Source organism: Paenibacillus sp. PDC88 (assembly GCF_900106725.1).
Lineage (GTDB): Bacteria > Bacillota > Bacilli > Paenibacillales > Paenibacillaceae > Paenibacillus > Paenibacillus shunpengii.
On the sequence record NZ_FNNT01000001.1, the window covers coordinates 576717 to 1038089 of the forward strand.

General features: G+C 46.0%; 475 protein-coding genes, 5 tRNA genes, 1 other RNA gene and 2 riboswitches (2 of these 483 running past the window's edge). Of the genes, 93 read left to right on the forward strand and 388 right to left on the reverse strand.

The window, feature by feature from the left end; all coding sequences use genetic code 11:
- From fabD to BLW49_RS02580, 6 genes are all read right to left on the reverse strand, one after another.
- On the reverse strand, positions 1–729 hold the 5' portion of the coding sequence (gene fabD, locus BLW49_RS02555; RefSeq protein WP_076311187.1) for an ACP S-malonyltransferase. It extends 213 nt beyond the left edge of the window; 729 of the gene's 942 nt are visible here — the first part of the coding sequence; it begins with the start codon at positions 727–729; its stop codon lies beyond the left edge, outside the window.
- Between the two features lie 76 nt (positions 730–805).
- A complete protein-coding gene (locus BLW49_RS02560; RefSeq protein ID WP_371264510.1) occupies positions 806–1801 on the reverse strand; it encodes a beta-ketoacyl-ACP synthase III in 996 nt (331 codons plus the stop codon).
- Position 1802: 1 nt separating this feature from the next.
- Positions 1803–2798 (reverse strand): phosphate acyltransferase PlsX, encoded by a 996-nt coding sequence (gene plsX, locus BLW49_RS02565; RefSeq protein ID WP_076311188.1) that lies wholly within the window; start codon positions 2796–2798, stop codon positions 1803–1805.
- A complete protein-coding gene (gene fapR, locus BLW49_RS02570; RefSeq protein ID WP_170862471.1) occupies positions 2782–3378 on the reverse strand; it encodes a transcription factor FapR in 597 nt (198 codons plus the stop codon). The genes plsX and fapR overlap by 17 nt, the downstream gene beginning before the upstream one ends.
- Before the next feature lie 329 nt (positions 3379–3707).
- The gene (gene rpmF / locus BLW49_RS02575) at positions 3708–3881 is read right to left on the reverse strand and encodes a 50S ribosomal protein L32 (RefSeq protein WP_076311189.1); all 174 of its coding nucleotides are present in this window, start codon (positions 3879–3881) and stop codon (positions 3708–3710) included.
- A gap of 54 nt (positions 3882–3935) precedes the next feature.
- Positions 3936–4448, reverse strand: coding sequence for a YceD family protein (locus BLW49_RS02580; protein WP_305954026.1), 513 nt, complete (start codon positions 4446–4448; stop codon positions 3936–3938).
- A gap of 289 nt (positions 4449–4737) precedes the next feature.
- Between BLW49_RS02580 and BLW49_RS02585 the strand changes: the two genes are divergently transcribed.
- Positions 4738–5970, forward strand: coding sequence for a nucleotidyltransferase (locus BLW49_RS02585; RefSeq protein WP_090723017.1), 1233 nt, complete (start codon positions 4738–4740; stop codon positions 5968–5970).
- Positions 5971–6069: 99 nt separating this feature from the next.
- On the opposite strand, the gene BLW49_RS02590 is transcribed toward BLW49_RS02585, so the two are convergent.
- Positions 6070–7116, reverse strand: coding sequence for a SepM family pheromone-processing serine protease (locus BLW49_RS02590; protein ID WP_076311192.1), 1047 nt, complete (start codon positions 7114–7116; stop codon positions 6070–6072).
- 126 nt (positions 7117–7242) lie between these two features.
- Between BLW49_RS02590 and BLW49_RS02595 the strand changes: the two genes are divergently transcribed.
- Positions 7243–8457, forward strand: a complete 1215-nt coding sequence (locus BLW49_RS02595) for a nucleoside recognition domain-containing protein (RefSeq protein ID WP_076311193.1) — start codon at positions 7243–7245, stop codon at positions 8455–8457.
- Here the strand turns inward: BLW49_RS02595 and coaD are convergent.
- From coaD to BLW49_RS02630, 7 genes are all read right to left on the reverse strand, one after another.
- A complete protein-coding gene (gene coaD, locus BLW49_RS02600) occupies positions 8432–8950 on the reverse strand; it encodes a pantetheine-phosphate adenylyltransferase (protein ID WP_076311194.1) in 519 nt (172 codons plus the stop codon). The genes BLW49_RS02595 and coaD overlap by 26 nt on opposite strands.
- A complete protein-coding gene (gene rsmD / locus BLW49_RS02605) occupies positions 8947–9573 on the reverse strand; it encodes a 16S rRNA (guanine(966)-N(2))-methyltransferase RsmD (protein ID WP_076311195.1) in 627 nt (208 codons plus the stop codon). Before rsmD ends, coaD begins: the two co-directional genes overlap by 4 nt.
- Positions 9574–9943: 370 nt before the next feature.
- Complete coding sequence (locus BLW49_RS02610) at positions 9944–10138, reverse strand: hypothetical protein (protein ID WP_076311261.1); 195 nt, start codon at positions 10136–10138, stop codon at positions 9944–9946.
- Between the two features lie 66 nt (positions 10139–10204).
- On the reverse strand, positions 10205–11086 hold the full coding sequence (locus BLW49_RS02615; RefSeq protein ID WP_076311262.1) for an SMP-30/gluconolactonase/LRE family protein: 882 nt from the start codon (positions 11084–11086) through the stop codon (positions 10205–10207).
- Positions 11087–11097: 11 nt separating this feature from the next.
- Positions 11098–11748 (reverse strand): SGNH/GDSL hydrolase family protein, encoded by a 651-nt coding sequence (locus tag BLW49_RS02620; protein WP_076311263.1) that lies wholly within the window; start codon positions 11746–11748, stop codon positions 11098–11100.
- 108 nt (positions 11749–11856) lie between these two features.
- The gene (locus BLW49_RS02625; RefSeq protein WP_083655694.1) at positions 11857–12651 is read right to left on the reverse strand and encodes an alpha/beta hydrolase; all 795 of its coding nucleotides are present in this window, start codon (positions 12649–12651) and stop codon (positions 11857–11859) included.
- 77 nt (positions 12652–12728) lie between these two features.
- Complete coding sequence (locus tag BLW49_RS02630) at positions 12729–13562, reverse strand: AraC family transcriptional regulator (RefSeq protein WP_076311264.1); 834 nt, start codon at positions 13560–13562, stop codon at positions 12729–12731.
- A gap of 113 nt (positions 13563–13675) precedes the next feature.
- Between BLW49_RS02630 and BLW49_RS02635 the strand changes: the two genes are divergently transcribed.
- Positions 13676–15703, forward strand: a complete 2028-nt coding sequence (locus BLW49_RS02635) for a beta-galactosidase (RefSeq protein ID WP_090723020.1) — start codon at positions 13676–13678, stop codon at positions 15701–15703.
- Between the two features lie 187 nt (positions 15704–15890).
- A complete protein-coding gene (locus BLW49_RS02640; protein WP_256209548.1) occupies positions 15891–16799 on the forward strand; it encodes a hypothetical protein in 909 nt (302 codons plus the stop codon).
- A 66-nt stretch (positions 16800–16865) separates the two neighbouring features.
- Here BLW49_RS02640 and BLW49_RS02645 read toward each other — a convergent pair whose 3' ends face one another.
- Positions 16866–18380 (reverse strand): UxaA family hydrolase, encoded by a 1515-nt coding sequence (locus BLW49_RS02645; protein ID WP_076311266.1) that lies wholly within the window; start codon positions 18378–18380, stop codon positions 16866–16868.
- A complete protein-coding gene (locus tag BLW49_RS02650) occupies positions 18377–19882 on the reverse strand; it encodes a tagaturonate reductase (protein WP_090723021.1) in 1506 nt (501 codons plus the stop codon). The genes BLW49_RS02645 and BLW49_RS02650 overlap by 4 nt, the downstream gene beginning before the upstream one ends.
- A gap of 137 nt (positions 19883–20019) precedes the next feature.
- Between BLW49_RS02650 and BLW49_RS02655 the strand changes: the two genes are divergently transcribed.
- Positions 20020–20892: a helix-turn-helix transcriptional regulator gene (locus tag BLW49_RS02655; RefSeq protein WP_076311268.1), complete on the forward strand. Its 873-nt coding sequence runs from the start codon at positions 20020–20022 to the stop codon at positions 20890–20892.
- A 142-nt stretch (positions 20893–21034) separates the two neighbouring features.
- Here BLW49_RS02655 and BLW49_RS02660 read toward each other — a convergent pair whose 3' ends face one another.
- On the reverse strand, positions 21035–21631 hold the full coding sequence (locus BLW49_RS02660; protein WP_090723023.1) for an HD domain-containing protein: 597 nt from the start codon (positions 21629–21631) through the stop codon (positions 21035–21037).
- A 209-nt stretch (positions 21632–21840) separates the two neighbouring features.
- Between BLW49_RS02660 and BLW49_RS02665 the strand changes: the two genes are divergently transcribed.
- Together BLW49_RS02665 and BLW49_RS02670 are read left to right on the forward strand one after the other, a co-directional pair.
- The gene (locus BLW49_RS02665) at positions 21841–23817 is read left to right on the forward strand and encodes an elongation factor G (RefSeq protein ID WP_256209549.1); all 1977 of its coding nucleotides are present in this window, start codon (positions 21841–21843) and stop codon (positions 23815–23817) included.
- Positions 23818–23852: 35 nt separating this feature from the next.
- Positions 23853–24527, forward strand: coding sequence for a tetratricopeptide repeat protein (locus BLW49_RS02670; protein ID WP_076311270.1), 675 nt, complete (start codon positions 23853–23855; stop codon positions 24525–24527).
- A gap of 83 nt (positions 24528–24610) precedes the next feature.
- On the opposite strand, the gene BLW49_RS02675 is transcribed toward BLW49_RS02670, so the two are convergent.
- The 22 genes from BLW49_RS02675 to BLW49_RS02780 all read right to left on the reverse strand — a co-directional run bounded on the left by BLW49_RS02675 (position 24611) and on the right by BLW49_RS02780 (position 43109).
- Complete coding sequence (locus BLW49_RS02675; protein WP_090723026.1) at positions 24611–25657, reverse strand: phosphotransferase; 1047 nt, start codon at positions 25655–25657, stop codon at positions 24611–24613.
- Between the two features lie 80 nt (positions 25658–25737).
- Positions 25738–26397, reverse strand: coding sequence for a GDSL-type esterase/lipase family protein (locus BLW49_RS02680; protein WP_090723028.1), 660 nt, complete (start codon positions 26395–26397; stop codon positions 25738–25740).
- 192 nt (positions 26398–26589) lie between these two features.
- Positions 26590–26790 carry a hypothetical protein gene (locus BLW49_RS02685; RefSeq protein ID WP_076311273.1) on the reverse strand — a complete coding sequence of 67 codons (201 nt, stop codon included), beginning with the start codon at positions 26788–26790 and terminating at the stop codon, positions 26590–26592.
- Between the two features lie 68 nt (positions 26791–26858).
- Positions 26859–27284 carry a GNAT family N-acetyltransferase gene (locus BLW49_RS02690; protein WP_076311274.1) on the reverse strand — a complete coding sequence of 142 codons (426 nt, stop codon included), beginning with the start codon at positions 27282–27284 and terminating at the stop codon, positions 26859–26861.
- 57 nt (positions 27285–27341) lie between these two features.
- Positions 27342–28352 carry a BadF/BadG/BcrA/BcrD ATPase family protein gene (locus BLW49_RS02695; protein WP_090723030.1) on the reverse strand — a complete coding sequence of 337 codons (1011 nt, stop codon included), beginning with the start codon at positions 28350–28352 and terminating at the stop codon, positions 27342–27344.
- On the reverse strand, positions 28342–29040 hold the full coding sequence (locus BLW49_RS02700; RefSeq protein WP_076311276.1) for a zinc dependent phospholipase C family protein: 699 nt from the start codon (positions 29038–29040) through the stop codon (positions 28342–28344). The genes BLW49_RS02695 and BLW49_RS02700 overlap by 11 nt, the downstream gene beginning before the upstream one ends.
- A gap of 83 nt (positions 29041–29123) precedes the next feature.
- The gene (locus tag BLW49_RS02705; protein ID WP_090723808.1) at positions 29124–29642 is read right to left on the reverse strand and encodes a nucleotidyltransferase family protein; all 519 of its coding nucleotides are present in this window, start codon (positions 29640–29642) and stop codon (positions 29124–29126) included.
- A gap of 230 nt (positions 29643–29872) precedes the next feature.
- Positions 29873–30589, reverse strand: coding sequence for a class I SAM-dependent methyltransferase (locus tag BLW49_RS02710; RefSeq protein WP_090723032.1), 717 nt, complete (start codon positions 30587–30589; stop codon positions 29873–29875).
- Between the two features lie 110 nt (positions 30590–30699).
- On the reverse strand, positions 30700–31026 hold the full coding sequence (locus BLW49_RS02715; RefSeq protein WP_076311278.1) for a hypothetical protein: 327 nt from the start codon (positions 31024–31026) through the stop codon (positions 30700–30702).
- A 15-nt stretch (positions 31027–31041) separates the two neighbouring features.
- Positions 31042–31989, reverse strand: coding sequence for an alpha/beta hydrolase (locus tag BLW49_RS02720; protein WP_076311279.1), 948 nt, complete (start codon positions 31987–31989; stop codon positions 31042–31044).
- Positions 31990–32145: 156 nt separating this feature from the next.
- Complete coding sequence (locus BLW49_RS02725; RefSeq protein ID WP_076311280.1) at positions 32146–33339, reverse strand: ABC transporter substrate-binding protein; 1194 nt, start codon at positions 33337–33339, stop codon at positions 32146–32148.
- Positions 33340–33425: 86 nt separating this feature from the next.
- Positions 33426–34136: an ABC transporter ATP-binding protein gene (locus BLW49_RS02730; RefSeq protein WP_076311281.1), complete on the reverse strand. Its 711-nt coding sequence runs from the start codon at positions 34134–34136 to the stop codon at positions 33426–33428.
- A complete protein-coding gene (locus BLW49_RS02735; RefSeq protein ID WP_076311282.1) occupies positions 34129–34926 on the reverse strand; it encodes an ABC transporter ATP-binding protein in 798 nt (265 codons plus the stop codon). Before BLW49_RS02735 ends, BLW49_RS02730 begins: the two co-directional genes overlap by 8 nt.
- Positions 34898–35869, reverse strand: coding sequence for a branched-chain amino acid ABC transporter permease (locus BLW49_RS02740; protein WP_076311283.1), 972 nt, complete (start codon positions 35867–35869; stop codon positions 34898–34900). Before BLW49_RS02740 ends, BLW49_RS02735 begins: the two co-directional genes overlap by 29 nt.
- Positions 35870–35878: 9 nt before the next feature.
- A complete protein-coding gene (locus BLW49_RS02745) occupies positions 35879–36781 on the reverse strand; it encodes a branched-chain amino acid ABC transporter permease (protein WP_076311284.1) in 903 nt (300 codons plus the stop codon).
- Between the two features lie 227 nt (positions 36782–37008).
- Positions 37009–38718 carry a hybrid sensor histidine kinase/response regulator gene (locus tag BLW49_RS02750; RefSeq protein WP_090723034.1) on the reverse strand — a complete coding sequence of 570 codons (1710 nt, stop codon included), beginning with the start codon at positions 38716–38718 and terminating at the stop codon, positions 37009–37011.
- 46 nt (positions 38719–38764) lie between these two features.
- A complete protein-coding gene (locus tag BLW49_RS02755) occupies positions 38765–39817 on the reverse strand; it encodes a cobalamin B12-binding domain-containing protein (protein ID WP_076312517.1) in 1053 nt (350 codons plus the stop codon).
- A 99-nt stretch (positions 39818–39916) separates the two neighbouring features.
- Positions 39917–40222, reverse strand: a complete 306-nt coding sequence (locus BLW49_RS02760) for an antibiotic biosynthesis monooxygenase family protein (protein WP_090723035.1) — start codon at positions 40220–40222, stop codon at positions 39917–39919.
- A gap of 131 nt (positions 40223–40353) precedes the next feature.
- Positions 40354–40824 (reverse strand): MarR family winged helix-turn-helix transcriptional regulator, encoded by a 471-nt coding sequence (locus BLW49_RS02765; protein ID WP_076311287.1) that lies wholly within the window; start codon positions 40822–40824, stop codon positions 40354–40356.
- 124 nt (positions 40825–40948) lie between these two features.
- The gene (gene rpiA / locus BLW49_RS02770) at positions 40949–41620 is read right to left on the reverse strand and encodes a ribose-5-phosphate isomerase RpiA (protein ID WP_076311288.1); all 672 of its coding nucleotides are present in this window, start codon (positions 41618–41620) and stop codon (positions 40949–40951) included.
- Between the two features lie 173 nt (positions 41621–41793).
- Entirely contained in the window at positions 41794–42411 is a 618-nt protein-coding gene (locus tag BLW49_RS02775) for a TraX family protein (protein ID WP_076311289.1), read from the reverse strand.
- Positions 42412–42470: 59 nt separating this feature from the next.
- Positions 42471–43109 (reverse strand): helix-turn-helix transcriptional regulator, encoded by a 639-nt coding sequence (locus BLW49_RS02780; protein WP_256209550.1) that lies wholly within the window; start codon positions 43107–43109, stop codon positions 42471–42473.
- Between the two features lie 190 nt (positions 43110–43299).
- On the opposite strand from BLW49_RS02780, the gene BLW49_RS02785 reads away from it, so the two are divergent.
- Both BLW49_RS02785 and BLW49_RS02790 read left to right on the forward strand, forming a co-directional pair.
- On the forward strand, positions 43300–43758 hold the full coding sequence (locus BLW49_RS02785; protein ID WP_177178622.1) for a MarR family winged helix-turn-helix transcriptional regulator: 459 nt from the start codon (positions 43300–43302) through the stop codon (positions 43756–43758).
- A 50-nt stretch (positions 43759–43808) separates the two neighbouring features.
- Positions 43809–44999 carry an MFS transporter gene (locus tag BLW49_RS02790; RefSeq protein ID WP_090723038.1) on the forward strand — a complete coding sequence of 397 codons (1191 nt, stop codon included), beginning with the start codon at positions 43809–43811 and terminating at the stop codon, positions 44997–44999.
- 49 nt (positions 45000–45048) lie between these two features.
- On the opposite strand, the gene BLW49_RS02795 is transcribed toward BLW49_RS02790, so the two are convergent.
- Together BLW49_RS02795 and yicI are read right to left on the reverse strand one after the other, a co-directional pair.
- Complete coding sequence (locus BLW49_RS02795; RefSeq protein WP_090723040.1) at positions 45049–46335, reverse strand: bacillibactin exporter BcbE; 1287 nt, start codon at positions 46333–46335, stop codon at positions 45049–45051.
- A 225-nt stretch (positions 46336–46560) separates the two neighbouring features.
- Positions 46561–48879 carry an alpha-xylosidase gene (yicI, locus tag BLW49_RS02800; RefSeq protein ID WP_090723042.1) on the reverse strand — a complete coding sequence of 773 codons (2319 nt, stop codon included), beginning with the start codon at positions 48877–48879 and terminating at the stop codon, positions 46561–46563.
- Positions 48880–49092: 213 nt separating this feature from the next.
- On the opposite strand from yicI, the gene BLW49_RS02805 reads away from it, so the two are divergent.
- On the forward strand, positions 49093–50013 hold the full coding sequence (locus BLW49_RS02805; RefSeq protein ID WP_090723044.1) for a helix-turn-helix transcriptional regulator: 921 nt from the start codon (positions 49093–49095) through the stop codon (positions 50011–50013).
- A gap of 65 nt (positions 50014–50078) precedes the next feature.
- Here the strand turns inward: BLW49_RS02805 and BLW49_RS02810 are convergent, their stop codons facing one another.
- From BLW49_RS02810 to BLW49_RS02835, 6 genes are all read right to left on the reverse strand, one after another.
- Positions 50079–50972: a hypothetical protein gene (locus tag BLW49_RS02810; RefSeq protein WP_076311295.1), complete on the reverse strand. Its 894-nt coding sequence runs from the start codon at positions 50970–50972 to the stop codon at positions 50079–50081.
- Between the two features lie 65 nt (positions 50973–51037).
- Positions 51038–51129: riboswitch (cyclic di-GMP riboswitch) on the reverse strand.
- A 236-nt stretch (positions 51130–51365) separates the two neighbouring features.
- Positions 51366–53186 carry an adenine deaminase gene (gene ade / locus BLW49_RS02815; protein WP_090723046.1) on the reverse strand — a complete coding sequence of 607 codons (1821 nt, stop codon included), beginning with the start codon at positions 53184–53186 and terminating at the stop codon, positions 51366–51368.
- A 278-nt stretch (positions 53187–53464) separates the two neighbouring features.
- A complete protein-coding gene (helD, locus tag BLW49_RS02820) occupies positions 53465–55828 on the reverse strand; it encodes an RNA polymerase recycling motor HelD (RefSeq protein ID WP_090723047.1) in 2364 nt (787 codons plus the stop codon).
- Positions 55829–55879: 51 nt separating this feature from the next.
- Entirely contained in the window at positions 55880–56347 is a 468-nt protein-coding gene (locus BLW49_RS02825; protein ID WP_076311298.1) for a hypothetical protein, read from the reverse strand.
- Positions 56348–56521: 174 nt separating this feature from the next.
- Complete coding sequence (solA, locus tag BLW49_RS02830) at positions 56522–57676, reverse strand: N-methyl-L-tryptophan oxidase (protein ID WP_083655697.1); 1155 nt, start codon at positions 57674–57676, stop codon at positions 56522–56524.
- A 134-nt stretch (positions 57677–57810) separates the two neighbouring features.
- A complete protein-coding gene (locus BLW49_RS02835; RefSeq protein WP_076311299.1) occupies positions 57811–58875 on the reverse strand; it encodes an FUSC family protein in 1065 nt (354 codons plus the stop codon).
- Between the two features lie 348 nt (positions 58876–59223).
- On the opposite strand from BLW49_RS02835, the gene BLW49_RS02840 reads away from it, so the two are divergent.
- Positions 59224–60456 (forward strand): copper amine oxidase N-terminal domain-containing protein, encoded by a 1233-nt coding sequence (locus BLW49_RS02840; RefSeq protein WP_090723049.1) that lies wholly within the window; start codon positions 59224–59226, stop codon positions 60454–60456.
- Between the two features lie 105 nt (positions 60457–60561).
- Here BLW49_RS02840 and BLW49_RS02845 read toward each other — a convergent pair whose 3' ends face one another.
- From BLW49_RS02845 to BLW49_RS02875, 7 genes are all read right to left on the reverse strand, one after another.
- The gene (locus BLW49_RS02845; RefSeq protein WP_076311301.1) at positions 60562–61995 is read right to left on the reverse strand and encodes an NAD-dependent malic enzyme; all 1434 of its coding nucleotides are present in this window, start codon (positions 61993–61995) and stop codon (positions 60562–60564) included.
- Between the two features lie 176 nt (positions 61996–62171).
- Positions 62172–64268 (reverse strand): beta-galactosidase, encoded by a 2097-nt coding sequence (locus BLW49_RS02850; RefSeq protein WP_090723051.1) that lies wholly within the window; start codon positions 64266–64268, stop codon positions 62172–62174.
- A 133-nt stretch (positions 64269–64401) separates the two neighbouring features.
- The gene (locus tag BLW49_RS02855; RefSeq protein ID WP_076311303.1) at positions 64402–65280 is read right to left on the reverse strand and encodes a carbohydrate ABC transporter permease; all 879 of its coding nucleotides are present in this window, start codon (positions 65278–65280) and stop codon (positions 64402–64404) included.
- Positions 65281–65311: 31 nt separating this feature from the next.
- Positions 65312–66202, reverse strand: coding sequence for an ABC transporter permease (locus BLW49_RS02860; protein ID WP_090723060.1), 891 nt, complete (start codon positions 66200–66202; stop codon positions 65312–65314).
- A 100-nt stretch (positions 66203–66302) separates the two neighbouring features.
- Positions 66303–67991, reverse strand: coding sequence for a type 2 periplasmic-binding domain-containing protein (locus BLW49_RS02865; RefSeq protein ID WP_090723061.1), 1689 nt, complete (start codon positions 67989–67991; stop codon positions 66303–66305).
- A gap of 103 nt (positions 67992–68094) precedes the next feature.
- A complete protein-coding gene (locus BLW49_RS02870) occupies positions 68095–69744 on the reverse strand; it encodes a response regulator (RefSeq protein WP_256209552.1) in 1650 nt (549 codons plus the stop codon).
- Positions 69704–71473: a sensor histidine kinase gene (locus tag BLW49_RS02875; protein ID WP_090723065.1), complete on the reverse strand. Its 1770-nt coding sequence runs from the start codon at positions 71471–71473 to the stop codon at positions 69704–69706. Before BLW49_RS02875 ends, BLW49_RS02870 begins: the two co-directional genes overlap by 41 nt.
- Positions 71474–71658: 185 nt before the next feature.
- On the opposite strand from BLW49_RS02875, the gene BLW49_RS02880 reads away from it, so the two are divergent.
- The gene (locus BLW49_RS02880) at positions 71659–72855 is read left to right on the forward strand and encodes a glycosyltransferase family 4 protein (RefSeq protein ID WP_090723067.1); all 1197 of its coding nucleotides are present in this window, start codon (positions 71659–71661) and stop codon (positions 72853–72855) included.
- 145 nt (positions 72856–73000) lie between these two features.
- Here BLW49_RS02880 and BLW49_RS02885 read toward each other — a convergent pair whose 3' ends face one another.
- Positions 73001–74194 (reverse strand): ornithine--oxo-acid transaminase, encoded by a 1194-nt coding sequence (locus BLW49_RS02885; RefSeq protein WP_090723069.1) that lies wholly within the window; start codon positions 74192–74194, stop codon positions 73001–73003.
- Between the two features lie 147 nt (positions 74195–74341).
- Here BLW49_RS02885 and BLW49_RS02890 point away from each other — a divergent pair, with 147 nt between their 5' ends.
- Entirely contained in the window at positions 74342–75742 is a 1401-nt protein-coding gene (locus tag BLW49_RS02890; RefSeq protein WP_090723070.1) for a hypothetical protein, read from the forward strand.
- A gap of 121 nt (positions 75743–75863) precedes the next feature.
- On the opposite strand, the gene BLW49_RS02895 is transcribed toward BLW49_RS02890, so the two are convergent.
- From BLW49_RS02895 to BLW49_RS02910, 4 genes are all read right to left on the reverse strand, one after another.
- Positions 75864–76517, reverse strand: coding sequence for a DUF1796 family putative cysteine peptidase (locus BLW49_RS02895; protein ID WP_177178623.1), 654 nt, complete (start codon positions 76515–76517; stop codon positions 75864–75866).
- 131 nt (positions 76518–76648) lie between these two features.
- Entirely contained in the window at positions 76649–76846 is a 198-nt protein-coding gene (locus tag BLW49_RS02900; RefSeq protein ID WP_076311311.1) for a YwbE family protein, read from the reverse strand.
- A 44-nt stretch (positions 76847–76890) separates the two neighbouring features.
- Entirely contained in the window at positions 76891–77649 is a 759-nt protein-coding gene (locus BLW49_RS02905; protein WP_090723073.1) for a polysaccharide deacetylase family protein, read from the reverse strand.
- Between the two features lie 82 nt (positions 77650–77731).
- Complete coding sequence (locus BLW49_RS02910) at positions 77732–79735, reverse strand: Na+/H+ antiporter (protein WP_090723075.1); 2004 nt, start codon at positions 79733–79735, stop codon at positions 77732–77734.
- 127 nt (positions 79736–79862) lie between these two features.
- Between BLW49_RS02910 and BLW49_RS02915 the strand changes: the two genes are divergently transcribed.
- Positions 79863–80162 carry a hypothetical protein gene (locus BLW49_RS02915; protein WP_076311313.1) on the forward strand — a complete coding sequence of 100 codons (300 nt, stop codon included), beginning with the start codon at positions 79863–79865 and terminating at the stop codon, positions 80160–80162.
- A gap of 60 nt (positions 80163–80222) precedes the next feature.
- Here the strand turns inward: BLW49_RS02915 and BLW49_RS02920 are convergent, their stop codons facing one another.
- Positions 80223–80681, reverse strand: a complete 459-nt coding sequence (locus BLW49_RS02920) for a MarR family winged helix-turn-helix transcriptional regulator (RefSeq protein ID WP_076311314.1) — start codon at positions 80679–80681, stop codon at positions 80223–80225.
- A 211-nt stretch (positions 80682–80892) separates the two neighbouring features.
- Here BLW49_RS02920 and BLW49_RS02925 point away from each other — a divergent pair, with 211 nt between their 5' ends.
- Positions 80893–81987 (forward strand): FAD-dependent monooxygenase, encoded by a 1095-nt coding sequence (locus tag BLW49_RS02925; protein WP_090723076.1) that lies wholly within the window; start codon positions 80893–80895, stop codon positions 81985–81987.
- A gap of 94 nt (positions 81988–82081) precedes the next feature.
- Here the strand turns inward: BLW49_RS02925 and murB are convergent, their stop codons facing one another.
- Positions 82082–83113 carry a UDP-N-acetylmuramate dehydrogenase gene (murB, locus tag BLW49_RS02930; protein ID WP_256209554.1) on the reverse strand — a complete coding sequence of 344 codons (1032 nt, stop codon included), beginning with the start codon at positions 83111–83113 and terminating at the stop codon, positions 82082–82084.
- Between the two features lie 109 nt (positions 83114–83222).
- On the reverse strand, positions 83223–83672 hold the full coding sequence (locus tag BLW49_RS02935) for a hypothetical protein (protein WP_090723810.1): 450 nt from the start codon (positions 83670–83672) through the stop codon (positions 83223–83225).
- Positions 83673–83932: 260 nt separating this feature from the next.
- Here BLW49_RS02935 and BLW49_RS02940 point away from each other — a divergent pair, with 260 nt between their 5' ends.
- From BLW49_RS02940 to BLW49_RS02950, 3 genes are all read left to right on the forward strand, one after another.
- Entirely contained in the window at positions 83933–85705 is a 1773-nt protein-coding gene (locus tag BLW49_RS02940) for a DEAD/DEAH box helicase (protein WP_076311317.1), read from the forward strand.
- Entirely contained in the window at positions 85702–86664 is a 963-nt protein-coding gene (locus BLW49_RS02945) for a YqhG family protein (RefSeq protein ID WP_076311318.1), read from the forward strand. Before BLW49_RS02940 ends, BLW49_RS02945 begins: the two co-directional genes overlap by 4 nt.
- 262 nt (positions 86665–86926) lie before the next feature.
- Positions 86927–87841, forward strand: coding sequence for a hypothetical protein (locus BLW49_RS02950; RefSeq protein WP_143042059.1), 915 nt, complete (start codon positions 86927–86929; stop codon positions 87839–87841).
- Positions 87842–87926: 85 nt separating this feature from the next.
- Here BLW49_RS02950 and BLW49_RS02955 read toward each other — a convergent pair whose 3' ends face one another.
- The gene (locus tag BLW49_RS02955) at positions 87927–88139 is read right to left on the reverse strand and encodes a YqzE family protein (protein WP_076311320.1); all 213 of its coding nucleotides are present in this window, start codon (positions 88137–88139) and stop codon (positions 87927–87929) included.
- A gap of 159 nt (positions 88140–88298) precedes the next feature.
- On the opposite strand from BLW49_RS02955, the gene BLW49_RS02960 reads away from it, so the two are divergent.
- Positions 88299–89006: an N-acetylmuramoyl-L-alanine amidase family protein gene (locus BLW49_RS02960; protein WP_076311321.1), complete on the forward strand. Its 708-nt coding sequence runs from the start codon at positions 88299–88301 to the stop codon at positions 89004–89006.
- Here BLW49_RS02960 and BLW49_RS02965 read toward each other — a convergent pair.
- A complete protein-coding gene (locus tag BLW49_RS02965; protein WP_256209555.1) occupies positions 88981–89769 on the reverse strand; it encodes a divergent polysaccharide deacetylase family protein in 789 nt (262 codons plus the stop codon). The genes BLW49_RS02960 and BLW49_RS02965 overlap by 26 nt on opposite strands.
- 247 nt (positions 89770–90016) lie before the next feature.
- Between BLW49_RS02965 and BLW49_RS02970 the strand changes: the two genes are divergently transcribed.
- The gene (locus BLW49_RS02970; RefSeq protein ID WP_076311323.1) at positions 90017–90388 is read left to right on the forward strand and encodes a YhjD family protein; all 372 of its coding nucleotides are present in this window, start codon (positions 90017–90019) and stop codon (positions 90386–90388) included.
- 70 nt (positions 90389–90458) lie between these two features.
- On the opposite strand, the gene BLW49_RS02975 is transcribed toward BLW49_RS02970, so the two are convergent.
- The 4 genes from BLW49_RS02975 to BLW49_RS02990 form a co-directional block, all read right to left on the reverse strand.
- Positions 90459–90833, reverse strand: coding sequence for a carboxymuconolactone decarboxylase family protein (locus BLW49_RS02975; protein WP_371264511.1), 375 nt, complete (start codon positions 90831–90833; stop codon positions 90459–90461).
- Between the two features lie 70 nt (positions 90834–90903).
- On the reverse strand, positions 90904–91122 hold the full coding sequence (locus BLW49_RS02980; protein WP_076311324.1) for a hypothetical protein: 219 nt from the start codon (positions 91120–91122) through the stop codon (positions 90904–90906).
- 102 nt (positions 91123–91224) lie between these two features.
- Entirely contained in the window at positions 91225–91551 is a 327-nt protein-coding gene (locus tag BLW49_RS02985; protein WP_090723083.1) for a hypothetical protein, read from the reverse strand.
- Positions 91552–91663: 112 nt separating this feature from the next.
- Positions 91664–92233 carry a xanthine phosphoribosyltransferase gene (locus BLW49_RS02990; protein WP_076311325.1) on the reverse strand — a complete coding sequence of 190 codons (570 nt, stop codon included), beginning with the start codon at positions 92231–92233 and terminating at the stop codon, positions 91664–91666.
- Between the two features lie 185 nt (positions 92234–92418).
- Here BLW49_RS02990 and BLW49_RS02995 point away from each other — a divergent pair, with 185 nt between their 5' ends.
- Entirely contained in the window at positions 92419–93474 is a 1056-nt protein-coding gene (locus BLW49_RS02995) for a YkvI family membrane protein (RefSeq protein ID WP_076311326.1), read from the forward strand.
- A gap of 11 nt (positions 93475–93485) precedes the next feature.
- On the opposite strand, the gene BLW49_RS03000 is transcribed toward BLW49_RS02995, so the two are convergent.
- Positions 93486–94616: a glycosyltransferase family 4 protein gene (locus tag BLW49_RS03000; protein WP_076311327.1), complete on the reverse strand. Its 1131-nt coding sequence runs from the start codon at positions 94614–94616 to the stop codon at positions 93486–93488.
- 104 nt (positions 94617–94720) lie between these two features.
- Between BLW49_RS03000 and BLW49_RS03005 the strand changes: the two genes are divergently transcribed.
- Positions 94721–96097: an RsmB/NOP family class I SAM-dependent RNA methyltransferase gene (locus BLW49_RS03005; RefSeq protein ID WP_076311328.1), complete on the forward strand. Its 1377-nt coding sequence runs from the start codon at positions 94721–94723 to the stop codon at positions 96095–96097.
- A 163-nt stretch (positions 96098–96260) separates the two neighbouring features.
- On the opposite strand, the gene BLW49_RS03010 is transcribed toward BLW49_RS03005, so the two are convergent.
- From BLW49_RS03010 to BLW49_RS03025, 4 genes are all read right to left on the reverse strand, one after another.
- Positions 96261–97331 (reverse strand): hypothetical protein, encoded by a 1071-nt coding sequence (locus BLW49_RS03010; protein ID WP_090723085.1) that lies wholly within the window; start codon positions 97329–97331, stop codon positions 96261–96263.
- Positions 97332–97427: 96 nt separating this feature from the next.
- Positions 97428–98231, reverse strand: coding sequence for a Cof-type HAD-IIB family hydrolase (locus BLW49_RS03015; RefSeq protein WP_076311330.1), 804 nt, complete (start codon positions 98229–98231; stop codon positions 97428–97430).
- A 44-nt stretch (positions 98232–98275) separates the two neighbouring features.
- Positions 98276–99034 carry a pseudouridine synthase gene (locus tag BLW49_RS03020; protein WP_371264512.1) on the reverse strand — a complete coding sequence of 253 codons (759 nt, stop codon included), beginning with the start codon at positions 99032–99034 and terminating at the stop codon, positions 98276–98278.
- Entirely contained in the window at positions 99031–100611 is a 1581-nt protein-coding gene (locus BLW49_RS03025; protein ID WP_090723086.1) for an RsmB/NOP family class I SAM-dependent RNA methyltransferase, read from the reverse strand. Before BLW49_RS03025 ends, BLW49_RS03020 begins: the two co-directional genes overlap by 4 nt.
- A gap of 160 nt (positions 100612–100771) precedes the next feature.
- On the opposite strand from BLW49_RS03025, the gene BLW49_RS03030 reads away from it, so the two are divergent.
- Entirely contained in the window at positions 100772–101347 is a 576-nt protein-coding gene (locus BLW49_RS03030) for a thioredoxin family protein (protein ID WP_090723088.1), read from the forward strand.
- Complete coding sequence (locus tag BLW49_RS03035) at positions 101344–101835, forward strand: PCYCGC motif-containing (lipo)protein (RefSeq protein ID WP_076311332.1); 492 nt, start codon at positions 101344–101346, stop codon at positions 101833–101835. Before BLW49_RS03030 ends, BLW49_RS03035 begins: the two co-directional genes overlap by 4 nt.
- 90 nt (positions 101836–101925) lie before the next feature.
- Here BLW49_RS03035 and BLW49_RS03040 read toward each other — a convergent pair whose 3' ends face one another.
- From BLW49_RS03040 to BLW49_RS03050, 3 genes are read right to left on the reverse strand one after another with little or no spacing between them, the layout of a single operon-like run.
- A complete protein-coding gene (locus BLW49_RS03040; protein ID WP_076311333.1) occupies positions 101926–102405 on the reverse strand; it encodes a DUF309 domain-containing protein in 480 nt (159 codons plus the stop codon).
- Positions 102398–103210, reverse strand: coding sequence for a GTP diphosphokinase (locus tag BLW49_RS03045; RefSeq protein ID WP_076311334.1), 813 nt, complete (start codon positions 103208–103210; stop codon positions 102398–102400). The genes BLW49_RS03040 and BLW49_RS03045 overlap by 8 nt, the downstream gene beginning before the upstream one ends.
- 49 nt (positions 103211–103259) lie before the next feature.
- Positions 103260–104354, reverse strand: coding sequence for a quinone-dependent dihydroorotate dehydrogenase (locus BLW49_RS03050; protein ID WP_090723089.1), 1095 nt, complete (start codon positions 104352–104354; stop codon positions 103260–103262).
- A 309-nt stretch (positions 104355–104663) separates the two neighbouring features.
- On the opposite strand from BLW49_RS03050, the gene BLW49_RS28665 reads away from it, so the two are divergent.
- Positions 104664–104810 (forward strand): hypothetical protein, encoded by a 147-nt coding sequence (locus BLW49_RS28665; protein ID WP_177178625.1) that lies wholly within the window; start codon positions 104664–104666, stop codon positions 104808–104810.
- Here the strand turns inward: BLW49_RS28665 and BLW49_RS03055 are convergent.
- The 3 genes from BLW49_RS03055 to BLW49_RS03065 all read right to left on the reverse strand — a co-directional run bounded on the left by BLW49_RS03055 (position 104807) and on the right by BLW49_RS03065 (position 108024).
- Positions 104807–106279 (reverse strand): L,D-transpeptidase family protein, encoded by a 1473-nt coding sequence (locus BLW49_RS03055; protein ID WP_083655701.1) that lies wholly within the window; start codon positions 106277–106279, stop codon positions 104807–104809. The genes BLW49_RS28665 and BLW49_RS03055 overlap by 4 nt on opposite strands.
- 99 nt (positions 106280–106378) lie before the next feature.
- The gene (locus tag BLW49_RS03060; protein WP_076311336.1) at positions 106379–106621 is read right to left on the reverse strand and encodes a ferredoxin; all 243 of its coding nucleotides are present in this window, start codon (positions 106619–106621) and stop codon (positions 106379–106381) included.
- Between the two features lie 122 nt (positions 106622–106743).
- Positions 106744–108024: a DNA polymerase IV gene (locus BLW49_RS03065; protein ID WP_090723091.1), complete on the reverse strand. Its 1281-nt coding sequence runs from the start codon at positions 108022–108024 to the stop codon at positions 106744–106746.
- Between the two features lie 292 nt (positions 108025–108316).
- On the opposite strand from BLW49_RS03065, the gene cimA reads away from it, so the two are divergent.
- Positions 108317–109933, forward strand: a complete 1617-nt coding sequence (cimA, locus tag BLW49_RS03070; RefSeq protein ID WP_090723092.1) for a citramalate synthase — start codon at positions 108317–108319, stop codon at positions 109931–109933.
- 62 nt (positions 109934–109995) lie between these two features.
- On the opposite strand, the gene BLW49_RS03075 is transcribed toward cimA, so the two are convergent.
- The gene (locus tag BLW49_RS03075) at positions 109996–110556 is read right to left on the reverse strand and encodes a TlpA family protein disulfide reductase (protein ID WP_090723094.1); all 561 of its coding nucleotides are present in this window, start codon (positions 110554–110556) and stop codon (positions 109996–109998) included.
- A 244-nt stretch (positions 110557–110800) separates the two neighbouring features.
- Here BLW49_RS03075 and BLW49_RS03080 point away from each other — a divergent pair, with 244 nt between their 5' ends.
- Positions 110801–111226, forward strand: a complete 426-nt coding sequence (locus BLW49_RS03080) for a M67 family metallopeptidase (protein ID WP_090723095.1) — start codon at positions 110801–110803, stop codon at positions 111224–111226.
- Here BLW49_RS03080 and BLW49_RS03085 read toward each other — a convergent pair.
- Complete coding sequence (locus BLW49_RS03085) at positions 111212–111949, reverse strand: exonuclease domain-containing protein (protein WP_076311341.1); 738 nt, start codon at positions 111947–111949, stop codon at positions 111212–111214. The genes BLW49_RS03080 and BLW49_RS03085 overlap by 15 nt on opposite strands.
- Positions 111946–113028 (reverse strand): DUF294 nucleotidyltransferase-like domain-containing protein, encoded by a 1083-nt coding sequence (locus BLW49_RS03090; RefSeq protein ID WP_090723097.1) that lies wholly within the window; start codon positions 113026–113028, stop codon positions 111946–111948. Before BLW49_RS03090 ends, BLW49_RS03085 begins: the two co-directional genes overlap by 4 nt.
- 437 nt (positions 113029–113465) lie before the next feature.
- Between BLW49_RS03090 and BLW49_RS03095 the strand changes: the two genes are divergently transcribed.
- Together BLW49_RS03095 and BLW49_RS03100 are read left to right on the forward strand one after the other, a co-directional pair.
- Entirely contained in the window at positions 113466–113894 is a 429-nt protein-coding gene (locus tag BLW49_RS03095) for a MerR family transcriptional regulator (protein WP_076311343.1), read from the forward strand.
- Between the two features lie 35 nt (positions 113895–113929).
- A complete protein-coding gene (locus BLW49_RS03100) occupies positions 113930–114598 on the forward strand; it encodes a zinc metallopeptidase (RefSeq protein ID WP_076311344.1) in 669 nt (222 codons plus the stop codon).
- 24 nt (positions 114599–114622) lie between these two features.
- Here BLW49_RS03100 and BLW49_RS03105 read toward each other — a convergent pair whose 3' ends face one another.
- Together BLW49_RS03105 and BLW49_RS03110 are read right to left on the reverse strand one after the other, a co-directional pair.
- Complete coding sequence (locus tag BLW49_RS03105; RefSeq protein ID WP_076311345.1) at positions 114623–115534, reverse strand: glutamate biosynthesis transcriptional regulator GltC; 912 nt, start codon at positions 115532–115534, stop codon at positions 114623–114625.
- 92 nt (positions 115535–115626) lie between these two features.
- Entirely contained in the window at positions 115627–116241 is a 615-nt protein-coding gene (locus tag BLW49_RS03110) for a rhomboid family intramembrane serine protease (RefSeq protein WP_090723812.1), read from the reverse strand.
- Between the two features lie 99 nt (positions 116242–116340).
- Between BLW49_RS03110 and tpx the strand changes: the two genes are divergently transcribed.
- A complete protein-coding gene (gene tpx, locus BLW49_RS03115) occupies positions 116341–116859 on the forward strand; it encodes a thiol peroxidase (protein ID WP_076311346.1) in 519 nt (172 codons plus the stop codon).
- A gap of 84 nt (positions 116860–116943) precedes the next feature.
- Here the strand turns inward: tpx and BLW49_RS03120 are convergent, their stop codons facing one another.
- The 3 genes from BLW49_RS03120 to BLW49_RS03130 form a co-directional block, all read right to left on the reverse strand.
- Positions 116944–117339 (reverse strand): DUF1499 domain-containing protein, encoded by a 396-nt coding sequence (locus tag BLW49_RS03120; RefSeq protein WP_076311347.1) that lies wholly within the window; start codon positions 117337–117339, stop codon positions 116944–116946.
- A 189-nt stretch (positions 117340–117528) separates the two neighbouring features.
- Positions 117529–117718: non-coding RNA, 6S RNA (gene ssrS, locus BLW49_RS03125), on the reverse strand.
- Between the two features lie 121 nt (positions 117719–117839).
- Complete coding sequence (locus BLW49_RS03130; protein WP_076311348.1) at positions 117840–118628, reverse strand: YesL family protein; 789 nt, start codon at positions 118626–118628, stop codon at positions 117840–117842.
- Positions 118629–118929: 301 nt separating this feature from the next.
- On the opposite strand from BLW49_RS03130, the gene BLW49_RS28670 reads away from it, so the two are divergent.
- Positions 118930–119067, forward strand: coding sequence for a hypothetical protein (locus BLW49_RS28670; RefSeq protein WP_177178626.1), 138 nt, complete (start codon positions 118930–118932; stop codon positions 119065–119067).
- 63 nt (positions 119068–119130) lie between these two features.
- Here the strand turns inward: BLW49_RS28670 and BLW49_RS03135 are convergent, their stop codons facing one another.
- Entirely contained in the window at positions 119131–120714 is a 1584-nt protein-coding gene (locus BLW49_RS03135; RefSeq protein WP_076311349.1) for a degradosome RNA helicase CshA, read from the reverse strand.
- Between the two features lie 321 nt (positions 120715–121035).
- On the opposite strand from BLW49_RS03135, the gene BLW49_RS03140 reads away from it, so the two are divergent.
- The 3 genes from BLW49_RS03140 to BLW49_RS03150 all read left to right on the forward strand — a co-directional run bounded on the left by BLW49_RS03140 (position 121036) and on the right by BLW49_RS03150 (position 123774).
- Positions 121036–121857 carry a YitT family protein gene (locus tag BLW49_RS03140; protein WP_177178627.1) on the forward strand — a complete coding sequence of 274 codons (822 nt, stop codon included), beginning with the start codon at positions 121036–121038 and terminating at the stop codon, positions 121855–121857.
- Positions 121858–122042: 185 nt separating this feature from the next.
- The gene (locus BLW49_RS03145; RefSeq protein ID WP_170862358.1) at positions 122043–122231 is read left to right on the forward strand and encodes a hypothetical protein; all 189 of its coding nucleotides are present in this window, start codon (positions 122043–122045) and stop codon (positions 122229–122231) included.
- Positions 122232–122415: 184 nt separating this feature from the next.
- The gene (locus BLW49_RS03150; protein ID WP_090723099.1) at positions 122416–123774 is read left to right on the forward strand and encodes an MATE family efflux transporter; all 1359 of its coding nucleotides are present in this window, start codon (positions 122416–122418) and stop codon (positions 123772–123774) included.
- Between the two features lie 78 nt (positions 123775–123852).
- On the opposite strand, the gene pfkA is transcribed toward BLW49_RS03150, so the two are convergent.
- Positions 123853–124824 (reverse strand): 6-phosphofructokinase, encoded by a 972-nt coding sequence (gene pfkA, locus BLW49_RS03155; protein WP_076311352.1) that lies wholly within the window; start codon positions 124822–124824, stop codon positions 123853–123855.
- Between the two features lie 23 nt (positions 124825–124847).
- Positions 124848–125876 carry a tetraprenyl-beta-curcumene synthase family protein gene (locus tag BLW49_RS03160; protein WP_076312528.1) on the reverse strand — a complete coding sequence of 343 codons (1029 nt, stop codon included), beginning with the start codon at positions 125874–125876 and terminating at the stop codon, positions 124848–124850.
- A gap of 351 nt (positions 125877–126227) precedes the next feature.
- On the opposite strand from BLW49_RS03160, the gene BLW49_RS03165 reads away from it, so the two are divergent.
- Positions 126228–127565, forward strand: coding sequence for a multi antimicrobial extrusion protein MatE (locus BLW49_RS03165; protein WP_090723101.1), 1338 nt, complete (start codon positions 126228–126230; stop codon positions 127563–127565).
- Between the two features lie 136 nt (positions 127566–127701).
- Here BLW49_RS03165 and BLW49_RS03170 read toward each other — a convergent pair whose 3' ends face one another.
- Entirely contained in the window at positions 127702–127899 is a 198-nt protein-coding gene (locus tag BLW49_RS03170) for a cold shock domain-containing protein (protein ID WP_047909861.1), read from the reverse strand.
- A 163-nt stretch (positions 127900–128062) separates the two neighbouring features.
- Here BLW49_RS03170 and BLW49_RS03175 point away from each other — a divergent pair, with 163 nt between their 5' ends.
- The 4 genes from BLW49_RS03175 (at position 128063) to BLW49_RS03190 (ending at position 131627) form a co-directional block, all read left to right on the forward strand.
- Positions 128063–128296, forward strand: coding sequence for a hypothetical protein (locus BLW49_RS03175; RefSeq protein ID WP_076311354.1), 234 nt, complete (start codon positions 128063–128065; stop codon positions 128294–128296).
- A gap of 6 nt (positions 128297–128302) precedes the next feature.
- The gene (locus tag BLW49_RS03180; protein ID WP_076311355.1) at positions 128303–128485 is read left to right on the forward strand and encodes a hypothetical protein; all 183 of its coding nucleotides are present in this window, start codon (positions 128303–128305) and stop codon (positions 128483–128485) included.
- A 237-nt stretch (positions 128486–128722) separates the two neighbouring features.
- Positions 128723–130513 carry an oligoendopeptidase F gene (pepF, locus tag BLW49_RS03185; protein WP_090723102.1) on the forward strand — a complete coding sequence of 597 codons (1791 nt, stop codon included), beginning with the start codon at positions 128723–128725 and terminating at the stop codon, positions 130511–130513.
- A 76-nt stretch (positions 130514–130589) separates the two neighbouring features.
- Complete coding sequence (locus tag BLW49_RS03190; protein ID WP_076311357.1) at positions 130590–131627, forward strand: M42 family metallopeptidase; 1038 nt, start codon at positions 130590–130592, stop codon at positions 131625–131627.
- A gap of 128 nt (positions 131628–131755) precedes the next feature.
- Here BLW49_RS03190 and BLW49_RS03195 read toward each other — a convergent pair whose 3' ends face one another.
- From BLW49_RS03195 to hemE, 8 genes are all read right to left on the reverse strand, one after another.
- On the reverse strand, positions 131756–132694 hold the full coding sequence (locus BLW49_RS03195; protein WP_090723104.1) for a hypothetical protein: 939 nt from the start codon (positions 132692–132694) through the stop codon (positions 131756–131758).
- Between the two features lie 27 nt (positions 132695–132721).
- Positions 132722–134650: an ABC-F family ATP-binding cassette domain-containing protein gene (locus BLW49_RS03200; protein WP_090723105.1), complete on the reverse strand. Its 1929-nt coding sequence runs from the start codon at positions 134648–134650 to the stop codon at positions 132722–132724.
- 91 nt (positions 134651–134741) lie between these two features.
- Positions 134742–135557, reverse strand: coding sequence for a DUF92 domain-containing protein (locus BLW49_RS03205; RefSeq protein ID WP_090723107.1), 816 nt, complete (start codon positions 135555–135557; stop codon positions 134742–134744).
- 169 nt (positions 135558–135726) lie between these two features.
- The gene (locus BLW49_RS03210; RefSeq protein ID WP_090723813.1) at positions 135727–136353 is read right to left on the reverse strand and encodes a fumarylacetoacetate hydrolase family protein; all 627 of its coding nucleotides are present in this window, start codon (positions 136351–136353) and stop codon (positions 135727–135729) included.
- Positions 136354–136386: 33 nt separating this feature from the next.
- Complete coding sequence (locus BLW49_RS03215) at positions 136387–137139, reverse strand: glycerophosphodiester phosphodiesterase (RefSeq protein WP_090723109.1); 753 nt, start codon at positions 137137–137139, stop codon at positions 136387–136389.
- A gap of 23 nt (positions 137140–137162) precedes the next feature.
- On the reverse strand, positions 137163–138536 hold the full coding sequence (locus BLW49_RS03220; RefSeq protein WP_076311362.1) for a CapA family protein: 1374 nt from the start codon (positions 138534–138536) through the stop codon (positions 137163–137165).
- Positions 138537–138752: 216 nt separating this feature from the next.
- The gene (hemH, locus tag BLW49_RS03225) at positions 138753–139697 is read right to left on the reverse strand and encodes a ferrochelatase (protein ID WP_076311363.1); all 945 of its coding nucleotides are present in this window, start codon (positions 139695–139697) and stop codon (positions 138753–138755) included.
- Positions 139698–139724: 27 nt separating this feature from the next.
- Entirely contained in the window at positions 139725–140783 is a 1059-nt protein-coding gene (hemE, locus tag BLW49_RS03230) for a uroporphyrinogen decarboxylase (RefSeq protein ID WP_076311364.1), read from the reverse strand.
- 258 nt (positions 140784–141041) lie between these two features.
- Here hemE and BLW49_RS03235 point away from each other — a divergent pair, with 258 nt between their 5' ends.
- Positions 141042–142247 (forward strand): MFS transporter, encoded by a 1206-nt coding sequence (locus BLW49_RS03235; RefSeq protein WP_076311365.1) that lies wholly within the window; start codon positions 141042–141044, stop codon positions 142245–142247.
- A 333-nt stretch (positions 142248–142580) separates the two neighbouring features.
- Positions 142581–143783, forward strand: coding sequence for an asparaginase (locus tag BLW49_RS03240; protein WP_076311366.1), 1203 nt, complete (start codon positions 142581–142583; stop codon positions 143781–143783).
- A gap of 84 nt (positions 143784–143867) precedes the next feature.
- On the opposite strand, the gene BLW49_RS03245 is transcribed toward BLW49_RS03240, so the two are convergent.
- Complete coding sequence (locus BLW49_RS03245) at positions 143868–144500, reverse strand: O-methyltransferase (protein ID WP_076311367.1); 633 nt, start codon at positions 144498–144500, stop codon at positions 143868–143870.
- A 205-nt stretch (positions 144501–144705) separates the two neighbouring features.
- Between BLW49_RS03245 and BLW49_RS03250 the strand changes: the two genes are divergently transcribed.
- Both BLW49_RS03250 and BLW49_RS03255 read left to right on the forward strand, forming a co-directional pair.
- Positions 144706–145851, forward strand: coding sequence for a THUMP domain-containing class I SAM-dependent RNA methyltransferase (locus BLW49_RS03250; protein WP_076311368.1), 1146 nt, complete (start codon positions 144706–144708; stop codon positions 145849–145851).
- A gap of 146 nt (positions 145852–145997) precedes the next feature.
- Complete coding sequence (locus BLW49_RS03255; RefSeq protein ID WP_076311369.1) at positions 145998–147965, forward strand: LTA synthase family protein; 1968 nt, start codon at positions 145998–146000, stop codon at positions 147963–147965.
- Between the two features lie 74 nt (positions 147966–148039).
- Here BLW49_RS03255 and BLW49_RS03260 read toward each other — a convergent pair whose 3' ends face one another.
- The 12 genes from BLW49_RS03260 to BLW49_RS03315 form a co-directional block, all read right to left on the reverse strand.
- Complete coding sequence (locus BLW49_RS03260; RefSeq protein WP_076311370.1) at positions 148040–148327, reverse strand: hypothetical protein; 288 nt, start codon at positions 148325–148327, stop codon at positions 148040–148042.
- A gap of 78 nt (positions 148328–148405) precedes the next feature.
- Positions 148406–148630 (reverse strand): YuzB family protein, encoded by a 225-nt coding sequence (locus BLW49_RS03265; protein ID WP_076311371.1) that lies wholly within the window; start codon positions 148628–148630, stop codon positions 148406–148408.
- Between the two features lie 45 nt (positions 148631–148675).
- Entirely contained in the window at positions 148676–148978 is a 303-nt protein-coding gene (locus tag BLW49_RS03270; RefSeq protein WP_076311372.1) for a heme biosynthesis protein HemY, read from the reverse strand.
- 141 nt (positions 148979–149119) lie between these two features.
- Positions 149120–149371 (reverse strand): hypothetical protein, encoded by a 252-nt coding sequence (locus tag BLW49_RS03275; protein ID WP_076311373.1) that lies wholly within the window; start codon positions 149369–149371, stop codon positions 149120–149122.
- Positions 149372–149471: 100 nt separating this feature from the next.
- A complete protein-coding gene (locus BLW49_RS03280) occupies positions 149472–150356 on the reverse strand; it encodes a M14 family metallopeptidase (RefSeq protein ID WP_090723111.1) in 885 nt (294 codons plus the stop codon).
- Between the two features lie 189 nt (positions 150357–150545).
- Positions 150546–151352 carry a glutamate racemase gene (gene racE / locus BLW49_RS03285; protein WP_076312530.1) on the reverse strand — a complete coding sequence of 269 codons (807 nt, stop codon included), beginning with the start codon at positions 151350–151352 and terminating at the stop codon, positions 150546–150548.
- Positions 151353–151547: 195 nt separating this feature from the next.
- Positions 151548–151886 carry a YtxH domain-containing protein gene (locus BLW49_RS03290; RefSeq protein ID WP_090723112.1) on the reverse strand — a complete coding sequence of 113 codons (339 nt, stop codon included), beginning with the start codon at positions 151884–151886 and terminating at the stop codon, positions 151548–151550.
- Between the two features lie 6 nt (positions 151887–151892).
- A complete protein-coding gene (locus BLW49_RS03295; protein ID WP_076311376.1) occupies positions 151893–152354 on the reverse strand; it encodes a DUF948 domain-containing protein in 462 nt (153 codons plus the stop codon).
- A 111-nt stretch (positions 152355–152465) separates the two neighbouring features.
- A complete protein-coding gene (locus BLW49_RS03300) occupies positions 152466–153365 on the reverse strand; it encodes a DUF4261 domain-containing protein (RefSeq protein ID WP_076311377.1) in 900 nt (299 codons plus the stop codon).
- A gap of 95 nt (positions 153366–153460) precedes the next feature.
- Complete coding sequence (locus BLW49_RS03305) at positions 153461–153904, reverse strand: DUF86 domain-containing protein (protein WP_076311378.1); 444 nt, start codon at positions 153902–153904, stop codon at positions 153461–153463.
- Between the two features lie 154 nt (positions 153905–154058).
- Positions 154059–154346 (reverse strand): Dabb family protein, encoded by a 288-nt coding sequence (locus tag BLW49_RS03310; RefSeq protein ID WP_076311379.1) that lies wholly within the window; start codon positions 154344–154346, stop codon positions 154059–154061.
- A gap of 152 nt (positions 154347–154498) precedes the next feature.
- Positions 154499–155083, reverse strand: coding sequence for a phage holin family protein (locus BLW49_RS03315; protein ID WP_371264515.1), 585 nt, complete (start codon positions 155081–155083; stop codon positions 154499–154501).
- 316 nt (positions 155084–155399) lie between these two features.
- On the opposite strand from BLW49_RS03315, the gene BLW49_RS03320 reads away from it, so the two are divergent.
- Positions 155400–155990 (forward strand): helix-turn-helix domain-containing protein, encoded by a 591-nt coding sequence (locus BLW49_RS03320; protein WP_076311381.1) that lies wholly within the window; start codon positions 155400–155402, stop codon positions 155988–155990.
- 85 nt (positions 155991–156075) lie between these two features.
- On the opposite strand, the gene BLW49_RS03325 is transcribed toward BLW49_RS03320, so the two are convergent.
- The 8 genes from BLW49_RS03325 to BLW49_RS03360 all read right to left on the reverse strand — a co-directional run bounded on the left by BLW49_RS03325 (position 156076) and on the right by BLW49_RS03360 (position 164706).
- Positions 156076–157764 (reverse strand): ribulokinase, encoded by a 1689-nt coding sequence (locus tag BLW49_RS03325; protein ID WP_076312531.1) that lies wholly within the window; start codon positions 157762–157764, stop codon positions 156076–156078.
- A 191-nt stretch (positions 157765–157955) separates the two neighbouring features.
- Positions 157956–159110, reverse strand: coding sequence for a sn-glycerol-1-phosphate dehydrogenase (locus BLW49_RS03330; protein ID WP_076312532.1), 1155 nt, complete (start codon positions 159108–159110; stop codon positions 157956–157958).
- Positions 159111–159279: 169 nt separating this feature from the next.
- Positions 159280–160428 (reverse strand): ABC transporter permease, encoded by a 1149-nt coding sequence (locus tag BLW49_RS03335; protein ID WP_090723114.1) that lies wholly within the window; start codon positions 160426–160428, stop codon positions 159280–159282.
- A 1-nt stretch (position 160429) separates the two neighbouring features.
- A complete protein-coding gene (locus tag BLW49_RS03340) occupies positions 160430–161554 on the reverse strand; it encodes an ABC transporter permease (RefSeq protein ID WP_090723115.1) in 1125 nt (374 codons plus the stop codon).
- A 9-nt stretch (positions 161555–161563) separates the two neighbouring features.
- Complete coding sequence (locus tag BLW49_RS03345; protein WP_143042060.1) at positions 161564–162499, reverse strand: ABC transporter ATP-binding protein; 936 nt, start codon at positions 162497–162499, stop codon at positions 161564–161566.
- Between the two features lie 109 nt (positions 162500–162608).
- Positions 162609–163760: a sensor histidine kinase gene (locus tag BLW49_RS03350; RefSeq protein ID WP_090723117.1), complete on the reverse strand. Its 1152-nt coding sequence runs from the start codon at positions 163758–163760 to the stop codon at positions 162609–162611.
- The gene (locus tag BLW49_RS03355; RefSeq protein WP_090723118.1) at positions 163747–164454 is read right to left on the reverse strand and encodes a response regulator transcription factor; all 708 of its coding nucleotides are present in this window, start codon (positions 164452–164454) and stop codon (positions 163747–163749) included. Before BLW49_RS03355 ends, BLW49_RS03350 begins: the two co-directional genes overlap by 14 nt.
- A gap of 168 nt (positions 164455–164622) precedes the next feature.
- Positions 164623–164706: transfer RNA gene (locus BLW49_RS03360), tRNA-Leu, on the reverse strand.
- A gap of 296 nt (positions 164707–165002) precedes the next feature.
- Between BLW49_RS03360 and BLW49_RS03365 the strand changes: the two genes are divergently transcribed.
- The gene (locus tag BLW49_RS03365) at positions 165003–165413 is read left to right on the forward strand and encodes a YhjD family protein (RefSeq protein WP_090723120.1); all 411 of its coding nucleotides are present in this window, start codon (positions 165003–165005) and stop codon (positions 165411–165413) included.
- Here BLW49_RS03365 and BLW49_RS03370 read toward each other — a convergent pair.
- The 5 genes from BLW49_RS03370 to BLW49_RS03390 all read right to left on the reverse strand — a co-directional run bounded on the left by BLW49_RS03370 (position 165410) and on the right by BLW49_RS03390 (position 169121).
- Positions 165410–167821, reverse strand: a complete 2412-nt coding sequence (locus BLW49_RS03370; RefSeq protein ID WP_090723121.1) for a hypothetical protein — start codon at positions 167819–167821, stop codon at positions 165410–165412. The two genes, BLW49_RS03365 and BLW49_RS03370, sit on opposite strands and share 4 nt — an antisense overlap.
- Positions 167822–167837: 16 nt before the next feature.
- Positions 167838–168158: a hypothetical protein gene (locus tag BLW49_RS03375; protein ID WP_090723124.1), complete on the reverse strand. Its 321-nt coding sequence runs from the start codon at positions 168156–168158 to the stop codon at positions 167838–167840.
- Between the two features lie 12 nt (positions 168159–168170).
- Entirely contained in the window at positions 168171–168518 is a 348-nt protein-coding gene (locus tag BLW49_RS03380; protein ID WP_256209557.1) for a hypothetical protein, read from the reverse strand.
- Between the two features lie 80 nt (positions 168519–168598).
- On the reverse strand, positions 168599–168811 hold the full coding sequence (locus BLW49_RS03385) for a hypothetical protein (RefSeq protein WP_090723125.1): 213 nt from the start codon (positions 168809–168811) through the stop codon (positions 168599–168601).
- Positions 168804–169121 carry a hypothetical protein gene (locus BLW49_RS03390; protein WP_090723127.1) on the reverse strand — a complete coding sequence of 106 codons (318 nt, stop codon included), beginning with the start codon at positions 169119–169121 and terminating at the stop codon, positions 168804–168806. The genes BLW49_RS03385 and BLW49_RS03390 overlap by 8 nt, the downstream gene beginning before the upstream one ends.
- A gap of 126 nt (positions 169122–169247) precedes the next feature.
- Here BLW49_RS03390 and BLW49_RS03395 point away from each other — a divergent pair, with 126 nt between their 5' ends.
- A complete protein-coding gene (locus tag BLW49_RS03395) occupies positions 169248–169475 on the forward strand; it encodes a helix-turn-helix domain-containing protein (RefSeq protein ID WP_090723128.1) in 228 nt (75 codons plus the stop codon).
- A gap of 124 nt (positions 169476–169599) precedes the next feature.
- Here the strand turns inward: BLW49_RS03395 and BLW49_RS03400 are convergent, their stop codons facing one another.
- From BLW49_RS03400 to BLW49_RS03545, 30 genes are all read right to left on the reverse strand, one after another.
- Positions 169600–169872, reverse strand: a complete 273-nt coding sequence (locus tag BLW49_RS03400) for a hypothetical protein (protein ID WP_090723130.1) — start codon at positions 169870–169872, stop codon at positions 169600–169602.
- Positions 169873–169992: 120 nt separating this feature from the next.
- Positions 169993–170232 (reverse strand): hypothetical protein, encoded by a 240-nt coding sequence (locus tag BLW49_RS03405; protein WP_090723131.1) that lies wholly within the window; start codon positions 170230–170232, stop codon positions 169993–169995.
- A 1-nt stretch (position 170233) separates the two neighbouring features.
- On the reverse strand, positions 170234–170974 hold the full coding sequence (locus tag BLW49_RS03410) for an N-acetylmuramoyl-L-alanine amidase family protein (protein WP_090723819.1): 741 nt from the start codon (positions 170972–170974) through the stop codon (positions 170234–170236).
- Positions 170971–171288: a BhlA/UviB family holin-like peptide gene (locus tag BLW49_RS03415; RefSeq protein ID WP_090723132.1), complete on the reverse strand. Its 318-nt coding sequence runs from the start codon at positions 171286–171288 to the stop codon at positions 170971–170973. Before BLW49_RS03415 ends, BLW49_RS03410 begins: the two co-directional genes overlap by 4 nt.
- Positions 171289–171291: 3 nt before the next feature.
- A complete protein-coding gene (locus BLW49_RS03420) occupies positions 171292–171588 on the reverse strand; it encodes a hypothetical protein (RefSeq protein ID WP_090723135.1) in 297 nt (98 codons plus the stop codon).
- Positions 171589–171607: 19 nt separating this feature from the next.
- Positions 171608–173635, reverse strand: a complete 2028-nt coding sequence (locus tag BLW49_RS03425) for a hypothetical protein (RefSeq protein ID WP_090723136.1) — start codon at positions 173633–173635, stop codon at positions 171608–171610.
- Positions 173613–174518, reverse strand: coding sequence for a putative phage tail protein (locus tag BLW49_RS03430; RefSeq protein ID WP_090723138.1), 906 nt, complete (start codon positions 174516–174518; stop codon positions 173613–173615). The genes BLW49_RS03425 and BLW49_RS03430 overlap by 23 nt, the downstream gene beginning before the upstream one ends.
- Positions 174519–174531: 13 nt before the next feature.
- Positions 174532–174918: a phage tail fiber protein gene (locus BLW49_RS03435; protein WP_256209558.1), complete on the reverse strand. Its 387-nt coding sequence runs from the start codon at positions 174916–174918 to the stop codon at positions 174532–174534.
- A gap of 11 nt (positions 174919–174929) precedes the next feature.
- On the reverse strand, positions 174930–175991 hold the full coding sequence (locus BLW49_RS03440) for a baseplate J/gp47 family protein (protein WP_090723139.1): 1062 nt from the start codon (positions 175989–175991) through the stop codon (positions 174930–174932).
- On the reverse strand, positions 175992–176417 hold the full coding sequence (locus BLW49_RS03445; protein WP_090723141.1) for a DUF2634 domain-containing protein: 426 nt from the start codon (positions 176415–176417) through the stop codon (positions 175992–175994).
- The gene (locus BLW49_RS03450) at positions 176407–176817 is read right to left on the reverse strand and encodes a DUF2577 domain-containing protein (protein ID WP_090723143.1); all 411 of its coding nucleotides are present in this window, start codon (positions 176815–176817) and stop codon (positions 176407–176409) included. The genes BLW49_RS03445 and BLW49_RS03450 overlap by 11 nt, the downstream gene beginning before the upstream one ends.
- Positions 176814–177812 carry an XkdQ/YqbQ family protein gene (locus BLW49_RS03455; protein ID WP_090723144.1) on the reverse strand — a complete coding sequence of 333 codons (999 nt, stop codon included), beginning with the start codon at positions 177810–177812 and terminating at the stop codon, positions 176814–176816. The genes BLW49_RS03450 and BLW49_RS03455 overlap by 4 nt, the downstream gene beginning before the upstream one ends.
- A complete protein-coding gene (locus tag BLW49_RS03460) occupies positions 177812–178486 on the reverse strand; it encodes a LysM peptidoglycan-binding domain-containing protein (protein ID WP_090723147.1) in 675 nt (224 codons plus the stop codon). Before BLW49_RS03460 ends, BLW49_RS03455 begins: the two co-directional genes overlap by 1 nt.
- Before the next feature lie 13 nt (positions 178487–178499).
- Positions 178500–180524 carry a phage tail tape measure protein gene (locus tag BLW49_RS03465; protein WP_090723149.1) on the reverse strand — a complete coding sequence of 675 codons (2025 nt, stop codon included), beginning with the start codon at positions 180522–180524 and terminating at the stop codon, positions 178500–178502.
- A gap of 223 nt (positions 180525–180747) precedes the next feature.
- Positions 180748–181116 (reverse strand): phage tail assembly chaperone, encoded by a 369-nt coding sequence (locus BLW49_RS03470; RefSeq protein WP_090723151.1) that lies wholly within the window; start codon positions 181114–181116, stop codon positions 180748–180750.
- Between the two features lie 62 nt (positions 181117–181178).
- Complete coding sequence (locus BLW49_RS03475; RefSeq protein ID WP_090723153.1) at positions 181179–181613, reverse strand: phage tail tube protein; 435 nt, start codon at positions 181611–181613, stop codon at positions 181179–181181.
- A gap of 11 nt (positions 181614–181624) precedes the next feature.
- Positions 181625–182665, reverse strand: a complete 1041-nt coding sequence (locus BLW49_RS03480) for a phage tail sheath subtilisin-like domain-containing protein (RefSeq protein ID WP_090723154.1) — start codon at positions 182663–182665, stop codon at positions 181625–181627.
- Between the two features lie 55 nt (positions 182666–182720).
- The gene (locus tag BLW49_RS03485; RefSeq protein WP_090723156.1) at positions 182721–183143 is read right to left on the reverse strand and encodes a hypothetical protein; all 423 of its coding nucleotides are present in this window, start codon (positions 183141–183143) and stop codon (positions 182721–182723) included.
- Between the two features lie 2 nt (positions 183144–183145).
- Positions 183146–183571 (reverse strand): HK97 gp10 family phage protein, encoded by a 426-nt coding sequence (locus BLW49_RS03490; protein ID WP_090723158.1) that lies wholly within the window; start codon positions 183569–183571, stop codon positions 183146–183148.
- On the reverse strand, positions 183571–183888 hold the full coding sequence (locus BLW49_RS03495; RefSeq protein ID WP_090723160.1) for a hypothetical protein: 318 nt from the start codon (positions 183886–183888) through the stop codon (positions 183571–183573). The genes BLW49_RS03490 and BLW49_RS03495 overlap by 1 nt, the downstream gene beginning before the upstream one ends.
- Positions 183888–184283 carry a hypothetical protein gene (locus tag BLW49_RS03500; protein WP_090723162.1) on the reverse strand — a complete coding sequence of 132 codons (396 nt, stop codon included), beginning with the start codon at positions 184281–184283 and terminating at the stop codon, positions 183888–183890. The genes BLW49_RS03495 and BLW49_RS03500 overlap by 1 nt, the downstream gene beginning before the upstream one ends.
- Before the next feature lie 24 nt (positions 184284–184307).
- Positions 184308–184535: a hypothetical protein gene (locus tag BLW49_RS03505; protein ID WP_090723164.1), complete on the reverse strand. Its 228-nt coding sequence runs from the start codon at positions 184533–184535 to the stop codon at positions 184308–184310.
- A gap of 70 nt (positions 184536–184605) precedes the next feature.
- Entirely contained in the window at positions 184606–185697 is a 1092-nt protein-coding gene (locus BLW49_RS03510) for an SU10 major capsid protein (RefSeq protein WP_090723165.1), read from the reverse strand.
- 103 nt (positions 185698–185800) lie between these two features.
- A complete protein-coding gene (locus tag BLW49_RS03515) occupies positions 185801–186487 on the reverse strand; it encodes a phage scaffolding protein (RefSeq protein ID WP_090723167.1) in 687 nt (228 codons plus the stop codon).
- 61 nt (positions 186488–186548) lie between these two features.
- Positions 186549–188774 (reverse strand): hypothetical protein, encoded by a 2226-nt coding sequence (locus BLW49_RS03520; RefSeq protein ID WP_090723168.1) that lies wholly within the window; start codon positions 188772–188774, stop codon positions 186549–186551.
- Between the two features lie 21 nt (positions 188775–188795).
- The gene (locus BLW49_RS03525) at positions 188796–189614 is read right to left on the reverse strand and encodes a phage minor capsid protein (protein WP_090723170.1); all 819 of its coding nucleotides are present in this window, start codon (positions 189612–189614) and stop codon (positions 188796–188798) included.
- Entirely contained in the window at positions 189614–190579 is a 966-nt protein-coding gene (locus BLW49_RS03530; RefSeq protein WP_090723172.1) for a hypothetical protein, read from the reverse strand. The genes BLW49_RS03525 and BLW49_RS03530 overlap by 1 nt, the downstream gene beginning before the upstream one ends.
- 3 nt (positions 190580–190582) lie before the next feature.
- Positions 190583–192163 (reverse strand): portal protein, encoded by a 1581-nt coding sequence (locus tag BLW49_RS03535; protein ID WP_256209559.1) that lies wholly within the window; start codon positions 192161–192163, stop codon positions 190583–190585.
- A 17-nt stretch (positions 192164–192180) separates the two neighbouring features.
- A complete protein-coding gene (terL, locus tag BLW49_RS03540) occupies positions 192181–193938 on the reverse strand; it encodes a phage terminase large subunit (protein ID WP_090723173.1) in 1758 nt (585 codons plus the stop codon).
- A gap of 18 nt (positions 193939–193956) precedes the next feature.
- Complete coding sequence (locus tag BLW49_RS03545; RefSeq protein WP_090723175.1) at positions 193957–194391, reverse strand: phBC6A51 family helix-turn-helix protein; 435 nt, start codon at positions 194389–194391, stop codon at positions 193957–193959.
- Between the two features lie 326 nt (positions 194392–194717).
- Between BLW49_RS03545 and BLW49_RS03550 the strand changes: the two genes are divergently transcribed.
- Complete coding sequence (locus BLW49_RS03550; protein WP_090723176.1) at positions 194718–195284, forward strand: recombinase family protein; 567 nt, start codon at positions 194718–194720, stop codon at positions 195282–195284.
- A 169-nt stretch (positions 195285–195453) separates the two neighbouring features.
- Here the strand turns inward: BLW49_RS03550 and BLW49_RS03555 are convergent, their stop codons facing one another.
- The 4 genes from BLW49_RS03555 to BLW49_RS28675 all read right to left on the reverse strand — a co-directional run bounded on the left by BLW49_RS03555 (position 195454) and on the right by BLW49_RS28675 (position 197440).
- Positions 195454–195660: a hypothetical protein gene (locus tag BLW49_RS03555; RefSeq protein WP_090723178.1), complete on the reverse strand. Its 207-nt coding sequence runs from the start codon at positions 195658–195660 to the stop codon at positions 195454–195456.
- Between the two features lie 472 nt (positions 195661–196132).
- Positions 196133–197014, reverse strand: coding sequence for a hypothetical protein (locus tag BLW49_RS03560; protein WP_090723180.1), 882 nt, complete (start codon positions 197012–197014; stop codon positions 196133–196135).
- Positions 196998–197297 (reverse strand): hypothetical protein, encoded by a 300-nt coding sequence (locus BLW49_RS03565; RefSeq protein ID WP_090723181.1) that lies wholly within the window; start codon positions 197295–197297, stop codon positions 196998–197000. The genes BLW49_RS03560 and BLW49_RS03565 overlap by 17 nt, the downstream gene beginning before the upstream one ends.
- On the reverse strand, positions 197297–197440 hold the full coding sequence (locus BLW49_RS28675; protein ID WP_177178628.1) for a hypothetical protein: 144 nt from the start codon (positions 197438–197440) through the stop codon (positions 197297–197299). The genes BLW49_RS03565 and BLW49_RS28675 overlap by 1 nt, the downstream gene beginning before the upstream one ends.
- 186 nt (positions 197441–197626) lie before the next feature.
- Here BLW49_RS28675 and BLW49_RS03570 point away from each other — a divergent pair, with 186 nt between their 5' ends.
- A complete protein-coding gene (locus BLW49_RS03570) occupies positions 197627–197818 on the forward strand; it encodes a hypothetical protein (protein WP_256209560.1) in 192 nt (63 codons plus the stop codon).
- 143 nt (positions 197819–197961) lie between these two features.
- On the opposite strand, the gene BLW49_RS28680 is transcribed toward BLW49_RS03570, so the two are convergent.
- From BLW49_RS28680 to BLW49_RS03575, 4 genes are read right to left on the reverse strand one after another with little or no spacing between them, the layout of a single operon-like run.
- A complete protein-coding gene (locus tag BLW49_RS28680) occupies positions 197962–198108 on the reverse strand; it encodes a hypothetical protein (RefSeq protein ID WP_177178629.1) in 147 nt (48 codons plus the stop codon).
- Entirely contained in the window at positions 198089–198244 is a 156-nt protein-coding gene (locus BLW49_RS28685) for a hypothetical protein (RefSeq protein ID WP_177178630.1), read from the reverse strand. Before BLW49_RS28685 ends, BLW49_RS28680 begins: the two co-directional genes overlap by 20 nt.
- A 25-nt stretch (positions 198245–198269) precedes the next feature.
- Positions 198270–198560: a hypothetical protein gene (locus tag BLW49_RS28465; RefSeq protein ID WP_143042061.1), complete on the reverse strand. Its 291-nt coding sequence runs from the start codon at positions 198558–198560 to the stop codon at positions 198270–198272.
- On the reverse strand, positions 198541–198813 hold the full coding sequence (locus BLW49_RS03575; protein WP_090723183.1) for a hypothetical protein: 273 nt from the start codon (positions 198811–198813) through the stop codon (positions 198541–198543). Before BLW49_RS03575 ends, BLW49_RS28465 begins: the two co-directional genes overlap by 20 nt.
- Before the next feature lie 147 nt (positions 198814–198960).
- Between BLW49_RS03575 and BLW49_RS03580 the strand changes: the two genes are divergently transcribed.
- Positions 198961–199185: a helix-turn-helix domain-containing protein gene (locus tag BLW49_RS03580; protein ID WP_090723184.1), complete on the forward strand. Its 225-nt coding sequence runs from the start codon at positions 198961–198963 to the stop codon at positions 199183–199185.
- Here the strand turns inward: BLW49_RS03580 and BLW49_RS03585 are convergent.
- The 8 genes from BLW49_RS03585 to BLW49_RS29440 all read right to left on the reverse strand — a co-directional run bounded on the left by BLW49_RS03585 (position 199182) and on the right by BLW49_RS29440 (position 204429).
- Positions 199182–199898 (reverse strand): hypothetical protein, encoded by a 717-nt coding sequence (locus tag BLW49_RS03585; RefSeq protein ID WP_090723186.1) that lies wholly within the window; start codon positions 199896–199898, stop codon positions 199182–199184. The genes BLW49_RS03580 and BLW49_RS03585 overlap by 4 nt on opposite strands.
- Positions 199891–200634, reverse strand: a complete 744-nt coding sequence (locus BLW49_RS03590) for an HNH endonuclease (RefSeq protein WP_090723187.1) — start codon at positions 200632–200634, stop codon at positions 199891–199893. The genes BLW49_RS03585 and BLW49_RS03590 overlap by 8 nt, the downstream gene beginning before the upstream one ends.
- A complete protein-coding gene (locus tag BLW49_RS03595) occupies positions 200631–200945 on the reverse strand; it encodes a sigma factor-like helix-turn-helix DNA-binding protein (protein WP_256209561.1) in 315 nt (104 codons plus the stop codon). Before BLW49_RS03595 ends, BLW49_RS03590 begins: the two co-directional genes overlap by 4 nt.
- A 118-nt stretch (positions 200946–201063) precedes the next feature.
- Positions 201064–201285, reverse strand: a complete 222-nt coding sequence (locus tag BLW49_RS03600) for a hypothetical protein (protein ID WP_090723189.1) — start codon at positions 201283–201285, stop codon at positions 201064–201066.
- Positions 201286–202482 carry an HsdM family class I SAM-dependent methyltransferase gene (locus BLW49_RS03605; protein ID WP_090723190.1) on the reverse strand — a complete coding sequence of 399 codons (1197 nt, stop codon included), beginning with the start codon at positions 202480–202482 and terminating at the stop codon, positions 201286–201288.
- 181 nt (positions 202483–202663) lie between these two features.
- Positions 202664–203263, reverse strand: coding sequence for a nucleoside/nucleotide kinase family protein (locus BLW49_RS03615; protein WP_090723193.1), 600 nt, complete (start codon positions 203261–203263; stop codon positions 202664–202666).
- Between the two features lie 211 nt (positions 203264–203474).
- The gene (locus tag BLW49_RS03625; protein ID WP_090723196.1) at positions 203475–204155 is read right to left on the reverse strand and encodes a hypothetical protein; all 681 of its coding nucleotides are present in this window, start codon (positions 204153–204155) and stop codon (positions 203475–203477) included.
- Positions 204148–204429, reverse strand: coding sequence for an HNH endonuclease (locus tag BLW49_RS29440; protein WP_371264533.1), 282 nt, complete (start codon positions 204427–204429; stop codon positions 204148–204150). The genes BLW49_RS03625 and BLW49_RS29440 overlap by 8 nt, the downstream gene beginning before the upstream one ends.
- A 165-nt stretch (positions 204430–204594) precedes the next feature.
- On the opposite strand from BLW49_RS29440, the gene BLW49_RS28690 reads away from it, so the two are divergent.
- The gene (locus BLW49_RS28690) at positions 204595–204825 is read left to right on the forward strand and encodes a hypothetical protein (protein WP_177178605.1); all 231 of its coding nucleotides are present in this window, start codon (positions 204595–204597) and stop codon (positions 204823–204825) included.
- A gap of 366 nt (positions 204826–205191) precedes the next feature.
- On the opposite strand, the gene BLW49_RS03640 is transcribed toward BLW49_RS28690, so the two are convergent.
- The 24 genes from BLW49_RS03640 to BLW49_RS03745 all read right to left on the reverse strand — a co-directional run bounded on the left by BLW49_RS03640 (position 205192) and on the right by BLW49_RS03745 (position 223036).
- Complete coding sequence (locus BLW49_RS03640) at positions 205192–205470, reverse strand: hypothetical protein (RefSeq protein WP_090723200.1); 279 nt, start codon at positions 205468–205470, stop codon at positions 205192–205194.
- A 1-nt stretch (position 205471) separates the two neighbouring features.
- A complete protein-coding gene (thyX, locus tag BLW49_RS03645) occupies positions 205472–206185 on the reverse strand; it encodes an FAD-dependent thymidylate synthase (protein WP_090723827.1) in 714 nt (237 codons plus the stop codon).
- Positions 206178–206594, reverse strand: a complete 417-nt coding sequence (locus tag BLW49_RS29445) for an HNH endonuclease signature motif containing protein (RefSeq protein WP_371264516.1) — start codon at positions 206592–206594, stop codon at positions 206178–206180. The genes thyX and BLW49_RS29445 overlap by 8 nt, the downstream gene beginning before the upstream one ends.
- 104 nt (positions 206595–206698) lie before the next feature.
- Complete coding sequence (dut, locus tag BLW49_RS03655; protein WP_090723202.1) at positions 206699–207217, reverse strand: dUTP diphosphatase; 519 nt, start codon at positions 207215–207217, stop codon at positions 206699–206701.
- Entirely contained in the window at positions 207218–207703 is a 486-nt protein-coding gene (locus BLW49_RS03660; RefSeq protein ID WP_090723203.1) for an AP2 domain-containing protein, read from the reverse strand.
- The gene (locus BLW49_RS03665; RefSeq protein ID WP_090723205.1) at positions 207704–208585 is read right to left on the reverse strand and encodes a hypothetical protein; all 882 of its coding nucleotides are present in this window, start codon (positions 208583–208585) and stop codon (positions 207704–207706) included.
- Between the two features lie 23 nt (positions 208586–208608).
- Positions 208609–209262, reverse strand: a complete 654-nt coding sequence (locus tag BLW49_RS03670) for a PhoH family protein (RefSeq protein ID WP_090723206.1) — start codon at positions 209260–209262, stop codon at positions 208609–208611.
- 269 nt (positions 209263–209531) lie between these two features.
- Positions 209532–210563 (reverse strand): ribonucleotide-diphosphate reductase subunit beta, encoded by a 1032-nt coding sequence (locus BLW49_RS03675; protein WP_090723208.1) that lies wholly within the window; start codon positions 210561–210563, stop codon positions 209532–209534.
- 48 nt (positions 210564–210611) lie between these two features.
- Complete coding sequence (locus tag BLW49_RS03680) at positions 210612–212921, reverse strand: ribonucleoside-diphosphate reductase subunit alpha (RefSeq protein WP_090723210.1); 2310 nt, start codon at positions 212919–212921, stop codon at positions 210612–210614.
- An 8-nt stretch (positions 212922–212929) separates the two neighbouring features.
- A complete protein-coding gene (locus BLW49_RS28695) occupies positions 212930–213100 on the reverse strand; it encodes a hypothetical protein (protein ID WP_177178631.1) in 171 nt (56 codons plus the stop codon).
- Positions 213097–213264 carry a hypothetical protein gene (locus BLW49_RS28700; protein ID WP_177178632.1) on the reverse strand — a complete coding sequence of 56 codons (168 nt, stop codon included), beginning with the start codon at positions 213262–213264 and terminating at the stop codon, positions 213097–213099. The genes BLW49_RS28695 and BLW49_RS28700 overlap by 4 nt, the downstream gene beginning before the upstream one ends.
- The gene (locus tag BLW49_RS03685; protein ID WP_090723211.1) at positions 213261–213806 is read right to left on the reverse strand and encodes a crossover junction endodeoxyribonuclease RuvC; all 546 of its coding nucleotides are present in this window, start codon (positions 213804–213806) and stop codon (positions 213261–213263) included. Before BLW49_RS03685 ends, BLW49_RS28700 begins: the two co-directional genes overlap by 4 nt.
- Positions 213784–214002: a zinc ribbon domain-containing protein gene (locus BLW49_RS03690; protein ID WP_090723213.1), complete on the reverse strand. Its 219-nt coding sequence runs from the start codon at positions 214000–214002 to the stop codon at positions 213784–213786. Before BLW49_RS03690 ends, BLW49_RS03685 begins: the two co-directional genes overlap by 23 nt.
- A gap of 2 nt (positions 214003–214004) precedes the next feature.
- Positions 214005–214757 (reverse strand): hypothetical protein, encoded by a 753-nt coding sequence (locus BLW49_RS03695; protein ID WP_256209562.1) that lies wholly within the window; start codon positions 214755–214757, stop codon positions 214005–214007.
- Between the two features lie 291 nt (positions 214758–215048).
- Positions 215049–215669 (reverse strand): 3'-5' exonuclease, encoded by a 621-nt coding sequence (locus tag BLW49_RS03700; RefSeq protein ID WP_090723216.1) that lies wholly within the window; start codon positions 215667–215669, stop codon positions 215049–215051.
- Positions 215670–217799 carry a DNA polymerase gene (locus BLW49_RS03705; protein ID WP_090723830.1) on the reverse strand — a complete coding sequence of 710 codons (2130 nt, stop codon included), beginning with the start codon at positions 217797–217799 and terminating at the stop codon, positions 215670–215672.
- A gap of 147 nt (positions 217800–217946) precedes the next feature.
- On the reverse strand, positions 217947–218966 hold the full coding sequence (locus BLW49_RS03710; protein WP_143042062.1) for a hypothetical protein: 1020 nt from the start codon (positions 218964–218966) through the stop codon (positions 217947–217949).
- 478 nt (positions 218967–219444) lie between these two features.
- On the reverse strand, positions 219445–219870 hold the full coding sequence (locus BLW49_RS03715; RefSeq protein ID WP_090723219.1) for a hypothetical protein: 426 nt from the start codon (positions 219868–219870) through the stop codon (positions 219445–219447).
- Positions 219871–220143: a hypothetical protein gene (locus tag BLW49_RS03720; RefSeq protein ID WP_090723221.1), complete on the reverse strand. Its 273-nt coding sequence runs from the start codon at positions 220141–220143 to the stop codon at positions 219871–219873.
- Positions 220144–220159: 16 nt separating this feature from the next.
- Complete coding sequence (locus tag BLW49_RS03725; protein WP_090723223.1) at positions 220160–220348, reverse strand: hypothetical protein; 189 nt, start codon at positions 220346–220348, stop codon at positions 220160–220162.
- A 21-nt stretch (positions 220349–220369) separates the two neighbouring features.
- Positions 220370–221167 carry a hypothetical protein gene (locus tag BLW49_RS03730; RefSeq protein WP_177178633.1) on the reverse strand — a complete coding sequence of 266 codons (798 nt, stop codon included), beginning with the start codon at positions 221165–221167 and terminating at the stop codon, positions 220370–220372.
- A gap of 185 nt (positions 221168–221352) precedes the next feature.
- Entirely contained in the window at positions 221353–221724 is a 372-nt protein-coding gene (locus tag BLW49_RS03735) for a hypothetical protein (RefSeq protein WP_143042063.1), read from the reverse strand.
- Positions 221725–221915: 191 nt separating this feature from the next.
- The gene (locus BLW49_RS03740; RefSeq protein ID WP_090723226.1) at positions 221916–222101 is read right to left on the reverse strand and encodes a hypothetical protein; all 186 of its coding nucleotides are present in this window, start codon (positions 222099–222101) and stop codon (positions 221916–221918) included.
- A 248-nt stretch (positions 222102–222349) separates the two neighbouring features.
- Complete coding sequence (locus BLW49_RS03745) at positions 222350–223036, reverse strand: hypothetical protein (RefSeq protein WP_090723228.1); 687 nt, start codon at positions 223034–223036, stop codon at positions 222350–222352.
- Between the two features lie 101 nt (positions 223037–223137).
- On the opposite strand from BLW49_RS03745, the gene BLW49_RS03750 reads away from it, so the two are divergent.
- Entirely contained in the window at positions 223138–223356 is a 219-nt protein-coding gene (locus tag BLW49_RS03750) for a helix-turn-helix domain-containing protein (RefSeq protein ID WP_090723229.1), read from the forward strand.
- A gap of 38 nt (positions 223357–223394) precedes the next feature.
- Here BLW49_RS03750 and BLW49_RS03755 read toward each other — a convergent pair whose 3' ends face one another.
- A complete protein-coding gene (locus tag BLW49_RS03755; RefSeq protein ID WP_177178634.1) occupies positions 223395–224126 on the reverse strand; it encodes a toprim domain-containing protein in 732 nt (243 codons plus the stop codon).
- Positions 224127–224512: 386 nt separating this feature from the next.
- Here BLW49_RS03755 and BLW49_RS03760 point away from each other — a divergent pair, with 386 nt between their 5' ends.
- Positions 224513–224740, forward strand: coding sequence for a helix-turn-helix domain-containing protein (locus BLW49_RS03760; protein ID WP_177178635.1), 228 nt, complete (start codon positions 224513–224515; stop codon positions 224738–224740).
- Here BLW49_RS03760 and BLW49_RS03765 read toward each other — a convergent pair.
- The 14 genes from BLW49_RS03765 to BLW49_RS03825 form a co-directional block, all read right to left on the reverse strand.
- The gene (locus tag BLW49_RS03765) at positions 224737–226089 is read right to left on the reverse strand and encodes a DNA helicase (protein WP_090723234.1); all 1353 of its coding nucleotides are present in this window, start codon (positions 226087–226089) and stop codon (positions 224737–224739) included. The genes BLW49_RS03760 and BLW49_RS03765 overlap by 4 nt on opposite strands.
- Before the next feature lie 177 nt (positions 226090–226266).
- Positions 226267–227037: a P-loop NTPase family protein gene (locus tag BLW49_RS03770; RefSeq protein ID WP_090723236.1), complete on the reverse strand. Its 771-nt coding sequence runs from the start codon at positions 227035–227037 to the stop codon at positions 226267–226269.
- A gap of 78 nt (positions 227038–227115) precedes the next feature.
- Positions 227116–227433, reverse strand: a complete 318-nt coding sequence (locus BLW49_RS03775; RefSeq protein WP_256209563.1) for a hypothetical protein — start codon at positions 227431–227433, stop codon at positions 227116–227118.
- Between the two features lie 58 nt (positions 227434–227491).
- Positions 227492–227992 (reverse strand): hypothetical protein, encoded by a 501-nt coding sequence (locus BLW49_RS03780; protein ID WP_090723240.1) that lies wholly within the window; start codon positions 227990–227992, stop codon positions 227492–227494.
- A 125-nt stretch (positions 227993–228117) separates the two neighbouring features.
- Positions 228118–228456 carry a hypothetical protein gene (locus BLW49_RS03785; RefSeq protein ID WP_090723242.1) on the reverse strand — a complete coding sequence of 113 codons (339 nt, stop codon included), beginning with the start codon at positions 228454–228456 and terminating at the stop codon, positions 228118–228120.
- Positions 228457–228556: 100 nt separating this feature from the next.
- Positions 228557–228832, reverse strand: a complete 276-nt coding sequence (locus BLW49_RS03790) for a BC1872 family protein (RefSeq protein WP_090723244.1) — start codon at positions 228830–228832, stop codon at positions 228557–228559.
- A 10-nt stretch (positions 228833–228842) separates the two neighbouring features.
- A complete protein-coding gene (locus tag BLW49_RS29075) occupies positions 228843–228965 on the reverse strand; it encodes a hypothetical protein (RefSeq protein WP_256209564.1) in 123 nt (40 codons plus the stop codon).
- 248 nt (positions 228966–229213) lie between these two features.
- Positions 229214–229549: a hypothetical protein gene (locus tag BLW49_RS28470; protein WP_143042064.1), complete on the reverse strand. Its 336-nt coding sequence runs from the start codon at positions 229547–229549 to the stop codon at positions 229214–229216.
- Positions 229550–229617: 68 nt separating this feature from the next.
- Positions 229618–229965, reverse strand: coding sequence for a hypothetical protein (locus BLW49_RS03800; protein ID WP_090723247.1), 348 nt, complete (start codon positions 229963–229965; stop codon positions 229618–229620).
- The gene (locus BLW49_RS03805) at positions 229962–230378 is read right to left on the reverse strand and encodes a hypothetical protein (RefSeq protein WP_090723249.1); all 417 of its coding nucleotides are present in this window, start codon (positions 230376–230378) and stop codon (positions 229962–229964) included. The genes BLW49_RS03800 and BLW49_RS03805 overlap by 4 nt, the downstream gene beginning before the upstream one ends.
- 263 nt (positions 230379–230641) lie before the next feature.
- Complete coding sequence (locus BLW49_RS03810; protein ID WP_090723251.1) at positions 230642–231061, reverse strand: helix-turn-helix domain-containing protein; 420 nt, start codon at positions 231059–231061, stop codon at positions 230642–230644.
- Positions 231058–231948: a hypothetical protein gene (locus BLW49_RS03815; protein ID WP_090723253.1), complete on the reverse strand. Its 891-nt coding sequence runs from the start codon at positions 231946–231948 to the stop codon at positions 231058–231060. The genes BLW49_RS03810 and BLW49_RS03815 overlap by 4 nt, the downstream gene beginning before the upstream one ends.
- Positions 231949–232102: 154 nt before the next feature.
- Complete coding sequence (locus BLW49_RS03820; RefSeq protein ID WP_177178636.1) at positions 232103–233086, reverse strand: tyrosine-type recombinase/integrase; 984 nt, start codon at positions 233084–233086, stop codon at positions 232103–232105.
- A 424-nt stretch (positions 233087–233510) separates the two neighbouring features.
- Positions 233511–234413, reverse strand: coding sequence for a LysR family transcriptional regulator (locus tag BLW49_RS03825; protein ID WP_047909894.1), 903 nt, complete (start codon positions 234411–234413; stop codon positions 233511–233513).
- A gap of 126 nt (positions 234414–234539) precedes the next feature.
- Between BLW49_RS03825 and BLW49_RS03830 the strand changes: the two genes are divergently transcribed.
- The gene (locus BLW49_RS03830) at positions 234540–235469 is read left to right on the forward strand and encodes a S66 peptidase family protein (protein ID WP_090723255.1); all 930 of its coding nucleotides are present in this window, start codon (positions 234540–234542) and stop codon (positions 235467–235469) included.
- 108 nt (positions 235470–235577) lie between these two features.
- Here BLW49_RS03830 and BLW49_RS03835 read toward each other — a convergent pair whose 3' ends face one another.
- Together BLW49_RS03835 and BLW49_RS03840 are read right to left on the reverse strand one after the other, a co-directional pair.
- Entirely contained in the window at positions 235578–239312 is a 3735-nt protein-coding gene (locus BLW49_RS03835; protein ID WP_090723257.1) for an alpha-L-arabinofuranosidase C-terminal domain-containing protein, read from the reverse strand.
- A 203-nt stretch (positions 239313–239515) separates the two neighbouring features.
- Positions 239516–240037 (reverse strand): VanZ family protein, encoded by a 522-nt coding sequence (locus BLW49_RS03840; RefSeq protein ID WP_076311389.1) that lies wholly within the window; start codon positions 240035–240037, stop codon positions 239516–239518.
- A gap of 190 nt (positions 240038–240227) precedes the next feature.
- Here BLW49_RS03840 and BLW49_RS03845 point away from each other — a divergent pair, with 190 nt between their 5' ends.
- A complete protein-coding gene (locus tag BLW49_RS03845; protein WP_076311390.1) occupies positions 240228–241244 on the forward strand; it encodes a permease in 1017 nt (338 codons plus the stop codon).
- A gap of 18 nt (positions 241245–241262) precedes the next feature.
- Positions 241263–242360: a TIGR03943 family putative permease subunit gene (locus BLW49_RS03850; protein WP_090723258.1), complete on the forward strand. Its 1098-nt coding sequence runs from the start codon at positions 241263–241265 to the stop codon at positions 242358–242360.
- Between the two features lie 24 nt (positions 242361–242384).
- Here the strand turns inward: BLW49_RS03850 and BLW49_RS03855 are convergent, their stop codons facing one another.
- From BLW49_RS03855 to BLW49_RS03870, 4 genes are all read right to left on the reverse strand, one after another.
- Complete coding sequence (locus BLW49_RS03855; RefSeq protein WP_090723260.1) at positions 242385–243896, reverse strand: FAD-dependent monooxygenase; 1512 nt, start codon at positions 243894–243896, stop codon at positions 242385–242387.
- A 298-nt stretch (positions 243897–244194) separates the two neighbouring features.
- Positions 244195–244267: transfer RNA gene (locus tag BLW49_RS03860), tRNA-Lys, on the reverse strand.
- A gap of 95 nt (positions 244268–244362) precedes the next feature.
- Positions 244363–245343, reverse strand: a complete 981-nt coding sequence (locus tag BLW49_RS03865; RefSeq protein WP_090723262.1) for a glycerophosphodiester phosphodiesterase family protein — start codon at positions 245341–245343, stop codon at positions 244363–244365.
- Positions 245340–245708, reverse strand: coding sequence for a winged helix-turn-helix transcriptional regulator (locus BLW49_RS03870; protein WP_076311393.1), 369 nt, complete (start codon positions 245706–245708; stop codon positions 245340–245342). Before BLW49_RS03870 ends, BLW49_RS03865 begins: the two co-directional genes overlap by 4 nt.
- Before the next feature lie 168 nt (positions 245709–245876).
- Between BLW49_RS03870 and BLW49_RS03875 the strand changes: the two genes are divergently transcribed.
- Positions 245877–246467 (forward strand): NAD(P)H oxidoreductase, encoded by a 591-nt coding sequence (locus BLW49_RS03875; protein ID WP_090723264.1) that lies wholly within the window; start codon positions 245877–245879, stop codon positions 246465–246467.
- A 110-nt stretch (positions 246468–246577) separates the two neighbouring features.
- On the opposite strand, the gene BLW49_RS03880 is transcribed toward BLW49_RS03875, so the two are convergent.
- Positions 246578–246650 (reverse strand) — tRNA-Ala (locus BLW49_RS03880).
- Between the two features lie 118 nt (positions 246651–246768).
- Positions 246769–247194 (reverse strand): VOC family protein, encoded by a 426-nt coding sequence (locus BLW49_RS03885; protein WP_090723267.1) that lies wholly within the window; start codon positions 247192–247194, stop codon positions 246769–246771.
- A gap of 196 nt (positions 247195–247390) precedes the next feature.
- Between BLW49_RS03885 and BLW49_RS03890 the strand changes: the two genes are divergently transcribed.
- The gene (locus tag BLW49_RS03890) at positions 247391–248116 is read left to right on the forward strand and encodes a cupin domain-containing protein (protein WP_090723268.1); all 726 of its coding nucleotides are present in this window, start codon (positions 247391–247393) and stop codon (positions 248114–248116) included.
- Between the two features lie 153 nt (positions 248117–248269).
- On the opposite strand, the gene nrdR is transcribed toward BLW49_RS03890, so the two are convergent.
- On the reverse strand, positions 248270–248737 hold the full coding sequence (gene nrdR, locus BLW49_RS03895; RefSeq protein WP_047909901.1) for a transcriptional regulator NrdR: 468 nt from the start codon (positions 248735–248737) through the stop codon (positions 248270–248272).
- 115 nt (positions 248738–248852) lie between these two features.
- Here nrdR and BLW49_RS03900 point away from each other — a divergent pair, with 115 nt between their 5' ends.
- Positions 248853–249071 carry an alpha/beta-type small acid-soluble spore protein gene (locus BLW49_RS03900; protein WP_047909902.1) on the forward strand — a complete coding sequence of 73 codons (219 nt, stop codon included), beginning with the start codon at positions 248853–248855 and terminating at the stop codon, positions 249069–249071.
- 80 nt (positions 249072–249151) lie between these two features.
- Here BLW49_RS03900 and BLW49_RS03905 read toward each other — a convergent pair whose 3' ends face one another.
- The 31 genes from BLW49_RS03905 to BLW49_RS04055 all read right to left on the reverse strand — a co-directional run bounded on the left by BLW49_RS03905 (position 249152) and on the right by BLW49_RS04055 (position 285049).
- Positions 249152–249715: a lytic transglycosylase domain-containing protein gene (locus BLW49_RS03905; protein ID WP_076311397.1), complete on the reverse strand. Its 564-nt coding sequence runs from the start codon at positions 249713–249715 to the stop codon at positions 249152–249154.
- Positions 249712–250308, reverse strand: coding sequence for a dephospho-CoA kinase (gene coaE / locus BLW49_RS03910; protein ID WP_090723270.1), 597 nt, complete (start codon positions 250306–250308; stop codon positions 249712–249714). Before coaE ends, BLW49_RS03905 begins: the two co-directional genes overlap by 4 nt.
- A 10-nt stretch (positions 250309–250318) precedes the next feature.
- Positions 250319–251002, reverse strand: a complete 684-nt coding sequence (gene ytaF / locus BLW49_RS03915) for a sporulation membrane protein YtaF (RefSeq protein WP_076312534.1) — start codon at positions 251000–251002, stop codon at positions 250319–250321.
- Positions 251003–251174: 172 nt separating this feature from the next.
- On the reverse strand, positions 251175–252005 hold the full coding sequence (mutM, locus tag BLW49_RS03920; protein WP_090723272.1) for a DNA-formamidopyrimidine glycosylase: 831 nt from the start codon (positions 252003–252005) through the stop codon (positions 251175–251177).
- Positions 252006–252068: 63 nt separating this feature from the next.
- Complete coding sequence (gene polA, locus BLW49_RS03925; protein WP_090723274.1) at positions 252069–254729, reverse strand: DNA polymerase I; 2661 nt, start codon at positions 254727–254729, stop codon at positions 252069–252071.
- Positions 254730–254854: 125 nt separating this feature from the next.
- Positions 254855–255856: a Gfo/Idh/MocA family protein gene (locus BLW49_RS03930; RefSeq protein WP_090723275.1), complete on the reverse strand. Its 1002-nt coding sequence runs from the start codon at positions 255854–255856 to the stop codon at positions 254855–254857.
- 14 nt (positions 255857–255870) lie between these two features.
- The gene (locus tag BLW49_RS03935; RefSeq protein WP_076311401.1) at positions 255871–256707 is read right to left on the reverse strand and encodes a carbohydrate ABC transporter permease; all 837 of its coding nucleotides are present in this window, start codon (positions 256705–256707) and stop codon (positions 255871–255873) included.
- A 10-nt stretch (positions 256708–256717) separates the two neighbouring features.
- Positions 256718–257653 (reverse strand): carbohydrate ABC transporter permease, encoded by a 936-nt coding sequence (locus BLW49_RS03940; RefSeq protein ID WP_256209566.1) that lies wholly within the window; start codon positions 257651–257653, stop codon positions 256718–256720.
- 69 nt (positions 257654–257722) lie between these two features.
- A complete protein-coding gene (locus tag BLW49_RS03945; RefSeq protein ID WP_090723277.1) occupies positions 257723–259009 on the reverse strand; it encodes an ABC transporter substrate-binding protein in 1287 nt (428 codons plus the stop codon).
- Positions 259010–259227: 218 nt separating this feature from the next.
- Positions 259228–260352, reverse strand: a complete 1125-nt coding sequence (locus BLW49_RS03950; protein WP_177178637.1) for a GntR family transcriptional regulator — start codon at positions 260350–260352, stop codon at positions 259228–259230.
- Positions 260353–260485: 133 nt separating this feature from the next.
- Complete coding sequence (locus BLW49_RS29450) at positions 260486–262081, reverse strand: glycine betaine ABC transporter substrate-binding protein (RefSeq protein WP_090723281.1); 1596 nt, start codon at positions 262079–262081, stop codon at positions 260486–260488.
- Between the two features lie 63 nt (positions 262082–262144).
- Positions 262145–262819: an ABC transporter permease gene (locus tag BLW49_RS03960; RefSeq protein WP_076311405.1), complete on the reverse strand. Its 675-nt coding sequence runs from the start codon at positions 262817–262819 to the stop codon at positions 262145–262147.
- Positions 262806–263963, reverse strand: a complete 1158-nt coding sequence (locus tag BLW49_RS03965) for a betaine/proline/choline family ABC transporter ATP-binding protein (RefSeq protein ID WP_090723283.1) — start codon at positions 263961–263963, stop codon at positions 262806–262808. Before BLW49_RS03965 ends, BLW49_RS03960 begins: the two co-directional genes overlap by 14 nt.
- A 224-nt stretch (positions 263964–264187) precedes the next feature.
- On the reverse strand, positions 264188–264847 hold the full coding sequence (phoU, locus tag BLW49_RS03970) for a phosphate signaling complex protein PhoU (protein ID WP_076311407.1): 660 nt from the start codon (positions 264845–264847) through the stop codon (positions 264188–264190).
- A gap of 50 nt (positions 264848–264897) precedes the next feature.
- Positions 264898–265656: a phosphate ABC transporter ATP-binding protein PstB gene (gene pstB, locus BLW49_RS03975; protein WP_076311408.1), complete on the reverse strand. Its 759-nt coding sequence runs from the start codon at positions 265654–265656 to the stop codon at positions 264898–264900.
- A gap of 171 nt (positions 265657–265827) precedes the next feature.
- Positions 265828–266898 carry a methyl-accepting chemotaxis protein gene (locus BLW49_RS03980; protein ID WP_076311409.1) on the reverse strand — a complete coding sequence of 357 codons (1071 nt, stop codon included), beginning with the start codon at positions 266896–266898 and terminating at the stop codon, positions 265828–265830.
- Between the two features lie 109 nt (positions 266899–267007).
- Positions 267008–267730 (reverse strand): response regulator transcription factor, encoded by a 723-nt coding sequence (locus BLW49_RS03985; RefSeq protein WP_076311410.1) that lies wholly within the window; start codon positions 267728–267730, stop codon positions 267008–267010.
- 85 nt (positions 267731–267815) lie between these two features.
- Positions 267816–269633, reverse strand: coding sequence for a two-component system histidine kinase PnpS (pnpS, locus tag BLW49_RS03990; RefSeq protein WP_090723284.1), 1818 nt, complete (start codon positions 269631–269633; stop codon positions 267816–267818).
- A gap of 443 nt (positions 269634–270076) precedes the next feature.
- Complete coding sequence (locus BLW49_RS03995; protein WP_090723286.1) at positions 270077–270943, reverse strand: SDR family oxidoreductase; 867 nt, start codon at positions 270941–270943, stop codon at positions 270077–270079.
- Between the two features lie 283 nt (positions 270944–271226).
- Entirely contained in the window at positions 271227–271646 is a 420-nt protein-coding gene (locus BLW49_RS04000; RefSeq protein WP_076311413.1) for a hypothetical protein, read from the reverse strand.
- Positions 271647–271859: 213 nt separating this feature from the next.
- On the reverse strand, positions 271860–272801 hold the full coding sequence (gene mdh, locus BLW49_RS04005; protein WP_076311414.1) for a malate dehydrogenase: 942 nt from the start codon (positions 272799–272801) through the stop codon (positions 271860–271862).
- 15 nt (positions 272802–272816) lie between these two features.
- Positions 272817–274112, reverse strand: a complete 1296-nt coding sequence (gene icd, locus BLW49_RS04010) for an NADP-dependent isocitrate dehydrogenase (RefSeq protein ID WP_076311415.1) — start codon at positions 274110–274112, stop codon at positions 272817–272819.
- Between the two features lie 157 nt (positions 274113–274269).
- Positions 274270–275382 carry a citrate synthase gene (gene citZ, locus BLW49_RS04015; RefSeq protein WP_076311416.1) on the reverse strand — a complete coding sequence of 371 codons (1113 nt, stop codon included), beginning with the start codon at positions 275380–275382 and terminating at the stop codon, positions 274270–274272.
- 340 nt (positions 275383–275722) lie between these two features.
- Positions 275723–276118, reverse strand: coding sequence for an FxsA family protein (locus tag BLW49_RS04020; RefSeq protein ID WP_076311417.1), 396 nt, complete (start codon positions 276116–276118; stop codon positions 275723–275725).
- A 6-nt stretch (positions 276119–276124) separates the two neighbouring features.
- Entirely contained in the window at positions 276125–276640 is a 516-nt protein-coding gene (locus BLW49_RS04025) for an acyl-CoA thioesterase (RefSeq protein WP_076311418.1), read from the reverse strand.
- Positions 276641–276743: 103 nt separating this feature from the next.
- Positions 276744–278162: a pyruvate kinase gene (gene pyk, locus BLW49_RS04030; RefSeq protein WP_076311419.1), complete on the reverse strand. Its 1419-nt coding sequence runs from the start codon at positions 278160–278162 to the stop codon at positions 276744–276746.
- 100 nt (positions 278163–278262) lie between these two features.
- Positions 278263–279264, reverse strand: a complete 1002-nt coding sequence (locus tag BLW49_RS04035; protein ID WP_076311420.1) for an acetyl-CoA carboxylase carboxyltransferase subunit alpha — start codon at positions 279262–279264, stop codon at positions 278263–278265.
- A 1-nt stretch (position 279265) separates the two neighbouring features.
- Positions 279266–280156: an acetyl-CoA carboxylase, carboxyltransferase subunit beta gene (gene accD, locus BLW49_RS04040; RefSeq protein WP_047909927.1), complete on the reverse strand. Its 891-nt coding sequence runs from the start codon at positions 280154–280156 to the stop codon at positions 279266–279268.
- A gap of 222 nt (positions 280157–280378) precedes the next feature.
- On the reverse strand, positions 280379–280567 hold the full coding sequence (locus BLW49_RS04045) for a hypothetical protein (RefSeq protein ID WP_047909928.1): 189 nt from the start codon (positions 280565–280567) through the stop codon (positions 280379–280381).
- A gap of 183 nt (positions 280568–280750) precedes the next feature.
- A complete protein-coding gene (locus tag BLW49_RS04050; protein ID WP_090723288.1) occupies positions 280751–281236 on the reverse strand; it encodes a phosphatidylglycerophosphatase A family protein in 486 nt (161 codons plus the stop codon).
- 210 nt (positions 281237–281446) lie between these two features.
- Complete coding sequence (locus tag BLW49_RS04055) at positions 281447–285049, reverse strand: DNA polymerase III subunit alpha (protein WP_076311421.1); 3603 nt, start codon at positions 285047–285049, stop codon at positions 281447–281449.
- A 172-nt stretch (positions 285050–285221) separates the two neighbouring features.
- Between BLW49_RS04055 and BLW49_RS04060 the strand changes: the two genes are divergently transcribed.
- The 3 genes from BLW49_RS04060 to BLW49_RS04070 all read left to right on the forward strand — a co-directional run bounded on the left by BLW49_RS04060 (position 285222) and on the right by BLW49_RS04070 (position 286429).
- A complete protein-coding gene (locus BLW49_RS04060) occupies positions 285222–285545 on the forward strand; it encodes a YtrH family sporulation protein (protein ID WP_076311422.1) in 324 nt (107 codons plus the stop codon).
- 19 nt (positions 285546–285564) lie between these two features.
- Positions 285565–286047, forward strand: a complete 483-nt coding sequence (locus tag BLW49_RS04065) for a sporulation membrane protein YtrI (protein ID WP_076311423.1) — start codon at positions 285565–285567, stop codon at positions 286045–286047.
- Between the two features lie 70 nt (positions 286048–286117).
- The gene (locus tag BLW49_RS04070; protein ID WP_076311424.1) at positions 286118–286429 is read left to right on the forward strand and encodes a YtpI family protein; all 312 of its coding nucleotides are present in this window, start codon (positions 286118–286120) and stop codon (positions 286427–286429) included.
- A gap of 31 nt (positions 286430–286460) precedes the next feature.
- Here BLW49_RS04070 and BLW49_RS04075 read toward each other — a convergent pair whose 3' ends face one another.
- The 3 genes from BLW49_RS04075 to BLW49_RS04085 form a co-directional block, all read right to left on the reverse strand.
- Positions 286461–287798 (reverse strand): DRTGG domain-containing protein, encoded by a 1338-nt coding sequence (locus BLW49_RS04075; protein ID WP_076311425.1) that lies wholly within the window; start codon positions 287796–287798, stop codon positions 286461–286463.
- 258 nt (positions 287799–288056) lie between these two features.
- On the reverse strand, positions 288057–288380 hold the full coding sequence (locus tag BLW49_RS04080; RefSeq protein WP_076311426.1) for a hypothetical protein: 324 nt from the start codon (positions 288378–288380) through the stop codon (positions 288057–288059).
- A 100-nt stretch (positions 288381–288480) separates the two neighbouring features.
- The gene (locus tag BLW49_RS04085; RefSeq protein ID WP_076311427.1) at positions 288481–288828 is read right to left on the reverse strand and encodes a YlbF/YmcA family competence regulator; all 348 of its coding nucleotides are present in this window, start codon (positions 288826–288828) and stop codon (positions 288481–288483) included.
- Between the two features lie 232 nt (positions 288829–289060).
- Between BLW49_RS04085 and BLW49_RS04090 the strand changes: the two genes are divergently transcribed.
- The 5 genes from BLW49_RS04090 to BLW49_RS04110 all read left to right on the forward strand — a co-directional run bounded on the left by BLW49_RS04090 (position 289061) and on the right by BLW49_RS04110 (position 295289).
- Positions 289061–290428 carry a YheC/YheD family endospore coat-associated protein gene (locus BLW49_RS04090; RefSeq protein WP_076311428.1) on the forward strand — a complete coding sequence of 456 codons (1368 nt, stop codon included), beginning with the start codon at positions 289061–289063 and terminating at the stop codon, positions 290426–290428.
- A gap of 25 nt (positions 290429–290453) precedes the next feature.
- Positions 290454–291554 carry a YheC/YheD family endospore coat-associated protein gene (locus tag BLW49_RS04095; RefSeq protein WP_076311429.1) on the forward strand — a complete coding sequence of 367 codons (1101 nt, stop codon included), beginning with the start codon at positions 290454–290456 and terminating at the stop codon, positions 291552–291554.
- Between the two features lie 116 nt (positions 291555–291670).
- Positions 291671–293044, forward strand: a complete 1374-nt coding sequence (locus BLW49_RS04100; protein ID WP_076311430.1) for a YheC/YheD family endospore coat-associated protein — start codon at positions 291671–291673, stop codon at positions 293042–293044.
- 35 nt (positions 293045–293079) lie between these two features.
- The gene (locus BLW49_RS04105; RefSeq protein WP_371264534.1) at positions 293080–294150 is read left to right on the forward strand and encodes a YheC/YheD family endospore coat-associated protein; all 1071 of its coding nucleotides are present in this window, start codon (positions 293080–293082) and stop codon (positions 294148–294150) included.
- 38 nt (positions 294151–294188) lie between these two features.
- Positions 294189–295289, forward strand: a complete 1101-nt coding sequence (locus BLW49_RS04110; protein ID WP_090723289.1) for a YheC/YheD family endospore coat-associated protein — start codon at positions 294189–294191, stop codon at positions 295287–295289.
- Positions 295290–295430: 141 nt separating this feature from the next.
- Here the strand turns inward: BLW49_RS04110 and BLW49_RS04115 are convergent, their stop codons facing one another.
- Entirely contained in the window at positions 295431–296081 is a 651-nt protein-coding gene (locus BLW49_RS04115; RefSeq protein WP_177178663.1) for an HAD family hydrolase, read from the reverse strand.
- 399 nt (positions 296082–296480) lie between these two features.
- On the opposite strand from BLW49_RS04115, the gene BLW49_RS04120 reads away from it, so the two are divergent.
- Positions 296481–299114 carry a cation-translocating P-type ATPase gene (locus BLW49_RS04120; RefSeq protein WP_371264535.1) on the forward strand — a complete coding sequence of 878 codons (2634 nt, stop codon included), beginning with the start codon at positions 296481–296483 and terminating at the stop codon, positions 299112–299114.
- Positions 299115–299169: 55 nt separating this feature from the next.
- Here BLW49_RS04120 and yfkAB read toward each other — a convergent pair whose 3' ends face one another.
- Genes yfkAB through BLW49_RS04135 form a run of 3 tightly spaced genes read right to left on the reverse strand, consistent with a single transcriptional unit; the run spans position 299170 to position 302988 of the window.
- Positions 299170–300315 carry a radical SAM/CxCxxxxC motif protein YfkAB gene (gene yfkAB / locus BLW49_RS04125; protein WP_090723292.1) on the reverse strand — a complete coding sequence of 382 codons (1146 nt, stop codon included), beginning with the start codon at positions 300313–300315 and terminating at the stop codon, positions 299170–299172.
- 55 nt (positions 300316–300370) lie between these two features.
- Positions 300371–301495: an HD-GYP domain-containing protein gene (locus BLW49_RS04130; protein ID WP_090723293.1), complete on the reverse strand. Its 1125-nt coding sequence runs from the start codon at positions 301493–301495 to the stop codon at positions 300371–300373.
- Positions 301496–301545: 50 nt separating this feature from the next.
- Positions 301546–302988 carry a bifunctional metallophosphatase/5'-nucleotidase gene (locus BLW49_RS04135; protein WP_090723294.1) on the reverse strand — a complete coding sequence of 481 codons (1443 nt, stop codon included), beginning with the start codon at positions 302986–302988 and terminating at the stop codon, positions 301546–301548.
- A gap of 169 nt (positions 302989–303157) precedes the next feature.
- On the opposite strand from BLW49_RS04135, the gene moaD reads away from it, so the two are divergent.
- Both moaD and BLW49_RS04145 read left to right on the forward strand, forming a co-directional pair.
- Positions 303158–303889 (forward strand): molybdopterin converting factor subunit 1, encoded by a 732-nt coding sequence (gene moaD / locus BLW49_RS04140; protein ID WP_090723296.1) that lies wholly within the window; start codon positions 303158–303160, stop codon positions 303887–303889.
- A gap of 87 nt (positions 303890–303976) precedes the next feature.
- Positions 303977–305023, forward strand: coding sequence for an HD-GYP domain-containing protein (locus BLW49_RS04145; RefSeq protein WP_076311438.1), 1047 nt, complete (start codon positions 303977–303979; stop codon positions 305021–305023).
- Between the two features lie 298 nt (positions 305024–305321).
- Here the strand turns inward: BLW49_RS04145 and sufB are convergent, their stop codons facing one another.
- The 7 genes from sufB to BLW49_RS04180 all read right to left on the reverse strand — a co-directional run bounded on the left by sufB (position 305322) and on the right by BLW49_RS04180 (position 312033).
- A complete protein-coding gene (sufB, locus tag BLW49_RS04150) occupies positions 305322–306719 on the reverse strand; it encodes a Fe-S cluster assembly protein SufB (protein ID WP_076311627.1) in 1398 nt (465 codons plus the stop codon).
- Between the two features lie 20 nt (positions 306720–306739).
- Entirely contained in the window at positions 306740–307171 is a 432-nt protein-coding gene (gene sufU / locus BLW49_RS04155; protein ID WP_076311628.1) for a Fe-S cluster assembly sulfur transfer protein SufU, read from the reverse strand.
- A complete protein-coding gene (locus BLW49_RS04160; protein ID WP_090723298.1) occupies positions 307161–308384 on the reverse strand; it encodes a cysteine desulfurase in 1224 nt (407 codons plus the stop codon). Before BLW49_RS04160 ends, sufU begins: the two co-directional genes overlap by 11 nt.
- Entirely contained in the window at positions 308381–309682 is a 1302-nt protein-coding gene (sufD, locus tag BLW49_RS04165; RefSeq protein WP_090723300.1) for a Fe-S cluster assembly protein SufD, read from the reverse strand. Before sufD ends, BLW49_RS04160 begins: the two co-directional genes overlap by 4 nt.
- Before the next feature lie 26 nt (positions 309683–309708).
- Positions 309709–310491, reverse strand: coding sequence for a Fe-S cluster assembly ATPase SufC (gene sufC, locus BLW49_RS04170; protein ID WP_076311631.1), 783 nt, complete (start codon positions 310489–310491; stop codon positions 309709–309711).
- A 388-nt stretch (positions 310492–310879) separates the two neighbouring features.
- Positions 310880–311344 carry a Dps family protein gene (locus tag BLW49_RS04175; RefSeq protein ID WP_047909953.1) on the reverse strand — a complete coding sequence of 155 codons (465 nt, stop codon included), beginning with the start codon at positions 311342–311344 and terminating at the stop codon, positions 310880–310882.
- Between the two features lie 386 nt (positions 311345–311730).
- On the reverse strand, positions 311731–312033 hold the full coding sequence (locus BLW49_RS04180) for a YunC family protein (protein ID WP_076311632.1): 303 nt from the start codon (positions 312031–312033) through the stop codon (positions 311731–311733).
- Between the two features lie 263 nt (positions 312034–312296).
- Between BLW49_RS04180 and BLW49_RS04185 the strand changes: the two genes are divergently transcribed.
- A complete protein-coding gene (locus tag BLW49_RS04185; protein ID WP_076311633.1) occupies positions 312297–312788 on the forward strand; it encodes a hypothetical protein in 492 nt (163 codons plus the stop codon).
- A gap of 53 nt (positions 312789–312841) precedes the next feature.
- On the opposite strand, the gene BLW49_RS04190 is transcribed toward BLW49_RS04185, so the two are convergent.
- Complete coding sequence (locus BLW49_RS04190) at positions 312842–313174, reverse strand: DUF423 domain-containing protein (RefSeq protein ID WP_371264536.1); 333 nt, start codon at positions 313172–313174, stop codon at positions 312842–312844.
- A gap of 212 nt (positions 313175–313386) precedes the next feature.
- Here BLW49_RS04190 and BLW49_RS04195 point away from each other — a divergent pair, with 212 nt between their 5' ends.
- Positions 313387–313800, forward strand: a complete 414-nt coding sequence (locus tag BLW49_RS04195; protein ID WP_083655730.1) for a hypothetical protein — start codon at positions 313387–313389, stop codon at positions 313798–313800.
- Between the two features lie 120 nt (positions 313801–313920).
- Entirely contained in the window at positions 313921–314772 is an 852-nt protein-coding gene (locus BLW49_RS04200) for a DegV family protein (RefSeq protein WP_090723301.1), read from the forward strand.
- 50 nt (positions 314773–314822) lie between these two features.
- Here BLW49_RS04200 and BLW49_RS04205 read toward each other — a convergent pair whose 3' ends face one another.
- Together BLW49_RS04205 and pdaA are read right to left on the reverse strand one after the other, a co-directional pair.
- Complete coding sequence (locus BLW49_RS04205; protein ID WP_090723303.1) at positions 314823–315950, reverse strand: glycoside hydrolase family 88/105 protein; 1128 nt, start codon at positions 315948–315950, stop codon at positions 314823–314825.
- 244 nt (positions 315951–316194) lie between these two features.
- Positions 316195–316971 carry a delta-lactam-biosynthetic de-N-acetylase gene (gene pdaA / locus BLW49_RS04210; RefSeq protein ID WP_076311637.1) on the reverse strand — a complete coding sequence of 259 codons (777 nt, stop codon included), beginning with the start codon at positions 316969–316971 and terminating at the stop codon, positions 316195–316197.
- A 199-nt stretch (positions 316972–317170) separates the two neighbouring features.
- Here pdaA and cysC point away from each other — a divergent pair, with 199 nt between their 5' ends.
- The gene (gene cysC / locus BLW49_RS04215) at positions 317171–317734 is read left to right on the forward strand and encodes an adenylyl-sulfate kinase (protein WP_256209628.1); all 564 of its coding nucleotides are present in this window, start codon (positions 317171–317173) and stop codon (positions 317732–317734) included.
- A 38-nt stretch (positions 317735–317772) separates the two neighbouring features.
- Here the strand turns inward: cysC and BLW49_RS04220 are convergent, their stop codons facing one another.
- The 9 genes from BLW49_RS04220 to thrC form a co-directional block, all read right to left on the reverse strand.
- Positions 317773–319578 carry an ABC transporter ATP-binding protein gene (locus tag BLW49_RS04220; protein WP_090723304.1) on the reverse strand — a complete coding sequence of 602 codons (1806 nt, stop codon included), beginning with the start codon at positions 319576–319578 and terminating at the stop codon, positions 317773–317775.
- The gene (locus tag BLW49_RS04225; RefSeq protein WP_090723306.1) at positions 319571–320755 is read right to left on the reverse strand and encodes a nucleotidyltransferase domain-containing protein; all 1185 of its coding nucleotides are present in this window, start codon (positions 320753–320755) and stop codon (positions 319571–319573) included. The genes BLW49_RS04220 and BLW49_RS04225 overlap by 8 nt, the downstream gene beginning before the upstream one ends.
- 24 nt (positions 320756–320779) lie before the next feature.
- Positions 320780–321241, reverse strand: coding sequence for a lasso peptide biosynthesis B2 protein (locus BLW49_RS04230; RefSeq protein ID WP_076311640.1), 462 nt, complete (start codon positions 321239–321241; stop codon positions 320780–320782).
- A gap of 4 nt (positions 321242–321245) precedes the next feature.
- Positions 321246–321539 (reverse strand): lasso peptide biosynthesis PqqD family chaperone, encoded by a 294-nt coding sequence (locus BLW49_RS04235; RefSeq protein ID WP_090723308.1) that lies wholly within the window; start codon positions 321537–321539, stop codon positions 321246–321248.
- Positions 321536–322477 (reverse strand): phosphoenolpyruvate carboxykinase (ATP), encoded by a 942-nt coding sequence (locus tag BLW49_RS04240; RefSeq protein WP_090723310.1) that lies wholly within the window; start codon positions 322475–322477, stop codon positions 321536–321538. The genes BLW49_RS04235 and BLW49_RS04240 overlap by 4 nt, the downstream gene beginning before the upstream one ends.
- A 145-nt stretch (positions 322478–322622) precedes the next feature.
- Positions 322623–322757 (reverse strand): paeninodin family lasso peptide, encoded by a 135-nt coding sequence (locus BLW49_RS28475; protein ID WP_177178639.1) that lies wholly within the window; start codon positions 322755–322757, stop codon positions 322623–322625.
- A 47-nt stretch (positions 322758–322804) separates the two neighbouring features.
- The gene (locus BLW49_RS04245) at positions 322805–324733 is read right to left on the reverse strand and encodes an asparagine synthase-related protein (RefSeq protein ID WP_090723312.1); all 1929 of its coding nucleotides are present in this window, start codon (positions 324731–324733) and stop codon (positions 322805–322807) included.
- On the reverse strand, positions 324730–326007 hold the full coding sequence (locus BLW49_RS04250; RefSeq protein ID WP_177178640.1) for a sulfotransferase family protein: 1278 nt from the start codon (positions 326005–326007) through the stop codon (positions 324730–324732). The genes BLW49_RS04245 and BLW49_RS04250 overlap by 4 nt, the downstream gene beginning before the upstream one ends.
- Positions 326008–326279: 272 nt before the next feature.
- Entirely contained in the window at positions 326280–327683 is a 1404-nt protein-coding gene (gene thrC, locus BLW49_RS04255) for a threonine synthase (protein ID WP_090723315.1), read from the reverse strand.
- 257 nt (positions 327684–327940) lie between these two features.
- On the opposite strand from thrC, the gene yhbH reads away from it, so the two are divergent.
- The 3 genes from yhbH to BLW49_RS04270 all read left to right on the forward strand — a co-directional run bounded on the left by yhbH (position 327941) and on the right by BLW49_RS04270 (position 331296).
- Complete coding sequence (yhbH, locus tag BLW49_RS04260; RefSeq protein WP_076311646.1) at positions 327941–329107, forward strand: sporulation protein YhbH; 1167 nt, start codon at positions 327941–327943, stop codon at positions 329105–329107.
- On the forward strand, positions 329104–330543 hold the full coding sequence (locus BLW49_RS04265; protein ID WP_090723317.1) for a SpoVR family protein: 1440 nt from the start codon (positions 329104–329106) through the stop codon (positions 330541–330543). Before yhbH ends, BLW49_RS04265 begins: the two co-directional genes overlap by 4 nt.
- A gap of 198 nt (positions 330544–330741) precedes the next feature.
- Complete coding sequence (locus BLW49_RS04270) at positions 330742–331296, forward strand: YecA family protein (protein ID WP_090723318.1); 555 nt, start codon at positions 330742–330744, stop codon at positions 331294–331296.
- Between the two features lie 53 nt (positions 331297–331349).
- On the opposite strand, the gene BLW49_RS04275 is transcribed toward BLW49_RS04270, so the two are convergent.
- From BLW49_RS04275 to BLW49_RS04295, 4 genes are all read right to left on the reverse strand, one after another.
- Complete coding sequence (locus BLW49_RS04275; protein WP_076311649.1) at positions 331350–332006, reverse strand: hypothetical protein; 657 nt, start codon at positions 332004–332006, stop codon at positions 331350–331352.
- Between the two features lie 217 nt (positions 332007–332223).
- On the reverse strand, positions 332224–333231 hold the full coding sequence (locus BLW49_RS04285) for a LacI family DNA-binding transcriptional regulator (protein WP_076311651.1): 1008 nt from the start codon (positions 333229–333231) through the stop codon (positions 332224–332226).
- 209 nt (positions 333232–333440) lie between these two features.
- The gene (locus BLW49_RS04290) at positions 333441–334451 is read right to left on the reverse strand and encodes a globin-coupled sensor protein (protein ID WP_090723320.1); all 1011 of its coding nucleotides are present in this window, start codon (positions 334449–334451) and stop codon (positions 333441–333443) included.
- A gap of 252 nt (positions 334452–334703) precedes the next feature.
- Entirely contained in the window at positions 334704–336599 is a 1896-nt protein-coding gene (locus tag BLW49_RS04295) for a PrkA family serine protein kinase (protein ID WP_090723322.1), read from the reverse strand.
- A 433-nt stretch (positions 336600–337032) separates the two neighbouring features.
- Here BLW49_RS04295 and BLW49_RS04300 point away from each other — a divergent pair, with 433 nt between their 5' ends.
- Positions 337033–337746 carry a DUF2161 family putative PD-(D/E)XK-type phosphodiesterase gene (locus BLW49_RS04300; RefSeq protein WP_090723324.1) on the forward strand — a complete coding sequence of 238 codons (714 nt, stop codon included), beginning with the start codon at positions 337033–337035 and terminating at the stop codon, positions 337744–337746.
- A 53-nt stretch (positions 337747–337799) separates the two neighbouring features.
- Here the strand turns inward: BLW49_RS04300 and BLW49_RS04305 are convergent, their stop codons facing one another.
- The 3 genes from BLW49_RS04305 to BLW49_RS04315 form a co-directional block, all read right to left on the reverse strand.
- Entirely contained in the window at positions 337800–338474 is a 675-nt protein-coding gene (locus BLW49_RS04305; RefSeq protein ID WP_371264517.1) for an FMN-dependent NADH-azoreductase, read from the reverse strand.
- A gap of 180 nt (positions 338475–338654) precedes the next feature.
- Positions 338655–339881: an aminotransferase-like domain-containing protein gene (locus BLW49_RS04310; RefSeq protein WP_090723325.1), complete on the reverse strand. Its 1227-nt coding sequence runs from the start codon at positions 339879–339881 to the stop codon at positions 338655–338657.
- A 97-nt stretch (positions 339882–339978) separates the two neighbouring features.
- Entirely contained in the window at positions 339979–340638 is a 660-nt protein-coding gene (locus BLW49_RS04315) for a response regulator transcription factor (RefSeq protein WP_090723327.1), read from the reverse strand.
- 307 nt (positions 340639–340945) lie between these two features.
- On the opposite strand from BLW49_RS04315, the gene BLW49_RS04320 reads away from it, so the two are divergent.
- Positions 340946–341356, forward strand: coding sequence for a hypothetical protein (locus tag BLW49_RS04320; RefSeq protein ID WP_090723328.1), 411 nt, complete (start codon positions 340946–340948; stop codon positions 341354–341356).
- Complete coding sequence (locus BLW49_RS04325) at positions 341353–342423, forward strand: phosphodiester glycosidase family protein (RefSeq protein WP_090723330.1); 1071 nt, start codon at positions 341353–341355, stop codon at positions 342421–342423. The genes BLW49_RS04320 and BLW49_RS04325 overlap by 4 nt, the downstream gene beginning before the upstream one ends.
- A gap of 268 nt (positions 342424–342691) precedes the next feature.
- On the opposite strand, the gene BLW49_RS04330 is transcribed toward BLW49_RS04325, so the two are convergent.
- The 16 genes from BLW49_RS04330 to BLW49_RS04405 form a co-directional block, all read right to left on the reverse strand.
- Positions 342692–342946, reverse strand: coding sequence for an AbrB/MazE/SpoVT family DNA-binding domain-containing protein (locus BLW49_RS04330; protein WP_076311659.1), 255 nt, complete (start codon positions 342944–342946; stop codon positions 342692–342694).
- A 160-nt stretch (positions 342947–343106) separates the two neighbouring features.
- Entirely contained in the window at positions 343107–343571 is a 465-nt protein-coding gene (trmL, locus tag BLW49_RS04335) for a tRNA (uridine(34)/cytosine(34)/5-carboxymethylaminomethyluridine(34)-2'-O)-methyltransferase TrmL (protein WP_076311660.1), read from the reverse strand.
- 201 nt (positions 343572–343772) lie between these two features.
- Positions 343773–344861, reverse strand: a complete 1089-nt coding sequence (gene serC / locus BLW49_RS04340; protein WP_090723332.1) for a 3-phosphoserine/phosphohydroxythreonine transaminase — start codon at positions 344859–344861, stop codon at positions 343773–343775.
- A 208-nt stretch (positions 344862–345069) separates the two neighbouring features.
- Entirely contained in the window at positions 345070–346494 is a 1425-nt protein-coding gene (gene glnA / locus BLW49_RS04345) for a type I glutamate--ammonia ligase (protein ID WP_047909981.1), read from the reverse strand.
- Between the two features lie 309 nt (positions 346495–346803).
- A complete protein-coding gene (aroF, locus tag BLW49_RS04350) occupies positions 346804–347853 on the reverse strand; it encodes a 3-deoxy-7-phosphoheptulonate synthase (protein ID WP_076311662.1) in 1050 nt (349 codons plus the stop codon).
- 261 nt (positions 347854–348114) lie between these two features.
- A complete protein-coding gene (locus BLW49_RS04355; protein ID WP_076311663.1) occupies positions 348115–349065 on the reverse strand; it encodes a 4-hydroxy-3-methylbut-2-enyl diphosphate reductase in 951 nt (316 codons plus the stop codon).
- Positions 349066–349145: 80 nt separating this feature from the next.
- On the reverse strand, positions 349146–350618 hold the full coding sequence (locus tag BLW49_RS04360; RefSeq protein WP_090723334.1) for a sensor histidine kinase: 1473 nt from the start codon (positions 350616–350618) through the stop codon (positions 349146–349148).
- 1 nt (position 350619) lies between these two features.
- Positions 350620–351309, reverse strand: a complete 690-nt coding sequence (locus BLW49_RS04365; protein WP_076312557.1) for a response regulator transcription factor — start codon at positions 351307–351309, stop codon at positions 350620–350622.
- A 170-nt stretch (positions 351310–351479) separates the two neighbouring features.
- Complete coding sequence (locus tag BLW49_RS04370; RefSeq protein WP_076311665.1) at positions 351480–353135, reverse strand: S1C family serine protease; 1656 nt, start codon at positions 353133–353135, stop codon at positions 351480–351482.
- Positions 353136–353303: 168 nt separating this feature from the next.
- Positions 353304–353963, reverse strand: a complete 660-nt coding sequence (locus BLW49_RS04375) for a response regulator (protein ID WP_177178641.1) — start codon at positions 353961–353963, stop codon at positions 353304–353306.
- Positions 353964–353999: 36 nt separating this feature from the next.
- On the reverse strand, positions 354000–355028 hold the full coding sequence (locus BLW49_RS04380; RefSeq protein ID WP_090723835.1) for a sensor histidine kinase: 1029 nt from the start codon (positions 355026–355028) through the stop codon (positions 354000–354002).
- A 4-nt stretch (positions 355029–355032) separates the two neighbouring features.
- Positions 355033–356052: a cell wall-active antibiotics response protein LiaF gene (gene liaF / locus BLW49_RS04385; RefSeq protein ID WP_076311668.1), complete on the reverse strand. Its 1020-nt coding sequence runs from the start codon at positions 356050–356052 to the stop codon at positions 355033–355035.
- 193 nt (positions 356053–356245) lie between these two features.
- Positions 356246–356479 (reverse strand): hypothetical protein, encoded by a 234-nt coding sequence (locus BLW49_RS04390; protein ID WP_052511688.1) that lies wholly within the window; start codon positions 356477–356479, stop codon positions 356246–356248.
- Between the two features lie 201 nt (positions 356480–356680).
- Complete coding sequence (locus BLW49_RS04395) at positions 356681–357244, reverse strand: 3D domain-containing protein (protein WP_090723335.1); 564 nt, start codon at positions 357242–357244, stop codon at positions 356681–356683.
- A 103-nt stretch (positions 357245–357347) separates the two neighbouring features.
- Positions 357348–359285: a threonine--tRNA ligase gene (gene thrS / locus BLW49_RS04400; RefSeq protein WP_090723337.1), complete on the reverse strand. Its 1938-nt coding sequence runs from the start codon at positions 359283–359285 to the stop codon at positions 357348–357350.
- Positions 359286–359638: 353 nt separating this feature from the next.
- Positions 359639–360574 (reverse strand): putative sporulation protein YtxC, encoded by a 936-nt coding sequence (locus BLW49_RS04405; protein WP_076311670.1) that lies wholly within the window; start codon positions 360572–360574, stop codon positions 359639–359641.
- Positions 360575–360756: 182 nt separating this feature from the next.
- Here BLW49_RS04405 and BLW49_RS04410 point away from each other — a divergent pair, with 182 nt between their 5' ends.
- The 4 genes from BLW49_RS04410 (at position 360757) to BLW49_RS04425 (ending at position 363911) form a co-directional block, all read left to right on the forward strand.
- Positions 360757–361134: a hypothetical protein gene (locus BLW49_RS04410; RefSeq protein ID WP_090723338.1), complete on the forward strand. Its 378-nt coding sequence runs from the start codon at positions 360757–360759 to the stop codon at positions 361132–361134.
- A 96-nt stretch (positions 361135–361230) separates the two neighbouring features.
- Positions 361231–361725: a cation:proton antiporter regulatory subunit gene (locus BLW49_RS04415; protein ID WP_047909993.1), complete on the forward strand. Its 495-nt coding sequence runs from the start codon at positions 361231–361233 to the stop codon at positions 361723–361725.
- Positions 361726–361729: 4 nt separating this feature from the next.
- A complete protein-coding gene (locus BLW49_RS04420) occupies positions 361730–362971 on the forward strand; it encodes a cation:proton antiporter (protein WP_090723837.1) in 1242 nt (413 codons plus the stop codon).
- 49 nt (positions 362972–363020) lie between these two features.
- The gene (locus BLW49_RS04425; protein ID WP_090723340.1) at positions 363021–363911 is read left to right on the forward strand and encodes a YitT family protein; all 891 of its coding nucleotides are present in this window, start codon (positions 363021–363023) and stop codon (positions 363909–363911) included.
- 53 nt (positions 363912–363964) lie between these two features.
- Here the strand turns inward: BLW49_RS04425 and mqnC are convergent, their stop codons facing one another.
- The 4 genes from mqnC to metA all read right to left on the reverse strand — a co-directional run bounded on the left by mqnC (position 363965) and on the right by metA (position 368561).
- On the reverse strand, positions 363965–365104 hold the full coding sequence (mqnC, locus tag BLW49_RS04430) for a cyclic dehypoxanthinyl futalosine synthase (protein ID WP_090723342.1): 1140 nt from the start codon (positions 365102–365104) through the stop codon (positions 363965–363967).
- A gap of 153 nt (positions 365105–365257) precedes the next feature.
- Complete coding sequence (locus BLW49_RS04435; protein WP_090723344.1) at positions 365258–366427, reverse strand: aminotransferase class I/II-fold pyridoxal phosphate-dependent enzyme; 1170 nt, start codon at positions 366425–366427, stop codon at positions 365258–365260.
- Positions 366420–367607 carry an aminotransferase class I/II-fold pyridoxal phosphate-dependent enzyme gene (locus tag BLW49_RS04440; RefSeq protein ID WP_076311678.1) on the reverse strand — a complete coding sequence of 396 codons (1188 nt, stop codon included), beginning with the start codon at positions 367605–367607 and terminating at the stop codon, positions 366420–366422. Before BLW49_RS04440 ends, BLW49_RS04435 begins: the two co-directional genes overlap by 8 nt.
- Before the next feature lie 36 nt (positions 367608–367643).
- Positions 367644–368561: a homoserine O-acetyltransferase MetA gene (gene metA / locus BLW49_RS04445; protein ID WP_076311679.1), complete on the reverse strand. Its 918-nt coding sequence runs from the start codon at positions 368559–368561 to the stop codon at positions 367644–367646.
- A gap of 137 nt (positions 368562–368698) precedes the next feature.
- Positions 368699–368825: riboswitch (SAM riboswitch) on the reverse strand.
- A gap of 463 nt (positions 368826–369288) precedes the next feature.
- Between metA and corA the strand changes: the two genes are divergently transcribed.
- Positions 369289–370224 (forward strand): magnesium/cobalt transporter CorA, encoded by a 936-nt coding sequence (gene corA, locus BLW49_RS04450; RefSeq protein ID WP_076311680.1) that lies wholly within the window; start codon positions 369289–369291, stop codon positions 370222–370224.
- Positions 370225–370308: 84 nt separating this feature from the next.
- Here the strand turns inward: corA and BLW49_RS04455 are convergent, their stop codons facing one another.
- The 17 genes from BLW49_RS04455 to BLW49_RS04535 form a co-directional block, all read right to left on the reverse strand.
- Positions 370309–371313 carry an HRDC domain-containing protein gene (locus BLW49_RS04455; protein ID WP_090723346.1) on the reverse strand — a complete coding sequence of 335 codons (1005 nt, stop codon included), beginning with the start codon at positions 371311–371313 and terminating at the stop codon, positions 370309–370311.
- 188 nt (positions 371314–371501) lie between these two features.
- A complete protein-coding gene (locus BLW49_RS04460) occupies positions 371502–372404 on the reverse strand; it encodes an ROK family protein (RefSeq protein ID WP_090723347.1) in 903 nt (300 codons plus the stop codon).
- 21 nt (positions 372405–372425) lie between these two features.
- Positions 372426–373034: an MOSC domain-containing protein gene (locus BLW49_RS04465; protein ID WP_090723839.1), complete on the reverse strand. Its 609-nt coding sequence runs from the start codon at positions 373032–373034 to the stop codon at positions 372426–372428.
- Positions 373035–373313: 279 nt separating this feature from the next.
- Positions 373314–374204 carry a 5'-3' exonuclease gene (locus tag BLW49_RS04470; RefSeq protein WP_076312561.1) on the reverse strand — a complete coding sequence of 297 codons (891 nt, stop codon included), beginning with the start codon at positions 374202–374204 and terminating at the stop codon, positions 373314–373316.
- A 129-nt stretch (positions 374205–374333) separates the two neighbouring features.
- Positions 374334–374693 (reverse strand): arsenate reductase family protein, encoded by a 360-nt coding sequence (locus tag BLW49_RS04475; RefSeq protein ID WP_076311683.1) that lies wholly within the window; start codon positions 374691–374693, stop codon positions 374334–374336.
- Positions 374694–374697: 4 nt separating this feature from the next.
- Positions 374698–375675, reverse strand: coding sequence for an RluA family pseudouridine synthase (locus BLW49_RS04480; protein ID WP_076311684.1), 978 nt, complete (start codon positions 375673–375675; stop codon positions 374698–374700).
- Positions 375672–376241, reverse strand: a complete 570-nt coding sequence (locus BLW49_RS04485) for a cob(I)yrinic acid a,c-diamide adenosyltransferase (RefSeq protein WP_076311685.1) — start codon at positions 376239–376241, stop codon at positions 375672–375674. Before BLW49_RS04485 ends, BLW49_RS04480 begins: the two co-directional genes overlap by 4 nt.
- Before the next feature lie 13 nt (positions 376242–376254).
- Positions 376255–376797: a bifunctional adenosylcobinamide kinase/adenosylcobinamide-phosphate guanylyltransferase gene (locus tag BLW49_RS04490; protein WP_076311686.1), complete on the reverse strand. Its 543-nt coding sequence runs from the start codon at positions 376795–376797 to the stop codon at positions 376255–376257.
- Between the two features lie 60 nt (positions 376798–376857).
- Positions 376858–377412 carry a hypothetical protein gene (locus tag BLW49_RS04495; RefSeq protein WP_076311687.1) on the reverse strand — a complete coding sequence of 185 codons (555 nt, stop codon included), beginning with the start codon at positions 377410–377412 and terminating at the stop codon, positions 376858–376860.
- A gap of 102 nt (positions 377413–377514) precedes the next feature.
- Positions 377515–377778 carry an aspartyl-phosphate phosphatase Spo0E family protein gene (locus BLW49_RS04500; protein WP_047910005.1) on the reverse strand — a complete coding sequence of 88 codons (264 nt, stop codon included), beginning with the start codon at positions 377776–377778 and terminating at the stop codon, positions 377515–377517.
- A 111-nt stretch (positions 377779–377889) separates the two neighbouring features.
- Positions 377890–379104 (reverse strand): aminotransferase class I/II-fold pyridoxal phosphate-dependent enzyme, encoded by a 1215-nt coding sequence (locus BLW49_RS04505; protein WP_090723349.1) that lies wholly within the window; start codon positions 379102–379104, stop codon positions 377890–377892.
- Positions 379105–379119: 15 nt separating this feature from the next.
- Positions 379120–379620, reverse strand: coding sequence for an Lrp/AsnC family transcriptional regulator (locus BLW49_RS04510; RefSeq protein ID WP_076311689.1), 501 nt, complete (start codon positions 379618–379620; stop codon positions 379120–379122).
- A gap of 171 nt (positions 379621–379791) precedes the next feature.
- Entirely contained in the window at positions 379792–380172 is a 381-nt protein-coding gene (locus BLW49_RS04515) for a spore coat protein (RefSeq protein WP_076311690.1), read from the reverse strand.
- Between the two features lie 16 nt (positions 380173–380188).
- Complete coding sequence (locus BLW49_RS04520) at positions 380189–380425, reverse strand: hypothetical protein (RefSeq protein ID WP_076311691.1); 237 nt, start codon at positions 380423–380425, stop codon at positions 380189–380191.
- A 143-nt stretch (positions 380426–380568) separates the two neighbouring features.
- Complete coding sequence (locus BLW49_RS04525) at positions 380569–381789, reverse strand: MFS transporter (RefSeq protein ID WP_090723351.1); 1221 nt, start codon at positions 381787–381789, stop codon at positions 380569–380571.
- A 212-nt stretch (positions 381790–382001) separates the two neighbouring features.
- Entirely contained in the window at positions 382002–382619 is a 618-nt protein-coding gene (locus BLW49_RS04530; protein ID WP_090723353.1) for a hypothetical protein, read from the reverse strand.
- Between the two features lie 149 nt (positions 382620–382768).
- Complete coding sequence (locus BLW49_RS04535; protein WP_090723354.1) at positions 382769–385132, reverse strand: endonuclease MutS2; 2364 nt, start codon at positions 385130–385132, stop codon at positions 382769–382771.
- A 149-nt stretch (positions 385133–385281) separates the two neighbouring features.
- On the opposite strand from BLW49_RS04535, the gene BLW49_RS04540 reads away from it, so the two are divergent.
- Together BLW49_RS04540 and BLW49_RS04545 are read left to right on the forward strand one after the other, a co-directional pair.
- The gene (locus BLW49_RS04540; RefSeq protein WP_076311695.1) at positions 385282–385635 is read left to right on the forward strand and encodes a phage holin family protein; all 354 of its coding nucleotides are present in this window, start codon (positions 385282–385284) and stop codon (positions 385633–385635) included.
- A 229-nt stretch (positions 385636–385864) separates the two neighbouring features.
- Entirely contained in the window at positions 385865–386248 is a 384-nt protein-coding gene (locus BLW49_RS04545; RefSeq protein ID WP_090723356.1) for a cupredoxin domain-containing protein, read from the forward strand.
- A gap of 64 nt (positions 386249–386312) precedes the next feature.
- On the opposite strand, the gene BLW49_RS04550 is transcribed toward BLW49_RS04545, so the two are convergent.
- The 5 genes from BLW49_RS04550 to BLW49_RS04570 form a co-directional block, all read right to left on the reverse strand.
- Positions 386313–389261: a hypothetical protein gene (locus tag BLW49_RS04550; RefSeq protein WP_090723357.1), complete on the reverse strand. Its 2949-nt coding sequence runs from the start codon at positions 389259–389261 to the stop codon at positions 386313–386315.
- A gap of 144 nt (positions 389262–389405) precedes the next feature.
- Positions 389406–391856, reverse strand: a complete 2451-nt coding sequence (gene pheT / locus BLW49_RS04555; protein WP_076311698.1) for a phenylalanine--tRNA ligase subunit beta — start codon at positions 391854–391856, stop codon at positions 389406–389408.
- Between the two features lie 57 nt (positions 391857–391913).
- Positions 391914–392948, reverse strand: coding sequence for a phenylalanine--tRNA ligase subunit alpha (gene pheS, locus BLW49_RS04560; protein WP_076311699.1), 1035 nt, complete (start codon positions 392946–392948; stop codon positions 391914–391916).
- A 451-nt stretch (positions 392949–393399) separates the two neighbouring features.
- The gene (gene abc-f, locus BLW49_RS04565) at positions 393400–395319 is read right to left on the reverse strand and encodes a ribosomal protection-like ABC-F family protein (protein ID WP_090723359.1); all 1920 of its coding nucleotides are present in this window, start codon (positions 395317–395319) and stop codon (positions 393400–393402) included.
- Between the two features lie 402 nt (positions 395320–395721).
- Complete coding sequence (locus tag BLW49_RS04570; RefSeq protein ID WP_090723360.1) at positions 395722–396873, reverse strand: SGNH/GDSL hydrolase family protein; 1152 nt, start codon at positions 396871–396873, stop codon at positions 395722–395724.
- 421 nt (positions 396874–397294) lie between these two features.
- Here BLW49_RS04570 and BLW49_RS04575 point away from each other — a divergent pair, with 421 nt between their 5' ends.
- The gene (locus BLW49_RS04575; RefSeq protein WP_090723362.1) at positions 397295–397504 is read left to right on the forward strand and encodes a hypothetical protein; all 210 of its coding nucleotides are present in this window, start codon (positions 397295–397297) and stop codon (positions 397502–397504) included.
- Positions 397505–398347: 843 nt separating this feature from the next.
- Here BLW49_RS04575 and BLW49_RS04580 read toward each other — a convergent pair.
- The 5 genes from BLW49_RS04580 to BLW49_RS28480 form a co-directional block, all read right to left on the reverse strand.
- On the reverse strand, positions 398348–398542 hold the full coding sequence (locus tag BLW49_RS04580) for a hypothetical protein (protein ID WP_256209570.1): 195 nt from the start codon (positions 398540–398542) through the stop codon (positions 398348–398350).
- A 169-nt stretch (positions 398543–398711) separates the two neighbouring features.
- Positions 398712–399023: a hypothetical protein gene (locus tag BLW49_RS04585; RefSeq protein ID WP_090723364.1), complete on the reverse strand. Its 312-nt coding sequence runs from the start codon at positions 399021–399023 to the stop codon at positions 398712–398714.
- Positions 399014–399703: a hypothetical protein gene (locus BLW49_RS04590; protein WP_090723365.1), complete on the reverse strand. Its 690-nt coding sequence runs from the start codon at positions 399701–399703 to the stop codon at positions 399014–399016. Before BLW49_RS04590 ends, BLW49_RS04585 begins: the two co-directional genes overlap by 10 nt.
- On the reverse strand, positions 399700–400125 hold the full coding sequence (locus tag BLW49_RS04595) for a DUF6941 family protein (RefSeq protein WP_090723367.1): 426 nt from the start codon (positions 400123–400125) through the stop codon (positions 399700–399702). The genes BLW49_RS04590 and BLW49_RS04595 overlap by 4 nt, the downstream gene beginning before the upstream one ends.
- A 111-nt stretch (positions 400126–400236) precedes the next feature.
- Positions 400237–400422, reverse strand: coding sequence for a hypothetical protein (locus BLW49_RS28480; protein ID WP_143042065.1), 186 nt, complete (start codon positions 400420–400422; stop codon positions 400237–400239).
- 628 nt (positions 400423–401050) lie between these two features.
- Here BLW49_RS28480 and BLW49_RS04605 point away from each other — a divergent pair.
- Complete coding sequence (locus BLW49_RS04605) at positions 401051–401650, forward strand: hypothetical protein (protein ID WP_090723368.1); 600 nt, start codon at positions 401051–401053, stop codon at positions 401648–401650.
- 72 nt (positions 401651–401722) lie between these two features.
- Here BLW49_RS04605 and BLW49_RS04610 read toward each other — a convergent pair whose 3' ends face one another.
- The 41 genes from BLW49_RS04610 to BLW49_RS04795 all read right to left on the reverse strand — a co-directional run bounded on the left by BLW49_RS04610 (position 401723) and on the right by BLW49_RS04795 (position 438908).
- Positions 401723–402520, reverse strand: coding sequence for an N-acetylmuramoyl-L-alanine amidase family protein (locus BLW49_RS04610; RefSeq protein WP_090723370.1), 798 nt, complete (start codon positions 402518–402520; stop codon positions 401723–401725).
- Positions 402520–402786, reverse strand: a complete 267-nt coding sequence (locus tag BLW49_RS04615) for a phage holin family protein (protein WP_090723372.1) — start codon at positions 402784–402786, stop codon at positions 402520–402522. Before BLW49_RS04615 ends, BLW49_RS04610 begins: the two co-directional genes overlap by 1 nt.
- Before the next feature lie 2 nt (positions 402787–402788).
- A complete protein-coding gene (locus tag BLW49_RS04620) occupies positions 402789–403223 on the reverse strand; it encodes a phage holin family protein (RefSeq protein ID WP_090723373.1) in 435 nt (144 codons plus the stop codon).
- 55 nt (positions 403224–403278) lie between these two features.
- Positions 403279–407652: an LPD38 domain-containing protein gene (locus BLW49_RS04625; protein ID WP_090723375.1), complete on the reverse strand. Its 4374-nt coding sequence runs from the start codon at positions 407650–407652 to the stop codon at positions 403279–403281.
- Between the two features lie 12 nt (positions 407653–407664).
- Positions 407665–409773: an aggregation-promoting factor C-terminal-like domain-containing protein gene (locus tag BLW49_RS04630; RefSeq protein ID WP_090723376.1), complete on the reverse strand. Its 2109-nt coding sequence runs from the start codon at positions 409771–409773 to the stop codon at positions 407665–407667.
- A 407-nt stretch (positions 409774–410180) separates the two neighbouring features.
- On the reverse strand, positions 410181–410783 hold the full coding sequence (locus BLW49_RS04635; RefSeq protein WP_090723378.1) for a hypothetical protein: 603 nt from the start codon (positions 410781–410783) through the stop codon (positions 410181–410183).
- A 59-nt stretch (positions 410784–410842) separates the two neighbouring features.
- Positions 410843–411649 (reverse strand): hypothetical protein, encoded by an 807-nt coding sequence (locus BLW49_RS04640; RefSeq protein WP_090723380.1) that lies wholly within the window; start codon positions 411647–411649, stop codon positions 410843–410845.
- Positions 411650–411659: 10 nt separating this feature from the next.
- Entirely contained in the window at positions 411660–413057 is a 1398-nt protein-coding gene (locus tag BLW49_RS04645; RefSeq protein ID WP_090723381.1) for a hypothetical protein, read from the reverse strand.
- Entirely contained in the window at positions 413057–413611 is a 555-nt protein-coding gene (locus tag BLW49_RS04650) for a phage adaptor protein (protein WP_090723383.1), read from the reverse strand. The genes BLW49_RS04645 and BLW49_RS04650 overlap by 1 nt, the downstream gene beginning before the upstream one ends.
- Positions 413612–413668: 57 nt before the next feature.
- Complete coding sequence (locus BLW49_RS04655; protein ID WP_090723384.1) at positions 413669–413809, reverse strand: XkdX family protein; 141 nt, start codon at positions 413807–413809, stop codon at positions 413669–413671.
- Positions 413809–414198: a hypothetical protein gene (locus BLW49_RS04660; protein WP_090723386.1), complete on the reverse strand. Its 390-nt coding sequence runs from the start codon at positions 414196–414198 to the stop codon at positions 413809–413811. Before BLW49_RS04660 ends, BLW49_RS04655 begins: the two co-directional genes overlap by 1 nt.
- 14 nt (positions 414199–414212) lie before the next feature.
- A complete protein-coding gene (locus BLW49_RS29080) occupies positions 414213–416414 on the reverse strand; it encodes a tail fiber protein (RefSeq protein ID WP_090723387.1) in 2202 nt (733 codons plus the stop codon).
- Positions 416415–416417: 3 nt separating this feature from the next.
- Positions 416418–416783 carry a hypothetical protein gene (locus BLW49_RS29085; RefSeq protein ID WP_256209571.1) on the reverse strand — a complete coding sequence of 122 codons (366 nt, stop codon included), beginning with the start codon at positions 416781–416783 and terminating at the stop codon, positions 416418–416420.
- Positions 416784–416985: 202 nt separating this feature from the next.
- Entirely contained in the window at positions 416986–417138 is a 153-nt protein-coding gene (locus BLW49_RS28705; protein ID WP_177178642.1) for a hypothetical protein, read from the reverse strand.
- Positions 417139–417183: 45 nt separating this feature from the next.
- Positions 417184–418146, reverse strand: coding sequence for a phage head protein (locus tag BLW49_RS04675; protein ID WP_090723391.1), 963 nt, complete (start codon positions 418144–418146; stop codon positions 417184–417186).
- A 23-nt stretch (positions 418147–418169) separates the two neighbouring features.
- The gene (locus BLW49_RS04680) at positions 418170–418589 is read right to left on the reverse strand and encodes a hypothetical protein (protein WP_090723393.1); all 420 of its coding nucleotides are present in this window, start codon (positions 418587–418589) and stop codon (positions 418170–418172) included.
- Between the two features lie 14 nt (positions 418590–418603).
- Entirely contained in the window at positions 418604–419569 is a 966-nt protein-coding gene (locus BLW49_RS04685; RefSeq protein WP_090723394.1) for a hypothetical protein, read from the reverse strand.
- A gap of 58 nt (positions 419570–419627) precedes the next feature.
- Positions 419628–421703, reverse strand: coding sequence for a portal protein (locus tag BLW49_RS04690; protein WP_090723396.1), 2076 nt, complete (start codon positions 421701–421703; stop codon positions 419628–419630).
- On the reverse strand, positions 421700–421921 hold the full coding sequence (locus BLW49_RS04695; protein ID WP_090723397.1) for a hypothetical protein: 222 nt from the start codon (positions 421919–421921) through the stop codon (positions 421700–421702). Before BLW49_RS04695 ends, BLW49_RS04690 begins: the two co-directional genes overlap by 4 nt.
- A gap of 222 nt (positions 421922–422143) precedes the next feature.
- The gene (locus tag BLW49_RS04700; RefSeq protein ID WP_090723400.1) at positions 422144–423589 is read right to left on the reverse strand and encodes a terminase large subunit domain-containing protein; all 1446 of its coding nucleotides are present in this window, start codon (positions 423587–423589) and stop codon (positions 422144–422146) included.
- On the reverse strand, positions 423582–424061 hold the full coding sequence (locus tag BLW49_RS04705; RefSeq protein WP_090723402.1) for a transposase: 480 nt from the start codon (positions 424059–424061) through the stop codon (positions 423582–423584). The genes BLW49_RS04700 and BLW49_RS04705 overlap by 8 nt, the downstream gene beginning before the upstream one ends.
- A gap of 5 nt (positions 424062–424066) precedes the next feature.
- Entirely contained in the window at positions 424067–424561 is a 495-nt protein-coding gene (locus tag BLW49_RS04710) for an HNH endonuclease (protein ID WP_090723404.1), read from the reverse strand.
- 62 nt (positions 424562–424623) lie between these two features.
- Positions 424624–424791, reverse strand: a complete 168-nt coding sequence (locus BLW49_RS28710) for a hypothetical protein (protein ID WP_177178643.1) — start codon at positions 424789–424791, stop codon at positions 424624–424626.
- Between the two features lie 246 nt (positions 424792–425037).
- Complete coding sequence (locus BLW49_RS04715) at positions 425038–425394, reverse strand: Acb2/Tad1 domain-containing protein (RefSeq protein ID WP_090723407.1); 357 nt, start codon at positions 425392–425394, stop codon at positions 425038–425040.
- Positions 425395–425521: 127 nt separating this feature from the next.
- The gene (locus BLW49_RS04720; protein WP_090723409.1) at positions 425522–425983 is read right to left on the reverse strand and encodes a sigma-70 family RNA polymerase sigma factor; all 462 of its coding nucleotides are present in this window, start codon (positions 425981–425983) and stop codon (positions 425522–425524) included.
- Between the two features lies 1 nt (position 425984).
- A complete protein-coding gene (locus BLW49_RS04725; RefSeq protein WP_090723410.1) occupies positions 425985–427367 on the reverse strand; it encodes a DEAD/DEAH box helicase in 1383 nt (460 codons plus the stop codon).
- Positions 427349–427621 carry a PDDEXK family nuclease gene (locus BLW49_RS04730; protein WP_090723412.1) on the reverse strand — a complete coding sequence of 91 codons (273 nt, stop codon included), beginning with the start codon at positions 427619–427621 and terminating at the stop codon, positions 427349–427351. Before BLW49_RS04730 ends, BLW49_RS04725 begins: the two co-directional genes overlap by 19 nt.
- A 2-nt stretch (positions 427622–427623) precedes the next feature.
- Entirely contained in the window at positions 427624–427917 is a 294-nt protein-coding gene (locus BLW49_RS04735) for a hypothetical protein (RefSeq protein ID WP_090723414.1), read from the reverse strand.
- Positions 427918–428159: 242 nt separating this feature from the next.
- Positions 428160–430562, reverse strand: a complete 2403-nt coding sequence (locus BLW49_RS04740) for a virulence-associated E family protein (RefSeq protein WP_090723415.1) — start codon at positions 430560–430562, stop codon at positions 428160–428162.
- A gap of 18 nt (positions 430563–430580) precedes the next feature.
- Positions 430581–430757: a DUF6877 family protein gene (locus BLW49_RS29455; RefSeq protein ID WP_371264519.1), complete on the reverse strand. Its 177-nt coding sequence runs from the start codon at positions 430755–430757 to the stop codon at positions 430581–430583.
- Entirely contained in the window at positions 430726–431280 is a 555-nt protein-coding gene (locus BLW49_RS04745; RefSeq protein ID WP_090723417.1) for a hypothetical protein, read from the reverse strand. Before BLW49_RS04745 ends, BLW49_RS29455 begins: the two co-directional genes overlap by 32 nt.
- 127 nt (positions 431281–431407) lie before the next feature.
- Positions 431408–432793, reverse strand: coding sequence for an AAA family ATPase (locus BLW49_RS04750; protein WP_090723418.1), 1386 nt, complete (start codon positions 432791–432793; stop codon positions 431408–431410).
- Between the two features lie 13 nt (positions 432794–432806).
- Positions 432807–434771, reverse strand: coding sequence for a DNA polymerase (locus BLW49_RS04755; RefSeq protein WP_090723419.1), 1965 nt, complete (start codon positions 434769–434771; stop codon positions 432807–432809).
- Between the two features lie 69 nt (positions 434772–434840).
- Positions 434841–435668 carry a DUF2815 family protein gene (locus tag BLW49_RS04760; RefSeq protein ID WP_090723421.1) on the reverse strand — a complete coding sequence of 276 codons (828 nt, stop codon included), beginning with the start codon at positions 435666–435668 and terminating at the stop codon, positions 434841–434843.
- Between the two features lie 31 nt (positions 435669–435699).
- Positions 435700–436890 (reverse strand): DUF2800 domain-containing protein, encoded by a 1191-nt coding sequence (locus tag BLW49_RS04765; RefSeq protein WP_090723422.1) that lies wholly within the window; start codon positions 436888–436890, stop codon positions 435700–435702.
- Complete coding sequence (locus BLW49_RS04770) at positions 436890–437411, reverse strand: hypothetical protein (protein WP_090723424.1); 522 nt, start codon at positions 437409–437411, stop codon at positions 436890–436892. The genes BLW49_RS04765 and BLW49_RS04770 overlap by 1 nt, the downstream gene beginning before the upstream one ends.
- Positions 437412–437431: 20 nt before the next feature.
- The gene (locus BLW49_RS04775) at positions 437432–437683 is read right to left on the reverse strand and encodes an AbrB/MazE/SpoVT family DNA-binding domain-containing protein (RefSeq protein WP_090723426.1); all 252 of its coding nucleotides are present in this window, start codon (positions 437681–437683) and stop codon (positions 437432–437434) included.
- A gap of 47 nt (positions 437684–437730) precedes the next feature.
- On the reverse strand, positions 437731–437919 hold the full coding sequence (locus BLW49_RS04780; protein ID WP_090723427.1) for a hypothetical protein: 189 nt from the start codon (positions 437917–437919) through the stop codon (positions 437731–437733).
- Between the two features lie 5 nt (positions 437920–437924).
- The gene (locus BLW49_RS04785) at positions 437925–438413 is read right to left on the reverse strand and encodes a hypothetical protein (protein WP_090723429.1); all 489 of its coding nucleotides are present in this window, start codon (positions 438411–438413) and stop codon (positions 437925–437927) included.
- Positions 438410–438700: a helix-turn-helix domain-containing protein gene (locus BLW49_RS04790; RefSeq protein ID WP_090723431.1), complete on the reverse strand. Its 291-nt coding sequence runs from the start codon at positions 438698–438700 to the stop codon at positions 438410–438412. Before BLW49_RS04790 ends, BLW49_RS04785 begins: the two co-directional genes overlap by 4 nt.
- On the reverse strand, positions 438684–438908 hold the full coding sequence (locus BLW49_RS04795) for a helix-turn-helix domain-containing protein (RefSeq protein WP_090723432.1): 225 nt from the start codon (positions 438906–438908) through the stop codon (positions 438684–438686). The genes BLW49_RS04790 and BLW49_RS04795 overlap by 17 nt, the downstream gene beginning before the upstream one ends.
- 190 nt (positions 438909–439098) lie before the next feature.
- On the opposite strand from BLW49_RS04795, the gene BLW49_RS04800 reads away from it, so the two are divergent.
- The 3 genes from BLW49_RS04800 (at position 439099) to BLW49_RS04810 (ending at position 441264) form a co-directional block, all read left to right on the forward strand.
- Complete coding sequence (locus BLW49_RS04800; protein WP_256209573.1) at positions 439099–439509, forward strand: helix-turn-helix domain-containing protein; 411 nt, start codon at positions 439099–439101, stop codon at positions 439507–439509.
- Between the two features lie 3 nt (positions 439510–439512).
- Positions 439513–439920 carry an ImmA/IrrE family metallo-endopeptidase gene (locus BLW49_RS04805; protein ID WP_090723434.1) on the forward strand — a complete coding sequence of 136 codons (408 nt, stop codon included), beginning with the start codon at positions 439513–439515 and terminating at the stop codon, positions 439918–439920.
- A gap of 135 nt (positions 439921–440055) precedes the next feature.
- Positions 440056–441264, forward strand: a complete 1209-nt coding sequence (locus BLW49_RS04810) for a tyrosine-type recombinase/integrase (protein ID WP_090723842.1) — start codon at positions 440056–440058, stop codon at positions 441262–441264.
- A gap of 79 nt (positions 441265–441343) precedes the next feature.
- Here BLW49_RS04810 and BLW49_RS04815 read toward each other — a convergent pair.
- The 12 genes from BLW49_RS04815 to leuB all read right to left on the reverse strand — a co-directional run bounded on the left by BLW49_RS04815 (position 441344) and on the right by leuB (position 454678).
- Positions 441344–441414: transfer RNA gene (locus BLW49_RS04815), tRNA-Gly, on the reverse strand.
- A gap of 10 nt (positions 441415–441424) precedes the next feature.
- A tRNA-Pro gene (locus BLW49_RS04820) sits at positions 441425–441498 on the reverse strand.
- Between the two features lie 262 nt (positions 441499–441760).
- Positions 441761–443893 carry a putative bifunctional diguanylate cyclase/phosphodiesterase gene (locus BLW49_RS04825; RefSeq protein ID WP_076311702.1) on the reverse strand — a complete coding sequence of 711 codons (2133 nt, stop codon included), beginning with the start codon at positions 443891–443893 and terminating at the stop codon, positions 441761–441763.
- A 325-nt stretch (positions 443894–444218) separates the two neighbouring features.
- Positions 444219–445181 carry an aldolase catalytic domain-containing protein gene (locus BLW49_RS04830; protein ID WP_256209574.1) on the reverse strand — a complete coding sequence of 321 codons (963 nt, stop codon included), beginning with the start codon at positions 445179–445181 and terminating at the stop codon, positions 444219–444221.
- Positions 445182–445276: 95 nt separating this feature from the next.
- Positions 445277–446584 (reverse strand): hypothetical protein, encoded by a 1308-nt coding sequence (locus tag BLW49_RS04835; RefSeq protein ID WP_090723435.1) that lies wholly within the window; start codon positions 446582–446584, stop codon positions 445277–445279.
- Positions 446581–447690 carry a DUF58 domain-containing protein gene (locus BLW49_RS04840; protein ID WP_076311704.1) on the reverse strand — a complete coding sequence of 370 codons (1110 nt, stop codon included), beginning with the start codon at positions 447688–447690 and terminating at the stop codon, positions 446581–446583. The genes BLW49_RS04835 and BLW49_RS04840 overlap by 4 nt, the downstream gene beginning before the upstream one ends.
- Before the next feature lie 3 nt (positions 447691–447693).
- Positions 447694–448665, reverse strand: coding sequence for an AAA family ATPase (locus BLW49_RS04845; RefSeq protein WP_090723437.1), 972 nt, complete (start codon positions 448663–448665; stop codon positions 447694–447696).
- 127 nt (positions 448666–448792) lie between these two features.
- Positions 448793–450313, reverse strand: a complete 1521-nt coding sequence (locus BLW49_RS04850; protein ID WP_256209575.1) for a leucyl aminopeptidase — start codon at positions 450311–450313, stop codon at positions 448793–448795.
- A 160-nt stretch (positions 450314–450473) separates the two neighbouring features.
- A complete protein-coding gene (locus tag BLW49_RS04855) occupies positions 450474–451577 on the reverse strand; it encodes an ATP-binding protein (protein WP_076311706.1) in 1104 nt (367 codons plus the stop codon).
- 475 nt (positions 451578–452052) lie between these two features.
- Positions 452053–452469 (reverse strand): hypothetical protein, encoded by a 417-nt coding sequence (locus tag BLW49_RS04860; protein WP_047910026.1) that lies wholly within the window; start codon positions 452467–452469, stop codon positions 452053–452055.
- 298 nt (positions 452470–452767) lie between these two features.
- Positions 452768–453307 (reverse strand): peroxiredoxin, encoded by a 540-nt coding sequence (locus BLW49_RS04865; protein WP_076311707.1) that lies wholly within the window; start codon positions 453305–453307, stop codon positions 452768–452770.
- A gap of 291 nt (positions 453308–453598) precedes the next feature.
- On the reverse strand, positions 453599–454678 hold the full coding sequence (gene leuB, locus BLW49_RS04870) for a 3-isopropylmalate dehydrogenase (protein WP_090723846.1): 1080 nt from the start codon (positions 454676–454678) through the stop codon (positions 453599–453601).
- A 197-nt stretch (positions 454679–454875) separates the two neighbouring features.
- On the opposite strand from leuB, the gene BLW49_RS04875 reads away from it, so the two are divergent.
- Positions 454876–455856 carry an aldo/keto reductase gene (locus BLW49_RS04875; protein ID WP_076311709.1) on the forward strand — a complete coding sequence of 327 codons (981 nt, stop codon included), beginning with the start codon at positions 454876–454878 and terminating at the stop codon, positions 455854–455856.
- A gap of 91 nt (positions 455857–455947) precedes the next feature.
- On the opposite strand, the gene ilvC is transcribed toward BLW49_RS04875, so the two are convergent.
- From ilvC to ilvB, 3 genes are all read right to left on the reverse strand, one after another.
- A complete protein-coding gene (gene ilvC / locus BLW49_RS04880; RefSeq protein ID WP_076311710.1) occupies positions 455948–456940 on the reverse strand; it encodes a ketol-acid reductoisomerase in 993 nt (330 codons plus the stop codon).
- Between the two features lie 200 nt (positions 456941–457140).
- Positions 457141–457623, reverse strand: a complete 483-nt coding sequence (gene ilvN / locus BLW49_RS04885; RefSeq protein WP_047910030.1) for an acetolactate synthase small subunit — start codon at positions 457621–457623, stop codon at positions 457141–457143.
- Between the two features lie 3 nt (positions 457624–457626).
- Positions 457627–459372, reverse strand: a complete 1746-nt coding sequence (gene ilvB, locus BLW49_RS04890; RefSeq protein ID WP_076311711.1) for a biosynthetic-type acetolactate synthase large subunit — start codon at positions 459370–459372, stop codon at positions 457627–457629.
- 643 nt (positions 459373–460015) lie between these two features.
- Here ilvB and BLW49_RS04895 point away from each other — a divergent pair.
- Entirely contained in the window at positions 460016–460468 is a 453-nt protein-coding gene (locus BLW49_RS04895; protein ID WP_076311712.1) for a GNAT family N-acetyltransferase, read from the forward strand.
- Positions 460469–460515: 47 nt separating this feature from the next.
- On the opposite strand, the gene BLW49_RS04900 is transcribed toward BLW49_RS04895, so the two are convergent.
- Together BLW49_RS04900 and BLW49_RS04905 are read right to left on the reverse strand one after the other, a co-directional pair.
- Positions 460516–460929, reverse strand: a complete 414-nt coding sequence (locus BLW49_RS04900) for a hypothetical protein (RefSeq protein ID WP_076311713.1) — start codon at positions 460927–460929, stop codon at positions 460516–460518.
- 147 nt (positions 460930–461076) lie between these two features.
- Positions 461077–461373 carry the end of an ABC transporter permease gene (locus BLW49_RS04905; RefSeq protein WP_076311714.1) on the reverse strand. Its footprint extends 678 nt past the window's final position, so 297 of the gene's 975 nt are visible here — the last part of the coding sequence; its start codon lies off the right edge, out of view — the gene reads right to left on this strand; its stop codon occupies positions 461077–461079.

The window sequence follows — 461373 nt, forward strand, 5'->3', positions numbered from 1 at the left end:
TTCAGCCTCCGTTACGGGCTCAGCGGTCACATTTGCTACCACAGGTATGCTCGCATCACGAAGCTCTACAGAGGAGAGCTGATCGCCAAGTCTAGCGGCTGCCTCTTTCATCAGTGAAGTATGAAAAGGACCGCTGACTTCAAGAGGAATAGCTCGTTTCGCTCCAGCTTCCTTCACACGATCGATCAGCTGTGCCACACCGTCTTTAAGACCGGATACCACAATCTGTCCCGGTGAATTAAGGTTCGCCAACTCTACGAGAGAGTCCTTCCCTTGAGCGGAAATTTTCTCACATAGCTGCGCAAGCTGATCACGATCAGCCCCGAGCACGGCAGCCATAGCTCCACGTCCGCCCGGAACGGCTTCTTCCATGAAAGTCCCTCTTGCCCTAACCACAGCAACTGCATCCTCAAAGGATATCACGCCCGCTGCGACCAGCGCACTGTATTCACCCAAGCTGTGTCCAGCTGCATAATCAGCGGTAATTCCTTTCTCACGCAGAGCTTCATATAAAGCAATACTTGCTGTCAAAAGTGCTGGCTGTGTGTTTTTCGTTTGTTTAAGTTCGGTATCCGGACCATCAAAGATCAGCGAGCTCAGCGAAAAACCAAGCTTCTCGTCCGCTGTCTCAAAGACATGGCGTGAGGACGTTACGTTATCATATACATCTTTCGCCATCCCAACGGCCTGTGAGCCTTGACCCGGAAATACAAAAGCGATTTTCCCCATCTATTCATTGCTCCTTTATCGATCTAGAGTAAAAAAACTCGCAGTGAGCACCTTGTAATGCCTTGATGGTAAGTTATTACCACACAAGCACGGAGGCTCCCCAAGTCAGACCGCCGCCGAATCCAACCATTAGAATGGTGTCTCCTGCCTTCATCCGGCCCTCTTCAGCCGCCTCTACCAGTGCTAATGGAATGGAGGCGGCGGAAGTATTCGCATATTTATCAACGTTAATGACGACTTTATCTTCAGGAAGCTCAAGACGCTGCATTGCAGACTGAATAATACGGATATTGGCTTGATGCGGAATGAACAAGTCGACATCTTCTTTGGTTAGTCCTGCCTTGTCCAGTACATCAATCGTTGCTGTTCCCATTACTCGTACTGCAAATTTGAATACTTCTCTACCGTTCATATAAATGTAGTGCTGCTTGTTAGCCAGCGTAGTCTCAGATGCTGGCAGTCTGGAACCGCCCGCTTGGATATTGAGCAGCGGCCCGCCGGCACCTTCTGCACCCAGATCGAAGGATTTGAATCCACGGCCTTCAGGAACCTCTCCCAAGATAACAGCACCCGCTCCATCTCCAAACAGAACAGCCGTATTACGATCTGTATAATCCGTAATGCGAGACAAGCAGTCAACACCGATAACAAGCGCGTTGTTATACATTCCCGATTGAATAAAGCTTGTTGCCGTAGCCAGGCCATATACAAAGCCGGAGCAGGCTGCAGACAAGTCGAACGCAGCAGCTCCCTTGGCTCCCAGCTTATCCTGCAAAATGCAAGCCGTCGAAGGAAACGCACTGTCCGGAGTTATGGTCGCAACAATGATCAGCTCAATATCGCTTGGTGAAATGCCTGCAGATGCAGCTGCTGTTTTGGCCGCTTCATATGCAAGATCCGAAGTCGCTTCTTCAGGGGCCGCTATATGACGCTCGCGAATTCCCGTACGGGAGACAATCCACTCGTCATTGGTATCCATCATTTTTTCCATATCATGATTCGTCAGAATCTTTTCCGGTACGTATTTACCTGTACCAATGACACCGACTGGACGCAATTGTGTATTCATCATGTCACTCAACTCTCCCGCTTATTTCCTTAGATATACTTTCGACCAACTGGTTGGAAATGGCCAGTCTTGCCTGACGCACCGCATTCTTAATTGCATTCGCATCAGCCGAGCCGTGGCTCTTCACGACTAGACGACTAAGACCGAGCAGCGGCGCACCTCCATGCTCCTTGTAATCAAGCTTGCCCTTTAGCGCCCGGAGCTCCGGCATCAGCATTGCAGCTGCCAGCTTGCTCTTAAGCGACGAGGAGAACTGCTCCTTTAGTAAAGAAAAAATGCCCGCTGCCGTGCCTTCAAGCGTCTTCAGCATGATATTGCCGGCAAAGCCGTCACATACCAGTACATCACATCCACCCATCAGCACTTCTCTTGATTCCACATTACCAACAAAATGAATAGGCAGCTCCTTCAAAAGTGGAAACGCATGCTTGGTGAGCTCATTTCCTTTCCCTTCTTCGGTACCTACATTGAGGAGCCCTACCCTAGGCTGATCAATTCCATGCACCTTCTGCCGATATAAGCTTCCCATAAGTGCATACTGAGCCAAATGCTCGGGCTTGGCATCCATGTTCGCGCCAAGATCCAGAGCAAGCATTCCGCGATCGTCGATCGTAGGAATCATTGGGGCGAGTGCCGGGCGCTCGATGCCCTCCATTCTGCCCACCACAAGGAGCCCTGTCGTCATCAGCGCGCCCGTATTGCCGGCAGAGATCATTGCATCTGCTTGCCCTTCTCGAAGCATACGCCCGGCAACAACCATAGATGCGTCCTTCTTCCGCCGAACCGCCCTTACAGGCTCATCATCTGAACCGATGACCTCTGAAGCATGTATTATCGTTATACCCGATGGGCGATCTGCTCCCAGCAAAGGGCTGATCTTCGCTTCATCGCCGACCAGTACAATCTCCGTATCGTTCCATTCCTTTGCAGCAAGCACTGCACCTTGGACGGTTGCCTCCGGTGCATGGTCGCCTCCCATTGCATCAATGACGATCTTCATGATGTACTCCCCCTTCGTCACTATCTTGCCCGGCGGATCGGTAAATGACGAAGTTTCCTTGAAACACCATTTCCTCTCCGACATAAGCAAACACTTCTACCTTTGCTTTGCCCTTCTGCTCAGGAGTAGAACGCACATATGCCTTAGCAATACATTTCTCCCCCAGATGCACCGGTCTTACAAACCGGATGTCCGCAGAAGCGGTCAGCGCAATCTCATCGTTAATAACAGCAACAGCAAGTGAATTGGCTTGTGCAAAAACATAATGACCACGAGCTATTCCTGTTCTTGAAAACACATGTTCTTCTCTAATCTCAAAAATGGAAATCCCGCTCTTATCCAGCTGAAGGTCTACAATATCCCCGATGATTTCATGCAAAGGCAATGAGCGCACTTGATCATACGATCTCTCAGCCATCAGCTTCATCCGCTCACGAAGTTCAGGTATGCCCAGTTCCATCCGATCCAGTCGAATCGTCTGAATGCTCACCTTAAGTAATCTTGTCAGCTCTTGATCTGTAATAAAAGGGTTATCCTCAATCATTTGAGTGAGCTGCTGCTGTCTTTGTCGCTTCGGTATTCGTTCTATGATCAAGCACCCCCTGCTTATGTGACATTAAAAAGACCCGTTAACTCTATATAAGTCATCTATACGACACCAGCGTACAGCTCTCTATGCTCTGGCAGTGAACCATTCTTCAATGAAATGACCGAATGGTCCAGCACCCGTTCGTATGTACGCAAACTGTATTAAAAATAAGGATGAAATAAAAAAGATACACTGGTTAGAACCAGGTACTAATGCTTAGTATAAAACATGTAGCACCAAAAAGAAAGGGGCGGTCACTTTTTCGCAAAAAAATAGCACTTCATCCGCAATAGATGAAGCGCTACTTTTGAACAAAAATATTATTGAGAGATGATCTCTCTAGATTTGTACGTTCCGCACACTTTGCATACGTGATGAGCAAGCTTAAATTCTCCGCATTGTTCACATTTCACCATGCCTGGCACAGCCAATTTAAAGTGAGTACGACGTTTGTCACGACGAGTTTTGGATGTTCTCCGTTGAGGTACTGCCACAATTCCCACCTCCTTATCAAAGTCAAACCTTAAGAAAAAGAAATATTCTTGTTCTTATTTAAAGAAATCCTTAAGCCCTGCAAGCCGTGGATCGATTGGCGTATTGTCGCAATCGCAGCTGCTCGCGTTCAAGTCGGTTCCACAGCTCGGGCACAGCCCTTTGCAATCCGACTTGCACAGCGGGGCAAACGGAAGATGAAGCAGGAAATATTCTTCCAGGAAAGGAACCAAATTCACTGTATCCTCTTCCACATATAAGGTATCATCCTCTTCTTCAACTTCCTCCGGCTCTGTTCCATGCTTGAACTGCTCGGCGAATTTCATATTTAAATGCTCATGGACATTTCCTAGACAACGAGAGCAGAGCATATCTGCTTCGGCTGATAACGTTCCTTGAACATCTACCACGCCTTCCGGCAATGCAGTAAATGTGAGTTCCACCTGCATCGGGGATACGGCTGTGATTTCCTTGTTGTTTCGAATTAGATGGCTGATATCCAGCGACTCTGTAAGCTTCATCGGTCCAGCAGCCGAGGCCATCTTGCGAAATGACATTTCCACGTTCATCACTCCAGACGATAAACCATTTTAACAACATTTGTAGTATGCTTCAAATACAGCGCTAGTTATGTTGAAAAACAGTCTAACAAACAAAAATCATTATACCGATTTTGAAAGAGGTTTGTCAACACTTTAAACTTTACACCCTGCATATCCATTTATCCAGGCAAAATGCACCGCACCCGTCACGAATTGAGCAATTCATTCATCAGACCCGCCGCAACTTGGATATAATAGACTCTATAAACCTATCAGATAAGCCTTACCGAATGCAACAGGGAGTGTGAAATATATTATGAGTAGAACCGTGGGCCTGATCGTGGAATATAATCCGATGCATAACGGACATGTATACCATTTGGAAGCCTCCAAAAAAATAACCGGTGCTGATACAAGCGTCGCCGTAATGAGCGGTCACTTTCTGCAGCGAGGCGAGCCTGCGATGCTGAGCAAATGGGCCCGGGCTGAGATGGCGCTCGCCATGGGCGTCGATCTCGTGCTTGAGCTGCCGGTTTCCTATGCGGTAGGACCGGCAGAATGGTTCGCTCATGGTGCTGTGTCTACACTGCACCATACAGGGGTTGTCGATTCGCTGTGCTTCGGCAGCGAATCCGGAGAGCTTGCGCCGCTTGCTGCCATGGCAGACCTCCTCGCCAGCGAGCCGAAGGCGCTGTCGGAGGCTATCCAGCGGCAGCTGCAGCAAGGCGCAAGCTACCCCGCAGCCTACGCAGCGGCTGCGGCAGAGCTGGTCCCCGGCGGTGACGCCGCGGGGGCCCTGGCACTGCTCAAGCAGCCCAACAATACACTTGGGCTGCATTATATGATCGCGCTGAGGCGCCTCGGAAGCGCGATTCGGCCCTTCACGGCGCAGCGCACCGGCGCCGGTTATCACGATGCGATGCCGGGACCCGGCAGCATCGCCAGTGCCACGGCCGTGCGCCGGCTGCTCCTCGGCGCAGGACCCGAAGCAGCGGCGCCTTACGTGCCGGCTGCAACGCTTGCCATTCTGCGGCGCGAATGGCAGGAAGGACGCGCTCCGGTTCACCTGGAGCGCTTCAAGGATGCCCTGCTTGCCCAGCTGGTCACCTCAAGCGCAGCAGAGCTGGCCCAATATGCGGAGGTGACCGAAGGGCTTGAGCATCGCATAATGAGCCAGCTCCCCAAGCTCACGGAGCTGTCCGTCGACTCACTCCTTGAAGCATTAAAAACAAAACGCTATACACGCACCAAGCTCCAGCGCATGCTGATTCATATTCTGCTGCATCATAAAAAAGAGGAATTAATGCCTTCTGTGCTGGCCGAGGGGCCGCATTATATCCGGGTTCTTGGCTTTAACAACAGAGGACAGGAGCTGCTCAAGGATATGAAGAAAAAAGCATCCCTGCCGGTCGTAATCAAGCCTTCAGCCTTCAGCCACCCTCAGCTGACCCGAGACATTCAGGCGACTGCTCTATATGGTCTAGGCATGGAATCGGCTGACAGCCAATTTATGTACAGAGACTACTATCAATCGCCTATTCGAGTCTAGTGTTCATGGGCACAGATAAAGGAGCCTGTACTTGATCATTCTCAAGCGCAGGCTCCTATTGCTTTACATCATTTCCGTTTGTTCATGCCAATAAAGCGACTACACCTCTGTTTTGACATTCAGCTTCTCGATATAATCGAGTGCATCGTCCGCAGTTTCCACAGGGACAAGCAGCATGTCCGTCTTGATGGATTCTGCCTTCTTCTTCGCTTCCTCATAATTCGCCTCTGGTACGAAGAAGACCTCGGCATCCTCACGATCCGCGGCAACGATCTTGTGAACGACACCTCCGATGGGACCGACGGTTCCTTCTTTATTAATAGTACCAGTACCTGCGATAACATGGCCTTTGGTCAAATCTCCAGGGGTCAGCTGATTGTATATTTCCAGCGTAAACATCAAGCCTGCTGACGGTCCGCCAATTTCCGTATTGGTAAAAGTAATTTGATGTGCAGGATCCTTAGGCTTTACGGTTTGAAGGGTACCGATCATTACACCCAGTCCAGGCCTGGTGTCTCCTGTTTCACTGTCCTTGATCGGGACGAGCTTCAGTTCTCTTGTAATGGTCTCTCCCTTGCGATCCAGCTGAAGCTCAACCGTATCCCCGACCTGCTTCTTCTCAAGCTGCTGCGCCAGTACCGTATTGTCGGGAGTAGGCACTCCGTTAATCGACAATATTTTATCCTGAGGCTTGATATCTCCTTCTGGCAGTGAATCCTTCGATAGACCGAGGACAAAGATATATTCTGGAACAATATCATAAGCAATGCCAGCCTGTTCATATGCCGCTTCCATCGCAGCTGACTGCGAATCACTCATAAACCACACTTGCTCTGCTGAATATTCCTCCTGAGTTCTGCCCGCAAGACGCTCTTCCTTCTTGCCGATCTGTGCATGTTCATTAAATGCGGAAATAAACAAAAGCGAGAGGTTCGCATAGCTGGCGGATACGGTTGTCATCAGAAACTTGCCGTCTTCCTCCTCATCACCATTTTTCACAGATACCATGGGTTTAACCGATTCTGCCGTTCCCGGCTGAGTGACAATATAAGGAGTCGGCATATACACGAGCACATACACAACGACAGCCAAACTTAAGATATATACGGCGGTGCGAAATCCGCTTCTTTTGGTGATATTACTCAATCTCTGGCCTCCTCCCTGCTTGCCTGCTTGTTCTTCTTTCCCTTCTCATCACATATAAATGCATAAGTACAGGCTGTTCCTGATATCATTCCAGCCATCTAAGCTATTGATCGGGGTGAAGATCCATTGAATTCGGAAATAACGAGAAAAAATAACGTTCCCTCTTATGTAAAAACGATGCTTCTCGGTATCAGCGCCCTGCTGGTCGTCGCTGCTGTTGTCACTTCTCCAAGTGAAGCGTTTGACGCCTCGATGCAAGGTCTTCAAATATGGTGGAAGCTGGTCTTTCCAGCTCTCCTGCCCTTTATTATGCTGTCGCAAATGCTGACTGCCTTCGGGTTCACCCATGGTCTCGGCGTGCTCTTAGAGCCATTAATGCGCATAGGCTTTCGTCTGCCCGGTGTAACGGGACTTGGTCTGGCTGTCGGGATCACCGGAGGTTTCCCATCTGGTGCAGATACCGCTGCCAGACTGTACCAGCAGAAGCTTGTCACGGGGAAGGAAGCGGCCATTCTTGCCTCCATCACCCATTTTGCGAGTCCTATGACGTTATTCGTGGTTATTGGGGCTGCATTCTATGAAGCGCCTGCCGTTGGGTATATTTTAGCATGCATTCACGGAATAAGCGGGATCATTGCAGGTATTGTACTCGGACGCGTTACTCTCTCCTCGAAAAAGACCACAAAAACAACCGAGCTGCATGAACAGCCCGAACCTGTTTCTGCACTCGAAGCGATGATGAAAGCCAAGGAAAAGGATGGAAGAAGCTTTGGCAGACTGCTGGGAGATACGGTAAGTCATGCAGTTCAAGTCTTAATGATGACCGGCGGCTATATGATCATTTTCTCCGTGTTCATCCGGCTGCTGGGCAAATATGTAACACCTTTTCTTCCTGAATGGATCTGGGCCTCTTTTTTCGAGCTTCACCTCGGAGCTTATTCGATGCGTTCCCTTGATATTACCGCACATGCAGTCGGATTTGCACTTCTTGCAGCCGCCATTGGCTGGGGTGGACTCAGCTCCCATTTACAGTCAACTGCGCTTCTTGCTCCATACGGAATAAACACGCGTATTTTTACAATAGGGCGTATACTGCATGCTGGTATTTCCTACGGACTTGTCCTGCTGTTGTGGCCCCCAATTCAGAGCTGGCTCCATCATTCCAAAGCCGTCTTTCTTCATAACGAACAAAATCCTTTAATTCAAGCCCAATACTCACCAGGAGGTCTTCAAGCAGCCGTTATCTTGGGGCTCTTCCATGTATTACTGTTAACATCTCTAATCGTCATCTCCGTGTGTATCGCCAAATGGCAGTCTACCCGCCATTCTTCTTCTCGATAACTTTACGTCTGAGTGCATCCTCTACCTCGGCAGGCACCAGCTCGGAGACATCCCCTTCGAAGCTTGCAATCTCCTTCACTACACTGGAGCTGAGATACGAATATTTAGGATTCGTCATCATAAAGATGGTTTCTGCATCCTTGTTAAGCTTCTTGTTAAGGGATGCCAGCTGAAGTTCATATTCAAAGTCAGTTACCGAACGAATTCCACGCATAATGACCTGTGCACCTTTGACTCTCACATAATTAGCCGTTAGATCACGGAAGCTGTCCACTTCAACATTTGGCAGGTCCGCTGTAACCATCTGCAGCAGCTCGACACGTTCCTCCACCGTGAACAGTGGATTCTTGCTCTTATTATTAAGCACAGCTACAACTAGCCGATCAAATTGTTTGGAGGCTCTCGTAATAATATCCAGGTGGCCCAATGTAACAGGGTCGAAGCTCCCGGGATAAACAGCTACTCTCTCCGTCTTATTTCCTGCTTCACTCATCTGCCTAAATCCTCCCGAATGTTGTCATCAATGTTTGCGTCCGTGTTCGTGATATCCTGCTCATCTATGGTTGAAGAATACTCGTATATCGTAATTGCCGTATCCCCGTATGTAGATTTGCGTATTTGCTCAAAGGAGCCTATTCTCTCTCCATATTCATGATCGGCATCATGTTCTACAACAACGATGGCGTCATCATTCACCATATTGTGTTCTTCAAGCCAGGATAGATACTCTTCCACATTCTTCATCCGATACGGGGGATCTAGAAAGACGAGATCGAATGTATATTTTCGTTTGGAGAGCAGCTTCAGGGCTCTGCCTGCTTCATTCCGGAACACTTCTGCCTTGCTATCCAGACCCGTTGCCTTCAGATTGGCGCGGATAATTTCAATGCTTTTCGGTTCCAGATCAATAAATACAGCCTTGTCCGAACCTCTGCTGAGCGATTCTATGCCGAGACCGCCGCTTCCCGCAAACAGATCCAGCACGACGCCTCCATCGAAATAAGGACCAATCATACTAAAGACCGCTTCCTTAACCTTGTCGGTTGTTGGACGGGTTCCGGTTCCGGGAACAGCCTTAAGCGGTCTACCTTTTGCAGTGCCTGATATTACTCTCACGTTTGATTTCACCCTGTTTCATTCTTTGTAAGTGTGCTATATATCGATATCGTACCACAATCTATGTAAGATGTGAAAATAACGAAAGCGTAAAAAGTCTGGAGTAAAAAATATTAACCAAGCAATGTATAAACTGATGGGCAGGCGGTCATGATGTAATTATCGGCATCAAAAGTGCCGTAGACAACCGCGGAGAAGACTTACGTTTCCCCATAAGCTCTTCGTCCGGTTTCTCCTCTCCCATGATAGGACGTCTCGAAAGAGGCGTCCGAATAAAAGCCTGCCAGGACGCCTGGCAGGCTTTTATTTTTTATTTGGCTGATACTAACTTAAAAATAACGGGTCTTGGCTCAATCTTATCAACAGTAAATCAAAGAATACGGCTTAAGAAGAGGATAACACCAATGACTGCCAAGAGAATCAACAGATTAGATACTTCTCTCCATAGTGACGGATAACCTTTTTCATGCAGTTCCTGTTGTTTAATCTCAAAATTGGCCTTTGCACTATAGGGATCAGCCGGCTCCGTATAGGGCCTGTTCTGTTCCTGAAGCGGATCATTCATAGGTCTCCACCTCCATTAGGTTTTGAACCACATATCAATCCATACGCACCTATATGGAAACCGTTTCTATTTTATACCCTTATAACGGTAAGTCGGCTGTCCTTTCACGCCGGGTTTCACTCGAAATACACCGCCAGCATGCGGAGTCTTGAGCAGCTGCTCCTCACTAAGTCCATTACGAGCCGTCGTGATATACAGCTCATCCAGTTCTTCTCCTCCAAAACAGCAGGAGGTCACATTGGAAGCCGGCACTTCGATATGCTGAATCAGGCTGCCTGTGTTCGGATCCCAGCGAGATACCTGGGAACCGCCATAGTGTGCCACCCATATCATCCCTTTTGCATCTACCGTCAACCCATCAGGGAAGCCGGTTCCTTCCGGCAGAGAGAACAAGGTTACACGATTCGAAATTTCACCGGTATCAAGATCAAAATCAAACTGATCAATACGGCCTGTCGGTGTATCAATATAGTACATCTTCTTATGATCTGGGCTGAACCCGAGACCATTAGAGAGAGATACCTCCGTTAGCACGGTTTTGACTTGACCATCATTCATTAGACAATACAATGCGCCCTGATTCTTCTTGTCAGTTAGACTCATCGTCCCTGCCCAAAACCGACCGTTCGGATCACATTTTCCATCATTAAACCGGTTATCGTCCCGATGACTTTCCGGATTGTGAAGCAGGGTAAGCTTCCCCGAAGTCAGATCATACCTATGAAACCCACTTTTTAAGGCAACCATAACATGATCTCGATCATAGGGAACAACGGCACCAATATGCTGACCCATCTCATGCACCGTGTCCTTTCCGGAATCCGGTTCATAAATATGAAGCTTATACCCTTCAATATCAACCCAATACAAGCGTTTCTCTTCTGCATCCCAGCTTGGTCCCTCTGCAAGCCTTGCCTTTGCGTCAATGACCAGTTCTACTTCTGTCATCCAATCCCTCCTTATTTATTCCAATCAAAACCGATGCTGTTCAAGAAGGCACGTGCCAGAACCATATGTCCCGTGTGGTTAGGATGTACGCGGTCCCAGGCAATAGCTCCTGGGTACAGCTGCTTCCAAATGGGTTCATATGCAGCCTGTGTATCTACAAATACGGCATCATATTCCTCAGCAACACGTTTGACAGCAGCGCCGTACAGATCCATCGTCGAGCGCATGGGATCTTCTACACTTGGCTCCAGGTAATAAGGTGTCATTAGGACAAGACCCTTCACCTGAGGACGCACTGAAGCAACCAGCTCACGTAGAGTAGCCTCATACTCATCCAGAAACACATGAAGCTCTCTTCGCTGCGGACTGTCAAACTGACGCCATACGTCATTGATCCCAATCATTACAGACAGCCAGTCCGGCTGAAGATCAAGTACATCCTCCTGCCAGCGATTTTTCAAATCCCTAACATTGTTTCCGCCTATCCCTACATTGATTACACGAGTATTTAATTCCGGATATACGCTTTGGAGCAAAGCATCCACATTGTATACATACCCATTTCCAAGCCCCATGCTTCCTTCGCCTACGGGACGAGTTCTACCGCAATCCGTAACCGAATCCCCTATAAAGACCAATTTATCGTTCTGAGCCAACTTCATACCTTCCATCTCCCTATCCAATATTAAATCACAGCTTATGTAAATCACTTGCAGTAAAGCAAATAGACTAAGGCAGCGTTTACAGTATTGTGTTTCTCAAGAAGAAAATTACCAGCCCTGCTGCTTAAGCCAGGATATACACAAGCCTTTCCATCGGCCTGTAGTCTCTTCCATCTCCTCTGCGAGCCCGAGGCCATGACGTCCTGCTTCAAATACATGCAGCTCATGAGGCACTCCTGCTTTGGTCAAAGACAGTGACATCTCCAGACTGTTCTGCAGCGGAACGGCCGCATCCTCGTGGGTATGCCATATGAAGGCAGGCGGCGTCTTACTTGTTACCTGGCGTTCAGTACTGTATTGTCTGACCAATTCCTCATCCGGCTTGTCACCAAGAAGTGCATCTTTTGATCCCTGATGACCGTATTCCTCCATGGTTATGACAGGATAACACAGCACAATGCGATCCGGCCTTGAACTAACCCGCTCGAGCGGATCAACGTTCTCTGGATCTCCCTCCACCCACATCGTTCCTGCACTTGCCGTCAAATGACCTCCAGCGGAAAAACCGAGCATCGCGATCTTGTTCGGGAGAATCCCATACTTATCACTGTTCGCTCTTACATATTGAACGGCTCTCCTTGCATCTGACAGTGCTGCTGGCTGACGATGAGGGTTAATTCGGTATTTAAGGACAAAAGCCGAAATGCCTGCTTGATTGAGCCACTCCGCAACAGGCCCGCCTTCATGATCAGCTAAATGACAATATCCGCCGCCAGGACACACGATAACACAGCTGTCAGCTCCCTCCACCAGATAAGGTGTTAATGTGGGAGAATCATCTTCCAATCCAGCGGCAGCATACGGCGGCACTCCAGACCATAGATTTATAGATTGCACAGCCATCCCTCCAAATCTAATAAAAGAATAATTTTCATTCATCATCCTACATTAAATCGTTTTCATCAATCATTATTTTAGCTCTAGTAGAGCGTTCGGAAATGCTCGGGGGTAATTCCTTCAATTCTCCGAAAAGTAGCAACAAAATGACTCGCATCACGGAAGCCTACTCTGCCAGCCGTCTCCTTTACGGTTAGATGAGGCTCAGAGGTCATGATCTCCTTGGATTTACGTATTCTTTTCAGAATAAAATAGCTGTACGCTGTAATGCCAAATGACTGCTTGAACATCATATTCAAATATCTGGGGGAAACTGAGAGCACCTCCGCCATTTCCATAAGCCCAACACCAGGATCACTTATCTTCTCTTCCATAAATGACAGCAAGGGAGCCAATCGATCCATAGCATGTGAGAGGGAGAGCGTATTGCCCGTCGTCCCATGCTTCTTCAGCAGCAGTAAGAATCGATAGATGTCTCCTGACGCGTCCAGCCCCGTTAGATCAAAATCGCTGCCGATGGAGTCAAGAACCCTTTTGCCATGAGTCTGGAGCTCCGAGCTCACTTTCCACTGATAATAAGCAGATTCCTGCAAGTCCAATGAGGATAGGATCGCTGCTGCCTGCGGACCGCTGAAGGTAATATATATCGTTGACCAGCCTTCACCTCTCCCGCTGTAATGGTGCGGCACATTAGGAGCCAGCAGGATTCCCGTCCCTTTAGGAAGTGGATAGGTTCTGCCCTCAAATGAGAATGCCCCCTCGCCGTCTACCGTTTGCAGCCAGTGATAACAGGGATAGCCAGCAGGCCTTTCAATCGGCTCCTGATTGTTGTTCTCTCCTATGCTTTCTATAAACAAAGGCAGCGGTTGCTCCTTCCCTGTCATGAAAAAACGCTGATGGTCTTTGCTCAGCCACATATCTTTGGTACCTCTACTTCCATATTATTATATCATCCATAACAATTCTTATATTTTAAAAATATAATTCATATTATATGATTGAATTATTCTTATACAAGAGGTGAGTTCACTTGATTAGTACGAAGCTTCCTAAAATGTTCTACGGCGGAGACTACAATCCTGAGCAATGGGATCAGGCTACACATCAAGAAGATCTGCGCATGTTCAAGCTCGCAGGTATCGATATTGCGACAATTAACGTTTTTTCCTGGGCCAAGAATCAGCCTGACGAGATCACATATAATTTTGGATGGCTCGATGAGCTGATCGACAGTCTTTATGAAAGCGGTGTCTATGTATGTCTTGCCACGAGCACAGGCGCTCATCCCGCATGGATGGCAACGAAATACCCAGACATACTTCGGGTAGATAAGGATGGACGTAAACGCAAATTTGGGGGTCGCCATAACTCCTGCCCGAACAGTCCGACTTACCGGCTCTACTCCGAGCGTATTGCGGACAAGCTGGCAGAACGTTACAAGGATCATCCTGCGGTTCTCGTATGGCATGTGTCGAACGAATATGGGGGCGACTGCTACTGTGACAACTGTGAACGTGCATTCCGTGTCTGGCTGAAGGAGAAATATCAGACACTTGATCAGCTGAACACAGCCTGGAATACGGCATTCTGGGGACATACGTTCTATGACTGGGATGAAATCGTGCTGCCAAGCAACCTGAGCGAGGAATGGGGAGATCGTTCCACGAACTTCCAAGGCATCTCTCTGGATTACTCCAGATTCAATTCTGACAGCATGCTGAACTGCTACAAGCTGGAGTACAACGCAATTAAGAAGCATGTGCCTGAATCTGTTGTGACTACCAATCTAATGGGCTTCTTCAAGCAGCTGGATTACTTCAAGTGGGCCAAATACATGGACATTATTTCATGGGACAGCTATCCGAGCCTAACGACTCCGCCGAGCGAAACTGCCATGGCGAATGATCTGATGCGCGGACTCAAGGACGGAATGCCGTTCATGCTGATGGAGCAAACGCCAAGCCAGCAGAACTGGCAGCCGTACAACTCGCTGAAGCGTCCGGGTGTCATGCGCCTGCAGAGCTATCAGACTGTAGCGCATGGCGCAGATACCGTCATGTTCTTCCAGCTCCGCAGATCCATCGGTGCCTGTGAGAAGTACCACGGGGCTGTTATTGAGCACGTCGGGCATGAGAATACACGCGTATTCCGTGAAGTAGCTCAGCTTGGTGAGGAGCTGCAGCGCATCGGAGACCGCCTCTTAGATTCGCGCGCTGATGCCAAAGCCGCCATTGTGTTCGATTGGGACAACTGGTGGGCGATTGAGAAATCGAGCGGTCCAACGATCGCATTGAATTATGTACAACAGATTCACAAATATTACGCGTCCTTCTACAACCGCAATGTTCAGGTCGACATGGTAAGTGTGGATACCGATCTGAGTGCATATGACCTTGTTGTTGCTCCAGTTCTATACATGGTTAAGCCGGGATTCGCTGAGAAGCTGGAAGCCTTCGTGGAGAATGGAGGAACGTTCCTGACGACATTCTTCAGCGGTATTGTAAACGAAAATGATCTGGTCACGGTCGGCGGATATCCGGGAGAGCTGCGGAAAATGCTGGGCATCTGGGTCGAGGAGATTGATGCCCTGTTCCCGGATCAGAAGAATAAGATTGTGCTGAAAGACAAGTTCGGCAAGCTTCAAGGCAGCTACGAATGCGGAATGCTATGTGATCTCCTGCATACAGAAGGTGCTGAGGTGATCGCGGAATACGGCGAAGATTTCTACAAGGGAATGCCTGCAGTTACTAGGCATACGTTTGGCAAAGGCGAAGCGTATTACGTAGCAACCGATCCAGAACAAGGCTTCCTCGATGAACTGATTGAGAAGATTACAACGGATAAAGGAATTCAGCCTAACCTCTCAGCTCCATCAGGTGTTGAGGTCAGCCGCCGTGTTAAGGACGGCATCTCCTATCTGTTTGTGCTTAATCATAATACGGAGGCCGTATCCTATGATCTAGGCCAATTAAAGGCTGAGGACCTAATCAGTGGCAATCAGCTGAGCGGCACAGTATCTATTGAAGGACGAGACGTTCACATTCTGGAAGTCAAATAATCAGTAAGAAGCAATCGTTATCCCGTGTCCATTATGGATACGGGATATTTCTTCTTCCTATAAAATCGGGAAGGAAAATCAGAATGCAGTAAGGAATACATCTGGGAGCTGCAATATTTTCTATTTCTATAGCCTGCTATATGCAACCCATTCCTTAATTCAGATTTCCTAAGGAGTTGATTCTGTGATGAGAAAGTATCCTATGCTGGATATGTCTCACCCTATCGTACAGCAAGCAAGTGACTTTATTTTTAAGAACGCCCGTCTCTTGGATCGTCTCCGATTTGCACATCTTAGTGGACAGGGATCACCTGAAGCAGTTATGCAAGCATTAGCCGCATATCAGAACAAGGACGGGGGATTGGGGAATGCTCTTGAACCTGATATCCGCAGTCCGTACAGCCAGCCCCAGGGAGCAGAATTTGCGCTGCATTTGATGGACGAAACAGGAGTTTTTCCGGAGAATTTAATGACAGGGCTAGGACAATTCCTTGAACGACATTCTAATCCTCATACAGGGGGATGGCCCTACGCCTTCCGCAGCATAAACGAGCATCCTCATACTCCTTGGTGGACTACGGAATCGGATGATACGGCTTCCATTAATCCTACCGGCTCGATTGCAGCCCTCCTGCTGAAATCAAGAGACTGGCATCCTTTTCTCAAAGAGAAATGGTTGAACCGAGCTATTCAATATACATGGGATACTGTAGAGAGTACCGATCTAACAGGATTCCACAACTGGATCCACGCTGTTCACTTTCTCGAACAGCAGACAGGTGATCTCCGTGCTGCAGCACTGAAGACCAGAGTAGATCAGCACTTATCCGAGCCGGGTGTCATTGAACTTGATCCTAGGGCTGGAGGGTATGTGCAAAAAGTGCTCGACTGGGCACCGGAATCAACCAGTTATGCCGTCCAGTTCGTCCCTGAGCAGATCCTCTCACTCCATCTAGATCATCTCATCTCTGAACAACAGGATGATGGCGGGTGGCCGATCTCATGGGAACCACTGAGCTCAGCAGCCGAGAACGAATGGCGGGGCCATCTCACGATCGAGCGGCTGAAGACACTCTCGAGCTACGGCCGAATATAACAAAGAAATAAGCTTCCGGCAGCTCAGAACCAGCCGGAAGCTTATTTTGGCGAATCTAACGATGTGCTACAAGATTACGCCGTCCTTAAATATGGCAATTTCACGGAAACCATGCTGTTCACTGTTCGTCTCTGCACGACCTGATGCAATATCCACGAGCTGGCTTAACAGCTGAACGGCTGCATCCTCCATGCTGATCCCTTCGAGCAGCTGCCCTGCATTATAATCAATCCAGTGCTTCTTCCTGCGAGCCAGGTCGGAATTGGTTGCGATCTTCACCGTAGGTACAGGTCCGCCAAACGGCGTCCCTCTGCCTGTCGTGAATAAAACGATGTGCGCACCCGCTGCGGATAGTGCCGTAACGGAGACCAGGTCGTTACCAGGAGCTTCGACAATATTCAGCCCTGGCTTGGTCGTCCTGTTCCCGTAAGACAGAATATCCACCACTTCTGAGCGCCCGCCTTTTTGAGTACAACCAAGTGATTTCTCCTCCAGAGTAGTAATACCTCCTGCTTTATTACCTGGAGATGGATTCTCATAAATGTTCTGACCGTGGTTTACAAAATACTGCTTGAACCCATTGATCAGCTTAACAAGTTCATCATATACCCCTTGGTTAGCAGCACGGTTCATCAGGATGGTTTCAGCTCCGAACATTTCAGGAACCTCTGTTAGAATAGCCGTGCCTCCTGCTGCTACAAGCAGATCAGATACGACACCAACGAGTGGATTGGCCGTAATACCGGAGAAGCCATCCGAGCCACCGCATTTGAGACCGATCTTCAGCTTGTATAACGGCAGCGGCTCACGACGTACATGCTCAGCCTGCTCCACCAGCTCTTCAATCAATCTCATCCCTTCGCTCAGCTCATCATCCGTTTCTTGTGCTTTGAGAAAACGCACTTTATGATGATACTCCGCAGGGATAAACGTCTTGAAATCATCGACCTGATTGTTCTCACAGCCTAGACCAATAACGAGCACCCCTCCTGCATTCGGGTGTACAACGAGTGAAGCAAGGAGCTGCTGTGTATACTTCAAGTCATCGCCAAGCTGTGAGCAGCCAAAAGGATGAGGAAAATGATATACCCCGTCAACACGTCCCTTGAATTCGCCTTCTCCCATCCGGGCCAATGCTTCACATACCTTGTTGATGCAGCCGACCGTATTAATAATCCAGATCTCATTCCGAATTCCGGCTTCGCCGTTCGGACGCAAATAACCGTCGAACGTCAGGAGATGAGCGGGCGGTGCGGGAAGCGCTTCTGGCTCGGTTTTGTCGTATTCATATTCGAGGAGTCCAGATAGACCGGTTGCGAGATTATGTGTATGAATCCAGCAGCCCGGCAAGATTTGTTCTTTGGCAACGCCGATAGAGTAGCCGTATTTGAGCACATTCTCCCCTGCCAGGATCTGCCGGGCAGCGATTTTGTGCCCCTTCGGAATATCTTCCGTCAAAGTAATGGTTGAGGAAGAATTCCGTTCAATCACTTCTCCCTTTTTATAATCACGAAGAGCAATAATTACATCATCGTTCTCCCGAATGATGGTGAAGTCCTGTGTTCGATGAATGGTGCTCATACCTCTTCCCCTTCCCATTCTCTAATCGATTCACATACAGTCTCAGTAAGTCCAGGCAGTAAGGATAAATCCTGTCCCCAGATCGTCTCCTCTGCCAGGATCTGAGTAATCACACGATCAAGAGATTTGCCCTGACCCAGCTCTGCCCAATGTCTCTCCAATCGTTCAAGATGTGCTTCATTGTCTTTAAGCAGAACGGACTCACCGCTATAGGTTACCGTCATGAATCCTTCCTCAGTCTTCACCGTCCGATACAATCGAAGCAGAGCAGCAAAGCCTGTCACAATCCGTTTGGGAAGCTCTCCGTTCTTACGGTAGTAATCCAGCATTGTTGGCATCAATCGAACTTTAAATTTACTCAAGCTGCCCAGCATAATGTCCTGCAGTCGATGATCAATGTATGGATTCATAAACCGCTCAAACACTTCACCCGCATAAACATGCAGCTCCTCCTGCGGAAGATCCAGCGCTTGTGTGACCTCCTCATAAACAGCTGTGCGCACCCAATCCCCAAGGTGGCTGTCCTCCATCGTTTCCCGAACGAAGCGCTTACCCTGCAATATACCGAGCGGTGTCATGAGCGTATGAGCACCATTTAGAATACGGACTTTTCTAAGCTGATATGGCTTCAAATCATCAGTGAAATGCACATTAAGTCCTGCCTGTGCGAGCGGAAGCTTGTCGGCAAGCGAACTGTCTCCTTGGATTGCCCACAAATGATAAGGCTCTGCACTGTTAATCAGTGAATCCTTATACCCTAACCGCTCTTCAATATCCCTGATTTCGGACTTAGAGGGTGCACCTGTTACGATACGGTCAACCAGATTGTTCAGAAATTGATTGCTGCTCTTGACCCATTCGCGAAACTCCTCCGAATATCCAAAATCTTCACTATGCATTAAAACGTAGGATTTCAATAAATCACCGTTGCCTTCAACCAGCTCGCACGGAAGATGAATTAATCCTTTTCCGGTGTCTCCTTGAAAATGTTGAAAGCGATGATGCAGGAACACGGTTAGTTTCCCGGGAAATGAATTCACTGGCGTACCCTCATGGTACTCCGACTTCTCATACACGAGTCCCGCTTCCGTCGTGTTGGATACAACAATATCCAGCTCGGGTCCTTCAGCCACAGCCAGGAATTCATTCCATTCCTCATAAGGATCAATCATATGTGACAGCACAGGAATAATGGCTTCCCGCTCTACCACTGCTCCGTTCTCAATGCCTCGGGTCAGCAGCGTATATAAACCATCCTGCTCTCTGATGTTCAGCAGCTTGTGACGACCCGATCTTCTTGGCTGTGTTACGGCGACACTACCTGTAAACAACCCTTGTATAGCGCTTTCATAAATCATCCAGTCAAAAAATCCCCTCAAGAAATTTCCTTCGCCGATCTGAAGCACCTTCACCGGCATTTCTTGAAATTTAGCCAGCTTCGCGCTGTCGGTTACACCTTCCAGCTTCCGTCCCAGTCTAGGGAGATCATTGCTTACCGCCATGGTTCACTTCTCCTCTAATCAATGACATATTGTTTCCTGATACTGATCATTGTATCATCAATATAAAGAAGTAAAATTGCTGATTTTGATAAATATATACTCAAATTTGATATTAACGGAAAATGAGGCGATTCCCTATGCGTAACTCACTGAACGCACCTGTTGATACTCGTATACCTGCGGATATCGAGCTGCCCTTCCGAATGCTCTACCATGAGACCAAGCCTTACGAGCACGAGCTTCCCGACCACCTCCATGATTGGCATGAAATGATCTGTGTTCATCAAGGACGGGGTAAAATATTTATCGATCATATGAGCCTCGATATGGGGCCAGGTGATCTGATTATTATTCCAGGTAACACCATTCATCGAATTTTTCCTGATCCGGATAATCTTCTAACCTCCACCGCCTTCTATATCAGCCCTGCCTTGTTTCACGGTATGGGAAATGAAGCAGCCTCAACTCTGCTGCTATTTGAGAGGCACCGCCAATCCAAAATCTATAAGCGGCAATTCAGCAGGCTGGAGCTAGACGATGTAAGTCAAATCATCGATCACATCTATAACGAAATGAACAGCCGCAAGTCCATGCGATCGTACTCCACGCTCCTTCACTTACAGCTTCTGCTCATCTACTTAACCCGGCTCAGCTCCGTCACAGATCAAGCACCAGCGATAATGTCCGGCCCTGAATGGCTTACTCAATCTTTATCCATTATAGAGCATAAGCTGCGTGACAAGGTCTCGCTTGCCCATTTGGCTAAGGAGGCTTCGGTGTCGCCCGCTCATTTCAGCCGCGTATTTAAGCAATTTACGGGAATGACGCCGACAGACTACATCTGTGCAAGACGGATTATCCTGTCCAAGGAACAGCTGATGCATAGCGATCAGACGATGGCCGTTATTGCCGAGAGCTGCGGGTTTGACAGTCTTCCTCACTTTTACCGCATGTTTAAGAAACATACGGGGATGACGCCGGCGAACTATCGAAAAAGTATACGGAAGTAGCTACGACGCCGATCCAACCAACTCGTACCTTTGCGAGAGGAAGCCGTTTATGGAAAGAAAAAGCCCGGAGGAAGTGAAATTCCACTTCTCCGGACTTTTTATCAGAACTGCCCACGCAATCAACTATTTGTATATACGCAGCCTATTCAGGCAGTAAGTATCCTTTTTCTACTGCCTGCTCAAGCAGGCTTGCTGCATAGTCAGCAAGTACAGGAGAGGCTTCTGCTATGACTGCGACACGTGCTTTTACTGCGCTGACGGATACCTGATGTGCTCTCCACGCTTTTCCTTCCGTATAGAAGTTATGCAGCACCGGATGAAGACGATCCATTGCCGCAGCATATTTGGCTTCATTCGTCAGCCCTTCTTCAAATTCAAGCCACAGATTCATCCACTCGCTTGCTTGTTCGTCCGGAAGTAATCCAAAGATCCGCTTGGCCGCCGCTACCTCTCTATCCCATTTATCCTCATAGCCTTTGACATCATACGCAAAGGTATCTCCTGCATCGATCTCAACCAGATCATGAATCAGCAGCATATGAACTACTTTCTTCAGATCCAGTTGATCATCAATCGCATGTTCTTTCAAGAGTAGAGCCATGACAGCGATATGCCAGGTATGCTCCGCATCATTCTCCCGCCGTGAGCCGTTCATCAGATACGACTGGCGAAGCACATGCTTAAGCTCATCAATCTCGCGAATAAATTCAATTTGTTTGGCAACTCGTTCTATACTCACTGTTACATTCTCCTTATCCTGCTCATCAATTCATATTTCATCTATGTCCTGCTCTTAAGCATACCACTCCGGGTTTATTGAAGCCAAGTTCTGAGCACATGGATAAGGTTGTCTGCTGGATTATAGCCTCTCATCATCAAACTGCTGTGGTATAATTATGTTATAAAAATGGCTGTTGCATTAGAGCTGAAATACTGAGGGGTTTGATCGTGGCTAAACATCATCGTAATGTTGGTATTTTCGCGCATGTCGACGCAGGTAAAACGACGACAACTGAGCAAATACTGTATCAAAGCGGAGTTATCCGTGCGCTGGGCAGTGTAAATGAAGGAACAGCATTCACCGATTCGCTGGACATTGAGAAACAAAGAGGAATATCTGTCAAGGCTGCGGCTACCTCTTTTGTATGGAAGGATTGTACGGTAAATTTAGTAGATACGCCTGGGCATATTGACTTTATATCTGAGGTGGAACGCAGTCTTCGGGTTATGGATGGAGCCATCCTGATCATATCCGCTGCCGACGGGGTACAAGCGCAGACGGAAACCATTTGGAAAGCACTTCGCAAACTACATATTCCTACTATCATTTATGTGAACAAAATGGATCGGCCAGCTATTTCTCTCACGGATATCATGGACAATATAACTTCACTCTTATCACCAGCGGCCTTGCCTGTTCAGCAGGTTCAGTTCGATCATGAGGTGCTGCGTGAGGCGGTATCCATTTTCACTGAAGATGGAATTGACGCTCGTGAGGAACATAACATCATTGCTGAATGGCTGGCTGATCAGGATGAGGAATTTCTGGAACGATTCATTGAGGGTGAGGAAATTCCACCAGATGAGCTCCAGGAGCGAATCGCGGCCGAAGTAAGGCATGGGAATGCTTTTCCTGTCTGTTTTGGCTCGTCTCAAAAAGGAATTGGAATTCGAGAATTAATGGAAGCCATCATCGATTATCTGCCTGGACCAGCTGGCAATGCGGATGGCCCTCTCTCGGGTGTCGTCTTCAAAGTAGAACGGGACAAATCAATGGGAAGAGCCGTCTATATTCGACTCTATAATGGGAAATTACATACTCGGGATACCGTCACCATTATGAACCGGGGCTTGGAGGAGAAAGTAACTCAAATCCGCAAACTCGAAGGAAGAAAAGCGATTGACCTCGGCCAATTTGAGGCAGGGGACATTGCTGCGGTTTACGGCCTTCATGAAGCTCAGATCGGAGACATCATCGGGAGTGAGTCATACGTTCCTCCATTGCCAGGAATGGCCGTCCCGCTGCTCACCGTTCAAGTGCACTGCAAGGACAATGCACAGTATCCTTCCCTCATCGCAGCCCTTCAGGAATTATCAGATGAGGACCCGCTGCTTGGCCTGACATGGCTCAAGGATGAACGGGAGCTTCATCTGAAAGTAATGGGATCCATTCAACTCGAGATCCTGGAGAGCATTTTGCTGAGCAGATTCGGGCTTGCTGTCACTTTTGATCCACCATCTGTTATCTATAAAGAAACGCCAGCAGCTGAAGGAGAAGGGTTCATCGCCTATACCATGCCTAAGCCTTGCTGGGCTGTACTTCGGTTTGCCATTCGGCCTCTTCCTCGTGGCAGTGGTCTTGTCTATCGCTCAGAGGTTCGTTATGACCATCTATTGGAGCGCTATCAGAATGAAGTGGCACGCCGTGTGCCAGAAGCGCTGGAGCAAGGATTGTCTGGCTGGGAAGTAACAGATCTTGAGGTCGTACTGACATATGGAGAGCATCATGTGTGGCACACGCATCCGCTCGATTTTGTAGTCGCAACTCCCATGGGCATTATGGATGGATTAGATCAAGTGAGAACGACGCTGCTTGAGCCGATGCAGCATTTTCGAATTACCGTGCCGGAAGAGAACGGCGGTAAGGTCCTTAGTGAACTGGTTCATATGCGGGCCGTGTTTGAAGCACCTTATATCGCACACGGACGATGCACCGTAGAAGGGATTATTCCGGTAGCCACATCCCTGAATTATCCGATTCAGCTTCGTTCAGAGACGAAAGGCAGCGGAATCATGACGACGAGCTACGCGGGATATCAGGCATGCCCCGAAGGCATCATTGCCACTCGTAAAAGACGGGGGGTTGATCCACGGGATCAGTCACGTTACATCCTTGCGGTTCGCAATGCCATCAGTTCGTCATAACAGTAGATTAGATAGAAATTATACGGAGGAGATTTATGAGCAAAATCTTAGGCTTTGGACTTCTGCTTTACCTTTTCGGCAATCCTTTCGTTGCTATTATCGTATTGCTGCTCATCATTTACTTTCTAGACCGCAGATTTGTCGGTGTGTTCCCAAGCCTGACCAAGCCGTATAAACGAATGCGGAATATATCCAAAAACCGCCAGCAAATCGCGATGAACCCAAATGATGTGACGGCAAAGCTTGATCTTGCGAGACTACTCATTGAACGCAAAAAGTTTAAAGAGGGGAATGAACTGCTGCGATCCATTGAAGGAGCCTATGAGCATTCGGCTGAATATTGGGATGCACTAGGGACGACGGAACTTCACCTTGGACAGCTTGAATCTGGAGAACAAAATATTCTCAGAGCGCTTGAGATCAACCCAAGAGTAAAATACGGGCAGCCTTATCTGCGGCTTGCCTCTGCTTACAGAGACAAAGAACACAGCAAGGCCCTTCGCTATGTAGAACAATTCCAGGAAATCTCTTCTTCTTCCAGCGAATCGTATTACTACCTTGGCCTGGTCTATCGTGCACTGGGACAGCCGGCTGAAGCCAAGGAGGCCTTCAATCAGTCAATTCAGGTCTATCGATCTCTGCCGAAGTACAAGAAGCGCCAAGAACGGCGCTGGGCGGTGCGCAGCCTATTCCGCAAAATGATGAACTAATTTATTGCACTTCACTAGTAAATGTTCTATACCAATTACAATCAGCTGTACTCCAGAATTGTGGAATACAGCTTTTTTCTTGTCTATTTCGATGGATTCAAAATGCTTGCCAGTTGATCTCTATTCTTGTCCATCCATTTCATTCGTGCATACAGTTCCTCCAATTGCCGCTCCACTACAGCATATGAGTCTATGCCCTTTCTCCACCTGGATATGAAGTGCATTACAACATCAAGCCGGCGAAGCAGAATCAGCAGCGGTATTACCGCTCTCTCGTCCTCTCCTAACTCAATCACCGAAGTGAAGCCAGATATGAGTGCAATACAATTCTCCCACATCTCCTCTTCCTCATGACCCAGCATATCCGATAATGGAACAGCCAGCTCCATGACTCTCGCATCAAGCGTCGCAAACTCAAAATCCAGAATGGCATAAATTTGACCTTGATCATTCTCCAGCACATTAGAAGCATTAAGATCACCGTGAACGATTTGATGCGGCAGCTGATCGATGAAACGAAGGGCTTCAAATAGCTGAGCAACTGACTCTGCCATCTCCTTCATCTGATGAGCTTGATGCTGAAAGACCGGATCAGGCTGATTGAGAAAAGAGAGCAGATATGCAGGCGGGCATTCCGGATACGAAATATCAAGCCTATAATAAGGCGGATATACGGGAGTATGGGTCAATTCTACACGCGATAAGGCAGCAGAGAGCTGACCCGCCTGTAGACCGAGCTGTTCATACTGCTGAGGTGCTGTAAGCTCTGGATTCCGGCCTTCTTTATATCGAAATAGAGCCGCTATTTTACCATTACAATAAGTAATTGTGTTCCCTTGCGGTGTATGTACTAATTCAGGAATTTCAAATCTTCTCTCTATTCGTGATAGAGAATCAAGCACCGCATGCTCATACAGAACCTTGTCTTGATCCTGATGTGATTCATACAGCCTGAGCACATACTCTTGGTTCCTGATTCCTAATCGATAGGATGAATTATTCATTCCACCACGAAGTCGGGTAATGCTTGGCTCTGCTGCTGCTTCATGATCGGGTCCAGCGAAATAGCTGCTCCATATGTCCTGAAGGATATGAAGTTCATCATCCTGTTTAGGCTTGTCCATACTCATACATCACTCTCTCCTTATGTTCAGGCACTTCCTGTTGGGAGGAACACAAGCTGCAATACCTGTGCTCCCCTTTACTCCTATTACTTCCTTCGAACACTTATATTTCCTATCGATGCTAAAGGATCATAACCCAGTCTAGCAAGCTGGTCATCAATGACACGGTAGCCCTTGCTGCTTGGATGCACTTGATCAATAAACAGCAGCTCGCGCTCTCTCCCCTGAAAAGCTTGTAATAACGGAGCTGTGGCAATATTCTTGCTCGTAAAGCCTATCAAAAATTCATTATACTGCCTCACAAATTGATATGCTGCTTCACTTCGCGGCAAAGGATTATATAGTCCGATTAGACGAATAAAGTAGGGATGTGATTTCTTCTTGAGCTGTCGAATCTGAGAAATAATATCTGACACATGCTTCTCACAAGACTCAAGCGTTTCAATCAGCACTGGGGATAGCAAATTCCCTCTAGCTGAACGCGCTGCCCGAATCAGATCGTTACCGCCTATCGAAATCGTAATCACATCGGCCTCTTTAATTAAATAGCGCAAGTGCTCATCATATTTTACCATGGACAACAGTCCTCGTGAGGTTAATCCATTCACTCCTCTATTGCTGACAAGCACCATGCTGCCTAAATGATATTCTAGTTTTTTTCGGTAGAGAGGTACAAATCCGCTGCCAAACAATGCACCGATTCCAACGGTGAGTGAATCTCCAAGGGCTAAATATCGGTACACCATATGATTTCCCTCCTTTTATTTTGCTGCTGATCTATTCTAGCTTATGGTGGAATTCAGGCTTTTGGCACGGCAAGTTGTCCTTGAGAAGGCTTCCTTCTCACAAAAAAACACATACGAACGAATCGAATAAAGGCTCCGAAACGTTCAGCATGTGTTCTCTTAATAAGAAATGAATTCTTATGAATATAAAGCTTAAATGAAATAAGCAGCAATACTTCCGACCAGCATGCCCCCGATAAAATAGACGCCGCTCTGAGGAAATTTTACCTTGCGTAATTCAGCATACACAACGGCAAGAAAGAGCACGAACATAATGAGCTTCAGCCACAAAACTAAAAAAGGAACCGCTAGACCAAGCAATAAACCTATGATTCTGTACACTGCTGTTGACAATATACTCTGCTCCTCGCTTGTGAGTTATCCTTCAAACACTGCTAATGCTTCCTTGTCTGCAACTAGGCTTATTCCTCTTCCTCTGTTTCAAAGACACAGCGGAAGCGTTCAACCCCAGGATACTTCTCTCCCAGGCTGTAAACGACAAAGCCCACATTGCGATAAAAATCAACCGCTTCTTCGTCGGTTTCCGCCATAACCGTCTCAGGCTGAAGACTGCTGATCATTTCTGAGATAATTCCGCGGCCATATCCTTTTTCCCGATTCTCGGGAAGTACAGCCAAATGCTTAATCATCACTTTACTCCCATCCTGCTCAAGTCCGATGAGTGCAACGAGCTGTCCTTCATCTTCTAGTCCGAGCAGCTGCGCGGAATCATTATCTTTATACATCGCAAGTGCTGCTTGAATATGAGATTCTTCTGGGAGTGTCGAATATCCGATCAGCTCCTCTACGATGGCATCATGTATACGATCTTTAATAGAAACTAACAAAATGAAATCCTCCCTGTCCTAATATCCTTAACTATACGTACTTTAGGACTTTTGGCGTTAGATTTCAAGTTTATTGATATTATACGGCTGCCCAAGCTTATTCATCATAGAGTCAGTTGTTCTTCTGCCCACTGCTTCATAGGCCATCATGACAGCACCAATATCACTTGGGAGCCTCTGTTCAACGTATACGAACTCAGGATCCGTCTCATTTTTTATTCCGCTGCCGCTCTTCAATTGTGCAAGTACGGCCTTCTTCATATAGGGTGAAGTAATGCAGCTTCCGCTGAATGATACAAGAATTTCAGATGCGCGGAACGTAGCACCGATCAGCCGGATGCCGACGGCTGTTTGTCTAGCTGCCTCGTTGCATATGTTGACAGCCAGCGGGATACCGGTGTCAGCGGCTTCTGTAATGAGATGTGCCATATCCCCGAGCATCCGGTTCTGGCTGCGTTTGTCCACTCCATATCCGCGGAGAGCCAGCTCAGCCAGCTCCTGTGTTGATGAGCATCCTAAGTGCTGAAGCATTAGGCCGACTAAAGGCAGGTCAGCTTCTTCATAATAGCCGGAGATAATCGCATACACCGTTTCATAGGTTATGAATCGGGCTGCGACACGGGCGTAATGGGCAAAGTCATCATTTCGCACCATTCTGCCTTCTTCATTTATACCGAAAATAAGGGATCCTGTTCCTCCAATCGCTACAATTCCCGGACGTCCTAAAAAAATGGATCGATGGGCAGCCAGCGTATCATTAACCACCTGACCATGAGTGGAGATTCCTAGCTCATGAAGAACCTCCATTGCCCACTTCTCGTCTCCAGGCTGATCTATCCCAGCGAGTGCGGCCGTAATCGAAGCGACATGTTCCAGCTGTCTTCCTGCTGCACTTAAGGCATCAAGAATACCGGTGCGAAGATGCTCTTCCGCCTGTATATTGTGCAGGCGATTCGTACCGCCTTTGCGCACCTGAGCCAGAATCTGTCCTGTAAAGTCAGCAACCGTGACTCTTGTATAGCTTCCTCCTCCGTCAATTCCGATCACGATGTTATCTCTATTGTTCATGAATTATCTCCTTATAAGTAAGCTGATCATTCTCACTTTGCGCTTGCCAGGAGGGGAGCAGCCAGCTCAGTTCCTCAGCCGTATCCTGAATGAACTGCTCCACACGTTCCACATCCATGAATCGAAGGGTACGGGGCTTGACGGGTTCTTCCAGCTTCCTTAATATCTCAAACCTATAATCATCGACTTCCTCCATGGTAACGAGGGCTCCCATTGATAACGCAGGAGCGACCTCCAGCGCCTCCAGTAAATCCTTGGTTTCCGGATGTATATCCATAAGTATGTATTCCAGCTGCAGTACATCGCGCTGGTATAAGCTCTGAAACGATCTAATCTGACTGTACCAGCGGTAAACAATGAATCGCTGTACGTAATTCTCTATCCCTTTGTATACCGTTTCTGCCCACCTCACATCTGCATACAAGTGCGCCGCATATCCCAATAAATATTCATTGTATTCTTCTCCCAAGCTTCGGTCTGCATGAGCCGCATGGAACAGCTGAATATCTCTTACTCTGGGTAGCACACCTTCAGATGGACAGGAATGACTCGCCCACTTCATCTGTTCATTCGCGCCCTGTCGAACTCGAAAAGCGTTGGGTGCGATACTGCCAAGTACAAAAGACGGTGAGGGCCGCCCTTGCTTTACCAGATGGGCAATCGTTAAATGAACCATTGGCCAAGGCATAATAATTCCCCACTTTTCCCCTTTTTTATTATTGCTGTCTCTCTCTTGTTTTCTTATAGGTGGGTTCGCTATAATGCATCAAATCAGCCGTGCAAAATTAACAAAGGCCAGTGATCCAGCCACTCCTTCTCAAACACTCGCTGCTTAAACAGCCCGGTATGAAGGAAATAGGGACTTTGCCTGACATTCATTTCAAACAGATCTTGAAGACCAAATGGGCTGACAATCTCCATTTCATCCTGATCATTCAGTCTGATGGCCACGGCGGTTGCGGTTTCGGGCCAGTACCTCATTGCATCCTCTACCGATTGGTATGGAGTCGTCCGATTGTTGTATTCATGCATACGTGCCTGATTCTTCACCTGCCAGTTGCGCCTGATCTGGCCGGATTCAAGCTGCTTCTCATACTGCTTGTCTACCCAATCATCCGTCTGGTCAGGGTCGTAATAGATGACGTCAATATCATGAAGGGGTGTATATTGTTTGTATTCATGGAGTACATCCCAAACACGGTTGCGGACATATCCTGCAGCGATGCAGCCCTGAGGAAGCCCTAATTCACGAACACGCTTTAGATCATCCATCACCTGAACATCCTTCATGATCTGATACAGCTGCTCTTCATAGCTTAAATTCAAAATTCAATTCCCTCCTTGCTATATAAATTATAGTCCATATGTTCATAGGCATTCAATGAATAGTTTGTGCTTTTTTTACATATTAGAATAGGTTCAACTCAAGTGATCTTTTGATGAGGCTGGCTGTATAAATAGATTAATTAGCGTAACTAAAAAGCAGCAGATCGTCTGCTGATAACAACCTGCTGCATACTTTATTCTGACCGCTTCTGGGCTGCAAAACGGATCAGCTGACAGCGGAATTCAGTGGACTCATCATATTTTTGTTCAGGAATAGCTTGTGTAACTCGCTCTGTGAATAATATTTCCCAGTCTTTGTATTGATCTGCAAGTATTTCTTCAGCATGCAAGGTAGGCAGATTAAGCTCAATCAAGGGTTCTCTAGGCCTATGATCCTGAATTGTCACTTCCTCTACATTCGTGCTCATCGTGATCAGATTGATTCCTCCGAGCTTCGTGCCCTCCTTCATTCTCCGAATTACTTTGCTTAGTGCCTCCTCAGAAGACAAGTGTTCAAGACAGGAACACGCGGCGATGTAATCATACCGATTCTTTCTCATCTCATAATGTTCAATATCTGCTTGTTCAGCTGATATCATATGATCTACCTTATAATCTTTAGCATGTTCAACCAGGCTTTGAACAGCCTCCTCCAGCAGATCAACAGCAATCAGCTCACTGCTTGTTCCTTTTAGTTTTTCCGCCATGGCGATCGTATTTCTCCCCGCACCAGCTCCGAGATCCAGTATGGTCAAGTCCTGCTTCAAACGCATTAACCGCGCAAGACTATCCATGACAACCGGCATTGGACCGGCCATCCAAGTTCCCTCTTCATAAATATCATGCTCTTGATAAAATTGTTTATGGTAATTCTCTTCCATTTTACGAGCTTCTTCAAATTGTCTATCCATCGAGTAGACACCTCCGTTATCGTTCGTTGTAGGATGTATTTACTCTTTAACCCATTTACAAACTTCTAATTCAGCATGGAAAAATATCTACCATACGAAAGAATGTCCCTTTATAGCCAGCCAAAATAAACGATAGCCCAAACCACAGTAACGATCAGACCTCCGGTTACCATCATCTGACCTACGTCCCGGCGATATTCATCGTCGTGGAACAAGAGAAATGTCCCCACTAAGATAGCAATGGGCGATAATACAATGGTCAGTATGACCAGCAGAACAGCCGAATATCTATCCACATAGAATAACTCGTCACCTGGCAGCTCGTTGATGTCCAGCGACTTTTGTTTCTTTACGGCCAGCTCACCGCAGTTCTTACATTTAAAGGCATGTTCGTCAAGTGGTTCCCCGCATCCCGCACAACTACGCTTTTGATTCATAATAACCCCCTCCCTTTAGACAGCCTCTTCTTTTTTCTCCAAATACTTGGCCAGGAAATCCCGTACGGCCTGCTTGTAACCATCCGGGTCAATAACAAATGCGGTTCCATGTGCAGCATGGGGAACGGTGAACAAATATTTGTCTCCACCACTGTGTTCATAGAGCTCATATACCATGGTGGTAGGCACGAAATCATCCTCTTCCCCATGAATATATAGAACAGGCAGCTGCGTTTTTTTTACTTGCTCCAGAGCAGATGCCTCTTTAAAGCCATAGCCTGATTTCAGCTTGGTGTATAGGCTTGTCAGCGGGATAAATGGAAAAGGAGGCAGCTTAAACATTTGCTTCAATTGATAAGTTAACTCTGCATGGACGGAGGTATATCCACAATCCGCAATGATCGCCTTTATTTGTGGAGGCAGCTTCTCTCCGCTCGCCATCAGAACGGTTGCCGCACCCATGGATATGCCGTGCAATATAACTTCACTGTCCGCACCTGTCCGCATTATAACGGTCTGCATCCAGTCGATATAGTCCAGTCGGTCATGCCATCCAAAGCTGATATAGTTACCCTCACTCGCCCCATGTCCACGATCATCCGGCATCAGCACATTATAGCCGAGTTCTTCTACATAGAATTTGGCAAAGGCAGACATGTCATAGCCTCTTCCCGTATAGCCGTGAGCCAATATAACCGTTGTGTTTGTGTTGGTTTCTGCTTCAATCCATGTGGCCCTAAGCTTCAGCCCGTCGAAGGAGGTCAGCTCAAGCTCCTCTCTTTTCTGCGAACGGATCCAGGCATAATCAGGCCCGGAAGAAACAACTTGATCACCGGCTGCCTGATCTGCATTTCCCGCCAGGAAAGCTTTTGGCGCACGTTTAACAGCCATTTTATAAAAGTGTGATACGATAACTGCCATGATAGCAATGACAACTAGAGCAACAATAACAATCCACCACATTCCAAACTCTCTCCTTATCCAAACGATCTATCTTTCTGTCATATTCACTCTATAACGACTTTCCATTTTATACAATGCCAACACCTAAATATGAAGTATAACAAAATAAACAGCCGGACTGCCTTATTGGCGTCCGGCTGTTCAACGTGTTCCTGCTTACGGATTCACTTTGGTTACAAAGGTTTGTTTACCATCCACATATTCAAGCACCGCTGCTGATTTAACGGGATCATGAAATTCATTAAGCGTTACAGTTCCGGTAGCCAGCTGCAGATCTGTCGTTGATGCAAGTGCGTCCCTCACCTTCTCCGGCTCCGTGGAGCCGGCACGGGTAAGGGCATCGGCAAGCAGCTTCACTGTATCATAGCCGAGCGCAGCAAAGCCATCGGGCGCTTCGTCACCATTTGCTTTTTTGTAAGCATCCACAAAGGATTTAACTTCCGGCGCGGTATCTTCTGATGAATAGTGATTGGAGATATACGTATTGTTCAGCGGGTCTTCACCTGCAATTTTCACAAGCTCAGGTGAATCCCAGCCGTCTCCGCCTAGGAAAGGAACCGTAATGCCAATTTCCCGCGCTTGCTTCACAATCTTACCAACCTCTTCGTAGTAGCCAGGCAGGTAAATTACATCCGGGTTCTTATCCTTGATCCGAGTGAGCACAGCTTTAAAGTCTGAATCTTTCTGAGCATACGATTCTTCAGCTACAATTTCTCCGCCAGCTGCCGTAAAGGTTTCTTTAAAGGAGGCCTGTAGACCCTTGGAGTAATCACTCGTCGTATCGGTATAAATAACTGCGGTGGCTGCATTTAATTCATCCTTAGCAAATGAAGCCATCACCTGACCTTGGAATGGATCAATAAAACAAGTACGGAAGATCCAATCGTTGACTTTCCCAGTTCGTTCATCGACTGTAATCTTGGAGTTCGTTGCGGAGCTTGTTATCATCGGAATTTGCTTTTCCATAGCGATCGGCACAGCACCGAGAGTGTTAGTGGAGGTTGATGGGCCTAGTAACGCAACAACCTTATCACTGGTAATCAGCTTCTGGGCAGCTCGTGTTGATTCCTCAGGCTTAGATGCATTATCAGCCTCCACTAGCTCAAGCTGCTTGCCGAGCACTCCGCCAGCTGCATTGATCTCTTCGACAGCTAAGCGAATTCCTTTGACAGATGAATTTCCAAAGGTGGATTGTCCTCCGGTCATCTCGTAGTTGGTACCAATCTTGATTGTGCCCTCATTCTCATTCTCACTCTCAGCACGGCTACCTGATTCTCCGCCGCTGCATCCGCTTAAGAATACTGCTGAAATCAATACTGTACTGAGTAGATTAAACCACGGTTTCCGCATCGACAATACACTCCCCCGTATCGTTTATTTTCCTATCTATTTGCCAACTGGTAGAAGAGGCATCCTAGCTTATAGGTTCCCTTCTCTCAGATATGACCTCCCAGATAAGCAAGCTTGATCTCATCGGAATCAGCGAGCTCCGACGCTTCTCCTTCTATGACGACCTTCCCGGTCTCCAATACGTAAGCACGGTCCGCAATCTTGAGGGCTTGGTGAGCATTTTGCTCTACCAGCATTACGGTCGTTCCCGCTGCGTTAATCGTCTGGATCACCTTGAATATTTCTTTTACAAGAAGTGGAGCAAGTCCCATTGATGGCTCATCCAGCAGCAACAGCTTCGGTCTTGCCATAAGTGACCGTCCAATAGCCAGCATTTGCTGTTCGCCTCCGGACAAAGTGCCCGCCATCTGCTTCTTGCGTTCAGCAAGTATGGGGAAGGTAGAGTATACATTCTCGATATCAGATCGCAGCTCTTTCTGATCCCGCTGCAGAAATCCGCCTAGCTCAAGGTTCTCCTCAACCGACATATTCGCAAAAATTCTTCTTCCCTCTGGGCAATGAATCAGGCCTTTCATTGTAATGTTTCGGGGAGATTGTCCTTGAACAGCCATCCCCTGAAAATGAATGATTCCCGTTCTTGGCTTGATCAGTCCAGACAAGGTCCTGAGCAAGGTCGACTTCCCGGCACCATTCGCGCCAATCAGGGTCACAATCTCTCCTTCGCTGACATGAAGATGTATATCTTTTAGAGCATGAATGGCTCCATAATATACATTCAAACCCTCAATGTTAAGCATGGCCTTCCTCCTCAGCGTCCTGACCCAGATAAGCTTCAATGACTTGTGCAGAGGTACGTATGACTTCCGGTGTACCTTCTGCTATTCGCTCTCCCCGGTCGAGTACGTAGATTCGATCACATACATTCATGACAAGTGACATGTCATGCTCAATCAGAAGAATACTCAGTTTATAGTTGTCCTTAATCCACTTAATCAGTGTCATGAGCTCCGCTGTTTCCTGAGGATTCATCCCCGCCGCGGGTTCATCCAGCAGCAGCACCTTTGGACCTGTCGCGAGCGCTCTTGCAATTTCCAAACGCCGCTGTTTCCCATAGCTCAAATTTCCAGCAAGTTCATGTTCACGATCCTTGAGATTGAAGATTTCAAGGATTTCGTTTGCTTTTTTATTGATCTCCTTCTCGCCCTTGAAGTGCATGGGCAGTCTGAACATCGAGGACACAGCAGAATGCCTGGCATGTTGATGGAATGCCATCTTAATGTTATCCACAACACTCATTTGACCGAACAAGCGGATATTTTGAAAAGTCCGAGCCGCTCCCTTCTGATTGATCTGATAAGGCTTTAGCCCATTCAATTTCTCACCTGCCAGATGAATCTTCCCGGCAGAAGGCTCATAGACACCGGTCAGCAGATTAAACAACGTAGTTTTTCCTGCTCCATTAGGGCCAATAAGTCCAACCAACTCTCCTTCAGCCATGTACATAGATACATTGTTCAAAGCCTGCAGACCGCCAAAGGTTCTACTTACATGATTCACTTCAAGAAGAATGGGTGCCGGTGTGCTCATTCTCTGCCTTCCCTCCTCTTTTGTTTAAAAAATCAAATGAAAACTCCCTTGTTCCAAGCAGGCCCTTCGGCCGAAAAATCATCATCAGAATAAGCAAGGAAGAATATATGACCATCCGAATCTCCGGATAATCCTGAAGTAGAGTAAATAATAAAGTCAGCACAATCGCACCAATAATCGCTCCCGATGTACTGCCAAGCCCTCCCAGCACGACCATGACGAGAATTTCAAATGATTTAAGAAAGTTAAAGCTGCTCGGGTTAATTACGTAAAACATATGAGCTGACAACGACCCGGCAATTCCTGCAAAGAAGGCACCGATCACAAAAGCCATGATTTTATAGAGTGTTGTGTTGATACCCATCGCTTCTGCGGCAATTTCGTTCTCACGGATCGCTATACAGGCTCTACCATGACTCGATCTTATAAAATTGTTGATAAGAATGGTGGCAGCAAGCATGGCCGCAAATACCCATGTCCAAGTCGTTTCACTTGGAATTCCACTGAGACCTGAAGCGCCTCCTACATATTCCGTGTTAAGCAAAATAATCCGAATGATCTCTCCGAACCCAAGTGTAGCAATCGCTAAGTAATCCCCCTTCAAGCGAAGAGTCGGTATCCCAATCAATAAGCCAAATATAGCGGCCAAACAACCTCCCAGCAGCATGGCAATAAGAAACGGCATGTCAAAATCAAGCGTCATAATCGCCGACATATAAGCGCCAACCGCCATAAATCCGGCATGCCCAATTGAGAATTGGCCTGTAATTCCATTGATTAGATTTAATGACACACCTAGGATGATGTTGATACCAATCAATATGAGTGTGGATTCTGCTACGTCATTCAACACCCGAGACGATAATAAGACTTGAATTACACCGTAAATGACGAGTGAGAGAACAATTCCTAACCAGAACGAGCGTCTTTTTATGGTAAGCATGAATCCCACCTACACTTTCTCGCGGGTGTTCTTGCCGAACAGTCCGGATGGTTTGAAAATAAGAATAAGGATCAGCACAGCAAAAGCAACCCCGTCTCTCCAAGAAGAAAAACCGATAGATGAAACGTTGGTCTCAATTGTTCCAAGCAGTAAGCCTCCAACGAGGGCACCAGGAATGCTCCCAATACCTCCAAGAACTGCTGCTACAAAGGCTTTCAAGCCCGGAATAACTCCCATTAACGGATCAACGGCATTGTAGGTCATACCGAAGACGACACCACCTGCTGCCGCAAGCGCGGAACCTATTGCAAATGTTGCTGATATGGTCCGATCCACATGAATGCCCATAAGCCTAGCAGCTTCCAGATCATAGGATACTGCTCGCATGGCTTTGCCAATCTTGGTTTGATGCACAATATACTGAAGAAGTATCATTAGAATAATGGTGATAACAAAGATCATGATTTGATTCGTATCCACTTGGACGTCACCGAATAGTGTGAATTGATGTTTAGGAAGAATTTCGGGGAAACCTTGAGCTTGAGGGCCAAGGACGAGAATGCCGCTATTTTCTAGAAGGAACGATACACCGATCGCAGTGATCAGAACGGCTATACGAGAAGCATTTCGAAGAGGCTTGTATGCGAGTCTCTCAATCAGCATGCCGAGCAGAGCACTGATCCCCATGGAGAATACAAGAGAAAGAAGCAGAATAATGACAGGAGGAAGGCCTGCTGCCGCAAATAATCGGGCACTGTACAAACCGATAAATGAGCCGACCATAAAAATATCACCGTGTGCAAAGTTGATGAGCTTAATGATGCCGTATACCATTGTGTAGCCGAGTGCAATGAGAGCATAGATACTTCCAACAGATATTCCATTAATGAATTGCTGAATAAAATACTCCATCGCATGAGCACCTCTTCCTCAAGTTAGACAATATCCCATTCGCTTACAGCAAGAGCACGATGTTCAACTTTATTTTGTTAGATATAGTAACACATAGTGTTTATATATGTCACCATTAATATCTTTTTATTACATAATGAATGTTTTTATGTTAATTATCGTCACACAAAAATGAGGTATTCCACTAAAGAATACCTCACCATTTGATAACAGTCATGAAGAGTCGATCACAAGTGCTTCTCCATTGCTGTGCACGCTTCCAGATAAGCAGGCATCAGCCCCTCAAGCAAGCCATCTATTGAATCCAAGCAGCCTGACTTAGCTGCCTCCTCTATTGCTGCAAACAAGGTAGACAAATAATGGATACCCAGACTTAAACTGCTGGATTTCAAATCATGTGAAACTTCAATTGTACGGCTGTAATTTCTGTCCTTTACATATTGAATCAGCCGATTAATTTTGTCAGGTGTATCATTTTGATACATTTCGAGGAGTGTCGATAACAGTTCACTATCCTGATCATCCCCGAGGTCCATTAGCTCAGCCATCGTTTCTTGATTTAAAATTTGATCATCCCTGCCTGTAATCCATCGCTGTATAATCTCCTTCAGCGCATCCAGAGAGATCGGTTTAGCGATGTAATCGTCCATACCTGCCTGCAAGCACTTGTCTCTCTCGCCAGGAAACACATTGCCTGTAAGAGCGATAATCGGCGTATGACGCTTCATCTCATCACGCTCGATTTGGCGTATTTTCTCCGCTGCCTCAATCCCGCCGAGCTTCGGCATGAGGTTATCCATCAAAATAAGCGAGTACGGCTTACTTAAATATGCTGATACGGCTGCTTCTCCGTTCTCTACCGTCTCCACATTGGTAATGCCCAGCTTTTTTAGCTGCACGAGCACGACTTTGCGGTTGATTCCATTATCCTCTGCCAGAAGAATCGGATGTTGTATTTTAGATTGTTCTGCTCTATGCAGCGAATTCGTACGCCGCATACTATATGTCGCAGCCTCGCTTGCCTCTCCTGTTACCTTCTCTGATGGAAAGCTGACTTCAATCCAAAATGTTGAGCCTGCATCCTGTTCACTGATTACACCAATCTTACCTCCCATAAGCTCAACAAAGGATTTGCAAATGGACAGCCCAAGTCCTGTTCCGCCATGCTCTGACTTCTGCCCTTCTCTTGTTTGTGAGTAAGGCTTAAACAGCTTGTCCTGCTCCGCTTGGGATATGCCTATACCATTATCCGTTACCTCGATACGTAATCTCTGCTCTTGTTCCGTTTGAGACAAGACGATGATGCGGATTCGAATCAAACCATTTTTGGTGAATTTGTTCGCATTGCCCATTAGGTTCGTAAGCACTTGAGTCATCCGTGCTGTATCACCTGCAAACCGTTCGAATATAGAGCTGTCAATATCGGCAACAATCCGATTACCTTTGTCTAATGCTTTTTGGGATAATAGAAGAGTTACATGCTTAACGATGGCTCTTAGATCCATTGAAGAAGGGTTAAGCTTCATTTCGCCAGCCTCTAATTTGGATAGATCCAGCAAGTCATTGATAAGATGGAGTAGTATATGAGAAGATTCCTGAATGACCGACACAGACTGTCTCTGCTCCTCCGATAGCTCGGATAAGGAAAGCACTTCAGCCATGCCTAAAATTCCATTTAGCGGGGTTCTAAACTCGTGACTCAGAAGTGCAAGAAATTCCGTCTTTGCTTCATTTGCATGCACGGCATCCTCTCTTGCCTCTGCTAATCTCAAATTGTTCTTTGTCAGCTCACGCTGAAGTGTTACCAGCTCGTTATTCATGCTTGAAAATTCTTGGAGCAACCGCTGTTCCTGCTCCTTGCTGCGGATGATTTCTTTATTCAGATCCTCAATGAGGTGCCGCAGTCTAGTCATCTCTAAATCGTGATCAGAATTCATAATATCCCTCCTTTATACGTTCATCTTGACACGAAGGGTTCTTGTATTACTTGGCAGATATAAGCCTGTTAGCTAGAGCGATGGCTCCTTTCGCATCTTCTGCATATCCGTCTGCTCCTACTTCCTTCCACAGCATTGAAACTGTATTAAAGGGCATGCCTCCGACCAATATTTTTACTCTTGCGGTACTCGGATGATTTCGAACCTGTACAATCAGCTCTCGGACAAGATGCACATGATAGGTCATGGTTGCAGATAATGCCAAAACATCCGCTTTATATTTGACGAGTGAATCGATGAGACTGGGATTGGGTACATTTGCTCCCAAATAATAAGTATCCCATCCCTCCATTTCAAATTGATCGGTTAGCATTCGAAGACCAATCTCATGCTGCTCATTGCCAACACAAGCCGATACGATACGATGTCCTTTTGCAGAGTTTGTGAGCCAATACGGATATAGCCTTGAAATATTTGCCTGTGTAGCGGCTGTACAAAAATGTTCTTGTGCAACTGTAATCTCACCTATTTGCCATAGCCTTCCGATCTCATACTGTGTCATTTGGAATATATAAGTGTATATATCTTTAATAGGTGTATGATCCTCAGCCATATCTTCAACAATCGCGGCAGCAGCGAGTCGATTACCGGACAACAGCTGATCCAGGTAGAGCTTGGCTTCGGTGTAATAAGGAAGCTCCTCCCTTACAAACTTCGGAGAAGGCTCTGCTAATTCCACCTCTATCAACCCAAGCTCCAAGTATTCTAGAACAAGCTCCTTGTCTGGATATTCAAAATATTCTTCAATCATTTCCTTAATTAACAAGAGATTAATTCTGATGTCTTCATCCGTAACTCGATAACCTTTAAGCAATGTTTTGAGCCAGGACACGTAATTCGTAAACAGAACAGGGCTTCTCATCATCACACTCTCAGCCAAGAAATTCAAGCTGTATAATGAATCCTGCTTCGTTCTGATCCGTCCAGATTGTCCAAACTTTTGGTCTAGCTCAGGCTGAAGCTCATACTGTCTATCGGTTATTCGCTCAGCCAGCTTATCAGCATCCTTTAATAACGCCTCACCAGCTGCATATTGCATTGAATTCACAACCCATGCAGCTCCTTCCGTGCTTCTAAACAAAATAGATTATTCTATCTGCATTATTCTATCTGCATTATTCTATGATTCAAATGATTACTATTCTGCCCGTACCGAATATCTTCTTACAGTTGGCTTGATGTTAGCCAGCTCTTGGTCCGGATATTTCCGCTCCAAGTCATGAATGCGTTTGAAGTCGGAGCTCGTCACCCAAGCAAGATAATCCTTCTTATCCTCCCAAGTCATGTGAACGGTAAGCTCTCCCGGCTTGTTTTCGTTCTGCAGCAGCTGAAATGAGATAAATCCAGATGCCTTGTCCACGGAGCGGCTTCGGTTTTGATAGAGACCGATGACCTCCTCTACTTTATCAACTGGAACCTCGACAATCGATTGAACAATGTACAAATGAATGCACTCCTTTTACTCCTAAAATTCATGCACCTCATGATTACTCGATTGTCCCATAAGATGATTACACATGCAAGCATCGCAATAAATAGCAAAAAGGACAGACCCTATGAACAGGGTCCATCCTATTATATACTTTCGTTCACTTCTGACAGCTTACCGCTTGCTGATAAACCGAGCTTCTTGAGAAGACGAATGGCTTCTCTTTTTTCATCCTCCGAGAGTCCTTGCTCCGCACTGATAATGACTTCGTGATGTTGAGGGAATATCTGCTCGAAGAACGCAGTTCCCTCCTCGGTTAACTCCGCATAAATCACTCTTCGATCCTCCATAGAGGCTCTGCGTACAAGCAGCTTCTTATTCTGAAGCTTGTCCACCACATAAGTAATGTTGCCGCTGGACATTAAGACCTTCTCCCCAATTTTTTGAAGCGGCTGGGGGCCTTTATGATATAAGAGATCAAGAACACCAAATTCTGTCGTATTCAAGCCATGACTTTGAATATCACGGTTGGATCTTGCAGTGACTGAGTTGTATGCTCTTGCAAGCACCACAAACAGCTGAAGCGACAAATCTTTGTCATCGCTAATATTAGACATAACTTTGCCTCCAGTAACTATAATCCACATGAAGTTTGATTAACCCCATTGCTGAAATGAAGTTATCACCCCCCTGCCTATGGACTTCCTTCCTCTATATAAATCTATTTCATAGGAGATGGATTCACTTGCGTTTAATTTCTATCGTTCCATCTGCATGTGCAACAACGATTGTATCTGCCATATCTACAAATAAACCGTTGTCAACGACACCAGGAATCATGTTAAGCTTCTGATTCAACGCCTCTGCATCAGAGATGCGGCCCAGCTTGCAATCGGCAATGTAATTTCCGTTGTCTGTCTTGTATTTCTCCGAACCGTTCATTCGCCATGCAGGATGGCAGCCCATTTGATCCAGTGCATGGTAAGTCCATTCACAAGCAAATGGAACGATCTCTACAGGCAGTGGGAATTTCCCGAGTGTATGTACTACTTTGCTCTCGTCAACGACAATCACGAGACGCCGGCTGTTCATTGCAACAATCTTCTCACGTAATAGCGCACCTCCGCCGCCTTTGATCAGGTTAAGACGACCATCAACTTCATCTGCTCCATCAATAGTAATATCCAGCCTTCCGATTTCGGAGAACGGGACGAGCGGAATTCCAAGCTCTCTTGCCTGATCCTCTGATGCTTGGGAAGTAGCTACCGTTTCAATTTGCAGTCCTTCATTCTTTACCCGCTCACCAAGGCGTTGAATTGCCCAATAAGCCGTTGAGCCTGTGCCTAGTCCAACCTTCATTCCGTCTTTAACATACTCTACTGCTCTCTCTGCAGCTAAACGTTTTAAATCCACCTTGAGTTCAACTCCCAATCTTGTTCGCATTTATATACTATTGTAACCGATTCATGTCATGTATGGAATATATGTTCTTACGTTTCCGTTTCTATAAGTTTTGAGATTTGACATTTTGAATTATTATACAGGAATAACTCGGTTTGTTCCATCTGCTTACCCGATTATCGTCTTTATCTTATATAAATTCGGACAATTCCTATAATGGCGAGATGCAGAGGATAGAAGCTTGTCCATAACCATCTTGGAACGGAAGATCTGAATGAAGCCCCCCTGTAAATGGCGAAGGCGATAAATAAGGTAGATATCGTGCTCCATATCTGAATTTGGGACTGCACCATATCTATAATATTCAAGAACAGATGTGCGAACACCATCACGAAGCCTTCCGTGTACCTATAGATCAGCACGAGTAACAAACCATAGATTCCGTAATCCATCGTCGATATTTCCATAAGGAATCCAGCAGCAATAACAATGAAGACGGCTGCAATTTCATTCTTCACTTTATCCAGCGCTAGTAATACAAGAAGCGAAGCCAGTAAGGTCCACACGACATTTAATGTGGATTGGTTGAATGCAGCCATAAACGGAATCTGTGATACAACTGCAATGATAAACAACCGGATGGTATATCGCTTCACATTACGTGTATGTTTGTAACCAAGAAATATGGAAAATGCATATACGGGAAAAGCAATCCTTCCTATAATACGCAGAATGCTGTGTTCTGGAAAAAACACAGCTCCTATATGATCGATCAGCATCGTGATCATAGCTATCCAGTGCACTTATCTGCCCCCTTTATGTACATTCCACCTGAAGATTAAATATGTGTTACCTCTATAGGCTAGACTCCTGTCAGCTCAATGAATAACTGAAGCAAAGTCGTCTTAGAAACTCTCCCTATGACTTCATGTTCCCCTGCTTCTCTCGACTCTCCTTCACCTCGTATGACGGGGAGACAATTGACCTGATAGCGGATCAGCATCTGGGCAGCGAGAAAAGCCGGATCACTCGGTGTTAGTGCAACGGTTTGCGCTCGTCTCGTCATCGTAAGGCTGACCGGAATGGATTTTAAATCTGCGTGCCCGAGTGTAACTTTGAGCAGATCCTTTCGAGATACAATGCCTACAAAATCAAGGTTTTCATTCTCTACAAACAAAGTTCCTGTATTCTCCTGAAATAACAGGGCAACTGCGTCATATGCAGATCGATGCTCCTGAATCAGGATCGGCGGTGTCAGTACATCGTTAATGGTCAGTCTGGATACCTGTTCATTCATCTGACTGAGCTCACTCACTGCCGTTCCAATAGTATATCCAACCTTAGGCTTCGCATCGAGCAACCCCAGCATCACGAGTATAGACAAGTCGGACCTGATGGTAGGACGGCTTAAACCGAGCTGCTCTGCAATATGGTCACCTGTAATCGGAGCGTAACGTGCGACCAGATCAATAATTTCCTGTTGTCTGCTCGATAATTCCATCAGCGCACCTCCTCTGATTCCTTCATAATCACCTTCTTAAATATATCATTTCTTTGTCATGCTGACATATAAAGGATTCGTTATAGTTAGAAGATCAAATTACCCATTGACAGATATTATCACATTTAATAATATTAGCATGACAAGTAAAATGACTAAAAAGGTTTACATTGAAAGGAGTTCTGTTCCATTGAACACATCCCTGTCTGATCGCTCCATCGGCTTCATGCTCGGTGTTATTCATAGACGTGCAGTTAGTGTAATGACCCATCGACTCAAATCCTATGACATCACAACAGAGCAATGGTCTGTGCTGCTGCAAATTTATATGAACGAAGGCCTCAATCAACGCGAAATTGCCGTAAAAGCATATAAAGATCAGCCCACTACCACAAGAATACTGGATATGCTGGAGAAGAAGAATCTGATTATCCGCAAGCCAAGCCAAAAGGACCGCCGTGCCTTCGAGCTGTTTCTCACAGATCTAGGCAGAGATCTCTCCGGCACATTAGTGCCATTAGAGAACAAATTTAATGAAGAAATTGCTCAGATTATCCCTAAAGAAGAAATGGATGTTTTCTGGAAGGTACTATCCGAGATGGGATCTTATCTTGATACGCTTCTAGAGAAGGAACCTCAAACGAAGTAATACTAGCTATACCGCAGCATCTCACACACAGAAGGAGTTTAACAAAACAAATGCAGCATGAACAAACGAAATTGTGGACGAAGGAATTCGTTATTTTAACCCTGTGTAATTTTCTGCTGTTTCTACAGCTACATATGATCGTTTCTACCCTGCCGGCTTATGTGCAGGGCGAATTCAACGCCAATTCCTTTCAAGTCAGCCTGTTTACCACCCTGTTTGCCCTCAGCGCCATTATCGCGAGAATCTTCGCTGCCAAGCAGTTAGAAAAAGGAAAGCGCAACTCGATGATCTACTTTGGGATTCTCGTTGCTTTGCTCGCTACTCTTGGCTATCATTTTGCTGCGATCATGGGTACTCTGCTCGTCTTGCGAATGGTATTCGGCGTTGGCTTCGGCATGAGCAGTACCGCCTTCCCTACGATGGCCTCAGATATTATTCCTTTAAAACGGATGGGAGAGGGAATGGGTTACTTTGGTCTGTCTACGAGTCTCGCGATGTCCATCGGGCCCATTGTCGGCTTGTCACTGCTTAACTCTTACGGATTTGGACTGCTTACCTGGTCCACTGCAATCATTATTGTTGTCATTGTCCCGCTTAGTTATATGCTCACCTCCAAAAAAGTTCAGAAGCCGCAGCCGGTGAGCAATCCATTCGCAGTACCTGAGAAAAAAGGCTTCAACTCTGCACTTGTCATTCCATCTATACTTAACGGACTCATGGCCGTATCCTATGGAGGCTTGGTCGGCTTCATTGCGATCTTCGGTGCAGAGCAAGGGATAGCTAATCCGGCGCTCTTCTTTTTATTCAACGCCATAGCAATCTTGTTGATTCGACCGATTGCAGGCCGTATTTATGATTCAAAAGGACATGGTGCTCTCATTATTCCTGGCTCTATACTCATTATTGTTGGACTCGTTATATTATCATTTACTAGCTCTACACTCAGTCTATTCTTCGCCGCTTTTTTGTTTGGGTTAGGTTATGGCTCGCTGCAGCCGACCTTCCAGACGTGGATGATTCAAGTGGTACACCCTTCTCAGCGCGGCTTGGCCAATGGCATGTTTTTGAATACGCTGGATTTCGGAATTGCCATCGGAGCGCTCTTGCTTGGCATCATCGCCTCTGTTACCAGCTATGCGGATATGTATCGGTACTCCTCACTATTTATAGTGCTGATGCTGGTCATCTACGTCATTTACTCGCGTCTGGCCAAACAGCGTGCAGCTGTACAAGAAGGATAATACGACGAAACCGCCTGCATTTATAAACTAATGCAGGCGGTTTTTTTAGTTAGACTTTTCTTTTCACTCTGACCATACTTTTTCCGCCTAAACGGTAATGTACATTTTTGGACTTTTTGCTATTGCCATTCGTATCGCTATTATCCTCTGAGGGCCTGATGGCAAACAAGGTAAGCAGAATACCTGCGGCGCCCACAGCGGCAAGGGTCATAAAAAGAATAAAATGCGATGTATTCAGCAGAATCGAGATGACGGGCGGACCTAAGGACACCCCGATAAACCGCATACTGCTGAACAATGCCGTGATCGTTCCCCTCTGCTCCTCCTCGATCCCTTCGGTAATCAGCGCATCCAAGCAGGGAAGCGCGGCCCCTATGCCGATTCCACCGGCAGTAAATACACCAATGACATAATATATCTGACTTGAGAAGCCCATGACAACAAGCGATGCAGTCATTAGGATAAGTCCAAAGCAGCCGATCCATTTCATGCGCTTTTTATGCTTACCGATCATCTTCCCGCTCCAATAAGAAGACAGGCACAGGGCCGCAAGCGGAATCGCCAGGATGAAACCTTTGGTCACTCCATGGATATCGTATCGAGATTCAAGAACCTCGGACAGATAAAACAGCACCCCAAATATAACAAACATACAAATGCAGCCTACAGCAAAGATGGCGTACAGCCAGCGCCCTTTTTCAGCGAGAATGTCTTTTAATGATCCGATAAATTCCCGAAAAGAAGGCGCTTCCTTTTTGGTGCCTGGACTTTTTACTAAGAAGATGACAAGGAGCACTGAGATTAGACATAGAACAGGAATCATCATAAATGGTGCATACCACAGCCATACCCCAAGAGCTGCACCAATGATAGGACTTAGCACTTTCCCTAATGTATTAGACGTTTCAATAATACCCAGGCTCTTGCTTACCTGCTCTTCATCCTCGAACATGTCTCCGACCAGCGGTATCACAATGGGAAAAGCTCCGGCAGCTCCGACGCCCTGTAATAGCCTGCCGCCAAGGATGACCCAATACGCTGCACCATTCGTCAGCCACCAGGCAGCACCAGCCGATACAGCCCCTCCGGCAGCAGCGATGATGAGGCTCGGAATAATGACCGCCTTACGGCCAAACCGATCCGACAAATACCCTGCAATGGGAATAAGTATAATGGCAACAACTGCATAGACGGTGATAAGCATGCTAACCATAAAGGTCGACACTTTAAGTTCTCTCGAAATTTGCGGCAGGATCGGGATTAATGCTGAATTACCCAAAGTCATAATTAGAGGAATGGATGAAAGTGCTGCCAGATCGAGCTTCTTGTTTTCCATTGGATATTTACCCACCTTTATTAAGTTGGAAAATGCAATAAGTGCTTACCAAGAAGCACAGCATTATGTGAGGTTTATCTAATTGCGACTATGTTAATGTGGCTGTTTCATGATTAAATTATACGTGCTTTTAACCAGGAGCTACTGAAAAGGAAGTGTATTGGCGGGGCTTTTAAAGTGTAAAAAAGACGGTGCCAGTGGCACCGCCGTATTTTTGTCAACTGATTAAAGTGTAATTGTAAGCTTGCCAGTAAATGCGTCAGGAGTCACGACAACACCATGCTCTCCGTTTGCAGCCGATCCGCCTTGTACAGCAGATACTTCCTGGATACCGCGAAGAACGAGTGTCCAGGCCTTGCCTGTTCCTTCTGTCGTTACTTCAATACGGTCTCCAGAACGAACGGCCTTCACATTCAGCTCTTGTTCAGAACGCGTGCTTACCACATTCGCTTCCGCCTTGTTTCCTTCACCAAGCTCAAACAAATGCAAGGACACATTCTCAGCATAGTCGTACTCAATTACATCATTTACGGCGCCTACTGCAATCAGGCTGTTCGGCTTGATCATCATCGGCAATGTGCGGAAGCTGTGATTCTCGCGTACGAAACGTCCACCTTGAATCTTCTCTCCTGTAAGGAAGTTGGTCCAGGTTCCTTCAGGCAGATAGTAAGTGACATCGCCCTCTTTATTAAAGATCGGCGCAACCAGAACCGAGTCACCAAACATATATTGAGTGTCCAGGCTGTAGGTTGTAGGATCCTCTGGGAACTCAAGCATCATGGCACGCATCATCGGAATGCCTCGTGCAGACGATTCTTGTGCAGAATTGTACAGATAAGGCATCAGGCTGATCTTAAGCTTCGTGAAGTCGCGTACGACATCCACGGACTCTTCGTCAAAGAGCCAAGGCACACGATAGGATGTGCTGCCGTGCAGACGGCTATGGGAGGACAGAAGTCCAAATTGGACCCAGCGCTTGTACACATCTGGTGTCGCCGTGTTCTCGAAGCCGCTGATGTCATGGCTCCAGAAGCCGAAGCCGGACAATCCAAGTGACAAGCCGCCACGAAGTGATTCGGCCATGGATTCATAAGTTGATGAGCAATCACCGCCCCAGTGTACAGGGAACTGTTGACCGCCTGCTGTCGCAGAACGAGCGAATAATGCAGCTTCATTCTTGCCGAGCTTCTCTTCCAGCAGCTCGAATACAGCTTTGTTATACAGCTGAGTATAGTAGTTGTGCATCTTGACCGGATCAGAACCATCAAAGTAAACGACATCTGTCGGAATTCTCTCACCGAAGTCTGTCTTGAAGGAGTCTACACCTTGATCAAGCAGCACTTCCAGCTTGCTCTTATACCATTTAACGGCATCGGGATTCGTGAAGTCAACAAGAGCCATGCCAGCCTGCCACATATCCCATTGCCACACGCTTCCGTCCGCTGTTTTGACCAAATATCCGTTCTCCATACCTTCATCAAACAAATAGGATTTTTCCGCGATATATGGATTAATCCAAGCACAGATTTTAAGTCCTTTGTCCTTGAGACGCTTAATCATGCCTTCTGGATCCGGGAACATCTCTTCATCCCATACGAAATCAGACCATTGATATTCCTTCATCCAGAAGCAGTCAAAGTGGAATACGGAGAGAGGAAGATCACGCTCAGCCATACCATCCACAAAGTGATTTACCGTTCCTTCATCATAATCTGTCGTGAAGGAAGTCGTCAGCCACAGACCGAAAGTCCATGCAGGAGGAAGTGCAGGTTTACCTGTCAATTTCGTATAATTGTCAAGCACATCCTTCGGATTGTCACCACCGATGATGAAATATTCCAAAGTCTCCCCTTCAACACTGAATTGCACCTTGGACACGTTCTCGGACGCTATTTCATAGGATACACGTTCAGGATGGTTTACGAATACACCATAGCCTTTGTTGGATAGATAGAATGGAATGTTCTTGTAGGACTGCTCACTGCTTGTACCACCATCTTCATTCCATGTCTCAACGATCTGACCATTCTTAACGAATGGAGTAAAGCGCTCACCAAGACCGTAAATATATTCACCTACGCCCAGATCCAGCTGTTCACGGAAGTAAGCTTCCTTGTTCGGCCCAGTAATATACCCTGCTTGTCTATGACCACTTCCTGTGATTCGCTTGCCGCCGTAGAGGAAGCTGATGTCCCAGCCGTTTGTTTTATCAATCTGAACTTCCAGATTACCGCTCTTCAATACAGCGCCTTGCTCGTTTTTCGAGATTTCAACATTAGTATCCTGATTTAACAGCTCGAACTCAGGACCTTTTTTCACTCTGCCCTTATGGTGGTTCAGTGTTACACGGATTACGTTAGGCATTGGGGAACTGTAAGTTGCTTTCAGCAAGGTACCGTTCAGAGTGTCACCCTTGGTGCGAATATATTTAGTAGCCGCATGAACGGTTAGAGAATTATCTTTTTGAACAATATCACGAATATCAGTTGGGTTTTGAATATGATACCCTTCACGAGTCATCCAGAATCCATCAGTAAATTTCATGTTTTCTTTCCCCCTTCGGTTATACTATAATAATATTGATATTTTATTTGATTTTCTTACGTTATTTTGATGAATAGTATCAATATTTTGATATAATTTCATCTAACTTGTCACTTTATATTAACATAACGCGCCTATTATGGAAGCGATTTCAATTAGTAAAGTTTTTTTCTCCTATTATATAGAAGAAGAATGCACAAGGAGCTTGGTGAAATGAATAAAGAATTATTGAGAGAGAATCGCGTACATGGCAACCCTATGTTCCCTGTTAGTGTCTATCCGTCAGTAGACCAGCTCAATGGAGACAGCATTCTTGATTGTCATTGGCATGATGAAATGGAGCTGATTCTTATTGAAAGCGGTTCTGCTATCTTCCATATCGATATGAATATTTACGAAGCACAAGCAGGAGATGCGATCTTCGTAGGCAGCGGCGAAATTCATGCGGGATATTTGCAGGGGGAGGAGCGCTGTGTCTTCTCAGCCATCGTATTTGACCCAGCCTGGCTGTCGAGCGCCTCGTTTGATTCCCTGCAGGAGAAAATGATGGACCCTATATTGAAGCGGAAATTGCTCCCTCCCCGCCATATTTCACGTCATACGGATTGGGGCAAATCGGTCCTTACACATATCGATCAGATTCTGCTTGAGCATGAGCTAATGAAGCCGACGATAGAAATTTCGACCAAGGCACACTTGTATCTGATTCTTGCAGAAATGTTCGCTTATATGCAGCAGGCAGCAGATTTAGGAAGCAACATTGCCGCAGGCAGTCCAGATAAGATTGAACGTCTGAAGACGGCACTCGGCTATATCCACGATCATTATAGTGAGCCCATTAAACTGAAGGACTTGTCTGCACACATTAATATGAGTGAGGGACACTTCTGCCGCTTCTTTAAACAAATGGTCCAGAAGAGCCCGATCGATTACATTAATCATTACCGGATCCAAAGAGCATGCAAGCTGCTGGAAAATACAAACTATAAAGTAGTAGATATTGCGATGGAAGTTGGTTATGACAATCTAAGCTACTTTATTACTCTGTTCAAAAAACAAAAGAAGATGACGCCTTCCCAATATCGCAAGCAATTCTTTGAACAAATTTTTTTGGAGCCGGTCTCCGTATCCTAGAAATAACAGTACAAGGGTGACTTGGTGAGAACACTTTGCTCTTACCAGATCACCCTTGTTTATGATTAACGACTCGCTAGTTTAGACCAGTTTCCATAATCGTGCACCGAAATTCCGATGTAAGAATCATGCTCGCTTGCCATCTGCTCAAACTCTTGCATTTCTTGACGCATGTACTCGCAGCCTTCTTCATAGAACGTAATAAAATTCCCCTCACTGCTTCGATTCGTCTCAACAGCGATAGATACTTTCTTACCGAGCTCGGACGCTTCCTTCAGTTCGCTGGCTGCTGCATTGTATATGGCACTTGCTGTATCCCGATATGCCATAACTGCAACTGCATCGAACTGGCGAATCATCCAGCTGCTAATCTTCATGTCCCCGCCAGGCACGGTATAATTATCAAGCCAAAAAGGAATATCGGCTGTGATCTTCATTTCCATTCGCTTCGCTTCATTCGTTAGATAGGTTACATTCGACTGCCACTGAGCAACAACACTGTCACGATCTGATTTCCATTCTGCTAGCACATGGGGCTCAATATCCACATGTATTCCCGAGAACCGCTCGTTCTCTTCAGCTCCATTCTGATATGCTTCTATCCACTCTACAAAGCTCATTAATCCTTCACGCCCTGATAACAGGCCCCAGGAAGCTCTTCCGTCCAAGATTTGAACCTCAATACCTTCCGCAGTAGCCTTGCTGATAAAATCTTTATAATACGGTACAGCCACATCTCTGTTTATTTGCAAATAGATAGCGTTGATTCCCTGTGCTTCTGCAAAATCCAGTATCTTGTCGGGCTCACTTTTAATCTGGGTTGTATCCCATAGCCATGTTCCTGTTTGTTTACTGGAGTAGGCTGTAGCTTCTACATCTACTGCTCCCCCTGTCATTGATCCTGCCATAATGACTGCAGCCAGCAGTACCGCTGCCACTCTCCCTGTCTTCTTCCACATCTCTTATGTACACTCCTTCGATTTTAGGAACGATGTCTTATGTCCTGCTCGTTCTCTATTAATAAATCGGCAACCGGCTGTCATCATAAGTCATTAGACTTACCTTAGACCCATGGCTTTGCGTCTTTGCTTTTCAGCAAATTTGCCTCCAATTCGCATACAATAACGTCCATTTGTCTCATTACCCAATTACCTTAGCCTTACATTTCGACAAATTTAGAAGGACGAAAGTATTACTTTATTATTTTCGGAGAAATACGAAAGCATTTTATAGGACTTTATACTCATTTAATGATTTCGAACTATTTTTCCTTCACTCAAACGAAAAAATAGGTAAGCAGACAGATGCCTGCTTACCTATTTCAGATCATAACTATATTTAAGACTTATCCATTATTGTTCAAACAATGGAACGAGCTCAATTCCATTTGCAGAGATACGAACAAGTCCCTTGTCGGATAGCCGCAGCTCAGGTATAACCACCAGGGCCAATAAGGACAAAGTCATGAACGCATTGTTCAAGCAGCATCCAGAGGCCTTTAGTGCCTGGCTGATGGCTTCAGATTGTGAAGCTACGATCTCAAAAGGCTCCGGGGACATTAAACCTGCAATCGGCAGCGGAAATTCTGTCATCCCCTCATTTGTTACCACCGCGACCCCGCCTTGCATATTCACTACCTGGTTAGCCGCTTCGGCCATCAGATGGTCATCTGTTCCGATCACCATCAGATTATGGCTGTCATGAGCGACCGTCATGGCAATCGCGGCAGGCCGGTTAAAGCCAACTCCACTAACAAGAGCTACTGCCTTGTTGCCTGTTCTATGATGTCGTTCAATAACAGCAATTTTGCATACATCCTGATCTTGACTAAGAATTACTTGGCCTGATTCTGCTCGGACGGTCTTGAACACTTCCTTCGTCTCAACATGATTTTCTGTCACCTGTATAATGCGGGCTTTAAGCTCACCCTCATGAACAGGTGTTTTAATTACGAAATGATCCGCTTGGATATCAGCCTCCAACTGAACCGTCCCCAGTGCATCTTGAGGATACTGATACTTATCCCAAGAAGCCGCCATTTTCCCTTCCCTCGCAACCACTTGGCCTGCGGCAATGGTCGTGTGCACATTCACATCAGCGAGTCTTCCATCCAGTAGAATGATATCGGCGATCGAGCCCGGTGTAATTGAACCCACATCTCTCTGAACGCCGAACCGCTCAGCCGTATTGATCGTCGCCATTTGAAAAGCCGTTACGGGCTTAACTCCCTGGGAGATAGCCAGACGCACAACGTAATTCATATGCCCTTCATTCAGCAGGGATTCTGAGCTCCGATCATCCGTCACGAGCATCATCCGTCTTGTATCAAGCCCGAGCTCGGTTGACGCCTTAATCGTTTCTGCTACATCATGCCAGGCAGAACCTTGCCGCATTTTGGCGTACATGCCCAGACGTATTCTTTCCTGTACATCCTCTTTGGTTACACATTCATGATCTCCGGTCACACCTGCCGCTGCATATACAGGAAGTCTCCAATCATCTGCCGCCCAGGTAAAATGACCATCCACCGCTTTACCCGCGCGCAGTGTGGCTTCTATTTCTCCGATCATCTTCTCCTCGCCATATACAACACCCGGAAAGTTCATCACTTCCCCTAAGCCAATCATGTCATTACCCCAGCTCAATGCTTCGGCAACCTCTTCAGCACCAATATAGGCTCCCGTCGTTTCGAGCTCAGGGCTTGTAGATGGCACACAGGAAGGTGCCTGCATGTATGCTGCGAGAGGCGTCGTTCTTGCCTCTTCGAGCATATATTTAAGTCCGTTCAGACCAAGCACGTTGGAAATTTCATGCGCATCGAAGAATCCGCCCGTTGTTCCTAACGGAAGCACGGCTCTTGCAAATTCGGCTACAGTTAATTGTGTGCTCTCAATATGACAATGACCATCCAGCAGTCCTGGTGCAATATACTGCCCGCTGGCGTCAATAACTTCTGTGTCCGGTCCAATGGTATGGGAAGCATCCTTGCCTACGTATGCAATGCGAGAGCCCTGTACAGCAACAGACATGCCCTTCAATATTTCGCCTGACACAACGTTGACCAAACACCCATTTTGAATCACAAGAGAAGCCTTTAAATCCCCTCGAGCCGTAGCCACCAGTTCTTTCACGCAATCAGCCAAAGCCGGTCTTGCAAATTGTTTTATCCTCATTTGAACTTCCCCCATTCACCGTAAAAAAAGTAGATTGTTTATGATTATAGTAGTCTACAGGTTACATGTAAACATAATTGACTTAAGAGTTTATAATTCTTCAGGAAATGATTTGAAAAAACCTAATTTCCTTACATCACCTTCCCTATAATCTCTCATTATATGTAATCATATTCAATTTGATCCTTGTTCCAAAAAAACAGCAGCACCATCCTCGTATGAGAATGTGCTGCTGGACAAGTACACTAATCATGCTGTATTGCTGACTTGTTGTGCGGTTACTTTGAGTGCTCCAATTCATGCTGATACAGCTGAGGATTAACCTTTGATATAAACGGACTAACTGCACCTATAGAGTAAATGTACAGTAAGTGCATCGCACGCGTGCACGCCGTATAGAATAGCTTGCGTTCACTTTCTCTTGAATACGCTTTGGCCGAACCGTCATAAATGATGACTGCATCAAATTCAACGCCCTTTGCCAGGTATGCCGGAATGACCTGTACTCCTTTTTCGAAACCAAGCGTCGTTTTCTTAATCAGTTTTGGCACTGTGCTGAGCTTGCCGTGAAGACGCTCATGTACCTTAAGGCTCTGACCTGCAGACTTACAAATAACGGCGATGGACTCGTATCCTTGCGACTGAAGCTCCTCAAGCTTCAATACCATAGCTTCCTCCATCTCATCTCGCTTCCCGAATTTATATACGTAAGGCTTCTCTCCCTCACGATTGAATGGAACGATGGCCTCTCCGTCAGGAAGCAAGGATTTAGTAAATTCTACGATTTCCTTCGTTGAACGATAGCTGCGCGTGAGCCTTATCACTTCCGCCTTGTCCGTGCTGTAGATATCTCTCAGCTCACTTGTCCCACTAAGTACGGATGAATGAGCATAGATCGCCTGATTAAAATCTCCTAACGCGGTCATCTTCGCACGGGGGAACATTTGTCTGAAGAAGGCAAGCTGGAATGGTGAATAATCCTGAGCTTCATCCACAATAACATGGCGTATATTCGTAAACACACGAAATCCTAATAATGAATCCTTTAGAAATAAGAACGGAGTCGTATCCTCATATGCAAGCTCCTGGGCATTTATTTTATCAATAGTAAATTTACATATATCATCCCAAGCAGATGGAAGCCGTGAACGATCAACTCCACAAGCCACCTCTGCTTCCTTGAATATAGCTTGGTACAGTCCCTTCATATCGACAAATCGCGTTGCTTTCACCCATTTGCGAAGGGGCTTAAGTCGATCGGAGACCACCATTTTGGCCAATATGTCTCTCTCCACGTCAAAATCATTAAATGTATCCTGCTTGCCTCGCTGCTTCCGCCGTAATCTCTGATAGGCCCGGTGATAATCCTCTGTGCCAAGCAGCTGGATTTGTTCATCTACCCATGCGGCAGTAAGTTCCCCTTTGCCAAAGGCAGCAAGCTCCTTCAGCATCCATTCTTTGAGAAGCTCAAGCCGGCTCGCGATTCGAATCCCCTTGTCAAATTCATAAAATTTCTGCGTAATCTGCTGTGTTGATATGACCTCTCTACCAAGAAAACAAAGCGGCTTGAACATCATTCCCGACTGTGCCAGCCGGTCTTTGTAACTCAGAATCAAATCGAGAAATTCAGGCGAAGACTTGAACTGAATGCCTTGAATTCGAGCTTCATAACCAGGATCGTCAGGTTGGGATAAGACATACTCCAGCTGCACGAAGGGATCCTCAAGCTGATATTCTTTGCCGATTCTTCGTTCCAAATATTCCTGAAATGTCGTCTGCAGCATATTCTCTTCGCCAAGCTCAGGCAATACGGTGGATACATAGCTGTTAAACATCGGATTCGGAGAGAACAGAATCATTTGATCCGCCTTCAGAAATTCCCGATCTTTATAGAGCAGATAGGCAACACGCTGCAGCGCTGCCGATGTTTTTCCGCTGCCCGCTGCACCTTGAACGATTAACAAACGGCTTGTATCATTTCGAATAATCTGGTTCTGCTCTCTCTGAATGGTGGCCACAATACTTTTCATCGAAGCATCAGAGCTTTGACTGAGCACAGCCTGCAATAACTCATCGCCTATGGTAACCCCAGTATCAAACATGAACTTGATATCCCCATCACGAATGGTAAACTGCCGTTTTAACGTGATCTCTCCTTCGATAATCCCCGATGGTGTTCGATAGGAAGATGGCCCCGGTGCCCCGTCGTAATACAGATTCGATATCGGAGCACGCCAGTCATAGACAAGAAATTCGTTCTCCTGCTCTGATAAAAAGGAGGCAATCCCTAAATATATCGGTTCTGCTGTACCGGATCCCTTCTCCACAAAATCTATTCGTCCAAAGTAGGGGCTTCCTTCCAGCTTATTCAGTTTTTTAAGTGCATTAAATGCGTTCTTGTGGCTTCGTTCCCGCTCAGACAATACTTCGGATTGCTGTCTTAAGTTCGTAGAAGTCTCCCCGACATCATCTGCTTCACTAAAGTTAATCGTGACTTCATCCCAAAATTCTTTTCGCATCTCAACCACTTCTCCGCGAACTGAACCTACTTCACTCTCAAGCTTGGTAATTGATTGCCGAATTTGTTCCGTAACTTCATCTACTCTAGTCTGTTCGAGTAGCCATTCCTTGTCCGTACTCAAGTGATCCGCTCCTTCTTGATCATTTTGGAATTAAAAATATGAAACAATATATTAGTCCATCCTCAGCTCTTCCACCGTTTTCGTCCATCGTGTAATGACGGAATCTGGATCGATCAACTGCACACGTATACCTGCTTCAATATGAGCATATTTGGCCTGATCTATCTTTAACGCATGAATATGCGCGCTGAACCTGTCTCTTTCATGTGTGGCAGATATGAATGGAGCAAGAGGCTTAACAGCCATTTTGAGATAATAGACTTTCCCTCCATACACAATAACGAGTTCAGCTTTGCCGCTGCGAATCATATTGTTAGAAGTCGTCGTACCACACCATAATGCCAGCCTTAGTGTATATTCATCCGTTGCTACAATCTCACCGACACTGATCATTGCTGTATGCGGCCAGCCATCCTCCGATACTGTCTGCAGCATAAAGGCTTCATTCTGTTTAGATGGAAGGCGTTCTCCATCCAGCAGCTTTAGTAAGGGTTCAGGGATCGCTATATTTTTATTCATATTTTTCCCCCATATTGCATTCTCAATCTTCCGGTGTTAAGTAAAATATCCATATGCTCATTATTAAAAAGACCAAACAACAAGAACAAACCCGGGCGACTTTCTCAGTAGCCCGGGCTGTTCTATTATTGTAGCCAATCATTGGTTATCATGCAAATGAACAGGAATCAGTTATTAGGTTGTTGCTTCATGATCTTGCAGGTGTTGGAATCGGTCCAATCGAAAAGCGGATAAATTATAACGGATAGAATCACCGTTCACAAGATTGGAGATGAGCTCCCCTACGGCACTGGCAAACTTGAATCCATGTCCAGAGAACCCGCAGGCCAGAACCACTCCCTTATGGTCAGGGTGATAATCGATAATAAAATCCTCATCCGGCGTGTTCTCATACTTGCATGCTGCCCCCCGAATGAGCCTCCCATTCGCTTCCGGAATATATTTGTGAAGAGCCTGACGAAGAATCTCTTCATCTTCCCCACCCGACTGAAATGGAAGCAGGGGAGCACTCGGATCTATATCCGTTCCCCAATCATGACGGCCGATCTTTAATCCAGATCCGTCCTTGCTGGGGAACCCGTAATATAGCCCATTCTCTGTATCTAGTGTAAATCCAGGGAATTGAGATACATCAAACAGCTCAGGTGCCTCAAACCATCCAATAACCTGTCTTACCGCTGCAACAGGCGGCTTGACCGATTCCGCGGTTTCTGAAGCCCAGGCTCCCGTCGTAATTACAAGCTGGTCTGCTTCATATTTCTCTGCAGCCGTATGTACAATGTATCCTGAGCCTGAGGATTCCCAGTGAAGGACCTTGGCACCCGTAACAAGTCTTGCGCCATGCCGCTCGGCAAGTCCTTTATAGGCATGGAGTACAGGCTCCGTCAGCAGATATCCTGCCCTGCGCTCGAGAATACCTGAATACCCTTTTGGCAAATGAAAACCCGGCCATCTGTGCTTGATCCCCATCGTGCTGAGGCGTTCTACCGATAGATTAAAGGCAAGTGCATTATTCCACTTCTCTTCCGCTAATGGATCATGATCAGGCGATATATTCAGCACCCCTGAAGGAATTAACAACGTACTGCTGCTTTCTCGTTCCAACTGACTCCACAGTTCGTGGGCTCTTACTGCCATTGCGTTGTATACAAGGTCACCAGTGTATGCATAACGGAACAATCGAGTATCCCCATGATGGCTTCCTTGGGTATGCGGCGGTTCATAAGCATCGAGCATCAATACGGATTTCCCTGACTTCGCAAGATAGTAGCCGCTGCTCAGACCCATGGTTCCTGCACCAATAATAATGACATCCACTTTATTCTTCACGGAACACACCTTCTTTATAAGTATTCAGGATGATGATCCAGTACAAAGTCTACTAAATTACCCCGAATTAGATATTGTAATGATCATAAACGAATTTACTTCGTCCGCGCAAGTGTACATTTTACACCACATCTTTATTTTTTCAGCCATGCTGACAGCCCCTCTGAGCTATCCTTCGTTTCTTCAGAGTCTAGAATATGGTCAGCCAAGCGGTTTAAACGTTCGAGCTGATAACCGTAATCATACATTGCTGCAGCAACGATCGACAGCCGAAGCATTCCTTCCCGCTCAAAATCAATGCCCTCAATCGCAGATTCCATGAACTCCACATTGGTACGCACCAGCTCTTCGCCTTCCTGCTCATTGGGCTTAAGCTTATCTTCAAATTTGAGCAGGACATGCTCATGGAATTTGATCAATTTCTCCAAATGCTCATCGAAATATTGATCCGTTCGGTCTGATCGTTCCGCCTGAAAATAGTGTCGATCCACCGCATCCAGCACTGCAAAACCTTTTTGAAGACTTGATAGCATCAGCTTGTAGACAACCATCTGCCTTGTTGAACTGAACTTCGCCCGCCTCAGCTTCTGCTGTTCTTCTTCAAACAGATGATATTTGTCGACAAGGGATTTGATCTGGCCTTCAAGATCATTTTTCTCATCACGAAACACCGATTCTTTAATCTCATCCGATATAGAGGTTCTGAGCAGCAAGGACATACGGTCAAAGACACTTCTGATCTGCATTACAAATTGCAGTTTCGGCTTCGGCGGAGATACAGTGACGTTAATTACCGAAGCAGACACGATACCGATCAATGTCAGAATGAATCTGTCCACTGCATAGTGCCAGTCCCCGGAGGCTTCCATAATAGATACAACCGTGACGAGCGTAAGACCGATCGTATCGCCCATTTTTAACTTAAGACAGATACTGATGACCAGTATACAAGCCAATCCGACAGCAATGGGTTCATTGGAGAACACCATCCCTCCAATCAGCGCAACGATGGCGCCAAGCGTCGTAGATTGCACTTGATCAAGAAAGTATCGCCAGGATCGGTATATAGAGGGCTGCATTGCAAAAATAGCTGCAATTGCCGCACCCACAGGCGACTGGGGAATGTTCAGCAGCATGCTTATATATAAAGCTAGAGTAACTGCAATCCCGGTCTTCAACACCCGAGCGCCGAAAGACATCCCTATAAGCCTCCTTCTAGGAATCATGATTAGATATTTTTGTATTATTACCCCAAAACCACAAATTACGTAAACCTGTTCTTCTCAAATGAACGATTTATTGTACCATGACTTTCCTGAACTTTCGAGCACATTTGTAACAAATCAATGACAGCTTCGTTCACTTCGCTTAATAGAGCTATTCGCATATTGTAATTAATTACCTTGGTAAATCCCTTCCACCTCGATTGCTTAACTTTTCCAAGCCAAGTAATATGGTTTCACATGGGAACATTTCCAATATTTCTTTGGGCAGGAGGACTGCTGTTCCTATAGTAAAATACTGTACAGCTTAGAGGGGTTGACAACATGTTCAAAAAGAAGCTTGGCCTGCTGACACTCGCTTTCCTAATGGTATTCTCCATTATGGGTGGAGTCGTATCCGCAGCCGCAGCGACACCAAAAATCAAGGTATACCTGGACGACGAGTTAATGACGTTCCCTGTGACACCTGCCATTCAGAAAGGGGTAACGTTTGTTCCCTTCCGAGCATTATTCGAAGCGTTTGATTACTCGGTGAAATGGAACAATGCAGAGAAACGCATTAACGCGGACAACGGCGAAGTGAAACTCCAGCTCTACGCCGGTAAGACTACAGCCCATATTGATGGTCAAAGAACCAGCCTTCCTGCCGCACCTTACATAGAGAAAGGCAGCACGCTGATTCCGCTCCGATTCGTTGCTGAAGCTACAGGCTACACTGTGTCCTGGGATCAAAGCAGCAAAACAATTCATATTTCTACCTCAGCTGGAGAAGAAGAGAACCAGCAAAAGGTAGATGCCTTCCTTAAACAGTTTGGTACTGCCGAAAGTGAGCGCAATCTTAATAAAGTTAAATCCATGCTCGATACGGACTCATACTACTATGATTACTTCGTTGAATATTACGAGGAACTATTTAAGTCACAAGGAAATACAACCTATTCGAATGTCGAGATCGTGAGTGCAGAGGATGGCGAAATTATTGCCTCAGTCACCCGTACCGAAATTTGGACCGGAGGTCCATTCTTCTTCGACCTCACTCAAGATGAATTGTGGCTGTTCCTGACCGAATCGTCAGATGGAAGCTTGAAGCTGAATGATGAAATTCCAGGTTACGCTTATTATCATGCACTGGACTTGATCGGTCAGACACCGGCCGTTCCTCAAGAGGATCAAACAAGCATCGAAGAAACACTGCAAGCTCAGTATGATGGATACAATAACAAGGATGCAGACCTTGTATTGTCTACCCATGATCAATCCACATGGATTTATCGCAGTCTTCAACAATTGTTTGATACCGGCTATCTGAACGAAGTAGACTATGATCTCTCCGCTTCTTCTATTAACGTTGTTCAGTATAATGGAAATACTGCTATCGTTCATGCTGAAGAGTCAGATATTGAAGGTGAGCTGACAGGCATGTACTATATGGTGAAAACAGAGGATGGAAGCTGGCTCATCGCGGACGCGTTCTCTCTTTACCCAGAAGAAGATTACAGTGTAATGTCTCTGATGGACAGCCCGCAGGCTCACAAATCAGATAAAAATCACCGTTAATCTATAGCCTGCCTAAGAATACGAAAAGAGCCCGGGCTCCTCTGCAAGCACTTGCAGGGGAGCCTGGGCTCTTCTTATATATTAGGATTAATAACTTCAGATCGATTATCCAGAAATATCACTGCTCTTCCTTGGCACTCTTCTCGCCACTCCCGTTTGAAGAGCCGCCTCAATGACCCGCTCACGAATGGATTTAACGACTCGATCATTAAAAACACTAGGAATGATATAATACTTCGTCCGTTCCTCATCCGATATTGAGGAAGCAATGGCCGTTGCAGCTGCCAGCTTCATCGCCTCATTAATTTCACTGGCTCTGCAGTCCAGTGCGGCACGGAACATTCCAGGGAAGCATAACACATTATTAATCTGGTTTGGATAATCAGATCTCCCTGTCGCCATAACTGCTACAATATCCTCTACTTCACTCGGCATAATTTCGGGTACCGGATTGGCCATAGCAAATACAATCGGGTCCTTCGCCATCGTCATGATGTGCTCTCTTGTAAGCAGATTCCCTCTGGAGAGGCCAATGAAGATATCCGCATCCTTAATAACCTCATAAAGCGAGCCTGTCTGAAGATTAGGGTTCGTCCGCTCCGCATAATCCTGCCAGATCGGATTATCATAGGTTTCTGTTCGCACAAGAGCTCCCTCACGATCAACCCCAATTAAATTCTTGGCTCCAGCAGACAACAAAATGTTGCTGCAGGCAACCCCAGCGGCTCCAATACCGCATACAACAATCTTCGTGTTCTCGAGCGACTTGCCGACCAGCTTCAGTGCATTAATCAGTCCTGCATACAATACGACCGCTGTACCGTGCTGATCATCGTGAAAGACAGGAATATCCAGCTCCTCATTCAGTCTCCGTTCAATCTCAAAGCAGCGTGGAGAAGAAATATCTTCGAGATTAATACCGCCAAAAGCCGGCGATATCGCTTTGATCGTCCGAATGATCTCTTCGGTGTCCTGTGTTTCCAGGCAGATCGGAAAAGCATCTACACCCGCAAGCTGCTTGAACAGCATTGCTTTACCTTCCATGACAGGCATGGCAGCACGCGGGCCAATATTACCGAGACCGAGTACTGCACTTCCATCGGATACAACAGCTACCGTATTTCTTTTGATCGTTAATGAATACGCCTTCTGCGGCTCCTCGGCAATCGCATTACATACTCTCGCCACGTCCGGTGTGTATACTCTCGACAGATCCTCCCGGTTGTTAATCGGGGATTTGGGAGCGATTTCAATTTTGCCCCCCAAATGGAGCAGAAAGGTGCGGTCGGATACGTTGATAATGGATACTCCATTAAGATTTCGGACTGTCTCTACAATCTTCTTGTTATCATCAGCATGAGAAACCGCAACGGTTAAATCTCGAACGGTGATATCCTGATTAGTTGAAATTACGTCAATGGCAACGATATCTCCTCCAGCCTGCGAGATTGCAGATGCCACTTCACCAAAATTAATGGTCTTGGTCTTCATTTCGAGCCGAATAATAATGCTGTTTCCGTCAAGATTGCGCTGTATCATGCGAGTCCCTCCCGTGAGATGTAGTCAAGGCATTCATCAACTGTGACTTCGAGACACAGCCTTGATATTCCTGCTATCCTTACATAAAAAAGGCTCTCCTTCGACAGCAGCTTACATGATAAAGTAAGTGCTGTTCGCTAGAGAGCCGTAATGCCCTTTTCTTTTTATAAATCAACTTAATCCATTTGCCTTGAAGGACGTTTCAGAATTCGAATCCCGTAAGGGGCTAATTTTACTCCCTCTGTGAACGTGTCCTCTCCTTCTGTTCCGTTCAATGAAGTCCCGATCTCCGTATAGGAGCGCTCATCCAAAGGCATAAACTGGATCTCATCTGTGTAGTTCTGAAGGAAGACGTAGTCCGTCTGACCATCTGTTCGGACATGGGCTGTTACACCTTGAGGGTATTCCCCGCTAATCGCCTGCGTGATGCCAAGCTCTGTGATCACTAGATTATAAAAGTCTTGATGGAAAGGAGCAGAATTGCGTGAAGCAATGTAATACGCCTTGCCAGATCCCAGTGCATTTACGGTAAGTGCCGGGCGCCCTTGATAAAAGTCACTGTCATATGCCGCGATTGCGGTTGCTGTCTCCAGATGAATGAGATCACACAGCTCTATCGCCTCATACGCTCCGGTGAGTCCAAGGGCATTGTCTTCTAGCGCTATGACTTTATTAACCTGCCCATCATGCAGCCCGTCAATTTCCTCTGACCAGATGCCGAGTGTCTTGCGAAGCGGTCCGGGAAAGCCTCCAAGGAAACAGAGATCATTCTCGTTGACTATACCCGACCAATAGGTGGCAACGAAGGTTCCTCCATTCTGTACAAACGCCTCAATTCGTTCACCGACACCAGGCTTTACCATATAGAGCATGGGTGCAATGAGCAGCTTGTATTTGGCAAAGTCAGCATCCATGTTGATGATATCTACCGATACTCCCTTTTCCCAAAATGTCTTGTAGTGGGACTGTACCGTCTCATCGTATTTGATCCCTACATTACGAGGTCCTTGTGAATCTTGGATCGCCCATCGATTCTCCCAGTCGAAGATAATTGCCACTTCCGCAGGCACACTCGTACCTGTAACCTCTTCAAGCCCGGTTAATACTTCCCCAACCTCGGTCACTTCCTGGAATACACGGGTGTGCTCATTGCCTACATGATCGACGACAGCTCCATGCAGCTTCTCACTGGAGCCCCGGCTCTTGCGCCACTGAAAATACTGAACCGTATCTGAACCGTGCGCCACAGCCTGAAGAGAAGACAACAGATGCATTCCCGGCTTCTTCAGCTTGCTGACCTCCTGCCAGTTCGTCATGCTCGGCGTGCTCTCCATCAGCATAAATGGTTTGCCGCCTTTAATAGACCGAACGATATCATGCATGAGTGCAACGGTCATTGCCTGATGACTGTCATCCTGAGCATCATGCCACGTTGGATAACTGTCCCATGATAATACATCCAGTACGTCTGCGAATTTCCAGTAGTCAAGACCATCAAAGTAGCTCATGAAATTGGTTGTTGCCGGCAGCTCGCGATTCGCTTCTTTGAGCGGAGCCAGCTCATGCTGGAGGAAATCAAGTGTCCGATCGGTCACATAACGTTTCCAATCAAGATTCATCGCATGTACCTGAGTCTCTCCATGAGGAGCAGGGGACTCAATCTGATCCCAGCTCGTATACGTATGGCTCCAAAAGGTTGTCCACCAGGCATGATTCAGTTCGTCCAGTGTTCCATACTTCTCCTTGACCCACTCCCGAAATCCCGCCTGACAATATTCACAATGGCAGTCCCCGCCAAGCTCGTTGGAAATATGCCAGCCGATGACTGCAGGATGATGAGCATAACGCTCAGCAAGCCTGCTGTTCATCATATGTACTTTCTCTCTGTAAACCGGAGAAGAGTAACAATGATTATGGCGGAAGCCGTGGAGATTACGCACTCTATTCCTGCCTACCCTCAGCACTTCCGGATATTGCTGAGACATCCAGGCTGGTCTTGCACCACTTGGTGTTGCCAGCAGTGCATATATGCCATTCTCGGCAAAGGTGTCCAAAATCTGGTCAAGCCATTCAAAGGTGAATACACCCTCTTCGGGCTCCAGAGATACCCAGGAGAAGATACCAACAGACATCACATTACAATTGGCAAGCTTCATTAGCCGGATATCCTCTTGCAGCACTTCCGGATACCGCAGCCACTGCTCCGGGTTGTAGTCTGCCCCATGCAGCATTACAGGTGCTTTCGCAAATAACGGTGAATATTTCTTATTCATACTTGCCACTCCTCACGATCGTATAAATTTACCCTCACTCCAATGAAAACGATTACATCCTTGTTCTATATCTTACACTTTGAAGCAGATCCGAACAACTTTCGTCCGAAAGCATGACCCACTCTTCATAAAATTAACCTTTTACAGAACCGACGGTCATCCCTTTAACAAAGTATTTTTGCAGGAAAGGATATACAAGCAGAATGGGAGCAGCACCTATAAAGATCTGTGCAGATTTTACCGTCGTTTGGCTGATCAATTCCATCTCCTGCGGATTCATGGCCATTGTGCTCATATCCCGCTGAATAATGACTGTCTGGAGAAAGGTTGCCAGCGGAAAGTCCCCGGAATCATTCAAATACAGCAAGCCGTCAAACCATGAATTCCAATGAAATACCATACTGAACAAGCTGATCGTCGCAATGGATGGCAGCGATATCGGCAGATAAATCGAGAGTAATGTCCTGAAATGACCCGCTCCGTCAATCAGTGAAGCTTCTTCAAGCTCCTTCGGGATCCCTCTGAAGAAATTCAGCATCAAGATGACTAGAAAAGTGTTCACTGCCGACGGAAGCACGAGTACCCAGAACGTATCGATGAGACGAAGCGTTTGAATGACTTCATAGAAAGGAACAAGTCCTCCGTTAAAGATCATGCTGAATACAAAGATCCAGGAGTACAGCGTTCTTCCTTTAAAAGCGGAGTTTTCTTTGGACAGCGGATAGGCCGCAAGAAAAGTCACGATTAAGGTGATGGCTGTACCTATGACGGTTCTCAGCACAGAGACCCAGATGGAATGCAGAAAGGCTGGATTGTTAATCGTCTTTTTGTAAGCCTCTAGTGAGAAATCGATTGGAATCAGCGAGACCAGATTGGCATCTGCCGCCGCTTTGCTGCTAAATGATACGGCAAGCACATGAATCAGCGGTATGATGCAAAGAATGGCAAGCAATATCAGAAACAGGTTATTGAACGCACTGAATATGCGGTATGATCTTGTTTTATGATACATGGTTTCTCCCTCCCTCTCAGGTTCATATAATCTAGAAGATACGATAACCGGCCCACTTGTAGGCTAGCCTGTAGGATATGAGAATCAGCACCATACTGATGACCGATTTGAACAGCCCAATCGCAGTACCAAAGCCCATTTCTCCATTAAGTATCGCGGTTCTATACACAAAGGTGTCGATAATATCGCCCGTTTCATATACGAGAGGATTGTATAGATTGAAGATTTGGTCAAAGCCTGCATTCAGGACATTCCCAAGTGCAAGCGTACCGACAACAACGGTGATTGGTATTAGTGAAGGTACAGTAATGTGCATCGTCTGCTTCCAACGGCTTGCGCCGTCCATCTCAGCCGCTTCATAGAGTGCAGGGTTAATTCCCGCCAGCGCTGCCAGGAAAATAATCGTGTTGTATCCGAACTCCTTCCATACATCAGAGATGATAACCGTCAATCGAAACCAGTTGTTGTCTCCGAGAAATAGGATCGGATCAATGCCGAAGCTGCCTAGAACTCGATTGAAGAGTCCTGCGGGAGCGAGCAGATCCACCAGGATGCCGCCAAGAATGACCCATGACAGGAAGTGTGGCAAGTAGACTAATGTCTGGATTGAGCGCTGAAGTCCTACTTTCCGGACTTCGTTAAGCAGGATGGCAAATACGAACGGTACAAGCAGATTGAAGATCATCTTGGCTACAGCAATAATTACCGTGTTCCAAATGACCTGCATACTGTCTTCCCGTTCAAACAGGTAGCGGAAATTATCCAGCCCAACCCATTCGGAGCCAGCAATTCCGAGCCACGGTTTATAATCCTGGAATGCCATGACAATTCCGGACATGGGCAGATAACTGAACAGGAATAGAAATACCATGGCGGGCAGCAGCATGATATGAAATGGCCATGTTTTTTTGAATGTTCTCATCCTAATCCCTCCTATTTACAATTAAAAATGACTCTTTCTCTAGAAATAAGGTATAGAAAAGCAGCATACATGATTGCATGCTGCTTTCATCTCACACGCTTTATTTTACGCTGTCGTACCATTCATTCACTTCTTGGGTAATTTGATCTCCTCCGCCAGTTTTCCAGGTTTCGACGAAAGTATCAAATGCATCGACAGGCTTGTTGCCATATATAATTTCGTTAAACGTTTGATTTTCAATTTTGTTGAGATAGTCGAGCTTGGATTTCATCGTTTCTGTCGGAGGACCTGTGAACATATCCTTATAGGAGATATCCTCTTGAGACATCAGCACCTTGGCTGCCTGAGGTGTCTCTAGCCCGTAGTTGGCTTTCACTTCACGCTCAAGCCTTGTTTCGGCTTCTTTGCCGTCTGCCAAATTAAGGAGCGCCTTCATCTGTGCATCCGGTATTCTGGCTCCGTCTCTCACGAGAAGATAGCGCAGCACATTGACATATCCGCCTTCAATCTCATCGTATCTCACCTGTTTGCCGTCTGCGTCCAGCTGATAGTCATAGCCTTCAAACAAGCCAAAGTCATGCTCACTGCCGGCAGCTGGATCTGCAAAATGGTCAAACAAATAATTCTGATATGTGAAGAAAGCCTCAGGATGCTCCATATCTTTCTTAATCAGCGTTACTCCATTTGAGAAATGCGTTCCATGACGCATGGCAGTTCCATTTTCACCCGTAGGAATCGGATAAGGCTTCCATACGGCTTCTGGGTCGTTCTTGACCGTGTCCACCAGCGGCCATCCGCTCATCCAGTATGGACCTGGAATGATTCCTGCTGTCCCGGCTACGGCAGGCTCCGCCGTCTTGTTCTCATCCCATAGTGCAACCTCTTGAGGGATATAGCCCTTATCAAACCACTCGCTCAGCTTCTGGAGACCCTGCTTCATTCCTGGATGCACAGATCCGTATTCCAGCTTGCCATCTTCACCAATATTCCATTGCTGCGGAAGAGTGCCGTAGGCTCCAAAGATCCAGGATGGATCAGCCATCCATGTATTCATCGAATTTTTGATTCCGATACTAAGCGGTGTGACCTTATCCGGAGACAGTCCGCTTGGATTATTGTTCTTGAAGGCTTCCATCACCGCTTCAAGCTCATCAATCGTTGTCGGCGCCTTCAAATTCAGCTTGTCGAGCCAATCCTGTCTGATCCACAGGAGGTAGTCATTGTTATAAGCGTAATCGAGAACCGGAATTCCCATCTTCTTGCCGTCACGCGTATATGCATTCCAAACGGTTGGATCGATATTCATTGCTTCCTTCCATGTATCTGAAGCATACTTGTCGAACAGCTCGCCAACCTCGCCATAGATTCCAGATTCAATCAAGTCTTGAACGAGCTGTGTCTGATCTGCACCAATCGTTAATATATCCGGCATGTCCTGTCTTGAAGACATGGACAGTCTCACTTTTGTAGCGAAGGCACCATTCGTATCCGTTACAGACCAAAGTGAATCAATATTAATTCCGAATTGCTCTTTTGCCCATTTCGTTGCTACGCTGTTCTCAATGGTTTCACCGTTCTTGAACGTCACCGCCGGATCAATTCCCCACACGGTGGATATGGTTACTTCTGGATCATATTTTTCTTTGTATACGTTTTCAGCAGTGACCGGCGCTGTTGCGCTGTCGTTTGTGTTCTCTGCTCCCCGCCCCGAACAGCCCATGAGACCGACACTAGCTGCCATGGTCACTGCAAGAACGGATAGCGTTGATCTTTTCCATCTAAACCCCATTTGAGTTCCCCCTTAAAGAACTTGATCCTTACCCTTTTTATTATGAGAGGTGTCGGTCTTTCTTCCTATGATACTAAATTAAGGTTTCTGCACCTTTTTCAACTTATTGTTCTCGAAATTCGTTTGGCGACATGCCAAAATGCTTTTTAAACAATTTGCTGAAGTACTGCGGATTCTGGTATCCAAGTTCAGAAGTGATTTCGTATATTTTCTTGTTCGTATGTTTCAGCAGGTACAGCGCCTTCTCCAATCGGATTCGAATCAAGTATTCACTAAGGCCTTCCCCCGTCTCTGCCTTGAATACTTTGGACAAATACACCGGATGCAGAAAGACCCGGTCTGCTATGATCTTCACGGTCAGCTCATAACCATATTCAGATGCAACCAGATCCTTAACCTGCTTGACAATATATCCTTTGGACAAGGGCTTATTCTGCTGATCCTCTTCCAGCTTGTCTAGTATCCGAAAAGTATAATTTCGAAGCTCAGCCGGGTACTGAATCAGTCTCTCCACATGATGGGGCTCCATGCCATGAACGTCCAGCTCGCTGATCCGAATATCCGTCCGATGCGTGATATATAAGCAGGCGTTTATGATCGCCAGATAAATTTCATACATATGCTCTCTGGAAACTGGATGTCGATCAATGACATCAAATACTTCGCCCAATTTGTCCCGTACAGATCTCCATTGTCCAAGCTCAAGCAGCTGCTGAAGGACAGGCGGCTTGTACAGCAGGTTAAACACTTCTTTCGAAGCGCCTGAAAGGGCCCTATACGAATCCTGGGGAGAATATAGCACCGCTGCTTCTTCATCTGTGCTTGCCAGGTACATTGAATTTAACATTTGGTGATAGACCGTGCTGGTATCATTCGGAAACTGAAAGCTGGAGCTTATAATAACGGACACATCTCCATGTAAGTACTGTCTGACATTCTCTTGAAAAGTCCTTAGAAGCGAATAAAGCTGTCTTCGGTCTTTATCTTCCATTTCCATCTCTAAGCCGGCGGTATTGTCTGTCTGAATGAGGACAGCCAAGCAGTGATGGGGTGTTCTTCCCTGCCATACTTTATAGTTCGTGCCGAGGATCTCTTCTGAAATGTTTCCGATCGCATATTCAATAAGCACCCGGGATTTGGGATCCAGATCCATAAATCCTTGATTCAGCTGAACCAGGATCATGAGGGACTCAACATCCGTCTGCAGAGGTATTTCATAATCCTGCAGCTGCTGCTTGACCCGCGACAAGGTATGTGGTGTCCCAAGCAGCAGGCCCTGCAGCATATTTTCCCGAAGCAGGACATAATCTGATTTGCGCTGATACATGAGCTGATGGTATTTATCCGTTTCCTTTTCTCTTTCCTTGATGGCCTCAACTGTTTGATTCACACTTTTTATAAATTCCTCATCGTCTACTGGCTTAAGTATGTAGTCCTGAGCCTGTAATTGAATCGCTTTTTTGGCATATTGAAAGTCACTATATCCTGTCAGCAGAATGGATCGTATTTCCGGCCATTTTTCACTAGCCTTCTCGATCAGTTCAAGACCATCCATTCCAGGCATTCGAATGTCCGTCACCAATATATCTACGGGATGGCTTTGCAGCAGCTGAAGTGCTCCTGCCGCCGAATCTGTTCTGTACACATGCCTGATGCCCATCTCCTCCCATGGAATGGTCGCCTCCAGACTCTCCGTAACATAGCTTTCATCATCAACTAACAAGATGTCCATGATTATGATCGTTCCTTTCATATCTAGTCGTATTCTCCCATTGAATGCTGGCACTGAACCCGCCCATCGCGGATGTATCAACGGACAAATAACTGCTGTCTCCGTACCTTAACTGCATTCGTTGATTTACATTCCATAAGCCGCAGCCTGAGTTCTCATCCATGGGCTTCGTTAGGCGCCCCCTCAATTCCTGAAGTCTGCTCTCAGAAATGCCGAGACCATCATCCTCAACTACAATTCGCATCATTCCGTTCGGATCCTGACAAGCCCCGATGCGTATAAACCCGGCATCCGTAGACCGTTCGATACCGTGAATGACAGCATTCTCTACAAGCGGCTGAATCACTAATGGTGGAATGGGCTGATCCAGCAGCTCGTCTGGAATCTCGATCACATAGTCAATTCGATTCATGCGCATCTTCTGTATCTTGAGATATGCGACTACAAAATCCATCTCTTCCTTTAGAGTGACCAGCTCCTTCTCCTGCCGGGTGGTATACCGATAGTAACGGGACAGATTATGGGACATGGCCACAACCGCGTCCATCTTACCGAGCTTTGCCATACTTGTAATGAAGGAGAAGCAATTATAGAAGAAATGGGGATTAATTTGAGACTGCAGCTGCTTCAGCCTCGCCTCTTTTACTTGAATCTGCTCCAGGTATACATGCTCAAACAGCTCCTGGATCTGCTCTACCATGGAATTGAAGCGTTCTGACAGGAAACTGAATTCATTCCTGCCCTTAGATACCACTCGCACGGAATAGTCCCCCATCTTCAGCCGCTGAAAACCGCGAATCAAACTTTTAACGGGAATTTGGACCTGTACGTACAGTAAGTAGGCAGCTAAGAAGCTCATGAGCAGTAGAGTTCCTACGGCCCCATAGAATAGCTGATTGGATTTCTCAATCGGTGCAAGCACATCCGTTAGAGGGATATAATCCACCAAATACCATCCTGTAGCTTGGGATAAGACCGTATGAACACTATAGATATTTCCATCCATCTCTACCGTCCGGTAATCGACATCATTCATCTCGGGAAATTTCAGCTGAGTGAGAAGTTTGGCACTTTGTGCAATATCCTGCGTTCGGTTATAAATAACACCGGTGCCCGGTTTGTAATAGAAAGGGTCCCTTCTTCCATTACTCTTAAACTTGTCCAGCATATCCTGTAAGTTCGTGCTGTCAAATTCGATCTTAACGATGCTGTTTGCCTTCGCGAGATCCTGAACCGAATATGGCGAAACCGTATACCAAGAAAAAAGATACTGCTCACTGTTGAGTCGCTGCACCTTCTCCACCTGCCACCCCGGTTTAATCTCTTCTTTCAGTTCTTTAGGATCGTACCGCTTAGCATTGCCTTCCGTAATCATCCTCTCCATGGAGGGGGAATAGAAGGTAAGGCTGCTGCGCCAATTGGATGAGCTCTCCTGAATGCCCAGCTTGTTCTGCACCCGCTTGACCTGATTAATGAGATCCAGATTCAAATAATCGCTGTCCATATAAATATCTTTGAAGCTCTCAATATCGGGATCATGGATCAGCAGATTCGTCCAGGAGGATAGTTCCTCGATGCTTGTGTTCACCTGACTTTGAAAAAAGGCAAGCTGATTACTGCTGGATTTGTTCAGCTCACTGACTATAGTATCGGTTGCCATTTTGTTGGAATAGCTGTACAAGAACACAACAGGAATAAGCATGATAATAATCAGCAATACAATCTTCGTAAACAAGGAATATCTGATCATAGTAGAATATACACCTCGTAGAATGATGTCGATGTGACTATTGTAAGCGTTTTATGTGGAAAATTAAATCAAAATTAACTTGACTCTGCTTTATCGCGATTTGTGTTAAAACGGCCGAGAACAGACATATCCCGCTGGATCCCACTGTACGATATAGAGGAATAATGATTGGGAGGCGGATCGAGATGCGGATTGCTATATTTACGGACACATTTTTACCCGAGGTTAATGGAGTGGCAAATACACTTGGCAAATGGGTCGAATATTTACGTGCACGCTCGATTCCTGTCCTTGTGTTCGCTCCCCAGTATGGAAGCCTAGTGAATACAGAAGGCGGACATGTTGAGCGATTCTTCAGTCTTCCTCTGATCTTCTATCCAGAATGTAAGCTGGCTCTGCCCGGTCGTATGCGAACAGAGCGAATCCTCCACAATTTTCAGCCCACACTGATTCATGTCGCTACTCCAGCCGCTATAGGTCTGCTCGGAGCAGGATATGCTGCCAAGCACGGAGTACCTCTTGTGGCATCCTACCATACCCACTTTGATCAATATTTGAAGCATTACAAGCTAGCTTGGATGGAGCAGGCACTGTGGAAATACATGCAGTGGTTTCATCGGAACTGTAAACGGATCTATGCACCTTCGGAGTCAACGAAGCTCAAGCTTGAGGAAAAAGGAATGAAGCATGTAGGTATTTGGAGCCGTGGAATTGATGCACAACAGTTTCGGCCAGCGGTGTCTGCCGAGGAACGCGCAAGTCTTCTTCGTAACCGTGGATTGGATCCGGAGCTGACCTATATGCTGTATGTCGGACGACTGGCTCCAGAAAAAAATATCGAACACCTAATCAACAGCTTTGCTTCTCTCCCCTCCCGTATCCTAGATAAGTCCCGGCTCCTCATTGCAGGGGATGGTCCCCTGTATGGTCATTCTCCCTCCGTACCCCACAACCTTTCAGAGGAACACATCCAGTGGCTGGGATATTTGCGAGGAAATGAGCTTCGAGATATCTACTCCATGTCTGATTTATTCGTATTCCCTTCATCTACGGAGACATTTGGCAATGTTATTCTTGAAGCGATGGCCAGCGGTCTCCCCGTTATTGCAGCCGGCGCAGGCGGCGTGCTTGATATCATTACACATGAAAAGACGGGCATATTGTGCCCGCCGGAAGAACCTTCTTCGATGGTGAACTCAATCATCCGTCTATATGATCATCCTCATCTGAGCAAGAGCTTGGGGGAAGCAGGGAGAGAGTACTGCCTGAATCGCTCCTGGGTTCCTATATTTGATCAACTGCTCAGCAGTTACAATGAAGTCATAGCTGAATCCAATTCAATGGTGAATATGAGCAGATCTCCACAGAAAAAGGTTAAATGAGTCGAAAAAAATATAATTCCCCCGGAATACCCGAATGTAGTTGTCGAACCCTAATGCTGGATAGAAGCAGAGAATCGTCACTATTCTGTACGATTCTCCATGCTGTCGTCATGGGTCAAACCATGTCAGTTAACCATCATAAATATTACGTAAACACTTGCTCTATACGCTGGATTGCCCATTCCAGTTCCTGATCCGTAATGATCAGCGGGGGAGCAAACCGAATGACGGTATCATGCGTTTCCTTGCATAGCAATCCTTGCTGCATCATCCGCTCACAATAGGGCCGGGCAGGTGTTCTTAATTCAATTCCAATGAACAGGCCCCTTCCCCTCACCTCTTTAATATCTTTGGAGGTGATCTGCTTCAGTCTGTGAAGCATTCGATTTCCAAGCACAAAAGAACGGTCCGCGAGCTTCTCTTCTTCTGTTACCTTAAGTGCTTCAATAGCAACCCGGCTCGCAAGCGGATTTCCTCCGAAGGTTGAACCATGTGAACCTGGTTCGAATAAGCCAAGAATCGATTCATCCGCCGCTACAGCCGACACAGGCAGCACACCTCCGCCAAGCGCCTTCCCCATAATATAGATATCCGGGACGACCTTTTCCCAGTCGCATGCGAATCTTCGCCCTGTTCTTCCGAATCCGGTCTGTATTTCATCTGCCATGAGAAGAATATTCTTCTCACTGCACAGCTTGCGAACCTCTGTCAAATACCCTTCTGGAGGAATCTGGATTCCAGCTTCCCCTTGAATAGGTTCAACCAAGAACGCAGCCGTATTCTGATGGATGGCAGACGCTAATGCAGTAATGTCACCATAAGGTATGATCCGGAAACCCGGTGTAAATGGTCCAAAGCCTTTTTGATAATAAGGATCGGAGGAAAAGGAAGTGATCGTCGTCGTTCTTCCATGGAAATTCCCTTCACAGACAATAATCTCTGCCTGATTATAAGGAATTCCCTTTGCTTCGTATCCCCAGCGTCTTGCTGCTTTTACAGCCGTTTCGACCGCCTCTGCTCCCGTATTCATCGGTAAGATCATTTGCTTCCCCGTAAGTCCGCTTAATAGCTCCATAAGCTCTGCCAAAGGCGCGTTATAGAACGCCCGGGATGTAAGGGTGACTTCATCGGCTTGCTGTTTTAGAGCAGCAATAATACGGGGGTGACGATGCCCCTGGTTCAATGCGGAATAACCGCTCAGCATATCCATATAGCGATGCCCATCTGGATCTGTTATCCATACACCCTCAGCTTGTTGGATAACGATAGGCAACGGATGATAGTTGTGGGCTCCAAAACGTTCCGTCTTATTCATGATTTCTTGTGAAGAATGCTTCATTAGACTAACCCCTCGTTTCCCTGTGTGCACTCGTTATTTGTGACCTTACATTCTATGCTGTTAGAAAAAGTAGGAGAACACCCGCCTTGGCAGCAGCATACGATACAACACAAGCATACTTGGTATCGTACGAGAGGGTGAAGCATTATGGACATTCATCTATTACCGCTCCATTACGTATATTTATCATTCATTATCTTTATTATGATCTTATTGATACGCAGACGGGATACGAGTGTCATCTGTATTTTGGGTATTATTGCCTTAGGTTTTCTCGCCTCGGACAGCATCGTAACCTCCGTTTCCGGGATCTTCGGGAGCTTCATCTACGCTGCGAAGGAACTGATCAGCACCATATTCATCATTTCGATCGTTGTAGCCATGAGCCGAGTACTCATCCGCACCGGGATCAATGAAATTATGGTAGCACCTTTAACCAAGCTGCTGAGGACACCGGCTCTCGCCTTCTGGGGAATCGGCATTATTATGATGATCGTTTCCTTCTTCTTCTGGCCGTCTCCCGGCGTCGCTCTTATCGGAGCTGTCATGCTTCCCGTAGCGGGAAGAGTCGGCCTTCCGGCGATTGGCACAGCTATGGCCATGAATTTGTTCGGACACGGTATTGCTTTGTCAGGTGATTATGTAATCCAGGGTGCACCTAAATTAACGGCAGACGCTGCCGGAATCCCCGTCTCTGATGTTGTGACCGCCAGTATCCCCCTAGTTATCACGACAGGCCTCGTTGCTACCCTCACAGCCTACATCATGCTCCGCAGAGATATGCGCCGCGGTACCATTACCAAGGAATCAGCCACTTCTCAACCAGCATCACCCTCTGATCTGTCCCCAGCAAATGACATCCAAATTCCTCTTCGGACCAAACGGATTATCGCTTATACCATCCCATTGCTCTTTGTACTTGACCTGGCGGCCATGTACCTTATGAACCTGCAAGGTGGAGATGCAACAGCCCTTATCGGTGGTACAGCTATTGTAATCCTAATCCTGGTTACGATGATTGCCCACCGAAATAAAGGGCTCGAGGAAACGACAGATTATTTGATTAAAGGATTTCAGTTTGGCTTTAAGGTGTTTGGTCCTGTAATCCCCATCGCTGCCTTTTTTTATCTGGGGGACGCGGCTCTCACCGCATTATTTTCTAACCCCCTGCCTGAAGGTTCGCATGGGATCGTGAACGACCTGGGCCTCGCACTCGCACATGTGGTCCCGATAAATGAAGCTGTCAGTGCGATCAGCATGACCATCGTCGGGGCGATAACAGGGATGGATGGATCTGGATTCTCCGGTATATCCCTTGTTGGCTCGATTGCTCAGATGTTCTCTGCATCCATTGGCTCGACTCCTATGCTCACGGCACTTGGTCAGATTGCTGCCATATGGATTGGCGGAGGTACACTGATTCCATGGGCACTGATTCCTGCTGCTGCGATCTGCAACGTCAGCCCATTTGAGCTTGCAAGACGTAATTTAATTCCTGTTATTAGCGGACTGACCGCTGCAACCATTGTTGCGATTCTGCTCATGTAGAAGCTTATAGCTGAATTAACCTCATGTGACGACAAAAAGAGCCGCTTTTGTGCAATGAAGTACTTCTGTCTAATTGACAGCGAGTACTTCATCCTCGTGCACATCACGGCTCTTATTTAATTTAATCGCTAAGTCGATGTCTTAGCCTAATGGACTCGAGAAGCTTATTCCATGCCCCATCAGATCCACGCCAGTCCTTACCCTTTGGAATGGAATACCTGATGCATCCAGAAGGTTCGGCCCAACTGGACACAGGTGCATTCTCATCGGCAAGCGTATCTATAATGATCAGATCAAAGAAATGCTTGACTTGTTTTTTTAGACTATAATACAGTCGATCACCATCATCTTGTCCACCATTGACACGAACAAACAAGAGCCTCTCCCCTGTCTCCCATGCCTGCAGCATTCGCTCCGTCCTCCGACATAGCTTAGACTTGAATTCAGGATATGCCAGTGCCCAATCCGCTTCCTTCTCGGTAATAGGGAAATCATGATAGGACAAAATTCCATATCTTGTGTCGCGCACACAGTAGCAAGTCCTAAATGCACTTATCTTCTCCAGATTGCCTAAGTCCATAAAACCTGCAAACCTGGCGTCTATCAATCTGATGAGCTGATCAATGTTTTTGGATACAAACCAGTCGAGTGGACCTGCTTCCCGGCGAAGCGATAATCTTCTCAGCTGATACGCAGTCTGGCAATTGGATCCAAGACTAAACACGGCATCATATTCCTGTACGTCCATGTCATTAAATTGTTCATCTGTGCCCAAGAGCCGCATTCCCCCTTATATGTCTTTTGGTCATCATTAAATTAGACATATAGCAGTTTATGCTTAAAGACTCCGTCAGGATTGGACGATCCGGTGATCCATTCACTTCTACATCCTGCAGAAATGAGGTATTACGGCTGAATGATATGTTTAACTCTGCCTACTTCTCCACTTTGCAGGCGAACTTTAATACCATGCGGATGATTTGGTGAATTCGTCAAAATATCCTTTACCGTTCCCCTGGTGAGCTTGCCTGTTCTCTGATCCTGCTTTAACACAATATCGACTTCAAGACCTGGCTTGATGTCTGCACGATGATTACCATTCATTTGAGATTCCCCTTCCCTCTCCCTAATGTCACTCATTAAGCGCTTTAAGGAAGCTCCATCACTTCTCTTTGCTTGGCCTCCAGCAGCTCGGATACCGTAACAAATCTGTAACCCTGCTTCATAAGCTCAGGCAAAATATGCTCTAATGCTTCAATCGTCTGACTCTTGCCGTGAACATTATCATGGAATAGCACGATGTCTCCATTTCGAGCATTTCGCAGCACCTTGTTAATAATACGCTGTTTTCCCGGACGGTTCCAATCCCCCGTATCCTGATGCCAAGACCATAGAACGATCGAGTACCCTCTCGCTTGAGCGCTTTTTACCACAACATCATTGTACACTCCTCCAGGAGGCCGAAAAAGCGTGGGTCTGACACCGCCCGCATCCTCAATGGCTTGATCCGCATCTGCAAGCTCCTTAAAATACGAATCCTCATCCTGGATCTGGTCTCCAAAGGTATGATAAAAGGTGTGATTGCCTACCTCATGTCCTTCGGCAATTTCTCTGGCAATCAGCTCTGGTCTTTCTTTCGCCCATTTGCCCAACACAAAAAAAGTCGCTTTTGCTTTATGCTTTTTCAGAATATCCAGAATTTGAGCCGTTTCGTTTCGATCCGGACCATCATCGAAGGTTAACGCAATCAGCTTCTCCTTGATCGGGGCTTCCCAGACGATCTCTCCTCTTGCTTCATAATAGGCACGGTCTTTAACAACAGGAGCTGTGCTGTGGTTCATCATGGGATAAACGAGATGCATGAAGGCTGCTGCTGCCACTGCTATTTTAAATCCGATAAGATTCATCCCATACCTCTTCTAGTACTGTAATCAATTTTTGTCTTATTATCTCTTATGCTCAAGAAATATATAACCCGGTATCCAGCAGCTACTCCTCACGAAGCAGGTGTGATTCCAGCTGATTCACATATTGTCTCAAGATCGCTGCCATGCTTCGGTTAATCATTCCATTTTCAAACATTTCCTGAACTGTATTTCGCTGCTCTTGAACCGCCTTCATGTGAAGCTCCATTTTCTTCTCGTTAAAAGCGTTATCATCCAGCTCACTGCTTCCTTGCTCTAACCTGCTCAGTAGCCGTTCATATTGAGAGATCACCCTGATCGAAGCTGCTCGGTTTGTCTCATTCATATGTGCACGCAGTGCTTCGATTGCTCTCACGCTGGTATGAATCCGCAGATTTCGGGCAGCCTCGGCCCAGTCCTTCATGGGAGCAGCCGCTTCAGATCTTTCTATAGCGAAGAAGCGGGCCACAACTCTGCCGATGCTGCGCAGGGACGACCACAGCTGTGCTTTAAACCGATTGGACATGCGGATCTCCCGTCGATCGAGCACTTTCAAGAAAAACATGCCTGCTTCATCAGACACCATCCCTTTATTCATCAAGTGAATGATTTCTTTCCTCTCTGCCTGGAGTGCTCTCAATCGAACCTCAAGCTCCTGTTTCTGAAGCTCGGTAGCGGTCATTCCGTAACTTCCTGCAGAGTACCGGGACAAACAATGATTCAGCTCCGCTATAACAGATAGTGCAGCCGGCTTGGTATCCTCATCCGCTTCCAATTTGACCGCTTGAATGGATGTATGGAACATTTTGGCTAGAGCCCGTACTTTTAGAACTTCTTTGTCTTCACCTTCTTCTTTTTTGGCGATGATCGGCAATAAGAGGCTCGCCAGAATTAAGGTGAGAAGTATAACACCAGCCGATAAAAAGATAATCAGATCACGCTGAGGAAAAGGGGCTCCATCTGCCAGCACATAAGGGATTGAAAATGCCCCTGCAAGGGTTACGGCGCCTCTAACTCCTGAGACCGTAATCAGCGCCATGTTCCTGAATACCGGTTTGTCTTGCCTGTCCTTTTTCCACTCGAACAGTTCTAAGGCATACACCCACAAGAAACGCAGGACCAAGAGAAGCAGCGTTATGACAAAGACATAGAATAATACATCCATATGATCAAATACCGGATTGTCCCATATTGCACCCAGCACGAGAGGCAGCTGCAGCCCCAAAATAACAAATACTAATCCGTTTAATATGTAGACCATCACAGACCACGTACTCTCGGCCACCACCTGCATCTTGGGCTGAAGTGTTTCAGCTCGATCACGGTCAATCGCATGAATGATCCCTCCAGCCACAACCGCCAGAATTCCGGAAAATTCCAGATGCTCCGCCGTCAAATAAATGATAAATGGAGTTATGATCTGAATCAGCATATGGACCGTTACATCTTCCATTCCCCATCTTCGCAGCAGCATACCGAGCTTGCGGAACAAAAAGGACATCACAGCCCCAATAAAGAGTCCCCCTATTGCAATAACAAAAAAGCTGAACGTCGCTTCCGTCAGGGAGAATATGCCCGTTACTGTAGCTGCAATCGCAAATTTAAAAGCAACGAGACCTGATGCATCATTCATCAGTGCTTCGCCTTCGAGTGTTCGAAGTATATTTTTGGGCAGATGCACGCGCTCCGCCATCGCCCCCACGGCCACTGCATCGGTCGGTGACAGAATAGCCGCAAGAGCAAAGGCTGCCGGTAACGGGATACTTGGGATCAGCATATGTATGCCGTATCCGGCAACAAGTACAGTTAAAAAAACCAGCCCAAGGGCCAATAAGAGAATTGGCTTTCGAAGCTTCCATAATTCTGCTCTTGGTGTTTTGCGGCCGTCATTATATAAGAGAGGTGCAATAAAGAGGACAAAAAATACTTCCGGATTTAAATCCAAATGGACTCCAACGGGAACGAACTCAAATACGCCCCCAAGTGCAATCTGGATCAGCGGAACCGGAATAAATGGAATAAATCGATTCAAGATATTAGATAAGCCAATAATAATCAATAAGATCAAAATCGTAATAAAGACTTCCAAAATGCCATCATTCCCTTCTCGTCACTTAAAGCCTATTGTTCGTATTATGGGGATTGGACATTCACGTCTTTTCTTTTTTAGAGTAAAATACAATTCGTAATCACTCACAGATAAGGATGAAGCTAAAATGGCGTTTGGCATATCACGGCAGGAGCTTGAGAAATGGAAGCATGAGGTGAAATCCGGGAAGCTGGCTTATCTAACCCACTATTGGATTGATCCGCGCTTTCCGGGCATTACAAGTGTCACCAAGGTGGGCTGTTCAGATCTCAAACGATTACGGAGCTGGTGTATCGAACATGGTCTGAATCCAAAATACATTCATCAGCGCAATCCTTTTCCGCATTTCGATCTTTTAGGTCCGAAGCAGAAAGAAATTCTGCAAAAAGAACAGCTCGATGAGCATATTGAAAGATTCCGGCTATAGATACCAGTAATGACAAAGAACCCTTGAGGCTTATGACGCCTCAAGAGTTCAGCCGCTTTGTTATTTCAAGACATCCATCATTCGGAGATCAATCTTCTTCACAATATCCAGGAATTGACTGCGTTCCTCCTGTGTTAACAAGCCAAGCAGCTCCTCATTGAAATGTCTGCGATTGGCACGCAGCGTATCCGCTGTTGATGCTCCCTCTTCCGTTAAAGATAACCAAACGATTCTTCTGTCCTCAGCACTCCGTTCCCGCATGATATAACCATCCGTCTCCAACTGATTAAGCACGATGGTTGTCGCTCCTGACGACAGCTGAAGTCTCTTGGCAATGTCAACTGCCATTAACCGCTCACGAGACAGCATATAAATGATTTGTATTTTCGTTGCATTAAGCTTGTGATTCAGGTCTTTTTGATGCTGGGCATACACTTTATTCTTATAACGCACAAATGTCGTCAGAAAATGATCAAAGGCTTCCAATTCTTGTGCTTGAAGTTCTTCTTCAAGTGACATGATGACTACTCACTTCCTTTTCCCCAATAGTTCTATGCCTATCATATCCTATCTGAGTAGAAATAGAAATTAATCCCCAGTAGAACAATATCCTTTTTTGAGTATATCCTTAAAAGGATTGCCGACTAGACCATTTTAATTTATAGTAGTATAACATAAGTTACTATTAATAAGTCAGTAACTATAATATATTGATATCAGGTGAAAGTTTATGAATATGTACACAGAGGTCTGCATCGTCGGTGCTGGACCGGCTGGAAGCTTTCTTGCTTATTTGCTGGTGAAACAAGGAATATCCGTCATCCTGTTAGAAAGGCAATCCACCATCCATAAGCGGTTTCGCGGCGAACTGATTAATACAGACGGTGAGTCCCTACTTAAAAAGGCGAATGTTTATCAAGAAATTGAGTCCTTGGGACTTCTTCCCCTTCAAACCGTTGAATATTGGCACAGTGGTAATATCATTCATCAAATCGCAGCAACCGATGACGAAGTACACAAAGGAATCCATGTGCCGCAAGACCATTTGTTACAAGCCATTCTTCATAAGGCAGGAGCCTTTCCACATTTGAAGATGTACACTGGTGCGGCCTTCAAGGATTATATTGTAGATTCTGACGATCAAATTATCGGGATTACTGCACAAATTCAAGGGCAAATGACTTCAATCCATTGCCGAATTATCGTAGGCGCAGACGGCAGAGCTTCCCATGTCCGGAACAAGGCAGGGATTGAGCCGGGAATCAAGCTAAGACCATTTGATGTATTATGGGCACGAATCCCTGAGCCCTCAGACTGGATTCCAGCTACACGAATGGCACTCATCGATGAACAGCAGCTCGCTTTGTTCTCGCAAACAGACGGTTACGTACAGATCGGCTGGAATATCGCTCAAGGGAGCTATCCTGAGATACGTAAAGGAAGCTTTGCCCCTTACATCGGTCGACTTACTGCTGCTTTCCCTGCGCTTGCACAGAGTGTATCGGCGAATATACATTCCTGGAGCGACTTCGTGTTACTCCCGGTGTTCAGCAGTTTAAGTGAAACCTGGACCAAGCATAACATTGTGCTGATTGGTGATGCTGCACACACAATGACTCCAACGGGCGCTTTCGGAGTGAATGCAGCGCTTGAAGATGCCTATCAATTATCTGTGCTGCTGCAAGAGCTGGCCTCATCGCAATACTCCTCTTTAGAGATATTAAAGGACTTGGAGGCCAAGCGCTTGAGTAAAGTTATCAGACAGCTTGAATTACAGGTTCAGATGGAAGTCGAATTCCCTGCAAAGATCAAGTCGTTTATGTGAGGCCCTATGAGAATACTTGAAATCGATGTAGGCATAATAAAAAAGCTTGCATGGTCTCAAACAAATTGAGTATCCATGCAAGCTGCACATTCACTTATGATTTGCTGTCCACAATTATAAGCTCTTCCTCTGGCACAAACCCAAAGGCTTCGTTAACGGAATGTTTAATCTGCTCAACCAAGTAGATGATGTCCTTTGCCTTCGCCTTACCTTGGTTTACAATCATATTTCCATGCCAAGCGGATATGGATGCTCCGCCGTAAACTGTCCCTCTCATGTTCAAGCGATCTACAACCTTGCCCATTGGCTCCCCAAAGTCGTAGTTATTCTTGAATACCGAGCCGCAAGAAGGATAGTCAAAGTGAAATTTGCTTCCCCGGTCCTTTACGACATTATCAAACGATTCTGGCACTACTCCGTTATTCTCCTCCGCCCATGTCTTCGCAAGCGTTGTATAATACTTGAAGAAATTGGGCAGCTGTGACGGATTTTTATATTCAACGATCTTCTCAAGTCTGGATATTTCCTTCATTCCTTTGGCAAGTGCCTCATAATCAGGATGTTTTAAGTAGCCGCCGACGATGATCCAGTTATTTTTCATAAAGATCGAATTCTTATAGCTGTAATCACAGGTATCCACATGTATGGATTGTACCTTGAACTCCGGATCGTTCATATCAATGTATAAAGCGGTATCCAGAATATCACAAATTTGCCGGTTGTAATATTTGGCATTCATATAAATTCCCGCGCCCAGTGTACCCGGAAGCAAGAAACAGAAATCATAATCTGAAGTGCCTGAAGATAATCCAATCAAGGCAAGATGCGACATCGGTATGCCTGCAGATACAAACCAGCCTTTATCGTCAATCTTCATTTCTCTCAGCTCTTTCAGGCTGATAAATAACATTTGATCCTTCGGTTCGTCCGGAAATAAAATGTTGGAGCCCATTCCGAATAAGAATGGAGTCAGCTTCTCTTGTCTTGCATATTCCAGAACCGTCTTTAACTCTTCAATGGTTTCAGGGGCGGCCAAGTACTTTGCCTTGCCACCAATCTCATAAGTTGAATAAGATGATAAATTCACATGATGTTGAATTAATGATTCCTGTTTGTGTGTGTTCACGTGTTTCCCTCCTACTTGCTGCACGAACAAATCCTTCATGATGGCTAATCATTATATACAATTATATAGTATGAAGCCATTATGTATACGCGCCTGCCCGAAGTCAAGTTTAAGCACTTTCATATTGAACATCTTGACGATACGCGGCCAGTGATTGCTCTAATATGATGTTGATAAATCCAGGTTCAATATCCTCAATCCATTTCAGTCCGTTCTCCCAAGCATTCTCTTCAATTCGAAGCGCAATTTGCCTGCCTTGTACATCGTCAGCAAGATCTAATTCTCTGCTCAGCGAAGCCAAATAAACATCTGCGGCATGACCTAGTTCATGAGCCAGCACGACCTTGAAATAATCATATACTCGTTCACTCGAGCCAAACAATTGCTGGCACTGCTGTTTAATCACTTCGGTGTACATTGTGATGCAATGAGCATTCAAGCTATATTTTCCACCGATCAGGCGTCCACCGGGGAAGTATGTCTCTATAGTAACGGCAGCACTGCTGCCCGAGCGTAACAATAGTTCTGAAACGATCTGATTTATAGCTGCTTTTTCCAAGTTAAGCATAGCCCCTTTTACCATTTTCGTAGGATGGGAAAACCATTTCATAACATTATAAGATGACATAATGAAAATATGCAATGAAAATTCCACTTTGTTTCAAACAAGCTATCACAAAAAAGGCCCGTCACAGTACGAAGCCACAGCATGATTTCTAGCGTTACCTTGATCTCAGTTATGAATATCCTCTCTTTCGTACATACTATGAAAAGTGCAAATCAGCTAAACATATAACGGGGGAGGCTAGCTTCGTTAAAATGAATAGAAAACAAACTGCAAGTCCATCTCAACAAGCAGCACATTCGCTGCCGATTCCTGTTCACTTTAATCAGAATTGGCTTTCAGAACTCAATACACGCCTTAACAAAGGAGGACCTTGGGGAGATTACCGTCTATTTGAGCTTGCTGTAAAAGCCGAAGAGGTATCGCTGGTCCCCAGCTTCGATGATATCCAATGCCTGAAGCATTTGCACGATCTGACCCCTCTTCCCCATCAAATTGATACTGCGCGCAAAGTACTCTTTGAAATGTCAGGGAGAGCGATTTTGGCAGATGAAGTAGGACTCGGAAAAACGATCGAAGCAGGTCTGATCTTAAAAGAATATATGATTCGGGGACTCGTCTCCAAAGTTCTAATCTTGGTTCCAGCGTCACTCGTACTGCAGTGGGTCAGAGAATTAAATTCCAAATTCGGAATACCTGCCGTTGCCCAAAAGAAAGCGTATTCGTGGCAAAACGATGTTGTCGTTGCGTCGATTGATACGGCCAAGCGAGATCCACATCAAGAGATTCTGTTAAGCAATGATTATGACATGATCATTATTGATGAAGCGCATAAGCTAAAAAACAAAAAAACGTCCAACTATCAGTTCATGCTCAAGTTGCGTAAAAAATACTGTCTGCTCCTAACCGCAACACCGGTACAAAATGACCTTAGTGAGCTGTTCAATTTGATTACACTGCTGAAGCCGGGTCAGCTCGGAAGACAAGGTGACTTCGCAGCCAACTTTGTAGTGGATAAGCGGCTGGCCAAGAACGAGGATCAATTGAAGGACGAGCTCGCCAAAGTCATGATTCGAAACCGCCGTGGTGAAGGTCCTGTTCAGTTTACGAAGCGTAAGGTAACGAATATTAATCTGACACTATCACCTGAGGAGCAAGCACTATATGAAGGTGTAACGTCTTTCGTGAAGGACCAGTTCCATTCCGCGGGTGGGAATTTGAGCAGTATGTTCTCTATGGTCACCCTTCAAAGAGAGGTTTGCAGCAGTCGTGATGCTGTATTCGTCACCCTTGTCAATTTATCTAAAAAATTGCCGCCGGACTCTCCCTGGAGAGATCGAATATGGGATTTGGTAGCCAATATCAAAGCGATCAAGTCTAACACAAAAGCGGAAAAAACAATGGAGCTCATCAAAGAAATGAATGAGAAAGTCATTGTTTTTACCGAGTACCGGGCTACGCAGGAATATCTGCTCAATTACTTCCGTGAACGCGGACTGACGGCTGTACCTTACCGGGGCGGAATGAATCGCGGCAAAAAAGACTGGATGATGGATCTGTTCCGCGGACGGGTGCAGGTTATGATTGCGACAGAGGCTGGCGGCGAAGGCATCAATCTCCAGTTCTGTCACAACATGATCAACTTCGATTTGCCATGGAACCCTATGCGTGTAGAGCAGAGAATCGGCCGGGTACACCGCTTAGGACAGCAGAATGATGTCAAAATTTATAATCTAGCAACGTTAGGAACCATTGAGGAGCATATTCTGAATCTCCTTCACGAAAAAATCAACATGTTCGAAATGGTCATTGGCGGTCTGGATGTCATCCTCGAACGATTTGAGAAGCAGGAATCCTTTGAGAAGAGCCTGACCAAGATCATGCTGGAATCCAGCAGTGATGAAGAGATTCATCATAAAATGCAGTCGCTCTCACAAAACTTAAATTCGATTAAACAGGAAGTTGAACATATGGAGGATACTGCTCCCGTCAAAAAAGCAGTAGGCAAAGGGGGGTTACTGAAGTGACCATGTCCAAAGAAGAGGTTCACTCCTATGTTGTAACTTATCTGGAGGCGATGGAGTGCCAAATCTTAGAAAAGTCCCCTGCTCATGTTACCGTGAAACTGTCCGTTGAAGCAGACAAAGCACTGACGAACCGTCCCTATTATTGGGGATTTGTTGACCGAACCGGTGCCCCTGCAGAAACCATGTCGTTTACATTTATATTTGATGCGGAAGCTCACCTTCAGGCAGAGGAATCAGCCAAAAAGAAGGCTGAGGCTGAGACTGCCAAAGCATCTGGAAAAGTATCAAATGAAGGGAAAGACAGCATCTTGGGTCGTTATTTTGGCCACGTCCCTGCCCTCCCTCAGATTGGTCCAGGAAGAGTGCTGCGCGAGAACATCGCCTATGGAAGCTCGAGACTAAAGCAGATTTTTACGGCATCCCGTGAAGGCGGTGCTTACGTTAACCTGTTTGAGCAATCCTCCAAGCGCCAAATTAGTGCCTCCACCCCCAAATCCTATGAGCCTTGGCTTGGGGTTTGCTTTAAGATTGAGTTTTCCTGTGATATGCGTAAGGAAGAGCTTCATTTTCTTGGTGTATCCCTGATGACGGGAAGAATTGTCGAGAATTTTGGTCAAGTGCTTAGTAAGAAGGAGCTCAGTCCTCGTCTTCCCGAGAATATGCACGCACAAGCATCCAGAATTCCGCTGGCAGCAGCAGGAGAAATGCTGGAGCAGCACATCTATGCGAGATTAAAACTTGTCGATTACAGCTGGGCAGATGCCGCGAAGCAAAGACTTGAGGAAGAGCTGGCTGTTGTTGATATGTATTATGAGGATCTGCTGAAAGAGGAGCAGGAAGAAGAGAAGAAACAGGCTGTACAGGATCAGTACAATACCAGACGCAGTGAGATGATATGGCAATATGAACCCAAGATTCATGTGAATACGATCAGCTGCGGTATTTTTCATCTAAAGTGAATCAATTTCATAATACCTTTGGCTGCTTCAATCAAAATTCACCTCTTTTATGATTTATGAAATTGATTCAAGTGCTGGATTAATTGAATAAATAGGTTATTTCGTCAAAAAAAGTGCTTGTCCGCGTAATTTTATAACACCATACAGCATCCTTTTTATTTCCTTATTATTACAATTAGGTTATGAAAAACGGGTGCTGTTATTTATTCTTCTAACCCGCTTCTATAACAGTATCCGAAGAAATGAGGGTATTATAACGTTGATGAAACGTATATTACAACGTATGACTCTGGTAGTATCCAGCTTTATCATCTCATGCTCTATGACGAATGTTCCACCTCTCTATGCTTCAGCCCAGCTCACAGCTCAGCAGTATATGAACATTCCAGCTGCAGTCGAACAACTGGCACAGGACACATTGTCCAAGCTCTCGTTGGAACTAGAGTTCAGCTCGTTTGCCAATGCGGAACTGCTCATCATGCCCTTGGGTCCAGGAACACACGGTTATATCGTACATATTCTTCAATCGGCTGAGCCGGTAGGTTATCTTATTATAACAGCCACCGGATCCAGTGGTTATGCTGTTACCGAATATGGTACAGGCAGCACTCCATTGTTCAGCTCTCTGCTCTATCCCAAAGATATGACATCTTCAACAGACATGCATGATTCACGGTTCATGAAATACAATGGTACACTCGCCTATTGGCAAGTAACAGACCATGATGGGCATTCCATTCATATCGATGCATCGAATGGAGATCAGCTTCCAGACTTTGTCTCCTATGCATCCTCCCCAATTACGATCAGCAAGAGCCTCGAAGGCATTCAGCCTGAAGATCAGCCTGGCAAATTGGAGCTTGCCTCAATTCCCTTCAACCCATCTTCTAATTTGCTGTGGCTGGTCTCTGATCCATTAATGATACACAATGCTGCAGGGCTAATGAAACAGCTCGATCGCCATGAGCGGCTTGTATTTTCTGCGCACAAGCAAAATATGTGGTATAGTGGACCACTGGCAATTACAGGGTATCACTCCTGGAATATCAAGCAATCAGATGAAGCTCTAACCTTCGCTCGAACGGGAACTTCCTCAGCACAAATACGTTATATTCCAATAGATAAGCTGCTCGGATGTGGCTCGTTTTATGTACCTGCACAACATAATGAAGAATGAAAAAAACAGCGCCGAAATCTGAACTGTAAACTCCATTTGACCATTTATCAATGGAGGTGCAGTTCAATCTAAGCGCTGTTTTTTATCATTTCGAGTCCATGTCCATCTTTTTCCGCTTAACTGGTTTTTTGATATCCTTCACCCACATTGATACGCCCATGGGCATCATGCCAAACCATTTCATATGCCACGGTTCCTTCACTTTGTTCCTTTTGTATTTCCGCTCTTCCTTTGGTGTTCCTATATATACGACAACCTGCTCAGTAATATATCTTACAAGCTCATCTCCCTTGGCCATTGACCTGTTCCATCCTTCCACATGATTGTGTATTCGAAGCTTCTCTATATTAGTGTGTACGGGAATAACCCGGATTAAACATATGCAAATCATTCATACCTGAATGAAACCCATAAATCTGCACAGTCTATTCATATGCCAGGAAGGGGGGAAAGCCGCGTGATTACATTTAGCAAATCGTCCATTCTGCTTGCGATCTTATGTATTTTGCTGCTCCAGGAATCATCATTAGCGGCTGCGGAACCGACACATAGCAAGGAGCCAGAAATATCAAATCACTTGTTTCGCCATCCTGTTATTATCATCGACGCCGGTCACGGCGGCATTGATGGAGGAACCTCTGCTGAGGATCTGCTGGAGAAGGATATTAACCTTGCCATTTCACAAAAAATATTCATGATTCTTAAAAGTAAAGGCTATCCTGTTGTGCTTAATCGGGACGATGATTATGCGCTGAGTGATGATAATCATTGGCTGCGGAGTCATTCACGCCATATGAGAGATCTGGCACAGCGCAAGGGCCTCAGTGATCATGTGCCTTCCGATTCGATTGTGAGCATCCATGTCAATTGGAGCAAGAAATCTCGCACCCATGGACCCATTGTGCTGCATCAGCAGGAAGCAAGAAGCTATATGCTAGCAGATTCTATCCAGCAATCACTGAACGAGATGTATGATACCAATCGGCAAGTTGAATGGGGCAAGCCCTTTTACCTGCTTAATCATGTGAATAAACCCTCTGTTATTGTGGAAGCCGGATTCATCAGCAATCCTGAAGACCGCTCTGTCCTAAGCAGCAAAGCAGGTCAAAAGAAGATTGCCCAAGCGATTAGCTCAGGCATTATTTATTACTTGTCGGTAATGTAGATTCTGGAGTCCATTGCCAGACCTGCTTGACCATCTCACTGATACTCATGGTTTCAATCTGACCAGACCAGCGATTAATGGAGTCTCGGATCACACCTGCTGTCAAATGACCTTGCGTTCCTACGTGACCGATCATTACACAGGTGTCCTGAGTCTCCAGCTTTTGTTCTGCGAGCTTCATCTGTCCAGTAATATGAGAAATCGAGTGATGATCATCCAGGAAGATATGATTCTCTACAGGCGGGAGCCCCTTCTGTACAGCCAATTCGGCCACAACGGACTTATGATCTGTTTTGCTGTCGACGAAGAACAGACCTCTTTCCTTACATACATCAAGCACGATGGACATAATACGCCGATCTGTCGTAATTTTCGAGCCCATATGATTGTTCATTCCAATGGCATGAGGCACATTATCAATCGCAGCCTCTACTCTTTTCCGTACCTCTTCATCTGACAGATCTGAAGTAATCGCTCCTGGTCCGAGCCATTCCCTCCTGCCTCTATGCGGCTCCATCGGCATATGAACGAGCACATCAATCCCTTTTTGGTGCGCAAGCTCAGCATCTTTTTTCGTCGTAGGCAGAAACGGCATAATTGCGACATTTACCTTCTCCGGTAAATTCATGATTTCTTGTGTCCCCTTCATCCCGTTTCCCAAATCATCAATAATAATCGCTACCTTCTTCAGAGGCTCAGCATGTGCAGCAAATCCGTCCACATTGATACATCCCATGCTTACAGTGAGCATTATCACGATCATTCGCAAACTTCCCCATTTAAAGGAAGAGAGTACTTTCTTTTTCAATCTTCTTCTTCTTTGCTTGCGTATTGTCATCGCTATAACAGTCCTTCGCGCTAAATTATTGAAGATATATACATTATTTGAATAAACAAGACGAATTATGTGAGATTTTTTATAAATAATGCAGGCATGAAGTTGATAAAACCAAGCTCATTAGCATAGAATAAGAACATAAGTTCGCTTTTGCAAACAAGGAGGGACCCTGATGACATCGGAAATGCTACCGGAAGAACATACACTGATTAAGAGCTATCTTCAGCTCTTGATGGTCATCAAAATTTTTAACCGCGATCTTCAGGTGATGAGTAGCCATGCGGGTTTGAAGACCCCTGAGCTGTATATGGAGATTATCCGGGCGGGCATCGCTCGTGTAGCTGTATTGCTTGAAGAAGTAGAGGAAGAATTTAGACGAATGGATATACATTTGAACAGAGTCAATTTATACGATGGTGAAATTCAGGCATTGGCTTCTATACGGGGACATCACGTTCACATCCATATTCCATGGACCATATATAAAGATGAGCTGTATAAACGGATGCAAATATATCTAGGAGGCATACCCCTCATTTTATAATAAAAACCACCGCAATCTATGCCTGCGACTCAAGAAAAACTTGAGTTGAGCATCGATTCGGTGGTATTTGTTAGTTGTTCAATGCAGCTTGGACACGCATAACGCCTTGAGATAAAGCATGTCCACCGCCGATCGCAGCAGCTACGGCAACCGTCTCCATAATTTCTTGCTTGCTGGCCCCTTTGGAGAGCGCTTCTTGCACATGATATAGGGTGCACACTTCATTATTGGCGAACAAGCCGATTCCGAGCGCAACGAGCTGTTTTGTCTTCAAATCGAGCTCGCCTTCCTTAAAGCATTCTCCCGTAAAATCATGATAGGACTTCAGGACATCCGGCAGCGTCTCTGACAAGTGCCCGATTTGATCCTTATACGCATGAACCTTATTATTGATTAATGTCACATCAGCACATCCTTCGTCAAAAGAATTATATAGACGTATCATTGGTACTTTCTCCACTTGGACTATATCTATGCCGATCTTTGACGAGGTAATTTTTGGACTGATCTGCAGCTTACAGCTCGGTCGGTTTTTGTCTGGGCTCTGAATAGAGCTGAATGCTATAATTTCGATCCAGCTTAACGACTCTGCGGTTACGCCGGCGAACAAGAATCTGGTCGCTGCTCCAGGCAACAATAATGCCGATGACATCATTACTCTCCAGATCATCCCTCACCACACGAATTCGCTCACCTGATTCACGCAAATGGTTTAATTCCTCATCACTTATCATGAGTATCCCCTCCAATACATCCCTATTATTTGTACAAAAAAAGACCTAAATGCGCGCATTTAGGTCTTACGTTGTTATTTACGTGATAAAACCTTATATTGCTTAACGTGAAGCGTGCTCTTTACTGTCATTTTTCTCAAACCAGAAATCAAGCACCTTCGCCGACATTACCCGTTGCTCAACATACTCTATCTGATGAGGTGTAAACTGCTCTCTCCATGAGAAGGATAATTCTTCACACAGGTTCACTACTGTTAGAAGCTCCGACCATGCGACGTAACGTTTATACCAGAAGAACTGAGGATGTTCAAGCATATAGGGATAAAGGTCATCAAACTCCGTGTGCTTACAATCAAGGGCCCGTTCAAAATGAACTTTGGATTTGACTAACTTGTCAAGGAAAAACTGTTCGTTTGCTTCTTTCCCCATTGTTGTTGCCTCCTCTCCCTACTCTTATTTCATTATAAGCCATTATCCTGCCCCGTGCAAAGATAATGAGCAAAAATTAGGCCATTCTAATAAAAATTACCCATATATGAACTTAAGCAAACTTTACGAATCCGTCTTTGAGTGATTCGATCTTCACAAGAGATTCAACCCGAATCCCTTGTTCACGGATCGCACTCGCTCCGGACTGGAAGCATTTCTCGACAACAACACCAAATCCGGCAAGCGATGCACCGGAACGCTCAACGATTTTGATGATCCCTTTGGCCGCATCCCCGTTTGCAATAATGTCATCTATAAATAATATTCGATCCTTCGGATCTATAAATTCCCGCGATACCATAATATCGGTCACAATACCCTTCGTAAAAGACGGCACCCGTTCACAATAGGCGTCAGGATCGGCCAGCAGCGTCTTCTTTCTTCGTGCAAACACAAGCGGTACTCCCATATGAACCGCTGTTGCGAAGGCCACCGGAATTCCCGAAGATTCAACAGTGACAATTCGAGTAATGCCCTCCGCTTCAAAACGCCGAGCGAACTCTCGTCCCATCTCCATCGTCAATTCAGGGTCAATCTGATGATTAAGTATAGCATCCAGCTTCAGCACCTGATCCGATACGACAACACCCTGCTCTACAATTTTTTGTTTTAATATTTCCATGCATATGACCTCCCAGCCTATCCTATGACGTAAAAGTATCACACCTCACCAGCTTCTTTCAAGAAGTTTATCTTCATTTCAGAGTCGGGTCATGTCCAAGTGGACAAGTGCATACCTTGTAAGAGGGCGTATTTACACCCATGAAGGTGCTGCTCTGGCATTTGTAGATAACAAGGAGGAGAAGCATGAGACAGAGTACCAAGGTGCTGCAAGTCGCATTCACCTATGTTGGAACTATTGTTGGTGCGGGATTTGCCACCGGACAAGAAATATTGCAGTTTTTTACCGAATATGGGAAATGGGCAACTCTTACAATATTACTGTCCTGCCTGCTCTTCGTTTGGCTGGGTACCAAAATGATGCTGGTGGCACATGATACCGGAGCTAAATCATACGAAGATCTAAACAGCCACTTGTTTGGCAAAAATGCAGGAAAATGGATCAGCTTCTTCACCTTGTTCGTGCTGATTGGCGTTAATAGTGTCATTCTTGCAGGAGCAGGCTCGGTGTTTATGGAGCATTTGCATCTGTCTTATCAAACCGGACTGTTAATTACGCTTGTCGGCACCTATCTTCTGCTTGGACGAGGAATTCATGCCATCCTGCAGATGAACAGCATCGTCGTCCCGCTTATGATGACACTATCTTTATTCATCCTTTTCCACACCACGGGTCATCCGGGCGCAGCCAATTTTGTGAGGCTGGAACCCGATCGCAGCATGTTCGCAACTTGGCTGTCACCCATTTTGTACAGCTCATTCAATCTAGCTATGGCACAGGCCATTCTTGTACCGCTCGGCAGTCAGATCACCGACAGACGCGTCATTAAATATGGCGGAATACTCGGGGGAATCGGAATTGGGTTCATGCTCATGACAGCCCATTTTGCCATGTCGGCGTATATGCCTGGCATCAAGCAATTTGAAGTTCCCATGGGAAGCATTGCATTCGCTCTCGGCGCAGCCATACAGCTCATGTATATTTTTCTGATTTTCATGGAAATCTTCAGTACTTTTGTTGCCGATATTTACGGGATAACCTTACAGGTACGGGAGCATCTCAAAGTATCGCCTAAGCTCATCACTTTATTTATTATGCTGTCCTGCTTCTTGCTCAGCCAATTCGGCTTCAGTTCACTTCTGTCGATCTTATACCCGATCTATGGAACGCTGGCCGTCGTATGGGTAGCTCATTTGATCAAGAGCCCGCTCGGGTCCTTCAAGAATAAGGACAATAACTAACACAGCTGGTGTCAATTCGCAGGCTCAAACTTCAAATACAGCTTCTTCAGCATATGAACAGACCTTCTTAGAGAATATTCAGTTTTCGCCTTTTCGCTCGCTGATCGGGCAAGCTCATAGCGGTATAGAGGATCCTGGATGACCTTCTCCAATGCATCTGCTAGTGCTACAGCATTGTCTTTGGGAACGAGCAGCCCGTTAACACCATCCTCAATTTGTTCGCTTATACCCCCAACATCAGTCCCAACTAACGCCAGTGAGCTCAGTGCTGCCTCGGCAAATACGGAACCAAACGCTTCAGCTCTTGATGGGAGGACGAAGATGTCAAAGAAGGGGACGAACTCTTCAGGATGAAGGGTGTAGCCATAAAATATCGTTTCATTGTAAATACCGAGCTGCTGGGCCAATTCCTCCAGTTCGGAACGGATCGGACCATCTCCAATGATATGAAGTACATAATCATGACCCCGTTTTTTCAGTTCGCAGCAAGCTTCAAACAGCACATCAATCCCTTTTGCCGGAACGAGACGGCACACTGTTACCAGCTGGGGCACCTCATTCTCATGAGGAATCGGCTTGAATCTTTTCTCATCAAAGCCATTCGGCACGATCCCAATTTTTTCAGGGGATTTAACATAGGGCGACATATATGTGCGGAACGATTCGGATACGGTTAACATGCAATCGGCCGCATGTTCCAGCTCACCATAGAGAGAGGTTAAGAAGCGATGCTCTAACCCATTCTCTTCTATTTTGCCATTCAGGATCAGTTCCCGCTCATAGCTGGAGTGAATGGTTTGAATCAGCGGCGTTGCTGGAAAAGCCTTCTTCATCGCCAGTCCTGCGATCGGATGATGTGCATGGATCAAATCATAGGGCTTATGTATGCGAAGCTTGATCCACCATAAATAATCCCGGAAGGTTTGGATATATTTCTGAACGATCGGACTCTCGCCGTACTGCGTCCAGTCAAAAGTGTCAAAGCGGATCTCTTCACTGCCCTTGTTGCGGATTCGTTTCGGAAGGGAGAACAGCTCCATCTCCCATCTCGGGCTGTTGAAGCGTTCCTGCAGGTAAGGAATCATAGATGATACTCCCCCTGGCTGCTCAGGAGGGAAAAATAAAGCTTGGAGCAATCGCATCCTATAGTGCCCCTTTCGTGGTTTCTTTTGAAAGCAAGTCTGTAATCATGATATATTAGCTCATATGTTCCAGTAAAGAAGATACGAAGGAGATTTGAAAAAACATGAGTAAGGAAACACTGCCCCAGGACTTTATCGAACAGATGAAATCCATGCTCGGGCAGGAGACTACTGCATTTCTTGATAGCTACAACAAGCCGCGCACCCAAGCTCTACGGCTCAATACCCTGAAGCTCAAGGAAGAAGATATACAGCTCATTGCCCAGCAGTTCCAGCTTAGCAAGGTTCCTTGGTGCAGCACAGGATACTATTACAATAGTCAAGAAAGACCTGGCAAGCACCCTTATCACACTGCCGGGTTATATTATATTCAGGAGCCTTCAGCAATGTCCGCGATTGAGCTGCTCGATCCTCAGCCATACGAAACGGTCTTAGACCTGGCAGCAGCACCTGGCGGCAAGACGACGCATATGGCTGTCAAAATGAAGGATACGGGCCTGCTCGTCTCTAACGAAATTCATAACGGCCGGGCACGAATCCTTGCGGAAAACGTAGAAAGAATTGGCCTGACCCGGACGGTGGTCGTGAATGCCGCTCCTGACGAGCTGTCCGCCCGGTTTCCCGAAGCATTTGATCGGATTATGCTTGATGCGCCCTGCTCTGGTGAAGGCATGTTTCGTAAAGATCTTGAAGCCATTAACGAATGGTCTCTATCCTCTGTTCACATGTGTGCTGCCCGCCAGTGGGACATTCTGCAGGAGGCCTATAAGATGCTGAAGCCCGGAGGACATCTCGCCTATTCCACCTGCACTTTTAACCGACAGGAAAATGAGGATACCGTAGAACGTTTCATAAACGAATATAAGGATATGGAGTGGGTCCGGACCGAACGAATCTGGCCGCATCGGAGTGAAGGAGAGGGACATTTTGTTGCTCTGCTCAAGAAAAAGGCCGCAAGTGAAGGAAACGAACGAGCCCATGAACAGCTGCCTGCAGCCAAGCTTCGTAAAAGAGGAAAAAAGAACGCCGCAGCCGGAGTTACTGAAGCCTGGGCCGGATATCAAGAATGGGCGGGCACGAATCTCCCTGGTTTCTCACTTCAGCCAGGAAGGCCTCTCCTCTATGGGGAAGCACTATACTATTTGCCCGAAACGAGTGAGCTGAGCATCTCAGAGGAACAACTGAAGGGATTAAAAACTCCCCGCCCTGGCCTTCATCTCGGAGATTGGAAGAAGGGAAGGTTCGAGCCAGCACATGCGCTGGCGATGTCAGCTGCTCCTGAACAGGCACTGCTGTCCTATGATCTTCCGCCTGACTCCACGGAGCTGTTGGCTTATCTTCGCGGTGAGACCCTTACTCTTGATGCCCACCTTCAAGGCTGGGTAATGGTGACGACGAAGGGTTACCCTGTCGGCTGGGCAAAAGCAAGCAGCGGTCAGCTTAAGAATAAACGACCTAAGGGTCTGCGTATAAACTTATAAGCAGCTGTTACACAGCTCAGAGACAAGATATCTCTCTACTCAAAACACAAACAGCACTCGAACGGGACTTTGCCCCCCTACAGGGGAAGGCCCGATCGAATGCTGTTTGCTCTATAACTGACTATATCCATAGATGATGCTGGGCTTGGCTTCGAATCAATTTCTAATCTAACTCAGCAAGCTCAATCTCATCAATTACCGCATTACGGTAGAGCATCGTCAGGTGAAGCTTATTAACATCCGTTTCTTTGTCAAGCTCCCGAGCCATGAGCAGGAACAGCTGTTCACGCTGTTCTTCACTCGGATGGATGTTAAAGTCGATGTATCCTGAGATTTCATCATCACTAATATCGACCGTCGCTGTTGCTGCCGGATATCCTCCATTTTCCTTAAAAAACAGCTCATATGTCAGGATATCGCGGTCATGACGAATCAGAGTGGCGTAGCAGTTCTCATTAACAGATTCGTGAACCGTCATATTCAGCTCCATGCCGTCTTCATCCCAATCCGGTCCCTCTTCAGTCTCCTCATCATCCAGCTCAACGAAATCCCGATGCTCCAGCTCTAACAGCGCAACGCGCTGACCTTCAAATTGCATATCTATCGTTATTGTATCAATTTCTTCATCGTTAACCTCGGATACTAGCAGCTCTTCCGCAGTTTCAAGGTCCTCTTCGTCAGGGTCAATGAGCCAGTCCACCATTCCCTTGATATCTGTCCCATACTGCTTAAGCACAGCTTCAGCAATCCTATAGCCATTTCCTGTTTGCAGCTCATATGAGGACACGTTCCGGCCACTACTTATCAGTTCAATCTGCATTTCACCAGTCTCAGCCTCATACCGAAAAACTGATGGCTCCTCCGTATGAAAAGCCCCATGCTCAATCAAGCCTTCTTCAGAGCTCTCATCCATAACATCATCAAGCGTATACTCTTCGTATACCTCTTCATCACCTAGAACGCACTCAACCCTGCCCCACGATAACATAATATCAAAGTGCTCAGCGGCTACTGCATCACGGAATTGAAGCACATATTCTTGCACGTAGGCAATAATCTCATCCTTAGCATCTCCGGGAATACTTTCTGCATCCAACTGGACACTGCCTGCCAGTCTTTGTCCTTCCCGGAATACAAGGATTAGTGAGCCTGCATATTGATGTTCTACCATGATGTCATGGACTTCACCATTCGATGTTCTTAGATCAGGTCTTAGCCGAATATGATAGCTCACGATCTAACTACCTCCTATTATGCCGGAAATTATAACTGTAACCATGTGTTAGCTGGCTATGCATCTAGAATGCCCTAATGAGAGGAAGAATATTACTTACACATTGACCACATGCTTAACTAACGCATGATGAACCCCGCTGTCATTGTTAGACAACGTAATCTCATCGGCTGCCGCCTTCACTTCGACAGGTGAATTATCCATTGCAATCCCTTTACCCGCATAGGTGAGCATTGTAATATCATTATAATAATTCCCCATTGCGAGCACTTCCTCTGGGCGATATCCTCTTTTCTCAGCCAATCGCTGCAGAGCCGCTCCTTTGGAAGCATCCTTATGCATCAGATCGAGGAAAAAATCCCCGCTGCGAACCATATAGAATGGACTGTTCCACGTTCTCCACTCTTTCTCCAGTGCATCCATGGCTTCTAAGCTTCCAAAGGCCGAGAATTTCACGACAGGCTCTCTTAGATCAGCCCATACAGGAAGATCCAGTGGTGTAAGGAATACAGCCTCATACATGCTGCGAACCTCAAGCGTCATTTCGTCTGCACGGTCAACATACAGCCCGAACGCGGTATTCACATCAAAATGAATGCCATGATCACGGCAGTAATCTATATATGGCATCAGCTCTTCAGCCTGTATCGGAAACTGATCGACCACTTCACGAGACTTGATATCCACCGTTGCTGCACCATTGTGAGTAATGACGTATCCACCAAGTCCCATACCCTCCATAATAGGAATCGTATTCACAGGACCTCTGCCCGTACATAGAACAAATTCTGCGCCGTTCTTGGCAGCCTGCTGTATACTTTTCTTATTTGCCTCTGACAATTCATGATGGTCATTTAACAGCGTTCCGTCCACATCAAGTGCGATTAATCGATATGTCATAACCTATCCATCCTTATTCTCTATTTTATAAAATACATCAAAAATCAATTGATAAGACTGTTTAGTTCTTCTTCTGTCAACTCACGATAGGATCCCATCGGAAGCTCCGGGTCGAGCATAAGACTTCCCATCGAAATCCGTTTTAAATAGAGCACTTTAGAGCCAACGGCTTCGAACATCCGCTTGACTTGATGGAACTTGCCCTCATGAATCGTCACCTGAATATATGAGATCATTCCCGTATCTGTCTGTTCTTCCGAGGTAACCATCAGTTCTGCCGGCTTCGTGACATAACCATCATCAAGCGTAACTCCACGCTGAAAGGCTGTAATTTCCTTATCTCCAATGCTTCCGAGGACCTTTGCCTCATACGTCTTCGGAACATGCTTCCTTGGAGATAGCAGATTATGTGCAAGCTGTCCGTCATTCGTGAGCAGCAGAAGACCTTCCGTATCCTTGTCCAGCCTTCCAACAGGGAAGGGCTGAAAAATGACGTATTCTTCATCCAATAAATCAATAACTGTTTCTTCTCTTAAATCTTCTGTAGCCGAGATGACTCCAGGAGGCTTATGCAGCATCAAATAGATAAACTCTCTATATTTCACGACTTCCCCATCAATTTCCACAACATCAAAGTCTGGATCGACCTGCATACCGCTGTCTTTAATCGTTTGACCATTCACCGTAACATAGCCATTCTTAACAGCTTTCTTAATTTCAGATCGGGTCCCGTACCCCATGTGGCTCAGTATTTTATCAATCCGCAGCTTTTTGACTGTTTTTTTCATCGTGTTCTCACTCATACCGAGGTCCACCTCCATCCTGCCGGATATTCATTTTTGAGTCTGCCATCCTGCCATTTCGCCCAGCCAACGGAATGCCCGTTAACGGTCACGAGAGTGTATCCTTTAGGGGAAGCAGTGCCTGACTTAACCAGTCGATCCTCATCCAATTCCAGTGTGTCGCCCTTTAAATATTTGACTGCCTCGCCGCTCTCTGTAATAAGCTGTACACTCCGCTTCACTTCCTCTGCGTTCAGAGCAGATGCCAGTGCCTGGGAGGGCGTAAATCGCCCATTTTTAACCGATCCCATAAACCAGCCTGCGCGAATGACCCGAAGCCCTGCCAGCCGTTCCGGCTGGGTGGGCGTCTGGTATACCTTCTCTCCATACAATACCGTTTGTCCCGGCAGATCCACACTCAGCTGCTCAGCGACAAATGACCGAAAGACCAATTCCGCATCCATCGGCATTTGATCAGACCGATTTCTGTGCTTTGCTCCCCCGTGCTTCTCGTTGTGCTTCTGTTTTTTACTCTTAATGTTTCTGCCGTGAGCGGCTTCCTTCTCCACTGTACTGTGCACATATAATGGCTGATCAGCCGGTTTATCAAGAGGAGTACCGTCATGCTGAAGCACGGCGACGAAATGACCTTCTCCTTCCACTAAATGCGGCCATAATCTGCCCGTGCCTTGAAGCTGTGCATACAGATCAGGATGTTCTTCCTGCGATACAGGCTCGATCTGAAGTCCCTCAAATTGCTCTTCAGCTGCAGCCTGCTCTATCCACTCAGGATGTCCACCAGATATTCCACTCACATTACGGATAGGAACAACTCGGAACGATGGGTTCTGCCGTAGAAACTCTCCAATCATTGCCTCGTTCTCCTCTGGTGCAAATGTACAGGTTGAGTAGACGATTCTTCCCCCAGGAGCAAGCAGCCTCGCAGCGGTATCTAATATATCGCGCTGCATCAGTACACACCGCTCTATGGAGTGGTGCTCCCATTGCCGCACCATGTCCTCATCCTTACGAAACATTCCTTCCCCGGAGCAAGGTGCATCTATCAGTATTTTATCAAAATAATGCGGGAACGCATCGGCTATGCGCTCTGGGCTTTCATTTAGAACCACTGCATTTCGAACACCATACATCTCTATATTTTTGGCAAGCGCCTTGGTCCGGTCTGTACTGATATCATTTGTCACCAGTACCCCGCTTCCTTTTAGATGTGCGGCAATTTGAGTCGATTTTCCCCCAGGGGCAGCACATAGATCAAGCACATGATCACCCGGCTTGGCTTCCAGCAGCTCCACGGGTGCCATTGCACTAGGTTCTTGAACGTAATACAGACCTGCATGGTAGTACGGAGTGAGACCCGGCTTGCTGCCTGCAGGAATATAATATCCTGTCTCACACCATGGGATGGGTTTCAATGGAAACGGAGAGATCTCGGCAAATGAAGCAGGATCTATTTTTAACGTATTAACACGGATGCCTGCACGAGGTGCACTCTCATAGGACTTCACAAATTGTTCATACTCATCGCCAAGCATCTTCTTCATTCGTTCAGCAAATTGTATAGGCAGGCGTATCGCCATTTTTTCATCATCCTGTTCTGACTTAGTTCATCATTTTTATGATTCATCGATGTAGTTCACAAATATAACTTGCTTCCCCTGTTTCACTACACAGTGTAATGTTGTATAATGAATGGCATCTAAGGCTTGTCCTTAGTATTAATTATGACGGGGGATGGATATGAGTTCAAAATCGAAAAGCACCACAAATTCCAAAGCAAAATCGAATACCAAGGCTAACAAAAAGCCAAGCAAGGCCATTATCGCCTTTATTGCCGTATTTGTCATCCTGATTGGTGCACTGATTACCATGAATGAGCTGAATAAAAATAACATTAATGAAGTGTATGGTCTTCCAGAATCAGATCTTGCTCCTGCAACACGTGAAATTTTAGAGGATCCAAATTATCAGAATATCATATTACCTGAGGAGCTTGATACTAAAATTTCGAACAAAGAAAGCTTCTTTACTTACTTTTTCGCTTCTGACTGCCCTCACTGCCGGGCAACCACACCGCAGCTGATGCCAATTGCTGATGAAGCAGGCGTCGATCTTCCTCAATTTAATCTCAAAGAATTTGAGGACGGCTGGAGAGATTACAATATCGAGTTTACACCAACACTCGTCTATTTTGAAAATGGCGTAGAGAAGGATCGCCTGGAAGGCGGAATGCAGGCCGAAGGCGCAAGCGCAGGATATACTGCTGAACAAATTGAAGAGTTCTTTACCAAATATAAAGGGACTGCTGCGGAATGAAGCCAAAAACTTATGGAATTCTGTTTACAGGTCTGATGATAGGCAGTTTGGTGCTTGCTGCCTGCGGTGAGAAGGGAGCTTCCCACGATCACAGTATGCACGGTAAAGATAATGAACAATATGAGGCAAGTGCCTCTATATCTGAGATGCCGGCCTTCCTTGCCAAATACACGGATAATACTCAAGCAACCTATGCGCTTGTATCCGAAGTGCAGGAAGAGCTCAAAATGCTAAACTGCTACTGTGGCTGTATGGACTATGAAGCAGCCCATGACTCGCTCTATCGGTGCTTCATATCATCGACAACATCGACCGAAGTAACATGGACTGATCATGGTGCGCAATGCGGCATCTGCCTGGAAGAGGTTAAGGATGCCGCTCGTCTGAAGGCAGAAGGCAAGTCCATCGAAGAAATCCAGAAGTTCATTGATGATAAGTATGCCCCGGATGGGGCTCCTACATCTAGTGAAGTGCATCCTGTCATATAAGTAAATAATCCCCCGGTGATTGGCTGGACAAAATGTCCATTCACCGGGGGATTTACTTTTGTAGATAAGCATTATGATTTTAGATTAACATTATAAGTTCTGACCTAAAGCCTTCATTCGTTCTTCATATATTCTTCCCCGTGTTGGGCTCCGCCTTTGAGGAATGTTAGGCTTAATTGTCTGGGACCTTGCACGAACAGCTTCTTCCAGCTCATCGTCACAGATCACAATCGTGAAATCCTGATAAGAGATCGGATGGCTGTCATAGTTCCGAAGCTTCTCCGCAAGACTGCGGCTTGTGTCGACCAGCAGCTCCAGCTCAATACCCAGGGTCTGCGCCGGGTACTTCTCCAGAATCTCCACCGCGCTCTCAAGCATCATATAGGCGCCGCGTATATTCTGATTACGGAAATGATACATGCCGACGGCGACTTGCAGCAAGCCTTTATAGACGGGCTCCTTGTTCTGTTCAAGCCACAGCTCCTCGAGCACTTCATGACATTCGAAATAATCCTGGTCCCGATTAAAATACACCAGATAATCTAAATAGAGGGCCTCGTATTTAGACATCGCCGTTGTCGCTGCCTTTTCTAGCCTTGTTCAGCAGCTCCTTCACTTCATCAGACAATTGCTTGATGGCTTCCATATCATGCTGCTGCCAATATTCGTTGAATTTGGCCTGAGCGTCAATAGCTTCATCAATAAGGTGATAGAAATAAAGCTGGTGTATGATGGCAAGCGTTTTGGTAATGATGTTGGATTCATCTTCGAATGTTTTCTGTGCATCAAGAATTTCAAGCCGGATGGCTGACATCTCATTATCCAGAATAAAGGCGGCTTCCGCTGTTTTCTTCAATCTGCCTCTTACATCCTCGGGCAAGGAGTCCCTAAATTTGTAATTTAAGGAGTGCTCAATCGTCGCCCAAAAATTCATCGCCAGTGTCCGAATCTGAATCTCGGCCAATACATGCTTCTGACCTAGCGCTGTCTGCACTGGATACTCCACAATCATATGGAAGCTGCGATAGCCGCTCTCTTTGAAATTGGTGATATAATCCTTCTCATACAACACCTTCAGATCTTTGCGTTCCCGGATATACTCGGCAACTCTTCGGATATCTTCAACGAATTGGCACATAATCCGAATGCCTGCAATATCCTCAATGCCGGTTTCGATCTGGTTCATAGGTACATCGAGACGTTTGGCTTTATCGAGTATGCTCGATATTTTCTTGACTCTTCCCGTCACAAATTCTATAGGGGCATATTCTTCACGTTTTTTGAGCTCTGCCCGCATCGTCTTAAATTTAACTTTAAGTTCTTCTACGGCCTGTTCGTAAGGAAGCAAAAATGTCCCCCAATCTCTACCGTCCATAAGTATGCCTCCTGTCTTTTGCTTCAAACCTTCTTATATCCCCGCATCTTTATCTGTGCAGAGCGCCGACGGCTTCCGATATATGACGATATCCGTCTCTCTGCAGCAGTTCACGTAATCCGGAATGAAGCTTTTGATTAATTTCGGGACCTTCATAAATTAATGCCGTATAAATTTCAACCAGACTGGCTCCCGCCTTGATCTTCTCATAAGCATCCTCACTCGTGAAGATTCCTCCGGACCCAATGATGGGCAGGCTTCCCCCCGTCTGACGATAGACGCGGCTAATTATCTCAGTAGACCGCTCACGCAAGGGCTTGCCGCTGAGTCCACCCGTTTCCTTGGCATTCGCATGAGTTAAGCCGTCACGGCTAATGGTCGTATTGGTAGCTATGATGCCCGAAACACCACTGTTTGAAATCGTATCAACCATATATTCTAGTTCAGCTTCTGTCACATCTGGCGCAATCTTGACCAGCACCGATTTGGAACGCCCATAGGCACGCGACTGCTGCTCCATTTCGTCCATTACCGCGGATAATAACTCCGTCAGCTCACTTCCATGCTGCAGGCTTCTTAAATCCGGCGTATTCGGAGAACTGATGTTTACGACAAAAAAGTCTGCGTACGGATACAAAATCTGGATGCATTTGCGATAGTCTCCTGGAGCATCCTCATTAGAGGTAGCTTTATTTTTACCAATGTTGATGGCAACCGGAATGGAAACATCTTTAAGCTTAGATAAGATTCCCGCCATCGCTTCCGCTCCATGATTGTTGAAGCCCATACGGTTCACAAGTGCTTCATCCGGCGGGAGTCTAAACAGCCTTGGCTGTTCGTTCCCCGGCTGCGCCTTTGGTGTTACCGTTCCCACTTCCATGAATCCAAATCCGATGGAAGAAAACCCAGGCACCGCTTCCCCATTTTTGTCGAGTCCAGCTGCAAGCCCTACCGGTGAAGGGAAGTGTAATCCGAACAAATCGGTCGCAAGATCCGGTGTTTCCTTAACACCGTACATGGTCTTGAGAAGGCTGGTGCCTCCGGGAAATGAGCCTGCTTGATTCATTCCACCTATTACAAGATGGTGTGCTTTTTCCGGATCCATTTTGAAGAATAGAGGTTTACCAATATTACGATACAGCAAATGACCCACTCCGTTTACATATTCTTATGGATAAACTGCGCTCTCGAAAAAGGAAACATTCACTAAATGTATCAATGAAATGAATGCATGTTAAGTCCTGTTCGTTTACGTGCAGTATTCCTTCTAAATTTCAGTTTAGCTGTTTTCGTTCTAAAAGAAAAGGGAGAAGGACCCAAGGGAATAACGCAGCTTTGAAAATACTCAGTAAATTGACTACAATGAAGTATACCATCCATTTTAAACGTAGAAACTTATGTATTTAAACGTCTGTTAACATTTTTCCAATACGAGAAAGGAGATTCCCCTTACATGGCAACCAAACGTCAGAAGCCCTCATTACAGCAGAAAAAAGAAGAAGTGAACCGCAAGGCTGTTTTATGGACCGCACTCAGTGTATTGCTGCTCATCATTCTCATTGTTGCACTCGTTATTATCGGAGAAATGACAACCTCTTAATTGAGCCAGTGATATATTTTGTCCGGATTCGTCTGTCCGGGGACAAGCTCTGGCTGAAATCGGTCCCCGGCCTGTTCCGGAGCGATGATTTGTGTTGGAGTGTTGGCGCTGTCTTTAATCGTAACCTGAGTACCTGGCGGTACAAGCGCAAACAATTCTTCTACATCCTCTTGATGCATGCGTATACAGCCCAAGGATTCATCAAGCCCGATACTTCCCGGATCGTTCGTGCCATGAATCGCATAATCCGTATCTGACAACTGCATGCCTCTTGTACCGAATTCACCGTCTGAACGTCCATTCGGATTCACTACCTTGTCTGATATAACAAAATCTCCCTCGGGAGTTTTATTGCCTCCTAGGCCAACTTCATAATTTCGTAATACGATGCTTCCGCTCAGCAGCGTCAATCGATGGGTCTCCTTATTTACAATGATAGAAAGAGCTTCCTTCATATAAGGTTCACCGCCATAGGTATCCTCAAAGCTGGGCAGTAACGGCCCGTCTTCGCTGGACCTCTCTCCGATGGTAGGATCAGACTCAGAATCCCTGTAGTCTCCTGCAAGAGATTGGATATAACCCAGCATCTCCGGATACAGCTCCCGCATAGGAGAATTTACACCGCCAATGTGATTATTCGGAAAAGGCTTCATTAACTGCTCGATACGCTCCGGATACACACCATTTAACTGTTTGTATGCTGTTATTGCACTCCGTAGAGCGATCGCCTGCTCTTCTTTTTGTCCCCACTCTATGGCACTTGCAGACAGACCCTTAAGATCATCAGGCGTGCATTTACACCACTCGGGCAGCAAGGATTGACTCGTCACTTCACCCTCCCCGTTACTACGGAATTGATACATCAGAGGTTTTGCAGGCGAAGTGCCCCATAAGAGAAATTCATTCTCCTGCTCCAGACCAAGCGTTATAATTGTTGCATCCGTATGTCGCAGCTGATTCATCATTCTGCCTGCAGCTTCATCCGTAATCTCGTCGTTGATCAGGGGAATTCCCGTAAACACAGGTGGTTCTGGACCTGCCTCAACTGCTTCAGATTCATGTGCTGCACCCTGCTCATCGGTGTAATCTATACTTTCAAGTCCTTGTTCAGGTGATGATTCATCTGCAGGCTCTGTAACAACGTCAATATTCATGGCATCAGGTGCCATCGCTGAAGGAACAATGCCAAGCAACAACAGCCATAACATTATAGCCGCAGATCTGCGCTTGAACTGTTGTTTTTTTCGCTGCTGTTCCAACTGCATGAGCTTATGCTGATATTCGATCCACACCTGGGCAGGGGCTTTGCTGTGCTCAAAAGCTTCATATACTCCTCCTGAACGTTCAAAGCAATAGTTAGCCTTCGCTGTCTGACCGGATCGTTCATAATCCTTCCCCAGCAGATACCAGGCCATTTGATTATCCGGATGCTTCTGAACGTAGGATTTCAGATCGTGCGGCATGCGCATGTCTTATCTCCCCTTGATATAGGTTATGAATGATATATCGGATAAAACAAAAAAAACCTGATACCGCATCGGTATCAGGCCTTAAATGAAGGACGTATATTAGCCTTCCTTGTTAAAAGGATCGTCCGCAATTTTGATGGAGTCTGTAGGGCAACCATCACAAGCATCTTGCATATCATCATGAAGATCTTCAGGAATTTCAATAATTCCACGGTTGGAATCACCATCAAAGATAACTTCCGCCAGACCCTCGTCGTCGTAGTCGTAGATATCAGGTGCAGTCGCTCCACAAGCTCCACAAGCGATGCATGTATCTTTCTCTACCCAAGTATATTTAGCCATTTCTTCTCTGCCTCCTATTAATTAACACCAAACAGTAGGTTCAACTATGCTAACAATCATATTAATACAAAGTGAAAACAAATACAAATCATTTTGGGTTATTATACCTCTTATAATCCACCCTATTCTGGTCTCGGGAGATTGTCTTTTTGCAAGGAAGTTCCACGTTCCTTATAGTTTCTGATCAGCACCGAAGGGTCATTACCTAACATGCCCGCAGTTAATACTGCATTCTCTCCGAACTTGTTCCGAAGCTCGTCCATAACATGGGTTAAGGACTCTCGCTTGAATTGCTGCTCATAGTCGAACAGATCCAATTGCACGGCGGATTCACTCTTTGGAATTAAGCTGTGAAGTGTAATCCCGAGCAGTCGAAGCGGCTTGCCTGCTCCAAATTGGCGATAGAACAGAGAAGTTGCTTCTTTATATATATCCTGCTCATGATCGGTCGGGGTATGCAGCATTTGAGAGCGGGTCATTGTCTTCATATCAGGGGTGCGGATCGTAATTTGAATTCCCTCTGCCATCATGCCATGCCTGCGAAGTCTTCGGGTCACCTGATCACTTATATTGAGCAGCACACGATTAATATCTTCTTCGTTCGAGATATCCTCAGGAAGTGTTGTCGTATGGCCAATGGATTTATTTGGCTCTCGCACCGGACTCACTTCAGAATCACTAATCCCATGAGCTGCCTGTTTCATCCACGTTCCGAGCACTCCAAAGTAATCCCTCAGCAAGCCCTCTTCCGCGTTTGCGAGTTCTCCAATCGTATGGATGTTGATCTTGCGCAGCTTCTCTTCTGTTTTGCGGCCAATACCGAATAACTCACCACATGGTCGATGCCACAGCTTCTTCTGGACATCCCGCAGCCGCAGCACCGTAATTCCATTTGGTTTTTTCATATCTGAAGCCATCTTGGCAAGCAATTTGTTCGGAGCAATTCCGATGGAACATGGGATACCCAGCTCCTCGTTAATCCTATTTTGAATCGTCTCTGCAATCTCCATCGGCGTTCCAAATTGCTTGGAACCGGTAATATCAAGATAACATTCATCAATGGAAGTCGCCTCTAGCTGGGGGGTATATTCATAAGCAATGCTCATGAAGGCTTTAGAGTATTTTCGATACAAATTAAAATCAGGTTTAATGATCATGAGCTCAGGGCACTGACGTAGTCCTTGGTTGACCACCATACCCGTGCTGATTCCACGTCCTCTTGCCTCGTATGAACATGTGACTATTACCCCCTTGCGCTGTTCACTGCTTCCTGCGACAGCCGTTGGTTTACCTGCATAAATATTCGGTTCTTCTGCGGCATGGACCGAGCAATAAAAAGCATTCATATCCACGTGTAAAATAACGCGTCCATTGGCAGGATAATAATCGTTAACGTTGTTCACATCACATACCCTCTGTCTATTTAATCAAATTTCCTGCTCACTTTAGAATAATAAAACTTAAATTCATTCTATATAATAATACAACGATGCTTCAATCTATTGAATCAATTTCATAAATCATAATAATCTTTTTGATCTATATACTCTTGATTGAAGCAGCCAAAGGTATTATGAAATTGATTCTATTATTTTATAATTATAAATTATCAAATTTCCATCTTACATTCCAGGTGAGAACTGCTATAATAAATTATTAAAAACGGTTTTAGTGGACTTCCAAAGGGGGATCAACATGTCTAAGAACATCTCAATCTTCGATACGACACTTCGTGACGGTACACAAGGGGAGGGAATTAGTCTATCGGTTGATGATAAGCTGAACATTGCCAAGAAGCTCGATTATCTGGGCGTTGAGTACATTGAAGGCGGAATTCCGGGAAGCAATTCGAAAGATATTGAATTTTTTAAGCGTGTTCAACAATTGGGTTTAACCTCGAAGATCGTTGCTTTTGGCAGTACTCGCCGGAAGGGCGGAAATGCCGAGACCGATGCTAACCTGAACCGAATTATTGAATCCGGTGCGGATGCAGCTACACTGGTCGGCAAGTCATGGGATTTTCATGTTCATACGGCACTGCAGACGACTTTGGAAGAGAATCTCGACATGATTTATGATTCGATTCATTATTTGAAACGAAACGGTTTAGAAGTCATTTTTGACGCCGAGCATTTTTTTGATGGTTACAAGAATAACCCCGAGTATACGCTCTCTGTAATGACAAGAGCCTACGAAGCGGGTGCGGATTGGCTCGTGATGTGCGATACAAATGGAGGAACGATGCCTCATGAAATTCAGGAAATCGTAAGAGCCGTTGTATCTCATCTTCCCGAAGCGAACTTTGGCATTCACACGCATAATGATTGCGAGTTAGCCGTTGCCAATACACTAGCCGCCATCTCTGCCGGGGCCAGACATGTTCAGGGAACGATAAATGGTTACGGCGAACGCTGTGGTAATGCCAATTTATGCTCTGTAATTCCGAACCTGCAGCTTAAATTAGGTTATCATTGTATTGAGGAAGACAAGCTGGCACAGCTAACCAATGTCTCGCGTTATGTCAGTGAGATCGCCAATGTCAATATGCCGGTGAATCAGCCTTATGTTGGCAGTGCAGCTTTTGCGCACAAAGGAGGCATACACGTATCAGCCATTTTACGTGATTCTCGTACTTATGAGCACATTGCCCCAGAGCAGGTCGGGAACAAGCAGCGGATTCTTGTATCTGAACTGGCCGGTCAGAGTAATATTATATCCAAGGCCCAGGAGCTGGGCATTGAATTAGATCCCACCAGCTCCCACTCCCGCCAAGTGATTGACAGAATTAAGGATATGGAGCATCAGGGCTATCAATTTGAAGGGGCAGATGGATCTCTTGAGCTTCTAATCCGGGAGGCCAATGGAGAAGTCAAGGAACTGTTCACCTTCGAATCCTTCAAAATGCTTGTTGAGAAAACGGCAGGAAAGCCCGTCGTATCTGAAGCTTTTGTTAAATTAAGCGTCGGCGGTCGAAGTCACTATACAGCAGCGGAAGGCAACGGGCCGGTAAATGCGCTGGATAACGCGCTTCGCAAAGCTCTTGTGACATACTATCCTTCTCTGCAGGAAATGCATTTGTCCGACTACAAGGTTCGGGTGCTTGATGATAAGGATACGACGGCAGCCAAAGTAAGAGTTCTCATTGAATCAAAGAACTTCAGCGACGGCTGGAATACAATTGGGGTATCGGAGAATGTCATTGAAGCGAGCTGGGAAGCACTCGTTGACAGCTTTAGATATGCGCTCCTGGACGAAGTACCCTCAGAGATTGTAGAACCGGATACCTTGGCTCAAGGAATGGTCAATCATTAAGCATGATAGAAAAGAGGCTGCTGAGATGGTCAGCAGCCTCTTTCTGTTCATGGTCTATAGGGTTACTTCAGTAAATCCTTGATTTTATTTTCAAGCTCTTCTTCGGACAGGATGCCGAGAATGACCTCCTGAATGACTCCATTCTCATCAATCAATACATTGGTAGGAAACGCCATTCCCTTGTACAAATCATAAATTGCGCCGTCTTTATCCATCAGTATTGGAAAATTAACATGAAAGGTATCTACAAACTCAGCAGCATCCTTTTCGGTGTCATATTTAGTAACATTAATCCCGTAAACATCAAGCTCATCTTTGTATGTTTCAGATAGATGATTCAGTGTAGGTGCCTCCATTTTGCAAGGCTCACACCATGAGGCCCAGAAGTTCAGCATCACAGGTTTTTCACGCTTCCCGCCAACTTTATATGTGCCTTCTTCCATTCCATTTAATTGAAAAGAGGGCGCAAGCATCCCGGCTTTTGCTCCTACTTCTGTCGGCACAGGCTCTTCTGATTGAAAAACAGATTGAAGCTGAATCAGGCTGCTCCCTCCGCCGGCTTGCCATATCGCAATGCCAACGAGCAGCAATACTCCGATGATAATGTATAGGTTACGTTTCATTTGTCCGTCCCTTTTCATTGATTATAAAGTCATGAATCCATCTCATCATACCCTGAACTGCTTCATTTAAGGGTATATTATGCAAAATGGTTGTTGTTCATTTTTTATCATTCTACCCTTTTTTTGAAGATTGTATCAATCCAACTGACAAAAGAAGGATGGAGGTGAAATAAAAAAAGCTCCTGCTCAGGAGCCTTATCAGAAAAAAATGATATCATGATAGCGAATCATTAGGAGAGTATAGATGATTATTACACAAGAAGTATTTACGGCTCTGGAAAGGCATCTCTTTGAAAAGCACCCTTATGAAGCTTGCGGCATACTTCTCGGCCATATGGATCAGCATCATGTCATTCGCCTGCTTCAATATATCCCAATACCGAACACCGCACCTAACCCATTACACCATTTCGAGCTGGATCCAGGCATCTGGGTGAAACACGTGCTTGGCACAGCCAATATGATAGGCATATTTCACAGCCATCCTAATTCGTCACCTTATCCTTCGCCTGAGGATTTGGAATCACTTCAGCAGTATGGCACCTTGCTCAAGGCATACCTCATAGGCTCACTAACTTACGATAAGAAACAAATGGAGCTCAAGGGATACACGATCCAAAAAAGTGGAGAGCAGCTGACTCTTAACGAATCTTCACTAAGCATGACTTAAATGGTCATACAAATCAGACAGGGTATGAACCTCCATCTCGGCAATATCATCTAAATAACAACCCCATAAGCGAGCCGTCATCATGGCATCCTTAAGTGCATGGTGTCTTCCGTGAATGGGAATTCCCCGAGATTCCAGGCATTCATCAAGCCCGTATCCATTCCGCTGAGGCTCCAGCCATCTGGCCAGCATCATTGTATCAATAACCCGATGACTAAGCCTTACTCTAGATGTCTTCCATAATGCCGCATTCAAAAAGGATTTATCATGTGCGCTGGCATGAGCTACCAGGACACGCCCACCGACAAAGGACATAAAGTCATGCAGTCCCTCCAATATAGGCGGTGCATCACGAGTCATATCAGGTGTAATACCTGTCAATTCAGTGATATGTTCTGGTATAGGGACTTTGGGTCTGACCAGCGTATAGAACTGCTCATCTTCAATAATCTCACCGCCTACAACCCGAACTGCACCGAAGGATAAGATTTCGTCTCCATGTTGGGGCGCAAAGCCTGTCGTCTCCAGATCAAATACAACCGCATCCAGCTCCGATAAAGGTGTTCTAAGCGCTTCTGGCTTACGATTCTCCCGCATCAATGAACGTAAAAAGGCCATCTGCTGTGCGGTAGGGGCGCCGAGCATAGAAGCGATTGCCGAGGGCACCCCTCCCTGCCTAAACGAGTTCCAAAAACCGTTATTGCCCCTTACCGGGTCTTTCATGAGCGTCTCCTCTCTACAAATCGAAGCTGTCGCTGTAGGTTACGGTGCACTTTTTTCACTGTGCTCAAGCCTTCCCTAAGCTCATACAGAATCGTTCTTTGTTTTAATTGTTCTTCGCCAATGTAGCCGCTGCTTGAAATGATCCCATTCTCATTTTCAACCTCAGTAACTCTCCTCAGCTTCAGAGCAATTTTAAAGGCATCTTCACATGCATCCACTGAATGAAGAGGAACTGCTTCAAGTCTAGCAAGCTTGGTAAGACGTTTAATCGTATTCGTATCCTTCAGGCCATTCAGCAAGGCCATGTAACGAGCACTGTTAACAAGCGGAATATACATGCCATATTTGATATCAAATCCGCCCGCATGCTCACCAAATCTCTCGGTTACCACCCGTCCAAGGATGTTCAAAGTTGCTTTGTGCTTTACCGTATTTCTCAATACGGCTGAGGCAAGATCTGGCGTGGATTGAAACAATTGACTAAAGTGACTGCGAAAATCCTCCGATAGTGTGCGGTCTCCTCCCACATGCCTTAAATCTGCTGCGATAATCAAGTATCGAACAGGCTCCCACTTCAGATCGTCCGTCCAATCCGCAAGCTGCTGCTTCCAAGAGGCAAGCGTACGTCTCCATAAAGGCTCCGAGCACATGACCTTACCTTCACACTTGGCATAACCTACACCTTCGAGTGAATCGGATATCCTTTTGCCCAGCTCCTCAAAGTACGCCTCTTTACCTGGATGAGGCAAGTCACTAATAATCATACCGTTGTCCTGATCACTCCACAGGGTGGCTTCACCTCTGCCAGAGCTCCCAAATACAACAAATGCATAAGGGACAGGCCGGCTCCCATAACCTTCGGCTTCCATCTCGTTCTCGCATATTTCTATGACTTGTCTGGCAATATAATCATGCAAATCATTTACCATTTGATACCATTCAATCAAAGATACAATTGCTGTTAGGTCTTGCAATTCCTCTTGCTTCTGCATTCGAGCTTGTTTCAGTGCAGGTATAGATTGCACATTCTTCAAATCATCCAATAAGAATGCTTTGCCCGTAGATTTCAGAGGTTCCATAGTTCTGTCCCCCTAGACGTGTTCCTCTTCATCATACCATGATAGGCCGAAAAGGTGTCGTTCTAATTAGTGTTTAAGATGACAATATAACTAAGATTAGCTTACACATTTGGTATTAATAATTGGGACCACTTGACATGTAAAACAAGAACAAAAGAAATCATGTGTATTCTAATGTTAATTTTTATAACATATAATGAAAAATATATTCCCATTGCAATTATAAAAGAACACCAATATATTGACAAGGGCATTTTTGGAAGAAATCATGTTATTGCGATGCAGTCATCTTAATCTCCGGATCCAGCCTTAACCACCGAAATCCAGCTGCACTCTGGCTGTTCACAGAAAAAGCGTCACGTTTGACTGTATGGTTCTAGATCATGTATCATGTTTATGTAGAGTATATGGAAAGGTGAGTGTTTTGGGATGGGGATATGAAGCTGTATCGAATCGGTGAATTGTCAAAGGCTGCCGGTGTCAGCGAACGTACAATTGACTATTATACGAAGCTCGGATTAATTACTCCAGAGCAGCGTACTCAAAAAAATTATAGATTATATAATAGTGAAACCTTAAACCGAATTGAACGTATTATCCAGATGAAACTAGAGAAATATAGTCTCGAAGAGATTAAGAATTCTTTAGATAAGTGGAGTAACGTTTCGGCTAATGAACAAGTAACCAGCAAGCTTAACAGCTTGGAGATTCATGTAGAGCAGCTTGAACGTGAGATGAATGAGCTCAAGCCTCTTCTCGAGGAAATGAAGCCCGCTCAACAACGTAAAGTCGTCACTGCTCTTCTTACCAAGAGTGCCGCTTGCATGGAAGCACTAAAAATTATGCTTGAGAGCTCCATGATGTAATTTCATCTTAATAGAAGTATGGGGGTATGGTGTGAATGATGTTTGTATTGCTGATCTTAGCCATCATACTGTCGGTTTGGGCGCAATTCCGCGTTCAAGGGACATTTAAGAAATGGGCTAAAGTAGATAACTCAACCGGTTTAACAGGTTATGATGTAGCTAGACATATGCTGGACACGAACGGTTTGCATGATGTTCCGATTGAACCTGTAAGAGGAGCCTTATCAGATCACTATGATCCAATCCACCGTGTCGTCCGATTATCTGAGCCAGTATATTATGAGAGAAGCATATCCGCTGTAGCTGTTGCATCTCACGAGGTAGGACACGCAATCCAGCACAAAGAACATTATCCGATGCTGGCGCTTCGTCACCGGATATTCCCAATCGTTAATTTTGCATCCGGTATTGCTCCGTTTCTTCTATTGGCAGGCTTTATCTTCAACGCATTTAACTTGATTGGTCTAGGTATTATATTCTTCTCCGTAACTGTAGCCTTCCAGCTCGTTACCCTGCCAGTCGAATTTAATGCAAGTAACCGGGCTCGACGTATTATCGTCGAAGAAGGTTATGTACGAAGTGAAGAAGAACGCGGTGTAGGTAAAGTGCTTAACTCCGCAGCGCTCACTTATGTAGCAGCTGCACTGATTTCGTTACTTGAACTCATTCGCTACATTGGAATTTTTACGAGCAACCGCGAATAGAACCGCATAAAGAACCCCGGTCATTTATTTGACCGGGGTTTTGCTGTTGTCTAGTCCAAAATAGTCAAGCAAGAACGTTCGAAATGACTGTGCTACTAACGGCAGCTTCTCATCACTACGGTGAATGAGCCCAATCGTTCGCGTCACCGTTGGACTCTTAATGCGAACTCTTGCAGGCTGAAGCGGATTCGTCTGAAATAAAGCCATCTCCGGCAATACACTTACCCCCATCCCCGCCGCAACGAGGCCTCGAATGGTATCCGTCTCTTCACCCTCAAAAGCAATTCGAGGTGTAAATCCGGCCTCCAGACACGCGTGCCATACAATAGGCCTTAACGAGTAGCCTTTACTGAACAAAATAAATTTATCATCTCTCAGTTGATCTAAGGTAATCGATTCCTCTGTAGCGAGAGGATGATTCTGAGGTAAAATGGCAAACAGCTCTTCTGTTAATACGATATCCCCTGTAATTTGATCATGCTTCTCCGGGAACGGTGACACAAAAGCCAGATCAACCTCAGCAGATAATACATCTCGAATTAAAGTCGGGAACATCCCTTGCTTAAACTTAAATTTAACGTTAGGATAGCGTTTGCGAAACTCTGATACGATGGTGGGAATTAAATGAATTCCCAGGCTGTGTGGGAACCCGATTCGAATCTCGCCTTTTTCCGGATCCAGAAATTCATGAACCTCACCAACAGCTCGATCCAGGTCTTTCAGAATACCCTCAACTCTTTTGCAAAACAATTGCCCGACAGGGGTTAGCTGTAGATTACGCCCCTTCTGCATGAACAAGTCGATACCGAGTTCTTCCTCTAGATGATGAATTTGCCTGCTTACTGCGGATTGCGCTACATGCAATTCCTCCGCAGCCTGTGTTACATGCTCTTTCTGCGCAACTTTCAAAAAGTATTGCAACTGTCTAAGTTCCACTCGATCAATCGCTCCAATCTGCTTAAAACAATCCCAAGTCATTCCATGGAAAGCAGTTCATGTCTTTAATGTATCATGACAACCAGAATGAATCAACGGCGCTTTAACAGTCTGATGATCAGACCATAAAGGAAGAAACCGCCGATCAGTCCGCCTAAATGGGCAGCCATATTGATATTGGCCACACCCAGTGAAAAGATAATACCAAACCCAAGAATGGTATAGATCGTTTTTCTCGATGCATCATCCATTAGGTTGCGTTGAAACAGAACGATATAGAGAAATGCACCGTATACTCCATAGATTGCTCCCGACGCCCCAATGGACAGAGTAGGATTCGTTAAATTGTTATAGTAAGCCTGTGAAATGATATTTCCTACCAAACCACTTCCGATATAAAGTATTGCGTACCGCCAGAAGCCAAGAAGCCGCTCAAGCGGCGGAGCAAATACAAGAAGAGCAAAGCAGTTGAACAACAAATGGGAAAAGCCAGAATGAAGGAACATCGAAGCAAATAAACGCCATGTTTCTTCATTCCATGGTGGAATATTGGTCAGTGCACCATATTTCATAAGAGTAAGCGCATTATTAGGCCCACCGTCAATTAACAGCACTACATACATCATAATATTCGCTGCAAGCAGTATTGAAGTTATTGGGTAATATCGCAAATACCCTTTCCAGTTCTCATATCGTAAAAAAATCATGGCCTCATCCTTCCATTGTCCTGTGTTGGACATGAGCTTCCTATAAAGATTATAATAGATAGTGTCCAAGATCACCAATCTCAAGGAGGTACATAATAGATGACTCAAGAACGTACAGGTGTAGCCGCTTTTAAAGGAAATCCCATTACGCTGATCGGCCCGGAACTTAAGGCTGGTGACCAAGCACCGGATTTTACACTTAATCTGAATCTGCTTGAAGAAGCACATTTATCAGACTATGCCGGCAAAATCAAACTAATTAGTGTGGTCCCTTCTCTTGACACAGGGGTCTGCGATACACAGACTCGTCGTTTTAATGAAGAAGCGGCTGATCTAGGCGACAATGTTGTTGTTCTAACGATTAGCGCAGATCTTCCATTTGCTCAAGCACGCTGGTGTGGTGCAGCAGGAGTTGATAAGGTCATCACCTTATCTGACTATAAGTCTAAGTCTTTCGGCCAAGCTTATGGCGTACTGATCAAAGAATTCCAGCTCGACATGCGCTCCATCTTTGTCATTGACGCTAACGACAAGATAACTTATGTGGAATATTTGTCTGAAATGTCAGAGCATCCGAATTACGAAGCAGCGATTGCAGCTGTTAAAGAACTGCTTTAATTTACGCAGCGAAACGGGATAACCCCACGCAATACATGCAAAAAGCGAGAAAAGGACGTGCCTTTATCTCGCTTTTTTTGGATCTTACTCGCCTACAACCTTGTGTTTGCCGATCTTCTTATCTATAATATCGAACAACTGTAGAATAATGCGATAATTGGACCCCAGATCCCCCAGCGAACCTCTTGAAGCAGAATAAATATCAATGGCACTTCGAACAGGCGTGACCTGAATAATGGACACGGTAATATCTAGTGTACGTCCAAACGATGTGCGCTTCTCCATGGTAATTTCCCCAACTGAGGGTACTTCATGAAGAACTTTGAATCCAGGAACCTTCTTCATCAGCGATGATATTTCTTCCCACGCCTTATCCTTGGACAAGTTATAATAGCGTGTCTTCATTTTTGGATCCTTGGCTCGGTCACTTGTTCCTTCCATACTGCGAACAATGCCGACTAGTGTTCTTTTGAGTGACAAGACCCTTCCTCCTTTGTATGTAGCCGTACCTATATTCTCTCTTTAGTGTATCATTGTTAACTCCTTAGCAAAAGACATAATCTATTCTCCCGCTAGAGACACATCACTGCTGATAACAACAAAAAAGACATCCCCAAATGCACCCTTATGTAGAGTACGTGTGAGATGTCTCTAAAATTCATCCAAAAAGGATACCCGCTAATGCCGTCCGATTATATTGTCTTCTGAACCTGCTGTAGCAGGTGGGTGACCGCAGAAATGGTTATGAAGTCCCCATGTCATATAGACAGGGCATGTCAGCTGCATTTCGTGTTGATCTCCCGAGACATAGTCATTGGTTCAAAACAACGAATAACCGAAACGAACATCGCAGGATGTAGAAACATTATATCGCTATTCTACAAAAAAGTAAATGTATGATCAGCAATTGCTAAAATTCTCGTGAGGGATAAAATCATTTATCCTTCTAAGCAGTTAAACACAAGTACAAGCAATGCCTTTTATTTTGTATTGTCCTGTGGCTTGGAGGCCGTCTCTAACGAATCACTCTCCTGTGACTCGCCTTCTTCTTCACGGCTGGCCTGCAGCTTCTCAGCCTGCTCCTGCATCTTAGTGAAAGTGGCATAGAAGTTAAAGAAAGCAAACCATGCAATCAGGCTTCCGATGAAGAAAAAGAACAATGCAGGGTACTGCATGCCGATGTAGCATAATAGTCCGGCACCGAGCAATGATGAAAACACGCGGAACGGCCGAATCAATGTAATCAGTACAGCATTTTTAATGATCATTCCAATGGACATATGATAATGTACTACCATCGAGAAAAAGTTGAACATTGACACACATAGCAGGAGCAGCAGGATCAGCATGATAATTCCGATTAACTGGAGGTTCTCGAACTGAGTCATATAAACTGTATAATCCAAATACATAATGACTACCAGCAGTGTATAGAAAACACCGCCGATCATACTCTGTTTGTAGTTTTCCTTATATCCTGTAAAAAATGTTCTCATTATCGGCACATCTGTATCACCCATGACCCATTTACGAACTACGTTAAACAGCGCAGATGTCGCAGGGAAAAATGTAAACGGTGCCACAATCCCCAATGCCCAGTTCATTTGAATGGATTCATTCGTCATACCTTGACCCATAACAAGAACCTTGATCACCAAAAAGAAGAAAAATGGCGAGGCACACAGTACCCACAATAGGTTCGATGCTGCGAATCTTGTTATCCACTCCGTCAGGCGATATATACCACCCATAGCTCCTTTAAATTCCAAAACACGTCTCCTCCTTAACACATACGCGAGACTCATTCCACTCGCCTGTATGCATCATCTTAGGTGATTATCTCTCGCTAATTCACATTAACTTAACCTAACTATAACTATACAGCATAACCGCACGCAAAAGCTAGACCAACGCGGAAATCTCGGCTTAAATATATCCCTTTAAGAGACGATCAGGATAACAGCCTATTTTCATGAATTTGTGGGCAGGCGTCTAATCAATCGGTACAGTTCTACCATAGGATATGGCGTAGTCGATGAGCCACTTCACTTTATAAAGGAGGTGACCGCAATGTCCTATGGATACGGATGCGGAGGTCAGGTTGGTGGTGTTTCTACTGGCTGTGGATACGATGGATGGTTCTCTCTCGGAACAATTCTCGTGTTGTTCATTCTGCTGGTCATCATTTCCAAAACGTTCTTCTGCTAAATAATCAAATGCAGCAGCAAAAAAAGACGAAGCATAGGGTGCTTCGTCTTGTCTCTGTATTAATTATTGAAACGAGCTGTCGTCACGACGTGTTGATGGTCTGCGATTCTCGTTATTGTTGTTGTAAGGACGGGATTTGCGATCGCGATCGCGGTCACGATTGTAACCACCGCTTCCGCCATCTCTTCCCCCATCTCTACGATTACCGTATCCGCCTTTATTACCGCTTCCGCTTCCGCTTCTGTTGTATCCACCGCCACTACGGTTGCCATAGCCACCAGAAGGCTTGCGTCCGCTAGAACGAACATCTGGCTTACGGCGTTTAGCACGGATTGGATCCTCAGGAGTCAGCTCAATGGCTGCATCCTTCTTGTCGCCTGTGAGCAGCTTCAGAGCTGCTGACAAGAGCTGCACGGAATCATATTGCTCCAATAGCTGAATAGCGATACCTTTGTATTCGTTAAGCTCTCCGTCTTGTACAATTTCCAGAAGACGTTCAGCTGTAACGCGTTGCTTCCCTTCAATCGCTTCAGCAAGTGTAGGAAGCGGTTTGCGTGGAATACGATGACGTGTTACACGCTCGATGAAATGCAGGTGGTCAATCTCACGAGGTGTTACAAAGGACCATGCAGCTCCTTCTTTACCTGCACGACCTGTACGGCCGATACGGTGTACATAGCTTTCCGGATCTTGCGGAAGATCAAAGTTAACAACATGTGTTACTCCAGATACGTCAAGTCCACGTGCTGCCACATCCGTTGCAACGAGTACATCAATGCTTCCATCACGGAATTTGCGCATTACAGTATCACGTTGATTCTGAGACAGGTCACCATGAAGTCCATCCGCAGAGTAACCACGTTTTTGGAGTGCTTCTGACAATTCATCTACACGGCGTTTTGTACGACCAAATACGATTGCAAGCTCAGGAGATTCCATATCCAGCAAACGGCTGAGTGCATCAAATTTCTGACGTTCAGGCACTTCAATATAAGCCTGGTCAATAAGTGGTGCACTTACTTGCTTCGGAATAACGGAAACGTGCTCTGGATTTTGCAAAAATTGCTGAGCGAGCTTCTGAATGTTAGGAGGCATCGTTGCAGAGAACAGCATCGTTTGACGATCATCAGGAACCTGCTTCAGAATCGACTGAATGTCTTCCATAAAGCCCATATCCAGCATTTCATCTGCTTCATCCAGCACGACAGTTTGCACGTCTTCAAGTTTGATGGTTTTGCGGTTAATATGGTCAAGAAGTCGACCAGGTGTACCGATAATAATTTGAGGCTTCTTCTTCAATGCACGAATCTGGCGAACGATGTCTTGACCGCCGTATATAGGAAGTGTACGGATACCTTTGAAGCGGGATAGCTTCTCAATCTCTTCTGCCACTTGGATGGCAAGCTCACGAGTTGGTGCCATGATCAGGGCGCGAATCTTCTCATCCGTCTTGGAAATTTTGCTGATAAGCGGGATACCAAAGGCTGCCGTTTTACCTGTACCTGTTTGGGCTTGACCAATCAAGTCACTTCCATTGAGAGCAACGGGAATGGATTTTGCTTGAATTGGTGTTGCTTCTTCAAATCCAAGCTCGGTAATTGCCTGCAGAACCTTAGGTTCCAGATTAAATTCTGAGAAAGTTGTCAAATTTATTCAAACTCCTTCTATTATGGTGGACATGTAATCCACTGCATTTCTCTGTATTCTTAAGTAGCGTTAATATATAGGCTGTCCCATCATGCACGATAAAAATGGGATTGCATGATCTCACAATTTCACTATAGAGAGAATAGATTCTCTCCCAAATCGTCTAAACTACATATGATGTTTATTGAAACTTACTGAAAACAAAACATGCTTTTTTCGAAAAAAGGCGATCTACTCAAGAACATCCACAAAATATTATATCACAAAACAATTTACAATTACCAGTAATCAATATAGTATGATACTTCTGAGGTGAAATTGGTGCTAAAATTAACTACAAAATCGCTAATCGTATTTCTAGGCGGTGCTATTATTGCAGCAGGATTCAACCTGTTTCTGCTGCCACATGAGCTGCTTAGCGGAGGAATCTCAGGTATATCCATGCTCATCGGATATTTTACTCCGCTTAACTTTAATGTCATGTACTTCGTCTTTAACATTCCACTGCTTATTGCAGGGTGGTTCTTGCTGGGCCGAAGATTTATCAGCTTCAGCATTATAAACGTTATTGCTACGACCTGGATGCTAAACGTTCTGCCCGTTACTGCAATTGCTCATGATCAGCTGACTTCGGCTGTGTTCGGCGGCGTGCTTATTGGAGCTGGAACAGGACTTGCATTTCGTGCCGGCGGTTCTTCCGGTGGTCTCGATATCGTCGCTTCCATTATTACACGGTTTCGTGACTTCCCCGTCGGAGCCGTCATTGCCGTCATGAACGGAATGATTATTCTGCTCGCCGGTTATTTGAACAACGACTGGAATATCGCTCTGATCTCGGTGCTTTCCATCTACATTACCGGTAAGGTGCTTGATTTAATTCATATTGGACATGTGAAGGTTACCCTATTTATCGTTACCAATGAGACAGATAAAATGCTTGAACAATTGTTACCAAGACAAAGAGGTGTAACGAAGATTAAAACCCAGGGTGCATTTACCGATCATGAAAAGGACATGCTCATGACGGTTACTACCAAATACGAGCTCGATGAGGTCAAGCAGATCATAAGAGCTACGGATCCCAAAGCTTTTGTCAACATCGTAGAAACAGTAGGAATAATGGGCTCGTTCAGAAGAAATTAGATCATTTGTCAAGTATAATTTTAATTATTTTTGTGATATAATAATGGTGCGTCGTTCCTATTAAGTGCAAGCCTTCTCATGAGGACCTTTTTTATCCGGGTATTTCACAGGCAAATGGCTTTTCCGAGGCAATGAATGATTCTTCTCGAATGATTCTTAGTTAGGAAAGGGTGATTAATGTGGAAATGGAAAGGGTAAAACTGTCAGAAATCGTCATGAAATGGTATCCGGAAATGCTTCCGACCCTTCGGCAGAACGAACTGAATTCATTCATTGTGCTGAGGGATGGTTTCGGATTACTCGAAGCAGAGGATGCAATGGAAATTATCCAATACAGCATCTGCGAGCATCAAGACGACTCCTATCTTCAATAATCTTTATAAGTAAAACCACCGCTTCTTCGGCTACATCGCTGCCGGGGGAGCGGTTTTTTAATGCTCATCTTCTCCCTCTCTCTAACCTCCATAAATTAAACTGTTCAAATCAAACGTTATGTTTTAAAATATTTTTTTGTGCAATTCATTAGTGAACTATAACTTATCGCATGGAGATCAACAAATGAAACCAACACTTAACAATGCTCAAAAGTGGAAACAATTCTTCGTTATATTGCTTCCCATACTCATTACCCAAATCTCATTATCGGCCATGACGTTCTTTGACACGAACATGTCCGGACATTTTAGTCCGGTGGATCTGGCCGGCGTTGCCATCGGAAGCAGTCTGTGGATACCAATTCAAACAGGCCTCAGCGGTATCTTATTGGGCATCACCCCGATTGTTTCCCAGCTTGTGGGGAGTGGTGAGAAAAATAAAGTCCGGTACAATGTAATACAGGCGCTGTATCTTGCTGGCGCTCTCGGAATCGTGGTCATTGCCGCCGGCATGATCCTGCTGAATCCCGTTCTTCAGTTTATGAACCTAGAGCAACGGGTCGAGGATGTCGCCTTCTATTACCTGTTTGCCATGGCCTTCGGTATCGTTCCCTTATTCGGGTACACGGTACTCCGAAATTACATGGATGCTTTGGGACAAACTCGAATTACAATGATGATTACCCTGATTTCATTACCCGTCAACATTTTACTGAACTATGTGCTCATCTTTGGAAATTTAGGTGTTCCTCAGTTTGGTGGGATTGGTGCCGGTATTGCTTCGGCAGTCACCTATTGGGTTATTTTTATCATTTCTATCTTTTTTGTCCACCGGGTTGAGCCGTTTGCTCAATATGGTATATTTCGTGAACGGCACAAAATTTCTATTCAGAAATGGAAAGAATTAACGCAGATTGGAGTGCCCATTGGATTTGCTATTTTTTTTGAAACTTCGATCTTCTCTGCTGTTACCCTGCTAATGAGCCGATTTGACACGAATACGATAGCAGCACATCAGGCTGCCTTGAATTTTGCTTCAACTCTATATATGCTCCCACTGAGCATCAGCATGGCTTTAACGATACTTGTCGGATATGAAGTCGGGGCACAACGGGCAAAGGATGCGAGAACATACAGCAGGATCGGCATCGGGTCAGCGATCATACTATCACTTGTCACAGCAGTCATTCTGATGGTATTCGGCGAACAAGTGGCTCGAATATATTCTACCGAAAGAACCGTCATTGAACTAATACAGCCTTTTCTTGTTTATGCCATTTTCTTTCAAATTTCGGATGCAGTGGCGACACCGGTTCAAGGTGCTTTGCGTGGATATAAGGACGTGAATCCTGCATTTTTCATCACACTAGTCGCTTATTGGCTGATCGGACTGCCTGTCGGACATCTGACAGCTACCTATACAGAATTAGGGCCATACGGGTACTGGATCGGATTAATCGCAGGGCTCGCGGTAGGTGCTGCAGCTCTAATGTGGAGATTGATCGCCGTTCAGCTTAAGTTCAGCACACAGAAGAATCGTTAAATTTATAAACCTTAATCAAAAAAAGCTGACTCGTTGATACCTGCAGAGGTAATTCGAATCAGCTTTTTTATTGATGTGTTATTGAGAAAGACGAATGGCTAGCTCATACATGTCCATATCAATAGAGCTCTTTGTATTAACAACAAGGTCGATATCCGTAAGCGTCAATTGATTATTAATAATACCACAAGCCTTGTCCGATTCGCCCTCAATCAGCTTACGTACAGCAAAATCACCTAATTTGCTTGCAAGATTGCGGTCAAACGGAGTCGGAGTACCACCACGCTGAATGTGTCCAAGCACCGTAACACGCGGCTCATAAGATGGGCAGCGAGCCATAATCTCTTTGGCTACATCCTCACCTTTACCCACACCCTCGGCAACAATAATGATACTGTGGCGCTTACCGTGCTCAAAATTCGACTGCATACGCTGAGCAACCTCATCCATATCGAACGGAACTTCAGGTACGAGGATGGTTTCTGCACCCGAAGCAAGTCCTGCATGCAGCGCAATATCACCGCAATGACGTCCCATAACCTCAACAATGGAGGAGCGTTCATGAGAACTCATCGTATCACGCAGCTTGTTCACTGCATCCACTACAACGCTGACGGCTGTATCGAAACCGATCGTATAATCTGTAAAAGAAATATCATTATCGATCGTGCCTGGAAGTCCCATTGTTTTGATGCCCAGCTTACTCAGCTTGTTAGCACCTTGATAAGAGCCGTCACCACCGATAACGATGAGGCCATCAATACCACGCGAGCGCAAAACATCCGCACCCTTCTGCTGGCCTTCAAGCGTCATAAATTCTTTACAGCGAGCGGATTGAAGAATTGTTCCTCCACGCTGAATGATATCACCTACACTGCGCAGATCCATCGGGAATATGTCATTGTTCAGCAGGCCCTGGTAACCACGCTGGATACCAAAAACCTCTAAACCATAATACAGACCGCTGCGAACAACAGCACGAACGGCTGCGTTCATCCCTTGCGAATCTCCTCCACTTGTCAATACTGCGATTCTTTTGACTGCTGTCATTGATGACTTCCTCCTCTTAATTCTCAATACATATGTTTACGAATCCATTTGGAATTGGCTAGAAAAAAGCGCCTTGTGACAGGGCTGTTCTTCAGCAATCTTTTGGATACGGAACGAACTTCCTGCTGCTCACTGACTTTAGGATCAGATAAATACAGGGCAAGCAGCCCTTCTATGATCATACGATGAAAAGAGCTTGCAGGGATAGCTGAAACATCCTCCTGCGCCTTATCAACAATGTAGGCAATACGCTCGATCATCTCATTCTCACTTTCGTAATAATTACAAAAGTTCAAATCACCGCCCTGCCTGTCTTCTTCCTGATCAATCAAATAATCCAGCATGATGTGCAGTCCCGTCACATGCGGAAAATAAGAGGCATGTATGGAGGATGCTCCATCATCATCAAGATGCGGGTCTGAAGCAGCAAGGAATAGCATGAATACTCCCAGTGTGGAACCCGTAGCTGCTGCAAATTCATTCCAGTTCAGCTCAGGTGTGCGGTGCTTGTGAAGCTCCCACCATTCAAGCAGCGCTTTCTCGCGAAGCTCGGGATGAATGTGCTTGTACACCTGCAGATCTACATACAGACCGGCTAGATCCGTTACATACGATTGCGCTTGATTGTAACCTGGCAGCTTCTTTATGCAGGATTGGCAGGTAAGTACTAGGCTATGCAAATATCCGTCATCTACCTGTTCGTCACGCAAAGCGTAATAGTTCGTCAGCTCTGCTTCAGGATTAACCGCATCAAGCATTGATTTATGTAACAGCCTGAAGTCTCCTTCATCCATGGAAGTGCTCCGATCACATAAGTTGTCCAGGTAGTCACTAATCGTCTGATAAGAAACAATAAGAGGAATGAGCACATTCCGCATTGGCAAGTTAACAGCTGCATAAATGGAGCCGCCCTCACAGTGGAACTGTTTGCTTGCTATGCTTGCAAGCGCTTGGGTTCTAAGCTCTTGGTCAGGAATTTGTTCTGCTCTCGTCTTTATTAGTTTAAGCTCTTTTCTTGCTTCAGGCAGTATATATTTATACACCCGATTCATCAATCCGATGGGCCCCCGTGGAACATTGCGATTATGTTGTTTTTGTTTAATCAAATAACGGTGCCTCCACTATGTTATCTACATATTCATACCTGTTCAAACCACTTTCATTATAATATGACATGTGAATTTGTACAAATAAACGATAGGAAAAAGTCCATATTACCATATAAAGCGAATACATTTTTTAGAAACAATAGGTCGCAAAATCCATACCGCTTCTTATTCTATAAATGAAAACGCATAACTCATGCATTGGGGGTTCGAAAATGAAGTATCAAAATTAGGTTGTCGCCGTGACTATTTATGATATAATTTCCATATTTCAATGTAAAAAGGAGTTTACACAACATGTCATCCGATGAACCCCTGTCGTGGAGAAGACTGCTCGCTTTCTTCATTCCTCTAGGAATATCAGCCTCTCTTGTGACCATCTCTCATGTCATTATTAACAGCACACTGGCGAGATCCGACCAAGCCGAGGTCGTCATTGCAAGTTATGCACTGGCTGGAAGTTTGCTCGCAGTTACCGAACGGCCCTCTACCTTATTGCGCCAAACATGCTCCGCACTGGTCAGGGACCGGCTTTCTTTTCAGGCCCTCATTTATGTAACCAAAATCTTTCTTGCAGCTGTGCTGCTGCTTGGCGGTGCTATCGTATACACACCTATAGGAACCTCAATCTTCAAGTACTTGTTTGGTGTGGATAAAGCTCTGCTCGAACCGGTTATCCAGGTCTATCAAATTCTCATGTTTGTCAGCATTTTCTCAGTTATACGCAATATCTATCAAGGCGTTATTATTACTAATAACAAGACCAAATGGCTGACGATCGGAATGATAATTCGGCTCGCTGGCATGTATTCATTATCGCTGTACTTTATATGGACCGATTCAGTAACCAGCGGTACAGTGGGTGCGATTATTTTCGCCGCAGGCATGCTTATCGAAGCCGCAGTCAGCTATCTGGAAGGACGTAAAATAGTACAGCACATGCCGGAACAAATAGAAGAGCATCACATTAAGACGAAGGGACAGGTATTCTATTTCTATAAGCCGCTGCTCTTATCCAGTCTTGTCGCTATGTTTATAGGCCCCATCATTAATATCATGCTTGGAAAAACCGAGGGCATCGCCCTGGCGATCTCCTCATTCGCTATTGCAGGGAGCATCATGCAGCTCATGCTGAGCTTCTTCACCTATATTCATCAGATCGTACTGAATTTCTACAATGCTTATCCTAGAAAGGTAAATCAGTTTGCCCTTACAATGGGATTCATTCCATTTCTCTTAACTTTGACGGTTGCCTACACCCCGCTGGGTCCTTGGTTTCTTGAACATGCAATGAATGTTCGCGGTGAGCTGCTCGAGGAGAGCCTGCGCACTTTACGGGCCTTTATTTCGTTCACACTCATCACACCGTTCCTGGATTACAGTAATGGGCTCATCCTGCTGCGGGGACAAACCAAGACCATGTTCCGATCGCAGACAGCCAATGCCATCTGCACAACGATCGTGCTCATTATCCTCGTTCTTGCCGCTCCAGGGCTGAACGGTGTTATAGGCGCTGTCGCTCAATCCACCGGCCTGCTTGCAGAACTGCTGATCGTATGGATGGTTATTCGCCGAACGAATCGCGAGCCCAGCTTACAATCAAAATCATCACCGAACAAATCCATAGATGCTTAATCACATAGATGTGAAGATTGTGTGAATAAAATCACAGCAAAGACCAAAAAAGCACAGTCCCCCAAGTGGGGAACTGTGCTCTCAATTTTCGCTTTCATACAAACTTGTATAAGAAATCCGGTAACCGGAACAATTCTTACAGTTTGATTACGTTAGCTGCTTGAGGACCACGGTTGCCTTCAGTGATTTCGAATTCTACCGCTTGACCTTCTTCCAAAGTTTTGAAACCGTCACCTTGGATTGCTGAGAAGTGAACGAATACATCGTCTCCGCCTTCTACTTGAATGAAGCCATAACCTTTTTCTGCATTAAACCATTTAACTGTACCTTTCAAATGAACAACCTCCTAAAAATGCCGCCATCTATGGCGAATATCTACATTATACTTTATTGATTTTTACTTTGCAATTAAACTTTTTCGGTTTCCGTAAAATAATTTGCTTTGGCATCAAGGGTAAGGTATCATTTTACCAAAACCGCAAATTGGAGAAATGCACATGATTAAAAAACATCAAATATACAAAAAAGACAAGTGGAATATGATGACTGTAGAGGTTCAGGGACGTTACCTCGTTCTTCGTGAAATCTCAGATCAATGGGGCGAGGAAACCCACACCTTTATGAGCAGACCCGCACTTATGCAATGGGCTGAGAACCGTTTTCCTAAGGAGAACTATACAGATAATGAAGAAGAATGGATCGAGATTATGAAAGCCTTCAAAGAGGTGTAACTATAAATGGATGTTGGCATGAGCTATGTCATTTTTATTGTTGCGGCCTTCTTGCTGGGCTTTGTCATTATCACGAAGAGAGACAGTATACCCGATAAGCTGCGGCGACCGCTTGCCATCGCTGCCTTGTTAATGGTCGTGCTCGCTTTTATCCTCATTGTATACAGCATGGTATCACTCGGGAGCTAACCTCTGAATTTCAGATTGGTCATATACATAAGCTCCCTTTCAAATATTTCAGTATCATGTCGGTCATACTAAGCGTTAGTGCCTTAATTATAAGGAGGATACGCTTTAGTGAATGCGAGAAGAACCATCTCCATTGCTGTCATTGCTGCATGCATCTTGTCTCAGACCGCTTCAGCCTATGCACAGACTGACCGACCTGAACCGTCGTTATCGTATAATCATCAAAGGAGGATGAATATGAGTAAAGTGTTAAAACGCAGTGAAGTACCTGTAGAGAACCAGTGGAAACTAAGTAATATTTTCGAGAGTCAAGCTGCCTGGGACAAGGAATATGAAGAAGTCAAGAAGCTGGCTCAGCAGGCTGGGGAATATCAAGGGAAGCTGAATAATGAGAACAGCATAAAGTCCTGCTTCGAGCTGGAGGATGACATTTCACTCAAGACCGAGCGTTTGTACGTGTACGCTCATATGCATCATGATGAAGATACAGCCGATCCTACATATCAATCCCTTCTGCAAAAAGCAAAAAAATTAAGTGTTCAGGTCAGCGAGTCCCTGTCGTTTGTTGTGCCGGAAATTCTGGCGCTGCCCGAGGATCAACTAGACGCATTTATTGCCAGCCCTACACTCAAACCATTTAAATTTACGCTCGTTGAGATGAAACGTGAGAAGGCACATGTTCTCTCCAAGACAGAGGAAGCGCTGCTTGCACAAGTCGGCAACCTGTCTCAGGCACCGCAAACGATCTTTGGCATGCTGAACAATGCAGATATGAAATTTCCGAAGATCAAGGATGAGAACGGCAATGAAGTGGATCTCACTCACGGCAGCTACATTCAGTTTCTTGAGAGCCCAAATAGGGAAGTCCGGGAACGCGCATTCAAGGCAGTGTACAGCACCTACGCCAAGAACAAGAATACAATTGCCGCTACACTGAATGCGAATGTAAACAAAAATATATTCTATTCCACAGTACGTAAATATCCTTCCGTCATGGAAATGTCTCTATACGGGGACAACATTCCGAAGGAAGTGTATACGAACCTGATCGATACCATTCATGAGAGTCTGCCCCTTCTGCATCGTTATATGAATTTGCGTAAAAAGCTGCTGGGTACCGACGATCTCCATATGTATGATCTGTTCGCACCACTGGTCGAGGAATACAAGATGGACATCACCTATGATGAAGCCAAGAAAACAGTTAAAGAAAGTCTGAAGCCGCTTGGAGAAGAGTACTTGACTGCACTTCAGGAAGGCTATGATAACGGCTGGATCGACGTATATGAGAATGAGAACAAACGTACAGGTGCATACAGCTGGGGTGCTTACGGCACTCACCCTTACGTGCTGCTGAATCATAAGGATAATCTGAACAGCATGTTTACTCTGACGCATGAGATGGGTCATGCGCTGCACTCCTATTTCTCAGACAAAGCTCTGAAATACAGAGATGCACAGTACACCATCTTCCTTGCAGAGGTCGCTTCTACAACAAATGAGGCATTGCTAATGGATTATCTCCTTAACAAATCAACAGATCCCAAAGAGAAGCTGTATCTGCTGACCTATTATGCGGATCAATTCCGTACTACGGTGTTCCGTCAAACGATGTTTGCTGAATTTGAGAAAATCATTCATGAGCGGGCAGAACAAGGGGAATCTCTGACTCCTCAATTGCTGTCTGAAATATACTATGATCTGAACAAAAAGTACCATGGTGAAGGAATGGTCGTGGACCAGGATATTGAGATGGAATGGGCTCGTATTCCTCACTTCTATACCAGCTTCTACGTTTATAAATACGCAACAGGCTTCTCAGCAGCGACCAGCTTTGCGAAGCAAATTCTAGAAGAAGGCGAGCCGGCTGTTGATCGCTATCTTGGCTTCCTGAAGAGCGGCGGCAGTGACTATTCAATCAATATTCTGGAGAAAGCCGGCGTAGATATGTCCTCTCCAGAGCCAATTCGTGAAGCTATGACTGTGTTCGAAGATGTTATATCGCAAATGGAGCAGCTTACTAAATAAAGCTTCAATCCTATGATCCCTTGCCCATAACGGCAAGGGATTTGATTATGTACACATGAAGGAGAGATCTCGGACGATGACAATTCAAATGAATGAGCAATACACACTGGATTTGTTAAAAAAGCTGTTGGAGACACCTAGTCCAAGCGGCTTTACTCACCACATTATGGAGCTGATGGAAGCCGAAACAAAAAGTTTAGATGCCGCTTATGAAAGAAATGCCAAAGGTGGACTCATCATTACTATGCCTGGAGAAGACAACAGTCGTACCATCGCGCTAAGTGCACATGTAGATACGCTAGGCGCAATGGTCCGTTCGGTTACAAATCACGGCACACTGAAGCTCACTTCAATCGGAGGCTTCATGATGCAATCCATTGAAAATGAATACTGTCAAATTCATACTCGCAGCGGTAAAGTATACACCGGTACTATTATGTCTACTCAGCCATCCGTACACGTGTACAGTGGAGCAAGAGATTTCAAACGTGAAGAGAGCGTAATGGAAATTCGAATTGATGAAGTGGTCGAGAGTAAACAGGATGTGCTTCAGCTCGGAATCGCGGTGGGTGATTTCATTTCTTTTAACCCCCGTGTAGAATTCACACCTAGCGGTTATATCAAATCCAGACATCTTGACGATAAAGCCAGTATCGCTGCCTTGTTTGCCCTGCTTGAATCCACAAAGCGTGAAGGCTGGAAGCCTCGGCATCAGGTTAAATTACTGATCAGCAATTACGAAGAAGTCGGACATGGAACGGCTTATATCCCTTCGGATATCGACGAGATGATTGCGGTTGACATGGGTGCGATGGGTGACGATTTAAGCTGTAAGGAGACCGATGTATCCATCTGTGCCAAGGACTCCTCCGGTCCATATGATTATGAGATGACGACCCGTCTGATCGAGCTGGCTAAGAGTGCCGACATTCCATATGCCGTGGATATTTACCCTCACTATGGTTCTGATGCATCTGCTGCACTGCGTGGAGGCAACAATATACGAGCAGCTCTGGTTGGTCCAGGTGTACATGCTTCTCATGCGATGGAGAGAACGCATAAGCAGGCTGTTCTGAATACAGCCCGACTCCTAGGAGCATACATTACCAGCTAATTGGATATACCAGAACAAATTCATTCATTCGTTAAAATAGAAGGACTCGCCGCAGACCTGTCTTGGGTCTATATCGGCGAGTCCTTCTTAAATATAACTAAATTGGTCTCATCATCAGCAGCTGCCGGCTATTCAGCCTCTTCAACAAAGCTTCTTCGCTCCTGCTGCAACTTATCAAGTTCAAGCTTGAGACTGTCTCTTGTGGAAGATAGGGACGACAGGACACGTTCAACCTCCCTCACGCCCCGGCCAACCTGCTCTTTACCTTCATTAATTTTATTTTGTACCAGCCAATCTGTGAAGAAGCCATCCAGAAAATAATCAGCAAAGCTCAGCATACCGTCAATCTTTAACTGACCTTGAATGGATAGATCTACATCTCTCAGCTCTTCCTGAAACTCACGCAAATGATATTGTGCAGAATGCACATGAGATTCAGCTTCATCCACACGACTATGCTTAATATAGGTCGAGAATGCTCCCCCGCCGAGCATATCATAGGTTCCCCAATTTCCGGCGGAACGGAGTGCTTCCTCAGCCTCATGAAGACTATGCAGCACTCTATGTCCTGCCCTCTCTGCTTCATCAACCTCTTTGATCTGACCCTTCAGCTTAGCTTCGTGCTCAAGCGAGGTTAGAATGAACGGAGAGGTATCCAGCAGGGTATCCTGCTTCTTATTCATCAGCTGCTCATATTCCTGCTCCCAGTTCTGCCACTCTGACAATGCGGCCAGCTCTTCGCTTGCGACTGTCATTTGCTGACGGATGTTGTTCAAGGCATGGACAGCTTCGTCATACCGTCCTTTGCTCTCGAGAAGCTCAGCCTCTTCCTTTTCCAGCCTTTGCTCTTTTTTTCCTACAATGCTGTAGAATACAGAAGAAATTGAGGTACGAGTCAGCGCATCTACATCCTTTTGTTCTGCAGCCAGATGCACTTTACGTTCTGCCACCAACTCTTCTTTTTGCTGCTCAAGCTCTCTCAAATGGTCAAGTCTGGAATTCCATTTAGACAAGAGCCTTCCCTTTTCCTTCAGAAATGCCAGTCGCTCATTCACTTCCTGGTACATAGACTCCTCCTGTTCGATATCCGTCGTTTACTTCTTGCTAAGCTCAATTTGCTCCGCAAGCTCATTAAGATAAGTCCAGCGTTCCATCAAGTATTCAAGATGCCCCTCTGTTTCGGCCTGCTCTTTCATAAGCTCCTGAAGCCTGGAAGCATCACTGAATGCTTCCTCCATCTGTGCAGTAATCTCCTCAAGCTTACGTTCAGTCTCCTCAATCTGGCTGTCTATGAGTTCATATTCACGTTGTTCCTTGAAGCTGAATTTCAGCTTCACTTTAGGGGGCTCTGGTGCAGCTGACGAAGATGAATCGGGCTTCACTGCCTCTTCCTTTTTGCCAATCGGCTTTTGCTGATTGTGTGCGTTTTTAGACAGCCACTCGGCATATTCCGAATAGTTCCCTACATGCACGCGTACCTGACCTTCTCCTTCGAAAGCAAGGACTTTATCTACCGTCCGGTCAAGGAAATACCGGTCATGGGATACCACGAATACAACACCCGGAAAATCATCCAGATACGCCTCAAGCACACTTAGCGTTTGAATATCCAGATCATTCGTCGGCTCATCCAAGAGCAGAACGTTAGGCGCAGACATTAACACACGGAGCAGATACAAACGGCGCTTCTCTCCTCCGGATAATCTTGAAATGTAAGTCCATTGAGCCGCAGGAGGGAATAAGAATCGTTCCAGCATCTGTGCAGCAGTAATCGTCTCCCCTTCTCCGGTTCGGATCACTTCTGCTTCTTCTTTGATGTATTCAATGACCCTCAGATTCTCATCCATCTCCTGATGTTCTTGAGTGAAATAGCCCAGCTTGACGGTAGGCCCAAGGATGATCTCACCGGCATCCGGCTGAATTCCACCTGCAATCATATTCAGCAGCGTAGATTTACCGGTTCCATTAGGGCCCACGATGCCAACACGATCCCCTGGCACCGCAATATAGCTAAGGTTCTCTACCAGCTTCTTGTGCTCTGTACGCTTGGTCAAGCCTTCAATTTCAAGAATTTTCTTGCCGAGCCGGGTTGATGCCACAGACATCTCCAGATTACCTGAACGCTGTACACCCTCCTGATCCTTTAACTGTTCATACCGGTCAATTCTTGCCTTCTGCTTCGTCGTTCTTGCCTTAGCTCCTCTGCGGATCCACGCGAGCTCATTTCGCAGTAAATTCTGGCGCTTCTGTTCAGAAGACGCTTCTCTTTCTTCACGCTCTGCCTTGAGCTCAAGAAACCTGGTGTAATTCGCTTCATAACGAAACAAACGGCCATAATCCAGCTCCAGCATCACATTAGCCACACGATCAAGGAAGTAACGATCATGCGTAATCATGAGTAGTGCACCGCGGCGCTTCTGCAAGTACTGTTCGAGCCATTCCACTGAATCATTATCAATGTGGTTCGTTGGCTCATCCAGAATGAGCAGATCCGAAGGATGGATAAGTGCCGCCGCCAGAGCTACTCTTTTGCGCTGTCCACCAGATAATGAGCCCATTCTCGCATCATATTGCGTAATCCCCAGCTTGGATAGAATGGTTTTTGCCTCACTCTCAAGCTGCCAGGCATCATAGGCTTCCATTTGCTCACTCCGCTTTGTAAGCCGCTGAAGTAAAGCCTCATCGCTCGGTTTGAGCGCGAGCAGCTCCATCGTTTCCATATAATCACGAACGGCTTGCATTTGAGGTGTATCCCCTTGAAACACTTGCTGCAGAACAGTCATATCTGAATCGAAGTCGGGATTTTGGGCAAGCATTTGAACCCTTACTTGATTACCAATCGCAATATTTCCTTCATCCGGCTGTTCAAGCCCCGCAATAACGCGAAGAAAGGTCGATTTACCTGTGCCGTTAACACCTACAATCCCAATCTTGTCCTGATCGCTCATTCCAAAGGATGCATTCTTGAAGAGAATTTTCTCTCCATAGCTTTTAGATAAATTCTCAACTGTCATTATATTCATATCTATGTCCCTACTCTTTTCTATGGATGGAATCCGTTTCTTTTAATACCTAATGATTCGATGATAAAACACAACTTGTACCTGATGAAATTTATAGTAATAACCATCCCAGCAGGATGGCGATACCTCCACCGATGAGTGAGCTGAACAGATTGACCAGGTCATTACTCATCCAGTTGAGCCCCTTGCCCCGCACAGTATTCTGTCCGCAATGATGATGAACTTCTACATCCTTGCTACAGACATTACAGTGATACATGCGCTGAATGGTCGCTCCCATCAGAGAATCGGCATACGCTCCTATGAAGCCGGATACCACTCCGATGATCGCAAATGCGATAAGTGCAGTCAATGATCCCTCTGCTCCAGAGCTTAATACCAGAAACAGATAAGCACATCCCCCAATCATTAGGGCTCCAGCTGCGGCAGCTGCATTCCCCGTTACGGTGACACCTCCCGATGACCCCGGAGGAATAATCTTCCATGTTCTCACTGAACGAGGAGGCTTGGAGCTTAAGCTGCCGATCTCCGTTGCCCAGGTATCTGCCGTAACAGTCGCCATGATGCCGATAAAGGCATATATCCAAACCGGATCGGGAAATATGGCGTGCAGCAGAACCAGCACCATCCCAAGCCCGCCGTTCGCAAGTACTTGACCTGCATCCCGATTTCCTGTCTTTGCATACGATTGTTCGAGCTCCTGCTTCTCCCGCTTCTTGTACTTGGATAGTACCGTCGACGTTATAAAGAAGAGAAGCAGCGTTCCAAACCACATGAGATCGCCTGCCCCATAATACACGGCACCCATGATAACCGCAGCTATGCTGCCCGATAAAGTGAGCGACCGCTTGTAATATGCAGCACCGGCGACAAGGAATGCACACAGCGTTCCAATAATCCAATCCATCTGCCGTCTCCTGATTCTATAGTTATTTTAAATATAGTATACCATGTGCAGCCCGTGATATAGACAAAAAGACACGTCATATACAATCCTGAGGAGGATTAGATAAGCGTGTCTATAACTTCTTACAAGGATAACACAATAATTTCTTTAATTATTTCATAATTGTGCATTAATAACGAACGATCACACTTCCCTTAGCTTCATCTGCCCAGGTCAACTCCAGTCGATCTCCTGGCTCAACAGGACCAACACCAGCCGGAGTTCCTGTAAATATAATATCCCCCGGTCCGAGTCCATAATGTTCGGATAGATAATCCGCTATATTTTGAATGGTAAAAATCATGTCGCGAATGTTTCCGCGCTGCACTTCTTCCTCGTTCTTATTCAGTGTAAATTCGAAATCGGTTAAAGACTGAATAGATTGGACAGGCTCGAATTTGGAGATCGGAGCTGAATTTTTAAATCCCTTTGCTGCTGTCCATGGATGACCTTTTTGTTTGATCACAGACTGTACATCACGCAGTGTAAAGTCGATTCCGAAAGCATATGCGTCGATGACTTCATCAACATTCATACCGGGAGTATGGTCTGCTCCAATTCTCACAACCAGCTCTGCCTCATAATGGATCTCACCTCGGCCCCCTGGAAGAGTAAGCTCTTGATCTTCCATCAGAACGACCGCATGGGAGGGCTTCATAAATATCATAGGTTCGTCAGGTACTGCATTTCCTAGTTCTTCGGCGTGCAGGCGATAGTTGCGGCCAACACAATAGACATTTCTGATCTGTGAATTCATCTTCATCGTAATCCTTTCGCCTTAATGTCTAATTTAAGATTTAAACCATTTCATTGCTTTTTTAGCAAAAGCCTTTTGCCATAATTCCGGATTGTTCGTACACAACATAATATCCTGATCTATTACTGCCAAATTGCGCATAATTCTGGACGAATCTACGGTCCAGGCCATGACATCAATTCCGGTTTTTTTCATGTCGCTTATGAGCTGCTTATTCACATGAGGATAACCTATAGACAGCAGATCACATTTAAGCTCAATAAGTTGACGTGCAAGATCGGGCGGATATGCATTAATGATAAGTCCTGTTCGAGCAAACCGATGAATTAACTTTACTTTAACAAGTGATCTGCGGTCAAATGAAGTAATCACATAATCTGCTTCGTTCCATCTGCCGAACAGCTCCCTTAACACTGCTGCTGGCATGTGAGGATACATATCCCCCGTCGTCTTGAGCTCAATATTCAGCTTGACCCTTCCCCTTGTCCGCTCCAATACTTCAGCCAGAGTTGGAATTCGTTCGCCCGCGTATTTCTTCGACTTCCAGCTGCCTGCATCCAGCTGTTTAAGCTCGTGCAAGGTCATGTCCTTCACAAACCCCTTGCCGTTTGTCGTTCGCTCGAGCCGATAATCATGGATGACAACAGGATAGCCGTCCCGGGATAGCTGAACATCCAGCTCGATCCATTGAACCTGCGCCTGCTCCATTGCAAGCTCAAAGGCAGCCATCGTATTCTCCGGAGCAAGTGAGGAATAACCACGGTGTGCTACACAAGGATTGTTCATCTCCATCTCCTTACACCTATAATTTAATCTGCTGCCGATATGGAGCCATCTGCTCCTACCTTTACGTCAAACGATCTGAGCTCCAGCTCTTTCAAAAGAGCAGCCCCATCCTTATTCTCCATAGGGACCGGCTGCCCCAGCTCGGCATGATAAGGGGTGGCCTTCATCGTGCAGGCCCCATTCTTCTGGCAGCGGGCCTGGAATACGGCGGTTCTCCATGTCTCCTCATTTGTGGATCTTGAGAATATAAAATTGCCTGTACTGTAAGCAATCCATTTTCCTTTATAAGATTCCAGTCCCTGCAATACGTGAGGGTGTCCGCCAATGACCAGATCTGCACCTGCATCAATAAATTCATGTCCCAGCTGTGTTTGGATATCGTTTGGCATCGTCTGACGCTCCTCGCCCCAATGAGACATGACAATGACGAGGTCAGCCTCTTTTCTCGCTTGCCCTATCGCCTTAACAGCATCTGTACTATTATATGCATCTGCAACACCTGGTTTTCCTGATTCAGCTCGCCAGCTTGCTTCAGGAATAACTCTTGTGAAGCCGAGCAGTGCTATGCGCATTCCCTTGACCTCATAATAGACGGGAGCATAGGCAGTCTTGCGATCCAATCCAGCACCAACATAATTTATTTGATAATCCTTCAAATATTTGAGTGTATCGGCAAGTCCTGCCTGCCCTTGATCCAATATATGATTGTTTGCCAGATTAACGATGTCCACTCCTGCTTCCTTCATCGCTTCAAGGGCCTTAGGAGAGGATTTGTACACGTAAGATTTGCCGAGTGCCGCCTCTCCTCCTGTTGTCACCGGTGTTTCCAGATTGATGAACGTAAGATCATCGTTCTTAAAAAGATTGCCTAGATGAAGGTATGGATAATCAAAGCCTTCTCTCTCAAGCAATTCCTCGACTTTACCTGAGAACTGCACATCACCCGCAAAGCTCATAACGACGAATTCACCATCCGCAGGTTCAGCAGACTTATCGGCAGAATCACCTTCGCCAGTCTTCGGGTCTGATTGCTCTTCAGCTTGCTCGGCGGTCGAGGAAGTCGTATCCTCTGAAGCTTCATTCAGCTCCTTATCTTCTGATGATGAAGTGTTCGAATTATCCTCTTCGGATTCAGATGAGGCCCTCTCTCTGTTGTCAACCTCTGCTGTATTCCCAGTCTCATTCGACTCCTGCTCATCCTGGTTCCCTTCAATACTGGATAAGGATACGCCCGGATCTTCCGCAGGACCTGTCAGACCCCCTACTGAATTAAAGTATATGATAATACCTGCGATACATAAAATAAGGACAACGTTCAATGTAACCCACATTTTGCTTCTTCTGCGCTGTTTCGCTTTTTTCGCAGCCGAATGCTTCTCTGATCTTGACGGCAGCATACTCTCTCCTTCTACTTATTCCTGTTCTTAATGAATCAATTAATTCTAATAAAATCCAAATCTATTATACCAGTAAAAGGATATTTCTTGAATCCGGCTATATACTCAGGCTGACGATAGATCAGCAATAAAAAAGAGCCTGCATCCGGAGTGGATGCAAGCCCTCATAGTCTAGCAGACCTTTTATAAAAGCTCCCTACAGTATTATCTAAGAGCTCAGTTTATTCCTTGCCATGATTTAATGACACAGTCACTCAGCGTCTCCATATACAATGGATCATTGTTAAGTGAATCGATCCGCATTAGACGCATATCGAGCTCCTTCGCGATCGCTTTCGCTTCAATATCCAGATCGTACAGCACTTCAAGATGATCAGATACAAAACCTACCGGTGCCACGAGAACATCCTCAACCTGTTCCTTGCTCAGCACCTGCAGGGTGTCGAGAATATCTGGTCCGAGCCATGGGGTAGCTGTCTGACCGGCACTCTGCCATGTAAACTGCCAGTTCTCTATACCTGCCTGCTTGGCAACTGCCTTGGAGGTTTCCAGCAGCTGCTCCGGGTATGGATCTCCCATCTCTACAATCTTCTCCGGCAGGCTGTGCGCACTAAACAGAACGCGAACCGAATCGCGCTTCGCTCCTGCTTCTTCAAATTGATCGAGCTTCGCACTAACGCGTATAGACAATGCTTCAATCAGCTTCGGATGCAGATGATAGGATTCTACAAAGCTCATTTCAATCCCATGCTCTTCAGCCTTCGCTTGTGCTCTTTTGATATAGGACCCAATGCTCATCATAGAGTAGTGAGGGGCTAGAACGATACCTACCGCTCTCTTAATGCCGTCCTTAGCCATTGCATCCACACCATCTTCAATGAACGGACTTGCATGCTTTAAGCCTTGATAACATCGGAATTCTACCCCGGAGGCTCTCTCATCCTGCGCTAACGTCTTCTCAAGGGATTCCACCTGATTGTTCGTATGCTCGCGGAGAGGGAAGACCCCGCCGACGATGGCTTCATATCGCTCCGTAAGTTCGCGAAGCTGCTCCTCAGATGGCTTATTGCCTCTTCTAATATGTGTATAATAAGCTTCTATATCTTCCATACTTTGTGGTGTGCCATACGACATGACAAGCACGCCTACTTGGTTGCTCATAGTAATTCCCACCTTGTCTCTATATGTTTATAGGTGTGCATTCTGAACCTTCAGCGCTTCAGCTGAGTATTCGTGCACATAATCTGTCAGCTCCTTGAGCTTGTCAATAGAAGCCTCGGGAAACAGACCATGCCCCAGATTAAATATGTATCCAGGCTGCTGAATTCCTTCGTCAATAATAGTTTTTGCATACTTCTTAATGACTTCAATAGGTGCTGTAAGTACGTAAGGATCGAGATTCCCTTGAACAGCGAACTTATTCCCCAGTCTTCTTCGACCTTCATTAATGGACACTCTCCAATCCAAACCCACTACATTTGCCTTGATGTCTGAAAGTGTAGGAAGCAGCTCGCCCGAGCTGACGCCTGGAAAATAAATTTTCGGAACGTCCAGATCAGATAATTCTTCGAAGATGCGCGTAATGGTTGGCAGGACGTAAATTTGGAAATCGGCAGGAGACAAGGCCCCAACCCAGCTGTCAAATACCTGGAATGCTTTACCGCCATTCTGAATCTGATGCCTTACATAAGTAATAACCATATCGCCGAGCTTATCCATCAATTGAAACCAAACTGCTGGTTCGCTGTACATCATTTCTTTGGTTCGAATATACCCCTTTGAAGGGCGGCCTTCGATCAAATAGCTGGCAATGGTAAACGGCGCGCCGGCAAAAGTGATGAGAGGAACCGTGAGCTCCTTATCCAGAATACGTATCGTCTCCATAATGTGCGACAAATCCTGTTCAACATTAATTGGACGAAGCTTCTCTACATCGGCTGAAGAACGGATCGGGTTGTGAATAACAGGACCTACATCCTTCACAATATCAAAATCAATACCGATGGAAGCGACCGGATTCATAATATCTGAATATAAAATTGCCGCGTCTACTCCCAATTTACGTACAGGCATGAGGGTTACTTCTGCAGCGAGCTCCGGCTGCTTGCAAATCTCAAGTAAAGTGTACTTCTCTTTGACCTTGCGGTATTCGGGATCGTAACGCCCAGCTTGTCTCATATACCATACGGGAAGCTGATCTACAGGCTGCTTATACCCTGCTCTAATAAACCTATCGTTATATGCCATTTCTTGGCCTCCAATAATGTCGTTTCTTTAATTTCCATTATGCCCTTTTTAAAACCAGCTAACAAGTAAGCGAAATCGAACATCCATTGACAATTGGATGAAGGTTCCCTTAAGCAAATGAATGCAATCTGAAGAACCGATAAAGCAATGATTCATCAAGTACCGCACAAAAACCACTCTTCCTGTAGTGTGTTATACTAAAATAATGGCAACAATTGAACCGTACGTAAGCGGCAGAAAGGAAGTGACCCTCATCAATTGAAATCATGGAAAATTAACCTTATCGTGCTATGGTTCGGACAATTTCTAGTAAATGCCGGCATGACAATGGTTACTCCCTTTCTATCATTATACCTTGCCCAGGATTTGGGAGTAACCGGTGAACGTGAGATCGGACTGTGGGCGGGATTTATCTTTGCAGCCAATTTTGTTACCTCCTTTATATTTCAGCCCCTATGGGGTAAGCTTGCTGACAAATACGGCCGCAAAATCATGCTGCTGCGCTCAGGCTTTGGCATGGCCATTGTTATTACCCTCATGGGTTTTGCACAAAACCCATGGCATTTGCTGTTTCTTAGATTACTGAACGGAACAATCTCAGGCTTCAATCCGGCAGCCGTCGCACTGATTTCGGGAACGACACCAAAAGACCGAATGGGATTTGCCATGGGAACTGTTCAATCAGGTCAGGTTGCTGGAACTATTCTGGGCCCCTTAATCGGTGGCATATTAGCTGACCTCGTGGGCTTTAGACCTATTTTCTATATCACAGGCATTCTGATCTTCTCTGCTTCACTGCTGGCATTGTTTCTTGTCAGAGAGAACTTTGACCGTGAAGAGGCTGCACAATTGCCAGCACAGACGGTACTGGGAGGACTGCACCAGCTGACCAAAACGCCTCAGCTGCCGGCGCTGTTCGCCGTCACCTTCTTGCTGCAATTTGCTATGATCAGTCCCATGTCTTTACTTCCGCTATATGTACTTCACCTGCATGGTACGGTAGAGAATCTCGCCTTCTTTGCGGGGATGGTCAGCGCTGTTGCAGGCATATCCAATATGATCGCTTCACCCCTCCTTGGGAAGCTGAGTGACAAGATCGGTTCGCATCGAATACTTACCTTTGCCCTTATCGGAGCAGCCTTGACCCTGATACCTCAAGCTTTTGTACAAAATGTCGGTCAGCTGATCGTGATTCGTTTCTTAATGGGCATATTTATGGGCGGCCTTCTGCCAAGTGTCAATTCCTTGATTCGTTCCTATACACCGGACGGAATGGAGAGCCGTGCGTTCGGGTTCAACAGCAGCACTCTGGCGTTAGGAAATATGATAGGTGCTGTAGCAGGCGGCTTCTTATCAGGCTTTATAGGCATTGAAGGCTTGTTCATCATCTCGGGCTCGCTTCTGTTGGTCAATGTGATCTGGGTGCGGATGAAGCTGTACTCACGGAAAAAGTCATCTGTATAGCAGAGCATCAAACATAGCTATTTATCAAAAAAAGACATTCTACCTGCAAGTTATCAGAGTAGAATGTCGTTTTTATGTGTATACGTATCTCGCCATAAATTGTGTGAGGATATATAACACAAAACTCGCATTCATCGATTTGATTGAAACTTAAAACATTCGAAACAAAGTTTGTTTTCCTTAGATTTCTTTAACTATTATGGTATTATCTCTTAATTTCTATAGTTATCAGATGTTTACTCTGTTTTTTATAGTTTGTAATTTTATCTAACATGAATATAGAATACTCCTCAAGACTACATACCAAAATTTGCATTAGAGGAGTGTAACGGAATGAAACCTAACAACAGATTCAGTAAACACTTTGCCCTAGCCGCATTGACCGCCTTAACCTTGTCTCTATCCCCCATCCCATCTACTGCCAGCGCGGCGACCGTTGTCGTGCAAGGAACAACCTCTCCTGTTCAGTCCACTACACCGATCCGCAATACGACGATCCCTCCTCTCACTGAGGCTGCCAAAGCCTCCGAATTACCCAATGTTCTTGTCGTTGGAACAGGCGGTACGATTGCAGGACAATCTACTGATGAGACCAGCTTCACCAGCTACAGGGCAGGTTCACTTGCGATCGGTGACATGGTGGGCTCTCTTCCTAACCTGGACAAGCTGGCTGAAGTGAACACGCTGCAATTTGGCAATTCAGGCTCTTCTGCCTATACCATACCCGACCTATACGATCTGTCGATGTCGGTAGATAAAGCGCTTGAAACCTATGACAGTGTCGTGGTTACAACAGGTACCGATACCATGGAAGAGATTGCTTACTTCCTTGATCTTACGGTTCAAAGCGATAAGCCGGTTATTATTACAGGCTCCATGCGTCCTTGGACAGTTATCGGCTCTGATGCACAAGCCAATCTGTTCAATGCGATTAAGCTGGCTGCAAGCGGACGCACAACTTCCTTTGGAACTGTATTGATGCTCAACGATACGCTGCATTCTGCACGAGGTGTAACCAAAACGAATGCTTATCGTACCGACACCTTTGAGACACCGGTGCTTGGCGCTCTCGGATACATAGATGGAGATAATATCCGTATCTATCGTGCTCCTGCCCGGGCAATGAAGCCGGAAGGTACAGCGAAGCCTGTCTTCAACCTTTCCAAAATTTCAAAAGAAAAGCTGGCCGATACTAAAGTTGAGATCGCGATCTCTTATCAACAAGCAGGAGCTGGTGCGATCAGCGGGTTCGTAGCGAACGGAGCCAAGGGTATTGTCACCTCCGGAACAGGTGCAGGCGGAATCTCCAGTGCGATGAGTGCCGAGAGAAAAACAGCCATTGAGGAAGGCGTTGTCTTCGTAACCACGACTCGTACCGGTTCAGGAAGCGTCTATAGCGGCGGCGAGGGTATCATATCGGGAGATAATCTCAGCCCGCAGCATGCTCGCATCCTGCTGCTTCTCTCTTTGGCATTCACAGATGACTTCGATACAATCAAAGGCTGGTTTGAAACCTACGGTAAATCCGAAGTATAATCGGCATCATTATTTTCTTATCCGTTGTTATACATGAACGAACACCCTCGATAACAAGCATTCGAGGGTGTTCTTTGTCATTGTTTATTTTACATATGCAATAGCAAGTCCGTCATATGCCGGAATCAATGTACTGATTAATCGGTCATCCGAAGCCATCAGCTCATTAAATCTTCTGACAGCCTGGACCGAAGGACCATTCTTCTCATGATTTAAAGTTCTTCCGCGCAGGAAGCAATTATCTCCAACAATTAGAGCACCTGGATTTGACAATTCAATTGCATATTCTAAGTAAACCGTATAATTCAGCTTATCAGCGTCAATAAAAAAGAAGTCAAACTTCTTCCCTTCCTCCTTCATGCGTGCCAAGCTATCTGCGGCCGGCCCTATTCGATATTCCACTCGATCACCGAAGCCTGCTTTGCTCAAATGCTCGTAAGCCAGCGCAGCGTACTCTTCTTTAATTTCAAGTGAGGTTAATCGGCCTGTCTCCCCTAATCCTCTGCTTAAACATATGCCGCTGTAGCCACCCAGTGCACCGATCTCCAATATCTGCTCTGCACGCGAGGTCCGTACAAGCATTGTGAGGAGCCGCCCATATGCCGCTGCAACCGATACTTCAGGCATACCGCGCTCTTTAATGGCTTCAAGCACTTCCTTCAGCATTTCATCCTCTTCATATAATTTAGATACATAATCATCTGGTGTAATCATCATCGGATATGGAATCCCCCTTAAATAACTTTCCTTCTTCATTTAATTAATTTATAATAAATGTTTGTTTAATTAAGCTGAGAACGGTGCGTACCTTATTGTACTGGTACAAGCCTTGGCAAGCAAGGCTTGCTGAAAATATATTGGGGCATCCTATTCGTAATTGAACTCAAATAGAATGTCACCAGGATGGAGCTGAAGCAATTCAATGCAACCTTTGCAATTAATCGCAACAACACCGATGGGACTAGAAGCTGTCGTATCTAGAGAATTAAAACTGCTCGGTTATGAAGATATAACTGTAGAGAACGGTCGAGTAACCTTTGCGGCCGATTTCATCGATATTGCCCGGTGTAACCTGTGGCTTAGAAGCGCCGACCGCATACTTGTTAAGATGGGCGAGTTCAAGGCTACCACCTTTGATGAATTATTCGAAGGAACCAAAGCCCTTCCATGGCAGGAATGGATCCCTCAAAACGGCGAGTTCCCCGTAGAAGGAAGATCTCATAAATCTCAGCTTAGCAGCGTGCCTGCATCTCAAGGGATTGTCAAAAAAGCAATCGTCGAGAAGCTGAAGCAGACCTATCATACAGAATGGTTCCCGGAGAACGGCGCCCGCTTCGTCATTGAAGTTAACCTTCATAACGACATCGCACTTCTGACCCTGGATACAAGCGGAGCAGGCCTTCACAAACGGGGCTATCGCAAGCTGGTTACAGAAGCTCCGCTCAAAGAGACATTGGCTGCTGCTCTCATTCAGCTCAGCCGCTGGGGCCCGCACCGTCCCTTTTACGATCCATTCTGCGGGTCAGGAACACTGCTTGTTGAAGCGGCAATGATCGGCTGGAATATCGCTCCTGGTCTTCGTCGTTCGTTTAATAGCGAGCATTGGCCGCTCGTATCCAAGGAACTATGGGATGAAACGCGTGAGGAAGCTTTTGACTCGGTTAAAGATGACATCCCTCTGCAGATTGCCGGCAGCGATGTAGACCCGGGAGCAATTGAGGTTGCTCAAGCTGCGGTCAAGAGTGCCGGCTTCGCCAAGGAAATTAAGCTCGATGTTCTGCCTGTAGCCAAAGTCCGCTTGTCCGGAGAGTACGGATGTCTTATTACCAACCCGCCATATGGTGAACGGCTTGGAGAACAAGCTGAGGTAGAGAAGCTCATTCGTCAGCTTGGACGAGTGGCAGCCGAGGTACCGACCTGGTCCTTCTTTGCCATTACGTCAACCAAATCGTTTGAACGATACTTCAATCAGAAGGCCGATAAGCGCAGAAAGCTGTTCAACGGACGTATCGAGACCCAGTATTATCAATTCTTAGGTCCTCTGCCTCCCAAACCCGCTCGAAACTAATGCATGCATCTTGAACACAAAAGAGTAAACCTTATGACGTTTACTCTTTTTGTGTTCAGTATGGTGCATCATTCGAATTTCATAAACAACTGTACGGAGAGATATAATGTAACTTGTATCATGTACGTTCAAAGGAGGAACCATGCTTGTCCAAGCGATTTAACACACCTTCATATACATCCTCCCGATACATAAAGTGGAGGAGTTCACGTTATTTCTATTACCTCATATTTGTGATCCTGATGATTCTCAAGCTGGGATACTTCCACAGCCAGCTTAATGCAAGAAATATTGATATGAATTTTCTCGATTATGTGATTAGTTTCGGATCTTTGCTGCTCGTCTCCTTCTGGGTGCTATGGCTCCCGCAGCGTGCAAGAATGATCGCCCTGATTGTCCTGGATGTGCTGCTCAGTGCACTCATCTATGCCGACCTCGTCTATTATCGGTACTTCCAAGATTTCATTACCATTCCTGTACTGCTGCAGGCTGGTCAATTAAGCTCGGTGGATGACAGTATTTTCTCACTTCTGAGATTCGCTGATTTGTGGTTTTTTGCAGATCTACTGCTGCTTGCCGTATATTCTGTATGCGTTCTCCTCCTCTCTAAGCGCACAGTTAGAGCACGAAGCGCACATAAAGAATATGCACCTAAGTGGCAGCGATTCCTCAGCGGCACTCTTGCACTTGTGATCGGTGCAGTTCTTACCTTTGGACCCATTGAATTTTACAATCGCACATGGGCGGTCGGTTTGTTTACAGGCAACTGGTGGAACCTCAGCCTATATAACGTGACTGGCTTGCTCGGATTCCACGGCTACGATCTATACCGGTATAACAAGGAGCGGCAGAATAGCCAAGCAGGCCTGACAGATGAGGAAATGAACGAGGTTAAGCAATACTTTGATCATAAGCAGCAGCAAGCGCTAAAAGCCGCCTCATCGGACACTTTTGGCCAATATAAAGGTAAGAATGTCATGCTTGTCCAGGTTGAAGCTTTGATGAATTTTGTGATTAACAAAAGTATAAACGGTCAGGAGGTCACCCCGCATCTCAATGCATTAATGAAGGACAGCTTATATTTCAAAAATTTCTATCATCAGACCGGTCAAGGACGGACCTCCGATGCTGACTTATCTGCCAACATCTCGCTGCATCCTCTGCCGACAGGCTCTGTATTCACCCGCTACCCGGATCATATGTATGACTCACTCCCGTCTGTTCTCGGAGAGCAAGGGTATTACACGGGCGCTTATCATGCTTACGAGAGCAGCTTCTGGAACCGATATACGATGTACAGCCACATGGGATATGACGAATTCATGAGCAAAAATGATTACACGATAGACGAGCCGATCGGCTGGTCGCTGGGAGACAAGTCTTTTTTCCGGCAATCGCTGGATCAACTGACTGGCACCAATGAAGAGCCCTTCTACTCCTTTATGATTACATTAACGAGCCATCATCCCTATACGCTTCCAGAATCTATACAAGAGCTGGATGTGGGCCAGTTTAACGGAACTCTGTTTGGGGACTATCTTCAGGCCGTACATTATTCAGATGCGGCACTCGGAGAGCTTATTGAACGGCTGAAGAAGGAGGGGCTGTGGGAAAATACCCTATTTATGGTCTACGGCGATCATGACAATTCTCTGAAGGAGCAATCCAACTATGAGGCCTTTCTCGGCAAGAGGATTGATGAGCTCCAGATGCATCAAATCATGAACCAGGTGCCACTTCTCCTCCATCTACCTGATGGAGCACGTTCTGGAGTATATCTGGAGCCAGCAGGTCAAATGGATATCGCACCAACCCTTCTTCATCTGCTCGGTATACCGACAGATTCGAAGTATTTCATGGGGAATGACCTGCTGAACAGCCGAAATCGGATGGTTGTACTTCGTACAGGCGCTTTCGCTACAAGGGAATTGTATTACATCCCTTCAGACGATTACCGCTTTGAACATGGGGGCTGTTATGATGCTGAGTCAGGAGAGCAAACAAACGTAAACGCATGCGAAGCTACGTTTGATAAAGCAAAGAACCAGCTGTCAATATCTGATCGTGTAATTACTTATGACCTCATCGCGAAGCTTCGTGATTCGTCGAAGTAAGGGCTACTGATTTTAATATCGATCATCAACAAACCCCCGTCTCTGATGAGAACGGGGGTTCATTGGTATGCAGGTCAGTTGTCTTCCGGCTTCTTCGATGCCAGGCTGGCATGGAGTGATGTGAGACGTTCCTTTTCTTCTGAGAGGATTTCCTCTGCAAACTCAGTACCGCTGTAGTTCAGCTGCTGCCGGGCTACCGCTACTGCATTCTCTGCACGCAGCAATCGCTTATTCGCTTGATCGAGCATATCTGGTGTAGGATGCGACATCGCTTGGGATACCGCATGATGCAGTTTTTTTACTGAGTTGGAGGCTTGCGCCACCGTCGTGAAGGATTGCAGACTGGAATGATCGTGTTTCATATCGAAGCACACTCCTCTCTCAAAGTCCCTGCTACACCTGTTAGCATGGATATTAAGAAAGGTCGTTATGCACAGAACTTAATTTTTAATGAATGGGGCTGCCTTGGCAAGCACTTCTTCCTCTGTCGGTGCGCTGATGTATCGTCCATTAATAAATACAAAAGCTCTTTTGCCGCAGGGTCCGCAATAGGATTTGCAGCCTACCTTGATCTCGGCATCTGGAGCCATCTTCTGAAGCTTAGGCACCAAAGACTTTAATTTGACATGCTTACATTTATCACATACTCGAATATCGTTAGCCATGTACTCCCCTTCTCACAAGAAAAACATCATTCGGCTTCTTAACAATTAGTCGTGGAAATGATTCCCTTGCGCAGGATTTGTAATAACAAAACCTTCTTTAGGGAAGTACAAATAATCCACTTTGATGCCATCCAGCATCGGCTTGCCAGTTTCAAGGATCAGGTCGATTTCTTTATCTGTAGATACAACCTCATCATTCTCTTTAGGTGTATCAAAGTCAATTCCATAGTGTACATGATCTCCATGGTCGAGCGTAATCAGGACGCGTACATATTTACCTTCATTCTCAGGAAGTGCCAGCTCACGCTTAAGCACTTTAGCGGCATTACGAGTAATTTTTGCTTTCATTATAATTTCATCTCCTAGTGTCATCTATATATAGAAACTGTTAGCAATTTATAATTGGCTCAATTTCAATACCCTATATTTTAATCAAGATGCGTGTATTTAGCAATATCTGCAGATTGAATCCATTTCATCATTCATCAATTATTTTCGAACTGCTACATTAGGATATTTGCGTTCTGCCCTCTGAACAAACCAGTTCATGAGAAACATCGTGACCCCGATATCATCAATCGGGAGGAGTGGCAGCACATCAGGCATAACCCAATATACCGCGGCAGGAACCAAGAAGAGAAGCTTGTCCTGCAATTTAACTTCTGAAGACATTAGAAGAGCAGGCATCCTTTTAAACACATGAGACCACGACTTTAGTGAAAGCAGCTTCTTCCATTTCATGATGATCATTCTCCTTCCGGGTTATTACTATCATAACATACGTGTAAATTCAGGGGAGGTTTCCATACCTCCCTTAGATCATTGCTCTTAACTCGAGAGATCAGCGAAGAAGCAAGCGGATGGCAGACACCATAAGACGCTCGACCTCAGCAGCAATCGGAGTATATTGATTAACCGGCAGCGGATTAGTCCCGAGTCCGGTTTCAACGGTAAAGCCCGGTCTGCCATACTCCTGAATAAACCAATCTTTATATCCTGCATCACTTTCCGTCAATTTAACCGGAGCATACCCTGTTGCTGCAGCAAGCTGCTGTGCCCATTCCTCACTGAACGCAGGCTCGTAATCACGATAGTTCCAGTATATTTCTTCCCCTTGACTATGCAGTGCGATAATCATGTCAAATTTCTTATCCTTCGTCCATTCTGCCAAGGCTCTGGACTCTGGTTCAGTCAGGGGATGTTCTCCTCCATAATCTCTTGGTCCAGGGCAAGTGACGGAACGGCGTCTCGCTTCTTCGTAAAAATGAGCAGGAAATTGATCGTTGAGATCTATGCCCCGAATGTTCGCCTTCCAGCCCGAGAAGTCAGAATTGCCGCCATTCATTTCTAGGAGCTCTGTGGAGAAGGGATGAGCATCTGGTCCATTAAGAACCAATTCTATGCCATCAGGATTAAGCATCGGCACCACCCATAGGGTCACTTGTTCAGACCATCCATCGGATAAGCAGCCCTGCCAATCCTGTTGTTCTTCTAGAGCGGTCATATATTTTTTGACAAATTGCATCAGACAAGGAACGTTCAGCCACTCATTCGCATGCATACCTGCATTGACGTGAAGCTGAATCGGGCCCTTTCCGATCCTGATGTATGGTATCTTTTTTCCAAGCACACTGCAGCCCATAGTCCCCAGCTCACTCATCGACATTCTTAAGCTTTTTATGTGATCAAGGTCTTGTTCAAGCTCATGATACCCGTATAGATTCATCCCTTATCTCCTCCTATAAACTAAGTGAAGGTCAAGAACCATATTTACGTGCAGTATATGCTGCTATTCATTATATTCGTGATAAATCCCTAGGGAGGAATTGAGATGTCACTAAAATATGCATAAAAAAGACAGCCTTGTTCTTTGAACTCTGCAGTTCAATGTCAAGGCTGTGTTATTCTTCAAGCGTTACAGTTTGGATACCTGCCATACGACCGGGGTATTGCGGATCTGCTCTCCTAGCCAGGATCTTGCAATGCTTTGAAACATGACCGGATCACCTGAGCAGAAAAACTGATGAACTGGCGTTTCATCGCCAATGGCGAGCTTTCCCTTGTCATATAAGATCGTGCTCGTTTCTCTAGCAGTCTCATCCGCAGAACTAATTAATTTGACATGAGGACCCATTACCTGACCAATCGTCTCCATCAAGAACGGATAATGAGTACAGCCTAGTATAAGGGTGTCGATCGGTTTGTCTTTCATGCCATTCAAGGACTCACTGACAGTGGATCTCGTATGCTCGGACCTGAAATCCCCCTGCTCTACCAGCGGGACAAGAGCGGGACAAGCCTGACTCATAACGTTGATATATGGAGACAGCTGCTTAAGTGCTGTGGTATACGCTCCGCTGTTGATTGTACCCATCGTACCGATGACTCCAATATTACCTGTCTTGGTGGCCGTTATTGCTGCTCTGGCACCAGGATGAATGACACCGATCACCGGAATATCTACTTTCTGGGATATATGGTCCAGCGCAGCTGCTGTTGCCGTATTACAGGCAATAACGATAACTTTTGGGTCAAATTGAATAAGAAAATCTACGATTTGTTCAGTAAATTGTTTTACTTCCTCGGACGATCGGGGTCCGTATGGTGTGCGGGCAGTATCTCCAAAATAAATGACTTTTTCCCGCGGAAGCTGACGCATCACTTCTTTGGCTACAGTCAGCCCCCCAACACCAGAATCTAAAATTGCGATAGCTTGTTGCACGAACACACCGCTTCCTTCTTTACATATTTCCATCCCTTTTCAATCCTACCCTATGATTCGGACGGCAAAAAGGTACCTACATCTTACCCGATTTAGTATAGACGTGTAAACCAAGCTCAGCGCAAAAAGGCCTTTTGCCTCATCCCTATACTTACAAGGGAACGGCAGTAAGGCCTTTACCACGTATCTTTACGCCTATATTGTATCATCCTTTGCTGCTTCGTCAGCAGCCTGCTCAGTCTTTGCAGTTTCACTGATACCAGACACTTTAGCGACCTCATTTTCTGAACTGACGCCACGGATTTCTTGCAAAAAGACTTCTGTCGATTCCTTCACTTTGGAAGCAATCTTTACACTCTGCTCGCTGACTTTGTCGGCCAGGTTCTGCCCCTTCTCTGTAACCAGCTTGGCGTTATCCGCAATATCCTCGCGAAGCTCTGCTCCGGATTTGGGGGCAAATAGCAGCGCTGTAATGGATCCAGCAATCGTTCCAATCAGTGTACCCCATAACAAGCTCTTGTTCGTATCTTTCATACCTGCTCACTCCTTCTCAAGCGGGCGGGAAGCGCCCGGAGCAGGAGTATTACGCTGCCATGTGTGCCATACCGTCATGGCCGCATCAACGTATCGGAACATTTGCCCCAGACGCTGTTCATTGTCCTGGTGTGCACCATCCACATGCTTGTGCGCTGAACGAGACAGCTTGAGGCTGATCTCATCCATTGTACGACTTACCTGCTGCAGCACCATTCCAAGCGAAGCAATCGATTCAAAGAGAGGGGCTGACTTCTCCAGATGTCCCTGCATATCCGATATCGCTTTATTCGTACCTTGAATCATGGCTGAGGTATCTGCAGCGAGTAAATCTGTTTTCTCTTCAAGCTGACTTACACTGCGTTTAACCTGCTTCATCAAGCTTTTTGCTTCAATAAGCACCAGTACACCGGCCGCTGCCAGGATAACAAAAGCCCCTGCCATCAGCGCTACACTCCATGCGATCATGTTCCAACCCTCCTGCTAACCGGGCGAACGCCCATTTTTTAGTTAATGCATTATAAGCAGGAGGAGTCTGAATTGACACAACAAAATTCAATAGATCACAAACCATTCAGATTAGGACGAGATGTTCCCGGCGTAATAGGGTGCTCCTGGGTCCAGATCAATGACATATCGTAGAGGTGAAACCAATGATTCCTGATGTTCACAGCGCCAGCGTTGTTCCCCGGATGAGCCCAGCAGCTGACCATCCTGTATCACATCACCCTGATCAAATATATAATAAGCCGCACCGTATAAGGTACGTGCTACGACGTCCGGATCCATTCCTGCAAAATGACATTGAAAATCAGGCACCCCTAGTGAGGATAAACCAACCGTATCCATCACCAGCTCACGTCTAGCTTCACTGCCTCCCGCTTGATACAGCCTTACATTCATCGCACCATATAGATGATCCCCATTTTCGAGCGCTTTGACATAAGCAGAAGGCTTCACCAGTTTGTCACTGCCGTAAAAGTAAACCGCTTCACAAGGCGTAACTTCTAAAATAGCGAGTAACGCCTGCTGGAACAGCTTCAGTCGTTCTTTATGCGGCAGGCCCGCCGTAAACATATCATGGATGCGAATCTGATACTGGCACAGGCCCGTAACCTCATTTGCTTCGCTCCAATGCCAGGACTGCTCCACAGCACCCTTGAACCGGTTCTTGTCTTGAATCTTGTGGACAGGCAGAATACAGGTCTGTGCAGGAACGGTCCCGTCTTCAAAATTAACCATATGCTCCATATGCATTATGACCAGAAGATCCTGTTCTTTATCTGCTGCCTCGGCCTGATTCTGAGCCTTACTCACGGCGTCCTTGTTAACAGGTCGTTTCATCACTCTTGCTTTCCCGGTCAAACGCTTCATGACCTCCATCAGCTTCTCTTCTTCCAGCTGAGGCATGTCCTTGAATAAAAGCTCGGCCATATATACCGGATGAAATCCGGAGTTGTCTTTCTTACGATCTGACATGATATATCCTCCAAACCAAATAGGTGAATCCATTACATTACGAAATTTGATATTACAAAAATTTGATACAACTAGAAATTTTTAATCTATTATTTCTAGTTCCGTGATTGTTGGAACGGTCCGAGTTCTTTTTCAAGATATAAGCGAATTTGATCTGCGAACCGATCCAGCACATCAGGAAGCGTCCGGGTTACCTTATGCAGGCTTGTCCGATCCCATGCATAATAATCCTGTACGAGCGGCTTCCGCAGCGGCACAAGCTCCATAAACAGCTTATAGCTCTCCTCATCAAATGCCCCTGCTTCATGAACGATTTCAATGATGTCTTCGTAGCTGCTCGCGTCCCGGAGAATAAATCCATCAATCAGATAACTGCCTACGTCGGTTACAATCTCTAGAGCCAAATGCAGGGAGCGCTCCTGAACGAAGCCAAGGATAATTCCCCCATCCCAGTTCTCCTGTGCATGACGGAGTCCAGCTGTAATCTCGGGAATAGCTGACAAGCGTAATTCGATTTGATCTGTATTTACATAGTACAATACGTTCACATCCGTTTCGTCGGTAATCAGTTACGTCTATTTTTTCGTTTCAGCCAAAAGAACATTACCGGGCATGCAATTAAAATGACGATCAGTATTAACATCGTTTCCATTACATCTTTTAAATCGCCCACCTGCTACTCCCCTTTGTAAGTTAGATTTCGTAATCGACTGCAACAGAAGAATCCTTCACAACACTCATGTGCTTAATAATCTCTTGATGAACGGGATGAACCTGATAGGCCTCCAATGCCTCCAAGGAATCAACGACTGCGGTCAGAGAAATGTCGAAGGAACGCTCCGATTTCAAGACATCCACTCCAATCTCCAATGATTTCAGCAGCTCAATTCTGCCATCCATGCTGCGCAGTATACGAGCTGTCTCCTGAATGCTTGCCTCTGAGCGGTCCTTTAATTTGAAAAAAACAATATGTTTAATCATTATAATAGCTCCTTATCCTATGTCATGAGTTAATAGAGTTGATTCCGTTTACAAAAAATATAACATAAACACGAATAAAGTGGTAAATGAATCACTGATCGTTTTCTGATGTGTAACTTGTCCAAGATCTTACTCCAGCAAAAAAAAGGCCTCTATTGCTCAGGCCCTTGTGATTCTGCTTCCTGATTCTCCCTTCGATCCTTCCGCGGTCCAAATTGACTTAATATATCTTCGTCAACCGAGTATTTGACTGCTTCAAGCTCTGCATCTTCAGGATCTGGTCCGGTGGTATCTGTCGTTTCATCCTCCTCTGCGCGTCTGCGTAATGCTGCTTCTTCATCATCCTCTGCCTGCTTCTTAACCAGCTCTATGATCTCTCTTAATTTGGCGGGGAGTGGAAGCCCGATTCGGCTGTAATTCTCGGTAATGGAGATCAATTCGTTCGCCAGATAAAAGTACATCGCCCCTCCTTTAATGACATCTGTTCCAATCAGCTGATCGATCTGGTGGGCAAGTAAAATAACAAGCAGCATCAGACCTTTGCGAGTCAATCCCCAAAATCCAATCTTGCTGTTCAACTTGCTGCCAGTACGGATTACAGCCGCAACCCCGGTAATATAATCAATGGCCATCGCAATACATAGCAGGATAAGCAGCTGTGTCCATCCACCAAACGCAAAGGTGAAGAATGCCCCTACGAATCCGAGGAGCATATTGATTAATGCCGGACTCATCATGCCCCCTCCTCTTCTTTTTCTCTCTATTAATCTATGAAAATTATGGAAAGATGACACGATTATATTTGATTTTTATGAAATCAAATGTTTGTCCATTTTTGAGTCTTTAGGCCTATTTTTAATCGGCTTTACCCTGTTTTCGTTGGTCTATACTAACTCCACATACAATTAATAGGAGAAAAACGAGCGGATTCATAGTCCGATTTTCCCTTAACAAGGCTCCTCGTATATGAATATGCTTTCAAAGGTGGTTATGTCGACACTTGAAACGACTGCTTATTTTGTTGTAGTATTTGTTTAAAAAATCGGAGGAAATATGCCTAAACAACAAGAACAACATTCGATCCAGGCGTGGTCTCTGATCAACCGCAAATATCTGGGAAAAGGCGTACGCGTAAAGCGATTCCGCAGGCCGACACGCTGTCAGGTTCGCAACCGTATATTGCTTGCCGTGCTCATGGCAAACGACATCAAATTATCACAGTTGGCTGAAGATCTCTCGATCTCATCAAGAAGTGTCAGCGCATGGGTGTATGAAGGTCGAATTCCTGGAAGCACTAATCTGGATAAAGTATGTCAATTACTCGGTTATCCGCGCCATATTTTGTTTAATGAAGATGTCATTAGAAGCAGTCCTGTCATTTGTCAGCCGGAACCATCCCGATTTATGAAGCGAACGGTTACGCGCTCGCCAGTGAGCAATCGGATCTTAACCGGATTATGCATGGTTCATGACTTATCCGTTACAGATGTGAGTCACTGGATTGGAGTACACCCGGGAACATTCCGTAAATGGCTTCATCAAGGAACGATGCCCTCTTCGGCTTTCCAGGATCAAGCAGAACAGTTTTTCAAAGTTCCAAAATCGATTCTTTTTGCTGATATCATTTTAAAACAGAATTCATAATATCTCCCTTATGGGTAAGAGAGCACTCCCTGCATGAGCTGACTGCTTCTGCAAGGAATGCTCTTTTTTTACCTTCTTACCTTGTTTATACACGTACGGTTTGCCCAGCAGCTTCTTCCTTAAGAGACTTCAGCTTCTTCATCACAGAATGGGGATCATGACCGAAATAATCGTGCAGTCGATTATACTCTGCATATATTTTTTCATAAACCTCAGAATGCGCTGGTATCGGTTTGAAGGTCTCATCTCGAACTCTCGCCATCCTTGCCGCTGCGTCTTCAATACGATCATATCCGCCTGATTTCGCTCCTGCGGCAACAGCTGCGAACATAGCTGCTCCTAGAGCAGCCGTTTGGGTTGAAGCAGCTACTCTGATCTCACGTCCAATGATATCTGCATATATTTGCATGAGAAGTTTATTTTTCTGAGGCAGCCCTCCGCATGCGTATACGATATCTACATTCAAACCACCACGCTCAAATGCATCGATGATCTTGCGAGTACCGAAGGCCGTTGCTTCAAGTAATGTTCTGTACAACTCTTCCGGCTTCGTCTGCAGCGTATACCCTATAATCAGTCCGGTCAGATTGGCATCCACCAAGGTGGATCGGTTGCCGTTCCACCAATCGAGGGCGAGCAGCCCGGTCTCTCCAGGCATGTATGAAGAGGCTTTATTCTCCAGCCATTCATGTACGGTGAGTCCTTCCTCTTCAGCCCATTCCTTCACTTCAGAAGGCACACCGTTCTCTACAAACCAGGCAAAGATATCGCCTACAGCTGTCTGACCGGCCTCATAGCCATAGTATCCAGGAATAATACCATTTCGAACGACACCACATATACCCTCTACTTCCAGCTCCTCTTCTCCGAGCAGCAGATGGCAGATTGAAGTACCCATTGTCATCACCAGTTTACCCGGCGTCACAACGCCTACAGCAGGCACTGCCGCATGAGCATCCACATTCCCGACAGCTACCGCAATCCCTTGGGCAAGGCCCATGGCGTTCGCCATCTCCCGGGATAATCCGCCAGCCCAGCTCCCCTGTTCAAGAATATCGCCTCGCAGCTTCGTTTCTATCACATGTTCAAGTCTTGGATCGAGAGATTTGAAGAATTCATGGTCCGGATATCCTTCATCGTGATGATAGAACGCCTTGTAGCCTGCTGCACATTGGCTGCGCTTCAGCTCACCGCACAGCTGCATGATTATCCAGTCTCCCGCTTCAACAAATCGATCTGTAAGCTGATAAATATCCGGTGCTTCATTTAGGATCTGCCAGACTTTTCCGATCATCCATTCCGATGAAGATTTACCGCCATATCGCTTAAGAAAGACTTCTCCGCGCGCTGCTGCAGTCTCATTAATCCGGTCAGCCTCACCCTGAGCCGCATGGTGCTTCCAGAGCTTTACCCAGCTGTGCGGATGGCTTGCGAGCTCGGGCCTTAGACAGAGGGGCTGACCTAACAGATCAATAGGCAGCATGGTGCATGCGGTAAAATCGATTCCGATTCCAATGACGTCTTCCTTGCCTATACCCGCTGCCTGCATAACTGCCGGCACCGAGGTCATAAGCACCTCCATGTAATCCGCAGGATGTTGAAGTGCCCAATCCATTTCCAGCTTGTGACCGCTTACAGGAAGCCTCTCATCAATAACACCGTGCCGATATGGAGTAACATGAGCAGCTGCTTCGGTTCCGTCAGACAGCTTCACAAGCACTGCCCGACCCGATTCCGTTCCATAATCAATACCGATCGTATATTTTTCGCTCACTTCGCACATTTCGCTCTTCTCCTTCAACTCCTATGTCAATACCATCTATTATAAATTTGTACGTACAATTTAACTGTTCTTAACCTATTGGTTCTATAATTTATAGATTCGCGTAAATAAAGGACCTTTTCAACTTCGGTAGTTAGGAGAAAAGGTCCTCGCTGCTGATATTACAGCCTGCAAATTCCCGACTATGCCTCGTGCCCTGTCTTTATCTCATTTAAATATTTGAGCCCTGTGTATCTCGCTCTTAAGGTATGCGCGGTCCTCATCGCACGCTCCAGTTGTTCATCGGTTACACCGAGCTCTTGGATCGTAGAGGGGCCTCCTGTGCGGCTGAGCCATTGCTGCATTTGCTCTCTCGCAGGCAAATCCTTGTAAGCATCAAATGCTTCTTCCTGCCCGCTCTCATAGAGCGAACGGTATACATCTGAGAGCAGGGCTGATGCAACGCCAACTTTTGCTCCATGCAGAATTGCTTTTTTACCCTGCTGAAGGAACTCCATCTCCAGACGATGAGAAATATGATGCTCCCCTCCGGAGGCTGGACGGGAGTGATCAATGATCAGCATCGAGATGCCAGAAGCAATCAGCGCTTCCATCAGAATTCTAACTCCCTGTTTGCTGCCCTCGGCGATCTCATTCACGTGATGAACACACTCCATCAGCGCTTCTTCCGTCATCCGGTAGGCAAGCGGACAATACGGTTCTTCTCCAAGATCACGTGATATTTTCCAGTCGGCAAGGGATGTGAATTTACCGAGCATATCACCAAAGCCAGCAGCCGTCATCACTTGTGGAGCCTTCGCCAAAACGCTCAAATCTGCAAAGATCGCCTCCGGCGGGATCGCTTGAAAGGTCTGTTTCGTACCATCTACAATAAGAGGGGCACCTGCGGAAGTGAAACCATCCACAGACGCCGCTGTGGGAACAGATACAAAAGGCTTGTTCATCTTGAAGCAAACAAATCGGACAAGGTCATGAATCGTACCGGAGCCAACTGCGATGACCGCATCGGTATCCTTCGAGACACCTAACAGAACTTTAACGATAAATGCTTCGTCTGCGACAACCTCACCTCCAGTGTTTCCAGGCAGGAACAGCTCTTTAGTAATGACTCCCGCTGATTTTAGATAAGTGATGATTTCATCGCCTGCAGCTTGTTTGGTATGCTCATCAAAGACAACCGTCACTTTTTTATAATTCTGCTTGCTAAGATAAGGGGTCAATTGCGCAAGTGCCCCATCCTCCAGACATATATGCATTTCTACCGTACGGTGCGGATTACCGCATGTACATTGACCTGCTTCCTTATTCCACTCTGCAATACGTTCATTCAAACTTATACCCATCATCCAAACCTCCTGTATGCTCGTTTCTACTCCTAGTTTCCAATATGTACGTACAAATTGTCAAACAAAAATAAAAGACAGCAAGGATGCTGTCTCTTATTCAGGAACCCAGCTTAACTCAGGGTTATTGATGTTCTTCTCGAGATTAGGCGAAATCCTGAATTTAAATAAAGGTTCTTGTATCATTGTTTCGACTGAAATTATAGATTGCGACCAGCGTAAGTGCAGCAGCAAAACCGATCAGAGTAAGCAAATTCAAATATAGTCCGGCCAGCGAAGCTCCGTTCTGCAGCTTGTTGACAGTCTCCAGAAGCCAGTATTGCGGCATGAAGCCTGAGAGCTGTCTGAAACTCTCTGGAATGATCTCGAGAGGAAAATAACATCCGGCAATCAGACAGCTGGGTGTAATAATCAGATTTTGGAGTGCTCCTGCCATTCTGGCCCCTTTGGCAAAAGAGATGATCAGGAGTGCTAAACCGATGGCGGTCAAACCGAATAACATCATAATGATAACAAATTGTATCGCAGGTATTCCCGAATCAATGTGCAGCACTTGTTTCATGAAGAACACTGTAATGATGATCTGCACAAACAACATGATAAAATTAACGATCACATTAGATAAAACGTAAGTTTTGGATGATATCGGTGATGCCATGATCCGGAAAAATGTCCTGTTTTCTTTCTCTTTTAAAATAAAAGAAGTCAAGTTAGCCGAGGAGAACATCATAAGCGCAACGAGGAAGCCAATCGTTTGGTACGTCGCATTTTTAACTGCCGCCGTATCCTCTACCTTCACGGAAGAGAGCTTAAAGCGCTGAGTACTGTAATCCTCGTAGAGCGACATGAAGACTTCCTGATCTCCTGCAGCATATTTTCCGAGCGCTGCAACATTACTAATATAGCTGTGAAGCATGGATTTTACATAGGCGGTTACCTCGGCTCCCTTTACAGATATCATTTCGATATGATCCGGAGCACCCTTCTGGACACTTGCTGCAAAGCCTTGCTTAAAGACGACCGAAGTATCTGAATTTCCCGCTGCAATATCCTTCTTCATGGTCTCTTCATCCGTAACTGTAATCTGAACCTTGTTTAGCTGCTGTAAAAAGGAGATCGTATCTTGTGTGACCTTATGCTCTCCATCCAGATTAACGAGGGTCACCCGCAGAGGAGCACCGCTGCCTCCGCCATAAATCGCCATACTGACTAATGCCGCTGCTATAGGAAGAACAAACAGAATTAAAATATTCACTTTTTTTCGAAGCACGCTAAGTATGGTTTTTCTCGTCAGCCATAGCAGATCCTTCATTCTATTCTCCCCCTGTCTTATGCATAAATGCTGCTGAAAACACAAGCAGGAGAGCACTAATGCCCACATTAAGAGCAATAACCGGAATAACGGCTGCTGCATTACCTGCAAATATAACTTGCATTAGTGCCTGGTTAGACCAATAAATAGGCGAGAAATGAACAATATAGCTAAGCAGACCATTCTCTGTATGGATCGGGGCATAAGCTCCCCCTACAAAAGAGGCAATTTGGATGATGATGACCAGAATGGCATGACTTGCTCCATCTTTAAACAGATAGCTGCAAGCAAGACCCAAACTGACCGCGAGGAGAACTTCAGTGAATAACAGTCCAAATACGGCAGTATAGCTTGAGCCCCAATCTGCTTGGAATACATACTTGCTAAACAACACAACCACAGCAACACATAGAAAGTTTATCAACGTAGATGACAAGATTTTGCCTGTGAATATCGCTTTCTTGGAAACAGGAGAGGCGTACAAGCGAATATAAGTTCGACGAGACACTTCGCCTCGAATTAAATAACTTGCAGATAATGCACTGTAGAGAGCAATCATCGTAGACATGGTAATGGCGTAATAATCTATGGAGCTGGGTTGCTTATCCCGGATTAATGAGGCCTCCTGAATGAAGCTGCCATAAGCGTATTTTGCCTCTATAATTTGCTCAAGCGCCGCTGGGTCAGACTTTCCTACTGCAGAGAAGAGATTATACTGATCCACGAACGAGGTAAGCATCCCCTGGACAATGTTATTCTCAATAGAATTTGTCGGATTACCGAAATACAATATCCCATCATTGGTTAGCTCTGCATAAGCGGTATGCTGATCTTCCTGCATCAACTTCTGACCATCGATCTCTTTTGTTGCTAAAGTGATCGCTACCCCTTCCTGCTCAAGCGCATCCATAAAGCCCGACCAGGAAGCACTCAGCTGTTCTTCACTAGTATGATCTGTATACATCAAGCTCAAAGAGTCCATTTCGTAATCGCTGGAGAAGGCATTCGTTAATGCACTCCCAAGAATAAGCATCAGAACGATGGGGAAGGCGATCATGAATATAAACGTTTTAAAATCCCTTAACTCTGTCAGCAATTCTTTCCGAATGATATGAATAATGTTCATTTTATCCCCCTAATCCCGCAGTTTACGACCTGTTAAGGTTAAGAATACGGTTTCCAGATTAGGAGCCTGCTCTTCAACAGAGCGAATCTCAACTTCATGAGTCATTAATTGATAAATCAGCTGATTGAGATTATTTACTTCGGATTTAGACCTGATTTGAATCATTTGATCGTCTGCCTCCACCTCGATCACTCCGTGGATCTGCTTCAAAAACTCGATATCAAGTGGAAGAGCCGACTTATATCCGATCCAAATATCCTTCGTGTCTGTAATGGTTGAAGTAAGCTGTTCCTTCGTTCCCTCCGCGATGATCTTGCCATGGTCTACAATCGCGATGCGGGTACAGATCTCTTCGACCTCTTCCATATAGTGACTCGTATATATGATTGTACAGCCCATCTGATTCAGCTTCCGTACAGAATCCAAAATATAGCTTCGGGACTGCGGATCAATACCCACCGTTGGCTCATCCATAATGATCAGCTTCGGCTGATAAGCGATGGCACAGGCAATATTCAATCTGCGTTTCATACCACCCGAGAAATTTTTGGGATATTGTTTAGCTTTATCCGTGAGTCCGACAAAATTTAGTGCTTCCAAAGACCTCTCTTGCAGCTCCTTTCCCCTTAAACCGTACAAGCCTCCAAAAAAATGAACATTCTCATACGCGGTCAGATTCTCATAAATGGCTATATCCTGCGGTACGATACCAATATTCATCTTGGCAAACCTGCTGTTTTTGGCAATATTTTTACCGAGCAGACGAATTTCACCTTTGGATGCACGAAGCAGAGAAGAGATCAAATGAATTGTTGTACTCTTTCCCGCACCGTTGGCACCGAGAAAACCAAATATTTCTCCTTCACGAAGCTTTAAATTCATATGATCTACAGCTACAAAATCCCCAAATTTCTTGGTAAGTCCCTCAATTTCCAGAACGTTCAATGCAATCACTCCCACTTCCCTGAATCTTGCTTTCCTTTTCTTTCTATAGCATAAAGAAAAAGGATGAACCTACAACAGTGCATAAGTTCATCCTTTGATATGAGAAGTTTCATGAAGAACGAAGATGAGAATTCTCCGGCGCTTGTCCATGAGGCAGCAGAGTAATGACGCTGAAGCCGTTCGAGCCATCCACGACGACCGTCCCTCCCAGCGCTGCTGCTCTTTCCTCCATTCCAGAAATACCGAGCCCTTTTACAATCCGGCTAGCGCCGATTCCATTATCGGAAACGACAGCCCGGATCAGCTGATTGAGCACCTGGATTTCAACATGAATCTGATCCGCATTCGCATATTTAATCGTGTTCGTTACGGCTTCCGTCATATTTTGCTGTATGATTCGAAAATGAAGAGGCGTAATATGCTCAAGATCACCGCTATGCATAAACGACGTATGAATCCCATGCTTTGCACTTATCTCATCGACAAACAGCCGCAGCCGGTTCATCCCCATTTCTTCAGGCCTAGGCTTCATCTCCTTCAGGGTAACTCTGATTTGTTCAAGTCCCTCTTTTGATATCCCGATCGCATTGTCCAGCAGCTCTGCCGCTTTGGCAGGATGGCTGACTAGCATGGTTTTGGCTGCCTCCATCTGAATGAGTGCCCCAGCCATTGAATGACCAATCTCATCATGGATGCGCTGTGATAATCGGTTCCTTTCTTCCAGCTTAATTGTATATTCCGATTGCTTAAGGAATTCCTGGTTCTCCTGCAAGGATCGCCTCAGCCTGTCCATATCAGCCTGGATTGATTCGTATTTCTCGAATTGATTATTCACCACCGTTTTATAGTGCCTGACAGCAGAATAAGCCAGAAATATGAATCCTGAGGTGAGCAAATAATGAAACAGAATAGAGCTTGGAACTAAGCCCAGTGTTATAAGAAAGAACAGGAACGGATACACCGAATGATTTTTCAGGGAGATGGATATCTCATAGAGGCTGATTGCTAACAGCAGCAGAAAAGAAACATGAATAAATACTGCACATCCGATAATCCACCCGATGGTTAGTGCATGAAGGCAGAGTATAGATTTGTGATTCCTTAGAATAAGCATCATGCAGTTAAGAGATATGTATATCAGCACAGAAAAAATAAACCATCTCTGATCTTGATCAGCGCCGAGCACCGTGCCTGAAATATAGACAAGCAGAATCAGCCTGCAGCCGACCATCCACAATTCGTAATAATTAAAGCTCTTCATCTGAAACCCGTACTTCACCAGTTAAATAGTAAATCGCAATTTGCGTTCGATGGGCAAGTCCCGTCTTGTTTAATATAGAAGTAATATGGTTAGCCACCGTTCCCTCCGATAAAAAAAGCTTCTTGGCGATCCCTTTATTAGACAGCCCTTTTGCGATACAGCCCATAATATCTAATTCGCGGTCCGTAAACAAACTACGGTCTATATGATCCGTATGACTTGGTATGGATACAGATTCCGGGATCGTTTTCTGATGGGCTGAAATTGGGTGGCTTGAGCTAGGTAAGCTTGACTTGATCTTATCAAGTACAGCACCTTGCAGCACATGATGATTCCGGTTGACACTTTTAATCGCATCTCGGATTTGCTCTGGGTCATTATTCTTGAGAAGATATCCTCTAGCCCCAGCCTGTATCGCTTCAAAGACAAACTCATCATCGTCAAACGTCGTTAATATGAGCGGTCTTGTCTGTGTCAGCTGTACAATCTTCCTTGTGGCTTCGACTCCATTCAGATTCGGCATCCGAATATCGAGCAGGGCCACATCCACTTCGTGCTGCTGACAATATTGCACAGCCATAGCACCATCCTCGACCGCTGCCACGACTTCAAATTCCTCAAAGCTGGACAATATAATTCTCATTCCTTCGCGAATAAAGGAATTATCATCTGCTATCAATACTTTGATCTTCATATTAAGCCCCTTGTATAACCGAATTTAATCTCTACATTCATTATATGCGAATCCCTATTCATAATTAAGACCATAATTCCTATAAAATGGAAGTATTGAGGCAATGCAGCTCGGCATCTGTACAACAAAAACAGGCTTCCGGTATTCCGGAAGCCTGTCTGGATAGGATGCGGTCGAGAGGACTCGAACCTCCACGGGGGTTAGCCCACACGGACCTGAACCGTGCGCGTCTGCCAATTCCGCCACGACCGCATATTTGGCGCGGTTTTACCCGCTTTTCCTGTGCGTAATATTCCGATTGATTCGCAAGGATTTTTCGGACGGCTCACGGTAGGCTTTACGTATGCTTGACGTTAGGCTTTTCCGTTTCGTGCGTCGTTTTAAATCCGTGCGCGCCTCAACCACGCAAGAAAAAATATACCACGAATCGACACGGAGTGTCAACGCAAAATAAGAGAGCGCAATCACTGCGCACTAGCCGGTCTTGTGTACGTTGCTAACTCGGTATATAATACGAATATATGTTCGTAAAACGGAGATGACTCGAAATGGCTACACCCGCACAAATAACCGATGATGAACGGACGCTCGTTAAATATCACGTTATCCTCCCGCTTGTCTTAACCGCATTTGAACGCGACGCGGCGATTATGCGCGAAACGCTTAAGACGCCCGAGCCGTACGTTGAGAGCATCGAACTCGCGATGAATATTGTTACGCATGACATAACGGAGATTAAGCGCTTGTTCCGTAGTCGCGGAATCAAAGTATACGAATTGACGCGTGATCCCGACGCAGTACACGCGAAGTTTCAATGCCGCGGATATCACGGTCAAATGTCGTTAAGATGGGCGTTTATAGCGCCAGAAGCCGCGATACTCATGCGCAAGTATCTCGGCCTCGACATCTCGCAATATGATAACGTTGTAATACCGGAATCTCTCCGCATCAAACGTTAACGATACGCGCGCTCACGTTGCTTAATTTCCGCGAGTACTTCCGCTATTGGTCGCCCGTATAATCGCGCATGTTCCTGCGTGAGTTTCGCGTTATCAGCCGTGCTGTACCGCTTGCCGACCGGTTGAAGTGCGTCACATACGAATGGCGGCGCGTACTCTCCCTCAACGAGCCAACACGCTATAAACTGATATTGCTTCGTTGCTTCAAACGCAGACTGCGGATCGGCGAAAGTTTTGGACAGATACGGGAGCAACCGTTTATACGTATCGAGATGCGTATTGCGGAAAAGGTGCCAATTAACCGACGCGGACAATAACGTATCGACGAATCCAGGATACGCCTGGAACGCGCTAAAATCGTGGAACGCGATAATTGGCGCGAGCTTATACTTCGGACCTTCACGCAGCATCCGTTTCGTAAAGTGGACGAGGCCGCGCGATAAGAATTGATGCGGTTCGTTGAGTACGAGGAACGTTCCGGCGCCGCGCCCATCCTGCGCTAGTTTAATAAGAAACGTTAACATGACGAGCCAATAACCGAGTATCTCCTTTAAGCGCTCAGGCATCGGAATACCGTCCGGCATTTTGCAACGTATAATCACGACTTTACCTTCGCTAATCCAACGGTATAGATCCATCGCTTTATCGGCTGATTGCGCGAACATCGGCTTAAGAAACTCGCTCCCCGTTATCTGGCTGATTCGCCGCAAGACCGGCCCGTAAATTTGCCCCTGCTTCCCTTCCGTCATCTTATCGAAATCGCGCCACGTATCCATATCGAATAGGTGCTCGTTAGCTGCGATCATCTCTTTACGGAATTTACCCGATTGGAACATCGCCTTCATATCCGTAAAGTCGCCGCGACATACCTTCGCTGCTGAACGCGTAAAGTCGGCCGTTTGAAACTTATCCTCGTCACCATCCGCGAGTAAGAAATCCGTCAAGTACTCCGCTATCACATCGGCCGCAACGCGCTCGTCGCTAATATTGCGGAATATCGATTGCAGTCCGAAGTATGGCGCGTAACTCGTATCCGCCAAGTTAATGTCGATAACGTCATCCGGGTCCAAGTGATCGCGCACAGCGTTAGCCATGCCGCGCCAGTTACCGGAGCTATCCCGATTCTGCTCGTCGATAAAGTCCGGAATGACCGCGCCGATACCGTGCTTGCGCTTCGCCTCAACGATAAGATTAACGATGTGTTGATCCTTGCCCATACGCGGCGACCCGTTAACTACGCGTGGCGTGAACAGTTTATCCGGTTGATTCGTCGGAATGTGAACGTTAAGAGTCGCGCCCCGATCCGTAGCCGTTCCCGCTAATATGCCGCGTTCATTTCGGAAGGCTGCCGGTAACTCAATTTCAATGCGCCGATTCGACCGCAACTGATCCGCAAACTCCGCCTGCAACTCCGCCGTTGGTAATTGCGTTAGCTTGCCGACCTCATCAACGCTCATCATATTCGGATTAAACTCGCGCATATTCCAACCGATTTCAGCGCGTCCTCTAACGTTTATCTTAACGGGTTCGAGACGATTATCGCCCGCCAGTTCCCCGTACGCATTAGCTACTGACCGCGCAAGCATTCCGCGCTTAATTGGATCGGCCGCTGTTACCGCATATCGTATCGTCGTGTTAAACGCAGGCAAATTACGCTTATTTCGCGTCAAATTAGAGAGTTCACCGTTAACTAATAGTTCGGCACGGTCTGGATTCGGAAGCGCTAATTTCACGGTATTTTTACGTGATTCCGACGCGCCATGATAGAACGTCCGCTCGATGCCGATAAGTACGTCGTCGATTAGCGATTTTGCTTCGTAAAATACATGCGTTAGGAGTCCGCCGATTGTTCGGAGAGCGCGCAGCGGATCGAAGCCGGGCCGATACGGGACACCGCCTCTATCCCACGTTTCCCACGCGTAGTCGGCGAGTTTCTTCCATTTATTCCGCGCGATTGATTCCGTACGGATAAATACGTTAACTTCGTCACCGGCGCTCAGTTCGTTAGTCACGCCGAGCAAATCGCGAACCGGCGTATTTTGCTCGTTATAGCGGAAGTCCAGCGAGAATATATCGTGACGGCGATACTTGAGCGCGTATAGATCCGTATCCATTGCGTCCGGAAACGCGAAGTCATCGACGAGTTCGAGCGTTGATTTACGCCATTGCTCGTGATTGCGAAATTTAATCCGGAAGGCATCCGCGAACTCCGGCGGCATCGCGCAGTAATATTCGATTGACTCCGTTGATAAGCGCGTAATCCACCAGAAGTCCGGACTCGGCTGCGAGAACAGGCGGAGTGATTTCGTTTCCTTTACGGAGAACAATTCATATAGTGAACGCTGAAAATTACGTGATGCCGAATTAAGTACCGATGAGTGCGGAATAATACGATAGACGGCGCGCATATAGTTCCCCTCCCTTCTATATAAGTACGCGCCAAATTACGCCGACCCAAAATGTCGTGAACAATCGACCGATCCACGGGTTCTTATCGCCAACCAGCGGAGACACCATCATGCCGGCCGCACATGTTACGATGCCGAGCGTAATGATTTCCGCTGAGTTGTCGTTAAGGAGTGCGATACAGTTGCGGAATAATTCGCCGAGCACTACGCCAAAGTCTGACGCGATGTTACCGAGCGAGTTGGCGATTAGCTCGACGAGTTTGCCAGCTACGCTATTTTCAAACGGATTAAGCGCGGTTTCTGGCTCCGTTATCATTCCGTTAATTCTTACGATCATATCGTCCGCCTCCTATAACGTTTTGAGCCAGTTACGGATATCGACCGCGTGCCGAATGATAATGTAGCCGATACTTCCGCCCATAATAAATTCGAGCGCCTTCGTGCGATTCCCGAACATCCACGTAACACCGCTAAACGTAATGATGCCGACGCACAACCAATCCGCCATATTTAATACGGTGTGAAATACGTTATTCCACGTATCAGCGCCGCCGCTCGCTGCGAATACAGTCGCGGGCATTAACGTTAAATGTACGGTCGAAGCTGCGGTAACTACCGCTTTATAATCGCGCTTATTCTTAGCGACAATGTTGCCGGCGGACCATGCGGACCAGTCGAGTACTTCCGTTTTACTCATCGTGTATCAATCCTTTCGATGTCGGTAATAATAACGACAAAACCATCGGGGAGTGAGCGCGTATGATATTCGTTCTTGGCCTAATTGCCGGCGGTACTATCGCCGCTATCGTTAACTGTTTCGTTTAGTCGGGAATTTAACCCGGCTTTTTTATTTACCATTGTCGCGTATAAAACCGCCTTTACATATCCGCTAAAATTGTTCGCACTCTCCGCCATCACCCACGCTAATAATTCGTTTTGGTGCGCGTTATCAACGTTAAAGTTAACGCCCTTTCTCACGTAATTACTCATGCGTTATACCTCCGATACTTGCGTTAATGTTGCGCGGTGGAGCTGGTGTATTTTGCGTTGTCGACTTCGGTGATTCTTCCGTTGCTTCCTCCGTTTTCTTAGCGCGAGATCTGCGCGTGCGTTGCGAATTTGATGCGCCAGTTACACGCGACTTTAACTCTGCGGAAAGTATTTCGATAGCCGCCGCGAGTTCTTCCGTTACGTCTTCCGCTTCGATAACCTGCTGCGCATAATCAGCGAGTAGCCCTCCGAGTATTGGTTGCGAAACCTCTCCAGCCATTTTCTTAAGTAGCGTTTTGCTCATCGTCATGTTGCGATCGCCTCCTACGTTTTACGTATGTTTGATGTTATGGCGGACCGCTTGACCAAAATGACCACAGTTTTGAATTAATTTTCATAGAGTTGTCCACACTTACTAGTAAAGGAGTGGATAAACATGGGACTAGGAAAGCCGCGGAGTAAGTTGGGCACGTATATTGATAAGCGTGGAATTAAACAGAAGGATCTCGAAGAGTGGACGGGCCTGAGCCGCAATGAGGTCGGTAAGTTATGCGCTGGAAATGGGCGCGAGGTTAACCCGTATCCGAATACGATGGTCAAGGTAATCAGCGCGCTCAGAAAACGTGGACATGACGTGAAAGCTGCGGACTTCTGGACGTTGTAGCCGTCCTTAAACGACGAAAAGGGAGCCACCCGTTTCCAGGTCGCTCCCTAGCGCAATCGCGTAGGCGATCGCTTTACCCCAGCGTATGCATCCGGGCTTGTATTAAATGCGTGTCCGAATAAATTTAGAAGAATCCGCCTGCAGCGGAAATAATCATAATGACGATGCCTTGTATCTCGCGCTTCTCCAATTTGTACGATAAGAACCCGAAGACGATACCGAGCGCAGCAATAAACGCGGTAAACGGTAAGAACGAGATAAGTGCACAGACCCAGCCGATAAGTGCGAATATAAAACCGCCCGCGTACCCTTTACGCTTGTTAGTCGGTTCGCTCTCTACTTTATCTTTTGTTATGCTTACGTCATTTTTGACTTCCCAATCTTTTCCGATACCCATCGCTGATCACCGCCCATTTAATGTATACAAATTGTAACATTTATCCTATAAAAAGAAAATAGCCCACCTACGATAGTCCTACGTTATTATAAGCAAGACTCCGCTGGTGGGCGTCATTATTTATTCGGTTTTCACCTTACTGAACGTGCCTTTACCGATATCGTACAGTTTACACGCAGCAAGACCCGCCATAATTCCGGTCATAACTCCGTCCGCAACCGTCTCATGCGGAATATACAAAAGCCCCGCAACTAGGCCGAGCGCCATCGATAATAGCGGAATCCATTTCGCGTCAACGTACATTTTCGCAAACTCTCCGATCGCAATAATTACCGCTACAACTACGCCAATTTCGTACATATTAACGTGCCCCTTTCGTCGTAATAGTCGCTGTCTTCGTTTTGTTATCCCACGCGATATCTGCGCTGTAATACTCCGCAACTTCGCGCAAGGGTACGTAGACTGTTCCGTCAATTAATACGCCGTCCTTCGCTTTCTTCGCGTCGATGACTACGTTCGCTTTATCTACGCGCACATCATCCGCCTCCTTTAATCCGTAAACTTCAACGATGCCTGCAACGATTGCCTCCGCACATTTTCGGCGGTAAGCATCCGTTTTAAGTAGCGCGGCTTCTTCGCGATTATCCATAAAGCCGCACTCGACGAGGATTGCCGGCATCTTCGTTTCGCGTACCATGTGCAAGTCGCCCGTCTTAACTCCGCGATTACGGCGCCCTGTTTTCGCAATGAGTTGCGCCTGGACTGCGTTCGCGAGTTTAACAGACGCGGTCGATTTCGTGGAGTAAATGAATGTCTCGATTCCTTCCGCGATTCCCCACGTTCCAGCCGCTGCGTTCGCGTGGATAGATACGAGAATATCCGCGCCCCAAGCGTTAGCGGTTTTAGTCCGCGTACTCAATAGAACATCCGTTTTACCCGTTACATCGTGCGTAAATTTCGTTTCGACACCGTCATATGCCGCGAGCATTTGCGCAACATAATTCGCAACGACTGCGTTAAATTCCCATTCGCGCATGGAACCGTCGGGGCAGCGCTTGCCTAGCGTGAAGTAGCCGTGGCCGGCGTCGATTACGATTTTCATCGCGTTCCCTCCCTTCCGTTTACTACCGATTTGATATCGTGAACATCGAGCGCCAAAGTTTCGTACTGACTTGCGAGTGTTTCAAAGCGTGCCGTTAAGTCTTCCGCGAGCGTCATTAAGCGGTCCTCGCGATCTTTTGCTTCGTCTTGGATGCGGACCTCACGTTCGCGTGCTTCCGATTGAATGCGTTCTTCGCGCGCTTTCGCTTCGTCTGACAAGCGGCGTGCTTCGCGTAGTTGATACAAAAAGAGCGCAACAAAAAGGACGGCGAATATACCGTCCTTAAGAGCAGCGTTTATGAGTGCGGTATCCAGCGTCTACACCTCCTCTAATATGTTATCCACTACATGCCACAGATCAGCTTCCCTATATTCGTTAGCGGGCTTGCCTGGAGCAAACTTAGGGGATTCGGACATTAATAGCATATAATTATCACCTGAAATTGTAATGCTTTGAGTCCTTAATAGCTCACCATTTTCGCTATAGTATCCGATCCTCACATCGATCCTGGATGATGGCTTTGATTCATATATTTCTTCTAAAGTTTCGTAAGATACAACTACGTTGCTTTGAACTGACTTAGTCACTAAAATTGATTTGTTTGAAGTCCGCACTAAGAATCACCCTCCATCTTTAGATTTTTTCGACAGCAACCCAGGTAATAACGGTATTTGGCTCCGATGATTTTATTTGGAACGAGTTAGAAGATAATTCAGCAAAAGTGATTATTGCTGATTTTCCCATTGGTGTCGCTACTATATTCGGTATATTAGCACCAAAGGGTTTCGGGAAAGTGATTGTTGTGAAAGTGTCTGCCGATCCAGTTGTAACAGTATTGCTTTGGACCATTGGTTTATAAGCTTCAGCAGAGATATAGTCTATCATCGTCACTGCTGTATACGGTACGACAATACTTAGAGCATCTGCTCCCGATTTAGGTACGGAAACACTTACTGTCTGATAAACACCTCCATCACCGGATAAAGGAATGTTTAAATTTTTCAGTACTCCCCCGACTATATCTAAAATGCGCACTTGTAAAACCGTATCACTTGATTTGATCCTCAAGTTTACCTGGAGATCTTCCTTGTATTTAAATCTAAACAAAGTCATAAAATCATTTGCTGTTCGTTTAAATACATAGCCTCCGGTGATAGAGTCTGGATCATAGGCGGCGGTGAATGATGTTTTGACTCCTTGACAATTCTTTACTAAATCAGAACCCGAGTATAATTTTCCCGGTATTAAGTACGGTGTTTCATAAAGAGTGTAGCTATTTGAGTCGATCTCCACAGAGCCTAATGCGGTAGCTGCAATCATTTGTAGTTTAGGGGATGGGACCGTACCATCTTGGAACAGTCTATTTTTGAAAGATGAGGTTACAGAAGAGATGCGGAGTATGGAATGTGCCGCACCAGGCCCATCAGAAACCTGAAAGAATGCACCTGAATCATTTACGTTAACCAACGAAACACTTATGTTATAAAACCCATTAAAACGAAATAATGAATCTGTAAATGTCGTTACTCCGTCAGTGAATTTGTGTTTACTCATTCCATGCAAATTCATTTGCCCGATAGTTAATCCATCAATATATCCTAGACTGAACAAAGGGATTTTTGTTAGTCCGTCAAACTCAGACTTAGTTTTGATGTGTGTTCCGATATTAGAATAGGCATGTGTAAAATTATGTTCATAACTCATGGATACAATAATGATGTTAGATGCTAGTGCTCCGTTTGATGTCTCCAAAATCGTGCCGCTAACGCCTTCTACATCTAAATCTTGAATCAAGATACGAGAAGTATTTGACATGTTGTCTTGCATTACTGTATCGATGTAGATCATTGAATTTTTCGTATAACTATCTCGGATGTACAAACGACTAATGTCTATCTCCCATATATTCTTAGCATATATTCCTCTACTTTGTGCGTTATAGAAGCCAATATCAAAAGTAGCCCCATATACGTACTCAAGACACAATTGAGCGACAGAAGTCGGCTTGCCCGTATCATCAAACCCGATATCTATTAAGCTCGAATTGTATATTTCATCAGTAACAGCATTAGGCGGTTCTGAGAAATCCTGTCTTCCTCCCATTTTGAGCGTGAATCTTTGTCCTGTCTCATATGGCGATAGATAAGTTCTAAAACGACCGCCGTAACCAAATGAAATTTTGGATGCACCAACTAATTTAATACTATCTTTGTTGATAAACCCCTCTTTCATCTCGTACTTACCTTCTTGAAATTCAATGATTTTAATATCCACATCAGTTTGTGCTATAGCTAGAATAGGGGCATTATCAAAATGAAAGTCACTCCGCATACCAATTTGTTCTGCCAATACTCTCCCATTGTGGATAAGAACAGCTTTTAAACCATCCTTAATATCGAATATCGTAGCACCATTGCTGACTCTTCCGGCATCCGATACTATTTTGTAGCTTGCCGCACCTCCATCGCCAGGAGTGTAAAATCCATTAGTATGCATAACACTACCCGATCTCGGCTTACTGTAAGATAACATTGCATTAATATTTTCTAAGGGAATAGCAGAATCGATAAGGTCGAAATTTTCATTAAACTCATTAAATTTCACTCTGTCAACCTGAGACCAAGTGTGCAACCCTAGGTTACTTGTTTTTCCGCCGCTCAAATGAGTCCCCTCCTTCGTAAGGTATTAGGAATGATTCCTCTAACTCTCTGCATGTAAATTGTTCAGCCTGTTCCCAAGTTAAATCGGAGAGTTCAACTTCCTCCCACGGTAGATAAGTCGGAACGAACTCGTGCTCAAGATGCGCCGGCAGCACCGCGTTAACTTCCCGTTCCATCTCGCTGATATTATCCGGCACTCCGCGCCTACTCCATATCGTAGTTGCCACGCGAAATTCATTCGGTTTCTCCTCGACCGTGCAATCGTAAAACTCGTTAACGATCTCGGTAAACTTCGGCAATGTTACGGTTCCGATTCCGCGTCTACGCTTAATCACTTCGGCCCGGCGCGCTTCAAGCGATTTGGTCCGGTCCGTGACGATTCCGCACTCCGCTTCAAACCGCGTAATACCGATGTCCGTCGCAGTCTCCGGATAAAACTCGAACACCAACGCTTCAACTAGCGCATGTAGGCGCGTCGCCTCGCTTGCTTCCGCCTGGATCATTGCGCTGACTACCGGAAAATCACCGTAATATCGCGGCAAATAATCGGTCATTTCGGCGCGTATATCACGGTCAGTACGATACGCTTCCATCCGAGTACTAACGGTTATTTTCGCGCTAATCGTGCGGTATTTCTTAACGTCAAGAACCGCGGCCTTGGATGCGGATGTATTCGCGGAAGCAATGCGCACAACTCTCGTCTGTTTAGCGCTGATAGATGCAGCGGTGATAACGCTTGACTTCGCGAATTGACGCTTAATAGCGGTTGAATCCGCTACTGTTCCCGAAGATATTGCCGCGGCAGTTGTGGACGTAACGCGAATAAGGCGACCGCTTAAAGTCGCCTCTGATACGCTATTACTTGCGATAGTAATTTCCGCCAACTATAACGCCCCCTTAGTCGAGCGTCACCGTGATATCGCCCGCGTTTATCTTAATCTGATCGCCGGCCGGTACGGATTTACTCGTAGTCAGCACGGACGAAAATAAGAGATTGCCGCCAGTTACCGCGTCAAAAAGACCGATATGCGTAACCGTTCCCCACGCGGCAGTAGCTACCGGAAACAATACGTCGGCCGCCGTTGCTGTCGCTCCGATTGTCGCGGTATTAAACGTAACGGCTTGCCTTGCGTATGCTCCTCCGCTTACTTCCGTTCCCGTACCGGCGTCAGTTGGATCAGACGTAAAAAGCGCAACGTAAATTCCAGCCGGAACCGTGTACGCTGTGCCTTTCAAAACGTGATTAAGGATTCTATTTTCAAGATAATCGGACATTCCCGGCATCTTATTTCCCCCTATTCGGACACGACAATAGCGCCCATAACCGCGACTTGATCCTCGTCGATTAGGACGTTACCCGTTCCGTTATTTATCGTTAGATTCTCGTAATCGATTACGTCTTCCGCATTAAGTATCGCCTCGCCCACTTTCGAATACCGGACAACTCGATCGTTAAACGCGAGCCCTTCGAGATAAGCGCGCACATTCGACCGGACCTGCTCAACGGTGGTATTAACGTCTGCTCCGTCTCTTAGCGTAAGGACCATCCGCAAGTTAACGAGCACTTCTTCAACGCCAACGACCGTAACCGCTGCGTTAAGTGGACGCTGACTCTCGATATACGCGGCTGCTTCGTCAATAACGTTCTGACTCGGCGCGGTCTTGTCGTCCGCAAGTAGCGATACTTTAACGGTGCCAGGACCATTCCATGCTCGGAATATACGCGCATCAAATACGCCGGCAATTTGTTTCGCCCACCGACGATAATCCGCTTCGTTGCCGGTTGTGGCCGGCGTCTGTACATCTTCGAGATAGCGCTGTAAAAACGCTTCGTCCGTCTCCTCATCGAATCCACCGCTAAGTGGTTGCGGATTATTTACCGCGATAATTCCGTTAAGCTCGCCATTAACAAGCGTGATTGTTCCGGGACCGACGTTACCGGACACGCCGCCTATCTGCGCTTGGATCATTACGGTAACTGCGCCGCTACTTCCGATCGTTGCCGCTTCCGTTGTCTCAAACGCGACAGGCGTTTCGCCTCCGGTTGATAGCGTTGTTCCCTCCGGAATCTCCGTGCCTTCCGGACCCGTAAACGCAACAAAACCAACGGCAACAACCGCTGGCTTCTTCGTCAGGCCACGTTCCCTCGCGCGCATTTCGAGGTAAGGACCGTATGATGTTTGGGCGAATCCGAGATTAAGCACAGTATCCAATGCGATATAGGCTCGCGCTAATTCAATCGTCATTTTCGATTGCATATCGTACACAACCGAGCCCTGACGCTTATCAAACTCGTCGCCATACGAGGAAAGAATCCTCGCTAAAATTTCCGAATTAGTTTCCGATTCGAAAGCCAATTATAACGTCACCTCCATGCCGAACGCGCCGAGAACGGAAGTTACCGTAAACTCAACGTACACGGCGTCGCCTTCCTGCGTTATTACAAAATCATCCACCGCGCTAATTCGCTCATCGTATATTAACGCCTCCGTTATTGCGCGTGGTATTTCCGCAGCTAGTAATTCAAACGATGAATCACCGCCGAGCACGTCTTCGAGTTCAGATCCGTAATCGTCGTCGTAAATTAAAAAGCGACCACGCGCAGTGCGGATCGCTTTGAGTATGAATTGTTTGAGCGCTTCGATTCCGTCAACCATTCCGCCAATATTTCCGTTCGAAAAGTCGAGCGAATACGTCTTTGACGGAGCTTTTGTCTGGACTATCGTAGAGCTCTCCGTTTCTAACGCCGTAACCGCAGTTTCCGCGATTGGACTAAGCGCCATTTAAGATCACCGCCTTATCGAGTACAACGTAAGATTGGCCGGCCTTTATTGACGCTACGATAACGCGATCTCCGGCTTTAAGCGGAGACTTAACGGTGACTTTAACGGAAGATGCCGCGATGTTCCCGAGTCCGTGAGAGTGAGACGGCGAACCTGCGCTTGTGGTGCTTCCGCTAACCGGAATGCTGAACGATATCTCGCGTTCAATGTCGGTTAAGTGTTCAGCGATAATCACGTCGTCCGCTTCGAGTTCAATCTTCATGTTGTCGATTTGAATGCGCAGATTCGGAAGCGGCGCGATTACCGTTGCGAGTTCGATATCTACGTCCTTGTTGTAGCCAAGCGTTTTAATTACGCCGCTGAGCTTCGCAAATCCGGAACCTTCGATTATTTCGTTCAATCCTCCGTCACCTCCACGTAATCAAGTTGCGGTAAGTCATCCGTTTTCGATATCGTAACGTCCATCAAGTGCGTGCCGTTTTCGAACGTATGTGTATCAGCCGTTACGTAAAAGCCGCCGATAAGCTTCGTCATATCTTCGAGTACATAAACGGATGAGCCCGTTACCACATCGATAAGTCCGAGCGCCGTTACCGTTGCCTCTTCGTTCGGTTTGCTGAGTTCCTTTAATTTCTGCGCTGCGAGCTGGTTGATCTGCGACTGGTTCGAGTCCGAATCGGCCGTTTCCGGATGCTGCATCGTTCCGTACAACTTAACCGCGCTATCGTTTTTAACCGTAGCTGTCAGCGGTTTATCTTTATCGCCGCCCGTAACCTTAACGACGGTACGCGTCTCCTCTATCGATTGAGTCCGTGAGGCACCCGTTATATTAACGCCGTTTTCGAGTATCCAACGGACAATAATGTCCTTGCGCTCGGCCATGTAGAGTTTGCCTTTACGCGAGTACACGTATAGACGCTTGCCGTTCTGCTTACGTGTCTCTGTAAACGCAGTAACGAGCATATCCCATAACGTCATGTCACGTAGAATCAGCTTCGGAATAACGTAGCCGGACGCTGCGAAAGTACCCGCGCTAATATCAAACGCCTGACACAACTGCTTTGCGATAGCCGTCGCCGTCATCTTCGTAAACTTGCGCGTATCCGAGTTCTTCGTAAGATACACGTTCTCATCGTACGCGGTAATCGACATGCGTCCGGAATGGTCAATCGTAGTACTAAAAATAACGCCCCGGAAGACCTCCGCGCCGTTTACGTGAAATCGTATTTCCTTGCCGAGCTCGAACGTTACCGCCTGCATTTTACCGTTAATCGTATTAGATAACGTAACGATAAGCGTACGATAAGGAAGCGGAATGTCGCCCGACCACTTGACGCTCTGAACGATGGGATCGATGTAGCGACCGCCGTATTCAATGTTATATTCCGTTGCCATTACGGGATCACCAGCTTCGTTCCGACTTTCAGCGCGTTAGGATTCGGGCCGATTGCGGATTTATTAGCGTCGTAAATCTTGCGCCAGTCGTCTCCGTTCTTATAGACTTTCTGCGCGATTTTCCACAGTGAGTCACCGGACTTAATCGTATACGACTTCGGCGTCGTCTTCTCGTTAGGACGCTGCTTCTCCGCTTTCTTCGCGGCGGAAGACGTTGACTGAGCCGTACTATCCGAAGTCTTACGGAACGATACGAATACGTACTCTTTCAACGTTAACGTATAGTAGATATCGCCAGGCTCACCGCCGCGTTCTTCGTATGTGAAACTCCGAATAGTGACCGCGAGATTTATCGGCGTATTCGTTACGATGAAGCGCACCGGTTTACCTGACCGTTGCCAACGTTCGATCATCTTAACGGTCTCCCACGGATCTTTTAAACGCGGATGCTCGCAGAAGGACGGATTATAATCGCGTGGGAATAACGAAGAAAACGAGTATTCGCGCAATCGGTTATTTCCGATAACGGTATACTCGCCTAGTTGCGTAACGTCTATGTCCGTGAATCCGTGCGTTGATGTTGCGGATAGTGACCGGGGATTAACCGGCAACCAAAATACTTCTGCGTTATTATTAAACTTGAGCCAAAACTGCGGCCGCTGTCTTACCGTCATTTACCGTCCTCCTTTACACTGCGAGTTTTCGTGCGATTGCGTCAGCCAGTCGTTCGGCGTCCGCTTCCTCGCGAATAACCGTTCCGTACATATTAACGACAACGCCTCCACCATGACCCGAACCTGCGCCACCGTCACCGCGATATTTGCGCGCTTCGGTTGCGTTAAGTACCGTTTCATCCTTGTGTAATAACGCTGGATAACGGTGATAGGGAACGCGGTCAAGTCCGCCGGAATGCGGTATTGCATTTTTCATAAAATTCAAGTTCGACTTAGTGATCTGTTGGGCCGATGGCTCTGAAAGCATGTTGAGTGGTGTGCCGCTCTTATTACCGAGTTTATTTCTACGCTCAGCTTTAAGACGAGCGCTGTCTTCTTCTGCGTAACCGCCCATCCATTCAGGTAGCACGTCACCAGTGAAGTCAAAGACCTTATTAACTACGTCGGTCTTGAGTGTGCTCTCTACAGCAGTAATAGGTGCTTGACCAATCCCATCCAATATGCCCTTTACGAGCGCAGTACCCATGCTTACACCGATAGCTGCAATTCGAGGAACCGCCGCTTCAAGTGTTGAAAGCATAAAGCTTGTCACATCACCAGTAAGTTCTCTAACTCCTGCCTTACCGCTAGATGCCCACCAGTCGTCAAATAAGTCTTTGATCTTACCAAAAGTAAAATCAACCTTTGCTGAAAGTGTAGGCAAATTACGGAACTCAGGGTTATCAATAAAGTTTTCCATTAGATATCTCTTAGCGCCATTGACCGCATCTTCCATTGCCTTAGTAATCGCGGGCGAATATTTGTTAATGAAGTCTGCCGCTGCATTAGCGAGATCCTTAACGATCGGTAATGTTGGAAGCATAGCGGAAATTTGTAACGTTTCCCATGCGCCCTTAAACTGTTCAACCGCACCGGCTGCGTTATTCATTTTCTCTCTCGCGACATCGAGCGCAGTTACCTTAAGCATCTCGTCGTAGAACTTTTTAACGCCCGCCGCACCTTCTTTATAAAGGATATTTGCTGCACGAATACCGTCAGTTCCGAACAAATCGCGCAATGCGTCTTGGCGTTCACGTGCGGTTAGATCGCTTAAAGTGGTACGCAAAACTCCGGCAATTTCGTCAAGCGACTTAAGCTCGTCGGAAGCGTTGTAAAACAGGTTAGCGCCCTTATTCGTCATGATGCCGAGATCCATCATAGCCTCGCGCGCTCTCTTCGTAGCCGGCGATAAATTCAGGAGCATCGACTTAAGCGACGTACCCGCGTCCGATCCCTTGAGACCGTTATTAGCAAACAATCCAAACGCTGTATTCGTATCCTTAAACGACATCCCGACGCCATCGGCGACCGCACCGACTGCCGCAAGTGAATAGCGCAGTTCGTGTACGCCTGTTGCCGACGCATTCGCCGTTCCCGCGAGAATATCCGATGCTTGGGCCGCAGTTAATCCGTCCTTCTTAAACGCGTTAAGTGACGTCGACATAATCTCCGCGGCTTCCGCAAGTTCGAGACCGCCCGCCGTTGCGAGGTTTAGCGCAGCATTAAGAGCGCCCGCTTGAACTTGCGCCGGCGTTATTCCCGCTTTTAATAGTTCCTCAATACCTTTCGCAGCCTCTAGCGCTGAGTACTTCGTTTGCGCGCCTTGTTCGAGTGCGAGCGCCTGCATCTTCTTCATTTCCGCCTGAGTCGCGCCAGTTAACGCCTTAATCGTAGACATTTGCGCTTCAAAATCCATCGCCTTATTTAACGATGAATAACCGAGGTAACCGGCAGCTCCGACGCCGATAGCTCCGATACCTAACGCGCCGCCTGCCGCCATTTTCGATAAGCGTCCGAGCATGCCAAGCGCGTTTTTACCTGCGTTACCGAGTCCATCGAGTGCAGCTTTTTGTTTGTTGATCGCGTTAACGGATCTACTCGTATCCTGCGTGAGACGAGCGTTAGAATCACGTAATTTATCAGTTGTATTACGGTAATTATCTGTCGATTGTTTAACTTGGCGGAGTTGCCGTTCAACGTCTTTAAGCGGAGAAGTCATTTCGTCCTTAAGCTTGAGTTTCGCAATCAGATCAAATGCTATTGTTGTCTCCTCCTTTCCACATCAATTCGTCGCGCTTCTGCCTCTTCTTCTTCAAAAATCAACTGCATTGACGCAAACATAAAGAGTTGGTGCCGGCGATCCTTTGAATAAACTTCATCCGGCGGAATATGATGACGCTGGAATATTGCGTGCAACAGTCCGGCCTCACCTCCCGCCTTGATTAGTTTTTTACATCTTCAATTGTCTCTTCTTCTTTTCCGTAGCCGGACAACGCTAGAATCTTTCCGACAAGTCTCGTAACTTCACCGGGCATTAACGCTTTGATTACGCAATCCGCCGAATCAGTCGCTTCGTAATGTTCGCGAAGGCTCTTATCGTTGAATGCCGGATCAACGCAACCTAGTGCAATTATTGCGGCGTTATGAAGCTGATCGTCGAGCTTATCGCCAATTGTTGCCTGATCTCCAGCGCGCTTAATTTCCTCAAAAGATAACGGACGAATCGTGAACTTAACGCCTAACCGCTTCATGTTTACCTCTTCTTTAATGTCCTTACTTGCGCCTAGTAGCGCCTGTAATGCTGATGCCATCTATAATCAACCTCCCGGTTATTTTCGAAATTAAAAAGGCGAGCCGAAGCCCGCCGCGTAGATTAAGCGTTGATTTTATCGAGTAGCTCAGAGCCCGAGAAAACAAACGTGAGCTCTTGTTTTACGGTTGTTCCGTGTTCGTATCCCGCGAGCGGAATCTTGTCGAATGTGACGTTTTTCAGGCGAGCACGGTAGGCACCGTAAGCGGCCGGATCATCGAGTGTAACGATTAGCTCGGTAAAGAATGGCGCGCTCCGATTATTTGTAATTGCCATGATTTTCTCCATGAATGTCGTCGTTACTAGGAATCCATTAATTGAACCTGAGCCTTTAAGAGTCGTCGGCTTGTGTCCTAACCAACGATCTCCGGCAATCGGAATCTCTTCCATGCCGATAGCAACGTCAGCGGTAACACCCGTCACGTTTGTCATCCAGTTACCGTCAGCATCCAGGAGTTTCCCGTAGCTGCCGTCAATAGTTTTAGATGGGTCCAGCATCTAATCACTCCTTAAATGTTGATAGTGAGGAAAATACGTTCCATCGAATCAATCTCAACGTAACTAAGTGCAAGGAACACGGAGTCGCCAACGCTCGGACGTTGCGGATCAAGCGTTACAACTGGATCTGCGAGTACGCCTTCGCGCTCAAGCGTTTCGAGGTACGCTTTAATCGCGACGATTAACGTTGCCTGACCGTCTGCGTTGTTGTTGAGTTTGCCGATGTAACTATCCGCAGCCGTTTTTGCAATGTCCGTTAGGATCGCTTGGCGTGCGCGAATTGTGCGGATTTTCTTCTTCGATGTGGTCAGTCCTTGCTCGACTTTGACTTTCTCGCCGTCATGAACCAACACCAAAGAACCCGCCTGCAGAGCCGAGTTGATTTGCGCATTTGTCAGACGCTTGTTGACGTCATCGAGCGGTGCTTGCTTATACGTAATGGCCGCATTAATCGCTGTGCCTGCGATGGCGCCCGCAAGCCATGGCGCATATTTAGCGGATTCGTACGTTACGCCGTTAACTACGCCGCCAACGATTTGATTAACGATGTAATCATCCGCATTCAGCGTTGTGCGCGCGTTGCCCGCCGTTGGGTCAGCGTCATTAGCTGCCGTTCCGCCGATTACCGCCATGAAGTGTTTACCTTCGTCGCGATTGCGGATTACCCACGTCTTCGTCGCCGCCTGTTCCGATACGGTCGATTCGCCATCGAACACGAATACGTTGAACGGTCGCGTGTCAAAAGCGTCGCGCATTGCGGTGTAGTCCGCAGTCGCCGGTGACGCCGGCATCGTATAAACGAGAACTTCCTTAGCGCCGCCTTGTAGCGCGAGTAGAATCGAGCCGATATTCGCAGAGCCGAACAATTCAGTCGCTTCCGCTTCCGTTGAAACCGTGAAGAACGCCTTCTTCGTAGCTGAGCCGCTATTTAACAGCGGAATTGCGACTGTACCACGTGCTCCTCCGCTGATTTGCGCTGCCGCTGCGGATTTAAAGATCGCGTAAATACCTGGGCGAATCGGTAGTGCCGTTGGGTCCCAAGTTCCTGCCATTCGTTTCCCTCCCAAAATTAAAAAGAGCGCCCATGATGGACGCCCTCTTTTCTGTCTATTCAAATCTTGTGTCTATGTGGTTGATCTTCTGCCACGATTTCTGCGGTATTGCCTCGCGCACATTGCCGGTTAATATCCCGATACACGCGTGCATTCCGCTCTCCATCTTAAAAGGCTGCGAATAAGCGAAGGACTCTACGCGGAAAGCTCCGATAGAGTCCGTTTCATAAACGTATTTACTTAGCGCATCCATCACCGGTAATATCGCCTGCGGAGTCTGCGCGAAATAGATGACTTGATACTCGCGATCAATCCGGTAATGTACACCGGTCTCCTTCTCGCGGTCATCGTCAAGGAACCGTATGACGAACGTATCATTAACGGGTTTGTCCGGCACCGTTTGCTTCTCGTACTTTGCCGCCGGATACTTCGCTTTAATAAACGTTTCAATCGCGACTATTTCATCGAGTAATGCCACCGCTACCACCCCGCCTTATCAAGACCGTCGCGTATTTCCTTTTCGATATCCGCGGACCACTTACGCTCGTTCTTCTTGCCCGGAATCTCCAGGAACTTCTTCTCCGTGCCCGGCGTTAGAAGATTCTTACCGCCCGCATCATGTTCGTGAATATAGTACGCATAGTTAAAGCGTCCGCTCTTCGACTGGACCGTAGCGTTCGCGCTAATCTCGCCCGTCATGTTGAGGCCGCCTTCTTCCGTAATGTCCCCGACCGTAATCGAACGGCGTAACGTCGCTTCGTCAATTGGCGCGATATCAACGGATTCCGCTCTCCATTCGTCGAGTGCGTCGTGTAATCCGATGCGCGCAGCATTAGCGGCAACTTCCGGAGACTTCTCGATAAGTTCCGCGAGCTTCGAAATATCAAACTCGAAGGATAACGACATTACACGTACACCTCCGTAATAATCGGCTTACCGTTTAGCATGCGTTTTGGTTCGATAGCCAGCGGACTCCGTTCGATCGTATCGCCCAACTCGTTCGTATACGTAATGACGTCGTCGTAACGTACGTCCGGAAGCTTATCGAATATAATCGTCATGCTTGATACGGCCTCTTCGCCGACTTGATTCTTTACGATTTCAGTGCGTTCAGATACGCGCACCTTATACGTAATACTCACGCCTGGGACCGAACCGCCCCAACCGTCTGACGTGCCCGGCTTCGTAACGATAACCGTTTGTTTCAGCGGTATAATCGCCATTACATCACCGTCCATTTAGGCGCGCGCTTATTTAGCTTAACTCCGTTTTCCGCTCCGATAATGTCGTAGGCCGTCTGCGGAATAAGTTTAGACAAGTCGCGATCCGGTCGGGATACTGTCGAGTCTTTATAGTCAAAACTGCCGACTTTATCAATCGTAAACCCCGTAATGCCATGCTGCGCCAACCGATTCGTATCGTTAAACACAATCGCGAGCACATTCGCAAATTCGTATACAGCCGCGTCAGGAATCGTATAGCTCGGATATTTCACGGCAAGCGTGCGAGATGCGACGTTAACTATCCGTTGTTTTTTCGCCTCGTCTGCGTCCGTCCAATCCTCGATATCGATACAATTCGCGCTGATATAATCGTTTGCGTCTGCTACGTTAACCATCGCCTATCACCGTTCCCTCCGTTATTATTCGGAGGCTTTGGCGGCGCCTTTACGCGGTTGTTTGGCGGCGGGCTTAACCGTTTCCTCCGGTTGTTCTTGCGGTTCGTCTACCGGCACTGCGTCGGACAATACGTCAAGTACCACGATTTCTTCCGGTGTTTTCGCTGCGTATACGCCATCCTTAAACTTGCGCTCAACGCCGTCAACGTAAAACGATAACTCGGCATAGCGCGAAGTATAATTCTTTGACATCCGTGTTACCTCCGTTATAAAAAGAAGCCCGGCGCAGTTAAGCGCTAGGCTCCGGTTATTTGCGGTCGGCTTACGCCAAACCTTTGATACGTGCGTGCGCTTGCTCTTGGTGGAGCTCGATAGTGTATTCGCCGACGATCATACCTTGGTAGTAGTCACCTTTCTTGCCGAGGTATTCATGCGCGAAGTCACGACCGCTCAAGGCTTTGATCTCTGTGCGGTTTTTATCCAGGATAAGAGCTTCGCCGGAAGCGAGGTTGTCATTAATGGAAACAGGGAACTCACCGAAATCCGTAGTCAATCGGGATACAACAGTACCGCGACGCGGATCGTTTTGGTCGATGCGCACCAAAGCTTCCCCAAAGCTAGACACGATGCGTTTTTGCTTCGCCGGAACAATGATCTCATAATTACCGCCAGTTGCAAATCCACCTTTAGTGTAGATGGCCTGCAGACTATCATTGATCATTCCAAGGGTAAGTGCCGCACCAAATGCATCCTTGACATTGGTTTGAATCAAGGAACGTACGCCGCCCATTTGACGGATCGCGCCGTTTTCGTATTTGATACCACCGATAACAGCTTTCTCCAACTGCAGAGCCAACTCCAACAGCTTTTTGGATTTTTCGTACTCGTAAATGTCATCAATACCGTAGTTGTTAACCGCTGCAGCAGTGCCCGTGATTTCTACAGTGTCAGTAAAGATTTGCGTCAGGTTGGATTTACGTACGCGTGCCTTGTAACGAGCGTCACGAGCATCCGCGCCTTCAACGCCTTCTGTAAATTGGAAGGACACAGTTGAACCGGACGGGATAACAGTCGCTGTAGTTCCGGCATATCCACGAGTTACTGTAAGAGTCTTAGTTCCGGAATTAATAGCTGTAACCTTAAGCAGCTCTTCTCCAACTTTAATCACGTCATTAACGCGGAATGGTTCTACGGAAGCAACAACGACCGCTGTTCCTGCCGCAGTGACTTCCGCACCGGATACGGACTCAGTTGCGAACATAGAATCTTCGAACCATACATGCTCAACTTGGCTTACTGGATTAGAAAATCCAAGCATAGAAAGCATTGGCGTCTGATAAGGATTAAGGAGCAATAGCTCGTCTGTTACGGACTCGCGTTTACCAATCAAATCGTTATTAAAAATTTTAGACATTCTCTTATTCCCCCATTAGGTAAGTTTTTGGGCATTAAAAAAGCGCCTCCGGTTTCGGAAGCGCAAAATAAAAAGGACACTCAATTTTAAAAGTGTCCTCGTGTTACTTATTTAGTTCACGTTTAAGCTGCGTAAACTTAGCGATGTTGCCCGGTGTCGGATTCGCCTTAACTTTCTCGGCCATCTCCGCAAGTAATTGATCCTTCGTTTTCTCCGGTTTCTGTTCGCCACCGCTTGCTCCACCGATCGGGTCCGGCTTCGACTTCGTTTGCTCCACGAGAAACGGTTTATTTTCGATCAGCGCCTTAACTACGTCTTCTACGCCGACTGCGTTACCCTCGTCATCGACCGTTACCGCGGATAGGTCGGCGAGTTTCAACGCGTCATCGATCGCATCTTTACGTACGTTCAGTTCGCGAGCGAGCGCTCGGAACTCCGCTTTAATCAAGCGCTGGTTAGCGGCTGTTAACGCCTGGTCACGCTCGGCTTTCGCTTCATCTGCGGCCTTAAGCGCTTCGGCTTTCTCGGCTTCGAGTCGTTCATGTGCGGACATCTCCGCTTTCTTACGCTCCTCTTCCGCCTGTTCAAATTCCGTAAGCTTCGTTTTCAAATCGTCATAGTCTCCGTATTTCTTCCGTTCGCGCGATAATCTATCGGTAATCAACCGGTCAACTTCGTCCTGCGTAAATGTCTTCGGTGGCTGCGGATCAGCCGGCGGATCTAGTGGCGGAGTCGGGTCCGGTTCGCCTGCGAACAATTGAAGATTAAGCGGAAATCTAACGTTTTTCATCGTATATCCTCCCGTTTAAAGCCCGTCGGCTATCGATTAGCAAACCGCTTAGTTTAACGTCTTAGCGTACGGACCTATTAGTATAAAGAAGAATTTCATCCAAGACTAATTCACAGACAATTTGACACTCAATACTTACTGACGACTCTTGATTCGGCTTCCACCCGTCAAGTGGGTATTCATGGTACCCATTCGGGTAGCACCTACTAATTACGTGCTCTAGTATCGCACAGGATTGTTGTAGACTTGAGATTGTGCCCGCCCTATACAGGACAACCGCTGAATAAAAAGCTGTATGAACAAATCCCCATCTTGAGTTGATATAGTTATATCCGACCTCTTTTATGAACCCGGCAGGCGTAGAGTAATCGAGTAAGTAATTATAAATATGAAACGAAGGTATAGATACAGCTTTGGTGTAATCAAATAAACTAAAACCGTGGTAATGAGAGAGCTGTTGTGTGAATACTTCTTGCCCAATAGCGTAAGGAAGGATATTTTTATAGAGAGGCCCACTCTCAAATCTCACCTTAACTCTATTGTAGGCAGCCTCCCTGGTTGGATTCTTCTGGAGGTTCAAACTACTCTTTAGATACCTCAGTGCACAAGCTTCTGCATTCATGTTATCCGATACCAAAGTGCTGAGCGTGATTTTACCATTTCCCCCACTAAACTCTTCCATCAGGACGATTGCGTCTGCCAAAGCGTGAATAACACTTTCTACAAATTCTAGCTCCTTAACTTTTCCTTTTTGAGCGCATTTAGCTCTAAAGTACTCAAGGGCGCTCATATCTCTCCCAATGTACTCAAGACCTCGATTTGGATAAACACCGAAAATCCCCGTTACTGTACCGCCTCCATAGGTAACATCTAGTGCGGATTTAAACAGACCCCATGAAGTATCAAAGTTGTCTATTCCGTTTATCTCAGCGTACGCCAAATGAATAAGAGATCTTAGCAGAGGGAAGTTTGTCTCGGTCAAGGCTTTTTCAGCATTTAAGTTTATGAACACTTTAGAAAGTGCAATAGCTTTTCGTCTAAGAACTTCTTTAGATTCCTTTGTTGCAACACTTCTTGGTGTATTCATAAGCCTATTAACCGTGTCAGTTACATTTTTACTTACAGCTACATCAGTCCCTGTAGTAAAATGAAATTTCGCACTGTAATAGCTACCGTTAGGAATATTCATGGTTTTAGGAGAAGTGTTGTACCATGTTGCATTCATATAAGTAAAGCCCGCATCGTTAGAACTAAGTACCTGCGCGGAGTATCTATTCTCTGCCGGGTTATTGTCTGGTATATATTGAAAATATTTAATTTGAGTTAGAAGAGACGTATCCCCGACTTTTATACCTTTGTATCCTTCCCCACTGACTTCACCCGATTTTTGCATCGCTAGTTTGAATGCAACCCCATTTAGAACTCCGGCAGCAATATCGGCATCTGCTCTTACAAAGAAATGCATATCAAACTTTCCATTAGCCCACAATCGGACAGTTGATGTGACAGTAATTCCTTCGTTGTACTTATACTTGAACGAAGAAATATAATCCTTAAAAACCACACCGGACCCACTTACGGTCCTATTGATGTTAGTTGTTTCAGTGGTTACATTGGAATTGATATCGGAATAAGTATTGTTTTTTATTGCCACTCTTTGGAGTACTGTCCCGCCTACCAAGTCTATACCATTTACAAAAACATGCCTCAGTAAGAAACCAAGATCCTCATGGAACCTTAACCCAACGTTATTAGCTATTAATTCCTCGCGAACTGTACCTGGAGTTGACTGAATGACGTTGTGGAGCACTCTTTCAGGGTACGTATTTAAACGCTCTTTGTCATAGACCCTGATTGTAAACACCTTAGATTCCCCCGGACTTAAAGAAGCTATAAGCCAAAGATATCCACATTTCAGTGATCCATCGTCGTAACTTCCAAAGTCATCGTCTATACTAGGATTAGGGTGCTTGTCAGCTTCCCATTGAAAAGGTACTAGATCGTTGTTACTATCGTAAACCTCTATATAGTTTGTGGTTGCACACTCACCCTTTTTAAATACAATATAAATTGCCATTTGCTCCTGCACCATTGGGATGTCCAATGGATTTTGAAGCACCGCTTGGTATAGCCTATAGTCAATTCGGTTTATCTCCAAACTCTCATTAAATGTGTTTAACTTTGCTTCCTGCCTATCCTCATTTAGTAAAGATAGATCTAGCTGTTGCTGGAAAAGTTGAGGATTCTCTGGAATAGTTATGTCATAATATGAGATCTTTTTAGTCACTCTTTCTAACCTCCCTCTCTATTAATCTGGACGCCTCACCGGACTCACTACGTGCTTACAACGCGGATGAAATATCTCGCGCCTCGGTAACGCACCAATCTCCGGATAATCTCCCGGAGCGTCCGGCGTTAATTTCACGATACGCCCTTCCCAATTGCGGCACGCATCCTTTGCGCCATGGCTCGATATCCGCCCGTACATCACATCACGGTCGAGCGCTTCGTTAATCGTTCCGTCTATCTGTGCGCGCATCATCTTCGTTCGCACAACGGTCTCAACGTAAACTTCCGGCTTCCAACGCCGGCCCGCTGCATCGATAATCCCCGTTTCAACCGCACCGTTCAACGTTGTTCTCATCCGCTGCAGAATGTCGGCGCTTATCGTTCGTCGTCCGTTTATTCCCGCGGCCATGTTCGCGCGCATTGCGTCGGCTGTCGCTTGGCGCACCGCTTGTCTAACGCGACGGTCCACGTTTTGTGTCACCGCGAGCAAATCGGACTGAGTATCCGCAATGGCCGCCGCAACCATCTCGCGATTAGTCCGATTAAACTTAACGATGTCGCGCGCTTCCTCAACCGTTGCGACTACGCCGAGGTCGACGATGGTCCGCGTTACGCCATCCGTTACGGCAATCGGAATATTGGCGGAAACCCATTCCGCTGACTCTTCGTTAAGTGCGGTTAAGATGGCGGCGACCTCTGCGAGTGCTGCCGTTGTCTGTGCGCGAGACATATCGGTTAGGTCCAGACGCGATAATTCGGCGGTAATATCACGTACTGCCCGTTTGTATGCGGCGATAAGGCGTTCAATGTCGCGGTCGTAATTCGGCTCCGGAAACATTACGCTGCACTCCTCTCCCCGAGGTTGTCCGCTTTACTTAGAAGCCGATCAAATTCAGCGATGTAGTGAGTAAGTCCGGCATCTTCCAACTCTCCGTAATACTGACTTACATGACGTAACTTTAGTCGTGGCGTATCGTGCTGAATATCACTCCCACGTAAATAAACTACAATTAACTCGTCACAATGAGGAAGATACTTTTCTATTGATGAAGAACAAAAAACTGTCCAAGAGGACAGTTTCGCGTCAATAAATATGTTATTATCCTCATCGTAAAAGTCTGGCATAATTGTGTTATTACACAGTCTCTTTTGGTATGAGAAATTATATCCGAGATCCTGATACATTTGCCAAAGCAATCGCTCAAATGATTTTCCTAAATGAGAATCGTATTTCATCGCACATATATGATCATCCAGTTTCTCACCTACAGAAGACAACGCATTCTCATAACTACCGAAACAACGAACGGCGACCTCATGAACCGTGGGAAAGCGGGTCTTCACACTTGTTATATTAAGTGGCCCTCCATCGTCTCTTATCTCACGCAACACATCCAGTAAATCCTCTCCGGCCCACTCACGCACCTGCCGTTTTATGACACTAACATCCATACCTAAATCATCACAGAGAGCGTCGTATGAACCGTAGTGCTTTCGTATTGCGTGATCCAACTTTTTATGCTTTCGGGACAGCTCAGAGATTGAGGATACGTCTTCTAACGCAACTAGGAATTCTCTCTTTATCATATCCCGATCCCAAAAGGTGAGTGGAGAGACATTCTCTTTGGTTAGCCCGATTTCAGCTAAGGCTTTGTAATGACTCCCGAAATAAGTCTCCATAGCGCCACGTAATGACTGGTCTTCTTTTCGAATAGCAGAAGATGTCATTGACTTTCCTTGTTTGTGTCGCTCAGCTAAAGCTGAAATTACTAGTTCTCTGCTCCATTTATTCTTTCTAGCCATTTATCAGACCTCCGGAGCGTTGAATATACTTGCATCTACTGTCCCACTAACACGTGCCTCGTCCTCATCGATTCTACGCGCGATCTCATCTGCCTCATCGTCGTTAGTGCTGTCAAGCCGCTTAATTGCACTCCGCACATCTAAAGTGGGTTTTCCTCCAGTTCGTATCTGCGCCGCCTCAGCTTCCGCTTTGGGGTCCGTAGGAACGCCGTCCCTCCAACTGATCTTCGGATAGACCGCTTCATAAGCTTCGAATCCCTCTACGTCTCTATTCGCGAAGTTTTCGAGTTTCATCGCCTTCCAGAGCGCATTACGAATCGCACGGTCAACATGCGTACGAATCCGTTTTACTTTCGAAAGGATCGGCATGAAGCGCGCTTTAATTGCGCCGGCATCCGTATGAGACGTACCTGTTCCGCCTTTATCCGCGGCGAGCGTTGTACCGAATAACCATTGCGGCGTTTCGCTAATCTGATAAACGAGTCCTAGTAATATATCGAGTTCCTTAAACGCGCCTTCTAATTGCGAGTCCCACGTCATATAACCCGGCGTCGGGTCGTCTTTTTCGAGCGGAATATAACGGCCACCGAATCGCGCCGTACTCTCATCGTCTGACCAGTCCGGACCGTACGCTGTCGGGTCGCTGTGCTTCCATAAGATATAATCGATTTGCACCATGCGGTCGTTAATCGCGGCCAGCACGCTCTCCAACTTCTCAACTCCGCTCTCACCACGCCAGTCATCATCCGTTGTCTTATACGGAATGTGCTCGACGAGCATTTCGGGCATCCCCGTTGGCTCAATTTCCGCTTTCTTGTTCGTAGGTACGCGTTCACCAATCGTATAAAGCGAAATCGGCACGCCCCAATCCGTATCTACTCCGTTTTCCGTAAGCTTATAACGCTCATGCAGTATATAGCCGGGTATATGACGCTCAACGTTTAAGTACGCCGTTTCCGTCGTTGGAATACCGCTGAAAAACGACCTAATCGCGCTAGATGATTCGACTTCCCATTCGACCCATGCGATATTAATCGCTTTGAACCGTTTCTTTGAACCGCGTGATAACTCCGGAAACACAATCGAAGCGTCTACGGATTCGATAATCGGTTCAAGCGTCACTTCCGGCGCTGTAAGTCCGAGTTGTTCGACCTCACTAACGTCAGCACGCGCGGCATAATACGTTTTGATAAACGAGTCGCCACGGTAGCCGCCGCCGATAGTGGATTCGTGTACGAGCTGCGTTAAATCGTTCTCTTCGACAATCGAGTTTAACCGTTTCTGTTCGCGTGATTCCGGTCCCTTGCCGCTCTCGTATGTCGGAGGCTCACCGACCATCAAGTCCGCCGGCTTCGTAAGTAGCGCGTCCATAACGTTGACTGCGATAAATAGCGTTTTGAGCTGCGGTGCGAATGGCGTATCTTTCAAAAGTGAGGACGCACGATCGTATATCTCAACGTGTCGTCCGGAATATATCGCTTTGCCGCGTTTATACTTCGCTAATCGCGGAATATCTTGCGGCGGCGGGAATTGAGCGCCTGGATAAAACAACTTCGTTTCCTTGATATCGTAAAATTCCGTCATTTGCGGACCTCCTTTCGTTAATACATCCACGCCGGCTTATTGCGAATCTGTTTCCTCGCTTTAGCCACGTTCTCAACCGCTAGCTGCAAGGCGTCGGCAGAGTCAACGTAGTCTCCGTGCGGATATTGCGCTAATTGATCGATAAGCATCGTATGAGAAGCGTTAAGGATAAGCGTTTTGTTATGAAAAAGAGGCTCCAACGATTCAATCCGTTCCTCCTTCGAGGATTTGTAGGATTTGATATCGTTGAGCCTCGTTCTGTGTATGCCGCTGATTCTCATTCGGTCCTGCAGCTGTCGATAAAATTCATGTTGCGCGTTAATCGTTTCTACGCTGAAAACGTTGTGCTTCCACTCTTTCATCTTCTCGATAATCAAGTCGATGTACTTGTGCGGCTGCTCTTTCGACGCGTACTCGTCCAAGACGAAAATGTGACCGGTCTTCTCATGTCGACCAACCGTAATTACTGCGTTATAGCACGACCGCGCATTCTTTCCCTGCGCTATATCCCACGCGCCACTTATCGTTAATTCTTCAACGGGAATCCTCATGTCTTCATACCGAATGTAGCGACGCCCGTGCTCGTATTCAAAACGAAAGTAACCGTATGTGTCCGGGAAGAAGAATTGCTCGTCCTCACTAAACGCCAGATTACGAAACTCCGAGTTATATGCGCGCGTTCCCATATTGACTTTCTCATGCATTAGCGCGCGATAAGTCCAGCGCCAAGGCCACGCAAGTTCTACGCCTTCCTCTAGCGCTTCTTTATTCGCTCCGTAAAACGCGTCCGCTTCCGCCATATCTTCGGATCGTGCGTATATCTCGCAATACTGATCCCATAGCTGCGGATTCGACGGTTCGGATACGACCGCACCGTGAAACGACGATTCAAAGTCTCTCCGCTTGAGAACGTGATTAAGTAGACCTGTCGCGCTGACCATCGTACCGACGAGAATAATCGCTGTCGACTTCGTACCAATCGGCACGACTACGGAATTAAACCAGTGAATCAGCTTTTCCCGCGCTTCCTTCGTACCTTCGTTATTCGTTGACGATGGATCATCGACTATAACGAGGTCAGGCCGATAAGAACCGTGACGCTTACCGCGGAGTTGCTTACCGGACGATGACGCCTCGACAAGCGTGCCTGACGCGGTGATAAACGCCTCTTCGTTGTCCTTCTCGTTCAAGTTGTTCCGTTCGTTTAGTAGATTACCGAAGTCTTCGCGTAATTTCTCGTTGAACTTAAGCTGCTTATTAACCCACCCGATAAGCTTCTTAGAGAGCGAGTCCGTTTCGGAAATAACTAGGATGTATTTGCGCTTTCGATATACGATCTGATGCAACGGAAATCCGTTCGAGAACTTACCGGATTTGGAGTGTCCCCGCGCTGCAGCAATCGCAAGCCGCGCATTTCTAACTACGTGATCTACGTGGTTACATAAGTTAAAGAATTCGCGGTGAATCGGCGCTATCTCTTCGAGTGGATCGTGCGGCGTTCCGTCCTCCGCGTTACGAACAATGTTATCCTCGTTCTCTGGATTGCCGCCGTCCGACAGGTATTCGTACGTAAAAAACGCGACGTCGTCCTCAGCGCGGTCAATACGCTTTAACCGTTTCAGCTCCGCCACATCTGCGCGAAATCCCTCTTGATGATACGTTGTTGCTCGTCCGGCTTCGATTAATGCGCGTAATTTCTTCGCCCGTTCACTAACGATTCGGATACGTTCTGTTCGCGCAGTCTTATCGAGCCATTCACCGTTAACATACGCCATTAGAACGCACCTCCTCCGTTAGTTTTCGTCGTTTAATAGCTCGTCTAGCTCCGCGATTTCTTGCGCGATATCTTCGTTCGTACGCGCTGATCCGGCTTCCTTCGTCTCTACCGAAACATTCTGCGTAATAAGTCCGTGACGCTTAAAGTACAAATCGATACCTTTAATCGACGGTTGCGATCCGCTTATCGTCTTCATGAGCTGCCGATATACATACGCGCGCTCAGATTCGAGGAACTCGTCCGCCAAGTAATTAACGTAATCAATGAATGCGCGATTCTGCGTGCGCCACTTATATAGTGACTGGCGCGATACGCCGACCTCGTCCGCAATCTCATCAAAACTTACGCGCTCATTCTCCGCTGTAAATTCGCGTTCTACGCATTTTAGCGCTGCAATAATTTGGCGCGGGTCTAACTTCGCTTCGAGCGTTGCTTTTCGTTTATCCGCCATACTTGCGTTCTCCTTTCGTTTTCACGTGAAATTAGCGCGTATCAGCGCGTATCACACGCAAGGGGTACGTTTGCCCCATTCGCCTATGAAACGCGCTAATTTAACGGTAATTCTACGTCATTTTACGTGCTGATTCCGCTACCCGAGTTCAAAATTTTGCTCGCGAATTGTATACAGCTGTCGGGGCCGTTTACGCTACCGGCTTGGGGGGGCCGCGGATTATCGTAGTCATAACTTAAAAGTATTGACACCGATCATTAATACGCGTAGAATCAAGGCATCAAACGGTGTCATAACTTATATTCTAAATCAACGGAGGGATATGTATGATATACGGCTATGCTCGCGTCTCAACAATCGGCCAGGACTTAAACTCGCAGATAGAAGCGCTTAAGGCTAACGGCGCTAACGTTATATACTCGGAAAAGTTTACCGGTACCAAGAAGGACCGCCCGGAGTTCATCCGCCTACTGAGCGTTCTTCAATCCGGAGATACGCTTATCGTCACGAAGCTGGACCGTTTCGCACGTTCGACAGTGGACGCTATTACTACGGTAAAGGAGCTATTTAATCGCGGCGTTAAAATACACGTACTCAATATGGGCGTTATCGAAGACACCGTAACTGGCCGCCTAATCCTTACGATATTCTCCGGATTCGCCGAGTTTGAGCGCGATATGATCGTAGAACGTACGCAAGAAGGCAAGGCTATTGCGCGCCAGAAGGACGGATTCACCGAAGGGCGACCGCGTGCCTATACGAAGAAACAGCTCGATCACGCGATTGCGCTATTAAACGATAATTCATATAACGAAGTAGCCGCGAAAATGGGTATTAGCAAATCTACGCTGATTCGCGAAGTTAGACGGAGGCGAGCGGCTGAGACCCCGTGAGTTTAGGCGGGCGTCTCCGGTCCGAGTCGCTAGTAGCTGAAATGCGCTATCAACGTAAACACGCGCAAACCCTTCCGCTAAACTTTCGCTTCATATAATAGCGCGCATTCCATACGCTAAATTAACGGTTTACATTAACGCGATTAATACGTCTAGGCATAACGTTTAATCAACGCCTCCATTCGTCAAACTGATCGATCCTATACGCAATAATAAATAACGCAGGAACATACGGTATTACCGCCATTAACGCGAGACTCTTCGCTACCTCTACGAATCCACTACGCGATTGAATAGCGTAAGGAATATAATGCGTAAGAACTACGAGTATTAACGTAACATGAACGCCTAATATAACGAATAGAACGTTTATCATTACGCATTCCCTCCGCTCACTGTACGTTCGCTTAACGCTTTAAATCCGTTAATCCGCGCCATTTAACGCTATAGATATAAACGCTTAATACTAACGCTATTAACGCGTTATTGATACGTTTTAACATGCGCTTATCCTCGCCTTCATGAGATACTTCGTTTTGAATATGCTTCTTGTATCTAACAAACAAAAAGAGATAAGCTTCGGGCTTTCGCCCTTGCCGTCGCCTTTCGGCTCCGACTTATCTATACGCGAATAGAAATATGTGCACAAGGACCATGTTCTTTGGTCCGCAGTGTCGGGCCGCTTTTGCCCGTTTTATTCCGTATCTTGTTACGGAGTTATACAAGATAAAGAGTTGCTCAAGCCCTAAAACGCCGAAATCCCGCGCCGCTCTAAGGCTCAAGCCACTTTTGAACTATGCAATATTTGATAGGTAAAACGCTCTAACTATGCAATATTTGATACCCCTCTAAAACGGAAGATCCGCGTCATCCAGTCCGTGTCCACTTTCGGAAGCCTTCCGGTGCTGTTCGAAGTCATAGCGCAAAGCCTGCGTATACTCGTCGTTATCGAACTTCTGGCGGTACATTACGTCCGGATTAACTTTGATCACGGTAACTCCTAACGATTCGGAACGCATAATAAAGCCGTTCTTACTTAGCTCCCGTAACCCTCTCCGCACCGTCTGATCGTCAACGCCAAGAAAACGCGCGAGTGACGCTTGTGTGATAACGTCGAGTCTGTCCGCTCTCCTCTCGTCCGGATTCGTACATAAGTAGCAGAGCCGGTAGTGGAAAAACGGAATCATACAATATAAAAGGCCTGCCGCTTGAATCGAAAGATTCTTTACGTCAGACCTCGTTTTCATTTGATATATCTTCGTAAATGACTCGCCCTGTTTAAGTGCGCGTCCGATCGTGTGATACTCCGGATGGATTGCGTACACCTTACGCCTGCCATCCTTATCTTCCGTAAGTATTCCGTATTTGACTAGTGAGTTGACGATAGTGGCGGTCATACGCGCAGCCTTTCCGATTACTTTCGATATCTCCGCGGAGCCCATGCGCTTCCCGTTAAGGTACAAGTCACCCGCGTTATCCATGTGCATATACGGTATCAGCTTCATAACCGCGCCCAGCTCGTTAAGAGAGAGCATCGTTGTTAAGCCGCGTACAGGTTCGTGGTAAGACGTTACGTAGTACTTCGTATTCCGTTTGCGCGCGTCCTCACGCTGTGCGTACTCTCGTTTGCGTGCGATATCCTCTTCGGACTCTATACGAAAGCCGTCGACGGGAACTTCGTGAACCCAATGTCCCTCAGCGTTTTTGTGCGTTCTAATTTCCGGATGCATGGCGCACCTCCTCCGGCATGTTATCGACGGAATCTTTAAGCGTTTCGTAACCGAATATATTTGATAAAGCGCGAATATGTCTAGCAAGCGGCATCGATAGTCTAACGTAATCCGCCTCGTTCTCAGCATAAACAACGATAGTTACTGTGTCAGTCGCCGCATAAGGCTCATCCGTTATGATTACGTCGCCGTCAGTAGTCGTGAATACTTCGCCTTTTCTATCGTGTAAAGAGCGCCCCGCTCTCGCGTTACTTCCCCATTTACCGTTAAGTGCGTTACTCATCAATCGCGCACCTCCCGTTGTGCAGCTTCAAGTTCGCGCAATGCCTGCGTAGCTTTCTTCGCTTCGCGCTGGATCGCTTTAAGTCCGGTTAGTGCTTCGGATACGTCAACGTTAATTCGCACGGTAAGGTCTTTACCCGCCATATAATCGTCCCCTTTTCGGTTGTATTTTCGTTCCCAAACGGGAATAAGCCGCTATAAAAGCGGCCTTTCATTTACGTAGGTACATTTTGGTGTGAAATATACGGTGGAAACGGAAAATATTTAAAGGAAAATTCCGCCAATTTGTCGAAGTGAATACGCAGCCTACTACGAAAGGACTACGTTTATATGAAGTTTATGAGACCGTTGACCTCCGATATCCACTTTTACACCGCGAAAATGGAGCGTGCGCCCATCGTCGTGTTTATTGAGCGCGAATTAGTCGGCAGCGGCGTAATCGAGGATATAACGGAGACTAGCGTTAAGATAAGCGGTGAGCGTTTTATGCGCGGAGTTTGTACGTTTAAATATGCGGTATAACGACGAAAACCGCTAATTCCACGAAGGGCAAGCGGTTTTTAACCGTTACGAAACGTTTAATAACGATTGAATCGCGATCCAGTTGCCGCCCGCAGTCCGCACATACAAGCGGCCGCCCATCCGTTTGCCTGCATATATTAGAGTCATTTATTTAGTGCTCCTTCCACTTCGGATTCTTTCGCGAGCCTTACCGCAAATACGCGTCCATCTACGAGGAATAACAACTCGTCGTAAGCGCCCATCTTCGCCATGTCGCGCTTCATAGCGCAATTACACGTCAGTTTGCTCATCGTCTTTAACCTCCCCTTTAGCTGGTTCCAGACAATCGTCTTTTACATCTTCCCAACATCCAGAACAATAGCCTTTACGGTTTACTAATTCTGCATCAAGGCAAGCTTTACATATAGCAAGTACGTTGTATTTCATCCCTGTTATCTCTCCCTTACTTGGATTATGGCTTCTCCGCAAAATATTCGTCTATTGTAACCGTCCGCAAATCCGCGCTGCGCCCCGTCCGCTTATTTACGAGGCGTTCTCGTGGCTCATCGGTAATCAGCGCCGGACTCGTTGGTCGTGAGAAGCAACGGTCGCCCTCGTTAAATCCGTATTTAGCGAAGTCCTTAACGCAAGTTAGCGCACGATACTTACGTGAGCCCGGCGTATGCTGACCGCTACCTTCGCAGGTATAACACTTTGACCCGTTACGATAGCGGCCGGTTCCGTTACAGCGTGCGCAAGTCATGGGCGGTCACCAAACGTTGAAGTAGCGCGAGCATTTCGTCGAGTTCGTCGTCTACGAACGCCTGTTTAACGAAGATCCGCCTATTCATGATCTCCACGCGATTTGCGCTAATATTCTTATCGCTGAGTATGCGCAACGATAGTAAGTTAACATGACCGTGAAAGTCGAAGAACAGCGCCAGATCCGTGCCGGCGTTTAAATCGTAACTAAGCGACATGATTTCGATAAGCTTTCGTTTAATTTGCGTGGTCATTTTCTTTTCCGCCTCCTGTTATCGTTACGTTTAGCGTATCACTTGTTATCCTTATAATATATCGTTACGTTTAACGTGTCAATATCTTTTTGATACTTTTAACGTAACAACTTATGCGCTATACTAAACGTTAGGAGGTGGCGTAATATGACCACGTATAAAGTCCGCCTCAAGCTCGACGATCTATTAAAAGAGCGCGGCATAGGCGATCGCGAATTCGGACGCATGACCGGAATACGTTATCCATCTATCGGAGAGATGCGGGCAAACAAGACGGTGCGGCTCCCGCTTGATAATCTCGCGAAAATATGCGAAGTGCTCAACGTTGAGATTACGGACGTACTCACGCTAGAAAAAGAGCCGCGCGATTAAGCTGCGGCCTTTTCTTCGTTATTACCCGGTATAATCTCCGTCTCGTTTACCGCACTCATTTCGTCGAACCAACGCTTGCCTAACCCGCTGCAGTCAACGAACTCGTCCGATAGTACACCGCCTGTATCGTATAAATTGTACGTAACGACCGCGCCCGGCGACGTATCCTTAAGGTACTGAGCTTTCCTAGCGCGGTTTTTTGTGCGCGCTTCTTTTTCTACGAATCGATTATCGCGTTCTGTACGGTGGCGACGTTCGGGCTTCGCTTGATTTACACCGTTAGAGTCGTATGAATCCGCGAGTACTTCAGCATACTCGCTATCACGACGACGGTTCTCTTGATGTTCCGACATTATCGGATATTCTTCACGCGTCATCTTATTCTTTGAGGTATCCGTCAACTCTTCGTATAATAAGATATCAGATAATCGGTCAAGTAACGCGGAATCAACCGGAACAGTTACAGGTCCTTCACCGCCTCCACCACCTGAGTAATAAGCGGCTTTAACTGTATGGTTAAACTCGGCGTGATGCCATGCATAATCATCAGAGATGAGACCGGCCACAGTGACTCGCGCTTGCCTATTACGCAGGTCATATGTTTGGACTCCATAAGTAAATGAGATTGGCGTTTCATTTGCTTTGAAGTTATCGCGCATTAGTCTCTCAATAGTTTCGACGGACTTTACTAATTTCTCTCTATAATTAGTCAATGATCATTTCCCCTCTCATCCATTCGTTTAATTGCCTCCGGTTATTTCCACCGTACCCATATATAGAATGAAATTCACTATGACACCTTTTACATAGAGTTATTCCGTTATCGATATCGTACCTGAGGTCTATAGCTGTATCGTACGACTCAATGTGATGTGCGTGTAGCCCTACCCTCTTTTGTTTGCCACATTGTTGACAAGTGAAACTATCCCTTCTCCGGACATCTAAAGACCACTCCGCATGATCTCTACCTCGGAAACCTATAAACTTGGGCATAGGTAGTTCCCTATAATACGCGAGTTCATCAGCCTCCAGTTTGTAAGAAATTACTGGCTGCTTGCTGTTTAAGTCACTGTAGTGATTGACTTCTCTGCGTATTTTTAACGCTAAGTCTTCCCGGGGATTTGCATATCTGTAGAGTGTTGTATCGCTTAATCTCAGTTCATCTTCTACTTGATGAAGAGGAAGCTCAGAGGAAAACCGAAACTTGACCTGGCTTTTACTTAGAATGGGATACTCAGTATGGAATACCTTGTGTGGGTTTGAATCACTCAAATCGTCATAGAGTATATAATCCGCCGCCTTCTCTAATACACGAGAGTCGGGCGTTTGCCCGGAACTCTCAATGTACTGGGAAATCAAGGCGGAGACCGTTTGAATACGTTCGTCGCAACTAAGATCCTTTTGTTTTGCGAGGCGTTTAGTCAACAACTCCAGCTTCTCCTCAGTCATGCCGCGTGCGCCTCCTCTTCGATATCTTGCGTGTACTCAACCGTAACGTCTTCGTATTCCCATTTGCGATAAACAGCCGCGATACTTTCCGTTGCGCGATCAATCGTTTCGCTTACGTTCTTTTGCGCGATTCCCATAACGGTAGCGGCCTGCGCCTGAGTTACGTCGAACCCGTATACTAACGCGATGGCTTCCGTTTGGCGTTCCGTGAGGCCAGCGTTGTAGATTGCGGAGTTGAGATCGATGAGCAGGCAACTTGCATCTGTGTCGCCTTTGTACCTTGCCGATGATATCTTGTGCCGATCTCTCAACAAAGACTTAACTCCCGCGACGTCGTTTAGACAATATTTCACTAGATACTTGCGACTTGTTTTATCGACATCTATCTTAACTGAACCCATCCGATCCCCACCTCTCAACTATTTCGAATTATTCAAACGTTGACATTTGCGAATATCCAGACGCAATAACCCGTTCGATACCGAGTTCTGCCTTCACGTACTCGTTCTCGCAATGTCCATCATGCGTCTTGTCTCCGTTACTGTACGTCGTCATCTCGCTACCTTCGTATATCTCAACGCCGCAATACGCGCACCAAGATACGATAATTTCAGGCTCATCCGGTGGCTTGAAACGGTCGAGGTCGATCATTCACGCCGCCTCCTCTAACGCAGATCCTGCGTAATACTCCGCAACGATCCGGTCTTGCCACTCGAAATCGAACGTACTCACTCCGTCAATTTCAGATCCGGCACCGAGCGTCAATTCGTTCCAGCGGTAGGGCCCGTCAGCGTACACATGCGAAGCTTCACGATACCCGTCTCCGGAATCGTTAGCATGCTGAAACATGAACGCACTAACGTCTTTTATCGAATGCCACGAAGGAATGTGCGGATATAAATTCTCACGCATAAGTGTGTCCGTTAGATCGTCGAGTAACTCGTCTAATTGTGTTGAGCCGTCGCCCCATTTATCCGTCGATTTTCCGTCCTTGTCGTAGCCGATGTCCGTAACTTTCGCGAAATAGGCCGGCGTTTGGCCGAGTAAGAATCTCGCATTAAATTCCGTTATATCGTCGTATCCGCCGCGCTTAAAATTCGATCCCCAACGTTTCTCTACCGTTGGTACGAGCGGAGTTCCTGGCGGCGCCTTTCTAACGATAAGTATTTGCGTCGCTATCGTTGTTCCGGTTAGTGCGAATGTCTCGCCGGGCAGTCCGATAGTAGCTACGTGCCAACACGTTTCGTAAAGCATGCGCCTAACCTTCTCCGCATAGTTTGCGTACGCGAGTCCCAACGGAAGCACAAACGCGATGTATCCGCCAGGCTTAACGGTTTTAATCGCGAGTTCAATAAACGCAACTTCCGACTTCCCTTTTGCGCGTCCTTTCGTAATCCTTAACGTATCAAAACTGTCCGGAAGCTCCGCCGCGTCAATATCGAGGTTGACTCCGTACGGCGGATTGCCGATCACGTAATCGTAATAATCGCGCCGATCATGCCGGAAGGCGTCACCGGTAATCACGTTAGCATGCGGGTAAATTAGCGATGTAACTTTCGCACTGGTCTCATCGAGTTCGAGCGCCGTAACTTCGCTATCTTGCGGTAGATGTTCGATGAACACTCCGCTGCCTGCAGACGGTTCTAGGAAACGTGAGCCCGGCGCAAATGCTCCGCCTGATAGCCCGCGCAGTGCCTCGATAACAAAACGCGCAACGTGCGTCGGTGTATAGAACGCGCCTCCAGCGTAAGCATTCGGTAGAAGTCCGCCAGTTGACGTATAGTTCTCACGTAAGAATGCGATATCTTCTTCCGTTATTTCCTCGCGTGGCTTTGCGACGATTGCCATTGAGCGGACGTTTCCGTCCCATCGTTTACGGTCAGCCTTTCCGATAAAGCATCGCCTCCTTCCGCTTCCTTACGCTTAGTTAACGGTGTCCGGTCATCATACGGACAGCCCATCGCTTGGTCGAAACGCCCCGCCATGTAACCGGCTTCGTACGCCATCTTATACGTGTCCGCCGCCTCACTCACGCAGCCTCACCGCCTTCCCTAAGCGCAGCTACTACCGCATCAACCTTCGCGTACAACTCGTCCAGGCTGCAGTCATTCGCGATCGTATAATCCGCCGGCCAATCGTCGAGCTCCGTTTCCGTTCCGTGCATGAGGTCGGCGTAATCGAACCTGTCGCCCGATTTAACGGCGCGGTCGATGCGGATAGCGTCCGGCGCTTCGACGCGAATGAGTACGTAGCCTTCCGACTGCAGGCGCCAGGCTTCGTTTAGCTGGCGGACGTCGGAGATCACGGCGCGGAAAGGTATCACCGGAAAATGCGGCGCATGTACCCGTAAATAAGCGTTATACGCAGCACGATCCATCGCGTACCAATCGACGTTAGTGAGACATTTGCGTAGCCAGATATCCGGATCGCGTTCACGCATCGTCTGGCCGAACCACTGGTATCCTTCGCGCGGCTTTGCGTCAGTCTCGCCGAACAACTCGTGATAATAACGTTTGAGTTCATCGCCGAATGCGAATTGAGTGTAACCGTATTTTGACGCTAGGTAATCGCCGGCGGCGGACTTCCCACTACGCAACTTGCCGATTAATCCGATGTTAGGTAACGTCATTCAGCGCTCACCTCCGCTTTTGTATACGCCTCAACCGAGAACCGCGCACGAGCCGCCGCTTTGACTTCCGCACGCGCTCCGTACCCTACGATTGCCTCGACCGAACGAGTTACCGCGGCGGTTGCGTCACCTCGCGAATAATAAGCGGCTCGCGGAGTTGAGAACGGCTTGCCGTCGCGGTACACTACGTATACTGCGTGTTGTTCCGCCATTAGGCCGCCACCTCCTCGCGTGTGTCGTCAATAATACGTGGACTACCGTATTCTGTGTTCGCTGTAAGCACTCCGTAAGCCAGTACGCTAATTGTTTTCGTGTTAATGTCCGTTTTATCCGCGACAGTCATGTTTCCGTAATCGCATGCCGTGTACACGACGTCGCCCACGCGCACCTCCGTCGGACTCGGCACGCTCAAGTATTCCGCCGGCACGTCTAGGTCGAACATCCGATAAGCCGCTATTGCTTTGCCGATCCACGCGTTAAACACGTCACCTGGCACGCACTTCGCAACTCCTCGTGATATCACACGTTTGTTAGAACGATTCCTGCGCAAAACTACTACTGTACGTTTGTCTTTATTAACGATGAACTCGACGTTATCTTCCGCAAAAGCCTTAACGTCAGCCTTCGCACGCTCAACGATCCTGTCACGTTTTCTCTGGCGCGATTCCTTAGCGTAGGTCTGCAAGTCCGCGTTAACTTCCGCTGCTGTAATACCGCGCTTAACCTTACGGACAGCTTGCGCCACCTCTGCGTCAGTTGCCGGGCGTACCTTTGCGCCAGCCTCAAGCGCAGACACACGTTTCTTAAGCGATTCGACTTCCGCGGTTAATGTTGCGATAATCTCAGCGGATTGTTCCGCTGCTGGGCGTGAGGATAGTTCTTGTTTAGCCATTTGTCAATTCCTCCTTGTGTAATTTTCTAGCGGCTCTGATCGCTTCTATTGCTTCTTGCTCGGATTTGTGGTATCCGATACTAACGCGTTTCTTATTACAGTAGAACGAGCCAGTCCAACGGTTATGGTGTTTACTGAAGGATACACCGCGCTCTTTGCTGTATTTTCCGGACCCGCCCTTAGTTATGTTCTGCATGTTTTCAAGTTGAGTACAAACCCGAAGATTCTCCCGACGATTGTCTAGTCCATTGCCGTTGATGTGATCAACAACCATACCATCCGGACAATCAGTGATAACGCGATGAAGATGTACCTTTAGAGCATTTCGACCAGACCCTGTTTGGTATCCACGAGCATAACTACCGTAAGGTGTCTTTCTCTCTGACCACTTACACCCAAAAGTCAGCAACTTTGGTAGATCTGACAAAGAGACTAACGCATGTACTCCGTACTCCTCATCTATAGAATTAAGACGAATGAGGACCGTATCATCGACAATCTTATAGGCGTTTTTCACGGAATGCCCCTCCTTCTTGGGTTCCACACGAACACCTATTACGTTGCCTATGTGATGTTCGCGATGACCGTTCCCGAATTATTTGCGAACGCTTCTCTCTTTCAGCGAGAGCTTCCGGATACTTGGCGTAAAATACATCCGGGTCATCGATAGGCACTTTGACGCTATACGTGCGGCTCTTTCCGTTTGGTAGGAACGACTTTATGAGTTCGTATTTCCGCAGCGTTTTAATTGCCGAAGTTGCCGTCGTCTCCCCTACGCCAGCCTCCATTTGGATATCACCCATCGACGGCCAAGCGTATCCGCACTTTAGGTAGTGCAGTAGTACGTCATAGACCGCTATGTGGTTGTTGTTGAAGTCCGGCAGATTTAGGTATAGTGTACGTAGAGCGCGTGATGGCGTTGTGTTCATTTAATCCGCTCCCTTATTGTTTAATTTTCGTGTGGCTCACGCGTCATTTCTACCGTTGGCGCGGCGGCCCTCGTTCTCGATCCGGTGATTGCCTATGTCATCGGATACTACAGTTCGTACTCGTGCATTTCCGTTAACTCGCCGAGCATTACGACGCGCTCACGATACGACACGCCGGCATAGTCCGCATGAATATCGCCATCAATGACGCCGGACTCCGTTTTGGCTGCGATGATTACGCCGGTTATCGCGCCCTCACGCGCCATCTCCGCGAACGATTCGAGTAGTTCGATGACAGCGTCCTGGCGGAGTTGTTCCGGTGACTTGCGTAGAGTGAACGGTAATATTTCCGCCAAATGCGGTTCTTGCGTATGTTGATCGCTCATATTACGCCTCCTTTACCGGAATTAATTCGCCAATTGATACGGGGAACTTCGATTCAATCAGCGTTAGAACCGCCTTTGCGTAAAGTTGTATTTCAACCTGCGCGTCGTGTTCGAGTCGTTGCGCGAGAAAGTGACATACGGATTGAAGCGATGCGGTCCAGTACCAACGGACGTACATTCCGTAAGCGGGCAAGAATAGGCGCGCTTGTTCTGCGCAGATTCCGTACTCAATTGCGTGTGCGTAAAGCCCCTCGCCTTGCTTAATGTAATCTTCGAGTTGAAGCGAGAAAGCATAAGCGTCATCACGGTTAATCGGATCGCCCGACCCCTGCTTACTGTTCGCAGGTGCGCTACGCCACTCGTCCGGATTAGGAATATAAAACGCTGGCTCCTCGGTAATATAACGGCGGCTCGACTCGTTCCATGCGTTCATACTGTCTCCAACCGCTTCCTGATGCGAAGATCCGATAATATACTTGTGCCACTGCCGGGCCACCATTAGTGGCGCATAAATCTCAAATTGGGCGAGCGCATGTCTAAACGGGGACGAATGTCCTTCACGTGCTAAGAACTTAATCAGACGAACATCCCGTTCAGTTAACTCCTTCGACTCCTTCGAGTAGCTAACTCTGGCCGCGTTTACTACGGTCAAGTCAGAGCCCATAACATCAACAAGCCTAACGTACCCCTCGTCTAGCACGGTGATCCTATGCATATCTACCAAGGCAATCCCTCCTACGTTTTTCGGTATTCAATAAGGCATGGTGCCTCATGTGCTCGGTTCTAACTAGAACCTTCAAGTTTTCAATACGATTATTGTTCTTGTTTCCGTCGATGTGATGAACATCTTCGTAGCTTAGAAGTTTTCTTCCTAAGAATCTTTCCATTACTAGGCGGTGACCTAAGGTATATCCGTCACTCCTAGTTGAAGCTGGGTCCTTAACGAGAACATACCCTTGTGTACTTAGTTTAACGCCGCCTTTCCAATTGGGGTTTTGAGATCCAGGTAACTTCCCCGCTCCTAACGCCGCCCTTCTACAAGAGGCGCAGAGATATCTACGGTCTCGTCTATTTGAAAACAACTGAAACTCGTCTCCACACTCCCTACAGGCTCGACACCTCATCGACCTACACCTTCTTCCTTCTTAGTTCGCAAACAGCGCAATCACTACGACCCAAAACGTTAAGCAATACGTCAGGACTGCGGTCCATATTAGCGCGGATTTATTCATGCGCTCACTCCCGTATGCCCGAAGCCGCCCGATCCTCGCTCAGTATCCGCAAGCTCACCGTCTGTCTCTTCAAGATTAGCGCGTACTACCGGTGCGATCACGCCTTGTGCGATGCGGTCGCCGGCGCGGATAAGGTACGTCCCGTAGGGACATTCTTGAGCGCCGTTATCAATCGGTTGGATGGTGGCATCAATAAACGTCCAGTAATACGATAGTTCGTCAAGCTGCGCAATGTTATCGATGATCACCTTAACCTCGCCTCGGTACGAACTATCTACGGTGCCTGGCGTATTAGCTACGCGCAGTTTAGTGCGCAAGCTCACACCGGATCGCGGACGTATCTGCAGCTCGTAGCCATCCGGAATCTCGAACGCAAGGCCCGTCGGTACTAACGCGGTCTCACCAGGCGCGATGATTACGTCTTCGGTCGCGACTAAATCGAATCCACTATCCTGTGGGTTCGCGTACCTTGGGATACAGGCTTCAGAATGTAGCTTTTTCACTCTAACTCTCAATTACTTTCCCTCCTTTATTTTATTGATTCTGGCTAAATCTCCGTGAAGATCAACTGCCGCCTTGTTGTATGCCACTGCGGCTTCCTCAGCAGTTGAGTGTCTGCCTAAACTTTTCCGAACCCCGTGATTAGTGATATATGCCTCCCAGTTGCCTCTACTCTTACAAAAACTCACCCCAAGATACCCTGACGTATTGTTAGATGGAATTCCTCTATTCAGGTTATTTTCTCGATTATTTACCACGCGAAGATTGCTTCTCCTGTTATCTAATCTGTTCATGTTAATGTGATCGCCTTGAATATTACTCCCCTTGCCGTGTATACCTAACAACTGTCTATGCATGAGAATTATCTTTCCAGATTCTCTCCTTGCAGCATAACCACTAGAAGTTAGATGCCAACTATATTTACTGATGGCGTCAAAATCCTCATTGTCTATAAGAGAGACAGCTCCCTTGGTTAGAGAAATTGACTTAACGGCGCTCACTTACGCAGCCACCTCCGTTCCATCCGCATAGTCAACGTCCGTGTCGTCGATGATCTCGATTTGATTTTCGCCAACCCAACCGCTGCCGTAAGTATGCTTCCACGCTTTACCGTATCTCGTTCCGTCGTAATATGCTTCTCTCTTCTTAAGCGCAGACGTCCACGTTAAGCCCGTCTTCTTCGGCGTAAATACCGCACCCACTCGTGGCTCATCCGGTTGCGGCGCGTTTAGATACTCGTTAGGCACCGTTAATCCGAGTGCGCGACGTAGTGCGATCGCTTTACCGATAGCAGCGTTGAACACTTCGCCCGGCGCGCATTTTGCGGTGTTCTTTCCGAAGTTACGCGCCGTTATCACTCCGTTGTATTTAGTCCGGTGAACTAACGCCGTTACCGCTCTCTTCTCGCGATTTACGTGGAACTCAACGCGGTAGAACATCGTGTGAAACGGTGAATCCTCCGGAAGTCTCGCGTCGATATCGCGCCCAATCCGCTCCAACTCGGCAACGTCCGCCTTAGCCTGCGCGATTACCTTTGCGCGAGTTAATACGTTGTTAGGCGTAGTTACGACGGGTTCGACCTGCGATTCCTCTTCGATGATCTTGCGCACCTCATCCGCATTATCACGTAGGAACTGCGCGAACTTTTCGAAGATTGGCGTTGAGAAGAAGGATTGCGGTGCGACCGATTCAAGTACGACGTATTCGCGATAGGATACGTACGTTGTACCACTGCCGATACGCACCGTTACGCTGCCGTTACCGTGCACACGTACAACTGTAAGTACGTCTCCGGTCTTATACCCATCCGCTCCCCAAGCGTTTACGATTTTAATACGTTCACCTACGTTTGCTGTGCGCGATACCTCTACGAATTGACTCATACAATCGCCTCCGTTTAAATTAGTTACCACGCGAGTTTATCAGCGTGAGTTGATATTTCGCCGCGGAAGTTAACGGTTAGTTCGCATACGTTAACGTACGGCTGGCTGCGGAAGTGTTCGAGATACGGAACGAATCCGGACTTTTTCGGATCGGGCAAATCGCACTGTAGCGCATGCCCCTCGACTATTACCGTACAGTCATCGTGCAAACGCGTTAATACCTTTTTGAGCTCGCCGCGCGTAAAGTTCTGCGCTTCCGAAATGATGACCGTTTTGCCCTTTACGTTAGTTCCGCGTACATAAACGTGTGACTTCGGATATACCCAAACGTCGCCGCGTTTCTGCGTTTCGAGATTATCTTCGTTGTAAATCGCTTTGCGCGGGTCCTCGCCGATCTCGTATAGCGCGTCCTCTAACGGCGTGAAATATACGGACTCTTTCGCCTTAACTCCGCCGGGCAGAAAGCCCATGCGCTTCTCTTCGACCGGACTGATTACGTAGACTAGCGGCTTATTTAGCAATTTCGCTACCGCAACCGCGAGCGTAGTCTTTCCGGTGCCTGCAGCCGCGTTTACGAATGTTACGCGATTATCGAAAATCGAATCGACATATATGCGCTGTTCTGGCGTCAGCTTATCGGCGAATCCGAAGAACATCGAGTCTTTAGGTAGCGGCATGATTAGCGGCCTCCTTTGCGTTCTAGTGATTCCGTGTAAAATATAATCGCCAGCAATACGCAGAGTAGCGTTGAGCTTAACGGTGTTGGTTCGAGTACACCAACCGCGAGTAATACTGCGTTGACTGCGTACCAAATTGCGAAAAACTTAAACATCCGCTCACCTCCTTCGTTTGGCTTATACTTAAATATTTATCGCTACTTTTCGATTCGTACAAATTTGGCGCAATTTTTCAAAAAAAAACGGAGAAGCCCCGAAAGGCCCTCCGCTTATAGGTCGTCAAATCCGTTATCCTCCGATACTTTCCCGTAGTTACGCGATTTCCCTTCGAAGAAATCTGTTTTAGTCGCGTTGAGCGCTTCGTCTGAAAACGGTCGTATCCACGGCATCGGATTCGTATCCACGCCGACATACGCCTTGTCAAGCCCCATCAAACGTAAGCGCATATTCGCCATATACTTGATGTACGAAGACAGCTCGGACAGGTCGATACCTCGCACGTTAGATAACGTATAGTACGCCCAATTCGTCTCAAGTTGGACCGCTCGGTCAATCGTTGCGTAAACGTAGTCGGCGTTCTCTTGCGTATTGAGTTCCGGGAAGTCTGCGCGTAGCTGCTTGAATACTTCCGCGAAAAAGTAACAGTGCTGGTTCTCATCCCTTTGTATATAGCTGATCATTTGCGAGGTACCGAGCATCTTCTGATCTCGCGCTAAGTTATAGAAGAATGCGAACGTACTGTAGAAGAAAATACCTTCGAGGATGAGGTCGGCAACCATCGCTTTGAAGAACGTCTGCGGACACGGATTGTCACGAAACTCCTGATAGATATCCGCAATAAACGTATTCCGTTCGAGTAGGACCGGATCGTGCTTCCAGTATTCGAATATTTCGTTCTGTTCCTGGCGCGAGACAAGCGATGACAACACGTACGAATACGACTGATTGTGTACGACTTCTTGTTGCGCGATGATTGCGGATACCGCTTCGAGTGAGCTGTCCGTGAAATAACGCTTAACGTCACCGACGAACATCGTTTGCATCGAATCGAGAACCGCGAGAAGTCCGATATTAATCTTAAACGTGCGCTGCTCTTCCGAATCTAATAGCGGAAATTGCTGCGCGTCTTTACTCATCGGGATTTCGTCCGCGATCCAATAGTTGAGTAGTAGTACTTTGTAGAGCTTATACATATGCGGCATGCGGATGTCGTCCCAATTGAGGATGCCGGACGATTCGCCCTCGATAATTCGCGTCGATTTATTCGGTGCTTCCGTATTGAATATCTTTTGTAACTGCAAGTAATCACGCTCCTTAATCGTATATGTTAAACGTAAAGCCGGCGCCCATTAGGACGCGCAGCTCTCGCATTCATCAATCGTAAGCGCGCGGCTCCGAATATAATACGTACTCTTTATTCCGCTCTTCCACGCGTCGATATGTAGCGCTAGGAATGTGGACGCCTTAATATCCGGCGTTACGTACAAATTGAATGATTGCGCTTGGTCTACGTGACGCTGACGAGCGCCTGCTGCTTTAATCGACCAGTGCTGATCGATAGTGAACGCGGTCTTGTAAAACGGAAATGTACGCGGCGATAAGTCCGGAACAGGATTCGCAATCTTATACGTTGTCTTCTCCTCGTACGCGAGCTGTTCGTATATCGGATCGATACTTGCGGTAGATCCGGCGATAATGGACGTGGAGGCGTTAGGTGCAATCGCCATGAGGTAGCCGTTGCGAATACCCGTCGTTTGAATCTGCATACACAGCGCGTTCCACTCGTTTGGCACGTAGCGATCCGCATAGCCACGTTGAAAGAAGTATTCGCCCGTATGCCAATCGGAGCCTTCAAACGCTGGGTAAGCGCCTTTTTCAACCGCTAGGTCAGCGCTTGCCTTAATCGCGAGATAATTAATTCGCTCGTACAACTCGTCGTTATAGCGGACAGCCTCTTCGGATTCCCATCGGATACCTTCTAGCGCGAGCAAGTGGTGCAGTCCGAACGTACCGAGTCCGACCGCGCGATATTGTTGATTCGTATACTGCGCCTGCAGAACCTCGATAGTATTGATATCGATGACGTTATCGAGCATTCGCACCTGAATCGGAATAAGACGTTCGAGTACTTGATCCGGAACAGCGCGCGCCAAGTTAATCGAGTTCAGGTTACACACGACGAAATCGCCGGGCACCTTCGTAACGATAATGCGCGTCTTCCCGTCTTTCGTAACGAGCTCTTCCGATTCGATAACGGTTGGTGATTGGTTCTGACAGATTTCTGTACATAAGTTTGACGAATACACCATTCCGCGATGACTATTCGGATTAGCGCGGTTAACCGTATCCCGATAGAACATATACGGCGTTCCCGTTTCAAGCTGCGATTTCATTACGCGCTTCATAATATCGATGGCCGGCACAGTGATTCGCGGCAATAACGGATGAGCCACCGCCTCGGCATAACGGTCACGGAACGATCCATATCCGACTTTCTCATCGTAGAAATCTTCGAGTCCGAGCGCTCGTCCGTTATCATCCGTCCAACCCATTACGGACTTAACTTCGTGCGGACAAAATAGCGACCAATCTCCGCGCGCTTCTACCGTCTCCATAAACAGATCCGGTAAGCAAACGCCGTGAAAGATATCGTGCGCTCTTAAACGCTCGTCACCGTTATTCAGCTTCAAGTCAAGGAACGCGAGTATATCCTTATGGAATACGTCGAGATATACGGCGATTGCGCCTTTACGCGTGCCGAGCTGATCAACGCTAACGGCCGTATTATTGAGCTGGCGAATCCACGGAATAACGCCGCTACTCGTATTCTTATGGCCGCGGATATCCGATCCCCTTGCGCGCACCTTTCCGAGATAGACGCCGATTCCGCCACCGCCTTTGCTCAAACGCGCGACATCCGTATTGGAATCGAATATTCCTTCGAGCGAATCGTCAACGGTATCGATAAAGCACGATGATAGCTGACCGCCCGTCGCCTTGCCTGCGTTCGATAACGTCGGTGTAGCCGCGGTCATATATAAGTTACTCATCGCCCAATACGCCTCTTTAACGAGTTCGACGCGCTTATCGGCCGGCTCCTTATGCATGAGGTACATCGCGATTATCATATAGCGTTCTTGCGGAAGCTCGACCGTTCTCCTATCGAGATCCGTCGTAAGGTAACGTTCGGTCAGCGTCAACAGTCCGATATAATCGAATAGTAAATCGCGCGATGGATCGATCACTGCGCCGAGTTCTTCGATTTGCTCCTTCGTATAAAATTCCGTTAATTCCTTGCGATAGAGGCCACGATTAACCAAGTCCGCAACCATCGGATAGAAGGCACCGTATGGACGGTCAATATACGATTTATAGCGCCGACTAACCGCAGCCTTCTTATATAACGACGTCAACAAAGCGCGAGCTGCAGCGTATTTCCATTCTGGTTCCTCGCGTGTTACGAGTTCTAGCGCTGACATAATGAATGCTTGCGTAATGTCTTCGGCTGATACCGTTTCATGGCGCAACTTCGATGTGACTCCGCGAACGAGACGGTCGTGGGTGACTCCGTTCAGACCGGAAAGAACACGGTCAGCATATGCGGTAATTCTCTCGGGTTCGAACACCATACGGCGGTTATTCGGTTTATTTACGGTCATAGTCGTATTTATAAGTCATCGCTCCGTTTCTCTTCGTGTTCGGATAGCCGGCGTTCGGCTTCCGTTAGTTTCCGTTCATATTCATTCGTAAGACCGCGGAATATATCGACCGATCGTTGTAAGGACGCGACTTCTCTGCGCAAGTGTTCGTGGAGGCGGCGTTCCGTATCGGGCGTCATAACTCGTCGTCTTCTACGCGCACTGAGTCATACGTTATAATGCCGCCGGCTACTAGAGCATTAAGTACGTCTGTCGCGGATAACTGCTGGCCGTCAATATACGTTTTTCCGTCTATTCGTATACGCTGGACAATATCGCTGTGTTCGTACACAACTCGTTTCATACCACAACCTCCCCGATTAGTTTTTCGCGTATCGCATACGCAAGACACACCGCTAACGCATCGCTATCATCGTAGCCAGGACGGAACGCGTAATCGTCAGATAGGCGCAGTAGCTTACGTACGCTTGCCGCAACAACGTCCTTTTCCGCCTTACCGTTGCCCGTAACGAGCTTCTTAACGGAGGTCGGCGACAACGCCGGCTTTAAGTCCTCCGCTTTATATCCGAACTCATGTAGCGCTTTATCCGCAGCTGCCCATGCGCTGAATACCGTTTGAGTTGCGCGTTTATTACGGCCTGACGTAAAATCCTCGCGTACAACGATATCGAACGGTCGGTGCTCGCGAACAAACGTGGAGACGAAGGACTCTACGATATAATTGCGGAGCGCGTCCGGATCTTCCGTTGTGGTGGCGACGGAGTTGCATGCGACGAGGTACGGTTGCCTATTACGTACCTCAATCGCTGCGATGCCGGGACTTAACGATAAGTCGAGTCCGAGTATGCGGTAAGTTGGCGTCTTACTGCGTGTTGATTTCGTCAGAGTCGCGCACCTCCTTTTCGGAAAAGTATCCGACTAAGAACATATAAAGCGCCGCAGCCCCGATAAGTAGACGCGTTATAACCGGATGGTCAGAAAAGAATAGTTGAAAAACAACATACATAAGTCCAATAGCTACGGCAGTTCCTATCCCTAAAAAGGTCAAACCTACAAGTACTCTATGGATAAAATTAATCATACTCACGCAGCCCCCTTCGCTTGTTCTAATAATCGCGTAGACTCGATGTAATCTAGCGCACCGGCCGCTGTCCTTTTCGTCGTGTCCGGTAGGTTCGACCGCAGAATAGCCGCAACTTTCTTCCGTAACGCCGCTAGTTCATCTTCGGAAAGTGACAACGCAATCGCTCGTTTGAAGTCGTTGAACGTCCACTTATCGAGGTCAAGCGCAGGCGGCTCGCCTTTATTCGCCATGTCTACGATATCCGCGAAACGATCGAGCACTTCTTCGCGCATTTCGTCCGTAATGTACAGGCCGAACGCCAGGATATCCGGATTCTTATCGAACTCTTCCTCCGTCATATTCCACGCCTTCTTCGAACCGTTAACGTAGAGGATAACGTAGTAGTCAACGCCATACATAACGGAGTAACAGACGCACTGCTTAACGTGATCTTCCTTCGGTCCCTTTCGCGCAGAGAAACCGGACGTTTGAGAATACGTTCCTTGCTTCGATTTAATTTCGAGCCCGATGCGGACTTCACGGCCAAGCTCCGGCACATAAACGCGCATGATTCCGTCGCCGGTTCCGTACAGAGCGAAGGACTGTCCGTTATGTTCGATGATCTTCGCAACTTTCGCAAAGTCTTCGAATACTGGCTCGCCGAGGTCATTGCGGTCAAACCTAAACGGCGGATTCTCTCCGTTATGTCTGGCGTAATGTTTCTCCGCAAAGAGGATATCGCGTTGGATTAGGTCGCCTATTGACGTCCCCAAACGGGTCCAGCGCCCTTGATGCGGAGGTCGTGACGTAATTTCCTTCTTAGCGCCGCGCATCTTTTCGTACAGACCACGCGCATCCGAATTAGCTGCAGACGGTGAGAAGTACGGTACGTTTCGCGGCGGCCAGACTTTGCGTTTAGGGTCCGTAAGGAAATCGTAGTACCACTTATGGATCTGCGCGTCGAGAGCGTCGTCATACACTTCTGGCGCGGAGTGCCAAGCGTTAAGGAATTGCGTAAATTGCTCCGCGATCCTATTTGCGATTAGTCGGTTAGTGTCCGTAATTTAAACCGCCTCCTTAGTTTTCATAATCGTCCGTACAATTGCGCCAGGTGGCGTATAAGTAAGCGGTCGCTCCGGACTATCAACGACGACATTGCGGTAGGTGATTCCGTTAACTTCCGCCTTCTCCTTAAGGACAGCGTAAAGCTGCAGCGTAGCTTCCACGTCGTTCATAGCACGGTGGTGTCCGTTAAGCTGAATTCCGTAACGCTCACACGACGGCGCAAGACTTGCGTTCTCGTCCGGATCGATTAGGCGTGACATGGCGCGAGTACATGCGAATCCTAACGTGAACAAAGGTAATGGAATAAACGATAGATCAAACGGAGCATTGTGAGCGACGACCGTTGATTCAAGTGAGAATCTACGGAGTGAAGTCTTTGCGCTTGCAATGTGAGGAGCACCGCGCAAGTCCTCCGCCTTAATCCCGGTCAGCTCCGTAATAAACTCCGGAATCTCTACGCCCGGTGGCAACGAAACGTATGTCTGGAACCGCCCAATCTCGCGTATATAACCACCCGGACCAACTTCCGCACGGATGGCGGCTATTTCCGTAATGTGATCATGCTGCGGATCAAGTCCGGTTGTTTCGATGTCAATTACCGTTACGATTTCGTTCTCCATTTACGCAGCCTCCTCCGTTTTATTAGCGAACCATTCCTCCGGCGTTACTCCCTTGCCCCAACGCCGCATGATCGCGATATCCGTACCGTTAGCGACGCTGCCCCACGAATAGGATTGCGTCATAATCCGCTCAATGACCGCAATATCTTCACGCGTAAAGTTCTCGGGAATCTCGAATACTAACTCGTCGTGTATCGTTCCCCATAGCGCCCAACCTTCGCGCTTGCGGCACTCTTCGTGCGCCTTGATCATCGTTACTTTCGTCTGGACGGCGGAACTCCCTTGTACGCGAGCATTCGTACCCTGACGCATCGCCCGGTTTATCTTCGCGTTATGCTTGCGCAGCTCATCGTATTTGGGATCGTTCCACTTACCGTACGGTATCTCTTTGCGCTTAAGTTTTCCGTCAGGCAACCGCCGTTTACGCTGCTGCTTATCCGCCCATACGAATCCGTACTTAGCGACGTGTTCCTCATTCGTCTTAAGCCAAGCGGATAACTTAGGCATGCCGCCGAACAACTCTTCCTTAAACGCGGTCGCTTCCGCTTTCGATAAACCGAGCATTTCCGCGAGAGAATAATCACTCATTCCGTAAAGTGTCGCGAGCCAGACAACCTTCATCGCTTTACGTTCAGGCGTGTCCTCACCGTTCGGAAGCTTATTAACTTCGTGATACGGTCGTTTGTAGTACATGCTCGCCATGTTTGCGTACGGATCGATTCCCTTTTCAAAGGCTTCGATTAGGACCGGTTCTCCGGATAGGTAAGCGGTACAACGTATTTCCTGCGCTTTAAAGTCCGCGGATATCAAGACTTTACCGTCGGGAGCCACGAACATTTTACGCGCATCCTCCGGCTGATTCTGAACGTTAAACTGGTTGGAATCCGCAGCGTCCTCGTCCTTGCCCGAACTGAAACGCCCCGTAACGGTTCCAATCGGATTGAATCGCGAGTGCCAGCGCTTAGTCGTCGGATTCTGTTTCGTGGGCAACGCGTCAATGTAAGTTCCGCTCAACTTCGTTATCTTCCGGTATTCCAGTAGGTCCGCGATTACTTCGTATTGTTTGGCGAGAGGCTTTAACGTCTTCTTCGCGTCCATATTCGGAAGTTCCTTACCGATTAATTTCGATAAAGCCGCCTTCATTTGTGGCGTAGAGTTGAGATTGATTTCGCCGTCACCGTCGTGGTATTTCGCTAATATTCCGATAAGCTTCGCATGCAGCTCTTTGGCCCGAGCGTTCAGTTGCTCACCGTATTCCTTCGCGAAATCTAAATCGAGAATGTATCCGTTGGCCTCCAAATCCACGATTACGTAGAGAAGCGGAACTTCGACCTTTTCGTAATATTCGAGCACGGTCGGAAGCTCCGCGAAGTGCCTACGTTGGAACTGATATAGACGCCAGGTTAAATCCGTATCCTTTGCCGCATATGCCAACGCGATGTCTAGCGGTATTTGATTAAACGGTGTCTTTCCGAATAACTCCGCGAATGTGTCCGACTCCACTCCGAGATATAGTGGCGCTAAGTCTTTCAAGCGGAACGACGGTTCATTTTCGTTGAGCAAATGCATCGCAACCATCGTGTCCCACGTTACGCCGCGCAGATCGTAACCGTGCCGCCTAAACATCGCTATATCGAATATCGCGTTATGGAGAACCTTGCCGATGTCCTCGCTATATAGGAACCAACGCAATTCAGATAGAACGTAATCACGCGATAGTTGTTCGCCATCTTCGTGCATGACCGGAATATACACGTGCATGCCTTTTTCGGTTAAAGGCGGAATGCTTACGGATGGCAACGTTAATGACAAGCCGACAATCTCGTCGGTATAAACGTCAACTCCGGTGGTCTCGGTATCGACAGCGACTTCGGTTTCGTTACGCAGCCTTACGATGAGACGCGATAGTAGCTTCTCGTTATTAATTAGGAAGAAGTTTTTCGGCGTGTCTTCGACCATCCTACGTAAAGTCTCCGATTTATTACGTTCTTGCAATTCCGTATATAAGCGCATAGCCTCCGCTTTACTGAACCGCTTGCCCGCATCGGACGGGTGTCTGCCTATTACACCCGTCTCCATTGCGGACTTAACTGCGAGTAACCTTTCGCGATCCGTGTCCGTATTCTTCATCGCTAAGATGCGCGTCCACGACTCGGCCACAGTTTCATTCGCGGCTTTCTTGCGTTTAACTGCGGCGGCTACACGCTCAGTTGCGTCGGTATCCGTGGTAGGTTGACGTATATTTAACGTGAGTTTTACGTCCAAATAACCGCCTCCTTACGCCGACTGGTCGAACCGTTGCTCGACCGGTACGACTAGTTTTACGCGCCTCGACACAATCCACGGACAAGTTCTATCTGTTCCCGTTGACAAACGTAGAACATCATCATCACCATGTGTCACCACGTCAACCAGTCCTACACGATAACCGCTACTACCGCTCTCCATTACCTCAACGATATCGCCGCGCTTAAACTCGTTAACCTCGCGTCCAATCTTCGCCCATTTAGCGCGCTCGGCTTCCCGCGCAGCTTCTTCCGCTTTATTGCGTTCGATTTCCGCTGATTCCTCCGCAGTCAGCTTCGTTAGTTCGTTTGGCTTCGCGCTCCATCCGGATTGAGACGGGAAGTCCACCGTGATTAACGAATTAGACACGCTGGCTACCTTACCGATATCACCGTTCTCTACCTCACCGAATCCGTGTTTCGGACGCTGCCCTTCAGTGAGCGAAAGTTTAACGGTGTCGCCGACTTCAAACGTTGGCTTAGGCGCAGTGGCAGCGTCAAACTCCTCTTTCGTAACCTTGCGCAAGGCGTCCGCATTTGCGAATCCAAGTGTGGTGCTATCCGGATTTTCAATCGTAAGTGCGCGTACTCCTTCCGGACCAAATTCGGATACTATGACGTATTTACCTTTGCTCAACCTCACGCCGGTACTTGCGTTGTCATCCGAAGGGTTCTCGATCACCGCGTAGCCGCCGCCCTTAAAATCGCCGAGTTTTAACGCGTATTTGGCTGCGGCGACCTCATCGTCAGTTGCTCGGACAAATCGCTCCGCCTTGAACCATGCGGTTTCTCCGCTAAGTACCTGCTTACCGCGGAAAGGTGTCGAGCTCCCGTCGTCCGTGGTAATCTCAAAAACATCCCCTACTTTTACCCATGACTCCGGTGTAGAGTCGTCGATAACTCCCACGCTAATTACCTTCGCATACTCTCCGACTCTCAGGCGTTCAGGCTGCGCAGGTTGCGTTGCAGTCTCCGCGGCTACCGGTTCGAGTACGACGTATTCGCGGTACAAAACGAATTGCGTATCGTTTACGTACAGGTCGCCGCCGTAATACGCGTCAGTAACCGTAAACTCTGCGCCATTTTCGTAGCCGTCTTCGCTGCGATCTTTATCGACGATACGGATGCGTTCACCAACTGTCGCCTTCCGTTTAACCTCGCGATATTGTTGCGGCGCCAGTTCCGTCACCTTCTCGTAGACTTCGAAGGACAGATTACAAGTATCGCAACCATCTCCGTCTTCATCCGTAATCTGCGCGTCCCCGCAGCTATCTACTTCGTCAACCGCATAAAACGCACCATTGACTACGTATCTAGGCGCATCCTCATCGGTAATACGGATAACGTCGCCCTCTTGCGCACTACGGTCAACCTTACGGTATTTCGCACCGTTAATCTCTACGTCTGCCACCGGAATAATTACGTTCAATTTCGCCATATATAATCGTCTCCTTTTATATTCGAATTGGACTTGCGTAAAACTCAGTTAATTAGGCGGCTACAGCAGCGGTAGTACTAAAAGCTTCGCGGTCTAGTGAAATACTTAGCTCCACCCAACGTTTAGCCGCCGATGCTTCGGACGCCCAGTACTCTCCGTAACCTTTGTTCTCGAACATGTACACGCGCGGAACCTCGCCATTTTGCGCCCAGACGCCAACAATGTAGCCAGCATCGGATTTAGCGTAAGGCTCTCCGTTCCCTTTCTTCGCGTACACAACGAGTTCGTTATTGCGGTCGGACCGTTGCCTAATGGTCTTCACTTGAATCTTAACGTACGCTCCGGACAGCGGATCTTGCGCAAGGATATCGTGCGCTTCGGCCGTCTCCGATTCGTACACCGTCCATCCATTCGCGAGTAACGCAGCTCGTGCGATTAGCTCGGAATAGGTACCCGTAATTTCCGTAATATGCGCCATTCATTCGCCCTCCTTTTCGGGTATAAATACGATTTCCATTTCGCCGGGTCCGCCGTCAGTCTTCGGATACTCTATCGGTCCGATCGCGCTGGCCTCGGTAGGCTCAACGCTGACCGCGATATTTACCGTGAAGAGTCCGTGTTGATCGGTTAGATTCGTTAGGAACTTCGCTACATATTCGCCGACTTTCGGAAGCTTATTCGCAGCGTCTACGTTAATGCCGATGGAAAGCGTGCGTCCTTCGGGTCCTAGCGGAAATCCTGGATCGCTCATGCCGCGACACCTCCGTTTAGTTAGTTGCGGTTCTTGCGGCCGCACCGCCCAGTATCGATACGATAACGATAAGGGCAGCCGCTTTAATAAGACCGAAGTCCACCTCGAATACGAACGTAATCAATAGCGATAGCACATACGATACGGCCGCGAAGAAGCCGGCGTATAAGACCAGGTAAAGTAACGCGGTAAGTGCGTTTTTCATGCGCAGTCCCTCCCTTCGTTATTAAAACGGCAGTTCTTCGTCGCTGATATCGATTGGTGCGTCATCACCTGCGGGTTCCGGCGCGTTGTTAGTAGCGTTAGCTCCGATTGATAATCCGAGGCGCGCGATATCGAATCCGGCGATTACGAGGTTCTTGATTTGCTCGTCCTCGTCCGCAATGAATAAGCACGATTCGAACGATTCCATATCGAACGGTTTCTCGCCGAGTTTAGCGAAGTTCTTGCGTTCGGCATCCGATAAGTCTTCGTCCATATCGATGATCGGTGATAGCGCGACGACTGCGTTTGTGCCGGTACCAGACTTCGAAAGTTCGAACGCCAGGCTATCGAGTTTCTTCGCGTACTTTTCGATGACGGCCTTGAGCGTCTTCTCTTGCTTAGGCGAGAGGTCCACTACGATGTCCTTACCGGTCTCTAAGTCGAAGAATGCGCGTAAGAAACGTTGCTTGCCGCGGTACAAATACGCTTCGTCCGTGATTTCTTTGACTGCGTCTTCACTGGCGCCGGCTTCCTTCGCTTTCTTAGCGTCGGCATAAAGGAGCTCAGATGCGCGGTCCCATACGGACGGGTCGGACTCAACGAAGCCGCGAGCGTTACGTTTAGCCTGCACCGTCGGAACAAACGTGTTTACTTTCTTGTAGATGCTGTATCCGTAGTACTCAGCGACATCGAACACGGATTTAACGCCGACCTTAAACGTGCTGCCCGACTTGAACGATACGATCGGACTTTCTTGCGCCCCTCCGTCATTGTTAGAAGCCTGGACCGCTGCTTGCCCTTTACTCGCGAAGATTGACATTAACACAACACTCTCCTCGGTTTTAATGTTCGAGCGTGGATTGCGTATCGGATACGTGTGCACTCCGTATCGTCTACGACTTACGTTTAGTTCCTACGCTCGCGGCACGGCACTAACGGTCAAGTTCACGTTAACACCGCGCAGCCGGCGTAGGAGGACCGGCATTATAATAGGAAACGATTAGTTCACACGTAAGCTACAACGCTTTTCATTACGTTCGTTTTCTCGCGCTGAACGTGGATCAATTCCGCGTCTAAAGCGCTAATTTCACGGTCAATCTCCGCAATGCGTGCGGCCATTTCCGATACAACACGATTGGATTCCGATTTAGCTCGGCGCAACTCCGCCTGGGCGCGCTCAACACTGAGCTCGGCTTTGCGTATATTAATGCGTTTAATCTCGCGTTTCTCTTTTCGTTCAGCCGCGTTAATGGCGCGCTGAATAATGCGCTCAATCGGATTGCGTACGATTTCGTTCGCTTTATGCTGCGGATACAGCGTATAAACGGTCGATTCGGTCGGATGAACGATGAATACCGTGCGTCTGTACGCGAACATGCGGCCGGGTTTGCCCTCTTCGTCGATGACGTGCGCAGATACTAGCGATGCTTTACGCAACAAATCCATTACGTACATTGGCGCCTTGCTGCGTTCGACGCCGAAATGTTCCGTAGCGCGATCGCAAGCGTGAGGGGAAACGAATATCTTACCGACAAAGTGCGTGCCGGCCTTCGGGTCGATTGCGCAACTCATGCGAGACGCACCGCCTTTGCCAGCGATTTGGTAACGATATAGTCAGCGGAGTCCTCGTACGGCTCGACTGCTCCGTCGTAAAAGTAATTCGCTTGATTGCGGTGATAATTGTTACTTTTATAATAAAAACGCGAAACCTCGTTGTTATTTGAACGTAAAATACCGTAAATGTAACGTGCCATGGGCATAATCCTCCTAAAAAATATTGGCAAAAGCGGTTGTAACGTGTTACAATTCACGTTGTGAGCGATTAAATGTAATGCGTTACAAAACGTTACGCCAGTGAATTTGCATTTTCACAAAAATAATACATAAAATGGTTAATAAGTAACTGCATGTTAGATTGACACCTATGTTAAAATGTATATAGAGGCTGTTAGTCGGACTTCATGCCTAAAAGCCCGACTTACGATCTCTATAATTTTCAAAATTAAGAAGCTGTAGTTACAAATTCGCGTTTAACTTCTACTCCATTGGGTAAGTAATGTAATAAGTCTCCATGTTGGGTAGAGTTAAAATGGCGAGCAAGACTGCGGAGCTTGCGGTCAACTGAGTTGCGGTGTACTCCTAACACTTTGGCGAGTGTTCCGAGTTTAACATCCTCATTCTCAGCAATTTCTTCAAACCCTTTGATGACGGACATCATCACTGGGTCATTATGGATCTTCGCGGATTCTAGAATGAAGGCGATCAATTGGCGTTGATCGTCTTTATTCTTTTTACAGATACTTTCAACTACGTCTGATTCGAACTGGGCTTCGGTTCCCCGTTCTTGATTCAGTTTAAGTTCAATGAGAGTTGGCGTGCTCTCTTCGCCTTCTGAATCCCGGGATGGCGGCTGCAGTTTGACTCGTCGCGCATAGGTTCCTTCTCGTCGTTTAGTGATTCGTGATGCTTTCGATCTAAGCGTTTTGTTTAACCAAGTTGTTAGGCTCGCTCCTTTGGTCGGGTCATATTTTCCGTACTGTATCCAGAACTCTTCACTTAATTGACTTTCAAACTCCTGGATTGGGATGAAGCTCCTTCGGCTAAACTCTTTCGAAATTGCGAGGATTAAGAATCTGTGTTGTCGGTAAGCTTCACTGAATTTTTGCTGTTCGTCAATTGTTTGTTGCATTCATTTACCTCCTCATGTGCTTATACTTATTTATTTACCGCTACTTTTTAGTTCGTACACTTTTGGTAGAAAATTTTATAAAAATAATTTCGGAGGCATTTATGGCTTATACAGTCACTAAATGCCTGCTCGGAGAGATACTTGCTGAAAAGAAAATGACAAAAGCTGAACTGTCCCGACGCACTGGGATAGGAGAGACTATGATTCACGACTACATATCTCTGCGGAACATAATGGGGCTAGACAAAGCTAAGATAATAGCAGAGGTACTTGAACTTGAATCACCTTTTATGTTGTATAAGTGGAAGAAAATTAGGTAGACCCCGAGCAGGTGCGCGTTGGCTTAGCCCTCGTGCCCTTAAACCCTCGGGAATTCCCGAATGTTTAGACGGACTGTATCCTCGATTAGTTGCGCTTGTCCGCAAATACTCCGAACTTTTTCCGCATCTCTTATCTCGTTGAAATCCTTATACTCGCGCGGTATCTCCACGTCATACTGAGCGCAATATCCTCGCATCTTCTCGCTAATCTGTCGCTTAAGCTTGGCGCCAGCCGCATCGTTATCCTCACCGTGTAGTAGTTCTTCGATCGGACTCCGCTTCAACATATCCGCACGCTCGTCCGTAAACTCTGCGCCGCCTACCGCAATCGCCGGTACTCCGCATGACCAAAGATACATAGCGTCAATCTCGGCTTCGACTACGGCGGCCCTCTTAATTCCTTGCGCATAGATTACGTCGATACCGAATATCATCGATTTAACGGGCGCCCCTCGCGTACTGTACCAAAAAGCCTTCCCCCACGTTGCGCGAAACTTTGCGTTTAAGACGTCCCCTTGCGGAGATTTCCACGGCATAACTGCGGCCTTTCGTTTAGCATCGTGACCAACTCCGAACATGCGCTGTATTTCCGGCGAGATTCCGCGTCCGGTTAGATACGAAACCTCACCGTTAAGATATTCGGTTATGTCAATCGGCTTCGGACGTGAGAGCGCCTGAGTTTCCGTTAGCTTTATACGTATGCGCGGCTGTTCTTCCGCGACTTCTTCGGACGATAATTTCTCGCGTGCTTCTTCGTATGTAATGTCCAAAATATACGCGGCTAACTTCGTCGGCCCTCCGCTTGCCCAATCCGGATCTATCGCTCCCTTATCGGACCAACAACCGAAGTATTCTGACGTTGTATCTAAATTTATGTAAAACGATGGTGTTTCGTCAGGCCGATCGCGGAAGGGCGAACTCGCTATCAGTTTCGTTGGATGTGCGCGCCTATTTCGCCAGTCATGTGATTCGACTGTGCTCAAAAACGCATCAACGTTAACCTCCATGTATTACCACCTCCCTATTGATTTCTATAATGAGTGTTGGTATGATTCAAAGTATACATATTGTATCATGTCATATATTGGATGATAGTACACAAATCGTTTACTGTCAATATAAAGAATGTTCGCTATTATTTGGGGAGGAATACATAGTGCCTTACAGCGAAATTTTGGCTTTAAACATTAAGAAATATAGAGAATTAAGAGGACTGGAACAACAAGCATTAGCAGATACAATTAATGTAACTAAGCAAGCTTTAAACAATTATGAGACAAAGAGAAGAAAAGTTCCTGTAGATTTAGTACCTTTAATTGCAGACGCACTCAGTGTGTCAATTGAGACATTGTACGGAAGATCAGACGAGAGTGAGCAAGTTTAAAACCCACTCACGTCCGCAAATTGTTGAGCCTCTTCACGCATACATAACTCGCGCAACACCCCGTAATCTAGGAGAGCGATAAGGTCTACGGTAAAGCCTTCGCCACCATTTCTGCCCTTTTCAACGCCGATCTTTCCATTACCGTTTACGGCGTCGAACACGAATAGGTTAGTCGCTATCTCTAATACCGCTTTCGTCGTTTTGACTTGGTCGCGTTTGGGCAGTTTAATCTCGCGTTGCTGCCCGTCTTCAACCTCCTGGCGTTCGGTATGCGCCTGTATCGTAAACATCCCGACAACATCGTGCTTACCGATTATCGCCTCGAACCTACGCGCGGCTTGTTCCGCAGCTCCACCCGTTGTCTTATTCGAGTTACGGCCGTATACATCCGAAAGTCCGTAGAACGGATCAACGAGCACGGCATCCACGTTGCCTATGGCGTGCAGCTCTCGGTCTAAATCGTCGAGCGTTCGCGTTAAGTCCGCATCCCCTTTCGCCTGCAGAATCAGCGTACCCGGATAGTACTCGTTAAGCTTATCGACGATATCGAATAAATACGTTTCAAGCTCGTCGGCTAATCGTCCGGACAATATCGCTTTGTTCGGCAGCCCTACTTTAACCTCGAACTCGTCGGAACTAATCGCCTCTTCTCGCGCAGTAATTATCGAGATCAAGCGGCTGATCCACGGATACCATTTCACCTCGTACGACTTAACGAGTACTTTCGCACCCTGGCGTAGTAATTCGTCCACGATCACTTCGGACAAATACGTCTTGCCGCGACCACTCTCCGCCATAATTCCGTAAATGTCGCCGGAATAGAGACCGCCTATTTCTTCGTTAAGTGACGGGAAAGGAGTGCGCCACAGTTTGAACGATGTTCCGGCTTTACGTTTCTCGTATTCTTCACGGAACCTGTTCGGGATCGTTACGAGTGCGTTCGTATTTTTGCGAACACTTGTTCCGGTAACTTCCATTTTAATCCCATCGAGCGTTTCCGTCAATGATTCGATAAAACTTGCGGAGTTTTTCTCTTGGAATTGAGCGTCAAGTCCGTTGATGGTCTCCGCGATGCGCCGTTTGCCCCACTCGTCCTTAAGTTTGCCGGCCAGATATTCGACAGAATCGGATACGTCCGGTACGTACACAATGTCCGGATGCTCTGCGGCAAGTATAGCGTAAGATGGCGTGCACCCCTCGTTTGAGTCTGCGTATCTCTGGATGGCCTGGACACATTTGCGCTCTGCTTCCGTGGCGAAGTCCGTTGGTTTGATGTTATACGTTATTAGATCGGTGGCGTTGCCTGCGTTGATGATTTTCGATATTAAAAGTTGACCAGTTGCACTCAAGTTGTTTCACCCTCTCAAGTGCCATGATACCCTCTGTATCATCTTCTACAGACAGCATCATAACACAACGTAATAGTAATAACAATAAAAATACCACAATATATTGATTTTTCTTACGTTTCAGGCGTTAAAATACTACATATAGTGATTAACAATCAGTACGCGACTGATTAAGAATCAGGAAGCAGATCTCCTTAGTCCCCGTTTACTCCCGCCTTTAAACTCGATCGTTATACACATATCGCGCACTCTATCCGCTAACCTCGCGTCAAATACCGACGCAAGCTCCTCGATCTTAACGTTAGACGTGTATACGGTTGGCAGTCCGCTCGTTACACGCTCGTTAATCACCGCATGCATATCCGCACGAAACGCTTCGCTCGCACTCCTAACGCCTATATCATCGAGTACAGCGAACGGGGCCGATTTAGCCTGCGCTTCCATCGCGTAATAACGAGCGGCTAGGGGTTCCGCTGTTTCTCTCGGCACGTTGGCGCGATTAAATCCGAGGAACAACGTCTGCCACGCGTTTACATCGAGAAAGTATGCCGGACGCTCCAACGGTTGCCTATTCCGTTGGATACTTCCGATATAATGGCGGATCATATAATCGTTCAGAACCGCGGCAGCCGACGTTGTTTTGCCGGTGCCGGGACTGTCCGAGTAGAGGTACAGCGATTTGATACGTTCACCCTCTTCGTCAAATTGGCGTTTGAACGTGGTAACGTATTTATCTATTAAAGCATAGGCCTCCGGTTGATCCCCGCGGGCTGGCGAGTTCTGCAGCGTAACCATCCGATAGTCAGCCGGAACGCCTGCGGTTGTCGTGCGGCCTCCTGCTCCGTTATGGCCGTGTAGCGCGATGTACGATCCGCAAATTGCGTTACACTTCGGTCCGTTGGCGAGCGAACAGTGTTGCGATAATATGCATTTGTCAGCGTGGGACATTGCGTACCTCCTTATTTAGAATATAGACTATAAAAAACATTAAAAGTGTGATTTTCCGATTTATTTTTTAAAACTTTTTTACAGCCATTCCGCAAGCTCCTCCGCAGTCATCCCGCTGTTATCCGGCGTCTGCTTCGCTCTCTCTTGACGCTGCCTATCCGCCAAGAGTCGCGGCATAACCGTGTTCAACCGGTAGCTTATCGCAAAGCCCGCCGTTAGGATCGGATACTGCTCGTTCGGCCGGTACTCCCTAAATATCTGCGTAAATGCTTCGTGTAATAGTTCCGCGCCGTACTCGTCTAGCGCCCGTTTGATCATGCCGCGTTCGGCCGCCCAATTGCGCATCGGCAAGTACGTTTCCACTCCGTAATGTTCTCTGTTTAGGTCTGCAAACATCTGCAGTACCGTCGCGGTGTTCCACTTGTCATACGGTAGATTGCGCCAGTCCTTGCGGTCAACCTTCGGCTTTGGCATTTCGCAGTGCCTCCCTTGCTTTGTAAATAGCGTTATCAACTCCGATGGACATTTTCGTTGAATGTAAACGGCCGTGATCGAATAATCCGATAATACCCGCGAGTGCTCCGCTTAATTCGAATACCGTACCTACGTTCCGCGCATTCTCCGCCTTCAAACGTTCAATTTCTAACGTAACGTCAATCGCAACCTCCGATTCATGTTCGATGAACGCATGTAACCGTTCGACCTCCGCCTCAGCTTCGATTGCCCTCCGCACTGCTTCCGGCCAACCTTCGCGTGCTTGAGCGATGAACTCTGCGTCTGCTTCTTCCGGCCAATATTCCGCGTAATTAGTTCCGTGTTTCGGCGCTTTGATAAGTTGCATAACGCCGAGAGTACCGCCGAATAACTGCCAAGTATCTGCGTTGTTCTGTGCGAACCATGGCCCGGGCGTTGCCGCTTCGCATAGCGTAAAGTCAGCGTGTAAGTTTCGTTTCATTTGTCCGCCTCCTCTTTTAGTGTAATACCTCAATAATCAAAAGTAAATGTTCGTATTTGACACGAACACAAGATGACAATTATGTGAATATTAACATCTTATACTTGACAATTTTAACTGGTTATTTATGCATTCACCCCTTCGATTTGGATTCCGAGTTCCGTAAGCACGAATTCTATTCCGTCCGCGTAACCGTCGTCATACTGGAAACAGCGGTCATTGTCGCGAACCAGCCACGCTTCCTTAATAGTCGCAATCTTCCGTTCCTCTTCGGTCATTTCGCGCTCATACCCGTTAACCAGCGCTGCGAGCAATGTGTCGAACGGAATTGACTTAAGTGTACCGCTAGGCGCTGAGTGTAGCGTGCTTCGTATAATACTGGCGTTATCTTCGCCGAGACTTCGGTACCGTTCGATAACTTCCGCAACTTCTGCGGGTATAACCGGTTTATTAACGTTACTCATTCCGCTCACCCTTTCCGTAATATTCGATGATATCGTCAACTGTTACGAGTTCCATTCCGTAAAACCTCCGCTTATATAGATATACGGGACTAGCGCGAAATCACACGCTATCCGTTAATTTTGCGATAATTGCAGCGAGACATATCGCTTCTGGCGCCGTTTTTGCTTGCGTGACTTCATGTCCGTGCGCGTACTCTACGTTATAACCATCTGCGGTTGGGTATATCGCCCATATTGGCGTTAGTCCTCCGGAATCCAGCTTTTCGAGAACCTTCCACGCCCACCGTATATCAACTGACGGACGGAACCAATCCTGCGGACCAGTATGTAGCGAACAATCCGATTCCAAAGCAACAACTAGCCCATCCGTGTCCATCCAGACAACGTCACCCTCCTCCTCCTCCAGGTCGCGAAATTCTGCGCCAGCCCATGACCTCTCTAGCAACCCACGCGTCACGTTCACGCGGAGACATTCCGTTCCACTTAGCGATAATCTGATTGCGATCCATCGAAAAACCTCCTATATATATAGATATGGACAAGCGAGGTAAAATCCCACACTAATCGTTAATTTATTTTTTCGATAACGTAGATGTCACCGCGCGATTTGACTACTTCGTACTTGGTCGCGTCGATAACGTGGCCCGGTTGCAGAGTGACCTCATGGCGGATGGTTATATCTAAATTCGCGTGTAAGATAAACGCCATGAATGCGAACCAAGCTGCACCGGCTAACCCTTGAAGAACGTGCTTAAATTCAGACTGGAGTATGCTGATAAAGAACATAAACACCGCCGCTATACTCGCGACCCAAACGAATATGATTCCGACCGTATCCGCTACCTCGTACGTATTCAAAACATTCACTTTGCGATCTCTCCCCTCGTATGCTTACGATTAGATTCGACATAGACACCGACTCGCCATCGACATGCAACTCGCCCGTTTCAGCGGTCAAATATTTACGCCTTAACACTTCGTCAATCAAATGGATAGCGTTTCTCGGTCCGATAAATCCTCCGATACATTTAGAGGTTATTTGCGTAATCTCGCTAAGTCGGCGTTCGTTAATCTCCGCCTGCATTCCGTCCATTTTACCGTCTCCTTTACGTTAAATTATCGCCTTACTCGCCGACCCCTCCGTTAACCCTACCGCACGCCTTAAGCGCCTATTTTCACGGTAATTTCCGGCAATTTCGCGGCGTTAATCGCGTCGACTAATCGTTCGGTCTCAGCGGACAATGCCGCCATCAATTCGGTGAGCGTCGTCGCGTTCGATAGGGCAGCCGACTTCATGCGGACACGGTCGAGCGCTGCGGTTAGGCCGGTGGATGTGAGCGGATAGTAGCCGGCGTCGTCCCAGCGTTCTTTTAATTCCGGAGTCGATGCGTTTTCCTCCGGTTTGTAGCCGGGCGCTTTCGTGGGATCGACGAGTTTGCGTTGCTTGACGATGAATTGCGCGCTGTCTGCGGTTAAGCGGAAATTTTCGTTTAGTTGAATAGCGTTCATATTGCGTCCTCCTTCGCGTCAATAGTGATCGTAAGGCTGCCGTCATCATTTAGAACTACGCGCTGATAATCGTTTATATAGTCGTAGTCGCCGCCCCACGGTACGTAAATATACTCGGAACTGCCGTCGCGATAACGGATACTTAACGCTGTGATATCGCTGTGCTCTGTTAAACGTCCGAATGGGGAAGCAGTATCTCCGCTCCAAAACGTATACGCCGTTCCTACGTTTGCCTGCGGTTCAATTGTTGCGAAAAAATGTTCGCAAACGACCGTTTCACTAACGCTATTACATGCGATTCTACGGATTGAGCGTGTAATATCGGAAATACGGACCTCACGCATATGCTCCGCTACAATTTCAATTGATTCGCAATTTTCGAGGACTAACTCGATAAAAACTACGTCTTTCATATAAACACCTCCGAATATTCTATTTGCTTTGTTTATAAGCTCGTGATTCGCTTCGCTCATTCTCGCCGTCACTATCGTTCCGTTGTATCTATTTATACGCGTTAATAGATATTTAGATATTGATACGCGCACTAGGAATGAGGTACGAATGACGACGTGCAATGTTTTATCTAGTTATTAATGGCTCTTGTTAAAGATGGTTATAGTTAGTGTGCATATAACCATGTTGGCATCTACCATGTTGAAGGTTGCAGACATGGTTACTATCCGCTATCTAACGTATCTGGCTCCGCATCAAATATCGCAAGTTGACTGATCGGAAGTACCGTGTACCGCGTATTCTGCCACGTACCTTTGGGCGCCCTATCTTTTATTGCGTGTATCACCGGACGCCCGTTCCAGCGATATTCCGTTAACCGCCTTACGTACTTGTTCGCAGTCGTGCGGTTGACTCCGAGGTACTTCGCGATCTGATCTTGCGTAGGATAGCAATTACCTTGCGCGTCCATAAACGAAGCGATAACGCAAAGTGTCGCCCAGTTCTGCGCTCCCATATCCGCTATAAGTCCGGCCTTAGCGGCATCGACGTACATTTTAACGAAGATGCGCGTTTCGGTAGCGCCTGACGTTACGGAATATTCCGTTTGGGACTCTACGCTGACGAGACGTTGATGATCGGTCATGCTGCGTCCTCCTTCGCTGGGTTATCATGACACCAGTAAACGTATTCGCGATACTCTTCGGTGGTCATGTCGTTTTGTTCCGCTAATTTGGCGATTAGCGAGTCAAACCGAGATTGATCAAGTTCAAAGCGTTGCCTATTCGCTTCGAACCATTCGAAGATGTTTTTATCGTTCTTGGAGGAGTTTAGGTCTTTCCTCAATGGTATCAAGTTACCGTAGTAAGTTCCTCCGTGACCCGATACAACTGGGATGACGTGGTCTAAAGCGTACTTTAACGATCCGGTGAATACACATCTTCCTCCGAAATCGCTACGAAGCTTAAGTGCATCCTCCGGAGAGAAGTCATCTCGCAAGAAATTAATTCGAGTCCTACGTCTCTGAGCGGCTGCGATTGTGATGTGTCTACTGCATTCTGTACATTTAGCTCGAATACCGAGTCGACTATCGATATTTCCGTGGAAATCACTTAAAGGGAGATCACGCCGGCACACCGAACATTGACTATAAACATGCTCGTAGGCAAACGTTGCCTTTTTAAATCTAAGATATCTTTTGAGAGTTTTATACTTATCTCGGACATACGCCGAGAGTCGATGAACTTCGTCGTATTCGTTCAGGTGCACTTTTTCAAAAAGAAAAGATCTGCGTACGATATCATCTAAAGCGTCCTCGCAATCCCACTCGTCGTACGGCACTAGTCGTATGTCACACGATTCTACTTTGTCGAGTAGTTCATCAAAAGGCACATAAATCTCTAATTTGCACCTTTTAATAGCCCTATCAACATACATATGGTGAATACCCATTTTCGAAGCTACCTTGCTCGGGGAGTATCCTGCATCAAGTAATTCCTGCATTTCCTCTAACCTACTTGCTGGCTTCTTCATTCCGTTACCTCCTTCCGTCTTTGTCTTTTGCGCAAATATTTTTCGGCGCCTATACCGATATATTTACCGTTACTTTTCCGTTCGTACAATTTTCTGCGGATTCAACGCAAAAAAAATAACGCCCACCTCCGTAGAGATGAGCGTTTGTATTCCGTTAATCTATATCGTCTAACCGTTCAAGCGGCGAAAACTTGCGGTGTTGCTTAGCGATATCCGTTCCGAATATGGATACGTAAGTCTGCGCCATTTCCAGCGTAGTATGGCCGAGTATCTTCTGTAGAGTAAACGCATCCCCACCGTTCATGATATAAAACTTCGCGAACGTATGGCGCATTGTGTGCGGTGACACGCGAACTCCCCGTATTTGGGCCGCGATACCGTAACGTTGCATATTCTGCTGCATCGTGCGTTTCTTCATCGGACTATTATCGATATTAACGAATAATGCGTCATGATCGAGTAAGCCGCGATATTGAACGTATTTTTTAAGCTCTTTTTCCAACGTAGATTGAAACGGAACATAACGCTCTTTCCGCCCTTTACCCATAACTTTTATGACGCGCTCTTTCCATTTAATATCCGATACATTTACGTTTTCAATCTCGGAAATCCGTATGCCCGTTTCCAATAACGTCAGCAAGAATACGTAATCGCGGAATCCTGTAAACGTAGATAAATCCGGCTGCGATAACAATAACTTGATCTGCTCACGCGTAAACGTCGGAATGATATGGCGCTCCGTTTTAAGTAACCGTACATTCTCCGCCGGGTTCGTCGGCAAGTATCCCTCTTCGTTTAAATGGCGCAGAAACGTTCGCCACCCTTTAAGATTCGTATTCACCGTCGAGTCTAAAACTCCGCTATCTTGCTTCGCCAGTATGCACGCTTTAAAATTATCCTCCGTTATATCTATCGGACGTTGTACGCCAACTATGCGTAGGAACTTAACGAGTTCCTTAAGCGAATTAGAGTAATACGTTATCGACGCGCGACTCAAATTCTTCACGCGGCAATCGCGCAGAAACGTCTCAATCGCGACGTCATAATCTAGCGCCTCTAACGGATATTTACTTTCGCCGTCCAACGCTACCTCAGCGCGGATAATATTCGGACGTCTTGTCCGCTTGCCATTCGTCACGACAAAAAAGCCCCCTCTTGCGTTTATTACGCGTAGAGAAGGCGCTATATCATTCGTTATATGTACGTACAGGACAAGCTTTTACGCATCGTACGGAACCGTAAATAAACCCGTATCGTGCGTTTTCGTTATCGATCGTCAGATTCCGCAAACCCGCGTCAGGCTTACGTTTAGGCTTCCGCTTAGGCTTACGCGGTTCTCGCGTTCACCTGAACCGTGCGCGTCTGCCAATTCCGCCACGACCGCATATTTAATTGACTACTCTCATATTATAGCGATTAAAGGTATACATTGCAAGTTATTCAGCAAAATTTAATAGATTCTTGTGAACGACCGGTTATATCTAACATTAGAGAAGGAGCAGATCAACCAAGCAAACCTATAAACAACCGCTTATGACCTTCTCCTTCAACTCAATTACATTTTATAAAATCGCTTCATGCAGCGCATCTACGTAGGCAGCCGCCAGCTTGGACATCATTGCATTCTTATGAGCGATCCAACCCACGTTAATCGTTTCCTTGCAATCCAGCGGAACGGGAATAATATCATTTCCATTTAAGTCTGCACTTAGTACACCCGTTGAGATCGTATACCCATTCAGGCCAATTAGCAGATTAAACAGTGTTGCTCTGTCATTGACACGTATACTCTTCTTGTGTGACAGCGTGCTTAAGATCTCCTCGGAGAAATGAAAAGAGTTGTACTCACCTTGATCAAAGGACAAATAAGGATACTCCTCCAGCTCCTCAATGGTCACTATGGACTGCTTCGCGAGCGGGTTATGAATACTGATGAAGATATGCGGCTTCGCTACAAACAAGCTATGAAACTGCAAATTGGCGGAATCCAGGAGTCGATTGATAACTTTGGCATTAAACTCATTTAAATACAAGATCCCAATCTCGCTGCGCAGTGTTTTGACATCTTCAATAATCTCATAAGTCTTCGTTTCCCGTAGCGCCAGCTCATATTCATCTAATCCGTGCTCCTTCACCAGCTTCACAAAAGCGTTGACGGCAAAGGCATAGTGCTGGGTAGAGACTGAAAAATGCTGCGGAGACGGCTTGGCGTTCCGATATCTGCTCTCCAGCAGCTCTGCCTGCTCGGTCACCTGTCTGGCATACCCCATGAATTCGGCACCCTCCATTGACAGCGTAATCCCCTTATTTGTCCGCTCAAATATAGTAATGCCGATCTCTTCCTCCAGCTCTTTAATCGCCTTGGACAAGCTCGGCTGAGATATAAACAGCCGCTTGGCGGCCTCATTCATGGAACCGCGGTTCGCAACCTCAATAACGTATTTTAACTGCTGTAGTGTTGTCATAAATCTCCTACTTTCGTAAATTAAACTAATCCTCATCGGGAAGACGGAAGAACATAATTTATCGTAAATTGCCATACACATCATTTAAATACACACTTGAATCGGGATTTAAAGGAGGGTCGAAATATGGCTGTTGCTCCCCCTATTTTACAAGCAGGAGACACTGTGGGTCTAGTCACATTAGGCAGCCCATTAAGCGCCGCCACGATTGATGCCCGCATCGAGGTCCTTCGAACAACGGGGCTCAATGTGGTTATTGGCAATCATGTATATGATCAGGACGGGTTCCTCGCAGGTACAAATGAAGAGCGGGCATCCGACCTGATGAGCATGTTTGAGAATGAAGAGGTCAAATTAATTCTGGCTACACGCGGCGGAACCGGGGTGGCCGGCATTCTCCCTTATCTTGACTATGATGTAATTCGCAATAATCCTAAAATTGTATCCGGCTATAGTGATATTACGATTCTGCTGAATGTCCTCTATCAATACGCAGATCTTATTACACTGCAGAGCCTCATGCTTATTGACTTTGCACCACAAACACCTGCATATAACTTCGATCAATTTTTTAACGCGACTTCTACTATTCAGCTCACAAGACAAATTACGAATCCTCCAGGCATTCCTCAAATCAGCAGAATTCAAGGCAATGTGACCGGACCGCTTGTGGGAGGGAATTTAGCCTCCTTCATGGATTCCATTGGTACCCCCTATGAGATTGATGTGCGGGACAAAATCATATTGCTTGAAGAAACGCATGAACCAACAAATACGATTTATCGTTATCTAAACCACCTCTTGCTGGCAAATAAACTGCAGGAATGTGCGGGAATTGTGATGGGGGAATGCACTGGATGCATGGAAGCCTATGGAGTCTCCTACCAGCAGTTAATTGAAGAAGTCATCGTCCCCTTAGGCAAACCGCTCATGACTAATGTGACAACCGCTCACGGATTATACAAAGCCGCAATTCCCATAGGAGCGACGGTAAATTTAAACACCTATGAGAACACACTGACAGTCATCGAACCAACAGTCAGTGCTGAACAATAATTAGCACAATGCAGAATTTTATTTAACATTCACCCTATAGACAGCGTCAATTATAGATTTTATTGCAAAAAAAAGAGGAGCGAACCATTCGGTTCCTCCTCTTTGTTATTATATGAGTTCTAATACTAGTATATTGACAGAGCTTGCCGGCAGGGAGATCACCGCAGAGGCTTGTGCTACCTCAACCTCCGTTTGATAAGGCTGTATCTTCTCATCGTCTCTCTTGTTCACGTTAGGAACATGAACCAAGGACTCATCCCCAGTTAGAACGGTTAACTGTGCTTTGGACGATACATTTAGGCTGTTCAGATCAACTTTGATTGACTTACCTGATGCATCCGGGTTCACAAGCTTCACATAGACATGCTTCTCGTCTTTCGTTACTGAATGATAGACCTCTCGGTTATAAGCTTCCAGCTTGTAATCCAGCACTTTGCTCACCGTATGCCCGTCTGTATAGAAGCAGATGAGGTGTTTGCCATCATTGCCCCCATAATTCACCGTAATGGTATATTCGGTGTCATTTGCAAGCTCTTCGTAGCTTGCCGCACGCAAATTACCTGCTGCAGTACTGGAGGAATAGTCACCCAGCGTGTAGGCTTCAACTCCGTTCTTAACCACTTTGACGCCGGTTGCATTTCCGTTATAGCCAATCGCGTATTCAATGACATTCTTATGCTCTGCTGTAATATCCGTGAGTCCTGCTCCAATGTAAAAACCATCATCCCCAGGCGCCTTCTTCGCCGTAACTTCCACTGTATAATTCGTCCAAGCCTCATTCATGAGGTAGATACCGTTGCGACCGCTTGGCTGAGCTTGGAGGACTAGCCCCTCCTCGGAATCAAGCTCATAACCTGCAGAGCCAGGAATGACCTGCCATTCTGGGTTCAGCGGCTTCGTAAAATCTTGATCCAGCAGAACGCTGCCGTCTGTGTTTGAAGTAACGACGACCCGTTTCACGTGAACCTCTGCTTTTCCAGCTGAAATTTCAATTCCACCATGCGGAATCAGCTTAGTCTTCTCCCCGTTTCGATAGGTTGTGAATGATGTGGCCAGCCCTTTGGTACCGATATATTTGGCGAAGAGCTGCTGCACATAGTAGTTCGGCGTATACCAGACCGTTTCATCATCAAACCATATGCAGTCCGGCGTCCAGCGATACAGATTGTCTGTCCGTATTTTATTGAACAATGGAGCGGTCGCCGCAAGTCTGACAACATCTGCATTATTCTCGAAGCTGGTCATAATCGCTGCTTCTGCTACCGCACCCGCCAGTGTATTCTTATCTGTGGAGGCATACTCTCCGACAAACACTTTGGACGTCTCGGCCTCGTTCAAGCTGCCATCTTCGTTGTAAGCACGGTAGTAGTAATTGTAACGGTCGGCGTTTTCCAGCAAATACTCATTGGAACGGTAATAATGCTCATCCGCGATGGTATCCATATAATTCGGCTGCTTGCCATACCAAGTGATGGTCTCTTCAATACTTGTCTTGCCATCGGTAAAGCTTACTTGAGCTGAGCCCTCGAGCCCTCCGCTAAGGAATCTCCACCCTTGCTGGTAAGCGTCATCGTCCGCCTGTGCCCCAACGGTAGAGATGATGTGAAGCTCATGGTCCGGGTAGTACTTCTGCATATGCTCATCAATCGCCGCTTTGAAAATTTCAAAGTTAGCGAAGAATTCTGTTCCCCAGTTCTCGTTCCCTACACCCAGATATCGAAGATCGAACGGCGCTTCATGGCCCATATTTTTACGTAGAGCAGCCCATTCATTATTCTCATAATCCGTGCTGATCGCAAAATCAATCAGATCTGTAAAATTACTGATATAGTAGTCTCTCAGCGCTCCTCCGGCTGGATTTGCATAATCAGAACGTGCTTGACACAACACACCGCAGGCCATAACTGGAAGCGGAGTCGAATTCAAATCCTCAGCCAGCTGGAAGTATTCCATATAGCCAAGGCCCATCGTCATCATATAGCCCCAAACGTTATAGTTCTCCTTGCGCAGCTCTACATCACGGACGGATTCTTTCCAATCATAAACATTCTCCCAAATGTGTGAGCCTTCGGAGATACAACCGCCTGGGAAACGCAGAAATTTAGGGTGCAGATTGACCAGTGCCTCAACCAGATCCTTACGCAGACGATAGTTCGGGTTCCCTACATAGTTGGAATGTGCAGTAGCAGAGCTTTCTTCCTCTGCAGCACCCCATACATTTGCTGGGAATAACGAGACCATATCAATCGAAATCTCTCCACTGAAATGAAGCGATAACTGCCCCAGCGCATTCTTCGTTCCTTGAAGTACGATGGGTGATTCCGCTCCGTATTTCTTCCAGCCCCCTGCCTCGACGTGAATAACGACTTGGTCACTGAGTTCGTCTCCATCCTGATCCAGCAGTTGAAGCGTAATGCTCCCCGATCGGCCTGCTTTGGCCCAAATGGAGAACAAATATTCCTCGTCTTTTTTAATAGACATGGCGCAGTTATGGTTGAAATCGTTAAACCCTTTATTATAAATGACAGCGCCATCCGCTGCAGTCACATAATAGCTGTTAACATCCTTGTCCTGAATATCAAAATGCTCGTTAAGTCCGCCGCTGTGATGAACCGTGAGCTTATCTGTGTCGCCATACCATGCAAACAGAGCATCGCGGTTCCGTCCTGTAGAGACGCCGCACTCGCCGCATACATGAGAGTAGCTGTCGTATTCAAACGCTTCGAAGGAGCGGTTCTGCACCAGCTCTGCGTAGATCCCTCCATCAGCCGCATTGTTGATGTCCTCATAGAACAATCCGTACATGACCTCGCTGATATCGACGACCTCGTTATTTCCTTCAATCGTCAGCGTATGGTCCGGGACACCTTCAGGCAGCACAGAAACGACATAGCTCTGGGAAGCATCATGCTCGCCAGCGCTAAGTTTAGCGGTAAGTGTAACACCAGCAGGCTGTTGGATGTTCTTGTTTACTTTTCCCTGATTCGTAATCGCTTCCGGATTGCTGGAGCTCCACTCTACTTGGACTTTGCCCCCCATAAGTGAAGATGGAAGCTCTATATCGGCTTTGATAATAGAGTTCGGTGCACTTAAATATTTGCTCTTGGCCAGCTTGACAATCTGTTCATCGGACAGGGATTCGCACATGACCTCAATGACTTCATCCTCTGTAAGCGCTGCTTGATAAATGCGCACATCGGATATAGATCCCTGGAAATCGGCATCCACACTAAACTGAGATTTGCCAATGAAGTTTCGATTATAGTTCGTACCATTTGTAAACGTATCAAACCATGCTCTCAGTTTCGCATAGGTTCCGCTGGAGGTCTGGCTGATCGTTCCGTCCCCAATCGGTTCTCCGTTAGCATATACGACAGGACCGGCACTGCTGAGTGTACCGCCCTCGGTACCCCGGATTGAAATCGCAACATGCATCCATTCACCCGCTGGGAAGATCTTGCCTGGATCTGCGACAATCTCGTTCCCGGCATAGCATACTCCTCTGAGGTTGCGGGTCAAGAACAGATATGGGTTTCCCTCGCCACCGCCAAAGTCGATGATACGCTCCCACACACTGTTAACTTTGCCAGGATGAATCCAGGCAGCTACCGTAATCCCCGTATGATCACTAACTCCCTTCAGCAGATCAGATGGCAGCTCCACATAAGATGTTCCATTGCTGCCACCCGCCAAAGTTAGTGCAGACCTGCCGTCTACATTATGTATTTCAGGAAGCTTGCTCCCTTTAAGCACACCGTCGTTACCGTTATTTGTCGTATCCTTGCCTGCATTTGTCTCGTCCTCAAACTTGTAATGTGCGATTAGTTGCTCGTTCTTTATCATGCTGCAGCTCTCCTGTCTTGTCATAATAGAAAATTAAAAAAGCAGTCGTTTAATGCATATGCAATCAATAAAGTAATATAAATGCTAACTTATTAATATAATAACTAACATTTAACGAAAACGAAAGCTTTTTTTCTCATATGCAAAAAAAGAAGCCCCATACTAGGGACTTCTTCTGACAGATGGATTTATTCTTGCATTCATCATTCTACTACTTGATTTGAAGCTGCTGATGGTGACTCTTTCTTGATAAACACTCTGCACAGCTTCCAGAGTAAATATCCAATAAACGCCCCAGAGGTGTTAAGCAGCAGGTCATCCACATCAAAGGTCCCCATACTAAAAACAATCTGAGCGCATTCGAGCAGCAAGCTAAAGCTGAAGGATAGAAGCATGACGAGGACAAAGCTCAGCTGTTTGATGATCGTTCCAGCCAAAAATCCAAAGGGGATAAAAATCGCAACATTGCCAAACAAATTGATTAAATTATGCGTTGTCGGATGTTCCAAGCTGTCTTTTATCGTATGCAGCAATATCATATTGGATCTATAGCTCATCGTTTGACTCAGCGAAGCGGGATTCTCTATGACCCTGGATAACATCTGGCCCAATATACTGACATCAACAGCTCCGAATTTAAACAAAATGACCTTGATCACTACATAAGAGTAGAACAGCAGCAAACCTAGTATGAGTACTGGATAGAAATGGATTTTTTGTTTCATAATCATTACTCCCTTGTTGTACACGTGAATTCCTTATGGAATACACAATATACGAATCTTTTTAAGATCAAGGGAATTAATTCTTAATTCTTTCTTAAGAGAATCTCGTAGTTCTTCTTCTAGTATGACCAACATATAGTGGAATAATAGAAAAGTTAATAGAGTCAATATTTTTAAGAGGGAGGTAATTATGTACCGTCTATCACGTATTTCATATGCAGGAATCAGCGGAATCCTTCTGCTCGGTTTCTCATTATTGCTGGTTCTTGTTGTTTCCATGTGGCAGGGAGCACTTCATATTCCATCAAGTCTTCTTCAGCTGAACACCATTTTCATGAGCATACTCATTGAGGCATTACCGTTCGTACTCATTGGGGTGCTGATCGCTGGGGTTATTCAAATCTTTGTGACAGAAGATCATATTCGAAGATGGCTTCCCCGCAGCAAGCCTGCCACGATACTCATGAGCTGTGTTATCGGGGCACTCTTTCCCGCCTGTGAATGCGGCATTGTACCGATTACAAGACGGCTTGTTCAAAAAGGGGTCCCGCTCTATGCGGGTGTTGGTTTTATGCTGACGGGTCCGCTCATTAATCCGATCGTCATCGCTTCAACGTACATGGCTTTTGGCAACGATCTGCAAATGGCTGGACTTCGTATGGGCATCGGATTCTTGATTGCATTACTGATTACTTTTGCTGTGAGCATGTCTTTTCAAGGAACTCAATTGAGAAACGCTTCCTCATCGTCCACATCCACAGCTCATCAGCATGCTCACAAGCAGCATACCTCCCCTTCCTTCACTGCTCGCTTTAAACATATGCTTCATCATTCTATTGACGAATTTTTTGACATGGGGAAGTTTCTCATTATTGGAGCCTTCATCGCGGCAGCGGTTCAGACCTTCGTCTCTGCCAAATCCCTTGTCGATATAGGTACAGGTATGGCTTCTTCTACCCTTGTTATGATGGGACTAGCCTATGTTCTGTCGCTATGCTCTGAAGCAGATGCCTTCATCGGTTCATCCTTCCGTCATTTATTCAGCACAACGCCTATTCTCGGATTTCTGATCTTCGGACCGATGCTGGACCTGAAGAACACCATAATGATGCTTAGCGTATTTCGGGCCCGATTTGTTGTCTGCCTTCTTGCTCTTGTCGTGCTGACTATATTTACTACACTCATGCTGCTTCAACCCTATATATAAGGAGGTTACGTCCTGCATATGAACATCAAATGGAACGGACAACAGCTCTTTCGAGCTGGCATCCTGCTATTGTTTTCCATCATGCTGTTTCAGCTGCATTTCACCGGGGAAATATTGAAATTCGTTAATCCAAAGTATGAGCCGCTCAGTCTTAGCGCTGCTGTCCTATTTGCATGCCTATTTCTGATTCAGCTCGGAAGAGGCTGGGACGAGGTAAGTCATGAGCACAATCTCCATGAACATGGCCATCACGAGCACATCGATCATGAGCATAACCATCATGAGCATGAACATCATGAGCACCTTCATCACCCTTCTATCGAAAATCAAGACGATTCAATGCAGCGGCATGCACCTCACCATTGCGGAGATGACCACTGTCATCACGATCATGGAGATGGAAAGCTCAATTATAAGAAACTCATCACCTATGCCATTATTATCTTCCCGCTGGCTGCAGGATTTCTTGTGCCTCCCCAAGTTCTGAATGCTTCCATTGCAGATAAGAAAGGCGGCTTGATGCTGTTAACCGGCTCACAGCAGAATTCCGAAGCAACAGAAACAACTCAATCCACAGCGTCAAATGGAGAGCTTGCCCTGAATACTCAGCCCACAGATCTTATTGAGCTCCCTGGATATGAAGAGGCAGTCACAGATGAACATGCAGAGGACGAAGGCGTAATGGAGAACACCGTATCGAGGGATGAGTTTAATCAGATGATGTCGGATTTGGAGGACAAACAATCCATAGTAATGGAGGAGCATATTTTCGCCTCATATTTTGAACGTATTGCTAACACGCCGGATGAATACGCGGGCAGATCCATCCAGCTATCCGGTTTTGTATTTCGAGATGAGGAGCTTTCGGACAATCAACTTGTTATTTCGAGATTTTTAATAACCCATTGTATTGCAGATGCGGCCCTGATCGGATTTCTGGCTGAATTTCCGCAAGCAGCCCGGCTTGACGAGGATACATGGATTGAAGCAACCGGTGTCATCGATACGACGGTGCATAACGGAACTAGGCTGCCCATGATACGCATCACAGAATGGAAGGAATCCGCAGCCCCCGATCAGCCGTATGTCTATCCGCTGAGTGTAAGGATTTTATGAGACGAGTAGTTTAGCTGTGCTTCGTTAGTTCGATATCTTTATTTTTATCTTGTTGAGATAGGCGACAAGCTGTTCCACATTTTGCTCCGCTTGTGCAAAGCCGATATATCCGTCCGGCCGGACGAGAAATAGGGAGCCCAGAGGAATGCCTGCTTTTTTAATAGCCACGATGTTATTAAACTCATGTAATGGAATGGAGTTATCTTCAGCAAACAGGGTTAATTGCGGATTTGCTTGACCATAGACATGAAGCTGCCACTCCATGCATTGTAACGGCTTAAAATTATCTTCTGACATCTGTACCCATGGCAAACGGTCACCTGCCTGCAGATGGCCGGCTTTGCCTTCACTCAGGAGGCTGTCCGGATAATGAATCTTCGTTTGGGACAGGATTTCAAATGCTTTTCTCCGGGCCGGCGGGAGATGGAACAGAACAGGTACAAAATACGGAATAATGACTTCCATGGCTAATTTGGAGTTTATCCCTTTGCCCACCATAATCTGAAAAGCGCGGTCTGTCGTTGCTACAAGGGTCTTCGCGAATCCGATTCTTTCTGTTTCATAGGAATCCAAAATTTGCTCGTCTGCTTCTCCTTGAAGAACAGCGGCGAGCTTCCAGGCCAGGTTCATCGCATCCCCAATGCCTGTATTCATCCCTTGTCCTCCAGCGGGACTATGGACATGGCCTGCATCACCTGCAATAAAAATACGCCCTTTTCGGAAACGCTCACTGACCCGGTGATGAACCTTGAAGGTAGAGAACCAGTTCACCTCTTGAATATCTGCTTCCGTATTTGGTGACGCATAGGGGGCAATGACATTAAAATCATCCGGGAGACCCTGCTCCAGTACCGCTTTCGGTATAATACCGATTAACCTGACATAGCCGGTTGTGCGCACCGGTGCCGTAAGGCAGAATCCGTCATCGTTAAAGCTTATATGCAGACCCTGGATCGGGACAGCGCTCTTCACATCCGCCACATAAAACATTTGTTCATAGGTTCCGCCGGCAAAGGAAAGCCCCAGTCCTTTACGAACGGTACTATGAGCCCCGTCACAGCCACAAATATATTGAAATACGGTCTCCTCGCGCACTCCTTGCTTCTCGAGAACCGCACGAACCCCTTCTCCCTCTTCTCTGAAAGAAACTAATTCCGTATTCCACTCCACACGGTCTCCTCGCTCCTTCAGCGCACTTTCCAGAATGGCCTCATGCTCATCCTGAGGAAGACTAAGTACATAAGGATAGGGACTGATCCCAAGACCAATATTCCCCAATTTCATGCTCGCTTTAAGCTCCCCATCTTTACGAATCTGTAGTTCCTGGATGGGTATTCCCCGCTGTGCCAATTCATCTGCAAGTCCAAGCTGCTGGTAATATTCCAGTGTTCGCGCATGGACGACAATCGCTCTAGAGGCTTCCCCCGTTCCACTGTTTTTGTCAACAATTCGAAACGGGATTCCCTGCTTCTGCAATGCCAATGCCATCACTAAGCCGGTTGGACCGGCGCCGACAATCAATACTTGAGGGTTCATATGTCTTATTCCTCCTGCACTTCATCCTGAAATAAGGGAAAAGATTAATGCATATTTACACATTACGAATGATAAGTTTGCTTTATTATAACCTTACGCCATCACTGCTAAGCAATATATATGACCTGAGCATCCCATTATGTACTGTCAGCCGCAATGACTATTGGGATACGAGAATTGGTGTAAGAGCAACATATAAACGCACGCGCAGAAAACTAAAGATACTCAAACACCATTTGATTATCTAGTATAAAACATAAAAAAACCCTTACTCGACGTAAGGGTTTAGTCAGATATATGGACTCTCAGGGACTCGAACCCTGGACCAATTGATTAAGAGTCAACTGCTCTACCAACTGAGCTAAGAGTCCGTAAGCTCATGCCGCTAAGGCAGTTGTTACATTCATGAATGTTAACAACTCAGTAAAATCTATTATAACAGATAATAAATAATAATCAAGCATTTTTATTTAAAAAGTGGAGCAATGCGATCAATACGGTTCGTCCATATACCTCCAGTATAATGATCCGGAAGTTTTTTAATATCCTCTAGTGTATCAAATCCTCCCGAAAAGTCACTTCCATCTCCCGCGACGATCATAATCCGTGTATCCACTTGTTCCATCCGGCTCAGAAATTTGTCAGGCCACCCCCACAGCAGAGGTGCAATCTTATTCGGAATATGGAGCTGAGTATGCTCGCAGGCGGCAGGCATGTAACCGGTCCAGCCAACAGACAAATAAGACAGCAGACAACTTTTCATCGTGTCCTTCGACATCACCCGAAGCTCAGGTAACCTTTCCTTCAATGCGGCAATGGGCTCGTCACCTCCGTAAACCGCAAGCAGGTTTTGCTGCTGCTTAGGAAGCTTGGATAAATACGCTGCCAGAAGCTCTCCTTCTGCCGGATCACTGCTTTTGACATTAATTAATAACGCTTTATCCGGAAATTGCTCTAACACTTCTGTCATTGATGGCATCTGACCTATTCCCTTTCCCCGAAAAGGGTACGTCTGTCCTCCGTCAGCAGTATAACCATACCCAATATCGAGCTTCTTTAATTCAGCCATTGTATAATCTCGGGTAACTCCCTCCCCATCCGTTCGGCAGCCTATCGTCCAGTCATGAAATACTGCGAATTGATCATCCTTAGTGATGTGCACGTCAAATTCAACGATATCTGCCCCTGCTTGGAACGCAGCATTCATGGATTCGATCGTATTCTCCAAGTATGGATGCTCTGGCTGATGAATTCGCTCTGCCGTACAAGTATCATTCTCGATGCCTTCCATTGCAAAAGTTTGTGCAAGTCCACGATGTGCTAGAAGTATCGGCTCTCCGCTTCCCTGTTTTACGAACAGGGAACTATTATTCAAATAAATTAAGATAACGAGTGCGGCTAAGATCATAAAGGTTTTGCTTCTTATTATCTTCTTCAATCTATTCAGGCAGGATCCCCCTCCTTATCTCCGTTTGGATTCTTGTTTAAGTGAACACTAATATAGTGCTCGCCCCACTCACCCAGTTGGTCTAATATTGACTTCAATGATTTCCCTAATTCACTCATTTCGTAGACAACTTTCGGCGGTACTTGATTATATATCGTCCGAGTAATGAGTCCGTCATCCTCCAGTTCTCGAAGCACCTGGGTTAAAATTTTTTGAGATATATCTGGGATTTCCTTCCTAAACTCGCTCGATCTCATTGATCCGCAATTTAAATAACATAAGATCAACAGCTTCCATTTCCCTCCAATGACCTCCAAGGTCGCTTCTGCAGGGATATTATGGACTTGAGTCGATTGCTTCTTCATTATCCACAGTCCTTTAATACAATATAGTAGTTACCTTTCAGTACCTATAGCACCTAATGGTTCTAAAAGAACAAAAAAGTGCGTTATTCCTCTATTTTACATCGTACTGCATAATTAAAATATTATCATAGGAGAGTGTAATAAACATAGAATGGAAGGTGACAAATCGTGAAAGTATTGACCGTTGTATCACACCCAAGGGTGGATTCCTTAACCTTTTCTGTTGCTCATAAATTCACGCAAGGTCTCATAGATGGAGGTCACGAAACGGAAGTACTGGATCTGCATCGCAGCGGATTTAATCCCGTACTTGGAGAAGCAGATGAGCCAGATTGGTCGTCTGATCATAAGGTGTATTCGCCTGAAGTAGAAACAGAAATGGAACGTATGAAGAACCATGATGCTCTCGCATACATCTTCCCAGTTTGGTGGTATAGTTTACCGGCTATGCTCAAAGGATATATTGATCGGGTCTGGAACAATGGTTTTGCATACGGTTCAAATAAACTCCATCATAAACAAGTACTCTGGCTTGGTCTAGCAGCAGATTCGAAGGAAGGAATGGAGAAGAGACAATACGAGAAAATGATGAACCAGCAACTGAACATCGCAATAGCTGGTTACTGTGGAATTTTAAATAGCAGGGTTGAAATTCTATATAATACCTTGGATTCTAACTCGGAAACCCAAGAGAGACTGCTTACGCAAGCTTATCATTTAGGACTGAATTATGACAAAGCAAGAACGAGCCCGCTCTAATCCCTTTGGAATGTCCAATTCTTGAACCCACCCACCGAGAGTGTCACCCTGTGACTGCGTAAAGGAAAAAATCCGCAATCCCATATCGGATTGCGGATTTTCTACGGTTATGGAGCCTAGGGGGATCGAACCCCTGACCTCATCGCTGCCAGCGATGCGCTCTCCCAGCTGAGCTAAGGCCCCGCCAAATTAAATACATACAAGACACATATGAAATCATTCATCTTGTACACAAAAAGTAGTGTAACATAACTCGGTATATTTAGGCAATATGTCACCCTACTTTTTATTTTCATCGTTATCAACTCTCTCTTACATCCCAAGCAGGATTCCAGACCACTTCCCACAAGTGACCATCCGGATCCATGAAGTGCCCGGAATAGCCTCCCCAGAACGTTTCATGTGCAGGATCACAGATCGTGGCCCCGGCTTGACGTGCCTGCTCCATTATAGAATCCACCTCATCCTTGCTGCCCACATTATGTCCAATCGTCATTTCAGTCGAGCTAGGAGGAGCTAGCGGCACTTTAGCTTCATAAGAAAGGTCCCTTCGATCCCAAATTGCCAGCTTCATCCCACCTTGCAATTCAAAAAAGGCAACCGCTCCGTGTTCAAATTCCTTGCCTATGATCCCCTCAGTGGGAAATCCGAGTCCGTCCCTATAAAATTCAAGCGATCTCTCCAGATCATTCACTCCAAGCGTTAGTACGGTTATATAAGGTTTCATAACGAATGCTCTCCTCTACAGTATACATTGCCTTTTTTACTTCTTCCTAAAGTACCCAAACTCCTTGTTGATAAGAATGCTGAAGTGTTCACATATATACGAATGAATTCTCAACTGAAACTCTAGGCACCAACCTATGCTAAGCTGAATAACTTAACTCGTGGATTATAATATCGAAGTGGAGGAATGAATAGCAATGGCAGTGTCTTACATGGATTTTACTTCCCCGGATGTGCAATTTTTTGATGATGTCAATAAAAACCGGTTCTTTACCAAAGACAGTGGTAACTACATTAATGTTCTTGGCCGAACACAACTGAATACACTGGGTAATGCCTCTCTGCTGGATATTACGCTCACTAGAGGAAATGTCGTTGAGCCTCACGTTCATCAGAATGCTTCCGAACTCGTCTATGTTGTTTCGGGAGAAGCGATTGTATCTTTTGTTAATCCTTTTACCAAAGAAGTTCTTAACTTTACGGCTAAACCTGGACAATCGGTATTAGTGCCTCAAGGATGGATTCACTGGGAAGTCGCATCACAGGACAATACAAAAATCATTGCCATTTTTGATGCGCCGGAACCGCTATTTATTGGAATATCTGATTTCCTGCGCCTAGCGCCAACGAACACGATTGCCCATACTTATTGTCTGGATGAAGCCATGCTGAAACAAACTTTGGCTCCCATCAAGGATACGACCGTCATTGGCCCTCCTGCAGACTGCAACAAGTACCATCAGCCGCAAACGGGAGTTCAGGGTACTTCCTACAACAACCACATGATGGCTCCGCAAGGATATCAAGGTCATATGATGCAAGGTCCTCAAAGTATGCAAGGCGCTAACGTTTATCAAGGCCATATGAAAAAGGAAGGCTATTCCCGCCAAGTCATCGGCAATGGACAACGTCAAAATTATTAAGAAGTAATTTGATAAATACGTTGTATAAGACTTACATCAATCCCTTTAAAATAAAAGCCTTCGGAGCTCATAATAATGAGTCTGAAGGCTTTTATTTTAGTTGCTTGAATTGTTGCTTATTTTTCACCTGATTCATTATCATAGCTTTACGATCTAGTCTTCGTTTACACCCTTAGACAACAGCGTCTTTAATTCCTTCATAAACATATTGATGTCTTTAAATTGTCTATAGACCGAAGCAAAACGGACGTAAGCAACCTCATCCACAGGATATAGCTGCTCCATGACGAGCTCCCCGATCTCCCGACTCTCCACTTCGGCAACCGCTGTATTACGTAGAGACTTCTCTACTTCTGACACAATCGAATCAAGCTGCTCCACGGAAACAGGTCTCTTCTCACAGGCACGAATCAATCCTCGCAGCAATTTCTCTCTGCTGAATTCCTCTCTGCTTCCATCCTTCTTGATTACGATCAAAGGTGTCTCTTCAATCGTTTCAAAGGTTGTAAATCTTCGATTACACTTCTCGCATTCTCTGCGCCGGCGTATGGATTTGTTCTCATTGGCTGGGCGAGAATCAAGCACCTTGGTACCGCTATATGTACAGTACGGACACTTCAAGCTCACTCACCTCCTTAATTGTATATAGTTACCAATCATTTTTTAAAATAAAATGTTATGAAAATTCGAGTTGCGAGACATAATACTTTTACCAACCCGCAAGGAGGTGAAAGCAATGGCACAAGGTAATAACTCCAACAACCTGGTAGTATCTAAAGCACACGGAGCTCTCGAACAAATGAAGTACGAGGTTGCTCAAGAGCTTGGAATCAGCATCCCACAAGATGGTTACCAAGGTAACATGACATCTTATGAGAACGGTTCTATCGGTGGTTACATCACTAAACGTCTTGTAACAATCGGTGAACAACAACTAGCTGGACAATTTCACTAATTAGATTTCATTAGAAGTATTGGGCGCGGCTTAATCAGATTAAGCCTGTCCAATGCTTCTTTTGCTATTCACAATGGAATTTAAAATTCCTTATAAATGTCCTTATACTGATTATAATAATAAACGACCCGCTGAACATAGTGTCTCGTCTCACCGATCGGAATTTCCCCAATGGTGTCCAGATGACCGTCCCATTTGCCTTCCTTGATCCAGCTTCCTACATTCCCTTGGCCCGCATTGTATGCAGCAATCGCTGCGATGGGATTGCCTTCGAAATGGTCTGACAGATAATCAAGATACCAGGTTCCCATCTGGATGTTGGCATCCGGTTCATGCTTCAGCTCATCGAGTGTAACATTGTCCAGCCTTGCTGTTTCCAGAATCCAATTAGCTGTGTCGGGCATGAGCTGCATTAAGCCGATCGCACCTTTTTTGGACTCCCTGCTCAGCTTGTAGTTGGATTCTACTCGAATGATGGAAGCGACCAAAAATGGATCCACCTCATAGTTCGCTGAATGGGTGCGAATTTGTTCTTTATAATGGATAGGATAGAACCATGACATCCAGTTCGTATTTAAAAATAGCAGGAGTACAAAGGCAATAAAAAGGACGAGCAGGCTTCTTTTTTTGCGTAGTAGCTTCATGACAAGCCTTTGTCATGCCAAAACTTGATTATTTGCGCCTTCGTTTCTTCCATCGTTCCGCTGTTGTCGATCACAATATCGGCTCTTCGCTTCTTCTCCTCGATATCCATCTGTGCATTCAATCGGCTCAGAGCATCCGCTTCGCTGATTCCATCCCTTTCCATCAGTCGCTTCAGCTGAATTTCAGCGGGTACATAGACCACCATCACCTGCTCAAATTGCTCTGACAGTCCAGACTCATAGAGTAATGGGATATCGGAAACAACCAGCTTATCAGGCTGTTCCTGCTCAAACATCCGCATACGTTCCTGCATCTCTAGCCGAATGGCAGGATGCGTAATGTCATTGAGTGCCTTTAATTCGGCAGAATTCCCAAATACGATTTCTCCCAGTTTTTTTCGATGCAGCGTTCCATCCTCATTCAGAACAGCTTGTCCAAATCTTTCAATCACAGCAGCGAGCACGGGGTGCCCGGGAAGCATCACTTCCCGGGCAATTTGATCGGCATCAATAAGAATGGCTCCGAGGCTCACAAGATACCTGGAAACACTGCTCTTACCCGTAGCAATCCCGCCTGTAAGTCCTATATTCATGTGTTTCACCTCAAATCAGCTTCAATAGACCCATAATAATCAACATCACGGCCGGGAGAGCAGTGAATGAACGAATCCAGCTTGCACTTGCAAACCGAAAGCCTGCTCTTAACCCTAACACAAGAAATGTACCACTGAAAAGTGCGATCATCACAGATGTCAGCAGGGGCGGCAGTCCAAGCAAGGCTGCTCCAAGCCCTGCTCCAAATGCATCTAGTGACAGGGCAATACCTAACCACATCGCTTCATATCCCGAAATACTGCCAGAGTCGTCCATATCTGCAGCTGAAGGTTTCTTTAAGATTTGAATGACGATGCCCCACTTCTGGATTTCCAGTAAAAACACCGTCTTCTTCGATTCCTTCATTATATGCTGCTCGTCTTCATCCCATTCTTGCTCCTCTGTAACAGGCGCGCCGTTTACAGTCTCCTCCTGCCCTGGCTGCGCTGATGCCCTCAGTGATTGAATAAGCGACCACGCACCCATGCCTATAAGAATAATAGCCCCTATATATGAAGCAACATCAGGAGATACGAGGTGCGACAGCAGCACACCGAGCTGCATCGACAGTCCAATCACAAGACCCGAGCATACCGATATAATGACGATGGACAGCCAAGGTATTTTCATTTTTCGAAGACCATATGTAATACCTATACCAAATCCATCAAGGCTTAATGCAAAGGCGAGCATTAGCAGAGTTAATAAATGAGGCACCCTCCATTCCTCCCGTCCGGCTCAAGTTACATCTACCCTTCTTTCTAATTTAAAGGTAGCGAATGTTTGCCTTAACTGCGTTGCCCTAGCAGTATATGGGAACCTGGTCTAAAGGGTGCCTATTCATGCATTTGCTCTCTATGACTTGCTAAACAAGAACCTGACACTTAGGACAGGTATGAGTACCGCGTCCTCCGACGACACTCTTGACAATGATCGTACCGCACTCCGTACAAGGCTCGTCTTTTCTTCCATAGATCTTAAGCTGATGCTGGAACATCCCCATTTCACCCTGTCCGTTAACATAGGACTTGATGGATGAGCCTCCGGCTTGCACCGCTTCAAGAAGTGTATCAATAATGGACTGATGCAACAAAGCGAGCTGCTCTTCACGAAGGGTATTTGCTGGCTGCTCAGGATGTATTCCTGCCCTGAACAATGCCTCATCTACATAGATATTTCCAATTCCGACCACATACTCCTGGTTAAGCAGCGCAATCTTGATCTTCGTCGTTCTTGCTCCGATGACCTTGATAAAAGACTCAAGTGTAAAAGCCTCATCAAGCGGCTCCAGACCAAGCTTCATAAGTGGTTTATTCGCCAAGTCCTCGCCGATCTTGAACAGATGCATGGTGCCAAACTGTCTTACATCCTTGTAACGCAGCTCTGTCCCATCTGAGAAGTGGAACACAACATGGGTATGCTTCTCAAGCGGATCACCCTCTTGATACAATCCATAACGGCCCTCCATTCGCAAATGAGAAACAAGCACGAGGCCGTCAAGCATAATACGCAAGAATTTGCCTCTGCGCTCTACCCCTTGAATCGTGTGGCCTGCAAGTTCCATGGCAAAAGCTTCAATGTCATCCGGCCGCTGAATAATACGCGGCAGATGTACGGTAACGCGATCTATATACTTTCCGACAATGAGTGTATTTAATGTTCTTCTGACGGTTTCTACTTCCGGAAGTTCCGGCATGATGTCTTCACCTCACGTACCATTATACCGGAAGTTTGTACAGACTTGTAACCTAAAATTAGATTACTTCGCCTCGTACCAGTTTCTTCCGTAGCTAACCTCTGCCTTGAGCGGAACCGACAGCTGGAGCGCTTGCTCCATCACTTCCGGAACGAGCTTCTTCATCGTTTCCAGTTCCTCTTCTGGGACTTCAAATACAAGTTCGTCATGCACCTGAAGCAGCATCCGGCTCTGCAGTCCCTGCTTGGCAAGAGCAGCATCCATCTGAACCATGGCAAGCTTGATGATATCTGCAGCTGTACCCTGAATTGGTGTATTCATTGCAGTCCGTTCTGCAAAGGAGCGCAGGTTAAAGTTGCTTGCGTTGATCTCAGGCAGATACCGGCGTCGACCCATCAGAGTCGTTACGTAGCCGTCTTTTCTTGCTTCTTTTACAATATCATCCATGAACCTGCGAACGCCCTGGAATACGGCAAAATATTGCTCAATAAATTGTGCAGCTTCTTTAGGTGTAATTTTCAGATTTTGTGACAAGCCGTAATCACTGATTCCGTACACGATACCAAAATTGACGGCTTTGGCAGAACGTCTCATATTACTGTCTACGGCATCCTTGTCCACTCCGAATACATCCATAGCCGTCTTCGTATGAATATCCATGTCATGCACAAAAGCTTCCTTGAGCCGCTCATCGTCCGAGATATGAGCCAGAACCCGCAGTTCAATCTGCGAGTAATCGGCAGCAAGAATGTACCAGTTCTCCTCCGAAGGTGCAAATACTTTACGAATCTTCCGTCCTTCTTCAAGACGAATCGGAATGTTCTGCAGATTCGGATATTGACTGCTCAGCCTTCCTGTAGCCGCGATGGTCTGACGATAATAAGTATGAACTTTGCTGGTCTCCGGAGAAATTTCTTTGAGAAGTCCCTCAATATATGTGGATTGCAGCTTGGCAATCGTACGGTATTCCAATATATATTGCACAATATCGTGATAGGGAGCCAGCTTCTCCAGCACGTCTGCCCCCGTCGAGTAACCGGTCTTCGTCTTCTTGATCACAGGCAGCCCAAGCTTATCAAATAGAATCTCGCCCAATTGCTTCGGAGAGTTCAGATTAAATTCCGTACCTGCGATTTCATAGATCTTCTCCACCAAGCCGCGGATCGTCTTCTCAAACTCTGCGCCCAGTTTCTTTAGATCGTTGATACTCGCCTTGATTCCCTGCTTCTCCATGTCAGCCAGTATTCTGGATAGCGGCATTTCCAAATCGTAGAACAGCTCATGCATGCCTGTCTCCTCCAGATCCTTCTGTTGAAGCGGGATGATCCCCAGCAGTGAGGCTGTCTTGCGGGACAAGTGATCGGCCAGGACCTCCATATCAGGCACCTTATACTTCGCTCCCTTACCCAGCACTTCGTCATCGGAAGCAAGCCGCGGCAGTGCATATTTGGCAGCAAGTCCTGTCAGGGTCTGATCGCTGTCGGTCGGATCAAGCAGATATCCTGCCAAGTGAGCATCAAAGGCTGCTCCGGCAAATTCAATGCCGCTCGCATGTAGAGCAAGATCTACCCGGTGCAGATCATATCCATGCTTCGGCTGATTCGTATCAGCAAACCATTCTCTAATTTGAATGCAAGCATCCGATCTCAGTATTTCTGGTGTCAGGAAGTAATAACGCTCCTGTGTGTAGATTACGATTCCAATGATATCTGCATGATGAGGGTTGTCCCCATGGGCTTCTACGTGGACAACCTTCACTTCTTCCAGCGCCGAGACGAGCTCCTGGGCGTTGTCTTCATTTACAATGACAACGTCCAGTTGAACAGCCTCCGGAGCGTCTTCTAAATCGTCATTCACCCGGTTCGCAGTAAAGGATAAGCGTTCCAGCAGGGATTTAAATTCGAGCTTACCCAGAGCAGGGGCTGCTGATTCTTCCTTCAATCCATCGAATGCCATGTCATCCCAGGATTGATCCAGCGGAACCTCGCGATAGATTGTAGCCAGCTTCTTGCTGAGCCTAGCATCGTCCGCATGGGTTTCAATCTTCTCCTTCATTTTCCCTTTCAGCTCACTGGTATGTTCAAGAACAGCCTCAACCGAACCGAATTGATGCAGGAGCTTCAGCGCAGTCTTCTCTCCAACGCCTGGAATACCAGGAATATTATCTGAGGCATCGCCCATCAGACCTTTCAGATCAATAATTTGCAGCGGAGTAAGTCCATACTTCTCTTCAATCTCTTTCGGACCATAGGCTTCGATCTCAGAAACGCCTTTTCGAGTCAGAGCAATATTGACATGCTCAGAAGCAAGCTGAAGCATATCCTTGTCTCCAGTAACGACCAGCACTTCCCGTCCTGCCTCATCTGCGCGTTTGGTCAAGGTACCGATAATATCATCCGCCTCATATCCTTCGAGTTCAAATTGAGCAATGCCAAAAGCCTTCAGCAAGTCCTTCAGCACAGGGAATTGTTCGGACAGCTCAGGGGGCGTCTTCTGTCGACCGCCTTTATACTCCTCGTACCCTTCATGACGGAACGTCACCTTGCCTGCATCAAAAGCAACCATCATATGAGTCGGCTTATGCTCCTCCAGCAGTCTTAGCAGCATCGTCGTGAATCCGTACACTGCATTCGTATGTAGACCGCTCGAATTCGTCAGCGGCGGCATTGCAAAAAACGCCCGATAAATAATGCTGTTACCATCTATTAAAATAAACTTCTCCATTAGACACCTCACACTGTGTTTTTGCTGTTTATATGATAACACAAGGGAACTGCTGTTCCAAAAAAAACAAGCAACCAGATTACGCAATAACGTCTCTGATTACTTGTTTTTTTGTGAAAACCCGTTTATTCAATAGATACAGGTGTCAGAATTCCTTTTCCAGCGCTGCTGATCATGGCAGCCTCCGTCACTTTTGCAATGTAAAGCCCACTCTCAGCGGGTGCAGAAGCGATCTCTCTTCTTCCAAGCAGCAGTTCAACGAAATCATGATTAGGATTACTAGATTCCGGCCATCGCTCTGGAGGTACCTCCCGAACATCCGGTTCGCCGTCTAAAGCTTCATAGAGCCTGCCATTCCGAAACAGCAGTGAACCTTGATCTCCATGTATGGATAAGTCCTCCTGCCACTTGATGCTCGCGCTTCCTACTACATGAAACGAGCCAATGGCTCCTCCCTCAAACTGAATGGTGACTGCTGAATCAATGTCGACTTCGGTTTGCCTGGTGTCGATCACCGCTGAGACCTGCAGAGGCCGCAATCCGGTAATCCACAATACAGCATCAAGCAAGTGACTGCCGGAATCGTTCAGCTGACCACCGCAGGATAAAGCCAGGCTCTGCCGCCAGGTGCCTCTCTGATCTACCAGCCAGCTCTGGGCCTGATATGCACTCACAAATTGAATGCGGCCCAATTTTCCTTCCGACACGGATTGCTTCATATACATATAAGGACCTAATAAATGGCGTTGATATGCTACGGCAAGATGCCTGCCGCTGGCTGCCGCATGGGAAATAATCGCCTCTGCATTCGCGGCGCCATCTACAAAAGGCTTTTCCATGAGTACATGTAGTCCTGCCGTAAGGCATTCCATTCCCTGCTCATAATGCATTCGATGGGGAGATACGATGACGGCCGCATCCAGCTTCTCCTTTGCAAGTGCATCTTTATAGTCGGTATAAACACCTGCCTTCTCTAATTCGGGAAAATCAGCCTTAGCACCATCTAGTGCAGCCGTACTGGGATCTGCGAGCGCCGCAATTTCTGCTTCGGGAAGCTGTAGTATTCGGCGTATATGCTCTCTTCCCATTCCCCCGACTCCGATCATTAAAAAACGAATTTTGTCCATTCGCTATATTCCCCCTATCCCTTAATTCCACTGAAGGTAATCCCTTGTATAAATGTTTTCTGCAAGAAGAAGAACAAGATAATAATCGGTGCTGTCATAATGGTCGATACCGCCATCATAAGTCCCCATTCCGTCCCTTTCTGACTTTGGAACTGCTGCAATCCGAGCGATAAAGTATATGACTCCGGATTGGTCAGATACAGCAGCGGTCCCATGAAATCCGTCCAGCTCGCCATGAACTGGAACAAGCCGACTGCCAGCACAGCGGATTTGGCCAAAGGCAGCATAATCTGCCAGTAAATCCGAAAATCCCCTGCCCCATCGATTCTCGCAGCATCCTTCAGCTCGTTAGGTAATCCCATAAAAAATTGCCGCAGCAAAAAGATATAGAATGGAACTCCGAAAAAAGCAGGCACAATTAACGGAAGCAGCGTACCAATCCAGTTCAGCTTATCGAACAAGAGAAACAGCGGAATCATCGTAACCTGACCAGGAATCATCATCACGGCTATGGTGATGAGAAATAAAGTCTTGCTGCCCCTCCACTGCAGCTTGGCGAAGCTGTAAGCAACCAGCGGCGAAGTTAAGACTACGCCCAGCGTACTGAAGCCGGTAATAATCAATGTGTTTTTCAAATAGGTAAAGAAGGGAATGTAGGTCATGGCATCCACATAATTGCTCCACATGAAGGGCTTCGGAATCCATTCCGGCGGGAAAGTGAACACCTGTTCCAGCGGCTTCAGTGAAGTAGACACCATCCAGATAAACGGGGCCAGAAAGAATACAGCTGCAATAAGCAGAAAGAGATGGGCGCTGATTCGTTTTACATTACGTACTGTTTTGGCTGTCATATCCATCCCCCTATTCGCCTTGATAGTGAACCCATTTTTTGGATGAACCAAAGATTATGGCTGTAAGCACCATCACAATAATAAACAAGATCCAGGCCATCGCTGATGCATATCCCATCTTGAAGAACTTGAATCCATTATCATACAGGTACATTACATAAAATTTCATGGAATCAGCTGGCGTTCCCTGACCATTCGTTAGTGTGTAGGGCAGCGTAAACTGCTGAAACGCATTGATTACACCCATGACCAGATTATAGAAAATAACGGGGGTGAGGAGTGGCAGCGTCACACTCTTCACCTTGCTGAACCAGCCGGCTCCATCAATCTCAGCAGCCTCATAATAGTCACTTGAAATATCATTCAGGCCTGCCAGATAGATCACAACGGATTGACCGATCCCCCACAGAGACATCAGGATCAGCGACGGTTTGGACCAGGTCTCCGATCCGAGCCATGCCGGGCCTTGTATCCCCATCCCGTCCAGAATACCGTTGACAAGACCAAATCCAGGATTAAGCAGCCACATCCAGAGTACAGCCATCGCGACAGCCGGAACCAGTGTTGGCAGGAAGAAGATCGTGCGGTAAACTGCCATTCCTCTAATCTTCATATTGAGCAGCATGGCTAAGGCCACACCAAAGAATATACTGAGCGGAACAAAAAATACGACAAAGTAAATGGTATTGTTGATGGATGTCCAGAACACAGAGTCCTTCATGAGAGATGCATAATTTTGGAAGCCTACAAATTCACCAGGCTGCAGGATGCTGTATGTGGTTAAGCTGAAATATAGAGATGAGACCAGTGGTGCCCCAAAGAACACGAGAAGTCCGATGACCCACGGTGAAGCGAACAGCCAGCCATATATATTGTCTCTATGGAGCCTGCGGCCCTTTTGTCTCATATTCACATGCTCTGTGCGGATCGGTTCCGATTTAATCAAGATTTACGCCTCCTGTTCAACTAGAGTGAAGTGAGGAATGATAGGTGTGCAGCAGCGTACGAACCTAAATTATTCATTCAATGCTTTGGATACATTATCGGTAACCTTCTTCAACAGTTCTTCTGGCGTTCCTTTGCCGCGTGTTGCCAGATCGACTGCGGATGCCAGCTCGTTCCAATACAGAGAGCCTTGTGTCATAACCGGACGGGCATGCGAGACGGGAAGCACATCAATAAATTCCTTGAAGATCGGATCCTCCTTATACCCAAGCTGTTCATTCACTTTATCCTTGATTGAAAAATCTCCACTGATTCTGCTGAAAATTTCTTGACCCTTCTCACCGGATAAAAATTTCATGAATTCCCACGCTGCATCCTGATTTTTCGAGCCCTTCGGCATGACGGTTGCCCATCCTCCGGACCAGGTCGTGTGATTCTCACCTGTAGGGGTTGGCATCGGAAACACACCATATTTCAAATCAGGGTTGAACTTCTTGGCCTGAGATACAGTCCATGGCCCTGATACTTGCATGCTCAATTGCCCGGTGAAGAAAGGGTCCATCGTTGAGGTCCCCTGAGAGCTTGTAAAAGAGGCGATATCTTCAATGTTATATTTCTTAGCGTAATCCACCATCCAGGTAAGGGCTTCAATATTCTTCGGATGGTCTGCAGTTACATTCCCGTTCTCATCAAGGAATTCGCCCCCAAATGCCCATCCCCAGCCATAGAACCATCCCTGCCCGTACCAAGGGATAAAGCCAATCTGCTTAAACCGGTTGCCTTCTTTGATCGTCAGCTTCTCAGCTACCGCCTCCAGTTCCTCGATGGTCTTCGGCGTCACTTCAGGATCTAGCCCCGCTTGTTCAAAATGCTCCTTGTTATAGAACACAAGTCGTGCATCGGTCGACGTCGGCATCGCATAGAGCTTGCCATCAAAGCTTGCTTCTTCCCACGCAAAAGGGTAGAAGCCATCCTCGGTAATCTGATCCCTTGCTGCAAATTCGGTTAAATCCGTCAGTGAGCCTTGGTTCGCCCAAGTAGCGACTTCAAATCGGTCAAAGTAAGCTACATCTGGAGCATTTCCACCGGCGACCGCAGCAAGCAGCTTCTCATTCTTCCCTTCACCCTGCTGGGCGATATAGACAGAATTCACCTTGATGTCCGTATGCTCCGCTTCAAACGCCTTGATCACTTCTGCTATGGCGTCCCCCGTCAACTCTGTCATCGAATGCCAAAAAGTAATTGTTGTCTTTCCTTCTTGATCTGCTGATCCCCCGTCTGCATCCCCACCTGCACATCCTGACAATACTGTGCTGAATAACAGAACAAGCAAGCTCAAGCTCCTCTTTATAGCCATTCTTCTGACACCGCCTTTACCATATTTGGTTCAGATAACTGTAAGCGCTTACTACCATTCATAAAAAATAAGACCAGTTAAGTTAGTATGTAATGTATATATCAACTTAAGTCATCTGTAAACAGTACAATATCAGACCTTGCTCCATTTTGCAATATTAAGAATAAATATATTTTTATTCCAAAATGGAGCAAAGCAAAAAAAAGAAAGAGCGGCTCTTATGTAGAGCGCCCTTCCTTAAATTCAAATCCGAGCAAGGTCAGCTTCGGAACTTCCTTATTCTCAATTTGTGCGAACAGCAATTCGACTGCCGTCCTGCCCATCTTCTCTTCATACTGCCGGATATGCGTAAATCTTGGCCTGTTCAAGTGATCATACGGATCATCCGGGCAATCGAAGCAGACGATCGAGCAATCCTCTGGAACACGTAAGCCCATGGATTCCAGCAGCTTGTAGAGAATAATTGCAATCTCATACTCAGCACATACAAAAGCCGTAATTTGAGGATGCTCCTCAAGCAGCTTTTTCATCAGCCTATACTCTCCTGAATGAGTATCACTCGATTTGCACGAGTAACCGCTCGGAATGTCAGTTATCAAATAATCGGAACACAGCCTTGTCCCGCTGGCCAAGAAGGCTTGCTGGAAACCAGCCAGCCGATCTTCAAGCGTTGAAGTTCGATTAGGATCCGGCGATATAAAAGCGATATGCTTATGTCCTGTCTCCAGTAAGTGAGCAGCGAGCTTATAGGCTGCGGTTTTGTTGTCCGTATGTACTGTACAGGCCTGTATCCCTTTCAAATTTCGATCCACCACTACGACAGGAAATTCATCCAGAATCATCTTGAGCAGCCGCTGATTGTACTCTCTGCTGTCTGCAGGGAATACAATAATGCCGTCCACCTGAAGATCTAATAGAGCATCAATCGCCGCTTCTTCCTCTTCTACAGAGTGATTGCTCCGCTTGATAACGAGGGAACCGCCGAGCTCAGCAATGGTCTTCTCAACCGCATACTGCAGCAATAATCCATAACCATCCGTATAGCTCGGAAAAATCGCTCCAATCAAACGGTCACATTTTGTTGACTCCTTCCCATCTCTGCCTGAAACGTCTTCGTTAGCTAGAGCATCGGAGACGTTGACATACGATCCTTTACCGCGAATTCTTACAATAACTCCTTCTTCAGCGAGCTGGTCCAGTGCTTTTTTGGCTGTAATTCGACTGACCTGATATTGATCTGTTAATTCTTTCTCTGAAGGAACCTGATCGCCAGGCTGCAGTCGGCCGGTATCGATTTCATTTAGAAGAGATGTAATAATTTGTTGATATAAAGGTTGGTTCATACACATTTCCTTCCAAAAATTTATAATATACCAACTATATCAACTTAGGTTTACAGCGTCAATTTTGTTTATTACACGAAAAAGCCCGTCACATGAGTAGTGTGACGGACCTATATTCGATCTCAGGTGTATCCTAAGACTTAGCAACTTTAAAACGATTCGACAATCTTCCGAGAATGATATCCGCAAGAATGGCCAGCAATGCGGCGGGGATAGCCCCTGCCAGGATCTTGATATTGTGACGCTGGTTCAGACCTGCATAAATTTCACGGCCAAGTCCATCTCCACCAATAAGCGGTGCAAGCGTTGCAACACCAATCGCAATGACCGCTGCTACACGTAAACCAGCCATCAGGAATGGCAGGGATAGCGGCATTTCTACCTTCCACAGCAACTGAAGCGGACTCATCCCCATCCCTTTACCCGCATCCTTAATGCCTGCATTGACTTCGGAAAGGCCAACGTAGGTATTACGAACAACCGGGTTTAAGCTGTACAGGAACAACCCGACAACCACGGTTGCATTGCCTAATCCAACAAGCACCATTAGAAGTGCAAGCAGTGCCAAGCTAGGTAGCACCTGAATAATATTCGTGATGAACATGATTACACGTCCCGTTCTCTGATAACGCGCACTTATAATTCCTAGCGGGATCCCAATTACAAGGGCAAGCCCCAGTCCGCAGAGTACCATTACAATGTGCACCCATGTCATATTCCATAGGTAGGATGCATTCTCTGTTAAGTAATATCCAAACTTCTGCAGTGGAGGTGCATCCGGGTTCATTACGGACGCAGGAAGCTTGGATTCATCAAGCAGCCCTTGGTCCACCAAATACATTAGAGCCACATTTTTCGGCTCCATTTTGTTAACATCCACCTGATAATTGAGATCCGTCATTGTGTCGGCATCAATCGTGCCAATCAATAAGGATAGTGTTTCATCGAGCTCAGGGTATTCGGCGAGCAGCTCTTTTTTTACAACAGTCGATGCATCAAAGGGCGGGAAGAATTGCTTGTCGTCCTCAAGTGTAACGAGATTAAACTCCTTCAGACCCGGGTCAGTGGTGTAAGCAAGTACGACATCTACAATCTTATCCGCTACCGCTTGGTATACGAGCGAGATTTCCATAGGTGAAGTCGATGCGAATGTATAGCCATATTCCTTCGTAAAGGCCGGATAACCGTCAGCAGGACGTTCCAGCCAGGTTGTATCCACACCGATACTCATATTCCCTGCGTGCTCTTTGAGATCGGACATTGTACTTAAACCATATTGTTCAGCTACCTCTGGTCTTACAGCCAAGGTATACGTATTTTCGAACCCAAGCGGATCATACCATTTCAAATTATACAATTCGTCAAAGCCTTCTTGTGCCTGTCTCAGCACCGCTGCCCGGTCCTTGGTGTCTTCGATTTCAAAATATCCATTAAATATTTCTCCTGAGTACAGTGTACCCATATCCACTTCGCCCTGGGCGATGGAACGGAGAACAACACTGGAGGCAGCGAGGTCCGTTTTAATATCTACAGTTAGATCGGTTCGATCTTCAATTAACGCCTTATACATTTCGGCAAGTATCTTCGTTTCGGTAAATGTCTGGGTTCCTATGGTGACATCTGCTGCGGCAGCCTTGGTTGGAACGCTTACTGTGAATAACGTAAGAACCAAGACCAGCGTGAACAACGACCGTATCGTTTTGAACCATTTCTGATTTAATGCTCTCATATTTCCGTATCTCCCTCTTTCTTCATGGCTTTGAAGTGTGAACTTCCTGCTGATGAAGCGTTATTACGCATTTGCTCTGGCACTATTCTTTTTCGGGGTGAATGCTTTCTCGACAAGGCTTAACACGAGGTCAGCCAGCAATGCGAAAAGAATGGCCGAAATGGCACCTGCTACGATCAGCTCCGTCTTATTCACGCCTAGACCTGACACAATTAATTGGCCAAGGCCACCGGCTCCAACAAGGCCTGCAAGGGTGGTCCAACTGATAATATAAACGGTCGTAATTCGGATTCCTGACATGATGTATGGAACGGCTAAAGGAAGCTCGATTTGGAACAAGCTTTGAAGTCGGCTATAGCCCATTCCCTTAGATGCGTCCCGGAGTGCTGGATCTACAGACTGTAAACCTGCGTAAGTGTTCCGCAGCAACGGCAGTAAGGAGTATAGAAACAACGCAATGACCGCAGGTGTCATTCCAATGCCGAAGAGCGGAATCATCAGCGCGAGCAGCGCTAGACTCGGTATGGTCTGAAACAGATTTGCCACGCTAAACACAATCGAGTTGACCCATTTGATCTCACTTCTCGAGATCATAATTGCGACCGGAATGGCGACCACGATCCCAAGCAGTGTTGCAATCAGCGCAATGAGTGCATGCTGTCCTGCAGCACTGAGAATATCAGGGTAACGTTCACCTACAAATACAAAGAAATTCGCTATGGCATCAAAGATTTGCATTGGCATCTGCCTCCTCTGTATCCGGAGTATACACATCCGCCAGAAGTCTTACCACACTACCCCTTGTAATAAGACCTAGGAACTGCCCATGTTCATCCACCACAGGGAGATTGGATAAATGATGCTCATTCAGAATCGCCAGCGCGGTCGTAACCGAAGTTCCACGCTGTACCACATGCTCTACAGGAGTCATAATATCCGCAATCTTCTTATCTTCCTCACGATAATGCTTGATTAACTGGTAGATCGTAACTGTACCGAGGAGACGCTTGGATTTGTCGACAATAACGAGGGAGTCAACCTTGCGTCTTTGAAGGATCGTTACCGATTCAGCAATTCCCCGGGTTGGGAAAGCGGTAGCAGGATTATCAATCATGACCTCCTCAACATTCGGGAAGTCACTGTCACTATTTGAGATCATCCGATTCTTACCAATGAAGCTCTCGACAAAAGGACTCGCCGGGTGACGCAAGATTTGGTCCGGTGTCCCGACCTGTTCAATCTGACCATCCTTCATAAGCACGATGGTATCCGCAAGCTTAATCGCCTCGTCCATATCATGCGTTACGAATACAATCGTCTTCTTGACCTCTGTCTGCAGTCGGATGAGTTCATCCTGGAGCTCTTCTCTACTAATCGGGTCCAGAGCGCTGAACGGTTCGTCTAAGAGAATAATGTCCGGGTCTGCGGCAAGGGCACGAATGACCCCAATTCGCTGCTGTTGACCTCCGCTGAGCTCTGAAGGATAACGATTTCCAAACGTCTCAGGACTGAGCCTAACCTGGTTCATCAGTTCATTTACTCGGTTATCGATTTTTTCCTTATCCCATTTCTGCAGACGAGGTACAACACCTACATTTTTCGCTATTGTCATATTTGGAAACAGACCTACACTCTGAATGACATAGCCGATCTTCCGCCTAAGCTCAACCGCATCCATCTTGGAAATATCATCGCCATTGATTAGAATCTGTCCATGTGAAGGTACATTCAATCGGTTAATCATTCGCATCGTCGTCGTTTTCCCACATCCGGACGGTCCGATAAACACCGTTATTTCGCCTCGCTTAATCTCAAGGTTTATTCCCTTTAATGCCTCGAAACCATCATCGTACACTTTCTTAACACCTTTGAATTCAATCACAAATACGTTCCCCCTATTTAGAATTACTCACCTTATTCATTGTCACGCAAATAACAAAAAGAGCCGTTGTATAACGGGCTCAGGTTTTAACCGCTATATCCATTTGCTTGGTGAGTTGCTTAAGCGACAAAGTATTATTACCCAATTTTGAGCATAAAAAAACAGATTTATCCGAAAAAGTTGAAAAAACTTTTTTTTCGGTATAAATCTGTTTTCTCTGTTCCTTATTGATTCAGGTCTGGACGCTTGCCGGTAACCAAATATACGGTGCTTTCGCCGATATTCGTTGCATGATCACCAATTCGCTCGATATATCTTCCTACAAGCATCAGCAGCATCACTTGGGAAGCATCTTGAGGATGATCAGCCATATAGCTGTACAGATCGGTAATAATCCGACTGTACAATTGATCTACGCCATCATCTCTTTTAGCCATTTGATAAGCCAAATCTGAATTCTCTTCAAGATAAGATTGAATGGATTCGTCGATCATCACTTTCACGATATCTGCCATTTGAGGGATATCAATCAGCGGTTTAATTAGCTCCTGACCTTCTAGACGTAAAGTCACTTTTGCAACGTCCAGTGCCAGGTCACCCATTCTTTCAAGATCACTTGAAATTTTAAAGGCAACGATAATTCTGCGAAGGTCCTTCGCTACAGGCTGCTGAGTAATAATCAATTTAGTACCGATATCCATGATGCGTTCTTCCATGGCGTTCAGTTTAACGTCTTCACTTACTACCTTTTGTGCCAGCCCTTGATCCGAGGTTTTCAAGCTTGTTATAGAATCAACTAATGCCTTATTTACGTGCTCTGCCATTTGAAGCAGCAAATCACGGAGTTCATTCAATTCACGATCAAAACTTTTTCTACGAATCATACTGCAGTTCCTCCCTTGGATGAGTCAAGCTAAGCTGGTACAAATATTACTTAACCAAAACGCCCTGATACGTAATCTTCTGTTCTAGAATCCTGCGGGTTAGAGAAGATTTCATTCGTATCTTGCGCTTCAATCACTTCCCCATTGAGGAAAAATACAGTTTTGCCCGATACGCGTGCCGCCTGGTGCATATTGTGCGTTACCATCACGATGGTGTATTTCTCTTGGAGCTCCTGCACCAGCTCTTCAATCTTGAGTGTCGAGATAGGATCAAGCGCGGAAGTCGCTTCATCCATCAAGAGCACTTCCGGCTGAACCGCAAGTGCTCTCGCAATACAGAGACGCTGCTGCTGGCCACCGGATAGAGAGAGGGCCGATCTCTTGAGATAATCCTTCACTTCATCCCATAAGGCTGCTTGTCTCAAGCTCTGTTCTACAAGCTCATCAAGGACCTTCTTGTCTGTCGTCCCATGAAGTCGAGGGCCATAAGCGATGTTGTCATAAATCGATTTAGGAAATGGATTGGGCTGCTGAAATACCATCCCTACCTGTTTACGAAGGTTCTCTACAGGCAGATCCTCACCATATATATTTTGGCCATCGAGCTCAACGATTCCTTCAATACGGGTTCCTGTAATCATATCGTTCATACGATTTAACGTACGCAGAAGCGTTGATTTACCACATCCCGATGGACCAATGAAAGCCGTAACGGTGTTTTTTGGAATATCCAAATTTACATTTTTTAAAGCATGAAAGGATTCGTAGTACAAGTTTAAATTCTTTATATCAATCATGGTAGTGTTCATCCGTATGCTATCTCCTTTACTGCCTAACAAAATAAGAAATACAAATAATCATTAATCTATATAGTCGTCAGAAACTGCTTCATTGTATCAAATTATTGTTAAGGCTGTATAAACAATTGTTAACGCTATGTAAAATATAGTCTCACTTACGTCTATCACCTTACTAACTAATCATTCAGCAGCAAGCGATGTGAGCGTTTTGTGGACCATCTCTGTTACATGAGCAGCATCGGATATTGAAGCCAGAATCTCCTCACTCGTACGAGACATTTCCCTCGTCGTAGATTGAACAGAATTATAAGCTTCATTACCAAGAGCAATATCTTCAGAGCTTGAGGCGATTTCAGCTGCGCTTTCTTTTGCAATAAGAGCGGTCAGATGTATTTTGTCTCTGATGAGGTTTAATAATTCAGTGATTTGATCGGCTAGCGTTCCTGTCTGACCCGACAGCTTCCTCACCTCATCTGCAATTACGCGAAAAGATCTGCCATATTCCTTAGCATGAGCCGCCTCAATGGATGCGTTAATCGCCAGCAAATGACTGCTCTCTGCGAGCTCGCGAATGGAAGAAGTAAGATTAGATATATCGCTGACCTTAACCATCTGTTCTTCGGCTTGTGAGCGCTGAGCCTTCGTCTGTTCCAGAACCGAACGATAGGATTCCTGAATGTGCCCAAGGGAAACACTGCCCTTCTCTGTTAGCTGGGTTAATTGTGCAATACCCTCTGTATTTTTCAGTACAGCCTGTCTTACTTTTTGAACGGCCGTATCCACCTCATGCAATTTGGATTGACTGTGCTCGATGACCTCTGTTCGTGACTTTTTTGCAATCTTTTGTATATCTCTTGACATATTCATTAAGTCGCGAACCGTAAGCACACCCACGTAACGCCCTTCTTCATGCATAATGACACAATGATAAAAAGATTCGTCCTCCCGGTCTACTGCCCGATCTACAATCTCTTCGGCAGACAGCCCGGTGCTTAATATTAATGGATGCTCTGCCATAAAGGATACAACGGATCTGTGATCATACAGTTCAGCAGCAAATCGGTTCGCATACTTTTGAAACACGGTATCCCGCATAATCAGTCCTACGATCGAATCATTCTGATCTCCAATGACAACACAAGAGAGCGTTTCATCCTGCTTCATCATCGCAAACAATGACTTACCTGTCATATCTTGCGGTACCATCGGCATTTGGCGGCAATAGGCCACAGCTTCCAGATCTTTTTTCATCGTAACTACCCCTTTAGAATTAGTTCTAAAGGCTCATTTTATATACATGTGATGAAGGATGATCTTGTATTTTGTAAAGGGAATGTAAAATTAAATGTTGTGATTTATTTTATTGATGCACTTTTTTCTTCCCAGCAACAAGCTTGTACCCTACTCCGCGAATCGAATCAATATGCACTGTCTCAGGGTCCAGTTCCAGCTTCTTGCGAAGAGAGCTCACATGGACATCCACCGTACGCTGCCCCCCAATATAATCAAACCCCCATACTGCATTCATCAAATCATCACGAGTAAGGACTACGCCGGGCTTTTTGGCCAGATATAACAGCACCTCAAACTCTTTTGGACGCAAATTAATGGATTGCCCGCTCAGCAGCACTTCATATTTCTCCGGATAGATCTCGAGCTCACCAAGAACAATACGAGAGTCATCTTCCTTCTCGACGGGGCGTGTCTCTTCAACACCAGTAACTCTTCTGAGCACGGCATCTACACGAGCTAATAGCTCGGATACACCAAATGGCTTCGTTATATAATCATCGGCTCCGAGCTTAAGGCCCTGAACGACTTCATTCTCACCGTTCTTGGCCGTCAGAATAATAACGGGTGTCTTCACACCCGAGGATCTTAATTTACTGAGTATCTCTAATCCGTTCATCCCTGGCAGCATTAAATCAAGCAGTATGAGATCAAATTCTTGTGAAGAAGCTCTATTGTAACCAGAGGAACCATGATCCTCCACGGTCACGTCATGGCCCTCTTGGGTAAGATTGTAGGAAAGCAATCTAGCAAGTGTAGGTTCATCTTCTATAACAAGCAATCGTTGTGGCATCGTATATCCCCTGCTTTCTTTATGTTAAATCTGCTCATATCATAGCACTCTTTTGTTATCGTTGTGTAAAAAGAAGTCCTAATGCTTAATCTTCCTCTGATTCTTCGACAGAATCCTGCAGCATAGGCAGAGTTACCGTGAATGTGGTTCCCGCTCCAAGCTCACTCTCGACGGCCAGTTGTCCATGATGCAGCTCCACCAGATGCTTCACAATGGAGAGACCAAGCCCTGTTCCTCCCGAATTCCGGGACCTGCCTTTGTCCACCCGATAAAAACGTTCGAATACGCGAGGCAGATCACTTTTTGGAATACCTATGCCTGTATCACTCACCTGGAAAATGACATTCTCCTCATCCTTGCTGATCTGTGCTGTAATCTTAACCCTGCCGCCATCCAGGGTATAATTGATTCCGTTGCTGACCAGATTCAAGAAGATTTGCTTCAATTTGTCCTCATCTGCTTCGATGAACAATTCTTCTGGCACATCCAGAATCAAGCGAATCTGCTTCTTCTCTGCCACATTACCGAGTGTTCCTGTTATCATTTCAAAAAAAGGCATAAGATGTACAGGTGAGCAGTCTAGTGTCGCTCGCTTTGATTCAATCTTGGACAGATCCAATATGTCACTAATTAATCGATTAAGTCTGTCCCCTTCATCATAGATAATCTGCAGGAAGGATCGCGTTGTTTCTTCATCTCTAACTCCCCCGCTAAGCAGCGTCTCCGCAAAACCCTTAACAGCGGCAACCGGCGTCTTCAGTTCATGAGATACATTCGCTACGAATTCACTGCGCATGTTCTCCAGCCTGCGAATGGCTGTAATATCCTGCAGCAGGAACAGCATTCCCCGATAACTTCCATCATTCTCATACATGGGTACACCGTCGATGCGAACGATAATTTCGTCCGGGCTGTAGATTCGCACTTCGTCATGCACTTTACTTCGCTGCAAAGTGCTTGCCTCAACGATCTTTGTCAGTTCATAGTGACGTTTTAATTCATGATACGGCTTTCCGGTCACACGATCGGGATGAAGCCCCAGCATACGATGACTCTCTCTGTTTAATACCGCTATATTCTGATTCGCATCAATCATCAAAATACCGCCTGCCATGTTGGTCATGACACTTTGCACCAAATCTTCATTGTCTCGAATCAGCTTCAGCTGAGCCTGCAGGCTGTCAGCCATCCCATTAATAGCATTCCCGAGCTGTCCTATCTCATCGTTTCGTGCAAATTTGACTCTGGCATCATAATCAAGATTAGAAATCTGATTTGCTACTTTCGTTATATGCTCAATTGGCTGGGTCAAGCCTCTAGCTACTCTGTAGCAGACAATAGCCGCAAGGATAAAAAGGGCAAGGAGAGTTAACCCCATTAAGTACCAGCCTCTTGCAAGTCCTTCATCAACTGAGTCCAAACTTAGGGAAAGTCGGATGTATCCATCAAAGTGATGGTCGGGAGATGTAACCGGCAGTGCAACATACAGCATTTTTTGTGACAGTGTATCACTCGTCCTGATGGAACGGCCGTAAGGTGAATCATGATTATTCGCAGTTTGTATCTCTTCACGATTAAGATGATTGTCCATCTGGTCAGCAGCATACTCTGAATCTCCAATAACTGTCCCATCTCTCAAGATGAACGTCGTCCGAGAGTCGGTTAAGCGCTCCAGTAACTCGGCCTGCTGCGTATAATATGCGACAACTTCGTCCTTGCCTAGTGAAGTGTCTTTAAAGTCAAATGTAGAATGAAGCAGATTGATCTCTCTTACCATATTTTCTTCTTGAGATTGGATATGAAGGTCTTTAAATACTTGACCCAAAGCCAATCCAGACGATAGTACAGAGAGTCCAATCAGCACCATGATGATCAATGTGAGTCGGAATCGAAAATTTTTCATAAATGCTAGTAATCATCCTTTGTATGAATCAATTGCATATTACCTTCAGTAAGACTAATTGATTCGTATAATAGTAATTAATCATGTGCATACAAAATCCATTGCTATTCATCGTTACGCTTATTTCCCGGGAAACATATGGCAGTAAAAGGAGCCGGCAAATGGTTATCAGCTGGTCTGACAGCATAACGCCTAATAATAAATGTTAGCGGCAGGATGATAAACATGTATTTTTCAAAACCGGAAGTAAAGCGCAGTGCAGTAACCTCATGCTGCAACAGATCCTCTCTGCGTAACTTATGTAAATTCATGTTTAGTTTTAATAGATCATATCATAAATTACTGGCTCATTTTCGTTCTTTATGTAAAATCTAATTGAAATTAAGAATTCAAAAAAAGCTCTGCACAGTTCGTATATACTGTACAGAGCTTTACGTATCTTATTAACCGTTAACCACTTCGCCGCCGTTTACATGGATAACTTGACCTGTCACATAAGAAGAGTCGCTTGTTGCTAGGTAAACATAAGCAGGAGCCAGTTCTTCCGGTTGACCTGGACGCTTCATCGGCTGGGTCGCTCCAAACTCACTTACCTTTTGTTCATCAAAGGTAGCAGGGATCAGCGGGGTCCAGATAGGTCCTGGTGCCACTGCATTCACTCGTATTCCTTTCTCTGCCAAATGCATGGACAAGGAACGTGTGAAGGAAGTGATCGCTCCCTTCGTCGAGGAATAATCGATGAGAGTCGGATTACCGCGATAAGCCGTAACCGAAGTCGTATTGATGATAGAGCTGCCGCCTTTTAGGTGAGGTAATGCAGCTCTGCTCAAGTAGAACATACTGAAGATATTGGTACGGAATGTCTTCTCGAGCTGTTCGTCCGTAATATCCTCAAAATTTTGCAGAGGATGCTGTTCAGCCGCATTATTGACTAATACATTCAGCTGTCCCAATTTCTCTACCGTTTGCTGCACTGCTTGCTGGCAAAAGGCAGGATCACCTACATCCCCGGCGATCAGAATACACTTTCTACCTTCCTGCTCAACCTGGCGCTTCGTTTCCTCTGCATCACCGTGTTCATTCAAATACACGATGGCTACATCGGCACCTTCTTTGGCAAAAGTTACTGCCACAGCGCGGCCAATACCACTGTCACCGCCTGTGATAAGTGCAGTCTTTCCTGTTAGCTTCCCTGCTGCCTTGTATTGTTCCGATTCGAATTCGGGCCTAGGAAACATTTCTGATTCGATTCCCGGCTGCTGATTTTGATGCTGTGGAGGCAAAGTTTGATTCACTTGATTCTGTCCCATCGTTGATTTCTCCTTTCGAACGTCAATTATTCATTTCATTAACAGGTTTAGGATGGCTGTTCCTCTCCTCATTATTCCTAACGACTCGAATACAGCTCAGCTATAATATTTCATCCTACTCACTATGGATTTACCCTCTCTTTCCAGGATCAAACAAATGGGACTCATTAAATCTCAGTTCTCAAATCTATAAAACACAATATAAGCACAAAAAAGACAATGGTCGTCTGCTTCTAAGCAAATAACCATTGTCCCTGTTAATACATGATTATGTATCTTCATTTTACCAAGGATTAACCATAATCCACAGCATGACCAATAGGAGCACAGCCAGAATGATACTAAATGTGCGCAGCTTCCCTTTCTCACTGCTGATGTCTCTCTTCTCCTGAATACCTGCAATACCAAGACGAAGAGATTTCCCCATAATACCTGCAATCGCCAGCATCGCGAGGAAAATAACCACAACAAGAATCATCCAGGAAACGCCATAATCTCCTTGAGACATAATATATCCGCCGGACAGCAATTGAATGATCAGGCCGTATTGAGCGATACGGTTAAATGTTCTTACAGCTGCAATACTGCCCTCTTGTGCAGGTACCGACAATTTGCTGATTGCGGCAACAACAAAAGGAAGCAACAGATAGAAGCCAACCGAAACAGCCCCCAGAATGTGTACAAAATACATGATAGCACCCATATTCGTTGATCTCTCCTTTCTTCGAATTAATAACAATATCCTCATATTACCCGTTTAAATAATGCTGTAATCAGTCTATTCCCATAAGGAATATATACAGGTAATACTCTTTCAAATTATACTTGATCGGCGTGGATAAAGAAAAGGAAACCCTCAAATAATTAAAGGGTTTCCTATCATAATTCACGAATTTTTCATATTCAACATCTGAAATCAGATATTGATCACAGAGATTACATTGCGTACGGAATCTGCTGATTGATCCAGTGCTGCCTTCTCATCACCAGTAAGTTCGAGCTCAAATATCTTCTCTATTCCACTGCCACCAAGAATAGTGGGTACACCAAGGAATAGATCATTGTATCCGTACTCTCCCTCGAGGTATGCAATGACAGGAATAATTCGTTTCTTGTCCTTCAAGATTGCCTCCGTCATCTGCACAAGGGAAGCCGCTGGTGCATAATATGCGCTCCCGTTTCCTAAGAGGTTCACAATCTCACCGCCGCCCACACGAGTCCGCTTAACGATGGCTTCAATACGATCCTGAGGAATCAGCGTATCAATGGGAATCCCACCCACGCTGGAGTAACGCACAAGTGGAACCATATCATCACCATGACCACCGAGTACAAAGCCACGGACATCTTCAACAGATACATTCAGCTCTTGAGCAATGAACGTACAATAACGAGCTGTGTCCAGAACCCCGGATTGACCAATAACTCGATTCTTTGGAAAGCCCAGTGTCTGGAAAGCAGCATAGGTCATTGCATCCACCGGATTACTTAAGATGATCACGATGGAATCAGGACAATACTTTTTAATATTCTCACAGACGGATTTGACAATGCCTGCGTTCGTGTTCACGAGATCATCACGGCTCATTCCCGGTTTACGGGCAATTCCGGCTGTGATAATCACGATATCCGAACCTTCGGCATCCTCGTAGTTGGATGTACCGGTTATTTTACTGTCAAATCCTTGAACAGGACTTGCTTCCAGCATATCAAGCGCTTTACCCTTAGTTGGATTCTCAAGCTGGGGAATATCGATAAGCACAACGTCGCCAAGCTCTTTTTGAGCCAACATAAGTGCCGTTGTCGCACCGGTAAAACCGGCGCCGACTACGGTAATCTTTTTACGCTGAATGGTCACAGTATCCGCTCTCCTCTACAGGTTTTTGATAATCTCGTCAGCGAACTCAGAGCATTTCACTTCTGTAGCGCCTTCCATTAGGCGAGCAAAGTCATAGGTTACTGTCTTATTATTGATGGAAGTTTCCATCCCTTTGTAGATCAGATCAGCCGCTTCCTGCCAGCCCAAATGCTCAAGAAGCATAACGCCGGACAAAATAACAGATCCCGGATTAACTACGTCTTTATCAGCATATTTCGGAGCTGTACCATGCGTCGCTTCGAAGATGGCATGACCTGTTACATAGTTAATGTTCGCGCCTGGAGCAATACCGATTCCGCCAACTTGTGCAGCCAGTGCATCGGACAGATAGTCACCGTTTAGGTTCAGTGTTGCAATGACATCAAATTCTGCAGGACGAGTCAATACTTGCTGAAGAGCAATGTCGGCGATTGCATCCTTAACAATGATTTTGCCAGCATCTTCAGCAGCTTTTTGAGCGGCATTCGCTGCATCTGTACCTTCTTTTTCTTTGATTTCATCGTATTGTGCCCAAGTGAACACTTTATCGCCGAATTCAGCTTCTGCTACTTCATAACCCCAGTTCTTAAAGGCACCCTCAGTGAACTTCATAATGTTGCCTTTATGAACCAGCGTTACACTCTTGCGTCCATGATTGATTGCATATTCAACTGCCGCACGTACTAGACGCTTGGATCCTTCAGAGGATACAGGCTTAATACCGATACCGGATGTTTCAGGGAAACGGATCTTGTTCGCGCCCATCTCCTGCTGCAGGAACTGAATGACTTTTTTCACTTCTTCAGATCCTTCTTTGTACTCGATTCCTGCATAGATGTCTTCTGTGTTCTCACGGAAGATAACCATGTCTACCAAATCAGGGCGCTTAACCGGAGAAGGCACACCGTCGAAATAACGTACAGGACGCAAGCACACATACAGATCCAGCTCTTGACGAAGAGCTACGTTCAGGGAACGAATTCCACCGCCAATTGGAGTTGTAAGTGGACCTTTAATAGCTACGATATATTCACGGATCGCTTCCAGCGTATCAGCCGGCAGCCACTCTCCGTATGTATTGAATGCTTTTTCACCAGCAAACACTTCGTACCAGGCGATCTGCTTCTCACCGTTATATGCCTTCTCTACTGCTGCATCCAGAACGCGCTTCGATGCCTTCCAGATGTCACGGCCTGTCCCGTCACCCTCAATGAAAGGAATGATTGGGTTGTTAGGTACTTGAAGTGAACCATTATCAATTGTAATTTTTTCGCCCTCAGTAGGTAGTGCGAATTTTTCAAAGTTCGGCATTGTTAATATCCTCCTTATTATTTAGCGGGTAGTATTAGATATGCTGACAAGCATGGCAGTGCCTTGGGTAATCAAGAGCGCCTCTCCTGTTACCCAAGGATGCTATGATTCTATTATACATATTTCTTCATTAAAATCCCTAGAGAGCCTATCAAAATTATCGATTTTCGATCGAGATGTACTTTTGGGTTGTCGGCCCTGTATATTCAGCGCGTGGACGAATAATACGGTTATCCGCCAGCTGTTCGAGAATATGCGCTGTCCATCCAGATACACGGCTAATGGCGAAGATCGGAGTAAACAGATCTCTTTGAATACCAAGCTGTGTATAAACCGATGCAGAATAGAAATCTACATTCGGTCTCAATCCTTTTTGACCCGTGATCAGTTCTTCGATCCGAACAGACATCTCATACAGCTCTGTATTTTCATTCTGCTCACCCAGTTCACGAGACATCTTCTGCAGGTGCTTTGCACGAGGATCTCCGTTCTTGTACACGCGGTGTCCAAAGCCCATAATCTTCTCACGATTATCCAGCTTCTGCTGAATGTAGGCTTCCAGGTTCTCTTTGGAACCGATTTCATTCAGCATCTTCATAACAGCTTCATTCGCACCGCCATGTAAAGGACCCTTAAGCGCACCAATCGCAGAAGTAACTCCGGAGTAGATGTCAGAAAGGGTAGCTACGGTTACACGGGCAGCAAAAGTGGAAGCGTTCAGCTCATGATCTGCATGAAGTACCAGCGCTTGATCAAGTGCTTTGACTGCAGTTTCACTCGGCTCTTCCCCTGTAAGCATATACAGGAAGTTCTCGGCGATGGATACCCCTTGTTTAGGTGCAATCGGCTCCTTGCCTTCCCGAATACGAGAAATGGCTGCAACAATCGTTGGCAGCTGCGCTTGCAGCTTCACTGCCTTATTCTCATTCGCTTCCTGAGAGTCGTCTTCTGCCTGCGCATCATACAGCCCAAGTGCAGACACCGCAGAACGCAAAGCCGCCATTGTATTCAGATCTCGCGGATAGAGTTTGATCTGAGCAATCAGTTCATCGGGAATCGGTGCATATTCACTGAAGCTCTTATTCAATTGATCAAGCTCCGCCTTGTTAGGGAGCTTGCCGAACCACAGCAAGTAAGCAACTTCTTCAAAGCAAGCGTTCGCAGCGAGGTCATCGATATCATAACCGCGATATGTAAGAACGCCGTCAACGATGGAACTGATTGAGGAAGTTGCTGCAACGATACCTTCGAGGCCTTTAGTAGCTGTCATCTTTAACATCTCTCCTTTTTATCAAAAATTAACAACATCTGGAATGAAAACATTTACATTATTGAAGATTAAAATTTCACTTAACGGTACATCCACGAAACATCACTGGAATCAGACACGCTGTGTAAACACCTTTCTTGAATTATCATACTGGATTTTGTCGCTCCTGTGAACATTTTGGAGATGGATTTGGATATCAAAGTTTTTTTTCAACACCATAAAGCATTTTTTGTAATCACTTTCATTGACATATCAGGAATGTTGTGACCCAGTCTTATATAGCGATAAGTTCGAACGTAAAAAAAAGCAGAAAGAAGCAATTGCTTCTCTCCGCCCTTCCTTAAAAACGTTTATAGAACGTAATTTTTCCGTCTTTCATCTTCTTCTCGATCCATTTCAGCAGAAACAGACGGTATATGGGTCTTGTTAGCGGAAATACGAGGGTAAATCCGATAATATCTGTTACAAATCCAGGTATGATTAACAGGCTGCCACCCAAAAACACGCATAATCCATCCAGCATCTTGCGACCTGGTACCAGGCCGTTTTGCATTTCATTACGTGTATCCTGAAGAACCTTCCGCCCCTCGAATTGCATCATTGCCATCCCGATAATGGAGGTAACCAGAATGAGTAGTAAAGTATATCCTGCTCCTATTTGTTCGCTTACCCATATGAACCCGAACAGTTCCACTGCAGGAATGAGCAGCAGAAGTGCCCACTTCCAGTTTCGCATGTACGGTTACTCCCTTCCAACAGACAGAGCTCTCTTTAAAGCATCGTACAGGTTTGGAACGCATTTATCAAGTCTGACAGGCTTGAAGTCTGCATTTACCCACACATGCTGCGTCGATCCTGTGACAAGCAGCTCGCCAGGCAAATCCTCGGTATTTGATACGACCTCTCTGTTATCCGGCTGTGTCTGGACTTCTGCATCTCTTTCTTCTCTTCGTACTTCATATTCGTAATGAAGGCGGATACTGCTAAAATTATTTATACGCGTCCACACCGTAATATAGTCATCATACTTCGCAGGCAGCTTATACTTCAGGTCAAGCCCAATTACAGGCAGCAGAACCCCCTGCTCCTCCATACTCCGGTAACTAAATCCAAGAGTTCGGATCATTTCGGTTCTGCCGATTTCAAACCAGTTCACATAATTCGCATGGTAAACGACACCCATTTGATCACTTTCCTGATAACGCACTCTGAACCGTGTTCCATACCAGGCTGTTCGTTCTATCTGCTGGGCTTTCATGCTTCTGCACCTTCCCTCCTGGAAAAACTGTGAAAAAAGCAATGAGACGATAAGTGTCTCATTGCTTCTTTACAAATTCTATATTCTTAATTCTTCAGGAACCTTAGTGGATATGGTCGATTTTGATAAGGTTCGTGGATCCCGAGCGGCCAAGAGGAACTCCCGCTGTGATAACGACCAGATCTCCATCTTGAACGATTCCTGATTTTTTGCCGCCAACGACTGCGTTTTCAAACAGTCCGTCAGTCGTATCGCAAGGCACGCCTTTGACAGGTGTTACGCCCCAAGTCAATGCGAGTCTACGCATTGTACGATCTTCGTTCGTTACAGCAACGATCGGAGCTTCTGGACGATATTTGGAAACCATTCGAGCTGTATATCCGGACTCCGTAGAAGTAAGAATTGCTTTGGCATGCAGCTCGTATGCACTGATTGCAACCGATTGACTGATCGCTTCAGTAACCGTTGTTTCTTGAGCAATTCGTTGTTTCTTGTAAAGTTCACGGTAGTTAAGTGCAGACTCTGCTTTTTCAGCAATACGAGCCATTGTCAGCACAGATTCTACAGGGTATTTACCTGCAGCTGTTTCTCCGGACAGCATAATTGCATCAGTTCCATCGAAAATGGCATTTGCAACGTCACTTGCTTCCGCACGTGTAGGGCGCGGGTTACGCTGCATGGAATCCAGCATTTGAGTCGCTGTAATAACCGGTTTGCCGGCAATATTACATTTTTCGATCATACGTTTTTGTACGACCGGTACATCTTCTGCTGGAATTTCAACACCAAGATCACCGCGTGCAACCATCAGGCCGTCAGATACTTCAAGGATCTCATCCAAGTTATCTACGCCTTCTTGGTTTTCAATTTTAGAAATAATATGAATGTGTCCTGCATTATGCTTCTCAAGCAGTTCACGAATTTCTAATACGTCACTTGCTTTACGAACGAAGGAAGCCGCAATAAAATCGATGCCTTGTTCGATTCCAAAAATGATATCGTTGGCGTCTTTTTCGGTAATACCAGGGAGAGAAATCGCAACACCAGGAACGTTAACACCTTTCTTGCTCTTAATGGTGCCGCCGTTTACGATACGGCATTTAATTTCCGTTCCGCTAACTTCCTCAACCGTGAGTCCGATCAGACCATCGTCAATCAAAATCGTTGATCCTGGAGATACATCGCCTGGCAATTCTTTGTATGTGATAGACAAACGGTCTTTATTGCCAAGGATTTCTTCCGTTGTCAGGGTAATGTACTCGTCTTGAACCAACTCGATAGGCTCGACTTCAAGTTTACCGGTACGGATCTCAGGACCTTTCGTATCCAGCAGGATCGCAACGGACTTGTTCAGCTCGTCACTCGCTGCACGAATCGTTTTGATACGTCCGCCGTGCTCCTCAAAGTCACCATGGGAGAAGTTCAAGCGTGCTACGTTCATACCCGCCATAATCAATTTTTTTGTGTTTTCCAACGACTCACTGGAAGGACCAATAGTACATACAATTTTAGTTTTGCGCATTTTTCTAGTTTCCTCCGTTTTCAAAATCTCTCTTTATATATCTTTTCCAACAATTAAATCTACTACAAAATTCGCCTTTTGTATAGGAACTTTGTCATATTTAATCTTTAATTAACGAAGAATCTTCTAGCACTGTTTCCTTAGCTGTATTTTCCTGGAATTTACCTATTTTACGGAATTTCTGATAGCGATCCTGACGAAGAGCCTCTCCGTCCATCTGCAGCAGTTCATTAAGATGCTTCTCCAGCGCTTCCTTAATCGATGCTGCTGTCGCTACGTAGTCCCGATGAGAACCGCCACGCGGCTCGGGAACGATATCCTCGATGACTTCCATCTCTTTCAGATCCTGTGCTGTAATCTTCATGGCTTCAGCAGCCTGATCTGCTTTGGATGCATCCTTCCACAGAATCGAAGCCGCACCATTTGGAGAGATAACCGAGTAAATTGCATGCTCTAGCATTAACACCCGATTGCCGACCGCCATCGCAAGAGCACCACCGCTTCCTCCTTCTCCAATGATGACGCATAGCACAGGCACAGAGAGCTTGGCCATCTCAAGAAGATTACGGGCAATAGCTTCGGACTGACCACGTTCCTCCGCTGTTTTGCCCGGATATGCCCCTTTCGTATCTATGAAAGTAATAATAGGCCTGCCAAACTTATTAGCCTGATGCATTAAACGGAGCGCTTTACGGAACCCTTCCGGGTGCGGACTCCCAAAAAAACGTGCAATATTATCTTTTGTATCTTTGCCTCGCTGCTGCCCGATCACAGTAACAGGACGTCCGTTTAGCTTGGCAAGTCCTCCGACCACGGCCAGATCATCACCAAACTGACGATCTCCATGAAGCTCCATAAAGTCCGTAAAGATGAGTGATATCAGGTCCAGCGAAGTCGGACGCTGCTGATGTCTTGCCAAATGCATTTTCTGAGGAGCTGTAATCGATGAGTAAATCTCCTCTTCCAATTTGGTATACCGCTCTTCCAGACGAGCCACTTCCTCCGCAAAATCGATGCCTTTTTCGATACCGAATTGCTGAAGCTCTTCAATTTTTTTGCGCATCTCAATAAGAGGCGCTTCATATGGCAACTCTCCCGCCAATTTAGACCTCTCCTTTCGCGCTGTGCATGTCCAGCAGTTTAGCCAGCGTATTCCGTAATTCCTTGCGGTTTACGACCATATCCAGCTGTCCATGCTGCAAATTGAATTCAGCGGTCTGAAAGTCATCAGGAAGCTTCTGGCGAATGGTCTGTTCAATAACAATTCGGCCTGCAAACCCGAATATTGCTCCCGGTTCCGCAATATTAATATCTCCGAGCATAGCAAAGCTGGCGGAAACGCCGCCTGTCGTCGGATCGGTTATAACGGATATGAACAATCCACCCTGTTCATCATGCCTGGACAGAGCACTGCTCGTCTTCGCCATTTGCATCAGACTCAGTATGCTCTCCTGCATACGGGCTCCACCTGAGGTGGAAAAAATAAGGATAGGAACCTTCTTCTCCGTGGCTTTCTCTATGGCGCGCGTAATTTTCTCGCCGACAACCGAGCCCATGCTGCCTGTAAAAAAGTCAAAGCTCATAACAGCAACGACCACCGGATGACCATCAATCGTACCTTCGCCTGTAACGACGGCATCCTTCAGACCCGATTTCATCGTTTGCTGCTCCAGCTTAGATTTATAGCCCGGAAAATCCAGGGGATCCACGGATACCATATCCGCGTCATACTCAATAAATCCTTCATCAAGCGTCATCTCAATACGCTCTCTTGCATTTAGACGCATATGATGACCGCATGACGGACAAACTTTCAAATTCTTCTCAAGTTCCTTGCTGTATTGTATCGTGCCGCATTTGCTGCACTTATTCATGAGTCCCTCTGGAATCTCACGACGCGGTCGCTCTTCACCTTCAGGATTATCTGTGCGCTGTGCACGATCTGAAGGAATGGTCGCGTACTTCCGTTTTTTCTGGAAAATATCTTTGAACACAACTACACCTCTTCAGCCGTAAATTTGTGGCCCATGCAGTCAATTTGTATGATCGACATTGCATAATAAAGTTAACATGAGCAGCTATAAAATGTGCCCTATAAGCAAAAAAAGAGAAGTATGACACATGTGGGGAGTCGCTTCACTCTTTGTATCCGTAACCCTTGTCCAATTTAGAAGCAGGTCCTAAAAATAATGAATAGAATTCCACCGCCTTCAGTATTATGAATGCAGAATGGAATTCAACACTTCCTGAACCTCTTCCAATTCTCCGGAGGGTACAAGAATTTCGTACTGTTGCTTGGATAAGCTGATGGGACGGGCCTGTACCAAAAATCCTTCTTCCTCAAGCCGATTTGTAATTCTGTCAGCAATCTTTGCCGTCGGTGCAATATATATCACCGTCCACATGCCATTGTACGCCCCCTAAGCCTCATGTTCAAAGCCCGTATAATGGGTTAATGATAACATAACTGACTTTTTTTCCGCAAGGAAAGGAAAGGAAGGCATGGGACGATTATAACCAGAATTTCCTTCATTACATCTTACTGTAGCATTCGTTATATCCATATTAGCAGAATATAAACCTTCCTATTACAGCGGATAGACCTTCGCATTCGTGTTCTGATGCGCAATTCTAGCCGATGCAGCTGCTGCAAGGCCCGCCACCAAATCATCCAGGAATACATGAATACCCGCATTTTTGTCATTCAGCTTCTTAATGATTCCGGTCTTTTCCTTGTCTAAATATCCAAAGCTTGTAAGCCCTATCATACCATATACACTGGTAATTCCAAGTGCAAGAGTCTCGTCCACACCATACAGCGGCTCATCCGCCTCCATCAAAGCCTGAAGGGGCTGTGGCAGCAGATTTTGTTCGGCCAGCTCATCCAGTGCTACACCCGTGTATAACGTATACTGTACCTCACGCTTGGCAAGAACAGCCCGTACGCTTGTAACACACTCTTCTTCCAATAAGTCTGGATGAAACTTTTTTTGAAGATCATAGACTATTTTGGCGATGGATTCAACGCTTACACCCCTGCGTTTCAGCATCGCTTCCGCAATTTCATATGACATCCGCTGATTCCCCCATCCTTCGAAACTAGGAATTCCACATAAACTAAGGTATTCGCTTCGAGACTCAAAGCCCACTATTATACCCTCGGCTGCATCAATTCACAGCAACCATCGATACTATAGGGTGTTCCTAAGTGTATGCGCCAGCTTCAAAAATAGTTCGTAAAATGTGCTCATGCACATCACGGATACCACATGAAATTACGTTCATTATTTCACGATAACCGTATCCTCCCCGAGCATTTGTTCCATAAGGTGAATCAGTTCAGGAGAGGGTTTAATTCGATAACTGTCGCTTAATGCCCGATACTCCCTAGTTTCTTCATAAAAAAGAATCGTGGCTACATTTCCCGGATGTTCCTGTAACAAGACCTTAAGCTTAGTAAGCATCCCGGACTTCTCTATGTCGGGTTTGATCTTGATGAATACTCGCTGCTCGAACCTGGCGGGCTTTCTATCTGTTACAGCCCCTTGGCGTTCTGACTTATTTTGTACCCGTCCACTGTTAGGCAGAGAAGGAGAACGACTAACTTTGCCGGATTTAGGCGTTGAAGCTTCTCCTGAGCTTCCCCGTTCTTTACCTCCGCTCCCTCTGTTACGCTGCAGCATCATACGCTGTAACTTGTCTGCACGAAGCTCATCCACCTCATCGGCAAGCAGCTTGAAGCCTTCATCCTGAAGCTGAACTTTGGCCCGGAGAGCAATCAATTGACCTTTTGCAGCCAAGTTCTGACTTCTTCTCCATACTTCCGGAAACAATACCACTTCCGTTCGTTCGATCTGATCCTCCAGTTCCATGAAGGCCATCGCTTTCCCTTGCTTCGTTGTAATCGATTTGACGGAAACAACCATTCCGGCCGTAACAATCTGTGCATGCTCTGGTGCATCATGAAGCTCCATCAGCTTATCCGCTTCAAGCTCCTCCAGAACTTCCGTGAAATCATCCAGCGGGTGACCGGATAGGTATAATCCAAGCAGCTCACGTTCTAATTCCAGCTGCTGTGTAATCGTGTACTTAGGTATATCCGGGTATTCGATTTCCCAATTCGGGGTCTCCACAAAATCAAACAACTGGATCTGCAGATCCTCTCTCTCTTTGCGCCACTTCGTGGCCGCTTCCACCACTTCATCAAGCATGGCGAACAGCTGCGCACGGTGACCAGGCAGTGTGTCGAAAGCCCCGGCCTGAATAAGAGATTCTATAACCCGCTTGTTGCAGACTCTTAAGTCCACTCTTCTGCAGAAATCGAGCAGGCTCTCGAACGGTCCTTTGGCCCGCTCCGTAATAATGCTGTCTACGGCCTGTGTACCTACATTTTTAATGGCAGCCAGACCAAAACGAATGCCCGTCTCACCACCGCCAGGAGTAAACAGTATTCCGCTCTCATTCACATCGGGTGGCAGTACAGGAATATTCATCCGTCTGCATTCGACAACATACTCCGCTACTTTTCGATGATTTCCCATGACCGCTGTCAGCATCGAAGCCATAAATTCGACAGGATAATGGGTCTTCAGATACGCCGTCTGGAAGGCCAATACTCCATACGCAGCAGCATGCGCCCGAGGGAAGCCGTAATTGGCAAACCGTACAATCATATCGTATACAGCTTCAGCATCCTCGCTGCTATAACCCTGATTCAGGCTCCCTTTTACAAAATGCTCTCTCTCTTTATCAAGTACTTCCCGCTTCTTCTTCGATACCGCCCTGCGGAGCAGATCAGCTTCTCCAAGAGAAAAACCTGCCATTAGAGAAGCAATCTGCATAATCTGCTCCTGATACACGATGATACCGTAGGTGTCCTCCAGTATTGGAGCGAGATCAGCATGCGGATACTCGACCTTGATCTCCCCATGCTTTCCTTGAATATACTTAGGAATGAAATCCATTGGACCCGGACGATATAAAGCAACCACAGAGATAATATCTTCAAATACGGAAGGCTTCAAATCCTTCAGTACTCTTCTGATTCCTGCTGACTCCAGCTGGAATATACCTGTCGTATCTCCGGAACCGAGCATTTCATAGGTCAGCGGATCGTCATCAGGGACCGTTTTGAAATCTGGAACTTGCTTCTGCTGATCCTGAATCCAACGCATACAGCGTTCAATGATGGAGAGAGTCCTCAAACCGAGGAAGTCCATCTTGAGCAGTCCGATGGCTTCCAGATTCTCCATAGAATACTGAGTAAGTGCGGTGCCTTCACTGCCTTCCTGGAGCGGCACTACATCGGTCAGCGGGTCTTTGGATATAACCACACCTGCCGCATGCGTAGAAGCATGCCTTGGCATGCCTTCGACCTTTTTGGCCATCGTGAGCAGCTCTTTTGTTTTGGCTTTGGTATCATGCAATGCTCTGAGCTCGTCGCTCATCTCCAGAGCTTTGGTGATATTCATCCCAACTTGCCCGGGAATGAGCTTGGCAGCCTTGTCCACTTCTCCATATGGAATATTAAGCACTCTTCCTACATCTCGAACGGCTGCACGCGCAGCAAGCGTACCAAAAGTAATGATCTGTGCGACATGCTCGCGTCCGTATTTTGAAGCGACATATTCAATCACTTCATCCCGGCGTTCATCACTGAAATCAATATCGATATCCGGCATGGTTACTCGCTCAGGATTGAGAAACCGCTCAAACAAAAGCCTATATTTAATCGGATCTACATTTGTAATATTCAGCACATACGCAACAAGACTTCCCGCGGAAGAGCCACGTCCTGGTCCGGTTGCTATTCCCTCTCTATGAGCATAAGCAATGAAATCCCATACGATGAGGAAATAATCAGAGAAGCCCATCTTATCGATGACAGACAGCTCGTAATCCAGTCGATTATACAGCTCGGATCTCTGCTCATCATGATGCCAGTTATCCGTATCCTTGTAGCGTTCCTCCAGCCCCTTCAGGCAGAGCTCGCGCAAATACTGTCCAGGCGTCAGATGCTCAGGGATTGGCCGATATTCAGGCAAAATGGAATGTCCAAATTCCAGATCAAGCTGAATGCTGTCAGCAATCTTAAGCGTATTCTCTACCGCCTCTCTCACATGAGGAAAAAGACGCGCCATCTCGTCGCCGCTCTTCAAGTATAGCTGGCTTGAGGGAATCTTAAGCCGTTCCTCATCCTCCACTGTTTTGCCCGTACCAATGCATATGAGTACATCCTGCACCTCGGCATCCTCTTGAGACAAATAGTGCACATCATTCGTTGCTACAAGCGGTATGGACAATTCTGCGGCAAGCTCAATCAGCTGAGGATTCACTCGCTTCTGCTCTGCCAGACCATGATCTTGAAGCTCAAGATAGTATCGGTCTCCAAAGATCTGTTTGTGCCTCATGGCTGCATTTTTGGCTTCGTCATATCGTCCCATTAGAAGATGCTGTGGAATTTCTCCACCGAGACACGCACTGAGGCATATTAATCCTTCGTTGTACTTTGCAAGGCTCTCCATATCGATTCGCGGCTTATAGTGGAAGCCCTCCAAATGGCCAATGGAGCACAGCCTCATCAGATTTTGATATCCGGTCATGTTCTGCGCCAGCAATATAAGATGATAAATCGGCTGATCTTTACGGCTGCCGCGCTCATGCCTAGAGCCTGCTGTAATATACACTTCACAGCCGATAATCGGCTTAATTCCCCTTGCTTCACATGCTCTATAAAAAGGGATGGCTCCATACATAACCCCATGATCCGTCAGAGCCAGAGCCTCCATCCCGTATCCTGCTGCTGTGTCCACGAGCTCTGCAATTCGCGCCGCACCATCTAGCAGGCTGTATTCACTGTGAACATGCAGATGCACAAATGAACTCATGCGTCATTTCTTCCTCTCTACATTCATAAATTTACGTATTTTATCTTTACTATTTTATCATATCAGGCAAGGCTCCGCCCATAGAATAGAGTACAAGCCGGCCGACTCTGCATATCTCACTTAGAAGAACCGCTTGCTAAGAGTGCTATTTAAGAAAGGTGTGTAGTGAACAATGAGTTTCATGTCCAAAGTTCTTCTCGATTTCTTTATCGCCTTCGGCATCGTTCTAGGTGGATCCATGCTCGGCGGCATTGGAGCTGTAATTTCCATGCAGCCGCCTACACAAACCATGCTGGATGTTGCCGGCCGCATCAAAATATGGGCTCTGGCTGCAGCTGTAGGAGGGACGATTGACCCGATGCGGGTCATTGAAAGCAATATGCTGGATGGGAATCTGTCACCCGCCATTAAGCAGATCCTCTATCTTATATTCGCCTTTCTCGGAGCACATATGGGCACTGAGCTGGTTAAATGGGTGTGTACCATCCGGAATTAAGTAAGGAGGAAGTCAGCATATGCGTGTGCCCGAGTATCGCCGCTTCCGGCCCTTTATACAGCTGTCTGGTGTATTTGTTCTCGGAATGATTGTAGGGAGTATCGTCTACAATGCGATTTTTCATGCCAGTTATAATAAATTGTGGCTTGAGAATAAAGATCTCAAAATTCAGGAAGAGCAATATATTGATGATATTAATTCTTTGAAGAAGTATAGTAAGAGGCAGACCGTGATCAAGGAAATCAATATTCGTGCTGAGGAGTCCGATAAGACCCCCGATTCTGTATATGTGAAGGAGATTATTCAGCTGCTTAGTGATGAGCTTGAGGTGCTCCGGGGAAGAGATATTTATAATATTGATGAATACAGTAAAATGACGCGCATTATGCTGAACAAGAAAACATATACCGTCCGAGGACATCCATACTCCGTCAAGATTACAACCATGCTCGTAATGGAAGGCGTTCTACAGGTATGGGTTGATATTTCACCTGCTCCATAAATGTTCTAAACATGTTACAATAAGTGATAATTCCATATTTATGTAACATAAAGGAGCTGTCCTTCTTTCTATGCTGGATGTCATTCGTTATTTACTGTTTGCCCTGTTCATCCTCTCTACCGTCTGTGCCGGCTTCACAAGTATTCGTGGACGCAGAGCCAGTGATGCTCTGAAGAGAGGCCTCTACCAGGCAATGACAAACATATGGATGGGAATCATGCTGATCGTGCTGGCCCTTATACAGATGTTTATGTTCAGCGGTTCTACGGTTGCCGTCATTGTTGAGGGATTGTTCCTCGTGCTGGGTGCCTTCAATCTGTTTGCAGGGATTCGAAATCGCATTCATTACACCCAGATAAAGAATGAAAAGTCTCCTTTATAAGGAGACTTTTCTGATGAATGAGATTAGAAATCTAAGACAGATCAATGGATTGCAGGGTCATAATCACTTTGCATATCAGCTGTCCATCTCGGACCAGGTCAATATCCAGCTTGCAATTGCGCCTGCTGAGCTCCATCACACTTGGAGATATCGTCACTTTATCTTCAATTTGAAGAGGACGCACAAAGTAGGTTGAGATATTCTCCAACATATGGTCATTCCCAGTAACCTCACGCGCAATTCGATGTCCGGCCTGCGTCATTAAATGAATGAGTACCCCTTCGGAAATAGTGCCTAAGTCTGTCGCCATCTGAGGAATGATCACACCATTGTACTTGATCTCTCCCTGCTCCCCTCTCTCTTCCACAAACCCATTCCATATCAAATGATCAAAGGTTTCTCCAAGCTGAGGCTGCTTCTGGGTGTCCCGCATTGCATTCAGAACTTCTGTACGCTTGACAGATGTAATCAGCTTACGGTTCCGGTCAACGATCGGTAAATAATCGATGCCTTCCCAGGCCATAATCTGTGCCGCCGATGCAAGTGAGGTCTTAAGCGTTGCCGTGACAGGCTTGCGCACAACGCTTTTGTCAATACTTTGATGTTCAGGGAGGTCTACGACATCCTTGCGGCTAATAATTCCGATGACCCGATTCCATTCATCAATTACTGGAAAACGCAGCTCTCCCGTTTCGAGCACCAGACGGCTGAAATCGGCGACTGTACTGTTCAATTTCAAATAGTAGGTTTTGGGCTTTCCACCAACAATATCCTCAACCAGCATAATCTTCTTCTTAATCAATCGGTCAAAGATCGCTCTGTTAATCATGGATGCCACCGTAAACGTGTCGTGCTTAGAAGAGATGATGGGTAAACTCAGCTTGTCCGCAAGGCCTACCACTTCAGGATCGGTACCGAAGCCTCCGGTAATAAGCACACCTGCACCTTGATTTAATGCAAGACTATGTGCATTATCTCTATTACCAACAATAAGCAGGCTGCCTGCATCGATGTACTTGGCCATGGCTTCTTCTTTCATTGCCCCAATGACGTATTTATACAAAGGTTTGCCAAGCCCTTCGTTACCGCCAAGGACATGTCCACCCACAATCTCAACGACATCCCCGAAAGTGAGCTGCTCAGAGGCACCACGCAGCCTTTTCTCCACACGTACTGTGCCAATTCGTTCTTTGGTAACGACAAGTCCTACATTTTCTGCTTCTTTGACAGCACGATAAGCAGTCCCTTCACTGACTCCCATTTCTCTGGCAAGCCCTCGAACCGATATCTTGGAACCAATCTTTAACTGCTCTATGTATTGAAGGAGCTGCACATGCTTTGTTACTGTTTCTTCTTCAAATCCTTCCAAACTCGACACCCCTCGGACGAAAAAAACATTTTACAATTAGTTTAATCAAATATACTACATTAAAATCAATTCATATTACCCTTAGCTGCAGAAATTAAGAATATAGTTATTTCCGATTATAGCATTAATAAGGGGGACATCTCACCTTAGAACTGTAAAAAGAGAATGGGCTCCCTCAATACTATGGAAGAGTATCAACAAATAAAAAGGCTGCCTCCATAACAGCACCAACACTGTAGGAGACAACCCTTTGCAGCATTACTGTGAATGCTCTTTGGCCTGCGCAGGCACAATTTTCACTTTGTTTCCCTGTTCCGCATTGTCAGTCCATTTAAGCTCCCACTGACGCAGCTTCGCTTTGCGGACACGTTCAAGCGACTGCTTCTTCTCTTCGTCCACGCCCAATATAAAATGCAGGTTTGCACCGATGACAAGCAGTGTAAAGAACAGCCAGGCTATGCTGAACCCTGCGCTCCAGCCTGTAAATGAAAGCTTCGGTAATGCAAAGACCAGCATGCCACCTGCAACGAGCATATACAGTGTGTGCTTCCACTTCGCAAACTTCATGCCCTTTTCTCTCATTTCATTCAGCTCCTCATTTCTTCCTTAGAATCTATATATCTATTCTATGAACGAAAAAATGAGATTATGTGAATCAATTTAGAGAAAGAGTCCACAATTATTATTTCAGCTCGCCGCCATATAGATGCTGCAGACTTTCCATAATGATTTTGTTGACATCTTCAATAATGACACTAAGACGTCGTTCCGCCTCAAACAGTCTGCGAATATTCAAGTTCAGACTTAGCACCTCAAAGGATTTTTCCATCGTCTCCATTTCTTCTTGAGAAGGCATGTCGCCTGTCATCATCCGCTGCTGGAGTTCATTCTGACGAACCCGAAACTCATCCAGCATACGCTGCGAATCCGGATCGGCGGCAACAAGCTTCATCGCTTGTGAGATTTCCTTCACTTCTTCGCTGTCTTTAAGTGCTCCTGCCAAATCATGTGCCTTGTCATAAATGTTCATTATTCATTTTCCTCTCTGTCGTTAAAGTTCTGTCGTTAAAGTGGCGCTGTACATTTTACATCCATCCCTCATGTTGTCGTACAACAATCCAAAATTAAATCAGATTTTGCAAAAAATGGTCAATCACCAAGGGATATATGTCCTCATATGATGAATCACATGCACTTTCTCATACTCAGCTTACATCCAAAAACGACTGACATCATGTTTGCCCCCTGGAAGGAGATCCACGATGTCCCAAAAAAAAGTAATGATCCACATCAGCGGATCAGGCATCCTGCAGGATGACGTCGTGATGATCGGTGAGAAATTTCTAAAGTATTGGAAAATTCCTGCCGGACGTCCGCTCCAGCTTGCATTCGGAAGCTTTAAGCAAGAAGTTACCATTATTTCCGTACCCAAGTTTGAAGGTATGCGAGTGAGTCCCATATTAGCCGAGCGATGCGGCCTCACTTCTCGTACGGTTCTGAAGATCCGTTATTTTGATAGCAGCCGGACGCTCCGTATCGGTCCCCTGATCAGTGTCCTGATCAGTCGCGATCATCCAGATAAGCTTGATCGGCCTTTCGGCTCCATCACGATGTTTTGCAGCGAACTGGTGAGGGCCTGTCAGAAACGGGGAGCATACGTGTACTTTATTACACCAGACCATGTCGATTCAGTTACCGGTCAAATCGAAGGCTGGGTGTATGACGAAGGATGGAAAAAAAGAGTGATGCCTATTGCCGATGTCGTCAATAATCGACTGACTTCACGCAAGCTTGAGAACAAACCTAGCGTACAGCATTTTGTAAAGGAAGTAAAATCGCGTTACGGAACAGTAACGTATAATGAGAAGTTTCTCGACAAGAATGAAGTCTTCGAGGCGTTGAAATCGGAGAGCAGTCTTAGAAGGTACTTACCGGAATCGCATTCCCTCAAGTCCTTTGCTGTGCTCAAAAATATGTGTCAAACGTATCCGGTTATATTTCTTAAGCCTGTTCGAGGCAGCCTGGGTAAAGGAATCATACGCATATCCAGACAGTCTGATGGAACATATATGACCCTTTCCACTCAGCTTGGCGGTGTTCAAAAGCAGGTATACTCCAGCCTGACCAAATTATTTGCAGGATTGTCTGGAAAGATGAAGACAACCAAATACCAGATTCAACAAGGACTGCATCTCATGGATATCGGCAAGAAACCGGTCGATTTCAGAGCATTGGTTCAGAAAAACCGTGCAGGTAACTGGAAGGTGACATCCATTGTCGCCCGCATTGCCGGCGGCAGCCATTTTGTATCCAACCTCGCCAGAGGAGGCTCCCTCAGCACAGTAAAAGAAGCCGTGAACAAGAGCTTATTATCGAGCGATGTCAAAAAAAATGCTTACGTCTCTTTGCATAAGGCTGCGCTTAGTATTGCGGAAGGAATCGAAGCGACCATTCCAGCGCATTTTGGAGAACTAGGAATCGATCTTGCGATGGATTACTCGGGAAAGGTCTGGCTTATTGAGGTCAATTCAAAGCCTTCCAAGAATGACAATACACCGCTTACTGACAATAAGATCCGGCCATCCGTCATTACAATGCTTGATTATTCCGCTTACCTTGCCGGATTCTAATAACTAGAAAGGAGGAATCAAACTCATGAAAAAACCGCTTGGTACGCTCGGTGTGCTCGTGAATGAACGGAAGGGAACACCTCCATTTGCCGATGAATATTTCTGCAGGCGGCTCTGTCAAGAAGGAGTAAATTTTGGAATGAATGTCGTTGTGCTGACCCCCAGAAGCTCCGAGCCAGACGGTAATTATCTCGGTTATCAATATATAAAGGGGAACTGGACCCTGCTTCCAGTAGAACAGCCCGATCTGATCTATGATCGATGCCTGTCTCCTGTACCCGGTATATTCAGACGAAGACTAAACAAGGCTTCGAAATCCGCTTCACACAAGGTCAGATATTTATCCCGTGGACTACCGGGTAAATGGCATGTCTATAACTCCCTTCGCCTTAACGCTCTGCTAAAAGATCATCTGCCCGATACTGCCGTCTACACGAATGTAGAACAGCTAAAACAATGGCTGATACGGTATCCTCAAGGTGTATTCTTGAAGCCGCAGGCAGGAACACACGGCAAAAGAACAGTTCTCGTTCGCAGGCAGCCTGAGAATGGCAAGCTCATAATTCAAGGACGCAACAGCTCCAACCATATGTTCAATAAGCGTTTCACCAATCATGAGCTTGGACTCAGCCAGCTCCATCGCATCCTTTCCACTCGAACATTTATCATTCAGCCATTTCTCTCACTCATGAATCAGGAGGAAAAACCGTTTGATCTGCGTGTTCTCGTTCAGAAGAATGGTAGGGGGAAATGGAGCTTAAGCGGTCAAGCAATTCGTGAAGGCGGTCATGGCAGTCTTACTTCTAATCTCCACGGAGGCGGAACAGCCTTGGACTGCCGCTCCTTTCTGGAAACGGAATACGGCAAGGATCAAGCTGAATTCATTATTAACAAAGCGGCTGAACTCTCCGCTGTCATTCCCGTGGTACTAGAAGGAAGGTTTGGTCGTCTTAGCGAGCTTGGTATCGATTATGGAATCGACCGAGATGGGAAGCTGTGGATTATTGAAGTCAATTCCAAGCCGGGTCGATCTTCCTTTCTACTTGCAGGTGATATGGAAAGCACGAGTCTTGCATACAACCGGCCTCTTGAATATGCCCGTTATTTACTGCTTCGTACCCAATAACAACAAGTAAAACGAATAAGCACACTAAAATAGCCGAATACATCCAGCACAGCTGGCCTGAGACGAGTTGGCTGCGCTTAAGATCAGCAGCGTTTCGGGATAGGAGGATAAAATCAATGAGTCTGACTTTGTGTAATGTGCACTTTACAAAAAGGCCGGAGAAGGTCATCTATGTATCCAATGCATTAATAAATAACTTCCAGCTATCCGGTAAGAAAACAATTCATGTCCGACTTGGCAAGCAGCGTATCCCTGTACATCTCAAACCACTGAAGAAATCCGGAAAACACATCTATCTATCAAGCAGCGTCCGCAACGCAATTCAAATTCCGAATTCAGGCAATATTCTTATCAAAGGTGTCGAGGGGGATGAAGTTCAGCTTGGTCCGCTGATCGGCATTCTGTCTGACGGACCGAATTCGGCATCACAACCGTTCGGCTCACGAACAGGGTTTATAAAACAATTGCTTACACATGGTAATCAAAATTCTTATACATTCGGATTTACACCGAAAGATATCGATTGGGGAAATGAACGAATCTATGGTTATTTCCTGAATAGCAGCGGTGGATTCTCCAGAAGATACGTACCGCTTCCTGACGTCGTGTATAACAGACTGCCTAGCAGGAGATCCGACTTCTCCCAATCGACCAATCAGCTTCGCGATCGTTTTGAACGGAAGAACATTCCTTTCTTCAACTGGAGCTTCTTTAACAAATCCGATATCTATCGATTGCTGGAGGATGATCAGACGGTCAACATCTATGTACCAGAGTCGCATATGAATCCAAGCATGGAAATGATCAAGGAAATGCTGGACCGACATCAATTTGTATATTATAAGCCTTCGGCAGGAAGTCTCGGTCAAGGTATTTTTCGTCTGACCTACTTGCCTAAGAGAGGTTATTACGCCAGGTTCAGAAAGCCAGGCGGCAATGTTCTTCTCCGATTTACTTCGTTCAAGAAGCTTGCAACTATGCTTCAGGCCAGACTCGGGTCCAGAACGAAGGATTATGTTGTTCAGCAAGGGATTCGGTTGATTGAAATCGATGGCTGCCCCATAGATTTTCGTTTTCACATGCATAAGAACGGAAATAACGAGTGGGTTGTTGTCGGAATTGGTGCCAAAAAAGCCGGCAAGGGCTCCATTACCACTCATATTAAGAACGGCGGCTCCCTAATGACACCAGAACACGCTCTTAGCAAAACCTTTGGTGACCGAGCACAAGAAATCCTGCAAAAATCTAAAAACACAGCGATTAAATTAGCTGAGGCTATCGAGTTTCATCATAAACATCTTCTCGGTGAAATCGGTTTTGATCTCGGTATTGATCAGGAGGCACAAGTATGGATGTTCGAAGCGAACGCCAAACCGGGCAGATCCATTTTTCGTCACCCTTCCCTCCGCACAGAAGGGAAAGCTTCGGTGGAGCATATCCTGGCGCACTGCATGTATCTGAGCAAATTCCGGAAGAAGGAAAGTTCTTAATTGGAGGCAAAAAAAACGTAAAGCCAACGATCGCCATATTAACTGTCTATGATAGAAAGAGAAAATTCCGAGGGAATCACAAAAATTTTAAAGATATTATTAAAACAGGCGAACAATTAGGGTGTCAGGTCTACGTCGTTACGGTTCGCGATCTGAACCTGTCTGCCGACTTCATTAAAGGATACAAATACAGTACAGAGCGGAAGCAATGGCTCCAAGGCAGATACCCCCCGCCCAACATTGTTTACAATCGGATTCCTCTTCGCGAAGATGAAAGCCGGCCGCTAGTGCAAAAAAAAATTAAGGAATGTATCGCTCATCCCAAGATCAAGCTGTATAATCCTTACTTTTTCAACAAATGGGAATTGTTTGAATGGCTGAGTAAAGCGAAGTCAACGAAATCATATATCCCCCATACTCAAAAGCTCAAATCGTCCTCTGTAATTAGCAGCATTCTTAAAACATACCCATCTGTGTATCTTAAGCCAGAAAGCGGAAAGGCCGGTAAAGGGATAATGACTCTTCAATATTGTGAAGAAGATAAGCTTCCCTATAAGCTCAAGATTCAGGATCATTCCAAGAGCATAACCTATAAATCCACTAATCTAGAGTCGTTATGGAAGAGAATTAAACGAAACATAAAACAAAACGAATATATTATCCAACAGGGCATTGAACTGGCCGCTTTTGGAGGGCGTCCCTTTGATCTTCGGGTTCTCGTGCAAAAAAATGCAAATGGTCAGTGGCGCATGACCGGTGTAGGAGCTCGCCTTGCCGGCCGCAGAAGCATCACGACTCACGTGCCGCGCGGTGGTACGATTGAAGATCCAATCCTGCTTCTCAGCAGCGTATTTGACACACAGCTGGCCAGCAACATTCTCAACGATGTAAAAAGCACCGCCTTGGAAATAGCCAGACAAATTGAGAAATCATCGGGTCACGCCTTGGGTGAAATGTCGATGGATCTTGGCATTGACCAGGACGGGGGCATATGGTTCTTTGAAGCCAATTCCAAGCCAATGAAATTCGATGAACCTGCCATACGCAAAAGATCGCTTGAACGGTTAATCCAATACTGTACGCACCTAGCAAAGCAAAATGGATAAAACATCCAAATTTTACTATCAAAGAAGGTGATCATTCTATGCCGTCACCTGTCTTAGGCATACTGACACTGTACCTCAACGACAAAAAGCAACTTGAAGAAAAGAAAATATACGAACGAATGATTTCGGAAGGCGAACGGCTCGGGCTTGATATATATGTATTCACTCCATCCGATGTCCATCCCTCTAAAGAAATGATTCATGCCCTGATTTATGAGACAGAGCATAAACGATGGGCTCGACAATGGAGAAAGTTCCCTGACATGATATTTGATCGGTGCAGAATCCAGCGAAGTGCCCGTTTCCAAGAGCTTAAACTGTTCAGGCAAAAGTATGCTCATCTCCTCTTCTTGAACCGGCCCTTGCGCAATAAGTGGACTATACATCAGGTTCTGCACAAGAAGCAGCGATTCAGACCCTACCTGCTGGACACCAAATTGTACAGCAGTGATGCTGAACTGAAGAGCATGCTCAAGAAACACAGCCTGCTATATATTAAACCGATTAACGGAACTGGGGGCCGGGGCATTCTCAGAATAGAACGATTAAACAAAGACGGCCTCCTGCTCGTTCAAGGCAGAAATCATCAACGACAGATTCTGGAGCCAAGACAGATGCACTATTCGCTGCTGCCTAAGCTGCTGAAGAATTGGGAAGTCAAGAGCCGCTATATTATCCAGGAAGGGGTTCAGCTCCAGCTGTCCAGTGGTCGGGTGCATGATTACAGGATGCTGGTTCAGAAAAATCAAGACGGGATATGGGAATTCACTGGCTGCGCTGGTCGGATCGGAGGCCATAAGAGCGTCACTTCCAATCTTCATGGCGGGGGAACAGCGATAGAAATGAACGAACTCTTATCGCAGTGGATTACCGATTCGGATAAGAGAGTAGAGGTTCGTGCCGCTGTCGAGAACTTTGGAGTCGAGGTTGCAAAATATTTAGAAGCCACTTATGGTGCATTATGTGAGCTGGCACTCGATATTGCTATCGACAAAAACGGCGATATATATCTGATTGAGGTAAATCCGAAGCCGGCCAGGGAAGTATTTTCACAAATCGGCCAGACTGAGGTTTATAAGCAAGCGATTGTGAAACCGCTGGAGTACTCTCTATGGCTGTATAAGCAGAGGAGCTCATAATTGACCCAGGCTTCACCTTTTATTACATGAGACAACAAACCCGCATATACGTCATTCCCTTTGAAAGATTGAAAGCAATTGACAACTTCCAAAGGGAATTTCATATGCGGTTTACTCATTTCTGTAAGCAGCTGGCTCTTATTATTCAGCTTGTTTATACAAGGTCAATAATTCTGTAAAATCATTCAGAAGCGCACTTGATCCCTTCAATTCATCCTCACGTCCAAACCCCGCATAAGCACAGCCAATCACGGTCTGTCCATTCTCCACGCCTGCTTCCACATCAGAGGATCGGTCTCCTACCATCCATGCCGAACGAATATTGTGTTTATCTAACAATAGCTTGACCAGATCAACCTTTGATGCTGTTGCATACTCTCCCGCACTATACAGATCATCAAATAGATGTGCAATACCATAAGCTTTGGCGACACCCTTTACATAATGCTCCAGCCCGTTGCTTGCAACATACAGCTTCACACCGTAGTCATGCAGAGCCTTGAGCGTATCAACAACCCCAGGATAGAGCACCCCTATCCCCTGTTCTAATCCCTCCAGCTCCAGCTGCAGCAATAGTTCATCGGCACGCAGCTTCGCTGCCTCAGTTGAATTAGGTATTACCCGCTTCCATATATCAGGCAGCAGCATGCCCAGACTGCCGAGAATAAGCTCTTCGGGTGGTGTCGCTCCTTCGTGATGTCCTTCTTCTCTTAAAATATCAAACATTTTATGGTACACAGGAACAAGCAGTGATTCCGTTTGAAACAGTGTTCCGTCCATATCAAAAATCATTGCCTCCGGTTTATTCAGTATGATCCTTTTTTCCACAAGTCCGCATCCCCTATTCTATTTAATATAAGTTTGCTATTAACGAATGGTATAGTCGTTAGTCCACCTGTCTATGATAAGCATTCCTTCTCCCACATGTAAACCTTTCAAATGTAAATTTTCGGTCTTGCTCCCGTTTATTCTGTGTGCCGGACCATCGTACTATACTTTTTTGTGATCTTTCATCTTGAGGAAAAAAGGGTATATATATTGGCGAAGGATAAGGAAAGGAGAAAAGGGAGAAATTATACTGTCAAGCTCTCTTATCGTTCTAGGTTCCACATACATATGCGGGCTGTAGGAGCAGAGCAAATACTTAAATAGGAGAATGGAAAGGAGTCTTAACGCTTGAAATACTACCAAATAGATAAAGAGGAAGTTCTGCGTGAAGTAAACAGCAGCCTAGAGGGCCTCTCGAAGGAAGAAGCTCAGAAGCGAATTGAAACAACAGGATACAACGAACTGAAAGCAAAGGATCGAGATCCTATTTGGAAGCTGTTTCTTGAAAACTTCAAAGATCCTATGGTGATCGTCCTGCTGATTGCAGCGATTGTACAGCTGATTCTTGGACAATTCATTGAATCACTCATTATATTCCTAGTACTAATTCTTAATGCCATCGTCAGTGTCGTTCAGACTCGAAAGGCTGAGAGCTCTCTTGATGCGCTTCGTAATTTATCTGCTCCAGAGGCTAAGGTCATTCGTGCAGGAGCACGAGTGACCATTCCGGCAAGGGAGCTTGTACCAGGCGATATCGTCATACTGGAAGCAGGTGACTACGTGCCTGCAGATGGACGTATTATCGAATCCGGCAGCCTTAAAGTTAATGAGGGCATGTTGACAGGCGAATCAGAAGCCGTGGAGAAGCATACAGAACCGATCGAAGGAGATGCAGCTCTCGGGGATCGGCGTAATATGGTATTCAGCGGTGCACTGACGGTGTATGGACGGGGAACGGTTGTCGTAACCGCAACTGCTGGTAATACAGAGATTGGTAAGATCGCCGGACTCATTGAAACGGCGGAGATGAAGCAAACACCACTTCAGCGCAAGCTTGATAAATTCAGTAAAAAGCTGGGTGTGTTTATTCTCATCCTCTCGATCATTATATTCGGTGTAGAGGCTGGGCGAATCTGGCTGTCGGATGATACAGGAGATGTTACAAGCTCTATCCTGAACGCGCTAATGTTTGCTGTTGCCGTAGCGGTTGCTGCGATTCCCGAAGCCCTCTCTTCTATTGTGACGATCGTACTCTCTGTGGGAACCAACAAAATGGCAAAGCAGCACGCCATTATCCGCAAATTGCCGGCGGTAGAATCTCTGGGCTCTGCGAGTGTCATATGTACAGATAAGACAGGTACACTAACACAGAATCGAATGACCGTTGTTGATTACTTCCTGCCCGAAGGAGCTAAGGAAGAATTTCCTGATAACCCGCAGGAATGGAACGATGCAGAACGCCGGCTTCTTCATATTGCGGTATTGTGCAACGATTCTCATATTAATGAGGAAGGTAAGGAGCTTGGTGATCCGACCGAGATTGCACTCATTGCGTTCAGTAACAGCAAGAACAAGCATTATCGTGAAATTCGCGATCAATTTCCAAGAGAAGCAGAGATTCCTTTCGATTCCGATCGAAAGCTGATGTCTACCATCCATACCTTTTCTGGTCAAAAAGCAATATTAACTAAAGGCGGTCCTGATGTGTTATTCAGCCGTTGTAAGCATGTATTTATGAAGGGAGAGCAGGTACCACTCACAGACGAGCTGCTCGCTCAGTTCAAGGAAGCGAATGAGAATTTCTCTGAAAGAGCACTTCGAGTGTTAGCTTATGCTTATAAAACAATACCAAGTGATAAAAATGAGCTTGGTGTTGAGGATGAGTATGATCTAACCCTAGTAGGTCTGACTGCCATGATCGACCCGCCGCGTGAAGAAGTATACGATTCAATTATTGAATCGAAGAAGGCCGGCATACGCACGGTAATGATTACAGGCGACCACAAGACGACTGCTCAGGCCATTGGGCGTGATATTGGTCTGATGGATGACCATGATATTGCCGTAACAGGACAAGAGCTGGACGCGATGTCTGAGGAAGAGCTGGATCAGAAGCTTGAGAATATATCGGTCTATGCCCGCGTATCGCCTGAGAACAAGATAAGAATTGTACGTGCTTGGCAGAAAAAAGGAAATATCGCTGCTATGACTGGGGACGGCGTTAACGATGCCCCCGCCCTGAAGCAAGCCGATATCGGGGTTGCCATGGGAAGCGGAACGGATGTAGCCAAGGATTCCGCGGCGATGATTCTAACGGACGACAACTTCGTGTCGATTGTTAAGGCCGTCGGTGTCGGCAGAACCGTGTTTGATAATATTAAAAAAGCGATCGCCTATTTATTTGCAGGAAATCTGGGGGCAATCATTGCCATCCTGTTTGCGCTCATCGTTGACTGGATCAATCCTTTTACAGCAATACAGCTTCTATTCATTAACCTGGCCAATGACTCACTTCCTGCCATTGCGCTTGGTATGGAAAAGCCGGAGCCAAACGTGATGTCTCGTAAGCCGAGAGACATTAATGAAGGGATTTTTGCTGGAGGAACACTTAGCGCGGTACTCACACGCGGAATTCTCATCGGGATCGCCGTTATCACATCACAGTATATTGGTCTATCCCATTCACCAGAAATGAGCGTTGCAATGGCCTTTACAACCTTAATCCTGGCCCGCACCCTGCAAACGTTCGCTGCACGCTCAACACAGCAGACGATTTTTCAAGTCGGGCTGTTCTCGAACAAATATGTCCTTGGTGCTGTAGCTGTATGCTTCGTGCTGTACGCTGTCACCTTGATTCCAGGGGTGCGAGGGATCTTCTCTATTCCAGATGCATTTGGCTGGAATGAGTTCTTTATCGCCGCTGGCTTAGCGCTGGCCGCTGTTATTCTGATGGAGATTATTAAAATGATCCGCAATGCAACAGCACAGCGCAAATAACAAATAAAGGGCTGCCTCACCTCATGGGTGTGGCAGCCCTTTTTATACAAACTATCTATCCGATGATATTAGGAAAAGCCTTACGTGTCTTAAAATCAATATCTTTGTAATACATATCTCGTACGAGCAGATTCGGCCCACAGCAGCTTGCTGCATCGCAGAAGCAATTAACGGTCTGATTCAAAGGATGATTCGAGGTCCATTCCGCAAAAATATCATCCAGTCGCTCATTCTTGATATTTCCGAATTCCGGAATATCCGCAAAATCGGTTACATATACGTTGCCGGTAAACATGTTCACATTCACCCGATTGCGGCCATCCGGGTCATTTCTTATCGTTACATTCGGCTCTTTGTATAGACGGGAAATGAGCTTACGATCCTCATCTCCCCCATTGCAAGCATAGAACGGCAGTGTTCCGAAGAGCATCCACATCTCCTGATCTCTCACGTCCAGCAGTCCATGGATCGCATTACGCATATCATCCAGTGACAAGACAGGCAGTGCCGCAGCAAAGTTTGAAGCATACATGGGATGAACTTCATGCCTTCTTGCTCCCATCTGGCCTATGAGCTTGTGAATCTCTCCAAGCTTCTGATGTGTGCGATAATTAATCATTGATTCTGCGGAAATAAACATTCCCTGCTCGCTTAGCTTCAAGGAGTTTTCCATCATGCGATCATACATTTTGGCTGCCGTATTATAACTGACCGGTCGATTACTGTTGGCAAATCCTACCTCATGAAAATCAGAGGCATTCAAATAATTAAATGAAATATGCATAACATCCAGGTAAGGCAGCAGCTTCTCATATCGGCTAATATCCATCGTCAAATTCGAGTTGATCTGTGAGCGGATACCACGCGCTTTGGCATACTTGAGCAGAGGAAGAATCATTTCATCCACCGTTTTCTCCAAGAAGCTCGGTTCCCCGCCCGTCAGGCTAATCGTTTCCAGGTGCTCCACCTGATCCAATGCCTCAATCATTTGAGATACAGGAATGGAGGGAGCTTCCTTCATAACCAGCATCTCACCGACAGCACAATGCTCGCAGCGCATGTTGCATAGATGAGTGACGGTCATTTCAACGCTGGTGAGCACATGCTTGCCATATTTTCTTAACGACATGATCGGATCCCAGGGATCATATGCCGGAGAAAGCGCACGAATATTCTTCATTTCATGATTCATTAAAGTCATTTATTTCACCTTATTTCCTAAATTGAACTATGCTGTCCTACTAAACTACACTACATTATGTAAACTGCGGCTGTTCAGCGATGGATAATACCGAGGAAGACTCCCCCATCACTCCTGTAATCATCACCGATAAACGATGAAACAAATCCAGTTCATAGGGAGCTGTTAATGTGTTGCCTTCCTGATCCATAATGATTCGAACTACCGGTCTCTGCGGAGCTTCCGGATGCAATCGTACAATGACAGCCGTCTCTCCTGTAGATAACTGAACAGTCAAACCTACGGGATATATCGCAGCATAGTCCCGAAACAATTCTAACATTTTTTGATCATACTGCGTACCCGATCCTGCAAAAAGCATTTCAACTGCTTGATGAGGCAGCAGAGCATTCTGATAGATTCGGTTAGTCGTCATTGCATCATAAGAATCAGTTAATGCGATCAGTTTACCATAATCGTGAATATCGGGCCCGGACAAGCCCTGTGGGTATCCCCTTCCATCCATTCGTTCATGATGCTGTAAAGCACAGTGGGCAGATATAAGCGGGATTCCAGGCTCATCCTTGAGCAGCTTAAATCCGTAAACGGTATGATTCTTTACAATATCATATTCTTCTTTGGTGAGTTTACCCGGCTTCTGCAGAATATGCGCAGGAATCTGGGTTTTCCCAATATCGTGAAGCAAAGCACCGAGCCCTAACTCCATCAATTTCTTGTTATCATAACGAAGCGCCTTGCCTAACACTAAGGAATAGATACATACATTCAAAGAATGCTCGTATAAAGCATGGTCCATGGACTGCATTCCAGTGAGCATAATCATTACATCTTGACGAGAGCTGATATCTTCAAGTATCTTCTCCATGAGTCCTACGAATACTTTGCCGAGATGAGGATAATAGCCCCGCATCGACCCACTGGAAGACAGCTTAGAAAATTGTGTTTTGATCTCTTTCATGGCCTGTATACGGGTTTCTTCACGTAATAATTCCGGAAATTCAATATCGTCCGTATTCGGATCATGAATATACACATAGCTTAAACCTAATTGACCTAAACGAGTAATCAGATTGGCGGTCAATTCAACCTGTTCGCCTAGCAAAATAATTCCTTCGTCATTATATATTCTTTTGCCCAGCCTCATACCAGGCTGCAGCATATGAATGGGTATCAAACGCAAAATTGATCTCTCCTGCCTAAATCAGATGCTATTAGCGCATTTCATTTTTCTTAGTCAAGAATCCATCTCTGTCTCAGACATTCATCAAGCGAATTCGGTCTTTTGAGCTCCATAGCAATCAAATCACGAATAAACTCTGGTAAACGATAAGCTGTCTCTGAACCGAGCGATAGGCTCTGATATCCCACATTGAACGTAAACATATCCAGTGTCCCCACTCGATATAACTGCTCATCATGCAGAGGAACTTCTCCTATATTCAGCTTGGTAATTCGTTCATATGGAGGTCTAGTCGGATCGTAGTGTATCTCAGCACCATCGATGCACAGGACTCCCAGCTGATAACCTCTAAATCCAAAGCCTTTAAATACGAGGTCCCTGTACTCTGGGATTAAGCTCTCCTCCATAGCTGTACGAAGGTCAGCGCCTTTTAACAGAATGGTGCATGCATTAATCGGAGAAGGGCATAAAGCATGCAGCATCCCCTCCGTTATATTCCCTTCCTCCAAATCACCAAGCAGCTGACCTGCATTAACAACCGCCAGATCTGTACCCGTAAATTGCCGGACTGCCTGAGCTAACAAATTACCAAATGACGATTCTCTGTCCCAATGAATGGCGAGTGTACGGTCCGTCACAGCAATGGTTCTACCTAATTTATTTTCGGCCTGTTCCCGATGTGTAATAATAGCAGCCGCCACATTTTCATGCAGAAGATTGTCATCCACAGGCAGGCATTCACCTGAAACCAGCTTAAAATGTTCTTCCTCACTGGATCGTTCAACGGTTATTTTTCCGAGGTATTGACCATATTTACCTGCACCGCATATGATCGTCTGGTTTATTTCCAGCGGCTCCTCCAATACGTGATGCGTATGGCCTCCCAATATCATATCAATTCCATCGATCTGTTCAGCGATTCTCTGATCGGTTGTAAGTCCCAAATGTGATAACAGAATAACAATATCAGCCTGTTCTCTTATTTTTGTTACCTGAGTCTTTAACGTTTCGACTGGATTAAGCACCTTCATACCAAGCAGTTCATAAAACGCGCTAAACGGTGCGGTAGAACCCAATATACCTATTCTTATGTCGCCCTTTGTCAGAATAGTCGATGGCTCCATCCAAACCGGAGGCTGTCCTGAACGTTCATCAATCAGATTGCCACAAACAACCTTGCATAATAGCCCTGCATAGGCCTGATCTAGAATATCCGGTGTAAATGTTAATCCCTCATTATTACCAATCGTAATTGCATCATAGCCCGTTAAGTTTAGGACATCTACATTGGCCCCGCCCATGGATCCTTCGGTCTCGACTGCCATCCGGTCCATGTGATCTCCAATATCCAACACCAGAATTTCTTCTCCGGGTCCAGCCTGCTCCTTCTCCCTTTGGATCATTGCAGCGATGGAACCCATTTTATTAAAATGGCTGTGAATATCATTCGTATGAAGAATGGTCAGGGTTTGTTTAGACTTATGGTTCGTCATCTCTGTATTCCTCCTCCGGATACTTAATAGCCATAGATTGATGCGCTAAAGTCTCGTCATTTTGCTTAATCTGGTCCATAAGATCTACCTAAAAGATAAGAATAACATTTTCAGAAAGGATATGATATATTAAAAGGGTTTATCAATACATCGTTCGAGGTGAAATCATATGAAACTATCCATATTATTATTCGCTGGTGTCGCAGAGAGAATTGGACAAGCAAGCATTGAATTGAATATAGATCACGCAGTCACAGTAAACGATTTGAAAATGCAGCTTGCAGAGGCGTATCCTGAAGCCTCCTCACTCATCCACTCCTCATTAATCGCTATAAATATGGACTATGCGCCAGGTCATGTGATGATCAACGAAGGAGACGAAGTGGCGCTGATCCCCCCTGTTTCCGGTGGTGAAGAGCCCACGCATTCAGCAGATTCCGTTCAGCAAATCCACAGCACGGATGATGGACTATACTCTATTGGATATGCCTCACTATCGGTAGAAGAGACTTCGGCCAAAGTCATCACAGCCAACCATGGAGCAACCTTAACCTTTATAGGAACAACAAGAGAAATGACCGGTGATCAGCGCACTGTTCATCTTGAGTATGAAGCTTACATACCGATGGCATTATCTACCATGAAGACAATTGGCGATGAAATTAATGAGAAGTGGCCTGGCACACAATGTGCGATATCCCATCGCTTAGGCAAAGTGGATATTGCCGAGACAAGTGTTGTGATTGCCGTTTCTTCCCCCCATCGTGCCAATGCCTATGAAGCGAGCCGGTACGCTATTGAGAGGCTGAAACAGATTGTCCCCATTTGGAAGAAGGAGATTTGGGAGGACGGATCAGAATGGAAAGGACATCAAACCGGGCCCTGGGACCCATTAAAATGACTAATATTTAAAACTAGTCGTTGTCTGTCCATTTTTTTCTTGATATGATAAATTTAAAAACTTTACACTTAAAGGTGGTTAATTGTCTTGAGATTACATGTCACCGACTTAAAGCCTGGTTTATTGCTTCAATCGGATACTTTTAATCCTTCTGGAGTGCAGCTGATGTCAGCAGGATCCTTACTTGATGATTCAGACATCGATAAACTGATGATGCACGGTATTGATTATGTAGACATTTCAGAGCCCGCCACCCAGACTGCGCCTGTCTTCCGATCATCCCCGGGGGAATCACTGCTTAAGCTTGTTCCTATGTTTGACACTACCATGATGGGAACTGCCTCGATCTTCAAGGAAGCTACCACAACAGGCCGCTTCTCCATAACTGAGGTCGATGATCTGCTTAAGCCAATGGCTGAACAGCTTGTTGAGCAGAAGGATGTCGTTTCTCTTCTCCTGCTGCTTGATCGTGATGATGAGTATACTTACAACCATTCCGTTCAGGTAGGCATTCTTACATACTATATGGCTTCATGGCTCGGTTATTCCCCGGAAGACTGCTACACCATCTCCAAAGCAGGTTACCTCATTGATATAGGGAAATCTATGGTGCCTGAGAAGCTGCTTCATAAGCCTGGCAAGCTAAGCCCAGAGGAATTCCGCGTGATGAAAAAGCACGCTAAACAGGGATATGACATTATATTAGAGTCCACCGGTAATGAAACACTCGCGATCCCTGCTTTGCAGCATCATGAACGTGAAGATGGCAGCGGTTACCCTTACGGATTACGCAAAGATGATATTCATCCTTATTCCCGAATCGCGGCCGTGGCAGATGTGTACAGTGCGATGACGACTCATCGTGTGTATCAATCCAAGCAAGAATACATATCTGTGTTATGTGAGCTATACGGACTCAGCTTCGGACAGCTCAATGCCAAAGTGACGCAGAGCTTTATCAAGCATCTCCTGCCTAACTTTATTGGCAAGCAGGTACTACTGACTTCAGGAGATACAGGTACGATTGTAATGAATAATCCGAATGATCATTTCCGCCCGCTCGTCCGTTGTGGACAAGGCTTTGTGGATTTGGCTAAACAACGAGATATTGCTATCGTAGAAATTTATATCTAGAACATACGTTACATCATAAGTCTTAATCGTTTATTTCAGCTAGAACTACTTAAAAAGAACCGTCTAGTACATACTTCCTTAGAACATCAATTGAAGAACATTTATGGAAATAGAGGTCTCTCCTATACGGGTGGCCTCTATTTTTTTATAGCCTGATTTCCTTTGGTCTAAAGGTATATCTCATCTTATAAACATAAATGAATCAGCTGCTTCCTCACATTGTGAACAAAAAAATACGTGCCCAGCCATAAGAGGCCAGGACACGTATTATATATTATTCAATGTTAAACAGCTCTGCTTAACCGATCGAGCCTTCCATTTCGAATTTGATGAGACGATTCATCTCCACCGCATATTCCATTGGAAGTTCTTTTGTGAACGGCTCAATGAAGCCCATAATGATCATCTGTGTTGCTTCGTCTTCCGAGAGACCGCGGCTCATCAAGTAGAAGAGCTGATCCTCAGATACCTTAGAGACGGTAGCTTCATGCTCAAGCGTGATGTTATCGTTCATGATCTCATTGTAAGGAATCGTATCCGAAGTAGACTCGTTATCCAAGATCAATGTATCACACTTGATGTTCGATTTAGCACCTTCTGCATTGCGTCCGAAGGAAGCCAGACCACGGTACGTTACTTTACCGCCATGCTTACTAATTGATTTGGATACAATCGTTGAAGTTGTATCTGGTGCAAGGTGAATCATCTTTGCACCTGCATCCTGATGCTGATCTTTACCGGCTACAGCAATCGAAAGTACAGAGCCTTTTGCGCCGCGTCCTTTAAGAATAACTGCAGGATACTTCATGGTCAGCTTGGAACCGATGTTACCATCAACCCATTCCATGGTTGCATTTTCTTCTGCAACTGCACGTTTGGTAACGAGATTATAGATGTTCGGAGCCCAGTTCTGAATCGTCGTATAACGTACACGTGCATTTTTCTTAGCGATAATCTCAACAACCGCACTATGCAGAGAGTTTGTGCTGTAAATTGGAGCCGTACATCCTTCTACGTAGTGTACAAAGCTGTCTTCGTCAGCAATAATCAGGGTACGCTCAAATTGACCCATATTCTCAGAGTTAATCCGGAAGTAAGCCTGCAGTGGAATTTCACACTTCACGCCTTTTGGCACGTAGATGAAGCTTCCGCCTGACCATACAGCACTGTTCAGAGCAGCAAACTTGTTATCTGCCGGAGGAATCACGGTTGCGAAGTACTCCTTGAGAATCTCTGGATGCTCCTTCAGCGCTGTATCAGTATCCATGAAGATAACGCCTTGATCCTCAAGATCCTTCTGCATGTTGTGGTATACAACCTCAGATTCATATTGAGCAGATACCCCTGCCAGGAACTTTTGCTCTGCTTCTGGAATACCCAGTTTGTCGAAGGTTTCCTTGATTTCTGCAGGAACCTCTTCCCATGTCTTACCCTGCTTCTCCGAAGGTCTTACGTAGTACTGAATATCGTTAAAATCAAGCCCGTCGAGATCACCGCCCCAACGAGGCATAGGCATCTTCTCAAACTGTTTCAAGGATTTCAGACGGAATTCGAGCATCCATTCAGGCTCTTCCTTAATACGGGAGATTTCTCTTACAACCTCTTCCGTCAGACCTTTACCTGTTTGGAAAATGGACTTATGCTCATCCCGGAAACCATATTTATACTCTTCCATTTCTGGCGCTTTTTTTGCCATGTGGGTCTACCTCCCTATCGTTATTGTGGTTTGTGATCCTCATCTATCCCTTTGCGCAGCGCATTCCAAGCAAGTGTCGCGCATTTGATGCGCGCAGGGAACTTATTTACACCGGATAGGGCTTCTATATCTTCATATTCGTCAAATTCTGGTTCCTCTCCTTGCATCAAGGCGGAGAAACGATCTGCCAGGTTCAAAGCTTCATCCATAGTCTTCCCTTTAACCGCTTCAGTCATCATGGAGGCCGAGGACATGCTGATGGAGCAGCCGTCACCGGTATACTTCGCATCCTCGACAATTCCATCTTTAACTTTTAGCTGCAGGGATATCCGGTCACCGCAGGTCGGGTTGTTCAAATCAACTGTTACCGAGTTGTCTTCAAAACTGCCCCGATTCCGCGGATTTTTATAGTGGTCCATAATTACGCGCCGATACAGATCATCAAGTTGCATCACCAAAATACTCCTTTGTCTGGATTAAGGCGCTCACAAGACGGTCTACGTCCTGCTCTGTATTGTATAAATAAAAGCTCGCTCTTGCTGTAGATCCGACTTCAAGCCAGCGCATCAGCGGCTGACAGCAATGGTGACCTGCTCGAATAGCTACTCCGCTTGCATCAAGCACGGTTGCTACATCATGCGGGTGTACACCATCGAGATTAAAGGTTACGAGACCTACATGACGTTTCTTAGGTCCATACACCTGAATGCCATCGATTTCAGATATACGGCTCATTGCATAATGTGACAGCTTGCTCTCATGCTGTGCGATTTCATCCATTCCAATCTCTGTCAGAAAATCAATCGCTGCGCCAAGGCCAACCGCACCTGCAATAATTGGAGTTCCGCCTTCAAACTTCCAAGGAAGCTCCTTCCATGTAGACTCATACAAGCCAACATCATCGATCATCTCGCCGCCATATTCGACCGGCTCCATGGACTCAAGCAGCGCCTTCTTGCCATACAGTGCACCGATTCCGGTCGGTCCGCACATTTTATGTCCGGATAAGGCGTAGAAATCACAGTCAAGATCTTGCACATCAACCTTCATATGAGGGGTGCTCTGTGCGCCATCAACAACCATAACTGCACCATTGCGATGCGCAATTTCAGCAACTTCCTTAATTGGGTTAATGACTCCGAGAACGTTAGAAACATAAGCCATAGAGACAATTTTCGTGTTCGAAGTGATCGTTTTTTCCACATCTGCCAGATCAATATTGCCATCTGGCTGAAGAGGAATATATTTCAGCACAGCACCCGTTCTTTTGGCAAGCTGCTGCCAAGGGATCAAGTTGCTGTGATGCTCCATGGGAGTGATCACAATTTCGTCGCCTTCGTTCAGTACGGAAGGACCATAGGAGGAAGCAACAATGTTGAGCGCCGTTGTTGTACCTCTAGTAAATATAATCTCTTGCGTACGTTTAGCATTTATAAATTTAGCTACCTTCTCACGAGCACCTTCATATGCATCCGTTGCACGACTTCCAAGTGTGTGAACTCCACGGTGAACGTTGGAATTCTCCCACTCGTAGTAGCGCTTGATCGCATCAAGCACTACCCGAGGTTTGTGGGAAGTTGCCGCATTATCTAGATAAACTAATGGATGTCCGTTAATTTCCTGATGGAGGATGGGGAACTGTTCACGAATCGCCTGAGCGTTCATTGTCCCAGCTTCCTTTCAACAAGGGATTGCAGCTGCACCCGCAATTCTTCAAGCGGAATGTCGGATACGACAGGAGCAAGGAAACCATAGATGATCAATCTTTCTGCATTCTCACGGGAAATACCGCGTGACATCAGATAGTAGATTTGCTCTTGGTTCACTTGACCAACAGATGCGGCGTGACCTGCTGTTACATCATCCTCATCAATCAGAAGAATCGGGTTCGCGTCTCCGCGTGCTTTAGGACTCAGCATTAGAACACGTTCCGTTTGCTGACCATCTGCTTTTGTTGCACCATGCTCGATTTTGGTAATGCCGTTAATGATCGCAGATGCTTCTTCACGCATAACCGCACGTGTAATCATCTGGCTTGCAGAGCTCTTGCCAAAATGCTTCGCTTGGGTCGTATAGTTCAGCTTCTGAGAGCCTGCACCTACAGCAATTGTCTTCTGATCCGAATTCGATCCATTGCCTTTGAGAATAGAAAGGGTATCACTTGCTGTATTACCTGTGTTCATTTCACCAACGATCCATTCAATTGTACCATCGTTCTCAACTAATGCGCGGCGATAAGTAATGTCTGTTACTTGATCTCCGAATTGGTGAACGGTAGCAAAACGAACCTTCGCACCTGGTTTAACAAACACTTCAGCTACCCCATTATGGAAGACAGGTGCTTCGAGATTGCCTGATACATAGTTGTCTACGTATACGACAGAGCTGTTTGTGTCCGCAATAATGAGCACATGAGGTGCAAATGTTGCCGTTCCATCTTCAGCAAGCAAAATAGCTTGAACCGGCTTCTCAATCACCACATTACGAGGCACATAGAGGAATACGCCGCCGTTCCAGATCGCTGAATGCAGTGCAGCCAGCTGATGTTCGTCAGATTTTACTGCCGTGTGAAGATGACTCTTAACAAGATCTTCATGTTCACGAACTGCAGTTTCGAGATCTGTGAAAATTACACCTTGATCAGCAAGCTCTTTGGAAAGATTGCTGTACACGACGCTGGAGCCCCGTTGAATCAGCAAAGTTCCATCTTGCTCATCTTTGATGAGGTCTGCGATTTCTTCAGGTGCTTCATTCAACGAAATCGCATTGCTTGCTTTGTATTGTCCGTACGCGGATAGATTCCAGCGTTCAATTTTTGTTTTTTCCAGTTTTGGAAGCGCAAGGCTGCCCGCAAGATCAAGTGCCGCTTGGCGCCCTTCAGAAAGCCATGCCGGCTCATTTCTGCCTTCGGATAACGCGCGAAGCGCTTCGGAATCAACCGGAAGAATGGTTTGTGTTGTCATTTAAGATATCCTCCTCCGCTTATTCTTTACGCTTCTTGGCCAACAGTTTCGTCTTCAATTCCCAGTTCTGCCTTAATCCAGTCGTAACCTTCTGCTTCAAGACGTTCTGCAAGCTCAGGACCACCGGATTTAACGATGCGTCCTTGCATCATCACGTGTACATAGTCTGGCTTGATGTAGTTCAGCAAACGTTGGTAGTGAGTGATAATCAAGAAGCCACGATCCTCACTCTTCATTGCATTGACACCTTCTGCAACGATACGAAGAGCATCGATATCAAGACCGGAGTCAATTTCATCCAAAATAACGAGCTTCGGATCAAGCATCATCATTTGAAGAATCTCATTACGCTTCTTCTCACCACCGGAGAAGCCTTCATTAAGGTAACGATGTGCAAACTCAGGGTTCATCTCAAGATCTTTCATCTTACCTTCCATTTGGCGGATGAACTTGATCAGAGAAATCTCGTTGCCTTCCTCACGGCGTGCATTGATTGCACTGCGCAGGAAGTCGGAATTTGTTACACCTGCAATCTCACTTGGATATTGCATCGCAAGGAACATCCCTGCACGAGCACGCTCATCCACTTCCATTTCCAGAACGTCTTCACCGTTCAGTGTAACAGAGCCGCCAGTTACTTCATACTTAGGGTGACCCATCAGTGCTGAAGCAAGCGTACTCTTACCCGTACCATTCGGTCCCATGATGGCATGAATTTCTCCACCATTCATATTGAGGTTAATGCCCTTCAAAATTTCTTTTCCTTCTATTTCTGCTTTAAGTCCTTCAATGACGAAATTTGTAGCCATATGTGCCTTTACCTCCAATAGAAATGAATTTCCCACTTGAAATCATGAAGTATATTTAATAGGGTATCCCCTTGATTTCCAGCTTCACTCGATAAGTGTCACTTTATAATAATTCTAAACTGATTCTCAATGATTCTCAAGTGATTTATGTGGGAAAGTTTACAGACGCCGTAAACAAAATACCCTTGTCCACACAAACTACATAGACACAGCTTCCCGAGGTGCTTCTTAAGTGGTCCAATATTTATGCATTCTATAATAAATAAGGAGGCAAATCAAATGATCTTTCCCCCATTCACTAAGAAATTATCGGACCTTTATTGTTCCTTCATACAATGAAAAAGTCTGGTCTTATCGACCAGACTTTAGAATTGTGAAGTTATCTATTTTATGCCAGGTAAGAACGCAGCATCCAGATATGTTTCTCCAGATCTGCCTGGAAGCCGGTAAGCATGTCTGCTGTCGGGCCATCGCCTGCTTCCTCCGCAGCTTCAATACCTTCTGCATATTCTTCGGATAGTGTTGCGAAATCCTCAATTAGATTTTGAACCATGGTCTTCGGATCTTCACCGCCGGATGCCTCTTGAATAGAAGCCAAATCCAGGTATTCCTTCATCGTTGCTGCCGGGCTCCCTTTAATAGTAAGAAGTCGTTCAGCCACTTCGTCCATTTGAAGAGTAACTGCATTGTACAGCTCTTCAAATTTAGTATGAAGCGTAAAGAAATTCGAGCCCTTAACATACCAGTGGTAATTATGAAGCTTAACGTATAATACATTAAGATTCGCTACCTCACGATTCAGCAGCTGTTCAATCGTTGTTTTGTTTTCAGTTTTATTTGTTGATTTAGCCATAATGATCCCATCCTTTAACGTATATTTATGATCACATTTATCTTTCGCCACTAGTTCTAAGTTACCCTTGTACGATTTTAATGAAACAAGTTAAATGCTTTATCCACTGAAGCAAACTCCGACAAAAATATCATGATCCAGCAGACTCTCCATTATGCAAAATTACGAAATGAAATCTTTGGCGATTCACGATTGTATTCATTTTAGTGAATTCATTGATTTTTTTGGGGAAAGCTATGTAATAAATTCAATAAAAAAAGCAGTCTCCTATAAAGAGATACGACTCAGAAATGAAGAATATCATCATTAGCTTCGCATCGTCCAAATAGAGGACTGCTATTTATATTAGTTCACATAATACTCATCAGCTTACTTTTTCTTTCCGATCACAGCATTCTTTGCAGCGCTTCTACCCCACTCATTCCAGGAACTATGCCTAATTTTTCAGCTTCAATTGTTACAGATTCCATCGGTGCAGCAAGCAGTTCAGCAATGGTCTTCACGCCAACTGCCCGGGCTGCGATAATGTTACGGGCCGCCAAACGCTCATTCAGCAGGCTCACATCAAGTGCTCCGCACATAATGTATCCTTTGGAAGTCGAGACTGTAATCAGTGTTGTCTTGGGCAGCTTTACTTCAACTGCAACAAGGGTATGGTCTCCAACTTGAACAGGCTCCAACGTCACCATTAGTGTAACCCCCCTTCTCTTAACGCGTCTCGACAGTTTATTCTTGGGTCTTCTATATGGTGTGGACAGGAGCGGATAGTGTTAATGCCAAAAGAACCATGTCTTAAAACCTAGCATTTCGCTATTATTCTCATAAAAAAATCCTGGATTTTCGCATAAATATGCGTCTATGGTAGTATTCACGATTGCGTTTTAATGATATAGTTAGAGAATCAATGTACATAATTATTCCATTATAAGAGCAGTGCGAGGTAAATATTATTATGAAAAACACGACGTCAGCAGGCACGAGTAACGAGACCGAATTTCTTTTTAACGTTGACATTATGATTCACAGCAAGTCAGATGCCCTTGCACTGCAATCCCTTCTCGAAATTTTTAATGCACAAGATCAAATTGCAGATTTCAGAATTCAGTCCGGTTTGAAGCTGGGAGCAAGAATTGAGCAAGCTTTGAAACAAACGGCTGTATCCGATCTAAACATGAAACCGATTCATAAATCTTCTCTTATCCCTTCATCCGAGACGATGAAGAGAGAAGAAGTGGACCGTTGTCCTTCAGAGAAATGGCTTATGACCGCAATGAAGGAAGGAAGACTGATCAGGCTCGATATTCGTGAGAAGAATGGCAAAGGTAAGAGCATTCCGTGCCGTGTTCTCAATTTCGATGCGTTATCCAAGCTGGTCAGCATTTATCATGTGGATGAGAAGCAGGTGTACTCCATCCATACGTCCGAGATCGAGAAGTATATCTAGGAATAAGCAAGAACGGCCAATCTCATCTAGTGAGAATGACCGTTCCTTACTTTTTATTTTTTTAATACGGACACGACAACAAGAATCCAGCCTGTAATGAAGCAAATTCCCCCTAATGGTGTAATTGCCCCAAAAATACCGATTCCCGTTATGCTCAGCACATATAAGCTTCCTGAGAACAGTATAATGCCGATAAACATCAGTCTTGCCGCCCATTCTAATGCCTTCTTGGGACCGAAGCTGTTGGCAATAAGTGCAATAATCAAAATTCCAAGCGCATGCATCATATGATACTGTACGCCGGTTTCATACGTGGTAAGCCGCTCTTCACCAATAATCGGTTCAATAATATGTGCACCAAAGGCGCCAATCAGGACAGATAGCATCGCTAGAATCGAACCTATGGCAATCCATTTTTTCGCCACTTGATATGCTCACTCCTCAATGAAATGTATTCTAAATTATCTTAACCTAATATGCGCGCCATTTACTAGTGAACATCCCTTTAACATTGTGACAAAACAGATAGAGAGATACAGCTTGCATTTTAATTTGAATTATGGAAAAGTTAACTGTAAATCTATAAAGGAGCGACTACATGGATAATAACCAAGTACCAAATAACGACCAACTTCAAGAAGTAAACAATCCCTACGGCACTTTTCAGCCACCTCCTGCCAAGATCAAACATTCAGGTCCTGGTATTGCATCTCTAATCGTTGGCATACTCTCCCTGGTCCTTTACATCGCTGTTCTCGCCCTATCACCATCTGCCGCAGCTGAAATACTTGAAAATCCCGATCCTGAGGCGATGCTGAACAACTTCTATGTGATTGTTATCGGACTTTTGATTCTTGCCAGCCTTGGACTGAATATCATTGGTGTTATCCTCTCCATTATCGGATTGGCGTTAAAGAATCGAAAAAAAGCATTCCCACTGGTTGGCCTTATTCTAAATGGTCTGATCCTGCTAATCGTCATCGGCTTTTTCAGCATGACCGTTATGGTTTAGAATAAATTCTCTTCTTCTCTTCGTGACTAACCTTTTTGCTGCCTTTTTTGCTACACACGCCAAATATGCATTATAATGTTTGATGTGAAGAAGAAACTAACTTGTATAAAGGGGATTGAGATGTCGCGAATAAAAATTTTTGCGGACAGTACTAGTGATTTGCCAAAAGAATGGATCCATCAGTATGACATTGGCATTGTCCCTCTCTATGCCGTATTCGGAGACGAGTCATTGAAGGATGGAGTGGATATCGTTCCAGAAGAGCTGTACCAGCGTGTCAAAACAGAAGGACGGCTACCGAAGACAGCAGCTCCATCACCGGCCGATTTTATGGCCTGTTTTGGCCCATACATAGATGAAGGCTACGATATTCTATTTATCAGCCTCTCTTCAGAGCTGTCGTCCACCTATCAAAATGCACTGCTAGCCGCTTCCGAATATCCAGATGGCAGAGTTACCGTATTTGACTCCCTAAATTTATCAACAGGAATCGGTCTTCAGGTGATCAAGGCTGTACGCGCAGTGGAGGAAGGGCTTACCGTTCCGGAAATTATTCACCGTCTTACCCAGATCAGACCACAGGTCGATACTGAATTTGTTATTGATACACTAGATTATCTATATATGGGCGGCCGCTGCTCGGGAATGCAAAATTTGATCGGCAGTCTGCTCAAGATCAGACCGGTCATCAAAGTAACAGATGGAAAAATGACACCTGCATACAAGGTCAGAGGCAAACGGGAAAAAGCGATGGATCAGATGCTGTCAAATGCACTGAGCAAAACAAATGAAATGGACAATGATATTATCATCGTTGTTCACTCCATGTGTGAGGATGATGCGCTTTATCTGCAAAAGGTTTTGCAGGAAAAGACAAATGCAAAAGAGGTTGTGCTGGCTACCGCAGGTTGTGTTATTTCCAGTCATTGTGGACCTAAAACCATTGGTATCATTTACACTAAATCATATTAAGAGAAAAAGAAGACCCTGCATTATATTGCAAGGTCTTCTTTTCTTATATTTTATACGGTTATTTCGGTTATTTGTGCCTCAAGCTCGAGACATGCCATCACAAAAGGAGCTAATCCCTTCGGATCATCCGTACGCAGCGGTTCTCCAATATAGTATTCGAATGATCCATCTCTATACGGCTGACCACCGAGACCAGCTACCTTGCATATGCCTTCCAATGCGTAGGAGCCATCCTCACGCACTTTAACAAACTGGCTGACGATGCCGTCATGTCCCCTGCGAGCAGCTTCCAGTGCATGACTGCCCAAGTAACCGAGACGCGCCCCTTTTGCGAGTGCACATACAAACATTGAAGATGCAGACGCCTCCAAGTAGTTGCCTTCTTGCTCAGGCAGATTCAGCACTTGATACCATAAGCCAGTTGCCTCATCCTGCACCTTCATAATCGCCTCACACACCCGATAGAAGATTCCGATAACCTGGCCGCGTTTAGGATGATCCAAGGGCAATGTATCAAGCACATCGGTGATCGCCATTACATACCAGCCGAGAGCTCTTCCCCAAAAGTGCGGAGAGCAGCCTGTGACCGGATCGGCCCAAGCCTGTTCCCTGCTCTCATCATAAGCATGATATAGTAGTCCTGTTTCTGGGTCACGTGATACTTTTTCCATCAACAAAATTTCATGCACAGCCTCGTCAAACCATTCATTTGCACCCATTATATCTGCATAAGCTGTCATCAACGGACAGGCCATATAAACGCCATCCAGCCACATTTGAAAAGGGTAGATCTTCTTATGCCATAGTCCCCCTTCAGCCGTACGTGGATGGCTTCTAAGCTGTGTCATCAACTGCTCAATCGCGATTCGGTATTTCTCCTCACCTGTTTCTTCATACAGTGTAAACAACGTCTTTCCTTGATTCAGTTGATCGACATTGTATTCATTTAATCGATATGTATGAATATGGCCATCATCCTGAATAAATAGATCCATGTTCGTTTTCAGGTAATCAAAATATATAGGATCGTTCGTCGCCCGCCATACTCGTTCAACCGCTGTCATCATGCAGCCATTCTCATAATTCCAATGTAGTCTTGAATGAAAATCTCCCCATGGCAATTGCTTGTTACGCTTCATGAATGAATCCAATATCCGAGTAGACCAAATGATATCCAAACGGTTTCCCTCCCATGATTGTTATTCATGATTCATTTTCGAATGCATGTGTTCAAGGATCAACCCCACTTTTTAACTATATAATGGAAATAAAGCGTATACAAGGTTAAAAGCACAAAAATACGAGCTTTGGCTTAAAATGCATTAAAAACCGCTGGCAGCGTATATACTGATCAGCGGTTCATTATATCATGCATATATATAGGTTGAGAGTGTAAACTTGCATCAAATTTGCAGATTAATTTCAGTAGGTCTTGGTCTTTAATTCATCCAAGCCTTTGAAGGTGTAGCCCTGAGCTCTCGCAGCATCTATGATGGAGCCAAGTGCCTCTGTATTGTCCTTTGATACGGAGTGCAGCAGAATTACAGCACCTGGATGCAGCTGCTTCATGACTTGATCATAGGCATACTGCGAGCCTTTCTGTACGTTTGTATCCCAATCCTTATATGCGATGGACCAGAATACATCGGTGTATCCGAGACCACGGCTTACTTCGAGTGTCCGATCACTAAAGATTCCCCGAGGTGGACGGAGATAAGGATACTCTTTGCCTGTCAGCCTCTTGGTCTCTTCCTTGACTTGGTCCAGCTCTAATTTTATTTTTTCATTCGAAGTTATCGTGAGATCAGGATGGCTCCAGGAATGGTTTCCAACAATATGACCTTCTTGACTCATCCGGCGTACAAGGTCCGGCTTGTCCTTCAGATAATGCCCTGTTACAAAAAAAGCGGCAGGCACCTTCTTTTCTTTCAATACATCCAGGATGGCAGGTGTATAGCCATTCTCATACCCGTTATCGAAGGTCAGATACAATTCCTTTTGCTTCGTATCTCCCATAAAAATAGCACCATGCTTCTCCAGAATATGTTTAAAGCCTTCCTCGTTAATGGAGGCGGATTGTCCGTCCTTGCTCTTCTTAAAGCCAAAATGAAATGCGTCCTTCACGGAGGAAGCATGGACCATCTGTGTCCCCGAAACGAGGATTGCAATTATCGTGCCCAGGATGAGCATCTTCTTCATTTGTGATCTGCTCCTTTTCTCAAATAGATTTCTAGCCCATGTTCACTTGAGCGATGTCGTTCGAACACAGCAGGCAACCTACATTGCTAACTGTCACTTTACGTAATATAAGCAGATATTTATATTTTTATGTAGTATTTTGCTAATTACTTTCATCCGTTATAATCTAATTGTAGGTTACGAAACTGTACTAAAATACATATTTTCTAAGGAGAGAAGGGGCTTGTCTATCAATAGGAATCCACGAGTCATTTGGTTTACAGGGCTATCTGGATCTGGCAAGACGACACTTGCTTCCCATCTGGAACAAGTTTGGAAGAGAGAAGGAATTCCCTGCTATATGCTGGACGGAGATCAAGTACGCCGCGGTTTAAACCGAGACCTGGGATTCAGCCCAGAGGACCGCAGAGAGAACTTAAGGCGAATTGCAGAGGTATCTAAGCTATTTCTAGACTCGGGCACCCATATCATCGCTGCATTTATTTCTCCACATGAGCAAGATCGGGAAATGGTGAAGTCCATGTTTGAGCCTGGGGAATTTGTAGAAGTATATGTGAAGTGTTCTGTGGAAGTCTGTGAACAGCGAGATCCAAAGGGATTATATGAAAAAGCAAGACGTGGCGAAATACCAAATTTCACAGGTATATCTGCCGGTTACGACATACCAAACAAGCCCGATATCACTATTGATACCGAGCACCAAGAAATTGAGCAGTCCGTCTCCTTACTCGTCACTGCATTACAAAGACATGCGCTTGCTTAATGGTTCCCCATTGCACCTCTTGACGGGAGCATCCTGTACTATAAAGATGCTCTCGTCTGATAAGACAGCAATTGACCGAAGGCACCCTCTGCATCCGTAGAGAGCCCTTCATATGCTCCTTGCTGCATCACTTTGCCCCCTTCAAGTACGATGACCTGATCTGCGCCTTGAATGGTAGACAAACGGTGTGCAATGACGACGATCGTCATCCGCCCCTGAAGCGCCTTGAGCGCTTCTTGTATAGTAAGTTCATTCTCTCCATCCAGTGCGCTGGTTGCTTCATCTAATATGAGAATCGCTGGCTTACGTAATATCGCTCTTGCGAGTACAATTCTCTGCCTCTCTCCTCCAGATAGTCGGACTCCCCGATCACCGATGATAGTATCCAGTCCTTGTGGCAAATCTGCAACAAAATCAGCGGAGGCAAATCGCAGCGCTTCCCACAGCTCCTCCTCCGTAGCATCTCGCTTCACCAGAAGAAGATTGTCCCGTATCGATGTGTGGAACAAAAAAGGCTCCTGCGATACATAACTGATCGACTGACGCCAGGCTTGCAGCCTCGATTCCTCCAAAGGCGCTTCATCCAAGTGAATGGTTCCTTTTGTCGGCTGAATTAACCCCATGAGCAGATCAATAAATGTACTTTTTCCTGCACCTGAACGTCCGACAATAGCCGTCATACCGTTAACCGGGATAAAAGTATTAACTTGGTGCAGCGCATCTTGTGTTTGTCCTGGATACCGATAGGATACATCCATACAGCGAATCCCTGACTTCAAAGTGATCGGCTTGATATCCGTACTGCTAATCGAAGTATTCATGCTGCTTATTTCCAAAGCCTGCTCACATTCTTGCTGCAGCTGCAGCAAGCTCCGGAAAGCAGGAATGAGCGAACCGATATATTCCAGACTGGTTTGGATCATGGAGAACCGGGGCCATAATCTGGAGAATATAACGATCATCAACAGCAAATGCTCAGCACGATAAGAAAACAGGTTAAGCGATGCATATACAAACAAGGCAATAATAACCGCCGCAGCAATTCTATAAATCAGCTGTGTAGTCGAATTGAGGCGAATATAAGATACCATGTTATGCTCCATTCGCTTGCACAAGGCTTTAAAGCCTGTTTCATGCTGCTGCTCCAGATTGTTGCTCTTAATATCCTTCATCCCGTTAAAATGCTCCACGATCTCAGACATATATTGTTGAGACAGATCAGAAGTGTGATCCCCCAAAGCCTTGGCTTTGCGTATAAAAGGCCGGAGGACCACAAACAGAATGACACCGAAGCCTAATACCATCAGAGTCAATTCGGCAGACAGCCAAAAGGCAAATCCAATCTGAATGACTGTAAATATGACCGATGCCGTAAGCTGAATTAAGACGTTTGTTCCTTGGCTCACACGCGCCAGCTCAGAGGTGAGGATATGGTTAAAGTCTGATTTTTTCTTCGTTAAAAAAAGCTCCCATTTGGAATGTATCAATAGTCTGTACGTTTCATATCGCAAGGTATGTATAAAGTTTTGCTGGATTTGAGAGCTGAGAATGTTCTGATTACGCTGCATTAACGCTTGAACCGTCAAAATGACCACAAAAATGAAAAGTACCAGCAGTAGCTGTGATTGCTGCGGTACAAACCCGAGCAGAACAGTGACCCATTCCAGCGGGACTGAATCATTTATACCAGAGTCCAATACATTAATTGCAGACAGCATGGGAAGCAGCATGTAGATACCGAACCCTTCCAATATACTGATGATGACCATAAACAAGATGCTGACGATCAGCTTGGGACCTGTAATAGAGTACAGTTTCTTTAGGTAGGTTCGAAGTTCAATCATATTCATGTCTCCCTTTGAGAACCATGCGCTGTCTGATTCGACGCCATATCCACAAGAAAGGGCGTAAAGGTATGTATAGAAAATGCAGCTTGCGGGGCAGTGGCAATAATTCAGCATCCATGGGACCCGGATACAGCCTCCCTAGCAGCATGATCATTCGACGTTTCGGTGATTTGATCTGTTTCAGATAATTTTTTAATGTCTCAGCATCCGATATCTCACTTTTCTTTATAAGATTAAATGCATAATAGGCCAATTCTATCGATCTTTGACTAGTCGCCAGTTCTTTCATTTCTTTGGTTAATGGCGTTCTAATCAATTGAGAGGCTAGGTAGTACGCCTGACCCACAAGGGACTTGCAATCATGAATCTCCATATAATAGTGACTTTGTTGAATTGCACCATTAAATCTAATTATCTTATCAATATCTAACAGCCAGCGTAACCTGAACCAGCCATGTCTTGCACCATGACTTATTAAATACATAAATAAATCTTCGAATCCAAGGTAATGGACTTTACATCCTGAAATATCCATAGATCGTTTTCTATTCCATAACGTCTTGAAATCTAATTGATGAGAATTATTATAAGGATTTAAGCTCCAATGAATCTCAATCTGTGTTTCTAATACTGGATGGACGAGAGCAATATGATGATCCTTCCACTTCCAACTGTTTAAAATGTAAGGAGAATCAAATTTCTTAATGTACCCTATTTCCATAAGTATTCCTAAAGCCTTCTCGACCTTAGAAATATCCACAAGCATGTCAAGATCTTTTGAGTTACGATGTGCCAAATCTCCATACAATTCATAAGCAAGCACAGGTCCCTTCAGCATCAGAACCTCGATATGATGTTCTTCAAGAATACGAGCTACTCGCTGCATCTCTGCCGTCAGCTTCATCATATAGAACGTATTGGACATAACGGCATCGCGCAATTGATTCATGATTTCAGCCGGTACATAATAGCTAATTGTCTGCAGTCTTATATATATAAGTGGATAAACACGGTGATGTAGAATTAGTCTGCTGAATTCATTCCAATCTATGGAGCTAGTATCATATCTTTCTTGGATTGCCTCATTCGATACACGATCCTCAGCAAGCAATTCACACATAAATTGAAACTCGATCGTCGTTTCGGCAATAATATCACGGTTTATGATATTCATTGATTTGATCTCCCTTTGCCTTTGCTAAGGTTCAGATGTTCGTTTAGAAAACACTCCAACGACGGTATACTTCTCAATTCCGTCTGCTCCGGCAACATACAACTGCCCACTTCGAAGCCAAGCATGTGCAACCATCTCTCCACTGTTGCTTCTAGCTACACCCAGATACAGCGTGCTGTCAATTTTTCTTCGTTCCAGCATGATCATTCCGGCGATACTCGTAACGAGACATTCACTCTTCCAAGGGGTATGTTTCGCTGTCATATGAATGGCCTTGGCAACACTGAGCCGAATCGGATCCAAGACAGGGCTTCGGTCATAGGCGGATTCATCCTTAACACAATTCAACATCTCGGCTACTTTAGCAAATGGTCTAAGATTCATTAGTCTGGCATAGGCCAAATAAAAGAAAGCCTCTATGATCAACTTTCTCATGGCAGGCTTTTGCTTCGTAAATGAACGAAATAATAAAGTTTTACTTGACATTACACTAATCCCTTTTACTTACAATCAGCCCTTCCTTCAGAAGGGTATTCATAAATTGCTCTACTTGCAGCTGACATGTCCCTTGCTCCACAGAATATTCCGACGAAAGGACAGTGGAAATACCAGATATTGTATTGCCTTCTACAAGAAGCTCCCAAATACGTCCCCCTGTCTGTCCAAGGTTGTAATATTTGCCTGATTCAATAGACATCATGACTTTGTCCCCGTTCATATCGCTGACGACATAGCCTTTTTGCTGAATGTACACGTCGTTTTGATCGATTGCTTTCATTGTCATCCGGGTGTATTCACTCCTTTATCAATTGTCTGCAGCACGGTGTCAACTAGCTGCTCAATCGTCACTTGATCTAACGGTCTATGAAGTCTGTACAGTTGGGTGCGATTAGCCACTTGTGTAACCTCTTTGAAATGCCACTCCAGCAGCTGCAGTCTTTTGACCAGCGGCAGACGATACGTATGTACTTGGAGCAGGTTAATGCCTTCAAATGGGCCTACACTATCCAATTGAACTTCAGCACTCCCTGAAGCAACAAGCTCAAACACACCCGCCAACGTCATCTCATCCTGGCTGAAACACTGCTTCCTTGGAACAGCGTACTTCCATTCATCCTGTATGATCCGGAAAGAAGTGGATTCCATATCTAACATATCGAGACTGTAAGCGTTCAATTTCTGCTGTGGATATGCTGGGTATACAACGGGGTTACAAGAGCTCATGCTAACAGCAATTACATCATCGCTGATTAGATTGTAGCCTCTATTCACAAGTGCTGCCGATAAGGTGGATTTTCCTGCACCCGACTCACCCACAAAGGCGTACACCTCACCGTCTATGACTACCGCACTTCCATGCAGGGGTAAAATCTTACGCTGCAGCATAACAACGCCCATACAGGTGCCTAGTAAATACAACCTCACTCTTGAAAGATCGTGTAGAGCATAAGGCATGACGGTTACCCGTGTACCTTCCACGACATGAAAAATACCTACTTCGGGAATTTGAAATAAAAATTGATTCCCTTTAGATTGAAAATTCTTTTGTGCCAGATTCCAGTCATGGCTGAGCAAAGATAAGTCTCCTATGTGAATAATCACATCGATGTTGGATGTTGCAGTCACCTCTGCTTCAGTCAACTCGGGAAGAGGCAGTGCACTTTGGATGTTCAAGCCAAACGCTGTATAAGTGGATACAATAGTACCTTTTGCTTGTGACATGAAATCCTCCAATTCCAACATAATAACCACTACTAAATTACAATAGCAATCATGATATAGCTATCAGCGAAAGACGAGTGAGAATGTTTTCGCTGATAGCTATAAGCTGTCAACATACATAAGAATGAATTACCTACTTTATCTGTTAGCTTGGATTGTACAAGTCCCCGTCATGCTCAGAGATCCAGTCAATTTGTCTGTATCCGACACCTTTTTTTGTCTCACTGATCTCAAGGACTTCTAAACTCGGTGTTTGCCATTCTTTTTTTTCTATATTCATTCCTCTCACCTCCTTTCCAATTGCTGCACCGCTGCTATAGAATTAATTTAGAATCTTCGCAAAAATCGAAAGACAATTAAACTGTGCATCAGCATGCGAACCTCTGAATCCCACGCAAGCTCCGGTCTAGGATGCTCCAGCTTTGTGAGTCCTTTTTTTATTTGATCTACATTTAGATATTCAGATATCAAAGTGTCCTTACATAAAGCTTGAAGCTCCGCCACCCATTCTTTCCAATGCGGCTTCGTGCGCTGAATCCAATCTGCCGGCTGAATCCCTCTAACACTCTGGTTAAGTCTCACATTATCTGGCAAGTAATTCACTGTGGAGCGACGCAGCAATGCGCGATCTCGCCCTTTTTGAACATATTGCTCTAGTGGAACAGACAGACAGTAACGAACCACTCTCGGATCATTGGTTGGATCACGTTCAATAAGTCCATACCGCATAGATAGTTTCGTTGCCATTGCCCCATTCTTGTTAGCCACGGCCAAGTTATTTATATTTTCTTTTCGTGCAGTTAATGCGTTAATATAGACCGTTTCTTTATTCACAACGTATGGCTTCATTTGCCCGTGCATTTCCATCTTTCTAGCAAAATCCGGGTGAATCAGTTCGGGTATTTGGACGGTTCCCCCCGATACCGCACGCTGCCTGTGAAGCATGGGAAATGCCTTTCTCCCGATAATCGGCAGCAGCTTTGCTCGCGGTACTTCAGCCAGACGGCTGTATTGCTGAACCTCCCTTGCAAGGTGAACCAGCTTGCCTCTTCGCAATAAATGAGCGTAGTAGTCTAACGCCGGCCCCCACGAAATGGTGAAATTCCCCATAGCCCCCGTAAGCAGTACGCCTACTCCCTGTTCCTGTGCACGTTCATAAAATCCACGAATCCAGAAGGAATTTTCAAAAAATTTGTAAGGCGTCTCCATAATGTCCAGCCAGTCATTCACTTCCGTCAGCGGACTCTTACCAGCAAAATTCATGTAGTTCTCTCGAATATTCCCTACAAAATTCACGGTGGACTGAATGTAAGGCGTTTCATCTGCAATCAACCGGCTGGACGTCCAATCCTCGAAGCCTGATACGGGTACATAGCTGTAAGCATGAAGCTCCTTGCCATCCGCTTTCAGCATCGGTGAAGCGAAGCTCGCAACCGTTCCTGAATCAAGTCCACCACTGAGGGCCGTGCCTACTTGCTTATATGTTCTGACTCTTGCCCGAACAGCCTGGTCGAACACTTCTCGAAAGGCCTCTTCATATTCTTCATCCGAGTTCAAATACAAAGGCTCTATTTCTTTAAAATTGCTATATTGACGTAATTCGACTCCCTGCCTGCTTACCTTAATCCAATGTGCAGCCGGAATCTGTCTTACATTACGATACGCAGTGGCATGAACGTCATACGATTCATACATTCCTCGAATCGCCAGAAATTCGGCCAGCCATTGCTCGTTTAATTCTTTGTTGAAGTAAGGCATTTGGAAGATCGGGTTCATTGAGCTGCAGAATGCAAAATGTATACCATCATCAATATAGTAAAAGGACCTGCGGCCTGACTCATCACGTGCACCGAACAATTGATCCTTCCTTGAATCCCAAATCATAAATACATAATCACCTAATAAATGCTTAGGCGCTTCTTCTCCCCACTTCACATAAGCTTCCAGTATCAATTGGCTGTCGGAAATCGTGATTTGCTCTCTAAGAGGGATCTGCAGCTTGTCAAACAGCTCACTGCGATTATCGATAATCGCATCCGCTGTAATGGTGATATCGCGTCTTTCATCATAGAGTGGCAGCATTTCATGGACGGACTCAAGGGTCACCCACTGCATATGACAGCTAAAAAACACATGGGCATCGCTCCATGTATGAATACGATCCCACTTGTATTTCGTCAAATAGGCTCCTGCGGGGTCCATATCTTCAGGCATAATCGGTTCTCTGCGGGATAAGCATCCCATGATGGCGCTCATGATTTCCCCTCCCTTCCAGACAAGTACCCCTGAGCCCAGGATGATAGCCGGTTCCCAAATGGCAGTATGGACTTAATTCGATTAAGCTTGCTCCTAAGCTGGATCAGCTGCTTCTCCACGTGGTTCTTCTCCATATAGCTCTTCGTTAATCGGTTCTCCAGCAGCCTGACTCTCGTTTCAAGCTGAGCAATCTGGACGGAGGCCTGTCTGTGATCACTTATCCGATTCCCCTGCATAGCTTCTAATTCTAGATCATCTACAGCTTCAGCAGGCTGTATCCCCGTAAGAATACTGCTTGTGCTCAATTCATAGTCCGGCTTCCATATGTAACCGCTCGATTTCAAAAATTGCTGTTCAATCCGCTCCATCGTCGCTTCATCTGGCGAGAGTTCGTACCTAACGCCCGTTATCCGTTGTGCTTCTTCCAGTTCTTCAGAGTACCCAAGATCATGAAATATTTGTGCTCCCAGCACTCGGCAATAGGCATCAACCTCATCAGGGCTAAGCTGATCCTTCCAAGCGTCAATGGACTGCACATGTGCCTGTGTATGATTCAATAAGAAGGGGTCACCTGCTCCCATACTGTAAAAAAGATCCGCTTTTTCTTCACTTACCGGATTGCCGTACTTCTCCATTCCTTCACGGTAAGAAATACCGATAAACTCGCACAGCTTGCGTAATTGTTGTTCAGGCTGCCGCACGAGCTCTTCATATTTAAGCTTGTAGGAGTAGGCCGATTCTCCCTTAAAATACGTTGCGTAGCGGAACAGCCCCACTGTAAGGTCTACGATCTTCATGCCAGGAATAGGCTGCTTCAGATCCTCGATCAGTGAAAATGGTTCTCCGCTAAATGCATTGACCTTCTTGTAGGATGCAGCTACAGATAACGGGTTGCGAAATAATCCGATTCTTTGCGATTCGGGAAATACGGCATCCAGAAACTCTAGCAATATATAATATCTTGGCGACTTATCGATGATCTTCCGTGCGCCGTTCTGATTTAATAATCCCTCATAGATCTCCACTCCAAAGCTGCGTGCTGCTCTATGAAACAGATCTTCTGAAATAATTCCATTATAGAATTGACGAATGATCCCCGTGCCTCCATAGGGGCGTACAGGAGCTAGCTGCAAGTCCGCAAGTGAGAGCAAATACCACATCTCCTGTGCGGCGAAAACTTCCTCATGGTTCTGCAGCATCACTGTTGTGAGTGAGCTTCCGCTTCTGGGCGTACACAGCAAAAATACGAGTTGATCATCACGGAAATGCTTCAAATGCAGCGTCTCCTTTCCGACAAATAACTGTACATTATTTGTTGATGTGTGTATCTATCCCAAAATAATGATACTTTATGTATTGTAAAACCTACTTTATGATACATTTTGTATCATGTCAATGCTTTATTTTTCATCCTTTTTCACTTTTGTATTTTCATATTTGATTCATAAATAAAAAAGTCTGCTCCCAAGATATTATCTTCGGAAACAGACTTTTATGCCGTTCTTCGTAATTATGCAATTAAATAAGGTTTAAACTGAATTCTGTTTTAGGCGTTGTAAAAAGGGAGAAGCTCTGCCACGACAGCATCAAGTGTTCCATCTACCAGCTTCTTCCGTGTCGGCAGATCCGTTAGTCTTGCAATCTGCTCAGGGAACTTCTGCTCAATCCCGCACAGCTCGATGGCTTCATTAAACTTGGCCGGATGTGCTGTAGCCAGCGACACGACTACTTCCTGTGCTCCCACCTTTTGCTCAGCTGCCTTTACCCCGCAAGCCGAGTGAGGATCGAGCAGATAAGTCGTTTGCTCATGATATTTCTTGATTGTATCCAAGCACTCTTCACCAAGCACACCATAGGCTGCAAATTCCTGCTGTACCTTCGCAAGGGTGTCTTCCGGGATTTGAATATGACCCTTCTCTTGGAAAGACTTCATGTATTCTTCCGTCTGAGCAGCATCCTCTCCCAGTACGTAATACAGATATCGTTCAAAGTTGCTTGCAACCTGTATATCCATAGATGGACTGTAGGTGGTATGGAATTTGTCTGGCTTATACAGCCCTTGATTAACAAACTGTTCTAGGATGTTGTTCTCATTCGTAGCCAAGATGAGCTTGCCGACAGGAAGACCCATCCGGGATGCGAGATATCCTGCAAAAATGTCACCAAAGTTTCCAGTCGGGACACTGAAATGAAGCGGTGAAGCCGTTAGCTCCGGACGCTCGTCCGTAACCCGGAAGTATGCATAGAAGTAGTAAACCGTCTGAGCGAGAATCCGAACAATATTTATAGAATTGATTGCACAGAGATGATGCTTATCCTTGAATTCTACATCCGCAAACAGCTGCTTAATCATGCGCTGGCAATCGTCAAAGTTACCTTCGACAGAAAGGTTCAATACATTGCTGTCCTGTACTGTCGTCATCTGCAGCTCTTGCACCTTGCTGACCTTGCCAGTCGGATGCAAAATGCAAATATTGATGCCTTCTTTTCCTCGAACACCTTCAATTGCGGATGCACCGGTATCGCCTGAGGTTGCTCCGAGAATATTAATCTGTTTATTGTATTTGCTCGCAACATAAGTATATAGATTACCCATCAGCTGCAAGGCGACATCTTTGAACGCAAAGGTAGGTCCATGGAACAGCTCAAGCAAATATATTTGATCCGTCAGCTTGCGAACGGGCGTAACAGCTTCATCACGGAATGTGCTGTAGCTCGCATACACCAATTCTTTCAGCTCGGCTTCCGGAATTTCTTCATTTGTATAATAGGAGAAAATTTTGAGCATGAGATCTTGAAAGGATAGATTTCTCCATGCCTCCAGCTGTTCAGTCGATAACGATGGTATGGTGCTTGGTACAAGCAGACCTCCATCCGTAGCCAGCCCCATCAGAAATGCATCGATGAAACCAACTCCACTTACACGTCCTCGAGTACTATGATATTGCATCTATTTCCCTCCTGCATAATGGACCCAATTCTCGTTTCACTGGACCTCTTGTTTTTCTTTTTAACCATAATACTACTATCTTGGATAAAAGCGAATCTTTTTCTTACAAGAATCGTCAATTCCATGGCATTTTGAAAAAAAAGTTTTGATATATTCTCTATTTATTATATATGTCATCACATAACGTCCCTGCCCGTGAATATACATAATTTACAGCAGGCCAAACTGTGCCGCGTAATCCAAGGGGGGTGCCTAACATGCCAGATTCTCGCCATCCTTACTCGTTTGTCGTTTCCAAAGAAGATTGGTCGCTTCACCGTAAAGGGTACCAAGACCAGCAGCGTCATCAGCAGAAGGTGAAAGATATCATTAAGCAAAACCTGCCCGATCTTATTACGGAAGAAAATATTATCATGTCTGATGGCCAGCAAATCATCAAGGTTCCAATCCGGAGTCTGGATGAATATCGCTTCGTGTACAATTATCAGAAGCAGAAGCATGTCGGCCAGGGTGACGGGGACAGCCAGGTCGGTGATGTCATCGGCCGCGATCCTGCGAGTCAAAAGCCCGGCAAGGGTGAAAAGGCAGGCGATCAGCCGGGTCACGATATTGTCGAAGCCGAGATCAGCATTGAAGAATTGGAGAACATGCTGTTCTCCGAATTAGAGCTGCCGCATTTAAAGCAAAAGGATAAAGAGCAAATTGAAACGCACAACATCGTGTTTAACGATATCCGCAAAAAAGGAATGCAGTCCAACATTGATAAGAAACGGACCATTCTTGAGAATCTGAGACGGAACGCCACAACCGGAAACCCGGGCATTCACCACATCAGTCCGGATGATCTGCGTTACAAGACCTGGGATGATACCGTGATCCCGCATTCTAACGCTGTTATCATCGCAATGATGGACACTTCCGGTTCCATGGGGTCCTTTGAAAAATACTGCGCACGCAGCTTTTTCTTCTGGATGACCCGCTTTCTTCGCAAGCAGTATGAAAAGGTAGAAATCGTCTTTGTCGCCCACCATACGGAAGCCAAAGAAGTGACTGAGGAAGAATTTTTCACCCGGGGAGAAAGCGGCGGTACCATCTGCTCCTCCGCTTATATGAAGGCTCTTGAGATTATAGACCGTCGCTACCCTCCTTCAAGCTATAACATCTATCCCTTCCACTTCTCAGATGGAGATAATCTCACCTCTGACAACGAACGCTGTGTGAAGCTCATCGGTGAACTGCTGAAGCGAAGCAATATGTTTGGCTATGGAGAAGTGAACCAATATAACCGCAGCAGTACGCTGATGTCCGCCTATCGCAATATTAAGATGGACCAGTTTATGTACTATGTAATCAAGGAGAAAGGCGAAGTCTACAAAGCGCTGCGCACCTTTTTCCACAACAAGGAAGGAGGAAGTGCTTCATGAGCAAAGAGATCAATGAACTAGAATATGCCATTGCAGAGATCATGGAAATCGCTGACGGATTCGGGCTTGATTATTATCCGATGCGTTATGAGATCTGCCCTGCCGACATCATATATACTTTCGGAGCCTATGGTATGCCGACTCGATTCAGCCATTGGAGCTTCGGCAAGACGTTCCAAAAGATGAAGATGCAGTATGACTTCGGTCTGAGCAAAATATATGAGCTCGTAATCAATTCCAATCCATGCTATGCCTTCCTGCTCGATGGAAACTCTCTGATTCAGAATAAGCTCATTGTAGCCCATGTGCTCGCACACTGTGATTTCTTCAAAAACAATGCCCGCTTCTCAGCCTCCAACCGCAATATGGTGGAGAGCATGTCAGCGACGGCAGACCGAATCAGCCAATATGAGCTTGAATATGGGACGGAAGCCGTGGAATCCTTTATTGATGCGGTCCTCGCTATTCAGGAGCATGTAGATCCACAGCTGATCAAGCCTCAGCAACTCGACAAGCAGCGTTATATGGAAATGAAAATGAAGCAGCAAAAAGAAACCAAGGTCATTCGCCCTCCCGGAAGATATGACGATATTTGGGCCATCGGCGAACCTGCAGGATCTACAGAGGAGCCGGCGCAGCAGAAGGTTCACCGCTTCCCTCCTGAACCGGAGAAGGACATCATGTGGTTCATACAGGAATTTTCCGAAACACTAACCGATTGGCAGCGAGACATCATGAGCATGCTTCGTGAAGAGATGCTCTATTTTTGGCCTCAAATGGAAACCAAGATTATGAACGAAGGCTGGGCTTCCTACTGGCATCAACGTATTATACGCGAGCTGGACCTCACAAGTGAAGAAACCGTGGAATATGCCATGCTTAATGCCTCTGTTGTACAGCCGTCAAAGCAAAGTCTGAATCCCTATTATCTCGGGGTCAAAATCTTCGAGGATATCGAACGCCGCTGGGATCACCCGACACTTGAGGAGCAGGAGCGCTTCGGACGCAAGCCAGGGCAAGGAAGATCCAAAATGTTCGAGGTTCGCGAATACGATTCAGACACCTCCTTCATCCGCAACTACATGACAAAGGGTCTGGTCGAAGACCTCGACCTGTATGTGTTTGAGAAGAAGGGCCCCGAATGGAAAATTACCGATAAATCCTGGGAAAATATCCGGGATCAGCTGATCTATGCCAGAGTCAATGGCGGCTCACCGTATCTCGTCGTGCATGACGGGGATTATCTTCGTACCGGCGAGCTTATGCTTAAGCATCAGTACGAAGGCATTGAACTTGACTTGAAATATATGGAACGCACGCTTCCTTACGTATATAAATTATGGGGTCGAACGGTGCATCTTGAAACCATTATCGAAGATAAACCGGTACAATTTACATTTGATGGCAAAAAGATCCACCGTAAGCTGTTAAATTAACACAATTGTCCTGTATTAAGCCTGTTTCCGCTCATTTTTGGGTTGAAACAGGCTTTTTCATGGAGTACATTGAAATATAGGGGGCATTACATTACATCTAAACCCATTAAAATATGATATAATCTACTTTTGTTAGCGCCTTACATTATTGCGCTCATCATTAGAATTTCTTTGATAGAATTAAAGGAGCGAACGAACTTGATCAACCTAGGTAGAAACGAACCGTGCCACTGCGGCAGTGGCAAGAAATATAAAAAATGCTGCCTCGAGAAAGACAGACAGCAGCAGCGCAATGTAAGGGTGGCCACATCAGTCGAAGTCATTACGAATCGACGCCCTGTATCTGCAGTATCCACTGTTTCTAAGACGTCCCCTGCCCCTCAAGTAGTTGAACAGACCTCCCAGAAGTCTGCGCTGAACCTTACAGAGATGACTTGGGAACACGACATGCACCGCGAGCTTGCTGAATCTGCCATTCCTTCAATCGCAGAAGAGTACAAGCTGACGGAAGAAGAGACAAGTGGACTTATCTCACTGTGGAACAGCTATAGCAATAGCGAAGCTCCTCGTTATCGTAAGCCGGGAGGTTTCGCTGGTGCATTAGAATATGTTACTGCAACGAAACAAGGCAGCACCATCAGTCAATCCGAGCTTGCTGCTAAGCACGATGTATCGGCTACAACCCTCTCCAAGAGCATTGGACAGCTGTCTGAATTTGCAGAGAAAACTTCCTTAACTAGCCAAAGTGTATAAGATCAGAGAGTCCGAAAGTGACCTGCTCAGCAGGTCCTTTCGGATTTATTAATTTAAAATGCGGTATACAGGATTGATTCCGCCTCAAGCTCCTCCACCTTCGGATTATATTGATAGGTAATCACAAGGTCGCCAATATATTGAGAAAAGGATTGCGCAACACCCAGTGTTGCCGTCACAGTGCTTCCCTTCACTTCATACTTAACATAATTGCCCACAGTTACAGGACCAATCTCCTTCAATTCTGTGCTCACCTGTATGTATTCCTCTGCAGCCTTGACGGGATCCTTCATCATAATCTCAACCATCTGCGTCCCATCAACAATATGAAGCTGTTCCACATAGACACCTGTTCCATCCGCAGCCGTTAAGAATACAATTGCATCTTCTATCCCATCCTGCGTAACATCCATTGCCATTAATTGTGCAGATGGCGTCTCAGAGGCCACGCTTCTCCACGGAAAGTTAAGAAAACGGCCTTCCCAGGCCAAAGCCATTCCTTCATATACTCCATCTGTTTCTTGTACCGGATATAAAGCATTATCGGTACCCGTTATAACGGCCACAGGATCCATTGCTGGCTCAATTTTTAGTTCTTCTGTATTTTTTATATTTGAAAGGGAACTCCCCTTAATTTCTGCAAACACAAACGCACTTCCTACAAACATGACACAAGTCAGCAAAATGACTGCTTTAATTAATCTATTCAATTAAAATTTAACTCCTTTATGAATCTATTTCACTTGTCCTTGTCCCATTATATAGCTCATCCTTACATATAAGATAGTCATTCTCGTAATAAAAGGGTAAAAATCTTGAAAAGAATGAAAAAACACCTTCTGCCCGATCTGCATGAAAAACTTCATGAGATTCGAGTGAGAAGGTGTTTCCTTGTTATTATGAATAAAGTTATACAACCGCAGTGCTTCAGGCAAGCTTAGCCTTCCCTGTGGTTTGCCTTACGATCAGCTCAGAAGGCTCCATAATGACTGGCGGAGAGTAATCCCGATTTTCTATGAGTGCAATCAAGCATTCAATGGATTTAATGCCGATAGAGTAAATATTTTGATTCACTGTCGTCAAATTCGGCTTGAATACCTGCGCATGATAGGTATTATCGAATCCTACAACGGAGATGTCATGAGGAACGGACAATCCGTGCTTCTCTATTTCATGAATGGCACCAAAAGCGGAGAGATCCGAAGCGCATACAATGCCTGTCGGCGTGTCATGGAGTGCAAGCAGTCTGCTCATCGCAGCCGCTCCGCCGTCAAATGTATAATCACATACCTCAAGGTAACTGGTCGAATAAGATAATCCGCAGCTAATTAGGCCTTGTCTATATCCTTCAAGCCGCATATTTGCAATGGATGGACCTAATGTGCCGGATATGTAGGCTATCTTGCGATGGCCGAGCTCGTAAAGATGCTTTACACCTTTATGGATTGCATTTTGGTTATCTGTTGTAATATACCCTGCCCGCTTGCCAACGATATCCATGTCGACAAACATCGTTGGGATATCCGAATGAATCAATTCATCGATACTGCGATTATCGCGCTCCACTCCAAAGACGACAACTCCATCTACATTGCGGCTGCGGCAATGCTTAATAAATGAATAATGCGGATCATCGAAGCGAGTGGATAACCGGACCAGATCATATCCGCTGTTCTCAAGCGCTGTCTTAATTCCTTCTAATAGTTCGGCTACATATGGATTTGTGAAGGGGACGGTCAGCAGCACACCTACAGTCCATGATCTTCTTTTTACTAATCCCCTTGCAACTACATTCGGTTGATAGTGCAGCTGCTCAATAGCCAGATTTACTCTTTTACGTGTTTTGTCACTTACATCGGGATAATCATTCAGCACCTTTGAAACGGTAGCAACTGAGACCCCGGCTTCTTTAGCCACATCATGGATCGATGCCATTTGATCACCTCTTACGTTCTCATTGTCCAAAACGCATCTGTATATGCTTGTTAGCTTGGTTTTGTATGAATGAATTCATTATAGCCTAAAAGGTGCGATCCTCATAGAATTATATTGTATGCGCTTACTATTTACAATTTAATGGATATTTGGAAGAGACAAAAGACACTGTAATGCCTTTTGCTCTTTAGGTTAGTTCAGCATTGAAGTTAGGAATAAGAGGCTTGCAGCTCTTTGAGATCACCGGATACAGATTCCATGATTTGAACGAAGGCCATCAGCTCACTGGAGCTGAATACTTGCTTTCTTGCATTATCCGACGTATTATTGGACTCGTTCTGCACTTGATCCAGCTTCGTTCGAATACTGTTCAGCACGCTCTGGATCTGCTCCATTGCCTTCTTGGAGCCCGTAGCCAGCTTGCGGATCTCGCCTGCAACAATCTCAAAGCCCCTTCCGCTGTCTCCTGCGTGAGCAGCCTCGATCGCTGCATTAAGTCCCAACAAATGGCTTTGGTCTGAAATTTCTCGGATCAGACTCCCCATCTTTTGAATTTCTTTTACCTCTTGATTCAGGTCGTCGATCAGCTTATGGGCTGATTCCTGGGAAGCTGCAGTCTGTCTCGCTGTCTCAGATATCAGCTCCGTATTGTGATGCAGTTCATCAATCATGCCGGTCAGCTTCTGAGACACCTCTGTAATTGCCTGCAGCATGCGCTCCTGCTCATCAGCAATATCGGTAATCTTCTGCTTCTCCTTCCCTTCGTAAGCTTCGAGCACAAGCTGGGAATCAAAATTAAACATCTTGCTCAGTGCATGGATTACTGGATACCATCCATTTGGCATGATTTGCTGTACAATGCTGGTCGCCACATCCAGATACACCATATAACTACCCAAGTAAAAATCGGATTTCAGTCCAATTTTTGAATGAATCAGCCCGATTTGTATTCGTTTCGCAATAAATTCTTCATCTATATGCCCATCCGTCAGGGATATAAAGTACCATCGTTGTGTCTGCTTTAGACGTTCTATTGTCGAGTATTTCGTAATGATGCTTCTCAGTTCTTCCACTTGTCCTATTCGGTCATATAACCGATCAACAACCTCGTCTACTATTTTTTCAAAAATGGGCCGGTGCTTATGAAGCAATTCCAGCTCCAGATTGGTAATTCCTATGTAGGCCAGCTGTTGTTCTCGCTCTTCGGAAACCTCAATCATCTCGAAAAATCTTCCTCCTTGCAACCAGTTTGCCTTATATTAGTATTTTATTGCTTCGAACCATCATTATAGACCTTTAAACCCACAATATCATAATCCTAAAGTCCTATTTTGCATTTTTCTTCCTGTTCTCATTACGGGTAAAAGGATAAAAATACGCTATCTGAAGTGCACCATTTGCAGCAATCAGACAGCGTATTATGAGATGGGGTTAAGATGTTTGTTGTCAGGGGATAGGTAAAAAAATAAAAGTTATCGGTTCAACAAGCTGCCCACGTAACGCAGCAGTTCATTTGCGCAGACTGGGCAATAGCCGTGCTCTTCAATCAGTCTGGAGCTGACCTCATTAATACGTTTCAGCTGATTAGCATCTGGTGTTTTGGTTGAAGTTGTGATCTTCACGATATCCTTCAGATCAGCGAACAGCTTCTTCTCAATCGCTTCACGAAGTCGATCATGACTGCTGTATTCAAATTTTTTGCCTTTGCGGGAATAGGCCGAAATCCGAATTAAAATTTCCTCACGGAAAGCCTTTTTCGCATTTTCAGATACTCCGATCTGCTCTTCAATGGAACGCATGAGGCGCTCATCTGGATCCATCTCCTCATCGGTCAGAGGATCACGTATTTTACTCCAATTGCAGAAGGCCTCGATATTATCCAGATAATTCTCGAACAACGTTTTGGCCGACTCCTCGAAGGAGTAAACAAATGCCTTTTGGACCTCTTTTTTCGCAAGCTCATCGTATTCTTTGCGTGCTACCGCGATAAAGTTCAAATACCGCTCACGTTCTTCCTTCGTGATGGAGGCATGCTGATCCAATCCGTCTTTAATTGCTCTTAATATATCCAGTGCGTTGATGCACTCCAAATCCTGCTTGATCAGTGCACTTGAAATCCGGTTGATGACGTAACGTGGATCAATTCCCGTCATACCCTCTTCCAGATATTCATTCTGCATTTCTTTGAGGTCAGCTTCTTTGTAACCCTCAACCTCTTCCCCATCATACATTCTCATTTTTTTAACAAGATCCATGCCTTGTTTTTTGGATTCCTTTAACCGAGTGAGAATCGAGAAGATAGCAGCCGTCTTCAGAGCATGAGGCGCAATATGAATATGGCGCATGTCACTTTGCTCTATCAGCTTTTTATATATTTTTTCTTCCTCTGACACCTTCAAATTGTAAGGAATCGGCATGACGATCATCCGGGATTGAAGTGCCTCATTTTTCTTGTTGGATATAAATGCCTTGTACTCCGACTCATTCGTATGGGCAACGATCATCTCATCAGCGCTAATTAGAGCAAATCTGCCTGCCTTAAAGTTTCCTTCCTGGGTAAGGGAAAGCAGGTTCCATAGAAATTTCTCATCACACTTGAGCATCTCTTGGAATTCCATCAGACCGCGGTTTGCTTTGTTTAGCTCCCCGTCGAACCGATAAGCGCGAGGATCGGATTCCGAGCCGTACTCCGTAATGGTTGAGAAATCAATACTTCCGGTTAGGTCAGCAATATCCTGAGATTTCGGATCAGAAGGGCTGAAGGTACCGATTCCGATTCGATTGTCTTCCGATATAAATACCCGCTCTACACGTACCTTTTCGATATCGCCGCCATACTCTGTTTTCAGCCGCATTTGGCAGGAAGGGCACAAATTCCCTTCAATTCTTACTCCCAGCTCTTTCTCAACCTCAGGTCTGAGCTCCAACGGAATTAAATGAAGCGGGTCCTCATGCATTGGGCAGCCTTCAATTGCGTAAACTGCACCTTTATCTGTGCGGGAGAATTGCTCCAAGCCGCGTTTAAGCAGAGTCACAAGTGTCGATTTCCCTCCACTGACAGGGCCCATTAAGAGCAAAATCCGCTTGCGGACATCAAGTCTCCGTGCTGCAGAATGGAAGTATTCCTCAACAAGCTTCTCTACGCTGCGGTCTAGTCCAAAAATCTCCTGCTCAAAAAACTTGTAATGCTTATGCCCTCCAGTTTCCTCCACACCATATGATTTGATCATTTCATACACTCTTGCGTGAGCCGTCATTGCAGGTGTTGGGTCCTTTTTTAGAATTTCAATATAATCTTTGAATGTACCCGACCAAGATAAACGATTACTCTCAGCCCGAAATTCAGCAACGCGTTCAAAAATGTTCATGCTCCTTCGTACCTCCCATGGCTCCATAATGATTCAGCATCCACTCCGAATAAGGTCAATTCATAAGCTCCCCTGCCTCAAATCTTCCCACTAGCGTTTAAATATGCAATCATCTCGCCTACCCTCAAGCTTGACGATTTGATCTAAAAAAAGTGTATTACATACCTATGCGTCAATTCGGATAAGTTGCCTGTTTTTTTGTGACAGGTTCTCTTTTTGAGAATGAAAAACATATGGATCTTAAAATGAACCCTTCCAAGTCGTATGCTATACTTGTTGAGATAGGAATGTTTATGAAAGAGCTTATCTATACGTTTATGTACCCCTCCATTAAATTAGACATGGACTTGATAAAAGATAAAAGATAAAGCTACATGGATGTAACCCTATTCCGGAGAAGTAGCTGCACAGCAACAAAGGAGTTTGATCAAGAATGGCCGTTCAATATGAAACAGAGTTATATGAACCGATAAAGTCCTACTTTGAGAGGCAAGGGTACCATATTAAATCCGAAGTGAATTATTGTGATCTGGTGGGTGTAAGAGAGGATCTGGCTGACCCGTTAATTGTGGAAATCAAGAAGACCTTTAATTTATCGCTTCTGCTGCAAGGAATGCAAAGATTAAAAACGAGCAGTAATGTTTATCTTGCTGTTGAACGTAACCGGGTGAAGCGCGGGGCTGCCAATCAGCGGTTTGGAGAGATTACAGATCTGTGCAAAAAACTTGGTTTGGGTCTTATCACCGTAACACGGTACAAAACGAAACCGGCTCTTGTCGATTGCTTATGCGTTCCAGAGGCAGTCATCACTTCTTCAAAAACAATTAAAAGACGCAAAGACCTCCTGCTCAAGGAATTTGATGGACGCAGCGGCGATTACAACCTGGGCGGCAGCCACAAGGCCAAGCTAGTCACTGCCTACAGGGAGCGCGCACTTCGAGTTGCGCAGGCTCTGGCCTCCATTCCATACGCCTCTCCTGCCGAGCTTGCCAGACGGACAGGAATTACGAATACCGCGTCCATTCTGCAAAAAAATTACTATGGCTGGTTTACCAGAATAGAGCGAGGCCGGTATACATTAAGCGAACAGGGAAGAACGGACTTGGACAAGTATTACGCAGTGCTTCAGGAATATCCACTTCCATAAGCAACCAAAAAAGACTGGATGCGAATTTATCGCATCCAGTCTAGATGTAGCTATTAGAAACGGGAAGCCGTTTCTGCTACTTTTCTAAGACCTTCTTGTACAATTTCAGCAGAACGGTCAGGGAAGGCATTGTGTCCTTCAATTACCAGAACCTCAGGGTTTTGAATGCCCCAGAAGCCAAATGCAGAAGCTACGTATTTAACAGCCATTTCAACGGCTGCCAGAGGACCTTCAGAGTATACGCCGCCGCGTGCGTTTAGAAGTACCACTTTCTTGTCGCCTGCAAGACCTACTGGACCTTCAGCAGTGTATTTGAATGTAACGCCTGCTTGGCTCAGGTAAGAAATGTAGTTAACCAGCGGTGCAGGAACAGTGAAGTTCCAGAGCGGGAATGCAACAACAACTTTGTCAGCTTCCAAGAATTGTTTTTGGTAAAAAGCAGCCAGATCAGCAGCTTCTTGTTCTGCTGGAGTTGTCTCGATGCCTTTAGCTACTTTAAAAGTACCTGTTGCGGCATTGTTTCCGTAAGCCGGAAGGTTAGCTGCAAACAGATCCAATTCAATAATGTTGTCTGTCGGATTTGCTTCCTTGTATGCATTATAGAATGCGTCGTACATTTGTACGCTGATCGCTTGATCCGCAGGACGGTCATTTGCTTTGATAAACAGTACGTTTGCCATATTCGTATATTCTCTCCCTAAATAAATGTATTTATCTCTATATGTCATTTGAAACCAACTAAGAAACTGATTGCAACTGACTAATAAACATTATATATAAAAATGTTAGTGAGTTCAATATATAAATTTTCTTCCTTAGACAAATTTCTACACCACTCCTATTATAAAGTTCATTAAAACGAAAAAAAAGAGAGGAAGCCCCTCTCCTGATGTCAACATTATGTTTCTTTAACTCCGTCCAGTAAATTCGGATATCGCTTCGCTAATCAAATTCATTCCGAGTAACAGCTCTTCTCTGCCAGGTCTGCTGAAATTGAGTCTAATATAGTGCTCCGTCTGTTTGCCAGGAGAGCACCTTGCACCAGGAAGAATTGCTACACCTTTGTACAGCACGGCTTTGAGCAGCGCTTCGCTGCTAAGTCCAGGTGGGAGCTCAATCCAGAGATACATTCCCCCTGCTGGCGGGTCATATTTTACATGCTTGAACCCCGGTCTTTTTAACAGCTCCAACATCAGCTTAAGTCTCACTTCATACTCTCGGTTGAGCAGCGCCAGATGTTCATTCCAATTGAAGGAGGTTGAGCCCAGCAATTGGTACAATATTTGTTGATTGATCGGACTCGATTGCCAGTCAGCCATCTGCTTCAATGAGGACATACCTTGGATCAAACGTTGATCACCGGTCGCCCATCCCGTACGAAGAGCAGGAGCAATCGTTTTGCTGAAAGAACCTATATACAGCACATGATTCCCATCGTCCACTTGATCCATCGCATATAGAGCTGGATAACGCTCAGAGAAGGAATTTGCTGAATCGTCTGCTCCAAAATGCAATTCACCGTACGAATCGTCCTCGATAATCAAGACACTATATTTTCGACATAGATCCAAAACCGCCTTGCGTCTGCGAATCGTCCATAATATACCCGTTGGATTAGAAAAACTGGGTGCAGCAAAAAGCAGTTTCGGACGATGCTTCTGAAACTGCTCTTCAAGATGTTCCGGGACAATGCCCTCCGTATCGGTGAAAACAGGTATTATGACCGCACCTTGCATCTGCAGCACCTGCAGACATCCGGGCGATGTCGGACTCTCCACGACAACCGTATCACCAGAATCGACTAGAAGTCTGGTAACCAGATCAATGGTCTGCTGTGTGCCTGACGTCAGCAGTATTCGTTCCTCTGTAGTACGGATTCCTTTTCGCAGCTCCCAATCCTTGCGAATCCAGCTTCTTAGAGGTAGGAAGCCTTCTGGCTCCCCATATTGCAGAACTGAAGGATCTGACGAGAAGACAGCATGTGCCGCTTCACCCAGTCGTTTGATTGGGAAAAATTCCTCCGCAGGAAGCTCTTCAGCCAGCGAAATAAATGAACCTTGTCTTTTGACTCTGTTCGCCCTGCTCGCATGCGAAGACAACAATCTGGAGGAATGGGAAGCAAAGGAAAATTCCATGTATTTCACCCCTATCCGGGTAATCGCCCCATCTCTTCATTCCTCTCTCTATCGGGACGTATAAAGACTATTCGCCGTTCACATCTATTATGCCTTGTTATACATACTGCTGCTTCTTATGTAATTTGGAATACAAGGTAAACTGTTCGATAGCCTGAGCCCGGCTGGACACGCCAAGTTTCGTATATATTTTGCGGAGATAGTTATCAACGGATCTTCTGCTGACATCTATTTCATTAGCGATCTTATCGTAGGTCACACCTTGAACGATCCGTTCCATAATGAAAATTTCCATATCTGTAAGCTGAAGATGAAGTTCTAGTTCCTGGTCCACCGTGTTTGACCACTCGTCATTAGTCAGCCACTGTAAAGGGATTGATGCCAGTCCCTCACGCAGACCGGAAATCATATGAATAAGCTTCATGGGTGAAGATTGCTTAGACAGCATACCACTCGCGCCTAGACTGATATATCGCTTATACAGATTCAAATTGTCCTCATCCGTCATCACGACAATATGAGTGTTTGAAGAGAACTGCTTCATCTCTACGATGAATTGGTCCGCATTTCCGTCAGGCAATTTATAGTCGATTAAAACGAGATCTGGCTTCAAAGCACTTACTTGTGCCAACCCCTCTTCCCCAGTGGAAACCATCGCGCGGACTAATAGGTCCTGATGCTCTTCCAATATTAATTTCGTACCTAGCATGCTGGTCGGATGTATATCAACCAAGACCACCTGCCATACCTTTCTCATATAAGCTCCTCCTAGTTCATTAATAGATATAATTTATACAAATCGAGAGAATGTGCGGCAATAATAGTTTAGAGGAAGCACAGCCCAAAAAGAATAAAAACAAATCACATTTTACCAAAAAAGACATCCCTCTTAAGTCCTTAATTTGGATTATATATGAAATTGTATCCTAGGACTTCCTTCCGATGCAATCTCTTTTTCCTTTTTTCGCTAAAGAAGTTCTTTTTTGCGTATGAGGCGGCCCCATGATAGAATGAGGACTGGAAAATTTATAGAATTTTGTAGGAACAACACGAGGAGTGATGAAATGAACCCAGCAACAGAAGAGAACACAAGCCATCACACCCGGCAAGCTGCAAGGAGAAGCAAACGATCTGTCCGTCTATTTCTAGTATTATGGATTATTATTATTGCCTTAGGAGCTTCCGCAGCCTATTTATACAGCAATCATTTAAGAGAACAAATGGTACTAGAAATTCAGACCTACAACGATCAGCAGTTGATGGCCGTTAAGCAGGAGTATCAGACACAGCTGGATAAAATCTCAAGTGAGCTGGTCAGCTTGCAGGAGCAAGTACAGACCTTCAATGAGCTGCTGACCTTCACAAAGGACAATGCAGGCAATACAACCGATAACAGTAATCAGCTATATTCGGAGCTTAGAGAAGTGAAGCAGCAGCTGGATACGCTGCAGAAGAAGATGGATCTGTTAAAATGATGACTTCACTCCAAAAAGTAAATCGCTTTTTCATGCTGATTACAGCTCCATTTATCGGCCTGCTTGTGTACCTTCTCTTATTGCAGCCACCGCTGGATTTAAGTTCGCTAACGCCAAAGGAAGAGCACATTCCACAATACACGATCCATTCCCAGACGGAGGAAATAAGCCAAGGTTTGGCGGAAGCGAAAGTGCTGGCCGAGACGACCTCTTCATACATTCAAAAAACAACCGAGTTGTATGAGAATACGACTAAAACGATGGAAAGCATTGCGAACATGACCGCAGCACAAGCAAGGAAACCCGAAGCCATTTATAACAAGCGGATATCTGCCAAGCTTGGCACACCGATCGAGCAAGTCAACAGTGAGCGGATTCAGATTGAACTATACAAAATGAATCCAGGACCTTATAGAGGCTATGCTATGAAGATCAAACTCAAGGATCCGAGTGCCATGAAGATGTCGATTGGTGAAGGTGTCGGCAAATCACAGACAACGATGCAGGCTGTTTCGCGCAGTGGTGCGGTCGCAGGCATTAACGCCGGGGGATATGCTGATGCAGGCGGAAGTCGGTATCCGCTAAGCACAACGGTAGCTAACGGCAAATACCTGACAGGTTTTCATCCCAGCACGAAGGATCTCTCCTTTGTGGGCCTGAGCAAAGAAGGGAAGCTGATTGGAGGAAGATTTACCAAACAATCCGATCTGGACAAGCTGGAGCCTGCATTCGGCGCCACCTTCGTTCCGATGCTCCTTAAAGACGGCAAGAAGCTGATTATCCCATCCAAATGGAAAACAACACCTAAGCGTGCGCCAAGAACGGTCATTGGCAACTATAAGGATGACCAGCTGCTGATCATGGTTGTGGATGGATACGATGAAAAGGGCAGCTCGGGAGCAACACTCCAAGAGCTTCAGAATAAAATGTACAAGCTCGGAGTGCAAGATGGCTATAATCTGGATGGCGGCGGCTCCTCTTCGCTGATTCTGAACGGACGCGTCGTGAATAAGCCTTCAGACGGTGTCCTGCGGAAGCTGCCAACCCATTTCCTTTTCTTTGAGTAAACATTTACGGATCAGGAAAAAGATTCCTTTTTGAGACAAGTATCAGTATAATAGGATTTACAAAGTAACAGGAGGTGGATGACATGTCATTTTCGTTGACTTTCTGGATCGTCACCCTGGTGCTTGTATTGTATTTGGGAGGCATATTGACTTCTTCTTACAATGATGACAAGACGAAGGGGCTGTAAGGCTCACCAAAGAAGCTCTCCTCTACTGAGGAGAGCTTCTTTCTTTATAAGCCTATGCTTAGCTTCGGCTTGATTTAAGTTTAGGCGTTCTCTTGAAGACCTGTCATTTCTGTAAGACACGCACCACAAATATAACGATCTTTGAACTCACTTACTTCTTCCATCGATCCGCAGAAAATACATTTTGGACGATAACGCTCCAGAATAATATGATCACCTTGCACTAAAATTTCAACGGGATCTCCTTCATTCATTTGATACCTTTTACGCAAAGATTTCGGCAGCACGATTCTTCCGAGCTGGTCCACCTTACGTACCACTCCAGCAGGTTTCATTAACGGTACACACTCCTGTTCATTTTTCTTTCTTTGTAGGTACATTTGTACTATGTTTATACATTCGCTCTTTTTTTGTCGAATCCTGCAAGAATTAATAAAAATATTAACTTTATTTTAGGAACCCATTTTTTGAAAGTATGTTACCAAAGGTTGGGATTTAATTCATTCCAGGATAATCCAGTTGTCTTAGCGCTTCATAAACGATAATAGCCGCCGAATTCGACAAATTTAGCGATCTAACTGCATCTGTCATCGGCATTCGCATGCAGGTATCTGGGTTTGCATTAATTAGCTCAGGCGGAAGACCTTTCGTCTCTTTTCCAAATACTAGGAAATCTCCATCTTGAAACTCGAAATCACTGAAACGATTTTTCGCTTTGGTGGTTGCATAGAAAAAACGGTGATCCGCATATTTCTGCCGAACTTCATCAAACGAATCATGATACTCGATATTGACGGAATGCCAGTAGTCCAACCCGGCCCGCTTGAGTGTGCGATCATCTGTGTTAAATCCGAGCGGATGCACCAGGTGCAGATATGTTCCTGTTGCTGCGCAGGTTCTTGCTATATTTCCTGTGTTTGCTGGAATCTCGGGTTCCACAAGTACGATATGTAATGCCATTGACTCTAATCCCCTCTTATAATGGACTGCAGAATTCTGCCATACCATACAGCAAATTCTGAATTACTTCATCCATTGATTTAATAAAAAGAATACAATAAAAAATTGATTCAATCGTATAACATAAAATTATAATATAAAAAAGCACCTCCCACAATATTTGCAGGAGGTGCCCAGCATTTCCCAAACATCCATTAAAGCTTAGCCATGTGTCTTCTGGAATTGTTTCATAAAATCAGTAAGCGCCTGTACACTCTCCATCGGGACCGCATTGTAAATTGAAGCACGCAATCCGCCTACGCTGCGATGTCCTTTCAAGCCGATAAACCCTTCTTGCTCAGATTGCTTGATAAACTCCTTCTCCAATCCTTCATCTGCAAGTCTGAAGGTAACATTCATTCTTGAACGATCTGCAGAATGGGCGCAGCCTTGGAAGAAACCGTTGCTATTATCGATCGCATCGTAGAGGATGCCTGCCTTCTCTTCATTCTTAGCCTCTACGCCGGCAAGGCCTCCTTGTTCTTCAATCCACTTCAGAACTTCGTTCACCATATAAATCCCAAAGGATGGCGGTGTGTTATAGAGAGAATTGTTGCTTACAAATGTATCATAACGAAGCATTGAAGGAAGATGTTTAGGCGATTCGGTAACAAGCTCCTCTTTTGCTACGACGACGGTAACTCCAGATGGTCCAAGATTTTTTTGAGCACCCGCGTAGATCATATCAAATTTCGTCATATCTAGCGTTCTGCTAAGAATATCACTGGACATATCTACAATGAGTGGAGTCTTTCCAGTATCCGGGAATTCTCTAAACTGTGTACCCTCTATCGTTTCATTTGAAGTCATATGCAGGTAAGCGGCATTGCTGCTCAGCTCAAGCTCAGAGAGCTCTGGAAGCTTCATGAACTTCGAGGACTCACCTGAAGCAATAATGCTCGTCTCGCCGATCAGTTTTGCCTCAGACAGCGCCTTCTTCGCCCAGCTCCCGGTATGTACATAATGAGCTGTTTGGCCGGCAGACAGGAAATTCATTGGGATCATCGCAAATTGTGTGCTTGCCCCGCCTTGCAGGAACAATACTTTGTAGCCTGCCGGGTTACCGAGAAGCCCCAGAAGGCGTTCCTGCGCTTCGTTATGGACAGATTCATAAACCGCCCCGCGATGGGACATCTCCATAATCGACATGCCTGTGTTCTTATAATCGACAAATTCAGCCTGTGCCCGAGTGAGCACCTCTAATGGCAGTGCTGCAGGTCCCGCATTGAAGTTAAATGCTCTCTTATTCAATCAAAAAACCGCCCTTCTCTCCAAGTTGTTCTACCCAAATATAACATCTAATGATACGTATGATTATTGGTATGATAGCAGTAATTGTTCGTGTCTTCAAGTGTTTTTCACACGAAGTTAAGGCAGTATCGTTACAAATAAGGGAAACCCCCGGGAAACTAAATTTCCCGAGGGCTTATGATTAATAATGATGTGATATGAGTACTGATTAGCAGTCGAAGTACAGGCTGTATTCATGCGGATGAACACGGATCGAAACAGCTTTAGCTTCAGCACGTTTGAATTCAATGTAGTTATCAATGAATTCTTTAGTAAATACGCCGCCTTCAGTCAAGAATTCAAAGTCAGATGCAAGAGCGTCAAGCGCCTCATCCAGGGAAGCCGGCACGCTGCGGATGTTCTCTTTGTCTGCATCGGACAATTCGTAGATGTTCTTGTCAATTGGTCCATATCCAAGCTCAGTTGGGTTGATCTTGCGTTTGATTCCATCAAGACCCGCCATAAGCATCGCTGCAAAAGCAAGATAAGGGTTAGCAGTAGAATCCGGTGTACGGAACTCGATACGACAACCTTTAGGTGTTACAGCTGCAACCGGAATACGTACCGCTGCAGAACGGTTACCTTTAGAGTATACAAGGTTAACTGGTGCTTCATATCCAGGTACAAGACGTTTAAACGAGTTTGTACTAGGGTTAGTAAGTGCGATCAGCGCTGGAGCATGGTACAGAATACCACCAATGTAGTGAAGCGCCATTTCACTCAGGTTAGCATATGCGCCTTTTTCATAGAACAAAGGAGTATCGCCGTCGAAGATGGATTGGTGAACGTGCATTCCGCTGCCGTTATCGCCGAAGAGCGGTTTAGGCATGAATGTTGCCACTTTTCCGTATTGACGAGCTGTATTATGAACAATGTATTTGTATACGAGCAGGTTATCTGCTGTTTTCTTCAATGTATCAAAACGGAAGTTGATTTCTGCTTGACCTGCAGTTGCAACTTCATGATGGTGACGCTCAACGCGAATTCCTACTTCGTCAAGAAGACGGGACATTTCACTGCGGATATCTTGTTGAGTATCCATTGGAGCGACAGGAACATATCCGCCTTTAGTGCGGATCTTGAAACCAAGGTTACCGCCTTCTTCTTTGCGGTTTGTGTTCCAAGCTGCTTCTTCGGAATCAACATAGTAAGAAGAGCTGTTCGTTCCACTTTCATAACGTACGTCGTCAAAGATAAAGAATTCGGATTCCGGAGCAAAGTTTGCACGTGTACCGATACCTGCTTTTTGCAGATATTCTTCCGCTTTAACAGCAATACCGCGCGGGTCACGCTCATAACGTTCTCCGTCTGGAGTGAAAATATCACACATTACGTTTAGTGTAGGATGTGCTGTGAATGGGTCAATGAAAGTGGATTCTGGATCCGGCATCATAACCATATCGGATTCTTCGATACCGCGGAAGCCTGGAATAGAAGATCCATCAAATGCTACCCCGTTAACAAAGGTTTCTGCTTCAACTTCAGAAGCTGGCAGAGAGATATGGTGAGCGCGGCCAGATAGATCTACAAATCGAAAATCTACCCATTCAATGTTGTTTTCCTGAATTGATTTCAATACATTTTCAACAGACATGTGTTCTTCCTCCCAAATTTTCCGAACATTTGACGACCTAAGCCTTGTGAATGTTCATTAAATCGAATTTTCAACTGAGGTAAGTATAAATCCCAAATCTTACATCGTCAATACTTATGTCAGGTATTTTTTATACTAGTGTAAGATATACTCACACTTTAATGAAAAAATACGAATATAGACAAATAGCCTAAATCTCCGGTTTAGATGCCGGAAAGTTAGGCTTAATTATCACATGAGAATGATACATTTAATTTGTCATTTTATCAATATTTTACCTATTATCAATAAAATTCGTCTTTGTCAATATTAACGACTTGCAGTTATTGGTGATTTCTTTGTATTAAATGTCTTACCTACAATCGGAGCGAGCTTCTCCAAATCCTGAAGCAAATGAGCAAACTGATCCGGGAATAACGATTGAACACCGTCGCCGGTCATCGAATTGTCAGGGTCTGTATGCATTTCAATGATCAATCCATCTGCTCCAGCTGCTACTGAAGCCTTCGTCATCGGTTCCACAAGCTCTCTGCGTCCCGTTCCATGACTCGGGTCTGAAATGACCGGCAAATGGCTGAGCTGCTGAAGCACAGGAATCGCCGACAAATCCAATGTATTTCGAGTGTAGGTCTCAAATGTTCGGATTCCACGCTCACAGAGCATCACGTTCGGATTCCCGCCAGCCAGAATGTACTCAGCTGCATTCAGGAATTCATCATAGGTAGCACTGAAGCCGCGTTTAAGAAGTACAGGCTTACCGCAAGTTCCGAGCTTGCGAAGCAAGTCAAAATTTTGCATGTTACGTGTTCCGACTTGGAGGATATCTGCGTACTCAGCACAGATGTCTACGTATTCAGGGGTCATGACCTCAGTAATGGTTAGAAGGTCATGCTTCTTTCCCGCTTCTGCCATCATGATCAGACCTTCTACACCGACTCCTTGGAAGCTGTATGGACCCGTCCGTGGTTTAAATGCCCCCCCGCGAAGTACTTGACCGCCTGCTGCCTTAACAAGTCCTGCTATCTCATCAATCTGCTCAGCGGATTCAACTGCGCATGGACCACCCATGACAACCAGTTCCCCGCCGCCAATATTTACCCCTTTTATAGAAATGACCGTATCCTCAGGATGAAAGTCTCTGCTTGCTAATTTGTATGATTTCGAAATTTTGACCACGTTCTCTACACCTTTCATTTGTCGTAAATGTTCTGCTAATTTAGGTTCAACGGAGCCAATGAGTCCGATGACTGTTCGATCCTTCCCTCTCGAGAGATGAACCTGGAGGCCTTCCTTCTCTATAACGGCAATAATATCCTGAAGCTGCTCCTCAGGTGTAGTGTTTCCTGTTATAACGATCATATATAATCGATACCTGCCTCTCGATAAGAAATTAAAATCAATTGATCATGAATAATCTCACACGCTGTATAGATTATTTCACACTTAAACGCTTGTTCGCTTTTAAGCTTTTATACGTTAAAGCAACTATACATCATTATTTCTCATTCGTCAATAATAGATTAGTTTATGTACATCCCGTTCCTTTTGTGACACTTCTCCAAGGGGTACTTCTTAATAAAAGAGGAAGATCGTCAAAATGCCGACCCTCCTCTTGATGTTTTATGATTTTGTTTTGACCCGTACTGGCGGAAGCAGCTTCTTCATGTTGATGGTCCGCTGGATTTCCCAAGTCTCCGGTTTGTCATGATCATATTGCTCCAGATAGGTAATGACTTCCTTCGTAATCGGAGTAGGCGTGGATGCTCCTGAAGTCACAGCTACTTTGTTGACGCCTTGAAGCCACTCCTGTTTAATCTCCGTTACATCTGATACCCGGTAAGCCGTAGTCCCTGCAATCTCTTCTGATACTTGAGCCAGACGATTGGAGTTATTGCTGCGCGGATCACCGACAACGATAACGAGGTCTGCTTGACCCGCCTGCTCTGCAACAGCCTCCTGGCGAACCTGAGTCGCCAAACAAATCTCATTATGCACTTCTGCACCCGGATATTTTTCCAGCAGCTTCTTCATAATGTGCTTAATATCCCATTGACTCATCGTCGTTTGGTTTGTAATGATGATTTTGCCGTTTGGTACATCTAGTGAATCAATCTCGTCCTCACGTTCAATCAAATGAACGCAATCCGGAGCAATACCGATGGCTCCCTCCGGTTCAGGATGCCCCTTCTTACCGATATAAATAATCTGATAGCCTTCTTGCGACTTTTCTTTAATCAGGTCATGAGTCTTAGTTACATCCGGGCATGTTGCATCAACGGTCGTAAGACCTTTGTCTCTTGCCAGCTTACGTACTTCAGGAGAGACCCCATGAGCTGTAAAAATAACCGTGCCTTTGTCAACCTGCTTCAAAATCTCCATCCGATTCGGGCCATCAAGCGTAATAATGCCTTCGTCTTCAAAGGAATTCGTCACATGGCTGTTATGAACGATCATACCAAGTATATAAATGGGCCGCGGTAAATCCAAATTGTTCGCCGCCTGTCTTGCGAGCACCATAGCATCTACCACACCATAGCAGTAACCGCGAGGAGAAATTCGTAGTACTTCCATGTTGCCACCTGCTTTCTTTACACATAATGGAGCCTAAAATCTTTCGTCTAAGAAAAAAGCTCCGCATTTTGTATTATACCTTATTCCAAAGGGGGAGCCAACTCAAGCGGGAGCCATACAATAAATGTCGTCCCTTCTCCCAGCTTAGTCACAACCTCCACCGATCCGTTATGCTCTTCAATGATCCACTTGGCGATGGATAAACCAAGTCCAGTCCCCTTCGTGATCCCCCTTGACTCATCTGCTCGATAGAAGCGGTCAAAGATATAAGGCACTTCATTCTTATCCATCCCAATGCCCGTATCACTTATGCGCAGACCGACTTGTCCGTTGTACACCACAGCATCGAGAGTCACTACACCCTCAGGGGTATACTTAAAGGCGTTCTCTATAAAGATAAACAGCATTTGCTGCAAATAATCTTTATTGCCCAGAACATATGCGCCATTCAGGACTTCTAGATCACTGTATTTCCATTCCGCTGTACGTGGAAGATGCTGAGCTCTGCGTGCCACATCCTTCACCAGGATCGACAGCGGGGTTGGATTCAGATCAATGGTCTGCCCTGTATCCGCACGTGCCAGGGACAGCATATCATTAACGAGCCTGCTCATTCGTCTGCCCTCATCCGCAATATCCTCAATGGCTTCCAGCGTCATTTGTTCCTTCATTTCATCTGTCAGCGGCTTGCGGTCCTCCGGATCTGGGTCCCATAGCTTCTTCAAGAAATCGGTATTCCCCCTGATCGTTGTCAGTGGCGTCCTGAGTTCATGTGAAGCATCCGAGACAAACCTCCTTTGGGCTGCATAAGCATCCTCCAGCTCTTTGAAGAATCCCTCTGTACGTGCAAGCATGTTATTGACCGTAGTGATCAGCTTGCCTATTTCATCATTTGGTCCGTTATATTCAATTCGTATACTCAAGTCATTTCCTGACTGAATACCGTCTGCCGCATCAATAATATGAACAAGCGGACGCATGGACTTGCGGGCAAGGAACAAACCAACACTCATTGCCAGAATCAGAGTAATGATGGACACATAGATCAGAATGAGCAGCAGTCTGTCCATTAAACGATCTTCGGATGCCGTAATCGTACCTACTTGCAGCATGCCAATAACCTGATCCGTCGATTGCAGCACTAATGGAAACTGATATACGAGAAAAGGAGAGTTATCTACGGTCATTCTTGCCCAGCCTTCGCTCGTTCCCGCTTTATTGAAATCAGGCACGCTAAACCGATAATCACGTAAATTATCAGAAGCCACCGCTCTGTCGCTTGTATAATTATAAAGTTGAACATAAATTTGCAAATCTGCAAGCTGATTCGCCTTCTCTGGAAGAATCAAGTTCAGCTCCTCGGTAAAATCCGGATTTCGAACGAGCACAGCACTAATGCGCTGACTAATGCTCTTCGTCTGGGTAAGAATCTCGGATTCTACATCTTCATATGCGTAATAATGCACAAGAGCGTAAATTACGGAACCAAATAGCAGCAGTACGGCAGCAAGCAAGCCTGAATACCATAACGTCAGCCGTAACCGGATGGACATACTAGTTGTCTCCTCTCAGAATGTAACCAGCGCCACGAATGGTCTGAATAATACGTTTACCTCCGTGTTCTTCTGTTTTTTGCCGCAGCATTGCAATATATACCTCAAGTACATTGGACTCTCCGCTGTAATCAAAGCCCCAGATCTTATCCATTATTAAATCTCTGGACAGCACACGCTTGGGATTCTGCATGAACAAATACAGCAGTTCAAATTCTTTAGCCGTCAGATCAAGGCGCTGTCCTGCACGATGCACCTCACGGGCATCATAATCCAGGATTACATCTTCAAATGTCAGTCGATTACTACTGCTCTCATTTGTATCCGTTTTTCGTCTTAACAGTGCTCTGACTCTGGCAAGCAGCTCCTCCAGCGCAAATGGCTTAACCAGATAATCATCTGCACCGAGGTCAAGACCCTTGACCCGCTGCTCAATTTCGTCTTTTGCCGTCAGCATTAGAATAGGAACCGTGCTTCCTCCTTCCCTAAGCCGTCTGCAGACCTCAAATCCATCCACCTTGGGCATCATGACATCGAGGACCACAACATCAGGTTCGACCTCAAGCATTTTTTGTAAACCCTCTGCTCCGTTTGAAGCCGTTAGCACGTCATACCCCTCGAAGGCAAGACCTCTTCTAAGCATGGATATAATTTTATCGTCATCATCAATAATTAAGATCTTCGAACGCACCCCAGCATCTCCTTCTTTATCCATTCAATGAATGGTTCTCTTTCTCTTTCTTCCTTATATTGTATCAGGCATCGCGATGGCTTTCTATCTCAAACGAAGAAGGCAAAAAAGCGAAAGGGCGTCTCCCCTTCGCTTTCAGCTTATCAGATATTCAATCTGATACGTTACACTTACGGCGCTACGTTTTGCGAATTTTGCGTATCCGTCGTGTCAAAGTCATTACGGTCGCCGATCGTTACTTTGACATCCATCTTATTCCCGTCTCTGTTTACATTCAGTGTAATTTCATCACCGACTTTATGCGTTTGAATCTGTTCAATGAGGTCCGTTGTAGTTGCATAGTTCTTTCCGTTGATTCCTGTAATAATATCGTACGGACGAAGGTCTGCAGTATAAGCCGGAGATTGGTAAACCAGATTCATGACAACAGAACCTTCTGTAAGATCAGTTCCCATCTGCTTCGCCACTTCCGGAGTCAAATCCATCAGGGAAGCGCCAATGAATGGTTCTGGCTCTTTTGGAATTTCTTCATTATTTTTGAGCTTATCAACTACATTCAGTATAACGCTGGAAGGAATCGCGAAGCCAATACCCTGAGCATCTGCACTTACAGCCACGTTCATACCAATTACTTCTCCCTGCAGGTTAAGAAGCGGGCCACCCGAGTTCCCTGGGTTAATTGAAGCATCGGTTTGAAGCAGGTTGTTGTACTCATTCGCTGCACCTGTTGTTTCATCATTAATTGTAATCGTACGATCCTTCGCGGACAGCACTCCTGCTGTTACCGTATGCTCGAATCCGCCTGGGTTACCGATAGCAACGAGCCATTCACCTACCTGTACATCATCGGAGTTGCCCATAGCCGCTACCGGAAAATCATCGCCTTCAATTTTGAGCACAGCCAGATCCAGTTCCGGACTGCTTCCGAGCAGCTTCGCTTCGTAAGGTTTATTGTTGTCCTCCAGTGTAACTTGAATAACATCAGCACCCGAAACCACATGCTCATTGGTCAGAATATAACCGTCTTTCTCAAAGATAAATCCAGATCCTACACCCAGAGGAGTCAGTTGGCTGGAGGATTGTCCGTTGCTTCCATTTCCATTCCCATTTCCATTTCCGTTATTCGAACTGCTTCCTCCGCCATTACCGCCGAAGAAGTATTGATATAGTGGGTCATTATAGTATGGACTTTGTCTTGAATTACTTGATGCTGAATTTGAGAAGGTCTCAATTTCTACAACAGCGGGACTTACTTTGCTAACGACACCCGATATGTCCTGTGAACCTACAGGCAGTGAGGTCGTTACACCCGAGCCGCTAGATGTAACTGGTTCGCTGCTGGCTGTCTCGCCTGCTGAAGTTGTATTGTTCGATAACGCTGCTTCCGGGGTAAATAAATTCATACGATCAGATGTAAACATCAGGACCGCAATAACGAGCATACCTGCAATAAAGGAAAATACGCCTGTCTTGAAATTTGATCTCGTTTTGGGCTTGTGATTATAATTCCAGTTCCGCTGATCTCCGCTGCCTCCGCCGGAAGCTTGTGCTTCGCTATCAGAACGGTTGAAGGAGCCCCCGGACCGAGTAAAGTTGCTTGAGCTTCTCTCAACCATGGTAGGTATAGGTTTAACGGGTTCAGGAGGTGTGACCTCTACATCGTTTGCCTCAGGAGCGTGATTCTCCTTATCGGTATTCATGGATTGAAAGGGTCCATAGGAATAATAGTAAGAACCGCTGTTTTCGGATTTGCGGGATTCATTAAATGATTGTTCACGCTCATCATCTTCACGACCGAATCTGTTATTGTTGTTATTGTCGCTCATGTCGTTTGACCTCCTAATCTCATATTACGGAAGAGATATTCTATTAACTGTCTTTATTTTGTACTTTAAACCTTAAGTACACATTAAAAACAATTAAAAAGGAGATAAAACCGCATAATTTTCAATGAAAGAACAGATCGTAATGATCTATTACAGGTAGTGAAGCGATTATGTATTTACCCAGCCTTTGCGATGAGCATAGATGGCAAGTTGTGTCCGGTCTTCCATTTCACATTTCATCAGCAGGTTGCTGACATGCGTCTTTACCGTCTTGATGCTAATATGAAGCTCCTCAGAAATATCCTTATTACTCTTTCCTTCGGCAATAAGGAGCAGCACTTCCTTCTCCCTCTCTGTCATTCCGGAATCATCTTCCTTGACGGTTTTTTGCCGCAGTCCTCTTGTCAGCGCTCTCGATATATCATTGGTCATAACAGGCATGCCTCTCTTCGCTCCTTGCAGAGCATAGATCAGCTCTTCCGCAGATACCGTTTTTAGCACATAGCTCACAGCCCCGGACTCAATAGCCTCGAGTACAAGATGATCCTCCAGAAAACTGGTCAAAATAATAATTTTTACATTCGGGAATTCAGGCAGAATCGCTCTGGTTGCTTCAACTCCATTCAGCCGCGGCATCATCAAATCCATCAGAATCAATTCTGGCAAGTCGTCTACAGCACAGTTTCGAAGAAGTTCAATAGCATGCTGTCCATCCGTTCCCTCGAGAACGACTTCAAATGAAGGATCCAAACTCAGATACGTTTTCAAGCCCATTCTTACCATATCATGATCATCTACGATCATAATCTTTGTCTTCTGCACGCTCATTCATTCCGTCTCCTTTTATAATAGAAGATACTCGGGTCAGGCTTCGTCTGGGAATTTGGGTATAAGCACCCTTATGGTCGTCCCCGCTCCTGGCAGTGTAATGATATCAACATGACCTCCGAGCTTCTCCGCTCTTTCCCTCATTGTCATTAAACCGTACGATCCCTGTCTTCCTGAAGCATCTGCCTTAAATCCCTTGCCGTTGTCACTTACACTGAACGCGATTTGTCTGGGCTCCTCTCTCAGTGACAGGCTTACAAAGCTGGCTCCCGAGTGCTTTACAATATTTGCCATTGCTTCTTGTATGATCAGAAACATTTGATGCTCGATTGCGTCAGAAATATCACCGATGATCTCCAGCTCTTTAACACCTTTCAGCCCATTCTGCCGGCAATAATCCGGAAACCAGATTTCAAGCGCCTCAGCAAGACTTCGATTCTCGAGCTCAACCGGCCGCAGCTGGGCAATGAGGGCTCTCATCTGCTTTTGTGCAGTCTGAGACATCGTGATCAGCTGATCCATTACCATCCTACCTTGCTCTTCATTTCCATTTTGAAGCAAAGTGGGCAACGCAGAAGCAGACATATGAATTGCAAATAACTGCTGACTGACCGTGTCGTGCAAATCTCTGGCCATTCGCCGCCTTTCCTCAAGCACTGCGGTTTCTGCAGCCTTTTCCTTCTCCACTACCTCCTGCTCTCCCCATTTTTGCACCCATTTTACCTTGTGCTCCACGGCATCCATCATCGTATTAAACTGGCGGTACACACTGGAAAAAGAGGAATCCTCCGTTTCACTCATTCGAGTGGAAAGATTCCCTTTGGTCACCTGCAGCATGCTTAAGTCCAGCATATCAATTTTGCGCTGAATGCGCAGCCCCGCAATATATCCGATCACAATGGTTGTGATCACAATCGTAATTACGGAATAAATCCAGGATGGAGACTGTGTTAAATCAGCATGGCCCCTCCTAAGCGTGGTATAAATAATTCCGATGGTAATCAGACTGTTTGTGACAAAGAACAACAAGAGCTCCCATTTGGCTGTACGGAATATCATCTTCATCATCTTAACCTACCGAGTTTACTTTAACGTCACCGATAAACACACTGACGACGATCCGTACTTTCTTCTCTGCTTCTTTGTAATTCGGTGTCTGGGCACTGATATTCCCCATGAAACCGCTCTTGGTTTCACTCAGTACGGTCATATCTCCAATAAACGAATTGGAATTAACGATAATGCCAAGATCCATGTCTCTTGGTGTGTATACTTTGATGTCGCCAATAAACGCAGAGATATTAATCCTGGTTTCTCCATAAGGAATTTGGGCTTTGGTCAAATCAATGACGGTGTCACCGATAAACTGCGATATGTTGGTTGGCTTGAGTTCATAATATTCCTCTCCCAGCTTAATTTCACCTATAAATGTAGATTTGTTTATCTTAGAATCATCATTATACGCGTAGCCCGTGTTCTTCTCGCTGTTGTCCCATTCATAGCTGTAATTATATTCGTGCTTATTTTTATGATGCTTGTTGTTATGGTTGTGATGTTTATGCTTGTGCTTCAGCTTGTCTTCGAAATGAAACTCTTCTTCTAATGAAGATTTCTTACTTTCGCTGCTGTCGTCTTGATCATAAATCTTTCCAAACTTCTGCTCAAACTGCTGATCCAGATCACTGTACATTGGAGGCTGAGGTTCAGCTGGAATATGATTTGGAAAAGGACTGGAATGATGAGATTCCGAATTCTCTGTATGCTTGCGATCTCTTCTTCGGGGGCTAAGGAGGACATACAAACCGCCTCCCACAAGGGCAATCGGAATGGCATACCGGAACATGTCACCGAACGAGAGCGACACAAATCCTAGATTTTTGCCCATAAAATAAATACCGAGCGCAAGCAGCACCAGACCGCCTACATTATTTTTTTCCTTTAAATTGATAAAACCGAGATACAGCAAGATAACCGGCCAGAACGTCGAAATGATATATCCCAAGCTGATATCACCGGTATACCTGAGCTGAAGAAACACCATAATTCCAACGCCAATAAGAAGGGCTGCACCAATAATCCTGTTAAACATAGCTCTGATCTCCTCAATTGATTTTTGATTTACCTTAGCGAATCACTTCATTACACTGCTTGTATGTATTCATTATATGTCAATGACTTGGAATGGAGGAGCGGCGCTGGAATGAAATTCATCTCAGTCTCAAGACGGAGAACCTTCCTTTTTATGTAAAAAAACAGACCCCGAAGGGCCTGTCCTCTATACATTATTGCTTTTTGTTCATTTTAGACTGTTGAACTTTTTGTGCAGCAGCGTTTGGCTCTGTGCCAAATTCTGCATCATACTTCTCATCTGGTGTTTGGAAGTTATCTTGCACTTTGTTCGTTTTAGCTTGTTGAACTTTTTGTGCAGCAGAATTTTGTTCTGCTCCAAATTCTGCATCATACTTCTCATTTGGTGTTTGGTAACCTTGAGCGTTTTGAGAATTTGCTTTTTTCACTTGGTTCACCTCCCTTTTCACGCAAGTGAATGATCTGCATGCTGATATCTGGGCGGGGTGTCTTACAATCCCCGAAAAGTATTATGTGACGATCAATGTGATCTTATTCAGCTCCTTAGAAATTATAAATATATAAAAAAGTCCGAGGAAATAAACAGAATTTACTGTCAATTTCTTCGGACTCGCCTGATCGTGCAGATATTAAATTTCTTTGTCAAGCAGGGCATCCGGGATAAATTTATTGACCGTTAATGCCTCTCCTAGCTGCTTGATCATTTGCTCTGTACACTTCCCATTCCCTTGCTTCACAACTTGCACCTGCACATCCCGCTTTCCCCATTCACTATATACCGCCTTTGTCGTGGGGAAATACAGATCGATTTTGGAGCCTTTAATAGCAGAGCCAGTATCGGCTACAATCCCATATCCGTAACCAGGAATATACAGGACCGTGCCAAGCGGAAACACCTTAGGATCAGCAGCAATGGTTGAAACCCCTTCTTTATTGCGGTGTACTTTAACCCCGGAGTAGGTTATTCCATACTGAGGATGATTCGGTCGTTTTCCTGTTGATTCATATCCTGCCGTATAACCCGTAGCTGTCACATTGATCGTGTGGAGCACCTGCTCGCTTTTTGGCGCAAGAACAGCCTCCGTTTTCTCGGTGTCTCTTGCCACAGCCTGCGGATTACAGCACAGTAAGGAGTAACAGATCAGCAGAAATTGAAATAACATCATACGTCGCCGAATCATGCGATATTCCATAAGATGAACCTCCCTTTCATTAGCTGAGGTTCTCCTTAACAACTTGATATTATGCAAAAAGGATCAATTTCATCATGTGTAATGAAATTGATCCTTCATTGTTTTAAACTGTACGTGAACTAATTTCCTCTTTTAGCATCGCCACAACCTCTTGAAGCGGCTTCGCCCCAAGATCTCCCTCACCGCGTTTGCGGACAGATACACTGCCTTCATTCATTTCATTTTCCCCGACAATGAACATATAAGGAGTCTTCTCGAGCTGTGCTTCACGAATCTTGTAGCCCAATTTCTCATTCCGCAGATCGGCATTTACCGAAATACCGGCACGCTTCAGCTGATCTTCAACCTGACGCGCATACTCTTCGAAGTGAATGGATACCGGAATAACTTTGGCCTGAACCGGAGACAGCCACAGCGGAAGATTGCCGGCAAAGTTCTCAAGCAAAAAGGCTGTGAAGCGTTCCATAGTGGACAGAATTCCACGATGAATCACGACTGGACGATGCTTCTGACCATCTTCCCCAACATATTCAAGCTCGAAACGCTCAGGCAGAAGGAAGTCAAGCTGTACAGTGGAGAGTGTTTCTTCCTTGCCAAGTGCTGTTTTAATTTGGACATCCAGTTTCGGACCATAGAATGCCGCTTCCCCTTCCGCCTCATAGAACGGCATATCAAGCCCTTCAACAACCTCTTTAAGCATGCGCTGCGACATTTCCCACATCTCATCGTTTTGGAAGTACTTCTCTGTGTCCTGAGGATCACGGTACGATAGGCGGAAACGATAGTCCTGAATTCCGAAATCTTTGTATGCAATCTTAATCAGCTCAATAACACGTGCGAACTCTTCCTTGATCTGATCCGGACGGCAGAAAATATGGGAATCGTTCAGTGTCATTGCACGAACACGATGCAAACCAGTGAGCGCTCCTGACATTTCATAACGATGCATCATACCAAGCTCCGCAATACGGACAGGCAGATCACGATAGCTGTGCATTTCATTTTTATATACCATCATATGGTGCGGACAGTTCATCGGACGAAGGACAAGCGCCTCGTTATCCAGCTCCATTGGAGGGAACATATCCTCCTGATAGTGCTCCCAGTGACCCGAAGTTTTGTATAGCTCGACATTACCCAGCACCGGAGTATATACGTGCTGATAGCCAAGGCTTTCTTCCAGATCCACAATGTAACGCTCCAATGTGCGGCGCAGCTTGGCACCATTCGGCAGCCAGATCGGCAGACCTTGACCTACCAGCTGCGAGAAAGTGAACATGCCGAGCTCTTTGCCGAGCTTACGATGGTCACGCTTCTTCGCCTCTTCAAGGTAATGCAAATGCTCATCCAACTGAGCTTTCTTGGCGAATGCAGTACCGTATACACGCTGTAACATTTTGTTCTTGCTGTCACCGCGCCAGTATGCTCCGGCTACGTTCATCAGCTTGAACACCTTGATTTTGCCAGTGGAAGGGACATGAGGTCCGCGGCACAAATCAAAGAATTCACCTTGCTCGTAAATGGAGATGATGCTGTCTTCCGGAAGATCGCGGATCAGCTCCAGCTTGTAAGGATCACCGACCTCACCAAAGATGCGAAGCGCTTCTTCTCTGCTCACTTCCTTGCGGACGATCGGAAGATTCTCATTCACGATTCGTTCCATTTCTTTCTCGATTTTGAGAAGATCTTCGGGGTTAAGCCCATGCTCAAGATCCATGTCATAATAGAAGCCATCTTCAATGACAGGTCCTACACCGAGATGCACTTCTTTGTTTCCAAATAGACGTTTAACCGCTTGGGCCAGCAAATGAGCAGAGCTGTGACGAAGCACTTCAAGCCCATCTGATGAATCGCCGGTTACGATCTCAACTACGGCACCTTCCCGAAGTGGAGTGGATAGATCCACCACAATTCCGTCCAGCTTACCCGCTAGCGCATTCTTCTTGAGACCACTGCTAATGGAAGCTGCAACATCCAGAATACTGGCTCCATTCTCGTACTCTCTGACTGATCCGTCTGGCAATTTGATACTAACTGACATGTTTACTTCCTCCTCATCGCTTGTATGAGCCGGTGACGAAAGAGTGTATGATATGCGAACGCAAAAAACACCCGTCCCGGCAAAGGGACGAGTGTATATACTCGTGGTTCCACCCTAATTCAGCTGCTTCAGTCTGGATTGCACTGATCAGCCCTCATTTAAGCATGCATGATAACGGACATGATTCCGGCGGTTCTTACTAGCTTCCCTATAAGGATAAACGTTCTGAACTGCAGCTACAAAGGGGTAAGTCTATAGCAGGTATCCGGAGGAAATTGCAGCCTGATGTTCCCTCTCTCTGTACTGTCCTTCTCTAAGACCCTTGTCTTTGTCATCGCTTTTAATAAGCAGTATTATAATTCCAAAGTTTCCTCTTCGTCAAGTGACAATGAACCAGCTTCCGTTAAATTCCGGCAATGAATACAGCTCCGGCAGATTTCCACCTTATCTTCAAAGATTTGAGAGATCGTATGGATCAGCGGAAATTCCGGAGTTTTTGTATGAAGCTTCATTTTTTTAGGGGAAATCGAAATTAAGCGGCTAATAATCATATCCTCGACTTCCATCTCGAGTTCCATACCCGGCATTTCCATAATTACACTTTCTTCTTGCGGCATTGGCATCGGCTTATAGGCTTCATCCAGCAAAATAAAATCATGCTTGCCCTTATGAACCACATGAATTAATGGAACCTTGGGATCCTGAAAATAAACAAAATATTTCAATAAGCTCATGAACTCTTCATACTGACGATCCATATAGAACTCGTCTAACGCATACTCCACAATCTCATGCAGTTCATTCTTGTATTCCTGAAGACGAAATTGAATGGCTCCTTCCAAGTGAACAACCGGGATGTCCTGAAGCGTATCTAGAATACCTCTTGTAAGCTTCCCATGTCTAAGCTCGCGAGTCCCCTGCTCTGTCTCCAGCCGTGATTTTAACAGAGGTGCACATATGCGCTTCACCCGCTCCAGCTCGTCGGGCTCCATATGAATGCATTCCCTTTCGATCAATCGCTTCAGCTGCTGCTCTTCTTTGCATTCAATGACATAATCCGCAAGACCGGATGCCATAATTTCATACATACGCGGCAATCCTTCCTGGAAACCGGGATGGTTCTCATATCCTTTGCAGATCCAGGCTGCCTTGCCCTCATGTTGACGATAAGAGAATCGGAACCCTTGTTTACTTATATGTAACCCCTTCGTCTTATCTTTAATGAAACGGTAAAAGTGTTCCGCTGTATCTTGATCCTGGGCTTCCGTCCATACCACGAACAATTCCACAAGGCTCACTCCCTTCTCTTTCTTAGAATTATTATATGGTCAGCAAGAAGGGGATATACGAAGCGGCTTTTTGGAAAGGTTGTCATGTTTTCTCAATATAAAAGAAAATAATTACCTATTTGGAGTCGACACAAATTTGTGTTATTATTTTTATAACAGTATCATGCGAGGAGGGATAAGAGATGAAATACGACAGAACAGTATATAAATTCATATTTGTTGTATTTATTTGTATTATCCCGATCATCTCATTCCAGTATCCGGTGATTGAAGGAGACGTTGACAAGACCCATCTTCTTAAAATGAAAGGCCATAGCGAGCCGATCTATGAGGAACCGATGGATAATACAATGAGCAATCATCCTAAGTCGATGATCAAGTCACCAGGATTCCAGCCTAAAGCACTGAATGAGACGAATTTCCTGTTCGTGATGCTGGCGGTATTTATGCTGTTCGAGTACCTCATTATTAATCCGCCCTTCAAGGCGTATTATGGCCTTATAAAGCGAAAGCTTTATCTGAAGCCTATAAAATTCACTTCTATGTTTGTTAGTGCTTAACTAGGACGTGTCTAGAGTTTTATGACACGCTCTTGCCTATACTATCTCTATACTATTAGAACTAAAACATGATTTATAGGAGGCATTAACACAACCATGGAAATTCGTGAAACTGATCTGCCGGGTATCGGCCGAAAATTTCAGGCAACAACCAGCAGTGGAGATAAAATTGTTGTCGTTATTCATGACGACGGTCGTCGTGAATTATATCACTTCGAATATGAAGATCCGGATCAAAGCATCTCCATGATCTCACTTGAAGATTATGAGGCCCGTCAGCTGGCAGCAATTGTTGGCGGAATGACTTACAAGCCTAAGCAGCTTGAGCGTGTAGAGATGACGCTGGACGATTTGATTATAGAATGGTACAAGATTGATGGAAATTACAATTGTGTCGGCAAAACTATTGGAGAGCTGGATATTCGTCAAAATTCCGGTGCGACCATCATTGCCGTTATGGAGAAGAATAACAAGAAGCATATCAGTCCTGGTCCGGATCTGCAGATTGCGGCCGATTCAACACTGATTGCGGTAGGTGAAAGACAGCAGCAACAAAAACTAAAACAAATTTTAAAGGATGGAAGATGGTGAGAACGTGGATCATTTGGTACTAGAAGTCGGTCTGGCGATCGCTCTCATCGCGGCTGCCGGACTGATCTCGTCTAAACTCCGGTTCTCCGTTATTCCATTCTACATTTTGATTGGTATGGCGGTAGGACCTCATGCAGCTAAAATATGGCATCTCGACTTTCGTTTTATCGAGAGCGCCGGTCTTATAGATTTCCTTGGCCGTATCGGCGTCTTGTTCCTGCTCTTCTATTTGGGACTTGAATTCTCAGTCGGCAGATTGCTGAAGTCAGGCAAGTCCATCGTCGTTGGCGGCAGTATTTATATAGGTATTAACTTTACACTGGGACTCGTTCTCGGCTTTGCCGGCGGCTTCCCGGTTGCAGAAGCACTCATCATTGCAGGTATTACAACCATATCTTCAAGTGCCATCGTAGCCAAAGTGCTTGTCGATCTGAAGCGTACAGCTAATCCGGAAACGGAAATGATTCTCGGTATAATCATGTTTGAGGACGTCTTTCTCGCCGTTTATATTTCCATTCTGTCCGGTCTGGTGCTCAGTGACTCGTCTTCCATCGGCGGCGTCATTATGTCAGCACTCATTGCACTCGGCTACATGCTGATCGTTATCATCTTGGGACGCAAGCTGGTACCCGTCTTGAATAAACTGCTTAATATCCGAAATAATGAGCTCTTCTCACTCGTGATCTTCGGATCCTTATTCCTGGTAGCCGGCTTCTCTGAAACCATTCATGTTGCAGAAGCCATCGGGGCCCTGCTTGTCGGACTTGTTCTAGCAGAAACCACGCATGCGAAGCGGATTGAGCATCTAATTATGCCATTCAAGGATTTCTTCGGTGCGATCTTCTTCTTCAGCTTTGGTCTCTCGATCGACCCATTGTCACTTGGCGGAGAAGCCGTATGGCTCGCTCTCATTGCGGTAGCCATTACGCTTGTCGGCAACTTTACAGCGGGAATGCTTGCCGGACGAAGTGCGGGGCTGTCTCCAAAGGCTTCCTCCAATATTGGTCTGACCATCGTCTCCCGTGGAGAATTCTCTATCCTGCTGGCAAACATGGCCGCAACGGGCGGACTTATGGCAATCATCCAGCCTTTTGCTGCGATCTATGTGCTTATTCTAGCGATACTCGGGCCTCTTCTAACCAAAGAGTCCAAACACATTTACCGTATGCTGGATAAAGTCTTCAAGTTCAAGAACACGAAGAAGCAGCAAAAGTCTGAGATGCTGCAAGAAAAGACGATTGACTAAATATCGACCACTTTGAAAATGCAAGGATGATGAATAAAGGAGGAATCGAATGAACCAGCCTCCACATTCTACTCGTCCCATCCATGTGGGATCCAAGGTATCTAGGCAGCCTCATCGTGTCTGGTTGAAAAAGCTGTTGCTCGTGACCTTGGGCAGCATTTTGGCATCGATCGGGCTGGAGCTTTTCCTGCATCCGAATCAGCTTATTGTCGGCGGAGTCACCGGCATATCCGCCATGTTCGCCTATCAAATGGAAATGCGGCTTGGACTATTTTTATTCTTGTTTAACCTGCCATTCATTTTATTTTCTTATGGTAGAGTTCATAAACAATTTGCTATCGTCACTGTACTTGGCTTAACGGTATTCTCATTAAGTACATTAATGCTGCATCCTTTGCCTGCAGTCCTGACTCATCCGCTGGCAGCTGCAATATTAGGCGGGTTGTTTCTAGGACTTGGCATTGGGCTCGTGCTGAGTAATGGGGGCACCCTGGATACACTGGCTGTAAACCATATCAGTTCTAACCTCTCTGGAGGAAAGAGATCCAAGATTAAGCTTGAACGTATCATTATGGTCATGAATCTTCTTGTTCTTACCGGAGCAGGCATTAAGTTTGGAGCTCAGCAGGCCATGTACTCGATTCTTGCTTACTTGATTGCTGTTGAAGCCGTCCACTTTGCAATGAGGGGCTTCACTTTTAATCGCAGAGTCTACATTATTAGTACACAACCATATGAGCTGCAAAAGTCAATTAGAGCAAGACTTCTCAGAGAGCCTGAGCTCTCCCCATTAGAACGGACTAATGAAAAGGATTGGAGCCAGCTCCCTGCTCTCTATTACACGATACATGTGTTTGAAACGAGTCAGTTGAAAGCCATCGTTCGTTCTGTTGATCCCCATGCTACTGTTGTCTTCGATATGGATGAGCCAAATTCATAACAAGTTATAAAAAAGCGCAGCAGGTCACTGTACCTGCTGCGCTTTTGCTTGAACTAATTCTGCATTACAAAATCATTCTCAATTTTGCTGTTCGGGCCATAGAATACTCTCAGAATCTCGTATTTCGTATTCCGCTGTGCCGGAGTATTGCCTGTCTCACGAATCAGTTCAAGAATGGAATTAATATTCACTTTGTGTGTAGCACCTGCTGCGGAAACTACATTCTCTTCAATCATCGTACTTCCAAAGTCGTTACAGCCGTAACGGAGGGAGAGCTTGCCGACTTCCGGTCCCATCGTTACCCAAGAAGATTGAATATTCTTAATGTTATCTAGAAACAAGCGGCTGATCGCGACTGTCTTCAGATAAGCTTCCGGAGTTTGTCGTTCTTTTTTCAAGTTCGTGTTATCCGGCTGGAAGGTCCAAGGAATGAACGCTAGGAACCCTTCCGAATCATAGCCATTCTGGATGCATTCGTCCTGGGCATCACGAACACGCTGCAAATGAAGTGCACGCTCCTCCATCGTTTCGCCAAAACCAATAACCATCGTTGCTGTCGTATTCATGCCGATTCTGTGCGCGGTCTGCATTACATCCATCCAGTCACGCCATGAGCCCTTGAGCCGGCTGATCTTACGGCGTGTACGGTCATCAAGAATCTCAGCGCCTCCACCTGGAAGAGAATCAAGTCCCGCTTCATGAATCTGCCTAACGACTTCTTCAAGAGTCAAGCCATCGGACACTTCTCGCATTTTCATAATTTCGGCTGGAGAGAAAGAATGCATTGTAATATCCGGGAACCGTTCTTTAATCCCGCGCAGCAGATCCGTATAATAGCTGAATGGCAGGTTCGGGTTCGTTCCTCCCTGCATCAGTATTTCTGTTCCGCCCACATCCTGGGTTTCCTTAATTTTTTGGAAAATCACTTCATCCGGGAGTACATAGCCTTCATCTGAACCCGGTCTGCGATAGAACGCACAAAAACGGCAGTATACATCACATACATTCGTATAGTTGATGTTCCGCCCGATGACAAACGTTGTGATGGGTTCGGGATGCATCCGCTTCATGATGACATGCGCAGCCTCACCTATTTTTTCGACTTCATCCGATTCAAACAAAAGAGTTGCGTCCTCCACAGTCAGACGCTCACCATTCAAAGCTTTATCTAAGATATGGTTTACTCCGCTCATACGGCAGCCTCCCTTATCGTTAATATGTAACAATAAATAGAAATATTGTCTTGTCTATCGTAACATAGGTTAAATGTGAAAAGAAGCACCTATTATAAGCGTGCTTCTTTTGATCTAGATATATATGATTAGAATCATATACAATATTGAATTTTACCGGTTAGCTGCTAAGGCCTGATCCAGATCTGCAATCAAATCATCGATATCTTCAAGTCCTACAGAGAATCGCAACAGTCCGTCTGTAATTCCTCTGTCCAGCCTGAAATCCTGAGGCATCGCCGCATGCGACATCATGGCCGGGTAAGAGAGTATGCTCTCTACCGCGCCAAGACTTACCGCAACGAGCGGAAGCTTGACTGCATTCAGCACCTGCTTGGCACGCTCTCCCGACCCGACGTCAAAGGAGACGACTGCACCATAACCAGTAGATTGACTCTCATGAATCTCTCTTCCAGGATGATCCATAAGACCAGGATAGTATACAGCATCAATATCAGAGCGATTGGTCAGCCATGCGGCAAGCTTGGCCGCACTTTGCTCCGAATGTGCCATTCTTGCCCCCAGTGTCTTCATCCCGCGCATGAGCAGCCAGGATTCCTGTGCACCAAGCACCGTACCCAGCCCATTCTGGAGCTTCTTCAGCTCATTGGCGATGGCCTCTGTCCGGGCAACAGCAAGGCCCGCAAGCACATCGCTGTGCCCTCCGAGGAATTTCGTGGCACTATGCAGTACGATATCCACTCCTTGTTCAATTGGACGCTGATAATAAGGGGTCATGAACGTATTATCAAGCAGTGTAATAAGTCCTTTCTCCTGAGCCCAAGCCGTGACACCTGCGACATCGGTAATACGAAGTGTTGGGTTCGACGGCGTTTCCATAAATACGGCTTTGGTATTTGAGCGATATGCAGCTTTGACCTGGTCCAGATCCGTCATATCCACAAATGTCGTTTCAATATTCATCCGGGTCAGAATCGTACTGAGCAGACGGTAGGAACCGCCATATACATCTTCCGTAGCGATAATGTGATCTCCCGCAGATAAGATCATTAACGCACTGGAGATGGCGGCCATCCCGGAGGAGTATGCAAATCCGCGAACGCCTCCTTCCAGTAAGGCAATATAGTCTTCTAGCGCCTGACGAGTCGGATTCCCAGAACGGCTGTAATCATGAACCGGCGGAGCGAAAATATCATGATGATGAAAAGTAGATGCCTGGTAGATCGGTACACTGGAAGCGCCTGTGCCTTCATCAATTTCTGCTCCGAAATGCAGAAGCTTCGTATCAAATTTATAGGAGTCGTCACGGTTTTTCTTACTCATGTGCTGCGCCTCCCTCAAGCTCTTGATGAGCCTTATCGAATGCCTGGCTTAAATCAGCAACGATATCATCAATATGCTCTATTCCGACAGAGAAACGAAGCAGGCGCTCATCAACACCAATGGCATCGCGAATTTCTACCGGAATGTCCGCATGGGTCTGTACAGCCGGATAGGTCATAAGCGACTCTACTCCACCCAGGCTCTCCGCAAAAGCTACCAGCTTGATATGTCTCAGGATGGGCTCAACGTATCTTGCATCCTTCACTTTGAAGGACAGAATGCCCGTGTTGCCGCTGGATTGTTTATTTTGAATATCATGTCCTGGATGATCCGTAAGAGCAGGATAATAGACATCTGTAATCATGGAGTGCTTGAGCAGGAATTCGGCCACTTTGGTTGCGTTATATTCATGGCGCTCCATACGCAGCGCGAGTGTCTTCATACCGCGCATAAGCTGATAGCTGTCGCTTGGCGAGAGTACAGCTCCGATTGAATTATGTAGAAATGCCATCTCTTCCGACAGCTCTTTCCCCTTGGTTACAATGAGGCCACAGAGTACATCATTATGACCACCCAGATATTTAGTAGCACTGTGCACAACGATATCAGCGCCAAGCTCAATTGGACGCTGGAAGTAAGGCGTAAGAAGTGTATTATCCACAATAGACAGTAACCCATGTTTACGTGCCCAGCCGCACACTTTTTCAATATCTGTAATCATCATAAGAGGATTTGTCGGTGTCTCAATAAAGACAGCTTTGGTATTTTCATTTCTTACACTTTCGAGTGCATCAATATCATTCGTGTCCACGTAGCTTGCGGTAATGCCATTCTTGGACAAGATCCGTTCCACCAAACGATACGTACCGCCATAGAGATCAAGGGAAATAATCAGATGGTCCCCCTGTCCGAATTTGGCAAAGATCGTCATAATAGCCGCCATACCCGAGCTGCATGCGAATCCTGCATCACCAGATTCCAGCTCAGCTGCTGCTTCTTCAAGAACCTTTCGGGTTGGGTTTGTCGTACGAATGTAATCAAATCCAGTGCTTTGACCAAGCTTTGGATGTCTGAAGGCAGTGGATTGGTAGATCGGGAAATTAACTGCCCCCGTTACCGGCTCTTTCACTGATCCAATCTGTGCTAATCGGCTTTCAATGTTTAGTTTATTGTCTCCCATTCGTAAACATCCTCCTCTAAGTTAGGTAGAATTCACTTAAATCTGTGGTCCAATGTCATACGGCGTCTCTTGGTATACATAATAGTTAAGCCAGTTAGAGAAGAGCAGATTCGCATGGGCTCTCCAGGTAGATGGCGGAACCTTACTTGGATCGTTATTTGGAAAATAGTTATACGGAAGCTTCACATCAAGCCCTTTGTCCTTATCCCGATCATACTCCCATTTCAGAGATAAGGGATCGTATTCGGAATGGCCTGTTACAAAGATTTGTTTTCCATCCTCAGTAGCTACAATATAAACCCCCGCTTCTTCTGACTCGGACAAGATCTCAAGCCCAGGAACCTGCTCAATATCTTCTCTTGTCACCTCGGTATGGCGAGAATGCGGTGCGAGGAATACTTCATCAAAACCGCGAAGCAGCTTGACATGAGATTTGTTGATCGTATGATGGAACACGCCAAAGCATTTTTCAGGAAGGCCTACCTTCGGTACATTAAAGTGATGGTATAGACCTGCTTGAGAGGCCCAACATATATGCATTGTTGAGGTTACATTGGTCTTGGTCCATTCAAAGATCTGCTGGATCTCTTCCCAATAGGTCACTTCCTCAAAATCCATCTGTTCTACCGGTGCACCGGTAATGATCATGCCGTCAAAACGAAGATTCTTAATCTCATCAAATGTTTTGTAGAACATATCCAGATACTCTTGGGACGTGTTCTTGGATACGTGAGACTTGGGATGAATGAGTACAACATCAACTTGAATGGGTGTATTACCAATAAGACGGAGCAGCTGTGTTTCCGTCGTTTCCTTCGTAGGCATCAGGTTGAGTATCCCGATACGAAGCGGCCGGATATCCTGCCTGTACGCATGGCTTTCGTCCATGACAAAGATGTTTTCTCCTGCAAGTACTTCCTTGGCCGGTAAAGCGTCTGGAATTTTAATTGGCATTAGTACTCCTCCTTATATGGTGTTTGAAGAGCGAATATCATGAGAGAGCATGGGGGAGCAGAATATTTCGTCCTAACACAAAAAGACCTCACTCGGTAATCGAGAAAGGTCATCTGTTCGTATTCGAAAATGCGCCTCTCTCATCTCTCAATTCGTCTATAGCCTTAATAAATAAGATCAGACGACTGCAAGAATTAGCACCGTGCGTATTCGCCGGTTGCCGGGTATCATCGGGCTAGTCCCTCCACCTACTCTTGATAAGATTTCGCTATATTTTATTGTCATATACCCATTACTATAATGATTAGATCGTTATTCGTCAAGAACTGGGCTGTCAAAAATAAGCACCAGGAGACAGCTCATGAAAATAAAGCACCAGATGTGCTTCACATACATAGACTGCCTTTGAATAGTGTAATATTTTCATTCTTGATTGCTTAATTCGAGAGCGTTATACTAGTCAAGTGTTAAATATCAAAAATGATGGGGTGACGTAAAATGGAAGGCGACCCGAGGCCTAGCTGGCAGCCGAATAAATATAACTATATAGGATGTACCATCAGCTTGCCGGTTGGACGGGAGCGCATATTTTACGGGCGAGACCTCTTCTCTATACCTGCTTAAATTGTGTGACCCTTCACTTTACCAGCACTGATGCGTTCACTTTCCTTCGTTATTCAGCTTGTCCCTATAACATTTACGGGAGATTAATAAGGAGTGGATACAAATGAAAATAAGACTGGTGAATGAAGGAGTTTTTACTCCGCTTGACAACATTGAAGATACAATTACTCCTCCCGCTGAAGGGTTCTACTGGATTGATGCAGATGTCGACGATCTGGCTGTGCTGCAGCCTCTCTTCTCCATGCATGATCTGGCCGTTGAAGACTGTCTCAGTGAGGAAGAACAGCGTCCAAAGCTCGAAATATATGAAAGCCATTATTTTATCGTTGTAAACAGCATCCGGTTTGATGATGAGGAAATATTTTTACGTGCCGTAAACCTATTTCTTGGTAGACATTATATTATTACGGTTACCAAGCAGAAGATTAACGAGCTTCGCACACTCAAGCCTATTCTCTGGGAGGAAGAAGTCAGCACACCGGACCGTTTCCTCTATTACCTCGTCGATTCAATCGTTGACAATTATTTTACGGTTGGTGACCGGCTTGAGGCACGGATTGATGAGCTGGAGGAAGACATTCTGATGCACACCAAAAAATCGCATCTGAACGAGATCATTGGTCTGCGAGGGGAGATTCTGTGGTTAAGAAAGGCGCTGTCTCCACAAAAAGAAGTCATCAATACACTTAACAAAAAAGATCTGCGGTTAATTGATGATCAGCTTCAGAAATATTTCAGCGACATTTATGAAAATGCGGTGAAAATATCTGAAACCTTCGATACACTCCGCGATCTGATGGGGAACTTACGTGAGGCTTATCAGTCCAGTATTTCAAACCGTGCCAATGAAATCATGCGTGTGTTCACGGCGATTACTACGGTGTTCATGCCGCTGACTCTGATCACAGGCATCTATGGGATGAACTTCACCAACATGCCTGAACTGAATTATAAGTATGCTTATTTTATCGTTATCGGCGTGATCTTCGCGCTCGGCCTTTCTATGTATTGGATATTCCGTAAGAAGGACTGGATTTGACCTCATCTTCGACATTGTAAATAGAATGATGTAAGGGTCCGGAGCTGTCTGAGACAGGGTTCCCGGACCCTTTATATTATTAAACTAGCCGACCTGGCGATCTGCCTCTGTCTGTCTTCTAAACCGAATACGAACCATACGCAGACGCTCGTACAGCTGATCCAGCGGCCCTACAGAAGAAGGATCATCGCCATATACACGCTGCAGTACCGGCTTCAAGAAGCCCGTGCCCAGCTCATCATAAGCATTCCAAATCTGCTCCTGCTCTTCATCGGTCATCCATACCAGCTCCTTGGCAATCAGAGCCTCTGTATCGTATCCTCCCTTCTCCAGCTCCTCGAGAAAATCAACCAATTCTCTTCGTGTCAATCCAGAGCTTGTACTGATCTCAACCAGAGAAAGATTGCTGGCAATACCTGATAGTACAGTCTTCTTTAATGTAAAACGCTCCAGCTCTTGCTTATACTTCTGCTCCTTCTGCTTGAATACCCAGGATTCATATTCCTCTTCATTCAGAACTTCATGCACCCAATCCAGCGGAAATGCATGCTCTCTTGCTTCATTTACCGTAATGGCGAGAATTTCCTCTCCGTACTCTGCCGCCTTATTATCACCGACACCAGGCAGTTCACGAAGCTCCTCGAGGGTATGCGGTACATATGCACTGATCATTCGAAGCAGCCGATTGCTGGCAATAAAATAAGGGGCTTTGCGCTCCGTTTGGGCCTTCCTTCTCCGCCATACACACAGCTCCTGATATAATTCCTCACGTCCATAGAGCTCACTATAGCACTGAAGCTTGGTTGCCCCTTGATTTCTCGTTCTTGTGTCCCCTGCTTCATGAAACACGCCTTCAATCAGTGGTCTATATCCCTCGCTCATCTTGATCGCCAGCTGCAGGCGATAAATATGCATCATTTCATTCCATGATGTACCTTCATACCAAATGTCCGAGATCTCCTCTTCCAGGCTGTTCTTGTTCCAGCCCAGCTTCCACATTCCTTCTTCCTCTCCAATCCATAACTGTGCATAAGTCACTTCCGCTCCAGGAGCCGTATTTGAAAGCTGGTTCATAAATACAATCTTCATGCTATTCATCCTCCTCCTTAAGTCAGCCCAGCACGTACAACAAGACCACAAAAAAAGCACCCCTCCCGCATCTAAATGCGAGAGAGGTGCTTCCTCATGAAATCCGTACTGTTCTGTTAGTCAACATCATACCATAATTGATAATTATTTCAAGAATAGATATGCGGTGTGATCAAAATTTAATTCGTCTAGTTCAATCCCAGTTCGATTTTGGCGTCTTCTTTGGCCAGCTTGGCCAGTGCAAGCGCACCGCAGATCCCTGCGTTATCACCCAGTTCAGGATAAACAACGTATTCGTCGATTCGCTCCATAATGCTTGGATGCTGAACGTAACCTCCGAGCAGCTTCTTCAGCTCTGCTCTTACTTGAGGGAAGAGCTGTTCCTGCTTCATGACACCGCCGCCCATAATAATCTTCTGCGGAGAAAGAATAAGCACATAATTTACCAAAGCCTGAGCCAGATAATAGGCCTCCATCTTCCAAGCCGGATGATCAGAAGGAAGCTCGATGCCTTGTTTGCCCCAACGTTTGGAAATCGCAGGACCTGCCGCGATCCCTTCCAGGCAGTCACCATGATATGGACAAAATCCCTCGTAAGTATCATCTGGATGACGTCTTACACTAATATGCCCCATTTCAGGATGTGACAGGCCGTGAATTAGTTGTCCAGATACTACCGCTCCTGCCCCAATTCCGGTACCTACCGTAATATAAATGCAGCTGTCCAGCCCTTTTGCCGCTCCCCATGTATATTCTCCCAGAGCCGCTCCATTCACATCGGTATCAAAATTCATCGGAACCTGAAAATGCGATTTCAATTCTCCAATGATATTGTAACCACCCCAGAAAGGCTTCGGAGTTGTCGTTATATGACCATATGTAGGACTCGATTTGATAGGATCGATAGGTCCAAACGACCCTACACCAAGCGCCTCGATCTCATGCTGTTCAAAAAAAGAGATCACCTGAGCCATCGTCTCTTCCGGCGTAGTTGTTGGAAAGCTGACTCTTTCAAATACCTCACCTTGCTCATTACCTACACCGCATACAAATTTCGTTCCACCAGCTTCTATTGCACCAAGTACTCCCATGATTACCCCTCCGTTATTGTTCTAGGTTGTCTCCAGCTTTGCCAGCCGTTTGCTGAGTGTTTCTTTCCAGCTTGCCGCAAGAGCTGAGAGCGATAGCAATTTCTTAATGGAGCTAATATCCGTCTTTCGGTGATGCATGATAACATTAGCCTCCATTACACTTAAGGAATCCTGTTCTCTTGATTGCAGTGTCAAGGAATCCTCTGAAGACACATAACCCTCTGTCAAGACACGAAAATAATAGCCCGTCAATCCCGTATTCTGAAAATGAAGCGGGAGCTCTTTGTACTGATGCTTCAGTCCAAGCTTGAAGCATGGCACCCGAGGCTGGCTGATCTGTACAACTGCTTCACCCAGCTGAAACGTATCGCCTATATATACATCGGTTTCACCAAACCCCGATACGGTTACATTCTCACCGAATGCTCCAGGATCGAGAGAGCGTCCCATTAAATCCTCATACACCGGGTATGCTTGATGGCTGAAGACACATACCGCCTTATCCTCACCACCATGATTGACTAGATCCGCCTGTTCATCACCATGAAAGCCTGTTCTGGATAAGAACAGCCGCTCCGTTGTAGAAGATTTGAATATCGCGGAATATATCTCTTTGCTGCCATTCATCATCTTCACTTTGCTTCCTACATTTAACGAAACCACATGGGAAGATGCAGCATCTCTCGTCAATTTTAACGCCTCCGTCTATCATTTGATTTCACTTTTATGTAATCGCTTACCATCAAGTTTGAACCTTCCGGGCACACAACTCAAGTACTATCATTACCCGAAATCGATTTTTGGTCAATTGGTAATGTACAATTTTTTATATAAAAGAGTGCCGACCCATAATCAGCCAGCACCCCTATTCTCTAATTCCTTAACCTTATCGACAAGAATAATACTATCTCAGCCGATCGCTACTCCCATCAATGAGCAAAGACTCTTCATCTCCAGCTCCTCAAACTTGCTAATGATCTGCGCATGATCCAGAACAAGCAAACTGCTCTCAAGCGAGCATGCAACAGGAACCTCACAATGAATTTTTGCAAGCTTACGAGATAAATGAAGCATGTCCATATCTGCTTCAATCTTCTTGCGAATGGACGGAGATAGATCATCCATATGCTCCAGAATTCCTTCAATGGAATCGTACTCTTGAACCAGCTTCATCGCCGTCTTCTCGCCGATTCCTCTCACGCCGGGATAGTTGTCGCTCGCATCTCCCATCAAGCCCTTCATATCAATGATTTGCCGTGGATGGAGCTGCTTCTCTTCGTACAGAGATTCCGGTGTATATACTTTATAATTGCCGTGACCTTTTTTCATAATAATAACCTTGGTTCGTTCGTTCACCAGCTGCAGCAGATCATGATCCCCAGATAAGATCATAACGTTCATATCCAGCTCTTCATTGTAAGAACGGCTGAGTGTTCCTAAGCAATCATCCGCCTCATAACCAGCAGCACTAATATTCGGTACGCCCAGGCTGTCCATTACTTCTTGAATCATAGTAAATTGTGGTACTAGATCTTCGGGAGCTTCTGGTCTGTTTCCTTTGTAATCAGCGTAATGTTCACCGCGGAACGTTCCACCGCCCAGATCCCAGCAGCATACCACATGTGTCGGATTAAAGGTCTGCACTGCATCCCAGAAATAACGGATAAATCCATATACCGCATTAGTTGCAATACCGTCCTTGGTCCGTCTAATATAACCGCCTGAAGCTGTGGCATAATACGCCCGAAACAATACTGCCATACCATCGACTAATAATACCGATTGATCTTTTGTTTCTATACTCACGATTGTTAACGCTCCTGTTCTATTCCATGCTAATCTTTACTCCCCGTATTATAGCACAGCCACATTCACTGGTGGGGGTTAATCGCTGGAAAGAACCTTGCTTCCTTATGCTAAATTTAGCAATCAGCTCCACATGTCCTGATACTGCTCTTCCTTGAAGCCAACGGATACTTTACTGCCGTCAGTAACAATCGGACGCTTGATTAATCTGCCATTGGAGGACAACAGCTCGATCTGCTCCTGGCTTGACATCTCTTTCAGCTTGTCCTTCAGATTCAATTCCTTATATACTTCACCGCTGGTGTTAAAGAATTTCTTGAGTTCCAGTCCACTGTTATTAACCAGCTCTGTCAGCTTCTCTGGGGCTGGAGGCTCTTCAAAAATAGGAATCAGCGTGAGCTCATGTCCGCGCTCTTCCAGCCATTTAACGGCCTTGCGGCAGGTGCCGCACTTTGCATATTGATAAACTGTCAGTTTACTCATGTCGTTAAATCTCCTCATTATTACGATTCATAGTTGTCTTTAGCTTCTGATCCAGCCTCTGTATATCTTCTGGGAGCGGCGCTGTAAAACGTATTCTATGGCCTGTGATCGGATGAACGATGGTCAGCTCGCTCGCGTGAAGGGCCTGACGCCCAATCCAAGTGTGAGCGAGCGCAAGCCGTTCCTTGGAGGTATCCGTCCAATTCGGTGCAGCTTGTCCATAGAATGAATCACCGATTAAAGGGCAGCCCAAATGCTTCATGTGTACTCTAATTTGATGCGTGCGTCCGCTCTCAAGCTTGATTCGGACTTTGCTGGCCCATTCATACACTGTTTCGACTTGATATATCGTCCTTGCAGCATAACCGTCCGCCGTTACAATCCGGCGATGAGGCTCACTCGGATCGCGGTCAATCGGTTCATCCACTACACCCTCAGAAGAGACAGGATGACCGAAAACAACAGCAGTGTAATATTTATCAACAGTGCCTGCAATCATCTGTTCAGAAATATGCTGATGAATATACGGGTTCTTGGCAATGCACAGCACGCCTGAGGTCTCTTGGTCCAGTCGATGCACAGGTCTGAAGCGAACCTGTTCCCCTTTTTGTGCCCAATAATATACGACCCCATTCGCAAGTGTTCCCGTATAATGTCCATGAGTCGGATGAACAATGATTCCGGCTTGCTTGTTCACAACGAGCAGATGCTCATCCTCGTACAAGATGTCGAAGGGGATATTCTCCGGTAATATATCAGTCGAAGTTTCCTTCTCCATACGAAGCTCTACAAGATCTCCGCTGCGAACCTTGACACTGATATATACTCTTTCACCGTTCAACTGAATTCCTTGCTCTGTCAACTTAAGCTTCGACATCAACTTGCGTGAAACACCTAATCTGCGCTGCAGAATCGTCTTCAGCAGCATCCCTTCATCTTCTGGCTCTACGATATAGGTAATTGGTTCATAATACGTTATCATTTACTGCGGAACACCTTTTTACTTCGAATATATTCAACGTCCGGAATACCTGCACGAACATTAGCTGTACGGGCGATGACAAAGAAATAGTCAGACAAGCGGTTCATATACAACCTTACAGCTGGATTAATATCGGTATGCGAACCCAGGGTCACCATGCGACGTTCTGCTCTGCGGCATACCGTCCTGCACACATGCAGAGCTGAAGCAAATGGGCTTCCGCCTGGAATAATAAATCTCTCAATTTGAGGATTCTCTTCTTGATGGAGATCAATCCACGCTTCAAGCTGGCCAGCAAGCTCAGCAGTTACTTTGTAATCCCCTTCTTCAAGCTTGACAAATGCCAGGTCTGATCCGCAGTCGAACAGCTCCTGCTGGATTTGTCTTAACTCTTCACACAGATCCTCATACTTTGAATCGGTTTCGGCCAGACTGATTGACTGACCAACGAAGCAGTTAAGCTCATCAATCGTTCCATAAGCCTCAATTCGGTCATCATCCTTGGGCACTCTTGCACCGATAACCGATGTTTTACCCTTATCTCCCGATTTGGTATATATTTTCATCATAACCCTCCAATTAATAGCGAATCTGACCTTTGCTGATATCTGCAGCTATTCCCGAGATCAGCATAAATGCCTGGTCACTTCTTGAAGCGATCAAATGATTCATTTCAGCCATCCAGCTGACAAAGCATTTCTCGTCCTCAGATGGGTGGAAGCTTCCATGCATTTCATTTGTCACGATGAGAAGTAACCCTTGATAAGATACAATAACCTCTTTTAACATATCCACTTTTGCCTTGATCTTCATTCGATCTGCTGTATTCCAGCAGGACTCCATTTCACCTGCCAGCCAAGCCGTCAAGCTGTCCACAACGACGATTCGTCTCTCCGCTATAAACAAGTTGGATTCACGATTAATATGATCCAGCACATCTGGCAGTGAATGCTCAGCATTTATATGTATTGTCCGAAGTCTGGCGGGTGTCCTCAGCTCATCAAGCCTGTCTTGATTGTCTGTTGCTGTAACATATACCCCTTCACGGGCTAGTCTTGAGGCATAGGAAAGGGCAAATCGGGTTTTACCGCTGCTTACTCCACCTGTTACCATAATCAGCATTTTATAAAACCACCTACCTCAAAAAATAAATTACAGCCCCTTCTGAGCAGATGATACATCCTATTCTGTAAGCGCCTTTAAAACTTCTATAGACATTTGCTCATCCTGAGTCGAGATCGGAATCGTCGCAAACAAATTTTTCGCTGCATACTGCAAATCTATGAACATCGACATTTCTTCGAGCGGTATTCCGAATAAGTGCTCCCCTACAATCGGGTCACTGGACAGATCGCCATTCTCGTCGCGGGTGTAAATTCCCCCTTCGAATACGCCGCGGCTATATGCTTCCTGATCAAAATCATTCTCGAGAGGAATGTTGGAGCCGTCTGCGCCATATATCTTCATATCCTCTTCCGGCAAAATAATAAGATCATGTTCCCTTGCTGCATACTCCACTAAAATTTTTTCCTTGGAATACATTGGGCTGGCAGAGACTTCAATAACCGGAGCTTCTCCGAGCTTCTCCTGCAATTTGGTCTCAAGCTCCTCAGCAATCACAGACATGTTACCTTGGTTGTCAATCATAAATATGGAGAACTTATCTTCGTTACCACAGCCGGATAAAATCCCGACACACAATGCCATTGTAGCCGCCAAACTCCATCTGCCTCGCATGTGTATGACTCCTCCTTTTTTCCCTTATTTCACATCATATCACAATTGAGATGGACAAAAAAAGAAGACCCTCACTCGGGTCTTCTCTATAGGAGAAATAAGCTAAGCTTTCTTAGGATATGCCTTCATATATTCATTGATCTTCAAATCCAGCAGGCTGCTGATTTCAATCACAACGTCTGAAGTAAATGACTTCTCTTCCAGAAAGATTCGTTCCATCTTGCTGCGCAGGATATGAATTTCATCTTCCAAAGAAAGACCACGAGAAGATGCTTTCTCCGAGTTGGTGAGCCAAGTTCCGCTGCTTTCATTATCAACAGCATATTGACCACGATATGTCGGCAAATCATATTCAGCACAAAACAAGGTAACCCCTCCCCAGAATCTATATCCTAATGGATTATAACATACAACTTAACATATAGCAGTGATAAAAGTGACATTTTTCGGAAAATATTTGTTATGCTTACATTATTATTAACCCTGTTTCTCAAGTTTGTAAACAAAATTTCCGATTCTTTCTAAAGCTTCATTAAGCTGAGCTAAAGAAGTAGCGTAGGAGCAACGTAAGAAGCCCTCTCCTCCTGCTCCAAAAACACCGCCAGGAACAGCCGCTACTTTGCCTTCCGTAAGCAGTCGTTCTGCAAAATCGTCCGATGTTAGACCCGTTTGCTGAACGCTCGGAAACGCATAGAATGCTCCTTGCGGCTCATGGCAGTCCAGTCCAATATCTCGAAAGCCCTGAACGATGAGACGTCTGCGCTGATTATAGGACTCAATCATCCGGTCCTTCTCTTCCATACCGTTTGTTAATGCCTCAAGTGCTGCAACCTGTCCCATGGATGGCGCGCACATCACCGTGTATTGGTGAATCTTGAGCATCGCCGATATCAGATCGGAATGACCGCACATATAACCAATCCGCCATCCGGTCATTGCAAAGGCCTTGGAGAATCCACTCACTAGGATCGTGCGGTCACGCATTCCGGGAATTGAAGGGAAGCTGACATGCTTTTGATTGTAAGTAAGCTCTGCATAAATTTCATCAGATATGACGATGAGATCATGCTTCTCCACAACTTCTGCAATGGGCAGCCAGTCCTCATAGGTCATTGTTGCCCCTGTCGGGTTACTCGGATAACACAATATAAGTACTTTCGATTTGGGCGTGATCTTCGCTTCGAGTGCCTCTGCCGTCAGTTTGAAATTATTCTCTGCCTTGGTTTCGACGCCTACTGGAACACCGCCGCCAATCGATACGATAGGTGAATAAGCAACATAACATGGTTCAGGTACTAGGATTTCATCTCCCTGAATAATCAAAGCACGCAGAGCAAGGTCAATCGCTTCACTACCGCCTACGGTAACAACAATCTCATCCTTAGGATCATACGGCGTATGGAAGCTCTTATCCAAATATTCGCTGATCGCTTCTCTCAGCTCCGGCATTCCGGCGTTGGAGGTATAGCTCGTAAATCCACGCTCAAGTGAATATACAGAGGCCTCGCGCATATGCCAAGGGGTAATGAAGTCCGGCTCTCCCACACCAAGTGATATGATTCCTTTGTTATCACCGACGAGATCAAAAAACTTCCGGATCCCCGAGGGCGGGATTTGCTGAACACGAGGAGCGAGATAAGAACTCATCGACCTAGGTTGTGCATCCTTCTGCTGATCTTGGTTAATTAACATATCTCATACTTCCTTTTATGGCGAAATCAAGAGCCGCTTATCTTCTTGATGCGGTTCAAAAATAATGCCGTCTTGTTTGTATTTCTTCAAAATAAAGTTCGTCTTCGTCGATAGCACCGAATCGATCGGCGACAATTTCTCCGATACAAAATTAGCGACTTCACGCAGATTGCGTCCTTCAATTTCTACAAGGAGATCATATGCGCCGGACATAAGATACACGGATTTGACTTGTGGGTACAAGTAAATACGTTCCGCGATCCCTTCGAATCCTCTGCCGCGTTCCGGTGTAATCTGTACTTCAATCAGGGCAGTTACCTTCTCATCGTCCACTTTGTCCCAGTTCACAACGGTTGCGTATTTAACGATAACATTGTCTTTTTCAAGCTCTGCCACCGCACTCTTCACATCTTCCTCCGAGGCTCCAAGGAGCGTCGCGATCAGCGCAGGACTTCTTCTTGCATCTTCTTTGAGTAAATCAAGCACTTTTAGTTTCAAATCATTAAGTTCTGTCATGCATTTCCCTCCAGTGGTTATACGGGTCGGCTCTAACGGGCCATGCAACACTTCTTATCGAAGATTAAATATAATATTACATGAATTTATTATTACTGCAAATAAAAAAACCGTATCTCCCTTTAATCAACAGAAGATAACGGCTTTCGAGTCAATTGGACAAATTTCGTTTTACATATAATTCGGTTTGTGCGCTTCGATGTTGGGCTGTTGTGCATAAGGGGCATTGCCTGCTGAAACATTTTTAGATTGAATAAATTGCGTGAGCTCCTGTTTCGTCTGCATTTGCGTTTGAATCTCTTTGTTCAGATCCATTTGCAGTGCGTTGCCTGGAGCCTGATACATATTGTGCTGCTGCATTGTATTGAATATCTGGCCTTGCAGCTTAAGTGTGTCCATTGTAAGATCGGTGAACATCTGTCTTACTACAGGACAAGCAGACTCTGTTGTAGCTGTCGTATATTCTCTTACCGTTCTCTTGAGATTATCTAGAATGGATTGCATCAGATCGGCTTCGGGCATAAACAATGGATTATTTTGCTGGTTGTTCATCTGTATTCCTCCTTCGTTAATTCATCGGATGAGTCGGTGCCAATGGCTGATGCTGCTCAAGTGCTTGGAGCAGTGTATCTGCATGCTGTTGATGTGTCATGATATGCTGTTCAAGAACTTGCTTGATTGCATGGTTTTGAATACTCGCTGCTGTCGCAGCACACTGCTTAATCAGCAAGTTTTCATTGGACAAAGAATCGCTTATATAACTGAGCTCTTTACCGGAAATGGCCTGCATTTGTTGTGATTGCATAATATCCTCCTTAAGTAGGTACGTCTTCATACTCCCTGCTTACCACTTATCCATTCATAGATTCCAATCAGGGAATCCTGCATATTGCGCCTTAAGTAGCTTGTCCTGGCGAACAAATGAATATGTACGCTATGTACAAGTTCTTACTTTGCCGAAGATTTGTTGACGGGCTGAGCTTGTAACAGTCTCCGGATCATAAACCAGCTTAGTACAGGCGACAGACCCAGGATAATCATAAGCCATGTGATCGTCTGCGTAGATTGATTGATCTCAAGAACAACAATAAAGATAACAATGCCGACCACTCTGCCGATGGTTAGACAAATTTCACGCAATACGACAAGCTCAACCCGCTTGGACACGTTCTCGCCGCTGGTTCCCATCAAATCAAATACCGATGAAATCATGGGCAGAATATACAAAGGCATGAAGATCGCTGATCCAACCCCTTGCAGGAGCAAAGTTCCGTAACTTACGGTCCATAGCAGTGGAAGCGTAAATAAGAATAACAGAGCAGCCCCGACCAAAGTCCCGTAATAGCGATAGCCCGGCTTGTACCATTTTCCGACAACACGGTAACTAACTAATGCTACCAATGAGGTGATCAGATAAAACTGTCCCAGCTTCGCTTCTTGGGTTGTCGCAATGTATACGAGCAGATTTACCAAGAATGAGAATACCCCTTCTCGAACTCCTTGAGCTGCAAGTGCTGGAGCCGCCCATCTCCAAGGACTCCCCTTCTCGCTTAATTGCTTCACAGGCTCGTTCCAGCTGTAAGTGCCTTCTGCTTTCCTCTTCTTTAAGAAGAAGCTGAACACGACCCCAATGCCAAATACCAGCATAGAGATCATAAAGATATATTGATATCCTTGGTTGCCAACAGACAATGAAATAATCATCCCTGAAATCCAAGGACCGACAATGCCGACCAATGATCCAATCAAGCCTACCCAGCCGTTGAATAGATCACGATTATCACGATCTGTGACCTCGAAGTAAACGACATTAAAGGCAAGCCAAAACAATCCGAGAGACGCGCCCAGCAGTAAGCCTAATGGCCAGATGTAATCCACTGCATGCTTATCAAGCCCCAGAACGAGTAGATAGAACACACCTGATAATAAGATGCCCAATCGAAGCGCATTCATTTTGTTGTGTTCTTTCACCCATTTGCCAGCAAGCCAAAATGTCAGTACCAGCCCGATCTGCTGACTGATTGTGAACCAGCCGATCATGGCAAAGTCTTGTTTGCTCTTCCATAGAAAAACGTTTAGAAAAGTTCCGGATAAAGCACCAGCAAGTACAAACAGTCCATTAATTAGCAGGAGAAGCCGTGATTGTTTGTCGAGAGGAGTTTTACTCATGTGCTAATCCACCTCCACAAATTTTGTTATATAGCTGAAGAGCACAAGCATGTGCCTGCAGAAATAATCAAATCTTAATATGTCCTCTCCTGTGAAAAAATCGTTCTGTTCAATTATTTACTATATATTGGATGTGGTTGCATAAAAAAAAGCACATGCTGCGTCGAAGCAGTCATGTGCTTAGGTTCATAAAATTGAGATTAAATGACTTGTTACTGTGAGCTAAGCCGCTTCACCATACGCAGCCGATCTTCGGTTGCCAGACTATGTGTCGTTGTGAAGCAAGCAGGACATACGTACATCTGGATTCCAAATGGCGCCTCTAATGGATGAAGCGCAGATTTGGCAGCAGCAAATTGATCCTTCTTCACCGTCTGTACCCCTGCATGGAGCATAAACTCACGGCAGTTCGGACATTCAGGGACTTCCCCTTGTTGATCCAATATGGATTGAACCGTCTCTCCATATTTCGCCATGTTCAGACCAGAATCTTCATACGTATCCAGTGCTCTTACACTTGGAAGTATTGTATCCGTTTCGTCCTCCCATAGGTTACTATAATCTTCGTCCGATTCGTTTGCCTGATTAGACTCCGTATGAAGCAGTTCCTCTTCATCCTCGGTAAGAGTCACATTTAGCGTCCGATATCCTTCTAATGACTCGGATTTGGAGTTGCTCTGGTCAGCTTCCTCCTTCAACGTATCTTCTTCGACTTCAGCCGTTCCCTCCAGTGTGAGGGGATTATTACAATAAGGGCATTCCTCTTCAGGTCCTAGCTCCTCATCCCATACAATTTCAGTTTGACACCATGGACATACAGTAGTTTCCACTCTATTTCAACCCTTTCTTCTTATCCCATTCTCATCTTCGCCTATTACCCATTTATCATATACACGACCCCTGCTACGAAAAAAATGACAGCCGCAGCAAACAGAACCCTGATCAAATTTTTCATGGGTGCCTCCTGTAACAAGGTTATTTATTTCAGTTCAGCAACGGTAACTCCTGTACCACCTTCTCCGTAGTTGCCCAGTCGGTAGCTCTTAACGTTCTTGTGCCTGCGAAGATATTCCTGTATGCCTGAACGGAGAACGCCGGTACCCTTGCCGTGAATAAGGTACACCTGACCTAAATTCGCCATGAAGGCTTCATCAATAAAGCGGTCTGCCTCAACCAAAGCCTCTTCGAGATTAGCACCTCTGAGATCGAGCTCTGATCTGACATGCTCATCCCGAGTACGCTTGACTCCTGTTACATGTCTTGTCGCTCCTGCCCCTTGCTTTTGAGCCTGCGGTGTATCGATTAACTCTAAATCGGTAAGTGCTACTTTCATTTTCATAATACCGAGCTGAACCAAGGCCTCTTTGCCGGCTAATTCAACGACATGACCTTTCTGATTCAAACTGGCCACCTTAACTTCATCACCAGGTTCAATTCTCCGAGCTTGAGCCGCTTTTTTAATTTTTTTCATGCGCTCGGCTGGTTCAGCATCACTTAATGCTTTGCGTGCGGCGATGAGCTTGTGCTCCTTAACAGAAGCCCCTTCCTCAAGCGCCAGCTTACGTAGATCACGAATAATTTGCTCTGATTCCTGGCGAGCTTTGGCAATGATCTCCCGTGCCTCCTGCTCCGCCTTCTCAATGCGTCTGTCCCGCTGTTCCTCGAGCTTGCTGATCTCCCGCTCATGATGATCACGAAGCTGCTCCAGATCCTTTCTCAGCTTCTCGGCACGTTCCTTCTCCTGCTCTGCTGTCAGGCGATTCTGCTCCAGCGAAGCAATCATGTGCTCTACTCGCTGATCATCTTCTTTGACTTCCCCGCGGGCATAATCAAGAATATCAGACGGAAGTCCCAGACGTTCTGCGATGGCAAATGCATTACTGCGTCCTGGAACACCAAGCAATAGCCTATAGGTCGGACTCAGCGTATTGACATCAAATTCCATACTCGCATTAATGACACCTTTGCGTTCATAAGCATAAGCCTTCAGTTCACTATAATGAGTCGTTGCAATCAAGCGGCAGCCTGTGGAATGAATGTGTTCAAGGATGGCTATTGCGAGTGCAGAGCCTTCTGAAGGATCGGTACCAGCCCCAAGCTCATCAAAGAGCACAAGGCTTTTCGGTGTCATTTCCGACAATATTCGAATGATATTCGTCATGTGGCTTGAGAAAGTACTGAGGCTCTGTTCAATGCTCTGCTCGTCACCGATATCGGCATAGATGGCATCAAATACACATAACTGGCTCCCATCCTCTGCGGATACGAATAAGCCGGACATGGCCATCAGACTTAAGAGCCCTACCGTTTTGAGCGTAACGGTCTTACCACCGGTGTTGGGACCGGTAACAATGATCGATGTATACGAATTTCCTAGTTCTACATCTGTTGGAACAACCTTATCTATAGATATAAGCGGATGTCGACCTTTTTTGATCTTCATGAAGCCACGGTCATTCATAATAGGCAAGGTTGCTTTCATTTCCCGAGCGAGACGTGCTTTTGCAAAAATAAAATCCAATGTCCCCAGCAATTCGACATCGATGGCAAGCAATTCTGCTTGTTCTCCAACAAGAGCCGTCAATTTCTGCAGAATCACTTCAACTTCACGTTCTTCGCGCATTCGCGTTTCACGAAGCTTGTTATTCATAGTAACAATGGATTCGGGCTCGATAAAAAGCGTTGCACCTGACCCCGATTGATCATGAACAATCCCGCCAAAGTGCGCACGATATTCGGCCTTTACCGGAATGACGAAGCGATCACCGCGAATCGTGACAAGCTGATCCTGAAGCATTTTGGACACCGAAGATGAACGGATCATCGAATCGAGCTTCTCTCTAATTCTGGACTCCCCCGTTCTTAATTCACGACGGATTTGGGACAAATTAGCGCTCGCCGAATCCAATACTTCTGCGGAATCATCGATACATAATTTAATTGCATCCTCAAGTGGTTTTTGTTCAGACAACTGCTCACTCAGGAAGATTAGCTTGTCCATCTGAATTTCTTCCTGCATGCCATCCAGCAGGCGTTTAAGTCTCCGTGCGGTGTGAACCGTATTATGGATGGACAGCAGTTCATGGGGACTTAATGTTCCACCAATTCGAGCTCTCTTCACTGCAGAACGAATATCCACAATACCGGAAAATGAAGGTATCCCTTTCAACCGATCCACATTGACGGCCTGGTCGGTTCCAGACAGCAAATTTTTAACTTCCTCCAGATCGCTGATCGGAATTAAATTTTCAGCGTTGTGTTTACCCATCTCTGTTTGCGTGTATAGAGATAATGTATTTAAAATTTTACGATATTCTAACGTATGCAAAATTTTTGAATCCAATGTGACAACTCCTCTCGGGCTCTATTTGTATTATAGCGAAAGAGCAGGACTTGTGCCATTTGAGAATGATGCCGCACATAAGAAATGCGGGATTGTTACATAATAATATTGCATACGGAGTCTGTTCATCAAAAAAGGAGGACAAAATCATGAACATTTTAGGAGCTATCGTCCGGTTTATTGTAGCCGCAATCGTATTGTTACTTGTTGGCTGGATCGTTCCGGGCTTCTCAGTAGGCGGATTTGGCAGCGCGCTGATATTGGCCGTTGTCATCGCATTGTTAGGCTGGGTCATTGAGAGCATCTTCGGAAAAAGAGTCTCACCTTTTGGCCGCGGTATCGTCGGATTCTTGGTGAGTGCGCTCGTGATCTGGCTGTCTCAATACATCGTCGACGACGTGTCCGCCAGCATCCTGGGAGCCATCCTTGCAGCATTAGTCATCGGGATTATCGACATTTTTGTACCAACCCCGTTTGATGCAGCAAAAGGAAATCGAAAATAAGAAACAGATGTGAAATCATCTGTACACTCGAAAAGAGTCTCCTTATCAATATAAGGAGGCTTTTTTTCTTGGATACAGTTCTCACTTATCTGCTTCCCCATTCTAATGAGTACTATCGGATGTGCTTACAAATTGTTTGCAAAATTCTCACATAAGGAAATGCACAACCCTATTCTTCTGAGGTATCATGGTAGTACATTATGGATTTTATTTTGGGAGGCCTTGCGTGATGAAAAAAGTCAGCTATCTGCTATGCACCGTGATGCTGCTCTTCTTGCTCGCTGCGTGCGGACAAGACTCTGCGGAGAATCAAGGCAGCGGAATTACTGAGCCTGAAGTTGCTGCAAGTGACGAGATCGTCATTAAAGCAACAGATTACGAATTCGATCAACCAGAGTATCGCATCAAAAAAGGAGTGCCTGTACGTGTTGTATATGAGAATGCAGAAGGGAACCACGGAATTATTGTCCCCGGACTTAGCCTCCAGCTTGATCGAGATACAACATCCAAGGTCATCACACCGGAAGAAGCAGGTGAGTTTGAGATCGCTTGTTCTGTATTTTGCGGTACGGGTCATTCCACAATGATATCTAAGATTATAGTTGAAGAATAATGAGCAAATAAGCCTGTCCCAGCATCTTGTTAGATGTTAGGACAGGCTTTTGCTATAGCATGAATCAGCTCTGATCCTGCTCAATCAGTTCAATCCATTCGTTATACTCGGTCTGAAGCTTCGTGTATTCATCCTGCAGCTGACGATATTCATGAGCCAGATTCTCTGACTTGTCCTGCTGCATCTCACGCTCCACTTCTAGAAGGCGCAGCTGATGTGCTGTTACCTCATATCGTTCTACAACATCCTGGAGCTCAGACTCAAGAGCCTTCTTCTCCCCTTGCAAGGAATTCAAGCTCGATATCGCTGCATCCTTCTCTCGTTCCAGCTCAGCCAACCGACCGTCTCCTGCAGCAACCTGCTTCTGCCAGCTGCTGACCTCTTCAGCTAACTTGCTGCGATCTTCTTCCCATTCCTGCTGCTGTGCTGCCAGCTTCTCATATCTCGACTGGAATTCCTGCTTCTGACGCAAGGCTTCTTCCTGAAGCAGCATCCAATGCTGTTCCTTATGAGACCACTCCTCGAGCTCAGTCTTTAAGCTCTTCTCATGCTCATTCCATTGGTTCTGCTCTGCACGCAGCTTGGATACAGCTTCTTCAAGCTCCTCGTATTTGAGCTGCCATTCAATGGCTTCTTCCTCCGCTTCATTCAGCAGGGATTGGCGTTTCGACATCTGTTCCTTGACTTTGTCATGCTCAGCTTCGATCGCAAGCAATTGCTTGCGAATGTTAGCCTGCTCTTGTTCGTATTCGGAAATGAGCTGCTTGTACTGTTGTTCCTGACTTACCGACTGCTCATAATCAGCTCGAAGCGCTTCATAGTGCTCCTGCAGTTCAGGAAGCTGCTGGGATAGTGTTTCTCGTTCAGACTGTACACGCTTCATCTCTGATGAGATATGCTCCAGCTCACTGCGCACACTTTGAAGTTCAGCTTGCGTCACTTCTAAACGTTCAGTCGCTTCAAGAACCTCTGTCTCCAGGGCACTGATCTCTTGTTTATGCTGCTCTGCTGCCATTCTCCAGCTCTTCTCGCTGCCCGACAGCGACGCAACCTCATTCTGCAATTGTCGTGTTGCTGCATGAGCCTGCTCCAGCACTTTCTGTAGTCGCCGCTGCTCCTGCTCGGCCTTCTCACCAGCCTGCTTAAGACTGGAGATCTCACGCTGACTCGCCGCATGCTGATCCTGAATCTTACGAAGCTGAGCAGCGCTTGCAGCTTCTTTATCGATGGCTTCCTGAATTTTGACCTTAAGCTGCTCAGCTGTCTCTTGGGCCTTGGCCGCTTCCTGCTCTGCTGTACGCAGCTTGGCTTGAAGGGACGAGCTGTTATCCTTCACATCGGATATCTGCTGTTCAAGCTCCTGGATTCGGCGAGTCTGCTTCGCAATCGTATCCTGCCCTTGTGAAGCAAAGGATTCAAGCTCGGAGACGCGGGTCTGCTCCTGTTCCAATCTGCCAGTAAGCTCCTTCAGCTTGTCTTCTTCCTCGGCAAGCTGGGCAAGAGCCTCCTCTAGCTGGTTATCCGCTTCAGCTCGTTCTTCCTCAAGCTGCTGCTGGAGCTGTTCAAGCTCCTCTTTGAGCTTCTGTTCACGCTCGATATACTTACGCATAAGCTCATCCTTAACGGAGTTGAGCTCTTCACGATACTGCTCATAAGCTGCTGCTTCAGCTCGCTCTGCTTCCTGAACAGCCAAGCTCTCCGCTTCCTTAAGCCGTTCCTCCATCTCGCTCTTCGCTTCGCTCAGTCGTTCCTCGTACGCTTCCTTTATTTCGGCAAGATCACTGTCAGCCTGCTGAAGCTGATGATTCAAATCATGAACTGATTTCTCCAGCACCTTGATTTGTTCCTCAGCTTGAGTCTTGAAGTTGAGGAGCTCTGCACCCTTGGCCTCTTCATCCAGCAGCATTTGTGTTATTTCATCAACCTGCTGCTGTGCTTCAGCTTCAGCCTGAGCCTTAACAGATGCGATTTCTTGAAGCTGTGCCTCCTTGAACGCACTTAACTTCGCTTCTGCTTCCTCCTCTGCTGTGAGGATCCGTGCATCTGCTGCTGTCCGCACTTCTTGAATCTTGATATTAAGCTGCCCAAGCTTGTCCTCGCTCACCTTCAGTGCATTCTTCCATTCCTGCTCCTTGGAGCTCAGCGTCTTCTGCCACTCTTGCTCTTTGAGATTCAATTGCTGCTCCAGCTTGGCATACTTCGCTGCTGCTTGGTCTGTTAGTTCCTTCAGCTTGGCCTCATGCTGTTTCTGAAGAGCCGCCTTCTCTGACTGTAGTCTTGCTTCTAGCTGATTCCGCTCCTGCAGAATCTTGTCTGCTTGTGCTGACTTCTGCTCAAGCTGCTTCCGCAGCTCCCGCTCCTTGGAGGCAGCTTCTTCGATAAGCTTGTTATGCCTTGCTTCCTGCTCAGCCATTTCATTCTTGCGCCTTGCTTCAAACTGCTCTGTCAGCTCTTTCTGTTTCTGCTGTGCCTGCTGCTGCCACTTCTTCTCATTCTGCTGCGAACGATTAAGGAGCTCGTTATAACTTTGCTCGGCTTTTTTCAGCTCCTCTTCTCGAAGGAGTGTCTTCGACAGTGCCTCTTCCAATTGCGATTTCAATGCACGCTGCTCTTCATTACGCGCCTTCTCCAGCTGTGCGAGTGCCTGCTGTGCATTTTGCTTCTCTTTATCCAGCTCAGCTCTTGCTTCTTCAAGCTGCTTCAATTTCTCCATCTGCTGTTCATAAGTATCTTGAAGCTTCGACAATTCGCTTCCCAGCTGAGTCTTCTCACCGGTTACCATCTTCAGCTCATTCTTGATCTGTTGAACCTGCAAGGATTCCTCAGCCATATGTACTGCAGTCAAGACGGCTAGTCTCGGTGTATCCAGTCTGGAATGGGTCTTGGATATCGCATTCATTCTTTCGTCAACCAGGCTTGCAACCTGTTTCATATATTCGGCACTGCTGCCGACCAATTTATAAGAAGTCCCGTAGATGTCTACGGTGACGCGAGTACGATTAGGTGTAGTCACAGTTGTGCCCTCCTTCATGTCTGTCTTGTTGATTCTAAGTTGAAAAAAAATCACATCGAACCTTGATGTTTAAGGATTCGATGTGACTTAGGGCAATTCCTGCAATTTTTTTCTCAAAAAATAAAGGGTAAATCAGGAAAAAACTTATTTGCGAAGTTCAGCCCCGGTTTTATCGGACAGATCCGTCAGCACTTTTGTATGAACCGCCGTAATTTCCTCTTCGGTCAGTGTGTGATCCTTGTGACGGTATGTTAGTGCAAGGGCAATACTCTTCTTGCCTTCTCCCACTTTCTCCCCTGTATAAATATCGAATACTTGAACAGATTGAAGCAAATCACCAGCTGACTCCCGGATCGAAGCCATCAAAACGCCGGCTTCTACCGATTGCTCTACAACCACGGCAATATCACGGGAAACTGCTGGGAAGCGCGGCAGCTCACGATAGACAAGTGGAGGAAGAGCCCCATCATACAAGGCTTCAAGTGACAATTCGGCTATATACGTATCTCCTAGATCATAGGCCAGCTGAAGCTCAGGGTGGACTTGACCAAGTGTTCCTACGAGCAACTGCTCCTCATCGGATACCTTCAGATAAATGGAAGCCGAGCGTCCTGGGTGATAGTCCTTCGGCTGATTCGCAGCGTAGCTGATTCGTCCTTCAAGTCCGAGATATGCAAATATGGATTCCACAGCACCTTTGAGATCAAAGAAATCAACCTTCTCAGCTGTAATATTCCATTGCTTCTCAATTCGATTGCCGGACAAGAGCAGAGACAGCACCGGAATTTCCTTAGGCTGCTTGGTCAGTGTCTCTTCTTCTGTATAGAAAACACTGCCGATCTCAAACAGGGCGAGACTCTCCTGCTTGCGATTACGGTTATACTGTGCAGCTTCCAGCATTTGTGGAAGTGCGCTTGTTCTGAGTACGCTGAGCTCTTCACTCATCGGCATGGCGAGCTTCACAGACTTGCTGCCTGCCGTCAGGGCTGAGAACTGTGTTGATCTCTCCGGATTAACGAAGGAGTAACTGATCATCTCCTGATATCCTCCGTTAGATAAGAGACCACGCAGTGCTCTGCGGATGACCTGAGGCTTCGTGAGTGATCCCGGAGTCGTAGGTCCTTCAATTACCGTTGTTGGAATATGATCGTATCCGTATAGACGGGCAACCTCCTCAATAAGATCCACATCCCGAGTAATATCTCCCCGACGTGTTGGAACAGTGACATGAAGCTCGTTCTCTTGAGCCGTTTCATATGAGAAATGCAGGCGATCAAAAATCGCATGAATTTCCTCAGCAGAGAGCGATGTCCCCAGATAGTTATTTACTTTGCTCACAGAGAGAGCAATCACTCGTTCTTCATTGGAGCCTGATGTGGACTCCACGATTCCCGGATGCACATTTCCTCCAGCATAAGCACTGATCAGTGATGCCGCACGGTTCAATGCAGGAATGACAGAACCAGGATCCACATTTTTCTCAAAACGAAGACTGGATTCTGAACGCAGTCCGAGTTCGCGTGATGTCTTGCGAACTGTAGTACCGTCAAACTTAGCTGATTCCAACAAGATATTAGCTGTATCACTCTTAACTTCGGAATTCTGTCCGCCCATTACTCCAGCAATTGCTACCGGCTTAACACCATCTGTAATCAGCAGCATCGTGTCTTTCAGTTTACGTTCCTGATCGTCTAGCGTAATCATCGTTTCGCCTTCTGTGGCTTTGCGAACAACGATATGGCCTCCCGCTAGCTGATCCGCATCAAATGCATGCAGCGGCTGGCCATATTCCAGCATAACGTAGTTGGTAATATCCACGATGTTATTGATCGGGCGGATGCCGGCTGCCATCAGTCGATTTTGCATCCATAGCGGAGATGGCTTAATCGTTACGCCACTAATATATCTAGCCGAGTAATGAGTACACAGCTCAGGAGCATCGACTTGAACGGAGATATGGTCTGCTGCCGCTGAGCCGGATTCATTAAGCTCTGCTTGTGGTACGGGTAAAGTGATATCTCTGCTCAAAATAGCACTAACCTCGTAAGCAGCACCAATCATGGATAATGCATCCGAACGGTTAGGGGTAAGATCAAGCTCAAGCACATGATCGTTAAGACCCAGCACCTGCTCAATCGGTGTTCCTACTTCTAGCTCAGCCGGCAGTACAAGAATTCCTTCCTGCAGCTCTTTAGGCAAGAGCTTGTCATTTAGCCCGAGCTCTTTGGCAGAACAGATCATCCCTTGGGACAGAGCGCCGCGCAGCTTGGCTTTTTTAATTTCAAGACCGCCGGGCAATTTTGCTCCGACAAGAGCGACAGGAACCTTCTGACCTGCATCAACATTTTTCGCTCCGCATACGATCTGAAGCTCTTCCTCAAGTCCAGCGTCGACTTTACAAATGTTCAGCTTATCTGCATCTGGATGCTTTTCTTTGCTGGTTACATAACCGACGACAACTTTGGTCACACCTTGATTCCGATTTTCCACAATATCAATTTCAATTCCCGCACGTGTGATGCGTTCAGCCAAATCCTGAGGTGCAACACCCTCTAGAGAAATATAATCAGATAACCATTCTGTTGATACTCTCACGTTACGATCACTTCCTTCTATTTATATAAGCTTCTAATTCAGCCTGTGGAGATGTAATTATAATCTGGCAAACTGCTTCAGGAATGAGAGGTCACTGTTATAGAAATGACGAATATCGTCAACTCCATACTTCAGCATCGCAATACGTTCTACACCCATACCAAATGCAAACCCGCTGTATTCCTTAGGATCATAGCCGCCCATCTCAAGTACGTTAGGATGAACCATTCCTGCTCCTAGAATTTCAATCCAGCCGGTTTGTTTACACAAACGACACCCAGCTCCCCCGCACTTAATGCAGGTAACATCGACTTCAACACTAGGCTCTGTGAATGGGAAAAAGCTTGGACGAAGACGAATTTCTGTATGTGCACCGAACATTTCACGCACGAACTGGAGCAACGTACCCTTCAGGTCACTCATCCGAATGTTTTTGCCGACGACAATTCCCTCTACCTGATGGAACTGGAAGGAATGCGTAGCATCATCATCATCGCGACGATATACTTTACCTGGAACGATGACCTTCACAGGGGATTCACCTTGCATCGCAAGCATGGTACGAACCTGTACAGGAGAAGTATGTGTACGCATGAGAATATCTTCTGTAATGTAGAAGGAATCCTGCATATCTCTGGCCGGATGATTCTTCGGCAGGTTGAGCGCTTCAAAGTTGTAATAGTCCGTTTCGACCTCTGGACCTTCAGCTACCTGATACCCCATACCGACAAAGATATCCTCGAGATCTTGGATAACCTTCGTTAATGGATGGAGCCCTCCTTCTGGCAGACGGCGTCCTGGCAGCGTGATATCAATCGTTTCCTTTGCCAGGCGTTTCTCGGTTTCTGCTCTTTGAAATGCTTCCTGCTTCTCTCCAATTACAGCTTCGATAGCACCACGAACGTCGTTTGCCACCTGTCCAATGACCGGACGTTCCTCTGCACTCAGTGCGCCCATACCACGCAAAATTTCAGTAAGCGCACCTTTTTTACCTAAATATTTCACCCTTATATCGCCAAGTGCCTGTGCATCATTTACGCCTGCCAGCTCAGCAAGCGCTTCGTTCTTCAAAGCTTCCAATCTTTCTTTCATGACGTTCAGCAGCCTCCTTTAAATGCCCTAAGATTTTGATCAAACAAAAAAAGGCCTTTTCTCCCGATGAAGGGACGAAAAGACCGTGGTACCACCCTTGTTAGATTCATGTACAGCTGTTATAAGGCTATTCTCAGCCATATCCGCTCTACGATTTCAATCTCACTTTAGCACGCTCATAACGGGACGTGAACCGGTATCCTCTACTGACACACAAAGTATACGGTACATACCGTCTATACTCTATCTGATGTTCAAGGAACTGCTCCGGAGCGAACTTCGACAGCCTGATTTCGTAGAAACGCTCTCAATCTCTGGCGCTTCCTCCCTGTTCAAAAGCACTGTGTACTCTTCTCCATCTAAGCATTTTGTTCATTTTAAGTCTTGCCTAGTTTGCTACACTATTATACGCAAATGCGTCTTCTCTCGCAAGTCCTGTAATCAAAATAGGCTATCCTCTATGTTGGGAAGAACGCTTATCCTTCTTTTCCAAGGCTGCCAGCTGTGAGCGAATCTCCCGGATTTCTTGCAGTGTAGCACTGTCCATATAATAAGATTCGACATTTGCCTGTTGCCCGGAGTTCACTTGATCGTAACTAGACCCTGTCAGCAATTCATTCAAACGATGCTGCAGCTGGATCCGCAGATCTTCCTCCTCACGCTCCTCGGGAGTTTCATTTTTTCTAGCCAAATGCTCCTCATATTCCTGTACCGTTCCATCAAATATGCGCAAAGGCTCATCCTTACCCAAATGGAGCAGCTGATTAGCCAGCTTTCGGACAAGCGTCCGATCGTGAGATACAAACACAAAGGAACCCTCGTAGTTCAGCAGCGCTTCCTCCATCACTTCTCTAGTATCAATGTCCAAATAATTGGTAGGTTCGTCGAGGACGAGCAGATTGGAACCGCTGAAGTACAGTCTTATAAATGCTGCTCTGCACTTCTCACCCATGCTCAAATCTCCAATCTTCTTGAATACGTCATCCCGTGAAAACAAGAAATTACCCAGCATGGTCCGTGCCTCTGTCTGTGTCATGAATGGATTAATGAGCAAGCTGTCCAGCAAAGTCATCTCCGGCTGCAGACCTTCAAGCTCCTGCGAAAAATAACCTATTTTAGTCTTAGGATGAAGGTTCACCTCTCCTTTTTGTGGAGACAGCTCTCCCGTGATCAGTTTTAGCAGCGTCGTTTTCCCAGCACCATTCACGCCTTGAAGAGCAATCCTCTTTCCGCGCTCAACGACCAGGTTAATCCCTGAGAATACAGGCGTTTGAGTAGCAGGGTAAGTGTACTCCACGTCTCTTAGCTGAACAAATGTCCTTGCCCCAAATTCCCCTTCCCTTAAATCCACACTGACTTTAGGACCTTCCCGCGGCCTTTCAACCCGTTCTCCCTCAAGCCTTTCAAGCTGCTTTTGCTTCGCATGATATCTTGATATATTTTTGTTGGCCCTTGCCTTATAATAACTTGCTGCAATTCTTGACTCTGTTACATTCCCTGCGTTTCGATGCGATATCTTAAACCATTCCTGGTATTTACGAATAGACTCCTCCAGTGCTTTCTTGGCAAGCTCCTGCTGACGATATTTCGTCGCCTGCTCTCTGCGCTCGCGCTCCTTCTGCGCCTTGTATTCCTCATAGCCTCCCGGATATTTATGAGTCCCCTCCGGAGTAAGCTCACAGATGCTCGTGGCTACCCGGTCCAAGAAGGTCCGGTCATGCGATACAAAGACAAGTGTGCCTGTATAGGACAATATCCAGCCTTCCAGCCAGACCATGCTCTCATAATCAAGATGATTGGTCGGCTCATCAAGAATAAGCAGCCTCGGTTTTCTCGTTAATAGTGCAGATAGGCGCAGCCTGGTCTTCTGACCTCCACTTAGAGAAGAGAAGGGGCGTTCCCATAACTCCTCCCTAATACCGAGATGCGTCATCATTCGCTCAAGCTCAGCTTCTTTCGAATAACCACCGTAGGCTTCATATTGATCGAGTATCTCACCATAGCGCTGAAGCAAATCGGGAGAAGGATCTGCCTCAGAGGCGAGGCTTCCCTCCACCTCCTGAAGATCCATTTTTAAGGCTCCCCACCCTCCGCTCTCTGCATAGGCAATCTGTTTAACACTCAGGTGCTCCTCCGGTTTAAAGTCTTGGCGCATAAATCCGATTTCTTCAGACTCAAGATGGACGGTTAATGTACCTTCCGTCGGCTGTTCACTGCCTGTCAGAATATTTAGCAGCGTCGTCTTGCCACAACCATTCCGTCCAAACAGAGCGATTCGCTCATTCTCATTAACCTCCATATTGACATGTCCGAACAATTTCTTTCCGTTCCAATCCTTACTAATCTCACGCATATGAATAAGTGTTGTCATACCGTATCTCCCTCTTTCTGTACAGAAGCTAAAACACCGCAGGCAAGGAGCCTGCGGCTTAGACGTTCATCTATAGAAGAAGCGTACTTTAGAGGATAGGAGAACAGGTAAAGATACACCTGCGGTATGTGAGCAAGCAGAGCTGACCGGTTCAAGTCCAGCACGAGGCCGCGGAACAGACAGCACAAATAACCACACGTATCCCATCAATAGAAATAAGCACACTTGTCCCTAGATACGTCAGCCGCATACAGCTAACCTGCTACACCATCGGTTTACAGTTATCTTCAGGATATCGTGTGTTTTACTCCATGATACGTGTGGTTACCTCTCATTCATCATAATTGTTTTTAGTATAGCATGATCTTGAAGAAAGGCAAATATGCAAATGCCTAATTAAAATTATAAAGACTTCCCCTTAAACCATTTCAAGAAAGCATCTGCTACCTGTTTACCTGCCTCACCGTTCGGGTGTGGATCAAATTCATTGCTCATGTATTTTTGCTGAATACGGTGCTCATCCGGCGCAGCGCAGGACAACACTTCTGCGATATCAAATACATAATCCACGCCTTCAGGCGGTCTTGTACGTAACGTCTCATTCACTGTACGCCAAATCTCCTCCCTCTGCTCTACAAAATTAAACGGAGGTACGGTGAAGAGAATGATCTGCGGTTTGGCCTCCGGATTTTGTTTCAATTTCCGAACAATGGCTGTCAGATCCTCAAGCAGCTCTTCGCTGCTCCGAGCGCCAATATCGATGTCATTGACACCCAGCACCACAGCCACGTAATCACCTTGACTTGCTTTCACAAGCCATGAACCATCTGCAGCCGCATCATAGGCCCTTGCCCAGCCTGATCCAATATTCCAGACGCTGTATTCTGTATTTAACCCATCTGCAATACGGGCTGCCCAGTATTCATAGCCATCTTTTCGCGTTCTTACTCCCTGTGTGATAGAGTCACCCAAGAAGATCATCCGATGCTTCACTTGTCGTTTATACCCAATAAATGCCGGCAAGACCAGCTGATTCTCCAGTGCTGTGAAGGATGCTCCCGATTCCTCCGAAGCCCTCCTTCCTTCTGCAGCATAGGCAGATACAAGCAGTCCTTCGGTGTTGTACGGAAAGGACTTTCCTGCTGCTTCTGTTGTAAGGGTCCAGGTAAATACCAGGTCCCGTCCCGGCAGCACATTAATCGTGACTGCATCACTCCAGAATTGTTCTCCAGGCTGTACGTGCTTCGTATATTCCCCTTCAAATGTGATCGGGGTACCCGATCCAGGTACAACACTTCCATCCCGCTCTTCCTGACTGACCGCTACATACGCCGACTCAATCTTCCATTGCCCGCCAGGCATGCTCCCTTGTGCTACAGCACCCATATCCCAAGTAGAATCCACCACATTGCTGTGCCAAAATTTCATTTCCAGCGGCCCGTTCTCTCTAAGCTTGATGTACGTTCGATATGTACGTGTGAATGCGGTTTCCTGAATCATTATAAAATTCGTTGCCGTCGACACGGCGGTTGCAGATACGTATTCCCCCAGCATTTCTAATCCACCCTTTTATTCATGTTGTATCTAAATCTATCAATCTAAACCTCCATCATTATACTCCAGCTTCAAAAAACAAATCTATAACCCATAGAAAAAAGCCTCGCGAAGAATCGCAAGGCTCTTAGTGAAGCGGGTGATGGGAATCGAACCCACGCTACCAGCTTGGAAGGCTGATATCGCACCCGTTCTATTATAGTCACATGTATTCAAAAGCCTGATACTAAAGGATTTATCAGATAATCAGGCAGTCACGGGCGGCACTTATAATAGTAGAATGTCTACTTATTGCCCCCTGACTGCCCCTTTTTTTACTTTCAATTTAACTACTATTCTATTAGAAATTCATACTCATGCTTCGGAGAAGATATTTTTATATTGGTAGGTGCTCTTAAATCATATACATTGATCAGAGCTTTTGCAAAAACTTCTGCTAATTTCTCGTCTAGGTTTTGTTTTATATGTTGAAGAAGGTGTCATAAAAGAGGGAGATGTATTCTGGATCTCAGAACGTGGTAATGCTGGAGAAATAGAGTGGGTTAAAATGAAATGGTATGTAACTGAGGGTGACGGATTCGATATGGATAATGAAAGAGAAGAATATTCTGTTAAGTTGCAGCTCAAGTAAAAGCTAAATCAATAACGAAAGAGGACTCTACACTTTGGTGAGTAGAGTCCTCTTCTTATGCTGCCTTGGATTGGTTGACACGCCACCAATCCAGCTCAAGGAAAGTTATTATAGGAGTGTCATAGTAAGTAGCGTCTTCTTCTCTGAATATTTATAATTCCTTAGGGAATTCTATAGATGTGCACAGTTACACGACCTATACGACCCTACTCGAGATGAAACTACATTTCTAAAATCAAGTTTCTAGAGCTTGATCTACATAGAGGTAAGAAAATGAAAATAAAAAATAAAACCAGAATTATTGTGTTATTTGCTATCTTCCTGGTCTTCCTCGTTATAGCATCTATTATCTCAGTAATTTTAATGTCTCATGGTTAACAAAAAAACTCCGTAAGCACAGAGCTTACAGAGCAGTACCCAGGTCAGCGTTTTTGAAAGGGATCTTTATATATCTATTCCTAACCGATTGATTATGTTCATGGGCTTTATCCCTGTTTTTATTATACATTTTGATAGTTAGCAATAAAAGAAGGACTCTACCATCCCCATGTATAGAGTCCTTATGCCGGGATTCCGACCGACGACACAATATATTAACCGTACATCAATATTTTGAAACAGAGTTGCATAAAACCGTGCAAGTCATTTTAGAAGTTTTTTCTGTTTTTTTAATTATTGTAAAGTTAACCCATTAACCCCGGCTAATGTCCAGCCAGGGTAATGGGGGGATTTATGCAGTTAGAGGTAAATAGATGTTTCATTAATATTATATGAATACTTCGAAGAATTATGACAATCCAAATTACGATGTAATTTATGTAGGATATCAATATTCCGTCCAGACTAAGCATTAGGTTTAGCTTGTGGCTGCTGTGGAGAGTCGGAACCTCTCTCCCATCCCTCTATGATCACGATCCGTTCAAGGCTCGATTTATCTTCCCATAGTATGTAGTTCTCACTTGCCAGGAGTAGCAAGGCTTCTTTTATGCGTTGCTTGCTCTGTCCTGTCTTAACTTCTAATTCATGTGCAGTTGGCATTCTCCGACGCTGGCTAGTGTAGTTGTACAAGATCAAGCACTTTTCTCTCGTAGTCAGGTAACATGTTGATCACTCCTATAAGAACGTTTGTTTGTATATTACAGTCAAACATTTGTTCTTGTTGCAACACAAAAAAACCTACCGAGTAATTTATACTGGTAGGCTCTTATTATACAGTTGTTTCTTGCTGTGTAGGGACTTTGGGTTTACTTCTCTTTCGTTTTCCGTTAGTCTTAGCTCCATTAATCGCTTTAACTGACTGAAACCACATTATAGCTCCACAAAGAGGCGTAAATGCTAAAAAGACTATAAGCCAAGTCCAAAAAGCAGCATCGAAGTTAAACGTCTGACTCGTCTCAGCGGCTCTAAAAATAAAATTTCCAGTCCCTAAAAATATAATTATTGTAAAGGCCATAATTGGCGTAAGTACCTTTAAAGCCAACTGAGAAATCAGCTTACTTAATTCTGCGTCTAAGCCCAATCTGAAAACCTCCCGAAAAGGAGTTTCATTCCACCTAGCATTATAACCACTAGTATGCTCATTACAGAACCAATAACGCCGACTTCAAAAGGAATTACATTTGTGAGCCACAAAACTAGAAGTAAGATTGAGGCAGCCCCAAATAAAAGAAAACCGCTCTTATACAAACGATCACCTATTATATCAAAGAATCGATTGTCCATTTCAATCCCCTCCAAGTTTCCTACAACATCTAATTTTATATTACCATATGCTGGCTGAAATTCAAATATGACTTCCTTCATAGATGAGTCTCGCATGTCTATAATAGATGTTGTAGCTGCTGTGATAGATGAGGAATAAACTGAAGAAACATCGTGTCTATCATTAAATACTCTGACACTTGCTGATTCTCTGATATAGTCACTTCCCCTCCTGCTCAAAGCTTTATCAGTACCTCTAAAATTAACAGTTCTGCTATGGCTATCACTAAACTGAAAATTATTCTGAGAAGAAATTGATTGGGTTCGTGCTGTTAGCTGATTTGGGGAGCTCCCAGTAAGTGTTAGGCCGCTAACTACACCCAATAACATAGTCGAGGCGATTACTAGAGACGACATCCCTTTGCCTTTATCATTTGTATCCATTGCGACAGGGTTGCTGACAATCTGAACAGATAAATCCCCCGATTGATTGCTCATTGTTCTCGCCCATGTACCATGATCGGATATTCAGCAACTAGCTGATTGTTCAAGTATATAAAAGAGATATACTTTCCTTTTTTGCGAAAAACTAAGTTTTTAAAATCCATACTCAGCGCAACTCCCTGATACTCAGCGGGAACTAATTTGAGACTTTCGTCTACCCCCATAGTAAATCTTACATCCCCTGTATCAATTAGAATTTCTGAGTTTTCCTCCTCATGTCTAAAGATATATCGTAACAGTTGTTCTTCAGTAGGAACAATTCCACCAATACCTATAACAACACTAAAAGAAAAACCACCAGGAATGAATGCTGGTAATATAGATGCAAACGGATTGAGGACCATGAGTTTTGGTCCTTGTGGCGTAATTTCTTGTTTAGCATCTTCACAGTAGGTGAAAGAACTAATAATAGGCAATGTACTGACCTCCATATTATGATTCTAATGAACTATGACAACAGGATAATTTTGACTGATTTTAAGGATAATTTCAACATTTTTTATCAAATTATAACAAAGTCTATAAAGCTAAGAAATTATTCTAAACTCATAAAAACTCCTAATGTAATATGTACCTCGAATCTTAATACTTACTTCGGAATAGCGCTCAACTGTTCCACCATAATCATTTAAGTTCCCATTTTGATAAATACTCACTCTTGAACCGGATAGAGCTGCATAAAAAAAATCTCGATCATCTTTTAATGTCCGCATATCATTACCCCTATGATCTATTGTGATATGATGAATATATCGAATTTGGAGTATTTTGTAAATTGGAGGTATAAAGTGAAGTTAAGAGTGAGGAAACCCAGTATAAGGAAGAGAGTAAGCGCAAGAACAAGCATTAAGAGACAACTTATACATAGCCTAGGTCTGAAAATGCCAAAGGGTATGGGATGGATCACCAACCCTAAGTAAGCAGCCTATAACAAAATTTACAACAAGACGAGATTTGATATATTCAAGATAATAAAAAAGCTGTTGAAATAGAAATAGAGCCCTGTCCATAAGAACAGGGCTTTAGAATTAATAACTAAACAGTGCTATGTCTAACTATTGCATAAATATGAGGAAAAATATGTCGAAGTGTGGTTAATTATGATCAATTAAGTCGCAATTAGTTCCTTTCAAGGAAATAATTAGTTATAATTTGGATAGGCCGATCCAAATATCTAATATTAGATAACATTTTCATCTTTTGCTATTTTTCTTATATAAGAAGACTCCACCAAGAATTAAAGAGACTGCAAGAACAACAGGGACACTCAAAAAAATCGCTATATTCATCCAATTGATCGACATTTCATCACATCCTAACTTAATTTAATGGAGGAAAATCATGAAAAAGATTATCTCACTATTAACTCTTTGTGCTGTACTTGTGTTTCCAGCATCCGCTTTTGCCTCAGAAGATAATAACTCAAATCTTACAAAAGAAGAGATCAGAATACAGTATGATCAAATTATGGAAAAATATCAAGTGAATGAACCATTTTCTGATGAAGATGCCGCTTTTATTTTTGAATATGCCGATGAGTTAGGGGCTCAAAAGTTGAATGACGAAAGCACTATTACTCCTTTTGCATCCGAACGAAAAAGTTTTCAAGGAGCAAATGGAACTAGAAATATTACAGGTTTTATAACTTACGACAATACTCTTGTAACTAATTCATGGCGACTTTACATGACAGCGTGGGATACTACTCAAATTAAAAGAGACATCACAACTTCAGTTGGAATTGACGTTTTTGGATTAATTGATCTTGAAACAGGTAAAGTTGGAAAAGTCCATGCTACTACTGTATCCCAAAAATCCAGTGGCAAAGTTGCAAATATGACAATGGACAAGTCTCATGCTTATGCTGGGTATGCATTATTAGTTGTCTATACTCCGAAGGCTACTTTTGATGGGGTAGATGTACAAGCAACATTCCAATAAAAAAGGACACACAATCTGTTGTTATAAAACATAAATGAAAGAGCCCTGTCCGTGAGTACAGGGCTCTTTCATTTACTCAGCTGCTTCGATCTTTGCTAGTTTTTTATCAAGATCAGCAATATCCTCTGCATTGTTCGCGATGAGTTTCAGGAAGTTCTTTCTAAGCCGATACATGACGACAGCTGCTTCTTCCCTTGTCTGGGTTGCTCCGGGTCTCGAACCATCATAGTATCCATTTTTTGTCATTTCTGCCCAAGCTGTCTCTGCCCACCCGCTAACCTGATGAATATCCCTTTCTGTAGCCACTTTTGCCGTCTCTTTCCGTTTAAGACCGAAGTATGATGCAATTCCCTTAACATGTCCGTCTATGATCGCCTGAATGACTTCTGGACGCTTCAGGCGGTCAGCATCAGCTTTGACATCTAAAAATAGATTCTCGGTCAAGACTGCCGGCATTTTGCTCTCGCGGACCATATGCAAGTTTTTGACCTTCTGTTTCCGATCAATAACGCCAAACGGCCTTAGCTCTGTCATTATCGCCGTGTGCAAGGCTGCCTGAAGCTTAATGGAGTTTTGACTTGCTTTAGTGTAACGGTACGTCTCAAAGCCACCATCACCGCCAGCTGCGTTACAATGGACCGAAACGAGAGCATCAACGTTAAGTTTGTTCATCATGTCGGTGCGCTCATCGAGCTCAAGGGCAACGTCTGTGCTGCGTGTCAAATAAACCTGAATTCCTTCGTAATCTCTCTCAAGCTGCGTCTTAATCTCCAAACAGATATTAAGAACAATGATCTTTTCAAGTAATGAGTAGTGTCCAGCTCCTCCGTCCTTTCCACCGTGACCCGGATCAAGCCCTAACTTAATCATTACTGACCAGCTCCTTTCACGCCTTGCTTCAAGAGCTGATTCCCATAGATCGCAACAGCTCCAGTTAATACACCTTGTATAAGCGACTCAGGACCCCATCCTAGAATCCAAATGGTCAGCCCTATAGAGAAGATGCTGACAACATAAACGATTGTCCAATTAGGCACTCTCGGCGTTTGTTTCAATACATAACCAATTACCCAACAAGCCGCCAAAACAATGATAAGACGTGGATCAAGCAACTCCGCAATTGTATTCCATTCCATTATTAATTCATCTCCTTAGTTTGTTTCTGATCGTCTTTACCTTGTTCACTCTTGGTTTCAAAAATCTTCACTGCATTTAAAATGACATTCGGGATAGGAATCCCCATACGTCCTACATTCTCAACAACAGACAACAGTTCATTGGCAAGATAAAAGAAAATTACAATGTCACGGAAGTAATGAGCATCGCCAAGAACCACATCAATTAAATGCGCAATCATGACCATGACGAAGATTCCAACTTTACGAGCGATTCCGTAATACCCGACTCTGCTCTTTAGCTCTCCATTGATCCAAGCAGCAGCCCAACCCGAGAGCCAGTCTGCCACTACTAAAATTAGCAAAAGTGTAAGCAAAACTGTCCAACCTCCAAACGTGTAGCCGATCAGCGCCCCGGCTGATAAGCTTTTAATTAGGATCTCTATCTTTTCCCCCATGACCTTCCCTTTCCCCTCTCGCTCAAATAGAAATAAGCCTCCCGAGCTGGGAGGCCTACTTCTTCTTATATGGAATCTTTCCTGCAACAGCGATCCTATTACCCTCCGCTGCCAGTACATTAATACTATCCTGCAAATCTCGAAGCTTCTGCCGTTTCAATAAATTATTCATACCCTTCTCCGCCTGAACTGCACGAATCTCTTTTCTAACATCGCCCATATCCGACGATATCCGGTTTAGCTCCTTCCTGATTTCATCGTCATACCAGGAGGGCAGCTCCTTACCTGCACCCTCATCGGTCTTTGCTTGATCCAGATTTTCCTTGTAGCGGTAAAACTCATTGGATATATCGTTACTAAACACAGGATCAGCTACCATCTGCTGAGTTAACGCATAACCAGCATCGCCACCGGGTGAAAGCAACGGCTGACCAAATTGACCGATGAACCCGGTGTACTGTCTAACCAGATAATCAAGCTGCTTCGGGGATGAGTTTGTTTTCTCTCCGATCCACTTAGCAAGGCTCGTCGTTTTCGCATCGACCTGCAGCTCAGGCGACAACCTTTCAAGATACCCAGGCACAATAGGAGCGTCCGCAAAGTTCCGGTTACCTGCAACATCCGCAACCGGTCCAAAAACCGTGTCCCCCACAACACCTAAGAGCTTCTCAGGAATCCCTCCGCTTTTGGTCGCTCCGGATAGAATCGGTGGGAAGAAGGTTGTACGAATCTGATCAGCGAAGCCCCGAAAAGCTGCAGGATCCTCTTCAGCGAACTGCCGCATGAGTCGCTCCGGAATCGATGAAAAGATCGTTCCTTGCTCCTGAGGCTTGGCAATCTTATAGAAAGTACCATCGCCTTTAGGAATCAGCATAAATGAATCTTTCGTCCGGTTATTCAGTTTCTGATAGTCCGGATCATCATGGTTAAGAGCATACAGGGCAAGAGTTGGTACGGTTATGGCTAGTACAGACTTTACAATCGCCTTTACTGGATCATCCTTGTAAGTCCGAACCGTTTTGTCCATCCCTTGTATTGCCGCATTGAAGTATAGGAACACCTTATCCAGTTCCCCCGATAAGGACCCACGCCGTTTGAAATTTGTGGTGATGTCCTGGGCTTCCTTCAGCGCCTCCTGGATGTCACCGCCTCTTGCACGTACACGTTTAAACTCAGAAAGCCGCGGCGCTGTCTCTACCGCATTCAGGAAGTTTTCGTATCCATCTCTAAGCCCGCTATGCATACGTGAAATACCGGATTGCGGGAGCACTGCATTTTTACTCTGACGAAGCAGATCTCGATCCGCTGCTATAGCCGAGGAGTGGCCGCCACCAACGTTCAGATAGTCCTGGTAAGCTCCTCTCTTTAAACCGATGTCCACACTCGCTGCGATTAGATCAGCCATAAAAGATAACGGATTATTGTTAGTCTTACTTGCAATGTATGATTGTGGAATATCCCGCCAGATATTACGAGTCAGCGTGAACACAGGGTTGCTTCCTGTAGTTAACAGCTTCACCGTGTTCGTTAATCGACCAACCATCTGCAGCAGTTTCCCTGACTGTTCAGGTCCGAGTGCTGTAAGTGCGCTAAGCAGCTGCTTGTCTTTGATCTGAACATGTACCGGATTGCCGTCCATTAGCGCACGTACTACGTTGTCCTTATCGAGCTGAGTGCGCTGCATCGCCTTATCGAAGTCAGCCGAGAAGCGGAACAAAAGCTCTTCCAATCCACCTTCATCCATCACGATGTTTCTAATGTCATCCGGCTTTTCTGGCTGCTTCACAATCGTAGCCCAAGGAGAAAAGTTGTTCGGTGCTTGCTGGATATTGCGCACATACTGCTGCATGACCTGGTTACGCTTCGCTGACTTCACATAAGCATCTACGTTCTCAATAATCGCTTCAATCGGACTGATGATTGGGCGCTGGGATCCACCCTCCTGATAGGATTTCACCGGATTGGACTGGTTACCATAGCCACGTTTCTTCCCTCCACCGAACCCTTTACCGGTTTTCTCTAGCTCAGAGAAATATCGTTTATTCGGGACGTAGTACGGATTTTTTCGAACCCACGCATCCAGCATATCCTGTGAAATCATACCCGTATCAACGAGCCACTTCTGAGCCAGCGTCGTCTGGAAATTGTAGAGCTGTTTCGAAATCGTTCTGAACTCTGGAAACATCCGCTCAAACTCCGCAACCTTTTGAGCTCCGTACTCTGGTGTCCATTCCAGCTCATCACGGAACACTTTTTCTCCTCGGTCAAATCTCGTAATGGCATGCTTATTAATCAGATAGTCCTCGAAATCCACATAGATATGTTTGTTCTTACGCATGGCCGCCTTAAGCGGCGAAAGGATACTCTTCAGCGATTCACTGACATACTGCCCATTCGCGTCCACTAGCCCATCCGTGATAATCCGTTTGGCCACAACGTCTGCCCCGCGTGAAGCAAGTCCTAAATCATGAATTCGCTGGTTGGCTGGAATCTTCTCACCCATGACTGACTCGAGTAATTTATCCTGGCGATTAAGCGGATGTAGATCATCCACCAAGGCTGTATAAAGCTGATCGGTACGAGCTGTGAGCCCAGGCTTCTCACGCTTCTGACGGCTTACGAGCTGTGAGCGAGTATCCGTCTTAAGCGAGTCGTATGGGCCAACGCGGGAGAATGGAGTTACTCCAAGACCGGTCTTCTCCTCAAACTGATCCGGACGAAGAATAGGCTCTGCATTCTGATCAACCACCGGATCGATCTGTGGCACCTCCGGCTCTATCACAGGCTCTTGAACAGTGGCTCTTGGCGTTCTTGGCCTTAAATCCTTCAGCTCCTCAGAAACAAGCGGCTGATCTACGATGTTTACTGCGGGATCAATTTCCCTCATACTGTTCTGAAGCGTCTCCCGAGCTGATGAATATCCGGACATTTGCTCATCATATCCACTCTCCAATCTCCAGCTCGGAACCTCTCCTGACTCATCCATGAAGCCATTATCGACCCGATCCCGAGCCAGCTGATAAAGATCCTTGTTCGATGGAGCGCGACCATTCTGGCTGTAGAACTCCTGATACCAAAGCGGATTATTGGACTGCCTGCCCGTTCTGCCGATGACATCTCCGTTCAAATCCCGCTGCAGATTGCCTTGTGCTACTCCAGCACGGCTATCGCGAGACTCCTTAAGATACTTGTACTCATCAATGACCCGCTGCTCGTATCGGTTGTTCAGCTCATTAACTGCATCGTCTATGCTCTGAAGCTCAGAACGTCCTGCCGCCGCATTACGTCCTCTTGCGATTGTGGAAGGTGAAGCCTCTGGCAAATCAAACGTATAAGGATTTACCACAGGATCGACTCCTGCAGGAACGTTCGACCGACTAGCTGCAGCAGACATACGCGCATCTCTGCGCCCTTCAGGTAACGCCATAATTTCATTGATTTCTTGCTCAGGAATGCCACTCTTCCTCATTAGGTTAGACGTAACACCACTATCACTAAAGGCATTTTTCACACTTCGATAGCCTGCGCCAATCCCCTTAAATAACAGGTCACCGCCCACACCAAGACCAGCACCAATGGCTGTATCCGCTGCGATGGATCCAAGGTCCTCCCCACGTGCCCAGGCTCCTGTTCCTCCCTGCAGTGCACCGGCTAAACCTTCTCTCGCAGCACTTTCAGTCAGGCGTCTAGCTCGATCTGCCGGCATTACTTTGCTTGGAGCTTTTGCAATATTGTTAATCGCTCGCTGCCCTATCTGACTATTGACCAGCATATCCGATCCCCGGTTTGTGCTGGATAGCATACCGAGTCCAGGAGCGCCGATTGTTGCGGGATTCGTGACAGAGCCTACAGCCCCACCAATTAAATCAGCCGCAATATTGGCTACCTTGTTCCCTGTATCACCTGGAGCCATACTTGGAGTGCCTGTTGCAACCTGTCCAGCTGCTCCGCCCAAACGAGTAATAAAGTTACCAACGGGATTCCCATACATTAAGTCATTCATAGCCCGAGAGTAGGGAGCGACGAAGTTTGCAAAAGAGCTTTCTCTCGCTTTGGAGTTGATCGCATTCTCATTAAGCTGATGTTGGGAAGGGGCAGGCGGCCCCTGAATCGGTTTGATCTCTCGGCCTGTAGCCGCCTTGTATTCATTTATCGCCTCTCTGTCCCCTTGTGTCGCTTGGAACAACGTGGATTCCGTAATGCGGTCCGCACCCACTCTTCTCATCGCTTCAGGCAGTGTCTCAAAATCCTTCAAGTCAGGTGCTGGCATAGGGTTCGATGCAGTAAACTGTTTGAAGGCATCCGAGCGACTAGTCAGACTCGATGAGGGCTGCGTTGTAGGCTTTAAAGTGCCATTTAACGCGCCACTTCGTATGCTGTTCGCTCTCTTTCTCTGCTCTTCTATAAATTTCTCATGCCTGCTCGCCATCTCTTCACACCCTTAATACCAGTTATTTTTATCCCAGAATTGCAAAGCCTTCACCGGATCACCATACCGATCTTCAATGTACTGCAGCCCCTTCAGCGCTTGCTGATATGGATCAGACCAATCTACGCTGCTGCCGCCATAGTTCTTGCGCGTCGCATCGAGAAACTGAAATAACCCGGCTGCTGAAGATTTAGGATTCTTCGCATTCGGGTTAAAGCTAGATTCACGGGCAACCAGCTCAAGCGTTGGTGCCAGCCATTCAGCAGGTTTACCAAGCGTGCTAAGTGCTCTTGAAACTGCACTGCTTGCTGTTGCATAGTTTTTAGGATTCGCTTTCGAGTCTTTTTCAGCTTTAAAGTAGTTGGAGTATGCTCCACCACTTGGAGATGTGAATGTGGTGGAGCTATTCGAGTTTCCCGAACTGACCCCATACTGCTTGTCATACTTACTAATATCCGATTGAGTCAGACCAAGCATGGTCATAACCTGCGTATCCTGGCCATCCGGAAGCCCCATCGACATGACTTGCTGATAGATCGAATTCTTTGTTGAAGCGTTTGATGGAATCTTACCTGTTTCCTTGTCAACAAATTGACTATAGATCGATTCATACGCCTGGTTCGCTGTAACGCCGCTATAGCTTGGAGAGGTGGTCTGGTTCATCCCGTCACCGTAAGCAAGCCAAGCCCTTGCATTTTCATCTTGGCTAATGGAAATCTGAGCCTGTTGATAAGCCATTTGATTCCGCTGAGCAAGATCCTCCATAGCATAGTTAAGCCCATACTGCCGCACGTTCTCATCAAACTGCATTTGCCACTGCTGATCGCCAATCGCGTCACGTGCCTTCTGATAAGCAAACTGCTCAAGAGTAAACTCGTTATTCCAGGCTTGCTGACCTTGATCAAATTGTTGTTGTTGGCCAGCCATTGTGAGCGGTGTCTCTGGATTGGTTGCTTGCCTTGCATACCCGGTCCAATCCGTTTGCGGCGTCATTAAGCGACCTGTCAGATTCGCGTATTGAAGTGCCGCGTCCAAATTAGCTTGGCGATTAGCAAGATCTGTCTGTTGCCCTGCCAGCGTTCGGATCCCTGCCTGAGTTTGGCTTGCTGTATTGTAATTCACGTCAGCACCGTACTGGCTCGCATCGATGCCCATAAAGGTGAGCTGGCTACGGATGAAGTCAGCCTGCTTGCTCAAGTTAGTGCGCTCCTCTGCAGTGATGCCTTTTGTTTCAGCTTGTTGCTTCAGACTGAGCAGGTTGTTAATTGCGTCACGTGCTGCTGTAGGTAAGTAGTTGCCTGTAACTTGCGCTTCAGCCAGCGGATTCTGGAAATACTCCTGATTCTGCAGACCGTATAGGCTTCCCAAATTACCAATCGCGTCTTGGCCAACACCGTAGTTCATTTGCTGCACCTGCAGGTTTCGATTCGCCTCGTCGTTGTAACGCTGATAAGCCTGCTGCATCAGCTGAGGAACCAGGTTATTCGCAATACTTTCCATCGCCCCTGTTCCGATCTGATTGGCCACGGTCTCACTCCAGGACGATTTACCTTGCCCTGTGGCACGAAGACCTGCATTTGTATCTGCCTGCTGAGTGGCTACGTTCTTCTTAGCTTCAGCGAGCTGAGACTGATAAGCAGGATCGGTACTAGGATCATAGGTGAAGGAATCTGGCATCTCGAATTGGAATTGCCCCTGCTTACTGATCCAGTCGTTAATGCTGCCTAGTGTCTGCTCCGTTCGGCTTCCGGGTATAGCAAAGTTATTTTGTGCTGTAGGCTGTGACTGCGTATTGGCAGCCGCCTGTCCCATTGCACTCTGATGACCCAGGTTCACATTTAAGTACTTCTGCTGAGCAGATGTGTCCAAACCCTGATTCTGCCGATTTGTAATCGTGGCCAACGTTCGGGCAATCTCGCTCTGCCTATAGGCATCGTCATTCTTAATCTTAGCCTGGTTAGACGTAATGCTCTGCCGACCGGGAGTGTTTGCCGTTGCATAGTTGGCACCCCCATACCCTAGACTAGGTGACTTTGGCGCATTCGCAGCACCTGTGACGAGAGGCGTCTTATTATTAGATTCGTTCTTTTTCACGACTGTTCCGGTTGTAACATAAACCATATTGCACCTCCTGACACCAAATAGAAAAAAGACTCTCGTAATGAGAGCCTTCTAAATGGTATAATCTATTTGTACAGCCAATTTGTGGTGGGGATAGGCTTGCCTCCAGTGGGAGGTGATCCTATGAACTTCTCATTTACCGACGTAATCATGTTCGCAACTTTCGTTATTGCGCTCTTGACATACATCGATCGTAAAAAGAAGTGACCCACCACAGGTTGACGGCCTGATGGGTCACTTCGTCTGAAGCTTACTGCACTCGGAGGAGTCCCCACCGCAAATCATGCTGTGCAGGAGTAGCCATAGGCCGGCTACTCTTATTCATTTTGTATCTACATTCATTTTATTAAACATCTGTGCTACTTTCAACCTTTAAAATACTTTTAAAGTACTTTTAAAGATGGACTCTATTTAAGCTTAGACAACTGAGCTTCGAGATCTGCTATCTTCTTTTCATATACAGGAAGATCGATTTCTGCTGTTTTAATTCGATCTTCGATCTCTTTTATTTGCAACTCGTAACCATCAATAATAGATTGATCATATCCAGATCCTTCAATCGCTATGAATTTTTTGGTTCCTTCTATTGTTACTTCTAGTCTATCTATAGTTTTCAAGGAACGGTCTTTATTAGCTATTACTTCTCTTGCTCGTTCAGCCGCTAAGTTAAGGTCCCTTATCTCAGTTATAAGCGCTTCTCGCTGGACATTAATTTTATCCATATTTACATTTGTCCCATCTGGTCCAGAAGAAAGAACAACTTCATTCTTATTCACTCTTACTACCTCCGCACCAAGGTTATTGGCGACTGTCCTCAAAGGAACATAGGTTGTCCCACTGATAACTCCACCTTCGCCAATGTTTTTTCCGTCTAATTTTACCTGAAGGACATTCCCTACAGAACTACCTAGCAATTTTGATGAGGCAGCCTGCAATTCAGGGGCGAAAGAAACCCCAATACCGATCAAAAATCCTATTGCAATTAACCCTACTCCACGCCATTTCTTCACTATTAACACCCCATTGTAATATATTGGGATGATTATACCACTTTTTGTCGAATAATGGGTTAACTATTCTGACTGTGTGAATGTTGTGGAGCTGCACGAAATGTAACTGTTCGTCCATCTGCAGTGAGTAACTCAGTCCCATCTTCAATCCCATGGTTGTGTGATCCAGACATGCTTGTCGAAGTCCCAGCGGTCGCTTTCCTGTCCAGTTCAACGCCTAAGCTTTGGTCACTATCACTAATGATTTTTGAGAAACTAGGAACGGATAAATAACCACTTCCTGCATCCAATAAAATGTCTCTACCTCCTGTTGCCCGCAGCGTTACCCCGCTTAACCCTTCAAGAGTTATATCACCGTATAACATGTGCATGTTACCTTTAATCTGACCATTTTGAATAAATCGAACTGCAGGAGATCCTCCAAACTCAGCTTCGATCTCAATGAAATTAAGGGCATCCCTATACGCCCCGAACAAATCATTATCAGAGCTCATCTCAGCTCGGGGGTACGCATTACGACGAGTCGCAATATAAGAGCCGTAGATCTCAACCGATTCGATCAGGCCGGCTATGATGTGTCCTAAGTTGGCTGAAATGGCAGACAGCTCATTTACTGTAATCTTATCTGCAGTAACTGCACCTGCCTGGATCTTCTCTGTAGTGATCGCTTCAGCGGCTATACTACGCGCTTCGATTCCTTCAGCTCGGATATTGTTTACATCCAATGTGCCATTGATCATAAAATCGATATCCATCAAGGCCCTGGCCACTTTACTAATGGCATCCTTAAGGTACACCTTTACTTCGTCCAAATCTTGAAACGTTGGCGGGTTTTTGAATGAGGGTGCTACCTCTTGAATACTCATGCGTTCCTCCTTAATAGAGCGGCAACTGCCGCACCTGACGTGTGATTTCATGAATTCTCACAAAGCCTGTGCCCTCAAGCTTAATTCGGACGGTGTTCTCCAGGGCGAACTTTCTTACTGGAATGATGATTCGCTTAGCCTGGATGGAAGATGAATTGATCGTTTCGACCAGATCCCAATCTTCGCCGGCCGCTTTACTGGATAAACTGATGTTCATGACACTACCTGCAGCCATTTCAGCAACAAGCCACATCTTCAGCCAACGTTGACGCTGCGCTATGGATTGATTCGTAAATGGTTTTGTGACAGCTTTCCAGGCTACCGGCTGTCCGTTATCTGTACTACCACTTAGTTTAAGGACCTGGCCAGCTGCAGTACCTATATAGAGTTCCTGACCAAAGGAAGCAAAGCATGTCGGCACAGGCGTAATCCAGCGGGACCATACTCCGATACGAGGATCGTTAACAAGTGTTTCCCCGCTCTGAGTAGCGAAATAAAATTTAAGCCCATCCGAACCGGCAGCGCTTTGCTCACTGACTCTCCGATAGAACTCCCTAACAACTTCGCTGGAGCTCTTGTCCGGGGTTGTAGCTGCAGCGTACTCATAAATCCCTGTCTTATGCATGAATCGCATGCTGCCTTCCTGGACAGCCACAGCCTTGTTATTGACTACACCTTCATCATCCGAGACTAACCGACTGTTGAAGTCGGACGGGATGCTTCCCATAAGTAGATGGATCGAGGATGGCATGCCGATCGTCAGCCTATATAAGCTGCCTGACAACATGTTGATGTCCTCACCGTGGGATGACTCTATCGTTTTTCGGTAGCTGTCCTGCTGGTTGCCGGCAAACGTGTTCCAGTTCTCGGGCTGATCGAGTGCAGAGGACCACAGCTCGTTTCCTACAGCGCACCACAAGCGATTCTGATAGGTGGTAATATGTTTGCCGTTCGAGGGCGCACCGCTCAATACAGACACGCTGGAGCCGTTATACTTCCTCATTGAATCGACCCCGTTGCAGCCAATCAGGTTCACACCGCCTAGGTTGCCGTCAAAATTCGTAAACGACCACTCTGCAGATGTGTTCAGACCGCTCACGAGGGTTGTCCAGCCTGAACCAGACCAGCGCCTCCATGTTCCATCATTAAATACCACATGGAGCTCACGACCTCTCCAGATGCCCATTCCCAGCACTCTTGACCCGAATGTTCCTATTACGGTATATCCTGGTCTTGTGGAGATTGCAGGGTAATCATCCGTCGTCAAATTCTCCATCTCTGTGAAGAAAGTATCATCGATGGAATAAGGGTCAAATGTATTCAGGCCTCTAAACTCCCGAATCGGCATCGGGGGCATGAGACCATCCAGCGGCTGATTCTGTGAGGCTTTAAGTTGGATCTGTCGCATTATGATCCACCTGCCTGATAATTCTGAGCAGCCACATTCCATGCGGCCTTATACTGGTTTTCATAATTAGCTGCTTTCACGGAATCGTCCTGGCTGTTGGCCAGCATCGATGAAAGTGCTGGAATGAAAGTCCAGTGATACTCCTCTGGTGCATCAGGTGAGACACTCAGCGATGACGAAACAAATGTAGTTGTGGCCACTCGGTGATATCTCAGAAAGCCAGTTAGCGAATCATATGGAGCAGGAAATAGAGATAACGTACGAGTCGTATCGTCAAAAGTATAGGCGTTCTGTGCCGGTGCAACCTCACCCCGATCCAAGCTCATATACGGGAACATCCCGATCATGACGAGATCGATATTTTTCTGTCTTACATCTGCCGGCAAAGCGTAATCGCTCTGCCCTGATATACACTCAAATCTCGTAATCTTAGGAATCTTGACCACGTTGAAGAAATCCTGATTCAAAGCGTTGAGCCAGATGATCTTGTCGGCAACTGCCATTTCATTCGGGACCAGTAGGTCTGCTTCTGAAATAATTTCATTTATGTTCACGGGATCAACTCCCTCTAATTTGTATATAAAAAACACGCTCCCGGATAGCGGTGCGTGTTACTGAATGTATTCTTTGTCTGTAATCAGCTTATATTGATCAGCAGTAATCATCTGAGCTACAACAAACGTCTTTAAGCTCTCATCATTGTAAGCTGGGTGACCATTGTCGAAGAATCTCTTTACTGTTGAATACCACATTATGCAGCACCTCCTTTCAGGGCTGCGACTTCAAGCAAAAGATTACCCATTGTTTCTTCTAATCCCATAATCGTTGCTTTATCTGCCGCACTTTCAATTAATAGGTTGCCCATCGCTTCATACAGTGCTGCATTTTCTGTCTTGAGGTCTAAAACTTCTTTTTCAACTGTCACAGCTTCCTGATAATCCAGGTAAAGCGTATTGTCTTCAAGGTTAATCATAAGGTTGGCATTGATATTGAGGGGCAGCATCTCGACTACAGGTATTGCAGATTCTGTGAAAACACCATTAGGAACATATTGCTCAGGGTATGGGTTGTGTATGACGTTTGATACTACCCCGGAAGAAGATCCGGTTACTTCTTTGTATATAACGTATTTCTTAGTCATGAGTGACCTCCTTTTTATACATAGATCAGGGTACCAACCATACAAGCGGCCGTTAACCCATACTGACCAGTTGCCGCTGAGTATATCCTGAAACACACCGTCATTGGACTTGACGAATTGAAGTTGCTCGGGATATTTCTATCTCTGTGGTCGGTGTAGATTTTCTTATTAAGTATGTCTACTGCAATTGTAGATATAGGAACGTTAGACGTGTTAGACGTATTACCTAGTACAGCATATACACCGTTACTGTCTCGTAACACAGGCTCAATGTATACTGGTGAATACCCTGTAGAATAGTAGGTAGTTGTGTTACTAGTGGACGTAAAGTAGATCAATGAACACCCAGCTGGAACAGTTGCTATGGTCTCTACGAAGTCAAAGGGTCCAACTGGTGTAATGATCGCCGAACCAGACTGTCTCCTATAGTTTAGAGCCTGTTGCCCTGGTACGGTTTGTTTTAATGTCCCTGTAACTCCGCCAATATTGACCCCTGATTTAATGTTAGCTGCAACTAGATTTGCGAATACGGCCTTAATAACACCAGACCCGTTATGATAGCCAGCTGGGATGGTATATGATCCGTTTTGAGTTGTTATATTTTGTGATACTGCTCCTCGGTTTGCCATTGAGCCAGTTACTTTCGATCCGTTGGCATAAGCGGTCTTTCCTGACAACATATCTCCTGCGATTGCTGTGGCGTCTGCAGTATATGTTCCCGCAACCCCACCGACATTTTCCCCTGCTGCAATATTAGCAGCCAATAAGTTTGTTACAGCTGAGACTATCCCACTTCCATTATGGTATCCAGCTGGAATGGTAACGGATGAAGCTCCAGGTGTTAATGTCATGGTTCCCCTGTTTGTCATCGTACCTGTAATGCTGCTACTGTTTTGATTACTGAAAGTTGCTCCAGCCAATACTTGAGCAGCTGTTGCAGTGCCTGTCGCCTTGATAACAGCAGCTATTTTACTAATCAATTCGTCCCATGCCTCGTTTGTGGATGCCGCTACACCAATGGAGTTGAGCGCGGCAACCACATTTGCTTTTTGCTCAACTCCAAGCTGCTTTGCCGCTATCGCTTCATCATAGGCGGTTTTAACTGCTTTAGGTGTAGCGGCAGCTTCTTCATTATCTTGGTCTATGGAGCTTGAAAGCTGGACGATCCCCTTCCCAGTTAACGAGGCGTCATTGATAGGAGGAATTGCTGCAATCTGCTCATTTACGTACTCCTCAAGCTCCAAAAAGCGAGCTGGCACATCTATTCGCACGAATTGTGCGTCAGCTCCGCTCATAAGGCCTGAATCTCCGCCTGGTTCAGCGTCTGGAATAATGTCTGTTCCGCCAGTTATGTGAGACGATGCATGTGGACCAGGAGTAGCGTCCCCAGTAGCCGTTACTGTCAATCGTTTACTGCTCGGATCTGTTGTTACGGTGATTCCTGTACCACCTGTAATCTGCAGCGTATCAGTTTTAGACGTTGCAGAAACATTGTTTACAGAGGAAAATGCATTCTGGTTAACTTCTGCGGCTGCTTCGATCCCGTCAAGTTTCGTCTTATTCTCGGAGGTCATAAGACCTTTTGTGGTTGCTGTAGCTTCAGTTGATTCTGCTTTATTGTCCCATGTTGTCTTCTCTACATCTGAAACAAATCGGTTGCCTGGATCCTGTGCGATGATAGATGGCGGATGTGAAGTTGGGTGGATGTAATTATTCGCCTCAGGCTCAATTCCGTTTAATTTGGCTTTATCTGCAGCTGACATAAGTCCCTTCACGGATTCTGTAGCCTCAGATGACTCCGCCTTCCCATTCCATTTCGTTTTTTCTGCGTCAGAAACAAACCGATTATTCTGATCTTGTGCGATGATGGACGGGGGGTGTGTTGCTGGATGCACATATTTATTAGCTTCAGCTTCTATCCCATTCAGCTTCGCCTTATCTGAGGCTGACATAAATCCCGGAGCTGTCGGCGTTGCACTCGAGTGCGTATGGTCTCCTGCCGCTTTACTGTTCCAGTTGGCTTTATCTGCAGTAGTCACGTGAACATCTGTATTATTGATATGGTCAACAAATTGATCGACTTGCTGATCCGTATACGCATTAGCCCCAGCAAGAGCGTCATCGGCTTTTTTCTGTGCGCCAGCAGGCGTCTCCCACTGAGGAGGCTGTCCGCCGGAAATATCGGTACTGGTATCTCTCCAAGGATATCTACTCATGGGCTACCACCTCTCATCTACGGAATACCGTTCATAGCCATTCGAGATAGCTTGATACTCCACGTAAAGTTGTTCGTATTTATTGTTGTACTCTTCAGCGTCATCACCCTTCGTGATTTCTCGCAGAACGCCATACACCAGAAGCATGTCATAATCCGGATCAAAGCCGGTATCCTTGTCCATGTCCTGCAGGCGCAAAGGGTATAGCACTGGCGCATGGAACACTTTGATCCCATAGGGAACCGTCTCCTGCGGTGTAGGCACAATACCAATCTGACCTGCTTGGAAATAATGATAGGGCTTGATCGAAGCGTTATGAAATTGTCTAAGCGGCAACCTCACATATTCATCGTCACAAAGCATCGTCACCTCAGTCACCGCACTCGGCGGGCAAGGTAGCGTGTACGACCTCTGATCTTTCACCAAATCAATAGCCGTACAAACGGTCTCTGACTGTTGCTGAGCTGAACCAGCTTTACGTAGAAGCCTGTCTCGTACCTGGGTGATCTTCCGAAGAATCGATGCTGGCGACAGCGTGTGTGGCGACTTCTCGATGATCTCTTCTACTACGTCACTTACTTTCATCTGACTTCACCCTTTCCTGCTTCTGACTTACGGGTTTCTTCGGTGCAGCCGGTGACTGCAGCAATTGCGCCAGCAGCTCATTCGTGCGGCGCTGTTCAGCGTGTATCGCGTTTAGCGCCTGGAGCTCGTCTCGAAACATAATACACCTCCATCAAAACAGAAAAAGAGGGGCCGAAGCTCCCTCTTAATCCTGCACCTTATGGCCATAAATAAAGGAGTAATTGGTAAAACCATAACCCCAACGTCCAATGGCCTTATATTTTGTAGCCTCTGTATCGAAGTCCGTCATTGTACCGTTTTCGACCTTACGGCGATTCTGCCAAATATTAAATTCTTTCAGTCGAGCCGAATCTGCAGCGAACCAGTTTTTCCGCTTAGACGGATGAATGAACGGATTGACGATAACCTTGATGTTACCCATGTACATATTGGCATCAAAGTTGTTGCTTCCAGGTTCGTACTTCGGCAGATCCGCGTCAGGCAACCCTGCAATCTTAAACGCTTCACGTGCGTTGTAAGGTGCAACGATCAGTGTATCCGGAATAACAGCCATTAGGTTACCCTTATCATCTACCCACTCCTGCATGGCTACGGCGGTTTCATCCCAAGAATCAATGTTCAGCGGCTTATTACCAAGGTTAGACTGCACATCCTCATCATCAGTCGGGCTGTACGGGTGATCTGCTGCACAGAGTGGTTTGCCATCAGGTCCCACATACTTCTCTTGTCTTCCTACCCAGTTAGAGCCCAGGGCGTCAAAAGCGTTGTTCAGGAACTCAACAGCTTGAAGCTGCTGCGTTTTATATACCGCATCTGCAAGCGACGTAATCCGGCGTTGAATCTCTGTCAGTTTCAAATCATCAATGAAATCACGCTCAATAATTCGTCCTTGGGAGAACTTGCGGTTCTTGATAATTTTCTGCCAGAGCTCGTCGATATCCTCATAGTACACCTGGTTGTTCGAACGGCCCCATTCTTCCATCAGACCTTCCCCACCGATCCCGTTATAGGATTCCATCGCTTTCGTGGAATTCGTGACGTTGTACAATAGCGGAATAAAGTCTTTTTTATTTTTCATAGCGAGTGAATAGAGCTCTTTAAAAATAGGCTCCAGTACTCGCGGATCCCATCTGAGTGCAGTTTGCATTGGTTATTCCCCTCTTTCTTTAATTAGGACAACTGACGATTCTTTACTTTGAACCGAGCTGTCATCTTATTCGTGTTAATATCAAATACGGACAACGGACCATCTAATACGGTAGCTGCATCTGCAGATAAGCCGTCATCCGCCAAAGCCACTGCATTTACTCCAGAAACGAACTCAACTGCTGCTACTCCGCTATAAGGTCCGTCATACCAATCTCCCTCACGAGCCAAGATAAACTCTGTGGGCTTATCTGTCCCTGCCTCGACATTAACCGTCAGGAAACCGGCAACGGCGTCTGTTGGTCCAGCCTTAGTGACCCGACCGGCTACGATTTTAATCGCCTCACCTGCAGAACCTGCTTCGTTGTCTGTCATCAAAAGCGTGGTGATCCGTGTTGGATCTTTACCATAATCGTTATATACGTACTTAAATCCCTGTGCCATATCGCACATACCTCCTATTCGAAATTCTTAGCGTATTTTTGGGCTGCCTTTGGATCAAGTCCAAACATGGCAAAAGCAGAACGTAACTCTTCCGGCGCTTGCGGATCCAGATTCCCTGCAGGGTTGATCTCCACCTGAGAACGTTTATTCAGCCGCTGCTGCCTAATAAAGGTTTGTTCAGCCTGCTTCTTCGTCTGGGCTGCCAAGGCTTCCCGATGAACAAGCTCGTAGGCGTCAATCGGATCATATCCTCGCTGGATACGATTATGCATATCCTGCGTCAACCATGGAGCAGCTGTCCCGTCGTCCGACACTTCATTTGCTAAATCCGGGTATTTCCGGAATAAAGCTTCCCAACCCTCAACCAGTTTTTGCTGCTCAGCCTCTGCTTGACGAGTAGAATGATCTTTTTCTGACTGGTCTACCAGTGTGCGAGCTTGCTGTAGAAGCGGGTGTTGCTCTAGGTACTGGTCCAACACTTCAGGATCAATCCCCGCGTTTTGGGCTTCTTCACGTAAACTCTGTTGAAGCAAATCGAACTGATCCTTCTGCCTTTTTACAGCCGCCTGTTCAATTTGATCCAAATTAGCAATCAAGTCGGCATGATCCTTGTATCCTTGCTGGCGTGCAAGGCGATTCAAAGCTTCCTCGTATTGCTGATTACGACCTTTGATCTTGTCGTAGTTCATACCCTTCTCGACAAAATCCTTGACCTGTTCATCCGGTACGAGCGTATCCTGACCGTTGTACTTGACCTGTAGACCCTTGACCTCTGGATCGTTATCTGGATCTATGGCAGGATCCTGATCCGAGTTCGGATCCTCGTTCAGATCGTCTTCATCTTCTTTTCCTTCGGATCCATCCGGGTTTTCATCCTCCGGATACTCAATACCAAAAGCGCTGTAATACTCGCGTACTTCCTCTTCACTAACCTGTTGACCGTGAGCCTCTTCGCTATGGCTGGCGTTTACGTTACTCATGTCGTTTATCCTCCTTAACCGCTATGGCTGGCGGCAATATAAATAGGCCAAAGGACTATCACCCTTGGCCTGGTCGTTGCGGCTGCATCAGCTGACTAGCAACTTTTGCCGCATCTAAATTCATCTTCTGTTGTTTCAATCCTTGCTCAAACTCACGGTCTCGTTGATCTCGCTGAGCCTGCTCACCGCCAAACTGTTCAAGCTGTTGCTGCATTGCTTGGTTCTGCTGGGTCAATTGCTGCACCTGCATTTGAGCTTCCTGTGCTTGCTGCTGTGCCTGAGCCATCTGCTGTTGAACACCTGCACCTTCTTCAATCCGACGTTTAATAACGTCCATCGGCTCCATACGTCCGGTCTGAATAACGAAGCGTACCGCCTCCGCATCGACCAAAGGCAACTGAGTAACTGGGTCGACAAGGTTCATCAAGTTGAATACGAGCTGCAGCCAGTACTCTCTATCCTGAGGCTTGTCCACGCTGATGTTAACCAAAATATCGAACTCAGGGACATACTCCTCTTCCACCGGATAGATCTCAGGCTGCTCTTCTCCGGTCTCTGGGTCCACTAGCATATTCCCGGTCTGGAATTCACTTTCGACCCGTGAGACGATGGAATTACGGCTCATGGATACGTTTCGTCCGGTCACCCGGGCGATTCGCTCCGTCGTATAGAACTGCGCCATCAACTCAATATACTGAGCGAACACCTCTTCCAGCGCCTCCTGGATTAGATCAGATGCTGTATTAAGCCGAGTCCCAGCTGCAGCCATCAAAGCTTTCGCCTGTTCTCCACTTGTCACTGTACTGCTCGCTTGGCCGTTAGAGCTGTCAAACTGGCCGGGGATCTTCTGAAGCATCGTATCGTAATACTGCAGACCGTTAAACACGGTAGATGGCACATTGACACCTTGCAGTTCCTTCACGGCATTGAGACGTCCTGGAGCAACCGGGAGCATAGCTCCTGGCAGACCACGTTGTTCCTGCCATGTCCGAGGCTTAGTAATCGCCCCTTCCTCGTAAGCAATAGCTGACCCGCCCATCTTGGCGGACGTTTCAATGGCAATTTCAGCGTACTTATTTTTCATGATCTGCGGCTTTATCATATCCCGAGCAAAGCCTTTGCCCCATGCCGAGCCCTCTTCTGGATACAATGTACGCGCCGTAAATGGATATTGGCCATGATCGTACACATAGGATTTATGTTCCAGCATGACACCCGAAGTAGATACGTAGATACAATGCACACCGTCCATCTGCCCTTTTGCCTTCGCCGCATATTCAGACGGATCTGCACCGCGACTTAGGGCGTCCTCCGCCAAGTCGTTGAACAATTCCTTATCATCAGACGTCATCATCTTGGGCAGGCCTCGATACCAGTACTCGATCAGTCCAGAGGTCTTGTCGGTCGTATGGTTCTGGCCATCTGCAGGTTCATTGAAAACATCAATATCTCCAGAACCCTGATCCGGCTGAACCTTTGCCCCTTGACTTGGCCATCGTTTACGGAAGTATTCCAGCGGTTTCCGAGTATGCAGAATGATGGCGGACATCTGCTGCAGGTAAATAAAATCATGTACACGCGGGTCCGGGAAGAATGTCGCCAAATCCACGGGCAGGATATCATTTCGACCGGTATAACGATTCTGGCCACGACCACCCTCGACCGTTGGATCAAAAACAGTCTTGTAGATAAGAGGTCCATGAATGACCATCCGTCTCACGGCTCTCATATGCTTTTGTTTGAATTTGATCTTCCGTAGCTCATAGGGCATGTAATCGTTAAGATCACGTGCTTTAGGCTCGTCATCGGGCTCAGGAGCCGTGAAATCGGGGTAAGGCATCCATCCGGCCAGCTTACCTACGATAGACTCAAGCTGACTGAACACTATGTTATCTACGGCATCAGGTCGACGCTTCGATGCTGCTTCTGTCCGTAATCCATGCCAGTGATCACCCATGTAAAAACGCTGTTCCTTACGCCAGTGTTCCTCTACCGGTTGCCGAGCTGCTTTGAATATCTGATAATCCTCGTTCACCATATCCCAGATGCGCTGCTGTTCTGAAGTATTGGGATTCGTCGAATCAGTAACTTCCTCACCGCCAAAGATGCCTTTGACCTTATCTAGGAGCTTCATTTGCCATCACCTTCAATCGGATCATCGTACCAACTTAACCGGTCAGGCGGGTTATCCTCCGGCGGTCGTTCATTGTAGGCCTTTGTCGCCACATACTCCGCATGACTTCTTGCAGCTAACCGATCTAACAGGTCACAGATTTGCCTATCTTGATCCCGCATCCGAAGAAACAAGAAAGCGACGACGATGATACTTAAAAACCCAAATACAATTTCCATTTTTTCGCCTCCTGACTGCATAAACGATGTATATATTAACATGTGGTAATACCTGTGAAATCTTATAACCATGCGGGTTGTAGAGCTAATGCATAATTAATGTATATTGTTTTTGAGCTATAACGTAAACAAACCCTTATGTATCAAGGGTTTGGGTGATCAGACATATTCACAAAATCTTGTATTTTGAACACATGTACTGCATAAATAGTGAATATTGAATTACCAAAAACCTTCGACCTCTGGTAGGTCGTCATCTTCATCATCCTGGTGACCTGCAGGTATAGATTCTGGATTGGCTCCCCATGCGCTCTCACCTTTGCCTGGCGTTGGCTGACTCATGACCCAATAACGAAGCGCATCCGGAATATGGTCCAGCGAATGAGCTGCGACGTCCTCGACCTTCTTTTCATCGTGCATCATGGCAGGGATGGCCTCGATGGCCTTTATGCAAGTGCTGAAGATCTTCAGCTTAGCTGTCGTGTAACTCTGTCCGGTGACATGATCAATGACCTTCTCAACTTTCAGCCATTCACGCAGCCGCTTCCACCCATTGACCCGCTCTTTCTTCGCCTGGATCAGAGGCACATCCTTCTGAGCAAATATCTCTGCAGGTGTGATGTTCTCCGTCTTCGCCTTATTCCAGAATGACGTATCGGCCACGTTGTACTCATACCGCTCTCGTACCGGACTATTAAGACGCGTCACTGCGACCTGCTCACTGGTTAGGAGCTTGGTCTGGGCTAGCTCACGGTACAAGTAGCCTGTCCCATCAGGAGCCAGTGCGATCCAGAGACACACAAACGGATCCGTGTACCCTTCGTCCAGGGCTCGGTACTTCTTCCAATCTCGCGGGATATCAAAGGGCTCAACCACATGTACCGCACGACTGAATTCACTGAAATACTGACCTGCGAATACGTCCCAATCCCCTTCAAGCAGCTGCTTACGTTCGATGTCTGGAAGCGCCAATAGACGCGCCAAATAGCCCGGATCCGATTGGACCAGAGCTTGATTGTCATGAACATTCGCCGGAATGAATATACGACTGCGGATGATAGGCTGACCTGCCTGAGGTGTACCTTCTGGCCAGAACAAAGTATTCCCTTCGTCATCTGTCTCAGTGACTTGCTGTATTGTCTCCGCTGGACCGATAGAGACAAAACGCTTCTTAACCCAGGTATGTCCTACGCCCCCCGGGTTCGTAGTGCTCTTTACCGATCGCGGATAGGGCTTACTACCGCGTAGCCGGGACAGCATATACAAGTACCATTTCTCCTCAAACTGCGTTAGCTCTTCCCAACGGATGACGTCGTATTCGGCTCCTTGATAGTTCGTATAGTTGGCATCATTGTCCCAATAAGCTAACTCTATGATGGACCCATTTACGAACACCCATTCATGCTTGGATTTGTTGTACTTACCCAGCTCCTTTGGATACACCTGCAGTGTTCGAGAAATGATAGACCGCTGCAGATCCGGATACGTACGTCGGAAGATGATCTGTCTACTGCCTGGATACTGCATGGCGTATTTCAAAGCATCCCAGATCGTGGCCTCAGACTTACCCCCACCAGCTGCACCGCCGTATAGGATCTCGTCAGCTTCAGTCTGGTGATACACCTGCTGTCTCGGCTGCGGCTTATACGGGATGATAACCTTACTCATCTTTGGTCATCCCCCCATCAAATATGACCTGCAGCGATCCCGCGACATCAGCATTAACCTCTTTCTTATCACGCCAAGTATCAGGACGACGATTCTTGAGCCAGAATATCTGAGCCGTTACGTCAGGCTGAACCTCTTTAGTTACCCGTTTACTTTCCACCATGACCGTCTTGTACTGTCCAGTTTCTTCGTCAAGCTCTTTAGCAGCTTCATGAGTTACCTCATCATACCGGTACCCAACAGCTCGCTTAAACAGGGCATTCTCGACCTCGATGTCGGCTACTTCCTGTCCCTTTTTTAAGGCCTCCGATAATTCCGGAAACTTATTCTTATAATCCGAAAAGGAGGACATTGCCACGCCTAAGCGCCGGGCAACATCCTCCTGTGTCATTCCATCACGCGTCCAAGCTTCGATCTGCAGGAGCTTGGGTTCAACGTGCGTATGATATTTACTTTTCCGCCCTCCTGCCATATCGGTTACCTCGCTCTCGCTAGAATTAAACTAGATATGTTCTCATGCCTCGTCGCATGACATGTATTGCATAATACCTCGCCATTCTCGTCAACTATCCGCAACTCCGGATACTCAGCCCACTCAGCAATGTGATGTACTTCAAGATTCTTAGTCGCTCCACAATCTACGCACTGATAATTACAACGCTCAAGAACCCCTTTTCGCCAGGCTCGAACAAGTTTATCTTCTCGTTCTATCACCGGTCCTAAGAGTTCTTTCGGAATAAATTCTCTCCATCCTGGGATTAAGTAATCTAATATGGATGCGCTAGCCATCTTTCTGATTATTGATGATTTTGGATCTGTAACGATCGTGACGGCAAAGAGACACATTAATTTATGATGCTCATTAAGATCAACAGGCCGCCTAAGTCGGCCAACCATTCCTAAATGACGCGCCAACAGTTTTAAGGCTTTAAGCTTCTCAGTCTGATCTCTACTACCCGCCGTCAATGCCATCGTGATCAGCTCCTTTATGTATTTATGCAAAAGAAAAAAGCATCCCGAAGGATGCTTTGGACTCAATCTTCTTGCACAGCTTTGTAGACGGCTCGGTACAAATTAGCAACGGCTTCATCACTCAAATATTGTTCCAAGGCCTGAGCCTTATTACTACCTTGTGAAAGTACCTCACCTCTTGCTTTTACCACCGCCTGAACAATGCCTGCGGTAACTTCACTATTACTCATACAAACACCTCCTTTCCCTTGTCACATTTCGACAAATAGGAAGGATTCCCCTCTTTTGGTGTCGAAAGAACTAAGACGAAAGGAGGTGCATATATGCTAGATCGGTTATATAACGAAATCGGAAAACCCCTGTTGGTAAAATTCTTGTCTGCGTTTATCGGCATCGGGCTCTTTTATTTGCTAATCCAAGCTGCGTCAAATTAAGTCGCTTATGCGGCTTTTTTCGATTTCGAATCATGTTAGGGTCTAAACAGTATGGGTACCCTCAACACAACGCGCTTCTCTGTCAGCGGTTCGCTTACGCAGCCACATCAGCGACTCTTCCAGTTTGGTAATCGCTACAGCATTCTCTCGACAGCGGAAATCACTGTTCTGGAATCCATTCAGCCTAGCAATAACCATTGCAATCAGATCCTCGTTCATAACGCCGTTAATGCCTGCTTCTTTAATGGGGCCGTCTTGGAAGTTCACTTCTGCAAGCACATCGCCCTCAACTGATCGCACCTCAAAGTGATGTGGTGCATTGAAGCTATAGTCCCTCTCATGATAAACCTCAGTGTATTTACTTGTTGCAAGACCGTTAACCAGCTTTACTTCGTCCATAAAATCGACCTCCTAAACTTTAATTTCAAACGCAAAAAAGAGCCCTCCGCAATGGAGAGCCCTGTTATAGACAGACTTATGGTAGGTAGTTTGTACGGCACGACGTACGTCAGTACGTACGACAAGATCACAAAAATTCTTTTGAAATCTTGCTTTTGGCTCGATCAACGTACTGCTGAACGGACCTCTTTGATAAATCTAGTTTATGCGAAATCTCTTGTAGCGTCAATCCCTGAGCCATATGAAGTAAAAAACAAGTTCGTTCTCGATCACTCAAGGCTAACAGAGCATCAACCAGCCTCAGCCGTTCAGCATCTGTGATCTCCTGGCCAGAAAGCTTGATATAAATCTCACGTTGCCGGTATACGTCCGTGACCTCCGCTCCTCGGCGGCTCCCTGGTCGTCTGCCGCGTTTTAACCAGGTCAGGGCATATCTCATATCGGACAACATTCCCGACACCGTATCAGCCTCCTCAGCAGCCTCAGGATCGTTCAGATCTAGTTTGCTCCGGTACTTCTCCAAAACATATGTCTCTGCAGCATACTGACTAATCAGGGTCTCAATCCATGTTGCCTTTGTATTAATCATATCAGCTCATCCTTTCAATCCGGGCCTTCAATGCTTCCAGCAACTTATCCTGGGTGGCTGCCTTCCCCTCGAGGGCTTTCATGACATCCTCATCAGCTCCACCCTGTACAACCAAGTGGTGCAAGATGACCTTCTGCTTCTGACCTTGCCTGTGTAGACGGCCATTTGCTTGTTGGTACAGCTCCAGGCTCCAGTTAAGCCCGAACCACACGACGTGGTTTCCTCCGTCCTGCAGGTTAAGCCCATAGGCTGCACTGGCTGGATGGGCAAGCAGAATATCTATTTTGCCGGCATTCCAATCCAGTTGATCCTGGGGTGTCTTCAGCTCACGGATCCGTAGTTTTGTTTTCTCAAGTGCCTTTTTTAGTCGAATGAGGTCATGCTGAAAGCTGTAAAACACTAAAGCAGGTTTTCCCTTCAGCTGCTCGACCAACTCCATGAAAGCCTCAATCTTGTTGTCATGAATCTCAAAGACGTGCCGATCCTCGTCATACATGGCTCCATTGCACATCTGTAATAACTTATTAGACAAAGCCGCTGCACTGGTCGCTGTAATCTCTGTACCTTCTACCTCCAGAAGCAATTCCTTCTCCATCTGGTCGTATTGCTTCTGGGCCTTGCTATCCAGCACCACCGGAATTACATTCGTCACGCAGTCTGGAAGCTCAAGGTAATCTTCTGCCTTCATGCTCACGCATAGATCTGCAATCTTACGCTGTATCACGTCATCTGCACCAGGTTTTGCCATATAGCCATGACCGTTATAGTTTCGATCGAAATACTTCTCACGGTAATGGGTAATCCGTTTTTCTAGTCGCTGGCCCTGATCCAGCAGGAAGATTTGAGCCCATAAATCAAGTAGTCCGTTCGGTGCCGGCGTTCCCGTCAGACCTACAATGCGCTTGATGTGAGGCCGAACCCACGTCAGCACTTTGAAGCGCTGAGCCTGATGATTCTTGAAGCTGGAGAGCTCGTCCAGCACAACCATATCGAACGGCCAAGCATTCCGGTAATGCTCCACAAGCCAGGCTACATTCTCACGATTGATCACCCAAACGTCACCAGGCGTGTTCAGGGCCTTAATCCGCTGCTGCTTTGTACCAAGTACCGTTATGATCCGTAAATGCTTCAAGTGATCCCACTTGGCCGCCTCGTTCCCCCATGTAGCCTCTGCGACTTTCTTCGGCGCTACAACAAGACAGCGCCGAACGGCGAACCGGTTATACTTCAAGTCGTTTACCGCTGTGAGTGTGATGACCGTCTTGCCCAGGCCCAAATCTAGCAAAAGGCCAATTGCCTCATCGGTCAGAAGCCGATTGATACAGTACCTCTGGTAATCATGGGGTACAAATCGATTCCGTACACTCAAAGCTTCTGTAGCCATTCGTCTACACTCTCCTTGCTGTCTAATACATGTACTTTATGATCTAAACCTTGGATCCTTTTATGCTGCATAAGCTGCAGCTTAGTTGGTTTTTTTCCTGGGGCTTTCAGTTCCACAAACAGGGTTCGTCCTCCCGGGAGTAGAACCAAGCGGTCAGGTACTCCTGAGTTACCCGGAGATACAAATTTATAGGCAATGCCGCCAAGGTCTTTCACCTTCTGCCGCAAATAGGCTTCGATTTTGTTCTCTCTCACCGCTACTCCTCCTCTGGCCATTTGATCCCCTGTTTACTTCCCTCGTGAAGTTCCATAACCAAATTGAGTTCAAACTTCAACCTAGAGATCGATCGAACGTCCAATTTGCGGTATACAATTCTTAGCCCCTTTTTCCGCCAGACGTACAGGTGAAAAGGTCCGTTCTTTCTATGACCGCCGCTAATCTCGATATCATACTCGCCCAAGTCTTTGTAAAGGCAATCCTCTTGGTCGATACGCTTAATTTGGAACCCTTGTCCAATCTGATTTAAATTGTGCTGTAAATTCTTATTCATTGCCTGATTACCTCCCTGAAACTTTCTCATGTACGTATATATGACGTATCGCGTATAGGCGGATTAGGCGGGTTATTATTCCCCTAATCTCTATAATCTCTATAATTCTATTATTATTTATATATATAGTTTACATAGTTTACACATATAAAAAGCCTGATACACCAAGGGTTTTCCGGTTTTGGTTTGTATACCATGTAAACCTTCCAGTAAATGTTAATGGTTTACATGGTATACATGGTTTACGTCCTCTTGAACCCTCTTTGCGTTCCGTAATCGGCCCCTGGCCTGATCGATGTGGTGCGCTCCCAGCCGTCCAATTTAGCTAATATGGCAGCTATCCGGTTAGAGTCCGCCTTGGAAGCCGTTCTCCTTTCCTGTAGACACTCCCTCCATACTTCAGCTGCACACACACGGTCGCGAGGTACAAGTTTTCCATCATACTGCATACCGCCGCCCCAAAAAATCAGACGTTTCTCTAAATTCCAAGACAACCAGTCCTCGGGAACTGGACGTTCCAAAAACTCCTCAATAATTCCTTCTAACGGGTCCCGCACCATGTGTTCCTGCCGGCGGATCTCTGCCTCTTCTTCCATTTCTTTAGACAAGTACAAAGGCTCTCCTGTTCGCCAGCGCATAACGGCCTCCGCCCATATCTGGTCAATTTCTGAATCTGTTAGATCGCTGAATACTGACTTGGTTGCATAGTCCGGCCGGGCGTCTACGGGCCAAAAACGCCGGTTGCCTGTCGGATCGTGGAGGTATTCATGGTCATTGGTTGTACCGAAGAAAATTGATCGCCGCACTTGATTTTTGACATTTCGTCCGTAGGCTTCTCGATATTGATCGTCTACTTTGGATAAAAACTGTTTAATTCGATTAACGTCTACACGGTTAAATGCCTGTAATTCAGCGATCTCCACGATCCATTTCCCTTGGATTAACTCCTCCGCCTCTTTCCCCTCAAAGGTCTTGAGACTATCCGAAAACCACTCTTTACCCAGCCGGCGGAAGAGGGTACTTTTACCGATACCCTCTGTGCCGCATACAACGGTCATATAGTCGAATTTGACCTGTTCGGCCATTGCACGGGCAACGGCAGCCACTAAAGCTTTACGGGTTATCGTCCGGATAAACGGATGATCCTCAGCGCCCAAATAATCAACGTACAGGCTATCCAAGCGTGGGATCCCGTCCCATTCTAAAGACATCAAATACTCTTCAACGGGATTCATGGCGTTTTGCTCGGAACAATAGACCAACGCACTTCGAATCGCCCCTTCCGTCCGATAGCCCAAGACGCGTTCAATGTATAAAAATAGCCCATGTTCATCTGCATCAGACCAGCTGAAAGTCTGATCGTTTTTATTTCTTGGCGGCCATGGTAGCGGGCCCTTGGCCATCAGTCGATCGGTAAATGTGTCACGGTAAATCTTCTCTCGAATCGCCGGATCATGCGTTAGAACAACAAGTACGTTATGCGCTGTCTTCGCTGGGCGACCTGTAGTTGGACTCAGCTCCAATTTCTGAAGCCAGTCCATATTCTCACGGTCTGTTGGCGAATGTTGATTAAAAACATTCACAGCCTTTTCATACCGCTCTTGCGTCATGATTGCCGCAACGCCGGCATCCTGTAGCGAGAAGCTCACCATCGCTGAATAAGACGGAAGTTTGTTCGTCGGAGTACCTGGCTTTGCCTCGTCGTCCTGATCACCGAATTTGTGCAGGCGAACCAGATCAAAGGCATTCACCAGACGACCGCCGCACGGATCCGTAGCATGGTGACTAAAGAGGAATTGTCCATCATCGTATATGATTGCTCCACCTGTAGTGGATCCGCCGATGTAAGTTAGACGACCGCTCCCATCATCGACAGGCGTATAGATCCCGGGCAGAAACGTTTCAATGGCTGCCGGCACATCGTACACCTTACAGAAAGCACCGACCATGCCCTGCTTCTCAGTTGGATCTCCTTGCTTCGCGGCCATGCGAACGTGCGTCTGATTCGATCCAGGCACTTGTGGCCATGAAGATACATTGCGCCAGTCCGCATACATGGCCAAGAGACCATCTGCAGATAAAAACGGCTTATCACCAAAGGTGAACACGTACTGACTGTCTGCGCTGCAGCTGGGCCAATACATGAGCCTGGATCCTTGGAAAGTGGTCGGATCACAAAACCCTATACCTATAATATCCCCCAACTTCCGTGCGATTGGCTCATATTCATCTGCTGTGGCTGTCCGGTCGAGTGGAGTAACTACCCGAAGACGGGGTTTATCCTCTGAGTGCTTCCGTGTACTATACACGGCGTAGCCGCAACCTAAGGCATCCAGACGGCGAAGAATGTCCTCCGTCCCGCCTGCAGGGATATTATCAAGGTCAAGCGTAACCAGGTCACGACCGATGACCGCATTGGCTTTCCGGCGACCGCCTGACAGACTGCCACCGACAAAGCCACCTACGTCCTTCAGATCATCCTGTTTGCTCTTTGGCAGCTGCATGTATTCCGCCAGCGTCTCCGTCCCTCTGACGGCTGTCCGCAGGCGCTCCACAATTTCCGACCAGTAAGCCGTTTGTGTCTGCCAGTTGGTGCTATGCCTGGTCCCGGCGCTTGATATCATTAGTTGTCTGTCAAATTGCATGACGCCTTGCCTCCTGGTTTAATCAGTATCTTTTATAAATCTCCTAGCAAATCTCAGTTGTTGTTCTATATACGGATCCGTTTCTTGGCCACCTGAAGCCAACCAGTCACCAATTCTTTGATTAACATCCTTTAAAACTACAAGTGGTAACTGGTCTGATATCTTAACGAGCTCCTGAAGTGGATTTAATTCCATTCTTCTTACCTCGCTTTCCGAATATTTGAGCCGCCCAATCTCCTTCACGCTCACGTAATCTCTGGGCACCAAATCGTCCCCTCTGCTGAGGCGTCCAGATTGGTTCAGTTGCTGCACGTTCATACTCCCAGCCACCGGAACGCACACGGTACTGAAAGGTTGCATAGGGGATACCATTCCTTTCAGCCATACGAAGATATTTTTCCGGGTATACTCGAGATCGATCTCTAGCTCTAGCTGCTAACACTCTCTTCTGCTCAAGCGTTTGAAGCGGCTCAGTTGTAGCTCTCTCCATTGACCACCCGATTTTTACTCTGGACATAAAGGCGTCGTAAGAGATTCCGTTCTTTTCAGCTATCGCCGCCCAATGTTTCCGGTTCGTAATCTGACGCGGCGGTGTGGTCATAGCCCGTTCTTTCGTCCATCCTTGTTGACGTATTCGCCGGTCTAGCATAACGGGCCTTATTCCGAGCTTGGCCGCTTCAGCATATTCATCCGGGGTAACGTAGTAATAGTGCCCCATTTGTTCTGACGCCTCCTTGGCGGCGGATCCGGAAGAATCATATAAACCTCTCCGATCACCTTGCCGCTATCATCAGTAATAATGTCCCAAGGAATATCATCGAATAACGGATCATACTGCTCGATACTCATACAATTCCTTGACCTTTCTGAGCAATCCCTTTTAAATCCAGTTCAAATATCCGTGCCGATGCGTCCTTAACCAGTTTCTGCAAAACTTCTAACTCCGCGTTCTGAAGTCCACCAACGGAGTGAACCAGATCAGCCGCTATCAGTGTAGCCAGATCCTTTCTTGTAGGACTTTGCATCTGCGAGACTCGCATCGATTGTTTTCGAATAGAACGTTCAACGTGGTTACGTACTGTTCGGGCATTCCCGAAATTCGGCTTAATCTTCTCGATCCACATCACACTGGCTAGCGCGTCCAGGTAGCCGTTATCAGGCTGATACTCTTGATCGATGCACATCTGATAAGCAATCTGCACAAGCTCTGGCACCGCATAATCCGGAAAATGAATCGTGGTTGGGAAGCGCGAAGCCAGTCCCGGGTTAGAATTCACAAACTCTTTCATGTCTTCCGGATACCCTGCTGCGATTACAACCACTTCGTCCCGCATATCTTCGATGCATTGAACCATGGCCGCGATCACTTTCTCCTCTGTACGATGTGATGAACCGCTGGAGCAAAATGAGTAAGCTTCGTCTATAAAGAGCACACCTCCGCGCGCGGATTCAAATTTAGAAACGATGTTCTTTTCTGACTCTCCTACGATACCTGCAGCAATTGTAGAATGATGAATCTCAACAAAAGGAACTTTAGTACCTCTACGCTTTAGCAATCCAATCTCAGCAAACGCCTCTCCGATCAATCGAGCTGCTGTCGTTTTACCTGTCCCAGGATTCCCCGTGAAAATCATATGATTGGATTGGATCTGTGTTTTAAGCTTATTTTTCTTTCGCAGAGCTGCGATCCGAGAGAAATGGACCATTTGATCGACTTGCTCTTTGATAGCGTGCATACCCGGTAAGCTCGTTAATTTATTCAGTGCTTCTCGGGCTTTTTCGTTTATCTCGTAATCCACACTTGCCCCTCCTTGATCGTCAGGGCTAACAAGTTTTGCGCTTTCCCAAAACCCTTTAGTCCCACGTCCTTCTAATTCACATTGCGCCATCAAAAGTTGATAATGCACCTCGCCATGCTTGTCTTTAATCTTCCGTCGATCCTCAACTACATCTATCAGCAGATTCCATAAGGCTGTCTCAGGGTAATACCAGCGATCCCAACCTTCAGACGTCTTGTGCCGGTTGATTTGCTTTCGTCCAATATCCACGTTATAGCGGTATTTGTATTTCTTTTTGCCCTTGTGGTCTCCGATCCGGATGCTGTTACAAACGCCATAGTCAAGCTTGAGATAAATGCTACTCGTCGTCTTGCTGTCATACCGCTGTATAGTAAACCCTTCGCGCTGCAGTAGCATGACCAGGTCGGCTGCTACTCGTGCGGTCGCCTTCAAAGTAGGCACCCCCTTAATCCTTCATATAAAATTCAGTGGAGAATCCAGCTGCCTTCAAGGGCAGTCCAGGAGCCCACGGTACTGGTTCAGACATCAAGAACAAAATGTTATCCAGATCCTCGTCTCGATCGGATTCAACTCCAATTTCGTCGTGCACATGTAATACAGTGTCATAACCTGCCTGCTCGACTCTCAGCAATGAGACGGCCAAACAATCCCGCGCGATAGCCTGGACAATGTTCTCCACCAGCTTTCCGCCATACGTGCTGATCAGTGTCCATTTACCTGTCTTTTGGTCTGGACCCATATAGTGAAGTGCCTGCTTACCAAAATCATTCTTAGCCAAGCGTGGCTCTACATAGTACAGCTTTCGACCGCTCGGTAACTGAACGGTAAAGAAATCCAATCCATTTCCGTGATGACTTTCCCGGGCAAAAATAACTCCTCGAACACCTACCGGCTGACCTGTCTCCATGACTTCAATCGCAGCGCGTTCAAAACTGAACCAGAGGTCAACAATTCGCCTGTTTGCGTTCCGCCACCGAGTCACGATCTCCGGAAGCTCTTCTTCAGAAAGTCCCATGTCCAGAGCGCCCATAGCAATCAGCGCTCCAGCTGCTCCCTGATAACCTAATGCCAGCTCGGACACCTTGCCCCTTTGTCGAAGATCCTTGTCTACTTCCTCCAGAGGAACACCGAACATGGCCGAAGCGGAGGCTTCGTATATCTTGCCGTGTGTAGCAAACACATCCAGCCGCCACTGCTCACCTGCTAGCCACGCAATGACCCTGGCCTCGATAGCTGAGAAGTCCGCAATGTGAAGCTTCTTCCCTTCAGGCGATACGAAGGCTGTCCGGATCAGCTGCGCTAGAGTATCGGGGACGTTGCCAAAAACGAACTTAAGCATGTCCACTCGCTTCCGTCGGACCAGATCCCTTGCATACTGCAGTAAATCCAACTCCATTTTGTTTTTTGTAAGGTTATGAACTTGTACAAGCCTGCCTGCCCATCTCCCGGTCCGATTAGCTCCGTAAAACTGCAAGAGCCCTCGTACTCGGCCATCTACGCAAGCAACTGTCTCCATGGCTTGATATTTCTTAACGCTTGTTTTAGATAACTCTTTACGGATCTGTAGAACACGCTTTGCGCGTCCTTCTTCTACATTCTTAATTAATCCGGATACCGTATCTTTCTTTAGATCCTCAATTTCTTCCCCGATCTCCTCGGACAGCCATTTCTTGAGCTGTTGAACAGATTTCGGATTATCCAGCCCACTAAGCTGAATCGCTTCTGAGGTTAGCTCCTTGGTTATCTCATCGTTCACAGTCAAAGCCCCATCAACCAGCTGCAGATCACATGCGATACCCCGAACGTTGATTCGCTGATCGAGCTGCCACAGATGCCACTCTTGATCGGGTACAGGGAACACTGATAACCGGCGAAGAATCTCCATTTCAGCTACAACATCCCCTACACAGTACTCCTTGAAGAGCTCCCATTTCTCCGGCTCATGATGCGGAAGTGTCCTGGTTCGATAGCCATTTGCTTTTGCCGGCTTTTTAACTGGTATACAAAAGGTTCGAATCAGTGATCCACCAACACCCATCTTCTTTTTATCTTGCGGAAGACCGAGCGCCTCACCAACTTTTCCAAGTCCTGCAGGATACCCACAGTAAAGACCATGAATCTGTGTGCAACGCCACTGCTCAAGCGGTGTATGCCAGAATTTGCTCAAGCTGTACCACTCAAATGCGGCATTATAGGCATGCTTGATAACGCGCGGATCGCTCAGCGCGGTGATGACGTTTTCTGGTATTTGTTCTCCTTGTGCCAGGTCAACGATTGCAACCGGACCTCCGTTCCAGGAATAAGCGAATAAGAGGATTTGAAAATCAGGACTCTGAACGTATTTATACAGCCCCGCTTTCTTGATTTCGACGCTGGAAAATGTCTCTATATCAATGGATAAATGATGCATAGGTCCTCCTTACGGTTAAAGTTAAGGGGCTCCGAAGAACCCCCTCTTAAAACCTTCACACCGTATGGATTAGATCCCCCATACGCCTCCACCAAGTGGCTTACCGGTGATCGGATCAATGTTCTGTTGAGGCGGTTGTTGTTGTTGTTGTCCGAATCCTTGCTGAGGCTGTTGACCATACTGCGGTTGTTGACCATATTGCGGCTGTTGTGGAGCTTGTCCGTACCCTTGATTTGCTGGCGGCTGCTGTCCGTATTGCGGTTGCTGAGGTGCTTGGCCATAACCTGGCTGTTGACCATACTGCTGTGGCGGTATTTGATCCCAACCTTGCGGAGCTGGTGCAGATGCAAAACCTACGCCCCCACCATTACCGCCGAAAGCCTGTTCAGCTGAAATACGTCCACCTAGGGCCTCACCATCACGCAAAATCTGTACAGGTCCTAGTCCAGCGCCAATTCCTTTATTACCACTATTGCTGTAGGCGAAGAAATTAATGTTTACCCGACCATAGACGCCCGAATACACTTTGGTTTGATCGATGATCGGGCTCATGTCAGGTGCCACTACAGCCTGTTGCTGCTTACTGCTTGCAGTCAGCACCCAATGCCCCTTACATTCCGGGCCAAACGCCTCACCGTTCGGACGAACGCCATCGCCATCGTGAATCGGAGTTCTCGGTTGCGCCGGACGAGCTCCCGCCCATACTCCTGCTACACCTTTTTGCGTCGCCGCTTCAATGGCGGCATTGATGCGCTGCATAGTGGCCATATCGGATTTTGGAATAAGAATGGTTGTGCTGTATTTCGGTTCCTGTCCTGGTTGATTGGCACGTGGCGTGAACAAGTTTACAAAGCTCAGTCTTACTTCACCTGTAGTTACTGCTGTTTCTGTTGTCATATGGATTTATCCCCTTATCATTAATTAGTTTTTATGATTGCTCCGGAGGTGTACCAAACACATCTTCCGGTTTAACTTGATCTGTGATTGCTGGACGCTTATCTCCATCCGGAACCAGTGTCGGCGCGCCTGATCGGCTGGTGACATGTCCGGATTCTTCTAACAGCTCACGATATTCTTTCTTACCAAGCGTCTTCTCCAGTTGTGGTGGAGTCAGTGGGCGCCGCTCGTAAAGTACAGCTTCTGCAATACCTTTCTCCTGCAGATGTTTAAAAGCTGCATCAAGATCGGTATATTCACGACTGCCTCTCCCTTCTACGGCTTTCCACCCAGGAACACTCCCACCTTTCAAAGCTTCAGCCAAGGCTAGCTTTTTCAAATCGGAATACCAGCTTACAATACCCTCAGCCTTCCGCAGCACTTCAGCAGCCTCTTCCCAGCTGAGTAGTGGCGGCTTCATAGGCGCCTTAGTCCCTGCTTCCATGATCTGCTCAACTCGGGCTCGACAAGTCCCCTTTGCCCGACAGAACCCGCAATGAGATCCTGGGGCATACTCACCCTGGCCATTGAAAGCCTGTTGTGCAATCGGTTTAATAGATTCACCCCAAGCAAGTAGGTCGATAACTGGAAGCGCCCATTCAGAAGGTTGCTCCCACACCTTTGGCTGTACGATAGACACGTGAACCTCCTCAATCGGGAACAGCAAGCTGAACGCTTTATAGGCTCCAAGAGCGTAAAGCTTCATTTGTGGATTATCCTCTGCCGGCACAGGCACACCCTGGCCATTCTTATAATCGATGACATACAGCTTCCCACTGCCGATAATTATACAGTCGGAGGTTCCGAAACTCTCAGGAACAAAATCAGTCAGGTCCACCTTCCGCTCAATGGCCACAAATGGTGGAGACGGGAAAGCATGGACGATAGACTGGATAAATTCCAGATAAGCGTCTGTATGATCGTCCATGATCGGCTCATACAGTTCATGAGCCTTAAACTTCTTCAGCGATGCGTTGAATTTACGAGTAGGTAATCCAGAGAAAACTTTCTGCAGCTTAAGCTCTGCAATTTCATGAGCGAGTGTGCCACGCTTAGCTGCTTCGCTCTCCGTGTCAGGAAGTGTTTCCTCCAGGCGAGCACTTGGCGTACAGTGCAGCCAGCGGTGAGCCCCACTAGCAGAGAGTAGGGCATGGGCCCGCTCTGCATGTGCGATTTCAGCCATTAGATCCGCCCTCCGAGGCTCCGCAAGAACGTTGCAAACTCCCCGTAGAATTTAGGATCTAGCTGAGTAAGAGCCCCTGCGCCGTGCTGCTGAAGCCACCCGATCAGATCAGAGCCGCGACCTGCATCCATTACCGGCTGAGCCGCCACACCCAGCTGATCCAGAGTATACGTCGGTGCCGAAGTCGGTACCGCTGCTGTTGGTGCTTGCTGTCCTTGTTGTGGCTGTTGTCCGTATTGCGTCGGGTCCGGTTGTTGAGTCGGAACTTGGCCATATTGTGGTTGCTGACCGTAATGCTGTCCGTAATTAGGTTGTTGCGATGCAGGCGGCTCTGGGGCTTGAGTGTTTGCCTGCGGAGAATAAGAGGCTCCTTGTGCCTGAACGGTGGATACGGTTGTTTCTGCAGGGACGCTACCGTTTGGCATTCCGCCAAGAGTTCCCGCCAGATCATGAACAAGATGTTTAATATCTGCAGCATTCGCCGCCTGAAGTGTAATTTGAATCGGAACAAGATTTTGCATATGAATCCTCCTAATAAGGTTTAGTTTTTAGTAAGTTCTGCTGCATTTTTAATACAGTGAGTACAGATATGTTTACCGTGAAATAATTGCAGACTTTCAGTATTACCGCAGAGAATGCAGCCCGGTTGATACTTGCGAAGAATGATCTTGTCACCATCCACGAAGAACTCCAGTGGATCTCCTTCTTCAATAAAATGAGTTCTACGAAGCTCTTTCGGAATAACAACACGACCAAGATTATCAATATGGCGCACAATTCCAGTAGCTTTCATTTGCAAATCCTTTCTGCCAGTGCTATGCTGGCTTTACATTGTAGGGTTCATAGTGCAGCTGTTTCGGGGTAGGAGCCGAGCAGCTGTATTTCTTTCTGTAGCAAATTACGATAAGTACGATATTGCTTGTCTGCATGAAGCGCGATCTTGATATGACCTGTTCGCCGCATTTGGCCTGCAAGGGCTAAGTAAAAAGCGCAGACGGCTTGGTAATGAATAGCTGTTTTTATTGGCAAGTTTCTCACCCCCTCTCCGAATCTTCAATGATCTTGAAGAACTCACTCGCATTCATTTCGGTTAACCCCTCCGGTGGATCTCCTTCAAAAGGATCCAAACTGCAATACACCTGATCATCCACACTGAACAGACGACTACGAATACGACCACCGCTGAAGCTCCGGAAGTAAAATGCTACGGGTGGCTTCCTGATTACCTTCAGATTTGCATCCTTCAAAGCTTTGAGCCAAGATTTCCCGATACGGGAGTTAACTTTAAATTTTCTCAGCCCACTCTCGATTGGAGCGCATAGGATTGATCCGTGTGAGCTGACATCTTTTTCAGTTGGTACGATGTACAGTGCTTCATCCGTCGGCCAATAAGTTGTGGATTCAATTGCGTGTGTGGCACTGAAGTCTTTAACCAGTTCGCGGATTGCCTTGGCGTTGTCACGGTAGGCGATGAAATCGCGGTGAAGGCTGCTCGCCTCAGTTACCTTGAAATATCCTGTCAATTGTTTTCCTCCTTTAACTTCTCTTTTGCTTCCAGCCATCTATCTAAGGATGTCTGGCGAAAGTGGATCAACGTTCTATTCCTAATAAATGGAATTTCGTTAAATTTGACCATTCTCCGTAAGGTTGAGTCTGATACTTTCAGGTACCTGCAGGCTTCAGCGAAGTCGAACACATTGGAATACAGTCTGCGTTCGAGTTCAGGCTGCAATTCTGATAGAATCTCTTGCCGAAGATCTTGCTTAATTTCATCGCGCAGTAATTCTATAAATTCACTCGTGGTCGGCATCAGCAGATTCCCCCCGCACTAACTCGTCCAAAGAAACTCCTAATGCATTCGACAATTTAACCAACGTTTCAGCATAAGGTCCTTGTTTTTTCTTACCAATGTTGTACAATGCAGATACTGCAACTCCGCTTTCTTTGGACAGTCTATAAATCGTCCAACCTCTTTGATTGATCAGTTTTTGAATGTTCACTTCAATTGTTTGTCCCATCGTGCTCACCTCCTGAATACATAATATAACCCCATAGTGTTATACTCAACCGCCGTTATAACCCCATAGAGTTACAAAATCCGACATTATCTCCTATTTACTTTGAATCGCTTGACTTATCTCTCTTTTCTGTTTTATTATAACTTTATAGAGTTATAACACATTAGAGATATAATAGGAGGCCTTTTAGGTGGATTTAGCAGATAAGATATCAGAATTGATGGATGAACAAGGAATCACTAAATACCGACTCTCTAAAGAAACTGGTGTCTCCTATACAGGTCTTACTAAGATTCTCTCTGGACAAACAAAGCACCCTCAAATAGATTCACTACAAGCAATTGCAAATTTCTTTAGTAAACCTCTCGATTACTTTACTAACGAAGATACTGAGGATGAACAACAGGCTCCAGAGTGGGCAACGGCCAAAGATAGGAGAGACTTCAAAAAATTACTTGAAGAGGATGAACCGATTATGTTTGACGGTTTACCCGTAAGCAACGATGACAAAGAAAAGCTCAAGCGAGTAATGGAAGCAATGTTCTGGGACGCAAAAGAGAAAAACAAAAAAACATACGGTCGTAAAAAGTCAGAGGATTGATTTATGGACCATATTATTGAAGGACTCATCAAGCGATACAAGACAAACTGTCCTTTTGAAATTGCAGAAAGACTGAATATTGAAGTCTGGTTCACTGATTTAGGGAGAAATACCCGAGGCATGTATTACCGAAAGCTCCGAAGACGCTACATAGCAATCCATAACGAGCTGAGCGAGCCTTGGATGAGGTTTGTGTGCGCTCATGAATTAGCTCATGATCGCCTTCATCCAGGTATCAGTAGGTTCTTCCTCGACGAACAATCATTTTTTAACGCAGGCAAATTCGAGCGACAAGCCAATCAGTTTGCGATAAAGTTACTGGTAGCAGACTCACATCCGCAACCTGGAGAAACCAAGGAGCAATACCTACTTAGATGTTCAGTACCACCTGAAGTACATAATTTTTTTTAAGTAACTTGCATTTACCGCTGCAAGGCGGTTTTTCATACCCAAAATAAGAACATATGTTCCTTGTAAGGAGGTGATTCCCATGTAAATGGAATTAGATTGGGCCCAGAAAATAAAGCTCAGGAGAGTGAGAATACAATGGCTTATACAGAACATTTGGGGGGCAATCGGTATAAATTAATTGCTAGAGACCCAAATCATATCAAACGAAAAAGAGTAACCAAAAACATCGAAGTACCTGCAGATATTATGAAGTCGACAAGAAAAACACAACAATGGATAACACTTGAACTAGCTAAATATGCGGAAGAGGTGGAAAACGGAAAGCTGGTTCGGACAGATAAATTATCCTTTCGAGACTTTGTCCCTCAATGGAAAAAAGGTTATGCAGATCAGTTCATGAGTCCGAACACTCGGCGCAACAATATGACATATATTGAAACATATCTGATGCCTGAGTTCGGAGACACCAGGATTGATAAGATCCAACCGTTACATTTGGTTACCTTTTTCGCAGAGCTAACGAAAAAAGATGGTACTCCAATGGCCACCAATACAAAGTTGAATATTTTCAAAGTAACTAAGAGCATCTTTGACGCAGCTCATGAATGGAAGGTTATACCTGACAACCCAATCACCGGAGTTAAGCGGCCCACTCAAAGCAAGGCTGAAAAGAAAAAACTACGAGGTCAGAAGCACTCATACACATGGGACGAAGTCCTTTCAATTATGAGAGCCATGCACCAACTCCCCGATGGATGGCGCTTATACTTCACTGGAGCGATTCTCGGGGGCTTCAGACGTGGTGAACTACTCGCCGTAGAGTGGACCGATTTAGACTTTGAGAACAATGCTATTTTCATTGAGAAACAGATTACTTTTGACGAAGAAGGCAATAAAACTGAAGCAGAGGTAAAAACAGAAGAATCAGAGGGATGGGTCCCTATGCCAAGGTGGTATATGGATGAGCTAAAGAAATTCCACACGCCATGGAAGAAGCAGCGGCTTATCTGTAAACAGTGGAAGGGCGGTAAAAAGAATTATATTTGGCACGGAGGTAAAGGAGTTATGTACTATCCGAGCACAGCAACATTGACATGGAGCCGCTTCTTAAAGAAACATAAGCTTCCACACGTTAAACTGCACGGCCTACGTCACACAGCAGGTATGCTGCTCAGAGAGAACGGCACTGATATTAAAACTATCCAAGAACGACTACGTCACACGAAGATCAACACAACTGCCGATATATACACCCATCAGTCTACAACAGTCAGTAGAGCAGCAGCTGATCAACTGGAGGCACTTAATCCGAAAATTGCCCCCCGGGTTGCCCCTTATGCATAAAGTAGACAGGGGTATGTCGAATTCGGACAAAAAGAAAAACCCTTGCGGGAACAAGGGTTTCAGGTCTTACAAATTACAAAGCGGGTGATGGGAATCGAACCCACGCTACCAGCTTGGAAGGCTGGAGTTCTACCATTGAACTACACCCGCATATATACAATCGGGATGACACGATTTGAACATGCGACCCCCTGGTCCCAAACCAGGTGCTCTACCAAGCTGAGCTACATCCCGTCATCGTTATGTATCATTTACTTAATTGGTGACAACTAATAATATATCACTCACAGTTAATTCATGCAATACTTTTTTTGCTGAGAGAAGCATTAGAAGCTTTCTAGATAGAATGAACTCACAGATTATGAGGAAGAAATCGTACAATTGTGAGGCTCACTAAACAACGATGATGCGAATCCATTTTTCAGCGCATCACAGCCAAAACTGGTTCTTTCTAAATATATTTATGTATGTCTTATGTTCATTCTATCTAGCCTTTCTAATTATAGACAACTACCTTTAAAAATCGGCTTTCAAAATCTTCAGACTTAAGCGGTTTGCTGAAAAAGTATCCCTGACCTTCATGACAATGCTGTTCCTGCAGAAATAGAAGCTGTTCTTCATTTTCTACACCTTCAGCAGTGACCTTAAGCTGTAAATGCTTGGCCATAGAGGTTATCGTAGATACGATGGCCTTGTTGCTGTGGTCCTCCATCAGCTCACGAACGAAGGACTGATCAATCTTCAATCGATCGATTGGAAGCTTCTTAAGATAATGTAACGAGCTGTAGCCAGTCCCAAAATCGTCAATGCTAATCTGTACACCTAACTTCTTGATCCGATCCAGAACATCAATTCCCTGATCAAAGTCCAGCATCGTGCTCTCTGTAATCTCCAGCTCAAGACATGTCGGATCAAGGCCCGTATCAAGCAGAACGCGCTGAATTCGATCTGTCAGATGCACATCCTGAAATTGCCGAATGGACAGATTCACAGAGATCGACAAGGGTTTGTACTGCTGCTGCCATTTTCGATTCTGAGAACATGCCTCCTTAAGCACCCATTCCCCAAGAGGAACAATAAGCCCGCTCTCCTCTGCGATGGGAATAAAATCTGCTGGTGAGATCGTCCCTTTGACCGGATGCTGCCAGCGCACGAGTGCCTCAACACCAACGACCTCATTCGTTCTTAGATCGATTTGCGGCTGGTATTCCAAATAGAATTCTCCACGCTTCAGGCCCTTTCTGATGTCATGCTCCATCTGCAGGCTTTTCTGTGCCTCCCGTTTCATCGAGACTGCATATCGGTTCAAATCCATTCCATGATCCTTCGCGAAATGAAGGGCTGTATTCGCATTACGAAGTAATTCCTCAGGTGAGCTTCCGTCAAACGGAAATAGGCTAATGCCAGCAGACGGGGTAAGGTACAGCTCACGATCTTTTAATAGTAAGGGCTCTTTGAAATGCTGAAGAATTTCACTTACCTGCCGGTTTAATAATTTTGTTTCAACAAATTCGCTTAAAACGACAGCATATCGGTCACTGTCCAGCGAGAACACCTCTATTTTGCCGCCTCTATATTGCTTTAGGCGTTCTCCTGTTGTTTTCAGCAGTTGATCTCCGAACTGATAACCAAGCGAGTCATTTATGATCTTAAATCGGTTGATGTTGATGACCAGAAGACCTACCGTCCGATTCTCTGAATATGCAGAATGCATACAATCACGTAAATGTAGGAGTAAGGACCTCCGATTCGGCAATCCTGTAACTTCATTATAATGAGCCATGTAGTTCAGCTGTTCTCGGGTGACGGTCTGCCGCTCCAGTGGAATCGTGACGTAAACGTTGAAATACACCTCTTGAAAAATGAAATAGCCCAGCAGCTGAAAGATCATGGACAGCGTAAAAGAGAGATCTGATACGTCTTGAATCTGCAGCATAAAGCCTTGACTGACAATACAAAATATCATACCAAGTATGAGGTTCTTATTCACATTCATTACTCGTTTTACCTTTGAAAATAACAGCCCCAACAGAGCCAGCATTAAAAAAGATAAAAGAGAAAAATGGATCGCATAATGAATTGGATTTACAATCTCGTTCAAGGGGTCATAAACGCTAAAGAAGTAATCAAGATTGTCGTTGTTTTGTAGAAGGAGAAGCAGGACTGCCATATATAGCAGGGCAGCACCTAATCCTATAGATTTGCGGATGGGACGCTCCGCCGATTTTGGAGAAGAAAACCCGAGATAAAGCATGCCCATTACACAGAGCAACCGAGTCAAAAATACTATAAGTATGACATCGGAGGTATCCACCAGCAACTCATTTCTGAAGGAAATTCCACTATAGTGTATAAATAATAGCAATTCCAAAAAACCTGCTGCAAAAAATACAGAAGCAATGTACTGTCCATTATGTGTTCGCTGCCCCTGTTCCAAAAGTCTCGCCTGGTTAGACGCCGAGAAGCAGATAATTAACGAACAAAGAGAGATGCCCATTCCCAATAAATTAATAAGTTCCTGACTAAGCAATGAAGATAAGGAAGGCATTATCCATGGGTTCAAAATACATAATATAAGACCAGCACCCGCAGTCCATAAGAACTTGGGATGTCTCAACTTAATGCTCATAGCATTTATTGATGCCTCCTAAATATTGTCCATAAAGTACGTTTATTTCATTGGTTATCATGTATTTTACAGTTAAGATGTGACATATTCCAACATTTTCTTCAATATCCACTGGACTATAATACCATTTAATCAGCAAACTTTGTACTATTTTTTTGACTTATCTATGCATAAACGCGCAATTTGTAGGTATTAAGTCTCTATAAAATAAAAACACCCTCTACCATTTAGTAGAGAGTGCCTAGTCAGGGAATAATGCGAGCAAAACGGCTAGTGCTCATCCCAGAATCGATTCATCGGTTATAAGAGGATTAATGCACAATCCTCACTTATCAAAGTTCACTTCAGGTGTGGTAAGTGTATCATAGAAATCGACGACCCGGTCTTTATTCTCCGAATTACGAAGTGCCATAGCCGAACGAGGATGCTCGTCGAGATGACCTGTTATCATATATGGCAGGATGTATCCCCACTCTTCTTTCTCACGTAGAGGTACAAGGAGCTGCTCCAGCGCATCAAGAACAGGACGGAGCTTATATTTAGTTCCTTTCAAATGAGCTATTAGCAGTTCTGTCGGACAATTACCGGCAGCGCGGCCCATTCCATACACGGAAGCATCCAGCAGTTCAACACCAAGCTCAGAAGCGATCAGCGTGTTGGAGAATGCGAGCTGCATGTTGTTGTGGGTGTGGACCCCAAGCCGTTTGTTGGGCAGATGAAGCTTGAACTTCTCAACAAGATATTTAATGTCACTGTGATCCAGGCTTCCATAGGAATCGACAATGTATACAACATCAACCACACTCTCATTGATCATTTCAAAAGCTTCAAGAAGCTCATTCTCCATCACATTGGATAGTGCCATAATATTAAGTGTCGTTTCGTAACCACGTTCATGGAAGATGCGAACTAGCTCTAGACCCTTGTCCACATCCTTGATATAGCAAGCAACACGGATCAGATCCAGCATACTTTCGCTGCGAGGAAGAATGTCATTTTCGTCTACTCTTCCGATGTCTACCAGTGCGGACAGCTTGGTGTTGCCTTTTTGAGGAATGACCTTTCTCAAGAAATCATCGTTCAGGAAGCGCCAAGGCCCTGCTTTGTCGGCACCCTTCAGCAGCTTAGGGGAATTTTTATATCCAACCTCCATATATTCAACGCCTGCTTCATTTAAGCTCTCATACAGCTTCTGTACAAATTCCACGCTGAAATCCCAATTGTTCACGAGGCCGCCGTCTCGAATCGTGCAGTCTACAATCTTGCTATGATTTGTCATCGTCTTCATGGCTAAGCTCCTTTATATGCCTACTTTATTTCTCTCATGATACTTGAACGTGGAATGAAAAGTAAAGAGAAGCTCGACCTAATCTGACATTAAGCTTACTTATGTGCCTGATCAAGCGGTTGAACCTCCTCGGGAGATACCTTTTCCTCCCCATATCTGACTTTATTATATAAAGTTATTAACTGGTGGATCAGCTCTCCTCTATACGGAACGTGCTTGTGTCGGACTTCTTCGTGTTCATTCAGCCATTGCTCCAGCTCATTAGGCGTGAGTGATGAAGGCAGTGGTCCTGCTTCCTTACCCACCTGCTCTACAACAGACTTATAATAATATCGGATTCTTTGTTCAGGTTCCTCAGGGACTCGTTGTTTACGGAACATGCGAAAAAAATCTTTCTTCGGTCTGTTCTCGATCGTCTCCGTTATATCGATATAAGCTATTTTTTCCGGGATTGGAGTCTCCTGTTTGGGTTTACTTCTGGATTGTAGATATCGGCTCACCTTCTTGAGCAATCTCCACAGGCCATAACCAATGAATAATAAGAAGGCAAGCACAGCGAGCATGACCAGCGCGTTCAGTACCCAATCCCATACGGGTGATGAATCACTCGAAGGTTCTGCTTCAGTGGGAGGGAATAGTAGTCCTTCTGAAGGAAGCTGAGGGATGGTCTCTGGTATTTCCTCAGAAGGCTCTCCATCAAACAATGAACGAAACCAGCTCGTAAATCCGTTCCACAGGTAATTAAACAACTCCGACAGATAATTAAATGTCCCAAGGATAATGACTATGACTAGGAAGAGAAGCATCCGTGGCCGATTCAGTTCGAAGAAGCTCTTCATTTGCGGTCTCTTGCCATCCATGTCTAAGGTGGCCCGTCTCATCTCACGAGAATGTCTTGTCCAGATATAGACTAGAAACCCGATGATACCGGCTGCATAAATACTCATTGCATGATCGTCCAGTCTAGGTACTCTCGTGGCAATCAGGCTTAATGCAAGCAATGAGATAAGTCCCGTATATTGCATACGATCCGCAGGAGCAAAATTCAATCTTCGTTTACCCAGGGTAAGCCCGCGATATGCCGTTCCGGCTCCTGCCACTGCTGCCAGAAGAACAGGGAGAATGGTTATATCCTGCTCTGTGTCTAATAGAAGCGTCCCGCCAACGGAGATCATTATTCCAGCAATCCATGATACACATCCAGCCATAAGCTTGTTATTAATTGCAGAACTCAGCCAGATCGCTGTAAAGAGGTCAAGCACAAGCAATATGAAAGTATACACGGGACTTATTTGCAGTGCAAAAACAGAGAGCAGTACCGTTAAAGGATAGATATAGACGAGCTCCATCAAGCTCAGCAAGTACACTCTTATAGGTACCGCTTGATCACGATCATTGCTCATCTCCCTGCCTCCTTGTACTCCGGATCTGAATCAAGGTATACAATGCTGACTTTATTTCCACCGAATCTGAGGCGATTCAGCTGCTCCTCCATGCCTGGAGATACGAACGGCGTAATTAATAAATAATCCTGCCGCTCTCCTGAATCAAGCTGCCTGTCAGCCTCATCCATAAGCACCTGTTCCATCGGTATCAAGCACTTTAATTGTACTTCAGCCATGGCTTGCATTATATATTCTGCGTGAAGAACTCCATAGTCGGCATCAATCCGCACGAGTGAATTTGATCCTAAAGCGTATGCATTATGCATGAATCCTGTTTTTAGTCCTCTGCTCACTGCATCATTCACCGCGGTTGCGGCATAGGATAGACCTCTCTCGGCCATCCCCGGCTTCGTTACAACACTCCACATGTCACTGGACTCCTGAATATTGAATATAATGAGCGTTTGCGGATCCGAACTGTAGCCTTGTTTATATACCTGTAATTGACCGGTTCTCGCGCTTGCTGACCAGTGGATCCGATTCATCGGGTCGCTCGCTCCATATTCCCTGACACCAAGAATAAGAAACGGATCCTCTACGATCCATCGGGATACCTCCAGCTCGCCTTGCCAAACCTCATAGCTCGTTGGCATTTCGTGATCAGCCAAGAGTGCAGGGAATACAGTGATCTGTACCGATACAGGCTGCTTCTTCGCATGGGAATAGACACCCAGGAGGTCACCGCCTGTCATCGTCACCGTTTCCAATTGATACACACCGCGATGCTGGCAAGTAAAGAAATGCTTCCGCGTAATTCGAGTATAGGGTTTAAGCGAGAACAAGCTTTGATGATTTTGATAAATATCTCCTCTGCTGATGCCGAGTTCAGCACCTGTATGAAATATAAAAGAAGCTGGCATCATTGCCTCTAAGCGAAGCCAGGGTACGGGAAGTCTTTTCTCATTCGAAATCTTCTCGACCATCTCAAGCTCATCCCCGGCATAACACTGTTTCTTCGCAAACTCACGCTGATACGAAATTCTCTTCAGTGCAGGTACCCCAAGCAGGATACCTTGAGCAAAAACTAGCAGAAGGCCGACGACAAGAAACCACAGAAGCTCCATCTGTTATTGCACACTGCTTTCTACACTTGTTCTGTCGCTCGGCACAGGAATTTGTGAAATGATATCACTAAGCAGCGCTTCAGCCTTTCCCTCCTGCTGCTTGGATCGATGTTTGAATACGAGCCGATGTGACAATACAGGCAGCGCCAAAGCCTTTATATCATCAGGCAGTATATATTCTCTGCCTTGTATGGCTGCCCGGGCCTGTGCCGCCTTAAGCAGTGCTTGTGTTCCTCGTGGGCTTACGCCCAGCGCAATATCCGGATGATGTCTTGTTGCGTCAGCGATAGAGATAATATAGCGCATCAGATCTTCCTGTACGCGAACGGCTGTATAAACCGATTGTGCAGCTACGATGTCACGCTGGGCTACAACCGAAGATACACCTGTTATGAAATCCCCGCTTACCGTACGTCGCAAAATTTCCACACTTTCCTCCTGAGTTGGATAACCCATGCTCATCTTGAGCATAAAGCGGTCCATTTGTGCCTCTGGTAATGGAAATGTACCTTGATTATCAACAGGATTTTGGGTGGCGATAACAATAAAAGGCCTTTTGAGCTCATGTGTGTGCCCATCTACACTAATTTGCCTCTCCTCCATACATTCCAGCAGGCTGGACTGTGTTCTCGGTGTCGCTCGGTTAATTTCATCGGCAAGAATCAAATTAGCGAACAGAGGACCTTCGCGAAATTCAAACTCTCCTTCCTTTTGATTATAGAAATGAATCCCCGTGAGGTCTGAGGGCAATAGATCAGGAGTAAACTGCACTCGTCTAAACGTACAATCTAACGAGGCTGCCATCGTTTTGGCCAGCAAAGTCTTCCCGGTACCTGGTACATCCTCAAGCAGAATATGACCTGAGGCGATCATGGCGATCAGCATTAAATCCACTGTATCATTTTTACCTACAATGACTTTTGCCATATTTGCTCTAAGCTTGGCCGCTACTTGTGCGATTTCTTGAAATTCCATAACGATGTCAAGACCTCCCCATATTCGTAAACGTTTTCATATAATAAAGTGATTTTACCATAACCCTATATCCCATGCATGTTTTTTCAAATGAAAAAGACCTTGTATATCACAAGGCCTGAATTACTTATGCATTTGTTACATATTCTGCAATGGTTCTCACCATAGCTCCAGTCGCTCCTTTGGGATGAATACCTCTCTCTTTCGATACATAAGCCGTTCCGGCAATATCCAGATGGATCCACGGCATTCCTTCTGCAAAAGTACCTATAAATAGACCTGCAGTAATAGAAGCACCGTATCTTCCTGTACTGTTCCGCAGATCGGCGACCTCGCTTCGCAGCATTTCTTCAAATTCAGGATAGGCGGGCAGCGGCCATACCTTCTCACCCGTTCGTTTAGAGGCTAGTATAAATTCATTCATAAAGGGATCGTCGTTAGATACAGCTCCTGTAGCGACGTCGCCAAGTGCTGATACAACTGCTCCAGTCAATGTAGCTACATCAATAATCCTTGTTGCTCCGAGCTCCTTCGCATAAGTTAATCCATCAGCGAGCACGAGCCTTCCTTCTGCATCCGTATTTAAGATCTCAACGGTTCTGCGGCTGAGTGTAGTGATAATATCTCCCGGTTTGAAAGCACTGCCTGAGGGCATATTTTCAGCGGAGGGAATGACAACAACCACATTCTGCTCAGGCCGCAGCAAGCATAGGGTATGCAGTGCACCCAGTACCACAGCCGCCCCGGCCATGTCACTTATCATCTCCTCCATCCCAACACGAGGCTTGAGTGATATTCCACCGGTGTCAAACGTAATGCCTTTTCCGACCAGCCCGATAATTTCTCCTTCCCAGGAGGTCTTCCCTTGATATTTCAGGACAATCATTCGAGGAGGATTCACACTCCCGGCTCCTACCGACAAGAGCCCACCCATGCCCTTCTTAACAATTTCGTTCTCATCCAGCACTTCGTATTCAAGTCCATGCTGCTCAGCGAGCCTTACGGCCGCATTGGCCAGATCATGAGGAACAAGCATATTGCCAGGCAGATTTGTTAAGTCTCTGGCTAGTATCGTTCCTTCTGCAAAAGCCCTCCCCCGCTCCATACCGATATGCCACTGCCGCTCATGTTCGTCCTGATACACTTTGTCCTGATGAAATATAAGCCGATCTGGGCCAGTATAGGCCACTTGTGTACGTTTGTATGTTTTGCGTCGATAGGTGCCTAGTATAAAACCTTCTGTAAGCGTATGAGCCACGACAGCAATATCTTGGGACAACGAATAAGTAAGCATAGAGGAAGGCAATGCAAAAACGACTTGATCTGCGCAGATCTTCACCGCTGTTTTTGCAGCGCGCACTGCAGCAAGGCGAAGCCCTTCAGGGGTAAAAGGATACTGTCCTGTTCCGACTAATATTAATGTTATTGCTGTATCTGACTGCATCACGGGTATGGTAAACAATTGATTTTCAGATCCTTGGAATAATCCTCGTTCCTTTACAGAAGCAATCGCTTCCTTCCATTCCGCAGGAAAATGTCCCGTAATCCACTCCGCCTCGCTTACCAAACAAATGACAGCTTGCGCTTCAATCGATTCGATCGGAATATCTGATTTCCATAACACTTCCATCTTCACATTCATCATCATATCCATCCTTCAGCTAGCTATTAAATACGATCAAATTCAAATATAGCCTTAATTTCATACTACTCCTTTCATATACCCGCCATGACAAATTAAAAAAGTTCAGAGAGCAAAAAAAAATCAGAAGCAGCTACGCTTCCGATCTATTGAAGTGATGCACAGATTATACGATAGGAAGAGAAATCTTGAATTCTGTTCCTTCTCCAGATTTACTGTCAACGGATATGGTGCCTCCATGATTCTTAATAATTCGATAGCTGACGGATAGTCCGAGCCCAGTGCCTGCTTCCTTGGTCGTAAAGAAAGGATCAAACAGCCTTACTAAAGTATTGTGATCCATTCCCTGTCCATTATCTCTTATGGAAATGACGACATTAGTGCCTTCTTGCTGTGTTTCAATCTGGATAAGCCCTGAATGATCCTCACCTACATTCTCGATGGCATCCATTGCATTCTTGACCATATTCAGCATGACCTGCTTAATTTGTTTTACGTCGATGGACACATATAGCGGATGATCAGCATTGTCCATCTCTATTTGACATCCTTTCATTAAACCTTCGCTTTCTGTAAGCAGCACCACTTCTTTGAGTAAAGATTGAACTGGAATCACGGTTTTTTGTGGGGCAGAAGGCTTGGATGAATTAAGGAATTCATAAATAATATCATTCGCTCGATCAATTTCTGTAAGTATAATTCTTGCATATTCATCCTTGCCTAACTGAATAAGGTGAGGTCTTAGCAATTGAATAAACCCTCGGATGGCGGTTAGCGGATTGCGAATTTCATGAGCGATGGAGGCTGAGATTTGTCCCAGCATGGCCAGCTTATCGTTCTGATACGCGGTTTGCTCGATTTGTTTGAAATCCGATACGTCCTTTACACTTAGCAAAAAGTTGCCGTCCATCTGATCACCGTACGTCATAGTGATGAGCCAATGCTTCCCATATTCGTCAAGCACCTCATGATAGCGCTTACGATGGAAAATGGTCTCCCTGAATATCCTCATAATCTTTTTCTTTTTGAACCGGCTAATGTATGGATGCCGTACGAGCTGAACTACATCACAGCCGAGCAGTTGATGGCGTGGCAGCTCTAGCAATCTGGCCATCTGCAGATTAATGAAAGTAAGAACCCCATCCCTATCAAATAACATGATTCCGCTATCCAAGTGTTCTAGAATATTCTCATAATTGCTGTTATCTAGATGCTGTAGTGGAAATACGTCGTTTGCAGAAATCAATGTGTTCTGAAACTCACTGATCATACTCAGGCTCCCCCTTTACACGTAAATGGAACTTGCCGATCGGACTACTAATCGTCACATAGATGATGACGAGGCTTCCCGCTATAGATCTAAACCAGCGTCGACCATACAGACACAGGGGTCTTTCGTGTCATACGACTACGTTACGCTTCAGATAAGGCACCATTAACATAAGAACTGGAATGAAGTATGAATCACTGCAGTATGGAGGTCTATGAGGTTTAACTTCGGGCGCTGATCGTTTGCTTCCTCGCTGTTAAGCTATGTTTAGCTGATCTACCGTCATGCAGAGTTTTTGGGGATGTCTATTTAATCATAGACAAGTTTACCAATTAGAGTCAACCGAAGATACTGTCGAATTGTTGGATATTAAGCAGATATAACCTTTTCTGTAGAAATTAAAATGGCATTTTATCCTACATCTAAAGCCTCCGTTAATAACGGAGGCTTCATCTTTATGCATAGGTATTTTCGGTTATCGGCCTGTCTGATTTGGCTTGATCTTGGATCGTCTCTTGCTCATGACAGCAAGTCTTCGTTTAAGCTCGCTCTCCCATTTATGATCTTCTATGCTCTTAGCAATGGATAGCAAATCCAAGGAAGTATCGATCTGACGCTGTATAATTTCTAGAGGATCTTCGTTCTCCCGGTTTACGCAATTTTCGTAAATCGTATCTTCATCTTCCATGACATAATCCTGAAAATCAATCTCAGATGCACCATCACCATGTGCATACTCAGCCAATATTTCATACTCATTCTCAACCTTATAGTGAACCTCTACCCGATTACATACCGGACAAAAGAGCAGGGGAACATTGTGGACCTGCGTTCGGTAATGCTTTAATGTTCCCTTTGTCCCGATCATACTTGCTCCACAACAAAAACTCATTTTGCTCACCCTCCTTGTAGACACAAAACCGGAAGCATTGTATACATTATGTTCAATAGCGTATTCTTTTACCCTATTCGTTATGACAATCCCAATTCCTCTTTCTTAATCGAATCTCCATAAAAAAAGGGCTATACTCGTTATAACACGAAAAAAACCGACTTAAAACGCCAATTAGTTAAGGATATTGAATATTCCTCGTGTAGACATAGCAATATAAGTCTATACGGTGAAAAAAGCCCTCTCAGCGGTAATTACCGCCTTGAGGGCTTACTTAACTTAGAAGCGATATAACGATTTACAGGTTGCTGTCGCCTGGCTTCCAGTTCATTGCGCACAATCCGCCGGATTGCAGAGCTTGAAGCACACGAAGTGTTTCTTCTACAGAACGACCCACATCGTTGTGGTTAACGACTTGATATTTCAACTCGCCTTCAGGGTCAATGATGAAGAGACCACGTAGTGCAACACCTTCTTCTTCAATCAATACGCCATAGTCACGAGCAACTTGCTTCGTAATGTCGGAAGCGAGCGGGAAGTTAATTTGACCCAAGCCGCCGCTGTCTTTTGGAGTGTTGATCCAAGCTTTGTGGCTATGGATCGAGTCTACACTCACACCAAGAATTTCTGTATCCAAAATTTTGAAATCATTATAAGCATCGCTGAGTGCTGTAATCTCAGTTGGGCATACAAATGTGAAGTCTAGCGGGTAGAAGAAAAATACCAGCCATTTACCACGATAGTCAGACAATTGAACCTTACCAAAATCTTTACCATCACCAGTTACGGTCTCCATTACAAAATCCGGAGCTGTTTTTCCAACCAAACGTTCTGCCATGATAAAAAGTCCTCCTTCTCCTATGTAACCAAAATCGTTTTCTCTTTAGATTGTGAAGAGTATGTGAAACTCTTAAAATTAATGAAGAGTTTATGAAACTCTCAAAAAAGAGCACATTTAAAATCCTATCACCGTCAAGTTTCAAAGTCAATATTATAAACCTTATTTGTTGATAATTATTATAATTAAGAAGAAAAGAAGCACAGTATGGCCGTTAACCTCTCCTACTGTACTCCTGACTTATCATTTTAAATTTAACTTCTCTTCATTCTACAAAGCTTCTATGCACTCTTATTTTACAATCGCCGCTACAATCAGATCTCCCATCTCGGAGGTGCTGATCGCAGTGCTCTTATCTACAGCAATATCACTTGTCCGATGTCCTGCATCCAGCACCTGGGCAACTGCTCTCTCAATCGCATCTGCTGCATCGCTGTATCCAAATGTCAAACGGAACATCAAGGCAACTGACAGAATCGTCGCAATCGGATTCGCTAATCCCTGACCTGCAATATCCGGAGCTGATCCGTGTACGGGTTCATATAGACCAAAGCTTCCTTCACCCATAGACGCCGATGCGAGCATTCCGATTGAGCCTGTAAGCATAGCCGCTTCGTCACTTAAAATATCACCAAACATATTTTCCGTAACAATGACATCAAAGCTTGATGGACGGCGCAGCAGCTGCATTGCACAGTTATCTACGAGCACATGCTCAACTTCAACATCTGGATATTCTGGAGCGACCCGGTTTACCACTTCACGCCATAAGCGGGAGGTTTCAAGCACATTTGCTTTATCGACCGATGCCAATTTTTTTCTACGTTTTTGTGCAATTTCAAAAGCTTGTCGAACAATCCGTTCTACTTCTGCTACATTATATACGCAGGTATCTACCGCTTCTTCGCCATGCTCTCCCTCTCTGCGGAACTTCTCTCCAAAGTAGATTCCGCCTGTCAGCTCTCGAACGACCATAAGATCTGTGCCTTCAAGCACTTCCGGCTTTAGTGTAGAAGCATCTTTGAGACAATCGAATACGACGGCAGGTCTCAGGTTGGAAAATAATCCGAGTGCTTTGCGGATCCCCAGCAATCCTGTTTCTGGACGAAGCTCCTTGGAATTGTTGTCCCATTTCGGACCTCCGACCGCTCCAAGCAGTACTGCATCCGCACTTTGACATACCTCCAGTGTTTCTTTCGGCAAAGGGGTTCCTGTCTCATCAATCGCAATTCCGCCAAATAAAGCGTGATTTGTTTCAAAAGTATATCCGAACACTTCTTCGGTTCGTTTCAACACTCTCTCCGCTTCTGCAACAACCTCTGGTCCAATGCCATCTCCAGCAATGACGGCGATTTTTTTGACTTCTGACATGACTGCACGCTCCATTCTAAATAATATCTGCTATATACCTTTGTAACATAATCACGGTACATTTGACCAAGATATAGAAGCTATCGCGTCTATAGGTATAGACTATAAGGCAGTACGAAGTTGAAAGAGATGGAAGAATCCGATTACAATAGACTTGTTTAGATGGTTCAATTTCCCTGATGAGAGGATGATAGTGGATGCAGTATACGTATTTAGGAAGATCAGGACTCAAGGTAAGCCGTCTGTGTCTGGGTACGATGAATTTTGGACCTGCAACGGATGAGAAGGAAGCCTTTCGCATTATGGATGCTGCCGTTGATGCAGGCCTCAATTTTTTCGACACAGCAAACATCTACGGATGGGGTGAAAATGCAGGACTGACAGAAACGATCATCGGTAAATGGTTTAAGCAAGGCGGCGGACGCAGAGAAAAAGTCGTACTTGCGACCAAAGTATACGGCTCCATGCATGACAGCAACGATGGACCCAATGATGAAGCAGGCTTGTCAGCCTACAAAATCCGCCGGCATCTCGAAGGCTCACTTCAACGACTTCAAACCGATCATATTGAGCTCTATCAAATGCACCATGTCGATCCTAATGTCTCCTGGGAAGAATTATGGGGAGCTTTTGAAGTTGGAATTCATCAGGGAAAAATCGGCTATGTCGGCTCAAGCAATTTTGCCGGATGGCAGATAGCGGTTGCTCAAATGGAAGCCAAGAATCGAAATTTCTTAGGGCTTGTGTCAGAACAGCACAAATACAGCCTGAATTGCCGGCTTCCTGAGCTCGAAGTGCTTCCTGCAGCACATAAGCTTGGACTTGGCATCATTCCTTGGAGTCCGCTTGATGGCGGTCTGCTCGGACGAAATGCACTCAAGAAGATCGAAGGAACTCGTAGTGGTGGAATTGCGGAGCGTGTCGAGCAGCATCGCACACAGTTGGAAGAGTTCGGTGCACTCTGCCGTGAGCTTGGAGAGCCGCAGGATAATGTCGCTTTGGCTTGGCTCCTTGCGAATCCTGCGGTTACCGCTCCAATTATTGGTCCTCGCACACTCGAACAATTCGAAAACACACTAGATGCACTGGAGATCAAGCTGGACGAGTCAGTCCTCAAGCGGCTGGATGAAATCTTCCCAGGTCCAGGCGGTCATGCGCCAAACGCTTACGCGTGGTAATGAAGCAGCAAAAAAAGCGGCCTAAGCTATTACAGCTTGGCCGCCTTTTGTCATTGTCATCACGATTCTCAGAGAATAGAGAGCTATGATCTTATTTATGAGTCCAGTGCATCATTTCACGCAATTGTGCGCCGACAACCTCGATTGGATGATTCGCTTCATTACGGCGAGTCGCTGTCAGGAATGCGCGTCCGGATTGATTTTCCAGGATGAAGTCGCGAGCGAATTTACCTTGCTGGATATCGCTAAGGACTGCTTTCATTGCTGCTTTGGTGTCTTCAGTTACAACGCGTGGTCCAGTTACATAGTCACCGTATTCCGCTGTGTTACTGATGGAATCACGCATGCTGGCAAGTCCACCTTCATACATTAGGTCAACGATCAGCTTCAGCTCATGCAAGCATTCGAAGTAAGCCATTTCTGGAGCATAGCCAGCTTCTGTTAATGTTTCAAAGCCTGCTTTTACAAGTGCGCTTACACCACCACACAGCACAGCTTGTTCACCGAACAAATCTGTTTCTGTTTCTTCACGGAAGGAAGTTTCAATAACACCAGCACGTGTACAACCGATCCCTTTTGCATAAGCCAGACCAATTTCTTTGGCTTGACCCGTAGCATCCTGCTCAATCGCAATTAGACCAGGTACACCAAAGCCCTCAACATATGTACGGCGAACCATATGCCCAGGAGATTTAGGAGCTACCAGCATAACATCACTGTCTTTAGGAGCAACAATTTGTCCAAAATGAACATTGAAGCCGTGGGAGAACATCAGAGTTGCACCTTTTTTCAGGTTAGGCTCAATTTCATTTTTGTAAACGGAAGCTTGTGTTTCATCCGGCATCAGGATTTGCACAACATCAGCACGGCGAGTTGCTTCTGCAACCGGCAATACTTCGAAGCCGTCATTTTTAGCTGTCTCAAATGATTTACCTTCGCGCAAACCGATAACTACGTTTAGACCACTGTCACGCAAGTTTTGTGCCTGAGCATGTCCTTGACTTCCATAACCGATAACGGCGATGGTTTTACCTTTCAATACACTAAGATCTGCATCCTGTTCATAATAAGTTGTAACTGCCATTGTTAAAGCCCTCCTTTGTATTGTAAAGAAAACCCTGCATGAATGAGCGGGTGTTTCAAGGGACTGCAGAACCGTCCGTTAATCTAAGCCTCTAGTCCCCTCAAGCCCCCGCTCATTCTTCAGGACTGCAAATTCCTGTCGCGGTAAATGACTAAAATATGATGTTAAGACAGGCTGGCTAATGAATACGAAAAGTATATTTATACGTTTCCTCGGATCATTGCCGTTACACCTGTTCTAGATAATTCCCTGATACCATATGGCTTAATGAGCTCGATCATCGCGTCAATCTTATCTGTATCTCCTACAACTTGAATCATCAGGCTGGAGTTGCCGATATCGACAACCGAGGCACGGAACGTTTCGACGAGACCCATAATTTCCGGACGAACCGAAGGCTCTGCTTTGATCTTGATCAGTGCGAGCTCGCGTGCAACCATCGGATTGGAGCTCAAATTAACAACCTTGATAACGTCAATTAATTTGTATAGCTGCTTCTCAATCTGCTCAAGAAGATGTTCATCCCCAAGTGTCACAATAACCATTCGGGATAATCCGGCTTCCTCAGACTGACCAACCGTGATACTTTCAATGTTAAAGCCGCGGCGACCGAACAGACCTGATACCCGTTGAAGTACTCCTGGCTGATCATTTACCAGTACGGCAATCGTATGTCTATTCATGATTTATGCATCCCCCATCAGCATTTGATCAATGGTCGATCCCTGCATTACCATCGGATATACGTTTTCTTCCTTGTTAACAACAAACTCTACAAGCACCGGACCGTCTGTTTCGAGCGCTTCTGACCAAATCTTCTGCGCTTCTTCCTTATTCGTGGCACGCAGACCCTTGACCCCATAAGCCTCTGCCAATTTGACAAAATCAGGACTTCCAGCTAGATCAATGTGACTATATCTGTTGTCGTAGATCAGCTCTTGCCATTGTCTTACCATCCCTAGTACCTGGTTGTTGATAACCACAATCTTAACTGGAATCTTGTTAATTGCACAGATGGCAAGCTCTTGAGAACACATCTGCATACCGCCGTCTCCATTAATAGAGATAACGAGACGATCCGGATGCGCCATCTGAGCACCGATGGCTGAAGGGAAGCCGAAGCCCATCGTTCCAAGTCCCCCGGAAGTTACCCATGAACGCGGTTGATTAAACTTGTAATACTGAGCTGCCCACATCTGATGCTGGCCTACGTCCGTAGTTACAATTGCGTTGCCTTCCGTCGTGTCATTCAGCATCTCAATAACCCATTGAGGTTTGAGGACTTCATCTGAATCCTTGTAGTTGTACAAACGGTCGCCTTTCCACTCCCGTATCTGGTTCCGCCACTCATCTGCCTGATCTGCACGCGCAGCTTCATGATTGAGCAATTCAAGTACGGTCTTCACATCCCCTACAATCGGAATGTCTGTCGGTACGTTTTTGCCGATCTCTGCAGGATCAATATCAATATGCACGATCTTCGCTCGTGGGGCAAAACCGTCCAGCTTGCCGGTTACCCGATCATCAAATCTTGCTCCAAAGTTGATCAATAGGTCAGACTGCTGAATAGCTTGATTCGCTGTATACGTACCGTGCATCCCAGGCATCCCCATCCATAGCTCATGACCGCTTGGGAATCCACCAAGACCAAGTAATGTTGTCGTAATTGGAATCTCTGTCTTCTTCACAAATTCGAACAGTGCTTCATGTGCTCCAGCGTATACGATTCCGCCGCCGGCCAGAATTACGGGTCGCTCTGCTTGCTTAATCGCTTGGTGCAGCTTATCAAGCTGCAGCTTGTTAGGCGTAACTGTTGGATTGTAACCTCGCATATTTACAGGCTCTGTCTGTGGAACAAACAGCGTCTTATTAGCGGATACGTCCTTAGGAATATCGATTAATACCGGACCTTTACGCCCTGTGTTCGCAATATGAAACGCCTCATGAATCACTCTCGGCAAATCCTCTACTGAGCGAACCAGATAGCTGTGCTTAGTGATCGGCATCGTAATCCCAGTAATATCTGCTTCTTGGAAAGCATCCGTACCAATCAAGCTGGAAACGACATTCCCCGTAATGACAACAAGTGGTACCGAATCCATGTAGGCCGTTGCAATGCCCGTTACCAGGTTAGTTGCTCCCGGACCGGAAGTAGCGATACATACGCCTACTTTGCCGCTTGCCCGAGCATATCCGTCGGCTGCGTGAATGGCGCCTTGCTCATGCCTTGTAAGCAAATGCTTGAAATCTTCAAATCCATACATTGCATCGTAGATGTATAGGACCGCGCCCCCCGGGTAGCCAAAGACGCATTCAACACCTTCTAACAGCAAGCTTCGAAGTAGAATTTCCGAGCCTGTAATGACTTCCGGTTTCATCCATTTCTCACGTAGTTGATCAGTTGATCGCATTTCAGGATTATGCGCATTCATGAAGATCTCCCCCTTCTTAAGGATTACATTAATCTGACATGTTGAAAAGAAATCAAGTAAGGGTTATCTGTAATTGATGACCCTTGATTCATCTTGCTTTTACAACAAAAAAACCTTCCATCCCTGCGGACATAAAATATGCCTCGCGAGGGACGAAAGGTTGCTGCTTCCGTGGTACCACCCAGATTTGTCAAATTCCTCACGGAATCTGACCTTAGCAAGTAGTAAGAAATGTTGGTCAGATAAGACCTACCCATTCTTCATACCTGTCGTCTGTAACGTAGACTTACGATTTTCCCTAATAGGCAAGAACCTTGCTTGCTTTTCAGGAAAACAGCTCCGAGGTGAGCTCGTACTTAAGGGATTATGGTGGTACTTTCAGCTAAAACTGTCCACTCTCTGCACATAAGTGCCCTTAAAACTTCGTCCTCATCATTGCCGATAAACTATAGCGGTTAAATGTTAGGAACATTATAAGATTCATTTGTAGAAATAGTCAACACTTTATTTTTCAAAATTCAGTCAATCCATGTACAAGCCTTGCTGTATCAGCTATTTTTTGTCCGAAATACCGAACATGACCAAGCTCCTTAGGCATATAATACCCCATCCATATTGTATGCCCCAAAAAGGAGGATTATCCATGATTCGCAATCGCAGACCTAAGCAAGATGATCCAGCTATCATGGAACTGATTCATAGCCAGCTCGTGCCTATCTCACATTTGAGCAAGCAAGAGATCAACCTGATTATTCAGGATATTCCAAGCCGTTTAGCCCGAGGCATTACATTGGTATCCTCTGCTAATTATGAATCCAGCATTTGTGGTTTTGTACATTTTATGATGCATGGTTCTTTACTATACATTGACATGATGGCCGTTTATCCAAAGGAACAGCGCAAACAGCATGGCAAAGAATTACTGAACAAAGCGGAGCAATTTGCGGCTTCACGAGGGTGTAAGAAGTCAAAAGTTATGGTGGATGAAGGAAACAAAAAGGGAATCAATTTTTATCAAAAGATGGGATATAAGATGCTTCGCTATGTTGATATCGGACGGTGCTACGAATTGGAAAAAGTATTAAGTGAAAGCTAGAATATCAAAAGAATGAACACAAAATATTATCAATGCGATAAAAATATTTAATAGAAAAATTTATTTTTGAAGCCATATCCTCCATAACCTTGCCCTGGTCCGTAACCTGGTCCCGGTCCATATCCAGGTCCAGGTCCATATCCAGGGAAGCCTCCATACCCGCCTCCAGGTCCTTTGCCTCCATATCCATACCCGCCGTATCCGCCTGGACCAAATCCGCCTCCGAAGCCTCCGCCGAATCCGCCTGCAAATGGCAAGGTTCCAATTGCCAACAGGTCAAATAGGACAAGCGGAATGAGTGCCCGTGTAGATGCATCTTTCCCTTCCGTCGGCTGGAGCATAATTTTATTCCCTGTCACATTAACAAGTGTACCCGTCACTTTTGTGCCATCTTTGCGAACAGCGACAATACGCTGCCCGACCATTTTTTTTGCGTCATTTAGACTAACAGAATTATTCATTCTTTTCCCTCCTTCTTTACGTAGGATTCAGAATCATCTTATTCGTATGTCGGCATAAATGTATGTTTCAATGTCCTGCATGTACAAAAAAAGTGATGCCTGCATCTTAGAGCAAGCATCACCTTTGTTGATAAATTAAATATTACGTTAACGTTTGCCTGGATCGTATGGCTGTCCCAGTGCAGCAGGTGCTGCTGAACGTCCGACCGCTGCTACGAGTACGATGACAGTAAGCAGATACGGCAGCATGAAAATAATTTCCTGGGGAATAGCCTGAGCCCATTCGAACATTTGAATATAGTTGCGGACAGCTTGGGACAACCCGAAGAAGAGAGCTGCACCAAATGCCCCGATCGGATTCCACTTACCAAAGATCATGGCAGCAATCGCAATATAACCTTGTCCGGAAATTGTGTTGTGTGCGAACACATTTGTAGTCGTCAG

What these genes read in the sequence shown, in the direction of transcription:
- BLW49_RS02840 (WP_090723049.1), top strand. Translation starts at nt 59,224, where the DNA reads ATGTTCAAAAAGAAGCTTGGCCTGCTGACACTCGCTTTCCTAATGGTA.
- BLW49_RS02765 (WP_076311287.1), bottom strand. Translation starts at nt 40,824, where the DNA reads ATGTCTAATATTAGCGATGACAAAGATTTGTCGCTTCAGCTGTTTGTG.
- BLW49_RS03935 (WP_076311401.1), bottom strand. Translation starts at nt 256,707, where the DNA reads ATGACAGCCAAAACAGTACGTAATGTAAAACGAATCAGCGCCCATCTC.
- BLW49_RS03810 (WP_090723251.1), bottom strand. Translation starts at nt 231,061, where the DNA reads ATGACCGATCATCAACGTCTCGTCAGCGTAGAGTCCCAAACGGAATAT.
- BLW49_RS03805 (WP_090723249.1), bottom strand. Translation starts at nt 230,378, where the DNA reads ATGAAAGACGTAGTTTTTATCGAGTTAGTCCTCGAAAATTGCGAATCA.
- BLW49_RS03590 (WP_090723187.1), bottom strand. Translation starts at nt 200,634, where the DNA reads ATGACTGAGGAGAAGCTGGAGTTGTTGACTAAACGCCTCGCAAAACAA.
- BLW49_RS03830 (WP_090723255.1), top strand. Translation starts at nt 234,540, where the DNA reads ATGGCTGTTGCTCCCCCTATTTTACAAGCAGGAGACACTGTGGGTCTA.
- BLW49_RS02580 (WP_305954026.1), bottom strand. Translation starts at nt 4,448, where the DNA reads ATGAACGTGGAAATGTCATTTCGCAAGATGGCCTCGGCTGCTGGACCG.
- BLW49_RS04195 (WP_083655730.1), top strand. Translation starts at nt 313,387, where the DNA reads ATGGATAATAACCAAGTACCAAATAACGACCAACTTCAAGAAGTAAAC.
- BLW49_RS03815 (WP_090723253.1), bottom strand. Translation starts at nt 231,948, where the DNA reads ATGAAGAAGCCAGCAAGTAGGTTAGAGGAAATGCAGGAATTACTTGAT.
- BLW49_RS02805 (WP_090723044.1), top strand. Translation starts at nt 49,093, where the DNA reads ATGAATAAAGAATTATTGAGAGAGAATCGCGTACATGGCAACCCTATG.
- BLW49_RS03545 (WP_090723175.1), bottom strand. Translation starts at nt 194,391, where the DNA reads ATGGCGGATAAACGAAAAGCAACGCTCGAAGCGAAGTTAGACCCGCGC.
- BLW49_RS04175 (WP_047909953.1), bottom strand. Translation starts at nt 311,344, where the DNA reads ATGGCTAAATCAACAAATAAAACTGAAAACAAAACAACGATTGAACAG.
- BLW49_RS02825 (WP_076311298.1), bottom strand. Translation starts at nt 56,347, where the DNA reads ATGAATAAAAATATAGCGATCCCTGAACCCTTACTAAAGCTGCTGGAT.
- BLW49_RS03980 (WP_076311409.1), bottom strand. Translation starts at nt 266,898, where the DNA reads ATGAAAAAAGATCTGGAAGCTGTGGCCTATTGCCGCCAAATGCCGATG.
- BLW49_RS03715 (WP_090723219.1), bottom strand. Translation starts at nt 219,870, where the DNA reads ATGGCGCATATTACGGAAATTACGGGTACCTATTCCGAGCTAATCGCA.
- BLW49_RS04465 (WP_090723839.1), bottom strand. Translation starts at nt 373,034, where the DNA reads ATGATGAATGGCAGCAAAGAGATATATTCCGCGATATTCAAATCTTCT.
- BLW49_RS03355 (WP_090723118.1), bottom strand. Translation starts at nt 164,454, where the DNA reads ATGAAGATCAAAGTATTGATAGCAGATGATAATTCCTTTATTCGCGAA.
- BLW49_RS04615 (WP_090723372.1), bottom strand. Translation starts at nt 402,786, where the DNA reads ATGGAATGGAATACAATTGCGGAGTTGCTTGATCCACGTCTTATCATT.
- BLW49_RS04690 (WP_090723396.1), bottom strand. Translation starts at nt 421,703, where the DNA reads ATGAAGCTCCTAGATAAGGTCAAAGGCATCTTTGGCGGTGAGGAAGTT.
- BLW49_RS04735 (WP_090723414.1), bottom strand. Translation starts at nt 427,917, where the DNA reads ATGAATAAGAATTTACAGCACAATTTAAATCAGATTGGACAAGGGTTC.
- BLW49_RS03375 (WP_090723124.1), bottom strand. Translation starts at nt 168,158, where the DNA reads ATGATCGTAAGAATTAACGGAATGATAACGGAGCCAGAAACCGCGCTT.
- BLW49_RS04060 (WP_076311422.1), top strand. Translation starts at nt 285,222, where the DNA reads ATGAGTTTCATGTCCAAAGTTCTTCTCGATTTCTTTATCGCCTTCGGC.
- BLW49_RS02905 (WP_090723073.1), bottom strand. Translation starts at nt 77,649, where the DNA reads ATGAATCTTATCGGATTTAAAATAGCAGTGGCAGCAGCAGCCTTCATG.
- BLW49_RS02695 (WP_090723030.1), bottom strand. Translation starts at nt 28,352, where the DNA reads ATGAACAATAGAGATAACATCGTGATCGGAATTGACGGAGGAGGAAGC.
- BLW49_RS02965 (WP_256209555.1), bottom strand. Translation starts at nt 89,769, where the DNA reads ATGATCGTGATAATGCTCACTGTAAGCATGGGATGTATCAATGTGGAC.
- BLW49_RS02850 (WP_090723051.1), bottom strand. Translation starts at nt 64,268, where the DNA reads ATGAATAAGAAATATTCACCGTTATTTGCGAAAGCACCTGTAATGCTG.
- BLW49_RS02795 (WP_090723040.1), bottom strand. Translation starts at nt 46,335, where the DNA reads ATGGAAAACAAGAAGCTCGATCTGGCAGCACTTTCATCCATTCCTCTA.
- BLW49_RS03465 (WP_090723149.1), bottom strand. Translation starts at nt 180,524, where the DNA reads ATGACTTCTCCGCTTAAAGACGTTGAACGGCAACTCCGCCAAGTTAAA.
- BLW49_RS04115 (WP_177178663.1), bottom strand. Translation starts at nt 296,081, where the DNA reads ATGATTTTTGATATGGACGGAACACTGTTTCAAACGGAATCACTGCTT.
- BLW49_RS03505 (WP_090723164.1), bottom strand. Translation starts at nt 184,535, where the DNA reads ATGTCAAAGAATTATACTTCGCGCTATGCCGAGTTATCGTTTTACGTT.
- BLW49_RS04570 (WP_090723360.1), bottom strand. Translation starts at nt 396,873, where the DNA reads ATGCTGGGGGAATACGTATCTGCAACCGCCGTGTCGACGGCAACGAAT.
- BLW49_RS02675 (WP_090723026.1), bottom strand. Translation starts at nt 25,657, where the DNA reads ATGAGTATGGACAAGCCTAAACAGGATGATGAACTTCATATCCTTCAG.
- BLW49_RS03405 (WP_090723131.1), bottom strand. Translation starts at nt 170,232, where the DNA reads ATGTACGAAATTGGCGTAGTTGTAGCGGTAATTATTGCGATCGGAGAG.
- BLW49_RS03780 (WP_090723240.1), bottom strand. Translation starts at nt 227,992, where the DNA reads ATGAAACGAAACTTACACGCTGACTTTACGCTATGCGAAGCGGCAACG.
- BLW49_RS03085 (WP_076311341.1), bottom strand. Translation starts at nt 111,949, where the DNA reads ATGAAAGACCCGGTAAGGGGCAATAACGGTTTTTGGAACTCGTTTAGG.
- BLW49_RS03850 (WP_090723258.1), top strand. Translation starts at nt 241,263, where the DNA reads ATGAACATCAAATGGAACGGACAACAGCTCTTTCGAGCTGGCATCCTG.
- ilvN (WP_047910030.1), bottom strand. Translation starts at nt 457,623, where the DNA reads ATGAATAGACATACGATTGCCGTACTGGTAAATGATCAGCCAGGAGTA.
- BLW49_RS28710 (WP_177178643.1), bottom strand. Translation starts at nt 424,791, where the DNA reads ATGAGTAATAGTGAAGTTACCGCAGGCATTGTTCAGGCGGTGGTAAAA.
- BLW49_RS03020 (WP_371264512.1), bottom strand. Translation starts at nt 99,034, where the DNA reads ATGAGTGAGAACACGATGAAAAAAACAGTCAAAAAGCTGCGGATTGAT.
- icd (WP_076311415.1), bottom strand. Translation starts at nt 274,112, where the DNA reads ATGCCGAACTTTGAAAAATTCGCACTACCTACTGAGGGCGAAAAAATT.
- hemE (WP_076311364.1), bottom strand. Translation starts at nt 140,783, where the DNA reads ATGGCATATAACGATAGGTTTATTAGAGCAGGGTATAAGCAGCCTGTA.
- BLW49_RS04435 (WP_090723344.1), bottom strand. Translation starts at nt 366,427, where the DNA reads ATGAGTAAGAAAAACCGTGACGACTCCTATAAATTTGATACGAAGCTT.
- BLW49_RS03025 (WP_090723086.1), bottom strand. Translation starts at nt 100,611, where the DNA reads ATGGCGATACGCCTGCCTATACAATTTGCTGAACGAATGAAGAAGATG.
- BLW49_RS03095 (WP_076311343.1), top strand. Translation starts at nt 113,466, where the DNA reads ATGAAGCTGTATCGAATCGGTGAATTGTCAAAGGCTGCCGGTGTCAGC.
- yfkAB (WP_090723292.1), bottom strand. Translation starts at nt 300,315, where the DNA reads ATGACTTTAATGAATCATGAAATGAAGAATATTCGTGCGCTTTCTCCG.
- BLW49_RS03495 (WP_090723160.1), bottom strand. Translation starts at nt 183,888, where the DNA reads ATGGCGATTATACCGCTGAAACAAACGGTTATCGTTACGAAGCCGGGC.
- metA (WP_076311679.1), bottom strand. Translation starts at nt 368,561, where the DNA reads ATGCCAATTAAAATTCCAGACGCTTTACCGGCCAAGGAAGTACTTGCA.
- BLW49_RS04085 (WP_076311427.1), bottom strand. Translation starts at nt 288,828, where the DNA reads ATGAACATTTATGACAAGGCACATGATTTGGCAGGAGCACTTAAAGAC.
- BLW49_RS04865 (WP_076311707.1), bottom strand. Translation starts at nt 453,307, where the DNA reads ATGGCAGAACGTTTGGTTGGAAAAACAGCTCCGGATTTTGTAATGGAG.
- BLW49_RS29450 (WP_090723281.1), bottom strand. Translation starts at nt 262,081, where the DNA reads ATGAGAGCATTAAATCAGAAATGGTTCAAAACGATACGGTCGTTGTTC.
- BLW49_RS03385 (WP_090723125.1), bottom strand. Translation starts at nt 168,811, where the DNA reads ATGAGTAATTACGTGAGAAAGGGCGTTAACTTTAACGTTGATAACGCG.
- BLW49_RS02750 (WP_090723034.1), bottom strand. Translation starts at nt 38,718, where the DNA reads ATGAATTCTGATCACGATTTAGAGATGACTAGACTGCGGCACCTCATT.
- BLW49_RS03205 (WP_090723107.1), bottom strand. Translation starts at nt 135,557, where the DNA reads ATGGATTGGATTATTGGAACGCTGTGTGCATTCCTTGTCGCCGGTGCT.
- BLW49_RS04160 (WP_090723298.1), bottom strand. Translation starts at nt 308,384, where the DNA reads ATGAACGCTCAGGCGATTCGTGAACAGTTCCCCATCCTCCATCAGGAA.
- BLW49_RS03600 (WP_090723189.1), bottom strand. Translation starts at nt 201,285, where the DNA reads ATGATCGACCTCGACCGTTTCAAGCCACCGGATGAGCCTGAAATTATC.
- BLW49_RS02740 (WP_076311283.1), bottom strand. Translation starts at nt 35,869, where the DNA reads ATGCTTACCATAAAAAGACGCTCGTTCTGGTTAGGAATTGTTCTCTCA.
- BLW49_RS02780 (WP_256209550.1), bottom strand. Translation starts at nt 43,109, where the DNA reads ATGGAATTATCGAGCAGACAACAGGAAATTATTGATCTGGTCGCACGT.
- BLW49_RS03570 (WP_256209560.1), top strand. Translation starts at nt 197,627, where the DNA reads ATGAAGTTTATGAGACCGTTGACCTCCGATATCCACTTTTACACCGCG.
- BLW49_RS02730 (WP_076311281.1), bottom strand. Translation starts at nt 34,136, where the DNA reads ATGCTTAACATTGAGGGTTTGAATGTATATTATGGAGCCATTCATGCT.
- BLW49_RS02610 (WP_076311261.1), bottom strand. Translation starts at nt 10,138, where the DNA reads ATGAATGATCCGCTTCAGGAACAGAACAGGCCCTATACGGAGCCGGCT.
- BLW49_RS03045 (WP_076311334.1), bottom strand. Translation starts at nt 103,210, where the DNA reads ATGGACGGTAGAGATTGGGGGACATTTTTGCTTCCTTACGAACAGGCC.
- BLW49_RS04090 (WP_076311428.1), top strand. Translation starts at nt 289,061, where the DNA reads ATGTCCCAAAAAAAAGTAATGATCCACATCAGCGGATCAGGCATCCTG.
- BLW49_RS02880 (WP_090723067.1), top strand. Translation starts at nt 71,659, where the DNA reads ATGCGGATTGCTATATTTACGGACACATTTTTACCCGAGGTTAATGGA.
- ilvB (WP_076311711.1), bottom strand. Translation starts at nt 459,372, where the DNA reads ATGAATGCGCATAATCCTGAAATGCGATCAACTGATCAACTACGTGAG.
- BLW49_RS03455 (WP_090723144.1), bottom strand. Translation starts at nt 177,812, where the DNA reads ATGGCAACGGAATATAACATTGAATACGGCGGTCGCTACATCGATCCC.
- BLW49_RS04770 (WP_090723424.1), bottom strand. Translation starts at nt 437,411, where the DNA reads ATGCAAAATCTTGTTCCGATTCAAATTACACTTCAGGCGGCGAATGCT.
- BLW49_RS02875 (WP_090723065.1), bottom strand. Translation starts at nt 71,473, where the DNA reads ATGATCAGATATTCCTTGTTTACGAAGATTGTATTGCTGATTATTATC.
- sufC (WP_076311631.1), bottom strand. Translation starts at nt 310,491, where the DNA reads ATGGCTACAAATTTCGTCATTGAAGGACTTAAAGCAGAAATAGAAGGA.
- BLW49_RS02995 (WP_076311326.1), top strand. Translation starts at nt 92,419, where the DNA reads ATGAGACAGAGTACCAAGGTGCTGCAAGTCGCATTCACCTATGTTGGA.
- BLW49_RS02985 (WP_090723083.1), bottom strand. Translation starts at nt 91,551, where the DNA reads ATGGGGAAAGAAGCAAACGAACAGTTTTTCCTTGACAAGTTAGTCAAA.
- BLW49_RS03515 (WP_090723167.1), bottom strand. Translation starts at nt 186,487, where the DNA reads ATGAAAAACGTTAGATTTCCGCTTAATCTTCAATTGTTCGCAGGCGAA.
- BLW49_RS03470 (WP_090723151.1), bottom strand. Translation starts at nt 181,116, where the DNA reads ATGGCATCAGCATTACAGGCGCTACTAGGCGCAAGTAAGGACATTAAA.
- BLW49_RS03725 (WP_090723223.1), bottom strand. Translation starts at nt 220,348, where the DNA reads ATGAAAAACGCACTTACCGCGTTACTTTACCTGGTCTTATACGCCGGC.
- BLW49_RS03735 (WP_143042063.1), bottom strand. Translation starts at nt 221,724, where the DNA reads ATGTTCGCGTACAGACGCACGGTATTCATCGTTCATCCGACCGAATCG.
- BLW49_RS03625 (WP_090723196.1), bottom strand. Translation starts at nt 204,155, where the DNA reads ATGGCTAAACAAGAACTATCCTCACGCCCAGCAGCGGAACAATCCGCT.
- BLW49_RS04050 (WP_090723288.1), bottom strand. Translation starts at nt 281,236, where the DNA reads ATGTCATATGAAATTGCGGAAGCGATGCTGAAACGCAGGGGTGTAAGC.
- yicI (WP_090723042.1), bottom strand. Translation starts at nt 48,879, where the DNA reads ATGAAATTTACTGATGGATTCTGGATGACTCGTGAAGGGTATCATATT.
- BLW49_RS04855 (WP_076311706.1), bottom strand. Translation starts at nt 451,577, where the DNA reads ATGATCAGTGAGTTTCAGAACACATTGATTTCTGCAAACGACGTATTT.
- BLW49_RS03665 (WP_090723205.1), bottom strand. Translation starts at nt 208,585, where the DNA reads ATGAGTCAATTCGTAGAGGTATCGCGCACAGCAAACGTAGGTGAACGT.
- BLW49_RS03840 (WP_076311389.1), bottom strand. Translation starts at nt 240,037, where the DNA reads ATGAAACAAAAAATCCATTTCTATCCAGTACTCATACTAGGTTTGCTG.
- pdaA (WP_076311637.1), bottom strand. Translation starts at nt 316,971, where the DNA reads ATGAAGAAGATGCTCATCCTGGGCACGATAATTGCAATCCTCGTTTCG.
- BLW49_RS03885 (WP_090723267.1), bottom strand. Translation starts at nt 247,194, where the DNA reads ATGAAACCTTATATAACCGTACTAACGCTTGGAGTGAATGATCTGGAG.
- BLW49_RS03535 (WP_256209559.1), bottom strand. Translation starts at nt 192,163, where the DNA reads ATGACGGAATTTTACGATATCAAGGAAACGAAGTTGTTTTATCCAGGC.
- BLW49_RS04300 (WP_090723324.1), top strand. Translation starts at nt 337,033, where the DNA reads ATGGCCGTTCAATATGAAACAGAGTTATATGAACCGATAAAGTCCTAC.
- BLW49_RS04475 (WP_076311683.1), bottom strand. Translation starts at nt 374,693, where the DNA reads ATGAGTAAACTGACAGTTTATCAATATGCAAAGTGCGGCACCTGCCGC.
- cimA (WP_090723092.1), top strand. Translation starts at nt 108,317, where the DNA reads ATGTCTAAGAACATCTCAATCTTCGATACGACACTTCGTGACGGTACA.
- BLW49_RS28695 (WP_177178631.1), bottom strand. Translation starts at nt 213,100, where the DNA reads ATGACGCCCGATACGGAACGCCGCCTCCACGAACACTTGCGCAGAGAA.
- pstB (WP_076311408.1), bottom strand. Translation starts at nt 265,656, where the DNA reads ATGAACACTACCATGATTGATATAAAGAATTTAAACTTGTACTACGAA.
- BLW49_RS04305 (WP_371264517.1), bottom strand. Translation starts at nt 338,474, where the DNA reads ATGACATATAGAGATAAATACATTTATTTAGGGAGAGAATATACGAAT.
- BLW49_RS03190 (WP_076311357.1), top strand. Translation starts at nt 130,590, where the DNA reads ATGACAATTCAAATGAATGAGCAATACACACTGGATTTGTTAAAAAAG.
- BLW49_RS03995 (WP_090723286.1), bottom strand. Translation starts at nt 270,943, where the DNA reads ATGGGACAGAATCAAGTGAATCAAACTTTGCCTCCACAGCATCAAAAT.
- BLW49_RS02890 (WP_090723070.1), top strand. Translation starts at nt 74,342, where the DNA reads ATGGACATTCATCTATTACCGCTCCATTACGTATATTTATCATTCATT.
- BLW49_RS02900 (WP_076311311.1), bottom strand. Translation starts at nt 76,846, where the DNA reads ATGAATGGTAATCATCGTGCAGACATCAAGCCAGGTCTTGAAGTCGAT.
- BLW49_RS04065 (WP_076311423.1), top strand. Translation starts at nt 285,565, where the DNA reads ATGCGTGTGCCCGAGTATCGCCGCTTCCGGCCCTTTATACAGCTGTCT.
- BLW49_RS04640 (WP_090723380.1), bottom strand. Translation starts at nt 411,649, where the DNA reads ATGAGTATTCAAGAGGTAGCACCCTCATTCAAAAACCCGCCAACGTTT.
- BLW49_RS04700 (WP_090723400.1), bottom strand. Translation starts at nt 423,589, where the DNA reads ATGAGTAAGGTTATCATCCCGTATAAGCCGCAGCCGAGACAGCAGGTG.
- BLW49_RS04630 (WP_090723376.1), bottom strand. Translation starts at nt 409,773, where the DNA reads ATGGTTTATGTTACAACCGGAACAGTCGTGAAAAAGAACGAATCTAAT.
- BLW49_RS02710 (WP_090723032.1), bottom strand. Translation starts at nt 30,589, where the DNA reads ATGGATAGACAATTTGAAGAAGCTCGTAAAATGGAAGAGAATTACCAT.
- BLW49_RS04900 (WP_076311713.1), bottom strand. Translation starts at nt 460,929, where the DNA reads ATGAATAATTCTGTTAGTCTAAATGACGCAAAAAAAATGGTCGGGCAG.
- BLW49_RS28665 (WP_177178625.1), top strand. Translation starts at nt 104,664, where the DNA reads ATGGCAACCAAACGTCAGAAGCCCTCATTACAGCAGAAAAAAGAAGAA.
- BLW49_RS04415 (WP_047909993.1), top strand. Translation starts at nt 361,231, where the DNA reads ATGGAAATTCGTGAAACTGATCTGCCGGGTATCGGCCGAAAATTTCAG.
- pyk (WP_076311419.1), bottom strand. Translation starts at nt 278,162, where the DNA reads ATGCGCAAAACTAAAATTGTATGTACTATTGGTCCTTCCAGTGAGTCG.
- BLW49_RS02980 (WP_076311324.1), bottom strand. Translation starts at nt 91,122, where the DNA reads ATGATAAGTGATGAGGAATTAAACCATTTGCGTGAATCAGGTGAGCGA.
- BLW49_RS04805 (WP_090723434.1), top strand. Translation starts at nt 439,513, where the DNA reads ATGGACCATATTATTGAAGGACTCATCAAGCGATACAAGACAAACTGT.
- BLW49_RS02915 (WP_076311313.1), top strand. Translation starts at nt 79,863, where the DNA reads ATGGCGTTTGGCATATCACGGCAGGAGCTTGAGAAATGGAAGCATGAG.
- pfkA (WP_076311352.1), bottom strand. Translation starts at nt 124,824, where the DNA reads ATGACAGCAGTCAAAAGAATCGCAGTATTGACAAGTGGAGGAGATTCG.
- BLW49_RS04455 (WP_090723346.1), bottom strand. Translation starts at nt 371,313, where the DNA reads ATGAAGATTGTATTTATGAACCAGCTTTCAAATACGGCTCCTGGAGCG.
- BLW49_RS03560 (WP_090723180.1), bottom strand. Translation starts at nt 197,014, where the DNA reads ATGCATCCGGAAATTAGAACGCACAAAAACGCTGAGGGACATTGGGTT.
- BLW49_RS03720 (WP_090723221.1), bottom strand. Translation starts at nt 220,143, where the DNA reads ATGAGCGATCCAGGATTTCCGCTAGGACCCGAAGGACGCACGCTTTCC.
- abc-f (WP_090723359.1), bottom strand. Translation starts at nt 395,319, where the DNA reads ATGACAACACTTATTCATATGCGTGAGATTAGTAAGGATTGGAACGGA.
- BLW49_RS04675 (WP_090723391.1), bottom strand. Translation starts at nt 418,146, where the DNA reads ATGCAAACTGCACTCAGATGGGATCCGCGAGTACTGGAGCCTATTTTT.
- BLW49_RS02940 (WP_076311317.1), top strand. Translation starts at nt 83,933, where the DNA reads ATGAATAGAAAACAAACTGCAAGTCCATCTCAACAAGCAGCACATTCG.
- liaF (WP_076311668.1), bottom strand. Translation starts at nt 356,052, where the DNA reads ATGTTTAACAGGATTATTGGTGCAGCCCTTCTTATTGGCGTTGGAATT.
- mutM (WP_090723272.1), bottom strand. Translation starts at nt 252,005, where the DNA reads ATGCCGGAACTTCCGGAAGTAGAAACCGTCAGAAGAACATTAAATACA.
- BLW49_RS04000 (WP_076311413.1), bottom strand. Translation starts at nt 271,646, where the DNA reads ATGGGTGCTATCATGTATTTTGTACACATTCTGGGGGCTGTTTCGGTT.
- BLW49_RS04360 (WP_090723334.1), bottom strand. Translation starts at nt 350,618, where the DNA reads ATGTCCATCCGGTTACGGCTGACGTTATGGTATTCAGGCTTGCTTGCT.
- BLW49_RS04070 (WP_076311424.1), top strand. Translation starts at nt 286,118, where the DNA reads ATGCTGGATGTCATTCGTTATTTACTGTTTGCCCTGTTCATCCTCTCT.
- BLW49_RS04645 (WP_090723381.1), bottom strand. Translation starts at nt 413,057, where the DNA reads ATGCGACAGATCCAACTTAAAGCCTCACAGAATCAGCCGCTGGATGGT.
- BLW49_RS03740 (WP_090723226.1), bottom strand. Translation starts at nt 222,101, where the DNA reads ATGGCACGTTACATTTACGGTATTTTACGTTCAAATAACAACGAGGTT.
- BLW49_RS04245 (WP_090723312.1), bottom strand. Translation starts at nt 324,733, where the DNA reads ATGAGCGCCATCATGGGATGCTTATCCCGCAGAGAACCGATTATGCCT.
- BLW49_RS02855 (WP_076311303.1), bottom strand. Translation starts at nt 65,280, where the DNA reads ATGTATCATAAAACAAGATCATACCGCATATTCAGTGCGTTCAATAAC.
- BLW49_RS03565 (WP_090723181.1), bottom strand. Translation starts at nt 197,297, where the DNA reads ATGAGTAACGCACTTAACGGTAAATGGGGAAGTAACGCGAGAGCGGGG.
- BLW49_RS02920 (WP_076311314.1), bottom strand. Translation starts at nt 80,681, where the DNA reads ATGTCACTTGAAGAAGAACTTCAAGCACAAGAATTGGAAGCCTTTGAT.
- BLW49_RS03530 (WP_090723172.1), bottom strand. Translation starts at nt 190,579, where the DNA reads ATGGCTAGAAAGAATAAATGGAGCAGAGAACTAGTAATTTCAGCTTTA.
- ade (WP_090723046.1), bottom strand. Translation starts at nt 53,186, where the DNA reads ATGAGGATAAAACAATTTGCAAGACCGGCTTTGGCTGATTGCGTGAAA.
- BLW49_RS04705 (WP_090723402.1), bottom strand. Translation starts at nt 424,061, where the DNA reads ATGGCAGGAGGGCGGAAAAGTAAATATCATACGCACGTTGAACCCAAG.
- BLW49_RS03575 (WP_090723183.1), bottom strand. Translation starts at nt 198,813, where the DNA reads ATGACCACGCAAATTAAACGAAAGCTTATCGAAATCATGTCGCTTAGT.
- BLW49_RS04850 (WP_256209575.1), bottom strand. Translation starts at nt 450,313, where the DNA reads ATGATGATGAATGTGAAGATGGAAGTGTTATGGAAATCAGATATTCCG.
- BLW49_RS04310 (WP_090723325.1), bottom strand. Translation starts at nt 339,881, where the DNA reads ATGGAATTTTCCTTTGCTTCCCATTCCTCCAGATTGTTGTCTTCGCAT.
- BLW49_RS03275 (WP_076311373.1), bottom strand. Translation starts at nt 149,371, where the DNA reads ATGAAATGGAAGAAGCTGCTTTCACTAAAGTCGTGGTCTCATGTGTTT.
- citZ (WP_076311416.1), bottom strand. Translation starts at nt 275,382, where the DNA reads ATGACAGCTACTAAAGGCCTCGAAGGTATCGTTGCAGCAACTTCCTCA.
- BLW49_RS28670 (WP_177178626.1), top strand. Translation starts at nt 118,930, where the DNA reads ATGTCCTATGGATACGGATGCGGAGGTCAGGTTGGTGGTGTTTCTACT.
- BLW49_RS02645 (WP_076311266.1), bottom strand. Translation starts at nt 18,380, where the DNA reads ATGAGCACCATTCATCGAACACAGGACTTCACCATCATTCGGGAGAAC.
- BLW49_RS03845 (WP_076311390.1), top strand. Translation starts at nt 240,228, where the DNA reads ATGTACCGTCTATCACGTATTTCATATGCAGGAATCAGCGGAATCCTT.
- BLW49_RS04370 (WP_076311665.1), bottom strand. Translation starts at nt 353,135, where the DNA reads ATGAGCGACAATAACAACAATAACAGATTCGGTCGTGAAGATGATGAG.
- BLW49_RS04860 (WP_047910026.1), bottom strand. Translation starts at nt 452,469, where the DNA reads ATGAGTTTTTGTTGTGGAGCAAGTATGATCGGGACAAAGGGAACATTA.
- BLW49_RS04355 (WP_076311663.1), bottom strand. Translation starts at nt 349,065, where the DNA reads ATGGAAGTACTACGAATTTCTCCTCGCGGTTACTGCTATGGTGTGGTA.
- BLW49_RS03220 (WP_076311362.1), bottom strand. Translation starts at nt 138,536, where the DNA reads ATGCTGCCGTCAAGATCAGAGAAGCATTCGGCTGCGAAAAAAGCGAAA.
- BLW49_RS04745 (WP_090723417.1), bottom strand. Translation starts at nt 431,280, where the DNA reads ATGGGGCACTATTACTACGTTACCCCGGATGAATATGCTGAAGCGGCC.
- BLW49_RS04325 (WP_090723330.1), top strand. Translation starts at nt 341,353, where the DNA reads ATGATGACTTCACTCCAAAAAGTAAATCGCTTTTTCATGCTGATTACA.
- thyX (WP_090723827.1), bottom strand. Translation starts at nt 206,185, where the DNA reads ATGCATAGGATCACCGTGCTAGACGAGGGGTACGTTAGGCTTGTTGAT.
- BLW49_RS03670 (WP_090723206.1), bottom strand. Translation starts at nt 209,262, where the DNA reads ATGCCGCTACCTAAAGACTCGATGTTCTTCGGATTCGCCGATAAGCTG.
- BLW49_RS03790 (WP_090723244.1), bottom strand. Translation starts at nt 228,832, where the DNA reads ATGGACACGGATGGGCTAGTTGTTGCTTTGGAATCGGATTGTTCGCTA.
- leuB (WP_090723846.1), bottom strand. Translation starts at nt 454,678, where the DNA reads ATGTCAGAAGTCAAAAAAATCGCCGTCATTGCTGGAGATGGCATTGGA.
- BLW49_RS02705 (WP_090723808.1), bottom strand. Translation starts at nt 29,642, where the DNA reads ATGAAGGATGTTCAGGTGATGGATGATCTAAAGCGTGTTCGTGAATTA.
- BLW49_RS03260 (WP_076311370.1), bottom strand. Translation starts at nt 148,327, where the DNA reads ATGAAACACGATCATTCCAGTCTGCAATCCTTCACGACGGTGGCGCAA.
- BLW49_RS03145 (WP_170862358.1), top strand. Translation starts at nt 122,043, where the DNA reads ATGGAAAGGGTAAAACTGTCAGAAATCGTCATGAAATGGTATCCGGAA.
- BLW49_RS03605 (WP_090723190.1), bottom strand. Translation starts at nt 202,482, where the DNA reads ATGGCAATCGTCGCAAAGCCACGCGAGGAAATAACGGAAGAAGATATC.
- BLW49_RS04320 (WP_090723328.1), top strand. Translation starts at nt 340,946, where the DNA reads ATGAACCCAGCAACAGAAGAGAACACAAGCCATCACACCCGGCAAGCT.
- BLW49_RS28470 (WP_143042064.1), bottom strand. Translation starts at nt 229,549, where the DNA reads ATGGACGGAATGCAGGCGGAGATTAACGAACGCCGACTTAGCGAGATT.
- BLW49_RS29440 (WP_371264533.1), bottom strand. Translation starts at nt 204,429, where the DNA reads ATGGTTGTTGATCACATCAACGGCAATGGACTAGACAATCGTCGGGAG.
- BLW49_RS03365 (WP_090723120.1), top strand. Translation starts at nt 165,003, where the DNA reads ATGGCTACACCCGCACAAATAACCGATGATGAACGGACGCTCGTTAAA.
- BLW49_RS03950 (WP_177178637.1), bottom strand. Translation starts at nt 260,352, where the DNA reads ATGAACCAACCTTTATATCAACAAATTATTACATCTCTTCTAAATGAA.
- BLW49_RS02990 (WP_076311325.1), bottom strand. Translation starts at nt 92,233, where the DNA reads ATGGAAATATTAAAACAAAAAATTGTAGAGCAGGGTGTTGTCGTATCG.
- BLW49_RS04230 (WP_076311640.1), bottom strand. Translation starts at nt 321,241, where the DNA reads ATGTCAAGTAAAACTTTATTATTTCGTTCATTTACGAAGCAAAAGCCT.
- BLW49_RS03410 (WP_090723819.1), bottom strand. Translation starts at nt 170,974, where the DNA reads ATGAAAATCGTAATCGACGCCGGCCACGGCTACTTCACGCTAGGCAAG.
- BLW49_RS03775 (WP_256209563.1), bottom strand. Translation starts at nt 227,433, where the DNA reads ATGTTTGCAGACCTAAACAGAGAACATTACGGAGTGGAAACGTACTTG.
- BLW49_RS04515 (WP_076311690.1), bottom strand. Translation starts at nt 380,172, where the DNA reads ATGAACAACCAGCAAAATAATCCATTGTTTATGCCCGAAGCCGATCTG.
- BLW49_RS02680 (WP_090723028.1), bottom strand. Translation starts at nt 26,397, where the DNA reads ATGGTGTACCGATATTTAGCCCTTGGAGATTCACTCACCGTTGGAATC.
- BLW49_RS03555 (WP_090723178.1), bottom strand. Translation starts at nt 195,660, where the DNA reads ATGATAAACGTTCTATTCGTTATATTAGGCGTTCATGTTACGTTAATA.
- BLW49_RS03300 (WP_076311377.1), bottom strand. Translation starts at nt 153,365, where the DNA reads ATGTCAGATCGTAAGAAAGACAACTCCGGATTTCATCCGGTATATATG.
- BLW49_RS03745 (WP_090723228.1), bottom strand. Translation starts at nt 223,036, where the DNA reads ATGCAACAAACAATTGACGAACAGCAAAAATTCAGTGAAGCTTACCGA.
- BLW49_RS04520 (WP_076311691.1), bottom strand. Translation starts at nt 380,425, where the DNA reads ATGCAATCACAACAAATGCAGGCCATTTCCGGTAAAGAGCTCAGTTAT.
- polA (WP_090723274.1), bottom strand. Translation starts at nt 254,729, where the DNA reads ATGGAGAAGTTTATTTTAATAGATGGTAACAGCATTATTTATCGGGCG.
- BLW49_RS03825 (WP_047909894.1), bottom strand. Translation starts at nt 234,413, where the DNA reads ATGACAACACTACAGCAGTTAAAATACGTTATTGAGGTTGCGAACCGC.
- BLW49_RS03165 (WP_090723101.1), top strand. Translation starts at nt 126,228, where the DNA reads ATGTCATCCGATGAACCCCTGTCGTGGAGAAGACTGCTCGCTTTCTTC.
- plsX (WP_076311188.1), bottom strand. Translation starts at nt 2,798, where the DNA reads ATGAAGATCGTCATTGATGCAATGGGAGGCGACCATGCACCGGAGGCA.
- BLW49_RS02655 (WP_076311268.1), top strand. Translation starts at nt 20,020, where the DNA reads ATGCGTAACTCACTGAACGCACCTGTTGATACTCGTATACCTGCGGAT.
- BLW49_RS04495 (WP_076311687.1), bottom strand. Translation starts at nt 377,412, where the DNA reads ATGCGAGGCAGATGGAGTTTGGCGGCTACAATGGCATTGTGTGTCGGG.
- BLW49_RS03525 (WP_090723170.1), bottom strand. Translation starts at nt 189,614, where the DNA reads ATGTTTCCGGAGCCGAATTACGACCGCGACATTGAACGCCTTATCGCC.
- BLW49_RS04810 (WP_090723842.1), top strand. Translation starts at nt 440,056, where the DNA reads ATGGCTTATACAGAACATTTGGGGGGCAATCGGTATAAATTAATTGCT.
- BLW49_RS03500 (WP_090723162.1), bottom strand. Translation starts at nt 184,283, where the DNA reads ATGGTTAACGTAGCAGACGCAAACGATTATATCAGCGCGAATTGTATC.
- BLW49_RS03945 (WP_090723277.1), bottom strand. Translation starts at nt 259,009, where the DNA reads ATGGCTATAAAGAGGAGCTTGAGCTTGCTTGTTCTGTTATTCAGCACA.
- BLW49_RS04025 (WP_076311418.1), bottom strand. Translation starts at nt 276,640, where the DNA reads ATGAAAGCCCAGCAGATAGAACGAACAGCCTGGTATGGAACACGGTTC.
- BLW49_RS03195 (WP_090723104.1), bottom strand. Translation starts at nt 132,694, where the DNA reads ATGTACCAGGAAGTGAATGAGCGACTGGCATTTCTGAAGGAAAAGGGA.
- BLW49_RS29455 (WP_371264519.1), bottom strand. Translation starts at nt 430,757, where the DNA reads ATGGAATTAAATCCACTTCAGGAGCTCGTTAAGATATCAGACCAGTTA.
- BLW49_RS04330 (WP_076311659.1), bottom strand. Translation starts at nt 342,946, where the DNA reads ATGAAACCTGCTGGAGTGGTACGTAAGGTGGACCAGCTCGGAAGAATC.
- BLW49_RS03800 (WP_090723247.1), bottom strand. Translation starts at nt 229,965, where the DNA reads ATGAACGCTATTCAACTAAACGAAAATTTCCGCTTAACCGCAGACAGC.
- BLW49_RS03480 (WP_090723154.1), bottom strand. Translation starts at nt 182,665, where the DNA reads ATGGCAGGAACTTGGGACCCAACGGCACTACCGATTCGCCCAGGTATT.
- BLW49_RS04095 (WP_076311429.1), top strand. Translation starts at nt 290,454, where the DNA reads ATGAAAAAACCGCTTGGTACGCTCGGTGTGCTCGTGAATGAACGGAAG.
- BLW49_RS03400 (WP_090723130.1), bottom strand. Translation starts at nt 169,872, where the DNA reads ATGGGTATCGGAAAAGATTGGGAAGTCAAAAATGACGTAAGCATAACA.
- BLW49_RS02670 (WP_076311270.1), top strand. Translation starts at nt 23,853, where the DNA reads ATGAGCAAAATCTTAGGCTTTGGACTTCTGCTTTACCTTTTCGGCAAT.
- BLW49_RS03030 (WP_090723088.1), top strand. Translation starts at nt 100,772, where the DNA reads ATGAGTTCAAAATCGAAAAGCACCACAAATTCCAAAGCAAAATCGAAT.
- BLW49_RS02745 (WP_076311284.1), bottom strand. Translation starts at nt 36,781, where the DNA reads ATGGAGTATTTTATTCAGCAATTCATTAATGGAATATCTGTTGGAAGT.
- terL (WP_090723173.1), bottom strand. Translation starts at nt 193,938, where the DNA reads ATGGCGTATGTTAACGGTGAATGGCTCGATAAGACTGCGCGAACAGAA.
- BLW49_RS03210 (WP_090723813.1), bottom strand. Translation starts at nt 136,353, where the DNA reads ATGAATTCACAGATCAGAAATGTCTATTGTGTTGGCCGCAACTATCGC.
- BLW49_RS03615 (WP_090723193.1), bottom strand. Translation starts at nt 203,263, where the DNA reads ATGACGTTACCTAACATCGGATTAATCGGCAAGTTGCGTAGTGGGAAG.
- hemH (WP_076311363.1), bottom strand. Translation starts at nt 139,697, where the DNA reads ATGAGCAACCAAGTAGGCGTGCTTGTCATGTCGTATGGCACACCACAA.
- BLW49_RS03310 (WP_076311379.1), bottom strand. Translation starts at nt 154,346, where the DNA reads ATGATTAAACATATTGTTTTTTTCAAATTAAAGGACCGCTCAGAGGCA.
- BLW49_RS04180 (WP_076311632.1), bottom strand. Translation starts at nt 312,033, where the DNA reads ATGGTGACGTTGGAGCCTGTTCAAGTTGGAGACCATACCCTTGTTGCA.
- BLW49_RS04790 (WP_090723431.1), bottom strand. Translation starts at nt 438,700, where the DNA reads ATGCCGACCACGAGTGAATTTATAGAATTACTGCGCGATGAAATTAAG.
- BLW49_RS02885 (WP_090723069.1), bottom strand. Translation starts at nt 74,194, where the DNA reads ATGAAGCATTCTTCACAAGAAATCATGAATAAGACGGAACGTTTTGGA.
- BLW49_RS03435 (WP_256209558.1), bottom strand. Translation starts at nt 174,918, where the DNA reads ATGCCGGGAATGTCCGATTATCTTGAAAATAGAATCCTTAATCACGTT.
- BLW49_RS02700 (WP_076311276.1), bottom strand. Translation starts at nt 29,040, where the DNA reads ATGCCTTGGCCAATGGTTCATTTAACGATTGCCCATCTGGTAAAGCAA.
- BLW49_RS03690 (WP_090723213.1), bottom strand. Translation starts at nt 214,002, where the DNA reads ATGATTAATTTTATCCATAGAGTACTTGTAGGTTTGACCTTTTTAGGG.
- BLW49_RS03290 (WP_090723112.1), bottom strand. Translation starts at nt 151,886, where the DNA reads ATGAAAGATACGAACAAGAGCTTGTTATGGGGTACACTGATTGGAACG.
- BLW49_RS04440 (WP_076311678.1), bottom strand. Translation starts at nt 367,607, where the DNA reads ATGGGAGACAATAAACTAAACATTGAAAGCCGATTAGCACAGATTGGA.
- BLW49_RS28685 (WP_177178630.1), bottom strand. Translation starts at nt 198,244, where the DNA reads ATGAAATACAACGTACTTGCTATATGTAAAGCTTGCCTTGATGCAGAA.
- BLW49_RS28475 (WP_177178639.1), bottom strand. Translation starts at nt 322,757, where the DNA reads ATGAATATAGAAAAAAAAGAATGGCAAACACCGAGTTTAGAAGTCCTT.
- BLW49_RS03035 (WP_076311332.1), top strand. Translation starts at nt 101,344, where the DNA reads ATGAAGCCAAAAACTTATGGAATTCTGTTTACAGGTCTGATGATAGGC.
- BLW49_RS04490 (WP_076311686.1), bottom strand. Translation starts at nt 376,797, where the DNA reads ATGCTGATTATGGTAACAGGTGGAGTAAGCAGCGGTAAAACCCGATTT.
- BLW49_RS03110 (WP_090723812.1), bottom strand. Translation starts at nt 116,241, where the DNA reads ATGATTTTTTTACGATATGAGAACTGGAAAGGGTATTTGCGATATTAC.
- BLW49_RS28680 (WP_177178629.1), bottom strand. Translation starts at nt 198,108, where the DNA reads ATGAGCAAACTGACGTGTAATTGCGCTATGAAGCGCGACATGGCGAAG.
- sufD (WP_090723300.1), bottom strand. Translation starts at nt 309,682, where the DNA reads ATGACAACACAAACCATTCTTCCGGTTGATTCCGAAGCGCTTCGCGCG.
- BLW49_RS02755 (WP_076312517.1), bottom strand. Translation starts at nt 39,817, where the DNA reads ATGCAATATGCAGCTGGTGAGGCGTTATTAAAGGATGCTGATAAGCTG.
- BLW49_RS03150 (WP_090723099.1), top strand. Translation starts at nt 122,416, where the DNA reads ATGAAACCAACACTTAACAATGCTCAAAAGTGGAAACAATTCTTCGTT.
- BLW49_RS03040 (WP_076311333.1), bottom strand. Translation starts at nt 102,405, where the DNA reads ATGTCTAAATACGAGGCCCTCTATTTAGATTATCTGGTGTATTTTAAT.
- BLW49_RS03270 (WP_076311372.1), bottom strand. Translation starts at nt 148,978, where the DNA reads ATGAAAGCAAAAATTACTCGTAATGCCGCTAAAGTGCTTAAGCGTGAG.
- BLW49_RS02715 (WP_076311278.1), bottom strand. Translation starts at nt 31,026, where the DNA reads ATGAATCAAAAGCGTAGTTGTGCGGGATGCGGGGAACCACTTGACGAA.
- BLW49_RS04220 (WP_090723304.1), bottom strand. Translation starts at nt 319,578, where the DNA reads ATGATTGAACTTCGAACCTACCTAAAGAAACTGTACTCTATTACAGGT.
- BLW49_RS03900 (WP_047909902.1), top strand. Translation starts at nt 248,853, where the DNA reads ATGGCACAAGGTAATAACTCCAACAACCTGGTAGTATCTAAAGCACAC.
- BLW49_RS03475 (WP_090723153.1), bottom strand. Translation starts at nt 181,613, where the DNA reads ATGCTGGACCCATCTAAAACTATTGACGGCAGCTACGGGAAACTCCTG.
- BLW49_RS04725 (WP_090723410.1), bottom strand. Translation starts at nt 427,367, where the DNA reads ATGGCTACAGAAGCTTTGAGTGTACGGAATCGATTTGTACCCCATGAT.
- BLW49_RS04795 (WP_090723432.1), bottom strand. Translation starts at nt 438,908, where the DNA reads ATGGGACAAACAATTGAAGTGAACATTCAAAAACTGATCAATCAAAGA.
- BLW49_RS03280 (WP_090723111.1), bottom strand. Translation starts at nt 150,356, where the DNA reads ATGAATCTATACGGGTATCATGAGCTTGAACAAGACCTTGATCACATA.
- BLW49_RS03080 (WP_090723095.1), top strand. Translation starts at nt 110,801, where the DNA reads ATGATTATTACACAAGAAGTATTTACGGCTCTGGAAAGGCATCTCTTT.
- BLW49_RS04610 (WP_090723370.1), bottom strand. Translation starts at nt 402,520, where the DNA reads ATGATTAAGTTAGGGCTTGATCCGGGTCACGGTGGAAAGGACGGAGGA.
- BLW49_RS04375 (WP_177178641.1), bottom strand. Translation starts at nt 353,963, where the DNA reads ATGAGCGTGCAGAAGACAAAGATTATGATCGTAGATGATCATGATATG.
- BLW49_RS04315 (WP_090723327.1), bottom strand. Translation starts at nt 340,638, where the DNA reads ATGAGAAAGGTATGGCAGGTGGTCTTGGTTGATATACATCCGACCAGC.
- BLW49_RS02835 (WP_076311299.1), bottom strand. Translation starts at nt 58,875, where the DNA reads ATGTCTTTCGGCGCTCGGGTGTTGAAGACCGGGATTGCAGTTACTCTA.
- BLW49_RS03870 (WP_076311393.1), bottom strand. Translation starts at nt 245,708, where the DNA reads ATGAAGAAGCAATCGACTCAAGTCCATAATATCCCTGCAGAAGCGACC.
- BLW49_RS03370 (WP_090723121.1), bottom strand. Translation starts at nt 167,821, where the DNA reads ATGCGCGCCGTCTATCGTATTATTCCGCACTCATCGGTACTTAATTCG.
- BLW49_RS02970 (WP_076311323.1), top strand. Translation starts at nt 90,017, where the DNA reads ATGACATCGGAAATGCTACCGGAAGAACATACACTGATTAAGAGCTAT.
- BLW49_RS04185 (WP_076311633.1), top strand. Translation starts at nt 312,297, where the DNA reads ATGAAAAACACGACGTCAGCAGGCACGAGTAACGAGACCGAATTTCTT.
- ilvC (WP_076311710.1), bottom strand. Translation starts at nt 456,940, where the DNA reads ATGGCAGTTACAACTTATTATGAACAGGATGCAGATCTTAGTGTATTG.
- aroF (WP_076311662.1), bottom strand. Translation starts at nt 347,853, where the DNA reads ATGATCGTTATAACAGGAAACACTACACCTGAGGAGCAGCTTCAGGAT.
- BLW49_RS04685 (WP_090723394.1), bottom strand. Translation starts at nt 419,569, where the DNA reads ATGAGTAACGTAAACGCCAGCCATAGCGAAGAGGCTCACGGTCAACAG.
- tpx (WP_076311346.1), top strand. Translation starts at nt 116,341, where the DNA reads ATGACTCAAGAACGTACAGGTGTAGCCGCTTTTAAAGGAAATCCCATT.
- BLW49_RS02735 (WP_076311282.1), bottom strand. Translation starts at nt 34,926, where the DNA reads ATGAGCACACCGGCACCCATTCTTCTTGAAGTGAATCATGTAAGTAGA.
- BLW49_RS02640 (WP_256209548.1), top strand. Translation starts at nt 15,891, where the DNA reads ATGAGAAAGTATCCTATGCTGGATATGTCTCACCCTATCGTACAGCAA.
- BLW49_RS03295 (WP_076311376.1), bottom strand. Translation starts at nt 152,354, where the DNA reads ATGATCGCATGGAGTGTAGCGCTGATGGCAGGGGCTTTTGTTATCCTG.
- BLW49_RS03855 (WP_090723260.1), bottom strand. Translation starts at nt 243,896, where the DNA reads ATGAACCCTCAAGTATTGATTGTCGGCGCCGGTCCAACCGGCTTAGTG.
- BLW49_RS02560 (WP_371264510.1), bottom strand. Translation starts at nt 1,801, where the DNA reads ATGATGAATACACAATTGCGTCCAGTCGGTGTCATTGGTACAGGTAAA.
- moaD (WP_090723296.1), top strand. Translation starts at nt 303,158, where the DNA reads ATGAAACTATCCATATTATTATTCGCTGGTGTCGCAGAGAGAATTGGA.
- BLW49_RS04110 (WP_090723289.1), top strand. Translation starts at nt 294,189, where the DNA reads ATGCCGTCACCTGTCTTAGGCATACTGACACTGTACCTCAACGACAAA.
- BLW49_RS02845 (WP_076311301.1), bottom strand. Translation starts at nt 61,995, where the DNA reads ATGATACAGCGCAATCTTGACGGAAACAGCATTATTATTCGGCTCGAA.
- yhbH (WP_076311646.1), top strand. Translation starts at nt 327,941, where the DNA reads ATGCCAGATTCTCGCCATCCTTACTCGTTTGTCGTTTCCAAAGAAGAT.
- BLW49_RS03580 (WP_090723184.1), top strand. Translation starts at nt 198,961, where the DNA reads ATGACCACGTATAAAGTCCGCCTCAAGCTCGACGATCTATTAAAAGAG.
- BLW49_RS03340 (WP_090723115.1), bottom strand. Translation starts at nt 161,554, where the DNA reads ATGAACATTATTCATATCATTCGGAAAGAATTGCTGACAGAGTTAAGG.
- BLW49_RS04620 (WP_090723373.1), bottom strand. Translation starts at nt 403,223, where the DNA reads ATGGGGGAAAAGATAGAGATCCTAATTAAAAGCTTATCAGCCGGGGCG.
- BLW49_RS04525 (WP_090723351.1), bottom strand. Translation starts at nt 381,789, where the DNA reads ATGAGTAAAACTCCTCTCGACAAACAATCACGGCTTCTCCTGCTAATT.
- BLW49_RS04510 (WP_076311689.1), bottom strand. Translation starts at nt 379,620, where the DNA reads ATGACAGAACTTAATGATTTGAAACTAAAAGTGCTTGATTTACTCAAA.
- BLW49_RS04020 (WP_076311417.1), bottom strand. Translation starts at nt 276,118, where the DNA reads ATGCGAAACTGGAAGTGGGCACTTCTGCTGCTCATTCCTGCAGTGGAA.
- BLW49_RS02585 (WP_090723017.1), top strand. Translation starts at nt 4,738, where the DNA reads ATGAGTAGAACCGTGGGCCTGATCGTGGAATATAATCCGATGCATAAC.
- BLW49_RS04480 (WP_076311684.1), bottom strand. Translation starts at nt 375,675, where the DNA reads ATGATAACGTATTATGAACCAATTACCTATATCGTAGAGCCAGAAGAT.
- pnpS (WP_090723284.1), bottom strand. Translation starts at nt 269,633, where the DNA reads ATGAAAAATTTTCGATTCCGACTCACATTGATCATCATGGTGCTGATT.
- BLW49_RS29080 (WP_090723387.1), bottom strand. Translation starts at nt 416,414, where the DNA reads ATGAGTAGATATCCTTGGAGAGATACCAGTACCGATATTTCCGGCGGA.
- BLW49_RS04460 (WP_090723347.1), bottom strand. Translation starts at nt 372,404, where the DNA reads ATGGGAGTACTTGGTGCAATAGAAGCTGGTGGAACGAAATTTGTATGC.
- BLW49_RS03200 (WP_090723105.1), bottom strand. Translation starts at nt 134,650, where the DNA reads ATGAATATAATGACAGTTGAGAATTTATCTAAAAGCTATGGAGAGAAA.
- BLW49_RS03700 (WP_090723216.1), bottom strand. Translation starts at nt 215,669, where the DNA reads ATGGAGAACGAAATCGTAACGGTAATTGACATCGAAACAACCGGACTT.
- BLW49_RS03015 (WP_076311330.1), bottom strand. Translation starts at nt 98,231, where the DNA reads ATGACATATCGATTAATCGCACTTGATGTGGACGGAACGCTGTTAAAT.
- BLW49_RS03705 (WP_090723830.1), bottom strand. Translation starts at nt 217,799, where the DNA reads ATGAAGAATACGGACACGGATCGCGAAAGGTTACTCGCAGTTAAGTCC.
- BLW49_RS03750 (WP_090723229.1), top strand. Translation starts at nt 223,138, where the DNA reads ATGGCTTATACAGTCACTAAATGCCTGCTCGGAGAGATACTTGCTGAA.
- BLW49_RS03460 (WP_090723147.1), bottom strand. Translation starts at nt 178,486, where the DNA reads ATGACGGTAAGACAGCGGCCGCAGTTTTGGCTCAAGTTTAATAATAAC.
- BLW49_RS03055 (WP_083655701.1), bottom strand. Translation starts at nt 106,279, where the DNA reads ATGCGCATGCCGCACGATCTGAAATCCTACGTTCAGAAGCATCCGGAT.
- BLW49_RS04425 (WP_090723340.1), top strand. Translation starts at nt 363,021, where the DNA reads ATGAACCAGCCTCCACATTCTACTCGTCCCATCCATGTGGGATCCAAG.
- sufU (WP_076311628.1), bottom strand. Translation starts at nt 307,171, where the DNA reads ATGCAACTTGATGATCTGTATCGGCGCGTAATTATGGACCACTATAAA.
- BLW49_RS03160 (WP_076312528.1), bottom strand. Translation starts at nt 125,876, where the DNA reads ATGAATCGGGTGTATAAATATATACTGCCTGAAGCAAGAAAAGAGCTT.
- BLW49_RS04540 (WP_076311695.1), top strand. Translation starts at nt 385,282, where the DNA reads ATGAACATTTTAGGAGCTATCGTCCGGTTTATTGTAGCCGCAATCGTA.
- BLW49_RS03445 (WP_090723141.1), bottom strand. Translation starts at nt 176,417, where the DNA reads ATGGCGCTTAGTCCAATCGCGGAAACTGCGGTTACGGCGTTAGAAACG.
- glnA (WP_047909981.1), bottom strand. Translation starts at nt 346,494, where the DNA reads ATGTCTGTTGAAAATGTATTGAAATCAATTCAGGAAAACAACATTGAA.
- BLW49_RS03640 (WP_090723200.1), bottom strand. Translation starts at nt 205,470, where the DNA reads ATGAGCGATCAACATACGCAAGAACCGCATTTGGCGGAAATATTACCG.
- BLW49_RS02620 (WP_076311263.1), bottom strand. Translation starts at nt 11,748, where the DNA reads ATGAAGTTGGCTCAGAACGATAAATTGGTCTTTATAGGGGATTCGGTT.
- coaD (WP_076311194.1), bottom strand. Translation starts at nt 8,950, where the DNA reads ATGAGTGAAGCAGGAAATAAGACGGAGAGAGTAGCTGTTTATCCCGGG.
- BLW49_RS03005 (WP_076311328.1), top strand. Translation starts at nt 94,721, where the DNA reads ATGAGTAAGGAAACACTGCCCCAGGACTTTATCGAACAGATGAAATCC.
- BLW49_RS04225 (WP_090723306.1), bottom strand. Translation starts at nt 320,755, where the DNA reads ATGAATATCATAAACCGTGATATTATTGCCGAAACGACGATCGAGTTT.
- BLW49_RS02650 (WP_090723021.1), bottom strand. Translation starts at nt 19,882, where the DNA reads ATGGCGGTAAGCAATGATCTCCCTAGACTGGGACGGAAGCTGGAAGGT.
- BLW49_RS04080 (WP_076311426.1), bottom strand. Translation starts at nt 288,380, where the DNA reads ATGAGAGAAAAGGGCATGAAGTTTGCGAAGTGGAAGCACACACTGTAT.
- BLW49_RS04290 (WP_090723320.1), bottom strand. Translation starts at nt 334,451, where the DNA reads ATGATTGAGGTTTCCGAAGAGCGAGAACAACAGCTGGCCTACATAGGA.
- BLW49_RS04830 (WP_256209574.1), bottom strand. Translation starts at nt 445,181, where the DNA reads ATGAAGACGATGACAAATCATAGCAAGATTGTAGACTGCACGATTCGA.
- BLW49_RS03785 (WP_090723242.1), bottom strand. Translation starts at nt 228,456, where the DNA reads ATGAGTAACGTTAATAAACCGGTTATACCCGCAGAAGTTGCGGAAGTT.
- BLW49_RS29075 (WP_256209564.1), bottom strand. Translation starts at nt 228,965, where the DNA reads ATGGATCGCAATCAGATTATCGCTAAGTGGAACGGAATGTCTCCGCGT.
- BLW49_RS28690 (WP_177178605.1), top strand. Translation starts at nt 204,595, where the DNA reads ATGTACTCCGTACTCCTCATCTATAGAATTAAGACGAATGAGGACCGT.
- BLW49_RS04875 (WP_076311709.1), top strand. Translation starts at nt 454,876, where the DNA reads ATGCAGTATACGTATTTAGGAAGATCAGGACTCAAGGTAAGCCGTCTG.
- BLW49_RS04410 (WP_090723338.1), top strand. Translation starts at nt 360,757, where the DNA reads ATGAAATACGACAGAACAGTATATAAATTCATATTTGTTGTATTTATT.
- BLW49_RS03930 (WP_090723275.1), bottom strand. Translation starts at nt 255,856, where the DNA reads ATGGACAAAATTCGTTTTTTAATGATCGGAGTCGGGGGAATGGGAAGA.
- thrS (WP_090723337.1), bottom strand. Translation starts at nt 359,285, where the DNA reads ATGTCAGTTAGTATCAAATTGCCAGACGGATCAGTCAGAGAGTACGAG.
- BLW49_RS03905 (WP_076311397.1), bottom strand. Translation starts at nt 249,715, where the DNA reads ATGAAGCTACTACGCAAAAAAAGAAGCCTGCTCGTCCTTTTTATTGCC.
- BLW49_RS02625 (WP_083655694.1), bottom strand. Translation starts at nt 12,651, where the DNA reads ATGGCTGTGCAATCTATAAATCTATGGTCTGGAGTGCCGCCGTATGCT.
- BLW49_RS03490 (WP_090723158.1), bottom strand. Translation starts at nt 183,571, where the DNA reads ATGTCGTTATCCTTCGAGTTTGATATTTCGAAGCTCGCGGAACTTATC.
- BLW49_RS04485 (WP_076311685.1), bottom strand. Translation starts at nt 376,241, where the DNA reads ATGAAAATATATACCAAATCGGGAGATAAGGGTAAAACATCGGTTATC.
- BLW49_RS03180 (WP_076311355.1), top strand. Translation starts at nt 128,303, where the DNA reads ATGGATGTTGGCATGAGCTATGTCATTTTTATTGTTGCGGCCTTCTTG.
- BLW49_RS02925 (WP_090723076.1), top strand. Translation starts at nt 80,893, where the DNA reads ATGAATATGTACACAGAGGTCTGCATCGTCGGTGCTGGACCGGCTGGA.
- BLW49_RS02955 (WP_076311320.1), bottom strand. Translation starts at nt 88,139, where the DNA reads ATGGCCAAGGGAGATGAGCTTGTAAGATATATTACTGAGCAGGTTGTC.
- BLW49_RS04895 (WP_076311712.1), top strand. Translation starts at nt 460,016, where the DNA reads ATGATTCGCAATCGCAGACCTAAGCAAGATGATCCAGCTATCATGGAA.
- BLW49_RS04235 (WP_090723308.1), bottom strand. Translation starts at nt 321,539, where the DNA reads ATGACAATGAAAGCAATCGATCAAAACGACGTGTACATTCAGCAAAAA.
- pepF (WP_090723102.1), top strand. Translation starts at nt 128,723, where the DNA reads ATGAGTAAAGTGTTAAAACGCAGTGAAGTACCTGTAGAGAACCAGTGG.
- BLW49_RS04765 (WP_090723422.1), bottom strand. Translation starts at nt 436,890, where the DNA reads ATGGCTGAAATCGCACATGCAGAGCGGGCCCATGCCCTACTCTCTGCT.
- BLW49_RS03550 (WP_090723176.1), top strand. Translation starts at nt 194,718, where the DNA reads ATGATATACGGCTATGCTCGCGTCTCAACAATCGGCCAGGACTTAAAC.
- phoU (WP_076311407.1), bottom strand. Translation starts at nt 264,847, where the DNA reads ATGATTCGTAGAAAAAGTTTTGATCGTGAATTGAATGAACTCCGTGAT.
- BLW49_RS29445 (WP_371264516.1), bottom strand. Translation starts at nt 206,594, where the DNA reads ATGAGGTGTCGAGCCTGTAGGGAGTGTGGAGACGAGTTTCAGTTGTTT.
- BLW49_RS04285 (WP_076311651.1), bottom strand. Translation starts at nt 333,231, where the DNA reads ATGGCATCGATCCATGATGTGGCTAAAGAAGCCGGGGTCTCAGTTGCT.
- BLW49_RS02725 (WP_076311280.1), bottom strand. Translation starts at nt 33,339, where the DNA reads ATGCGGAAACCGTGGTTTAATCTACTCAGTACAGTATTGATTTCAGCA.
- BLW49_RS04055 (WP_076311421.1), bottom strand. Translation starts at nt 285,049, where the DNA reads ATGAGTTCATTTGTGCATCTGCATGTTCACAGTGAATACAGCCTGCTA.
- BLW49_RS04825 (WP_076311702.1), bottom strand. Translation starts at nt 443,893, where the DNA reads ATGAGCATTAAGTTGAGACATCCCAAGTTCTTATGGACTGCGGGTGCT.
- thrC (WP_090723315.1), bottom strand. Translation starts at nt 327,683, where the DNA reads ATGCAATATCATAGTACTCGAGGACGTGTAAGTGGAGTTGGTTTCATC.
- BLW49_RS04840 (WP_076311704.1), bottom strand. Translation starts at nt 447,690, where the DNA reads ATGGAGCTTCTGTGGTTTCTTGTCGTCGGCCTTCTGCTAGTTTTTGCT.
- BLW49_RS03175 (WP_076311354.1), top strand. Translation starts at nt 128,063, where the DNA reads ATGATTAAAAAACATCAAATATACAAAAAAGACAAGTGGAATATGATG.
- BLW49_RS04395 (WP_090723335.1), bottom strand. Translation starts at nt 357,244, where the DNA reads ATGGAATATCGCATGATTCGGCGACGTATGATGTTATTTCAATTTCTG.
- BLW49_RS03890 (WP_090723268.1), top strand. Translation starts at nt 247,391, where the DNA reads ATGGCAGTGTCTTACATGGATTTTACTTCCCCGGATGTGCAATTTTTT.
- ytaF (WP_076312534.1), bottom strand. Translation starts at nt 251,002, where the DNA reads ATGCTCGCCTTTGCATTAAGCCTTGATGGATTTGGTATAGGTATTACA.
- BLW49_RS04660 (WP_090723386.1), bottom strand. Translation starts at nt 414,198, where the DNA reads ATGACTAAGAAATACGTTATATACAAAGAAGTAACCGGATCTTCTTCC.
- BLW49_RS04655 (WP_090723384.1), bottom strand. Translation starts at nt 413,809, where the DNA reads ATGTGGTATTCAACAGTAAAGAGATTCTTCGACAATGGTCACCCAGCT.
- BLW49_RS03350 (WP_090723117.1), bottom strand. Translation starts at nt 163,760, where the DNA reads ATGAAGAGCTTTAATTATTACGAATTGTGGATGGTCGGCTGCAGGCTG.
- coaE (WP_090723270.1), bottom strand. Translation starts at nt 250,308, where the DNA reads ATGAATATAGGACTTACAGGCGGGATTGCTACGGGTAAGAGCAGTGTT.
- BLW49_RS04580 (WP_256209570.1), bottom strand. Translation starts at nt 398,542, where the DNA reads ATGCCAACTGCACATGAATTAGAAGTTAAGACAGGACAGAGCAAGCAA.
- BLW49_RS04505 (WP_090723349.1), bottom strand. Translation starts at nt 379,104, where the DNA reads ATGTTAATTAACCAAGATCAGCAGAAGGATGCACAACCTAGGTCGATG.
- BLW49_RS03320 (WP_076311381.1), top strand. Translation starts at nt 155,400, where the DNA reads ATGCCTAAACAACAAGAACAACATTCGATCCAGGCGTGGTCTCTGATC.
- BLW49_RS04680 (WP_090723393.1), bottom strand. Translation starts at nt 418,589, where the DNA reads ATGGCACAGGGATTTAAGTACGTATATAACGATTATGGTAAAGATCCA.
- BLW49_RS03100 (WP_076311344.1), top strand. Translation starts at nt 113,930, where the DNA reads ATGATGTTTGTATTGCTGATCTTAGCCATCATACTGTCGGTTTGGGCG.
- BLW49_RS04710 (WP_090723404.1), bottom strand. Translation starts at nt 424,561, where the DNA reads ATGGCATTGACGGCGGGTAGTAGAGATCAGACTGAGAAGCTTAAAGCC.
- BLW49_RS04265 (WP_090723317.1), top strand. Translation starts at nt 329,104, where the DNA reads ATGAGCAAAGAGATCAATGAACTAGAATATGCCATTGCAGAGATCATG.
- BLW49_RS02810 (WP_076311295.1), bottom strand. Translation starts at nt 50,972, where the DNA reads ATGTGGAAGAAGACAGGGAGAGTGGCAGCGGTACTGCTGGCTGCAGTC.
- BLW49_RS04100 (WP_076311430.1), top strand. Translation starts at nt 291,671, where the DNA reads ATGAGTCTGACTTTGTGTAATGTGCACTTTACAAAAAGGCCGGAGAAG.
- BLW49_RS04190 (WP_371264536.1), bottom strand. Translation starts at nt 313,174, where the DNA reads ATGCTATCTGTCCTGATTGGCGCCTTTGGTGCACATATTATTGAACCG.
- BLW49_RS28705 (WP_177178642.1), bottom strand. Translation starts at nt 417,138, where the DNA reads ATGTTTCGAGACGAGCTCCAGGCGCTAAACGCGATACACGCTGAACAG.
- BLW49_RS02630 (WP_076311264.1), bottom strand. Translation starts at nt 13,562, where the DNA reads ATGTGGCTGAGCAAAGACCATCAGCGTTTTTTCATGACAGGGAAGGAG.
- BLW49_RS04135 (WP_090723294.1), bottom strand. Translation starts at nt 302,988, where the DNA reads ATGACGAACCATAAGTCTAAACAAACCCTGACCATTCTTCATACGAAT.
- BLW49_RS03335 (WP_090723114.1), bottom strand. Translation starts at nt 160,428, where the DNA reads ATGAAGGATCTGCTATGGCTGACGAGAAAAACCATACTTAGCGTGCTT.
- BLW49_RS04240 (WP_090723310.1), bottom strand. Translation starts at nt 322,477, where the DNA reads ATGTCACAAGCAAAAGGTACTATTGTATCCACTTATACAGCGTTTGGC.
- BLW49_RS03395 (WP_090723128.1), top strand. Translation starts at nt 169,248, where the DNA reads ATGGGACTAGGAAAGCCGCGGAGTAAGTTGGGCACGTATATTGATAAG.
- BLW49_RS03060 (WP_076311336.1), bottom strand. Translation starts at nt 106,621, where the DNA reads ATGGCTAAATATACTTGGGTAGAGAAAGATACATGCATCGCTTGTGGA.
- BLW49_RS04755 (WP_090723419.1), bottom strand. Translation starts at nt 434,771, where the DNA reads ATGCATCATTTATCCATTGATATAGAGACATTTTCCAGCGTCGAAATC.
- mqnC (WP_090723342.1), bottom strand. Translation starts at nt 365,104, where the DNA reads ATGAGCGGAGTAAACCATATCTTAGATAAAGCTTTGAATGGTGAGCGT.
- BLW49_RS02870 (WP_256209552.1), bottom strand. Translation starts at nt 69,744, where the DNA reads ATGAAAGGAACGATCATAATCATGGACATCTTGTTAGTTGATGATGAA.
- pheS (WP_076311699.1), bottom strand. Translation starts at nt 392,948, where the DNA reads ATGAAAGAAAGATTGGAAGCTTTGAAGAACGAAGCGCTTGCTGAGCTG.
- BLW49_RS04605 (WP_090723368.1), top strand. Translation starts at nt 401,051, where the DNA reads ATGAAAAAGATTATCTCACTATTAACTCTTTGTGCTGTACTTGTGTTT.
- BLW49_RS28675 (WP_177178628.1), bottom strand. Translation starts at nt 197,440, where the DNA reads ATGGCGGGTAAAGACCTTACCGTGCGAATTAACGTTGACGTATCCGAA.
- BLW49_RS02790 (WP_090723038.1), top strand. Translation starts at nt 43,809, where the DNA reads ATGCAGCATGAACAAACGAAATTGTGGACGAAGGAATTCGTTATTTTA.
- BLW49_RS04295 (WP_090723322.1), bottom strand. Translation starts at nt 336,599, where the DNA reads ATGAACATTTTTGAACGCGTTGCTGAATTTCGGGCTGAGAGTAATCGT.
- BLW49_RS03265 (WP_076311371.1), bottom strand. Translation starts at nt 148,630, where the DNA reads ATGGCTAACGATATTCGAGTATGTGATAAATGTAAGCATGTCAAATTA.
- BLW49_RS28465 (WP_143042061.1), bottom strand. Translation starts at nt 198,560, where the DNA reads ATGACTTGCGCACGCTGTAACGGAACCGGCCGCTATCGTAACGGGTCA.
- BLW49_RS03680 (WP_090723210.1), bottom strand. Translation starts at nt 212,921, where the DNA reads ATGACCGTAAATAAACCGAATAACCGCCGTATGGTGTTCGAACCCGAG.
- BLW49_RS03000 (WP_076311327.1), bottom strand. Translation starts at nt 94,616, where the DNA reads ATGCGATTGCTCCAAGCTTTATTTTTCCCTCCTGAGCAGCCAGGGGGA.
- BLW49_RS28480 (WP_143042065.1), bottom strand. Translation starts at nt 400,422, where the DNA reads ATGCGGACATTAAAAGATGATCGAGATTTTTTTTATGCAGCTCTATCC.
- BLW49_RS02865 (WP_090723061.1), bottom strand. Translation starts at nt 67,991, where the DNA reads ATGGGGTTTAGATGGAAAAGATCAACGCTATCCGTTCTTGCAGTGACC.
- BLW49_RS28700 (WP_177178632.1), bottom strand. Translation starts at nt 213,264, where the DNA reads ATGAAACGAGTTGTGTACGAACACAGCGATATTGTCCAGCGTATACGA.
- corA (WP_076311680.1), top strand. Translation starts at nt 369,289, where the DNA reads ATGAAAATAAGACTGGTGAATGAAGGAGTTTTTACTCCGCTTGACAAC.
- BLW49_RS04845 (WP_090723437.1), bottom strand. Translation starts at nt 448,665, where the DNA reads ATGGAATTTCAAGAAATCGCACAAGTAGCGGCCAAGCTTAGAGCAAAT.
- BLW49_RS04380 (WP_090723835.1), bottom strand. Translation starts at nt 355,028, where the DNA reads ATGAAGATGATATTCCGTACAGCCAAATGGGAGCTCTTGTTGTTCTTT.
- BLW49_RS04720 (WP_090723409.1), bottom strand. Translation starts at nt 425,983, where the DNA reads ATGATTAATACAAAGGCAACATGGATTGAGACCCTGATTAGTCAGTAT.
- BLW49_RS04625 (WP_090723375.1), bottom strand. Translation starts at nt 407,652, where the DNA reads ATGGCGAGCAGGCATGAGAAATTTATAGAAGAGCAGAGAAAGAGAGCG.
- BLW49_RS03770 (WP_090723236.1), bottom strand. Translation starts at nt 227,037, where the DNA reads ATGTCCCACGCTGACAAATGCATATTATCGCAACACTGTTCGCTCGCC.
- BLW49_RS03985 (WP_076311410.1), bottom strand. Translation starts at nt 267,730, where the DNA reads ATGCCACAACGATTGCTTGTTATAGAAGATGAACCTACACTTGCTAGA.
- BLW49_RS03245 (WP_076311367.1), bottom strand. Translation starts at nt 144,500, where the DNA reads ATGATGATTACACCAGATGATTATGTATCTAAATTATATGAAGAGGAT.
- BLW49_RS04775 (WP_090723426.1), bottom strand. Translation starts at nt 437,683, where the DNA reads ATGAAAGCTACTGGAATTGTGCGCCATATTGATAATCTTGGTCGTGTT.
- BLW49_RS04590 (WP_090723365.1), bottom strand. Translation starts at nt 399,703, where the DNA reads ATGAGCAATCAATCGGGGGATTTATCTGTTCAGATTGTCAGCAACCCT.
- BLW49_RS04695 (WP_090723397.1), bottom strand. Translation starts at nt 421,921, where the DNA reads ATGGAAATTGTATTTGGGTTTTTAAGTATCATCGTCGTCGCTTTCTTG.
- BLW49_RS03730 (WP_177178633.1), bottom strand. Translation starts at nt 221,167, where the DNA reads ATGTCAATCTTCGCGAGTAAAGGGCAAGCAGCGGTCCAGGCTTCTAAC.
- BLW49_RS03090 (WP_090723097.1), bottom strand. Translation starts at nt 113,028, where the DNA reads ATGGAACCTCTGAAATCTACGGGCAAAGCATTCTTATTGGATGATTTG.
- BLW49_RS04740 (WP_090723415.1), bottom strand. Translation starts at nt 430,562, where the DNA reads ATGCAATTTGACAGACAACTAATGATATCAAGCGCCGGGACCAGGCAT.
- BLW49_RS02860 (WP_090723060.1), bottom strand. Translation starts at nt 66,202, where the DNA reads ATGAGAACATTCAAAAAAACATGGCCATTTCATATCATGCTGCTGCCC.
- BLW49_RS03215 (WP_090723109.1), bottom strand. Translation starts at nt 137,139, where the DNA reads ATGAACAATCCTTGTGTAGCACACCGTGGTTATTCCTCACTTGCTCCG.
- BLW49_RS03510 (WP_090723165.1), bottom strand. Translation starts at nt 185,697, where the DNA reads ATGTCTAAAATTTTTAATAACGATTTGATTGGTAAACGCGAGTCCGTA.
- BLW49_RS03380 (WP_256209557.1), bottom strand. Translation starts at nt 168,518, where the DNA reads ATGAGTAAAACGGAAGTACTCGACTGGTCCGCATGGTCCGCCGGCAAC.
- BLW49_RS03250 (WP_076311368.1), top strand. Translation starts at nt 144,706, where the DNA reads ATGCAACCTTTGCAATTAATCGCAACAACACCGATGGGACTAGAAGCT.
- BLW49_RS04760 (WP_090723421.1), bottom strand. Translation starts at nt 435,668, where the DNA reads ATGACAACAGAAACAGCAGTAACTACAGGTGAAGTAAGACTGAGCTTT.
- BLW49_RS02720 (WP_076311279.1), bottom strand. Translation starts at nt 31,989, where the DNA reads ATGTGGTGGATTGTTATTGTTGCTCTAGTTGTCATTGCTATCATGGCA.
- BLW49_RS02615 (WP_076311262.1), bottom strand. Translation starts at nt 11,086, where the DNA reads ATGACAGAAGTAGAACTGGTCATTGACGCAAAGGCAAGGCTTGCAGAG.
- BLW49_RS03960 (WP_076311405.1), bottom strand. Translation starts at nt 262,819, where the DNA reads ATGCAAATCTTTGATGCCATAGCGAATTTCTTTGTATTTGTAGGTGAA.
- BLW49_RS03315 (WP_371264515.1), bottom strand. Translation starts at nt 155,083, where the DNA reads ATGATGAGTCCGGCATTAATCAATATGCTCCTCGGATTCGTAGGGGCA.
- BLW49_RS02975 (WP_371264511.1), bottom strand. Translation starts at nt 90,833, where the DNA reads ATGATACGTCTATATAATTCTTTTGACGAAGGATGTGCTGATGTGACA.
- BLW49_RS03390 (WP_090723127.1), bottom strand. Translation starts at nt 169,121, where the DNA reads ATGACGATGAGCAAAACGCTACTTAAGAAAATGGCTGGAGAGGTTTCG.
- BLW49_RS04045 (WP_047909928.1), bottom strand. Translation starts at nt 280,567, where the DNA reads ATGTGGACGGTGATATATATTGCACCGACGGCAAAGATTGCTGACAGA.
- BLW49_RS04545 (WP_090723356.1), top strand. Translation starts at nt 385,865, where the DNA reads ATGAAAAAAGTCAGCTATCTGCTATGCACCGTGATGCTGCTCTTCTTG.
- BLW49_RS03835 (WP_090723257.1), bottom strand. Translation starts at nt 239,312, where the DNA reads ATGATAAAGAACGAGCAACTAATCGCACATTACAAGTTTGAGGACGAG.
- trmL (WP_076311660.1), bottom strand. Translation starts at nt 343,571, where the DNA reads ATGGCATTACATATCGTACTTGTGGAACCCGAGATTCCAGCAAACACA.
- BLW49_RS04200 (WP_090723301.1), top strand. Translation starts at nt 313,921, where the DNA reads ATGTCGCGAATAAAAATTTTTGCGGACAGTACTAGTGATTTGCCAAAA.
- BLW49_RS02950 (WP_143042059.1), top strand. Translation starts at nt 86,927, where the DNA reads ATGAAACGTATATTACAACGTATGACTCTGGTAGTATCCAGCTTTATC.
- BLW49_RS03240 (WP_076311366.1), top strand. Translation starts at nt 142,581, where the DNA reads ATGAAACCTAACAACAGATTCAGTAAACACTTTGCCCTAGCCGCATTG.
- sufB (WP_076311627.1), bottom strand. Translation starts at nt 306,719, where the DNA reads ATGGCAAAAAAAGCGCCAGAAATGGAAGAGTATAAATATGGTTTCCGG.
- BLW49_RS03075 (WP_090723094.1), bottom strand. Translation starts at nt 110,556, where the DNA reads ATGAAACGTAACCTATACATTATCATCGGAGTATTGCTGCTCGTTGGC.
- BLW49_RS04715 (WP_090723407.1), bottom strand. Translation starts at nt 425,394, where the DNA reads ATGGACGAAGTAAAGCTGGTTAACGGTCTTGCAACAAGTAAATACACT.
- BLW49_RS04835 (WP_090723435.1), bottom strand. Translation starts at nt 446,584, where the DNA reads ATGAGCAATGATCGTGATCAAGCGGTACCTATAAGAGTGTACTTGCTG.